A 453167-nucleotide genomic window follows, 5' to 3' on the forward strand; every position below is an offset into this window, starting at 1 on the left:
GAAGCGCCGCTCCGTCGTCGCCCCCATTGATGGCATTGTCGGCATCGTCGTGGTCAATATCGGCGACAACGTCACCACATCCAGCAATGTCGTGCAGGTCGATAACCGCCAGCAGCTGCTGGTGGATTTCTGGGCGCCGGAACGGTTCGCCGTGCAGGTCAATGTCGGCATGCCGGTTCAGGCGACCTCGGCTTCGCGTCCGGGCCGCGTCTTCGAAGGTTCGGTCGAGGCGGTCGACAACCGTGTCGATCCGGCCAGCCGCACCATTCGTATTCGCGCCAAGGTCGAAAACGAGGAAGACCTTTTGCGCGCCGGCATGTCCTTTGGCGTCACCATGCGTTTTCCGGGCGAGACCTATGCCACGGTCGATCCGCTTGCCGTGCAGTGGGACAGCAAGGGTTCCTTCGTCTGGCAGATCGTCGACAAAAAGTCGGTGAAAGCCCGCGTGCGCATCATCCAGCGCAATCCCGACGCCATTCTCGTCGCGGGTGATATCAAGGAAGGCGATCTCGTCGCCACCGAAGGCCTGCAGCGTGTTCGCGAAAACGGCACTGTCCGCATTGCCGGTGAAAAGCCGCCGGAGGTCGCCAGCCGATGAGCGTGAGTGACGAAACGGAAAACAGGTCCGGCCAGGACAAAAGCGCCGACAGCCAGAAAACCTTCACCGCACTCTTCGTGCGTCGCCCGGTTCTGGCCGCGGTCCTGAACACGCTGCTGGTTGTTGCCGGTCTCGCGGCACTCGTCGGCATCGAAGTGCGTGAACTGCCGGATGTCGATCAGCCGGTCATCAGCGTGCGCACCACCTATGACGGCGCGTCCGCCCAGACGATGGACCAGGAAGTCACCGACGTCATCGAGGGTGCTGTCGCCCGCGTCAGCGGTCTGAAAACTATCTCGTCGATTTCCGATTTCGGTCAAAGCCGCGTCACGCTGGAATTCAGCGATACGGCCGACCTTGCCGTCGCCGCCAACGATGTGCGCGATGCGCTCGGCCGCGTCACCAATCAGCTGCCGGAGGATGCCGACGAACCGCGCATCATCAAGGCCGACAGTGACAGCCAGCCGATCATGCGCCTTGCCGTCACCTCCACGACGCTGTCGATGGAAGATCTGACGCTCCTGGTCGAAAACGAGATTTCCGACCGTCTGGCCGCCGTCGATGGTGTCGCCGATGTCGAACTTTACGGCGATCAGGAAAAGGTTTTTCGCGTCGATGTCGATCAGGAAGCACTTGCCGGCCGTGGTCTGACGATCGCCGATCTCTCCAACGCGCTGTCCACCGCTGCCCTTGACGTGCCGGCGGGTTCGCTCGAATCCTCCACGCAGGATATCATCGTCCGCGCCACAGCCAATCTCACCAAGCCGGAGGATTTTGAAAACGTCCTGATCGGCGACAATGTCCGCATCCGCGACGTGGCGACTGTGATGCTCGGCCCTGACGATGGCACCACGGCGCTCCGCTCTAACAGCGTGCCCGGTGTCGGTCTCGGCGTGCTGCGTCAGGCGCAATCGAACACGCTCAGCATTTCCGAAGGCGTCAAGAAGGCCGTCGCTGCCCTGCAGCCCAACCTGCCGGAAGGCACGCGCATCGCCATTACCAGCGATGATGCCGTGTTCATCGAGGGCGCACTGCACGAGGTCGAGATCGCGCTCGGCCTTTCCAGCCTGATCGTGGTCGTGGTCATCTATCTCTTCCTGCGCGACTGGAAGGCGACACTGATCCCGGCACTCACCATTCCGGTGGCCTTGATCGGCACGCTGGTGGCGATCTACATGGTCGGGTTCTCCATCAACATCCTGACGCTGCTCGCCATCGTTCTTGCGACAGGTCTGGTGGTGGATGACGCGATCGTCGTTCTCGAAAACATCGTGCGACGGCGCGCCGAAGGCATGGGGCCGCGCGCCGCTGCCGTTCTCGGTACGCAGGAAGTGTTTTTCGCCGTTCTGGCAACAACGGCCACGCTTGCCGCCGTCTTCATTCCGCTGTCTTTCCTGCCGGGCCAGATGGGCGGCCTTTTTCGCGAGTTCGGTTTCGTGCTGGCTTTCGCCGTCGGCCTGTCGTCGATCACGGCTCTGACGCTCTGCCCGATGATGGCCTCGCGTATGCTCACCAAGCCGATGCGCGAAGATCATGGCGCACTCGGCCGTTTCGGCAGTTTCCTCGGCGGGCTTTATACGCGCAGCCTTGGCGCCTGCCTCAATGCGCCGCTCGCGGTCATCGTTGTCGGCCTGCTGATTGCAGGCGTCGCCTATACGATGTTCGGCAAGGTTCACAGCGAACTGACGCCGCAGGAAGACCGCGCCATGGTCATGCTGCGCGCCACCGCACCGGAAGGTGTCAGCCTGGAATACACGCGCGACAAGCTGCAACTGATCGAGGAAAAGCTGCAGCCTTTGCGTGACAGCGGCGAGATCCAGAACATCTTTTCCATTTCCGGTCAGGGTGGTGCATCGAACAGCGGGTTCATGGTGCTGACGCTGGCGCCCTGGAGTGAGCGGTCCCGCACCCAGGCGGAAATCGTCAAGGATATCAACGCCGCCGTTTCCACCGTGCCGGCGCTGCGCGGCAATGCCATCCAGCAGAACAGCCTTCGTATTCGCGGCGCCGGCAACGGCCTGCAGATGGCGCTGGTCGGCACCAATCACGAAGCGCTGACCGCCTCGGCGCAGAAGCTGATCGAAGCGCTGCGGGAAACCAATCTCTTCGATACGCCGCGTCTCAACGACGAGCCGAACCAGGCGCAGATCTTCGTTACCGTCAATCGCGAGCGCGCTTCCGATCTCGGCATCGATATCAAGGCGCTTGGTACCTCCATCCAGTCGCTGCTGGAAGGCAAGTCGGTCGTTGACGTTTTCGTGGATGGCGAGGCGATCCCGGTCAAGCTGAAGTCGACCACACGGCCGCTGGATGACCCGACCGATCTCGAAAACATTTTTCTGAAAACCAAGGACGGCCGCATGGTGCCGATGTCCACGGTCGCAACGCTCGAGGAACGCGCGGTATCGCCGACGCTTCGCCGCGAACAGCAGCTGGCCGCTGTGTCCTTCTCGGCGGGCCTCAAGGACGGCGTATCGCTCGGTCAGGCCGTGCAGGTGGCAACGCAGCTGGCCGAACCGCTGATGCCGTCGGGCTCGCGTCTCATCCCGCTTGCGGAAGCGGCGACGCTTCAGGAAAATTCCGCCGGCATGGCGCTCACTTTCGGTTTCGCCATCGCCATCATCTTCCTGGTTCTGGCAGCCCAGTTCGAAAGCGTGCTGTCGTCGATCATCATCATGTCGACCGTGCCGCTGGGTCTCGCCTGCGCCGTCTTCGCGCTGGTGCTGACGGGATCGAGCCTCAACGTCTACAGCCAGATCGGCCTCGTGCTCCTCATCGGCGTCATGGCCAAGAACGGTATTCTCATCGTCGAGTTCGCCAACCATCTGCGCGATGCCGGTGCCTCCTGCCGCGAGGCGATCGAAAAGGCCTGCAGCATCCGTCTGCGTCCGGTGATGATGACGATGATCGCGGCCGTTCTCGGCGGTGTGCCGCTGGTTCTGGCGCAAGGGGCAGGGGCGGAAGCCCGTATCGCGCTCGGCTGGGTCATCGTCGGTGGCCTCGGCATGGCAACGCTGGTGACGCTCTACATCACCCCGGTCGCCTATCTGCTGCTCGCCCGCTTCGGCAAGCCGCATGCGCAGGAAGCACAGCGCCTGCATGACGAGCTGGCGCTAGCCCATGGCCGTGCCGCCAATGCGCCAAAGGAGCGTCCGCTCCAGGCCGCCGAGTAATGCAGTGTGTACGGTCTTCTTGATATTGCTTTTTTAGCAATTTGCGCCATGTTGGCGGTGCGGGGACGTACGTAAGAGGGTTAGAGACTACGGTGACATCTGAGCGGGACGACGACACCAGACGGCTGGAAGCGCTTGCCCTTTACGACATCATGGATACGCCGCCGGAGCCGGAGTTCGACGATATCGTCCTGCTCGCCTCCGAGCTTTGCCATACGCCGGTGGCCTTGGTCAGCCTGCTGGAAACCGAGCGGCAATGGTTCAAGGCGCGTATTGGTTTCGATTTGCCCGAAACGCCCATCAGTCAATCGGTGTGCGCCCATGCGCTGCAAAGCACTGGTCTGCTGGTCATCCCGGATCTGACGGCGGATCCGCGGACCTCCGAAAACCGCCTCGTTACCGAACCGCCGCATATCCGCTTTTACGCCGGGGCACCGTTGATCTCGCCGGATGGTGTCACCATCGGCACGCTCTGCGTGATCGATACCGAAATACGGCCGGAAGGCCTCAGCCTGACGCAGAAGAAATCGTTGTCGGCATTGGCCCGACAGGTTGTCGTGCTTCTCGAAATGCGTCGCAATTCAAGCCGCAAGGACGACCTCTTTCGCCGCCAGAAGCGTATCAGTTCCGAGGTGCGGGCAATTGCTGCCAGCAGCATCGCCGCGCAGGAGGCGGGCGGTATCGGCACCTTCGATATCGATGTCGGCACCGGCCGCATGAAGATTTCCGCCGAGGGCTGCCGCATCTTCCGCCTGCCCGTGCAGGACGAATATCCGGCCAATGTCATCTACGATTTTATTCTTGCCGAAGACCGCCACCTGCCGTCTGCCGACAAGACCCGCAGTGATGGCACCGCGCTTCTTGAAGCCGAATACCGCATCCGCACCCCGAAAGAGGGCATTCGCTGGATTTCGCGGCGCGCCTCTTTTCATTACGACGCGGACGGGCGCCCGGTGCGTATGGTCGGCACATTGCAGGACATTACCGAACAGCGGGGCGCACAGGCCCGCATGCAGGCGATGATCGAGCTTGGTGACGTGCTGCGCGACATGGAGGATGTGCAGCAGGCCGCTTTCGATGCCGCCGAGCTGATGGCGCGGGCGCTCGGTGCGACACGCGCCGGATTCGGCTTGGTCGATCCGGTTGCCGAAACGGTGCTGATGCATCGCGATTGGCGCGCCCCCGGTATCGGCACGCTGGAAGGCCTGCATCATTTCCGCGATTATGGCAGTTTCATCGAGGATCTCCTTCGCGGCGAAACCGTGCTGATCGGCGATGTCACCACCGATCCGCGCACCCGCGAGCATTCCCAGGCGCTGCTGGATATCGGTATCCGCGTGCTGGTCAATGTGCCGATCTTCGACAAGGGCCAGTTCAATCTTGTCGTTTTCGTACATTACAACGAACCCCATGACTGGAAACAGCGCGAAATCGATTTTGTCCGCAGCGTCGGTGATCGCCTGCAGGCCGGTATCGGCCGTCTTCTTGCCGAGCAGGACCAGGACATTCTCAATCGGGAACTCAGCCACCGCCTTAAAAACACGCTGTCGATCGTGCAGGCCATCGCCACCCAGACCTTGCGGGCGGTTCCGGACAGGGATCCCGTCGACGCGTTCGAAAAACGCCTGCAGGCGCTCAGCTCCGCCCATGACGTGCTGATCCACCAGAACTGGACGGGTGCGTCGATCAAGCATCTCGTGTCGGACACGCTCGACAGGCTGGGCATGCTGGAACGAGCCCAGATTTCCGGCCCCAGCGTGTTCCTGGGGCCGAAGGCGACGCAGTCGGTCATGTTGTTGCTGCACGAACTTGCCACCAATGCAGCGAAATATGGTGCTCTGTCGAATGGAACAGGAAACGTTATCGCGAGTTGGGAGACCAGCGGGGCAGCAGACAATCTTCAGTTGACCTTCACATGGCAAGAAACCGGCGGACCGCCGGTTGTCGAGCCGACGCGCCGGGGTTTCGGTTCGCGTCTCATCCGTATGGGGCTGCTGGGAACCGGCGGCGTCGAGATCCGTTATGACAAGCCGGGAATCATGGTAGTCATGACGGCATCACTCTCGCATTTGCAGGAAGCAGGCTGATAATGGGCCAATCAACGATGTTCGCGAAAACCACGATCCTTGTCGTGGAAGACGAACCACTCCTGCGCATCATGGCGGTGGATCTGGTCGAGGACGCCGGTTTCGAGGCGCTGGAGGCTGCCAATGCGGACGAGGCGATCAAAATCCTCGAATGTCGCAGCGATATCCGTGTCATCTTCACGGATATCGATATGCCCGGCAGCATGGATGGCCTTCTGTTGGCCGCTGCCGTGCGCGATCGCTGGCCACCGATCAAGATCATCCTGACCTCCGGGCACGTCCATGTCAGCGAAGTCGAGCTTCCGGTGGGCGGAAAGTTCTTTTCCAAACCCTATGACCACGCACAGGTGACACGCACGCTGCAATCGATGGCGGGCGTCAGCCATTGACATGGAGCATCCGGCCGCATGATAGGCGGCCGGACTGTATCAGCGTTTCGGCCGCTTACGGAATGCGGGCGATCACCTTGATTTCGAAATCGAAACCTGACAGCCAGTTGATGCCGACCGCCGTCCAGGCCGGGTAGGGCGCTTTTCCGAAAAACTCCCCTTTCACCTTCAGCACGGAATCGAACTGTGCTTTTGGATCGGTGTGGAAGGTCGTGACGTCGATCACGTCATCCAAGGTCGCGCCTGCGGCTTTCAGCACCGCAATCAGGTTGCTGAAGGCAAGTCTGACCTGCTGTTCGAAATCGGGCTCCGGCGTGCCGTCGGTCCGGCTGCCCACCTGTCCGGAAACGAACAGCAGTTCACCGGAGCGCACGGCTGCGGAATATCCGTGTTCCTCATAAAGGGCATGTCGGCCCTCCGGAAAAATTGCTTCGCGTTTGCTCATGACATTTTCCTTTCCTGGATTTTATCGCGCCGCTTCTGCCGTATCCGGCTTCACGATGCGTTGGTGTTTTGATATACGGCGCGTATCTATAAGTAGTGGCATACGTTGCGTATGTCAAATTCAAATACGAATCGTATGTGAACTCTGAGGTCCGCAATGGCAAGAACACGTGCAGAAACCATGGAAGAAAACCGCACAAAGCTGATTGCAGCGGCGCGGAAGGCCTTTGCCGAAAAGGGGTTTTCCGCGGCCTCGATGGATGATTTGACGGCCGATGCGGGCCTCACGCGCGGTGCGCTTTATTCCAATTTCGGCGACAAGCGCGGTCTGCTTGCTGCTGTCGTTCACCAGATCGATGGCGAGATGGCGGCGCGCGCCGAAGCGATCGGGGCGCAATGTGACGATCTGTGGGAAGGGCTGCAAATGCAGGCGGCCGCCTATATCGAGATGGCGCTTGTTCCGGAGGTGCAGCGGATCGTGCTGCTCGATGGCCCTGCCGTCCTTGGTGATCCGTCGCAATGGCCCAGCCAGAACAGCTGCCTTCAGGAAACCATGCAGGCGGTGCGAAAACTGAACGAGGCGGGCCGATTAAAACCTTGCGATACCGAAGCCGCCGGCCGGCTGCTCTGTGGCGCAGCCCTCAATGCGGCGCTCTGGGTGGCGGCCAGTGATGATCCGAAGACGGTGCTGCCCAAGGCGATCAAGGCATTCCGGCTGATGGCGGAAGGGTTTTTGGCAAAGCCGCCGGCCTGATGGCTCATCATCGACGCCACGCATGCCCTGCGCCGCGGACGGATTCGCGCGAAGACGGATGATGCGGGAAATCGTGACTGATTGTCGTTTTGTGGCCGCATTCCATTCCAATGATCACCGGTGTGACCGGGAGAACGGCCGCCATCGCGGTCCGCTCGCGGCGAGAGAATTATCATGCTGAGATAATAAGTAATTTTATCACCGGAGAATAATGCCATGAAATATAAAACAGTCGGAATGCTGGTTTCGGGCGGTTTCAACAAGGACATCAATGACCATGTGAATGGTGCGGGAACGCATTACATGCTGTCTCGCGATCGTTCTCCTTATCTCATCCAGGTCAAGGCCGGTCTTCTGGTCCAGAATACCGGTGTGGGACTGCATCCTTTCGACACGACCTCCAGCAGCAACGATACCTTCATCTTCGTGATGACGGGGGATGGCGTGATCTATTCCGGCGACAAACAGCTCGTGCAGCATCACAGCAGCTTTCTTGCCGGACGCGAAGTGGCCGCTGCCGGGTCATGGGTTGTGCGCAGTGGCCGACCCGGCCTGATCACCAACATGAGCGGCCACTACCAGACGCCGATCGACTATGCCGAGCAGATATTGAAGGAACTCAAGTCCCGCGGCGTCAATACCAGCGCGGTTGTGAAGCGCTGGATAGGCGGAACCTCACGTGAAACCGCCAAGGCGCTGGCCGAAATCGGTGTCACGCGCAAAAGGCTTGGCGATCATGGCGAAACCGCCGCGAAATTCTGATCGCCCTTTTCGGGCGCTTCAGAACCGGGTGGTGAAAGATGAGGCCGGCATGCAGCAGCCTCGTTGCGGTCGCGCTTCATGGCGCGACGGCGCCCGGCAAGGATACGGGCCATTTACCAGCGGCACGCCGTTTTTTATGGAAATTCATCAGCTTCTTCGCTACAACCCATCTCACGGCGTGTGCTGCGTGCGCCACGGATTTTCCGAAACCGACGGAGACTTTGATCAACCTTCCACAGAGGGAGTGAGACCGTATGTCTTCATCCGGATCCACAGGAAAAATCCGTTCAACCTTGCGCCATTTTCTCGACAATGAGGCATCCGGCGGCATCGTGCTGATGGTGGTGGCCGCGCTTGCCATCGTCATCGCCAATTCGCCGCTGGCCCAGACCTATTTCTATCTCCTGCATATCTACATCGGGCCGCTCAGCCTGTTGCACTGGATCAACGATGCGTTGATGGCCGCTTTCTTCCTCCTCGTCGGGCTTGAGATCAAACGCGAAATGCTCGATGGGCAGCTGTCGACATGGAGCCGGCGCATCCTGCCCGGCGCGGCGGCCGCTGGCGGCATGCTGTTCCCGGCACTGTTTTACGTCGCCTTCAACTGGCAGGATCCGTCGATGCTGCGCGGCTGGGCCATTCCGACGGCAACCGATATCGCCTTTGCGCTTGGTGTCATTTCGTTGCTTGGTTCGCGCGTGCCGGCCTCGCTGAAAATCTTTTTGGCAGCACTCGCCATTATCGACGATCTCGGCGCCGTCATCGTGATCGCCGTCTTTTATACCGCGGATCTGAGCATTCCGGCCCTCGCTGGCGCGGCCGTGGTTCTCGCTGCTCTTGTTGGGTTGAACCGCATGAAGATATTGGCTCTTTGGCCTTATCTGGCGCTCGGTATGGTGCTGTGGATCCTGGTTTTTGCCTCCGGTGTGCATGCCACGCTTGCGGGCGTCTTGCTGGCGCTCACCATTCCGCTGAAACCCACGCCGGGTACGCCGGAAGCGTCACATGCCGAATCGCCGTTGCACCGTCTGGAGCATCTGCTGCACAAGCCGGTCACCTTCGTCGTCGTGCCGATCTTCGGTTTCGCCAATGCCGGCGTGTCGCTGTCGGGCGTGTCGCTGGCGCTGTTTTCCGAGCCGCTCACCATGGGTGTTGCCGTTGGTCTTCTGGCCGGCAAGCTGGTTGGTGTGATGGGCACGGTTGCCGTTCTCGTGAAGCTCGGCCTGGCGCAGTTGCCGGCCAAGGCCAGTTGGGGCCAGATGACCGGAACGGCGCTTTTGTGCGGCATCGGTTTCACCATGTCGCTGTTCATCGGCCTGCTTGCCTTCGATGATCCGGCCGTTCAGGATCACGTCAAGATCGGCATTCTGATGGGGTCGGTCGTGGCCGGTATTCTCGGTGCGCTGCTACTGGTGATTTTTGGACGGCGGGCAGCGTAAACGGCTGAAATGTGGACGGGCGGATCATGTAACCGCCTGTCTTACATTCTGCGTCATCCCAACCTTCACCTTCGTCATTCCGGCCCATCCTTGCGTACCAATCCCTGAAAATTGACAAAAGCCTGGGGACGTTTTGAGGGGTCGATTCAACGATATCAATATCTTGAATCCGAGTTCATCCCCGCATTTCCAGAATGTGCGACACTCATCGCGTTCTGTTTCGGCTACACCGGTCCGCATTGCCGGCGAGATAGAGCCGGTGATCGCATGGGACGCCCTGATGCAGGTGATCCATGCGGGGCTGCGCAGAAAATGGTCTTCCTCTCGTCTGAAAGATGGCGGGGCGTGCGTGTGTCGCACACAAACCGGCTCGATCTAATAACCAATAACAGCGAGCCGCCGCAGAAGGACCGGAGTTGCGCGGAAAAACCACCGAACGGGGCACGTCGTGCGCCATTATAAAATTAAATTAGGAGGCACAGGGCGTGCCCCGGCCGCATAACCCGCAACGACAGCGGGCGTTTTTTGAAAATCGAAGATCGCCAAGGCCCGACTCTGCCCGCTTGAAACTGGACAAAGTCCAACCGCTCCCATACCACAAGGGTGAGGGCCGTTCAGGCCCGGATGAAACGGGAATTTTGAGACATGGCAATCAAGGACGTTCGTCAGGGCAAACGCAACGAGGAGGGCATCGCCGCCGTCCTCGAGATTTTCAAACAGGCGTTCGGCGAGCGTTTCCAGACCGGCCAGTCCTTTCGCGAGCAGCATGCCCACACCACCACCTATCTGCCGGCGCAATTGCCCGACGGCGTGGTTTTTGCCGAGACCAGCGAGGACGTGAAGCAGGTCGTCAGGACATGCGCCGAACACAAGGTCCCGGTCATCGCTTTCGGCACCGGTTCGTCGCTGGAAGGCCAGATAAACGCCGTGAATGGGGGGATCTCCATCGATTTTACGCGCATGAACAAGGTGCTGCGTGTTTCGCCGGAAGATCTCGATGTCACCGTGGAGCCCGGTATCACCCGCGAGGAACTGAACGTTCACCTCCGTGATACGGGCCTGTTTTTCCCGATCGATCCCGGCGCCAATGCCTCGATCGGCGGCATGACGGCGACGCGCGCCTCCGGCACCAATGCCGTACGCTACGGCACCATGAAGGACAATGTTCTGGCGCTGACGGTCGTGACTGCCGACGGTGAGGAAATCCATGTCGGCACCCGCGCCAGAAAATCGTCGGCGGGTTATGATCTGACCCGGCTTTACGTCGGCTCGGAAGGCACGCTCGGCATCATCACCTCGGTAACGCTGCGCCTGCAGGGCATTCCTGAAAAAATCGGCGGCGGTGTCTGTGCCTTCGAAAGTGTGGAAGCCGCCTGCAACGCTGTCATCATGACCATCCAGATGGGCATTCCGGTCGCCCGTATCGAACTTTTGGATGCCATGCAGATCCGCGCCTGCAATGCTTATTCGGATCTCTCCTATCCGGAAAAGCCGACGCTGTTTCTGGAATTTCACGGCACCGAAGAAACCGTTGCGCTGCAATCGACGCAGTTTGCCGAAATCGCCGCCGAGTTCGGCGCAGACGAATTCGTCTGGACGGCCAATGCCGAAGAGCGCGCAAAACTGTGGAAGGCACGTCACAATGCCTATTGGGCCGGCCGGGCACTCGATCCGTCGCTGAGCGGCTTTTCGACCGACGTCTGCGTGCCGATCTCGCGTCTGGCCGAATGCGTGGCTGAAACCCAGGCTGACATTCAGGAAGCTGGCCTTCTCGCACCGATCGTTGGACATGCCGGCGACGGCAATTTTCATGTCCTGGTGATGTTCGACGACAAGGATCCGGCATCGGTGGCGAAGGTGGAAGCTTTTACCCATCGTCTCGGTCAGCGCGCGCTGGCCATGGATGGTACCTGCACCGGTGAACACGGCGTCGGCCAGGGCAAGCTCAGCCTGCTTGCCGAAGAAATCGGCCCGGCTCTGGGCCTGATGCAGGCACTGAAGAAAAGCCTCGACCCGGACAATATCTTCAACCCCGGCAAGCTCTGGCATCAGGCGGATTAAAGGGAAACGGCGGATAAGGGGAGACGACAGGCAGTGCTCGGACGGATCATGCTCTTCCTCGGTGGCCTGGTGGTCGTGGCTTTGTTCACGGCCCTGTTTGCCCCGTTTTTCCTCGATTGGTCGAGTTTCCGCACCGAATTCGAGAATCAGGCGAGCCGCATCCTCGGCAAGAAAGTCACCGTTCACGGCAATGTCGATGCCCGCATTCTGCCGTTCCCGTCGGTCACCATGCATGACGTGCGCATCGGCCGCGATACCGATGGTACGCCGCAGGTTCAGGCCGCCGAATTTTCCATGGATATGGAGCTTGCGCCCTTCATGTCCGGCGAAGCGCGCATCTTCGACATGCGCATCGTGCGGCCCAAGGCGCGCATCCGTGTTCTGCCGGATGGCACGCTGGATTGGACGCGGGGCAGTCGCGCCGATATCCCGGCCCGCAATGTTGTGCTGGAAGACGTGCACATCACCGATGCTGAAATCGAGTTTATCGATGAGCAGACGGGCCGCACCCGCCGCCTGACGGCGTTTAACGCCGATATGGCGGCCGCTTCTCTCGCCGGCCCATGGCGCGCGGATGGCACGGCCAATCTCGACGGATACGATGCCCGTTTCAATTTTTCGAGCGGTGAGCCGGACGCAACGGCTGGCACAGTGCCGCTGCGGCTGCGCCTGTGGCCCGATCTCCAGCCGATCGAACTGCAGCTCGATGGCGCGCTGGCGGTCAAGGAAGGCCGCGCCGGTTATGATGGGGCTTTCAACCTCATAACCTTGCAGGAAGAAACCGAGGAAGAACCTGTGACCGCGCCGCCGCCCGGCCCGCGCGTAAAAGGTCGGTTCGAACTCACCAATGATCGTATCCGCATCCCCGAATATCGGCTGGAACTCGGTGCCCTTGATAACCCTTACGTCACCACCGGCGAAGCGACGCTCGATACCGGCGAACATCCGGAATTCCTGCTCACCGGAGATGGCCAGCAGATCGACGTCAATCGCCTGACACAGGAGGAGGCTGGTGGCAAGACATCGCGCAATCCGGCAGTGTCAGCTCAACGACGTTTGAATGCGCTGATCCGCATGGCCGCCGCCATTCCGATCCCGCAGGTGCCGGGAAAGGCGAGCCTGCGCCTCCCGGCCATCGTTCTCAATGATACGACCATGCGCGACATTCGCCTCGATCTGCGCCCTGCCGGGCAGGGATGGGCGGTCGACAATGTCGTTGCGACCTTGCCCGGCCGCACCCGTGTTGAAGCAAGCGGCAGCCTGCAACTGGTTGGCAAGGCGGCCTTTTCCGGCAACATGCTGCTCGCCTCCAACCAGCCCTCGGGCCTGGCCGACTGGTTGTCCGGCAAGGTCGATCCCGCCATTCGCCGCCTGAGTTCCGCCGGTTTTTCCGCAAAGGTCGATCTCACCACCGAACGCCAGCGTTTTCAGGATCTCGAGTTGGCGATCGGCAATGCGACGCTCACCGGCAATCTCGAACGCCAGTCCTTTCCCGAACAGACACCGAGCCTGACGGTCGACCTTGCCGGCAACGAGATCGACATCGACGCCATGCGGGCACTTGGTTCGCTGCTGACCGGTGACGATGCTGGCCGTGACGTTCTCGACCACAAGCTTTCCGGCACGCTGCGTGCCGATCGGTTCAACGCCTTCGGTGTTGCCGCCAACAAGGTCGATACGACCTTCTCATTTGCCGATGGCGGTCTTTCGCTGGAAAAGCTGACGGTCGGCGATCTTGCCGGCACCGAAATTTCCGCAAGCGGCAAGCTCGAAGGTTCGCTGCTCGCTTATGCCGGAAACGGTACGGTGTCGATGAAATCCGCCGATCCGACACCGTTTCTCGCCATGCTGCGCGATCGTCTGCCGCGTAATCCGGCCCTGACGCGTCTGGCGGAAAGTGCCGGCTGGTATGCGCAGACCGATCTGAGAGCCGATGTGACCGTGGGTGGCAACGTCAACGGCATCGCCGCCAACCTTTCCGGCATCAGCAACGGCAGCCGCGTCAGCGGTGATATCCGCTTGCCCAACCTGCTCAATCTGACGGGCAGCGACACGTTTGATATTCAAGCCAGTCTGGAAAATCCGAATGCCGCAACGCTATTCGGCCAGGCCGGTTTCGATCCGCTGCCCTTCGACGTGGAAGGGGATGGTCGCCTGACCCTGATCGCGACCGGCAGCGGTGACAAGCCTGCCAATATCGATATCGGTTATGCCGCCGGCGCAACGCAGCTTTCGGCAAGGGGCGACATCAACCTCATGGACCCCGGCTTCGGCAACGGCCAGCTAAAACTGTCCGTCGAGAGCCCGGATATCGAACCCTATCTGCTGATGACCGGCGTCGGCCTGCCGCAATTCGGCGCGGGTCTGCCGGCAAGACTGTCCGCAGATCTGGCGCTCACGCCCGAAGCCATCACCGTTTCCGGTCTGGAAGGCACGCTCGCCGGCAATGCATTGAATGGCGAAATCCGCCTTGACCGCAGCACGCCGTCACTTGCGGCAAGCGGCAGGCTTGCCATCGACACTCTTGATTTCGCCTGGCTCGGTGAAGCCATCTATGGCCCGATCACCGATCCCGAAACCGGGGGGCTGACGACCAAGGATTTTGCGTTGCCGATTTTCGGCACGGACGCCACGCTCGATGTCAGCGCCAAAATCCTGCGCACCGATTTTACCGCGCCGGTCACGGATTTTTCCGGCCGCATAACCCATCGCGGCGGCAATCTGACGATCGAAAATCTCGTCGGTACCTGGAATGGCGGCAAGCTCGGCGGCAGATTGATGATGTCGAACGGGCAGGGCGTCGGCATTTTCCAGACCCGTCTGACGCTGGAAGGCGGCGATCTTGCACCGCTCATCTGGCAGGCAGAAAGCGGCGCACCGGTCGCGACCGGCGGCATTGGGTTTGATCTGGTTACAGAGGCAACGGCCAAAAGCGTCGCCGATCTTTTGGGGTCGGCCAGCGGTTCGGGGCAGGTTCGCTTGTCGAATGTCACCGTCAACAGCCTCAATCCCGGCCTGCTGGGCCCGCTGCTCACACAGGCAGACGGCATCAAGGGCGAGGTAACGGCGGCAAAGGTCCAGCCGCTTGTCGCTGCTCTGGTTCATGCCGGTCAAACGCGCATCGGCGACGTCACCATTCCGTTCACCATGACCGATGGCGAAGCCCGCGCCCAGAACATCACTGCCGTCGATGGTGCGGCAAAACTCAACGGTGCCGTTCGGTTGAATTTTGGCGAGAGCAGGATCGCAGGCGAAATCACCGTGGGGCTTGATGCCGGCGAAGAATCGCTTGCGGGTGGCGATGCAGCCTTGAAGCTTGTCTATTCCGGTGACCTGTCGGCGCCGCAGGAAACAATCGACGTTGCCGACATGAGCAATTTTCTCTCCATGCGCGCTTTCGAGAAGGAACGTCGCCGCGTCGAGACCTTGCAGGCGAGCGTGCTTGAAAAACAGCGGCTGCGTCGTGAGGCAGCGCTTTATTCCTTCCGCGAAAACGAACGCCGCATCGCCCGCGAAAAAGCCGAGGCGGAGGAAAAGCTGCGTCTGGAAGAAGAGGCACGGTCGGTCGCCGAACAGGAACAGCAGCGTCAGGCAGAGGAGAAGGCAGCAGAGGAACGGCGCCGTCGTGAAGCGGCAGAACCTCGCCTGAACTTGCCACCAGCCGATGGTGGCACGCCCACGCTCGATTTCAACAATCAGGATTTCCAGAGCCTGCCGGGCGTGCAGCAGTAAGGTCGGGATGGTGAAGGCCAGGCGGCACTCAGGCCGTCTCGCCCTTCAAATGCCGCAGCACATGCACGCGCAGCGCCGAAGATAGATTGCTCTCGGCGTCTCGCCCTTCATCGATTTCGGCGATAAGCCCCGCAATGCTTTTCTGGCGCGCAACGGCAATCGTCTTGAGTTCGCTCCAGAACTCGTCTTCCAGTGTAAAACTGGTGCGGTGCCCATGCAGGGTCGCGGAATGTTTGCGGATCATGGCATCGTACTCGCACAACGAGGCTGATCGTTTCGGCATTTCAGGCGGTGAGGTAACGTAACGTCATGACGCCGGGTCAGGCGTCGTCTTCAGGCTTGTCCAGCTTCTTCTGGTCGAGCGCGCGCTCGGCCTTGTCGTTCAGCGCCTTGGTCAGCGTCTTTTCGGTCTTTGTTCGTCCAAAAGTCAGGCGGTTCTGTTCCGCCTGGCTTTCTTTTTCGGATCTTGCCTTGGTCTTGCGGAATTGACGCAGGTTGACGATGTCGGCCATGTGCGTGCTCTCCGCCAGGCCTCGAAAGGCCGATCAACTCAGTGCTTCTTGCGGAACGAATCCAGTGACACGACGGAACCTTCTTTTTTCGGCTCGTCGTTTTTTTCTTCCGTGTCGCTGTCTGCAACCGGCTTTGCAGCAGCATCGATCGGGTAGGCGGTAATTTCCGCGCCGGTCTCGTTTTCGTCCTCGTCTGCCATCGGAACTTCGAATTCGAGTTCAAAATTCACAGACGGATCATAAAAACCGCGGATGGCATTGAACGGGATGACCAGACGCTCAGGCGTGTCGGAGAAGGAAAGGCCGATCTCGAACTGGGTGTCGTTGACCTTCAGGTCCCAGAACTGGTGCTGGACCACGATGGTCATCTGCTCGGCATATTTCTGCTTGAGGTGCTGCGAAATGCGCACGCCCGGCGCGCCGGTCAGGAAGGTGATGAAGAAGTGGTGTTCACCGGGAAGCCGGCCGGTCGTCGCGACTTCGGACAGAACCTTGCGGATGACGCCACGCAGTGCGTCCTGCGCCAGAATATCGTAGCGGATATGATCCTGCCCCATCGGCCTGTCTTCCATTCGTTGTCGTCTTTTCTCAATCGGTTGCGTTCGCCCGTTATAGGGCAGGGCAAGGTTGGGGAAAAGCCCCCGCCCAAGCTCGATTCCGAGCATTCTACAAAATTTCAGGGGGAAGGAGAAGGTGGAGGTTTCTGTTGCCAGGTACCTCCGAACCCCGCCTTACGGGGCTAACCGTAAGGACTTAGAGCGGAATTCCCGCACCGCCATTAGGCAGCGAGAGCGTATTCCTTAGCGTTGTTGTCGTTTGCAACTACACTTGTGACCCGATAACGGCGGTATCATGCCGAGCAAAAGTACGATCTTTACGCCCTTGTCGATCCTATTTCGCCCCCATCAAAAGCCGGTCATTTCGACCAACCGGTTTTTGGTGGAGGCGCCGGGTACCGCCCCCGGGTCCAATAGGTTTATTACACCGACCATTTATCGCCATATCCGGACCGAAGTCCGGCACGGCTGATATAGGGGTTCGCGAGGCCGTTGAAAAGAGGTCTTGTCATCTTGCTGTGATGATCGTGAAAAGCCGGGAAAAGCGCGTAAACGACAAACAGATCCCATTGGTGCGCGGCAGGCATGCTATTATGTAAACCAAAATTTCAGGAATCGGCGGCCCACCCTATGAAACAATATCTAGACCTTCTCCGGCATGTCATGGAAACCGGCAGCGATCGCGGCGATCGCACCGGCACCGGCACGCGCTCGGTTTTCGGTTACCAGATGCGTTTCGACCTCTCGGACGGATTTCCGGTTCTGACCACCAAGAAACTGCACCTGAAATCGATCATCCACGAACTGCTGTGGTTCCTGCAGGGCGATACCAATATCGCCTATCTCAAGGAAAACGGCGTGCGCATCTGGGACGAGTGGGCCGATGAGAACGGTAATCTCGGCCCGGTCTACGGTTACCAGTGGCGCTCCTGGCCAAAGCCCGATGGCGGCCATGTCGACCAGATCAAAAACCTGATCGAAGGCCTGAAGACCAATCCGAATTCGCGTCGCCATATCGTTTCCGCCTGGAACCCGGCGCTGGTGGACGAGATGGCGCTGCCGCCCTGCCACTGCCTGTTCCAGTTTTATGTCTCGGACGGAAAACTGTCCTGCCAGCTCTATCAGCGTTCCGGTGATATCTTTTTGGGGATTCCATTCAATATCGCGTCGTACGCGCTTTTGACGCTGATGGTGGCGCAGGTCGTCGGCCTGAAGCCCGGCGAGTTCATCCACACGCTGGGTGATGCGCATATCTATTCGAACCATTTCGAGCAGGCTGAGTTGCAGATGACGCGTACGCCCAAGGCTTTGCCGACCATGCGCATCAATCCGGACGTGAAGGACATTTTCGGTTTCACGTTTGAGGATTTCACGCTCGAGAATTATGAGGCGGATGCCCACATCAAAGCGCAGGTGGCGGTGTGAAAAAACATCCGGTGTCCATCATCGTTGCCGTGGCAAAAAATGGTGTCATCGGGCGCGACGGAGATATGCCGTGGAAACTATCCACCGATCTCAAGCGGTTCAAGGCGATGACACTTGGAAATCCGGTGGTCGTAGGACGCAAGACGCTCGAATCGTTTGGCGGAAAACCGCTGCCGGGACGGCCGCATGTCGTTGTGACACGCAATGCCGACCTTAAGGTCGAAGGCGCCGAGACGGCTTTCTCTCTGGCTGTGGCATTGGAGCGAGCCGATGAGATTGCCGGCGAGACCGGTGCAAAGGAGGTCGCTGTGATCGGCGGCGGCGACATATATCGGCAGGCCATGGATATGGCCGACATTCTCTACATCACTCACGTCGAAGCAGCGATCGCTGACGGTGACACCTTCTTTCCCGCCATCGATCCTGCCGTGTTCGAAAAGGGCGAGGAGATTTTTGTCGCCGCCGGGGAAAAGGACACTTACCCAACCCGTTTTGTGACCTATCGCCGCAGATAGGTTGTGCTTTGTAAGGTTTCGTTTTCGAAATCGTCTCAAAGCCTTGCGAAACTGACCCAGAACACCGGGAAGTTATTGAGCGCGCGTTGAAACCACGTGTTGTGAACCCTATAACGGGTTGGATCGGGAAATGTGCGGGGGAATTCGCGCGCCACCGGCATGGGAGTATTCCAACAAAGAGGTTTTGATGCCCTGGAGCAATCAGAATGGCGGCGGCCCCTGGGGGGGCGGCGGCGGAAATAATAACAACGGAAATAACCAAAGTGGTCCTTGGGGGCAGGGACCGAACCGCCCGCGCGGTGGCGGCGGCGGTGGAAACGGCGGCAATGGCGGCCCACCTGACCTGGAAGATTTGATCCGGCGTAGTCAGGATCGTCTGCGTGGCGTGATGCCCGGCGGCTTCAATGGTGGCATATTTGCCATTCTGGCGCTGGTGGTGGTCGCGTTTGTGGTGTTCCAGTCTTTCTACACGGTGCAGCCGAACGAGCGCGCCGTCGAATTGCGTTTCGGCGTGCCGAAGCAGGAAGTGTCCGGACAGGGTCTGCATTTCCACTTCTGGCCGATCGAAACGGTCGAGATCGTTCAGATCACAGAGCAGCAGCAGACGATCGGTGCGCGCGCAACTACGGCAAATTCGAATGCCGGCTGGATGCTGACGGGCGATACAAACATCGTCAACGTACAGTTTTCGGTGCTTTACACGATTACAGATCCGGTAGCCTATCTGTTCAAGCTCGAGACACCGTCTGAAACGCTTTCGCAGGTCGCCGACAGCGCCATGCGTGAAGTGGTCGGTCGTCGTCCTGCGCAGGATATCTTCCGTGATGACCGTGCCGGCATCTCGGTACAGGTGCTCAACATCATCCAGGATACGCTGAACCGTTATGGTGCGGGCATTACGATCAATGCCGTTCCGATCGAGGATGCATCGCCGCCGCGTGAAGTCGCCGATGCCTTCGAAGAAGTGCAGCGTGCCGAACAGGACGAGGACCGTCTTGTCGAGGAAGCCAACCGTTACGCCAACCAGAAGCTTGGTGGCGCACGCGGTCAGTCAGCGCAGGTTCGCGAAGAAGCAGCCGCTTACCGCGACCGTGTCGTCAACGAGGCGACGGGTGAAGCGCAGCGCTTCATCTCGATTTATGACCAGTACAAGAACGCGCCTGATGTAACCCGTCAGCGTCTCTTCCTGGAAACCATGGAGGGTGTTCTGAAGAACTCCAACAAGGTGATCATCGAGAATGGCCAGGGTGTCGTGCCCTATCTGCCGCTCAATGAACTCACAAGACAGCCGGCCGGTGCAACGGCCGCCGGGCAGCAGGGGGCAAACTGATGGTTTCGAACAAGTTGCCCGCTTTCCTGATCGCTTTTGGCGTTCTGCTTTTCATCCTCTATTCGTCGGTGTTCGTGGTCAATGAACGCGAGCAGGCGATCGTCATCCGCTTTGGTGAGATCCAGTCCGTGAAGTCGGAGCCGGGGATTTACTTCAAGCTGCCTTTCGCCATGGCGAATGTAGACCGTGTCGTTTACGTCGAAGACCGCGCCCTGCGTTTCGACCTCGACAATATCCGCGTTCAGGTTCGCGGCGGTGCCTTTTATGACGTCGATGCTTTTGTCGTCTATCGCATCGAGGACCCGCGTCTGTTCCTGCAGATGGCATCCGGCGAACGTGCCAATGCCGAACGCCTGTTGCGTACGCGTCTCGATGCAGGCCTGCGTCGTGTTTACGGTCTGCGCAGCTTCAATGCCGCACTTTCCGACGAGCGCGTGGCGATGATGACCGACGTGCATGAGGACCTGAACACCGCAGCGACCACGCTTGGCATCAAGATCCAGGACGTTCGTATTCGCCGGACCGACCTGACGCAGGATGTTTCGCGTCAGACCTTCGAGCGCATGAAGGCGGAACGTCTGGCTGAAGCCGAACTGATCCGCGCCCGTGGTAACGAAGAGGGCCAGCGCCGTCGTGCCGTCGCTGACCGTCAGGTCGTGGAACTGGTGTCGGGCGCGCAGCGTGATTCGGAAATCATCCGAGGCGAAGGCGATGCCGAGCGGAACCGTATCTTCGGCGAAGCTTTCACGCGCGATCAGGAATTCTTTGAATTCTATCGCTCGATGCAGGCCTACAGCACGTCGATGAGTGGCACGGGGACCACGATGGTTCTGTCTCCTGACTCGCAGTTCTTCCGGTTCTTCTCGAACCCGAACGGCAATTCCGCGCAGGGCCAGGGCCAGGGGCCGGTTCGCACTCTTCCGGCGGCTCCGGCCGCGGGTGGCCAGCCGACCGCGCCTGCCAACAACTGATGGCAGGGAAGTGATCATTGAAGGGGCGGCTTTCGGGCCGCCCCTTTCGTATGGGAAGTCTGTTCATGGGGATGGAGCGCGCTATCTCACGAAAAGGTAATTTCCCCGGTCTTCATTCCGCCTTATGCTTCTGTTCCAGATAAGTCGGGTTCTCAGCGAGGATATAGATGGCTCGTTCCTTTCGATCGTCCTTGAAACGGTCCGCAGCGGCAGGTGCCGCATTCGTCATGCTTTCAGGCGCAATCGCCACGCCATCGGCGGCATGGGCGCAAGCTCAAGCAGCACAGGTAAATTCGCCGCTCGCACCGCCGCCAGGCGCCGGACCGGCGTCGGTCGCAGACCTTGCTGAAGGCTTGCTCGATGCCGTGGTCAACATATCGACCTCGCAAAGCGTCAAGAATGATGGTGAAGGGCCGCAAAAGCCCGTCGTGCCTGAAGGGTCGCCCTTCCAGGAGTTTTTCAACGACTTTTTTGAAGGTGACGGTAAGGGGCAGGGCAACCGCAAGGTCAATTCGCTGGGGTCCGGCTTTGTCATCGATCCGGCCGGTTTCGTGGTCACCAACAACCATGTCATCGAGGGTGCCGACGATATCGAGGTGGTTTTCCCCAATGGCGACAAGCTGAAGGCAAAACTGATCGGTACCGACACCAAGACCGATCTTTCAGTACTGAAGGTTGAGCCGAAGGAGCCTCTCAAGGCTGTGCGTTTCGGCGATTCGCGAAAAATGAGGATCGGTGACTGGGTGATGGCCATCGGCAATCCGTTCGGCCTTGGCGGTTCTGTCACGCTCGGCATCATTTCTGCCCGCGGCCGTAACATCAATGCCGGTCCTTACGACAATTTCATCCAGACGGATGCGTCGATCAACAAGGGCAATTCCGGTGGTCCGCTGTTCAACACCAAGGGTGAAGTCATCGGTATCAACACGGCGATCATTTCGCCGAGCGGTGGCTCGATCGGTATTGGTTTTGCCGTGCCGACGGAACTCGCTGAAAACATCGTCAAGCAGTTGATCGAATTTGGCGAGACCCGTCGCGGCTGGCTCGGCGTGCGTATCCAGCCTGTCACGGATGATGTGTCGTCCAGTCTCGGGCTGAAGTCTGCTCAGGGCGCACTGGTCTCCGGCGTTATCAAGGGCGGGCCGGTCGATAACGGTAGCATCAAGGCCGGCGACGTCATCCTCAGCTTCGACGGCAAGCCGGTCAAGGAGATGCGCGACCTGCCGCTGGCCGTGGCCGAAAGCCCTGTGGGCAAGGAAGTCGACGTCGTCGTCATGCGCGACGGCAAGGAGCAGACCGTCAAGGTCACGCTCGGTCAACTGGAAGACAGTGCCGAGCCAGAGGAGAACGCCGGCCAGCCGGTCCTGCCGGAAGGCGAGGGCGAGGATATGGAACCGGACAATGACACGGCTGAAAACCAAGCGCCGGACGTAAAGCCGCCGGCCGATACGGATGCTGTTGCTCCCAGCAGCCTCGGTTTGGCGCTTTCGTCTCTGGGCGAAGACCAGCGCAAGAGTTTTGGCATCGGCGCTGCCGTCAATGGCGTGGTGATCACGGCTGTCGAACCGAACACGGCTGCTTCCGGAAAAGGCCTGAAGGCCGGTGAAGTCATCGTAGAGGTCGGTCAGGATCAGGTGAAGAGCCCGGAAGACGTGACCAAGCGCGTGCAGTCGCTGAAGAGCGAAGGGCGCCGTTTCGCCCACATGATGGTGTCAGGCGCCAATGGCGAACTGCGCATCGTGGCCGTGCCGCTGGAATAGTGATCTGGCGTTCGTTCGTTTGTTCAGCGTGTTAGGCAAAATCAGATCGGCAAGGAAACAAAGGCTTCTGGTCTTGGTTTCCGCCGTGACCCTGATGGCTGTACCACACTCGGCCTTGTCTCAAAATCAAGATGGGGCTGAGTTTACCGTTCGGTTTGGTGTTCTGTTTGAAAATGAAGAGCCTCTGGCAGGCAGTGTCACCTGTCGCGCGGACCGGACCTGCATGCTGTTTCAGCACGGCATGTTGCGGGCCGAAATTCTTGCTGGCGAAAAACCGCATCGCCGCACCGTTTTGAAAGAGCTGACCGTCAGCTGCTCCGGCGGTTGTTCGTTTGCGGGCGGGCGCTCAAAGCGTTCGTTTTCAACAGAACGGCAATTCGAGTTCTTCAAGGGCTCCGATTCCATGCAGATGCCTCTGGTGATGAAGCCAAGGCAGAAACTCGGCGAGATATTGCTGACCTTCCCGTGAGTATGCAGGCCCGCGCGGTCGCCAATCAGATGGCTTGCCTAGGGCGCCACAACTCCGCCGCTGCGGCATAAACCACATGGTGTTTCAGATGCGGATGCGTATCAGGCACGCGCGGATGCGTGAAATCCAGCCCTGGCTGGCGTTGCATGCCGATGCGCTCCATGACCGCCGTCGAGCGGCGGTTTTCCGCAACGGCAAAAGACACCACTGCCTTCATGCCGCGTTTCACCAGAGCGTCATCCAGCAAGGCCAGCGAGGCTTCCGTTACATAGCCATTGCTCCAGTAGCGGGTGGCGAGCCGCCAGCCGATCTCGACCATGCCATCGGGAAAGATTTCGGGGAGATTGGTGGGCGACAGGCCGCAAAACCCCATCGGTTCACCGGTCTCTTTCAACGCCATGGCGTAAAAACCGATGCCGGTATCGGTGATCATGCCGTTGAGCTTTTCGAGGACGGCGTCCGATTCCTCATAGGAGCGGCGGAAGGGAAAAAACTCCATGACCTTGGGATCGGCGTTGATCTCGCGGAAAAGATCGCGATCGGACGGCCGCCAGTTGCGGAGAATGAGGCGTTCGGTCTCCAGAATGATCACGTTCGCTTCCTGGCTCTGTTTTTGATCAGCCAACCGGTGCGAAATCGGTCTTGCGATAACCCTGGATGTAGAGAAGGGCAGTGAGGTCGCCATGGTCGATGCGCATCTTTGCCTGCGCCGCCACCGTCGGCTTGGCGTGAAGCGCCACACCCGAACCGGCGACGCCGAGCATGCCGAGATCGTTTGCACCATCGCCGACCGCCATTGCTTCTTCCGGCGTGATTTTGAGCTTTTCGGCAAGGTCGAGAAGCGCGTCGATCTTGGCCTGTTTGCCGAGGATGGGTTCGGCGACTTCACCGGTCAGTACGCCATCCTTTTCGACCAGAATGTTGGCGCGGTTCTCGTCGAAGCCAAGAGTGGCGGCAATGCGACTCGTAAAGACGGTAAAACCGCCGGAGACGAGGGCGCTGTAAAAGCCCTTGGCTTTCATCGTGGCGATCAGTTGCGGCCCGCCCGATGTCAGAGTGATACGTTTTGCGATGACTTCGTCCACAACAGTGATCGGCAGGCCTTTCAGAAGCGCGACACGCTCGCGCAGCGCCGGCTCGAATTCGATTTCACCGTTCATGGCGCGGGCAGTGATCGTCGCGACCTTGTCCTTCAGTCCGACTTCGGCGGCCAGTTCGTCGATGCATTCCTGGCCGATCATGGTCGAATCCATGTCGGCCAGCAGAAGTTTCTTGCGGCGTGTTTCCGCCTGCTGGATGACGAGATCGATCGGCTTGTCGCCGATAATTCCGCGCAACGCCGTTTCGACACTCGCCAGATCGGCATCATCGCGAAGCGCGAGATCGCAGGCGATTCCATCCGCCAGCCAGTACAGACCCGAGGCCTTGATCGTCTCGGCAGCCTGTTCGCCCAGCCCTGCGGTCAGAACGGGATTTGACGGATGGGCAATGAGCGTGGCAACGAAAGCCATGATGAACGACCTTGTGGACGATTTCGATGCGATCCTGATAACCGGGCCGACTGCCAGCGGCAAGTCGGCACTGGCGATCGCGCTTGCCAAAAAGCATGGCGGCGTGGTGATCAATGCCGACAGCATGCAGGTCTACGACACTTTACGGGTGCTGACGGCGCGACCGTCAGAAGAAGATATGGAAGGCGTGCCGCATCTGCTTTATGGGCATGTGCGGGCGTCGACCGTCTATTCCACCGGAGAATGGCTGCGGGATGTTGTCCGGATACTCGGAGATCTGAAACAGCATGGGCGGTTGCCTGTTCTCGTCGGCGGCACCGGCCTTTATTTCAAGGCACTGACCGGCGGCCTGTCGGACATGCCGGCAATCCCGGGTGAATTGCGCGAATCACTGCGTCAGCGGCTGGCTATGGAAGGGCCGGAAATCCTGCATGCCGAACTTTCGGCGCTCGATCCCGAAACGGCCAATCGACTTCAGACCAGGGATGGGCAGCGGATTTTGCGGGCGCTGGAAACGCATCTTCATACCGGCCGTTCCATCTCCGCATTTCAGGAGTTGCGCGGTCCTGTGATCATAGAGCCGAAGCGGGCGATAAAGATCGTGGTGCTGCCGGATCGGGCAGGTCTGCATGACCGGATCAATCGTCGCTTCGAGATCATGATGGCGACAGGCGCCATCGAAGAGGTTCAGGCGCTGCTCGCGCTTGATCCGGCAGCTGATCTGCCCGTGATGAAGGCGATCGGCGTGAACGAAATCGCCGAGATGCTGGAAGGGCGGATGAGCCCTGAGATGGTGATCGAGCGCGGTTCGGCGCTGACAAGGCAATATGCCAAGCGACAGATGACCTGGTTTCGCAACCAGATGGACGAAGGCTGGGAGCGCTGGCCGGGCCCGAATGGTCCCGCCGACGTAGGGTTGGGCGCCTGAGGCTGCGTCAGTCCTTGTCGTAAAGGCTGGTAAGCGGCTTTTTCAACAGGCTTTCGCGCAGCGAGCCGCCGCCTTCGGGCCGGCCGAATGTGGCACGCGTCTGATCATTGCGGCCAAACGAACCAAAGTCCGATCCGCCCTCGCGGCGGATTTCGGCAAACCGCGTTGCCCGTGGCGGCTCGGGTTCGCTCGGGGCGCGAGGCAGCATGTCCGGCCGGTAGGGCTCAAGGCCTTCGTTCGCCAGAGACGGACCATGCGCGGCGGAAGGCAGTTCCTCGGCGCGCATTTCGCTGGTCCAGCGGGCGAGTTCGGCATCGCTGGCGCCATCATCGTCCGCGTCATCGAGATAAGATTCGGCCTGGGAAAGCGAGAACGTCTGGGCGCTGACGCTGCGTTGGAAATTGCTGATGTCGGGGCCTGCGACGGAGCGCATGCGTGACACGACGGAGCGCAGATCGACCGTGTCGGGTGTTTCGTCATCCGCATGATGCGCGGCACTGACGCCGTTGGCCTTCGGCAGATGGTTCTGATCGACACGCGTAAAACGCATGCGCATCGGTACGCTGATGGCCTCACCGAAGGCGATGGCTTCGCCGTTGCCGATCGATGACAGGAAACTGGTTGTCGAGATCGACGAGTTCGGAATTGCCGAGCGAATGATGTCCTGGTCGCTGTCATTGGCAAGGCGCATCGCAAAAACGGTCGAGCACTGCGAGAGGATTGTCTGGTCGAGTTCGCCGGGGCGCTGCGTGATCACGCCCAGCGATACGCCATATTTGCGGCCTTCCTTGGCGATACGCGCGATGGCCTGACGGGTCGGCACGAAACCGAGTTCGCGATCGGCCGGCACATAACGGTGCGCTTCTTCGCAGACGACCAGCATATGAATGGCGCCATTGCTCCACAGCGCCAGTTCGAACGACATGCGGCAGAGGATGGACGCAACCGAGTTGACCACTTCCGACGGTATGCCTGCCAGCTGAAACGCGGAGATCGGCCTGTCTTCGCCGGGGATTCGGAAGATGTGCGCGATGGTCTCCATGATCGTGTCTTGGATCGTGTTGTTGGAGAACATGAAGTGGTAGCGCGGATCGTTGATCGCCGAGGTAACACGCATTTTCAGCGAGCGCAGAACCGGCTTTTCGCTGCGGCCCTCGAGGCGGCCGATGCGTTCATCGATCAGCGCCAGAAGGTCGGCCATGCGGTAAGGCACCGGCGTGTCGGCGGTAACCGAACTTTTTTCCGTCGTGCGGCGCATTAGCGAGTTCTCGCTGCCACGGAAGGCACGTTTCGCCTCCGGGATCAGGTCGCGCAGGATGTCGAGTTCTTCGGCAATTGGCGTGCGGCCGCGAAAGACGACCTCTGCGAATTCTTCGAGACGCATCAGCCAGAAGGGCAGGTCGAGCGTATCGGTATCGATGACGACCGCCTTTTCCGGGAAGGCGGCTGCGAATTCGTTATGCGGATCGAGGATCAGGACGCGCAGTTTCGGATCGGCTTCGATCGCCTTGTTGAGCAGCAGCGAAACGGCGGTCGATTTACCCACGCCGGTGGAGCCGACGACGGCAAAATGTTTCGACAGCATCGAAGGGATGTGGATCGTCGCGTCGATCGCTTCATCCTGCGTCAGCTTGCCAATGACGCAGCTTTCGCTTTGTCCGGTGTCATAGATGCGTACGAGGTCGGCTGCGCGGATGCGGTGGGCAATGGCGCCGAGATAAGGGTAGCGGGAGATACCACGCGAAAATTCCTCACGGCCATCCGGGCTGACGCGGACTTCACCCAAAAGTTCGACTTCGATGCGGAATTCGTTATCGGCGCCGTCGATCCACTCGTTTTTGTCGGTCGACATCGAATAGGAGATGGCAACAACACGATTTGTGCCGACGCTGATCGAGATCAGGCGGCCGACGGACCACAGTTCCGTAAGGCTGGTTTCGCCGTCTTCAGCAACTGCAGCAATGGTGGCATGGGCACCGTTACAGGCGACAACACGTCCGAGCAGTCGGTTGCCCGGCCTGTCGCCGTCGCGCCGCTCCTGCTCGCCGGCCGTCATCGCTTTCTGAAAGTCACTGTTACGCACTACTTGGCCCCTATTCTCTGGGTCGGGCTGAAACGAACGAGAAAATACTTATGGGGCAAGCCCCTTTAATCTTGGGGGACTTTAGCGCAGGCGGCTTAATAAGGCGTTTCAATAAGTTGTCGCATGCAATCGGTCTGTCTCATCTTGCATGGCAGGGAGACTGCCGATTTTTCAGGGTTTGCGCGTTGACGGGCGGCAGGTTTGCCGTTAACACTCCCTTCCATGAAAAATTCGATCGCTCTTATTGTGGTGGGAACGCGCATGGGCAGGATGGTGTAACCATCCGGCGACAGCCACCCATGCGCGGAAAGACAGGCTCCTGAAGGGGCCTTTTTTTATGCCTTGTTTCCGGTGATCAAACTCAAGCAAAACGATCGGAAGCAAAAAACTCCAGCAGCAATCCCGGCCATTGCAGATATAAAAGGCCAGACCCAGGAGGACAGGACATGACGGATACGGCGGATAACGGCAACCGAATGACAGGCGCCGAAATCGTGCTTCGCGCTTTGAAGGACAACGGCGTCGAACATATTTTCGGTTATCCCGGTGGCGCCGTGCTTCCGATCTATGACGAGATCTTCCAGCAGGAAGACATTCAGCACATTCTCGTCCGTCATGAACAGGGGGCCGGCCATGCGGCCGAAGGATATGCCCGTTCCACCGGCAAGGTCGGCGTCATGCTCGTCACCTCCGGGCCCGGCGCGACCAACGCGGTAACGCCGCTGCAGGATGCGCTGATGGACAGCATTCCGCTGGTCTGCCTGACCGGGCAGGTGCCGACCACGCTGATCGGCTCGGATGCGTTTCAGGAAGCCGATACGGTCGGCATCACGCGGCCCTGCACCAAGCACAACTGGCTGGTGAAGAACGTCGATGACCTGGCTGGCATCATCCACGAAGCCTTCCGTATCGCCCAGAGCGGCCGTCCGGGTCCTGTCGTCGTCGACATTCCGAAGGACATTCAGTTCGCCACCGGCACCTATGTGCCGCCGTCGGAAGCAACGGTTTCCAAGAGCTACAAGCCGAAGGTCAACGGCGATCTCAACGCCATCCAGGCTGCCGTCGAGCTGATGGCGACGGCGCGTCGGCCGGTCCTTTATACGGGCGGCGGCGTCATCAATGCCGGCCCGGAAGCATCGAAACTGCTGCGCGAACTGGTCGAACTGACCGATTTCCCGATCACCTCGACATTGATGGGGCTGGGCGCCTATCCGGCCTCGGGCAAGAACTGGCTTGGCATGCTGGGCATGCACGGCTCCTACGAAGCCAATCTGGCCATGCATGACTGTGACGTGATGGTCTGCATCGGCGCGCGTTTCGATGACCGCATTACCGGTCGCCTGAATGCGTTTTCGCCGAATTCACGCAAGGTTCATATCGATATCGATCCCTCTTCGATCAACAAGAATGTCCGTGTCGATGTTCCGATCATCGGTGATGTCGGCCATGTTCTGGAAGACATGGTTCGTTTGTGGCGCGCCCTGCCGAAAAAGCCTGAAAAGGCCCAAACGGCCGACTGGTGGTCCTCCATCGAGACATGGCGGGCAAAAAAGTCGTTCTCCTACAAGAATTCGAACGACGTCATCATGCCGCAATATGCGCTGGAGCGTCTGGCCGAAGCCACCAAGGGCCGTGATACCTACATCACCACGGAAGTTGGTCAGCACCAGATGTGGGCCGCGCAGTTCTTCGGTTTTGAAGAGCCAAACCACTGGATGACATCGGGCGGTCTCGGCACGATGGGTTACGGCCTGCCGGCAGCACTCGGCGTGCAGGTGGCACATCCGGAAGCTCTGGTTATCGATATCGCCGGCGATGCCTCGATCCAGATGTGCATCCAGGAAATGTCCTGTGCCATCCAGCATAACCTGCCGGTCAAGATCTTCATCCTGAACAACCAGTATATGGGCATGGTGCGCCAGTGGCAGCAATTGCTGCACGGCAACCGGCTGTCGAACTCCTACACCGAAGCCATGCCGGATTTCGTCAAGCTGGCGGAGGCCTATGGTGCCGTCGGCATGTATTGCGACGATCCCAAGGAACTGGATGGCAAGATCGCCGAAATGATTGCTGTGAATGCTCCGGTCATCTTCGATTGCCGTGTTGCCAATCTCGCCAACTGCTTCCCGATGATCCCGTCCGGCAAGGCCCATAACGAGATGCTGTTGCCGGAGGATGCGACGGATGACGCGGTTGCCACCGCGATCGATGCGAAGGGCCGCCAGCTCGTTTGATACGGGCTGGCATTCCAGACGAAATCTTGAAGGAAACGGACCCAGATCATGAACGCACATCAGCAACCGACCGGCTCGGCCTATTTCATCAGCCCGGAGACCGCCAAGGTCGAAAGCCATACGCTGTCTGTTCTCGTCACCAATGAACCGGGCGTGCTTGCCCGCGTCATCGGCCTTTTTTCCGGTCGTGGATACAATATCGAAAGTCTCACCGTTTCGGAGACGGAACACGAATCGCACCTTTCGCGCATTACTATCGTCACCAACGGCACGCCGCTGGTGCTGGAACAGATCAAGGCGCAACTGGAGCGCATCGTGCCGGTCCACCGTGTCGTCGATCTGACGGTGCGCGCTGGGCAGTTGGGCCAGGAGCGCCCGATCGAACGAGAAGTGGCGCTGATCAAGGTGGCGGGTGCCGGTGAAAGCCGTGCAGAAGCGCTGCGTCTTGCCGATGCGTTTCAGGCCAAGGTGGTGGACGCGACTGTCGGTCACTTCATCTTCGAGATCACCGGAAAATCGTCGAAGATCGACCAGTTCGTGGCGGTCGTGAAACCGCTCGGTCTGATCGAGGTTTGCCGCACCGGCATCGCGGCGATGAACCGCGGTGCCCAGGGTATGTAATATCGCTGTATGACAGGTTCTGCTAAGGTGGAACTTGTCTCATCGACGGAATGAAACTGTGTTCAGACGCATTCTTTATTTGATTCTACTTTGCCAGCTTTTTACCTTTTCACCCGCTTTTGCGGAAATGAACGAGGGGGATGCCGCTTATGCTGCAGGCGATTACAGCAAAGCGCATGAGATTTGGTTGATCTCGGCTGAAAAAGGAGATCCTGATGCCCAGGTGTCCCTCGGCACATTTTATGCTGCTGGCTTGGGTGTTGAGCAAAATTTTGACGAAGCTGCCAAGTGGTACAGGCGGGCTGCAGATCAGAACTCACCCGCGGGCCTATATTTTCTCGGCATGATGCATTTTACCGGAAAAGGCGTGAAGGAAGATTTGATCGCTGCGACGCAATTCATCGGACGCGCATCGGATGCCGGTTTCGAACCGGCAAAGGCTGCTGTTTCGATGTATCGGTTTATGGGCCTCGATATGCCGGGGACGGGGCTGGATCTGGACAAACCGTTAACGGCCGAAGAGAAGGCAGTTATGCAAAAGCTGAAAAGCAGCGTGAGCAAAAACGGCCAATAACGCCCCTCAGAGCATTTCCAGCGGCCGTGCCTTGGTCGGGGCCGGGAAGATGGCGTTCAGCTTCTGCCATTCGTCGTCCAGCAGGCGCAGGGCCAGCGCCCTGACATTTTCCTCGACATGTGCCTTGTTCGATGCTTTCGGGATGGCGATCACACCAAAATGCTGGAGCACGAAGGCCAACGCCACTTGCGCCGGCGTGGCCTGATGCGCATTGGCGATCTCGATCAGGTCTGGGTGATGAGCGAGGCGGCCTTGCTCGATCGGCGAATAGGCCATGATCGGGATACCGTTGCTGACACACCAGGGCATCAGATCGTATTCGATGCCTCGGCGTCCGATATTGTACAGAACCTGATTGACGGCGCATCGATCGCCATGCGGCACGGAAAACAGTTCCTTCATGTCGTCGGTATCGAAATTCGAGACGCCCCAGTTGCCGATCTTGCCCTGTTTGACAAGTGTCTTGAAACCATCGACCGTTTCGGCAAGCGGGTGGCTGCCGCGCCAATGCAGGAGATAGAGGTCGATGCGGTCCGTGCGCATGCGTCGCAAGCTGCGTTCACAAGCTGCGATGACCCCATCTCGGCTGGCATTTTGCGGATAGACCTTCGAGACGACAAACACGTCGTGCCTGCGCCCCTTGATAGCCTCGCCAACCATCTCTTCCGAACCGCCGTCGCCATACATTTCCGCCGTATCGATCAGTGTCATTCCGAGATCGATGGCATGGCGCAGCGCAGCGACTTCGCCCACGCGATACCGGGCGTTTTCGCCCATGTTCCAGGTGCCGGCCCCGAGCGTCGGGACGGCGGTGCCGTCGGGCAGGGAAACAGTAGGGTTGAGAATTTTGGGCGCGTCGGACATGGAGGGCTTCCGCTTTTTCTATCACATAGACATGGTGTCGGTGGCAGACATTTCCAGAGAAAGAATGCGGACGCCGACAGTGCCAGATCATATTGCGCTGCAAAACCGTCGCTTCGAAACGATGCAAATCAAGAGATTGGATTTTTTCCGGTCTCATAAATCCTTTCGACTGGCAAAGGAGGCGATTGCGGCTAAGTTTTGCCTCAGTCGAATCGAGGAGTGTCTCATGAGCCAGCCGGTGCGGATCGGAAATGACTGTCTGACGGTCGAAGTTTCACCACTTGGCGCCGAGATGCAGAGCCTTAAGACCAGGGATGGTCGGGATTGGCTATGGAACGGAAATAGCGAATATTGGACAGGCCGCTCGCCGATCCTGTTTCCGATCGTCGGCAAGGCGCCGGACGATCATGTCGAGATCGATGGGCACGTTTATCCGATGGCGCAGCATGGCTTTGCCCGCCGCACAACGTTCGATCTAAAGGCTTCGACGCCATCCATGTGCCGTTTCGAGCTGTCTGCCTCGGACGTGACGCATGCCGTATACCCGTTCGATTTCCTGTTGGCCGTCGAGCATTCCGTCGAGGGCAGCAAACTGACGGTGGCTGCAGAAGTGGAAAACCGGGGCACAGCCGACATGCCGTTCGGACTTGGTTTCCATCCGGCCTTTCTCTGGCCGCTGCCGGGTGCCGAAAGTAAGCCGCATCAGGTCGTGCTCGACAACGCCGGTGAGCCGGCGCTGTCGCGGTTGGAAGGTGGGCTCATTCCAACGACATTGATGGATTCGCCCTTCAAGTCGGGGCGCCTGACGGTGCAGCATTCGATGTTCGAGGCGGATGCGATGATCTTTCCGCAGGGAGCCGGCGACGGCCTGACCTATGGTGTCGAAGGCGGGCCGAAATTGCACTTCACCTTCGAGAACCTGCCGAACCTGGCGCTGTGGCAGAAGGTCGGCGCACCTTTCCTCTGTATCGAGCCATGGCATGGCATGGCTGCCAAGGCCGGTGCGGGGCTGGAACTGGCAGCGCGTCCGTCCACCACCGTTCTGGAGCCTGGCGGCAAAGCGCGCTTTGCTTTCACGGTCGAGTTGCCCGCCTGATATTGATTTTCGTCAACTGGGCGAGGGGCTGTCCCCGCCCATTTGATCCTCTTTCGTTCTTTTCTGTTGCTTTGGCTGTCCGAATCCTGCCAAGTCGCGGCCATGCAGTTTGCTCCGCAACAGGATGAGGCCCTCAAGGCCGTTTCCGACTGGTTGAAAGCCGGTCGCACGCCGGTTTTCCGGCTGTTCGGTTATGCCGGTACCGGCAAGACGACGCTTGCCAAACATTTTGCTGAGCATGTGGATGGTGACGTGTTGTTTGCGGCCTTTACAGGCAAGGCGGCGCAGGTTTTGCGCTCGCGCGGCGCCAGCAATGCCAAGACGATCCATTCGCTGATCTATCGCCCGCGCGGCGAAGAGGCTGTTGAGGACGAGGATACCGGCAAGACCTCGATCGCGCCGATGTTTTCCATCAACCGCCAGAGCCCGGTTGCCAAGGCGGCGCTTATTGTCATCGATGAATGTTCCATGGTGGACGAGGCGCTTGGCCGCGACCTGATGAGTTTTGGCACGCCCATTCTCGTGCTTGGCGATCCCGGCCAGTTGCCGCCGGTATCCGGTGGTGGTTTCTTCACCGAACAGGAGCCGGATTACCTGCTGACCGATATCCATCGTCAGGCGCGTGACAATCCGATCATCCAGCTTGCCATGGAAATCCGTGAGGGCAAGGAGATCATGTATGGCGATTACGGTACCGCCAAGGTGATTTCCCGTAACGAAGTCAATCAGGATCTGGTGCTGGAAGCCGATCAGGTTCTGGTCGGCACCAACAAGACACGCAAACGCTACAATCAGCGTCTTCGCCAGCTCAAGGGTTTTACCGCCGACTATCCGCAATCCGGTGACAAGCTGGTCTGCCTGCGCAATGATCAGGTCAAGGGCCTGCTCAACGGTTCGCTATGGCAGGTCATGAGTTCGTCGCGCGAAACGGTGAAGCCCGGCATCAACCTGATGATCCGACCTGAAGACGACGACATGGATCGCGGCGCGGCCAAGATCAAGCTTCTGAAACAGTCGTTCGAGACCGAGGAAGAAATTCCGTGGGCGACGCGCAAGCGGTATGACGAGTTCGATTACGGTTATGCGCTTACGGTGCACAAGGCGCAGGGCTCGCAATGGAACAATGTCGTTCTGTTCGACGAAAGCTGGGCCTTTCGCGATACCCGCGAGCGCTGGCTCTATACGGCAGTTACCCGCGCCGCCGAGACGCTGACCATCGTCCGATAAGAGATCAGTTGGGCAGCATGCCCGACAGGATCGCTTTTGCCGCCGCCTGATATCGGTTGGCGGCATCGAGCTTGGTCATGATCGCATCCTCCAATTTCTGCAGCTCGCCGCTGCATATGCCGAGTGCAAGTGCAAGACCGCCGCCCTTGTAGCCTTCCGTCATCAGGCCAAGGCAGCGTTTTTCAATATCCGAAAGGCGGGCCGGAGGCTCCGTTGTCGATGCTGCGGACATGGTTTCCTCCTCGCTCGTCATGAGGGTGCGAATCTGGGTGATTTTTCGTGTGATCAGCGACAGTTCGGCCACCAGCTGGCGGCGATGTGCAGCAACACAGTCCTGAAACAGCTTGTCGGCTTCCGCTTGAGATCGGCTTAAGCCAAGCTGCTCCATCAAATCCTGAATGACGACGAGCGGCATGCCGATTTCGCGGCAGGTGTTGATTACCATCATGCGCATCACGCAGGCCTTATCATAGACGCGCATTGTGCCGGTGCGCTCAGGCACGAGCAGGTTTTTCTCCTCGTAGAAATGCAGCGTGCGATGCGTCACGCCGAACAGATCGGCCATGTCGGCGATCGGCAGCGGGTGAGGCGGCAGCGAATCGATGCCCGTCAGACGTGGCAGAAAACCGGCCGTATAGGCTGGCAGATGGGTCGGCGCCGATACGGTGCCGAAAAGATCGAAATTCTCTCGCATGATACTCCTTCGTCGCGCGAGACTGGCACCGGTTTTCTAAACTGGTGCCCTTCAATCCCTCCCTGCTTGTCTCCGAATCACCGGAGCCGCAGCTTTTATGAGCAGATGGTGACATTTTCACCATCCGTGGTGAATTCTCACTCTCCATCCATAATAAGTTGTATTTTCTGTTTTCTACGCGCAGCTATCGAGGCAAGACGAAACGGATTTTTTGGGAAAATCATTGTGTGTGACAGCGGATGGCTTAAAGCTCGCAAACATCAAATGCCTTCATGACCGTGCCTTGGGGACGCCTGCTTATGCCGACCACGCTTTCCGTCAACGTCAATGCCATCGCCATGTTGCGCAATCGCCGCGATCTGCCGTGGCCGAGTCTGGAGCATCTGGGTCGTATTGCGCTGCAGGCGGGGGCGAGTGGGTTGACCGTGCATCCGCGTCCGGATCAGCGGCATATCCGCTTTTCCGATCTGCCGGTATTGCGCGCCTTGATCGATGACGAGTTTCCGCAGGCCGAGTTCAATATCGAGGGATATCCAAGCGAGGATTTCCTGGCTTTGTGCGAATGCACCGAGCCCGAGCAGGTGACTTTGGTTCCCGACGATCCGGCTCAGGCAACGTCCGACCACGGGTTTGATTTTCGCGCCGATCAGGAAATGCTCAAGCGGGTTGTCGGTCGATTGAAAAACAAGGGAATGCGGGTGTCGTTGTTTGCCGATGGCGACGGCGACGTTGAAGCCGTCCGGCTGGCCAAGGCCACCGGCGCGGATCGTATTGAACTCTATACGGGCCCTTATGGCGGTTGTTACGACGATCCGGCGGCTGGCGCGGTTATCCTCGAAAAGCTCGGTCTCACGGCCGACGCAGCCTTCGCTGAAGGCCTTGGCGTCAATGCGGGCCACGATCTGACGGTCGCAAACCTTCCGGCGCTGGTGAAGCGTATCCCAAAGCTTGCCGAAGTCTCGATCGGACATGGGCTTACCGCCGATGCGCTGGAATACGGAATGGCGGAAACGGTGCGTCGCTTCCGGCGCGCTTGCGGGCAGACAATCTGACGCAGTTTTAAAATTGACGATTATCAGTAAATAACCATATTGCGTCGCAGCATCCATACTACGATGCATTTCTCCGGAAGGATTGGTTGTGACTGAACATCGTGTTGTCGTCGTTGGCGGTGGCTTTGCAGGCCTGCAGCTTGTGCATTCCCTCAAAGGCGCGCCCGTCAAGATCACTCTTGTCGACCGACGGAATCATCACCTTTTCCAGCCGCTGCTTTATCAGGTTGCGACGACCGTGCTTGCTACCTCCGAGATCGCATGGCCGATCCGGCGGCTGTATCGCAACCGTCCCGACGTGACGACGTTGCTGGATGAAGTTCTCGGCGTCGATCGTGCCAGCCGTACGGTGCAGCTGAAATCCGGCGAGGTGCTGGAATATGATACGCTGGTGCTCGCGACCGGTGCCCGTCACGCCTATTTCGGCCGTGACGACTGGGAGAGTGTGGCCCCCGGCCTGAAGACGCTTGAGGATGCTACCACGTTGCGTCGCCGTGTGCTTCTGGCCTTCGAGCGCGCCGAGCTGACCAACCGGACTGCTGAGCTTGATGCGCAGCTGACCTTCGCGATTATCGGTGCCGGTCCGACCGGTGTCGAAATGGCCGGCATGATCGCCGAACTGGCGCATCAGGTCCTGCCGCCGGAATTCCGCAAGATCGATACCAAGCGCACGCGTGTGCTGCTGGTCGAGGCCGGTCCGCGCGTGCTTCCGGCGTTTTCCGAAGACCTGTCGGCCTATGCCAAGTCGGCGCTGGAAAAGCTCGGCGTGGAAGTGCTGACCGGCAAGCCGGTGACCGCGATCACCGAAGAGGGCGTGACGATCGGCGACACCTTCGTGCCGGCGCGCACCGTGATGTGGGCAGCGGGTGTCCAGGCATCCCCGGCAGCAAAATGGCTGGGCATCGAGGCTGACCGGGCAGGCCGCGCCGTTGTCGGACCCGATCTTGCGATTGCCGATGATCCGAACATCTTTGTTCTCGGTGATACGGCGTTGGTGATGCAGGACGGCAAGCCGGTGCCGGGCATTGCGCCCGCTGCCAAGCAGCAGGGCGCATACGTGGCCAAGCTCCTGCACGCGCGCCTAACAGGCAAACCTGTTCCGGCGCCCTTCCGCTATCGTCATCAGGGCAGCCTCGCGACGATCGGTCGTCGTGCTGCCGTTATCGATTTCGGCAAGATCAAGCTCAAGGGCGGTCTTGCCTGGTGGATCTGGGGGCTCGCCCACATCTACTTCCTGATCGGCACGCGTTCGCGTCTCGCGGTCGCCTGGAGCTGGATGTGGACACATATGTCCGGCCTGCACAGCGCCCGGTTGATTACCCAGAAAGAAACACTGAAGGATGAGTCCTGACGGTTTCGCTTGAATCATGATCATGACAACGGCCGCCGCGACATGCACGGCGGCCGTTTTCGTTGAATGGCTTGCGTGCCGGATATCAGCCAACCAAGGCGGCGCGGTTCTCCTCGAAGAAGGCCTGCAGCGATTGCGGTTCGCGGCCGGTCAACGTCTTGAAGTCACCGGTGACGATATTGAAATTGCCGGCCGCGACATTGGCGTCGGCGGAGGCCAGCATGCGGACGACGAAATCCGGCAGGCCGGCGGCTGCCATGCCGGCGGCAAGCTGTTCACCGTTGACCTGCACCACTTCCAGCGGCTTTCCGGCGGCCTTGGAAATGATGTCGGCGATCTGGTCGGCGTTGAGCGAAACCGCACCGGTGAGGGTAAGCGTCTGGTTGCCGGTTGGCGGGTTGGCGAGCGCTGATGCAGCGGCGCGGGCGCAATCGTCACGCGAGATGTTGGCGACCTTGCCTTCGCCCGTCGCGGTGAACCATTTTCCGCCTTCCAGATTGTGCGGCATGCTCATCAGGTAATTGTCGTGGTACCAGGCGTTGCGCAGGATGGTGTAGCTGAGGCCGCTGGCCTTGATGGCTTCCTCGGTGCCGAGATGGTCGGGTGCAAAACTGACCAGCGATTTGTCCGGGTTCGGCATCGACGTGTATAACGCATGGCCGACGCCGGCCTTTTTGGCGGCGTTGACGGCATTGGTGTGCTGCTGCAGACGGGCGCCGGGCACGGCCAGTTCATCCGTCGAAATGATCAGTACGCGGTCGATGCCGGCAAAGGCGGCTTCGAGCCCGGCCACGTCGGTAAAATCGGCCTTTCGCGTCTCAACGCCAAGATCGGCCAGATCGGCAAGCCTGGACGTGTCGCGGCTGGCGGCGACGATATCGGATGCGGAAACTTTTGCGGTTTCGAGAAGATGCCGGATGACGGCGCGGCCGAGTTTGCCGTTTGCGCCGGTGACGAGAAGTTTGGCCATGAGTATTTCCTTGATCCCTTGTGTCTTCCAGGATGGAAGATATGTCGCTCTCAAAAAGAGACTAGGGATAGAATAGGAATTGACGGAAAACTGTAAAGAAGGCAGTTTTCCGGGAGATCGTTACCAAAAGGGAACCACCTCATGAACACCAATGTCCGCATTCCACAATTTGCCGGCAAGGAATGCGACATGTCCAACTGGGATGCCGGCAATTGCCCGGTGCGTGACGTCATCAACCAGATTTCCGGCAAGTGGTCGACGCTGCTTTTGCAGGCGCTGGCGGGTCGCCCCTATCGTTTCGGCGAGTTGCGGCGTCTGGTGCCGGATATTTCGCAGCGCATGCTGACCCAGACTTTGCGCGAGTTGCAGCGAGACGGTTATATCGATCGCGAGGTTTTTCCGACGAAGCCACCGAGCGTGGAATATCGCATGACCGATCTCGGCATGTCATTGTTCCTGCCGCTGTCGCAGGTTCTCGACTGGGCGCAGGCGAACCACGCGGCGGTCAAGGCTGCGCGGGTCAAATTTGACGCCGAGGCGTAAGCTTTTCCGGTTCGTTTGAACGCGAAGCTGCTCCCCTCTCCATTTCGATGAATTTCTTGCGTGCATCCTCTTGACGGCGCAATAAGTCGCAAGTACGAAGAACCGTACCGTACGGTACTTATTCCGTACGCCGTCTTTGTGAGGAGCAGATCGTGCCCGCTGACACCGCCGCATCGGCAAAGTTTACGCCGCGCCAGAGCGCCGTTCTGGCCGAGGCACTGCGTCTTCTCGTCGAAGGTGGAGACAAGGCTCTGACGACTTCGGGTCTGGCGCGCGCCGCCAACTGTTCCAAGGAAAGCCTGTATAAATGGTTCGGAGATCGTGATGGCCTTTTGGCCGCGATGATCTCGTTCCAGCAGAGCAAGGTGCGCACCGCTGACCGCAGCGGGGAGCGACTGAGCGCCGAGGCATTGCAGGATCACCTTGAAACCTTTGCCCGCGACCTGCTGGAGGTTCTGGCCGGTGACGTGTCGCTGGCGTTGAACCGCCTGGCAATCGGGCAGTCCAGCCGCGACGGTTCCAAGCTCGGCAAATTGCTGCTGGAGCATGGCCGCCGGGAGATCGATCGACGGGCGAGGGCGCTGATCGACGCAGGCAAGCGCTCGGGTCTGTTGCGCTTCAATGATGCCGACGAGGCTTATCACACATTTTACGGTCTGGTGGTGTCCGATCTGCATGTGCGCATGCTGCTTGGAGAGCCCGGCCTCAAGGATAGCGGCCGGCAGGCGCAGAAGGCGGTCGAAGCCTTCATTGCCCTGCACGGCACGCAGAAGGATACCGCGGAGGCCGTGCGCGCCTCCTCGGCGCGATAAACCAGTAACATGCCGCATCCGTTGACGGGGCGGCAAAACATACCACTCGCATAGGGAAGGAATTTTAGGATGCGCGTTTATTACGATCGTGATGCCGACATCAACCTCATCAAGTCCAAGAAGGTCGCCATCATCGGCTACGGTTCTCAGGGCCGCGCCCACGCGCTGAACCTGAAGGATTCCGGCGCCCAGAACATGGCGATCGCCCTCAAGGCTGGCTCCGCCACCGCCAAGAAGGCCGAAGCCGACGGTTTTAAGGTCATGACGGTAGCCGAAGCTGCCGCCTGGGCCGACCTGATGATGATGGCAACGCCTGACGAACTGCAGGCCGACATCTACCGCGACGAAATCGCCGCCAACATCCGCGACGGCGCCACCATCGCATTCGCCCACGGCCTCAACGTGCATTTCGGCCTGATCGAGCCGAAGGCTTCGATCGACGTCGTCATGATTGCCCCGAAGGGCCCTGGCCACACGGTGCGCGGCGAATACCAGAAGGGTGGCGGCGTTCCCTGCCTCGTTGCCATCCACCAGAACGCTTCGGGCAACGCGCTTGATCTCGCGCTCTCCTACGCCTGCGGCGTTGGCGGCGGTCGTTCGGGCATTATCGAGACCACGTTCAAGGAAGAGTGCGAAACCGACCTTTTCGGTGAACAGGTTGTTCTCTGCGGCGGTCTGGTCGAGCTGATCCGCGCCGGCTTCGAAACGCTGGTCGAAGGCGGTTACGCCCCGGAAATGGCCTATTTCGAGTGCCTGCACGAAGTGAAGCTGATCGTCGACCTGATCTATGAAGGCGGCATCGCCAACATGAATTACTCGATCTCGAACACCGCCGAGTGGGGCGAATACGTCACCGGCCCGCGCATCATCACTGCCGAAACCAAGGCTGAAATGAAGCGCGTTCTGACCGACATTCAGACCGGTAAGTTCACCTCGGACTGGATGCAGGAATACCGCGCCGGCGGCGCTCGCTTCAAGGGTATCCGTCGCAACAACGACAGCCACCAGATCGAGGAAGTCGGCACCAAGCTGCGTGCCATGATGCCGTGGATCGGCAAGAACAAGCTGGTGGACAAGACCGTCAACTAAGCGGCTCATGTCTGGCCTTAAGGCTATGACGATTTGAAAGAATGGGCCGCGCAAGGAAATTCCCTGCGCGGCCCGTTCCGTTTCAGCCCTTGGGCGGAACGACACCCTTGGTCAGCAGGAAGCAGCCGTAAAAACGGGTTTCACCGGTGGTGATGACGCAATAGGCCTGTTTGGCATTTTCGTAGAAGGCAAATCGCTCGATCCCGTACATCGGGGCGGATTGCCCCTCGGCTGCATCGATTTCCGTCTGCACTTCCTGCTGGATCTCGGGAATGGTTTCTGGGTCACCCATGATTTCCATGCGTCCGACCGATGGCTGCAGCGGCGTGTCGAGAGGAAAGATGGAGAGAATGGCCTGCATGGCGCGGGCGGCCGTTACGTTGTCGATCCGCAGCACCTTGCCGAGCACCGTCTGGCGGGCGATCGAATCGGATGGGAAATTGGTGTCCGCAAGAACGAGCGTATCGCCATGCCCCATCGATCTCAGCGCATGAAGCACATCGGCATTGAGGGCAGGGTCCAGGTTTTTCAGCATGATCTTCCTCCTTGATCATAAGCAGGTCCGTGGTGACATACTTCCTGCCGACTGAGAAGATAACGATAGCGGCTAGGGCCGAAGAAAAGACAAGAAAATGATGATTATCCGATAGGTCAGTATTGCTGACCTGTCGAAATTTCTGTAAAGCTGACGGCAACAAAATTGTAATAAGAGGAAACATCCCATGCTTGATTGGGAACATATCTTCGCCACGCGCTCCAGCCGCATGAAGGCGTCGGAAATCCGCGAACTGCTGAAACTGCTGGAACAGCCGGACATCATCTCGTTCGCCGGCGGCATTCCTGACCCGGCACTGTTCCCGGCCGACGAGTTCAAGGCCGCTTATGCCGACATCTTTTCCGGAGCGCAGGTGAATTCGGCGCTGCAATATTCGGTCAGTGAAGGCTACAAGCCGCTGCGCGACTGGATCGTCGCCGACATGGCCAAGATCGGTATCGACTGTACCGCCGACAACGTTTTCATCACGTCGGGTTCGCAGCAGGCGCTCGATTATTTCGGAAAACTGTTCCTGTCGCCGAACGACACGGCGCTGGTGACATGGCCGACCTATCTCGGCGCGCTTTCGGCCTTCAACGCTTATGAGCCGCATTACGACCAGCTGTCTCTCAACGGCAATCGCACGCCGGAAGCCTATAGCGAGACGGCATCCAAGTCCGGTGGCGCGGTAAAATTCGCCTATCTCTCAGCCGACTTCTCCAACCCGACGGGCGAGACGATCGATCTTGCCGGCCGCGAAAAGCTGCTGGCGCTGGCCGACGAACTGGACATCGCCATCCTCGAAGATGCGGCTTACCAGAACCTGCGTTTCGACGGTGAGGCGATCCCGCCTATCCTGGCGCTCGACATCGCCCGCAAGGGCGGCATCGAAAACACCCGCACGATTTATAGCGGCAGCTTTTCCAAGACGCTTGCGCCCGGCCTGCGCGTTGGTTTCGTTGTTGCCGCCATGCCGGTTATCCGCAAGCTGGTGCTGATGAAGCAGGCAGCCGACCTGCATTCCTCGACGATCAACCAGATCGCCGTCGAACACGTCGCTTCGCGCGGTTTTGCCGATCAGGTCGCCAAGATCAAGCGCGTCTACAGCGGTCGTCGCGATGCCATGCTGGCGGCGCTTGAAAAATACATGCCGGAGAACACCAGCTGGACCAAGCCGGAAGGCGGCATGTTCGTGTGGGTAACACTGCCGGAAGGTATGGATGGCGCCGAGCTGCTGGCGAAGTCTCTGGCCACCGAAAAGGTCGCATTCGTTCCGGGCAAGGCGTTCTTCGCCGATGGCAGCAATGCCAACACGCTGCGCGTCTCTTTCTCCTGCGCCAACGACCAGATGATCGATGAGGGCATCAAGCGCCTCGGACGCCTTGTCGCCAATGCCTCGGTCAGCGAACACGAAAGCCTGCCGATCATCTGATCATCAGTCATGAAGAACATCCTGAAAGGGCGGATCCACAGGCGATCCGCCCTTTTTCTTTGCCTGTTTGAACAGCTGCGCAATACTGTCATATGAGTGTCGCTGAATGTGTGTTTAAGCGCGTCAGCTCAAACAGGAACTCTCCCATGAAAAAGCTCCTTTCCTCCTTCACGGCGCTTGTCGCGCTTGGTCTTGCCGGCGTCGTTAACGCTGCCGATCTGGTCGTCTACACCAGCCAGCCGAATGCCGATGCACAGGCGACGATCGACGGCTTCAAGGCCGCCAACCCGAACGTCGATGTCGAGTGGGTTCGTGATGGAACGCCGCAGATCATGGCGAAGCTCAACGCTGAAATCGCCGCCGGCAACCCGGTCGCCGACGTGCTGCTGATCGCCGACACGGTGACCTTCGAACGCATGAAGGCGGCCGGCCAGCTGCTCGCCTACAAGTCGCCGGAAGCCAAGAATTTCGACGCTTCGCTTTATGACGCTGATGGCTACTATTACTCCACCAAGCTGATCACCACGGGCATCATGTACAACACGCAGGCCGCCATGAAGCCGACGAGCTGGGCCGATCTCGCCAAGCCGGAAGCCAAGGGCCTGGTCACCATGCCGAGCCCGGTTGCTTCGGGTGCCGCTCTCATCCACGCCCAGACGCTGGCTGCCGTCGATGGTCTCGGCTGGGATTACTACAAGAAGCTCAAGGACAACGGCGCTGTTGCCGCAGGCGGTAACGGTGGCGTTCTGAAGGCCGTCGCGTCCGGCGAAAAGGCTTACGGCGTCGTCGTCGATTACATGCCGATCCGCGAAAAGGCCAAGGGCGCACCGGTCGAGTTCGTCTTCCCGAAGGAAGGCGTGTCCGCCGTCACCGAGCCTGCTGCCATCCTGTCCTCGACCAAACATCAGGACAACGCCAAAAAATTCATCGATTATCTCCTGTCCGAAAACGGCCAGAAGATTGCAGCCGGCCTCGGCTATATCCCGGCCCGTAATGGCATCGAGCTGCCCGCCGGTTATCCGGCCCGTGAAACGATCAAGCTTCTGCCGCTGAACGCTGCCGATGCGCTCAAGAACTCGGAAAAGGACGTCAAGACGTTCTCCGATATCTTTGGCACCAAGGGCTGATATAAAGCCTGATGTTTCGATCTCAAAATCATGGAAACAGCCAGCCCCGCTGGCTGTTTTCCTTTGTTGTCGTGGTGATCTTCTTCCTGAGCGTTTTGCCGCTCGGACGTCTCGCCATGACCGGTTTCTCCTCGTTGTTCAATGGCGGTGCGCGCGCGCTCCTCTCCGACCCGGCCGTCTGGCAGGCGGTCTATGACACGCTGACCACATCCTTCCTCGGCATGATCGCGGCCGTCATACTCGGCGGCGGTTTCGCGCTGCTGCTGACGCTTTTCGACGTACGCTGGAAAACCGCTCTTGGCTTTCTGTTCATGTTGCCGACGATGATCCCGCCGCAGGTGACGGCCTTGTCGTGGATCGGCATGACCGGCCCATCGAGCGCGCTTTTGAAGGCGATCGGTCTGGCGCCGCCGCTCGGGAGCCCCCAGCCACTTTATTCGATCGGCGGCATTGCACTTCTTTATGGCGTGCAGAATGCCCCGCTCGTTTTCCTATCGCTGCGTGCCGGTCTGCTAGCGCTGCCACGTGATGGCGTCGAGGCCGCACGGCTTTCCGGTGCATCGTCCTGGCAGGTGCTGAAGGATATTATCCTGCCGCTGTCACTTCCCGGCTTCGTGGCAGGCGCGGCGATAGCTTTCGTCTCCTGCGTCGGCAATTTCGGTATTCCCGCCATCCTCGGCATTCCGGCATCGATCTACACTTTGCCAACGCTGATCTACACGAAATTTGCAGCCTTTGGCCCAAACACATTTGCGGATGTCTCGCTGCTTTCCGGCCTGATCGCCATTCTTTCGGTGATTGGCCTCACCGTCGAGGAGCGCGTCTTGCGCGGCCGCGATTACCGCGTCATCGGGCTTTCGGGGCAGGTGGCGATGTTCCGTCTCGGCAACTGGCGCCTGCTGGGCGAACTGGTCCTGTGGCTGGCGATTTTTATCACGCTCGTCATGCCGTTGACGGCACTGATCGCGAGCTCGCTGGCACCCGCTTATGGCGTGCCGCTGACGCCGGCAACCGCGACGCTCGATGCCTATCGCGAAGTCCTGTTCAAACAGACGATTACGCGCACGGCCTTCTTCAACTCCGTCTCGCTGTCGCTCACGACGGCTCTTGGTCTCCTCGTGGTGACGGTGCTCACCGGTTATTATCTCGTGCGCTCGAAAAGCCGATTGGCGCCGGTTCTCTCGGCCTTAGCGGAAATCCCTTACGCGCTGCCGGGCATTGTCCTCGCCGTCGCATTGATCCTCGTTTTCGCCGCGCCGATTCCGATCATCGGCATTTCCATCTACGGCACGATCTGGATCATTCTGGTCGCCTATTTCTCCAGCTTCTTCGCCGTCAGCCTGAAGCCGGTGGTGAGCGCGTTTCGCCAGCTCGATCCGTCTCTTGAAGAGGCTGCACGGCTTTCCGGCGCCGGTTTCGGTCGGCGCCTGATCGATATCGTCGTGCCGCTGGTGGCGCCGGCGGCTGGGGCGTCGGTCATTCTCGTCTTTCTCATTGCCTGCAACGAGCTCACCGTCTCGGCCATCCTCTGGTCGGCCGGCACGCAGACGCTCGGCGTGGCGATCTACAATCTCGATGACAGCGGCAGTTTCAACCTCGCAGCCGCACTCTCCGTCGTCGTGGTCATCATGGTGATCGCGATGATGCTGGTGCTGGAACTGATGGCGAAAAGACTGCCGAAAGGTGTGGTACCGTGGCGAAGCTGATCCTCAACCGCCTGTCCAAGGCATTCGAAACCGGCGGCCGTCCGGCCGTCAACGACGTGTCGCTGGAAGTGCGCGACGGCGGCTTTCTGGCGCTGCTCGGGCCATCCGGCTGCGGCAAGACCACGGTTCTGCGCATGATCGCCGGTTTCGAACAGCCGACCGATGGCTCAATTCTGTTGGGTGACCGGGTTCTCGCCGATGCTGGCGAGATGGTCGCACCCGAACATCGCAACATGGCGATGGTCTTCCAGTCTTATGCGCTCTGGCCGCATATGAGCGTTGCCGACAATGTCGGTTATCCCCTGAAGGTGCGTGGCGTTTCGGGCGAGAAACGCGCGAAGAAGGTGAGAGAGGCGCTCAATGCTGTGCGCCTTGAGGCCTATGCCGACCGTCGCCCGGCCGATCTTTCCGGCGGCCAGCGGCAGCGTGTGGCGCTTGCCCGCTGCCTCGTCACCGAACCGGATGTCGTGCTGCTCGACGAACCGCTCGCAAATCTCGACCGACATCTGCGTCAGGAGATGGAAGAGACGTTTCGCGAGTTTCATGCGCGATCGGGCGCGACGATGATCTATGTCACCCATGATCAGGCGGAAGCCATGGCGCTGGCGACGGATGTCGCCGTGATGTCTGAAGGCAAGCTCCTGCAGGTGGCAAGCCCGCAGGAAATTTATGCACGCCCGGAAGGCCGTCTCGTGGGCGGGCTGGTCGGGCAAGGCGCAATTCTCAAATGGCCGGCTGCGTCGCTTGAAAGCAGGCTGCTCGATTGGGATATGTTGCAGCAGTCGCTGTCACACACCGGCGGGCAGGATTGCGACGATATTCTGGTGCGGCCGCAGGATGTTGAGATCGGCGCTGAGGGCATGGCGGCGACCGTGACGTCGGTTCTGTTCGAGGGCGAACGGTATGCGCTCAAACTGGCTCTGGGCGACGAGCAAAGCCTGCGTGCCTTCAGTCGCCAGCCGGTACAGGTGGGGGACAGAGTTTCGATCGTCCTTCGCTCCGCCTGGAGGCTTTGAGAGGTAGCCAGCCACAATTCGTGTGGCTAAGGTGCCGGTCGCAACAGGGAAGTATGCATGTCTCTTCGCCTCGGCACCTTCAATATAGAAAATCTCATGACCCGTTTCGATTTCACTGGCTGGCGCAACCAGATGCGCCAGGATCGGGTCTTGCGGCTGTTCGAAGTCGGCAGCAAACAGGAATATGAACAGCTTGAACAGGCGCGCCTGATCGCTGAAACGGACGATACAAAGCAGATGTCGGCGCTCGCCATCGCCGACGCGGATGCCGACATTTTATGCCTGCAGGAAGTCGACAACATGCCGGCGCTGGAAGCCTTCGAATACGGCTATCTCTACCGCATGGTCGGCAATGGTTATCGGCAGAAATTTCTGGTCGAGGGCAATGACGGGCGCGGCATCGATGTCGCCGTTCTGATGCGGGAGGAAACCCGTTGCGGTCAGAAAATCGAAGTTGTCGACGTGCGCAGCCATGCCATGCTGACCTATCAGGATCTCGGCCTGTTCAATGACGAACTGGCCCTGACCAACAAGTCGACCGACAAGATTTTCAAACGCGATTGTCTGGAACTGGAGCTGAAGATCGGCGGTAAACCGTTTTCGCTTTATGTCGTTCATTTCAAATCCATGGGCAATGCGCGCGATAACAGGGATGGCCGGCTGGGCACGATGGCCATTCGTACAGCCGAAGCGCAAGCGGTGCGGCGCATCATCGAAAAACAGTTCGGAGCCGATGGTGTCCACATGGCAAACTTCGCCATCTGTGGCGACATGAACGATTATCAGGAGCGTGTGAAAGTGATCGGCACACGCCGCAGCGGCTACACGTTCGAGCCGGTGCGTGAGGAGGCAAGTGCGCTCGATGTGTTCAGCCATGATGGCTTTGCAGAAAACGCTGTGGCACGCCGCGACGTGATGGATCGCTGGACGCTTTACCACGCGCGCGGGCCGCAGGAGCAGCATCTCTGCCAGCTGGATTACATCTGGCTTTCATCAGCGCTGGCGAAAACCAATCCGCATGCCGTGCCCGATATCATCCGCAATGGACAGCCGTTCCGCACCGTCTTTCCGCCGGGACAGGACGTGGAGCGCTTTCCACGCATAGGCTGGGATCGGCCAAAGGCGTCCGATCATTGCCCTGTGGTTTTGGAGTTCGACCTGACATGACGATGACACTGCCCGGCATCTGGCCGCCACCGACAAATCCCGTGCGCGTCGATGCGATAGACCTGCGTATCGCGGATGGTCCACATCCGCTCTTTACCGCAAACCGACAGGCGATCCAGACGAACTGGACGGTGGAATCTGCCGCCAATCCCCACCTCTTTAATGGTGACATGGTGCTGCAGCGCCATCTGACATTCGATAAGGGTGTCATCCGCGGTATCGGGCACGTGATACCGTATTCGACGCTGCTCTGGTGGCGAAAGCAGGCGGACCCGGTGGGTGCGCTGCATCTCTTCGGCTTTGCGGTGCTGGTGTCATCCGATGGTGCAATCGTTGCCATCCGTATGAGCGAACGTACGGCCAATTCGGGGCAGGTCTATTGCGCTGCCGGTTCGCTTGATCTCAACGATATCGTTGATGGCAGAGTGGATCTGAGCGGCAACATGCATCGCGAAGTGCGGGAAGAAACCGGACTCGAGCTGAATGAGGCAAAGGCCGATCCGCATTTTTACGCCAGCCATGCCAATGGGCGCATCGTCGTTTTCCGCTTTTACCGGTTTTCATTGATGGCAGAGGAGATCGTTGGCCGCATCGAAAACCACATGCTTCATGATACGGAGCAGGAAATTGATGGTGCCGTGGTTATCCGTTCGGCGGCTCGCGGGATTCATCGTTACAACCCGTTGATGTATCCCATCCTCGACATGTTTTTCACACCATCGGACAATTGAACAAACGGGGTTGCGCCGCGAAAATCGGTGGGGCAGTTTGGCGCCATTGATATCGACAGAGAGGTTCGCTGTGGCTCGCCGCTATGCCATCTATGACGTTTTCACCGAGAAAAGACTTGCGGGAAATCCGCTGGCAGTCATTTTCGATGGTGACGGTCTCTCCGACGAGGCGATGCAGGCGATAGCCCGGGAAATGAATCTCTCCGAAACCGTGTTTGTGCAACTGGCGGATAACCCGGCACATGCGGCGCGGCTGCGGATCTTTACGCCGGCAAGGGAATTACCCTTTGCAGGCCATCCGACGGTTGGCAGTGCCGTTGCCCTTACCGAACTGGAACGTGGCCCGGATGCCGGCGATGTCGATCTCGTCTGCATGATCGAGGAAAAGATCGGGCCGGTACGCTGCGCAGTTCGTCTGCGCAAGAACGCCGTCGGTTTTGCGGAGTTTGATCTTCCACGCAAACCGAGCCGTATTGAACTGCCGCTCGATTTGCAGGGGCTTGCCGACGCGCTGAGCGTGCAGGTCAGTGATCTTGCTTTTGAAAACCACCTGCCTGCAATCTGGAGCGCCGGCGTTCCGTTCCTGATGATGCCGCTGCGCAATATCGCCGCCGTGCAGGCCATGGAATTCGACGTCACATTGTGGGAGAAGGCGGCGCCTTTCGTTGAAGGTGCGCTTGCGTCTGCCTACGTCTATTGTCGTGGCGGCACGCACCATCAGGCAAAATTCCATGCCCGCATGTTTTCCCCTGATATGGGCATTGCCGAGGATCCGGCCACCGGTGGCGCTGCGGCCGCATTGGCCGGCGCCATTCGGCATTTCGATGCGCTGCCGGACGGGCATCATCCCATTTTGATCGAGCAGGGTGTTGAAATGGGTCGGGCGTCCTACATTCATCTGCATATCGACGTGAAGGATGGTGAGATCAGCCGTGCACGCATCGGTGGTCATGCGGTCAAGGTGGCTGAGGGCACGTTGCTGATTTGACCATGGTTCAGCATCTCCTGATTCAAAACGGGACAGGCTTTCAACTTTTAGTGTAAGTATTTGCTAAAACTTCATAAAAATATTTGAGGGAAAGTGGAACAAATTCGCGTCCCTGCCGTTTTGAGGCGTTCGATGGAGACGCGGGACAATGAAGACGGCAATCGTTGAAGCGACGGTATATAAAAGCGGCGAGCGGATTGCGCTTGGCATCATGAATATCGATCAAGCGCTGGCGCTTCCCTATGACGATCTTGAGTTTTCCAATCCGTGTCGAAAGAAAAGCGCTGAAGCGGACGAGATGCCGCCCTTTCTCTTGCGCGATGAATTCGCGCGCCTTTTCAACCGGACCTGAGATTCCCATCTAACTGAAAATCTTCGACAGGCTTTGTCTGTCCGAGCCTGAGCCCTGCCGCAGCGGCGTCCGGGCCGGCTCATCAGCCTCGAATATGCGTCAGCATGACTTTCTTTAGGAGTTGAAATGATCAGAAGTGAAAAGAGGCGAAGCGAGGAGCCTCTGGATTCGAATGATCTGATGCGGTGCCAGCAGGTGTTCGAAGAACTCAAGCAGGACATGGGCGATATCGATGCTGAAGAAGTGAACCGGTTGGCCGCAATCACCATCGAGCTCTATCGCCAGGGCGTGCGTCGCAAGGACCAGTTGCGGACCATGGTGGCGGCAGCCCGCGGGCGTTGAGCGCTCCATGACTTTTATTATCGTTCAGCAGCCGGTGGAGCAATCCGCCGGCTGCTTGCGGTTAGGGCGCAGCAGCCTATAACGATTGTCGGGAGAAACATGGTCGTTGCGACCGGGAGGAGAATGAATGCCGCTGCCGAAGATTTTTGAAGGATTACGCCTGCCGGCCGTCGCTGCTCCGATGTTTCTGGCCTCGGGCCCTGATCTTGTCGTCGAGGTCTGCCGCTCAGGTCTGGTCGGGACCTTTCCGGCACTGAACCAGCGCACGACGGAAGGGTTTGTCGACTGGCTGTCCGAGATCAAGTCGCGGCTTTCCGAAACGCCCAATGCGGCACCGTACGGCGTCAACCTCATCGTTCACCGCTCAAATCCGCGGCTGGAACCGGATCTTCACAAGATCGTCGAGCATAAGGTGCCGCTGATCATTACGTCGCTCGGCGCCGTGCCGGATGTGGTAAAGGCCGTGCATTCCTATGGCGGCCTCGTGTTCCATGACGTGATCAGCCGACGTCATGCGGAAAAGGCGGCCGAAGCCGGTGTCGATGGCATCATTGCCGTCACTGCCGGTGCAGGCGGCCATGCCGGAACACTCAGCCCGTTTGCGTTGATCCCGGAAATCCGCTCGTTTTTCGATGGCACCATTCTTCTGTCCGGCGCGATGAGCACCGGCGATCAGATAGCTTCCGCGCGGTTGATGGGAGCGGACATGGCCTATCTCGGCACGCGTTTTCTTGCCACCAAAGAGGCGACCATCAGTGACGAGCAGAAACGCATGACTGTGGACGCAAGGGCTGCCGACATTTTTTACACGCCGGCAATTTCCGGCGTCGCCGCAAATTTCCTACGGCCGAGCCTTGTTGCTGCGGGCCTCGATCCAGACAATCTCGTCAGCCACGGCACCATGGACCTCGGTAACGAAGCCAAGGCTTGGAAGACCGTGTGGTCGGCGGGCCAAGGCGTGGCTTCGCTCAAGGATGTGCCGGGTGCAGCAGAACTGTGCGAACGGTTGATCGCGGAATATAAAAGCGCGATGGAGCGGGCCGGCCGTGACCCGTTCGCGGCGAAGGCCCAAAACGCCTGACGGCCGGTCAGCGGATCAGGATGGCGCGAAAATCGTTGACATTGGTGCCGCTTGGGCCGGTCACGAAAAGGTCGTCGATGGCGGTGAAGGCAGTATAGCTGTCATTGCCATCGAGAATTTTTCTGGGATCAAGATGCTCCGCACGAAGTCGACGAACCGTGCTGCCGTCGCAAAAGGCGCCGGCATTGCTTTCCGAACCGTCGATGCCATCCGTATCCGCAGCAAGCACGTGAATGTCGTGACCATCGATGGCCAGCGCCATGGCCAACGTGAATTCGCCGTTGCGCCCGCCGCGACCGTCTCTATTGCGTAGCGTCACCGTCGTTTCACCGCCGGACAGCAGTACGACCGGTTTGGTGAACGGGCGGTCTCGGCTGGCGATTTCTCGCGCGATCGCAGCGTGGACCAGAGCCACCTCGCGAGCCTCGCCTTCGATGGAGTCGGAGAGGATGGCGGCCGCGATGCCTTCGCTTCTGGCAAGCGCTGCCGCCGCCTCCAGCGATACGGCCGCCGAGGCAATCACGTGATGGCTGTGATTGGCAAAGACCGGATCGTCCGAAAGCGGTGCATCGGCGCGCTTCGACTTGAGGTGGTCGAGTGCGGCTTGCGGCAGGTCCAGTTTGTACTGGCGGACAATTTCGAGTGCATCATGGCGCGTGGAATCGCTTGGGACCGTGGGACCGGACGCGACATCGGCCGGATTGTCACCGGGAATATCGGAGACGATCAGGCTCACGACGGGCGCACGGGTTGCTGCAGCCAGGCGGCCGCCCTTGATGGTCGACAGATGTTTGCGCACGATATTCATGGCGGAAATCGGCGCGCCTGAAGCCAGCAGCGCTTGGTTGACGGCAATCTCATCTTCGAGTGTCAGGCCTTCGGGCGGCGCAGGTAGAAGTGCCGAGCCGCCACCGCAGATCAGGGCAATGACAAGATCATCGGCGGTGAGATCGGAAATGGCGCCGAACAGCCGTTTGCCGGCGGCGAGACCGGCAGCGTCAGGCACGGGGTGAGCGGCCTCGATCACTTCGATATGCTGGGTCTCGCAGCCGTAATCGTAGCGTGTCACGACGATGCCGGTCAGCGGTCCGTCCCACAGCGTCTCCAGAGCCTGCGCCATTTGCGCGGCACCCTTGCCGGCGCCGATCACGACGGTGCGGCCTTTCGGCTTTTCCGGCAGATATGCGCGAATGCCTTCGAGCGGTTCGGCGGCGCGCACGGCTGCATCGAACAGTGAGGCGAGAAAGGAGCGAGGTTCAAGCATTACAGTCTCCAGGGACGTATGGCGCGGAAAATCTGTCATGGCAACGGCGACGACAACAGGGGAAATCTGCCTATTCTCAGTAAATTATAGGTGGTCTTTGCCATATAACGCGAGAATGGCGGCGCTTGCAGCGGCGATATCGGCATGTTTGCCCGCACGTTGCAGAGCCGTTCCATAAGCGCAGATCGCCGCCAAAACCGCGTCAAAACGGGCCTGTTGCCCAGTATGAGAGATACGGACCAAGGTTTCCGCGCCGGGGCCGACACCCGTTGCCAGCGATTGTGTGAGATACGCGACCGAGGCGATCAATTTTTCCGGAGCAAGCCCGTCAGGCACTTTGGCGGTTGTCACGAGATTGGAACCTGTGTCCGCACGTGACCAGACATCGGCGCCAAGTGCCTCCAGGCCGGCGCGTGTCGCCTCGGCTGCGAGCGCGTGGCGAGCGATGACCGCGTCCAGGCCTTCGGCTTCGATGCGGTCCAGCGCCGCGTCCAGCGCATGCCATTCGAGGGGCACAGTGGTGCCCGGCAACGGGCCGCGACCGTTTTCGATCCACAGTTTCAAGTCGGCAAGCGACAGAATTGAGTTGGCCGGTCCTCCGGGCTTGCCGACAGCCTGCCAAGCATTGGCACTGATCGACAAAGCTGAGAGACCTGCCGGCCCGGCAAGCGCCTTCTGTGGGCCGATGACGGCGATATCGATGCCGAGAGCATCCACATCGAGATCATGCCCGCCGACGGAGGCAACGGCATCAACGATTGTCAGGAGGCCGTGCGTGCGGGCGAGCGCGATAATCTCCGGCAGCGGGTTGCAGATGCCGCTCGCGGATTCCGCATGCACGATTGAGAGCACGCTGGCATCGGGGTGGCTGCTGATGGCGGCTGCCACGGCACCGAGCTCGATGGCGCAAGCAGCAATGGCAGTGACATCGATCACCTCGCCGCCGGCCCGGCGCATCCATTCCCCAAACCATTGGCCATAGGGGCTGGTGACGATGTTGATCGCCTTCATGCCCGGACGAATGATGCTGGTCGCCGCAGCTTCGAGCGCCACGATCGCTTCCGCCTGTATCATCACCACGTCATTGCGCGTCTTGAGAATTCCGGCCAACCGGTCGGCGATGACGGCATAACGCTCGCCGGGAAATGCCGGGATGTCGAGAAGCGGGTGCCAGCGATCAGTTGTCATGGGTGAGTTCACTTTTCTGCGTCGTGTTTTTCTGGCGTCCGCCGGGCATCAGGCGCGGCACCGCCGCTACCAGCGAACGGCCAGCTGCCGATTGCGGCTGAGTGATGATATTGATGGTCTCTCCGGTCTCGACAATCCGCCCGGCATCCATGATGGCGAGCCGATGTGAAACGGCGCGCAGCACGGCAAGATCATGCGAGATAAACAGGTAGGATATGTTCTGGTCACGCTGCAATTCGACCAGCAATTCCAGAATGCGGTTGCGGATCTGCACGTCGAGCGCCGACACAGCTTCGTCGAGGACGACAAGCGACGGTCGCGTGGCAATGGCGCGGGCGATTGCCACGCGTTGGCGCTGACCTCCGGAAAGCGCGCGCACCGGGCGTCCGGCAAAATCGGATGAAAGACCGACCCTTTCCAAAAGCCGTGCGACTTCATGGGCGCGGTCAGCCTTGGGCACAATCCGGTAAATGCGGATGGGATCGCCGATAACATCGGCAACTGTTGCCGTCGGATGAAATGCACCGAGCACATCCTGAAACACCATCTGCATGCGGCTTCGTCGGCGGCGCAAGTCGCGTCCGGTCAAGGAAAGCCAGTCTTCACCTTCAAAGCGGATACTGCCTGCATCCGGGGGCGTGAGGCGCAACAGCAGGCGGGCCAGCGTGGATTTGCCGCTGCCCGATGCGCCAGCAATGCCGAGTGTCTCGCCGGCCGCGATGGAGAAGGTTGCACCTTCGACCGCGATGATGTCGCGTCCACCGGATACGTAACGTCTTTTCAGGTTTTCGACAGAGAGCAGCGTCATGACCGTCCGACCCCGCTTATCAGTGGTGGCGAGGTGAGGTCGTAATGGCCCTTGATGAGGCTCTTCGTATAGGCGTCTGTTGGTGTCGACAGGATATCGGCCGTCGCTCCGACTTCCATAAGGTGCCCATCCTTGAAGACGGCGATGCGGTCTGCGAGATGCGAGGCGAGGGCGATATCGTGGGTAACAAAAACCAGCGTCATCGACGTTTCGCTGACAAGTCCATCGAGCAAAGCGACGATTTGCGCTTGTACCACGGTGTCGAGTGCGCTCGTGGCTTCGTCCGCAATCAGTATGGACGGGCGGCTGGCAATTGCAGCAGCGATTGCCACGCGCTGGCGTTGGCCACCGGAAAGTTGGTGCGGATAGGCGTGCATTATAACCGATGGATTTGGCACGCGGACATGGCTCAGCAGTTTTTCGGCATGGGCAAAGGCGGCTCGCCATGTCATGCCAAGATGTCGCCTGGCGCCTTCCGCCACCTGTTCGCCGATCTTCATAAGCGGATTGAGGCTGGCCGAGGAATCCTGAAAAACGAAACCAATATCACGGCCGAGTTTCGGACTCTGGCCGGAGTGCCACCGGACTTCTCCCTCACAATTCGCATTGTGCGGTAAAAGCCCGGCAAGCGCGCGTGCAAACGTACTCTTGCCCGATCCGCTTTCGCCGACGATCGCCATTCGCTCGCCGACGAAAAGATCGAGCGATAGGCCGGCGAGGGCGTTACGATCGCCGTAATGTACCGTGAGATCCTTGATGCGGCAGAGGGGCAGGCTCATGGTGCCGCTCCATCGCGACGCGCGACCCGTGATGGGGATCCGGAGGCTGCCAGAGCCTTGGTCAGTCCTTCACTGACCAGATAGACCCCCATCACCGTCACGATCAGTGCCAGCCCGGGCAGGATCGACAGCCAGGGCGAAGAGCGCAGGACATTGCGGCCCTCCGATATCATAGAGCCCCAGGTGACATTGTTCGGATCGCCCAGGCCGAGGAAGGACAATGCTGCCTCCGTCAGAATGGCGGCGGCGACGATCGTGGCGGATACGGCCAGAACCGGCGGCACCGCCTGCGGCAATATCTGTTTCACTGCGATCTCGACCGGATGCATGCCGATTACCTTTGCGGCGGCGACATAGTCGCGCTCGCTCAGTGACAGGACCTGCGCCCGCGTCAGCCTCGCCGGATCGGCCCAGGCGCCGAGCGCAATCGCCATGATCACCACCGGCAACGAAGCGCCCATGACGCTGACGAAGGCAAGTGCCAGCAGAAAGCCGGGCACGATCTGAAACGCATCGACTAGGCGCATCATGATTTCGTCAATGATGCCACCACAAAAACCGGCAACGAGCCCAACCAACAGACCGATCGCAATCGCTGCCAAAGCCGCTGCCGCACCGACCAGAAGCGACGTGCGGGCGCCATGGACAATGCCGGACAGCACATCGCGTCCCAGTCTGTCCGTGCCCAACGGCAGAGACGCATCGGTGAAAGGCATCAACAAGGCACGGCCTGCAATCCGTAGCGGATCACCCTGAGCGATGGTCGGGGCAAAAACGGCAAGGGAAATCAGAATTGCTAAAATGACAAAACCAACAATGCTTTCCGGTGTTTTGATGAGTTTGTGAATCAGGTTCAACGGACGGTCTCCGATGCACCGATGCGTGGATCGAGAGCCGCTTGTGCCAGATCGACCAGTAGGTTGACGAGGATCACGAGGATGGCGCTGACCAGGATGATGCCCATCAGCAGCGGTGCGTCGCGACCGCTGACGGACTCCTGCGCCAGACGGCCAAAGCCCGGAATGGCAAAAATGCTTTCGATCACCACGCTGCCGCCGAGCATGGTAGCAGCCTGAAGGCCGAGCATGGTGACAAGCGGCAAGGCGGCATTGCGCGCGACATGACGCAGAACGATGCGGCTGCGTGAAAGTCCCTTGGCTTGGGCGAACAGCACAAAGTCGAGTTTCCACGCTTCCGCCATGCCGGCGCGCATGACGCGCAGGAACAAGGCCGTATAGATCAGTGCCAGCGCGCCGACGGGCAGGATCAGGTGGCGAGCGATATCTGCGAGCCGGTCGAGGCCTGTCTTGCCGGATGCAATCGTTTCTATGCCGGATGTCGGCAGCCAGCGCAACTGGACCGCAAACAGAAGACTCAGGATCAGCCCAAGCCAGAAACTCGGTATCGCGTAAAAGATGAGGGAAATGCTGGAAAGTATTCTGTCTTTTACGCTTTCAGGGTTTGATCCTGCAATAATGCCGAGTGTTGAGCCGAAAACAAAGGACAAAGCAGTAGCACTGCCCATGAGGGCCAACGTGTTGGGCAGGCGCTCGGCGATGAGTTCGCGGACCGGACGCTCAAAGGCAACAGACCAACCAAGGTCGAAGCGCGCCAGAGCCGTCAGGTAAAGCCAAAGGCGGGCCAAAAGCGACTGGTCGAGACCATAGGCCCGTCGCAGGCTTTCCGCCACACTGGCATCGCCGCCCCCGATCGATAAGAGATAGGCATCCACCGCATCACCCGGCGCGGTTTCCAGAAGCAGGAACGTCAGGATAACAACGATCAGCAGCACCGGAATGCTTGAGAGCAGACGACGGCGGATGAGGCGCAGGACGCGGCTCACGATTGGTCCGTCCGTTTCGGTATTTTCGCCATCACGGCTGTAGCGCCGTCGTGGCCCAGTTGGAGACGGCCCAACGTGGATTGTCGGCAATGTTGAGCACGCGCTCGCTGGCGACGCTGATGAAACCCCACTCGGCCACATTGATCAGTGGTAGATCGGTGACGACGAGTTTCTGAAACTCGTTGTAGAGTTTCGTTCGCTCACCGCTGTCGATGGTCTCGGCCGCCTTGGCGATGATGGCATCCAGCCCCGGGTTGGCGTAACCGCCCTGGTTGGAGAAGGGTACTCCGGCCGGCGTGCCGGACTGCACCAGAATTGTCGTCGAGATGGCCGGGTCGCCGCGGAAAACCGGAGGTGCCACCGCAAGGTCGAAATCGTGATCGGTATAAACGGCCTTCTGGTGCGCGGCGGAATCGGCGTTGACGATCTCCGCGTTGATGCCGATGATGGCAAGCGCCTGGCGCAGATAATCGCCGAACTGGCGGGTCTCGTTGAAATAGGGAGCAGGGCGCAGTTTCAGCGTGAAACGGTTGCCGTCGTCGCGTCGTTTGTAACCGGCTTCATCAAGCAGGGCATTTGCCTTTTCCGTATCGAAGGCATGGTTGGGGACATCGGCCTCATAAAATTCCGGCGCATTTTTCGGCACTGGCCCGGTCGAGGCGCTGGCATAGCCGAGGAAAATGGTATTGACGACAAAGCTCTTGTCGATCGCGTGGGCGATGGCCTGCCGCACTTTCAGGTCGGCCAGTTCCTTGCGGCGGTGGTTGATTTCGACCACAAGCTGGTAAGTCAATGCTTCATAACCGCGTGAAACGACCTTGAGACCCGGCACTTTTGATATCCGGTCAAGATCCGCCAGCGGTACGGCGGAAAATGCTGCAAGCTGGATTTCCTCCGCCTCCAGCGCCGCTCCGGCACCTGCGCGGTCGGGTAGAACCCGAAAGACGATTTCGTCGAGCAGCGGCTGGTCCTTGCCCCAATAGGTATCGTTGCGGGTGAGGCGGTAATATTCTCCGGACTTGTGCTCGGCAAACTTGAACGGCCCCGTGCCGACCGGTTTCGTATTCGCCGGGTTGGTAGCGATATCCGTGCCTTCGTAGAAATGTTTGGGAACGACGCTGCTGACGACGGGCAGGGCATGGCGGATCAACTGGATCGGCGTCGGTTTGGAGAAGCGGAAAACCGCCGTGTGTTCGTCCGGCGTCTCGACGGTTTCGAGATTGGCGAAAACCACCCGCCCGAGATTTTGCAGCGGTTTCCAGATGTTGAGAGCGGAATAGGCGACATCCGCGGAGGTGAACGCTTTGCCGTCATGCCATGTGACACCGTCGCGCAGTTTGAACGTGATGCTGCGCCCGTCAGCCGACCCTTCCCAGGAGGTTGCCAATCGTGGCGCAAGGCCGTCCCTGTCGTCAAAGGAGGCTTCGGCCAGCGGTTCAATCACCTTGCTGGTGATAAAGAATACGCCGTTGGAGGCAACGATGGCCGGATTGAGGTTCTTGGGTTCCGAATCCGCTGCGACCACCAGCCTCCCGCCGGCAGTCGCATTTTGCGCGTTTGCCAGTGTCGGCAAGGCGGTGGAAGCAAGCAGCAGGCTCGAGGCTTGCAGAATTTGGCGGCGGGAGATGGCAAAATCGGACATGGCAGGTTCCTGAGCAGGCGCGCGCGGATAGTGATAGCCTACTATGTCACGCTCGCTACCGATTTTCGAAGCCAAGAAAATCTTTTGATGCGTCGGTTCAGAGGAATTTATGTTTGGTTACGCCTAACCGGTCGATTGCAGTCCATGGTTTACCAATCGAGCCGCACTTGCGTGAAATTGAAACATGCGCATCATCTAATGGATCTATTTGGCCGATTGCGTCTCACAGCCGCAATGTGAAACAGCCGCTCGCATGGCTGTGCCGAAATGAAGGCGGGGCTCACCAACTCTCTCGAGTAGGGGGTCCGCGAGCCCCTAACCGGCATCATGCCGGCTGGAGAGGAGATAGAGGCATGGTTGCCGATTTCTCAATATCCATCGACGTTATCTCCCTGTTAACCTGCTGAGCGCATTAATAATCTGTTAATGCCTGTATCGAACTGACGCATACTGTCCTCTATCCACCAGCCGAATAGCCATGCGTCATATTTGAGCTGCCAGATCTCGAGAAGCTCGCCGCTGTGGGGTGGCTGATTGTCCTGTGTGGTGAGGGGGTGTTCGGTGATGGGGATGCCAAGTATGCGCGCGTTTACGCCGCGTTCCTGCCAATCCAGGACCGTTTCAATCGTCATTCGTGATTCCTTTTCGGAATCCTGACCTAGCCGAATTTTGCGTTATCGCAAGCCGGATATCTGATTGAATGACATGTCATGCCGGCACCTTCGCTGATGCCGGCATGATTTTCATGGTTTTGAAGATCCTCGAATAGGGCAGAAATCTTCGAGAACGATCTTGCCTTTCGCCTTTCCGGTTTCGAGCAAGGCATGGGCCTTGCGCAGATTGCTCGCGTTGATCGGCGTCATCACGTCGCTGACAGTCGTTCTGATGGCGCCGTCATCGGCCAGCGTGGAGACCGCGTTCAAGAGCTTGCCCTGCTCATCCATGTCGGCCGTTTCGAAAATCGGTCGCGTGAACATCAGTTCCCAATGGACCGAAACCGACTTGCGCTTGAATTTGAGGATGTCGAGCGCGCTCGGATCGTCGATGAGCGCAAAACGGCCCTGCGGTGCGATCAGAGTGGCGATCTCGTCAAGGTGGCTGTCGGTGCCGGTGGTCGAAAAAACAAAAGCCGGAGCGCCAAGGCCAAGTGCGTCGATCTGGGCGGCAAGCGGCTTGGCGTGGTCGATCACGTGGTGGGCGCCGAGTTGCGTGACCCAATCCTGCGTTTCGGCGCGGGAAGCGGTGGCGATGACGGTCAGGTCGGTTCTGGCGCGGGCAAGCTGGATGGCGATCGAACCGACTCCACCGGCGCCGCCGATGATGAGAGTCGCGTCGGCGGCGCCCGGTACGGGCTTGTGATGTGAAGGCGATCGAACATTGCCTCCCATGCGGTAATGGCGGTCAGCGGCAGGGCGGCTGCCTCGCTGTTCGACAGAGAGGCGGGTTTGCGTCCAACGATGCGCTCATCGACCATATGGAATTCACTGTTGGCGCCCGGGCGGGTCAGCGAGCCGGCATAATACACCTCGTCACCCGGTCGAAACGACGTTACATCCTCGCCAATCCCGACAACGGTACCGACGGCGTCCCATCCCAGTACTTTCCACTTTGCGGCGATCAGCCTCATCGATGGCAAATGGAAATGCGTGGTGCTGTTTCATCTCCTCGACGGCACATTGTGCTTATACGAGATCCGACGGCGTGTGCCGGGTGTGACCCAACGCATGTTGACCAATCAATTGCGCGAAATGGAAGAGGACGGGCTGATCACCCGCAAGGTCTACGCGCAAGTTCCACCCAAGGTGGAGTATAGTCTTTCGGACAGGGGACGCGGGCTGGCGCCGATTCTGTTGGCACTGAAGGATTGGGGGGGATGCCCATATGGACCTGTTCGGAAGACGGACAATGGTGGCAGACGCCGCAGAAGCGGCAGCCTGACAGGTGTCAGCGTGGCTCGGCATTGAGCGACAGGTAGGTTGGGTCAAAACCGGCGACGGATTGAAGGCGCGGCCAGTCAAGAACCGTGATCGTGTCCTTCGTCCACGTGATGAGGTTTTCCCGACGCAGGGCCTGGATGACGCGGTTCATATGGACGAGCGAAATACCGAGCACATCTGCCATTTCGGACTGCGACAATGGGAAGTGGAACGCCCAGCCTTCCGTATGCCCCACCACTTTCAGTCGCAGATAGAGTTCGCATATGACATGGGCGAGGTGGGAGGTACGCGAGCGCCGGCCCATCGAGACAATCCATTCGCGGTGAATGCCGCCATGAATGAGCGTGTCGAGCCACAAAAGGCGCGTGAGATGTGGCCAGTCCTCGGTTATCTTTTTCAGGTCGGAATAATCGACAAAGGCAACGGTGCAGTTCGAGAGCGCAACGATCCCGTGATCCATTGTCTTCAGCAGGAACGCATGCAAATCCACGAATTCGCCGGCAATGTGGATGGCGGTAATCTGGCGGGCGCCCTCTGGTGTCACTTTGTAGCGGGCGGCAAAACCATCCAATAGCATTGTGCTGGTATTCGGGCGGGTGCCTTCTGTGACGATATCCTCATTGGCGGAAAACCGTTTTTCCCGGCCGGCAATCGAGCGCAGGATATCCTTTTCCTTCTCGGAAAGCTGGTCACGTTGTTCGAGGTTGAGGAGAAGGGGCTGGATCACGGTAGTCTCCGGAGTGTTTGTCTTGACTTAACAACGCGCTAGACAGCCTTGCGGTTGCATCAGCTAGCGACGGAACAATTCACGCTTTGCGGAATTGGACCAGACAAATCATAGGTGCCCCCAGATGCCGCGATATTTTTTTGATATTCACAATGGTAATGGCCCAAGCGTAGATGAGCATGGTCTCGTCCTGTCGTCGCCGGATCGGATCATGCGCGAAACGAGCCGGATTTTGCTCGACATCGCGCGCGACGAGTTGCCGGGTCAGGACGGTGGCGAAATCACGATTTTCGTCCGCGATGACGCCGGAAACGAGATTTGCAAGACGCATCTCAGCTTCAAGACGGAGTGGAAAAATTTTGAGACAAATTAAGCGTGCGGCACAGCCGATCACGTAGGCACAAACTGTCCTCAAACAGAAACTGTCATCTTGCTGAAGCAATCGACTTTTATATGACTATCAATGTTTTGAGAGAGTTTGGTGGGTGATGTAGGGCTCGAACCTACGACCCGCTGATTAAGAGTCAGCTGCTCTACCAACTGAGCTAATCACCCGTCCAATCCGTCCGGCGTTTGGTGTCACCGGCGGTGTGAGGGGGCTTCTAAAGCGGTTCATTCGACTTGTCTAGCGGCAGAATGAATTTTCTTGAATCTTTTTCGAAAGGCGCTGCTGGCCGATGTGGAAAACCCATCCGGCGGCATTTTTCAGGGCCCGGTCCGCTGCGGATTTCCAAAACGCTGCATCAAGAACGCCGTTTCCGTCTCAGGTCCGGAAAGACGACTGGATTTGCCGGAGGAAATGGAGCCGGGCTGCCAGGCAATGGATGCAAACAGGATGATGGTGGCCGCGTAGGTGGCTGCGATGAGAAATTTGCGGCTTGAAAACGATGAGGTCGACATGGCCTTTCTCCTTTTGGGCCTTTCTCCTTTTTGCCATAACTGCGCAGCGGCAGTGAATGTTCCGCCTGGGCGGTGGTGCGGGCAGGTGGGTTTACATCGCCCCCCGCAGCGGCCATCTATCGGAAAAACTGAAGGAGGCTGCGTCCATGGCAATCGAAAACGACCTGTCACTCATTCTCGAACAGGAAAGGGTTCTGCAGTTCGATCGATTCGATCTTGGCAGTGCCTGGGATCTGGGAAGCCGGTTGCGGCAGGTGGCGGTTTCTGCCGGACATTCCGTGGCCATCGATATCCAGATCAACGGCATGCCGGCCTTTTATGCGGCGCTGCCGGGCTCGGTCCCGGATAATGCGCAATGGATCCGCCGCAAGCGAAATGTGGCTGCCCGATTTGGGCATCCAAGCTATGCAATCGGCCTTGGTCTTTCTTTGGAAAATCGTACCCTTACTGATAAATACGGCGTCGACGCAGCGGATTATGCTGCCCATGGCGGCAGTTTTCCCATTGTGGTTCGAGGCGTCGGCGCTATCGGAACGGTGACTGTATCAGGGCTGCCGCAGCGCGAGGACCACAAGATGGTTGTCGAGGCGATTGCCGATATGCTCGGCATGGACAAACAGCCGCTCGACCTCGATCGTGCGCCAGTCATCGTGTGAGAGGAGTTTTTTATGACGCTTGGAAAAGACGCAGCGGAACGGGTTTTGGACTTCTGGTTCGAAGAGCTGGGCGAAAAGGGTTGGTTCGAGCCGCCGTCTGGCCTCGATGAAACGATCCGCGACCGGTTTGCCGGTCTGCATCTGGAAATGGCGCGGGGGGATCTCTCCGCATTTCATTCATCGGCGCGGCACAGGTTGGCCGCGATCATCGTGCTCGACCAGTTTCCGCGCAACATGTACCGGTCGACGCCTCTTGCCTTTTCGACCGACTGGCTGGCGGTGAGGGAGGCGCGTTTGCTGACCGAGGCGGGGCTGGATCGCGAACTGGACGTTCATTCCCGGTGTTTCTCCTACCTGCCTTTCGAACATTCGGAAAACATCGCCGACCAGGACCGGTCGGTGCAGCTTTTTACCGACCTCGGAGACGCGAACTATCTCGATTACGCCGAAAAGCACCGGCATGTGATCCAGCAATTTGGTCGTTTTCCGCATCGTAACGCTTTTGTCGGCCGTCAATCGACAAAAGCCGAGCTCGACTATCTGTCGCAGCCCGGCTCCGGTTTTTAAGCGTCTTTTTTACCGGCTAGCGCCTGATCGCGCGTCCGACCGCGATCAGGATGCAGGCACCTATGAAACCGGCGATAAGATAACCGATCCAGCCGCCCAGAACGATGCCAAATACGCCGAGGATGGCATTGGCGATGATGGCGCCGACAATGCCCAGAAGAATGTTCATGAACACGCCCATATTGCTGCGCATGAACTTTTCCGCCAGCCACCCGGCAATGCCGCCAATGATGATGGCTGCGATCCAGCCGATACCTGCCTGTTCCATGGTCTTACCCCTGTTGAATTGTTGCCGGGGTGAACGCGACCGCTCGTTTGTTGTTCCAAAGCGCGGCAATCAAACCCCTGAATAATGCGGGAATTTGCCAGTCGCTTTTTGCCTTTCCTTTCCTTCGCCGCGATCTGTGCCTATGTTCCCGCCGATTCTGCCTCACGGCGCCGGCCTAACCTTGAAAAAACGAGTATTCGCGTGTCCGAGATGAAGACAAAGCGCGGCAAGACCCGCCGCATTCTTGCCGCCACCCTGATCGCTTTGCCGCTTGCAGGCCTGTTTCTATCATCAGCCGCAGGGCTAACCGTCTGGGCGCAGGAAGCGCCAGCTGCGGCGACGCAGCAGCCCGCAGCGCCATCGGCATCACAGCCAGCGGCGCCTGCGGAACAGCCTGCGGCCGCACCCGCTCAGGCCGCGCCCGCCGCACAAGCCAACGCTCCTGATCCGAACGAAGGCCAGGTTACAGCCGATTCGATCAACGCAAAGATGCGTGCCAATCTGGCGACCATACGCTCGCAGCTGGATACCTTTCGTCAACGCGTACAGCAGGATATCGATGACGACGGCAGCCTTGCCGAGCTGCGTGTTCGCGCAGAGGAAATTGCCGGCGAAATGCAGGCTGCATCGACACGGCTTCAGGATCGCGAAAAACAGATCGGTGACCGACTGACGGCGTTGGGCGAAGCCCCGAAGGAAGGCCAGCCGGCCGAGCCGCCACTGGTGGCGCAGGAGCGTAACCGACTGCTCAACGAGCGCGCCGAGCTCAATGTGGTGGTCGAAAACGCCAGCAATCTCTCGGAAAGTGCCAACCAACTCGGCAACACCATTACGACGCTGCGCCGCAACCTGTTTGCGCAGACGCTGTTTCGCCACACCGACATGTCGGCGGATCTGTTCCTGGAGGCGGGGCAGGCGACGGTTACCGAAGTCTCGAATTTCGTGCGCACCATTTCCGGCTGGTCCGGATTCGTCTGGAGCTATAAGAAATATCAGCTGATCGGCGCGCTGGTGCTGTCGCTTGGCGCGGGCCTGCTGTTCCTGTTTGGCGGTTATCGTCTGTTCGGACGGCTGATCCATCGCAAGGTGGTTGGCGATGAGGCGCCCTCCTATTTGCGTCGCCTGTCGGTGGCCTTCTGGTCGACGGTGATTGAGACGATGTCTCTCGCGGCGTTCCTCGTATCGTCTTACTTCTTCCTCGACGGATTTAATGTGCTGCGGCCCGACGTCTCGTCGATGATCGCTTCGTTCTTTGGATTCGTCTGGTTCATCTATTTCGTCTGGCACCTGAGCACATCGGTGCTGGCCCCCAACGATCCCAACTGGCGTCTCGTGCGTGTCACCGATCGCGGCGCGCGTCTGCTGACCGCAGCGGTCATTGCAATGGCTGTGGTCAATGGTCTTGATTACATGCTGGGCGCCGTCAGCGAGGCACTGAACTCGCCGCTGGTGGTCACGATCGCAAAAAGCATCATCGCGGCCTTCGTCATTGGTCTGATCCTCATCGGCGTATCCTTCGTCAAGCCGATCATCGGCGCCGATGAAACCTCCGACAGCGCCGGGCATGCCTGGCCGCGTGCTGTCCGCATCATGCTACGGCTGGCGGGCCTTCTGCTGATCCTGTCGGTGATCGCCGGTTATGTCGGGCTTGCCCGGTTCGGCGCAACGCAGATCGTGCTGACCGGTGCGGTGGTGGTGTTGATCTATATCGGTCTTCTGTCCGGCAAGGCGGTTTCCAAACAGGGTGCCTTCAAGAACACCTCAGCGGGTACCAAGCTGGCGGAGCGGTTCAGGTTTGGCGATGTCGGTCTCGACCAGACAGGCTTGCTTGCAGGGCTGAGCATTTATGCTTTCGCCCTCGTCTTCGGCATTCCGCTGATCCTGATCACCTGGGGGTTCCAGCTCACCGATATCGAATCCTGGGTCTATCAGTTCTTCACCCGTATCACGATCGGCAACATCTCCATCTCGATCGTCAGCATTTTTGGCGGCATCCTGCTGTTTGCCGCCGGTTACGTGCTGACCGGCTGGGTGCAGAAGTGGATCGACGGCAATGTCATGGCGCGTAGTCAGGTCGATACCGGCGTGCGCAACTCGGTACGAACCGGCATCGGTTATCTCGGCGTCGGCATGGCGGCGCTGGTCGGCGTATCGGCGGCAGGCATCGACCTTTCAAGCTTCGCACTTGTCGCTTCGGCCCTGTCGGTCGGTATCGGTTTCGGCCTCCAGAACATCGTGTCGAACTTCGTCTCGGGTCTGATCCTGCTGGTGGAGCGTCCGTTCAAGGTTGGCGATCATGTTATCACGGGCACAACGGAAGGTATCGTCAAACGCATCTCCGTGCGTGCGACCGAGATCGAGACATTTCGCAAGCAGTCGATCATCGTGCCGAATTCCGAGTTGATCAACGCGCCGGTCGGCAACTGGACGCACCGCAACCGCATTCAGCGCAACGAAATTCCGGTTTCGGCCAGCTATGATGCCGATCCGCACAAGGTGATCGAAATCCTGCTTGGCCTGGTCAAGGAGGTTCCGGAAGTGCTTCGTAATCCGGAGCCGCATGTGGAGTTTCTTCGCTTTGGCGCGTCTTCTCTGGATTTCGAACTTCGGTTCCATCTCGCCGACATGGACGCCGGTCTGCGCATTCGCAACACGCTGCGCGCGGATATACTGAAGGCCTTCCGTGAGGCGGGGATCGATATTCCGTTCCCGCAGCAGGAAATCGTGCTTCACCGCGGCAAGCCGAACTGGATGCCGGAAAAGGACGAGGATCCCCGCGGCGGCGCATAGGCTGGCTCCGGTTTTGTTTGAAGTATCGAAAGCAAGAACATGGTGGCGGCCATGCTCTTGCTTTCCGTCATTAAGATGTCGTGGTCGATTAACGCTTCCGAAAACCGTTTTCAGTAATGTGTCTTTTCAGGGGACAGTATCTCACTGATAGGGGCATTATGACTTTTCTCGGCATTTCCGGAATGCACTATTCCGGTCAGGAACTGGCTGGCGCACGTATTCTTCTGGCGGAAGATTCCAATGTCTTCACGTCGATGATCAGCAAGCGGCTGAAAGAGCTGTTCGGCATTGAGGTGGAGATCTGCCGCAATTTCGAAGATTTGCAACTCGCCTACGACCGTTCGACCGATCCGGTCACGCTCGCCATTTCCAATATCAACCTGCCGGGTGCGGAAAACGGCGAGGCGCTGGACTATCTGATTGATCTCAGCATTCCGGTTATCGTCTTCACTGGTACGTTCCACGAGGATACCCGCGAAAAACTCCTGAAGCAGGATGTGGTCGATTACATTCTCAAGGACAATGTCTTCGCAGTGGATATGCTGGCCGAATCGGTTTGCCGGTTTCTCACCAACCATCAGCACCACGTATTGATCGTCGACGACAGCCCGACGGCACGTGCGCTTCTGTCCAGCCGCCTGAAGCGTTACAATTTTCGTGTCAGTACGGCCGAGAGCGGCGCAAAGGCGCTGGATCTGCTCAAGAGAAATGCGGATATCGGCCTTGTTGTCACCGATTACAACATGCCGGATATCGATGGTTTCGAACTGACGCGGCGCATCCGCTCGGTCCGTGGCAGCCATGAACTGCGGGTCATCGGTGTCTCGTCGTCCGATAATCGTCTTCTTTCAGCGCGCTTCCTGAAGGCTGGTGGCAACGATTTCATGCTGCGTCCCTTCATCGACGAAGAGTTCTATTGCCGCGTCAACCAGAACCTCGATACGCTGATCCAGATCCGTTCGATGCGGGCAAACAGTGCGGCGGCGCCGGCGTCTCGCAAGAGTGTTGCCTGATACAAGTTATGCCAATACGACGAAAGCGCCGTTCTCGCGAACGGCGCTTTTGCTATTGATGAGGCCGCCTCAGGCGGCGATGCCTGAGCGCACCGAGGTCATCGTCAGCTTGCGTTCGGCGCGCTCCTGCTGCGGCGAACGATTGTAGATTTCCCGATAGCATTTTGAAAAATGCGAGGCGGAGACGAAGCCGCAGGCGACCGCGACCTCCACCACCGGCATGGAGGATTGCACCAGCAGGTGTCGTGCGCGATCGAGGCGGATTTCCAGGTAATAGCGGGCAGGGGAGCGGCCCATTTCCTGCCGAAACAGACGCTCGATCTGTCGGCGTGACAGCCCGGCACTGTCGGCAATTTCGACAAGCGACAACGGTTCGGCCAGGTTGGCTTCCATGATCTCGATGATCGACAGGACCTTTGAGTTCTGGATTCCTAGACGCGCGCGCAGAGGCAGGCGCTGGCGGTCATGCGGATTGCGGACGCGGTCCGTCAATTGCTGTTCGCAGATGCGGTTGACGAGGTTGTCGCCAAAATCCTGACCGATGAGGTTGAGCATCATGTCGAGTGAGGCCGTGCCGCCGGCGCAGGTGTAGATATTGCCGTCCACCTCATAAAGATCGGCATATACTTCGGCCTGCGGAAAGGCTTCGGAAAAACCCGGCAGGTTTTCCCAATGGATGGCGCAACGCTTGCCGTTGAGGAGCCCCGCCTGCGCAAGCAGATGGGCGCCAGTACAGAGGCTGCCCACGGCAATGCCGCGATTGTAGGTTTCGCGCAGGAAGGCGCTTGCGGTCTTGTTCTGGAACTCCTCGACATAAACACCCGAACAGACGAGCACCATGTCGGGACGGTGTTCACCGCCCAATGCCTTTCGCTCTTCGGCGATGGAGGAATTCACTTCAATACCTATGCCGCATGAGGAATAGACCTTTTCCCCATCGGCGGAACAGAGCCGCCATGTGTAAGCGGTATAACCCAGCATGCGGTTGGCGATGCGAAGCGTTTCGACGGCGGCCGCAAACGGCAGCATGGTAAAATGGGGAACGAGGAAGAAGGCAATCGAACGCTTTTTAGTCTGGAACTTGTTCATGCCGAGGTCTCCATGACGAATGTCAATTCCTCGCGTGAAACTATGCTCCCTTAATGTTCAAATAGCGACATAAATCGCCGTATCCGCGGCGCCTCCGGCAAAGTCCGGGATTCTATGCGTTCTTTTTGCGACACTGCCTCTCCGAAATGCCAAAAATGCCGGGTGCCTTGTCGTCAGGACAGGCATCCGGCATTTATCGACATCGAGCTACGCGAGAAAAGATGAGTTCTGATCGATATTTAGTGGCGGACGTCGCGATCGGTATCCGTCAAGATTTCGCTGGTAGGCCAACCGATATCCTTGCGCAATTCTGGTGGAAGGCTTTCGATCATTTCCGCAGTCTTGCGGCGACGCCATGATGCGCGGACCTCGGCGATGCCATCGCTGACGATGCCCCAGGCAGCAGACAATGGCGAATGTGATTTGTGGGTATGATGTGACGTGAACATGGCCATGACGGCCTCCTCCGTTCCAGTGTTTGGTCAAGCTTCTCGCAATGTGCTGCGAAACGTCTTGCAGTGCTCGTGTCATCAATCAGTCGAATGGCGTTGCTTCCACTCATCTCAATGTGTGAAGCAGATTTCGCTGTCGTGCTTTGCTCTGCCTCAAATTCAATCATAAAGATCATTCAGTAGGCACATTATGCACTCGCTTGACGTTCAATCAAACGAAATGATATGGTGCTTAAGTTCAGAAAAATTGAAGGTGAGGCCATGTCTGCGCCCTTTCGATCCCCACTGCCGTTACTGGATAATGATGTTCTGAGAACTTTCGTGGCGATTGCCGAGACTGGCAATTTTTCCACTGCCGCCGAAGCTGTGTTGCGAACGCCCTCGGCCGTGTCCATGCAGATCAAGAAGCTTGAAGAGCAGCTGAAGACAACGCTGTTTCTGCGCGATGCACGATCGGTCACACTCACGCAACATGGTGAGATGCTTCTTTCCTACGCGCGACGGATGCTCGCGCTTTCCAATGAAGCCGTATCGCGGTTTGTCATGCCGGAGCTGTCCGGCGTGGTGCGATTGGGTGCGCCGGACGATATTGCCGAGCGGTTGTTGCCCAAGCTGCTGAAGGATTTTGGCGAAAGCTTTCCGGGTATCATGGTGGACGTCACTGTCGATCAGAGCCTGCTTCTGCGCCGACGCATGGAAGAGCAGCGGCTCGATCTGACGCTGATCAACTGTGCGACGCGGCCGTTCCCCACCGGTGGAGAGATCATTCATACCGAAAAGCTCGTCTGGGCGGGCGCCAAATGTGGCACCGCCTATCTGCGTGATCCGCTGCCGGTTTCCGTGTGGGAAGACGGTTGTGTATGGCGGCAGGATGCGCTGACGCAGCTCGACAAACACAAGCGGCCATATCGCATCGCGTATGCCAGCGCCCATACGATGGCGCAGCGCGCAGCCGTCGTCTCCGATCTGGCGATTGCTCCACTGCCACGGTCCTACATCACGGATGACATGCAGATCCTCGGGGCCAAGGAAGGCCTTCCGGAGCTGATCAGCTTCGACATTCGCCTTCTCACCATTCCGCAGCTGTCGACGCCGGCCAAGGCGGTAGCGGAAGGCATTCGCGAGGCGTTCGAATCAATTGACGCCGCGGCGGCCTGATATCGGCCTCACCATATGCCCTTGGTGAGGCCGTTCCATAGCCATGCCCAGATCGTTGGAGGAAAGCGCAGAACGGAATGACCCGACTGCGGCTTGACGTGGACGCGGCCGTGCAGCACGTCTCCGATGGCCTTGATGGTGATTTCGGTCGCAGCAACGGTCAGCAGCAGCGGATAGGTGGCGATGAAATCGCTTTTCTGAGGGGCGACTCGCTGTTCATACAGCGTGCCGCCTGTATCGGTGCCTGCGTCGACGAGGTGAACGGTCGCGCCAAAATTATCGGTATCGCCCTCGACCAATGCCCAATACCCGCCCATCTGGCCGCGGTAAGCCGGGTTGATGCCGGCGTGAAAGTTGATGATCGGGCAGGGGCAGGCAGCCAGCGTTGCCTTTGTCAACAACCGGCACGAGATCGTCAGGATGACGTCCGGTTTCAACTGATCAAGCAGCGCATGGCATCGTTCGTCATTGAGACTTCCGACATGATGAACCGGAAGAAGCGGATCGGACGCAGCCGATTGACCGTAGAGTTTCAGAATGTCGGCGGAGCGCCGCGCGGCGACATTCTTGCCGAACCGCGATGCGACCATCGTGCCCAGTTGGCCAAGTGCCGTCAGCCAGCCAAGGCGTTTCGCACGACGCTTTAAAAGGGTGCTTTTGCTCTCCGGCTTTTCTTCGATGATGTGAAGACTGGACCAATGTCTCTTCAGCGCATTGATCATCACCTGGGGATTGGCGCCGCCAGCGGTCATCACCAGCACGCGCGGAAAATTCTCGTCCTGTATCATCGTACTCGACCCTGCTGACGAACGACGACCTTTGCGGTTTGACAGTGAAAAAACAGTTATCCTCGATGGGTTGCAAAATTAATCGCGGATATGGGTGAACCTTTCGTGAAGTGGTGCGTTTCTCCGCCGCGATATGCAACCAATTGATATCTTTCGGAGCGTCCCACCATGAAAATCGGAACAGTGACCGTCCTCGGCGCCACCCTTGTTGCCCTGCTAACGCTAAGCGCCTGCGGCAACACCATTCGCGGCGTGGGCCGGGACACGGCCAATGCCGTCGATGCCACCCAGTCCGCCGGTCGTGACGTTGATCGGGCCGCCAAGCGTTAAGAGATAACGGACAAGATAAAGGCTCGGGTTTTTCGCCCGAGCCTTTTCATTTCAAAATAAAGCGACGGATAAAAGTCCTGTTCAGACCGGCGCCTTTGGATAAGCACGTTCCAGGCCGCCCGATTTTGACAATCCAGCACGAAACGCGCCGTAGGCGGGATGCTGGCTCGAACGGGCAGCCTCGCTTAGCCTTATCTGCAGTCGAGCCGGGGCATTGTTGCCGATCCATTCCCCTGTTTTTTCAAGCTTGATGGAATTGAGAAAGCGCGCTTCGCTCGCCCGGTCGAGATAAAGATGCAGCCCGTCCAGCAGCACATCGTCATTGGTAGGGCTATCCATCAGCAGGCCAAGCCATGCCTGATTTTCAGTTGAAAACGATTGAAGTCCGTCCGCCACCGTCTCGCGGTTTCCGATCGGAGAAATATTTCCCATGTCCACGCCCCTTGGCAGCAAGGCGGAGGGCCATAAGGCCAGCCGCTGATTCCCTTTGGCTTTTTCTGACTGAGCTCGGCCGGCATTTCAAGCACGGCGGCGCGGTGGAGACAGTCGTGCCGACATTGTCCAGAACTGGTTTGAATTAAGGTTTATTCTGCCGCGACGGGTACATTTCCATGTGAGGAGGGGGTCACCATGGCGGCGATGATTGTTTGCAGGTCGATCATGCCGATCGGTCGGCCCGCCGAATCAATAACACGGGCTTTCGTGCCGTGCGCAGATGTCATTTCCTTGGCGGCGTTTTCCAGCGTCATCGTGCGCGCCAACAATGGACCTTCGGTGGTGCCCTCCAGTGGCGCCATGATCGTGCCGATCTGGATGACGCGGCCACGATTGACCTCCTTGACGAAGGCCGTGATGTATTCGTCGGCGGGGCGCAGCACGATCTCCTGACCGGAACCCTGCTGGATCATCTCTCCGTCGCGCAGGATGGCAATCTTATCGCCAAGGCGCAAAGCTTCGTCGAGATCGTGCGTGATGAAGACGACCGTCTTTTTGAGTTCGGCCTGGATTTCCAGAAGAACGCTCTGCATATCGACCCGGATGAGCGGGTCGAGCGCCGAATAGGCTTCGTCCATCAGCAGGATGTCGGCATCGTTGGTCAGCGCGCGGGCAAGGCCGACGCGTTGCTGCATACCGCCGGAAAGTTGATTAGGATAACGATCCTCAAAACCGGAAAGGCCGACGCGATCGATCCAGTACCGGCCTTTTTTCGTGCTTTCCGACCGCGGGATGCCCTGGATATCCAGGCCATAGACGGTGTTTTCAATAACCGTTCGATGCGGCAGAAGTGCAAATTTTTGAAACACCATTGCCGTCTTGTGGCGGCGGAAATCCCGAAGCGCGGTCTCGTTCATGCCGCAGATATCGGTGCCGTCGTAAATCACTTCGCCTGATGTCGGCTCGATCAACCGGTTGATATGGCGGATCAGCGTGGATTTTCCCGAGCCGGACAGGCCCATGACCACGGTGATGCCACCGGCCGGCATGGAAATGCTGATGTCCTTGAGGCCAAGCACGTGGCCATGTTTTTCGATCAACTCGCTTTTGGAAATGCCTTTTTGCACCGTTTCGACATGGTCGCGGCCATGCGGGCCAAAAATCTTGTAGAGGCCTTTGATCTCGATGCCGTGGCTAGCCATGAACGACCTCCGCATGTTTCTGCAGTCTTTTGCCGAACGCCTGGCTTGCACGGTCGAAAATGATGGCGATGACCACCAGGGCAAAGCCGTTCATGAAGCCGAAGGTGAAGAACTGGTTGTTGATGGCCTGCAACGTGTTCTTGCCGAGGCCTCCGACACCGACCATGGAGGCGACAACGACCATCGCAAGCGACATCATGATCGTCTGGTTGATCCCAGCCATGATGGTGGGGAGTGCGAGGGGCATCTGCACGTTCCACAATTTCTGGCGCGATGACGAACCGAAAGCATCCGCCGCCTCCAGCACCTCGGCATCGACCAGCCGGATGCCCAGATTGGTCAGGCGAATCATCGGGGGGACAGCGTAGATGACGACGGCGATGAGGCCCGGCACCTTGCCGATGCCGAAGATCACCACCACCGGGATCAGGTACACAAAGCTCGGCATGGTTTGCATCACGTCGAGTGCAGGGTTGATTGTGCCCTGTATGCGGTCGGAGCGAGCCATCAGGATGCCGATCGGCAATCCTATGACGATCGCAATCAAGGTCGAAACGGTCACGATCGCAAGGGTGACCATTGTGTCTTCCCAAAGCCCTATGACGCCGATCAGTACCATGCCCAGGGCGGTGCCGATCGTAATGCCGATCTTGCGGCTGGCAAGGTAGACGATCGCCAGCATGATGATCAGCACGATAAACCAGGGAGAACTGACAAACAGGCGCTCGAGATAGTTCAGAAACCACTGGAGCGGTTGCACGACCGCGTCGATGATGTAGCCGTATTCCCGCACAAGCCCCTTGAAGCCATCGTCGATCACCTTGCGGGCCGTGCGGACGTAACTGTCGCTGATTGCCGGAAAGCGACAGAGGACATCGGGCATGAAGCTGCAGTTTGCCATGTCTTCCCCCTGGTTTTTATTGTCCGGCGCAGCCGCGGGCGCCAAATGCCCTTTGCCTGATATCGGAGCAGCCTGGCCCCGATATCGACATGTGGGACGCCGGAGTAAGGGCCGTTAAAGCGCGGCCTTGACCTTTTCGGCGACCTCCGGTGTGACCCATTTGGTCCAGATATCCTCGTTTTCTTCGAGGAAATGTTTTGCCGCGTCCTCGTTGGTGCCCTGGTTTGCGTCCTGCCAGGCAAGGATGCCATTGACCGTGGCATTGCCCCATTTGCGGGCTTTCACATAGTCCATGGCGACGCCGGCCTTGTCGGCGAAGTTTTTGGTGGCGATGGTGAAGGCTTGCGATGTCGGGTAGGAATTCACTTTCGGGGCAGGGCAGTCCGGCACGGAGGTGCAGGCGTCCCAGTCCGCCTTGTTGTGTGGCACGCCAAACGAAAGCTTCACCATTTCATACTTGCCCATGATCGGCGTTGGTGCCCAGTAATAACCCAGCCAGCCGGTCTTTTTTTCGAATGCATTGGCAATCGAGCCGTCAAGGCCGGCCGCCGACCCCGTGTCGATAAGGTCGAAGCCTTTTTCCTTGGCGCCGATCGCCCGGTAAAGATTGGAGGTCGAGACCTCACAGTTCCAGCCCGACGGGCAATTGAAGATTGCGGCCTTTGATTTGTCCTCTGGCGCGGGGAACAGTTCCGGATGCTTTAATGCATCCTCCACAGTCTTGATGTCAGGATGGGCATCGGCCAGAAATTTGGGAATCCACCAGCCCTCAACGGCGCCGTCGGCAAGAATTTCGGCTGCTTCGATCAGCCGGCCTTCCTTGACGGCGGCATCAAGCGGTGTACGCACGGCGTTGATCCAGAATTCCGGCGCCATGTCGGGCTGTGCCTTTTCGTTCATCGATGTGAAGGTCGGCATGGTGTCGCCGGTGACGATTTCCACCGAACAGCCATAACCTTCTTCGAGAATGATCTTGTCGACCTGGGCGGCGACGCCGGCCGAGGCCCAGTTCATTTCCGCAATCGATAAGCTGCCGCAATCGGCGGCCTGCGCTGAACCAGACATGGCATAGATGCCGATACCGACGGCGGCGGATGCGAGAAGGGTTTTCATCGTCTCAAGACCTCCCAGTCTCAATCGCAGTGTTCGCGTCTGGAGGCCGCCGGTCCACTGCCTTGGCCGGGCTCCCATCAATCTTGCTTGGCGCGATCCCTTGCCGGAGAATGATTGGCGGCCGGGTTGCTGTATGCGCATGCGCCTTGTTGGCGGCAACTGGCCGCAGATATTCGGCAATTCATGTATCAGCCCCGTGACGCTACGGCTTTTATGACGAAAATCAACTGTTTCCGTACCGTCTTGCCTCGAACGTGTGCTGTTTCCGTTGTGCCGCTTACGCATGGCAAAACGATCAGTCGCTTCAAATTTATGCAATCTGCCGATCGCCTGAGCGGTGAAGATCGTTGTGATCGAGGGTGCGGCAGATGTCTCGAAAAAGTCACCATCGAGCTTTGACGTGCGCTGTTCTTTTCGCGCCACTGGTTGAGGTATCCAGATGTAAGCGTGCATCGAAACGAAAGAGCAAAAAAAACGAAAATAATGCGCCGATCCGGGTCCAGGCACCGATAGCTAACGATCCGGTAAGAATGTGACGCTATCTATTTGTCTGCGATCAGATCGCCAACGGGTCCGGATTTAGGTAGTGCGTACCGGACCGTTTTTGCTTCCGTCATTGACAGATATGATTCACGGTAAGACCATGTGCTTGCCGGCGGGAATCGGGTGTCGTTGACATGGCGCCCGAGGCCAGTCTGGATAAGACTTTTGCGAACCACCGTTTTGCCAGGCCTCGCTGACAGCGCCGTATGTTGCGGACGGGCGCGGTATCTGGTCACAAACGGTCGGGCCGCCGGAGCAGGCAGATGATCAACCGGCGCGGACGCCTTCTTTATCTACGAATCGTCCGCTTCTTCATATTGCCGCGCTCCGGCGGCGTCTCTTTCTTCTCCTTTGCATGGATGTTTATGTGATGAGCCAATCTGGCGGTTCGGTCCTTGTGCTCGGGGGCGCGCGTTCGGGGAAGTCGAGCTTTGCAGAAAAGCTTGCGCTGGAGAGTGGGCTGGAGCGGCATTACATCGCGACCGGCCGTGCTTATGATGATGAAATGCGGGCGCGCATCCGTGCGCATCAGGAGCAGCGCGGCGAGGGGTGGCAGACGCATGACGTGCCTGTCGATCTCGTGGCTACCTTGCGAAGCCTTGATGCACCTGGCCGGATCATTCTTGTTGACTGCCTGACACTGTGGGTCACCAATCTTATGATGGAAGCCGAGGACACGATCGGCACGCAGTCAGCCCGGCTTGCGATGCACATTCACGAGGCTGCGGCTCGCCTGATCATCGTTTCCAACGAGGTCGGACTTGGTATCGTGCCGGAAAACAGAATGGCGCGGGCTTTTCGTGACCATGCCGGCCGCTTGCATCAGCAGGTCGCGGCATCTGCAAACGAAGTCTATTTTGTCGCTGCGGGCCTGCCGCTCAAGATGAAGGGCTGATTACCAGCCCAGCCAGATGCGCAGCGGATGCATCGGGTCGGCAAGGAGTTTTGTCGCCATGGCGAAGCAGGAAATGACCAGGAGCGGCTTGATGATTTTTGCGCCGATGCGCATGGCAAGACTCGAGCCGATCTGGGCGCCAATGAACTGACCGACGCCCATGACGATGCCGACTTTCCACAGGATCGAGCCGGTCGCCAGAAACATCAGGAAACCGCCGACATTGGAGCCGAGATTGATCAGCTTGGTGTGTGCGGTGGCCTTGAGCATGCCGAAACCTGCGAGAAGCACGAATCCCAGCATGTAGAACGAGCCCGCGCCCGGGCCGAAAACGCCGTCATAAAGTCCGATCAGCGGCACGAATGTCGCACCGAACAGGAAGGGTGTGATGCGACGATGGCTGTCGGTGTCTGTGAGATTGGGTTTTAACGCAAAGAACAGGCCGATGGCGATCAGCAGGAAGGGGATCGCCGAGCCAAGTATTTTTGTCGGAAGTACGGAAGCAATCAATGCGCCGACACCGCCTCCTATCAGCGCCATGAACGCCATGGGTAACTGGGTCTTCAACTGCACATGACCACGCCGCGCGTAGGAGATTGTTGCCGATGTCGCGCCGAACATGCCCTGCAGTTTGTTGGTGCCAAGAGCGTCAAGCGGTGGAATGCCGGCGATCAGCATGGAAGGAATGGTGATCAGCCCGCCGCCGCCGGCGATCGAATCAACAAAACCGGCGAGGACCGCCATGAAGAACAGGAGGATGAGCAGGTGTGTCGCGATATCCAAGGTTTTGTCTCTGTCTGAGAGGAGGACGGGCAGAAGAAGGCCGGGCGACGTTCTGGCACCGAAGTGATGGCCGTGCAACGGCGCTGGAAGGCTGCACGGTCCGGTGGGTGAATTCATGTGGACACTGTGACGGGATTGCACATCCGCAATCCGGCGTTATGGTGCCGCACCTTTCGAAACCGGGACCATTTTTATGCATAAGGTCATCTTTGATACCGATCCGGGCGTCGATGACGCGATGGCGCTGCTGTTTCTGCACCGTCATCCCGAAATCGACCTGGTCGGCATCACGACCACGATCGGCAATGCGCCAATCGACATTACCACGCGCAATGCGCTGTTTCTTGCCGAAGCCTGGGGCATCGAGGCGCCGGTCGCGCAAGGCTCAGGAGAAAAATTCGATCCCAAGCGCAAGAATGGCCATTGGCCGACCTTCATCCATGGCGACAACGGTCTTGGCAATATCGAGATTCCTGCGGTCATAAACCGTAAGGCCGATCCGCGACCGGCGCATCAGTTCATCATCGATACCGTTCGCGCCAATCCGGGCGAGATCACCCTGGTAGCCGTCGGTCGCATGACCAATCTGGCCCTGGTTCTTCAGGCGGATCCGGATGTGGCCGCGCTGGTGAAGGATGTCGTCATCATGGGGGGCGCATTCGACGTGCCCGGCAATGTGACACCTGCGGCGGAAGCCAATATTTTTGGTGATCCGGAAGCGGCCGATCTCGTCTTTACGGCGTCGTGGCGCGTGACGGTTGTCGGTCTCGATGTGACCATGCAGACGGTGATGATGCGCAGCTATCTCGCCGAAATGGCGAAGGCCGGTGGCAGCCATGTCGAACTGTTGAATGATCTGTCGCAGTTCTACATCGATTTCTACAATCACCGTGTCGGCGATGGCATGGTGATCCATGACAGTTGCGCCTGCGTTTATGTGGTACGTCCCGATCTTTTCGAGACCCGCAGCGGCGCGATCCGCGTCGTGTGTGGCGGCATTGCCGATGGTATGACGATCCAGAAGCCGGACGCCAAAACCTTCCCGCCGGGCGAGTGGGATGGCCATCCGAGCCAGTACGCCTGCACGGGTATCGAGGCCGATGCGGTGCTTGCTCTCATTCGCACGGTGCTTGTCGAAGGCAAGGCTGCCTGATAGACGATGCCAAATCTGAACGCTGCAATTGCTGTTTCGGCAACAGTTGCGGCGCAAATGTCTATTGTGGCACCGCTTGCCATTGGCATTGCAAAATGATTTCCCTATGTGGGGACCTGATTACAATATTCTCTATGAGGACATGGGCGTGACCGCTACATTCGACAAAGTTGCCGACATCATTGCTGAAACCAGCGAAATCGATCGCGCGACGATTACGCCGGAAAGCCATACGATCGACGACCTTGGAATCGACAGCCTCGATTTCCTCGACATCGTTTTCGCGATCGACAAGGAATTCGGCATCAAGATTCCGCTGGAACAGTGGACGCAGGAAGTCAACGAAGGCAAGGTTTCGACCGAAGAGTACTTCGTTCTGAAAAACCTCTGCGCCAAGATCGACGAGCTGAGGGCAGCCAAGGGCTGATTTGCCCGGCTGTTAAGCCTTCATGCTGCTCGAATATTTCCAGATGATCGACCGTATCGAAACGGTCGATCTCAAGGCCAACACTCTGACGGCGCGCTCGGTCGTGCCGTCGAAAAGCCCTGTGTTTGAAGGGCATTTTCCGGGCATGCCGCTCGTGCCGGGCGTGCTTCTGATCGAGACCATGGCGCAGGCATCCGGCATGCTGGTTCTGGCGGCGACGGATTTTGCCGCCATGCCATTCCTTATGTCCGTTGATGGCGCCAAGCTGCGCACTTTCGTCGAACCGGACGCCGTCCTTGATATCGAGGCGTTTCTGGAGCACGAGGGATCGGGTTATGCCGTGACCAAGGCAAAAATTACCAGCAACGGCAAAAAGGTCTGCGATGCGCAATTGAAGCTGCGCACCATGCCGTTCAGCGAAATTCCGCTCGCGCCGATCGTCCGCAAACGGGCCGAGGAAGTCGGCTTGATGGATGCGATCGCCGCGAACGCTTGAAGCCCGCCGGTCATCCGGTGAGGAAGAGGACATGATGAAGTCTGACAATGATGTCGTGATCACCGGTATCGGTATCGTGAGCTGCCTTGGCGTCGGCAAGGAGCCGCATGTCGCGGTCCTGTCGGGTGCGGAGGCGATAGCGCCGCGCGTCGAAACAGAGCGTTTTGCGCCCTATCCGGTGCATCCGATGCCGGAAATCGACTGGTCGACCCAGATCGCCAAGCGCGATCAGCGACAGATGGAAAACTGGCAGCGGCTCGGCGTGTTTTCCGCCGGCCTCGCGCTGGATGATGCGGGTCTCAAGGAAAACGCTGATCTCTGTGCCTCCATGGACATGATTGTGGCGGCAGGTGGCGGCGAGCGCGACATCAAGGTCGATACGCTGATCGTCGATGAAGGCCTAAAGCGCAACGACCGCGAAGCCCTTCTCAACGAAAAACTGACCACCGAACTACGTCCGACACTGTTTCTGGCGCAGCTTTCCAACCTTCTCGCCGGCAATATTTCCATCGTTCACAAGGTCACCGGTTCCTCGCGCACCTTCATGGGCGAAGAGGCGGCCGGTATTTCTGCGATCGAAACCGCATTTCACCGCATCAAGTCCGGCCAGTCGACGCACACGCTCGCTGGCGGCGCATTTGTTGCCGAACGCGCGGACATCCTGCTCCTCGTTGAAGGCATTCGTGCCCATGCCACGGGTGAATGGGCGCCTCTCTGGTCCCGTTCGCCGGATAATGGCGGCGGCATGATGATGGGTTCTGTCGGTGCCTTCCTCGTTCTGGAATCGCGCGCTCACGCCACGGCGCGTGGTGCGCATATCTATGCGGTGATCGATGGTATCGAAGGTGATCGCGGCAATCGCGACGAGGGCAAGCTCGAAAAGCGCCTGACGCGCATGGCAGGTCTTGCCGGCTCGGCTGAGGATACTGTCGTGTTCTCCGGCGCCAGCGGCGTCGTCGAGCTTTCCGCGCGTGAAAAGGCGGTTCTTGAACAAGCTTTGCCGGGCGCCGCTATCCGCGGTTACGGTGGTGTGTCCGGTCACGGCATGGAAGCGCAGTTCCCGCTCGGTCTGGCTCTGGCAGCTCTTGCGCTTGATACGTCCGCCAGTGTTCCGGCCTTCGATGCCAACAACGAACAGCCGATGGCTAAGCCCGCGAAACATGCGGTCGTGACAACGGTCGGTTATACGCGCGGCGAGGGGCTTGCTGCCCTGTCCGCGGACGCGTGAGGAGTTAAGTGATGAGCGACAATCGCTTCAAGGATCATCTCGGCCGCCCGATTGTGGCGGTCACCGGCATGGGTGTCATCACTTCGCTTGGCCAGGGTCTTCAGGATAACTGGAAGGCGCTGACTTCAGGCACTTCGGGCATCCACAAGATCACCCGCTTCCCGACCGAAGGTCTTTCGACCCGAATCTGTGGCACGGTCGATTTCATCGATATCCCGGCTCCGAACTCGGTCGAGCGCTCCTACGCATTCGCCCGCGAAACCACCATCGAGGCACTGGCGCAGGCTGGCCTTTCCGGTGATTTCGACGGCCCGCTGTTTCTCGCGGCACCGCCGATCGAGCCGGAATGGGTTGATCGTTTCGCTCTTGCGGATCGCGCGCCGCCGGCAGAACGCGAAGCTGACGCATACGATCGGTTCCTGACTGCCATGCGCGAACGTCCCGATCCTGCCTTCCTTGAGGCGGTGCAGTTCGGTTCGATCTCCGAGCGTCTTGCCGATCGTTTTGGCACGCGCGGCCTGCCGGTGACCCTGTCGACGGCCTGCGCTTCCGGCGCAACGGCAATCCAGCTCGGCGTCGAGGCAATCCGTCAGGGCCGTACCGACAAGGCGCTGGTCGCGGCTACCGACGGTTCTGTAAGCGCCGAAGCCTTGATCCGCTTCTCGCTGCTCTCGGCGCTGTCGACCCAGAACGATCCGCCGGAAAAGGCGTCAAAACCGTTCTCCAAGGATCGTGACGGTTTTGTCATCGCTGAGGGTGCCGCAACGCTGGTTCTGGAATCGCTGGAATCGGCGATTGCCCGTGGCGCCAAGGTGCTCGGTGTCGTAAAGGGCCTCGGCGAAAAGGCCGACAGCTTTCACCGCACCCGTTCGTCGCCGGATGGCGGCCCGGCCATTGCAACCATTCGCGCAGCCCTCGAAGATGCCGGTATGACCGGTGCCGATATCGGCTACGTCAATGCGCACGGCACCTCGACGCCGGAAAACGACAAGATGGAATATGGCTCGATGCTCGCCGTCTTCGGCGATCGTCTGAAAGAAATTCCGCTGTCGTCCAACAAGTCGATGATCGGCCATACGCTGACGGCGGCTGGCGCTGTGGAAGCGGTGTTCTCGCTGCAGACCATGCTGACCGGCACGCTGCCGCCGACGATCAACTACAACAATCCCGATCCGACGATCGAGCTGGATGTGGTGCCGAACGTCAAGCGCGATGCGCAGGTTTCTGCGGTTATCTCCAACTCCTTCGGCTTCGGCGGCCAGAATGCCAGCCTTGTCTTGACGGCTGAACCGGCTTAGAGACCATCCCAACCCTCATGAAGCGCCGTCTTCGTCCGAAATGGGCGGGCGGCGCTTCATGCTATTTCCGAGATGCATTGCGTTTCGTGAGCCGCGAGTGGTTCCGGACGTTTTGCCAAGACGAACGTTTACGCCTCCGGGCGAAGGATTTTTGTTATGCGCGCCTTGCAATTGATCGACGACCGCAAGCTTGAAGCCGTGGATATTCCTGAGCCGGAAGCGCCGGGTCCGGGTGAGGTGACCCTGCGCGTCAAGGCAGTTGCGCTCAATCACATCGACGTCTGGGGCTGGCGCGGCATGGCGTTTGCCAAGCGCAAGATGCCATTGACGATCGGTGCGGAAGCATCGGGTGTGGTCGAGGCCATTGGTCCGGGCGTATCGAACGTGCTGCCGGGTGATCTGGTTGCCATCTACGGTGCGCGCATCTGTGGACGCTGCAAGAATTGCGTCGAGGGTCGTGACAATCTGTGCGAACATGTTGGCGGTGTGCATGGTTTCCATCTTGACGGTTTTGCGCAGGAGAAGATGAACATTCCGGCCCGACAGCTCGTCCCGGCTCCTCCGGGCATTGACGCGGTCGCCGCAGCCCTTGCTCCGGTTACGTTCGGCACGGTCGAGCACATGCTGTTCGACAATGCAAAACTTCAGTCGGGTGAAACCATTCTCATCCATGCTGGCGGCTCCGGCATCGGCTCTGCCGCCATCCAGCTTGCCAAGAAGATCGGCTGCACGGTCATCACCACCGTTGGTTCGGACGACAAGATCGAAGGCGCCAAGGCGCTCGGTGCCGATCATGTCATCAACTACCGCAAGGACCGTTTTGAAGGCGTCGTGCGCAAGCTGACCAAAAAGAAGGGCGTCGATGTCGTCTTCGAACATGTCGGCAAGGATACGTTTGCCGCCTCTATGTTCTGCCTGAAGCGTGGCGGACGTCTCGTCACCTGCGGCTCAACCTCCGGTGTGTCTACCGAGGTCAACCTGATGATGCTGTTCCAGCAGCAGCTGAAACTGCTTGGCTCGTTCGGCTGCCGCATGGAAAACATGGCCGACGCCATGCAGAAGATGGCGCGCGGCATCGTGCATCCGGTCATTGATACGGAAGTCACCTTCGACACGATCGACAAGGCGCTGGAACGGATGGAAAGCCGTCAGGTGTTCGGCAAGATCATCCTGCGGATGGATTGATCCGGTGAAGATGGTCATCACCCGGATCGTTCTGTCGCTGATGCATTTTCGGCAGTGGCTGGTGGCGCAGGTCGCCTTCGGCTTTCTCAACCTGCTGAAAATCTTTCCGGCCGATCCGGCCATCAATTTTGCGGACTGGCTGGTGCGCAAGATTGGACCGCGCACCTTTCGCCACAAGCTGATGATGACCAATCTGCGCAATGCCTATCCTGAGAAAGGCGAGGCTGAGTTGCAGGATATCGCGGTAAAAAGCTGGGGTCATATGGGCCGGCTTGCCGCCGAATACGTGTTTCTTGACCGCCTGTTCGATTTTGATCCCGAGCGCCCGGAGCCGGGTCGTATCGAAGTGTCGGGCATCCCGATCTTTCTTGATCTGCGCGACAATCCGCGGCCCTTCATCGTTTTTACCGCCCATAGCGGCAATTTCGAACTGCTACCGGTAGCCGGTGCCGCTTTTGGCCTGATGGTGACGGTGCTGTTCCGTCCGCCGAACAATCCCTATATCGCCGAAAAGGTCTTTTCCTTCCGTTCGGCGCGTATGGGTAAACTCGTGCCGTCGCATGCCGGTTCATCCTTTGCGCTGGCGCGTCAGTTGGAGGCGGGCGGAGGATGCGGCGTTCTGGTCGATCAGAAATTCCAGAAGGGCCTGCCTACCTCCTTCTTCGGTCAGCCGGTCCAGACCAATCCGCTGCTCGCAAAGCTGGTGCGCCAATTCGATGCGGAAGTTTATCCGGCTCGTTGCATTCGTCTGCCGGGCAATCGCTACCGGCTGGAGATCGAACCTCGTATCGATGTGCCGCGTGACGAAAAGGGCAATGTCGATGTGCAGGCAACGGCGCAGATGCTCAACGACAAGGTCGAGAGCTGGGTGCGGGAATATCCCGAGCAATGGCTGTGGTATCACGACCGTTGGAATATCAAGAAGAAGATTGGGCGATAAGTGGGGAGCTTCTGGGTTTCGGAATGATCCGGCATCCATCCCGACCTTATCGTCCAAGATTATTGTCCTATCTTGCTTGAGATTAACAGTCGCGCAGGCGGCATGAATGTGTGATTGAAATTTAATCGTTTCAGGTGCCCGTGGCCTTGCCGCAGGACGCTTTGAGTGCCAAAACACCTTGCGATTTGTAAATGGAGGCTTTGTCGTGGAACAGGCAGAAATCGGTCTTATCGGTCTTGGCGTCATGGGTGCGAACCTTTCGCTCAACATTGCCGAAAAAGGCAACCGTATCGCAGTTTTCAACCGCACTCCGGAAGTGACCAAGAAATTTTACGCCGAAGCCGGCGACCTGCAGAAGAACATCGTTCCCTGCGAAACTTTGGAAGAATTTGTTGCCGCCATCCGCCCGCCGCGCCCGATCATCATCATGATCAAGGCAGGTGATCCGGTCGACCAGCAGATGGAACTCCTGAAGCCTTACCTGGCGAATGGCGACATCATGATCGACGCCGGCAACGCGAATTTCCGCGATACGATGCGTCGTTTCGACAATCTCAAGGACAGCGGCCTGACCTTCATCGGCATGGGCGTTTCCGGTGGTGAGGAAGGTGCTCGCCACGGTCCGTCGATTATGGTCGGCGGCACGGAAGAGAGCTGGAAGCGCGTCGAAAAGGTGTTGACCTCGATCTCGGCCAAGTTCAACGATGAGCCTTGCGTCGCATGGCTCGGCGAAAACGGTGCAGGCCACTTCGTCAAGACGATACATAACGGCATCGAATATGCCGACATGCAGATGATCGCCGAAATCTACGGCATCCTGCGCGATGGCCTGAAGCTTTCCGCGCCGGAAATTGGTCAGGTCTTCGGAAAGTGGAACACCGGCCGCCTGAACTCCTACCTGATCGAAATTTCCGAAAAGGTGCTTTCGGCTAAAGATCCGATTTCCGGCAAGCCGATGGTGGACGTCATTGTCGACCAGGCAGGCCAGAAGGGCACCGGCAAATGGTCGGTGATCGAAGCCCAGAACATGGGCGTCGCCGCAACCGCGATCGAAGCGGCTGTTGCCGGGCGTATCCTGTCCTCGCAGAAAGCCGAGCGTGAAGCTGCCGAAAAGATTCTTGGCCTGCCGCAGACGGCAGCCATGCCGAATACGGATGGCCTGAGCTTCCTCGACGACCTCGAAAATGCGCTGCTGGCCGCCAAGGTTGCTGCCTACGCGCAGGGTTTTGCCGTCATGGCCGCCGCCTCGAAAGAATATAACTGGAGCCTTCCGATGCCGACCATCGCCAAGATTTGGCGGGAGGGTTGCATCATCCGCTCGCAGTTCCTCGACGAGATCACTTCGGCCTTCACCAAGGATCCGGATGTCGCCAACCTGATCGTCACGCCTGCCTTTGCCAAGCTCGTCAACGACACCGACGCCTCGCTGCGCCGCGTCGTCTCGACGGCCGTGATGTCCGGCCTTTCGGTCCCGGCGCTGTCGTCGGCTCTGTCCTACTTCGACGCTTACCGTCGTGGTCGCGGCACCGCCAACCTCATCCAGGCACAGCGCGACTTCTTCGGCGCACATGGTTTTGATCGTGTCGATGGCGTCGACAAGCATCATGGCCCGTGGGGCAGCGGTCTGGCGGATTTCGCCTGATCTTCTGACATTGCAAAAGGCCCGTCTTCTGGCGGGCCTTTCTGCGTCTGCCGGTCGCAGGGATAAGAGGGCGATTGGCGGATATTGTTTATTCAAACTGTTTTTCGGAGGACGTTTCTATGGCCTGGAAACCGGCTGACAATCGCTACGACACGATGAAATATAACCGCTGCGGGCGGTCTGGCCTGAAGCTGCCGGCCATCTCGCTCGGTCTCTGGCACAATTTCGGCGATGACACGCCGCGCGAGCGCAAGGTAGCGATCTGCCGGCAGGCATTTGATCTCGGCATCACCCATTTCGATCTCGCCAACAACTATGGTCCGCTACCGGGCAGCGCCGAAACCGCTTTCGGCCAGATCCTGCGCGAGGATTTTGCCGGATATCGCGATGAGCTGATTATCTCGTCCAAGGCCGGTTACAACATGTGGCCCGGCCCTTACGGTGAATGGGGCAGCCGCAAATACCTGATCTCGTCCTGCGACCAGAGCCTGAAGCGCATGGGGTTGGATTACGTCGATATCTTCTATTCACATCGCTTCGACCCGGATACGCCGCTGGAAGAGACCTGTGGCGCGCTCGATCATATCGTCCGTTCGGGCAGGGCGCTCTATGTCGGTATCTCGTCCTACAATTCCAAGCGCACCCGTGAGGCAGCCGAAATCCTCAAGAGCCTTGGCACGCCGCTGCTCATCCACCAGCCCAGCTATTCGATGATCAACCGCTGGGTCGAGGAAGACAATCTCCTCAATACGCTGGATGAGGTTGGTGCAGGTTCGATCGTGTTCTCGCCGCTGGCGCAGGGCATGCTGACATCGAAATATCTCGGCGGCATTCCGCAAGACAGCCGCGCCGCTCAGGGCAAGTCGCTGCGTCCGGCTTTCCTCAACGAGAAGAATGTCGCCAATCTGCAGGCGCTCAACGCCATTGCCGAACGTCGTGGCCAAACGCTGGCGCAGATGGCGCTGGCCTGGGTGCTGCGCGGCGGTCGCGTCACAACGGCGCTGATCGGTGCCAGCCGCCCGGAACAGGTGGTGGATTGCGTCAAGGCGCTCGACAATCCGGATTTCACGGCAGAGGAACTGGCCGAGATCGATACCTTTGCGCGGGAAGCGGATATCAATCTCTGGGCAAAATCGGCCGAACTGAAGGCCTGATCAATAGCCGCCGGTATGTCTGTCATACCGGCGGATTTCCAATGTTTCGCATCAGCTTGTTGCGGCAAGCCATTCTGGATGCTTACGAAAATGTAATCTTGAGTTCATTTTCGGTTCATCAGTTGGCCGCTAGGGTTTCCTCATAGACAACAGAGGAAACACCGTCATGAAAAAGCTTGCAGCCGTTCTGCTCTCCGCCACTTTCATTTTCAGCCCGGTCGCATTTGCTTCGGCAGCCAATGCCGCGCCGCCGCACCATGATGACCGTCGCGACGATCGTCGTGTCGTGACGAAGAAGGTGATCAAGGAGCGCACTGTCGTCAAGAAGCGCTGGAGCCGTGGTCATCGTCTGAGCCCGGCCGAACGTCGCCATATGGCCGAAGTGCGTGATTACCGCCGTTACCGCCTGAATGCTCCGCCGCGCGGTTATCGCTGGGTGCGTGCCGACAATAACGAATTCCTGCTGATCGGCATCACCTCGGGCCTGATCTCTTCGATCATCGCCGGCCGTTAATCAGCCCTGATATAAGACGACCGGCAGGGAGTGCCTTCTTTCCCTGCCGGTCTAACCGTCTCCACCATGCGCGAGGAGGCGGTATTTTTATGCGCTATCAGGCCTTGCCGGACAGGCAGGTCTTCATCGATTCAGCGATGCCGCGCATCAGCTGGAAATAGAGGTCCGGACCTTCCTTCAAGGTCGCCGCTTCCGGATCGAGCGTACCGGCCTTGGCAGGCGTGCCTTCCAGAACGACATTGACCAGTTTTGGCGTGAATTGCGGTTCGGCGAAGACGCAGGTCGCACCGAGCTCCGTCACCTTCTTGTGAATCTGGCTGATGCGATCGGCACCCGGCAGCGTTTCCGGGCTGACCGTGATCGAGCCGGCCACCGTGACGTCATAACGCTTTTCAAAATACTGGTAGGCATCGTGGAAGACGATGAACGGCTTGTCCTTGACCGGAGCGACCGTGGCCTTGATTTCGGCATCCAGTTCATCGAGTTGACGCATCAGGCCGGCAGCGTTGTCTTCATACTGCTTGGCATGTTCCGGATCGGCTTCGGCGAGGCGCTTGGCGATTTCGCGGCCAATCACCTTGGCATTGATCGGATCCAGCCACACATGGGCGTCGAAACCACCATGCTCGTGGTCATGCTCGGCATGGGCGTCACCCTTGTCGTGGTCGGCCTCGGCGTGCTCGCCCTCATGTGCATGATCATGACCTTCGGCATGCTCACCTTCATGCTCGTGACCTTCATGACCGTGACCTTCATGACCGTGATCATGCGCTTCGAACGGGCCACCTTCGCGGAAAGGCAGTTTCTGGAGGTCGGGAGAATCCGACAGCGCCACAACGGTCTTCGAGCCGGCCAGCGCATCCAGCGGCTTGTCCAGAAAAGCTTCGAGGTTCGGGCCCATCCAGAAGATCAGGTCGGCATTCTGGATGGCGCGGGCATTCGAGGGTTTCATCGAATAGGTGTGTGGCGAGGCGGCCCCCTCGACAATCAGTCTCGGCTCGCCGACGCCCTTCATGATGGAGGCGACCAGCGAGTGGATCGGCTTGATCGAAACAACGACATCAGGCGTCTTGGCCGAGGCAGTCCCGGCCATCAGCAGCGCGAGAGAGGCTGCGAAGGTAGCGACGATGGGAGTGGCGACTGCTTTCATGCGGTTCTCCTTGCCCTTCGTTCAGGGCGGATTGGGCTGTGCGTACAATGTTGGCGCCTTGCAAAAAGCGCTCTGCATAACGATGTAATGTTATTACGTTCGTTGTGTTATGCTATAACGTGTGGCATAGCTGGTGGCAACATAGGACAGGAAGAAATTTATGCTGATGCAGACCGCGGCTGCCGAGCGCCAGAAAGGTGACGAACTGGTCACGATGGCCGGGGCCGGAATACGCAGGAACAGCCGCTGGCTGGTGCGTGGTGTCGACCTTTCCATTCATCGCGGCGAGATCGTTACCCTGATCGGGCCGAATGGTGCTGGCAAGTCCACCACTGCCAAGATGGCCATCGGTGTGCTGCGTGCCGACGAGGGCAAGGTAAACCGCAAGGCCGGTCTGACGATCGGCTACGTGCCGCAGAAACTCGCGATCGACTGGACGATGCCGCTCTCCGTGCGTCGGCTGATGCGGTTGACGGGCAAGCTGGATGATACGGCCTTGATGGCAGCGCTGACGGATGTCGGCATTCCGCACCTGGTCGATGCGGAAGTGCGTCATCTTTCCGGCGGCGAGTTTCAGCGTGCACTTCTGGCCCGCGCCATTGCCCGCAATCCTGATCTGCTCGTGCTCGACGAACCGGTTCAGGGCGTCGATTTTGCTGGTGAAAGTGCGCTTTACGAACTGATCCGTACCATTCGCCAGAAAACCGGCTGCGGCATTCTCCTGATCTCGCATGATCTTCACATGGTCATGGCCGATACCGATACGGTGATCTGCCTCAATGGCCATGTCTGCTGCCGTGGTACGCCGGAGGCTGTCAGCCGCAGCGACGATTACCGCCGCCTGTTCGGCAATGTCGGCGCAGGCCTTGCCGTCTACAGCCATCATCATGACCATACGCATCTGCCGGATGGCCGTGTGCAGCACAAGGATGGTTCGGTCACGGACCATTGCCATCCGGATGACGGTCACCATCACGATGGGCACGATCATCACACTCACCATCATCACGACCACTCGCATGCCCATGTAGAAGAAACCTCCACCAATCCCGTTCATGCCCATGACGGCAATCATACCAGTCAGCACGGGCACGTGGATGATGAGGGCGGAAAAAATTCCCATGCGCAGGCCGACCATGCGCATGCCGCCGGGGAGGGACATCGCCATGCTTGACGATTTCTTTTTTCGCGCGCTGCTGGCCGGTGTCGGTTTGGCTTTGACCACTGGACCGCTCGGCTGTTTTGTCGTCTGGCGGCGCATGGCTTATTTCGGCGATACGATCGCGCATTCGGCTTTGCTTGGTGTCGCGATGTCGCTGATGCTGGAGATCAACCTTCTCGTCAGCGTGTTTGCAGTTGCGGTGACCGTTTCGCTGTTGCTGCTGGTGCTGCAGAAACGTCAGGCGTTGTCCGCCGATGCGCTTCTCGGTATTCTATCGCACTCCACGCTGGCGATCGGCCTTGTTCTCGTCGCCTTCATGTCATGGGTGCGCATCGATCTGATTGCCTTCCTATTCGGCGATATTCTGGCGGTGACCCCGGCCGATATCGCGCTGATCTGGGGTGGCGGCCTTTTTGTGCTGGCGGCTCTTGTCGTGCTCTGGCGTCCGCTGATCGCTTCTACCGTCAGCGCGGATATCGCCGAGGCCGAAGGTTTGAAGCCGGAACGAGCACGGTTGCTGTTCATGCTGTTGATGGCGCTTGTCATCGCCATTGCCATGAAGATCGTCGGCATCATGCTGATCACCGCGCTTCTGATCATCCCGGCCGCGACCGCACGGCGGTTCTCATCGGCGCCCGAGGGCATGGCGGTTCTGTCGTCGGTGATCGGCGTCATTGCCGTGGTTGGCGGCTTGTTCGGTTCGCTGACCTATGACACACCGTCCGGGCCGTCGATTGTGGTGGTGGCGCTCATTCTCTTCATTCTCAGCCTGCTGCCGGGCAGGGCTAAAAACCTTGCTGGAGGCGGCACGACATCCGGAGGTCGCTCATGAATACGCCGACTTTGACCAAGAACCAGACGCTGGTGCTGGATGTGCTGAACCGTTCGGATGCGCCGCTCAGCGCCTATACGATCCTCGACAAGCTACGGGATCAGGGTTTTCGTGCGCCGCTGCAGGTTTACCGGGCGCTCGACAAGCTGATCGAGATGGGCATTGCCCACCGTCTCGAAAGCCTCAACTCGTTCGTTGCTTGCGCGCATGCCAATGAGAGCTGCTGCGGGCATGGCCACGGTCATGGTCATCACGGCACGGTGGCCTTTGCGATCTGCGAAAGCTGCGGGCAGGTGAACGAGTTCCATGACCATGCGATCGATGAGCGGCTGGCGAGCTGGAGCAAGGATCGCAAGTTCAAGCCGTCGAAAACGACGATCGAAATCCGCGGGCTTTGCGAAGCCTGCATGCACTGATTTTCAGGCGGCGCGATCGGCGAGAATGGTGCGGTTGCGGCCACGACGCTTGGCCTGATAAAGCGCCTTATCCGCCGCTTCCACCAGTTCACCGGCGGCACTGCCATCGTGGCGCGGTGTGGCCGAGGCTAGGCCGATGCTGACGGTGACATAACCGTTTCCATCCGGGCGGCCATGCGAGAGGCCAAGCTGGCTCATGGCGCGGTAAATGCGGCTGGCGGCGGTTTCCGCCTGTATCGTCTCAGTGTGGCGCAACAGCACGGCAAATTCCTCACCACCGAGACGGGCCGGCAGATCATTGTCGCCACGCGTCTGCCCTTCAATGGCGCGCGCCACCTGCTGAAGACAGGCATCCCCGGCGGGATGGCCAAATGAGTCATTGTAGCGCTTGAAGAAATCCACATCGATGACGAGAAGCGACATGGTTTCGCCCGAAACGAGGGCCTCCGTCCATGCTGCCTGTAAGAACTGCTCGAAACGGCGGCGGTTGGCGATGCCGGTCAGAGCATCCGTGTAGGAATAGGCGTTGAGCTGTTCGTTGATGCGGCGGACTTCCTGTGCGTTGAGGCGTTCGCGCAGCATCAGCAGGTATGCGTGGCGCAGATTGCCTTCCAGCCGGTAGTTGGCGACCAGCGTGATGACGCCCATTGCGGCCATGTAATAGACCGGCAGATTGCGTTCGCTCCAGTTGAGATCAGGCGTCGCATGCAGGAAAAACGCGGTGACCACGCAACAGCCGATGGTCGTCGCAAGGGCGGCGTTGAAGCCGATATGCAGCACGATATTGGCGCCGATGACGATCAGGCCGAAACTGAAGGCGGCGTAATGGGCTTCATCTGACGTGGCGATGTAGAGCAGATAATTCGAGCCGACGGCGATGAGGATGGCGCAGCAGGTGAGAACCGAGTCGCGGATCCATTGTGGCGGGCTGCGGCGCAGCCAGAACAGGGCCGCAAGGCAGATCGGTGTGACGATGCAGAGCCTGATCAGTGCCGACATGCCGAGGATTTCCGGCCTTGTGATGGCATCGATGATCATGAAACCGTTGAAGAACACAAGGGCGAACAGGCCCGCGACGATGGTTTGGCGATTGCGGTCGGCGGCGGTGTCCGTCTGGAACACAGCTTCCACCACCGGATCGAAGCTGAGCGGCCGGTTGTTGCGGGCAAGATGCCGACCGACGCGATCCAGAAGGGCGGTCGTGTTCTGCTGGGACTGTTCAGGTGTATCGTTCATCGGTGTCCATGGCGGTCGCGCGACATCGCGGCGGGCGTCATTACATTCATCAATGGTAATATATGATATGTGTGAAGCAAAGGCTTCATGTCAGCGTGAACGAGTGGTTAAACTGTTCTCAAAGCGGACGCAGGTCTGCGGCAAAACGCTGCCAGTTCTTGACGTAATTGTCGGCAGAGACTTTCAGTTTCGTAATCGCTTCCGCATCGAGCGTGCGGATGGCGCGGGCGGGGGAGCCGACGATCAGCGAGCCGTCGGGAAACGCCTTGCCTTCGGTCACCAGCGCATTGGCGCCGACGAGGCAGTTGTTGCCGATTTTCGCGCCGTTGAGGATTGTGGCACCCATGCCGATCAGAGAATTGTCGCCGATCGTGCAGCCGTGAATGATGGCGTGATGGCCAATGGTGCAGCCTTCACCGATCGTTGCCGGATAGCCCATGTCGGTGTGGAGCATGGCGCCTTCCTGGATGTTGGTGCGCGCGCCTACCGAAATCAGTTCGTTATCGCCGCGCAGCACCGCGCCAAACCAGATGCCGACATCTTCGCCCAGTGAAACCTTGCCGATGACATGCGCATCCGGCGCCAGCCAATAACGGTCGGCGGCGGGCGTGTCCGGCTGAAAGTCTCCAAGGGCGTAAAGCGGCATTCCGGGTCTCCACAAAGGGACGTTAAACGACGGTCAGTTCCAGACGACCGACACCGGCCGCTTCGCAGACCACCTTGTCGCCCTTGACGACGGCACCGACGCCGGCGGGGGTGCCGGTCATGATGATGTCGCCGGCGGCCAGTTCGAACTGTTTTGACAGTTCGGCGATGATTTCCGGCAGTTTCCAGATCATCTGGTTCATGTCGCCGTTCTGCTTGCGGTCGCCGTTGACCTCCAGCCAGATGGCGCCTTCCTGCGGATGACCGACCTTGGCGACAGGCAACAGGGCCGATACGGGTGCGGACTTTTCAAAGGCCTTGGCGACTTCCCAGGAACGACCGGCCTTTTTCATCTGATCCTGCAGGTCACGGCGGGTGAAATCGATGCCGACACCGTAACCGTAGACGCATTCGAGCGCGTCCTGTGCGTCGATGTCGCTGCCGCCGGCCTTCAGCGCCATGACGAGTTCGACTTCGAAATGCACATTGGATGAGAGCGGCGGGTAAGGAAAGGTTTCGCCGTTATAGACGTTGTCGGCGTTCTTCTGGAAAAAGAACGGTGCCTCGCGGGACGGATCATGGCCCATTTCGATGGCGTGGTCGGCATAGTTGCGGCCGACGCAATAGACCCGGCGGACCGGAAACTTTTCAGACGTGCCTTCGACTTCGAGGAGGACGGGGGCGGGCATGGGGATGACGGTTGCGGTCATGATGAAAAAGTCCTCCTGTGAAAAGCAAATCGCCAATAAAAATGGCAAGGCCTTTGTTCCGTATATTTTTGCGCAATCATAGCCCCTTTTGACGGTGGGTGGACGGAACTGGCCAAACTTTTTTGTTTGCTGTATGAGCAGGCCACATCCTCAAGGACCTTGCCATGTATGCAAACGCGCTGAAGCGCGGCGAAAAGATATTTGCCGTTGCCCCGATGATCGACTGGACGGACCGGCACTGCCGTTTCCTGCACCGGCAGTTGTCGAAGCGTGCTGTTCTGTTCACGGAAATGGTGGTGGCGGATGCGATCATCCATGGCAATCGTGACCGGCTGCTGGGATTTTCGCCCCAGGAACATCCCGTAACCTTGCAGCTTGGCGGTTCGGACCCTGTAAAGCTAGCGGAAGCGATCCGTATTGCTGCCGATTACGGTTATGATGAAATCAATCTCAATGTCGGTTGTCCTTCCGACCGTGTGCAGTCCGGCACGTTCGGTGCCTGCCTGATGCGCGATGCCGGGCAAGTGGCAAAGCTGGTCGAGGCGATGAAGGCGGTGGCATCGGTTCCAGTGACGGTGAAATGCCGCATCGGCGTGGATGATCAGGAGCCGGAAACCGTGCTGCCGGACTTTTTGACCCGCATGATCGGGGCAGGGGCTGACGCGATCTGGATCCATGCGCGAAAAGCCTGGCTGCAGGGACTGTCGCCGAAGGAAAACCGCGATATCCCGCCGCTGGATTACGATCTCGTCTATCGCATGAAACGCGAAAACCCGGATGTGTTTCTCGGCATCAATGGCGGCATTGTCGATCTCGAACAGGCGGCTGACCATCTGGCCGTGATGGACGGGGTGATGCTGGGGCGGGCTGCCTATCACAATACCGGACTGCTGGCCGGTGTGGATTCATTGATTGCGGGTTCGAGTCCTGCAGGGGTCCACACCCCTGAAGTCGACTGGCTGGCCCTGCGTGACACGATGAGGGCCTATGCCGAGGAGGTCATGGCTTCCGGTGCCCGGCTGAACCATGTGACGCGGCATATGGTTGGGCTGTTTCAGGGCTATGCCGGTGCGCGTCGTTTCCGCCAGATCCTGTCGTCCGATGCGACGAAGCCGGGTGCGACGACGAATGTGATTGCCGAGGCCTTCGCTGCCGTCGATCTCGAGGCCGGACCGAAACGGCAGGCAATCGCCGCCGAATAAAGGTTCAGCGCATCGGCTTTACGCCGGGCAGGGATGTCGTGCCGGGAAGCGGTGTCGGTTTGGGTTCCATCTCGACGGGTGGTGCACCGGGCGGATTGACCAGCGCCAGAATGAGCTGATGCACGGCACCGCCGGGCGACAGTTCCACAGCGTCGAAATCACGGCCGCGCTGGCGCTGTTCGTCGGACAGTTTTTTCAGCCTTGCCTGCAGCACTTCGCGCACCTTCGTGCATTTCGGATCGTTTTCAGCGGTCAGGCCGAGGCTAAAGGCCTGGATCTTTTCCACCATCTCGACGATGTGCTGGCCGTGGACGCGCTCGTGTTTTTCCACGCCTTCGATAAAATTCGTCCAGCGGGTTTTGGTCTCTCCGGTCAGCGAGGCCGGGCCTTTCGGCATAGTGTAGATGATGGTGAGGCTGGGGCGCGCCACCGCCAGCGTGCAGGCGCCGTTCGGTTGCGGGCGATAATCGCGGGTCCAGAGCAGCTTGAAGGTTGTATGCGCAATCGCCTGTCCGACACCGGCGGCCGGGCCACGCTCACCGATCGACTGGTAAAGCTCGATACCGGTCTTGCCGGTGACGGAATAGGTTTTGACCTGTTCGGCCGGTTGCCAGTTTCTTGTGCCTTGCGCACCGGCGTGGGCGGGCATGGCCATAAGGACGGCGAGCGTGATGGCGGTGCGGCGGATAGCATGCTTCATGGGCTTTGTGTCGCTTGGCTGGCGTGCGGTGTCAACGGCCGATGCGGTCTGTGATTGACGGGCAGAGTCATCCCTTGGTGATCTTCGATTTTCAAAAAACGCCCGCTGTCGTTGCGGGTTATGCGGCCGGGGCACGTCCTGTGCCTCCTAATTCAATTTTATAATGGCGCACGACGTGCCCCGTTCGGTGGTTTTTCCGCGCAACTCCGGTCCTTCTGCGGCGGCCCTGTTCTCGTTTTTATAACCGTCGGGCCGGTTTGTGTGCGACACACGCACGCCCCGCCATCTTTCAGACGAGAGGAAGACCATTTTCTGCGCAGCCCCGCATGGATCACCTGCATCAGGGTGTCCCATGCGATCACCGGCTCTATCTCGCCGGCAATGCGGACCGGTGTAGCCGAAACAGAACGCGTGAAGTATCGCACATCCCCGAAATACGTGGATGAACTCGGAGTCAAGATATTGATATCGTTGAATCGACCCCTCAAAACGTCCCCGGGCTTTTGTCAATTTCCCTAGCTTTCAGGTGACGATGCGCTCTCTTGTCTGCGTCATCCCGGCCCTGAGCCGGGATCTAGCCACCGCGCGTCTGCGTGGTGAGAGAACTCTTCCTTCGGCCGGACCGTCGTCGAGTCTATCGTGCCGCAGACGCGACGCCGCTGGATTCCGGCACAAGGCCGGAATGACGGAGAAAAGTAGGCCGAACTTAGCAGGATAGCCGAAGGCAATCACCAATCCGCCAACTGGCGAGCGTATCAGTCCCTCACCACCGTCATCAGCATGTCCCACATGTCGGCGCCGGTCTCGAATACAGAGGCATTGGCGGCAAAGCCGGTCTCGACCTGCAGCACATCCAGCATGTCTTGCGTGAGATTGCTGTCGTAACCCGGTGTCGAGGCGTTGGCGATGTTTTGCGCGGCCGTGGAAAGGCGGTTGGTCTCGGTCTGCATGCCGAAGACGGATGTGTTGAGAGCGGCTGTGATCGTCATCGCCAAAAATCCCGATAGAATGGTCAAACCTCTTATGCCCGGAATGATTTCAACGAAGGATGAAGCCGGAGGGTAAACAGGACACGGCGCATGCACCGGCTTTTGTGCCTTTTCGAGATTTATTTGCAGGCCACGAACGGAAAAGGCCCGCACGAAGGCGGGCCTTGGAAAACCTTATGGCTGGATGGCCGATCAGGCCTTGGCGCTGCCGCGACGATGAATGGCGCGGGCGGCGAAGAAGCCGGCGACCAGTGCCAGCACGGTCGACATGGTGGCATTCTTCACGCCGTTATCCTTGGTGATGGCGCGGACCTGGATGGAGCCCGGCTGCGGAGCTGCCGGCGCGCTGCCGCCGCCGATAAACAGGCCGCTGGCAAAAAACACGACAATGGCGACGGCCACGCCGCCGAGAAGGGCGCGCGGGTTCTTGAACATGCTGGTGCTCACTTGGATACTTCCTCTTGCAGTCTTCTGATTGTTTTAGACGCCGACGACGCTCACGCGCTGCGAGGAGCGGGACGCGATGCAGGCTTCGGCGGAAAATAGTCAGCCGGTCGCCAAAGGCAATGAGGGGAGCAGGGGCAGATGTGAAATAGGGGGAATTCCCCCTGTCCGGTCAGGCTCTTAATCGGTGGGGGAGGTTTGTGACCTACTTCGCCCGGCCAGCTTTGCCGGGTTTGGCAGCCGGTTTGGCTGCTGCATCTTCCTCGTTACGGGCGAGGCGCAGGGCGCGCAGCTTTTCGGTCTTTTTTTCGCGTGCCGTTACTTCCGCATCGATAATGTTGCGGACGACCGAATTGGTCTGGTCTGTTTTCTGCTGGGCCGAGAGTTTTGCCGGTTTGGCAAATGGGTCTTTCATAGCGGACATGGTTACCTCCCGCTTGAGATATGGTCGGTCATTCGCGGCCGCAAAGACGGTAGGCGCGCGACGAAAACGCCGCGCGATACCTGATCATCAGCGACCGCCGCGGGCGGCGGGAACCTTTTTCTTCGGAGCCGGCAGCAGACCTTCGCGCTGAGCCTGCTTGCGGGCCAGCTTGCGGGAACGACGAATGGCCTCGGCCTTTTCGCGAGCGCGCTTTTCCGAAGGCTTTTCAAAAGCCTGGCGCGCCTTCATTTCACGAAAGACGCCTTCGCGCTGCAGCTTCTTTTTCAGCACGCGCAGTGCCTGTTCGACGTTGTTGTCCCTGACGAGTACTTGCAACAAATTCTCCTTCTTGTGGCGGACCGATCGCCGCCGTTTCTGTGCGTCACCTTTAACGAAATGCGACTGGATGGCTGAAATGCCAGTGGGCTGAAACCCGGAACGTGACCGGCGAAAAAAACGAAAGGCCGGGACGGGTCCCGACCTTTGTAGCGCCAAAGCGTTCTGCTTGCCAGTTCATCCGTGGTCAAGCGCCGTCTTTGACGAAAACTTTTTAGGCAGCCTGCAGGTTATCGGCCGAGCTCTTGCCCGAACGCTTGTCCTGAACGATGTCATAGGTAACCTTCTGACCATCGTTGAGGCCACGCAGACCGGCGCGTTCAACGGCGGAAATGTGGACGAAAACGTCCTGGCCGCCGTTATCCGGCTGAATGAAGCCGTAACCCTTGGTGCTGTTGAACCATTTTACAGTGCCGGTATTCATAACGATCTTCCTCTAATCGTTGTGGGTTACCGGTCGCAATTGACCGGCGTTTAAATCGACGATGAAGGGAGATCGGTAGAGCCGCGATAGGCTACGGACGAGTCACAAGCAAAGTACGATGCGACTCAAGATAGAGATTTGACGCGAACCGGCAAGACCGTATCGCGAATAAAATATACGTCCGGTTGAAATTGCAGGTTGTCCGGTGTTTCAGGCTTTTTGGCGGCGGAGCATCGTATCATGTCTGTATAGCGGCAAATCGGGTAGATTTCCCGTCTGCATGACAAATGCAAAAGGCCCGCACGGGAGCGGGCCTTTCGACTGTCTTAAAGAATTGCCGTTTATTCAGCGGCTTCCTGATAGTCTTCCAGCGGTGGGCAGGAGCAGATCAGGTTGCGGTCGCCATAAACGTTGTCGACGCGGTTGACGGGCGACCAGTACTTGTCCACCCGGAACGCGCCCGGCGGGTAGCAGGCCTGTTCGCGGGAATAAGGACGATCCCATTCGCCGACGAGGTCTTCCACCGTGTGGGGAGCGTTCTTCAGTGGGTTGTTGGTCTTGTCCATCCGGCCTTCTTCGATGGCGCGGGCTTCCTCGCGGATCGCCAGCATCGCATCGCAGAAACGGTCGAGTTCGGCCTTGGTTTCCGATTCGGTCGGCTCGACCATCAGCGTGCCGGCAACCGGGAAACTCATGGTCGGGGCGTGGAAACCGCAATCGATCAGGCGCTTGGCGATATCGTCCACAGTCACGCCCGCAGAGGCGTTGAGCGGACGCGTGTCGAGGATGCATTCATGCGCTACGCGACCGGCTTCCGACTTGTAGAGCACGTCGTAGGCGCCCTTGAGGCGAGCCGCGATATAGTTGGCGTTGAGGATTGCCACCTTGGTGGCCTGCGTCAGACCTTCGCCGCCCATCATCAGAGTGTAGGACCAGGAGATCGGCAGGATCGACGGCGAGCCGAACGGGGCCGCCGACACTGCGCCTTCACGGCCATCCCATTGCAGGTGACCCGGAAGATGAGCCGCCAGGTGCGCCTTGACGCCGATCGGACCCATGCCGGGACCGCCGCCGCCATGCGGGATGCAGAAGGTCTTGTGGAGGTTTAAGTGCGACACGTCGGAGCCGATGTCGCCGGGACGGGCAAGGCCGACCATGGCGTTCATGTTGGCGCCGTCGAGATAGACCTGACCGCCGTGTTTGTGGGTAATCTCGCAGATTTCCTTGACCGTTTCCTCGAACACGCCATGCGTGGACGGGTAGGTGATCATGCAGCAGGACAGGTTTGCCGAATGCTGTTCCGCCTTGGCGCGGAAATCTTCCAGATCGATATCGCCGTTGTCACGAACTTTCACGACCACGACCTTCATGCCGACCATCTGTGCCGAGGCCGGGTTGGTGCCATGCGCGGAGGTGGGGATGAGGCAGACGTCGCGATGGGCGTCGCCATTGGCGATGTGGTAATTGCGGATCGTCAGCAGGCCCGCATATTCGCCCTGCGCGCCGGAATTCGGCTGCATGGAGAAGGCGTCGTAACCGGTGATCTGGCAGAGCTTTGCCGACAGATCGTCGATCATTTCCTTGTAGCCCAAGGCCTGATCCTGCGGAACGAAAGGATGGATGTCCGAAAATTCCGGCCAGGTGATCGGCAGCATTTCCGCGGTCGCGTTCAGCTTCATCGTGCAGGAACCGAGCGGGATCATCGACCGGTCAAGCGCGAGGTCGCGGTCCGACAGGCGGCGGATGTAGCGGGTCATCTCGCTTTCGGCCCGGTTCATGTGGAAGATCGGATGGGTCATGTAATCCGATTTCCGCAGCATATCCTTCGGCAGGCGGTACTCGACTTCGAAGTCGGATACCTTGAAGTCGCCACCGAATGCGCGCCAGACGGCTTCGAGCGTGACCGGACGGGTGCGCTCGTCGAGCGACATGCCGACCTTGGTCTCGCCGATCTTGCGCAGGTTGACGCCTTCGGCGACGGCGGCACGCAGGATGAGGCCCTGCATGTGGCCGACTTCGACGGTGATGGTGTCGAAGAATGCGGCAGGTTCGATCGTATAACCGAGCTTTTCGAGGCCCTTGGCCATCAGCACGGCCTTCTTGTGGACCTGCTGGGCAATGGCTTTCAAACCATCCGGGCCGTGGAAGACGCCGTACATGGAGGCCATGACGGCGAGCAGGACCTGCGCGGTGCAGATGTTTGACGTCGCCTTTTCGCGGCGGATATGCTGTTCGCGGGTCTGGAGAGACAGGCGATAGGCGCGGTTGCCGCGGGCATCGACCGAAACGCCGACCAGACGGCCGGGCATGGCGCGCTTGTGGGCATCCTTGACCGACATATAGGCGGCGTGCGGGCCACCGTAACCGACCGGCACGCCAAAACGCTGGGTGGTGCCGATGGCGATATCGGCGCCCATTTCGCCGGGCGATTTCAAAAGCGTCAGCGCCAGAAGATCGGCAGCGACGGCAGCGACCGCACCGGTCTGATGCAGGCGGGCGATCAGGCCGGAGAAATCACGGACGTGGCCCTGCGTGCCCGGATACTGGAAGATTGCGCCAAACACGTCGACCGGGTCAAGATCGGTCATCGGATCACCGATCACGACCGACCAGCCGAGCGGTTTTGCGCGGGTTTCGATCAGTGCGATGGTCTGCGGATGGCAGGCGGCGTCGACGAAGAAGGCCGTTGCCTTCGACTTTGCCTGACGCTGGCAAAGCGCCATGGCTTCGGCGGCTGCGGTCGCTTCATCGAGCAGCGAGGCATTGGCGACATCGAGACCGGTGAGGTCGCAGATCATCGTCTGGAAGTTCAGAAGCGCTTCGAGGCGGCCTTGCGAAATTTCCGGCTGGTAGGGCGTATAGGCCGTGTACCATGCCGGGTTTTCCAGAATGTTGCGCTGGATGACCGGCGGCGTGACGGTGCCGTAATACCCCTGTCCGATCAACGAGGTCAGGACCTGGTTCTTGTTGGCGGTCTCGCGCAGCTTGTCGAGTGCTTCGCGCTCAGTAAGGGCGGCACCCCATGCGAGCGGCGTCTGCTGGCGGATGGAGGCGGGGACGGTTGCCTCGATCAGGCCGTCGAGCGACTTGTAGCCGATGACTTTCAGCATCGCTGTCATTTCGGACGGCGAGGGGCCGATATGGCGGCGATTGGCGAAATCGTACGGATCGTAATCCGTGAAGTGGAAATCGGTGCTGTCGTTCATCCGATGAGGTCCTTGTAGGCGGCTTCGTCCATCAGGCTGTCGATATCGGAGACGTTCTTGAGCTTGAGCTTGAAGAACCATGCGGCGGCCTGCGGGTCGGAATTGACCAGCGACGGGTCATCGACGATCGCCTGGTTGACTTCAACGACTTCGCCATCGAGCGGGGAATAGACGTCGGAGGCAGCCTTGACGCTTTCGACGGTGGCGGCATTGCCGTCCTTGGTGAGTTCGGCGCCGACTTCCGGCAGTTCAACGAAAACGAGATCGCCGAGCTGGTCGGCAGCGTGCTGGGTGATGCCGACGGTGGCGACATCGCCCTCGAGTTTCAGCCATTCGTGTTCGGCGGTGAATTTCAGCATGGATTTGTTCCTCTGGTATTGTTCGTTGTGTGGCGTGTGTTTGGTTGGCTGTGCTGCCGGGGCTTGCCCCTCACCCTAACCCTCTCCCCGTTTTGACGGGGAGAGGGGACTTGCCTTGCTCGACGGTCGAGATCGTGGCGAAGGTGTTGCCACATCGGCCTTCTCCCCGTGACAACGGGGAGAAGGTGCCGACAGGCGGATGAGGGGCAGGCTCCTTGTTCCAGTGTCAGCGTTTGTATGTCGGCGTGATGAACGGAAGCGATGCCACCGTCATCGCCAGATATTTACCGCGCACTTCGGCATAAACCTGCGTGCCAGCAGCGACATGCGATACCGGCAGATAACCCATGGCGACCGGGCCTTCGACGGTCGGGCCAAACGTGCCGGACGTGACTTCGCCGAGTTCCGTCTGGCCGTCAGCATCCGCAAACAGTTTGGCGTGGCTGCGCACCGGTGCCTTGCCTTCCGGCTTCAGGCCGACGCGGCGGCGGGTGGTGCCGTTGGCGAGTTCACCCAGGATGCGATCCGCGCCCGGAAAGCCACCTTCGCGGTCGCCGCCGGCCTTGCGGGCCTTTTGCAGCGCCCATTCGAGCGAGGCTTCGATCGGCGAGGTGGTGGTGTCGATGTCGTTTCCGTAGAGACACAGACCGGCTTCGAGACGCAGGCTGTCACGGGCGCCGAGGCCGATGGCTTCGCAATCCGGGTGTTCGAGCAAGGCGTTGGCGACGTCGACGGCGTGCGCTTCCGGTACGGAGATCTCAAAACCGTCCTCACCGGAATAACCGGAGCGGGAGATGATGCAGGGCACGTCGTGCAGCGGCACTTCGACCACGTCCATGAACTTCATGGCGGAGACGCCGGCCCAGAGTTCGGCCAGAACCGCTTCGGCGCGCGGGCCCTGCAGGGCGATGAGCGCACGATCTTCGAGAAGAGTGACTTCGCAATCGGTCAGGTTCGCCTTCATGTGGGCGAGGTCCTGATTCTTGCAGGCGGCGTTGACGACGACCAGCAGATGATCGCCGCGATTGGTGATCATCAGGTCATCGAGGATGTTGCCGTTGTCATCGGTGAAGAAGCCGTAACGCTGGCGGCCTTCCTTCAGGCCGAGAATATCGACGGGGACGAGCTTTTCGAGCGCCAGCGCCGCATCGGCATATGCGCCGGACTTCGCCTTCACGATGACCTGGCCCATGTGCGAGACGTCGAACAGGCCGGCAGCGGCGCGGGTATGAAGGTGCTCCTTCATGACGCCGAGCGGATACTGGACGGGCATGTCATATCCGGCAAACGGCACCATTTTCGCGCCAAGCGAAACGTGCAGGGCGTGCAGCGGGGTGATTTTCAGAACTGCTTGATCGTCCAAAAAAGACGCCTCCAGGTTTTTGGCCGCGCCTGAAAAACAGGTCGCACGCCGGCTCAGATTAGGACGTAAAATTGCTACGTCGGTTTCGAGCCCCCTCTGTCCTTGTCGCCTGAGATTGTTATCCCTTCGGCGAGCCCCCGGTTAAACGGTTGCTTCTCTCCAGAGTTCCTGCAGTTTTCCCGTGGTCCTTTTGCCTGAGAGTTTCCGGGGCGGTTGCTCCTTCGGCTCCGCATTGAAGCGGTTTCTCCCTACGGGTCGATCGGCATTATCGATGAAGCCATAGGCTTGGCAAGTGGCAAAGGTCGCAACCGGCGAATTATTTGTCGCGCTGCGATATTTTCCGGATGCCGAGATTATCGGGCGGCGGGAACATTTGCACTGTGCCGCGCATTGAGGCGGCATTGCCGCTCGACTGATTTCAGAAGGAAAATTCGATGCCACGCTTCTTGACCGTTCCGGCCATCCTGACCGCAGCCATCGTATTGCCGGCGCTGCTCCCGATAAAAGTTCAGGCCGCCGATATGGTGCGCTGGCAGGAGCCGCCGCGTGCGAAAACCGTTCGGCCGCACAAAACGCGGCATGTGGTGCGCACGACCTATCGCGAAACTTACAGTCATGAGTGCGAATATCTGCGGATCGATTATCGGGAAGGGCGCCGGGAGATCGTGCGCAATTGTCACCGGCCAGTGTTTTGAGCCGGTTTGAGTTACACCCCCGTCGTCATCCTCGCCCTTGTGGCGGGGATCCAGCCACCGCGCGTCTGCGCGGTGAGAGGCGGCACCTCAAAGTGAACTGCTGCGCAGTCTATCACGCCGCAGACGCGGCGTTGCTGGATCCCGGCTCAAGGCCGGGATGACGGGGAATTCGGGGTAACGGCAGAGAAAACGAAACGCCCTACTCGTCCAGTTCGCGATAAGCGGCGGCAACGTGCTGAAACGTTGTCTGCTGTTGCGGCGGACGATCGGAAATCATCACGTCGACGGAGATGTTGGCCGGCGGGATCAGGCCGGGTTCCTCGATCTCGCCTACATTCTGGGCACGGCGCAGATTGCGGTCGGCATCCTTCTGGGTGCGCTTGACCTGCTCCTTGGAGCCGACGTGATGGATCACGCGCACATTTTCCAGCGCATAAGCGGCAAAATTGGCATTGACGGGTATGACGGTGGACATGACGCTTGAACTCCCTGTGGATGGAAACGTATGCTCGACCTCTTGGTTCCGAATTAAGCCGTCGCTTCGCATTTTAGCGATAGGCGGCTTTTCCAGTGTTTTATCAGGATTTTGACGTGAATTCCATGATTCTCGTGGCCGTCGGCGGCGCTGTCGGGTCAGTCTTTCGTTACCAGGTCGGTCTGTGGGCGCTGCGATTGTTCGGGCCCCTGTTTCCTTGGGGGACATTGCTGATCAATATTGCCGGCTCTTTCGTCATCGGACTTCTAACGGAAATGATCCTGCGCCGTTTTGGCGGCTCGACCGAGATGCGGCTGCTGCTGGTGACCGGCCTGTGCGGCGGCTTTACGACCTTTTCGTCGTTCTCGCTGGAGTTTGTCGGGCTGGTGGAGCGCGGTGCGATACCCATGGCCATCGCTTATGTCGCCGCAAGCGTGATCCTGTCGATCGCGGGCACATTTCTTGGCCTGTTCATCGGCCGCATGGCGTTTTGAACAGCGTTGAGGCCGATTTGCACTTCCGTTAGACCCGCCTGATGCTCTAAAGGCTGCCTCAAAGGCCGCGTTCGGCCACAATAATAATAGAAAGAGTTCCGATGGCAGGCATCGAGCATATCTCCGTCGAGGCGGACGAAGCGGGCATGCGCCTCGACCGCTGGTTCAAGATCCATTATCCGGGCCTCGGTTTCGGACCGCTGCAAAAGCTGCTGCGTTCCGGTCAGGTGCGCGTCGATGGCGGTCGCGTGAAGAGCGATACGCGTGTGCAGCAGGGGCAGGTGGTGCGCGTGCCGCCGATGGATACGGATGCCAAGAAAGGCCCGATCGCCGGCAAGGATCTGAAACACGGCAGCGATTACGAGCTTCTGCAGCGCATGGTGCTGCATGAGGACGACAAGGTGATCGTGCTGAACAAGCCCGCCGGCCTTGCCGTGCAGGGCGGTTCGGGCGTGACGCGCCATATCGACCAGATGCTGGAGGCATGGACCAACCAGAAGGGCGAAAAGCCGCGTCTTGTGCATCGCCTCGACCGCGATACATCCGGTGTGCTGGTGATTGCCCGCACCCGAGGTGCCGCCCAGAAACTGACGGCCGCTTTTCGCGAGCGCGACACCAAGAAGACCTACTGGTCGCTGGTGAAGGGTGTGCCGCGCAAGCGCTCCGACAAGCTTTCGACATGGCTGGTGAAAGAACAGACGCCGGATGGCGACCGCATGCGCATCGCCAAACATGGCGAGGCGGACGCCGATCACGCCGTCTCCTATTACCGTGTGCTGGAAACGGCGGCGCAATCGCTCTCATGGCTCGAGATGGAGCCCTATACGGGCCGTACCCACCAGCTGCGTGTGCATGCGCTTTATATCGGTCACCCGATCATCGGCGATCCAAAATATCAGGATGACGATATCAACTGGCCATTCCCGGGCGGCATCCAGAAGAAGCTGCACCTGCATGCCCGCCATATCGACATTCCACATCCGAACGGCGGACGTCTGCGTGTGACCGCGCCTTTGCCGCCGCATATGGTTCAGAGCTGGAACCTGCTTGGTTTCGACATGGAAAACGGCGCGCGGGACGACGAGGAATGAAGCTCGTTCTTTTCGACTGCGACGGCACGCTGGTCGACAGCGCCGGGCTGATCCACGAAACCATGCGCCGCACCTTTGTCGCCTTCAACAAGCCGGAGCCGAGTTTCGAGGCGACCAAATCGATCATTGGGCTGACGCTCGATATCGCCATTGCCCGGATTGACGGTAAGGCACATGCCGATGACGAAGCCGTGGCGATGATGGCGCATTACAAGTCGCTGTTTACCGTCGTGCGCACCGACCTCGACTTTAAGGAACCGTTGTTCGACGGTATCGAGGACCTCCTGGAGGCGATCGGCCCGCGTGATGATCTGCTGATCGGCGCTGTTACCGGAAAATCCCGCCGCGGGCTGGATATGGTGATGAATACTCATGCATTCGGCAAATATTTCGTCGTTGGCCGCACCGCCGATGATTGCCCGTCGAAACCGCACCCGGCCATGGTGACCGAATGCTGCGACGTGATGGGTGTGGCACCGACCAATACCCTTGTCATCGGTGATGCCATCTACGATATGCAGATGGCAAAAGCGGCTGGCGCGACCGCCATCGGTGTTGCCTGGGGTTATGCCTCGATTGCCGAACTGAACGAGGCGGGTGCCGACCATATCGTTCACCATCCACGCGAATTGCTGCCGCTGATCGGCTGAGGTTTTTATGCGCGACATTCTTTCCGACACGAATATCGAACTCACCCACGAGGATCCGACGCGGCGCGCGCAGATCCAGATGCAAAAGCCGCTGCCGAAGCGGTTTTACAAGGATGTAACGGTCGCAGTGTCTGACGATGGTCACGCCATTCATCTCGACGGTCGGGCAGTGAAGACGCCGGCGAAAAACCAGCTTGTTGCCCCGACGGCAGCGCTGGCTGACCTCTTGCGCGGCGAATGGGACGAGCAGACGGAGGTCGTCAATCCGGCGACCATGCCGATCACCCGCCTCGTCAACACCGCGATTGACGGCATTGCCAGCGATCCGCAGGCCGTGGTGGAAGACATGCTGCGCTTTTCTGCAAGCGACGCGCTCTGTTACCGCGCCGATCAGCCGGAGGGTCTGGTCGAGCGCCAGCGCGCTCAGTGGGATCCGGTTTTGGACTGGGCCGCAAACGATCTCGGCGCGCGTTTCATCCTGATCGAAGGCATCATGCCGCAGGAACAGCCGCGCGAGGCGATTTCCGCCTTTGGTGCGCGTCTGCGCAACCACGAAAGCCCGGTGGCGCTGGCGGCACTGCACACGATCACGTCGCTGACCGGTTCGGCCATTCTGGCGCTGGCCTTTGCCGAAGGTCGTCTTTCCATGGACGAGGCCTGGGCGCTTGCCCATCTCGACGAGGACTGGACGATCGAGCACTGGGGCACGGACGAGGAAGCGGAAGCGCGCCGCGCCAATCGGTATGTGGACATGACGGCGGCGGCGCAGAGTTTTCAGGCGCTGAAATCCTAACCGGATCGGTTGCTGTTTAACCGAATTCTAACCGTGAAAGCGGATCATCCCGGATGTGTCGTCATCCGGGCTTTGTATCCATGTTCCGCTCCGCCTGCCGTCTTCTGATCGTTGTGTCCGCCGCGCTTCCGCTGATGTCCTTCAGCATGAAGACGGCGGAGAATACCCGTGGCAGCGGGCCGCTTTACGATGTCCGTGGCGCGTTCGTGGCGGCCAAGCCGGACATTCCCGCCGGCCTGATCGCCGGGACAGATCGGCGCATCGACGCTGCCATTCGCTCGACCGTGCGCAGCATGTCGCTGCCGCGTGCCATTCTGACCGTGCGGATCACCCGCGCCGCTGGCCTGCCGATCCTGTTCGGGCGGCGTCATGAGGCGAAGGTGACGGTGGACGCGACCTCGGTGACCACGGGTGAGCGGATTGCCAGTGCAACGTTTACGGTTTCGACCACGGTCTTCGGCAAGGACAATGGGGGTGAGGATGCCCTGGCGGCAAGGATTGCCGACCGGGTGGCAGCCGAGTTCAAGCTCAATGGTGGACGCCAGACAACTATCGCTTCGGCGCTGGCCGGACGCTGATTTTTGATGTTGGCGTCACTGTTTCGCCGCGCCGATTGATTTCCTGACAGTTTCGGTGGAGTTTGATGTGTGCCAATTTCGGCATGGCGCGTGAGGTGCGCGATTCTCGTCAGGGAGAGACACATGCAGTTTTTCGACAGATTGGGTGCATATCGCCCGCAGGCGCTGGCCGTGCTGCGTATCATCGCGGCGTTGCTGTTCATCGAACACGGCACGATGAAGCTGTTCGGGTTTCCGGCGGCGATGGGTGAGGGCGCACTTCCGCCGCTGATGCTGGTTGCAGCACTGCTGGAAGTGATCGGCGGCGCGCTGCTGGTGATCGGCCTGTTCACGCGGCCGGTGGCCTTCATTCTCGCCGGCCAGATGGCGGTGGCCTATTTCATGGCGCATGCGTCGAAGGGTTTCTGGCCGGCGCTGAACGGTGGTGAGCCTGCCATCCTGTTCTGCTTCATCTTCCTGTATCTGGTCTGCGCAGGGCCGGGTGCATGGGCTGTGGACAAGCGCTGAATGCAAAACGCCCGCGCTGTTTTCGGCGCGGGCGTTTTCGATTGGATGGTTTCGGCTGCGTTTAGCCGAGGCGCTCGGCATGCCAGCGCAGGTGATCGTCCATGAAGGTCGATATGAAATAGTAGGAGTGGTCATACCGCTCGTGCATGCGCAGTGTCAGGCCGATATCGGTACCCTTGATGGCTTCCTCGAACAGTTTTGGGCGCAGGCCTGTTTCGAGAAAGCTGTCGGCGAGACCTTGATCGATAAGGAATTCCGGAAAGCGGGCGCCGTTCTTCACCAATGCGCAGGCATCGTACTGGCGCCATGCGGTTTGATCCGGGCCGAGGTATTTTTCGAGCGCGGGAGCCGACCAGTCTGCCGTCGAGGGTTCGACGATCGGGGCGAAAGCGGAGCAGCTCTTGAAGCGATCAGGGTTCTTCAGTGCGATCGTCATGGCGCCGTGGCCGCCCATCGAATGCCCGAAAATGCCCTGGCGGGACATGTCCATGCGAAAATGCTGGCTGGCGAAATTGGGCAGTTCCTCGGTGATGTAGGTGTACATCTGATAGTGTTCGGCCCAAGGCTTTTCCGTCGCATCAAGATAAAAGCCGGCGCCCTTGCCCATCTGCCAGTTGGTCAGTTCATCGGCGACGTCATTGCCGCGCGGGCTGGTGTCGGGGCAGACGATGATGAGGCCCAGTTCGGCGGCGAGACGACGGTATTCGCCCTTTTCCATGACGTTGGCATGGGTGCAGGTGAGGCCGGAGAGATACCAGAGGACCGGGCGCGGTTCGGTGATCGCCTGCGGCGGCACGAAGACGGCAAAGGTCATCTCGCATTTCAGCGCTTCCGAATCGTGGGCGAACACGCCCTGCATGCCGCCAAAGGCGGTGTTCTGGGAGAGGACCTTCATCGTCGGGTTCCTTATTCTTGAGGTTCAGCTTGCCAGCGAAACGACGGCGTTGACTGCAGCGGCTACCAGTATGGTGTTGAAAAAGAAAGACACGACCGAGTGCAGGAGGTTGATTTTGCGCATGTCAGTGGCGGTGATTTCCACGTCGGAAGTCTGGGCGGTCATGCCGATAATGTAGGAGAAGTAGAGGAAGTCATAAGCCGATGGGCGCTCCGTGCCGGGGAAATCCAGCCCGCCGACCGGCTTGTCGTCACTCAGGTCGCCCGGCCGCCAGTAGAGATGGGCGTAATGCAGGGCGAACATGGTGTGGATGGAAAACCAGCCGAGAATGACAGCCGCAAAACCGATGGCGACATCCAGAATGCCGGAGGACTGCTTGTCGTTCAACGCCTCGAACAGGGTGATGAGCGCGACCACAGCCGCAATCAGGGTGACCGCGAGGATGATCGGTGCCGGTTCATCGGTATTCTGGCCGCTCGCCTCGAAACGGTCGGCATCGAGACGTGGAATGCGCTCCGCTATCAAGACCAGATAGACAACGAAAAAGGTGATGGCCGACAGGGCGGCTGCGAGGTTGGGAACCAGCCAGACGAGCACGGGCAGAGCGATGACCGCTGCGATGGCGGCAACGAAGAACGGGCCGTGGCGTTGATGCCGCCATTGCCACCATGGGGTTTTGCCTGCGCTATCTGCCACCCAGACCCTCCCGGTTTGCTGGCTTAGACTGCAGATTTGGCGCGGCGGCAGAACCTGTCCAGTGTTTCCAGAAATTTCGAGCGGTCGCGGGGAGAGAAGGCAGCGTTGTAACCCTTGCTTTCACCGGTCTCGCGCAGGTGCTGGCCGAGATCGCGCATGGCACTGGCCATACCGATATTGCTTTCATCGAAGACGCGGCCCGTCGGGCCGGTGACGAGAGAGCCGTTGGCGACGCAGCGCACGGCAAGCGGCACATCGGCGGTGACGACGATATCGTTTGCACCCGCATGTTCGGCGATCCAGTCGTCGGCGGCATCGAAACTGGCCGAGACGATGACGTTTTTCACCATCGGGTCACGCGACGGACGCAGGCCCGAATTGGCGACAAAGGTCACTTCGAGATTGTGGCGCTCGGCTACTTTCAGGATTTCCGGTTTGACCGGGCAGGCATCGGCATCGACGTAGATTTGCGGCATGGGCTCATTCGTGGATGTGGTCATGGTGGTTTCTCTAGCGCTATGCCGGAAATCTATCAATCTTCAGGGTTGCGCCGACGTGCAAACATGCTTTGTTTCCTGTCATGGCTGCGCCTATACTGTTGACACCAACCTCAAGGGCAAAAGCATGTCCGAAGAAGCCGAGTTTCCGAAACAGTTGATTGGATACATGTCGTCCATCATCGATGGCATGAAGACACTGAATGTGCAGGTCGGTCGTAGCATCGACACGACAGCGCGCTTCGAAGCCGAATTTTTCAAGATCAACCGCCAGTACAATACGCTGACGGAGATGGTGATGAAATTTCAAGCCGAAACGAGGCAAGGGCTGTTGGCCCTCGACACTCGGCTGGATGCTGTTTTGCGTCGCTTGGATGAGGTTGAGAGCGTCAGTCATGAGAACGCTGACATCATCAAGGAATTGCGGGTTGAAGGCAATCGCCAGCACAACGAAGTTTTGAACGCCATACAATCCGGCTTGCAGAATAAAACAGCGTTGGATGAGCTGGAAGAGCGTGTTGCCGAGCTGGAGCGACGTATGGCTGCGAGGTGACTTTCGCGATCTTGGAGCTAGGCCGCGAAAGTCTTTATGGCGCCATCAGGCAGATGCGGGTCGCCGCACCATGTCCACATGCGGAATGCCATCTTCCAGATATTCCTCCGACGTGCGCTCGAAACCGAACGAGCCGTAGAATTTCTGCAGATGCGCCTGTGCGGAAATCTCGATCGCCTCGCCGGGATAGGCTTTTTCGCATTCGATGACCGCTTCGCGCATCAGGGCGTCGCCGAGGCGTTTGCCGCGATGGTTCGGCGAGACCGCGACGCGGCCGATGCGGGGCAGTACATCCGGCGACGGGCGCCAGAGGCGGGCGCAGGCCAGCAGGTCGGCTCCGTCGAACAGGCGAAGATGGAGGCAGTCCGTATCGTTGCCGTCGAGTTCGGGATAGGCGCATTCCTGCTCGACGACAAACACGTCCACGCGCATTTTCAGCATGACGTAGAGTTCGACGGCGGAGAAATCTTCCAGTCTCCGCACGTCGGTTGTGTAGGCGGGTGAGGTGGTCAATAAATCACCACGCCGCGAATGCTTTCGCCCGAATGCATCAGCTCGAACCCCTTGTTGATGTCTTCAAGCGGCATCGTGTGGGTGATCATCGGATCGATCTGGATTTTTCCCTCCATGTACCAGTCGACAATTTTTGGCACGTCGGTACGGCCGCGCGCGCCACCGAACGCCGTGCCCATCCAGTTGCGGCCGGTGACCAGCTGGAACGGACGCGTGGAAATCTCCTGACCGGCACCCGCAACCCCGATGATGACCGACTTGCCCCAGCCGCGATGCGAGCTTTCCAGTGCCTGCCGCATGACCTTGGTATTGCCGGTGCAATCGAACGTGTAATCGGCGCCACCGATAAGGTCGCCGTTACGCTTGGTCATATTGACGAGGTAAGGCACGATGTCGTCGCCGACTTCTTTCGGATTGACGAAATGCGTCATGCCGAACTTTTCGCCCCAGGCCTTGCGGTCGTTGTTGATGTCGACGCCGATGATCATGTCGGCACCGGCAAGACGCAGGCCCTGCAGCACGTTGAGGCCGATGCCGCCGAGACCGAAAACGATTGCCGTCGAGCCGATCTCCACCTTGGCCGTGTTGATCACCGCGCCGATGCCGGTGGTGACACCGCAGCCGATGTAACAAACCTTGTCGAACGGGGCGTCGGGGTTGATCTTGGCCAGCGCGATCTCCGGCAGGACCGTAAAATTCGCGAAGGTCGAGCAGCCCATGTAATGGTGGATCTTGTCCTTGCCGATGGAAAAGCGGCTCGTGCCGTCCGGCATCACGCCCTGTCCCTGGGTAGCGCGGATGGAGGTGCACAGGTTGGTTTTTCGCGAGGTGCAGGAATAACACTCGCGGCATTCCGGCGTGTAGAGCGGAATGACGTGATCACCCTTTTTCAGCGAGGTGACGCCGGGGCCGACATCAACGACGATACCGGCACCCTCATGGCCGAGAATGGCCGGGAACAGGCCTTCCGGATCGGCGCCGGACAGCGTGAAATCGTCGGTGTGGCAGATGCCGGTGGCCTTGACCTCGATCAGCACTTCGCCGGCCTTGGGGCCGTCCAGCTGCACGGTCATCACTTCCAGCGGCTTGCCGGCCTGAACGGCCACGGCGGCACGTACGTCCATCCTGTCTCTCCTAGCTATCTGTCAGAATCTGTTCGGACATTCGCATAGGAACACCATCCGGCTCAAGCCGGATAGAGGCATGACAGGTCGCAATTCGGTGATTGCGTCACAGATCGATCAACGGCACCTGCGGCGCTGCCGTTTCCGGCACGATGCCGGTGCGGCGCGGGTCATCGAGCACTTCCACCATGATCTTGTAGGGCGTGAAGCCCATGCGCTTGTAGAAGGGCAGTGCCGAGGGCGAATCGAGATGGCAGGTATGGACCCAGAAACGCTCGATCGGACGTGCCCAAGCCTTTTCGATGGCATGGTTCATCAGGAAACGACCGTAACCCTTGCCGGTGGCATCATCGATCAAGCCGAAATAGGCGAGTTCGCACTCATTCTCTTCGGTGAAGTTGAGTTCCAGCAATCCGATACGACGACCGGATTCCTTGAGGATATAAACGGCGACACGCGGATCGTTGAGAATGCTTGCCAGTCGTTCATCCGACATCGTCAGGCGCGCCGACCATAGCCATTGTGCGCCGACATTGCGAAAAAGCTCACGATATTCGTTGAGGTCCGGTTGGTGCCAATGACGCAGCGTCAACGCTTCATCGCCGGGTGCCAAAGGCAATTGCGGACGCTCACGCATCTCCAGGCAGGTGACGACGGTGGCAATCGTGCCGGCAGGCATGTCCGAATAGCCGAGTGGGAGAATGGGGTTTTCTGTTTTCATGGGATCCAGTTGGAGGCGGTGAGGGACATGGGTGTCAGTATAAGAACATTAGTGGAAGAGAATTTTGCAAGCGTTAATAACGGCATAGGAATGGACGACAATTGCCGAATAAAGTCCGAATCCAGCCATCAGGCGTTCGCCGGGCTGCATGGCGTCGAGTTCGTCGCGCATGACGTTGGCGCGGAAGCCGATCAGGCTGATCAGCGTGATGATGGCAAGACCGGCCATGAGGGCAGTGACCGGCACGCCGATCTGGTAACCGACGAGGAGCACGATCAGCGTGAGGCCAAAACTGCCGAGCATTTGCATGCCGCGTCCCGGAAAGACCTGGCGAACCACCTGTCCGCCGTCAAACCGTGACATCGGCAGCAGGTTGAGCAGGTTGAAGGCACCAAGGATGAGAAGCAGGAGGGCGGCCGGCAGATGAATAACGCCTGGAAGAACGCCGGTGTCAAAATCGGAAAGATGAAGCACCAGAAGGAGAATAGGCACGAAAAAAGCCGAAAGACCTGCCCCCATCAGCGCACAGGTGGCAATTTCGAAGCGGCTGCGATACGGCCGCCCCCCGACCGCGATGCCACCCAGCATCGGCACGAAAATCATCATCACCCTCTCATGGCCGAATGTCCTGTAGGCGACGATATGGCCAAGCTCATGCAGGATGATGACGGTGGTCAGGATGATCGAGATGGCCAGCCCCTGTTGTGTGAGGCCGAAGAACGGCCAGAGCATGAGGGTGGAAAGCATGGCGAGCGCCAGTTGCACGAGCGGATGGGTGAACAGGCTACGATCCCTGCGCCGACCGGTTTCCAGCCATGATTCGAGCGCTGCCATTTCCCGCCGCATGGCGAAAAAACGAAAGAGGTAAAAGGCGAGGCCGCGATAGTGGTCGCTCTGGCTGAAGGTGACGGTGGAGCCGCCATCGGATCGCTCGATGCGTCGATCGTCCTGAAAACGGTTCCAGAAGGCATTGGTAAGCGTACTGTCGGCAATGATTCGCGACGAGCTGGTGTACATGGCGCCATCCGCGACCTGTTCCTTCATCTCGTAAAGTCGTCGAACCGGCTGACCACGACGATCTGGATATCGCATGCTCATTTCCACAAGCCCGTTATCCAGCCCTTCGGAGGGGCCGTAGCGCACGGCGGTCACATCCGGGCTCCATTCCACCAGATGGCCTTGCGGCCGGATGGCGTGCCACAGCTTTGCCGGATCATGTGGCAGCACGCGGCGCATGGTGATGGTGCGCTGGCCAAGCGGCGCTGCCATCATCAGCCACAAAAGGCCGAGATTGATCGACAGAAGCAGGATGATGGACATGATTGTCGTCAAGGCAGGCCACTCCAGCCGCTCGCCGCGGACGAAATTCGGGTTGGCCTACATTATGACACAGGATCATTCCGCTTCGGTTGAGGCGAAAGATGGCATTTGAGCGATTACGAAAATGGGACGGGTCATGCTGCCTGGCAAGCCGCTCCCGTGGTTTTCTCCAGCAAGGCCTCGTCCGAAGCTTTCAGCCACCGCCCCCTGTCGCCCCCGTTTCCGGCGGGCGCGCGCAACTGCAATGTCGACACGAGATCATTCCAGCCATGGTGATGTTCGCCAGGCTGGGCGAGGGCGTCGATCGCCCGCAAGACGTCGCGCTCTATCGCCGACATGAGAATGCGGCCGCCTTCACAGGCGCTGCGCAGGACACGCCAGAGATAATGGAGGTCGGCCAGGTCCATGCCCGGATTGCGGCTGGGACGGCTAAGCGCATAGGCGTTGCGGCTGTTGGGCTGCAGGCCGATGAACATCTGTTCGAGCGCAAAAGCATAAAGCCGGTCGGGTGCGGATGCCGCCATATCCAACGCGTGCAGGATGATTTCCAGTTCCAGTGGCGTAGTGACGATCGCATCGACGGACAGTGTTGCGATCAGCCATTCGGCATTGGTGGCGTCGAGCCAGCCGCGCGGGTGCTGCCGATGGACGGCATAGGCAGCGATGCTCTCGACCACATAGCTATCCCATTGCGGGCAGGAAGAGGCGCAGGCGCGGTGAATGGCCAAAAGCAGACATGCGTCATCCTCCGTGCGGATGCCGTCTGAAAACGCATGCTTACGCAGCATCATAAGGTCGTCGACGTCAAGTCGACGTTTCCCGGCGATGACACATGCCGGGAAAGAAAAGCGACCATCGCTCATCTTTATCTCCGTTTCATCATGAAACTAAATGGAGCATAGACGCCAGACGTTGAGGTCCCGACAACGAGCGCGGTTAACGAATGCCAGCTTCAATGTTTTCAGCTGCGGCCGACTGTGCCACTCTGATGCGCTCACGCCAGATAATGAAGAGGCCGGAAGCAACGATGATGGTTATGCCGAGCCATTTGGATGCAGTCGGAAAATCGCCGAACAAGGCGTAACCGAGCACGGTGGCCGAAATGATCTCGAAATACTGGAACGGGGCGAGCAGCGACAGCGGCGCCAGGCGGAAGGCGTTGACCACGACAAGGTGGATATAGCCGGAAATCGCGCCAAGGGTGATGAGGAGGGTGAGGCCGAGCGCGGAGGCCGGCAGGCTGATCTCGAAATCGGGCATGGCAAGACCCTCGCCGATACCAAGCGCAACGGCGCAGAACACGGTGCCGCCAAGGCCCGCCATGGTCTGCATGACGAGCGGGCTGTCGCCATCGCCCAGCGCGCGGTTCATGAACAGGTAGAGGGTGAACAGAAAAGCGCAGGCGACCGGCAAAAGCGCCGTGAGGCCAAAAATGGCGTAGCTGGGCTGGATGACGATCATGGCGCCGCCGAAGCCGACGGCGATGGCCGTCCAGCGCCGCCAGCCGACCCGGTCGCCGAGAAAGATGGCCGACATCAGTGTGAGCATGAACGGCTCGACAAAATAGATGGCGAACACGTCGGCGAGCGGCATGTATTTGACGGCGGTGAAGAACATCAGGCTGGCCGCGCCATGAATGACGCCGCGCAGCAGGTTCATCCATGGTCGCCTGGCTGTGATGCGGCCGCCATTGGCGTAAAGCATCAGCGGCAGAAGCGCGACGAGCTGAAAAAAGAACCGGTAGAAGGTGACTTGGCCCGGCGACATGGTCTCGAAAGTCGCCATGTATTTGGCGATCGCATCCATGATCGGCAGCACGAGCATGCAACTTGCCATCAGGGCCATGCCCTTCAGCGGATTTTCAGCAGTGAGGGCGTTCATCTGGTTACCTTCGCGTGGCCTGCACTCCTGTGGAGCACGGGTTTCGGCGGCTTGCAAGCCACCGAAGGCGCGATCAGGCCGAGGTGATGCCGGCTTTCTCGCAGGCGAACTGCACGGCGGACGAAACGGCCGCGAATTTCTCCGCCTGCCAGGCGAGATAATCGTTCACGAGCAGCGGCGAAATCCAGCATTCACCGCGATTGATGTTGGCCTGCCAGCCGATCAGCCCCTGTTCCTTTGCGCGCGAAAACAGCCGCACGGCGTGGGTGGTGGATACGACATAGCGCTTGGCCACTTCGGTGGCCGAGACATTGCCGATCCAGATCGGGGCCGAGCCGAGCTCGCCGCGCGGCACGCGGGCCAACAGATCGTGAATGACGCTGCTGCCCGAATCGGACTTGGTGAAACCGGCAATGGTTTCCGGCGGGTTGCGCCATTTTGTATTGTGCAGAAGCAGGCGCGCGAAACGCGGCTGGGCAAGATGCAGGAGGCGCGGATGTGCGGCAAGCAGTGCCGCCCTATTGCCACCATCCATGCAGTCGAGACCGCGCGAATGCGTGTCGAAATAAAAGCGGATCAGCTGCTCGGTATCGGTCGTGGCGCGAAAGGCGCGGCTGCGGCGATCACCTTCATCGAGCGGTTCGACGAAATTGTAGTGTCGCATCTCGATAAGGAAGGCGAGAACAGTGTTCTTGCTGGCTGCGGGCGTGCCTTCGAAGAAACGCAGAAGATTTGTGGCGGTGACACCCGGTCTCGCAGGGTCGAGCGTATGCTCGAGATGCAGCGCCATGGCGGCATGGCTGAGCATGAAGCGCTGTATATCCGCGACATAACGAACGCGCTTGGGCAAGAGCCGATGCGCTTCCAGAAGTTCCGTCGCGGTGAGATGCTGGCCATCGCGAAAATGTGGAAGGGCAAAAAGAGAATCGGCGTCATAGGCGCGAGGCACCTGATTCAAAAATCCACTCTGGGCAGGCGCGGCGCAAGTCGCTTGCATGACACTCCCGGGCAATCGTTAAGCCTTTGCCGTTTCGAAATCCTGCCGACAAAGTTGCAGTTTGCGGACTTTACCATCAATACTTATCGATGGGATCACGGCAATATCGCGAACAGCCCAAGCTTAAGATAGCGCATTAAAAAACCCCGTCAAACCAAATGGTCTGCGGGGGTTTCTTAATTTTGGTGCGGTCGAGAAGACTCGAACTTCCACGGGTTGCCCCACAGCGACCTCAACGCTGCGCGTCTACCAATTCCGCCACGACCGCATCGTGGTAGATGCCGACTTGCGCCGGCGAGGGAGCATTTAGCAAAAGGATTTTGCGGGCACAAGAGGACCGTGACAGATTTTTGAAGATAAAATCCGCCTGTGAATTCCTATATAGAGATGATAGGCAAAAAGTCCCGGGTTTGCAGGGCTTTCCGCCGCCAAGGCCTCGAAAAATATGGATAAAAAATATGTCGACGCGCACCGATCTCGATGTTTCGATGTTTCCACAGGCAGGTTTTCCACCGATCCGCTGGCGAATCTCAGACTGTCCCATCGGCTACGAGGACGCCGTAGCCGAAATGGAACGCGAAGTGACCGCGATCGCAGAGGGAAAAGCCGACGAACTCGTCTGGCTTCTGGAGCACCCGCCGCTCTATACGGCCGGCACCAGCGCCAATGCGGCCGACCTGATCGAGCCGAACCGCTTTCCGGTATTTTCCACCGGGCGGGGCGGTGAATACACTTATCATGGGCCGGGGCAGCGGGTTGCCTATGTCATGCTCGACCTGAAACGCCGCCGGCCGGATGTGCGCGCCTATGTGGCGGCGCTGGAAGAAGTCATCATCCGCACGCTCGATTCGATGAATGTGCGGGGCGAGCGGCGCGAGGATCGTGTCGGGGTTTGGGTGAAGCGGCCGGAAAAGCCGCTTCTGTTCGATGGCAGCATGGCGGAAGACAAGATCGCCGCCTTCGGGATACGCCTGCGCCGCTGGGTGAGTTTTCACGGGCTGGCGCTGAATGTGGAACCGGATCTTTCCCATTTCGACGGTATCGTGCCCTGCGGCATCAGCGGTTATGGCGTCACCAGCCTTGTCGATCTCGGCCTGCCGGTGATGATGGCGGATGTGGATTTTCGCCTGCGCGAGGCTTTTGAAAGCGTTTTTGGCGCGACGATTTCGGAAACGCTGCTGCAGGCGGAGGCCTCGTGAGGCGGCAATAGCTTGAGGCAGGATGTTGCGGCATACATCCTTCTCCCCGTTTTGACGGGGAGAAGGTGCCGGCAGGCGGATGAGGGGCAATCTCAGGCTCAGCGTTCGCGGCTGCCCCTCATCCCCTCGCTGTCGCTCCGGACCTTCTCCCCGCATGCGGGGAGAAGGGGCAAGCGGCATCGGCAGTTTTAAAGTGTCTGTGCCGCGTTGATCGACGAGACGAAGCGCTTTGTGCGTTCGTGGGCAGGGTTGCGAAACACCTGTTCGGCATTGCCGGTTTCCACCACCTGTCCCGCTTCCAGAAACACGACGAGATTGGCGACCTGTGAAGCGAGGCGCAGATCATGGGTTGCCATGACCATGGTCGTGCCTTCCTTGGCCAGCGTGCCCAGCACGTCGACCACTTCCGCCGACAGTTCCGGGTCGAGCGCCGACGTGGGTTCATCGCAAAGCAGAACTTTTGGCGATGGCGCAAGGGCGCGCGCGATCGCGACGCGCTGCTGCTGGCCGCCGGAAAGGTTTGCCGGCCATGCATCGGCCTTGTGCGCCATGCCGACCTTGGTCAGCAGTTCCATGGCGCGGGTCTTTGCCTTTTCGCGCGACCATTTCTGCACGACCAGCAGGCCTTCCATGACGTTCTCGATCGCCGTGCGATGCGGGAATAGCTGAAAGTTCTGAAAAACCATGCCGGTCTGGCTGCGCAGTTTTTGCACCGAGGACCAAGCGGCCTTTTTGCCCGGCGCGAAGGTGACAGCTTCGTCGCCGATGCGCACCGTGCCGGCGGTCGGCTGTTCAAGCAGGTTGATGCAGCGGAGCAGGGTGCTCTTGCCGCCGCCGGAGGGACCGACGAGGGCGGTGACGCTGCCTTCCGGGAATTGCAGCGAGATATCCTTGAGGATGACGGCGTCGCCGAATTTCTTTTCGATGTGGGAAAGCTCGATCATCGGTTGGCCTCCAGCATGCCGCCGTAACGGGCGAAACGGACTTCCAGCCGCGATTGCAGGTGCGACAGAACCGAACTCAACGCCAGATAGATGAGGGCGGCCTCGATATAGAGGATGAGCGGCTCATAGGTGGTGGCAACGATGCGCTGTGCAGACTGAAACAGTTCCGGCACGGTGATGGCCGCGGCAAGCGACGTGTCCTTCACCAGCGAAATAAACGTATTCGACAGCGGCGGCACCGAAACGCGTCCCGCCTGCGGCAGGATGGTGCGGCGCATGGCCTGTGACCAGTTCATGCCGGTGGAATAGGCGGCTTCCCACTGGCCTTTCGGCACCGACGAAATGGCTGCGCGGATGATTTCCGACGTATAGGCGCCGACATTCAGCGTGAAGCCGATCAGTGCCGCCGGAAAGGCATCGAGCAGGATGCCGATGCTGGGCAGGCCGTAAAAGATCACGAAGAGCTGCACCAGCAGCGGCGTGCCACGGATGATCCAGACATAGAAGCGGGCGATCGCAGCGACCGGCATCGGCCCGAACAGGCGGGCAACGGCGGTCAGGAGGCCGAGCGCGAGGCCGAGGGTGAAGGAGAGAAGTGTCAGCGGGATGGTGAATTTCACGCCGGCCCAAAGCAGGGTGGGCAGCGAATCCATCATCAATTGAAGCCAATGCGGCACGGCGGAACCTCAAAAAATACGACGCCCGACGAAAATCGCCGGGCGTGTTTGAAAACCGATCATGACGTAATTTTCGTCAGCAGAACAGAGTTCTTACTTCGAGACGTCTGCGCCGAAATATTTGTCGGAGATCGTCTTGTAGGTGCCGTCGGCCTTGATGTCGGCGAGCGCCTTGTTGATGGCGGCCACCAGATCGTCATCGCCCTTGCGAACGATGATGCCGGAATAGTCGGCATCGGCCTTTTCAGCGACGATCTTCACCGGTGCCTGAGGCTGCTTCTTCTTGAAGTCGAGGAAGGACAGGCTGTCATTGACGGTGGCTTCGGCGCGACCGGTCAGGACGAGCTGGATCGACTGGTCGAAACCATCTGTGCCGACCAGTTCTGCACCGGCAGCTTCGGCGAGTTTGCCAAAGTTGCTGGTCAACGACTGGGCCGACTTCTTGCCCTTGAGATCTTCGAACGACTTGATGTCGCTGTTCTTCTCGCTAACGATCAGCACGGCCTTGGAGGCGATATAGGGCTCGGAGAAGGCGTATTTCTGCTTGCGCGCTTCGGTGATGCCAACCTGGTTGATGACGGCGTCGTAACGCTTGACGTCGAGGCCGGCGATCAGGCCATCCCACTTGCCTTCGACGAACTCGGCCTTGACGCCGAGCTTTTTGGCGACGGCTTCACCGATCTCGACATCGAAGCCGACCAGCTTGTTGGCGGCATCGTGGAAGGTGAAGGGTGCGTATGTGCCTTCGGTGCCGATCTTGATCACACCGGCGGCCTTGATCTGATCGAGGTTTTCACCGGCGAGCGACGGGGTGATGGCGACAGCCTGCAGCACGGCGGCAGCGGCGATGGTTTTCAGCCAGTTCATTTTGCATTTCCTTATCATCAGCCGGTCAGTCTGGCCGGTATTCGTTCGATGCCGTGTTATCTAGGAAAGTTTTGGAGTTTGCAGGAGAGGAAAGCGCTAAAAAATCAGGCAGGTGAGAATATTTTGCTCATTTCTGGCCTGTGTTCAGATTCACTTGAAAAGAGGGCCGCAATGCACGGCCCTCGACCTGACGAATGGCAGATTTCAGACGGAGCGCGTAAGGCCACCATCAACCTTGAGATTTTGGCCGGTGATGTAACCCGCGCCTTCAGATGCCAGGAACGCGACGGTGGCGGCGATCTCGTCGCTGGTGCCGTAGCGCTTCATCGGTACGCTGTCGCGGCGCTCTTCCGTCGCCGGCAGGCTATCGATCCAGCCCGGAAGAACATTATTCATGCGGATATTGTCGCCCGCATAAGTGTCGGCAAAGATCTTGGTGTAGGAGGCGAGGCCGGCGCGGAAGACGGCCGAGGTCGGGAACATCGCCGCCGGCTCGAACGCCCAGGCGGTGGAGATATTGACGATGGCGCCGGATTTCTGGGCCTGCATGATCGGCGTTACGAGACGCACCGGACGGATGACGTTCATCAGGTAGACGTCGAGGCCGGTATGCCATTGCTCGTCGGTGATTTCGATGATCTGCGCACGTGGGCCGTGACCGGCGCTGTTGACCAGAACGTCGATACGGCCCCATGTGTCCGTCACCGTGTCCACGAGGCGCTGCAAGTCGTCATTCGACTGGTTGGAGCCGGTTATGCCGATGCCGCCGAGTTCGGCTGCCAATGCCTCGCCCTTGCCGGAGGAGGAGAGGATGGCGACCTTGAAACCATCCGCCGCCAGCCGCCTTGCGCTTGCTGCACCCATGCCGCTGCCGCCAGCAGTGATGATCGCGACTTTTTCCGTTGCCATGTGTTTCTCCTCGTCATGGATCCAATTCGAGGCCGAACCTAGCACCGGCTTTGCACGCAGGCGAGCGAGTTGGGCTGTCAGCGCTTGCAGAAAAACTGATCGCTGAAGTCGACTTGCCTAACGAAAAAGGGCCGCCCTTTCGGACAGCCCTTGGTTTGTTTGCTTCGCTACCAGGTTTTATGGCTTGGAAGCGATGGCGGTTTCGCCCGCATCCGTTTCCGCGGTTTCGTCGGCGATCATGCCCTTGCCGTGGCGCTTGCGCCAGTCGCCGAGGAACAGCAGGATCGGAGCAGCGATGAAGACCGACGATAGTGCCGCGACCGCGATGCCGAACACCATCGGGATGGCGAAGCTGGACACGGCGCTGCCGCCCCAGATGGCCATCGGCAGCAGCGAAAGGAAGGCCGTGGCCGACGTGTACAGGCTTCGGGCCAGCGTTTCGTTGATCGATTTGTCGATCAGGTCACGCAGCGGCATCTTCTTGTAGAGGCGCATGTTTTCACGCATGCGGTCATAGACCACGACCTTGTCGTTGACCGAATAACCGACCAGCGTCAGCACGGCGGCAATGGCCGTCAGGTTGAAGTCGAGGCCGGTGATCGCGAAGAAGCCGACTGTCTTCGTGACGTCGAGGATCAGCGTGATCATGGCGCCGACCGCGAACGGCCATTCGAAACGTGCCCAGATATAGATTGTCATGGCGATGGCGGCGAGCGCCAGCGACAGGAAGCCGGCAATCGCCAGCTCTCCCGAGACTTTTGGTCCGACGACTTCGGTACGCGCGACATTGGCGGACGGATCGATCTTGATGACTTCGGCCTTGAGTTTTTCGACAGCGGCCGTCTGGGCCTGCTCGCCACCTTCTTGGCGCTCGACGCGCACGAGAAGGTGGTTGTTGCTGCCGAATTCCTGCAGAGCGACTTCGCCGAGGCCGAGTTCATTCAGGCCCGAACGGAACTTGGCCAGATCCGCTTCCTGCTGGGTGACGACTTCCATCTGGATGCCGCCCTGGAAGTCGACGCCGTAGTTGAGGCCCGGCTTGAAGAACAGCACGATGGAAGCGATCGACAGAAGGATAGACAGACCGATACCGACAAAACGTCCCTTCATGAAGGCGATATTGGTGCCATCCGGAACGAGGTTGATCGGCAAAAGCGGCTTGATCTCGATCTTCTTGAGTTTCTTGCGGGCGGTAATCGCGATCATCAGCACGCGCACGACGGAAACGGCCGTGAACATGGAGATCATGATGCCGAGGCCCATGGTGACGGCAAAACCGCGAACCGGGCCGGAGCCGAACCAGAAGAGCAGGACGGTGGCGATCAGCGCCGTGACGTTACTGTCGACAATGGTGGAATAGGCACGGGCGAAACCGGCGTCGATGGCGGCAAAGGCGCTCTTGCCCTTGCGGGTTTCTTCCTTGATGCGCTCGTTGATGAGGACGTTGGCGTCAACCGCGAGACCGATGCCGAGCACGATACCGGCAATACCCGGCAGCGTCAGCGTCGAGCCGATCAGCGTCAGGCCGGCAAAGGTAAGGATGACGTTGATGGCCAGTGCGAAATTGGCGAGGATGCCCCAGCTTCCGTAAAGGAAGAAGATGAAGGCAACGACGGCACCAAAGCCGATAAGGCCGGTGAAAATACCCATTTCGATGGCGTCGGAACCGAGGTCTGCACCGACGGTGCGTTCTTCGATGACCGTGAGCTTGGCCGGCAGCGAACCGGCACGCAGCAGGGCGCCGAGCGTATTGGCTTCCTGTACGGAAAAACTGCCGGAAATCTGGCCCGAGCCGCCGGTGATCGGCGTCTGGATGACCGGTGCGCTCAAAACCTTGTTGTCGAGGACGATGGCAAAAGGCTTGCCGACGTTCTGCTGGGTGATCTGGGCAAAACGGGCAGCACCCGAGCTGTCGAAGCGGAAGGTGACGATCGGACGCTGAGACTGCTGCTCGAAAGCGGCGCGGGCGTCAGTCAGATGGTCACCCGACAACTCGACGCGGTCGAGAACCGGATATTGCTGGCCCTGTTCGTCGGCGATCATGGTGACGCCGGGTTCACCCTGATTGCCGAGAAGATGAAAACTCATCTTGGCGGTGGAGCCGAGCAACTGGCGCAGGCGCGACGGATCCTGTTCGCCGGGAAGCTGGACGAGAACTCGGTCAGAACCGACGCGCTGGATCGTCGGTTCGGCAACGCCGACCTGGTCAACACGCTGGCGGATGATTTCCAGGCTCTGCTCGACGGCATTGGTGATGTACTGGTTGATGCCGGCATCGGTGTAGTTGAGCGTGATCGTGTTGTCGCGCGGGGTGGCGACATTGAGATCGCTCTGGCCGATGGCGGTTGCGAGGCTGACCGGATTGGAGAGCGTCTGCAACTGGGTTACGGCAGCATCACGGCTCGCAGGGTCGCGCAGTGTAATGGTGATGTTGTCACCGTTGCGACGGATCGCCGAGGTTTCGATGCGCTGGTCGCGCAGAACACGGCGGCTGTCCTGCAAAAGGCTCTGCAGGCGCTCGTTGATCAGATCGGCGCGATCGACTTCCAGCACGAGATGCGAGCCGCCGCGAAGGTCGAGACCGAGGGAAACCTGCGTATGCGGCAACCACGAGGGCAGGCGCGCCAGCATGGACGGTGAAAGGATGTTCGGCAACGCCACGAGCGTGCCGATGAAAATGATGGCGATATAGGTCGCCACCAGCCAGCGGGAGTTTCTCATATATCTGGTCCTGTTACGCGCAGGGCACCGCTTGTGCCGTCAGGAAGCGCTTGTTTTCAGTTCGCGAGCGATAAGGGCGTCACGAAAGACGAGGCGGGCCGCGCGCAAGGGCGTGGTCCGTAAACTGCGAAAGCTGCTGCCGGCGGGCAGTTGAAAGGCCGTGCCAGGCATCGAAGGGATGGGCGAGGGCGTGCGCAGACGCAAGGATGCCATCTGTTGAACCATGCCAAGTCGATTGCTGTTTTTCCGAAACCGCCGTTGCGACCGCGAGACGCGGCTGTTCACGATTGGCGATCTGCAGCGTGTTATCGCCGCCTTCGCTGTCGAACAGCTGGCGGCATTGCTGCAGCATGGAATTGGCGGACTGGAAACCGGCGCCGGAAAAAGCGGCGATCAGCAGAAAGGCGACAAGCGTCGGCCAGCGCGTGACGATGGCAAGGCCATCCGCGCGAAAGGACCGTGCAGCCTTTCTCGTCTCGTGCATTCAAGCTCCGCTAGCGCGTTGAGGCATCCAATTGCGGCGTCTGTTTAACTTTTGGGTAAGAAGGGGTCAATCGCCAATCAATCCCGCAGTGCAACGGTTGCGGCATAATCCCGTGATCTTATGCCGGGCTGACGTTCTTTAGCGCGGCAAAGGCCTGCTCTGAAAACATCGAGAGCGGCTGAGGCAGATCTGACAGATTAAACCAGCCCATTTCGGAGAGCTTGTCCGGCTCGGTCAGCTGCGGTTCTCCAGAAAACGCGCGGGCGACATAGATCATCGAGATCCAGTGCTGGCGGTCCGCCTCTACGAGCGCTTCGATCGTGCAGAGAAAATCAACGGGACCGATGGAAAGCCCCGTCTCTTCCTCGGCCTCGCGGCGAGCGGCTTCAGAGGAGTGCTCCATCTGGTCCACCTTGCCGCCGACGATGTTCCAGTGGCCGGCTTCCGGCGCCTTGACGCGCCGATAGAGCAGAACCCTGCCGTCGGCGCGCTGAATGATCAGACCGCAGCCGACGCCTGGAAAATCGATGCCGGGGAATGCCATGCGTGAAGACCGATCAGGCCTTGGCGGCGATCAGCATGAAGGCCGGGATATCGTCGCCGAAGCCGACCGGGGTCGGGCCGTCGTCGTGATCACGGTGATGACGCTGGCGACGCTGCTGCTCGCGACCGTTATCGTCGTTTGCCGGGTACGGGCGCGCATTACGAGACCCGTTATTCTGTCTGCGGGTATCTTGCTTGGGCTCGGCGTTCACGACTTCGGTCCTTGTGGTTTCGGCAACGGTTTCTGGCTGCTGGCGCGTATTATCGACGGTCTTGGTGTCATCCGAATGACTGGAAGACGCACTGCTGGAAGACCGGCGGCCGCCACGATCACGGCCCTTGTCCTTGTCGCGACCACGATCCCGGTCACGACCCTTGCGACCCTTGTCGCCGCTCTCGTAACTCTCCATCGGTGCACCGAGTTCCGAAAGATCACCGGAGAGCCATTCGATCTTTTCGTTGATCAGCTTTTCGATGGCATCGAGATATTTTGCATCCGACTTGGTCACGACCGTGAATGCCTTGCCGGAGCGACCGGCGCGGCCGGTACGACCGATGCGGTGGACATAGTCTTCCGCGTGGATCGGCACATCAAAATTGAAGACGTGGCTGACGTCAGGAATATCGAGGCCGCGTGCCGCAACGTCGGAGGCAACGAGCAGGGTCAGCTTGTTATCCTTGAAGTTGGCCAGCATCGTCGTGCGCGAACGCTGGTCCATGTCGCCATGCAGCGCGCCGACGGAAAAACCGTGGCGATCGAGCGAACGGAACAGGTCGGCGACATCCTTCTTGCGATTGCAGAAGATAATGGCGTTCTTCAGGTCGTCCTGAGCCTTGATGAGATCGCGCAGCACGGCGCGCTTCTCGTAATCCTTGTTGTGCGAGGCGACGATGCGCTGCGTCACGGTTTTTGCGGTCGAGGACGGCTTGGCCACTTCGACGCGTTCCGGGTTCTGCAGGAAGCGATCGGCCAGCTTCTGGATTTCCGGCGGCATGGTGGCCGAGAAGAACAGCGTCTGACGGGTGAACGGGATCATCTTGGCGATGCGTTCGATATCCGGGATGAACCCCATGTCAAGCATGCGGTCGGCTTCGTCGATGACAAAGACCTCGACGCCGGTCATCAGCAGCTTGCCGCGCTCGCAATGGTCGAGCAGGCGCCCGGGGGTGCAGATCAGCACGTCGGCGCCGCGCTCCAGCTTGCGGTCCTGTTCCTCGAAAGAAACGCCACCGATCAGGAGAGCCACGTTGAGCTTGTGATTCTTGCCGTATTTCTCAAAGTTCTCGGCGACCTGTGCCGCGAGTTCGCGCGTCGGCTCAAGGATCAGCGTGCGTGGCATGCGTGCGCGTGCCCGACCCTTTTCCAAAATGGTCAGCATCGGCAATACGAAGGATGCAGTCTTGCCGGTACCCGTCTGGGCGATGCCGAGGATATCGCGACGCTGAAGCGCCGGCGGTATGGCACCCGCCTGAATAGGCGTGGGCGTGGTGTAGCCCGCGTCGGTGACTGCGGAAAGGACTTTCTGGCTCAGGCCAAGATCAGCAAATGTCGTCAAAGGGAGGTTGTTTCCCGTTCCGGTTCGGTGCGAACACGTGTGAGTCGGGTCTTAGTCCTGCCCGACGATGCGGGCCACATAAAATCAAAAAGACGTCAAGTCAAGAAATGCGACCATATGACGGCAATGTTAGTGAATAAAACGGTGACTTGTTTCTCGGAAGACGCAGCAAAGGCTTTGCGTGGCTGGCAATCGTCAAGCGCGCGATCAGTTCATATAGGTGGTGAGTTTCAAGCCGGCGTTGAGGAAATGGATCGGATTGACGGCCTCGCCATTGCGGCGGACTTCGTAATGGACATGCGGACCGGTGGCGCGCCCGGTGGCACCGGCACGGCCGATCGTGTCTCCGACGGAGATCATCTGGCCCTCGCGAACGAGGATGCGTGACATGTGGCCGTAACGGGTGGTGATGCCCTGGCCGTGGTCGATTTCGACCAGATTGCCATAGCCGGAAGACCAGCCTGCGGTAATGACCCTGCCGGCGCCCGTGGCCTTCACGGCAAGGCCGGTTTCGGCCTGAAAATCGATGCCGCCATGGAAGGCGAGGCGGCCGAGAAAGGGGTCGGGTCGGTTGCCGAATCGGCTGGTGATTCCCTGGCCGGGTGCCGGATTGCCATAGGGCAGGGCGAGAGCCGTTTCGCGGACACTTTCCAGGCGGCTGAGCGCCGTGTCCAGTCCGTCCAGCGAGGCATTGAAGCGGTCGAACTTCATGGGTTCAACGAACGGTCCACCGACACCGCCTTTCACTTCGCCGGCCTTCACTTCGCCGGTGCGAATAGGCGGCGTTTCCAGCGGCTGGGCTTCGGAACGTTTCTCCGATACCTCGACGCCGGTGCGGCGCATGATCTGCGCCATGGAATCAGCCTTCTTTGAGGCATCGGTGGTCAATCCCTCGATGGTCTTCAGCTGCTCGCTTTCGATACCTTTGAGAGACAGGGTTACCTTGGAAAAGATACGGTCGGCGCGATCGGCCATGTTCTCGCCGCTTGGCGCGTAAGCAAGCGCCTTATGCGTCGGCGAGATCGAGGATGTCGTCAAACCGGCCTGGCGGTCGATGGCGTCTGCAGCCGTTTCCTTGCCTTCCGGTGCCGGTGCTGCGGAAATACCGGCGTCTTCAGCGCGTTCCAGAAGAGAGCCAAGCTTGCCGTTGCGGGAAAACAGAGCCGTCTGCTGGCGCAGCAGTTTTTCCACCTTCTGTTCCACCAGCTGCTGATCCAGCAACTGGCGGGATGTGACGCGGTCGAGCTGGGCGCGCAGCGAGGAGATACGGTCTTCGTAATCGTGCTGGATGCGCGCCTGGCGCGCCATGGTCGCGCCGATCAGATCGTCGCGCAGAACCAGATAGGCGGTGGCGCCGAGATAACCGAGTGCGAACAGACCAATCGTACCGGCGACCAAGCCTGTCATCCAGGGGCGAATGACCATATGGCGAACCCTGTCGCCCGAAGCGAGGATCAGGACGTGCTGGGTCGCACGTTTGCCAAACACTCTGTTTTCACCCGCATCAGCCAAGACTTGTCTCCCGGATTGCGACTCGTTTTCTGGTCGCTCGGCATGGCGGGATTACACGACGTTAGGGTTAATGAATGCTTTACGAAGCGTGCGTCGGATTTACCTGAAACTATTGGGATGGAAAGCGAAGTGCTTGTCCGGTTTTTCCTATTAGGATTGGCTTGTGGATGTCAGTGAACGATAGAAAGAGGGCGTGAGACCGGCCTCGGCGCGGGCCACATCGTTAAAGGGCGGCTTCAGCGAGCCGCGAAAATTGGCGCGCACCAGTTCCTTGAATGTGGCTGCCGGATCCTTGCGTTCCCGGGCACACAGGAAACGGAACCATTTGGCGCCGATGGCAACATGGCCTTTTTCGTCATTGTAGATGACGTCGAGCACCGCGGCGGTTTCATGGTCGCCGGTTTCCCGCATCTTGGCCTGCAGGGATGGTGTCACGTCAAGACCACGGGCTTCCAGAATGAGCGGCACGACGGCGAGACGCGCCGTGAGGTCGTTGCGGGTCGAATGGGCGGCCTGCCACAATCCGTCATGGGCCGGCATGTCCCCATAATCGGCGCCGAGATCGTTCAATCGGGCCCTGACCATTCGAAAATGTTTTGCCTCCTCGTATGCCACCTGCATCCAGCCGTCGAAAAAGGAATGCGGTACCGGCTCGCTGGCGAACCGGGCGACGATATCGAGCGCCAGATCCACGGCGTTCAGTTCGATATGGGCGATGGAATGCAACAGAGCGATGCGGCCGTTGAGCGTGTGCAGCGAGCGTTTTTCGACGGCGCGCGGCGGCACAAGCGCTGGTTTGTCCGGGCGGCCGGGTCGCAAAGGGAGTGGTGGATCGAGTGGCGAGCGCAAGGAGAGGCGACGTTCGAACCAGCGTGTGGCGGTTTCCTGCGCCAGAAGCGTCTTGCGGTCGAGATCGGCGGAAAGAATCGCTTCCGTTGCGCCACCCCGCAAGGAACCAGGATTCAGCGGCATCGTGTCGAACTCTTTTATGCTGGCCATACTGCTCATTCCTGCCTTTACGCGGCGGAAAGCGCGCGGGCTGCGGAGAGGACTTCCTCTGCGTGACCCTTGACCTTCACCTTCGGCCATATCCGGCGGATCGTGCCATCCGCATCGATCAGGAACGTCGAGCGTTCGATGCCCATATAGGTTCGGCCATACATGCTCTTCTCTTTCCACACGCCGTAGGCATTCGCGGCGAGCTGGTCCGTATCGGCCGCAAGGATGAGGGAGAGCGAATGTTTTGCGATAAACTTTTCGTGCTTGGCTACCGTATCAGGAGAAATGCCGACCACGACGGCGCCCGTTTGCTCAAACGCATCAGCAAGCCCAGTGAAATCAATGGCTTCGGTCGTACATCCGCTCGTATCGTCCTTGGGATAGAAATAGAGGACGACGGTTTTTCCCCTCAGATCGGCAAGCGAAACGGTGCTGCCGCCGTCGCGTGGCAGGGCAAAAGACGGTGCGGGCTGACCGATTGCGAGTTCAGACATGAATTTCCTTTCTTTCGCCCCACCTGGGGATGATTGTTGCCGCATTCGATATATATTGGCCGCGGCCGCGTCCAACAGGGGTTTGGACGTATTTTCGATTCGTTCCGGAGCATTATGGCGGAGATACGCGGAGAAAAGGTGCGGTTCAGCCGCAAGGATATCATTGCCTTGCACGAACTGCCCTCGGCCAAGGTGGATGATCCCATCATCGTGCATTGCCGACCGCCGCAGCGCCGGCGGGCGCGGGGTTTCACGCGTGTCTGCGCCTCTTTCCTGATTTTCGTCGCCGTCGCATTCGGGCTTGTTCTGGCGGCGATCGAAACCGGCACGATTGATGGTGCGCTGGAAACGCAGGCACAGTCGGCGCTGAATGGCGCGATCGGCCCGCGTTATCAGGCAACGGTCGGTTCGACGGCCATTCGAATCGACAAGACCTGGCGGATTGCACTGGAGGCGCGCGACGTCGACCTGGTGGAAGTCGCCACCGGCAAACATCTGACAAAGCTGGGCGCCATGCGCATGGCGGTCGATCCGCTGGCACTTTTGTCAGGCACGCTGACGGTGCGGCACCTGGAGGCGGAAAATATCAGCCTCGATACCGCAGTGCTGCCGGCAGGCGACCCGCTCGATCCTGCCAACATGCGTGTCGATGACCTGCCGCCGGCGCTTGAGCAGGTGTTCCAGCGACTGGACGAAGCGCGCGGGCTGATCGATCGCACCGGCACCGGTTCGATGACGATCTCGGGGTTCGAAGTGCGGTTCCCCCCGGCGCGCGACGGCAAGATCTCGGTCCTGAAGGTCGAAACACTGCAATTGACCCGCACCCCGGATGGGCTCGTGCAGGTGGAAGGTGCGCTGGAACTCGACGGCCGCGTGGCACAGCTCGATATTAAGGCGACCGCCGTCAACAACGTGACGACCAGTCTGCAGGGACGTGTGAATGGTGTCGAAGTCACGCCGTTCCTGCTCCAGCATGCACCCGACGGCTCGCCACGCGAAGGGCTCGAAGGTTCGCTCGATCTGGATATTTCCGCGACACGGCAGACATCGACGACGAGCCAGGCGATCAAGGCGACACTGCTCGGACGGCCGGGTACGTTCTATTTCGACGGCGTCGGCCAGGCATTGTCGGGCGCCGAGATCAAGGTGGCCTATAATTTCGAGCGACAGTCGATCGAGATACTGCCGTCGGAGGCGCGGCTGGGTCTGACAGTCCTGCCGATCAGCGGCGCCGTGATCGATCTCGACCGGCTGAATGCGGCCGACAAACGTCCGGGTGTCGGCCTCGACCTTCTTGTCAGCGGCGCACGGACGCAATCGGAAAACTCCGGCGAAATGCAGGTGATGTTCGACCTGAAGGCCGGAGGCCGTTATCTTTCCGGCGAACGCGAGTTGCAGATCGACCAATTGCTGGTCAGCAGTCCGATGGGCCAGATGGCCGGATCGCTGAAGCTGTCGCTGCACGGTCAGGTCTCACCGGAAATCAGTTTCGGCGCACAGTTGCCGGAAATGAAAGTGGCGGCCGTCAAGCAGCTCTGGCCGTTCTGGATGGCGCGCAAGCCGCGCGACTGGGTGATGGCGAACATGTTCGGTGGTGATATCACCAATGGTTCGATCGCCGTCTTCATTCCGGCCGGGCGCATGAAAGGCCCTGGCATGCCGCTCAATCTCGATGGCGACGAGTTGCGAATCAGTTTTGATATTGCCGGTAACCGGCTTGTTCTGCCGGGTGACATTCCGCCGCTGATGGATCTGGGTGGTCATTTCGATCTCAAGGGCGAAAAGCTCAGCGTGCAGATCGCCAAGGCCAATGCGACCTTTGCCTCCAAGCGCGTGGTCAATGTGGAAGGCGGTACGTTCGGCATTGCCGCGACCTACACCAAGCCGCTGATGGCCGATCTGGACATTCGGGTGGCCGGCAAGGCCGACGCCATTGCCGAACTCGCGAGCGCAAAGCCCGTCAACGGTCTCAGAGGCACCGGTCTTGAGGTCGATGATTTTTCCGGTAAGGCGACGGCCAATGTGCAGGCGCGCTTTGGACTGATTTCCGACCAAAACCCTCCGAAACCCGATTTCAAGGCGCAAGTGGCGCTCGACGACGTCGATCTGGCGCGACCGATGGAGGGCCACAAGATCAGCGGTGTCGACGGCAAGCTCGCCATTGATCCGCAAGCGGCACGGCTGGAGGCGAAGGGCCAGATCGATTCCGTGCCGGCCGACATCATGCTGGTCGAGCCGATCGACAAGGCATCAGCCGTCAAGCGCGAGCGACTGATCACCGCGTCTCTGAACAACAGCCAGCGCGAGAAGCTGGTGCCGGGTCTCTCCGATATCATCGATGGGACCGTTGCAGTCGAACTCTCGCGGATCGACGACAAGAGACAGGGTGTCAAACTCGATCTCGGCAAGGCGGCGCTCTCCATTCCCTATGTGGGCTGGACCAAGGGAAGCGGCATTCCGGCCAAGGCGTCCTTTGAGCTTTCCAAGACCGACAGCCGCACCGACATCGAAAAATTCGTGCTGGATGGCGATGGATTTGGTGCGAGAGGCGACCTCAGTCTTGCCGGCAGCCAGCTGTCGGCAGCGAGTTTTTCCAGCATGAAACTGTCGCCATCCGATAGTTTCGCGGTCGCTCTGAAGCAGAGCAAGGGTGTTTACGACATCAGTGTGACCGGTGATACGGCCGACATCCGCCCAATCATCAGCCGTATGCGCAATTCCGCCGACAGCGGCAGTTCGGAACAGGACTCCGAGGGCGGCGCAACGGTGCGTCTGAAGCTCGGGCGGCTGATCGGCTTCAACGACGAGTCCATCCGCAATGCTTCGCTGCAGTTGACGATACGAGAAGGCGATGTGAAACGGCTCGACCTTTCCGGCGTCACCGGTAATGGCCAGGCCGTTGTCGGAGAAACCCGCAGCGGCAATGGTCGCGACATCATCTCGCTGACCAGCGGCGATGCCGGCTCGCTGGCGCGTTTTGCCGATCTCTACGGCAACATGCGCGGCGGACTGCTGAACCTGCAATTCGAAACGGAAACCGGCAGCGACTGGAACGGTTCTGTCGATATCCGCAATTTCAACGTCGTCAACGAACAGCGCTTGCAGTCGATGGTCAACACGCCGACGGGGCAGGACGGCCGCAGCCTGAATTCCGCGGTGAAGGGCAATGTCGATATCAGTTCGTCGAAATTCCAGCGTGGTTTTGCCCGGATGGCCTATCGCAACGGCACGATGGTGCTCGATAACGGGCTGGTGCGCGGCGAAAATATCGGCGCCACCTTCCAGGGCATCGTCAAGGACCGGCGCGGCAATATGGAAATGACCGGCACGTTCATGCCGGCCTATGGCCTGAACCGGCTTTTCGGTGAGTTGCCGCTCTTCGGCGCGATCCTCGGCAATGGTCGCGACCGCGGCCTGCTCGGCATCACCTTCAAGCTGACCGGCAAGTTTTCAAAGCCCGATCTGACAGTCAATCCGCTGTCGATCATCGCGCCGGGCGTCTTCAGGCAGATTTTCGAGTTCCAGTAGGTCGCAGACATAGAAAAGGCCGCGCGAGGCGGCCAATTCCTTGTGCCAGTGTTCGGTTGTCTTAGGCCGGGCGAACGAGAATGTGCTTCTTTTTGCCCAGCGACAGCTTGATCACGCCATCAGCAGTGACCTCACCGGAACCGATGACCTTGCGCTCGTCGGAGATCGCCACGTCGTTGATGCGCACGGCACCACCTTGAACGTGGCGGCGGGCTTCCCCGTTCGACGCGGCAAGACCGGCCTTGACGACGAGAGCCAGCAGGCCGATCCCGGCCTCGAGCTCGCCAGCAGCAACATCGATTGACGGTAGGTTATCGGCGAGCGCGCCTTCCTCGAAAGTCTTGCGTGCCGTTTCGGCAGCCTGTTCGGCATTTTCGCGGCCATGCAGCATGGCAGTGACTTCCGTCGCGAGGATCTTCTTGACCTCGTTGATCTCGGAGCCACCCAGTGCGGAAAGGCGAGCGATCTCGTCCATCGGCAGGGTGGTGTAGAGCTTCAGGAAGCGCGACACGTCGGCATCCTCGGTATTGCGCCAGTACTGCCAGAAATCATAGGCCGACAGCATGTCCGGGTTGAGCCAGACCGCACCGTTCAGCGACTTGCCCATTTTCGCACCCGACGACGTCGTCAGCAGCGGCGAGGTCAGCGCGTAAAGCTGCGGTGTGCCCATGCGGTGGCCGAGGTCGATACCGTTGACGATATTGCCCCACTGGTCCGAACCGCCCATCTGCAGACGGCAGCCGTAACGCTTGCTCAGTTCCACGAAATCGTACGCCTGCAGGATCATGTAGTTGAATTCGAGGAAGGACAGCGACTGTTCGCGGTCAAGACGCGTCTTGACGCTGTCGAAGGACAGCATGCGGTTGACCGAGAAGTGGCGGCCGACATCGCGCAGGAATTCGAGGTAGTTGAGGTCGCGCAGCCAGTCGCCGTTGTTGATCATCAACGCGTCCTTCGTACCTTCCCCGTAGGAAAGGTAATTGGCGAAGACGCGCTTGATGGAGGCAATGTTGCTTTCGATCGTATCGACCGTCATCAACTGGCGGGCATCATCCTTGAAGGACGGATCGCCGACCATGCCGGTGCCGCCACCCATCAGCGAGAGCGGGCGATGACCGGTCTGCTGCATCCAATGCAGCATCATGATCTGGATGAGACCGCCGGCATGCAGGGAAGGTGCCGTCGGATCGAAGCCGATATAGGCCGTCACGGTTTCCTTGGCGAACAGTTCGTCGAGACCTGCCTCGTCGGAGATCTGGTGAATGAAGCCGCGCTCATCGAGCGTGCGGAGGAAATCGGACTTGAACCTGGACATCTCTCTACTCTGTCTGGATGCGTTTTTTGTATGCGAGACGGCACCTAGCACCGTTTTCTGGGATAATCACTTCAAAAGTGATTCTGGATGACATCAATGGTTGAGATGAAAACGGCGATCGGGCTGATGAGCGGCACGTCGATGGACGGTATCGATGTGGCACTGCTGCGCACGGACGGTGAAAGCCGCGTGGAGCGCGGGCCGAGCGACTACGTGCCTTATGATCTGCAACTGCGTGAGCGCTGGAAACGCGCATTGGAAACGGCGAAGTCGATCAGCGAGCGGACGCAAAGACCGGACGATCTCGGTGAAAGCGAGCGCATACTGACGCTTTGCCACGCCGCCGCGGTCAAATCGTTTCTCTTTCGACATGGACTGAAATCCTCGCAGATCGACCTCGTCGGTTTCCATGGGCAAACGGTGCTGCACCGGCCGGATGATGCATTGACGGTGCAGATCGGCGACGGGCAATTGCTGGCAGACGAAATCGGCATCGAGGTCGTTTACGACATGCGTGCCAATGACATGATCTTTGGCGGGCAGGGGGCACCACTGATTCCCGTCTACCACGCGGCACTTTCGACAAACCTGCCGGCCAACTGCGAAGCGCCGGTCGTGTTCGTCAATATCGGAGGCATTTCCAATCTGACCTTTGTCGGCGCAGACGGCACGCTTTCTGCCTTCGACAGCGGCCCAGGCAATATGCTGATCGACCAGTGGATTGAGGCGCATGGCGGCGGGGCCTATGACAAGGGCGGGCGGATTGCAGCTTCGGGCTCGGTGGTTCCAGCGCTTGCCGAACGATATCTGCAAAGCCCGTTCTTTTCCGGCAATATCCGCCGCTCGCTCGATCGTGGCGATTTTCTGCCACCGAAGATCGGCGAAGCATCACTGGCCGATGGCGCACGCACGCTGTCGCATGTGACGGCGGCGGCGATCCTGAAATCGGCGACACATCTGCCGCAGCCGCCAAGGACCTATGTCGTGTGTGGTGGAGGGCGGCTGAATAGTGTGATCATGCGGGAATTTGCTGATCTTGCCGCCGGGGAAGGTGCTGCGGTGATCGCCGCCGAGGCCGCGGGTTTTGATGGTGGCGCAATGGAGGCGGAGGCCTGGGCTTATCTGGCCGTGCGCTCGCTTCGTGGCCTAGCACTGACCTTTCCAGGCACGACAGGTGTGGAAAAGCCCGTCAGCGGCGGAATTCTGTGCAGGACTTCTCTATAACACATTTTCATATTTATTTCTTCATGTAATTCTTATGATACGAATGGTTGTCCCGGTGGGTAGGACGCCTTTTTTCTGATTGTTCGTTTCATGTCTGCTGCCGTGTTCTTTCTGGCGGTGAATTTTCTCATCGCCATTTGTTTCAGCGCCGTTTTTGCCGTCGTTTCGGTCTACAGCCGTTCGCGTCTTGCTGCGCGGTTTTTCTCCGCCGGCTTTGCCGTCGCGTCATTGACGGCGATCTGCGAACTTGGTGTGGCCTATAGCGGTATGCCGGGTATCTGGGCGATCGGCGTTTACGGCACGGTTCTGGCGGGTCTGGTGTTTCTGCAGATCGGCACGGCGGCACTCTACGGTCGTCCTGTTCCCGTCCCGGTCGCCGTGGTGACGTTTCTGGCCGGCATGGCGATCTACATGGTCATTCGCGACGTGCCGCCCGGAACATGGTTGCACGGGCTTGCCTATCAGGGACCGTATGCGCTGATCATGCTGGCCGCTTCAGTGAGCGTGTTCATATCAGACCGGAAACTGGCGATCGACCGGGCTTTGGCAATCCTACTTCTGGTGACCGGCCTGCACTTTTTCGTCAAAGCCTGGCTGGCCGTAACGGTCGGGGCGGGCGATACGGCGCAGGCCTATGTTTCCACCAGTTATGCGGTGGTTTCGCAGAGTCTGACGGCGGTGGTCATCGTCGCCGTCGGCTTGATGCTGCTGGCCGTGCTGGCGTTGGAAATCATGGCGGAAGAGCGGGACCACGCCGAGCGCGACAGCCTGTCCGGCCTTGCCAACCGCTGTGGTTTCGAAAAGGGCATACGGTTGGCCATGCTTGGCAACGGCAACCGCCGTCATGCACTGATCCTGTGCGATATCGATCACTTCAAATCCATCAACGATACCCATGGTCATCACGGCGGGGACATGGTGATCAAGGCCTTTGGCGGCGTGCTGCGCAGCCATGCGGGCGCAGGTGCCATTGCCGGGCGTGTGGGCGGTGAAGAGTTTGCGGTGTTTTTGCCCAATACGCCGCCGGCTGTCGCGGTGGTCGTTGCCGAGACTTTGCGGGCCGGCGTCAAGACCATGGTCGTTCAGGGACTGCCTGCGGATTTCGTGGTCACTGCGAGCTTCGGCGTTGCCGGTCTTTCGCTGCAGGAAAATCCGGAAGAGGCCATGCGCAAGGCGGATACCGCGCTTTATGATGCAAAACGGTCCGGACGTGATTGCGTGCGGCAGGCAGCGGAGAGCGCCGCCGAGCCGTCAGATGGACGCGCAAGCCTGCATGTGATCAAGTAGCTCTCCGTTAAGGGGGCGCGACCGTCAAAAAACTGCACGACGGGGTGACGCCGCTACTTTCAGGCTCCATCGCGCAAAACACCTTGCAGCGGCGCAAGAAAACGTGATGGCGTTTTAATATTTTGTTCTCACTGCAAGCCTAGTCTGCGCCACGATCCGCTGCCTTCCCGTCCAATTGATTTGATTGATCATTCATGTCTGCTGCCGCGATATTTCTGGTGGTGAATTTTGTCATCGGCCTATGTTTTAGCGCCGTGTTTGCAGTCGTATCGATTTACAGTCGCTGGCGGTCTGCCGCACTTTTCTTTTCGGCGGGACTTTTTATCGCGTCGCTGACGATGCTTTCGGAACTCGCCGTCGCTTATGCCGATAATCCGCGGCCATGGACGCTGGCGGTCTACGGCACTGTTCTGGCGGGACTGGTGCTGTTGCATTGGGGTGTTGCGGTGCTCTACAGCAGGCCATTTCCGAAATGGCTGGCCATTGTGGCATTTTTGGCCGGCATGGCCGCTTATCTTCTGGTCCGTGATGTTCCTCGCTCCTGGTGGGGCTACGGGTTTGCCTATCAGGGGCCCTATGCGCTGGTGACATTTTCCGCTGCCTTCAACGTTCTTCTGTCTGAGCGCCGGACAAGGATGGACAGGGCGCTGGCGATCGTCTTGGCGCTCAGCGGCCTGCACTTTTTCCTGAAGGCCGTGCTGGCAGCCGCCATGGGACCGGGAGCCACACCCAGCGCCTATATCTCCACCAATTACGCCGTCATTTCGCAAAGCATCACCGCCGTGCTGATCGTGGCCGTCGGCCTGATGCTTCTCGCCGTTCTGACACTGGACATCATGGCCGTCGAGAGAGGGCGCGCCGAGCGCGACAGCTTGTCCGGCCTTGCCAATCGCAGAGGCTTCGAGAAGGCTGCCAAAAGCGCTATGGACAGGCCCGGCGAGCGTCAGCACTCGGTGATCCTGTGCGATCTCGATCATTTCAAATCAGTCAACGATACCTATGGCCACCACGCGGGCGACATGGTCATCCGGGCCTTCGCAACGATGATCGGCGCACAGGCAGGGGTCGGTTCCATCGTCGGGCGGATCGGGGGCGAGGAATTTGCGATCCTTTTGCCCGACACGTCACCGGCAATGGCGGTGGCTGTGGCGGAAACGCTCAGGGTCGGGGCGCGCAAGATGATGATCCCCGGACTTCCCGGCAGCTTTGTCGTTACAGCGAGTTTTGGCGTGGCCGCCGTACCGAGAAAGGGCAATCTCGAAGCCGCACTGCGTGTGGCCGATGCGGCTTTGTATGACGCCAAGCGCGGTGGCCGCGACTGCGTCCAGCAGGCGCATGAACTGGCGGCCTGATCTCCGCTTTGCTTTTCAACGATTGCCCTGAACGAAAACGGCCGCCCGAGAGGCGGCCGTCTGAAACTCGATATCGTGTTGCGCTTAGCGGATACGCTTGGCGGCCGGTTCCGGCACCAGTTCGCCGTTGAGGCGACGGTCGAGATAATCCTCGCATTCGCCCATCAGCGTTTCCACCTGTCCGTTGAAGAAGTGGTTGGCGCCTTCGACGGTCTTGTGGGTGATGAGGATGCCCTTCTGCGTCTTCAGCTTTTCCACGAGGCCGTTGACGTCCTTTTCAGGCGCAACCTTGTCCGAATCGCCGTTGATGATCAGGCCGGACGACGGGCAGGGCGCCAGGAACGAGAAGTCATAAATGTTCGGCTGCGGCGCGATCGACATGAAACCTTCGATTTCCGGACGGCGCATCAGAAGCTGCATGCCGATCCAGGCACCGAAGGAATAACCGGCGACCCAACAGCTCTTCGAATCGGGATGCAGGCTCTGGACCCAATCGAGCGCGGAAGCGGCATCCGAGAGTTCGCCGGCGCCGTGGTCGAATTCACCCTGGCTGCGGCCGATCGAGCGGAAATTGAACCGGAGTGTCGTAAAGCCGCGCTTCTGGAACATGTAGAAGAGCTGGTAGACGATCTGGTTGTTCATCGTGCCGCCGAACTGCGGGTGCGGGTGCAGGATGATGGCGATCGGCGCGCTCTTTTCCTTGGAAGGCTGGTATCGGCCTTCCAGGCGGCCTGCAGGGCCGTTGAAAATGACTTCGGGCATCGGTACTCCGGTCAGTGTCGCAGGTTCTTCAACTGTTTCGGCCGTGCTTTGACTTGACGAAGTCGCTCAGCTTTTCTAGAAACAGTTTAGAACCATTCGAAATTGGGGCAACCAGCAAGGTTTGCCCCGGTTGGGTGTCTCATACGGCAATGCCGGCGAAAATTTCAAGGAAAATGCGCCGTACACTGCCTATCTAGAAACTGAACCGCATCGGACAATGGCCGGCCATGGCGCTTGAACGCACATATCTCGACTGGAACGCGACCGCACCGCTGTGTGACGAGGCGCGCGCTGCCATGCTCGAGGCGCTGTCTTTGCCGGGAAACGCATCTTCCGTTCATGGTGAGGGACGTGCTGCGCGTGCTGCACTGGAAAAGGCGCGGCGGTCCGTTGCTGCTTTGGTTGGTGCCGAACCGGCGCATGTCATCTTTACCAGCGGCGCGACCGAGGCTTCCAACCATGTTCTGACCCCGGATTTCCGCATGGGACGTTCGGCCTTGAAGATCGGCGCGCTTTATGTTTCGGCGATCGAACATCCGGCCATCCGCGAAGGCGGTCGTTTCGCCTCCGAAAACGTGCATGAAATCCCGGTGACGGGCGATGGCGTGGTCGATCTGGCGGCGCTTGAAGCCATGCTTTCTGCGCATGATCGTGACAGCGGCCTGCCGATGGTCGCCGTCATGCTGGTGAACAACGAGACCGGTATCGTGCAGCCCGTCGCGGAAGCGGCCAAACTTGCGCATGCGGCTGGTGGTCTGATGGTGGTCGATGCCGTGCAGGCTGCCGGGCGTCTGCCGCTCGATATCAATGAGCTGGATGCGGATTTCGTGATCGTTTCGTCGCACAAGATCGCTGGTCCCAAAGGCGTTGGCGCACTGATCACGCGCGGCGAGGTGTTGATGCCGAAGCCGTTGATCCGCGGTGGTGGGCAGGAAAAAGGGCATCGTTCCGGTACCGAAAACTTTTTTGCCATTGTCGGTTTTGGCGCGGCCGCCGAGGTGGCGCTGAGTGATTTGGACGCGCGTCGCGGCCGGATCACTGTTCTGCGTGAAAAACTAGAAAACGGCATGCGTGCCGCTGCTCCTGATGTCATCATTCATGGTGCCGATGTGGAGCGGGTGGCGAATACGTGTTTCTTCACGCTGCCGGAGTTGAAGTCGGAGACCGGGCAGATCGGCTTCGATCTCGAAGGCATCGCGCTTTCGGCAGGGTCGGCTTGCTCGTCGGGGCGTGTCGGTGAAAGTCATGTGCTGACCGCGATGGGGCATGATCCGAAACTGGGTGGTCTGCGTATCTCGCTTGGACCGGCAACGACCGATGCCGATATCGATCGGGCGATTGCCGCCTTTGCTAAGGTAGCCGGTCGCCGACGGTTGTCGGGACAGGCCGCATGAGTGCCAATTTAGAATGATTTGCGAAAACGCAAATTTTGACCTTGCCAAAAGGTGGGAAATTCCCCTTTTGGCGCTTACATGAGTGCGGAATTCCGCCAATTGGATGACAAGCTGCCGGACCTTTGATTCCGGCCAGATTTGGAGAATGTGATGCCTGCCGTTCAGGAAACAATCGATCAGGTCCGTGGGATCGACATCGACCAGTACAAATACGGTTTCGAAACGATCATCGAAGTCGACAAGGCGCCCAAGGGTCTGTCCGAGGATATCATCCGCTTCATCTCCGCCAAAAAGCAGGAGCCGGACTGGATGCTGGAATGGCGTCTGGACGCCTATCGCCGCTGGCTGACCATGGAAGAGCCGAGCTGGGCGCGCGTCGATTACCCGAAGATCGATTTCAACGATCTCTATTATTACGCGGCTCCGAAAAACATCACCGGCCCGGTTTCGCTCGATGAAGTCGATCCGGAATTGTTGAAGACCTATGAGAAGCTCGGTATTCCGCTGCGCGAACAGGAACTTCTCGCCGGCGTGCAGAAGTCCAAGGTCGCGGTCGATGCCGTGTTCGATTCGGTTTCGGTCGTCACCACCTTCAAGAAGGAGCTGCAGAAGGCCGGCGTGATCTTCATGTCGATCTCGGAAGCCATCCGCGAGCATCCCGACCTGATCAAAAAGTATCTCGGTTCGGTCGTCCCGACCTCCGACAACTATTATGCGACGCTGAATGCTGCGGTGTTTACCGATGGCTCGTTCGTGTTCGTGCCGAAGGGCGTTCGTTGCCCGATGGAACTGTCCACCTACTTCCGCATCAACGAGAAGAACACCGGCCAGTTCGAGCGCACGCTGATTATCTGTGAAGAAGGCGCCTACGTTTCCTATCTGGAAGGCTGCACCGCGCCGCAGCGCGACGAAAACCAGCTGCATGCGGCTGTTGTCGAACTCGTCGCTCTGGACGATGCCGAAATCAAGTATTCGACCGTGCAGAACTGGTTTCCGGGCGACAAGGAAGGCAAGGGCGGCATCTACAACTTTGTCACCAAGCGTGGCGATTGCCGTGGCGACCGTTCCAAGATTTCCTGGACGCAGGTGGAAACCGGTTCGGCGATCACCTGGAAATACCCGTCCTGCATCCTGCGCGGCGACGAATCTCGCGGCGAGTTCTACTCGATCGCCGTTTCCAACGGTCACCAGCAGATCGACAGCGGCACCAAGATGATCCATCTCGGCAAGAACACGTCGAGCCGTATCGTTTCCAAGGGTATCGCTGCCGGCGTTTCCCAGAACACCTATCGCGGCCAGGTTTCGGCGCACCGCAAGGCGACCAATGTCCGCAACTTCACCCAGTGCGACTCGTTGCTGATCGGCGATCGTTGTGGCGCGCATACCGTGCCCTATATCGAGGCAAAGAACTCTTCGGCGCAGTTCGAGCACGAGGCAACCACCTCGAAGATCTCGGAAGATCAGTTGTTCTACTGCCTGCAGCGCGGCATCCCGACCGAAGAGGCGATCGCACTGATCGTCAACGGTTTCGTCAAGGAAGTCATTCAGGAACTGCCGATGGAATTTGCGGTGGAAGCGCAGAAGCTGATCGGCATCTCGCTTGAGGGTAGTGTGGGGTAATGAACGAAAAGGTCGAGAACCTCATCCTGGAACATCTCCGCGTCATGCGCGCGGACATGTCTTCCATGAAGGACGAGATGAGCGGCATGAGAGCGGAAATGCTGGTGATGCGCCAGCATATGGCCGGTCTTCTGGGCTCTCAGGTCCTTCACGATGGGGAACTCGCGACCATCAAAGTTCGCCTCGATCGAATTGAGAAACGGCTGGAACTCAGTGAATAAATTGCGGCTTTGGTCCGCTTCAAACAGACAAGAGATTGATTATGCTTGAGATCAAGAACCTGCACGCCCGTATCGCCGAAGACGGCACCGAAATCATCCGTGGCCTGAACCTCACGGTAAAGGCCGGCGAAGTCGCCGCCATCATGGGCCCGAACGGTTCCGGCAAGTCGACGCTGTCCTACATCCTGTCGGGCCGCGAGGACTATGAAGTCACCGAGGGCGACATCCTCTACAACGGCGAGAGCATTCTCGAACTCGACCCGGCAGAACGCGCCTCCAAGGGCATCTTCCTCGCCTTCCAGTACCCGGTCGAAATTCCGGGCGTTGCCACCATGCAGTTCCTGAAGGTGGCCATGAACGAGCAGCGCAAGGCGCGCGGCGAAGAAGAACTGACGACGCCGGAATTCATCCGCCGCGTCAAGGAAGCGGCCGGCGAGCTGAAGATCAACATGGACATGCTGAAGCGTCCGCTCAACGTCGGTTTCTCCGGCGGTGAAAAGAAGCGCGCCGAAATCCTGCAGATGGCGCTGCTCGAGCCAAAGCTTTGCGTCCTCGACGAGACCGATTCCGGCCTCGATATCGACGCGCTGAAGATCGTCGCCGACGGCGTCAACGCGCTGAAGTCGCCGGATCGCGCCACCATCGTCATCACCCACTACCAGCGCCTGCTCGATTATATCGTACCGGACAGCGTTCACGTTCTCTACAAGGGCCAGATCATCCGCTCGGGCGACAAGGATCTTGCGCTTGAACTGGAAGCCAACGGTTACGCTGATATCATCGGCGCGGCAGCCTGATCGGCGGGAGGTGACAAGATTATGGATACCCAGACCCAACCCCGCCTGAGTGCTGCGGAAAGCGCGCTGATCGACGCCTATAACGCGTCCTTCGGCGATCTGCCGGGCAATGGCGCCGTTGCCAGCGCCCGTGATCGTCTGCTTGACGACCTGAAGACCAAGGGCCTGCCGACGCGTCGCATCGAGGCATGGCATTATACCGACCTGAAGACGCTGCTTCGCGCGGTTCCGAGCGAAACCAGCACCGCCGTCATCGACCCGAAGGCGCCGTTCGTTGACGGCTCGCCGGTTCTGGCTGCATTGCAGGGCAAGGTCGACGCCAAGGCAGCCGTGGACGGCGTTGTCGTCGGCGCCTTTGCCGACATGCTGCGCGAAGGCACAGCCGCTCCGGGCCTGTCCGTCATCGACGGTGACGATGCCATCGGCCGTATCAACGGCAGTTTCGTCGCCGACGGTTATGTGCTGGAAGTGCCGGCGGATACTGAGCTGGAAACGCCGATCGAGATCCAGGCCATCCATGGCGGCGGGCAGGTGCATACGCGCTTCCCGGTCAGCTTCGGCGCCAACAGCAAGGCGACCGTGATCGAGCGTCACGCGGCGACCGGCGACGGTTCGGCCTTCGTTTCGACCGTCAGCGACATTTCCGTCGGCGATGGCGCAGACGTGACCTGGGTGATCGTGCAGCAGCAGGGGGCCGAGGATACGCATCTCGGCCAGATTCGAATCCGTGTGGGCGCCGATGCCAAACTAAAGCTGTTCGTCATCAATGCCGGCGGTAAGCTGGTGCGTCAGGAACTGCGCATCGACGTGTCGGGCGAGAACGCCGAACTGACACTGCGCGGTGTGAACCTGCTCGGTGGCGACACGCATACCGACGTGACGCTTGTTCTGGCGCACAATGTGCCGAACACGAGCTCGACGGAAGTGTTCCGCAACGTCGTGTTCGATCGCGCCCGTGGCGTGTTCCAGGGCATGATCAAGGTCGCGCTCGACGCGCAGAAGACCGACGCCAAGATGTCGTGCAACACGCTGTTGCTGTCGGACGATGCCGATTTCTCGGCCAAGCCGGAACTCGAAATCTTTGCCGACGACGTGGTCTGCGGTCATGGTGCGACGGTTGCCGATATCGACGACAACCATCTCTATTACCTGAAGGCCCGCGGCATTCCGGAAAACAAGGCACGTGCGATGCTCGTCAATGCCTTCGTTGCCGAGATCGTCGAGGAACTGGAAGACGAAGCTCTGGTGCAAGCACTGGAAGGCATCATTTCCGTCTGGCTGGAAAAGCACGCCTGACAAAATCGACGGAGGGGGCGTGCACGTCTCCTTCGTCGTGCTCGTCCTCGGGTTTAACCCGAGGGATGTCCCGAGCATCTGCGACCGTTGAACCGGTTGCAACGTGATTGGATCCTCGGGTCAAGCCCGAGGATGACGAAGGGAAACGATCAGGTTTGCCTTTACGCAAAGAGCTTCTGCCGACATCTCGCCTGTGAGCGGGATCAGAAAGGCTTATCGATGGACCACACCACACAAGCCACCTACGACGTCGAGGCCATAAGGCGGGATTTCCCCATCCTGTCGACCATGGTGCATGGCAAGCCGCTCGTTTATCTCGATAACGGTGCTTCGGCGCAAAAGCCGCAATCGGTGATCGATGCGATCAGCCACGCCTATTCCAACGAATACGCCAACGTGCATCGCGGTCTGCATTATCTTTCGAACGCCGCCACCGACGCCTATGAGGCAGCGCGTGAAAAAGTTCGAAAATTTCTGAATGCCGGGTCGATCGACGAGATCATTTTTACCAAGAATTCGACCGAAGCGATCAACACGGTTGCTTACGGTTACGGCATGCCCAAGATCGGCGAGGGCGACGAAATCGTCATTTCGATCATGGAGCATCACTCCAATATCGTGCCCTGGCATTTTATCCGTGAGCGACAGGGAGCGAAACTGGTCTGGGTGCCGGTGGATGACGAGGGTGCTTTCCATATCGAGGCGTTCGAAAAATCTCTGACGGAAAAAACCAAACTGGTCGCCATCACGCATATGTCGAATGCGCTCGGCACGGTCGTTCCGATCAAGGAAATCTGCCGCATCGCCCATGAACGCGGCATTCCGGTTCTGGTCGACGGTTCGCAGAGTGCGGTCCACATGCCGATCGACGTGCGCGATCTGGATTGCGACTGGTTCGTGATGACCGGCCACAAGCTTTATGGTCCGTCGGGTATCGGGGTGCTCTACGGCAAGACGGATCGGCTGAAGGAGATGCGGCCGTTCATGGGCGGCGGCGAAATGATCGTCGATGTGGCCGAGGATTTTGTCACCTATAACGATCCGCCGCATCGTTTCGAAGCCGGAACGCCGCCGATCGTGCAGGCGATTGGGCTTGGTCATGCGCTGGATTACATGGAAAAGATCGGTCGCGAGGCGATTTCCCGCCACGAGGCGGACCTGACCGCCTATGCGACCGAACGGCTGCAGGCGATCAATTCGCTTCGCATCATTGGCAATGCGCCGGGCAAGGGCGCGATCTTTTCGTTCGAACTGGCCGGTATTCACGCGCATGACGTTTCGATGGTGATCGATCGCCGTGGTGTGGCGGTGCGGGCCGGCACACATTGTGCCATGCCGCTGTTGAAACGCTTTGGCGTCACCTCCACATGTCGCGCATCGTTCGGTATGTATAATACAAGAGCCGAAGTGGATGCGCTGGCCGATGCGCTCGACTATGCGCGCGATTTCTTTGCCTGAGGATTTTTGGGGCCATGGACCAAGACATACCAAAATGGGATGCCCGTGAAGGCATCATCGATTCCGCCATTCCCGCGGACGAACTGGAGCGCCTTTCCGACGACATCATCGCGGCGCTGAAGACCGTTTACGACCCGGAAATCCCGGCGGACATTTTTGAACTCGGTCTGATCTACAAGATCGATATCGAGGACGACCGCATGGTGAAGATCGCCATGACGCTGACCGCACCCGGTTGCCCGGTCGCCGGCGAAATGCCGGGCTGGGTGGAAAATGCTGTCGGCGCGGTTGAAGGCGTATCGGGCGTTGAGGTCGAGATGACCTTTGATCCGCCATGGACGCCGGAGCGCATGTCGGAAGAGGCGCAGGTTGCGGTCGGGTGGTATTGATCGGCTGGCCTGCTGATATTACATTTGCCAAAACACCGGGCCTTGAACCCGGATGTGCAAGGAGAATGAGCCGATGGGCTTTGCAGTGATGACCATGACCGAGGCGGCGGCGGCGCGTGTGAATGCGATAGTTGGGAATTCCGGGCCGGATGCCAAGGGTATTCGTGTCGGGATCAAGAAGGGCGGTTGCGCCGGTATGGAATATACCGTCGATCTCGTCACCGAGCCGCACGCCAAGGACGATCTGGTCGAGTTCTCCGGCGCAAAAGTCTGGATCGAGCCGTCGGCCGTGCTTTATCTGCTCGGCACGCAGATGGATTTCGAGCAGACGCAGATGCGTTCCGGTTTTACCTTCGTCAACCCCAACCAGACGTCGGCCTGCGGTTGCGGCGAATCGGTGGAATTGAAGCCGGCGGATCTCGCCGCTTTGGCAAAGAGCAGTGAAGGTCAGGCGTCAGCTGTGTGAGAAGACGGAAACCTCACCGCCGTCATCCTCGGGCTTGTCCCGAGGATCTGCAACTGCCTGATACTATTGGCGTGGTTAGATCCTAGGGACAAGCCCTAGGATGACGAAGTCAGCAAGCGAAACGTTTTTGATCAATCTGAGGGCCGTGAGGCCCTTTTTCTATTCGTGCCGCAGCGCTTCGATAGGATTGAGCTGAGCGGCGCGGCGGGCCGGGAAATAACCGAACACCATGCCTATGGCCGCCGAAAATGCGAAGGCCAGCGCGATGATCGTCGGGCTCGGCACGAAAGGCACGCTCATATAGGTAACGACGCCATAGGCGAGCGCCACGCCGGTCAGAATGCCGGTCGCGCCGCCGAACACCGAGAGCATGACCGCCTCTACCAGAAACTGGGTCAGAACCTGCCGCTCCACCGCACCGATGGCAAGCCGAATGCCGATCTCGCGGGTTCGTTCCGTCACCGAAACAAGCATGATATTCATGATGCCAATACCGCCGACGAGCAGGCTGACGGCGGCGACAGCGCCGAGAAGACCGGTCAGGAGCACGGTCGTGCCGGTCATGGCCGAGGCAATCTGGGTCATGTCGTTGACCGAGAAATCGTCGTCGCGGCCAATGGCGATTCGACGACGTTCGCGCAGCAGGTTCTGCACATCCGTCTGGACCTTGCTGGTCGAAACGCCGTCCTGCGCGGAAAGGGTGATGGAGCTGATCGTGGTCGTGCCGCCGATGCGTCGCTGGTGCAGTTTCAGCGGCATGATGACGGTATCGTCCTGATCGTCGCCCATGCCGGACTGGCCCTTGCTGGCGAGGACACCGACAACGGGGCAGGCGACATTGCTGACACGGATGGTCTGGCCGACTGGGTTGGCGGAGCCAAAAAGTTCCTTGCGCAGGGTTTCGCCGATGATGCAGGCGGCCTGGCTGCCGCGATCCTCGGTCGGTTCGAAATTGCGGCCAAGCGCCATGTCCCAGTCCTGCGCGATCAGGTAATCGTTGGTGGTGCCGATCACGCTGGTCGAATGGTTTGCGCCGCCGGCAATCACGGTCGCCGTGCCGCGGTTGACGGGTGCGACGGCCCGTAATCCGCTGATCTGGCTTCGCATGGCTTCCACATCCGCATCGACAAATCGTTTCGCTTCCGAACTGGCCCGTCCAGGCCCCCATTGGCCGGGGCGCACGAACAGGGTGTTGGTGCCGAGCCGTGACAGTTCCTGCTGCACCTGTGCGGTCGTGCCATTGCCGATCGTGACCATGGCGATGACGGCGGCAACGCCGATGACGACGCCGAGCACGGTGAGGAAGGAGCGTAACAGATTGCGGCTGATGGCGCGCCAGGCGAGCTTTGTCGTTTCAAAGAACATTGTCCGCCTCCTTTTCCTGCATTTCATCCGAGACGAGATGGCCGTCGGTGAAACGCAGCAGGCGTTTGGCGTGAGCCGCGATATCCTCCTCGTGGGTGACCATGATGACGGTGATGCCGTGGTCCCGGTTGAGGCCGGTGATCAGGTCCATGATCTCGATACTGGTGCGCGTATCGAGATTGCCGGTCGGTTCATCGGCCAACAGGACGGCGGGACTGGTGACGATGGCGCGGGCGATGGCCACGCGCTGCTGCTGGCCCCCTGATAATTCTTGGGTCGTATGGCCTTCGCGGCCCTTCAGGCCAACCTGTGCGAGGGCGTGCATGGCAAGCTCTCGGCGCTGCCTGGCATCCATGCCGCGATAGACGAGCGGCAGTTCCACATTTTCGACCGCCGAAGTGCGGGCAAGCAGATTGAACCCCTGGAAGACGAAGCCGAGCATGTGACGGCGCAGCAGTGTCAGTTGCTCGCGACCGAAACCGGATGTGGACACGCCCTGAAAAACATAATCACCGGAGGAGGGCGTGTCGAGGCAGCCGAGAATGTTCATGGCCGTCGATTTACCCGAGCCGGACGGGCCCATGATGGCGACGAACTCGCCGGTGCGGATCGACAGGTCGATATGGTCGAGCGCACGGATCGTGGCTTCGCCGCGTCCGTAGAATTTCGAGACCTTTCTGAATTCGATAAGCGCGGTTTGTGTCATGTGCGGTCAGCCATTGCGGGCGGTGGCGTCGGTAATGACGAGATCGCCGTCCTTCAGTTCGCCGGATTTAACTGCGGTGAAACGACCGTCGGTGGCACCGGTCATGACACGGGCGCGCACGGGGGCGCCATCACGCAGCACCCAGACGACACGGCTGCCATCGCGTTGAGTGGCCTCGCGGCCCTGACCGGCATTGCCACGCGGACGACGCGGAGGGGAGAACAGCCGCGTCAGCGGATTGCCGCCCCGCGCGCTCTGTTGCATCGGTGGCGAATAACGCAAGGCGGCATTGGGAATGAGCAGCGTATTTTTGAGCGATTCAACGGTGATGTCGGATGTGGCGGTCATGCCCGGACGAAGCAGCAGATCGGCATTGTCGACCGTCAGGATGGCCTTGTAGGTCACGACATTGTTCACTGTTTCGGAGGCGAAACGGACGCTTTCGATCTTGGCTGGAAATTTCTGGTTAGGATAGGCATCGACGGAAAATGTGGCATCTAGACCTTCGCGAACCTGACCGACATCTGCCTCATCGACCGAAACCTGTAGCTCCATTCGCTTCAGGTCGCCGGCAATGGTGAACAGAACCGGGGCGTTCAGCGAGGAGGCGACGGTCGCGCCCGGATCGACGTCGCGGGTCAGAACCACGCCATCAATGGGGGAAATAACCTTCAGCTTGGAGAGATTGACCTCGGCCAGACGCAGGCTCGCTTCGGCGGACAGCACCGAGGCCTCGTTGACCGATTTGGTCGCTTCTGCCGATTCGTAGGCATAACGCGCCGAATCGAGATCCTGCTGGCTGGAGATGCGGCTGTTGACCAGGTTGGTGAGGCGGTCGAGTGATACCTTTGCCGACGAGAGTTCCGCATCGGCCTTCAGAACATTGGCTTTTGCCGAAGCAAGCTGCGCGCGGGCGCTCTGCACGTCGGCTTCCTGCTTGTTGGTATCGAGTTCCAGCAGCACGTCGCCTGCTTTGACCGCGCTGTTATAGGTGACGTTGACCTGGCGGACGGTGCCGGAGAGTTCGCTGGATACATCGACCTGATCCGTCGGTTGGACCGAGCCGGTGGCTGTGACGATAACGTTGAGGTCGCCATTCTTCAGCGCTTCGGTCGTGTATTCATAACGCGGGCCGCTGCCGGAAAAATAGCTGTAGGCGCCATATCCGGCGCCCAGGACCAAAAGCAGCGCCAGCGGCCAGGCCAGTCGGCGGGAGCGCTTTTTCGTGCCGCCCGCCTGCGCAAGGATCGCCGCGAGGTCAGGTGTGGTGCCGGCTTTTTCGGCCGGATCCGGCTTGTTGGATATGTTCAACGTCAGTCTCCTTCAGGCCGATCATCCGCAGCGGCCTGATTCTGTTGATGCGCGTCTGAGCCCTCATCGACTTTGGCATTACATAGGTGTGACGCGAAACCTAGTGAATTATAGGTAAGTTTTCGGGCGCGATGATGAGCATCTGCACGATGCATCCTTCTGTCGCCTGATGCGTTGTTACCGCGCAAACGCAAAGGAGATTGTCATGATCAATGCACGCGATATCAAGGAACATGCCGAAGTGATCGGCGCTGATGGCGCTCATGTCGGTACGGTCGATCGGGTCGAAGGCAGCCGAATCAAGCTGACGAAGAAAGACAGCGGCGAGGGCGGCCATGAAGGGCACCATCACTTCATTTCACTTGGGCTGGTGGCCGAAGTTGAAGGTGGAATCGTACGCCTTTCCGCCAACAGCGATGCCGCCGTTTTGTTCGAAGAAGAAGAAAACGGCAAATCCGTTCATTAAAGTGCGGGAAAGATGAAATTTTTGCAGAAAACCCGGGTTGACCACCGGGGTTCGTCTGCATATGTTCCGCCCACTTTCGGGGCACGGATCAGCGTGCCCCTGGGAGAGCGTAGCTCAGCCGGTAGAGCAACTGACTTTTAATCAGTAGGTCCAGGGTTCGAACCCCTGCGCTCTCACCACCGACCCCCATTGTTACAAGGGTTTTTGGTGAACAGTACACGCAAGCGTGGCACTGCGAAAATTCCAAATAGTTCCACGAAAATTCCACGGTTTCCCCCGTGGAATTCCATGGTCAGCGACGGGTAGTAGCAGCCCGCTCGTTCTCCTGCCGCTGAGCAAGTTGCAGCAGCAGCTTGATATCGCCTCCCTGATTGGCCAGGAGGCCCTGAACATCCTTCATTGTCACGACAAGGCCGCCGACATTCTGCTCGGTTTGAGACTGGCGATATTCGACCACCTCGAGCTTGCGCGTCAGCGTGATAATGTCGGCCTGCTGGGCAGCCTGGGCGGCCGCGGTCTGTTTCTGGACATCCTTCGTGTCGCTGATGCGGTCTTTGTGATACTGCTCATGTGCCAGCCACTTATTGCCCTGGTCGCGTTCGAGGCGCTCCAGTCCGGAAGCGTTCTTGGCGATCGCACTCGTCGTTGCCTCAGCCCAGCCGCCTCCCTGCCAGATGCCGGTGACGGCTGCAGCGATCAGCAGGCCGGTGTTGATCATCGAGCCGAATTCTTTCCAGACTTCCTTGATCTGGTGTCCCGCACCGGTACCGTTGGCCATCGTCACTTCCTGCAGCCGGGATCGCGCCGGCATTGATTGTTGTTCGAAGAAATCGCCGGGCCTGCCGTCGCGTCCTGGGAGGCGAGGCGGGCGGCCTCAGGATCTGAGAAACGCGTAATCTGGTAACCGGATCCATCAATCGCACGTGGCGACTGGCAGCTCGCTGTCGCGCATGAAGATGATACAACGATCACGAGCCGGCAAAGATTTAAAAGCCGCATTGCTTTTCTCCAGCTTCTGAATTCGGGATAGGGCACTTTTCGCTTCCTCGACCTGGGCGGACTGGCGCTCGATGCGTTGACCGTAGACACATGCCGGCGTGATCATCAGGGAGGCGCCAGCGAGCGCGCCGGCGCCGATCTTCAGGCCATCGATGACGCTGATCATGTCATGCCTCGATTTCGCGCTGGATTGATTTGATGCGCTGGACGATCCACTCGCCGCAAACGAGGAAGGCGAGGCCGATGACAGCCGAGACGGTGACGACGATGAGCAGGGTTTTGACGTCGATGCCCCCGGCCAGCCATGTGCCGAGACCAGCCAGAGAGAAGCTGCCGCCGAAGACCCCCGACAACCATCCGCTTTTCTGGCGCACTTCCTTCTCCACCGCAGGCGGCACGATCGGCTTGTCGATCGCTACCGTTTCCGGCTGCTCCCCGACGTGCCGGCGCTTCACCTCGGCCAAGACGGCGCGCACGCGATTGACAGTGACAGCCGCATGCTGGCCACCATAATACCCCTTGCCGGCCGTCGTCGGGAAGGAAGCCCATTCCTGGGCAAGGTTGTTGATGAGACCATCTTCGGAGAGCCGGCCGGCCAGATATTTGTCGATGCCCCGAACGCCCAGAAGGTAGCAGGCCATCTCGTCTTGGCAGCCCTTGTCGAATTTACGGGTGAGCGGGTAGCGGGCGGGAAGGGCGGTGCGAATGCTGCGCAGCGTCGTCCGCACGATCTGGTACCGACCGCACGCGGATGACTTCAGCTTTTTGTTGTCAGGGTCCGCAAGCATTCGGGTCTGGAGGCCGTCGAGCTCGGCGAGGGACATATCGGATAGCTTGACGTCGAGGCCCTTGCCTCTTGAGAGCTTTCCGTCAAGCATGATGCCATAGGCGAGGGTCTCATTGTACCCGTCACCCTTGTCTGTGCCCTCGGTAAAACCGATCAGGTCGAGCAACGGACGGTAGACGTAGTATCGGTCGAGGATAGTGGACATGCGATCGGCCCCAGTTGGTCACTGGAGCCGATGGTAATGTCGAGAGTGTGCGGTCAATCAAAACACAGCAAGGTCACTTGGCGTCGAAACTGATGCCGCTGAGCGACAGCGCGGTGGCGCTCGCCGCCGTCTGAAGCGAAATCACCCCGCTCGGCGCGATCATGATGCCCACAAAATTGGAAACACTGAGCACAAGAAACTGCTCATTGTTGCGCGGCCGGAAGCCATCGGGCAGCAGAGCCACTGCCTGTCCCGCGGCGGCATTTCCGCCCGTGATCAAACCAGACAGATGTACGCGAGCGGCAGCATCACGCCGGGCAATTAGTGGGGAATACGGCGCGCCGGCATCCGCCCAGGTTCCTTGCTTTGGAACACTGACGTCCTGCCCCGTCCAGGGCGACCACACGCTGATATCCGTCCGCCAGACACGCGTCATCACCTTGCCGTAGTAGTCATAATCGAAAAGCTGCTGAAATCCGCCGCTATCGACGTTCTTGTGTGTGACCAGGAAACCATCCATCGGCCAGCCATTGTAGGCGCGGATGACGGTAACCGCGTCCTCATAGGCACTCAGCGGATCGGCGGGGGAAAGGTTTTGCGTGGCGGAGCCGTAATTCCCGACGGTGTTGACGGCATACTGGTTTGTAGCGCCGACGCCGAAAAACTCATCGACCATAGCACCCCAAACCCACGAATTCATTTCGCTGGCTGGGTGGATCGCGCGCCCGTCACCGTAGGGGTCATCCATCCAGATGCCCGCAGCACCGCGGCTATCCTGAAACTGCCCATAAGTGTCGAAATAGGCGCACTGATGCTTTCGCGCCATCTCGACATAGACATTGCGAACCATCTCATACCAGCGCTCATCGCGCTTGTTCGGACTGTCGGAGGTGGAATTCGGCCCCATAAGGATGATGGACTGCACACTGATGCCTGCCGCAGCGCGCTGCGCGGTGAGCTTCGCATCCATGTTCGCCCGCAGAACGTCTGCAGCTTGCTTGTAGGTAACGCCTAGACCGGGATCGTTGACGGCGTATTTGAAGATCAGAGCCGCATTGTTGCCGCCGGCGTATGGAAGCGCATTCAGATCCGCCCAGGTCGTTCCAGCAACCGCATGATTGTGGATGACGTGGTTCGGAATGCCGCGTGCGCGCAATGCGTCACCGATGACACGCCCTGGCTTCGTGTTACCATAACCATCCGTCGCGGTGCTGTCCCCGAAAATGCGGATTGCAAAAGTTCCGAAGAGGGCACCCTGCCCGAGAGCCATGTATTGAAACGGCCTGTTAAGGTACTCATGACCGAGATGGAGCCTGCCGACCTTGTTGGCGTAGGTGTTCCGCTGCCTCAATCCGCCCGGCACAGCCGTCACGATCGCGCCGCCGCCCTCGAAGCTCGCCCCCTGACCGTTCCCGTCATAATCGACGAGAAACGTTTTTTCGTCCGTCAGATGAACCGTCCCGTTTCGTCCAGCGAACGCCAAGGCACTGTCACGCGCGTAGGTATCGTTCGTGACGCCGTCTCCCTTGGCACCAAACATCTCGAGCGTCGGAACAACCTCGGCGACCTCCCACCAGCCGCCGTTCGCATCTTGGCTGTGCCAGGGCATCACCGGCGCTGGCACGGCAATCCTCTTTTTCAAATGTCCGCCACCATCGCCGATGCTGTGGTAACCACCAGTACGGACAAGATTAATGGCCGGCCAAGGAATGCTCGCCGCAGCGAAATCAGCTTCGGTTGCAAACTGGTACTGCGCGTTGGCGATTGCCTGCGCCGCCGCCGCCGCCGCCACTGCTATCGCCGCGTTTTCTCCTGCCTCTGCGATGTCCGCCCCGTTCGGTCCTTCAACGAAGCGGACGCCAGACCGGACAAGCGTATGTCCATTCCTGATCTGGGCATCGATCGTCATGCCGGGTTCCCCGAATTCGGTCGTGATCGCGCGATCGACATCACGCCGGAGCTCCTGCTGGATGATCTTGTTGCGGTCAAGCTCACCGTCGATGAGGTGACTGCTGAACCGACCATCTGCGACAACCGAGCTGATGCGATCCAGAATTGCCCGCCCGAGCACGAGTAGAACGTCACCCTCCGGTCGGCCGGCAATAAATGTTGCGACGCCCCCACCTGCGGCACCCGCGCCGGTGATGACGTATAGGTTTCGTGGAAGCTCTACGTAGTTTCCGTCGGCTTCATGCAAAATCTCGATATCGTCGTTTTGCTGAAAAGGAAATCCAATGGCGAATTGGGTTTGACCGGCTGTTGCAGTAATCTTGCGAAAACGCGGATCCTCGATGATCGGCAGAACAACGCTCATGAAAAAAGCCCCATTTGGTGATGAGGCGATTTTTCCATGCGCGAAGTCAGGTCAACCGATCAGCGCCCACGATCCTTGGGCTCGACGCCGATCGTCTCATTGAACCCATCCTCGACACCATCGAGCAGGCGGCGGATGTAGAACAGGTTCTGGGCAGGGAGCAGCCGGCGCAGCTGGTAGGTGTCGTTTGCCTTCCACTCCTGATCTCCGCCCAGCAGCTTGGATGTCAGTTTGGCGAAGCTCGAAACTGTTGTCTCGAACTTTCCGTAGACCGGACCGAGCAAGGCGGCACCGGGCGAGCGACTGATGTAACGGGCATCAGGCATGTCCGCCCCAATGGCACGGAATATGTCGGCCGATCCGCCCGTCCATTTTGCCGCGATGGAATTACCTTCCTGGTACCAGCCGAGAATGCCGGAACGGTTGACGCCGGCCTTGATCCAATCGGCGGCCTCTTTCGGCGCCGGCCGGTTGGCGACATGGCTGTAGGCGTATTCCGCCAGCACGCCGAGCGCAACCGCCGACGCCATGCCCTGCAGCACCTGATGATCGCGCGCCTGCAGGCTACGCACCAGCAGCCGCTCGTTGGCTGCCGTGACAAAGGTCTTGTACTGTAGGATCAGGGCTGCGATTGGCTTGCTCATCATGAGAGGCTTTTCGGCACCAGGCGTCAGGACCATAAGATCGACGTCGCGGGCGAGCATGCCTTCGAACGCTTGGCGCGCGCCGGCGTCGGACCAGGCTCCAGCGTTCGGGATCCTGATGCCATCGATGACGTCCGAACCGCCTTCAGCGGAAAGCTGTTTCCAGATCCTTTCCGCCATAACGCCATCAATGCCACTTTCGGCCAGGTCGCGGATCTGGCGCGGCTTTGCCTTGCCCGCTGCAGAAGCCTCGACGGCGCGAGTGATCTCGGCGCTGGAGACCATGCCGGCCGCATGCTTGGCGAAATCGGTCCAGGGCGACATGGCATTGAACATCCCGAACTTGTCGGCCGCTACGCTGACAGCGCGCTCGAACTTGCTGGTTGGTGCGTAAACATCCATCAAGTCGTAGAGGCTGTGGCTCCTCGAGCTCAGGTAGGTCTCGGCCGCAATACCGAGCGCCCGCAGCTGCTGCTTATGGGCCATGACCGCCTTGCGGGTCTCGGGGTTTGTCATGGCCTTGAACATCGGCCCCCAAGCATTGCGCAGGACAGACGTCATGCCATAACGCCATTGCATGCCAGCGAGATCTGAAAGCGAGGAGAGGGTCGCGCCGCCGAGATTGGTGATCAGATCAAACCGTGCGGCCGTCGATGCCATGCGGCCGAGGAAACGCTGGGAAGGGTCAGAGGAATAGCCGTAGGTCTTGCGGATCCTGTCGCGCATGGCTGCCAAATCCTTGACCACGTCGTCATATTCCGCCTTGATCTTTGTCCGCGCCTGGTTACTGCCGGCAGCAGCTGCTCGAGCGACATGCTCGTCCTGCAGGCGGCGAAACGTTTCCGTCATGTCGACGTCGCCGAACCGCTCGGTCAAAAGCACGTCCGGCACCATCGTATTCAGATAGATGTCCGAAACCTTCTGCACATCGGTCTCGAGATATTCGCGCACCAGATTGTCGGGGATCATGAAATCGCGTGAAGCCAGAGGGCCTCGCATGGCAGGTCCGGCAGCGCCGGCGTTCGAAGCAGAGGGCCTATCATAGGGCAGGCGGCCATCCGGATTGCCGACCAGGCGCTCGACGATTTCATTCGCCAGGTCCTCGAGCTCGCGGCGATCGCGCAGCCGTTCCTTGTCGAGGATCCGGCGAACCGCGTCATCGATGGCCGGATCGGCCGAGGTGAGGCGGCCGCCCTTGCCGGAATACTCGCCGGCATCCACCTTCGCCTGGCGATCGGCCTCGGCCGTCGATCGAGCGCGCAGCGCGGCTTTGGCCTCCGAGGCGGACTTGCCTTCCCACCTGCCGATCAGCTCCTCGATCTGCTCGCGTACACCGTCCCGCTTGGCCGTTAGGTCGGCGATGCGCCGCTCGAGGTCATCGACCTGGGCTGCCCGGCCAGAGGCCCGATCAGCCAGACTGTTGCCACGGCTCCGGATCTCGGTCTCGAAAACGGCACCACCGTGCGCACCCGGCAGCTTTTGGTCTAGACCCGCCTGAAGGTCAGTTCGGAGCCTTCGCAACTCGTCACGATACGGCTTTGCAGCAGCGAGCGCTTTTGTTCTAGCCTTCTCGAGCGCGACGAGGTCATCCGCACCCAGCGCTCGTCGAGCCTGTTTCGCATTCTGGCGAGCCGAGGTGATCCCTCCGGAGAAGCCGGAACGCACACTCTCGGCCGCTTCGGCGAATTCATCGAGCCCTTCCAGGGCCGCAACGATATCTCGGCCCTCGCGCATTTTCGTATGAGCGCTTACAAGCTTGAAGATAAGCGCGTCGGCATCACGGATATCCGGAAACTTCACCTTTTCATCGCGGATAGCATTTCCCAGTTCTGCTATTCGCTCAAGCTGCGGGCCAGCCTCCTCTTCGACGGAACGTATCGCGGCGCGCAATTCATCCAGAGGCTCGGAGAGCTTTGCTGATCGCTTGAAGGCGAACTGGTTGAGGCGCTGCACTTCACTCCGGCGAACCTCCAGATCATCTGCAGCGTTCTGCCCGCGCTCAAGCTGCGAGGTAAGTTTTTCGATGGTCTCGTCATAACCATCCATCAGGTTACGGTGCCCCTGCAGGGCCTCCTGGATCTGGGCCTTTTTGCCTTCTTCGCCATCGAGCCAATCGGCGAACCGCTGCACGACAGCCGGTCGATCGGCGATCAGGCGTTGCTTGTTCCACACGCGCATCATATAACTGTCGGCCGTCTTGGCGTCGACGCCTTCAGGCAGGAGACCGGCCTTGATGGCGCGGTCCCGCCACGGATCGAGGACATTGGCACGAAGGAAACGGGCAGCCTCTGCCACTTCTGGAACGTCATGCTGGTCACCATTGCGCAGCGCCAGATCGACCTGGTCCTTGAAATCGGGGAAGCGCAGCTTTCCGTCATCCGGCCCCTGCAGGAGATCGCGCGTGCCGCGCAGTTTCTTCTGCAGGAAGTTTTCGTCGCCACCGGTGCGGTAACGCGAATATGTCTTGTCGAACATTTCCGCGACAGCGACGCGGCCGCGATTGGCCTCCAGCGTCACCTGCCGGGAAAGGGCAGGGCCTTGTGTCGTTGCCACGCCTTCTAGGTTTTCGTCGAAGATGTAAGGCGTTTCGACCAGGTCGACGACGGCACGGCGCGCGCTGACGAAACCGGAATTGAGTACGCGGCGAGGAGGAGAAATCCGCCCTGTCGGGTCTGGCAGCTTGTCCAGGCCCGGCACGGTGCGTAATTCAAGCTGGCGAGTGTCGGCAGCCGCAGCACCTGCAGACTGCGGCTGCGGCGCGATCGTGTCGCCCCAGGCTTGGCGATCGGCATTGAGGAGGCCGGTGACAGCCTGGCGCTCCGATCGGGACATCAATGCGCCGGCGCCGGCGCCAAGCAATCCGGAAAGGATCGTCGCAGTCCCGATGTTCGCCGCGACCTGGCCAGCCGTGTAATCATCGGTCGTGCCATACATGACAGCTTCACCGACAGCCGCGCCGGCCGCACCGGCGATCGCGACATCACCACCGATGCGCAGCGCATTCGCCCCGCGCGCAGCACCCTGAAACACCTTGGCAACGGGAAAGAAGATGGTCGGATCGAGCAGGCCCATGCCGACGCCGGCGACGGTGCCGGACCAGCCGGATCGAGAAATCACCGATCGGGCGTTTTCGTCCTGGTCCCACTCGGCCATGATCGAGCGGGTTTCGTCCTCGTTGCGGGAAAATGCGAAGCGCTGCGGATCCGCCTCGTATTTCGTGTCCTTGATCAGCGCGAACGGATCGTGATCCGGATCCGTCTCGACCTCGGCATGGTTTTTCAGGTAGCGCCAGCCGCGATAGACCCAGTTGCTTTCGACGCCGGCCGCGCCGATCGTGTCGAGCAGTGACGGATCTTCCGGCGCCGGCATTTCCGGCTGCGCGATCGTAGAGCGCAGCGGCACGAATTCGTCAGGAATGGAAGGCATCAGTTATCAATCCCGTCCCAGGGCAGGGCCTCGATGTGTTTGCGGTATTCCTCGAGGCGCTTCGGTTGCTCATCGCGCAGCTCCTTTATCCGGCGCGCACGGTCCTCGAGGTCGGCCTTGCCGGCGCCGAAACCGTACAATGGCCCGATCGACGTTCCGCCGGGCAGAACAAGCCACGGGTCGTTACGCGTGCGACGCTCCTCCTGGGCCGCCTGCAGTTCGGATGCCTGTGCCGCCTTCGGATCGAAGAAGTGGCGGAGAGGGCGCCCCTTGTCGTCAGTCACGAGCTCGTCGAGCCCGGTCTTTGGATCGACGACGGAAATCAGGTAACCGGGCAGCTCGCCGCGATCGACGGCTGCCTCGGTTTTCCGATCGGATACGAGAGACAGGTTTTCCGATTTCACATTGTGCCGGCCGGCGATTTCGGACAATTCCTTGCGGATATATCCATGGGCGCCGGCAACAGCCGGATAATGTTGCTCTGGCGGGAAGAGCATGAGGCGGCCGCCGCTTTCGCCAAACGATGACGAGGCGCCCCAGATTTTTTGCATGCGCTCGACTGCCTGCTCCTTGGCTCGATCGAGATCCTGCGTCGTGGCATAGCGGTCACCGACGAGAGAAACGTAATCGCTCATCATCATGCGGCGCGTGTCCGGATCCGTCGGCGCGATGACATCGAAAACGGAATTCTGATCGAGCGCGTCGACGACATCCTCGAAGCTGACCTTACGGGCTTCGGTTTCACCCTTGGATACAAGCGGCTTTACACGCTCCTGCCAGCGCGGATCGGCCTTTTCCTTCAGCCAGCCGGTCATTTCGTCGGGCGTCATGTAGCGCAGGCGGCCCTGCCAGTCCTGGACGCGTGAAACCGCATCGTCACCGAACTGCTGTTTCACGGCGAGAATGCCGTCAGTGCCGGCCAGGTAATCCATCTGCGTCATGGCGGCGGTTTGCACGGCCGGATCCTGTGATAGCATCTGCGCTTTCAGCGCCTTGCTTTCCTCTGGATTGAACATCGGGGGCTGGAAACCATACGCGTCGCCGACAACCTTTCGCTGCTGATTGCGCAAGATCAAGCCGTCAGAGATCGTATCGGCATTGGTGGTGTCGATCGCCTGCAGCTCAATCAGGCCCGCCTTGTCGGCCTGTCCGAGCGGGTCTGCTGCACGCTCCTTCAGGATCAGCTCTGCTTTTTTGCTGGCGGCCGCAAACACTTTCGCTTGGTCGGCATAACCTGCCTCACCAGGCTGCGGAGCAAGCTGCGCCACGCGAGTGGTGATCTCGTCCGGATCGTCGCCTTCCATGCCCGACGTCGCCTGATAAATCTTCAAGGCCTGCTCGCGTGCAGCACCCCATTCCGCGGCCTTGTCAGGGCCGAGCGTGTCGGACACGGTCTGCTCATCGAGATCCGCGACGCCGGCCCCGGTGTCCTGCATGCTGGCAACATCGTCTTCGACCAGAGATTTGACGCGAACCTGCTCGGCCTTGTTCGTGGTTTTTTGGGCACTCTTGAGGCGCTGGGCGTCGGCAAAGTATGTATCCGACATGCCCTTGACGTCATTGAAGGGCAGGGAAGCCAGCGGACCCTTGCCGCTTTTCCATTCCTCGATGATGCCGGTGGCGAAGCGCTCTTTCTCCTCGACTGTAGGGAGCGCATCATAGACGCCCTGGATCCGGCCCCGCGCCGCGCGCTTGGCGATATCGGCCTTGCGGGCGACACCCTGGTCCGGCGTGAGAATACCCTGCGCGATGGCTCCATCGATGGAGGCCTGCATTTCTGCGACCTGTTCGCCGATGATCTGGTCGCCTTCAGGATTGGCGCCCAGCACCTGCGCCTGGCGCTCGAGGTCGACCGATCGCGCGGCATAACCACTGCTGAAGGCCGCGTCCTGTTCTTGCCTGAGGTTTGCCTCATATTTGGTCGCGACATTGCGCGCATAGGCCTGCGTCCGTTGTCCGAAGCTTTTTTCGAACATCTCGCGCGCGACAGGATCAGCAGGCAGTTCATCGAGATATTTCTTACGCACCTCGCCGGCAGCCGCGGCAAACGCTTGCGGATCGTCCGGATTATCGAGAGCAGCGGCGGAAAGATCATTGCTGACACCTTCCTGCATGCGCCAGCCCCAAGCCGAAAGAGCGGCATCATCGTATGCGTCGCCACGGATCGTGCCATCTCGACGTAGTGCGAGCGGCTTTGTTGAGAGCGTAGGGACGGTGACAGCTGTTGATGACTTTGCCCTTTTATCAGGAGCATAGAACTTGGCCTGCGCGTCGTGCAGCTTTTCGGCATAAGCACTCGCGTCTTCCGGCCGCTTAAATTTTCCAAGGTGCTGCCCAGACGACCGGTAGAGTTCAATCGCCTCATCATCCGAAAGGAGCTTGCCATCCGGTGATACCGTCGGGATCAACACCTCTCGACCGTCCTCTCCGAACGAGATCGAGCGGACAGTGCTGATACTGCCATCGCTGTTTTCAACTACCGGCCGCTTGGCTAGATCTATAGTTCCCTTTTCCAAGAGGCCCGGCTGATCACCCGATGGCATGGGCGATCGCTCACCCGCAGGAACGCCTGCAGCACCGCGAATGATTGCGGCCTCACGCGCTCTACGCTTCGGATTGCTGCTGAGGCCTTGGACAGCGTTGGCGATCGCGCCGATGTCACCGGTGCGCGCGGCCGCTACAACGTTGTCCGGAAGAGAGCCGTAATTGTAACCGACCGATGCGAGACCGGCCTTTGCCCGATCGGGCAGGGCATCCCATGTTGCGCCGAGCTGACGCTGTACCTGCAGCCCTTCGCGTTTGGTGAGACGGTAATTCAGATCTCGCTCGGCGTCATCGCGCGACACCGTCATACCTTTGGTGACGCGGACCACCTTTCCGTCAGCCGTCACGGTCGTATCGGAGCCATATCCGACACGATGCGCATTGACGTCCCAATATGGGTTTTCTCGAAACCCTTCCTCTTTGCGCAGGATCGCCTTGGCTTGCTGTTCCCAGGGGCCGGTTCCGGCCATACCGGCAGCGCTGTCTACCGCCTCGCGATGCTGGATGTAGGCGGACGTTGTGCCGAGATCTCCGCCCTGCTGGGAGGAAAGTCCCTCAAGGGCGCCCTCGCGCTTGGCCGCTGCGTCGGCCATCGCCCCGAGACGCTTAGACAGGCTGCCTGCAGCCTGCGCCAGCATTTCTGCCGCCTGGCCTGTGTTGATCGCATAACTGGGAACATCAGGAGATATGCCGGCACTGGCGTCAAAACGAGCGAGCTGGCCGGGGTTGCGAGAAGAACGGTTTGCCATCAGCCGCGCTCCGCCAGGCTCATACCATAACCGGCAACATCACCGAGGGCACCAAGCAAAGCGCCGCCTTTCGTAGACTTCGCGCGATCGCGCAGGCCGGCGGCACGCTGGCGCAGGAGAGCACGCCGAAATTCCGTGTCCTGCTGGTCGATCGAGATCTCGGTCGCGGCACGCTGTTTCTGCTGGGCGGCATTGTCGGCCGCGATACCCTGTGAAAGATCGATGCCGGCAGCGGCGAACGCCACAGAATTGTTGCCGAGTACGCGGGCGAGCTCGCGCGTCATTTTCGTTTTTCGCTGCTCACCGCCGAGCTGCTCCTGTCCAGCCTGCAGTTCGGCCTGGTCCGCGGCTTGGTTGTCCGCCCTTGCAGAGGCCGAAGCCGCACCGATCCCGCCGAGAACCTTGAGGACGGTTGAGAAACCCTGCAGCGCGCCAAGCGCTCCAGACCCAGCGGCAGCCGTTGTCGCAGCCCCAGTTGCTGCACCAGCCGCGCCGGCTGTGCCCGCTGCCGCGCCTGACAGGCCGAGGCCCGCGAAAACTTTTCCGATCGCCGCGAACGCCAGCTGCATGAAAATCCCCGGTTAGAGTGCAGTCTCGACGGTAATCGACCGGACGTTCAGTCTACCGGGGCGTAGCTGGGAGATCGTGATGAAGGGAGCGACCGCATAGCCGCGCAGGCCGGTGATTTTGATTTCTCCGGTCACGCCCTGGTCAAGCTCGCCGACATCAGCGAGCACGCCATAACGGTGGAGGTTGACCTCCCGCATCGCACCGCCATTGGTGCCGATCGCCAAGCTGGTGGTGTCGACGATCGATACATGTACAGTGTGGATCCGCGCTTTTCGCTTCAGGACAGTGTTTGGACCGATGTCGCGCGGAGGAGAAAGGGTCGATACGATCGGCGGCCGCCAGGTCCCGACAGTGGTCTTCGTCACGGCAATCGGCAATGTGATCGCCCCACCGGTGACGACATATGGCCCGAAAACGTCGCGATCGCCAATCACCCAGACCTGCCGCCCATTGAAGCGCGCGAGGCCAGGCACGACTGTTGTCGGTGCGCCGGAAACGATATCGATAGCCTCGTCGAGCAACAAACCCGGTTCGAGCCGCTGCAGAGAGCGCGTACCGGCATTCTCGATGACGAATGACAGCTCGTTTCGTGCGTTTCTGGCGGTCGCCTTGAATAGTCCGTCTGCGGAAAACCGACTGTAAGCGGTGACTTCCTGCTCACGCAACAAGGTGACAAGGCGCGCTTGGCCGTCCTTTCTGATGATAGCCTGCAGGTTTCCATCCATCGAGGCAGAAGATCTGCGCGACGCCTGGTCCACAACGTCTTCGAGAAGGTGGGAAGCGAGGAGTGATGTGTCAATCGCGACAAAGTTACCCTCGACATCCGTGTATCGAAGCTCTCCGATCGTGGATCCATTCGCATGGCACCAGATCGCGGCACCCTCGTTTTCGATGACCGGCACGCCGCGCTTGATGCCATTGCGTGACGCCTGCACATGGTTCGGCGCCTCCACCTTGGAAAGAGCACGCTCGGCGATCCAGTACTCTGCCTGCGTCGTGAATATCAGCAGGTTCAGCGAGGCGACCATCCTCTCGATGCGTTCACCACCCGCCTTATCCATGGGAATGATGGCGGGGCCGTTGGCTTCAGTAAATCGTAGATCGTAATTGAAGTAATCGCCCTGAAGAGACATCAGCCATGCATTCGGCAGTGACCGCAGGCCACCGACTAATAAGCGTTGCTGCCAGAAGACGCCACACTGCGGCCATCCTCGAGTAGGCGACATGACCGGCTCGCCCGGCATGACACCGGGCACGCGCTTGGAAGCCGTAATCGCTGCATCGGCCTTGTTGATGACGCGTCCGGAAACAGCCCAGCCATCGCCCTCGTTGCCATCGCCGGTAAACAGGATTTCGATTACCTTGTCGGAGGGGGAGGTTACCTCAATACCAGGAGAAACATTGGCCAGCTCCTCGACTGCCGCCCGGATGGCATCGGCCAAATCCGGCATCGTGGCGACGTAGGTCAACGCCTTTGTTTCTTGGCCGGAAACGGTAACAACGAAGATCGACGTGAATGCCTCAAGGCCAACGAATTCCAGCCGCCAGCGCGCGGGTACGCCGTTTGTGTAGTCTCCCCCGTAGTCATAATTTGGGATGTTCTCGAACGGCAAATCGTCTACGACCCAGCCCGCGTCCGTCGCGCGGATCCGCTTGGAGCGCAGGTTTTCGTGGAATAAAAGCATCGTGTCGGACTGTTGAGCTTCCGTCATCTCGTCAACGACGGGTGACAAGCCCGGTATAACGATCGTGGCTGTGATGGCTGACGCGGTCCAGATCTGACAGACCTCTCCCGAAAAAACGAGATCGTATGCGGCGCCAGTAGATGCGTGGAACGGCAGTATCTTCGAAGCATTAGCAGGAAGATCGCCGACATGACGCAAGCCATCCCGGACGCGAAAACCACCCTGCGGGATAATGGCCACGTTCTCCGCATGCTGCAGGCCGGTGGAGAAATATTTGAGCTGGGTACGGTCGAACAGATATTCACCAAGCTCGCCGGCGGTGAAGGCGGATTGCATGCGACCAGGTCGAGAGACCATCAGCCCCTCCAGCTTGCTTCGAGCGGATTACGGGCGACAGAGACCCGGCGCGGCGGATTGGCGAAACCATCCTCGGAAAGTGCTGCGCGCATCTGGCCGCCGCGGAAATTTTCCGATGGCGTGCCGTAAGCTGCCTGCAGCTGCTGCGCCTGCGTATTCCGATCCGAAGCAATGGCAAAGGCCAGATAACCGGAGAGGGCTGTAATCGTCGCCATCTTGAAGGTCGCCGTCCATAGATGCGGATCCGGGCGGAAATTGACCATGGCATAAAGCGGATTATCATCGGCGTGCACGCGACCGCTGGTCAGCAAGAAACGCGTATAGCGCCGATCGGGATCACTGGGGTCGTCGGTGAAGAATACAGGAGGACCAATCTTTTCCCCTGGAACCTCAAACACGAATTCGAAGCCGGTGTAAGCGACAGCATCGGTGAGATGTGACAACTGGCGAACCTCACGCGCGAAATGAAAACCGGATGGCTGGAGCCCAAGATTGAAGTCGATGACCGCCTCGAGCAATACGGACGCGCTCTGGCCGCCGCCGAGATCATCGGTCAGGCTTTGAACCGGTTCTTCGCCGATCATGGCGCAGGCGGTGTTGACGATATCGAGAACGGTGAGCAGTGCCATGATAGATCTCCAGAAACGGCAAACCCTCGCCGGGGCGTGGACCGGCGAGGGCAAGGCGCGCGAACGTCAGGCTGCGATGTTCTGCGCGGCGACGGTGACCGCCGTAGAAGTGACGACGGTAACCACATAGTTTCGGCGCATGATCGCTCCGCCGAAACCAAGCGTCGCGTCGATATGATCTCCGGCCTTGACGCGCTTCGCCAGCGCATTGAAGTAACCTGCGGTTTCGACCGCGGCGCGATCATCCGCCGTTACGTACTTATGGATGCCAAGGTTGGCGCCTGCGACGCCGTCAGGATCGAACATGAAATCGACAGTTCGAAATCCTTTGATTTTGAAGGCCATGGTTGGCTCCTGGAATATTGATGAAGGATGGCGCCGGCGTCCGTGCCGGCGCCGATGGCTTTAGCCGACGACGATCGCCGAGTTGGTCGAAGTGCGAAACCGCTTGATGCCCTTGCCTTCCTGCATGGGAGACGCAGCGCCCTTGCAGGTCATATTGACGGTCCACCAATTTTCGTAGTTGTCCCAGTCCGTGATGACCGACAGATCCGTGTTGTTGGCCCAGCCCATCGCGGACTTGTGCCAGATGAACAGATCCTGCTGATTTGCACCGGGGACCGGATACAGATCGCCCGCATCCTCCTCGACGAAGAGGAACCAATTCACGCCGTTCCAGAAGCGCGTGTCCGTCGCTTTTACGAACGGCAAGTCGGGGCCGACATGCGCACTGTCATTGACGACCTTCTGAGCAAGAAACTGGTTCCATTGCAGGGCCGGAAGTCCGCAATAGACATTACCATCCCACGGAACCTTGTCGTTCTGAAGAGCCGCGCACAGCGTCAGGGCGCTAGCCGCGCCGAAAGCGCCGGCAGAGAAGTCCAGGCCGCCGATTGCTGGAACCGCCGTCGCCATCTGCTGATAGATTTCGATGTCCGTTGCGCGGCCGAGCGCATTGGCACCGCTTTCGTAGACGACTTCCTTTTCGTCGACGCTCATACGGTCGACGTCATATTCCTCAATGACATCGAACGCTTTCCAGGTGGCGAGCGACACCTCGACCTTTTTGCGCTCGGCATTCGAGGGCTGGTTGCGTTCTCGGCGCTCGACCTTCTTGGCCTTGGACTTGCCGGCAAGCCAGAAGACGCCTTTTTCGTTGTTCTCGATGCGCATGGCCTGCGTCACTGTCGGACGGAGGCGGTTGCCCTTATTCTGATAGATGTGCATCGCCCGATTGGCGTACTGCACCGTGTTCCAATTTGGCGCGTTCTGCGTCATTGAAAGGCCCTCGATGGTTGGGGAATGCACCGAGGAGGAGAGGCCACAAAAAACCCGCGGGTCCGGTTTTATCCGGAGAGGCCGCGGGCTTAGCAGGTCCGCCCGTGTGCTGATCATGACGATAAGCGGGCGGCAGTACCGTCAACTTTTAGCGCGGAGGATGAAGACGCGCATACGCCGCGTCATACTTCTGGCGAAGCGCCTCATCGAAGCGCTGCGCCGGATCCTTGTGGTCACGGTTACGCGGATCAATCCGCGGATCGCTATCTAGTTTTTTCAGATCATCGGCGGTTAGCTGACCATGCTGGCCGCCGTCACCCGAGATCCGGATGCCTGCTTCGTTGAGACGCCCGGAGAGCGCCTTGATCAGAACATTGCCGACGGCCGTGTCAGTGAGCCCGAGCAGGGTCGCCTCGACGTCGGCCTTCATGTCGTCAGGAATACCCTGCAGCTGACCAACGAGACCTTTGGCAAACGTCTCATTGGCCGTCAGCGTTTCCTGCGTTGTCTTCGGATCCAGCCCGGTAGCCTTCATGAAGCCGGAGAGCTCGGCCTGCGGATCGAACGGGGCAGGAAGAAGGCCGGCATCGACCATCGGGCCGTAGGTTTCGGAGATAAAGCCGGCGAACTGGTCCTGGCTCATCCCCATCTTGTGCGCCGCATTGCGGGCGTGGCTCATTGCGGGGTTGTTCGCCAGATCGCCAAAGAACGGCTTCAGCTTGTCGCCCGGATCGAATGTATACATGTCCGGCTTTTCCGGTGCGGCCGGCATTTTCGACAGCTTTTCGCGCATGCCGCCGAAACGGGTGTTGAGGTCGTTGTAACCACCAAGCAATTTGCCGAGCGCCTCGTCGGCATTCGCGCCGGAAAATTCAGTTGGCAGGCCCTGGGGCGCAGCCCAGGTGTCGCCACCGCCACCGCCACCGCCACCACCGCCGCCACCAAGGCCTTCTCCTTCAAAAACCGGCCGAAGCCGGGAAAGAATGTCTCTCATCTCACGCCGTCCTTTCAGGTTTCGCGAGGCTGGATAGCCTCGGCATTGCCGCGCGCGATCTGGCGGGCAATCTCATGCGCGAGGGCGTTCTGCCCTTCGCGAAATGCACCAAACGTCGCCATCGATGCCGGATCGAGGCCGAGCTGCACGAAGAAAACGGTCCGGCGCAGCGTCGTGTCGAACAATCGCTCTAGCGCCTTTTTCCCGTCCGGACTTTCGTAGAAGCGGGCCCAGGCGCTGGCGATCGTCTTTGCGTCCTCGGCATCCTTTTCCTGACGGACATCAAGCGCGGTTTTCACGGACGGGTCGGCCTGTTCGAACCACTCCCAACCGCCTTTGCCGGCAGAGCCGATAATGGATTGCAGATCCTGCGCACTGAACATCACATTGCTCCTGTTGCGCCGGCAGCGGCCGCAAGCGCCTGGGCAGCGGCAGCCTGCTGCTCGGCCTCATCCATGGCTTGCCGCTGCTCGGCTGTGACGATGTAGTTGTCCGGCACGCTCATCTGGCGGCCGATATCGGAGAGGGCGACCTCGAGGTGAGCAACGCGGCCGCTGCGTTCGCCGAGAATCATCAGCACCATCTGCAGCCACTGCACGATCTTCTCGATGCGCTGCGCCTCACGCGCGATCGACAGAGGCGACTGGATTTTCACCTTTGTGATCAGCTGGTCGATTGGCACCTCGACCTGCAGAAGCCCCTTATTGTAAGCGAGCTCTAGCACACGCTTGATGGCCGGAATTGTGACTTCCTTGATCAGGCGGCCATAAGCGCCAAGGTGGTCGGACGCTAGGCGCTTCACCCGCTCGAGGATCTCCGTCGCCGAACGCACGGCCGCGCCATCTGCCGGTAGGCTCTGATCCATCATCGTCGCCTTCACGCCCATGCGCAGATCGTTCAGGACAATGTTCTGCAGGTCGAGGCGCGGATCTGGGAAACGATTGATCGACGGCCCCATCGTGCCGCCGTTACGGGCGACCTTCCAGAAAGCACCAGGCTCGAGGGCGGCGAGATCCGGATTGAACACGCCGTCATCGACCGCGGTATAGATCCCGAGCATTGCGATCGCAGCCGCCTGCAGCTGCAGGCGCGCCGTGGTGTTGAGTGTCTTGATGGTCGGCATCGCCAACATGACGGGGCCGCGGCCCATGGTTTCACCTGGAACGCGGAAATAGCGCGGGATCAGCCAAGGGCAGGTGCGCGATTGCGTCGAGTAGATAATCGACGCCTGTTTATTGCACCACACGAGCATGTGCCAGCGGCGCTTTTTGCGATCATAGACCGTGTCGACGTTGACCTCGATCTCGCCTTCCGGCTTTTCGCGGTGGAAATCCTGAAGATCCTTGCTGAAATTGCCTTCAGGCCACGTATCGAACAACACCCGGACGCTCATCTTCCGGGTCCAGAAGATCGCAGCGACCTTGTTGTTCGGACCCTGCTCGATCAGAAGCTCGTTTATGGGGACCGATATCGGTTCCCAAAGCAGATCCGGCTCGTCGGTGGAATTCATCAGGATCGCGCCCGTGCCGGCGGATAGATCCAGGGCCATCTCATGGAAGGCCATATCCCAGTCGCCATCCTCGAAAAACGCCTGCGCGACCTTGCTGGTCGGGCCCAGTTGCTGGATCAGCTGTTCGCGTTCGGCCTGGTCGAGAACGATCGGCCCGGGCTCGAGCTTGAAATTCTCCTGCCCGGCCGGCCAGAAATCCTGCTGGACTTTACCGGCGAACCGGAAAGCGCTGTCGATTGCCGTATGGTCGAAGACCTGGTCGACACGCTTCTCCGCAGGACCAGTGTCCTTGATCGATTTCCGGAATGGAATGGCATACTGGTATGCCTCGTCGAGCATGGGCTGAAAGGCGTCACGCTCACGTTGCGCGGCGTTTCGGCGCGCCTTCAGCTTGTCGACTTCGAACATCAGGCCTGCCCGAGCTTGTTGAGACCGTCGGAATTCAGGTTCGTCAGGAAGGTCAGCATGCGACCGCCCGTTTTCCGGCCTGCGGGCGCCGCTGCGGCCTGATCGGTCTCCGCCTGCTGGCGGGCAAGATCCGCCAAGGTCCGGCGCTGCTGCTGTTCAGCCTGCTGTTTTGCGAGCTTCGCGCCCTTATCACTTCCGCCTAAAATACTTGGCATGCCAGATATCCCCGCTTTCGACGCCCTCGGCAAACTGAAAACCGACGAGACGCGCGATGCGCCTGCCGGCCGCCGAGGTGCAGATCACCACGATTTCAGGGTAAGAGCGGGAAGCTAAGGTCAACCGCATCTGGCGAATGATGTACGGCATATGGGCCGCGGCCTCCGGACGGACATTAAACCAGGCCTCGGCACCACCATCGATGGGATACAAACCCATGAGGCCGATCAGCTGATCGCCATGGCGCCATGCAAAGGTTTCGCCGCCGGACCACATTTCCTTGACGACGGCCCAGTGCAACGAGGTGCCGGCACCGCCGAGTTCGGCCATATCAAAAATCGTTGCCGGTGCCTGGATCGAATACGTCATCGAGCGCCAGCCTTGTGCGGATCAAAGCCCCCCCGACCCCACGGGGAGCGAGAACGCGGCGGCCGATCGGCGCGATCCTCGACATGATCCCGACCAGCTGCTCCACGGATGACGCCGGCGCGGCCGCGAAAGCCACCGATCAGATATTGTCCGCCGTCGTGGATATCTGACCACGGGTGCGTTTTTTCCGGCTGCTCCTCGTATTCAGTCGAGGCGTGATCAGGTCGCTTTTTGTAGCGGTACTTGCCATCAAACCCTTCGAGCAGGATGGGGCACTTCTCCGGACACACGAGCAATTCGCTATCCGGCTCATGGTACCCACGCAATTCCGTCTTCACGGCATCGAGGCGCATTCCGAGCTCGTTCGAGCCGCCGAAAGGGATCAGGATCGGAATGCCGAGCACCATGGCGAGGATCTCGAGGGCGGCCAGCTGCCCGCCTTCGCGGTCACCGCCATATTGCGACGCCGGATCGCCCCATGCCCGGATCTTGCTGGCCCCGCGGTAATCCTCGTCGATCTTTCGCTTCAGTGCCTCGGCAAATCGGGCAGGGCCAACACCGTGCCCGAGATAGAGCTCGTCGATCAGGACGATGCGCGGGCCCTTTTGCTGGCCAAAAACGGCGGCCGGGTTGAGCGTGTTCGTCGAGATGTCAATGCCGATACCGAGAGCCAGACGCGGATCAAAATCGATGCGGCGACGAGCAACATGGATCAGCCGATTGAATTTCTCGTAGACCGGTTTGCCGTGCCTGGAATAGCCGAATTCGTTATCGACCATGCGCTTGACGAAGTGATCATCCTGGTTGCGGATGATGCGATCGTAATAATCCTGATCGAGGTTGAACCGGTTTTCGGCCTCCGCCGATCGGCCGGAAGGCTGGATAAACAGCTTTCGGTCGTCAGTCGGATGCTTGATGAATTTTTTGTAGGTCCAGTTATCGACAGTCGGCGCGTTGAGATCGCCGATCACCTGGCGCTGGCGCTGGCCGGAAACAATTTTGTGCCCCAGCTTCCGGCTAAGCTCTTCGAGCTCGCGCACGGTGAGCAGGATGTTCGCCGAGGGATAGCGGCCGACGCGCTGCTCGAGGTCGTCGATCGCGCCCTCGGCATGCGTATCGGCTTCGTTGAGCCAGCCGCCCGAATATTCTCGGCCCTTCATCAGGGTCTCGATTGAGTTTTCGCCAAGGCCCGCGAATTCCGTCACGACCTCGATGCGGATCCCGTCGCTACCCATGAAACGCAGCGTGTGAGTGACAGGACGATCATTGCCACCAGCCCATTTCGAGCCCGGAAACCCCTTCGGAAACCACTGTTTCCAGCTTTCCAGAACCGTCTTTTCCGCCGATCGGAACGTGTCACGCAGCACGATCCACCGGCACATGCGCGTCGGCTTCTTGTCTTCCGGATGCCATGCCACTGGCGCCAGCGTGGCGGCGATGATCCGCCTGAAGGCGCAGGCCGTAGTCTTACCGCCACCCAGAGGCCCCATGATGAAGCTGGTCAGGAAAGCCGAGTTCAGGAACGCTTGGCCGACCGGGCCGGGCGGAGTGTAGTCGAACGGATCGAAGTCACCGACGATATCAAGGTCGGCGACGAGGCTGCGAAGCTGCTCGTCGGTATGGACCTTGATGTCGTCACGGGTGACGAGATTGGAAATATGCTGGCTCATGGGCGGCAGCCCATCGAGCCAGAGGCCGGCGCGCGCATCAGCGCAGGCGCGCCGGCACCGCTGAAGTCGATCGACGACCGAAGGGCGGAGAGCGTCCGTTCAATCATTCCCCAATCCCAGGACAGGATTTGGCGCCCCCGACCCCAGGCCGGCGAGGAGAGGGCGCGGCCGACGGGCTTAGCCCGCACCCCGGCCCCAAGGCGGCAGAGATTAGACGCGGCGTAGAAGACCAAAAACACAACCTGCGAGTGGCTCAAGGCACCTTGCTGAAATCTGGATCGGTGCGCGCACGCGTACCCCTGGGGGGCGGGGTGCCCCCCACTTCGGGGGAAGCCCGCGCGGCCAGGGGGGGTGGCGAGCCATGCATGGGGGGCAGGGGTGGCACTGGCGCGGGCTGCCGGGCTTGGCCGATCGCTCGAAACAGGCCGGTCCCCCTCCAAAAGCAACTGATAACCAGTCAGTCTAAAATTCTCGTAAGCGATTGAAATCATTATCACTTCGCATCCTTGGAATTATGAGGCGTGGAATTCTTCCCGTCGCGTTCCGTTAAGTCATTGATTTTGCTTGCTGTCAGTTCGACCAGCGGCCGACCGACAGACAGCGACTTCGCATGCACCAGCTGCGCCTGCTCGATCTGGTTTGTGCCAGCATTGATGACCAGGACGGGCAGCCGCTCGTCGTCCTGCGCCTCGCGTGCCGGTGCCTTGCCGTGCAGGTAGGGGGCGAGCTCTTTCGCGCAGTCCATCTGGGCTTTCACGATGTCCGAGAGCGCCGGCACCGCCTTGCCGAACATCTTGCCGATCGCCTTCTGCGTCCGCTCATGCTCGATGTAGAAGGCCTGAAGCGCGACCGGGTCGGCCGACATGAACTCGGCCTGCAGCTGCAGCGGATCCTTGTACCCCTGCGCGTCGTACCAGGCCGAAAAGTCCTGCGTCTTGCGGTTCATCGAGCCTTTCGGCCGACCGCGCGACCGCTTCGCCGCCTTCTCCGGGTCGTCGCGCTCCAGGCTGGAGGCGGCATCGGCACGCCAATCCGACCCCAGATCGTCAGTATCCTCGATTATTTTATTCCGATCCGTCACAGCCGCCTGTCTAGAACCTGTCTAGCCTCTGTCTAGTGATATTAACCTAATCTATTCATATACTTAGATGTATATTTAGACAGTTAGACAGATAGACAGACGTAAGCCTCACATGTGTACGCACCCGTATGCACATTATGAGGAGATTTGCTGTCTAGCTGTCTAACTGTCTAATCTCTGGCTCATTCGCCAATGATTTCAATCGCTTCACTGCCTAGACAGACACTAGACAGTTAGACAGTTTCCGAGGGCCGCACCGCAGCCCATGGTTACGCTACAGGAGGCCGAAAACCGTCAACCGCGCTCTTTTCAGCACGCCAAAGGGTCGGGGTCCGGCCTCCACCTGTAAAAATGCACAAAAATGGCGGTCCCCTGCTGCCGCAGGTTGCGGATACTATTTTGCTAGCCATCGGGTGTACTCATGGAGGGAGATGAAGCTGCAGCGCGCCTGCCTGCCGGCGACGCTGACGCGGTTGTCGAACTTGCCGGGCGTAAGCTCCACCTTTGTCATCACGACGCGCGGATCGCCGCGCCTGAAGGCGAATTTCCAGTTGCCCTGCAGCCCGTTCGAGAAGGGCGTGCCGTTGAGCGCCTTGGCCAGCACGCGGCTGTCATGCGGGATCGCCAGCAGATAGCTTTTCCGGCGTTGCGGATCCTCGACCAGGCCGAGATCGATCAGGGAGAGGCGATCGCGCACCTCGTGGATGCTTTCCCCGTCCTTGATGCGCTCGAGCTCCTGGGCAACGGTTCGACGAGCACCGCCCGAATAGTTCTCGATGACGCTGGTCAGCACTGCCAAAAGCGCCTGTTCCCATGTCGGAGCCTTGCCCTCAAGCTCCGGCACGCTCTCGGCCGATAGCCATTCGCCCCACTTGGAAAGATCGTCCCAGGGGAGGCCGAGGGATCTCAATCCCTCGTCGCCGAGCATGGTATGCGCCACGGCCAGGAACGTGCCGAACGTCTTCTGTCCACGGCTGTCATGCCCGTGCTCCTGAAGAATATTGGCATAGTCATCAAGACGATACTGCAAGTCCTTCCACCGATCCGCGAGGATGCGCAGCAGCCGAGGGCCGACCGTTTCGGGCGCCTGCAGGACGGGAGGCTTGCCGCCTGCCTTCAGCGGCATAAGCTCGATGATCGCCAGTCGCGTGAGCGATGCCGGCGGCATGGGCGGGGGATTGATGCCGCTGAAGAAGAATGTCGATCGCGCCTGAAACTCGACGCCCCGGTGGTTCTGGCCGCCGCGGATCCTAACTGAGCCGGAGGCCGCGTCGCGGGCCATCTTGATGACCTTCTGTGCCTGCTCGATGCCGTCTTCGCCCTCGAGCTCGTCGACGGCGATCGGCACGCTGTCATGGCCGACAAGCTGGTAGAGGCCGGCCTCGGTCGCGTTGGTGGTCGAGACCATCATGCGGCCGAGAACCGTCTTCAGCACGCCGTCAGGCCCTGTGAGCTCGGATTTGCCCACGCCGGCATCGCCGACGATCATCACCGAGGGCCGCCAGTTGAGCGCACCACCGAGCATGGCCACGCCGATCGCGCCGAGCAGGATCACCGCATCGACGTCGCCTCGGCCCATGTTCCAGGTGCGCAGGATCTTCACCAGGCCGGGGGCAGGGTTATCGTCCGGATGCACCGCGTCTGGCCATGGCGACATCGAGCGCGGCCGGCGAACATACAGATGCTCGCCATGCTCTCCGGTGTCGCTGATATCACCGTTGATCCAGAGGTGGTCACCGCAATGCAGGATCAGCTTTCCCTCATGGTCGCGCCAGGCACCGCGGCCGCGCACCATGTCCGCCGAGGACCAGGCACCGCGCTCCCTGCAGGCAGCGTAAAGGGCTCGCCGCACCATCTCGGATTTGAACCCGGTGACGCGGCCCTTGTTGTCGAAAGATGGAAATGCCCAGTCGAGCCACGGCTCATGACCGGCAAAAAGCTTCTGGATCCGCTCGACACCCATCGAGGCCGTGCCCGTATTGAACACCTGACCCATTGTGTCGACGAAGTAATAGTCCTCACCATCGTAGCCGAGCGGCCGCACGGGCGTGTTGTATGGCAGGAAGCCGGTCGGGTCGGTGACCGCGCCATCCTTGTTCCATTCGCCCGGTTTCAGGCCGTCGTATTGCCCGCCGCGATCAGGATAAGGATCCTGCTTCTCGGCAATCTTCCGTTTTACCTTCTGCTCGGCACTGCGAATGAGGCCGCCAACCTTGCGAGCACCGACGTCGTCGTTTGTGGACATCAAAAATAATTTTCCGGCTGGCCGGAAAACGGGTCAAAAACCCGCCTTCCGGTTGACAAATGAGCGCTCAATTTCAGTTTGGTGATTTGGTCTTTTTCGTCTTCGACGACTTCGTCGAGGCCTTCACCGGCTCGGCCGGTTCTTCAGGATCGGTCGCAGCAGCGCCGCTGCCACCTTCATCACCCGCTGGCTTTGCCACCGGGTCCGCCACTTCGCCAGTCGACGTCGGCGATGCGCCATCAGCTCCGGCATCGGCTTCGCCATCATCGTCAGATAGTCCAGCCACATTGCCCTGTGCATCCGGATCCGGCGCCGGCGCGCCGCCTGCCGCCTGTCCCTGGTCTGCAGTTTCCGTTTCATCGGTCGACCCTTCCTGCGTCCCCGCGCTCATGCTGGCCGGTTTTCCCGGTTCGTTTTCCTCGTCGATCGGCGCGCCGGCGCTGAAGGCGTCGTGCTCCTCCGGCTCGTTCGCCTTCGCCTCGGCGGCCGCCAGGGCGGCAGCGTCGGCCTGCTGCTGATCCTTCAGGTATTGTTGCTGGTGCGGCTCGATCTCGCCGAGCGAACCATGCGGCTCGAAGATACTGTCCTCGAGCTTCAGTCCCGGCACGTTCTCGGCCGCGATCGCCGAGGCGTCGGCCTTGCGCTGCAGGTCCTGCGCCGATGCAAGGCGATGATGTGCCGTTGCACAAACATCAGCAAAGATCTCGAAGGCCATGCGCCGGGGCAGCGGCAGATCTTCGTAGGACGTCAGCCCCGTGTCGAAGACGCCCTCGATCTGCCCCCAGCGCCACAGACGCTCGCCGGACATCTCGAAGCCATTGATGTAGCGAGCCATCGCCAGCACGTCATCCTCGACGCTGTCACTGGCATTTCCGAACCATGTAGGCGCTGCAGCACCTTCAGCCTGGTCATGCAGGAGAAACTCGTAAAGCTGGCTGGCTGCGACATGCGCGATCCCACCACCGAAGTCTGCCGGGTTGATTTCCAGAATGTTCATCACCATCCGCTCCTTATCGCGTCGTTGACATCTTTCCCCCAGTCGGCCGGCATGGAGACCACCTCCACCGGCTTTCCGAAGCTCTTGAGACGGGTGACGGCCAGGTCGAATTGCTCCTGCGCCTGCGGCTTGCACCAGTCATTGTCCTTGAAAATGATCCAGCCATTGACGGCTGGGTGGTTGGGCACCGTGCGGAAGCCGGAGAGGCTGCCGCAGGACCACATGCGCAGCTCCGGCGCGGCGATCGCGGCCGACAATCCGTCCTCGATGCCTTCGACCAGGCCGACGATCCCCGGCCTGCCTTCCTTGGCCGCTTTCTCTGCAGAAAGACCCGTCGGCCCATCGGAAAGGCGGATGACCAGGCCGGATGTTTCCGGAAACATCATCTTCGCCTTTTCGACCTCGGCCTTGTCGGATCCGTCCGGACGCAGAAACGTGTAATGGCAGGCGGCAAGCTTGCCGTGCTCGTCGACCATGGCCGCGATCATCGCCGGCATTTTTGGCTTGCCGTCGATCCGCCAATATTCGCAGTCGCGGCGGTACCGCAGCGATCGCCCGAGGTTCGGAACGCGCGAGATCGGCGCATTGCGGGAAGCGAGATAGGCCTCTGCCGGTGTGCCTATGATGGTCGGGGCGCAGGCGAAGAAAAATTTGCGTGCCCGCTCGATCGAGGATTGCCGGCGCTTGCTGTCCGTCGCCTCGGCCGCGGCCTTTTTCGTCGCCGCCTCGGCCGCCAGCTGGTCGCGCCGGCTCTTGTCCATGGTGCGCAGGCCATAGCGGTCTTCGGCCCACTCCACCGCCGCCATCTGGCTTTCCTTGTTCACGTCGCCCGTCAGCGCGAACGCGACGAGGCCGATGGCATCGCCTTTGTCACCGGAAACGAAATCCTTCCAGGCGCCACGACGCGCGCCGGCGAGCCAGACCACCATCTGCTCTTCCTTGGAGCCCGGCCGGAACGGATTGCGCACGTTCCATGTGCCGCGATGCTTGAACTTCTGCTTTCCGAGCAGCAGCTCAGCCACGATGCTCTCGAGGTTCGCGACGATATGATCCTTGGCGACGGCGAAACGGCTCAACGTCACTCTCCCATGATCGCGCGCTCGAGCTCGGCGAGCGCCTTGTCGTAATTGCGGTCCTCGCGGCGGGTCTCGACCGCGCCGACGAGTTTCGAGACGTTCTGTTTCGAGCAGCCGCAGACTTCGGCGGCCGATGTGCTGTTCACCCCGCAGGCGGTCACCAGCAGGTAGATCTCGATCGAGCGCATGTCGGCGGCCCGGATCGCCGAGCGGTGCAGCGCCAGGCGAATTCCCTTCAATGCGATACGCGCAGCGCGCAGAACCTCGTCAGACATCGGCGGCCTCGAACATCATGTCGCCGGCGCGACGGCGCTGGGCGATCGTGCGAAGCGCAAAGCGCAGCTTCACGATCTGGGGCAGGGCGGCCCTGCCGCTCTTGCGGATCCGGCGATAGGTGGCGATGGAGATATCGGCCGCGTCGGCCAGGTCCTGGTGCTTGATGCCCAAGCGTTGGCGCCGCGCCTCGATGCGCGCGAGATGCACGGCCTGGTCGGGCCGGTAAGGTGTCCGTTCTTTCTTTCGCATCGTCTTTTCGTTTTTCTGGAATGGATCCGCCGGCACTACGGACACAGCCGGCGGTACGCGGGACTTACACGTCGGTTACGGAATGATCGGGCGGGGGCTGGGCCGCGTCCTGGTCGAGAACCCAGGCCTGCTGCCAAAGCTTATTGGCGGCCGCCACCAGCAAGCGATCCGTCTCCGGAGTGAACGTGCCGACAGGGTCGCGAAGAGCGCTTCGTGCCACCCACACGGCGTCCAGATAGTCGCCGGCTCCGAGAAAACCGGCGACATCGAGGCGATTACGGATGGTGAAATCGTACTTGGCAAGAATGTGCAGAGGGCAGCGCACCAGCCAGTCGGCCCGGTCTCGCTGCGATCGGGCATTCGCCAGGCCCTCAATGATCGGGAGGAGGGAAAGATCGCTCATGGCCGCGCCTCGACGAGGTTCTTGCGCCAATCGAAGAACCCCAACGCGCCGCGAACCGGGATAAAATCGACGGGCCGGGCGTTCCGGATGACGAAGCCGTATTTTCCAACAAACCATTCGCTGCAGGTATCCTGCAGATCAGAGTTTTCATGAGGAATGCAATCTACGATCTCGGCGACGCCAACGATGCCGCCTCGCTCGTAGGCCTGCCCATCGTCGGCGATCCGCACCAGACGGCTCGAAACCGGGTGGTACCCACGGTCGAGACATATGGCTGCTGTTTCATCGAGCTTCTTGCCAGCATGAATTGCGACTGGACCACGAAACCTCGTTGGCCAGTCACGGTTCTCGATGTCTTTGTGGCCATTGACTATCAGCCAAGCCCACGGTTGCATGATCGACAGAGCCTTGCGAGGGAGATTGCTCATGCCGCCGCCCTTTCGAACAGGTCCTCATGCTGACCGATAAATTGGTATCCGGAGCCGTGCCTGGTCTTGATTTGGCAGGTTTCCGGCAACTTCGCTCGGAGCTTGCAGACGTAGACATCAATGATTTTTTCTTCAGGGGCTTCATCCGGGCGGCTCATATAGAGCAGCGTGAGAAGACTATCTTTGGTGACGACCTGGCCGCGTTTGGCCACGAGGATCCGGAGCACCTCAGCCTCGGTTTTTGTCAGTCCCAACTCGTCGAGGAAAGCTGCCGGCGCCACAGCCAGCGCGTTCGTAATCTGCCGAATGGTTTCGCGCTCAAGCGCGTCGAGATCATTGTCTCGCCTTCGCTGCTCCGCCTCGACCGCCTCACGAGCTTTTCGCGCAGCGTCTTCGCGAGCAGCCACCTCATGAGGAGGAATAGACGAAATCGAGGTTTTTTTTCGGGGGCCAGTCTCATCTGCCCATTTCGGAAGGATGATCTCGACCGTGGTCAGATCAATCTTTTCCCACTGGCAAGGCACGGCCTTTTCTGTCCGATCAACGAATTCGGGTCGGTGAAAAAGGCTGATCTGAAACGCAGTAACGCCGCCAGTGAATGACCGCTCGTTTGCCTTCAGTGCGCCGTTTCGATCTTTCCGCAGGCGGATGACGCCGTGATCTTCACCGGTACCGATAAGCAGCTTGAAGCGATCATGGGCGGCGAAACCCATTTCCTGATATGCGGCGGCACGGATCGTGACGCGCAGCTTGGCCTTGGCCGATTTCAGTTTCGCCAGGCCAACGCTGACACCGGTCGCGTTCGATGAGCCGGGATCTTCGAAAATTTCAACTTCATCGAATGCCATCAGATAAGGCTCCCCTGCTGGCCGGACTTTCCCGGCGTGGAAACTGGCTTGTTGGAATTGCCGGCCTCTTTCATCCGGCGCAGGTAATCGAGCGTGAGCGGCGAAATGCCGGGCTCGATCGTGACGTAATCGGACGAGCCGACCGTCTCGAACCTCGTCACCTTCACGCCTTCCCAGCCGTCATCGATGGACAGGCGGTTGAGCTCGTCGACCATGGCCTGGTGATTGATCCGGTTCTGCGCCGGATCCCGTGCGATGTCGCAGCCGTAAGAGATCGAGGTGAGGGCGGACATCATGTGCCCACCTCCATCTTCGCCTTGTGCCGGGCCTGAAACGTCGCCTTGTCGACCTTCGTCACGCGGCTGAACTCGCGGATTTCTTCGTCGTAGACGCTCAGGCCCAGCACCTGCGCCAGACCCATCAGGGTCACGCACACGCCGCCGACTTCCTGCGAAGGCAGGCCGGGCAGGCGGGAATAGACGCGGCTCGAGATCCGCTGCACATCGTCGACCTCGAGGCCAAGCGCCTGGCCGAGCTCGAGCGCCTCCTCGAGGAAGCGGCGGGCACGTTCTTTTTCGTCAAGCGGATCAAAATTCGGAAGATCGCCGAAGGTGGCGACGATCCATTGCAGAACGTCACGCTGGCGCGCGTCGCGAAATGTCTTCTCCAGCCCGACGGCAGTGCGGATCATAGTAGCCATTACGAAACTCCCTGCAGCTTGAGGATTTTACGACGCGCAGCGCCCTGCCAGTTGCGCAGCAGGCCATGAATGCCGGAAGTGCAGGACGTTGAGACGCCTGCCATCACCAGCTTGTCGCCGCCGAACGAACCCTTCTTAAAAACAGCACCTTCCTTCTCGACGAGCTCGCCGATCACGTTCATGCCGTATTCGTTGTATGCCTTGCGTTCCGGCTCACGCTCTTCGAAGCTGGGGCCGCCATGCTCCCAGTGAGGCCATTTGGGCCAGGCAGCCATCTTCTCCTCGACGGAGTTGACCAGGCGCGTCAGTTCTGCGGCGGTGGCCATCACATCGCCCTCGCGTTCGCGCAGGTGTCGTCATCGTGATATTCGGGCTCGTCGATCTGGCCGCAGGCGATGCAGCGCAAGGTGCCATCATTGACGAACTTGGGGTAATGGATGAACTTGCGATACCAGCGGCCATCGATCTCGATTTCGAGCTCGTCATGCGGCAGCCGGCCGACCAGCCATTCAATCCAGTAGAAGCCGTCAGTGCAGGGGCCGACAATGCCGCTCTGGGTAATCGACGGATCATGGATGATCTCGGCGCCCTTGCAGATCACCACATAGTTTGTACCGGTGCGGCTTTTGCCGGTCAGCAGGTAATGCATTCCCTGGCTATGGGCCGCACCGATCTGCAGGATGCGCTCGAGCGGCACTTCGCCGTCATACGGCACACCCAGCAGGATCATCCCGCGAGGTTCGAGGAAGGCGCGCACCCGCTCATTCATCTTGCCGTCGTCGGGGCCGTCGCAAAAATGCGGAACGTCTTTTGGCTCGATGGAGAGCAGGCACGCGATCACGGTGCGGAAGCAATCGCCCCAGACACCGTTTTTCGGATCATGGCGGAAAAGCTGTTGGTGCCGTTGGATCATTGGATCACCTCGGCCTTAAAAGCAGCACGCGCAACCGCATGGCGCGGGTAGCATTTGCCACGCACCCACTCGATGAACGCCGGATAGGTCGGGTCGCTCTGGGCCACGGCATAGGTCTCGATGCCCTTCGACCAGGCCGCCATGTTCTCGACCTCATAGAGAACACTGCCGCAATGCGGGCAGGCGGGAAGGGAATGGTCGCCGCTGGTCACCTTGCCGACCATGCGGATACTGTCCCACCAGGTGCAGCCCGCCGAATAGACGATCTTGCCGGCCGCCTCTGCCCGCGCGATCGCCGAGCGGATGGCGTTGGTGTCAATGCGAAATTTCGGCCGATGCGCCGGCGCCGACTGCGCACCCTTCAGGGCCGCGATATGCTGCTTGATGATGTTCATGCCAGACCGCCTTCCTTGAACTTGTCGGGAAAGATTTGCCGAATGACGGCGACGGTGGTCGGCTGTAGCTTCGAGTTGAACTTCAAGCCCCTGTGAATAGTGTTCTCGGGGACGCCGGATTTCCGGGCGAGTTCGGTTTTGGACAAGCCAGCCTCTTCACGCCAACGGTCGACAGTGGACCAGTGCAGCCGCATCGCTCAATTTCTCCATTGATTAAGCGATACAAGTTGTGATTTGCTGTGACTTGTCAACAGTACAAACTTCAAAATGCGCTAGGGCGTTCTCCACATTATGTTTCGAGTTGTGGAAAATATTCGCCAGAGACATATGGATTGGGTTGCATCAATCCTGGCGTCCAAACATTGGACGCCGCACCGCCTCGCCGTCGAGGCGGGCCTGTCTCCGTCGGCACTCAACAAGTTCCTGAAGGACCCTACCGGGACCAGGACGCTCAATAGCTATTCTGTTGAGAAGCTCGTTGCTGCCTCGGGCATGGCGCTGGACGGCATGATCGCCACGCCGCCACGCCAAGGCGTTGATGCGGAAGCGAAACTTGTTCCTGCGCCGGATCGGTTCAAGGACATGGGTAACGTCGTATCCTTTTGGGAAGTGTGTACGCGCGCGCTCGAGCTTGTCGGCTATGTGCCTGGTGACATCCTTGTCGTCGACGAAAGCTTGGACGCTCGACCTGGCGATATCATCGTCGCTAAGGTCTTTGACCGCTCCGGAAACTCGGAGTTCATCGTCCGGATTTACGAGCAATCGTACCTTCGTGCCGCAACCACTGATCCCGATGTCATGGTGCCGATCCTCATGAGCAAGGACGTCCAGATCTGTGGCGTCATGGTGCATTCTGTCCGCAACCGGCGCGCCGCCTAGTATCATTTGTTAAAACCTGACGCCCTCCGGCATGCGTTTGCGAGCCGTGGCTTGTTTTCCCCAAAAAAATCGCCCTAGTTGCAGTGATTGCGCATTGTCAAAATGACGCGTCACGGTCGAGTACCGTGACAGAGGTATCATCAAGTCAAAATAATCCATGGACTAATCATTGACAAACATTGACCACGGGGACATGTTTGGGCTGTCGCAACTGATTTGCAGGCAGGGAACGCAATATGCCTTTGGCAGAAAAACTCGTGAAACTCGCCGAGCTGGCTGAAGCGCTGGACCGCTCGGAAGATTGGGTCAAGCGCAACTGGCTGAAGCTGCACCTTGAAAAAGGCATGCCGCGCAAGCTCACCATCGGCTGGTCCTGGCCGCGCTCGTCGATGGAGCACTGGTTGGAAGAAGGCGCCGGCGGCGCCATCCGCATCGTCGAGGCCGAGCCGGCCCCCATGCCGGCCGTACCGGCCAGCAACGTCATCGCGCTGGCCGCGATCACCGCCAACCAGAACCACTTTCTCCGCCACCGCTACTCAGGAGGCCGGGCATGACCGATATCCTCTATTCCGGCATGGACCACGTCGAAGCGCTCACCCATTCGGATCCGGACGTTTCGTGCCTGGCCCGTATGGCGTCCAGCCAGTTCGCGCAGAACCTGGCGAATTTCCTCAATGCGGAAGTCGCGCGCGGCACCAGCCCGGTCACGCTCATGACCTCGCTGGCGCGGTTCCAGGTGCAGTCGCACGCCTGCCTGACGGCCCAGTTCATCGGCGAGCTCGGTTATCCTGCGGCGCTGGATCTCTACAAGTACGCGCTGGACAAGGAATATCTCGAGCATGCCGAAAGAGCGCGCTCGACGATGAAGCAGAGGAAGCGGGCATGACATCCGTTTCCGAAAATCCGGCCGTCACCAATCCGAAGAAGCACCTTTCTAAGGTGCAGCAGGATGCGCTCGGCGCGATCCAGTTCTTCCGCCATCAGCAGCCAGGCCGCTTCGAGATCCGCATCGGCAACAAGCGTTTCTCGAAACAAACGATCACCGCTCTGGAAAACCAGAAGCTGGTGACCTGCCGTCGCGGCGAATACACCGTCACCATCGCCGGCGGCCTGGCGCTGGACAAGCTGAAGGGCGGAAACGCATGAGCGCGCAGGATCCTCGCACCCTTCTGGCCGAGCTCGATGCATCCGTTGAAAGCACCGACGCCATCATGCAGCGTGCCATGTCCGCCCTGCGTGAGGTCATCGCCGATCGTGAACAGCTCGAGGCGATTGCCCGGCAGATGTCCGTTGCCCGCGCCGCCTCCAGCGCCGTCCTGGTCGAGGCCGCATGCGCCCTGCATGAGCAGGCCACCGGGCGCAGCGTGTTCGACCTGGACATGGAAACGCGGAGGCTCGCGTCGTGACCTTCCTGCAGATCTTTCTCGCAGCGGCCGCCGGCAACATGGTCGGCACCATCTTCATGGCGGGGGTCATCTTCCTCCTGCTGCGGCCCTACTGGGGCAACACGCCATGACCGACGCCGACTGGACGGCGATACGCCTTGCGCTGTTCATTGTCGCGGCCGCCTTCGCCGTCGGCTTCGTTCTGATCGATTGAATTCCCGTCCGGGCACGTGGCTCGGGCAGGCAAGGCGGGGCCGGTGGGCGGCTGAAACCCCCATAGGCGGACCTCGGCCCCGCCAATTCACTTTCCCCCGCGGCTGCACCCCCAGGGCCGCTACCCGGCGGCGATGTATCGCGTGTCGCCGGGTTTCTTTTTTTCAGAGGACAGCCTCATGACCACGACCAGTGAGAAGGCCGAGATTTTCGAAAGATGGCAGGGCAGGTGGCAGGCCCGCATGGGCCGGATCGCCAACACCGGACATACGATCCGTGCTGAAAACGGCCGCTTCACGGTCACCAGCATCATCAGATCCGGCGGCCTGCTTTGCCACCATGCAACGCGGGAAGAGGCGGAAACAGATATCCGCCGCGAGTGGACAGTGTTCGAAAGCCGGCACGCCCCCGAAACCAGCCGAGAATTTGATGCGAGATGGAGCGAACTCAGCCGGGAGCAGAATTTGGCGGAGATGAACCTGCGAAACCCACTGGCCGATCGCGCACTTCGTCCCACGCTGAAAGCCGGAGACAGACTACGCGCGACAAAGTCTCAGTGCGGCTCTCGCGAGGCGAGCTTCATTTTTCACCATTGGGACATGGGCTGGATCGTCAGCACCGGCAAGGCCAGCATTTCGCCGGGCTCTGTCTACAGCGTCAACGGAAAGGTCCTGAAAGTATGAGCGACAAAGCAAACCCACCGCCGCAAACACATGTGAAGCCGTCTGACGAGCTGCGAAAGCGCGTCATGCGGGCCATCTTCGACCCCGGCGCGACTGAGGGCTTCAAGGGCGATCGCGACCTGACGACATGGCAAACGGATGCCGTGATGCGCGCGCTCGCCACCACGGAGGGCCAGAACAATGGTTAAGCTGACACCGGTGCAGCGAGAGGTTCTAGGCCATTGCCAAGATTGGTCAGCGGCATTTGAGGTCGCGGAACGGCGCGTAGATGACGGCGCCAGAACGGACTGGAAGCGGACACAAGACGTCCTCATGTCTCTACATAAGCGCGGGCTGGTCGAGCACCACCAAGGCAACGCGACTTATCGCATGACGGAAGCTGGTCGTGCCACTCTCAACCCCGCCCCGCAAACGAGGGAGGTGGGTAGCGATGACTGAAGCCGACATCCTTCCATGCCCGTTCTGCGGCTCGGATCCAGACGTGATCGAGTGCGGCGTCGTCAGATACATCAAGTGCTCGGAGTGCGGCACGGAGCAAGACGGCGACATCCTGATCTCGCACATGGTCGCCAGGTGGAACCGCCGCGCCGGCGTGCAGCCGCTCCCCCGTCACGAGTTCGACGAAGCGGACATTCCCTATGGAGAGGGCCACCATGGCCGAGATTAAAATCAAGCATGTCGAGTGGCGCGACGGGCGGCCGCGCTTCCGGCCAGGCAAGGCCATGCAGGATGCGGGCTACAAGTCCCAGGACCTGAAGCATGCAAATGGCACTTGGTACAGCCAGGGCGAGGCGCTGGATTGGTCCAACAAGTTGGTCGTGGAGTTGACGGCCCGAAAGGCGGAAAGCGAACTGGCGGCCTCGTCTGTGGCGCTGCCTGTCGTCACCCCGCCGATCGCCATGCCGCGCGCTCAGGTCTACCCGGTCTCGAAACTGTTCGAGGACTGGCTCAAAAGCCCGCGCGTGCTGACCAAGGCACCGAACACCATCAAGGACTACAAGCAGAAATCTCGCGTACTGGAAAACTGGGACCCGGATCTCTGGGCCTGCGAGGTATCGTCGCTCGACCAGATCATTTGCTACGGCCTCTATGAGGATCTCTGGCAGGCCAAGGGCATTGCAACAGCGCGCGGCGCGATGGTCGTTTTCGGCATGGCGATCAAATGGGGCATGCGCTCCGGCCGCATCAAAGGCATGACGATGAACCCGGCGCGGGATCTCGACATGATGCAGCCAAAGCCGCGCGCACGTTTCCTGACCCGGCAGGAATTCGAGACGATGATCGAGACGGCCGAGGCGGCACCGTTCTTCCGGAAGGATTTTGCCGACATGCTCTTCTGCGGCGTCTGGACCGGCCAGCGCCAGGCCGATCGGCTCGAGCTGCAGCAGTCAGCCTTTCGCGCCGGCCGTTTTGTGCTTCGCCAGAACAAGACGGGCGCGATCGTTAATCCTCCGGTGGCGCCGGCGTATCAGGCGCGCCTCGATGCCGCCGCAGAGCGCCGAAAGGAGAAGGGCATCATCAGCCCCTTCACGCATCTCAACGAAAGCACCTGGGCGCCCTGGAACAACTACACCTATCGCAACCTCTTCTCCGAGATCCGCGCCGCAGCGGCCGTCAAGCTGCCGAGCCTGAAAACCTGCATGGAGAAGGACATGCGCGCCACCGCCGTCACTTGGATGGCGCTCGCCGAAAACACCCTGCCGCAGATCTGCGCAGTGTCGGGCCACAGTCTGCAGGGCGCGCACCAGATCCTGAAACACTACCTGCATCTTCATCCGGAGATGGCGAGCACGGCGATCGGCAAGATGGTGACCTGGTACGACGAGGGCGGAAAAACGGATCTGGCGGTTTAATCAGCTGCCTCAACCGACGAGAGCCTCTCCTCCAAATCTTTTATCGTCGTGCGCATTTCATTGATATTGATCTGAGCGCGCTCGGCGTCGACGAGTAGCCGTGAGTTTTCCGAAGCCAGCCTTGAAAGGGTGAGCCTGTCATCGCGGCTACGCCTCTCCATTTCCTGCAGCATGCTGGACTGGCGATTTATTATGTTCGCCTGCTCATTGATCGCTTCGTTCTGCTCGTTGTGCAGGCACGTGAGCCATTTTACAGCGCCGTCGATCGAAGAAGCAAAATCGTAACCCCGACTTTGAAAACACATCGCCTGCGCCTGACTGGTGAAAACCAACCCAAAAAACAAGATAATGATCCGCATGCAGCCCCGCTTCACCTTAGATTTCGGCATTAGTAATTACTTGCAGCCAACGTAGGCCGCCGCTAGATTCAGTTCGGCGCTAGGTCTGTCACGACGTAAGCCAGTGGTCGAGCTCTCGCGTTGCGAGGTGGCGTTGGTTCAAATCCAACCGCAAGGCTGGCCTAGCGTTCAAGGCAAGAAGCGTTAGCGTCCATTTGTTCCGACGTTAATATTTCTGCCAACGGCCACGCAACTTCAGCGTCCGACGGTGGCCAAATCCTGGTCATGCCGGGCGGGCTTAGCTTCCTGAAAGACTGCTGCGCCGCCGCAACCGACGAACTCACGACAAGCAGTGCAATGTTATTGAAACCGATCATTGTCGATTGAGTGTTGCACTTCTCGGTCCTGCCGAACAGCTCGGGACCAAACGCAGCTAAGGCTGCCTGCGCACCGAAATGCCGAAATCGCAAAATCCATCCCGGCAGATTATGACGGCCCAAGAATATCGCCCAGTGATCGGGCGGTGCGCCGTGCTTCATCAACAGCTCCCGGTCATTGTCACTGACGGCAATGTGCTTTGGGTCATCGTACTCTGCTATGCATGTTCGTAGAGCCGCCCATGTGGCTAGAGATTTTTGATCCTCAACTTTCAACGAAAGCGGTTTCTCCAAGAACATGTCCTTGATGAGGGGCCGGGTTAGTTGCTCAGTAGAGCTCATCCAGCCGCCGTTGCAACCTTTGCAGACAACGCGAAACCGCTTGTTTCGCCAGTAACCCTGCTCGCGAACAAGGTCCGGCGTCAACACGAGGGTGTTTGCGTTCGCCATTACTCCGACCATCCGGAACCCTCCTCGGTAAGGCTCCTTGCTCGTTTCAACAACATGAGGATGCAGCCACTTCGGCCAAAGATGCTCTTTCGTGAGCCCGCCACCGCCACAGAAGGCACATTTGCCCGACTGTTTTGCCATTCGTTCACCCCTGCAATCACCAAGAATCGCTCTTCGCTCTCAAGTAGATTGGGGTTTTGGCTCGAAACTCGTCAAGGTGGAAAGCTTGCGCATGAACACGCGCTTCCTTCACGAGCTATGCAGTTGTAAATCCGTTCATTTTCACATCAGTGGAACAGCTGTTCGATATACACGCGTTTCACCATAGTTCCACGCGGCACCATCGTTAACGTTCTGAAGTCATTGAAACCAATGATGACTTTTAATCAGTAGGTCCAGGGTTCGAACCCCTGCGCTCTCACCACCTTACCGGCACCCGATCCTCACACTCTGCAATCGGAATTTATTTCCAACTGATAATGTCTGTATCAAGTCCCGTCCGGTGCTGCTGGTCGGCGACGAGTGCGGAACAGAACTGCGGCAAAACTCGTTGATGGGCGCGGACTTTTGTCCCGCATATCATCACGAGGAGAAAGAGCCATGAGCATCTTTACCAAGATCAAGAACGCCATCTGGGGCCATCCTGCGGCAGCGGCCACGCCTTCGGCACCTGCACCCGGCGCCACTTCCGCCGAGCCATCGGTCACCAGCGCCGCCCCCGTTGGTGGCACGGCTTCAGCCTCACCGGCTACCTCCGGCGCGTCGACCGCATCCACACCGACGGCATCGGCCGCATCCGCTTCAGCGCAACCCGTCGATATCGCGCCTATTCTCGATGCGGCCGTCAAGAACAGCGGTCAGAAACTCGATTGGAAACACTCGATTGTCGACCTGATGAAGGCGCTGGGCATGGATGCGAGCCTTGCGGAGCGCAAGGAACTGGCGGAGGAACTGGGTTACACCGGTGAGAAGAATGGTTCCGCCGAAATGAACACCTGGCTGCACAAGGCGCTACTCAAGAAGCTGTCGGAAAACGGTGGCAAGGTACCCGCAGATCTGCTGGATTGAGGTTTCGATCTCGGTCATTCACTCTTGAAACAAGCTCGCCATGCGCGGGCTTGTTGCCGATTGGTGGAGGCGGCCCCCCAAGGGCAAGCTGACATTCGTCAACACGCGCCAACCTGACGCATTCACGCTCCAGCTGCTGCCGCGTATCTCTTCGCCCGTCCGGGGCCGTAGCTCAGCTGGGAGAGCGCCGCAATCGCACTGCGGAGGTCGGCGGTTCGATCCCGCTCGGCTCCACCAAACCTTCTTCTTGTCTGCTTAAAACGAACAATACGGCAATCTGCGCCGCAAAAGGTGATTGGCAAGCGGTTGCCGTCGGGGCTAGGAGAACGCTGTCTTCCGTTCTGGAGCCGAATGCGTGTCGATTGCCGAAATCTCCCTGCTGAGCGCGCTGTTCGCCGGCGCTCTCTCTTTCCTGTCGCCCTGCGTGTTGCCGCTGGTGCCGCCCTATCTCTGTTATATGGCTGGTGTATCCGTGGAGCAGTTCCGTGGCGGCAAGGCGGATGGGCCGGTGGTCGTCAGTGCGGAAACCAAACGGGCGATCCTGCTATCGGCCTTCTTTTTCACGCTGGGGTTTGCCACGGTTTTCGTGGCGCTGGGGGCTGGCGCATCATCGATCGGCGTGATGTTGCGCCAGCATCTGGATATTCTCTCCAAGATCGGCGGTGTGATCATCATCATTATGGGCCTGAACTTTCTAGGCCTCTTTCGCATCGGCGTGTTGGCGCGCGAGGCGCGGTTCCAGGGCGGCGGCAAGCCGGCGACGCTGTCGGGCGCTTATGTGATGGGCCTTGCCTTCGCCTTCGGCTGGACGCCCTGTATCGGCCCAATCCTCGGCACAATCCTCGGCGTTGCCGCCTCGCGTGACACGGTGGGCGAGGGCGTGGCACTGCTCTCCGTCTATTCGCTCGGCCTCGCCGTACCCTTCTGGATTGCCGCTGGTTTTTCCGGCGCCTTCATGCGCTTCCTCAGTCGTTTCCGCCATCATCTGGGCCGGGTGGAAAAGGTCATGGGCGCCCTGCTGGTGATGACGGGTATAGCCTTCCTGTTCGGTTTCATTTCCGACATGGCAATCTGGTTCCAGCAGACCTTTCCAATTCTCAGCCAGATCGGCTGAGGCACGTCATTCTTGCCACTGTTATGCTGCTCCTGCCTTTTTGGTCCTAGTCCCGATCATTATCTAGCGACGCAGGAGCATGAGCAGCCAGCCGTGTTCCACAAGCTTGTGGCAGCAACGTCTTTCCATGGCCTGATGCGTGACCGTTTTGGGTTCTTCTCCCCAGGTCAGCGATAAAGCTGTGACAACTGCTGTTACGAATGGAACGCCAAGCGTTCATCGGCCGTTCACGGATCGCGGAGCCATATTGTCCGCCCTCAGGAGATATACAAAATGCGCCGAATAGCATTAATAGCAGCAGTCGTTTTGGGATCGTTGGCCGCTGGTTCAGCTTACTCGATGCCGATCGTTTCGACCTCGTCCACATCGTCGCTTGTTCAGAACGCCGATGCCGTGTGCGGACGCGGTTTCCGCCTGGCGCCCCATGGCGTGTGCTTTCCCGATAGAGGCGAACGCCGATATGAGAATCGGAGAGATCGTCGCGAACATGCGAGGGATCGACGCGAGCGAAGAGAACGTGAGGAATGGCGGGACCGCCGTGATAGACGCGAATGGCGCCGCCACAGAGAATGGCGCGAGTGGTGACAAACTGATGAGAAGTGTCGCGCACATGTGCGAGGGGAAACTGTATCGGCTGTCACTATAAGCAGTCGTAGCGTATGCGCTACATTGGAGTTCAGGCCGATCCGCCATCGAGACGGTGGAAATCGGTTATCTGTTAGGACGCGGCGTCCGCCACCATTTTCATCACCGCCTTTCTTCGGCGGTGATGCTGCCGTTCGTTTTCTATCTGATCGGGTTAGGCTTCTTTCCTGTGCAACGAAGGCTTGAACGTGCGCAGCAGATCGCGAACGCCGCGGCCAGGCTCTACACCCTCACGCATCAACAGGTTTCTAAGCGGGCTGATGCTGGTGAGCAGATGCAGGCCACCGGCGCGGGCCAGCTGCATCGGCAAAAAATCCGACAGTAGCGAGCGGTTGAGCAGGTCGACGCCAAACGTCCGGGTCATAATGTCGGGGCGGCGGCGGCGTTCGAAACGGTCGCCGGTATCGGCGGCGATATCGCGACGATCGGCATTGCCGACAAGATCGACCAGCGCCATCACGTCGCGAAGTGACAAATTGAGGCCCTGTGCGCCAATCGGCGGGAAAGCGTGGGCGGCTTCACCCACCAGCGCGATGCGACCCTTGCCAAAACGTTTGGCCATCAGGCTGGAGAGGGGCCAGCTCTGCGCACCGGCTTCCACCTCAACCTTGCCGAGGATGGACTGCATGCGGCGCTCGACTTCCAGCGACAGTTCATCGAGCGACAGTGCCAGCAGGCGTTCGGCCGTTTCCGGCGTCACCACCCAGACAAGGCTGGAGCGGCGGCCGGGCAGGGGCACCTGCGTGAACGGGCCGGTTTCGGTGTGGAATTCGGTCGAAACATTGCCGTGTGGCAGTTCATGCGAAAAGTTCAGCACGACGGCCGACTGCGGATAGGCCCATTTTTTTACGTCGATGCCGGCGCCATTGCGCAGGATCGAATTGCGGCCATCGGCACCGACGGCGAGCGCCACGTCGAGGCTCTCACTATTCCCCAGTGTCAGCGTCACCTTGTCGGCAGCCGGTTCGGCTTTTTCGACGGTCGTGTCAATGCGGCGGATATTCACTTCGGCTGCGACGGCCTTTTCCAGAACATCCGACAGCGCCTTGTTGGGGATGTTGTATCCGAAGGCGGCAAGGCCAAGTTCGGCGGCACGGAACTGTGCCGGCGGCGCGCGCAGCAGGCGATCGGTGCCATCAATGATCTGCATGACCTGAAGACCGGCGGAGGAGGGTTCGATCAGCTGCCAGAGGCCGAGGCGGTCCATGAAGCGGATCGACTGGTCCATCAGCGCCGTGGTGCGCTCATCATTTCCGGCTTTCACCGGGCCGATCAGCGCCACCTTGCGGCCGCTGCGGGCCAGAGCCAATGCCGCCACGCTTCCGGCCAGTCCGTGTCCGACGACGGCTATCTCGACATCATGCATGGCAGAACTCCTTGATTGCTGAGGCTCATTTATGCCTTTCGGGCGCACTTATCCATAAGCGATTTTGCCGGTTTTAACCGTTGCGACAGGCGGAAGGTTGCATTGCCGGGCGATTGGCCGCATACCGCTTTGCTTGAATAAGAGATAGGGAATACCTTTTTGATCCGGCGCATCTTCAACTATCGCAAGGTTCCCTACGCGGAGATCCGCGCCTTCTCCGTTCATATGCTGACCGCCTCCGGTTCGTTTTTTGCCTTTCTCGGCGTTGTCGCCGCCTCGGAGTCGCGTTTCGTCGACATGTGGTGGTGGCTTGGCCTCGCGCTTTTCATCGATGGCATTGACGGCCCGATCGCCAGAAAAGTGCGGGTGCGGGAAGTGCTGCCGAACTGGTCGGGCGACATGCTCGACAACATCATCGACTACGTCACCTATGTGCTTCTGCCCGCATTTGCGCTCTACAAGAGCGGCATGATTGGTGAACCATGGTCCTTCGTGGCGGCCGGCATGATCGTTGTGTCGAGCGCCATCTATTATGCCGACATGGGCATGAAAACCGACGAATACTTTTTCTCCGGTTTCCCGGTCGTCTGGAACATGCTGATCTTCACACTGTTCGTCATCCAGCCGAGCGCCGTGACCGCCATGATCATCGTTGCCGTTTCGGTAGTCCTGACCTTCCTACCGATCAACTTTCTGCACCCGGTCCGTGTCAAACGACTGCGACCGCTCAATCTCGGCGTCTTTTTCGTCTGGTGTGCCTTGAGCGGTTATGCGCTGCTCTTGCATTTCGACAGCCCGAGCTGGCTCGTCTGGGGTGTCGTGGTCACCGGACTTTACCTCTACGTGATCGGTGGCGTGCTGCAGATGTTCCCTAGGCTTGGTGCACCCAAATAAGATCTGTGGCCGCGTGGCGTTTGCAGTTGTGCATGATGATAAAAAGAGCTTGAATGTTTTTTAGGCGTTGATACGAGAACGCCTTTACAGATCGCAGCATCGGGGCAGCAGGTTTCAAAGAAAACCGCCCGCGGTGAACGAGGGGAATTGAGTGGTTTCATCGCAGGATCAGGGAGAGCCTTCGCTTCTTTCGGTTCGAGGGCTGACGAAGCTTTTCGGCACGTTCGCCGCATGCGACGGGATCGATCTCGATATCCGCCCCGGTGAAATCCACGCACTTCTGGGCGAAAACGGCGCCGGCAAATCCACGCTCGTCAAGATGTTGTTTGGCGTGCTGCAGCCCAGTGGGGGCCAGATTCTTTGGCAGGGCCAGCCGGTTTCCATCACTTCGCCCGGCCAGGCAAGAAATCTTGGCATTGGTATGGTTTTTCAGCATTTTTCGCTGTTCGAAGCCCTGACCGTCGGTGAAAATATCGCGCTGTCGCTCGATCCGAAAATATCGCTGTCAAAAATCTCCGACGAGGCCGCCTCGCTGTCGCGAACCTACGGCCTGCCGCTTGATCCCAAGATGCATGTGGCCGATCTGTCTGTTGGCGAACGTCAGCGCATCGAGATCGTGCGCGCGCTTCTGCAGAACCCGAAACTGATCATTCTCGATGAACCGACCTCGGTGCTGACGCCGCAGGAAGCCGACCGTCTGTTCGAAACGCTGTTCAAGCTCAAGACAGAGGGGCGTTCGGTTCTTTACATCAGTCACCGTCTCGATGAGGTGCAGCGCATCTGCGACCGCGCCACCGTTCTGCGGCATGGCAAGGTGACCGGTGTCTGTGATCCGCGCCAGGAAACGCCGGCCTCGCTTGCCCGCATGATGGTGGGGAGTGATGTGGCAGCGGTGCATCGCGAAGATCTCGGTACTCCCGGCGAGGTTCTGCTCGACGTCAGATCGATGTCGTTTGCGCCGCGTACGCCATTTGCCGTCGCGCTGAAGGATGTATCGATGCGTGTGCGGGCCGGCGAAGTGCTGGCGATCGCCGGCGTGGCCGGCAACGGCCAAGGTGAGCTTTTTGACGTGCTTTCGGGTGAATATCCGGCCGCCGATCATGAAACAATCAAGATTCGCGGCACGTCGGTTGGCCGTATGCGCATCAACGGTCGCCGCCTGTTGGGTGCCGGTTTTGTGCCGGAGGAACGGCACGGTCATGCGGCTGTCGCGCAGATGTCGCTCTCCGACAATCTGCTGCTCGCGCGGGCACATTCCGATCGTAAGGCGTTTTTGTCAGGCGGTTTTGGCAAGGTGATCCGCCACGGCGCCGTGAAGGCGGCGGCGGCCCGCATCTGTCAGGCGATGGATGTGCGCAAGAGTGGTCAGGACCCGGCAGCTGGGTCGTTGTCTGGCGGTAATCTGCAAAAATTCATCGTCGGGCGCGAGCTCGATCGCCAGCCCTCCGTGCTCGTTGTCAACCAGCCGACCTGGGGTGTCGATGCCGGCGCTGCCAGCCGAATCCGTCAGGCGCTGATCGATCTCGCCAAATCCGGCTCGGCCGTGGTGGTGATCAGCCAGGATCTCGACGAGATTTTTGAAGTGGCGACATCGATTGCTGTCATTTCCGAAGGCCGGCTTTCCGAGGCTTATCCGGCTGGCGAACTGTCGCTGGAACGCATCGGCCTTTTGATGGGCGGTATTCACGATTCGACCCAACACGCCTCTGATGATGCTTCCAAGCCTGGTGAGGCAGCGCATGCGCATTGAACTCGAGCGCCGCGCGCGTGCCTCCACAGCTTTTGCCGCCTTTTCGCCGCTGCTTGCGCTGGTCCTGACACTGTTTTTCGGCGGCTTGATGTTCTGGCTGATGGGGAAGGACCCGATCGCCACGCTCTACACATTCTTCATCGAGCCGCTGTTCGATGTCTGGTCGCTGCATGAACTAGTGATCAAGGCGGCACCACTGATCCTGATCGCGGTCGGCCTCGCCATCTGTTTTCGCTCCAATAACTGGAATATCGGCGCCGAAGGCCAGTTCACCATGGGCGCGATCACCGGGTCGATACTGCCGGTTCTGATGCCGCAATGGCATTCGGCACTGCTTCTGCCGGCCATGCTGATCATGGGCATGGTGGGCGGCGCGCTATACGCCGGCATTCCGGCGCTACTGAAGACACGCTTCAACACCAATGAAATCCTCACCAGCCTGATGCTGGTCTATATCGCCCAGCTGTTTCTCGACTGGCTGGTGCGTGGCCCCTGGCGCGATCCGCAGGGCTATAATTTTCCAAAGACCATCAGCTTTGCGCCGGAAGCGATCCTGCCGGAACTGCTGGACTCCGGCCGTGCCCATTGGGCTGCGGTGTTCGCCATCGTCGCCGCCATCGCTTTGTGGTTCATGATGCGTTTCATGCTCAAGGGTTTTGAGGTTTCCGTACTCGGTCAGGCCGAACGGGCAGGGCGGTTTGCCGGCTTTTCCTCGAAAAAGATGGTGAGGTTTGCGCTGATGCTGTCCGGCGCTCTGGCCGGGCTTGCCGGCATTTCCGAAGTATCGGGTTCCATCGGCCATCTGCAGCCGTCGATCTCGCCGGGTTACGGCTTTACCGCCATCATCGTTGCTTTCCTCGGCCGGCTCAACCCGATCGGCATCATCGCCTCCGGACTGGTTCTGGCGCTGACCTATCTCGGCGGCGAAGCGGCGCAGTTGTCGATCGGCATTTCCGACAAGGTTTCGCGCGTATTTCAGGGGCTTTTGCTTTTCTTCGTACTCTCCTGCGATACGCTGATCCTTTACCGCATCCGGCTGGTCTTTTCCGGCAACAAGACTGAGGCGGGAGCTCAAAAAAATGTTTGAAGCGATCCTGCTGACCGTCATGACTGCCGCAACGCCGCTGGTGATCGCCGCCATGGGCGAACTGGTGGCGGAGCGATCCGGCGTGCTGAACCTCGGCGTCGAGGGCATGATGATCATGGGCGCGGTCTGCGCCTTTGCGACTGCCCACATGACCGGCTCGCCCTATCTCGGCATTCTGGCCGGCATTGGTGGCGGCGCGCTGTTTTCGCTGCTGTTCGGGTTCCTGACGCTCACACTCGTCACCAATCAGGTAGCGACCGGTCTGGCGCTCACCATTCTTGGTCTCGGCGTCTCGGGTCAGCTGGGTGAAAGTTTTGTCGGTCTCGCCGGCACGAAGCTGCAGCCGATTGTCTTTCCGGTTCTGTCGGACATTCCGTTCATCGGTCGCGTCCTGTTCGCGCAGGACCTGATCTTCTACCTATCGATCGCGCTGATCATCGGCGTCAACTGGTTCCTGTTCAAAAGCCGCACGGGCCTGAAGATGCGCGCCATCGGCGATAATCACGGTTCCGCCCACGCGCTCGGCATCAACGTCGTTCGCACGCGGTATCTGGCCGTGCTGTTCGGTGGCGCCTGTGCAGGCCTTGCCGGCGCCCAGCTGTCGCTGGTCTATACGCCGCAATGGGTGGAGAACATGTCGGCAGGACGTGGCTGGATCGCCCTGGCGCTTGTCGTGTTCGCCTCATGGCGTCCGTGGCGCATTCTCGCCGGTGGTTATCTTTTCGGAGCCGTGACGATCGGCCAGCTGCATGCGCAGGCTTTTGGCGTGGGCATTCCGTCGCAATTCCTTTCGGCACTTCCTTATGCCGCCACTATTGTCGTTCTCGTGATCATTTCGCATAATCGCCGCACGACACTCATCAACACGCCGGCCTCGCTCGGAAAACCTTTCGTTCCGGACCGATGACAGCGCGCAATAACAAACGAACAAACACTTCAAGCCAACAGGGGTTGAAAATGAAGAAGCTGATCATCGCACTTGCTGCGTCTGCTGCCGTTCTCGGTGGCATGTCCGGCGCTGCCCAGGCGCAGGAAAAGTCCAAGGTATGTTTCATCTATGTCGGTCCGAAGAGCGATGGCGGCTGGACGCAGGCGCATGACATCGGCCGCATGGCGCTGGAAAAGGCGATGGGCGACAAGATCGAGACCGCCTTTCTCGAAAACGTGCCGGAAGGCCCGGATGCCGAACGCGCCATCGAGCGCATGGCCCGTTCGAACTGCGCGATGATCTACACGACCTCGTTCGGCTTCATGGATGCCACCGTCAAGGTTGCGGCAAAGTTCCCGAAGGTGAAGTTCGAGCACGCCACCGGCTTCAAGGCGGCTGAAAACATCGCCACCTACAACTCGCGCTTCTACGAAGGCCGTTACATCCAGGGTCAGATCGCGGCAAAAATGTCGAAGAAGGGCCTTGCCGGCTACATCGCCTCCTTCCCGATCCCGGAAGTGGTGATGGGCATTAACGCGTTCGAACTGGGCGCGAAGTCGATCAACCCGGATTTCAAGATCAAGGTCGTATGGGCCAATACCTGGGCTGATCCGGGCAAGGAAGCCGACGCTGCCAAGGCGCTGGTCGACCAGGGCGTCGACATCCTGACGCAGCACACCGACACGACCGCGCCTATCCAGGTTGCTGCCGAGCGCGGCATCATGGCCTTCGGTCAGGCATCCGACATGATCGCGGCCGGCCCGAAGACGCAGCTGACGGCGATTGTCGACACCTGGGGTCCGTATTACATCAAGCGCACCAAGGCGATGCTGGACGGCACGTGGAAGTCGGAACAGATCTGGGACGGCCTGAAGGACGGCATTCTGACCATGGCGCCCTATACCAACATGCCGGATGACGTGAAGGCGATGGCCGAGGAGACCGAAGCCAAGATCAAGTCGGGCGAACTGCATCCGTTCACCGGCCCGATCAAGAAGCAGGACGGTTCTGAATGGCTGAAGGCCGGCGAAAAGGCCGAGGACGGCGTTCTGCTCGGCATGAATTTTTATGTCGAAGGTGTGGACGACCAGCTGCCGAAGTGAGGCGATCTGGTCGGCTTTGAGCCGCTGAAATAACGAACTGTGAAAAGGGCACGCCACAAGGGGTGCCCTTTTTGTTTTTGCCCGATAAAAGCCGTTCATAGCGTTTCAATCATCCTGCCGTTAAATAACGATCAGGATTGACCCAAGGAGTTTTCGCCGATGAGCCGCACATGTCTGGCCGTGATCCTCGCCGCAGGCGACAGCACCCGCATGAAATCGTCGATGTCGAAAGTGCTGCATCCGGTCGCCGGCCGACCGATGATCGCGCATGTCATGCAGGCAATCGTCGGTGCCGGCATGGGCGATGCGGCGCTGGTTCTCGGACGCGACGCCGAAAAGGTCGAAAAGGCGGCGCAGATTGGCGGAATCACCACATCGAGCTTTTTGCAGACTGAGCGCCTCGGTACCGGCCATGCCGTGCTGGCGGCGCGCGAAGCGATTGCCAAGGGTTATGACGATGTGGTCGTGGCCTATGGCGACGTGCCGCTGATCACACCCGTACCCTTTGCCGCAGCCCGTGAAAAGCTTGCTGAAGGCGCCGATATCGTCGTCATCGGTTTCCACACCGACAAGCCAACCGGTTACGGCCGTCTGCTGGTGGAAAATGGCGAACTGATCGCCATCCGCGAGGAAAAGGATGCGACCGACGAGGAACGCAGGGTCACCTGGTGCAATAGCGGCCTGATGGCGATCAATGGCGCCAAGGCGCTGGAGCTGCTCGACAGGATCGACAACAAGAACGCCAAGGGCGAATATTATCTGACCGATCTGGTCGAGATCGCCCGCGCCGCCGGGGGCAAGGTCGTCGCCGTCGATGCGCCGGAAAGCGAACTGACCGGCTGCAACAACCGCGCTGAACTCGCCTATATCGAAAAACTCTGGCAGGAGCGCCGCCGCCACGAGATCATGGTCTCTGGCGTGACGATGATTGCGCCGGAAACAGTGTTTCTCTCCTTCGATACCGAGATCGGTCAGGATGCACTGATCGAGCCGAATGTTGTCTTTGGACCCGGTGTCACTGTCGAAGGCGGCGCGATCATCCATGCGTTTTCGCATCTGGAAGGGGCGCATGTCTCTGCTGGTGCGACGGTCGGTCCTTATGCGCGCCTGCGTCCGGGCGCCAATCTCGGTGCTGGCTCCAAGGTCGGCAATTTCTGCGAGGTCAAAAAGGCCGAGATCGGCGAGGGCGCCAAGGTCAACCACCTGACGTATATCGGCGATGCCTTTGTCGGCGCGCATACCAATATCGGCGCCGGTACCATCACCTGTAACTATGATGGTGTGAACAAACACGAGACCCGTATCGGCGCGGATGCCTTTATCGGCTCAAACTCGTCGCTGGTGGCTCCGGTGAGGATCGGCGACGGCGCCTATATCGCTTCCGGTAGCGTCATTACCGACGATGTGCCTGCCGAAGCGTTGGCATTCGGCCGCGCCCGTCAGGAGGTGAAGCCTGAGCGTGCCAAGCTTATCCGCGAACGTGCGCTGGCGCTCAAGAAGGCCCGCAGCGGCAAGTAACTAAACCGTCAAAACGTTAAGCTGAAAGGGAGTGCGGAATACCGCGCTCCCTTTCTTTTTGGGGTGTTTAAACTCGCTCTTTACATGTTTCTAAATGTTAACGGTGGAGCGTTACGGTCAGACATTGAAAGTGACCGTCTACCGGATTGCGTAAGTTACTGGATCGGCTAGGTATTCGCTCGGATCTAACCAAACGGGAAAAGCGTACATGTGTGGAATTGTCGGGATCGTCGGAAAAGGCCCGGTGGCAGAGCGTCTGGTCGATGCGCTGCGCAGGCTCGAATACCGCGGCTACGATTCGGCCGGTGTCGCCACCATCCATGACGGCGTGATGGATCGCCGCCGCGCCGAAGGAAAGCTGTTCAACCTCGAAAAGGCGCTCGACGGCGAGCCGCTGCCGGGCAATATCGGCATCGCGCATACCCGCTGGGCCACCCATGGCGTGCCGAACGTGCCGAATGCACATCCGCATTTTGTCGATGGCGTCGCCGTCGTCCATAACGGCATCATCGAGAATTTTTCCGAACTGAAGGACGAACTGGTGGCCGAAGGCGCCGTGTTCGAAAGCCAGACGGATACAGAAGTCGTTGCGCATCTTCTGGCCAAATACACCCGCGAAGGCCTCGACCATCGCGCCGCCATGCTGAAAATGCTGAACCGCGTGCACGGCGCCTATGCGCTGGTGGTGATGTTCAGGGATGCGCCGGACACCATTCTGTCGGCCCGTTTCGGACCGCCGCTGGCGATCGGACACGGTCGTGGCGAGATGTTTTTGGGTTCGGACGCGATTGCACTGTCACCGTTCACCAACGAAATCACCTATCTGGTCGATGGCGATTTTGCCGTCATCACCCATGACAAGCTCGATGTCACCGACTATTCCGGCAAGCCGGTAAAACGCCAGAGCCAGATTTCCCAGGCGGCGGCCTATGTGGTGGACAAGGGCAACCATCGCCACTTCATGGAAAAGGAAATCTACGAGCAGCCGGAAATCATTTCGCATGCGCTCGGCCATTACGTTGATTTCGCCGCCAACACGCTGAAGCCACAGGCCGGCACGATCGATTTTGCCAAATTGTCCGGACTTGCCATTTCTGCCTGCGGCACGGCCTATCTCGCCGGCCTCGTCGGCAAATACTGGTTCGAGCGTTATGCGCGCCTGCCGGTCGAAATCGATGTCGCCTCGGAATTCCGTTACCGCGAACTGCCGCTGTCGCCGACGCAGGCGGCCCTGTTCATCTCGCAGTCCGGCGAGACAGCCGATACGCTCGCCTCTCTGCGGTATGCCAAGGATCAGGGGCTGAAAATCGGCGCCATCGTCAACGTGCAGGAATCGACAATTGCGCGGGAATCCGATGCGGTCTTCCCGATCCTTGCCGGCCCGGAAATCGGTGTCGCCTCCACCAAGGCCTTTACCTGCCAGCTGGCGGTTCTGGCTTCGCTTGCCATCGGTGCTGCCCGTGCGCGCGGCACGATCGATGCGGCGGCGGAAAAGGAAATGATCGGCCACCTGATCGAGATGCCGCGCATCATGAGCCGGGTGCTCAACGCCGTGCAGCCGCAGATCGAAAGCCTGTCGCGTGATCTGTCGCGCTTCAAGGATGTGCTGTATCTCGGCCGCGGCACCAGCTATCCGCTGGCGCTGGAAGGCGCGCTGAAGCTGAAGGAAATTTCCTATATCCACGCCGAAGGTTATGCCGCCGGTGAACTCAAGCATGGCCCGATCGCGCTGATCGACGAGCATATGCCGGTCATCGTCATCGCCCCTTACGACCGCTTCTTCGACAAGACGGTGTCGAACATGCAGGAAGTGGCGGCGCGCGGTGGCAAGATCATCTTCATCACCGATGAAAAGGGTGCAGCCGCCACCAAGCTTCCGACCATGGCAACCATCGTGCTGCCGGAAGTCGATGAAGTGATTTCGCCGATGATCTATGCCCTGCCGATCCAGCTGCTCGCCTATCACACGGCCGTCTTCATGGGCACGGACGTCGACCAGCCGCGCAATCTGGCAAAATCGGTCACCGTCGAGTGATTTTTCGCGCCGAGCAACCGGGTGACGCGGCGGCGATTGCCGCCGTCACCGCGGAAGCTTTTGCCGGCGTGCCGCATAGTGATGGCAGCGAACCTGCCATCATCGCGCGTTTGCGAGAGGCCGGTGCGCTGACAGTTTCGCTGGTGGCAGGGATAGATGGCGTGGTCATCGGCCATGTCGCCTTTTCGCCGGTGACGTTTTCAAGCGGTGAGGGCGACTGGTATGCGCTCGGACCGGTTTCCGTTCTGCCGGAGCATCAGGGGCAGGGCATTGGAGCCCGCCTGATTCGTGATGGCCTGGAGGCGATCAAAAATCTCGATGCGGCCGGCTGCGTCGTGCTCGGTGAGCCGGCTTATTACCGCCGTTTTGGCTTACTTTCCGACACAGGCCTCATCTGTCCCGGCCTGCCTCCGGAATATTTGATGGCGCTGCCCTTGCGGGGGCAGGTGCCATCCGGCATTGTTTCCTTCCATTCCGCCTTTGGCGTCGACGCAGCATAAAATCAGGCTTTTATGACCGATCCCCTCGAAAAACTGTCGCTGGCCGGTCGGCTGAGAAACAACTTTCTTACCGGCCTGATCATCTGTGCGCCTCTGGCCATCACCATCTGGCTGACCTTCACCTTCATCGATTGGGCCGATAGTTGGGTGACGCCCTACATCCCGCAGCGCTACAATCCGCAATATTATTTCGACGTTACCATTCCGGGCACAGGTCTGCTGATCGCCGTCATCCTGATCACCATGATCGGTTTTCTCGGCAAGAACCTGATCGGCCGTTCGATCGTCAATTTTGGGGAGTCGGTGCTGCATCGCATGCCGCTGGTGCGCACGCTCTACAAAAGCCTCAAGCAGATCTTTGAGACCGTGCTGAAGGAGCAGTCGACCTCGTTCAAGAAATGCGGGCTGATCGAGTTTCCGAGCCCCGGCACATGGGCGCTGGTTTTTATCGCCGGTGACGCGCAGGGCGAAATTGCCGCCCGGCTGAACAGCGATGGCGAGGAAATGGTCGGCGTGTTCCTGCCGCCGACGCCGGTGCCGACTGCGGGTTTCCTGATGTTCGTGCCCAAAAGCAAGATCGTCATGTTGGACATGACACCGGAAGAGGGCGCGCGCCTGCTGATTTCGGGCGGCCTGATCGCGCCCGACTGGACGCCGAAGACGCCGGATATCCCGGTTCTGGCCGCGCCTATCCCGCCCGCAAAAACCTGATCGCCTCGTCGCGGCGGTGCAGATAAAGCAGCACCCGCATGGCCTGACCGCGTTCGCTGGTCAGATCCGGGTCCTTTTCCAGCAGATAGCTCGCATCCTTGCGGGCGATTTCCAGCAGATCGGCATGGGCTGCCAGGCTGGCGAGCTTGAAACCGGGCGTGCCTGACTGGCGCGTGCCCAAAAGCTCGCCTTCGCCGCGCAGTTTCAGATCTTCCTCAGCGATCAGAAAACCGTCCTCGCTGTCGCGCAGGATCGAAAGCCTTGCATGCCCGGTTTCGCTGAGCGGCCCTTTGTAGAGCAGGATGCAGGTGGAGGCATCGGCACCACGGCCGACACGACCACGCAACTGGTGCAGCTGCGCAAGGCCGAAACGTTCGGCATGTTCGATAACCATGATCGTTGCATCCGGCACATCGACGCCGACCTCGACCACGGTGGTGGCGACGAGAAGGCGGATTTCGCCATTCTTGAAGGCGGCCATGACGGCGTCCTTTTCGGCGCCCGACATGCGGCCATGCACGAGGCCAACGTTTTTTGCGCCGAGTTCACGGGCGAGAACGGCATATCGCTCTTCCGCCGACATCAGTTCCACCACATCGGATTCTTCCACGAGCGGGCATATCCAGTAGGCTTTTTTACCTTCGGCTACGGCGCTTCTCAGCCGGCCGACAATGTCGCCGATCCGTTCGGTCGGCACCGTCACGGTCTGGATCGGTTTGCGGCCCGCCGGTTTTTCCGTGAGTTTTGACACGTCCATGTCACCGAAGGCGGCGAGCACGAGCGTGCGCGGGATCGGCGTTGCCGTCATCACCAGCATATGCGGCGAGATGCCTTTCGACGTCAGCCGCAGGCGCTGATGCACCCCGAAACGATGCTGCTCATCGACCACGGCCAGCGCCAGATTGTGGTAGCTGATCGTATCCTGAAACAGCGCATGCGTGCCGATGACGATCTGCGCCTCGCCGGATGCGATACGCTCAGCGATCGCCTCGCGTTCCTTGCCCTTGGTGCGGCCCGTCAAAATATCGACCGTGATCCCGGCGGCGTCCGCCAGTTTCGCGATCGTTGCAAAATGCTGGCGGGCGAGAATTTCGGTCGGCGCCATCAGCACTGCCTGTCCGCCACTTTCGACCGCTGCCGCCATGGACAGAAGTGCGACCAGCGTCTTGCCGGCACCGACATCGCCCTGCAAAAGCCGCAGCATGCGATCCTCGCCGGCCATGTCTTTCAGGATGTCATCGACGGCGCTTTTCTGGCTGGCGGTGAGGGAAAATGGCAGGGCGGCGATGATCTTGGCAGCCACGTCACCCTTCACCCGGATCGGCACGCCAGGCACTTTGCGAATTTTCTGGCGCACCAGCGCCAGCGACACTTGGCCGGCGAGAAACTCGTCATAGGCCAGACGGCGGCGTGCCGGTGCCTGCGGGTCGATATCGGTGGCATCACGCGGATCGTGCAGGTCTCGAAACGCATCCGAAACGGATGGAAAACCCTGACGCTGCGTGAGGGTGAGGTCGATCCATTCGGCCAGCTCCGGCAGGCGCGCGACGGCGTTTTCGATCGCCTTGCGCAGCGTTTTGGGCGACAGGCCGGCCGTCAGCGGATAGACCGGCTCCACCAGCGGCAGATTCTCCGCATCCGACACTTTGACCATGAAATCCGGATGGATCATCGAGGCGCGTCCGTTGAACCAGTCGACCTTGCCGCTGACCATCACCTGTTCATCGATCGGCAGCGTCTTTTCCAGCCAGTTGCCCTTGGCGCGGAAAAAGGTCAGCGCCAGTTCACCGGTCTCATCATGCAGGAAGACGCGATAGGGCTGGTTGGTGCGCGCCGGTGGCGGCATGTGGCGGTCGACCCGGCCTTCGATGGTGACGATGGCACCCTGCGGCGCCAGCGCAATGCCCGGCCGGTTGCGGCGGTCGATCAGCGAAAAAGGCGCATGGAAGAGCAGATCGACGACACGGCAGTCGTCGGCATCCTCGCGACCGGTGACCTTGGCGATCATGTCGGCAAGTTTTGGTCCGACGCCGGTGAGCGCGGAAACGGGTGAAAATAGAGGATCAAGCACGGCGGGACGCATGTTCCGATACATGCGACGTGAGGGCAGAATTGGCAATGGCCGTGGGCAAGTTTATCGATGCATTTCAATGTCGCGGGGCAGCCGCGTATGCCGGGTGATGGCCTGTTTGCGTCTCACAGATGCGTATCGAGAAACGTCCGGACCTGATGCTCGATCTGCACGTGGATCGCGCCACGGTCGATCGTCGCCGCATCGACGCAAATCAGAGGTGCTTCCTCGCGAAGAGCCAACGGGCAGGGATCGATAAACACGAAATGCCTGCCCGGCACGACCATTTCTTCAGGTCGGATCGGCAGATTTTGTGCAAGTGCCTGCGCGTTGGCGCTGGCGCGCAGAAAAGCGTCATCCTGCGGGCGTATCAGCAGTGTCGGCATGGTCACGGAGGCGAGACCGGCCTGATCGAACAGGAAGCTCAGCGGGTCCATCAGCACCAGTGCTTTCAGGCGAAAGTCGTGCTGCGGCATTGTATTGACAGCAACGGGAACCGTTTCGCCCTGTTGCACGTCGTTATTGCCGGGCCTGCAGGAGCCGACATCCTCACGTCCATCTTTGGCGCAATAGGCAAGAGCCTTCTGAAAATTTGGCTGGGCGCCAGCCAGAACAAGCGCCGTATATCCGCCAGCGGAATAACCGATCATACCGATCCGTTCGGCATTCACATGCGGCGCGAAACGGGCGTCTTTCAGGACCGTGTTCAAAGCGGCGATGGCTTGACGAGGACGTGAGGCCAAAACCTTCGGCTGGTTCGGCTGTCTGGGATGTCCTGCCGCATCACCGACATGAACAGGCGCGACTACAATATATCCGGCACGGGCCAACATGGCGGCGAGATCACGATGGCCGAGCGGCGCGCCGCCGCTGCCATGCGAGAAGAGAACCACCGGAAATCGATGGGTTTCTGCCAGTGGAGCGTCACGTGTGGCCGAAACCGTAAACGGGCCTGCCTGCCATGCCCTCTCCGCAACTGACGTAGGATACCAGATCATCGTATCGAACGATCCATCCGGACTGGAAACAGTGATCTTGGAAATCCCGGCCGCGTAAGTCTTTGCGGAGAACACCTGTTCAGCGGAAGCGGCAGAGGCCAATAAGAATGGAATGAATACCAGAAACAAAAAGCGCAACAAGGAAACCTCCCGGCACACAAGGACTGAAATAGCACCAAGGTGACAATGAATCATAAATTGAGGGTGACACAACCTATTTCGCTGCGGCCCGCGGACGCTTTGTCGAAAGTGAGGCCGGCGGGTCGTTACCTCACCATCCATTGAGCCGATTTTCCGGAAAAAGCGGTTTCCACCATTCCAGCGCATGTTCTATAGAGAGCGCGCAACACGAAGGTTTCCGACATGACTGGACTGACGCGCACCAGCGCTGATCTCGACCCGCGCCGCCGGCGTATCCTCTATCGCTGCTGGCATCGCGGCATTCGCGAGATGGATCTCGTTTTCGGGCAGTTCGCCGAAGAGCAGATTTCCACGCTCTCCGATACCGAACTCGACGCGTTCGAGATCATCATGGGCGAGGAAGATGCCGACCTGAACAGCTGGATTACCGGGGCCGTTCCGGTTCCGGAACGATATCGCACGCCTCTGTTCGAACGCCTTGCCTCCTATCGTCCGGATTTCGATGTGGTGACGCGGGAAAGCCTCAATGCGAAGGGTGACGGGTTTCGATGATTTCCGGTTTTGACGCCAAAAAGATTGCCGCCGGTTCTACACCCCTGATTATCGGCAATGTGCCGGCAGGCATAGAGCCGCTGGTTCTGGCAGAGATGGCGCGGGCAGGTCAGCCGGTTGCCTATGTCATCTCGGATGGCCAACGCATGGCCGATCTCGAACAGATGCTGGGTTTTGTCGCGCCGGAAATCCCGGTGCTGACTTTGCCTGCCTGGGACTGTCTGCCTTACGACCGCGTATCGCCGAGCGCCGACACATCGGCGCGTCGTCTGGCCGCTTTGTCCGGCCTGATCAGTCACGCCAAAAAGGCGCATCCGGCCATCGTGCTGGTCACCGTCAATGCGATGATGCAGAAGATCGCGCCGGCGGATGTGATCGAAAGCCTCGCCTTTTCGGCAAAACCTGGCAACCAGATCCGAATGGACGACATTGCCGCGCGGTTGGAGCGCAATGGTTTCGACCGAGTCTCGACCGTGCGGGAAGTCGGTGAGTTTGCGGTGCGCGGCGGCATTCTCGATGTGTTCGTTCCGGGGACGGAAGAACCGGTGCGCCTCGACTTTTTTGGCGACACGCTGGAGAGCATCCGCTCGTTCGATCCGGCCAGCCAGCGCACAACGGGGCAAGCGCGGTCACTCGACCTCAACCCGATGAGCGAGGTGACACTGACGCCCGATACGATCAGCCGGTTCCGAAAGAACTACCTATCGCTGTTCGGCGCCGCCAATCGTGATGACGCGCTGTATCAGGCCGTGTCCGAGGGCCGCCGTTATGCCGGCATGGAACATTGGCTGCCGCTGTTTTACGAACGGCTGGAAACCGCTTTCGATTATTTGAAGGGTTTTAGTATCGTCACCGATCATACGGCGCGTGAGGCGGCAACCGAACGCTCCAAGCTGGTGATCGATTATTTTGAGGCCCGCCGCGACAGCGGTATTCAGGGCAAGGGCAAAGGGGCGGCAGTTCAATCCACGCCGTACAAGCCCGTTTCTCCCGGCCAGCTTTATCTCGACGGCAAGAGTTTTTCCGCCGGTCTCGATGAAGCGGGCGCCATCCGCCTGACGCCGTTCAACGAGATGGATGCCGAGGGCCGCAAGGTCATCGCACTCGATGCCCATGCCGGACCGCGTTGGGCGAAAAGCCAGGCCGAGACGCAGACGGAAACGCAGGAACGGGGCGAAGATGGCGAAAGAGGTCGTGCCAATGTTTTTGACCTCGTCGTCAAGCATATCGCCGACAAGCGCGCCGAAGGCGACAAGGTACTGGTCACCGGCTGGTCTGCCGGTTCGCTGGATCGCCTGTTGCAGGTGCTGGACGAGCGTGGCCTGAAGCGCATTCGCCAGATCGAAAAGCTCGACGATCTCAAGAAATTGGAGAAAGGCGAGGCGGCTGCCGCCGTGATGAGCCTGGAAGCCGGTTTCGAAACGGGTGATCTCGTCGTCATCGGCGAGCAGGATATTCTGGGCGACCGCATGGTGCGCCGGGGCAAGCGCCGCAAGCGCGGAGCGGATTTCCTCACGGAAGTCGCCGGCCTCGACGAAGGTTCGCTGGTCGTGCATGCCGAACACGGCATCGGCAAGTTTGTCGGCCTCGTCACCATCGAGGCAGCCGGTGCGCCGCGCGCCTGTCTGGAACTGCATTATGCCGATGCGGCCAAACTGTTCCTGCCGGTCGAAAACATCGACATCCTGTCGCGTTATGGTTCGGATGCTGCGGAAGCCACGCTCGACAAGCTCGGCGGCGGCGCGTGGCAGGCCCGCAAGGCCAAGCTGAAAAAACGCCTGCTTGATATGGCCGATGCGCTGATCCGCATCGCCGCCACCCGCATCACCCGCCGTGCGCCGGTTCTGGCGACGCCGGAAGGGCTTTACGACGAATTCGCGGCGCGTTTTCCCTATGACGAGACCGAGGATCAGGAAACCGCCATCGAATCCGTGCGCGAGGATCTCGCCGCCGGTCGTCCGATGGATCGCCTCGTTTGCGGCGACGTGGGTTTCGGCAAGACGGAAGTGGCTTTGCGCGCTGCCTTTTTTGCCGCCATGAACGGGGCGCAGGTGGCCGTTGTCGTGCCGACCACGCTCTTGGCACGCCAGCATTACAAGACGTTTACCGAGCGTTTTCGCGGCCTGCCGATCAAGCTGGCGCAGGCCTCGCGTCTCGTCACCGCAAAGGAACTGGCGCAGACGAAGAAGGATGTCGCAGACGGCAAGGTCGATATCGTCGTCGGCACGCATGCGCTGCTCGGCGCCGGCATCCAGTTCGCCAATCTGGCGCTTCTCATCATCGACGAGGAGCAGCATTTTGGCGTCAAGCACAAGGAGCGCCTGAAGGAGCTGAAAAGCGACGTGCATGTGCTGACGCTGTCGGCAACGCCGATCCCGCGCACGCTGCAGCTTGCCATGACCGGTGTGCGCGAACTGTCGTTGATCACCACGCCGCCGGTGGACCGCATGGCGGTGCGAACCTTCATCTCGCCCTTCGATCCGCTGGTCATCCGCGAAACTCTCATGCGCGAGCATTATCGTGGCGGGCAGAGTTTTTATGTCTGCCCGCGTCTGGCCGATCTGCCGGAAATCGAGGCCTTTTTGCGCTCCGACGTGCCGGAACTGAAGGTGGCCGTGGCGCATGGCCAGATGGCGGCGGGTGATCTAGAAGACATCATGAATGCCTTCTATGATGGCAAATATGATGTGCTTTTGTCCACGACCATCGTCGAATCCGGCCTCGACGTTCCGACCGCCAATACGTTGATCGTGCACCGCGCCGACATGTTCGGTCTGGCTCAGCTTTACCAGCTGCGCGGCCGTGTCGGTCGCTCCAAGGTGAGGGCGTTTGCGCTGTTCACGCTGCCGGTCAACAAGCAGCTGACCACGATGGCCGAACGCCGCTTGAAGGTTCTGCAGTCGCTCGACACACTCGGCGCCGGTTTCCAGCTGGCGAGCCACGATCTCGATATCCGTGGCGCGGGCAACCTGCTCGGCGAAGAACAGTCGGGCCATATCAAGGAAGTCGGTTTCGAGCTTTACCAGCAGATGCTGGAGGAGGCCGTGGCCGAGGTGAAGGGCGATGACGAGATCACTGACACTGGCTGGTCGCCGCAGATTTCCGTCGGCATTACCGTGATGATCCCGGAAGATTATGTGCCGGATCTGCATCTGCGAATGGGCCTCTATCGCCGCCTCGGGGAACTGACGGAGCTGGCCGAAATCGACGGTTTCGGCGCCGAAATGGTGGACCGTTTCGGGCCGATGCCGAAGGAAGTGCAGAACCTGTTGAAGGTCGTCTACATCAAGTCGCTCTGCCGCAAGGCCAATGTGGAAAAGGTGGATGCAGGGCCGAAGGGCATCGTGTTGCAGTTCCGCGACAAGCAGTTCCCGAACCCGGCCAACCTCGTCGGCTTCATTGCCAAACAGGGTACGATGGCCAAGATCAGGCCGGACCACAGCGTGTTCCTGACCCGTGATTTGCCGACGCCGGAAAAGCGGCTGGTGACCGCCGCACAGGTGATGGGGCAGATGGCGGAACTGGCGAAGGCATAAAAAAATCCCCGGGTTTTGCGACCCGGGGATTTTTCGTTTCGGCTGTATTTCCCTCTATTTCTGTTCGCTCGGCTCTTCCGGTGCGATCACCGCCGCGGCCTGAGCATCGGTGCCGATCGAGGGCGGCAATGGTGTGCCGCGCACGCGTTCGCGCACCAGCGTCATCAGACCTGAGCCGACGATCAGCAGGATGCCGATCATCATCGGCAGGTCGATATGGTCGCCGAAGACGAGATAACCGAACAGAACAGCCCACAACATCTGGCTATACTGGGTCGGGCCGATCAGGGTGGCGGGGGCATAGGCCGCGGCATACATCAGCAGGATGGCGGCGATGGCGGCAAAACCGCCGTAACCGGCAAGCCAGACCCATTGCATCATCGTCGGCACCTGGAAACCGGGGATGGCGAGCGCGCCGCAGACGGTCAGCGTGCCGAGAACGCCTGCACCATAAAGCGAGATGTTCTTTTCCGACGGTCCCATGGCGCGAAAGATGACGATCGAGATGGCGCCGCTCAAGCCGCCGAAAACGGCACCGAGATGGCCGATCGAAAGCTCGCGAAAGCCCGGACGCAGAACGATCATAACGCCGACGAAACCAATGATGACGGCACCCCAGCGGCGGAAACCGACCTTCTCCTTGAGAAAAAGCACCGACATGATGGTGACGAAGGACGGCAGCAGGAAGATGAGCGCAAAGGCTTCCGCCATCGACAGATGGGTGAAGGCGGTGACACTGCCGATCGTGCCGCCGGCCTGGGCTGCAAAACGCAAAATCCAGAGTGGACGGTTGGTGGTGGCAAAGATATCGGTCCAGCGGTCGCCGGACTTCATGATGAAGGGCAGGGCGATGGCGCCAAAAATGGCCCCGAGGAACGAGGCCTGATAGGGGCTGAGCGTGCCTTCCAGCAATTTGACGCTGGCATCGCTGAAAGCAAAGGCGGCAAAGGATGCAAAGGCAATCAGAACGCCCTTGAGAGCATGGTCGGTGGAGACGGTGGCCATGGTGTTAATTCATGCCTTTGCGCGCTTCGGTTTTCGCTGCCGCAATTTCGCGGAATGCATTGGCGAGCACATCCGGTGTCTGGGCGCCGCTCACAGCATATTGCTGGTCGATGATAAAAAAGGGCACGCCGCTGACGCCCATGTCCTTGGCGGCAGCAATTTCGGCGTGAACCGTGTCCTTGTCGGCATCGGACTTGAGCAGGTTTTCGATGACCTTTACATCGAGGCCCGATTTTTCAGCGATGTCGAGCAGCACGGCATGATCGCCGACATTTCTGCCCTGCTCGAAATTGGCCTTAAAGAGCGCGGTCGCCACCGTGTCCTGAATTTCGCGGCCTTCCATCATCGCCCAGTGCATCAGGCGGTGCGCATCCAGCGTATTCGGGCCGATCGTGATGGCGGCGAAATCGAAATTGATGCCGACGTCCTTACCGAACGCCGTCAGGCGCTCATGCGCCTGTTTAACAGCGTCTTCTCCGCCCAGCTTTTCCGCCAGATATGCGTGGTGATCGACACCCTCGGCCGGAATGTCGGGGTTAAGCTGGTAGGGGCGCCAGTTGATGTCGATACCGACTTCATCCTGGACTTCGGCAATGGCGAGTTCCAGACGCGCCTTGCCGAGATAACACCATGGGCAGACGACATCCGAGACGAGGTCGATAGTGAGCCGTTCCATGCGGAACTCCTTATGTCAGACAGCCGCTTGGGAGGCGCGGCAGGATTTCGTTATTGTACGCGGGCATCCCACCAGGCGGAAAACTGGTGGCCATAGAGAGGCAGGGTCTGCGGTCGATCGATGCGTTTCCAGCGCGCCACCCATTTTTGCGGCACGTGATAGAGCGGCACAACATAATGGCCGGATAGAAGCAGCCGATCAAAAGCACGCACCGACGCCTGAAAATCCGCGCGGTCGCGGGCAAGCCGCATGGCATCCATGATACGGTCGAGATCGGGATCGGCCGTGCCTGCATAATTGAAGCTGCCTTGTGCCTTCGCCGCGACAGATCCCCAGCGCCCTACCTGCTCGATACCCGGAGACAGGGATGATGGGTAGGATTTGACGATCATGTCGTAGTCGAACGTGCCGGAGCGGCTCTGGTATTGCGAATCATCGACCGTGCGGATGGTCATCGAGACACCGATCAGCCGCAGGCTGCGCTGATAGGCGATCGCCAGCTTTTCCTGGTCCTGCGTCTGCGTCATCACTTCGAAGGCCAGCTGGCGGCCTTTCTTGTCGACCATGCGGCGATTGCGGATCGTGTATCCGGCATCGCGCAACAGATCGACGGCTTTTTTCAACACTTTCCGGTCACCGCCAGTGCCATCAGTCTTGGGCAGACGGTAGGTGCCGTCCAAGATGTCCGGTTCGATCCGATCCTTGGCCTTGCCCAGAAGCGCCAGCTCCCGTTCCTCGGCCGGGTTGCCGAGCGCCGAGAGCGAGGAATTTTGCCAGAAACTTTCGGTGCGCGTATAGGCGCCATCAAAAAGGTTCTTGTTGGCCCACTCGAAATCGAAGGCGAGCGACAGGGCGGCTCGGACCCGGACATCGGCAAATAGCGGTCGGCGCACATTAAAGACAAAACCGAGCATGCCGGTAGGCAGCTTCGGCTGAACCGCGTCCTTGACGATATTGCCATTGGTCACGGCCGGAAAATTGTAAGCACGGGTCCAATGGGTGGGGCTACCGTCGGGATAAAGGTCGATCGCGCCTTTTTTGAACGCTTCGAACAGCGTGTTGTCCTGCAGGAAATATTCCACTGTGATCTGGTCATAATTGTCGAAACCGACCTTTGACGCGATGTCCTTGCCCCAATAGTCCGGATTGCGCTCATAAACGATCCGTTCGCCCGGCGAGACCGACTTGATGCGATAGGGACCAGAACCGATAGGCGGTTTCAGCGTCGACTGTTCGAACGTATCCACATCGATCGCATGCTTGGGCAGGATCGGCGTGGCAGTGGCCAGAATAAGCGGTGTTTCGCGCGTCGCCTTGTCGTTGAAGGTGAAACGAACACCGTGCTCGCCGACCTTCTCCATCTTTTCCACCGAACTCAGGCGTTGCGAGAAGGGAATACGACCCTTGTCGCGCAGCACTTCGAAGGAGAAGATGACGTCGTCCTGCGTGACCGGTTGGCCGTCCGACCATCTTGCCTTGGGGTTCAGGTTGAACTGCACGAAAGTACGGTCATCATCCCATTCGACGCTTTCGGCCAAAAAACCATAAAGCGTGAAAGGCTCATCGGCGGAGCGGGTCATCAGTGATTCGTAAATGAGATTGCCGAATTCCGGATCCCAGATGCCGCGCGCAGTGGTGCGGATGCTTTTCAGATTGAATGCATTGAGGCTGTCGAACGTGCCGACGACACCATAAGTGATGCGTCCGCCCTTTTTCACGTTTGGATTGACGTAAGGGAAATGTGTATAATCGGCCCTGAGCGCAGGCTCGCCATGCATGGCAATGCCGTGAAGCGGTTCCGCTCCTGCTGCGCCGGCTGCCAAGAAGACTAGAAGTAAGGCTGACGGTCTGCGCATATGGGCGGATTCCATTCGAAGATTATGCTTTATGATTCTGCGCAAAATAGACCAAGGATGCGGCGAAAACCAAATCAAACCCCGCGGAAATAAAGGTTGATACGAAGAAAATTCCTTGAGGCACTGGATATCGTCGTAACCGCGATGTAACAGATTGCTCAACGCGGGGGGTCATTCAAATGCCTCATTTGACCGACAGGTGAACGCAGGAAGACAACCCGATATCGAGCGGCTTCGTCGCTCTCGGACGGATTTCAGGAGACGGATTTCGTTATGACTCTCAACGCACTCAAGATTACGCGGGCCCTGTCGGCTCTGGCTCTGACGGTCGGTACGGCTGCAGCGCCTTTCGCCGCTTCCGCACAGCAGGCAGCACCGGCAGGTCCGGCTCCGGGCCAGTGGTACAAGACCTGCGCCAAGCAGGGCGAAAACGACCTGTGCGTCGTCCAGAACGTCCAGCTCGCCCAGAACGGCCAGCTCATCACCGCCGTTGGCCTGATGACCCTTCAGGGCAAGGAAACCCGCAAGATCATGCAGGTTTCGGTTCCGACCGCACGCCTGCTGCCCCCGGGCATCACCATGCAGATCGATGGCGGCAAGGGCCAGAAGATGGATTACACCGTCTGCCTGCCCGACAAGTGCATCGCCGAAGCGCCGCTGACGGACGCCAACCTTGCCGCCCTGAAGAAGGGTACGGAAGTGGTCTTCACCTCGGTTAACTTCCGCCGCGCGCCGAACCCGATCAAGATCACGCTTGCTGGCTTCACCGGCGTTTACGATGGCCCGGCGATCTCTGAATCGCAGGTTGCCGAAAGCCAGCGTTCGCTGCAGGAAGGCATGCAGAAAAAGGCTGAAGAAACCCGCAAGAAGCTCGAGGACGCGCAGAACGCGGCCAAGCAGGGTCAGTAATCCTTTCACGCCTTTCGGCGCTGAAATTTGAGATCGATGAAGGGGACGCCTGACAAGGGCGTCCCCTTTTTCGTTGATGCAGCGACGGACGAGCCACACTGGCGTTACCGCCATCTCCGCGCACTCTGCGCGAGGCCATGACATCCGGGCAGATCAAAATCCGGGCTTTCTTTTGGGAAACTGCGACCCTTCATCACAAAGCCACAGAAAAGTCCGTTTGACCCGCAAGAGAAACATAGTAGCGTCAACCTGGTGATCGTTATTCCAATGTTAATAGCAACCAAAAGATGTTTCGCCTTAGTTCACATCACCAATCCGCGAAGAGTTTCCGTATTTTTACTGACTTTACTTCAAGTTTCCCTCAACCAAGAGGGACGCGCTAACCTTGTTTACGCTTAGTAAGTCTTTTGGCCGTATTTGCGGAAATTAGAAGTTGTTGAATAAGTAACATATCGGTAGAAGACGGCCCGATTAGAAAAGGGTTCTGCAGTTGCGTACTCGTTGGGATGAAGTAGACGAAATTGAAGGCGGTTCCGGCCGCTTTATGGGATTCAGTGCGATTACCTGGAGCCTTGCCGTGCCGGTTGCGTTTATCGCAGGCGCTGCAGTCGCCAGCTTTTTCAGCCAGCCGACATCGGATACACCGGCGCTGGCGATCCCGGCTCCGGCCGTGAATGCAAGTAGCGGCAATGACAGCCGGCTTGCCGCCGAAAAAAGCCGGTGGGAAGAGGAGGCGCGCGATACGGCCGCCAAGGCAGCAGAACTGCAGATGCAGGTTGAAGCGCTTCGCGATCAGGTGAGCAATGAGACGCGTCGCCGCCAGCAGGCGGAGCAGGCAGTCGCGCAAAAGACCACCGAACTCGATCAGATGCAGCAGGCTGAGGCTGCCACAGCGCGTAAGCCGGCCACCACCGTTGCCGTTTCGAATTCAGAACAGCAGGATCAGTCACCGCTGTCATATGTGGCCCCAGCGTCGACGCAAGCCTTTGCCAGCCAATCTGCCAGCCAGCCCGCAACGCCATCCGCTCCACAGGCTGCTCAACGCAGCGATCGTGCAAGTGACGATTCGATCGCCTTGCAACGTATCATCGAAGATACGGCAAGCCGCAGTGCAGCATTGTCCGATCGCCGGGATGAAGACGAAGATGTCGGTGTGCAAACCGCGAGCAGTCAGTCTGGCAGATCGCCGCGCAGGGAGTCCGAAGTTGAAACCGCGCTCGGCAGGGCGACCGGCCTCGATACGCTTTCGGCTTCACAGCGGAATGGCCTGAAACAGGAACTCGTGTCTGGCGCGTGCGTAACTGTCAGCCTCGAAAAGGTCTTCGGCAATCCGGTGCCGGTCGTACCATTGCGCAATCTTGTTAGGGATCTCGATAGCGATTGCTGATCTGACACGTCAAGAAGGGGGAAAGTCTTGAAATTTGGTGCACTCAATCTGTTTGCCTTGGCTGTGATTGGCAGCCTGTTGCCGGGTTTTGCCCGGGCGCAGGAAGCTGACCGCAACATCATGGCATCCATGGAAGGCGGCAGTCAGACGATGATTGCGCGCGACATTGCCGAATTGGGCAACAAATGCGGTCTTCCGCTGAATGTCGTCGATTCACACGGTTCGCTTGAAAACTTCTTCGGCGTCAGAAACCGCCACAACACGCAGTTCGGTATCGTCGACAGCGACATTCTCAATTACCTTTCGGCCTACCGCGGCAGCAACGACGATGTGCGTCAGGCCATTCAAGGCATGCGCATCATGCTGCCGCTGTATGACGCCGAGGTTCATGTCGTGGCGCGCGCCGGCATCAACAGCCTGCAGGACCTCCGCGGCAAGCGGCTGGGCGTCGGCCAGAAGGATGGCACGGCCTATCTGACCTCACAGCTCATTCTCGACATTTTGCGCATTCAGGTGGCCGAACGCGTTGCAGGCTCGGCCGACGAAATGATCGAGTTGCTGCGTCAGGGCGAAATCGATGCACTTCTCAAGGTGGGCAACGCGCCGATGCCGATGTTTACCGACGGACGCCTGGACAACTCGTTCCACATGGTGCCGATCACCGACGACGTGCTGCACGCGAGCTACAAGGCGGTAACGCTGCCCGCCGGCACGTATTCCTTCCAAAGGGAACCGATCCGCACCATTGCCAGCAAGACGCTGCTGATGACCTACGAATATGGCTCGGAGAAAAACGCCTATTACAAGAATTCCTGTAAGGCGGTGGCTGATTTCACCAACCTGATTGTCGGTAATCTCGATGAGTTGCGACGCGTTGGCCATCATCCGAAATGGAAGACGCTCAACCTGACGGAAATCCCCAAGGGTTGGGAAGTCGGTGCTTGCGTGCGCAAGGGGCTGGAGCCGACCTATGAGGTGACCTGTGCCCAGCAGGCCAACAATGCGGATAACCAGCAATATCTCGACCTGCTGCAGCAACGGCTGAGACAGCGGTAACCCGCGGTCCAAACCACCGACACAAAAGGCCGGGGCTCCGAGAAGGGGCGCCGGCCTTTCTCAGGCGGGAGGGCTCAAGTTTCAGATTGAGTTCCTGTTTGTTGCCGAGACAAACACTGCCGCGCACGCCCCGGAATTCTTGGCGCCATGGTGGACGATCTCGTCCGGCGTGCCGCGAAATATGCATTCAAAGCTCAATAGACATTGCTCGACAGTTCAGCAGATCAGGAAAGATTATGAAGTTCTCGGTACTCAACGTCATCGCTCTCACGACCCTAGGCGTTTTCGGCGCCAATGTCGCTTCGGCGCAGGAAACCGAACGCCACATCATGGCCGCCGGAGCAGGTTCAACCCAAGGCCTCATCGCCGAGGACATTGCCGGCCTCGGTGATCGATGCGGCATGCCGCTGAGCGTTGTTGCATCGAAAGGTGCGCTCGAGAGCTTCTTTGGTGTCCGCAACCGTCACAACACGCAGTTCGGCATCGTCGACGGTGATCTGCTGAACTATCTGAACAGCTACAAGACCGAAAACAAGGACGTCAAGGATGCCGTCCAGGGCATGCGCATCATGCTGCCGCTGTTTGATGCGGAGGTGCACGTGGTCGCACCCGCCGGTATCGACAACCTGCAGGACCTTCGCGGAAAACGCATCGGTGTCGGCGAAAAGGATAGTACCGCTTACCTGACATCGCAGCTGATGTTCGACATCCTGCGTATCCCGGTCGCGGAGCGGGTGACCGGTTCAACCGACGAAATGATCGAACTTTTGCGGCAGGGCGAGATCGACGCGATTATTCGCGTTGCCGGCGCCCCGGTTGAGGCTTTGGCCGACAAGCGGATCGATAACACGTTTCATCTTGTGCCGATTACCGACGAATTGCTGCGGGCAAGCTACAAGTCCGTCACCATTCCGGCAGGCACCTATCCCTATCAGAAGACCGCCGTGCAGACGGTGTCCGTGAAGACGCTGCTGATGACCTACGAATACGGGACGGGCAAAAATGCCTATTACAATACATCCTGCAAGGCGGTGGCCGATGTCACCAGTCTGATCGTCGACAATATCGACAAACTGCGACAGAGCGGGCATCCGAAATGGAAAGATGTCGATCTGACCGAGGTTCCCAAAGGCTGGGAAATCGGCATGTGCGTCCGCAAGGGACTGGATCCGAATTACAAAGTCTCCTGCAGCCAGGCAACGACCAGCGAAAATCAGGACTATCTCAATCTGCTGGGTGAACGTCTGAAACACTGACGATTGCCGAGTGTGGCAGATAACAAGAAAGGGCGCCGCGCGGCGCCCTTTTTCAATTGTCATATTGCGTCAAAGCTCAGTGAGCGAGTATCGACTTCGGCCTCAGTTCCCCTGAGGGCGCTCTGTCGAAGATACGCAGAACATTGTCACTGCGCAGCGGCTGCTCGCTATCATCATGCACGAGGTTCTGTTCCGAGACGTAGGCCACATATTCCTGCTCGTCGTTTTCAGCGAGCAGGTGATAGAAGGGCTGATCCCTGTCGGGGCGGATATCTGCCGGTATCGCGTTCCACCATTCTTCGGAGTTGGCGAATTCGGCATCCACATCGAACACGACGCCCCGGAACGGGAAAACCTTGTGGCGAACGACTTCGCCGATGGTGAATTTTGCGTTGCGTTGTTTCATGGCGCGAACTTCCTTTCGCAACATTATGTGGTCACTCCGTTCCCACGCTACAAGGGCAATGCCCGAGCTGGTAAAAGGCTCCCGAAAATGTGGAAATTCTTTGGCCTCTACTTCGCTTTCCCCTTGTTTGCTCCCTTGCTTGGCATCGTGGCCAGCACGACGCCGCCAACGACGAGCAGAATGCCGGCCGCGTGATAGGCGGCAAAGCTCTCACCGAGGAAGACGATCGCCATGACGATCGATACCGGCGGCATCAGGTATAGCGTGACGCCGGCTTGGGCCGGACCAAAGACGCGCACCGTCTGCTGGAAACAATAGAATGCCGCTAGCGAGGCAAAGGCTACCATGCCGGCGATCTTGGCCCAGTCCATGGGTTCATCCGGCATCGGGCCGCCGGTTACTATTTCATAGATGGTGGGCGGAAGCAGCACGAGGGCGCCGGACAGCGCGATGATGCCGAACAGCGACAGCGGCTTCAGCTTCTGCAGCGCCGGTTGGCGCAGCAGGATCGAGTAGATGGCGAATGAAATGGCCGCGATCAGAATGCCGAAATCGCCGATATTGAAATCAAGATGCAGCAGCGCGGAAAGGTCGCCGCGCAAGACGATGACAATGACGCCGGCAAAGGCGATGGCCATGCCCGCCAGTTCACGCGCGCCAATGCCGCGACCGGCAAACATCCATTGGAAGAGGATGATGAACAGCGACGAGGTCGTGTAGATCAGCGTGCCATTGGCAGCCGTCGTGTAGTTCAGCGACCAGTAGACCACGCCGCCGCAAATGCCCATGCCAAGAGCACCCAGCACCAGCCAGAGCCAGAAATGGCGGCTGACAAAAAACCAGGCGGCGCTACGGTCGGCCAGGATGAAGGGCAGGGTAACCAGCGTCGAACCAGTCCAGCGCAGGAAGGCGGTCGTATAAGGGGCGACATCGCCAATGATGCCGCGGCCGAAAATGATGTTGGTGGAAAAGAAAAAAGGAACGAGAGCAAAAATGACCCAGTCGAGCGGCCGGGCCGCATTGGGCTTTGTCTGGTCGGGCATGCTGCACCGGAAAATGAATTGATGGGATGTTGTGAATGCATAAAACGAAAAACGGCGGGATGAAAAATCCCGCCGTTTCCGGCATGCGGCCAAAACCGCATGCGTTATTGGGTCCGGCGGATCAGGCCGAATAATACATGTCGAACTCGACCGGATGAGGCGTCATTTCGTAACGCATCACTTCGACCATCTTCAGTTCGATATAGGCGTCGATCTGGTCGTCATCGAAGACGCCGCCGGCGGTCAGGAACTTGCGGTCACGATCGAGGTTTTCGAGCGCTTCACGCAGCGACGCGCAGACGGTCGGGATCTTCTTCAGTTCCTTCGGCGGCAGATCGTAGAGATCCTTGTCCATGGCCTTGCCCGGATGGATCTTGTTCTTGATGCCATCGAGGCCGGCCATCAGCATGGCGGCGAAGGCCAGATACGGGTTCGCCAGCGGATCCGGGAAACGGACTTCGACGCGCTTCGACTTCGGACCGGTGCCGAACGGAATGCGGCAGGAGGCCGAGCGGTTGCGTGCCGAATAAGCCAGCAGGACCGGCGCTTCATAACCCGGAACCAGACGCTTGTAGGAGTTGGTCGTCGGGTTGGTGAAGGCGTTGATGGCCTTCGCATGCTTGATGATGCCGCCGATGTAATGCAGGCAGCTTTCCGACAGGCCGGCATATTCGTCGCCGGCGAAGGTCGGCTTGCCGTCCTTCCAGATCGACTGGTGTACGTGCATGCCCGAACCGTTATCGCCAAAGATCGGCTTCGGCATGAAGGTTGCCGTCTTGCCATAGGCATTGGCGACCTGATGGACGACATACTTGTAGATCTGGATCTTGTCGGCGTTGCGCACCAGCGTGTCGAACTTCACGCCCAGCTCGTGCTGAGCGGCGGCGACTTCGTGGTGATGCTTTTCAACGACCACGCCCATTTCCGACAGAACCGTCAGCATTTCGGAACGCATGTCCTGCAGGCTGTCGATCGGCGGAACCGGGAAATAGCCGCCTTTTACGCGCGGACGGTGGCCGAGGTTGCCGGTTTCGTAGTCGGTATCGTCGTTGGACGGCAGTTCCGACGAGTCGAGCTTGAAGCCGGTGTTATAAGGATCGGCCTTGTATTTGACGTCGTCGAACACGAAAAATTCCGGCTCGGGGCCGACGTAAACCGTGTCACCCACGCCGGACGCCTTCAGATAGGCTTCGGCCTTCTTGGCGGTGCCGCGCGGATCGCGGTTATAGGCTTCGCCGGAAACCGGATCGAGAATGTCGCAGATGACGACCATGGTCGACTGCGCGAAGAACGGGTCCATGTGGACGGTCGCCGGATCGGGCATCAGCACCATGTCCGACTCGTTGATGGCCTTCCAGCCGCCGATCGAGGAACCGTCGAACATGACGCCATCGGCGAACATGTCTTCGTCCACGGCGACAACGTCCATGGTGACGTGCTGCAGCTTGCCCTTGGGATCGGTAAAGCGCAGGTCCACGAACTTGACGTCGTTTTCCTTGATCTGTTTCATGATGTCGCTTGCGGTCGTCATGGGATCTTTCCTTGGGTGTGAGACTGATGAGGTGCCGGTCCTTGGATGGACCGGGCGTTCTTAGATCGCGTCGATGCCGGTTTCACCGGTGCGGATACGGACCACTTCTTCCACGTTCGAAACGAATATCTTGCCGTCGCCGATACGTCCAGTCTGGGCCGCATTGCGGATGGCATCGATGACCGCCTCGACATTCTCGTCTGCGAGCACGACCTCGACCTTCACCTTTGGCAGAAAATCCACCACATATTCCGCACCGCGATAAAGCTCGGTATGACCCTTCTGTCGGCCAAAACCCTTTGCTTCCGTCACGGTGATGCCTTGCAGGCCGACTTCCTGAAGGGCTTCCTTCACCTCGTCGAGCTTGAAGGGCTTAATGATCGCTTCGATCTTCTTCATGAAAAAATATCTCTCCGCTTCTCCCTGAGAGCAGGCACTCCCCGCTTTGCCTTGATAAAGCAGGTATCATGCCAATCCAAGGGCCACGACGTGTTAAATATCCTAGCCTTAGGCGAGGGCGAGAGCCAAGGGCATTATTATTAGGCACTGAGGGAGTGCATTTGGTTGCGACAAATGGCGCATCCGCCGATGCCGGATATCGCTGGCCAATGAATTCGTGAAAACGGAAATCAGCATCTGTCGTCATTTTGTGCATTTGACCGTTTTTGCGCCATCCAAACCGAAAAATATCGATTGTGTTCGCCGGACAAGTCGAGTGAGATCATGGCATGATCGATCTCAGCACGCACATCTTCACGCCACAGCAAATGACCGCCGTCGATGCTGCATCGGCCGCATCGGGCATTCAGTCCTTCGACCTCATGGAAAGAGCCGGCCAGGCCGTGGCGGCAACAGCGCTGCGACACTACCCTCAGGCGCGACGTTTCGTGGTGTTATGTGGCCCTGGCAATAACGGTGGTGACGGATATGTGGCGGCGCGTGCTCTCTGCGACTCTGGCGCTGCTGTCGACGTTTTCCAGATGGCAGAGCCGACGACTCTAAAGGGTGATGCCAGACGTGCCGCATTGACAAGCCCGATAGAAGCGAGGCCGCTGAACGAATACGGCCCCGACGTCGGTGATGTGATCATCGATGCGCTTTTTGGTGCCGGTCTGTCGCGTGATCTGTCGGATGATGTTCAGCAGCTTGTCGCCAGAATCAATGATGCCGGCCTGCCCGTCATCGCAGTCGATCTGCCTTCCGGTATATGTGGTCTTCGCGGCAAAGTGTTGGGCAACGCGCTGCAAGCCGCCCGCACGATCACCTTCATGGCCATGAAGCCCGGCCACCTGCTCATGCCGGGGCGAACATTCTGCGGTGACGTTGAGGTTTTCGATATCGGCATTCCGCATCGGATCCTTTCCGCACATGCGGGTGATATCCAGAAAAACGCCCCATCCCTCTGGGCGTCGCGGTTGCCGTTATTGGCGGGCGAAACCCACAAATACAAACGCGGTCATCTGGTCGTGTTTTCCGGTGGCGCTTCTCATACGGGGGCGGCTCGTCTGGCCGCGACAGCAGGATTGAAATGCGGCGCCGGACTGGTGACTGTGGCGGTTCCGCAAGAGGCTATTGCCGTCACTGCCGGCGCCCTGACGGCGGTGATGGTGCGGCAGGTGGAGACGCGAGCCGAACTGACCAATTGGCTGGATACTGCAAAAATATCGGCCTGCGTGCTCGGCCCCGGCTTTGGAGTCGGCGAACGGGCAATGGATTTTGTGTCGGCCCTGACCGAAAAACCGCTGGTGCTGGATGCCGACGGGATCACTTCGTTCCGGGACGACCCTAGCCTTCTATTTGATGCGTTCACTGTGGGGGAAACTCGACTGGTGCTGACGCCGCATGAGGGCGAATTTGCGCGACTGTTTCCTGATATCGCCGCCGACGAAACCCTTGGCAAGGCGGACAAGGCGAGGGTGGCGGCAAAGCGTTCCCATGCGGTGATCGTCTACAAGGGCGCGGACAGCGTCATCGCCTCGCCGGATGGCCGCGCCTATATCAATGCCAATGCGCCGCCCTGGCTTGCCACCGCCGGATCCGGCGACGTACTGGCCGGCATGATCGGCGCATTTTTGGCGCAGGGTGTCCCCGCATTCGAAGCGGCGGCAGCCGGCGTCTATCTCCATGGAGAGGCGGCATTGAAGGCCGGACCGGGCATGACGGCCGAAGATCTGGCTGAGCATGCCCATACTGGCCTCACCTGACAGTCTATAAACTATTTCAGCAATTCAGCCATGGCCATCGCGCCCTGTGGCGCATTCACCTTGCCTTCGTGGATGAAGAAGGCAAACACGTCGCGCGGTTGTTTTTTCACCTTGCGACCGTCATCCACCAGCGTCAGATCGGCCGGCACATCGCCGGCAGCCCACGTTTTCAGGCGGTCTGCCCAGGCGTTCATGTCGTTATCCGCATAACAGGTCGGAATATCGTCCGATCCCTTTTGCAGGCGCGCATAAACGAAATCGGCCGTGACATCCGCGATCATTGGGTAATCGAAATGATCGGCGCAGACCGGAGCGATATTGTATTTTTGCAGTAGCGCCACGAATTCCGGCACCTTGAAACTGTCGTGACGCACTTCGACGACATGACGAAGCGGCAAGCCTTCCAGCTTTTCCGGCAGCAGTTTCAGAAAAGCTTCGAAATCATCCGGCTCGAACTTTTTGGTCGGCGCAAACTGCCAGAGAAGAGGGCCAAGATGATCGCCCAGTTCGACCAATCCCTGATTGAGGAATTTATCAATCGATTCAGAGGCCTCGGCGAGGATCTTGCGATTTGTGGTGAAGCGGCTGGCTTTGAGCGAAAAGATAAACCCATCCGGCACTTCCGATGCCCATTTGGCAAAGGTTTCAGGCTTCTGCGAACCGTAATAGGTGCCATTGACCTCGATGACGGAAAGCTTGCCGGAGGCATATTCAAGCTGGCGTTTCTTCGCCAGCTTTTCGGGATAGAACGCGCCTTCCCAGGCGTTAAAAGTCCAACCGCCGATACCGGTGCGAATGGTTCCCGATGTGCTCATTGATGCCTCCCGTTGAGATCAGCAAAATGGTTGTCTATTATAATTCCTGTCTAGCATCGAAAGGCGGACCGATGACCATTGTGACAGTACCCAAGGCGGATACCGCATTGTCCGATCTCGTTGCCCGCGCCGAGGCCGGGGAGGAGATCATTCTGGCCCGCGGCGATACACCGGTGGTGAAACTGGTGCCTGTCGAAAAACAAAAGCGCGTCGTTGAAGGCTATGGCCGTTTCGCACATCTGCGCGATCAATTGTCGAGCGTCGATATACTGGCCCCCGTGATGTCCGAAGAGGAACTGGATGCATGGGAAAACAAGCCCCTTTTGCCCGACATTAAAGACCGATGAACGCCCTTCTCGACACGCACGCGCTGCTTTGGTGGCTCGGCGCGGACAAGGAATTGAGTACCAACGCCAAGGCCGCTATCGAGAACGGCGACAATCAAAGATTCATCAGCGCCGTCACAGCATTCGAGATTGCCAACAAATTCCGCCTCGGCAAACTTCCCGGCGCCGGGCCCATTCTCGAGGCCTTCGACAACATTCTGGAACGCGGCGGCTTCAGTCTTCTGCCCGTCACTGCGGCACATGCCAAACTCGCCGGCGAAATGCCCGGCAAACATCGCGATCCCTTTGACCGTCTGCTTGCCGCCCAGTGCAAGCTCGAAAACCTCACACTTCTCACTGTCGATGCCGCATTCGAGGAATTCGGCATCGACATCGTCTGGTGACGGCGGATTACTCCGCCGCCTCAACCTTCCTGGCCGGCCGGCGCTCCAGCAAGTCCTTGAGGAACTGGCCGGTATAGGACCGCTTTTCCTTGACGACCTGTTCGGGCGTGCCCTGCGCGACGATCTCGCCACCGCCGGTGCCGCCTTCGGGGCCGATATCGATGATCCAGTCGGCCGTCTTGATGACTTCGAGATTGTGTTCGATGACAACGACCGAATTGCCTTGGTTGACCAGTTCCTGCAGCATTTCCAGCAGTTTTGCGACGTCATGGAAATGCAGGCCGGTGGTGGGCTCGTCGAGGATGTAGAGCGTGCGGCCGGTGGAGCGTTTCGACAGCTCCTTGGCCAGTTTGACGCGCTGCGCCTCGCCGCCCGAAAGCGTGTTCGCCTGCTGCCCGACCTTGATATAACCGAGACCAACCTCGAACAGCGCCTGCAGCTTGTCGCGCACTGCCGGCACGGCAGAGAAGAACTCGACGCCTTCCTCGACCGTCATGTCCAGCACGTCGGCGATCGACTTGCCCTTGAAATGCACGTCCAGCGTTTCGCGATTGTAACGCTTGCCGTGGCAGACGTCGCAGGTGACGTAGACGTCCGGCAGGAAGTGCATCTCGATCTTGATGACGCCATCGCCCTGGCAGGCCTCGCAGCGGCCGCCCTTGACGTTGAATGAAAATCGGCCCGGCGCATAACCGCGCGCCTTGGCTTCCGGCAGACCGGCAAACCAGTCACGGATCGGCGTGAAGGCACCGGTATAGGTGGCTGGATTGGAACGCGGTGTGCGGCCGATCGGCGACTGGTCGATATCGATGACCTTGTCGATATGCTCGAAACCGTCGATGCGGTCGTGTTCCGCCGGGATTTCCCGCGCGCCCATAACGCGGCGAGCGGCAGACTTGTAGAGCGTCTCGATCAGGAAGGTGGATTTTCCGCCGCCCGAAACGCCGGTTACGGCAGTGAAGACGCCTAAAGGCACCGAGGCGGTCACGTTCTTGAGGTTATTGCCGCGGGCGCCAACGACCTTGATTTCCTTACCTTTCTTGGGCTTGCGACGTTCCGCTGGCACGGCAACGCCGAGCTCACCCGACAGATATTTGCCGGTCATCGATTTCGGATTGGCCATGACCTGTTGCGGCGTGCCTTCGGCAATAACCTCACCGCCATGGATGCCGGCGGCGGGGCCGATATCTACGACGTAATCAGCAGTCAGGATCGCATCCTCGTCATGTTCGACGACGATGACGGTATTGCCGATATCACGCAGGTGTTTCAGCGTTTCGAGCAGGCGGGCGTTGTCGCGCTGGTGCAGGCCGATCGACGGTTCGTCGAGCACGTAAAGAACGCCGGTCAGGCCGGAGCCGATCTGCGAGGCGAGCCGGATGCGCTGGCTCTCACCACCCGACAGCGTGCCGGAATTGCGCGACAGGCTCAAATAATCGAGGCCGACATCGTTGAGGAACTGCAGGCGTTCGCGGATTTCCTTGAGGATGCGGACGGCGATTTCGTTCTGTTTGCTGTTCAGGTGTTCCGGCAGGGCCGAAAACCAGTCACGTGCCACCTTGATCGACATTTCCGTGGTCTGGCCGATATGCAGCTTGTTGATTTTCACCGCCAGCGCTTCCGGCTTGAGGCGATAACCGGCGCAGGCAGGGCAGGGCGCTGCCGACATGTAACGTTCGATTTCCTCGCGCGCCCAGGCGCTGTCGGTTTCCTTCCAGCGGCGCTCGAGGTTGGGCACGATGCCTTCAAACGTCTTGGTGGTCTTGTAGGAACGCGCGCCATCGACGTAGTTGAATTCGATCTTTTCTTCCGTGCCCTTCAGGATCGCCGTCTGCGCATCCTTCGACAGCTTTTCCCAGCGGTCGGAAAGCTTGAACCCAAAGACCTTTCCGAGGCCTTCGAGCGTCTGGTTGTAATAGGGCGACGAGGATTTGGCCCAGGGCGCGATGGCGCCATCCTTCAGCGTGCGGCCGGGTTCCGGCACGATCAGGTTTTCATCGACCTTCTGCTGCGAACCGAGACCATCGCAGGTCGGGCAGGCACCAAACGGATTGTTGAACGAAAACAGGCGCGGCTCGATTTCCGGAATGGTGAAACCGGAAACCGGGCAGGCGAATTTTTCCGAAAACAGTACACGCTCATGCGTTTCATTGAGCGACTTGTTGGCGGAGCCGCCTGCAGCCGTTTCATTGGCGGGCAGGGGCTTGTCGGCAAATTCCGCGACAGCCAGACCATCGGCCAATTTCAGCGAAGTCTCCAGGCTGTCGGCGAGGCGCGCGGAAATATCGGAGCGTACAACGAGACGATCCACAACCACGTCGATATCGTGCTTGTATTTCTTGTCGAGCGGCGGCACGTCGGCGATCTCGTAGAACTGACCGTCGACCTTCACGCGCTGAAAGCCCTTTTTCATCAGTTCGGCGAGTTCCTTCTTGTACTCGCCCTTACGGCCACGGATCATCGGCGCAAGGATATAGAGGCGTGTGCCTTCCTCAAAATCGAGAATGCGGTCGACCATCTGGCTGACGGTCTGGCTTTCGATCGGAAGCCCCGTGGCGGGCGAATAGGGAACACCAACGCGCGCGAACAGAAGGCGCATGTAGTCGTAGATTTCGGTGACCGTGCCGACCGTCGAACGCGGGTTGCGCGAGGTCGTTTTCTGCTCGATCGAAATGGCCGGCGACAGACCTTCGATCTGGTCGACATCCGGCTTCTGCATCATTTCGAGGAACTGGCGGGCATAGGCCGACAGGCTCTCGACATAACGGCGCTGGCCTTCCGCATAGATCGTGTCGAAGGCAAGCGATGATTTGCCCGAGCCGGACAGGCCGGTCATCACGATCAGCGAATTGCGGGGCAGGTCGAGATCGATGCCCTTCAAATTGTGCTCGCGCGCACCACGTATGGATATAGTCTTGAGTTCGCTCATCGTCATGCCTTTGGGGAGGCCCATCTGGGAGGATTTGAAGGCCCTTATGTAGTCATGGATATCCGTCTGTCGAGGCGAAACTGGCGCAAAGGCCTGCTGTTCCGACTCCGTTGACAGGAGTATAGGAATAAAATAGAACAAATAAAGAACAAAATTCAATCCGCGTGAACTAGGTGTCTCGTGCCCGGTTGAGCCTCGAAGGGGCAGATGCCGGAAACTGTGGATGCGGGAAAAGGGGAGGTCGCGCCCCGCCCGGCCTATGGTCTATGCTAGGCGCATCGGTTTTTCGCCGCGGTGGCGGCAGAGTTAAGGTGAAAAAATATGGCAGGTAGCGTCAACAAGGTGATCCTGATCGGCAACGTGGGTGCCGATCCAGAAATCCGTCGGACCCAGGACGGTCGTCCGATCGCCAATCTGCGTATCGCGACGTCAGAAACCTGGCGTGACCGCAATTCCGGCGAGCGTAAGGAAAAGACGGAATGGCACACGGTCGTCGTTTTTAACGAAGGTCTGTGCAAGGTCATCGAACAGTATGTGAAGAAGGGTGCCAAGCTCTATATCGAAGGCGCGCTGCAGACCCGTAAATGGCAGGACCAGCAGGGCGCAGATCGCTACTCGACCGAAATCGTACTGCAGGGCTTTAACTCCACCCTGACCATGCTCGATGGTCGAGGCGAGGGCGGTGGCGATCGTGGCGGCTTCGGCGGCGGTCGCGGCAGCTCGGCCGGCGGCAATGATTATGGTGGCGGTGGCGACTTTGGTGGCGGTTACGGCGGTGGCGGAGACGATTACGGTCGTCCGTCCGGCGGTAGCGGTGGCGGCAACCGTGGCGGCGGCCAGCCTTCCAGTGGCGGCGGTGGTTTCTCCCGCGATCTGGATGACGATATCCCGTTCTGATGATGAGGCGCCGCGAGGCGCCTTTTTCATGCATGAAACTCGCAAGGAAATATTCAGATGACGCAGACGGACGGCCCGGCATCGCAGACCGGCAAAAGCCTCAAACAGCCCGCCACGTGGCGGATCGTGCTGGCCTTCATCCTGGACTTTTTCAGCATTTTCTGGATTTCCGGCCTTATCGTGGCAGCCTTGTTCGGCGGCATGACCGAAAACGGCTTCAACCTGAACGGCCCGCCGGCGCTTTTGTGTTTTGCGCTGATGATCGCCTATTTCGTCATCTTCAACCGCTATCTCGGTGGCACGATCTGGAAACGTATACTGAAGGCCAAACGGACAGACCGCTGAGTGCATCACCCAGCGGCATGACCTGACGGCATGCAGTCGATCAACCCTCAGAGATTGAAGGCAGAGCGGATACCGTCAACCGCGAACTGCACCGAGAGTGCTGCCAGAATGACGCCGAGCAGTCGTGTCAGCAGCGCGCGACCGGTGATACCGAGAAAGCGGTCGAGGGCAGGGGCAATCATCAATGCTGCAAAGACCGCGAGCATGGCGACACCAAGGACGGCGATCAGGATGGCGCGATCGAGCGGCGCGCTGAAGCTGCCGGCGAGAAGCACGGTGGCGGAAATGGCGCCGGGGCCGGAAATCAGCGGCAGTGCCAGCGGGAAAATAGCGATATTGCGGATGTGATCCACGGTGACAGCCGTCTCGGATGTCTTTTCCTTGCGGTCGTTGCGACGTTCAAAGATCATTTCGAAGGCGATCCAGAACAACAGCATGCCGCCGGCGATGCGGAAGGCCCCCATGGAAATGCCGAGGAAACCCAGCAGTTGCGCGCCGACCAATGCGAACCCTGCAAGGATGCCGAAGGCGGTGACCGTGCCGAGCATGGCGACATGACGGCGCTGGGCGGCATCCATGCCGACGGTGAGGCCGACGAAAAGCGGCGCAAGGCCCGGCGGGTCGAGCGTGACCAGCAAGGTCGTCAATGCATTCAGGATCGTGTCGATTGTCACCATTTCAGCAATGTTCCCGCATGCTTGCCGTTAAACTGAAAGCTTGTTAGGACAGGTTCAGCGTGGAGAAAACCCCATTTGCGGGCAATCTCCACAAACCGCGATGGCTGATGTCGTCGATAAGCCGCAAAAGCCTGTTCACAACAGGTTCCAAAATTGGCGTTGGCGGTCGCCTTCCGCTATAAAAACGTCAACTGATTCCGAACAGGATCCTAACCGATTTGACTGATCAAAGCACACCCGGCGGCGGAAAGCTGCCACCAGGCATCGAACCCATTTCGATCATGGAGGAAATGCAGCGGTCCTACCTCGATTACGCGATGAGCGTTATCGTCAGCCGCGCGCTTCCCGACGTCCGCGACGGCCTCAAGCCGGTCCATCGCCGTATTCTTTATGGCATGTCCGAGCTCGGCATCGACTGGAACAAGAAATACGTCAAATGCGCCCGCGTAACCGGTGACGTGATGGGTAAATACCATCCGCACGGCAACACGGCGATCTACGACGCGCTGGCGCGTATGGCGCAGGACTGGTCTCTGCGTCTGCCGCTGATCGACGGTCAGGGCAACTTTGGTTCGATCGATGGCGACCCGCCGGCGGCCGAGCGTTATACCGAATGCCGCCTTGAAAAGGCTGCCCATTCGCTGCTCGACGACCTCGACAAGGAAACCGTCGATTTCCGCGACAACTACGACGGCACGTTGTCGGAGCCGGTCGTGGTTCCGGCAAAGTTCCCGAACCTTCTGGTCAATGGCGCAGGCGGCATCGCCGTCGGCATGGCGACCAACATTCCGCCGCACAATCTCGGCGAAGTCATCAACGGCTGCATCGCGCTGATTGATAACCCGGCTATCGAACTGCCGGAAATGATGGAAATCATCCCGGGTCCGGACTTTCCGACCGGCGCGATGATTCTTGGCAAGAACGGCATCCGCTCCGCTTACGAAACCGGTCGTGGTTCGGTGATGATGCGTGGCGTCGCCACGATCGAACCGATGCGCGGCGATCGCGAGCAGATCATCATCACCGAAGTTCCCTATCAGGTGAACAAGGCGACGATGATCGAAAAGATGGCCGAACTGGTCAAGGACAAGCGCATCGAGGGCATTTCGGACCTGCGCGACGAGTCCGACCGCCAGGGTTACCGCGTTGTCATCGAGCTGAAGCGCGATGCCAATGCCGACGTCATCCTCAACCAGCTTTACCGTTACACGCCGCTGCAGACCTCCTTCGGCTGCAACATGGTGGCGCTCAATGGCGGCAAGCCGGAACAGCTGGCGTTGCTCGACATGCTGCGCGCCTTCGTGTCCTTCCGCGAGGATGTCGTTAGCCGGCGTACAAAGTACCTTCTGCGCAAGGCGCGCGAACGCGCCCACGTCTTGGTCGGTCTGGCGATTTCGGTTGCCAATATCGATGAAGTCATCGCGCTGATCCGCAAGGCGCCCGATCCGGCGACCGCCCGCGAACAGCTGATGACCCGCCGCTGGCCGGCGCATGATGTCGAGCCGCTGATCCGCCTGATCGACGACCCGCGCCACAAGATCAACGAGGACGGCACCTACAACCTCTCGGAAGAGCAGGCGCGTGCGATCCTCGAACTGCGTCTGGCCCGCCTGACCGCACTCGGCCGCGATGAAATCGCCGACGAGTTGAACAAGATCGGCGCCGAGATCAGCGATTACCTCGACATCCTGTCCTCGCGCGTGCGCATCCAGCAGATCGTCAAGGACGAGATGTCTGCGGTGCGTGACGAATTCGGCACGCCGCGCCGCACCCAGATCATGGATGCCGGCCTCGACATGGACGATGAAGACCTCATCGCCCGTGAAGACATGGTCGTCACCGTTTCGCATCTCGGCTATATCAAGCGCGTACCACTGACCACCTACCGCGCCCAGCGCCGCGGCGGCAAGGGCCGCTCCGGCATGGCGACCCGTGACGAGGATTTTGTATCGCGCCTGTTTGTGGTCAACACGCACACGCCGGTCCTGTTCTTCTCCTCGCGTGGCATCGTCTACAAGGAAAAGGTCTACCGCCTGCCGATCGGCACGCCGCAGTCACGCGGCAAGGCTTTGATCAACATGCTGCCGCTGGAAGCCGGCGAACGCATCACCACGATCATGCCGCTGCCCGAGGACGAAGCGACCTGGGAAAACCTCGACGTGATGTTCGCAACGACGCGCGGTACGGTTCGCCGTAACAAGCTCAGCGACTTCGTTCAGGTCAACCGCAACGGCAAGATCGCCATGAAGCTCGAGGAAGAGGGTGATGAAATCCTCTCCGTCGAAACCTGCACTGCGCCCAACCAGGATCTCTCCATTCCGGGCGATGACGTGTTGCTGACGACCGCACTCGGTCAGGCGATCCGTTTCCCGGTTGATGAAGTCCGCGTATTCGCGGGCCGCAATTCGATCGGCGTACGCGGCATCTCGATGGCCGATGGCGACCGCATCATCTCGATGACCATCGTCAACCACGTCGATGCCGAGCCGTGGGAGCGTGCTGCCTACCTCAAGCGTTCGGCTGCCGAGCGCCGCGCTGCCGGTGTCGATGAGGACGATATCGCTCTGGTCGGCGAGGAAGTGGTGGAAGAAGGACAGCTGTCCGACGAACGCTACGAATACCTCAAGGGTCGCGAGCAGTTCGTTCTGACCGTCTCCGAAAAGGGCTTTGGCAAGCGTTCTTCCACCTACGACTTCCGTACCTCGGGTCGTGGCGGCAAGGGTATCCGTGCCACCGACACTTCGAAGACATCGGAAATCGGCGAACAGGTTGCTCTCTTCCCGATCGAGGACAAGGACCAGATCATGCTGGTCACCGATGGCGGCGTTCTGATACGCGTGCCGGTCGACGGCATCCGCATCGCCAGCCGCGCCACCAAGGGCGTCACCATATTCTCCACCGGCAAGGGCGAGAAGGTCGTGTCGGTCGAGCGTATCAGCGAGCCGGAAGGCGAAGAGGAAGAGGGCGACGTGCCGGGTGAAGTCACCACCGAGGCGGGCGCCATCAGCGAGACGCCGGAAGGCGGAACCCCAGAGGGCGACGCCCCGAACGAAGAATAAGAAGCAAAGGCCGGGAGACATCCCGGCCTTTCTCGTTCAGGATCTTCCAGACATGGTGGCGGATATTTTTCTCAAGTTTTTGGCGCCGATCGGAACGGTGGCAGGCTTTTATCTGCTGATCCGCTGCATCATGGGCCTCGCGCGGATTATCTCTCCAGATGTGCGGGAGCGCTTTCCTGCCGGCACGGATGCGAAGAGAGTGACCTTGCCAAGGGCGGGGCGTTATCTCATCAGCATCGTGGTTCCCCCGTTTACCTTCATCACCGGCACCACGCATTTTTCCGCACGCTTCGCCATCCTTGAAAGCGCGTCAGGCGCAGCGATCGAATATCACGGCTCGCGGTTTGCCGTGATGCAGGTCCAGCGAACCGACATGAGCGGGCGAAAATCCATCCCGCTTGGTCGTTTCGAATGCCCGGCACCCGGCGACTATGAGGTTCTCTGCCTAGACCCCGAAAAAATCCGTTCCGGTTTTCTGCTGGAAGTCTCACCACATGTATCGGCTTTGAAATTCGTGCCGCTCATTCTGAGCACGATTATTTCTTTCGCAATGGCCGGTGGAGGATTGATCTTTACCATCCTCTGGATAGCGGGAAAGGTCTGAGCGGCGAGGTGCTCGTTCATATTCCAGACAGCAAAAAAGCCGGGTGAAATTCATCACCCGGCTTTTTTGTTCAGAATTGAAAACCTCAGAAGGCCCTGTGGCGGCGGGCAAAATCCTCAAGATCGGCACGCTCCTTGCGGAGTTCTGCAATCGAAGACACGACTGTGGCGACAAACATGGCGCTGACCAGCCCGGCAAGAACTGTCATGATCAAGAACATCTCATAACTTTCCGGGCTTAAAAGCCTCAGTAGTAGGAGACGCCCTGGTAAGTACCGGTCATCTCCGTGTAATTGGTCGGAGCCGTATCGGACTTGTCGTTGTAAAGAGTGACAGTTGCAGTCATCATGACTGCGATCATTGCGGTCCATACGATGCTGATCATGGTGATCTTGTCAGGCATGGCCGAATTTCTCTTCGCAAACATCTCCGCAATTCCTTCTAATCTCCCAACGTGAAATGAGCACGCTGGTTCCGCATTGTTGAGGAAGTTTTAACACTCCCCCTCTGAAGCCTCCCTGAAGAGGCCGTTCATCTGGCGTTCAGGATTCAAATCTCTCTGGCGTCGTCGAGGTCCACGGTGAGGACGAGTTCGGCCAGAAGCGAAAGGCCTATGGCGGTGACGATGAGAACAACCAGCATGTTTTTACTCCTGCCGCAGGACGTTCGGGACCGTTCCTTTCCGTCTCTGCAGGATCGATAAAAACATGCCCCGCCTGAAACCCCCTTGAACGGTGCGTTCATTTGGCGTTCAGGCGGTGGCCGCCTTGCGATTGGCGGCTGTCCGTGACAAAAGGCGGTGACTTTATAATGGTTTTGGCACCCACAACGCTGAAGGCACGATGACCACTGCTTTTTATCCGGGATCCTTCGATCCGATGACCAACGGGCACCTCGATGTGCTTTTGCAGGCGATGAAGGTCGCTGGCACGGTCATCGTCGGCATCGGTGTGCATCCGGGAAAGACGCCGCTGTTCAGCTTCGAGGAAAGGGCAGAACTGATCCGCCACTCGTTGAGGCAGGCGCTGCCGGAAAAGGCGGATGGTGTTTCGGTCGTCAGTTTCGATGGTCTCGTCATCAATGCGGCGCGCGTCCATGGTGCCAGCATGCTGATCCGCGGCCTGCGGGATGGCACGGACCTCGATTATGAAATGCAGATGGCCGGCATGAATGCGCAGATGGCACCCGACGTGCAGACGGTTTTCCTGCCGGCCGGCATTGCATCGCGGCCCATAACCGCCACATTGGTTCGACAGATCGCCTCCATGGGCGGCGATGTCGGGGCTTTTGTGCCGGCGGCCGTTCTAGACGCCCTGAATACCAAGCTGAAACGCTGATCGTTTATCAAACGGAGCCCAGGATGAAACTTCTTCACCTTGCCTTTGCCGGCGCCATGATGGCCGCTTCCTTTACAGCCCCGGCGCTTGCCGCCGACGCTAACACCATGACCATCCAGCTTAAGGATGGCCCGGTCGTCGTCCAGCTCATGCCGGAACTGGCGCCGAAACACGTCAAGCAGATCAAGGAACTGGCGTCCAAGGGCGAATACGACAACGTCGTTTTCCACCGCGTCATCGATGGCTTCATGGCCCAGACCGGTGACGTTCAGTATGGTAAGCAGGGCGGCAAAAACTTTGCTCCGGCACGTGCCGGCATGGGTGGTTCGGAACTGCCGGATATCCCGGCCGAATTTTCCCGCACGCCGTTCGAGCGTGGCGTGGTCGGCATGGCCCGTTCGCAGAGCCCGAACTCGGCAAACTCGCAATTCTTCATCATGTTCACCAAATATCCGAGCCTCGACGGCCAGTACACGGTTGTCGGCAAGGTCGTGTCCGGCATGGAAAATGTCGACAAGATCAAGAAGGGCGCCGGCGGCAATGGCGAAGTCACCGATCCGGACCGTATGCTGAAGGTCACGGTCGGCAAATAAGCCGCCTTACGAAGACATAATACCGGGTGAAAACCCCAACCAAGGAGAAAGACATGGCCGAGATCAAGGATCCGGAAAACACCCTCATCATGGAAACCACCAAGGGCAAGGTCGTCATCCAGCTTCTGCCGGATCTCGCTCCCGAGCACGTCGCACGCATCAAGGAACTGGCGCGCGAAAAGGCCTATGACGGCGTTGTTTTCCACCGCGTCATTCCTGACTTCATGGCACAGACCGGCGACGTCAAGTTCGGCAAGAAGGGCGGCGAGAGCTTCAACCCGTCGCGCGCCGGCATGGGCGGCTCGGAAAAGCCGGACCTGAAGGCTGAATTCTCGGCCGTTCCGCATGTACGTGGCACCTGCTCCATGGCCCGTTCGCAGAACCCGAACTCCGCCAATTCGCAGTTCTTCATCTGCTTCACCGATGCTCCCTGGCTGAACAAGCAGTACTCGGTCTGGGGTCAGGTCATCGAAGGCATGGACTTCATCGACCAGATCAAGAAGGGCGAGCCTGTTCAGGATCCGGATTCGATCGTATCCGTCCGCGTTGCAGCCGACGCTGCTGCCTGATTTTCAGGATATTCGCTCTATCAGAAACGCCCCGGCGACGGATCGGGGCGTTTCGCTTTTTCTGAAAGGCCCGGACGGTGCGCGTAGACCTGTTCGATTTCGATCTTCCCGACGACAATATCGCATTGCGGCCGGCAAACCCGCGTGACAGCGCGCGGCTGCTCGTCGTCAAGCCGGCTCACGAACCCGAGCTTGCCGACCATGTCGTGCGCGATCTCGTGGATTTTCTGAAACCCGGTGATGCGCTTGTCTTCAACGACACAAAAGTCATCCCGGCGCAGCTGGAAGGCATCCGCCATCGCGACGGTGCCGGCGGCCAGCAGGTTTCGGCGACTTTGCACATGCGCACCGAACCGGATGTCTGGAAGGCCTTTGCCAAGCCGGGCAAACGCATCAAAGTCGGCGACCGCATCGAATTTGGCCATTCCGACGCCAATACATGTCTTGCCGGCTCGCTGATGGCGACGGTTGAAGAGAAGGGCGAGGGCGGCGAAGTCACGCTGCGTTTCGATCTCTCCGGCCCGGCGCTGGACGAGGCGATCATGGGCTCCGGCCATATTCCGCTGCCGCCCTATATCGCCGCCAAGCGGCCGGAAGACGAGCAGGACCGCAAGGATTACCAGACCATCTATGCCCGCGAGGAAGGTGCCGTTGCGGCCCCCACCGCCGGGCTACATTTCACCCCCGATCTGTTTGCGCGTCTCGACGCTGCCGGGATCGAACGACATTTCGTGACGCTGCATGTCGGAGCCGGCACGTTCCTGCCGGTCAAGGCCGATGATACCGACGATCACAAGATGCATCTGGAAATCGGCCATGTCAGCGCTGAGACCGCTGAAGCACTCAACGCGGTGAAGGCGAGGGGCGGGCGTATCGTCTGCGTCGGCACGACATCGCTACGCCTGATCGAAAGTGCGGCCTCCGACGACGGCCGTGTCCACGCCTGGAGCGACGCCACGGGCATATTCATCACGCCCGGTTACCGTTTCAAGGCGGTCGACCTGCTGATGACCAATTTCCACCTGCCGAAATCGACGCTGATGATGCTGGTCTCCGCCTTTGCAGGCCTTGAGACCATGCAGCGCGCCTATGCCCACGCGATCGAGATCGGCTACCGTTTCTATTCCTATGGCGATTCCAGCCTGCTGCACCGGATGCCCCGATGACCGAAAACTTTCAATTCACCCTGAAAAAGACTGATGCTGGCGCCCGTCTCGGCGAAGTCTCGATGCCCCGCGGCACGATCCGCACCCCGGCCTTCATGCCGGTCGGCACGGTCGGCACCGTCAAGGCGATGTATCTCGATCAGGTGAAGGATACCGGGGCCGATATCATTCTCGGCAACACCTATCACCTGATGCTGCGGCCGGGTGCGGAGCGCGTGGCGCGTCTCGGCGGCCTGCACAAGCTGATCCGCTGGGATGGCCCGATCCTGACCGATTCGGGCGGGTTTCAGGTCATGTCGCTGTCCGGCCTGCGCAAGCTCGATGAGCAGGGCGTGACGTTCAAAAGCCATGTCGATGGTTCGCTGCACCACATGTCGCCGGAACGCTCAATCGAGATCCAGGGGCTGCTGGGCTCGGATATCCAGATGCAGCTCGATGAATGCGTGGCGCTGCCGGCAGAGCCCCGCGAAATCGAGCGCGCAATGGAAATGTCGCTGCGTTGGGCCGAACGCTGCCGCGTTGCCTTTGGCGATCAGCCGGGCAAGGCGATGTTCGGCATTGTGCAGGGCGGTGATATCCCGGCGCTGCGTGTCCGTTCTGCCGAAGGCCTCAAGCAGCTCGACCTCAAGGGTTATGCCGTGGGTGGTCTTGCCGTCGGCGAGCCGCAGGATGTGATGCTGTCCATGCTGGAAACCACGCTGCCGGTTCTGCCGACCGAAAAGCCGCGTTACCTGATGGGCGTCGGCACGCCGGACGATATCTTGAAATCCGTGGCGCGCGGCATCGACATGTTCGATTGTGTCATGCCGACCCGTTCCGGCCGCCATGGCCTTGCCTTCACCCGCCGTGGCCGCGTCAACATCCGCAATGCCCGCCATGCGGAAGACATGCGCCCGCTTGACGAGGAATCGAGCTGCCCGGCCGCTCGCGATTATTCGCGCGCCTATCTGCACCATCTCGTCCGCTCGGATGAAGCGCTCGGCGGCATGCTGCTGTCGTGGAACAATCTTCACTACTATCAGGACCTGATGAAGGGTATCCGGCAGTCGATCGCTGAAGGCCGCTTTGAGGACTTTTATGCGGAAACGCAGGAAGCCTGGGCCAAGGGCGATATCGACAAGCTCTGAGGATATTTTTGGCATGAGCGGCGAGGACGAACAGGATCAACCGATCGGCGTCACGCCGCGCATGCTGTCCTGGGCGAAAAACTCCGCCCTCTACCGGTTGTCGCGGCGGATGATGTCCGAACGCGAACTGTCCGACGCCATAAAGCGCAAGGCGAAGCAGAAGTTTGAGGATATTTCCGAAGAACATCTGCAGGTTCTGGCGACGACGGCGCTGGAATTCGGCCAGACGCTCGGCGCGCTCAACGATCAGAACTATGCCGAAACAAAGGTTCGCTCCGGCGTGCGCAGCGGTCGGTCTAAGCGGATGATCCAGCGCAAGCTGCAGGAGAAGGGCATCGATTCGGAGACCGCCTCGATCGCCCTTGAGGATGCCGACGACGTTCGGGCGGCCTTGGCCTATGCTCGCAAGCGCGGGTTTGGCCCGTATCGACGTGACGAGGCGGACGAGAAGCGGCTCACCAAGGAGCTTTCGTCATTGGCGCGGCAAGGGTTCAGGCTGGATCTCTGCCGCCGCGTCGTTGCGCTCGATAGTGACGAGGCTGAGGAATTGATGGCGGGCGCTTTAATCTGATTAAGTGCTCTCTCTTCCGTCATTCCTGTGCTTGTCACAGGAATCCAGCAGCGCCGCGTCTGCGGCGCACTAGACTTGCGAACAGTCAACGCTAAGAAAGAGTTCTCTCGCCGCGCAGACGCTCGGTGGCTAGATTCCTGTGACAAGCACAGGAATGACGGAGGAGAGGCGGCGGCAAGACACAAAATCAGCCGCAGCGAGCAACCCGTCCCAACAAACCTAAATCCCCGTACTCGCGGTGTTTTTCAGCATCCGCACGCCGTTCACCTTGTAACTGCCGTCATCCATCAGCCGCATCTCGTAGATCGCCGTCCAGTCCTTGCCGCCGGGGCCTGATATCATCACTTCCTGCAACACCAGTTCACCGCCGCCGACCAGCTTGGAGCGGCCGAAGGCATAGTTGCCGGCGTGAAAGATAGCCTCGTAGTTTTTCTGCACCATCGCGAAGAAGCGATTCTCGTCCGGAAACAGCCCGCGAATGCCGGGCGAGGCGAAGGAATAGGCTTTGCCCGCATCCTGAGCCTTCATCGCGGCGATCTGTTCGCTGATGATGGCTTGCGCGTCAGCGACGGGGTCCTCCGCAAAGGCCGGTATGAGGGATGAGAGGAGGGCACACACTGCGACAAACATCGTTCTAACGTGCATCGGCTTTCTCCAGAGCGATGGACTAAGGCTAGCGCTATTTCAGAAAAGGTGAAGATGCGAAGGGGAAGTTTTCAATCGGAATTCCGTCATCGCCCGCCGTTTGTGTATGGCAGCCGTGCCCAAGGCTGTCTTGTCGCGTTCATCTTCCGGTGCGAATACGGTCCGACTTACTGATTCCCGGAATGATGACATGGCCACGCTTGCGCCGCCCGCGCTGATCTTCTTCTGCAATTCAATCCTGTTCGTTTCGCTGTTCACCCGCCTTCCGGCGATCCAGGCGGGTCTCGGCGTCGACAAGACGGTGCTGGGCCTTGCGCTGCTGGGTGCGCCGATCGGCACGCTGGTGGCGCTGATGGTCGCCGGTCGCATTACCGAACGGCTGACGCCACGGATCACCGCGCCGCTGATGCTGACCATCTGCGCCATCATCATGCCGCTGATCACCATTGCGCCGATCGCACCGTTCTTCCTGCTGTTCATCCTCTATGGCTTTTTCCGCACCATCATGGATGTTGCCGCCAACATGATCGCCACCGGCACGGAAAGGCGCACCGGCGTCAAAGTTCTGTCGCGCAGCCATGGTTTCTGGTCGGTCGGGCTGCTGATCGGTTCACTGGCATCGGGCTTCGTGGCGGCGCGGGAGGTTTCGCCTTTCATTCATCAGGCAACCGCGTCGTTTTTTGTCATCATCGCCTGTCTCATCATCCTGCGCATCACGCCTGTCGAGACATTGTCTCCCGACATAAAAACGGAAACGAAACGATCGACCATATTCGTGCTGCCGGACCGAACCATTCTGCTCGTCTGCGTCATGGTTTTCGGGATCTGTATTACCGAAGGCGCGATCTATGACTGGGGCATATTCTTTCTGCGTGAACGTGCCGGCGCAGACGCTGCCACTGCCGGCATCATCTATGCCTGTTTCACGCTCGGCATGGGGCTAACGCGGCTTTGCGGAGATTCGTTACGGCAGCGTTACGGAACGATGACACTGGTGCGCGGTTCTGCGACGATGGTGGTAATCGGCCTGATCGGCATGCTCATCACGCCCGGATTGATCCTCACCGGGGTGGCGTTTTTCGTGATCGGCTGTGGCATCGCGCTGGGATATCCACTGGCTGTCGCTACCACGATCGAGCGTGGCAAGGGCAAGCCGGCGGACAACCTCGCCGCCCTGTCATTGACCCTGATGCTGTCGACGATCGGCGTGCCGCCCGTCCTTGGTTTCGTTGCCGAAACATTTGGCTTGCTTGCGAGTTTTGCGGTGCTTCTGCCGTTTGCGGCGCTCAGCTTCTTCATGGCGCCGGTCTCGCAGGGGGAGCGGCCGGGCTTCCGGCCAAGCTGGCGCCGTTCAGCGCGATAACATGCGCGGCGCTGCCGTCGTTCTGGCGGCAGGGGCAGGGCGCCCGACGTGATAGCCTTGGGCGAAGTCGATATTCATGTCACGCAGGCACTGCAGCTGTTCTTCCGTCTCTACACCCTCGACGAGAATGTTGGGGCCGCGGTGACGGACCAGATCGACGATATCACGCAGCATGATACGGCCGCGCTCGGTGTCGATATCGTGCAGGAAGGATCTGTCGATCTTCACGGTATCGAAGTCGATCAAACGCAGCCATGACAAGCCGGCAAAACCTGTACCGAAATCATCGAGCCAGATACGGATACCGAGGGTCTTCAGGTCACTGATGCAACGCAGGACATCCGAGTGGATTTCCATGTCGAGGCCTTCGGTGATCTCGAAGGCGAGGCGGTTGCCCGACACGCCGGTTTCACCGAGAATGGCCGCGACGCTTGCCGCAAAACCAGGTGTGCGCAACTGGATCGGCGAAACGTTGACACTGACCACTTCGGCCTGGTTGGACATCAGCATCTCGCGGCAGACCGTGCGGATCAGCCATTTGCCGAGTTCAAGAATGATGCCGGTGCGTTCCGCGATCGGAATGAACAGGGTCGGCGAAATGGTGTCTCCATCCAGCGTTTTGAGGCGCATCAGAGCTTCGGCGGCGTCCTGACGGCCGCTCTTCAGATCGACCAGCGGCTGGTAAACCATCGATACAAGGTTCTGGGCGACGGCGATCTTCAGCAGCGCGGCGATATTCTCGCTTTCGTCGCTGGTATGCGGATCGTTCGGATCGAACACGCGCGCGCAATTGCGGCCATGTGCCTTGGCGCTGTAGAGTGCGCGGTCTGCCTCATGGATCATCTTTTCCAGCTTGGCGCCGATATGGTCGCGCGTGAAGGCGGCACCGACGCTGACCGTCACGATGGCGGTGCCGTCGCGCCGCTCGACATGCGGAACACCCAAGCTTTCGATCGTGGCCCTGATCTTTTCCGCCAGCGCCGCGACATCGGCGCGGCTGTCTACGCGGGCAAGTACGATGAATTCCTCTCCGCCATAACGGCCGATCGAACCGCCATGTGGTTCCACAGCTTCGCGAATGGTGTTTGCGACCGTGATCAGGCAGTGGTCACCCTGAATATGGCCGTAACCGTCATTATATTTCTTGAAGAAATCGACGTCGACGAGCATGGCGGCAAAACCGCGGCCTTCGCCCTGCCATTCGTTCCAATAGGTGCGCAGGCGCTGGTCGACGGCGCGGCGATTGTCGAGCCCGGTCAGATAGTCGGTGTTCGACATGCGGAGCAAGGCGGCGCCGCGCTCGTTCGCTTCCGTCTGCCGCAGCTTGGCTTCATGCGCATTCAGGAAGACGTGGTAGCGCTCCACATTCAGCTTCCAGTTCACATAGGAGGTGAACACGAAGCAGGACAGATAGAAGGTGGTGAACGCAAATGCATAGGCACTGTCGAGCGGGAAAAAGAACAGCAGAGATGTCAGAAAGGACGCAAGGATCGCCCCGGATGCCACCATCGACAGCAGGAAGGGGAAGTTGAAGAACAGGTTGGCTCCCATCATGAAGATGGCGCCGAAGATCATGTAATACGACAGGCTTTCGCTATGCGTGGTGTGCAGGGCCGGCACCAGCCACGCGGCGTACGCGACGACCAGCGCCACGGCACTGGTGCGGTCCAGCCAGCGGGCAGGCACTTTCAGCACCACCAGGAATTCCAGTACCGCAAGAGACAGCACGGAAACGAGCAGGCGCGCCAATGCGGTCTGCACCGCCACATCCGGTATCATCAGAAAATCGGTGGCCGAATATCCGAGATACGAAAGAACAGCGATCCAAAGACCCTTGCGGGTGGCGCTGGCGCGGGCCTTTTCATCGTTCTCGCGATAAAGCGCACGCAGCTCCCAAGAACTCGGTCGCTCGACCGACTTCTGAAGATCCGTTTCGATGGCGTCAGCGAATGTGTGCTTCATGCACTGTCCTATAAAATATGGCCCATTTCGGAAATTCTGAATTCCCTAACAGAACCGACAGTGAACCGGCAGATTCGTTCCGCGCTACAGCTCACATCCCGTAAATTTACGGGTTAGGCACTTAACTTTTCTTGAATCATCAACGGTCAAGGCGACCAATGTGTCATGCATGGATTTTGATAGTTAATCATTAATGCAATTCTATGGTGCGTTTTTAGATGTATCGTGTTTGATTGTGGTCGTTAATAATTCATTCACGTTAGCAGTGGGGTATGTCACGTGAACCAAATTAAATTGCAATTCGACGGCCATAGTCTCATCACGCCGAAACAGATCGCCGATGAAATGTCCATCGAAAAGGCGGACAATTTCGACAGCCAGCTTGCCGCGGGGAAGGGCGAAGTGGCGCTTCTGCTGGAGCTTGCTCGCCAGCAGTTCGACAGAAACGACAATCCGACCGCCATCATCGACAAGATCACACTGTCGCTGCACGATTTGCGTGGACGGCTGCACCAGAGCGTCTGGCAGGAACTGGTTCCGTTGATCCAGAACCATCCCGTCGCGGCCTATTTCCTTGAAGATCCGCTGACCCGCTGGTCGTGGGACAAGCCGCGCGGTTATTCCGGCGATGCCAGCCTGCTCGACCTGATCTATCGCCATGAATGCGTCTCGGACATGATTGCTGCGGCGTCCGAACGCGGCAAGGCCCTGTTCGAATATTCGAGCACTGCACCGTCCTCCCAAGCCAACTGGGACCGACGCGACATTCTCGCCCGCTTCGTCGACGAAGTCGCGGCGGAAAAGGGGCCGGAAACGGAAGTGCTCAGCATCGCCGCCGGCCATCTGCGTGAAGTGGAATGCTCTGAAGCTGCTAAGAACGGCGGCCTGAAGCGTTACGTCGCGCTCGATCAGGACCCGGTCAGCATCGGCACGATCACCCGCGATTACACCAAAATGGGCGTGGAAGCGATCGACGGTTCGGTGCGCCAGATCCTGGCCAAGCGTATCGAACCGGGACAGTTCGATCTCGTCTATGCATCGGGTCTTTACGATTATCTGGTCGACAAGGTGGCGATCAAGCTCACGCAGCGTGCGCTCGACATGCTGAAGCCGGGCGGCACGTTCCTGTTTGCCAACTATTCCTATCCGATCGTTGTCGACGGTTACATCGAGACCTTCATGAACTGGCAGCTTCTGCTGCGCTCGGAAGCCGACATGTGGAACATCATCAATGCCTGCAAGAATGATGGTCACGATTACGAAACCAGCGTGTTCTTCGGCAAGAACCGCAACATCGTCTACGGCGTCATGAAGCGCAAGGACTGATCGTTTTTGGCGGGCCGAGGAACTTGCCCGCCACGCCTCCAGCCGCCGCGCGTCCTGCTCACGTCGCGGCGGTCAGTCTGGCCTCCGTCAGATCGATGTCTCTAACGATTTTTCGTGCGGTCTCTTCCGGAATTTTTCGCGCCCGCACCATTTTGAATACCTGCTCGCGCTCGGCTCGAGCCGCTGCAAGACGCAGCACCCGCTCGATTTCCTCGAGCTTGCGGATCTGATTGCCCTCGTCTTCCGTGTTCGAACGTCCATCAATGCGCTGGCGGTAAAGCTCCATCAGCCGGGAACCGACCTCCGAATACAGATCGGCATCGTTACGGCCTTCGCCCATGCGGTGCTGGGTGTCCTCGATCGCCTTGATCGCGGCTTCTGCAGCGGCAATGCGGGCCTCGTCCTCTTCTCGCTGATGCGAGGGTTCGGGTGGCAGTTCGAGATTTTTCAGCAGGAAGGGCAGTCCGACGCTTGCAACGATCAGCGAAACGATGATGACGCCGGCAGCGAGAAAGATGACCAGATCGCGGGCAGGGAAGGGCGAGCCATCGTCCACCACCAGCGGCAGTGTCAAAATACCGGCAAGCGTGATGGCGCCCCGCACACCGGCGAGCGATGTCGCCGCCACCAACCGCCAGCTGGGTTTATGGATTACCTGCCCCTTGCGGGCGGCCCGGAACAGGGTGAAGCGCAGCGATACCCACACCCAGACAAGACGCAGGACAGCCAACGCGACATTGATGGCGAAAACGTAAAACACCAGCCAGATCGGATCGAGGTGGCCGGTTTCGCTGACGACCTTGGCAGCACCGGAAATGATGCCCGGCAATTGTTCGCCCAGCAACACGAAGATGATGCCGTTCATGGTGAACTGGACCGTGTCCCAGACGGCAGCGCGGCGCACGCGGGTGACGGCCAAAACCTTGCCGCGGGCTTCCTCGTAGCTCATGGCGATACCGGCGGCGACAGCCGCCAGAATACCGGAGCAATGCAGATGTTCGGCCGCCAGATAGGCCCCGAACGGGATGAGAATGCTGATGAGGATCTGCGAGCCGGTCTCCTCGCCGAGTTTGCGCGAGACGAGATCCTTGAAGCGTGTCACCGCCAGCGTCACTGCAAGGCCGATGGCGATGCCGCCGAGTGCGACATAAAGAAACGTCAGAACCGCATCGCCGGCCGAAAACGTGCCGCTGACCGTCGCCGCCACGGCAAAACGCATGCAGACAAGGCCGGACGCGTCATTGAGCAACGATTCGCCTTCGAGAATGTGCATCAGCCGCTTGGGGATCGGCACACGGGCGGAAATGGCCGAAACGGCGATCGGATCGGTCGGTGACAGGATTGCGGCAAGCGCAAAGGCGACGGGCAGGGGGATGGCGGGCACCAGCCAATGCACGAAAAATCCGATACCGAGAACGGTGAACACTACAAGTCCCAGCGCCAGTTCCAGAATGGTGCCGCGGTCGTGAAACAGGCCTTCCTTGGGGATACGCCAGCCATCGAGAAACAGAAGCGGCGGCAGGAACAGCAGGAAGAACAGGGTGGGATCAAGCGTGACGGCGGAACCGGTGCCGATGGCAATCAACGCGCCAAGCGCGATCTGTACGAGCGGCAGCGGAATGGCAACCGGAGACAGCCGCGCCAGCATGCCGCTGATGACGACCGCAAGCAGCAGAAACAGCGAGATCGTCACGCCATCCATCTGAAAACCTTTCGAAAATATACAAATCGCGAGCCAGCGAGGGCGTCGAACACCGCAATGACTATGAAAACAGGTTCATGCCGCTCTCTATAGCGGCCACGGCATGACGCTTATGATCCTTCGGCCGCCATTGATCAACCGCAAGTCGGAAAAGTCTTCGGAAACGTCAATGGACTGCGGGCATTACGCCGCTCTGTGGAGCAAGGCTTGTGGTCCTGATCACCTGCTGTCGGTATCAGGGCAGGGTGCCCGCCTCGTCCGCGCCAGCCGGGACATCATAGCAAAACGGGCACCCGTGAGTGCCCGTCTCATTCGGCTTATCTGCTTTTATAGATCAGACCGACTGACTCAGCGCATCAACGGCCAGAATAGCGTCCGCCACTTCCTGTGCGGTAAAATCGGAGCGCAGATTGCGCAGCGTGTCGGCCTCGCTATTGGCAAGTTCGCCGACCTTGATCAGGTCTTCGCGGCTGACGCCTTCCAGATGCAGTTCCTTCAGCGTCGTCGGCATGTCGATCATGCGATAGAACTCGATATATTCGGCAATCTCGTCATCCGGGCGCTGTTCCAGAACCATATGGGCGAGGGTGCCGTAAGCGACCTTTTCCCCATGGGTGAGGTTATGGATTTCACCGTGGAGCGCGGTAAAGCCATTGTGGATGGCATGCGCGCCGGCAAGGCCGCCATTCTCGAAACCGAGACCGGAGAGCAGCGTGGAGGCTTCTACAACGGCTTCGACTGCGGGCGTGACCAGTTTCTGCTGCACGGCCTTGTAGGCGCTGAAACCGTAGGTGAGCAGCGTCTTTTCGCAGGCTTCGGCAATCGCCATGCCGGCAATGGAAGACGCACCGCCGACCATGGTTTTTGCATTGGACCGCTGCACGGCAAGTGCTTCGACATAGGTCGCGAGACCGTCGGCGATGCCGGAGGCGAAGAGACGTGCCGGCGCCTGCGCGCAAATCCAGGTATCGACCAGAACGAGATCCGGGTTCTTCGAATAGAAGCGATATTCCTCGAAGACACCGTCATCAGAATAGATGACGGAAAGCGCGCTGCAGGGCGCGTCGGTGGAGGCGATGGTCGGGACGATGACGACCGGCTGTTTCAGTTCGTCGGCAACCGCCTTGACGGTGTCGAGCGTCTTGCCGCCGCCGAGACCGACAACAACCTTGGAGCCGGCCTTGCGCGCCGCATCGGCAAGCCGTCTGATCTCGTTGACCGAAGCTTCGCCGGCAAATCCTTCACGCGTGTATTGGGTCTTTCCGCTGACGGCGGCCTCAACCTGTTTGCCGATAAGGCCCCAGACGATGTCGTCGGACACAAGGAAGGCATTGTCACCGAACTCTGCCAGATAGGTCCCGAGTTCCGCAATCACGCCGCTGCCCTGAACATAACGGCCGGGTGATGCAAAAATACGTTTCGTCATCTGTCTCTTCCAATCTGTTTATCGATAAAACAACAAGCGACATATCGACCCGCCGTGATGTCAACTCAATGACATAGCGCAAACTTGATCGGGTGAGCATTGCGGAGCGGGGCGCGCTTCATCCTTGAAACCACCCGGCCACACAGGTACATTCGATAATCTATATTATGGAACTTATTGATTGATGCCCGCGATCAGATAGTTGCCTTGGAACGGTTATCCGCCACCTCAAACTTTAGCTGGCGATGTCCAGTTCGATCTCGAAACTCAGGCCGTCATAGGCCGGTTCGACATTATCCGGCGTCACGCTCATCACCGCGTCATAATCCAGCGGCGTGTGCATGTGTGTAAGAATGGCGCGCTGTGGCGCCAGACGCTCGATCCATTCCAGAGCCTGCTCAAGTGACAGATGGCTTGGATGCGGCTTGTATTGCAGCGCGTCGATGATCAGCATGTCGAGACCACCAAGCCTGTCGATGCTCTCAGCCGGGAAATCGCTCACATCGCTGCAGTAAGCCACATCGCCGATGCGAAAGCCCAGCGAATGGATATCGCCGTGAACCTGGCGATGCGGCATGAAAGCTATCGGGCCCCCGGCGCCGTCGATGACGATCTCGCTATAGGGCTGCTCGATCATTCGTGCGATAGCAATCGGCGGATAGCTGCTGCCTGCCGGCGTCTCCAGGCAATACCCAAAACCTTCGCGAATGCGCTCCAAGGTCTCGGCGTCCACATGGATCGGTACGCGGTGATGCCGGACGAGAAAATAACCGCGCAGGTCATCCAGCCCATGAAAATGGTCGGCATGGGCATGGGTGTAAAGCACGGCGTCGAGATTTGCGACTTTAGCTGCGATCATCTGAGCGCGGAAATCCGGGCCGGTGTCGATGACCACCGTCGTCCTGCCGCCATCCGGGCCGATCTGCTCGACCAGCATGCTGGCACGCGTGCGGCGATTCTTCGGATTGTCGGGATTGCAGGCGCCCCAGTCACCGTTCAAACGCGGCACGCCCGGAGAAGACGAGCAGCCGAGAATGGTGAAACGACGCCTGTAAGCCGCCACGATCAGAGCCTCGGCATCTTGGAGAAGCAGCGGAAGGCATTTTCTGTCGTGATATCAGCCATTTCGGCATAGCTCAGGCCATGTACTTCTGCCAGAACTTCTGCCGTGTTGACCACATAGGACGGCTCGTTGCGTTTGCCGCGCCAGCGTTTTGGCGCCAGGAACGGCGCGTCGGTTTCGACCAGCAAACGATCGAGCGGCACGGTTTTGGCAATCTCGCGAATGTCTTCCGATTTCGGAAAGGTCAGAATGCCGGAGAAGGACACGTAACCGCCAAGTTCGACACCGACACGAGCCAGTTCAGCACCGGAAGAGAAGCAGTGCAGGATGAAAGGGAAGCCCCCCTTTCCGCTTTCTGCCTTCAGGATTTCCGCCATGTCCTCATCGGCGCTGCGGCTGTGAATGACCAGTGGCAGGCCGGTTTCGCGGGCCGCTGCGATATGGCGCAGAAGTCCGGTTTTCTGATCGGCCGGTGTCTGCGTGTCGTAAAAATAGTCGAGACCCGCCTCGCCGATCGCCACGATCTTGTCGTGAGAATTGGCGAGCCGCACGAGGTCTTCCGTCTGGATATCCAGTTCCTCGCCGGCATTGTTGGGATGCGTCCCGACGGAACAGAAAACGGACGGATATTTTTCCGTGATCGCCAGCAGCGTATCGAGTTGTGCGACGCGGGTGGAGATGGTGACCATCTGCTTGACGCCGCTCGCGTGAGCGCGGGCGATGATATCGTCGCGCTCAGCTTCGAATTCGGCGAAATCCAGATGGCAATGGGTATCGATCAGCATGCTTTTCGCCTTATGCGCCGGCAGCCGGCGCGACATAACGCGGGAAGACCGGCGTCGGCGCTTCCAGCACCGTGCCCGGCACCAGACGGCCCGCCTCGCCCAGCGCGGCAAAGTCACGGCTGTCGGCCGGTGCGGCCACCAGATCAAGCAGCTTGGTCGCCGATGTCGGCATGAAGGGCTGCAAGAGGATGGCGATCTGGCGCACGACTTCGGCCGTCACGTAAAGGACAGTGCCCATGCGCTCGAGGTCGGTCTTCTTCAGCGCCCAGGGCTCCTGGCTCGCGAAATAGCGGTCTGTCTCGGACACCACGGCGATGATCGCCGCCACGGCCTTGTGGATCGCCTGCTTGCCCATTTCCTCGCGGCAGACGGCCAGAAGCGCGTCGGCAGCGGCCAGCATCGCCTTGTCTTCCTCGGTCAGTTCACCGGGCTGCGGAATCTGCCCGTCGCAGTTCTTGACGATCATGGACAGCGAGCGGCTGGCAAGGTTGCCGATGCCGTTGGCGAGATCGGCATTGATGCGGATACCGATACCTTCCTCGCTGCAGAAACCGTCCTGCCCGAAGGAGATTTCGCGCATCAGGTAATAGCGGATCTGGTCGAGGCCAAAATGTTCGATCAGTTCGAACGGATCAAGCACGTTGCCGAGCGATTTCGACATTTTCTCGCCGCCCTTGGCCAGCACGAAACCATGCGCGAACACCCGCTTGGGCAGCGGCAGGCCAGCGGACATCAGGAAGGCCGGCCAGTAGACCGTGTGGAAACGGATGATGTCCTTGCCGATGATATGCGCATCGGCCGGCCAGAATCTTGCAAGCGGGCCGTTTTTGTCGGTCAGGTAACCGATTGCCGTCAGGTAGTTGGTCAGCGCATCGACCCAGACATACATGACGTGTTCGGGATCGTTCGGAACCTTCACACCCCAATCGAAGGTTGTGCGCGAAATCGACAGGTCACGCAGGCCCGACTTGACGAAGGAGATGATCTCGTTGCGGCGTTCGGACGGACCGATGAAGTCCGGCTGCTCCTCATAGAGTTTCAGCAGGCGATCCTGATATTCCGAGAGTTTGAAGAAATAGCTGGATTCTTCCACCCATTCGACCGGTGTGCCCTGCGGTCCGTAACGCACGCCATCGGCGCGCACTTCGGTCTCGTCTTCGCCGTAATAGGCTTCGTCGCGCACCGAATACCAGCCGGCATAGCTGTCCTTGTAGATATCGCCGGCATCCGCCATCAGCTTCCAGATCGCCTGGCTCGCCTCGTGATGGCGCGGCTCGGTGGTGCGGATGAAATCGTCGTTCGAGGCGTTGAGAACCTTGCCCATCTGGCGGAATTCATTCGAATTGCGCTCGGCCAGTTCTTCCGGCGAAATGCCTTCCTTGCGCGCCGTCTGCTGCATCTTCTGGCCGTGTTCATCCGTACCGGTCAAGAAGAACACATCGCGGCCGTCGAGGCGCTGGAAGCGCGCCATGGCATCGGTGGCGATCAGCTCATAGGCGTGGCCGATATGCGGCTTGCCGTTCGGATAGGAAATGGCGGTGGTGATGTAATACGGCGTCTTTTCGGACATGGCGGCGGCACTCTACAAATGATCAGATTTGACTGCCGCTCTTAAAGCAAGTTTCCGCAATGCGAAACAGCTACTTTCCCGCAACGCGCCCGCGCGTTACCCACGAACCTCTTCGAGGATGGAGATGATCGTCTGCTTTCGGTCGAGATTGTAGGCCTGACTGATGCCGATACGTCCGCCGATTTCACTCGACAGTTTTGCCGCGCGGTCGGCGCCGGCAAGATCACCGGCAAGAGCGGCGCTGCGTGCCCGGTCGACCAGACTTTCCGTCAGATGCTCGATGAAGAAGCCGAACAGAACGTCGTTATCCTTTCCCGACAACACGTCCGCGAGGCGGTGCATGGCTTTTCTGGCCCCTGCCCCTTGCGCTTTCTGAACGTCTTCGAAGGCCTGGATGATATCATGGCCACCGTAATTCGTCAGTTTCAGCGCCTGCGCGACACTGCCCTTGGCCAATGACGGTATGTCCTGCGCCATACGGCCACCATCGAGCGGCGAACCTAACGCGGCCAGCGCGAGACCGAGATTGTCGTCGGAAAGCGGTTGAAGACGGAGCGGCAGGCAGCGCGAACGGATGGTGGGCAGCAGTTTTCCCGGTGCATGCGACAGCACGAGGAAGAGCGCGCGTTTTGGCGGCTCCTCCAGGATTTTCAGAATGGCGTTGGCGGCATTGCGATTGAGATCATCGGCCGGATCGATGATGACGATACGCCAGTTGCCGGAACCCGACGTCTGCGAAAAGAAATGGCCGGCGCGACGCACCTCATCGACGGTGATCGCCGATTTCACTTTTCCGGTCTTTTCGTCCACCGGCCGCGTCAGATGCAGGAGATTGTGAGACGCTCCGGCGATGATCTGGCGGCTGACCATCGAAACGGGATCGGGAACGGACATGCGTTCCGGCGCTTGGTTCGGCTCGGGATGGCTCAGCACATGATTGGCGAAACGGAAGGCGAGCGTCGCCTTGCCGATGCCTTCCGGCCCTTCGATGAGGATGGCGTGGTGCCCCTTGCCCGATCGATAGCCGCGCGCCAGAAAATCCTCTGCCTCGGTATGGCCGAAGAGATTTGTATTGCGCTGGGGTGCAATGGCGCCATCGAGCACACCAAAACCCTCGCCGCTCATGATACGCGTTCCACGCTTTTTGCGGTCGCGCCATGACGCGCCAACAGATCGTCGGCGATGCCGGCGATTTCGGCGGCAATCTCCTGCTCCGATCGATCGGCGTCGACGACGCGGCAGCGTTCCGGCTCGTTTTCGGCGATCTCCAGATAGGCCTCGCGCCGCTTTTCGTGGGTTTCCGTCTGCTCGCGCTCAAAACGATCCGGCTCGGCATTGCGGTCGATTGCGCCACGGCGGCGCCCTGCCCGCGCCAAGCCGATCTCGGCCGGCAGATCGAGCACGACGGTGAGATCCGGCATCAGCCCGTCAATCGCCGCCTGTTCAAGCGCCGACAAAAATGCCGGTTCGAGATTGCCCGTAACGCCCTGATAAACGCGCGAGGAATCGATGAAGCGATCGCAGAGAACGACGGCACCCCGTGCCAGTGCCGGACGGATGATCTCCTCGACATGATCATTGCGTGCGGCGGCGAAGAGGATTGCTTCCATGCGCACCCCGAAAGCCTCGGCGGCACCGGACAGCAGGACATGGCGAACCGCTTCGGCGCCTTGCGAGCCGCCGGGCTCACGCGTCACCACGACCTCAAGGCCGCGTTCGCGAAAATGGTCTGCGAGGCGGCGGATCTGCGTGGACTTGCCACTGCCCTCACCGCCTTCGAAACTGACAAAAAGTCCGGCCGATCCTGCCACTCTGCTTTCGCTCTCCTGGTGGCGCAGCGGCGCCTTTTCTGTCCGCGTCCAATCATGACGCGTTGCGCCGTCTTACCCCAACTCACGGCAGCTTGGAACCGCAATGACGGCAATCAACAGAGGGAAAGCCCGTCAAAGCCAGAAGAACATCATCTCCATCAATGCGTCGGTTGCTTGCGAGAACAGCGAACCGGTGCCGACTGCAGAGGCCGTGTAAAGCGGAACGTCACGCAACAGACGGTCACCCGAATAGATTTTCAGCATGCCGACGTCCTGCCCTTCGACGACAGGTGCGCGCAACGGCCAGCGATAGACGATACGGGCCGAAAGGCGTTCGGGATTGTTGGCAGGAACATAAAGCTCGATAGGTCCTTTGGCGACGAGATCGACGCGGCCCTGATCGCCGCCGTAAACGCTTGCCTGACCAACCGATTCGCCGTCTTTGAAGACGATCTTGTTCTCGAACGAGGTCAGCCCCCATTCCAGCACACGTTTTGCTTCCTCGGTGCGTTCCTTGTCACTGGCAAGGCCGCCCATGGCGAGAAACAGCCGGGTGCCGTTGCGCTCGATCGACGCCACGATCGCAAAACCCGAGCCTTCGGCAAAACCTGCGCCAAAACCATCGACACCGATATTCAGGGACAGAAGCGGGTTCTTGTTGCGCTGAAAAATCTTGTTCCAGGTGAAATCAGGCTGTTTGTAGAGACCATAATAGTCCGGGTAACTGGTCTGGATATGGCGGGCGAGTTCCACCATATCCCGCGCCGTGGTGCGGCTTTCGGCATCCGGCATGCCGGTGGAATTGCCGAAAATGCTGCGGCTCATACCGAGATCCTTGGCCCGATCCGACAGTCTGGACGCGAACAACGCATCCGATCCCGCCATGCCTTCGGCGAGAATCATCGCGGCATCATTGGCATTCTGGATGACGACGCCCTTGACGAGATCCTCAACGCGGACTTCCGAGTTAAGCGCCGCAAACATCGTCGCGGTTCCGGACGGCGCGCCGCCCTTGCGCCAGGAATTTTCGGACACGCGGTAGGTTGTGTCGGGGGTGATTTCGCCCTTCTTCAACGCCTCGAATACCAGATCCATGGTCATCAGTTTGGCGAGCGATGCCGGCGGAAAGGACTGATTTTCGTTTCCGGACAACAGAACCGTGCCCGATTTCGCCTCGACCATGTAGATCTGCTTGGCCTTGGTGGCAAAGATCGGCGCGGCGTCGCCGGGACCGGCCGCCAGTACGTCAGATGCGCCTGCAGAAAAGGTCAGGAGCGCCAACAAGGTGATGCGCGTCAGCATGCTGGATCCCCGGAAAAATGCATGATGAGAAGATATTCCGGATTGCTAACAAGGTGGCCGAGGCAGCGCAATCTGCGGTGGCCATCAACTGTTCGTTTTCGACAGGGCTTTGATGGGCAGGGCGGCAGATTTGCACCACCCCGCCTTTTGCTGAGACCTCAAATCGACGCGGCAGACCCAGTGTCGGATCAGCGACGAGGCGACCGCGGCAGCGTGCCGGCATCGAACGAGCGGGCCTGAGCTTCAAGCGTATGTTCGCCATATTGCGCCTGCGGCATGGCGGAAGCCGACCGGGAAACAGACGGCGCGGCATAAGCCGTCATGACGCCACCGCGCGGAGCGGGTACCGGGCCGACGAACGGCAGCTCGGCAAAACCCTGCACAGCTTGCGACGCCACGCTCTGGCTGGAGAGCATGCCTTGCGTGGAGGACGCCGCCTGCGCCTGAACGGCCGCCAGCGCGGCGGATGTCTTCGAAGACGGACCGGTTGGCGTGCGACCGGCAAGCGCCATCGGCGACGGTGTCGGGACGGACGAACCGTAGCTCTGCAGCTGATCGCCAAAGCGTTCGTTGGAAGCCACCATCACGCCGGTTGCGATCTGACCTTCCGGACGGATGCCCGGAATACGATCGCCCTTGCGAACATAGGAGGCCATCAGGAACGGCATGTCGTGACCATCCATACGGGCACGGCCGACATATTGTACATTCACATTGCCGGTGCCGGTGCGCTTCATGTCGAGCATGTCGGCAGCCTGACTGGACACATCGATGATGCGGCCGGGATGATACGGGCCGCGATCGTTGACGCGCACGATGACCGAGGAACCGGTATCGATATTGGTGACGCGGGCATAACTCGGCAGCGGAAAGGTCGGATGCGCGGCAGACAGATGGGTGGAATCGTACACTTCGCCATTGGCCGTCAGACGACCGTGGAAAGCCGAACCATACCAGGAGGCCAGACCGTTCTTGTTGTAGTTCGGATCTTCCTTCGGAACGTAGGTCTTGCCCTTCACCTGATAGGGATTGCCCACCATGAAGCGACCGCCACCCTTGGGCACAGCCTTGCCGTCAGCAACCACACGCGGGCTCGCTTTGACGCCATATTCCTTCTCGGAGAAATATTCCTTGCTGCGCTGTTTTTTAGGCTCAGGCTTGGAGGTTGCGCAGGACGCAATGCTTGCGCACGCCATCACGATACCGAGCCATCTGGCACCCAGAACAAGCTTGCTGTTTTCTGAATTCAATTTTAGGTCCCGCCGCTTTCGGGCCATCCCCAATCCCGTTTGGAGACAGGCCCCATGCAGTTCCGCGCGCCGCGCGCGTTGCCGCCTGTTGATCGCGCTGTATTTCTGCCTGCAAGATGGCAAAATTGCGAATGAATTCTGTGGACTAGGTGAAATACCGGACAACATGGTTAAGGATCGGTTTATTTGCACGGAAAGCACCCGGCGGCGCCGTTCGCTTCAGTTTGGCACGCGCGCCCCGAAACGATCCATTTTTCCGCTTCCTGCACCGCGCTTTTGTTCCTGGATCATGGACAATTAAAAGTGGCGAACTACTTCCTTGTGGTTACCACCAACCAGAACAGTTTTGGAGGAACTGCCTATGAACAGAAACGTCATTGTCGGAATAGTCGTCGTCGTGGTCATCGCGCTTGCCGTATGGATGTTCATGCCAACTTCGAACGCGCCGACCGGCACCACGTCTGCACCTGCCACGCCGCCGGCATCGAGCACGGCCACACCGCCCGCCTCGCCTGCCCCGGCTACACCAGAGCCGGCAACACCGGCGCCAGCAACGCCCGCACCTGCGAATTAAGCCACCCGCAAGAACGGGAAATGGCAAAGGCTGCCGGCTCGGAGGAGAGCCGGCAGCCTTATTTCATCCGCCGTTCCATCAGCGCAGTGCGCCGGTCGCCAGGGCCCGCTGGATGCCACGAACATCCGCACCCTTCTTCAACGTTTTCGCGATTGGCGTATTGCTGCCCGACACCCAGATCTTCAACTCCGAATCGAGATCGAACGTGCCGGCGGTTTCCACAGAGAATCGGGTGATCGCCCGGTAGGGTATCGACATGTAATCGACCTTGCTTCCTGTCAGCCCCTGAATATCGACGAGAATGACCCGCCACTGGGTAAAGACGAAAAAATCGCGAATGACCTTGAAGGCCAGTTCCGGGACCTCGCCGTCTATCAGCACGCCACTCAATCGCTTGTTCAGATCGGCAGGATCCACGGAAGAACCGTGACCAAGCAGCCCGTCAAAAATACCCATGATGCCCTCTGGATTAAGCCCAAGCCTGAAGACATAGGCGAGCGACATCCTAAAACAAGCCGGCGCGATGCGCACAGATGATCATGTGTTGGGGATGTGGCGGAAGAGGTGTCCGTATAACACGAGAAAAATCGCCGCTCACCAACACATTGAATGTTATGCGGAAACCGAATTAATCGCTGCGATTACATAGACTTACTGTTCTCGACGTCATTCTTATTGTGTTTTATTGCGTCCTTTCATATTCCACAAAATAGCGGTATATCCGATGAATATTTGTGGAAAGGATGTGGTCAATGTCCACTGGACGCAAGAAGACGATCAATCGACTGTCCGACCGAGAAATTCAGGGCCTTCCTCTCTCGAAAAAGATTCACGATGGCGGCGGCTTGTATGTCTTTGTCAGCAATAAGGGCAGCAAGAGCTTTGTCGTCAGATACACCTTTGATGGAAAGCCGCGAGAAGACGGGATTGGCGCTTACCGTGAGAAGGTTGGCGGAAAGTTCACGCTCGGTATCACGCTAGCATCTGCGCGCGAGGTCGCGACCAAATATCGCGTTCTTGTTTCTGAAGGCAAAGACCCACGTGTTGAAATGCGAGGTGAGAAACCTCCTGCTCCAGAGGCTCCCGTCGAGACAACTGACGATGATCGGAAGACGTTTGGCTATGCGGCGGACGAATATATCAAAAGTCATGAATCCGAATGGCGCAACGCGAAGCACCGCCAGCAGTGGGAAAACACGCTAAAGACATACTGCAAGCCAATATGGTTGAAGGACGTGGGCCAGATCACCTTGCACGACGTGAAAGACATCCTTCAGCCAATATGGGCCGGGAAGAACGAGACAGCGGCACGTGTGCGAGGACGGATGGAGTCTGTCTTTGGTTATGCTCAGACGATGGGATGGCGTGAGACAGCCAATCCCGCCACGTGGAAGGGCAATCTTGCTAACGTGCTAGCCAAGCGTCAAAAGCTACAGCGTGGGCGGATGAAGGCCATGCCTTACGCCGAAGCACCGGCGTTCTATCAGAAGCTCAGTGATCACGATGGTAACGGCGCTAGGGCGCTCCAATTTGCTATCCTCAATGCATCAAGGTCTGGCGAGGTCCGACTAGCAGAATGGGACGAAATCGATACCAAGAAGAAACTCTGGACGATACCTGGAGAGCGTTTGAAGCGCCCGGTAATCGTTGAGGGCAAACCACAGCCCCATGTCGTGCCGCTGTCACGGCAAGCCCTAGGGATTCTTGCCTCTCAGCTTGAAGCCCGAAAAGAAGATGAGTCGCTTGTGTTTCCCGGCACGAAGGAAAACAAGCCATTGTCCGATATGACACTCTCAGCAATCCTGCGTCGGGATGAATTGCCATTCCATGTACACGGCTTCCGTACGTCGTTTAGGAATTGGGCAGGGGCAGAAACAAATGCCCAATTTGAGGTGGTGGAAAAGTGCCTTGCCCATGCGATCGGTAACGAAGTGACACGCGCTTATTTTCGCGATGAGCTTCTAGAAAAGCGCCGCGAGCTGATTGCCGCATGGGCCGATTATCTAGCAGTAAAGTCTGGCACGGAATAATTTCATCCCAGAGACTTGCAGTCCAACGGCATGTGGGATTGCGTTGGCTCCAGATGGCTTGCTTTCAAGTATTCTTGTGATATCGAATGACTATCTGGGGTTGATGTATTGCTGGGGGAAGCATGCGATTTGCAGGTAACGTAATTTGGTTTGTATTCGGCGGCGCTGTAACGGCGCTGATCTGGCTTGTGGGGGCCGTAGTTTTTGCGGTCTCAATAATCGGACTGCCGCTAACACGATCCGCAATCGAGATGGCGAAAATGTCTGCTTGGCCGTTCGGTAGGGAGGTCGTTCACATTCGCGAGCTTGATGGCAAAAGGCTATCGGCAGGAACAGCCATGACAGGGACGATAGGCTTCATATTCAACGTGATATGGGCGTGTACGTTTGGGATAGCTCTATTTCTCTCTTACTTGCTTTTGGGAGCAGTCTATTGCCTGACGCTGATTGGCATCCCGCTCGGGCTTCAGTGCTTTAAGCTCGCAGGCATCTCACTTTGGCCTGTTGGCAGGCGCGTCGTGACTAAAGAGCTTGCCTATGCAGCCAGAACCGATGCCGCAAGCCGTTCGCTAGCTGCCTATCGCGCCTAGGGCCTATCGATCCGAATTGACCACTCGTTCCATATTTCGTCAGCCTTTTCGGAGCCTTCAATTGTTTCAGCAATGTGAAGCGATGTGCGGCCAATGAGCAGGAGTGGGATTGAAAGGCAAAAAGTCAGAGTAGTGAGGCCTAAAAATATGATGGCCCCTACTGGCGGATCAGAATAGCGGTCGGAATCTTGGCTCAATATAACGAGAGTAGCGATGCCGCTTGCGAAAGGGGACGCTATAAATAACCCGATCCCCCAACGGCCAGCTTCGGTGAATTTATGTTTCGTTTGAACGATGATTTTCTTCATGACCCTATCCCTCTCAAGTTGTGAGAGTATAGAATTTAGATGGTCAAGATTGCGTCAACGAACACGGACATAAGGCAGATAAAAAAACAGAAAACGAGGGTTTAAGCCGCCGTTCTTGCCCGCATGATGGTCTGCCGCGATGTCTTCATGTCTCTCGCTACAGCAGCGACGCTATCGCCTTTGGCGAGGCGTTCTTTAACAATGGTCAATTGACCATTATTCAACGCTGTCGGACGGCCAAGCTGCTTGCCTTGAGCCTTTGCCCGAGCAAGGCCGGACTGCGTACGCTCAATCAACAAATCGCGCTCAAATTCAGCAACGGCATTAATGACGTTCATTGTCATTTTTCCTGCGGGGCTTGTTAGATCAACCCCTCCGAGTGCAAGGCAATGCACCCTGATTTCTTGAGCCTCAAGTTTGGCAACCGTAGCACCTACATCAATCGCGTTTCGCCCTAGTCGATCAAGTTTCGTCACGACGAGAACGTCGCCCGTTTCCATCCTGTCTAGGAGGCGTTGAAAACCCTTGCGTTGATCCATAGGCAATGAGCCAGAAACCGTATCTTCTATGATGCGGCGTCGTTCGATAGCGAAACCGGCGTCTTGGATTTCCTTGATCTGATTATCGACTGTCTGCCCCGTTGTCGAAACGCGAACGTATGCGAATGTGCGAGCCATGTTATCCTCATGTCCAAAAACCATGTACGAAAGTAACATGGTGTACGAAAAGCGGTCAACCTATATTTTGGACATCATCAGGGCGTATGTACGCAAACGGTCGTTTTTGGACAAAATAAAACCCCCGCCAATCTGACGAGGGTTCATATAAGACGCTGCCCCATAATCAGCGCCGGATGAGAGATTCGGCCTTGGCCTCAAGTAGCTCATTTTGTATCCGCCAAAGTTGCGTGACAAGCGAAGCGTGTTGAGCAGTAATGACGACATGTCGCTGTTTGTCGATCACGCCTATCTTTGCTAGATGAGCTGACAGGGTTTCCGAAGGCCATGTATCTGCAATGAAGCAGTCGGCATCACCACAAAAGTTGATGATGTCGCGCTCGTTGTAGAGAATGAGGGAGGGATTGAGAAGCTGAAGCGCCGGGAGGTTCCTCGGGTCGGTGCATAGGGCGACCGTGTAGCGGGTTGTTTTAGTCATCTTCGTCGTCTTCCGGCTCATGTCGATGGTCAATTGTCAAAGGGCTTTTGACCTGGGATTGCCGCGCATACATGTCGGCCAACTGTTGCAGCTCATCTAATTCCAGTTTCGATGGATCGATAACCGTTCTGGTGATTTGATGAATGTTCGGAAGGCCTGTGACATTGACATGCGTCGTTGAGATTTCGCCGTATGACTGGCGGAAACGGTTGCGCATAATCAGTTGATAAGTCTGATGGTTGAAGCCTGAGATGCCGCCAACGACTGCTTTGTTGCCGATGTCATCCCAATACGCTTCCGCCGCCTCAACAGCTTGGGAAATGGCGTCCGAAAATTCGTCTCGTTCCTGCGCGAGAAGATAGAGAGTTGATTTGGAAATCCCAAGATCGGCGGCGATTTGGGCGATGGTTTTGCCTTCGCGACCGAGCTTAATAGCCCGTTCCGGGAAACTGCTGTCGTAAACCGTCGGGCGTCCTGCCGTCACTGAATAACCTCAATGGCAAACCGGCAATAACCATCCTCATTTTTCCGAGGAATGGGATTCGGGCCTACCGTCTGACCTGATTGATAGGTCAGGCATTGGGCTACACGGGTTGTCCAGCCAATGCGCGGAAGTTGAAAGAGATAGTGAACGCGGCGACCTGTGGCGGGGCACACGAAATAGCGGCGCTCACCACGGCGAAGGGTGCGCTTAACGAGGCTGAATTCCTGCCGTATCATTAACGACGACAACACGATGGATGAGCTGTCGATACACTCAACCGCGAAAACTGTGCCGTCTTCAAAGAGAACTTTTGCCTTAGCGCCGGGACGGAGGACATCCGCCCGGATAAGGTCTGAAACCGATAAGCGCTTTAGGTCAGTCATTGAACCAAATTCCGCGCTTCTTATTGCGGCCCTCATCTCCGTAAAGGACTTTTCGCTGTAGCCAGAGGAAGGCGTCACCGCTGATCGGCCAGCCAAGGCTTGCGACCTTCTCTTCGTGCGGGCGACTATCGTAGCGAATGGCCTGATACCGAGCGACTAGATCGGCCAGAAAAGCCTCAGCTTCAGCCGCGTTTTTGACGACGAGAACCTGTTCGACATTGTTGACGTCGGCAACTTCCTGCTCGGCCTTGGTCAACGGCTTGTCCGTGATGATGATTTGCTGCTTACGATTGGGCGAAAGCGTGTGTTCAATGGCATGAAACTGATAGAAGCTCGCGTCTGGATCGAGCATCTTTAGGGCGTCAGCATTCGCCTTGTCATGTACGTATGCAACGATCACTTGCGGACCTCCTGCGCTAGCGCCACGAGTTTGATGACATCCAAGTCAAGCGACTTTGCAATGGACTGTGCCTGTTCGCCCCCTGCGAGACGCTGGCGAAGGTTTTGCTCTTCGACGGCGGTCACCGGCAACTGAGTTGAGGCCTTGACGATCTTTGCGCCGGTCAATTCCGCAAACTGTTTGACAAGCTGCGAGGGTTCCAAGTCATCTTCGTGAACAAGAACGACCGGATCATTAGGGCGATTACTCGCGGCAAGCATTTTATCGATCAGGACAGTATCTTTTGAATATACATTGTTAGAAAACACGCCGCGCTTTTCGAGTTTCGCGACAGAGCCGAGGCCAAATTTTGGCATTTTACTTCATCCTATTTTTAGTTGAGGGAGTTGCGTTTGTGCTTCTGGATTTTCTCGGCGATTAATTCTGCGTGGCCTGAGATTTCGAAAAGCTGATCTGAAAGATTTTGGAGAGAAGCAAGAAACGCCGCCTGCTCTTTTGCTGGTACACCGGGTTCAACTTCTGCCGTCTTCTTGTAATCCTCAACCGCATCAGAAATCTCGGCGGAGATCGAGTAGGCAAGCTGTGCAAAAGAAGTATAGTCGGTAACGTTGATGTACATAATTTTTAGCCTTCCATACCGGAAATTCGGATAGCTTCGTCCGAATAGAATTTGAGAGTTCGAGAGTAATTAACGAGGAATTCTAGCCAATTTGCTTGAATGGGAGTGGGAATTGCATCGTGCAGATCGATGGTGTCTCTGATCGCGATTGCTTTTTCTTCAAACTGCTTTGAAAGAAATTCAAGCCGACTGGCTGTGGTGCCAATTTCTAAGGCGTCAAATGTCATTTGAAATAACCGAAATGATTGAGGGAAGAGGTAACCCGCCCTTGGCGGTGGGGAACACAAGCCAAGGGCGGTGCCAGTCGCGACACTGGAGCTAGCAAAAATGGTGTCGCGACTGGAAAGGGTGACCCTCGAAAGGCTCATATCTCTTCGAGGGTCTGCGTCGCCGATGACCAAAAACGGCGACTATCTCAGCCGCTTCATGCGAGCATGATAGGCGGTAGAGAATTGGGAAAGGCTGGGGATTTGTGACTATCGCCTAAGTGGCGGACGGCATGGGTCGCCGAACTTATAAAGCAATACTACACGACTTTTGGTCGAATGTCAAGTATTTTTTTTATTATTTTCAGATTGTGTGTAGTTTTTGATAGATGGAAATAAATATAGTGACCATTTGACCACCAATATCAGCTACTTTTGCAAACTTTATTTTGCATTCATCCATTATTATTCTCCCCAAAACATTTTGGGGAATAAAACAGAGATCATTTGGATGCTAAAAAAGTTTCAGAAAGTAGCTGATATTGGTGGTCAAATGGTCAAAGAAAAGGGAGGCCGAAGCCCCCCGAGTCTTAAAATGGAACCGAATTCTCGTCGGGATAAAGAGGATGACTAATCGCTTCCCTGATCTTGGCTCCTAGATTCTCATCTGTTTCATCTGACGGTATTGAAACCGAAGCCTCCGAAGCTTCTTTGATGGAACTGCCGCCACTACTCGAAGCTTCCTTCCACGCTTCGTCATTCAAGATGGCATACATCCACTCGCCTTTTCGACGAATTCTGTTATCCCATACTACCGCGCCCGCGGCTTTCGCCGCTGCTCGCACCTCTGCTCCTGTGAGGTAGCATTTGCCCCCAGCGTTCTTGAAGTGCGCCTTGATTACTTCGACAACAACCTTGTCCCAGATTACGATCTCCCCGGCCTTCGCTTTCCGCTTTTCCGCCTCTTCATCTGGATTTTCCCAAATCAGTCGGCTGATAATCTTTTCGGCCATTTTCACCGGTTCAGACTTTGAATCCGAAATGATGGTCTGTTTCGTCTCGGTCATCGGTGCGCGAGCGCCTGCACTGAAATAAGAAAACTGCTGAACTTTTCCTTTCTCTTCAAAAGTGTGTTGCTCAAATTTCAGGAACCATTGCCTAACAGCAGCAACGCCACCCGCTTGAAGCCAGCGGATGAATTCAGCAAACTGTACTTCCTTCCAAGGGGTTTCCGTCGCAGAAACCACAAGCCAACGCCGATCTTGATCTGACATCAGAAGTGGCAGGTCTCCGTTTGCGGTGATGACCTGATGGTTCCAGTTCTCGGCTGAGAAGGGGTCCGAGTACATTCGCCGGAAATCCATCACCGGTTCGGTCACGTAAGACTTGAGAATTTCATAAGCCTTCCATGAATTTCCGGCATGAATTTCCGAGACAATTGCCAACGACTTCTTGTGCCACCATGAACCGTACTTTTCCAAAATCACCTGCTCGGTAGGATAGCTTACATTCTTCCACCCAAGCATCGGCGCTAAAATGAGATTCGTGAAAATGCCTTTGCCGACACCTTGCGCGTGCGACTTAAGCAAAACACCCATAAGCATCTTGCGATCCGGCTTACCCACGAGCGTCGCCGCCCAGCGGATAAGGTGAAGTCGCTCCGTATCATCCGGCACAAGATACTTCATGAATTCGAGGAACGGCTGAACGCTATCTGCTGGTGGTCGCCTTGCCACCTCATCCGGGGTTCCGTCCCAGGTATTCCACCGAAGCTGCCCTTGGAAGTCGATCCGCCGCTCCTTGACGCCGGGGCGGTATCCTTCGCGTTGGAGGCGGTCTGTGTTATTCTTAGCGAGCATCTTTGAGACACTCTTGTCGCAGTAGGCTGAAAAGGTCGCGTCAAACAAGTCCGGTTCCAACGCAACATCTGGCAGATCGTCATGGATGAAGCGGTGGTCTTGGATAATGTACTTCCACTCACTCGCGGCGTGCTCACGGAGAAAACAAACCTCTTTAAACTTAGGGCCGCCGACCTCGTTCTTACCATCCTCGACAAGCTTGATAGATGTCAGCCATGTAGCTGGCTGAGCCATTTGTTCTGGCGACGGACCTACGTAATAATGAGTGTCGCCATTTATCCTGAAAAGCTTAGGAGGCAACTGCTTTTCCATAGTCAAATGCCAGCCATCGCCAAAGCGGGCATCGTCAGGCATAATTGCATAGGTTCGATGATGGATTTCTTTTGCAATCTTCGGCAGAAGCTTTCGACCCTCATCTGAATTCGCAGTCCAGACGTAAACGGGGATTTCAGGCTTCAACTTGAGCTTTTTGATTGCCTTGAAATCACAGGCAGAAGGTTCCTTGCCGTTGTAGACGACAGGAAGAACCCTTTCGAAGAAGCTCTGAAACGATGGCGGAAGTGCCCCATGCTGACGGGCTTGGATAGCAGCATCGAAACTTTCGAAGATGCAGATGGATCGATGATTTTCAGGATTAAAATCGTCCAGTCCCCAAATAGGTAGCGGTGGATACTGCTCCCCTTCCGGCAACGACGTATCAAAGTAAGTCCAAGCCTTCTCCTCAATCAAACTTTCAAAGTCAGCTTTCGTCTTGCCTGCCGCCCAATCTGAGAGATCGCCTTTCCAATTCAAATTAGGAAGATCGAGAATACGAACGGACTTCGCACCAGCTTGGGCAAGCTTCTGTGCGCGCTTCAGACCGCCGTCGAAACCGGCCCCATCATGGTCGCGGATGACAATTGTGGTAAATCCATCAACCTTCCAGTCTTCTCCGTCGCCCCAATGGCCATTTCCCGCGTACGAGCATGTGGCCTGCTGATCCAGAACATCGATAGCGGTATCGACGTCCTTTTCGCCTTCTGCAACTAGAAGATTTTTCGCCGTATCCCAAGTGGTTCGGGCATTAAAACCGTAGGGTATCCTGCGGTCATCATCGCTGAAGCGGGGACGCTTATATTCACCCGTCTCCTGAGCCTCATCCTTGGACGCGAAGACCACCCAAGACCACGTTCCGTCCGACCATTTGACATGATCGTAAAGAACACGCCCGAATTCGTCGGAATAGGAATGCGTGCGTATCTCTGTCGCGGACAGATCGCGCTTCTTAGGTGCGTAGTAAGAATAGTCGCTCATTTATCGCTGTCTTTCTAATATGCGCAGCTAGACCCTTGCTTTTCTTTCAAAAGTCGTGTAGGGTTTCTGCATGGATTGAAATATTGCGCCCACGGTTGCAGCCGTATCGGGCGCATTTTTTTTTGGATAGGTTAGGCGGCAAGAGCCGTCTGTTCGCGCTCCGCGATGAACCTTTCAAGCGTCCCTTGCCGAATGAAGTTCTGCTTTCCGATTTTGAACATCTTTGGCAGTTCGCCTTGTGCCTGTAGGCGATAGACAGAAGAGCGCGCGAGACCGAAACGAGCGGCGACGTCATCGAGTGAGAGGAGGGTGTGAGGGTTAAGCCCCGCAAGTTCAATTGTTTGCATTTTTGACTTTCTTAAAATGAAATTCGGACCGCCCGAATTTTTCTTCATTAAACCGCTTGACCGTCTGCCTTTTCCATGTTTTAAAGATAGAAAGATCGCCAAGGGGCGGATTGTAAGCTTCGCAATAATACAAAACGCAACACTCTATAGCAGTGACGTTAGAAGTTTTTGCAAGGGTTATTTTATTTTTGGTTGATTATTTCTTGAGCTAACGCCAAAATGTGGCATTTTAGCAACAATCCACAAGCCGCCTCTCTGGGCGGATTTTTTTTGCCTTGTGGAAATGATGTGGAAAGATTTGTCGGCCTATCGCTAGAAATCGTATTTTTCGTAACGATTTCAATGTCGATAAACTAGGAATTTGGCGGAAGAGGTGGGATTCGAACCCACGGTACGGTCTCCCGCACGCCGGTTTTCAAGACCGGTTCCTTAAACCACTCGGACACTCTTCCAGGGAATGGACCGGCCTTCCGGCCTGTCGATACACCGGATCAAAATCCGGTCATTCTCAAACTTGCCTTTACAGTGTCGCAGGGCGAATCGTCAACCATGCATGATTGCCTACAGGCCTGCGGATGCGCCCTCGCCCGCCGCACAAACGCAAACAGCCGGCTCGAAGCCGGCTGCCGAAACAAATAGTTTTCATCCGCTCAGTTGCAGACGCGGACATTCTCGTAGTGCCATCCGTCGTCATAGGAATTGCCGACGCGGCGGTCTTCATACCAGCAGCGCGGACGCGGCGGTGCTTCCTCGATGTAACGCGGGCCGTTGTTGCCGCCGTTGGCCAGAGCACCGCCGATCAGACCGCCAATAACACCGGCGGCAAGACCGCCCGCGATGACGCGGCCGTTGTCGCGATCACGATGGTGACGGCGCGGCGGCGGTGGCGGCGGGCCACGGCGATCATCCCAGCGCGGCGGGCCGTCACGCCACTGGGCGCTGGCCGGCGCGCTATGCGCAAGAATAGTGCCGGCCGAAACGGCCAGAATCATTGCGACGCGAATTGTCTTGTTCATTGTACACGTCCTGTTCCAGTCGCGGTGTCCAAAGCGGGATACCCTGCGATGTTTAGATAAGATGCACATAATGAGATTAACGCACGCTGAACGATGATGGTTTCGCGGCACGCCTTCTCCGGCACCTTTCCAGCTGCCGGGCTACCCTCTAATCATGGAACAAAAACGGCAAATTGCCGTTAGAACATCTCCCTCCCGGAGATTTTTAAATGGCGACCGTTTTCGCCCGCATGACATACCGTTCCGATCACCTCCCGCCCCGACTTCAAACTCCACATGCCAACAGTGAACGACTTGGACATGGACTTGGCCTTGCAAGAACACGGGTGAGCGCATGACCGGAAAACGAATCTTCGCCTGGGCCATGATCATCATCGGCTTCGGGCTTGCGGGTTATCTGCTGTATGCCGGTCTTCGCCAGTATACGTTTGCCGATATCGTCTCCTCCGTTCAGGCCATTCCGCCAGCCAATCTGGCCATGGCGCTTGCCTTTGCCGCCGGCTCCTACCTGTGTCTGACATTCTTCGACTGGGCGGGCGTTCTTTATGTCGGCGGGCGTCTGGCTTATCCGAAAATCGCGCTCGCATCCTTTCTGGCTCTTTCGATCGGCCAGAGCGTCGGCCTTGCGGGCCTCAGCAGCGGCGCCATCCGGTATCGTTATTATGCCCATTGGGGCCTCGATGCCGAAGCCGTCGCCAAGATCGTGCTCCTGTCCGGTGTGACCGTCGGCCTTGGGCTTGCCGTGCTCGGCGGCATGGTAATGATCCTCAATCCGTCGGATACGGCGGGGGTTTTGCGCCTCAGCGAAAGCACGGTGATGATGATCGGGATCGGCCTGCTTGTTGCCTCGCTGCTTTACGTGGTTCTGGCGGCCGCCGTTCGAACGCCGTTGAAAATCTGGAAATGGACCTTTGCCATGCCGACATGGCAGGTGGCGGTGATGCAGATCATCGTCGGCACCATCAATTTCGCGCTTGTTTCCGCCTGTCTGCGCGAAGTGATGGCGGCATCCGCCGATGTTAGTTACCTCAAGGCGGCCACGGCCTTCGTGCTTGCCAATGTGGCCATCCTCATCACCCATGCCCCGGGCGGGCTCGGCGTCCTGGAAGTGACCGTGAAGCATGTGATGGGCGACCAGGCCTCGATCGGTGCTCTCGTCGCGTTTAGAGTCGTCTATTTTTTGATCCCGCTGGCGATCGGCCTGCCGCTGTCGTTGATTACCGAGGCTGTTTTTCGCTCCCGCAAGAGCCGTTCTTCAGACACCGTGTCGTCCGGGTCGGCGGCATAACACACCTGTGCATCGCTTTTGCACGCAATGCCTTCATTTCCGCAGCGGTTTGTTCTAGAGACAATCTCTCAACGACGACCGCCAGCATGAAGGCGGCGCACAATAATTCGCAAGGTGATGTAGTCCATGCTCGATTCCCTCAGAACAGCCTCCCGCTCCTGGGTTGCCAAAGCGCTTCTTATTCTGCTCGGCGTGTCCTTCGGAATCTGGGGCGTCTCGGCCTCGATCATGGCGCCGGCCGGCGGCAACAGCGTGATGACGGTCGGCGATCAGAGTGTCACCCCGCAGGAATATCGCCTTGCCATGCAGCGGCAGCTGTCGCAGCTCAGCCGCCAGTTCGGCACGCAGCTGACGGCCGAACAGGCCCGCGCCTTTGGTATCGACCAGCAGGTGTTCAGCCAGCTGGCCGCCGGTGCCGCCCTCGACCAGCTCGCTGCCGATATGCGCCTTGGCCTCTCGGATGATCGCCTTGCTCTTCTCGTCGCCGACGATCCGGCCTTCAAGAACAGCAACGGCCAGTTCGACCGCCAGCTGTTTTCCTCGCGTCTGCAGGCCGTTGGTTTCGACGAGAACGAATATATCAAGGAACGCAAGAAGATCGGGGTGCGCAGCCAGATCGTTGACGCGGTCTCCGACGGTTTCACACCGCCCGCCGTCATGGTCGATGCGCTGCGTCGGTACAGCGACGAGACGCGCACGCTGGATTACCTCATCCTCTCTTACGCCAACATTCCGCCGGTCAAGGCGCCCGCAGACGATGCGCTGGCAGCATGGTTCGAAGGCGCAAAGGCGCGTTATCGCGCCCCCGAATTCCGCAAGGTCACCTACGTGACACTGCAGCCTTCCGACGTCGCCGATCCGGCCTCGATCACCGATGGTGAGGTGCAGGCCGATTACGATCGTCGCAAGGTTTCGTTCGGCACGCCGGAAACCCGCAAGATCGAACAGCTGACCTTCCCGAGCAAGGAAATGGCAGACGCCGCAGCCGGCCAGCTGGCTTCCCGCGCCGTCACGTTCGACCAGCTTGTGACCGATCAGGGCAAGACGCCGGCCGACGTTCTGCTGGGCGAGTTCACCAAGGAACAGGTGCCGGACCCGAAGGTCGGCGCCGCCGCATTCGGATTGCCTGCCACTGGCGGCACCAGCCCCGCCATCCAGGGAACATTCGGCGCCGTCATTCTGCGCGTCAGCGATGTCAAGCCTGCCACGACCAAGACCTTCGACGAGGTCAAGGAAGAAATCCGCAACCAGCTGGCGCTTGCCGCTGCCTCGCGCAGCCTCACCGAAACGCATGACCGTTTCGACGACATGCGCGGCTCCGGCACGCCCCTCCAGGAAGTCGCAAGCGAACTGAAGCTGAAGGCCGTTACCGTCACGCTCGACCAGAGCGGCAATGACGAGGCCGGCAATCGCATTGCCACCCTGCCCCAGTCCGACAACTTTCTGCCCGAAGCTTTCCGTGCCGAGGTCGGTGCAGACAACCTTCCGGTCAACCTGGGCAATACCGGCTATGTCTGGTTCAGCGTCGACGACGTGATCGAGGAACGTGAGCGGCCGCTGACGGAAGTGCGTGAAAAGGCGGTTGCCGACTGGACCAACGAGCAGCAGAAGGCCGCCCTCAGCGCCAAGGTGGAAGAATACAAGGGCCGCATCGACAGTGGTGAACAACTGGCGACCATTGCCGGCGAACTCGGCATCATGGTCGAAAAGAAAGAGGGCCTGCGCCGTACCAGCAATGACGCCGTCTTCGGCCAGCCGACCGTACAGGCCGCCTTCGCAGGCCCGGTCGATTCGACCGCCAATGCCGTTGCAGCCGACGGCGAGAGCCGCCTTTTGATGAAGATCACCAATGTCGACCACCAGCCGGCCGGTGCCGGTGGCGCCGATGACCAGCAAATGCAGCAGATGGCCCGCACCGCCGGCGACGACATGCTGGACCAGATGGTCAACCGCCTGCAGCAGGATTTTGGCGTACAGATCAACCAGACCGCAGCCGAGCAGGCTCTGGCCACGATGCGTTGAACGCGGACCTCAAGGAGAAATCACATGCCGGTCCTGAAACCGTTCATCGCCAAGGTCGCCAACGGCGAGAGCCTCAGCCGGCCGGAAGCATTGGAAGCCTTCAATATCCTGATGTCGGGTGAGGCAACGCCGTCGCAGATCGGTGGTTTTCTGATGGCGCTGCGCGTGCGCGGCGAAACCGTCGACGAGATTGCCGGCGCCGTTTCCACCATGCGCGCCAAGATGGTGCCGGTTTCGGCACCATCCGACGCGGTCGACATCGTCGGCACGGGCGGGGACGGTATCGGCACCTACAACATCTCCACGCTTGCCTCGATCATCACGGCAGGAGCCGGCGTGCCGGTCGCCAAGCACGGCAACCGCGCCCAGAGTTCGAAATCCGGCACGGCCGACGCGCTCAGCACGCTCGGCGTCAATCTGGAAATCGGGCCGGAACAGATCGGCCGCTGCATTTCAGAAGCCGGTATCGGCTTCATGTTTGCCCAGAAACATCATGCCGCCATGCGGCACGTGACGGCCAGCCGCGTAGAGCTTGGCACACGGACAATCTTCAACCTACTCGGTCCGCTTTCCAACCCGGCTGGCGCCAAGCGCCAGTTGCTCGGCGTGTTTGCACCGCAATGGCTGCAGCCGATTGCCGAAGTGCTGCGCGATCTCGGCTCGGAACGGGTCTGGGTCGTTTATGGCGATGGCATGGACGAGATCACCACGACCGGCACCACGCAGGTGGTGGCGCTTGAAGACGGCCAGATCCGCAGCTTCGAGCTGACGCCGGAAGATTTTGGCGTGTCACGCGCCGTCGTGGATGACCTGAAGGGTGGCGATGGCGTCGTCAACGCAGCCGCCCTGCGCGACGTTCTGGCCGGTGCGCGCAATGCCTATCGCGACATCGCGCTCTGCAATGCCGCGGCTGCCCTGGTCATCGCCGGCAAGGCGGAGAATGTCATGGACGGCATGACGATCGCATCCGAATCGCTCGACAGCGGCAAGGCAACCGCCGTGCTCGACCGGCTGATCGCCGTCTCCAACGAGAATGCAGACAAGGAAGGAGCCGGCGCATGACCGACATCCTGCGCAAAATCGAGGCCTATAAGCGCGTGGAAATCGCAGCCGCCAAGGCCAAAACCTCGCTCGAAGACCTCAAGGCGATGGCGAAAGACGTGTCTGCGCCGCGCGGTTTCTACAAGGCGCTGGTGGCCAAACGTGATGCCGGTGAATTCGGCCTGATCGCCGAGATCAAGAAGGCCAGCCCCTCGAAGGGTCTGATTCGGCCGGATTTCGATCCGCCGGCACTCGCCAAGGCCTATGAAGCCGGTGGCGCCGCCTGCCTTTCCGTTTTGACCGATGGCCCGAGCTTTCAGGGTGCTCCGGAATTCCTGACCGCCGCCCGCGACGCCTGTTCGCTACCGGCGCTGCGAAAGGATTTTCTGTTCGAGCCCTATCAGGTTCATGAGGCGCGCGCCTGGGGTGGCGACTGCATCCTGATCATCATGGCCTCGCTGTCCGATGACGAGGCGCGTCTTCTCGAAGACACTGCGTTCGAACTGGGCATGGACGTTCTGGTCGAAGTCCACGACGAAGCCGAGATGGAGCGAGCGCTGAAACTGTCGTCACCGATGATCGGCGTTAACAACCGCAACCTGCGCACGTTCGAAGTCAGCCTCGATGTCAGCGAACGTCTGGCATCGATGGTGTCGGATGACCGCCTGCTCGTCGGCGAAAGCGGCATCTTCACTCATGACGATTGCCTGCGTCTGCAGAAGTCGAAAATCTCCACCTTCCTCGTCGGCGAAAGCCTGATGCGAAAGGACGACGTGACCGCCGCCACCCGTCTGCTTCTGAAAGGTGAAGCCTTCACCGCGGCAGCGCAATAATGGCGGAAGAACGCAAGCTTACCCATATCGATGCTGGCGGCGAGGCGCATATGGTCGACGTCGGCGACAAGGCCGAGACGACCCGCATCGCCACGGCGGAGGGTTTTGTGCGCATGCTGCCGGAAACGCTGGCGCTGATCCGTGAGGGCAATGCCAAGAAGGGTGACGTGATCGGCACGGCGCGTCTGGCCGGCATCATGGCCGCCAAAAAGACCTCCGATCTCATTCCGCTCTGCCATCCGCTGATGCTGACCAAGGTTTCGGTGGAGATAGAGGAAGACGCCGCCCTGCCCGGCTTGCGCGTCACAGCCACGGCAAAGCTGTCCGGCAAGACCGGCGTCGAGATGGAAGCGCTGACGGCTGTCTCCGTCGCCTGCCTGACGATCTACGACATGGCGAAGGCTGCCGACAAGGGTATGGAAATCGGCGGCATCCAGCTGATGCATAAAAGCGGCGGCAAATCCGGCGACTGGCGGCGTGAACCATGAACAAGCCCGCTCTTCTCCCTGTTGCCGACGCTAAGGCCCGTCTGGCGGCACTCACCAAGTCTGTCACCCAGATCGAGATGGTGCCACTGATCGAGGCTGCCGGACGTGTTCTCGGGCGCCCTGTTGCGGCTCATCTGACCCAGCCGCCCTTTGACGCCTCCGCCATGGATGGCTATGCCATACGGGCAGCAGACACGCCCGAAATCGGCAGCGAACTGACGGTGATCGGCACCGCTTCCGCAGGTCACGCTTTTGACGGCGCGATCCGCCCCGGAGAGGCCGTGCGCATCTTCACCGGCGCACCGGTGCCGGAAGGTGCCGATACGATCCTCATTCAGGAGGATGCCGAAAAGCTCGACGGCAACCGTATCCGCACGACATTCGCCGTTGCCCCCGGTCGCCATATCCGCCCACGTGGTCAGGATTTTGCGCAGGGTGAAACTGTCTTGCCGGCCGGCACGCAGCTCGATTTTTCAACGCTCACGCTTGCTGCGGCGACGAACAATGCCAAGCTGCCGGTTTATCGGAAGCCTGTTGTCGCCATCCTCGCAACCGGTGACGAACTGGTTCAACCCGGTTCCGTGCTCGGACCGGCACAGATCGTCGCCTCCAATACGTTTGGCGTGGCCGCACTGGCGCGCGACAATGGCGCTGAAGTGCTCGATCTCGGTATCGTGCCGGACGATAAGGCACAGATCGAAAAGGCCGTTTCAATGGCGCGTCTCGCCGGTGCCGATGTGCTGGTGACGATCGGCGGGGCTTCCGTCGGTGATCACGACCTCGTGCAGGACGTGCTGAAATCCGTCGGCATGGAACTGGATTTCTGGCGCATCGCCATGCGGCCCGGCAAGCCGCTGATGGTTGGCTCTCTGGGAGACATGCAGGTGCTTGGCCTTCCCGGCAATCCGGTCGCAAGCCTCGTCTGCAGCCTGCTCTTCCTAGAACCGACCTTGCGCAAACTGGCGCATCTGCCGGAGCGCAAGCGCGAATCCGAAGCCGTGACGGCAAAGACGCTGGCCGCCAACGATCTGCGTCAGGATTTTTTGCGGGCAAAACTGTCGCGTGACGAAAGCGGACAGCTGCTGGCCGATGCCTATGGCAAGCAGGATTCCTCGATGATGAAGATTCTGGCGCAATCCGATTGCCTCGTCATCCGCCCGCCTTATGCGCCGGAATTGCCTGAAGGCAGCTTCTGCCCGGTCATTCTCCTTCGCCCCTGAAAATCATCGTGAGCCTTTGCCGGGCTCACGCGTTTAGCCCCGGACATCCACATCAAGGAGGCCCGCGTGGCTGAAGACAAAAAGCCGGTCATTCTCTGGTTCCGCCGTGATCTGAGGCTCGATGACAATCACGCCCTCCACGCCGCAGTGGAAACGGATCGGCCGGTTATCTGCGTTTACATTCGCGAGCCGGAACACCCCGATATCGGACCGCTGGGCGGCGCTCAGGCGTGGTGGCTGCACAATTCGCTAGTGGGGCTGCGGGAAAGCCTTGATGCGCATGGCAATGATCTGTGCCTGCGCACAGGCCCGGCCGAAGACGTGCTGCGGGATATCGCCCGCACATCCGGCGCCGATTGCGTGTTTGTCAACCGTGCCTATGAGCGGACATCGGTGGATCGCGAGATCGCCTTAGCGCTGAAAGACGCAGGCATCGGTATCAAGGCTTTTCATGGCCAGCTGCTGCACGACCCGAAAACCATCCGCACAGGCTCCGGTAATGCTTTCAAGGTCTATACGCCCTTCTGGAACGCCATGCAGAAGCTTGGAGAGCCGGCCGAGCCGACGGAAGCACCGGACAGGGTGATGGCGCCCGACACGCATCCACGCTCCGAATCGCTCGATGGCTGGGACCTGTTGCCGACCAAACCGAATTGGGCCGCGGGCTTTTCAAACTTCTGGACGCCGGGCGAATCCGGTGCGAGGCAAAAACTCGAAGACCTGATCGACGCCGACCTCCACGATTACAAGCAAGGCCGCGACTTTCCGGGTACTGATGCGACATCAAAGTTGTCGCCGCATCTGGCGCTCGGCGAAATTTCTCCTGCCCGCATCTGGCATGCCACCAATGGCCTTGCGCAGCGCCACAAGGACGATCTCGTGCATTTTCGCAAGGAACTGGCCTGGCGCGACTTCTGCTACAATCTCCTGATCGAATTCCCCGACCTACGCACCAAGAACTGGGACGACAAATTCGACGCCTTCGAATGGGAATTCGATGCCAAGGATTTTGCCGCCTGGACCAAGGGGCTGACCGGTTATCCGATCGTCGATGCCGGCATGCGCGAACTCTGGCAGACCGGCTACATGCACAACCGCGTGCGCATGATCACGGCATCCTTCCTGATCAAGGACCTGCTGATCGACTGGCGGCGCGGCGAGGAATGGTTCCGCGATACGCTCTTGGACGCCGATCCCGCCAGCAACACCGCCAACTGGCAATGGGTGGCTGGCTCGGGTGCCGATGCCTCACCGTTTTTCCGCATCTTCAATCCGATCCTGCAGGGCGAAAAGTTCGATCCCGATGGCGACTATGTGCGCCACTGGGTGCCGGAACTGGAAAAGCTGCCGAAGAAGTATGTTCACAAACCCTTCGAGGCGCCGGAGCATGTTCTGGCCGACGCCGGTATCGAGCTTGGCAAGCAGTATCCCAGGCCGATCGTCAATCACGGCATGGCGAGAGACCGGGCGCTGGAGGCGTACAAGGGACTGAAGGGGTAACGTCCGACGGATTAATTGGGGCAGTAATGGTGCGACTTGCCTCTTCTCCCCGCGTGCGGGGAGAAGGTCCGGATCGAAAGCGAGGGGATGAGGGGCAGCAGCGAGCACTGAGTTTCCGGCACCTGCCCCTCATCCGCCTGCCGGCACCTTCACCTCCCCATTCCAACCTCATCGCCCAAACGCAAAAGACCCGGCCGAAGCCGGGTCCTTGTCAATCTCTAACGACTGAAACCGTCAAACGAGGCGGTTCTGTTCGAGAGCCGCTTCAATAAAACTCTTGAACAGCGGATGCGGATCAAGCGGACGGCTCTTCAGTTCCGGGTGGTACTGAACGCCGATGAACCACGGGTGATCCGGGTATTCCACCGTTTCCGGCAGAACGCCGTCCGGCGACATGCCGGAGAAGACCAGACCGCAGCTTTCCAGCTTGTCTTTGTAATCCACGTTCACTTCGTAACGGTGGCGGTGACGCTCGGAAATGTCGGTCGATCCGTAGATCTGCGCAATCCGGGTGTCTTTCTTAAGGCTGGCATCGTAGGCGCCAAGACGCATCGTGCCACCGAGATCGCCGGCTGCCGCGCGCTTTTCGAGCGCATTGCCCTTCACCCACTCCGTCATCAAGCCAACGACCGGTTCGCTGGTCGGGCCGAATTCGGTCGAGGATGCGTGTTCGATACCGGCGAGGTTACGCGCCGCTTCGACAACGGCCATCTGCATGCCGAAGCAGATACCGAAGTAAGGCACGTTGCGCTCGCGGGCGAACTGCGCCGCCTTGATCTTGCCTTCCGAACCGCGCTCGCCAAAACCGCCCGGCACGAGAATGCCGTTGACCTTTTCGAGGTAAGGCGCCGGGTCTTCCTTTTCGAAGACTTCCGACTCGATCCATTCGAGCTTGACCTTGACCTGATTGGCGATGCCGCCGTGATGCAGCGCCTCGATCAACGACTTGTAGGCATCCTTGAGGCCGGTGTACTTGCCGACGATCGCGATCGTAACTTCGCCTTCCGGCTGACGGATACGGCTGGCGACATCTTCCCATGCATCCAGACGCGGCTTTGGAGCCGGCTCTATGCCGAAGGCGGCCAGAACTTCGTTGTCGAGGCCTTCCTTGTGGTAGGCAATCGGAACGTCATAGATGTTGGCGACGTCGAGTGCCTGAATGACGGCGGACGGGCGGACGTTGCAGAAGAGCGAGAGCTTGCGACGCTCGGCCTCCGGGATTTCCCGGTCGGCGCGCACAAGCAGGATGTCGGGATGGATGCCGAGTGCCTGCAGTTCCTTCACCGAATGCTGGGTCGGCTTGGTCTTCAGTTCGCCCGCCGCGGCAATATACGGCATCAGCGTCAGGTGCAGATAGATGGCCGTTCCGCGCGGCAGGTCGTTCTTGACCTGGCGGATCGCTTCCATGAACGGCATCGCCTCGATATCGCCGACGGTGCCGCCGACTTCGCACAGAACGAAATCGTAGTCGTCATTGCCCTCGGTAACGAAATCCTTGATCTCGTTCGTCACGTGCGGAATGACCTGAACGGTTGCGCCGAGGTAATCGCCGCGACGTTCCTTGTCGATGATGTTCTTGTAGATACGACCGGTGGTGATGTTGTCGGTCTTGGTCGCCGAACGGCCGGTAAATCGTTCGTAGTGACCGAGGTCGAGATCCGTCTCAGCGCCGTCGTCGGTCACGAAGACCTCGCCGTGCTGGGTCGGGCTCATCGTGCCCGGATCAACGTTGAGATAAGGATCGAGCTTGCGAAGCCGAACCCGGTAACCCCTCGCCTGAAGCAATGCTCCGAGGGCCGCGGCCGCAATTCCCTTCCCGAGGGAAGAAACCACGCCGCCTGTGATGAATACATATCGCGCCATGGGAGTCACCGGTTACCTTTTTCAGAATGATTCCGCCAGCCCCTATCGTCCGTTCTTCTGTTGAAAAGCGAGCGGGAGAATCAGCACAAAACAAAACCGGCAGGCTTTTGGCCTGCCGGAGGTTCAAATTTTCGACCGGTATTACTGTCCGGTCGGGACAGCCGACGGATCGGCAGGAGCCGGTGTCGGCGTGGCCGGAGCAGCGGGTGCTGCAGGAGCGCTTGCACCATTAGCAGGAGCTGCATCGGACGGAACGCCGTTATTGGCCGGCGGTGTTGCCGGTGCCGGGCCGAGCGAGTCGAGAATGCCGCCACCCGTACCGCGCTGCGCTTCCGGAATGCGATCGAGAATATCGGTCGGACGGGATTCGTAACGGGCGAGAATGCCCAGCCCAAGCGAGGTGATGAAGAACAGCGTCGCCAGGATCGCGGTGGTGCGGGTCAGCGCATTGGCCGTGCCGCGTGCCGACATGAAGCCGGAACCGCCGCCGACGCCAAGGCCGCCGCCTTCGGAACGCTGAATCAGCACGACGCCCACGAGGGCGAGCACGATCAGGAGATGGATGACGATCAATACGGTCTGCATAACAATCCAGTCCGCCCCGGATGCCGAGGCCCAGTCAAATCTTTGCGGCTCTTTAGCCGAGGCGCGCGCGCTTTAAAAGCCCTTAGAGCACGTTTTACGCGCTTTACCTCAAGCTGTTTCTGCCACGAGCGGTTCACATGCGGCGTAGATGGCAAGAAAATCGTCCGCTTTCAAGCTCGCACCGCCAACAAGTACGCCATCGACGTTTTCAATGGCCATGATCTCACCGGCATTGCTGGGCTTCACCGAACCGCCATACAGAATACGCATGGCGGCGCCTTCCCCGCCCAAACGCGCAACCAGTTCGGCGCGCATGAAGGCGTGGGCAACCTCGATATCGCTGTTAGTCGGCGTCAGCCCGGTGCCGATCGCCCAGACAGGTTCGTAAGCGATGACGGTGTTTTCCGCCGTAGCGCCCTCGGGAAGGGAGTTGAAGATCTGACGCTTCAGAACGTCCAGCGTCTGGTATGCATCGCGCTCGGCCAGCGTTTCACCGATGCAGACGATGGCAACGAGATCCGCTTCGTGGGCAGCTTCCGCCTTGGCACGGACCAGATGGTCGGTCTCGGCATGGTCGCCGCGACGCTCGGAATGGCCGACGATGACATGGGTGCCGAAGCAGTCGGCGATCATCTGCGCGGAAATATCACCCGTATGGGCACCGGAAACTTTCTGGTGGCAATCCTGCGCGCCGATCAGAAGCGGGCTGTCGTCGCAAAGTGCGGTTGCCACATAGAGCAGGGTTGCGGGCGGGCAGAGAAGCGTTTCGACCTTTTCCGACAGAGGCGTCTTCACGCCGTCCGCCATGGCCTTGATCTGATCGAGCTCGGCGCGGGTGCCGTTCATTTTCCAGTTTCCGGCGATCAGCGGGCGAATGTCTGGCGTCATGAAAATCCTGTCCTCATCCCTATCGTTTCAGCGAGCCGATGCAAAAATTCTCCTGCGGCAAGCTCAGTCTTGACTAGCTAGGCTGTTCTTAGCCAAGTCGGCGCAACATTGGTATTCGAAAACGTCAACACGGTTCAAAACCATGGTTACCGCCATCAGTTTTTGGCGTTTGTCAGAAGAAAATTCAAAATTTCACGCCAGTCGCTCATGCGCACCGGCGTGCCATGACCGCCTGTGTTGAACAGCGTGAAGCGGGTCGGATATTTTTTGGCCAGTAGCGACCGATAGATGCCGATCTGGTCGTCGGCCTTATAAACCTTGTCCACGCTGCCATGGGTGAAGAAAACCGGGATGCGGGCCTTGGCAGCGAGCGACGTCGGAAAATCCGGGTCAGGCGCGCCGCCAAGCAGCGCCATGCCTGCAAGGTTCGCCACGGCCAACTTGTCACGCGTAATACCGGCGCAAATAAAGCTCCCCATCGAGGCGCAGGTCAGAATGACCGGCCTGCCACCGGATTGTTCCGAGGAGTACCGGATCAATGCGGCAATATCGGCGACGCCCTTGTCATCGAAGGAACGAACGCTCGGCGCATAATAGGCGCCGCCGTTTTCCACCGCGAGGTTTTTCAGCCGGTTGAAATTGCCGCCGAACGAATAGTCGTTGACACCGAGGCGGCGATCCCCTCCCCGGCCGTGAATGAAGATCACCGTGAAGGCGGCACCATCGCTTTTGCCGACACGCGTCACATCGAGATTGCGCGCACCGATGGCCAGCGTTTCATTCTCCTGCGCGCGCCGGACACCGAGCGAGACATATTGCGATTTCACCCGCCGTTCCGGCTCGCTGTCACGGCCGTTGATGTCGCGCATTTCCTGGTAATCGATGACCTTGAAGGCGCCGCCGTCCTGCGTTTCCAGCACTGTCTGTTTTGAAAACAGCTCATCCTTGAACGGTTTTAGTGGCCCGTCGGCGGCAGCAACAGGCATGGCAACGCCCAATGAAACGGCAAGAACCAGCGGGATACGCGACAAAAGAGCTGTGGACATGCGGCGTTTCATCGTGAGTGTGACCCTTTCAATCTTGCCTTCGCACGAGCGGCACAGCATCACTTCGCCATAAGCCGCTTTTGTGACCGTTTCCGTTACCGTTTTCGGGCGGCATCGCGAAAAGCCCCGCTTTCTGGCAGAATTGCGGGCGATTCGAAACAGCACAAGACCGGGACGGCCGCGCATCGCGCCTCCCATCTCACGCAGACAGGTAGTAACGACGCCACCCATGGATGATAACGACCTTTTCGCCGCAATGCCCGCCCAACCCAAGTCCGAGGCCAAGCCCGAGGCCAAGGAACCGGCACCGGAACCCGTGCGCGCTCAGCCCGTAACGCCGGCGACCGGCGGGGAATATGGCGCATCGTCGATCCGTGTCCTGGAAGGTCTCGAACCGGTCCGCATGCGTCCCGGGATGTATATCGGCGGCACCGACGCCAAGGCGCTGCATCATCTGTTTGCCGAAGTCATCGATAACTCGATGGACGAAGCGGTGGCCGGCCACGCCAATTTCATCGAAGTGCATCTCGATGCCGAAGGTTTTTTGACCGTCAGCGATAACGGTCGCGGTATCCCGGTGGAAAACCACCCGCAGGTTCCGGGCAAGTCCACGCTCGAAGTCATCATGACCAAGCTGCATGCCGGCGGCAAGTTCGACGGCGATGCCTATGAGACATCAGGCGGTCTTCACGGCGTCGGCGTGTCGGTTGTCAACGCGCTGTCGGACGTTCTGGAGGTCGAGGTCGCCCGTAACCGCAAGCTCTACAAGCAGGTCTTTTCGCGCGGCGTGCCGCAGGGCGGGCTGCAGGAACTCGGCGATGTGCATAACCGCCGCGGTACCCGCGTGCGTTTCCATCCCGACGCGCAGATTTTTGGCGAGCATGCCAAGTTCGAGGCCGGCCGCATCTTCCGCATGGCCCGCTCGAAGGCCTATCTCTTCGGCGGCGTCGAGATCCGCTGGAGCTGCGATCCCGGCATGGTGCCGGAAGGCGGTGACATTCCGGAAAAGGCAGTCTTCCATTTTCCGGGTGGCCTGAAGGATTATCTGGCCGCCACGCTCGGCAAGGACTTTACCGTCACCCGCGAAATCTTTGCCGGCCGCACCGAAAAGACCGGCGGCCATGGCGCCATGGAATGGGCGATTACCTGGTATGGCGGCGACCCTGCGGTGCATTCCTACTGTAACACCATTCCGACGCAGGAAGGCGGCACGCACGAGGCGGGTCTGCGCATCGCGCTCACCAAGGGTCTGAAGAACTACGCCGAACTGACGCAGAACAAGCGCGCCAAGGACATCACTACCGACGACGTGATGATTTCCGCCGTCGGCATGCTGTCAGTCTTCATCCGCGAGCCGGAATTCGTCGGCCAGACCAAGGACAAGCTCGCGACTGTCGAAGCCCAGCGCATTGTCGAAAACACGCTGCGCGACCCCTTCGATCATTACCTTGCCGGCAACCCGAACGAGGCGGCCAAGCTGCTGGAATGGGTGATCGAGCGCGCCGAAGAGCGTCTGCGCCGCCGCAAGGAAAAGGAAGTCAACCGCAAGACGGCGGTGCGCAAACTGCGCCTGCCCGGCAAGCTGGCCGACTGCTCGCAAAATACCGCCGATGGTGCCGAACTGTTCATCGTCGAGGGCGACTCGGCTGGCGGCTCGGCCAAGCAGGGGCGCAACCGCGCCAATCAGGCCATTCTGCCTCTGCGTGGTAAAATCCTGAACGTCGGTTCGGCCAGCCGCGAAAAGCTGTCCGCGAACCAGCAGATCGCCGATCTCATTCAGGCGCTCGGCTGCGGCACGCGCACGAAATATCGCGAGGAAGATCTTCGTTACGAGCGCGTCATCATCATGACCGATGCCGACGTTGACGGCGCGCATATCGCCTCACTGCTGATCACCTTCTTCTATCAGGAAATGCCGGAACTGATCCGCGGCAACCACCTCTATCTGGCCGTTCCGCCCCTCTACGTCATTCGCCAGGGCGCCAAGAGCGCCTATGCACGCGATGACGCCCACCGCGCCGAACTGATGGAAACCATGTTCAAGGGCAAGAAGGTCGAGATCGGCCGCTTCAAAGGCCTCGGTGAAATGATGCCGGCGCAGCTGAAGGAAACCACGATGGACCCGGCCAAGCGTACATTGCTGCGCGTTCTCATCGATGACGTGGATTTCGAGGGCACGCGTGAGGCTGTCGACAACCTGATGGGCACGAAACCGGAAGCGCGTTTCCGCTTCATTCAGGAACGCTCCGCCTTCGCCGAAAACCTCGATATTTGACCGGAACCCGATCAGAGACCTACCGACGCCGCCTCAGTCCTGCCGGGGCGGCGTTTTACGTTCTTCAACGACCTTCATGACCGCAGAGATCAGAGCCGCCGCTTCATAGGGCTTACGCACCACAGGAGCGTCAAAACTGGCCGGAATGATCGAACGATCGCTGTAGCCGGTGGCGAAGACGAAAGGCACGTTACGTCTGGTCAGTTCTTCGGCGACGGGAAGCGATGTTTCGGAGCCGAGATTGACGTCCAGAATAGCGACGTCAGGCGTGAAATCGCGCAGACGGCGAAGCGCTTCGGAGGCGGAAGGCGCGGTTGTTACCTTGGATATGCCGTGGTCGGCCAGCATGGTTTCGACATCGGCGGCCACCAGCATCTGGTCCTCGACAAGAAGCAGATCGAGTTCCGACATCAGGGAAACGCTGGCGTTCTGATGGTCTGCCGCCCTTTCCGCCAATTCCGGCAGGATTTCGGTTTCGGCGATATGGATATGCTGCGCCGGGATCAGGAAACGTCCCTGAACACCATCGGCCTCGTATTCCACCTTGCTCTTGCCGCCGAGTTCGAATGGTACGCTGCGATCGATCAGCACGGTGCCGAAACCGGCACGCGATGGCGGCGTAACGGATGGCCCCTTGCTTTCGCTCCAGGTCAACTCGCAATCGCCATTGTCGAGCCTCTGCCAGTTGATCTCCAAAAGACCGCCCGTGACCGACAGTGCACCATATTTCGCGGCATTGGTCGCCAGTTCATGCAGGACCAGCGCCATGACCGAATAGGCGCGGCTGTCGAGCCAGACATAGGGACCGAGCAGCGTCACGGTGCGTGCGCCATCACGATAGGGTTTCAGTTCGGCTTCCAGCAGTTCATGAAGCGCGCCACCATCGCCACCACGCACCACCTGATCGTGCGCGAAAGCGAGCGCCTGAATGCGGCCCTTCAGCGTGGCAATGTAATCCTGCAGATTGCGGCCTTCCTGCACCGGGTGGCCGATCAGCGCCTTGATGACGGCAAGGATGTTCTTGACGCGGTGGTTGAGTTCCTCGTTGAGCATGCGCTGGCGCACATCGGCCTTGCCGCGCTCGTCTTCCAGCAACTCATTGTGGTGCAACACGATTTCCACGAGGACGGAGCGGATGGCTTCCGCGATTTCCTCTTCGCCCACCGTCCACGGCTGCGATTGCAGATGCACCGTTTCCTTCCAGATCGCAAAACTCTTGCGCGGCGTCAGGCGTTCGCCGAGCGGGCCGGTCTCGTAGGATTTTTCCGGATTGCCCGCCCAGTTCAGCGTCTGCACCACTTCGCGGCGAAAGAAGAACAGGTAATCGCGCGGGCGCTGCGACAGCGGGATCGCCAGAACACCACAGACTTCGCCGGCATAGGCAATCGCCTCCGGCAGGTCGCCGACAATATTGTGGGTCGACCAGATACGACTGTTGGCAACGGAGCCCACGAAATCGGCAAGCACCGAAACCGTTTCGACCGGCGGCGTCATACCAGATGGTGTCCATTCGCCATCCAGCCACAGGCCGATACCGTCACTCGGGATCATCGCCCTGAATTCTGCAATCGACGTACGCAGTAGACCGCCGAGATCGGTGTGATGCGAAGCCGTCTGCAGGAACTGGTCGAGGAAACGGCGCGCCTCGTTGGTGGTGTCGAGGATCTGTTTCTGCTGCAGCGCCGACAGGTGCATCGACAGGAACTCGCCGAACATTTCAGCGGCCACGCGCTGTGTCAGCGACAGTGTTTTCGGGCTGTAATGGTGACAGGCAATCAGGCCCCACAACTCGCCGTCGATGACGATCGAGATCGACATGGAGGCGCCGACGCCCATGTTGCGCAGATATTCGCAATGGATCGGCGAAACGCTGCGCAAATGCGCAAACGAAAGGTCGAGCGGCAGGCCGGCCTCGTCCAGTGTCGGCACGATCGGCACGCGATGGCCCTCGGCATCGGAAATGATGCGGATCGTGTTGCGCAGATAAAGGGTTCGCGCCTGTTTCGGAATGTCGCTGGCCGGAAAATACTGGCCTTTAAAACTTTCGAGATCGCGGCGTTTGTATTCGCTGACCACCTGGCCCGCACCATCCTGCTCGAAACGGTAGACCATGACGCGGTCGTAACCGAGCATGGCGTACATCAGGCGCGTCGATTTCTCGATCAGCTGGCTGATGCTGGAAATGCTACGCACGCGACTGATCAGCATGCGCGCGGTTTCGAGCGGCTGGTCGGAATGAGCGGCAGCCGGCTGGAATTCGATGATGACGGAGGTCTCGACACGATGCACGGAGACGTCGAAGGCGCCGGCCTCGTTCACATGCACTCCCATGCGCAGTGCGGCGCGGCTCGGGTCGTCCGATGTCGCCAGCGCATTGCGCAGCGTGTGGGCCGCTTCCCCACCGATCACTTCATCGAGACGAAGCCCGTTGATCTCACCTGAAACGCCCAGCATCTCGGCCGCATTGGCCGAGTGACGAATGACCGTCGCGCCGGTCGCATCGCATGCCAGAAGGCAGCCATGCGGCTGGATGCTGCCTGGAATATGGATCGGTTCGCGGTCGCAATTGGTAAGATCGACCGTCATCTTGTCAGGCATATAAACTTTCCCTGAAAGCAGATCCGACTGCTTCCGATACGGCCAACCCATCGAAATCGACAGGGTTCCCGCGCAACCTCTTCCTCTAGAACTCCGAAAACTAGACCGACGCCGCCAGCTTGCCGTAAGCGTCCCGTTTCCCTCCCGAAGGCCTCGCCGCCCGATATCCGACAATGTACCACAGTTATCAGCGCTTTAGCACGTGAGCAGATAGAGCACTGCCTGCAGATTTTCCAGATTACGCCGAAGGTTTCGTTTACGCAGCGGCGCAACAGGTCCGCTGTCATCCAGCTACTTTGTCACGATCTTCATATTTCTATCGTAAACTTGACCAATCGCAAGTGAGAGGGTTGCGATCCGGCCGCCAAAGGGTTCCCTTGCGCAGCGGGGTCACATGGCCCATATGCTGATCAACATTTTGAGGAAGAGCAGCCGGCTGTGAGTGCATTTGATAAAAAGACACCATCCAAGGAACCGCGCTGGCTTGGTCCGGTCGCGTCTTCCAGCGTTGCCCTGATTCCCTCCATCTCTGCGGCACGTTGGCTGCTGGTGCTGATTGTCTTTGCCGGCATCTATTTCTTCCACGGCTTCATCGTTCCGGTTCTGGCGGCTCTCGTCATCGGTTTCGCCAGCTGGCCGCTCTATAGGCGCCTGCTGGCACGCGTCGGCGGCAGCACCACGCTTGCCGCAACGATCGCCATCCTCTTCATCGTCACATTTCTGCTGGTTCCGATCGGCGTCGCCATTTCCTATACGACCGGCGAAGTGCGCGAATGGGTGGGCTGGGCACTTGAGGTCAACCGTATCGGTGCGCCGACGCCGGAATGGATCGCCACCCTGCCCTATGCCGGACCGTGGCTGGACAACCAGTGGACCAGCCATATCGGCGTGCCCGGCGCGATCGGCGAATATATCCAGATCGTCAGCGGCGCCAATATCGGCAACATTTATCGCGCGGTCGTCGCGGCCGGTGGTGGCGCCTTCCATCTGGTTCTGACGCTGCTGTTCATGCTGATCGCACTGTTTTTCGTCTATCGCGACGGCGCATCCTTCTCGCGCCAGATCGATCTGATCGGCGAACGCATCCTGCCGTCGCGCTGGGAGCGCATTTCGCGTGTCGTTCCGGCCACAATCAGCTCGACCGTCACCGGCATGACACTGATCGCCATCGGCGAAGGCATCGTGCTCGGCATCGCCTATTGGATCGCGGGCGTGCCCTCGCCCGTCACGCTCGGCGTCATCACCGGCGTCATGGCCCTCATCCCCGGCGGCGCACCGCTCTCCTTCACGCTCGTCTCCATCTACCTCGTTGCCAGCGGATCGCCGTTTGCCGGTATCGCGCTTCTCGTCTGGGGCAGCGTCGAGCTTTTCATCGTCGACAAGACGGTGCGCCCGCGCCTCGTCGGCGGTCCGATCAAGCTGCCCTTCCTGCCGACCTTCTTCGGTCTGGTCGGCGGCGTGAAGACGATGGGCTTTCTCGGCCTGTTTATCGGCCCGGTGCTGATGGCGCTGCTGGTGGCCGTGTGGCGGGAATGGGTGCGCGAAGTGGAACTGTCGGAGCCGCGCGAAGCGGAAGCGGCCAATACACCCGCAACGGATACGCCCGCCGCCCGCCGCGAGGTCGCCTCATCCTGATCCTGAAGGACGCCAGCCGGCTTGCCTTGCTGGCGTCACGATCCTTGGCATAAGCTCGTTCCGGAAACAGAACGGGACGCCCATGAACCCTGCCATCATCGCCATGACCATTCTCGGCTGCGACGACGCCGTCAAGGATTGCCAATACATCGCCACGCTGCAGCAGCGCTGGCCGTCGATCGAGATGTGCAACGCCGTGTCCGAGCAGCAACTGGCATCCTTCGCCAATGTCTCCTACCCCGTGGTCATTGCCGTCTGCCAGGATCCGAGCACGCCTGAAACTGCCGACAATGCGCCACCTCAGGCGAAAACACCGGATGTGGAAACGGCCGTCAAGCCGCCGGAAACCGAAGAGCAAAAGCGCGAGGAAGAACGCGGTATGGCCGCCCGCGCCATCAGTCGGGTCACATCGGTCCTGCCGAGCAGCGACGGTATCCGCACACTGTTCGGCAAGCCGGTTCGTCTGGTGGAAAACAGCTATTCCTGGGTCGCCAAGAAATTCAGGGACTGAGGCCTACGCCGCAAACGCCAGATCGCCGGCGTAAGAGCGCGCCAGCAAGCGCTCTTCCATCAGATGCAGCTTCTCGATCATATCGAGCATTTCCGCCAATGGAGACATAGGCTGCGCCTCGGCTCTGAAACGCTCGATCAGCGGCAGGCAAATGCTCTGCAGCGAAAAACCGATCGGTGAGCGGGCGGCCTCGCGCCATAAAAGCACGGCCTCAACGAAAACATTGGCGATAGACCGGTCCAGGCCCGCCGCTTCGAAGAGGGCGCGCACGGCATGCATTCGGCCGGTGGCGAGGATGGAGCGCACACGCTGGTCATCGAGGCCTGACAGGTTGCAGATCGCGCCGGAGAAGAAATCCACCTTGCCGCCGCACAGGACATGAATGAGGAAAGCTGGCGTCAGGCGGCCTTGCTGGCGAAGATGCTCCACCAGACCGGCGATATCGTGATGCCGCACCGTACCGGCGATGGCGACGGTTGCCGCTTCACTGGCCTCGCGGGTGACATAATCGATACGCGACGCAGTCAATGTGGTTCGCATCAGATCGCTGGCGGCCAATGCCTCGCTGACATGACTGACCAGAAGATGGCGGGCATCGGCGGTCAAATCCTCACGATCGAGCAGCACGTTACGGATATCCGCATTGTGGCCGTGACGCTCGGCCATCCGGCGCAGCGTGAAACGGGTGATCGACGCCGTTTCGTTTTCGAGCAGGAGCAGCGCCTCCTCCTTGCCTGCCACTTCGGCGATGGCGGCGGAAATGCCGCGCGACAGGTTCGGACGGGACGCTACCAGCGCCCGCGTCACGACACTTCCTCTTCCGACCAGATCGACAAGGTCGACATCGGTCAGCACCGGCGAGCGGGTGATGACGGAGGAGGCGATCAGCGGCTGGTCTTCAGCCAGCGACATGATCATGCCGCGCGGAGCATCCGGCGAATCGGCAACCGCTTCGGCGAGCGCTGCCCGTACCACCGGAGACGGATCGTCCAGCAGATGCGTCAGCGCCAGCACTGCCGCCTGCCGCTTTTCATCCTGCACCGACGAGGCAAGATAGCCGCGCGCCAGTGCATGGGCAGCTTTTGCCCTGTCTGCTGGTCTGGCGGTTTCCGCCCAACGAAGAAAAGCCTGTACGATCACCCCGAAACCCCAATACAAAAGGAGCGTTAGCCGCATTCACCCTACGAAATGCAGCCTAGGGAAAAATCGTTTAAGATTGGTTCACCATAAGATTTAACCACGAACGGAGAGTATTTCTGTCCGCTTTACTGCCGAAATCATGGCTGCTCTTGCCGCCCGGCCCAGACCTTTCTGAGGCACCCAAAAACACGCCCTGCGCCATCGTTGCCGACCTGCGCGATATGCAGATCGGCATGGACGCTTTCCCGCTCTCCGGCGCGACGGCCGCCCTGCTGCCCGCCGTGACCAAAGACACGATGACGGCGCCACTCGGCCTTTGCATGTCAGGGCGAATCGCCACCGTCATTCTCTCCGGCGCACGGCATGGCGCCGACGTTCAACATCTGGATGTCCTGTTGCAGGTGGCCGAAGCGCGCGCCGGAATTTCCATGGGAACGACGCGAATCATTGCCATGGCTGGAGATAATCCGCATGGCCTGCTGGCCGCCGCCAGCTTTTCAGGCAAGAGCAAACGCCTGATCGCACTTGGATGGGATGCAGCTGCCCTGGCCATTGCCATGGGGTCTGAAAACGGGCTCGGCGCGGAGGTTGCAGCCATGGCCCGCGCGACACTGCTGCTCGCGGCAGCGGCCGCAGGCGTATCGGCAATCGATACGATTGAACCGAACACGGACGAGCCATCGTTCCACACCGCCTGCCTGCACGCCAGAGCGCAGGGTTTTTTCGGAAAAATGACCGGCACGCCTTCGCAGGTGCCGGTCATCCAGTCCGTGTTTACAGGCTGAAGATCAGCCCTTGGGCGTCGACGGCCGCGTCATTTCAAAAACATCGGCGCCGCTATCGGCGTAATCGCGATAGCCCATGCGACCGAGCGGACGGGCAATGCCCATATCCACCCTGCCCTCGCGAAGGATTTCCTCGCTGAGATGGATGCCGACAACCTGACCAAACACGATAATCGCCTCGGCCTTGCCGCCGTCGATCGTCTTCGGCTCGATGATCTCGGTCACCCGGCACTCCAGCGCCGCATAGGCCTCGGCCACGAAAGGCGCATCGACCAGCGTTCCCGCTTTCGCGGCAAGACCCGCAATGGCGAATTCATCGACGCCGTATTCGACGCTGATGGATGAGGCATTCATCTGTTCGGCCAGATGCCGGCTGGCAAGGCTAGCCGTGAACACGCCTGTCTCGCGGGCATTGCGCAAACTGTCCTTTGGGCTGCTCGACGAAAACATCACCAGCTTGGGATTGTCGCAGATCGCGTTGAAGAACGAATAGGGCGACAGGTTCAAGGAACCATCCCGCCCCTTCGTACCAATCCAGCCGATCGGCCGCGGCGACACGATCGCCTTGAACGGATCGTGCGCCAGACCATGCCGGTTTTCGTCGGTCGAATAGAACATCCTCATTCCACCCAGGAGACGATGTCGGCGAGTTCGGGCCGCGGCCGGTCCGGCGTATTGAAATCGCTGGAGCCGATATGGATGAAGCCGGCCGCCTTTTCACCCTCATTGATGCCGAGCGCCGACTGTACGCGCTCGTCATAGGTGATCCATTCGGTGCGCCAATTGGCGACATAACCATGCGCCTCGCAAGCCATGACCATGTTGAGGCAAAGCGCACCTGCGGACAGCACCTGCTCCCATTCCGGGATCTTTGCATGCGGGGCGGCCGTGCTGACGACGGCAACAACCAGAGGCGCACGGGTAAAGCGGGTCAGTTCCGCCTGTTGGGCGGCCTCGGTCATGTCAGGCGTCTTTTCCAGCGACAGGCGCAAAAACTCTTCGCCGAGTTTGACGCGCGAATCACCGCGATAAACGATGAAGCGCCAGGGCGCGATCTTGCCGTGATCGGGCACGCGCGAGGAAAAACGCAGGATTTCCGTCAATTCGTCCTGCGATGGTCCGGGCTCCCTGTATTGCGCCACCGGCGTGGAATGGCGTTGGCGCAGGTAGTCGATCAGCTTGATATCATTGCCCATGGTCACACTCGCATGTTTGACAGTTCGATGACGGACGCGTCCGGCATTTCAACCTGTTTTTGACACAGGCCTTGAATTTGCCTTGGCGTTGGTTTTCAAGTGAAGTCTGCAACACCAAGAGTCAATCCGGGCGAAATGACCAGAACCTCCATTGCCGTTTATGTGATGATCGGTGCAGCTTTTGCTGCCGCGCCGGCATCATCGTCTTTTGCCCAGGATGCATTCCAGAATTTCAAACAGCTCGGCGGCTCCACGAAAATGCCGAAGCTCAATGCTTTCTCGGCAACGCCCGGCGCTTCCGCTGGCGCGATCGCACGCAATGTCGCCTTCGAGGCCAAGCTGACCAAGGATGGCGAAGCGATGAAGGACGGGCTTGCTTGGCGCGTCTTCGGCCCCATTCCGGGCGCAGACGGCAAACTGCCGCTGCTCGCCAGCGCCGATGGCGGCACTGCCGATTTCCAGCTATCGCCAGGCGACTATTTCGTGAATGTAGCCTTCGGTCGCGCCGGTGTGACGAGAAAGCTCACCGTGCCGGAACAAGGTCAGGTCGACAGGCAGACTGTGGTTCTCGATGCCGGTGGTTTCGTGCTCAACGCGGTGACCGGTTCCGAGGTCCGCATCCCGCCGAACCTGCTGACCTTCTCGGTCTATTCCTCGGAGAGCCGCGAGGACGGCGAACGCGGCCTGGTGATCGCCAACGTCAAGCCGAACAGCATCGTGCGGCTCAATGCCGGCACCTACCATGTCGTATCGGAATATGGCAGCGTCAACGCCGTGGCCCGCGCCGATATCCAGGTGGAGGCCGGCAAGCTGACGACAGCGACGCTGCAGCACCGTGCAGCCCAAATCACCCTGAAACTTGTCTCCCAACCCGGCGGCGAGGCAATCGCTGATACGGCCTGGTCGGTTCTCACGGGTTCGGGCGACGTCGTCAACGAAAGCGTCAGCGCGTTTTCGACAATGGTCCTGTCCGAAGGCGATTACCTTGCCGTCGCCCGCAACAAGGACAAGATCTACCAGCGTGAGTTCACGGTGAAGGCCGGACAGAATGCCGATGTCGATGTGCTGCTGACCACACATGCGCAGACGGCCAACGCCGATATCGAATAATCCGTCGCGCCGGCAGCGTTTCAGGCCGCTTCGCTTCGGTTGGCGGCCTTTCGGGCTTCGCGCCGCGTCGGTGGACGCATGATAAAGACCGCATCGTAAAGCCTTGCCAGAAGCAGTTTGCGGTCCGTCGTCGTCGCCATCTCCTCATAAGGAATGACGGAACCGATGCGCGCGCGAATGGTCGCACCCGACAGACACTTGAACTCGCGGATCAGCAGAGACAGGCGCAGCACGAGCGAAATCTTGCTGGCAAAATGGAAAAGCGGCCCGTTCTGGCCCTCAAAATAGATCGGCAGCACATTTGCCTTGGCCGACTGGATGAGCTTTGCGGGAAACATTTTCCACGGCAGATCTTCCGCTCTGCCGAAACCACGCCTTGCCGTCGCCACGCCACCGGCAGGAAAGATGATGATGGTCACACCCTCTCTCAGCAGTTTCAGCGCCTCATGGCGCATGGCCATGTTCTGCGCCAGCGCCTCCTTCGTCTCCTCGAAGGAAACCGGCAGAGAATAAGGCGCCATTTCCGGCACCTTCAGAAGCTCGTTATTGATCATCACCCGGAAAGGACGGCCAAGCTGCTCGGCCAGCGCCAGGCTGGCTATGCCGTCACCGATGCCGAAGGGATGGTTGGCGAGGATGACCAGCGGCCCGTCCGGCAAATCGCGCGGCGGCCATTCACCCGCCACATCCATGCCGACATCGATGAGATCGAGCATCTTGCCGAAAACGCGGTCGCTCTTGCCGACGATATCGCTGCGCCAGATGTCGTAGAGCCGGGCATAGCGGTTGCGGCCGGACATGCCCTCGATCGAACGGATAATCCAGCGTCTCAGCCGCGTGTCGCGCTCGTTGGCATATGAAAGTTCCTTGAACTGCAATGCGGCCTCCACACGACCATCCGGCATTTTCGCCACGCATCATTGCAGTTCGATGACAAAATGAAAACGGCGCCTGTGGATTTCCCGCAGACGCCGTTTTCAGGTTTCAGATCAGGCCAACTCAGCCCTTGGCCTTGCGAGCCGCCGCCTTGCGCTTGACGTCCGGCGGCGTCGCCTCATCGACCAGCGAAGCAAGAGCTTCGTCGAGCGACATGGCTGTCTGCGCCTGCGAACCAAGGCGGCGGATGTTGACCGAACGCTGTTCGGCTTCCTGACGGCCGCAGACGATGATCACCGGCACCTTGGCAACCGAATGCTCACGAACCTTGTAGTTGATCTTCTCGTTGCGGAAGTCGGTCTCGACCTGCAGGCCGGCATCGCGCAGCGCTTCCGCAACTTCGCGACCGTAATCGTCGGCATCCGAGGTGATCGTTGCAACGACAACCTGAGTCGGCGCGAACCACAGCGGCATGTGACCGGCGAAGTTTTCGATCAGGATGCCGAGGAAACGTTCCATCGAACCGCAGATGGCGCGGTGGATCATGACCGGCTGGGTCTTTTCCGAGTTCTGATCGATGTAGAAGGCGCCAAAACGTTCCGGCAGGTTGAAATCGACCTGCGTCGTGCCGCACTGCCATTCACGACCGATGGCATCCTTCAGCGTATACTCGAATTTTGGACCGTAGAAAGCGCCCTCGCCCGGCAGGATACCGGTCTTGATGCGGCCTTCCGACTGTTCCTCGATCGTCTTCAGAACATCCGTCATGACGCTTTCGGCGCGATCCCACAGATCGTCGGTGCCGACGCGCTTTTCAGGGCGCGTGGACAGTTTGACGACAACTTCCTGGAAGCCAAAGTCTTCATAGACCGACAGGATCAGCTGGTTGATGCGCAGGCATTCGGCCGCCAGCTGCTCGTCGGTGCAGAACACGTGCGCATCGTCCTGCGTGAAGCCGCGCACGCGCATCAGGCCATGCAGCGCGCCCGAGGCTTCGTAACGGTGCACATTGCCGAATTCGGCGAGACGGATCGGCAGTTCGCGGTAGGATTTCAGGCCATGCTTGAAGATCTGCACGTGACCCGGGCAGTTCATCGGCTTCAGCGCGAACACGCGGTTGTCGGCTTCCTCGTCGTCCGGATGGGTGAACGCGTAGGCCGATTTTACGGCGAACATGTTCTCCTGATACCAGCCCCAGTGACCGGAGGTTTCCCAGAGCGAACTGTCGAGAACCTGTGGCGCGTTGACCTCTTCATAGGTGCCGGCCAGACGGCGGCGCATATAGGATGTCAGGGTCTGGAACATGCGCCAGCCCTTGCCGTGCCAGAACACCACGCCCGGACCTTCTTCCTGGAAATGGAAAAGATCCATTTCGCGGCCGAGCTTGCGGTGGTCGCGCTTTTCGGCTTCTGCCAGAATATGCAGATACTGGTCGAGCTCTTCCTGTGTCGCCCATGCCGTGCCGTAGATGCGCGTCAGCATCGGCTTGGTGGAATCACCACGCCAGTATGCGCCGGCAACCTTCATCAGTTTGAAGGCGGTGCCGATCTGGCCCGTCGAGGCCATGTGCGGACCACGGCAGAGGTCGAACCAGCCGCCCTGATTGTAGATCTTCAGGTCCTGACCTTCCGGGATCATGTCGACCAGCTCGACCTTGTAGGCCTCGCCCTTGTCGCCGAAAACCTGCTTGGCCTTTTCGCGCGTCCAGATTTCCCTGGTGAAGGCGGCATTCTTCTGAATGATCTCCTTCATCTTCTTTTCGATCTTCGGCAGATCTTCGGGCGTGAAGGGCCAGTCTTCCTTGCTGTCCGGATGGACGCGCTTGAAGTCGTAATAGAAGCCGTTTTCGATGACCGGGCCGATCGTCACCTGCGTGCCGGGCCACAGATCCTGCACGGCCTCGGCCATGACGTGAGCGGCATCGTGACGGATCAGTTCCAGCGCGCGCGGATCGGTGCGCGTGACGATCTCGATCTTGCCATCGGTGACGGCATCCGAGAGATCGCGCAGCTCGCCATCGAGCGTGATTGCCACGGCCTTCTTGGCCAGCGACTTGGAGATGGATTCGGCGACGGCAAAGCCGGTCGTGCCCGCGTCATAGGCGCGAACGGAACCATCGGGAAATGTAAGGGAAACGGACATCTGAATTCTCCTGTCCAGTCCCGCCAACGAATGCGGGTGGTCAAAAATGGGCTGCGAGACGTTTTGCACGCAGCAACGAACGGCGCGGTGATAGTCAAAAACAGGCGCGGAGTAAAGGTTTCAGGCCTTCTTGCCGAACTTCCAGAATGCCCATGGCATGAAGCGCTTATAGGCACTTCCAAGCATTTCCGGCACCGGATCGAGGCCTGACGTACCGCCCGGCCCGCAGCGCCCGACGCGAAACAGGGTCAGCCAGAAACCGGACCAGAAACCATGCCGCGCGAAGGCTTCATAACCGTATTCCGAACAGGTGGGAATATGGCGGCATCCGTTGCCGACAAAACCGGAAAGCGTCAGCTGGTAAAGGCGGATGAAGCCCATGCCGATGAGGCGTCCCGGCGTCTTGGCGAATGGGCCGCTCCAGTTGCGACCAACCGGCTTCGGTCGCTCGCGCGGTTCGTCCTCGTCATCATGCCACTGGCCGCAGGCGCCGCACATCGGTCAGGCCGTCGCAGCGGTGGCGTCAGTTCGCGCCTCGGCCTGATCGATCGCATCGACCACGGCATCGAAGGTCAGCATGGTGGAGGCGTGGCGCGCCTTGTAATCCTTGACGGGTTTCAGCACCCGCATTTCCTCAAAACGGCCGACCGGTCCCTCGCCGCCCTCCTTCAGCATGGCCAGCATGTCGGCCCGCGCCTGACGCAGTTCTTCCACGCTTGCGCCGATCACATGTTTCGCCATCGCCGCCGAAGAGGCCTGCCCCAGCGCACAGGCCCGCACCTTGTGCCGAAAGTCGGTGACAACGCCGTTCTCAAGCTTCACAAAGACCTTCACCTTCGACCCGCATAGTTTCGAATGTTTTTCCGAAACGCCGTCGGCATCCTCCAGCACGCCGGAAAGGCCGATATTGCCTGCAAGCTCGAGAATGCGGCTGTTATAGATGTCGTCCATGGTCACCAGTTTCCGGATCGTCGGTTCGCGGCCAATATTCGCCGTCTTCGAACACTGCGTCTTCGGCAATGATCTGTCATGCCGCCTTCATTACCATTATATGCTATCGGTGGAAGCCTGCATCAAGACGCAAGGTTTTAGCGGCATCCGCCCCGAAATCGGAATGCAATGTCTTGTAAAATGGGCCGCGCGGCGTCAGATAGCGCCAAAATGACGTTCGACAGCCGAGGCTGACGCGTCAATGCACTAGGATCGGATGCGACCTTGACCCGCATCAGGATCAGGAGACGATAGATGGATGCCATTGTGAAGAACTTTCCGGCCGCAGGCCAAACCGATGCTCGCCCGACCCAGCAGGAGGCCGAGGACGCGGTGCGTGTGCTTCTGCGCTGGACCGGCGACGACCCGTCGCGCGAAGGCCTGCTGGATACGCCCAAACGCGTTGCCGCCGCCTATCGCGAACTGTTTTCCGGTTATGACAAGTCGCCCGAGGAAATCCTTGGCCGGACCTTCGAAGAGGTCGCCGGCTACAAGGACATGGTGCTGGTCCGCGACATTCCGTTTTATTCGCATTGTGAGCACCACATGGTGCCGATCATCGGCAAGGCGCATGTCGCCTATCTTCCGAAGGGTCGCGTGCTTGGCCTTTCCAAGGTGGCCCGCCTCGTGGAAATCTATGGCCGCCGCCTGCAGACGCAGGAAGCGCTGACGGCGCAGATCGCCAATGCCATTCAGGATGTGCTCGACCCGCGTGGCGTCGCCGTGATGATCGATGCGGAACATCTGTGCATGGCCATGCGCGGTGTGCAGAAGCAGGGTTCGACCACGCTGACGACCACGTTTACCGCCGAGTTCGAAAACAATGCTGCCGAACAGGCGCGTTTCCTGACCCTTATCCGCACATAAACACTGCCGATCCGCAGGGATATCATGACGCTGACATTTGCCGCACCGTCCGCCGACAAGCATGCACTCGAGGCGGGCGGCGATTTTACGCCCCGCTTTGACACCCATGGCCTCGTCACCGCCGTCGTCACCGATGTGCGCGATGGCGAATTGCTGATGGTGGCGCATATGAATGCCGAGGCACTCGCTTTGACGATCGAGACCGGCATCGCCCATTATTACAGCCGTTCGCGTGCCAAAATCTGGAAGAAGGGCGAAACGTCCGGCAATCTGCAGACGGTCGAGGAACTGCGCACGGATTGCGATCAGGATGCCGTCTGGCTGAAGGTGCGCGTCGCCGGCCACGATGCCAGCTGCCACACCGGCCGCCGCTCCTGCTTCTACCGCACGGTGAAGGGAATCGACGGCAAGGCTGTCGTCGAGATCGCCGATGACGATAAGCATTTCGATCCCGATAGCGTGTACGCCAGCTGAGGAACGAATCGTCGCGCCGTCCCGTTTCCTGTCACATTTGCCGTTGATCAATACTTTCGAAACCCATTCGGGAGCCTAATGATCATCTGGGTTGATGATCTGGCGTGAAGGAGACGCGGAAGACATGAACTGGTCCTGGAACAGAAACACTCCGCACCCCGCTCCTGCATCGGACGCCGGAGGTGCCGCTGTTCTCGATGCTCCTCCCAGACCTCCCGAAAATCCGCAGCACCGCAAAGCCAAGATCGCACTGGCCCTCGGCGGCGGCGCGGCACGTGGCTGGGCCCACATAGGTGTGCTGCGCGCGCTGGACGAAGAAGGCATCGAAGTCGGCATGATTGCCGGCACCTCGATCGGCGCGCTCGTCGGCGGCTGCTACCTCGCCGGAAAGCTTGATGAACTGGAAAATTTTGCCCGCTCGCTGACCATGCGCCGCATCGCCGGCCTGCTCGATCTCACAATCGGCGGCGGCGGCCTGTTCGGCGGCATGCGGCTGACCAAGCGCATGCAGGAACATATGGAAGGCATCGCCATCGAGGACCTCAGCCGTCCCTTCGTTGCCGTCGCAACCGAATTGCAGAGCGGCCACGAAGTCTGGATCGCCAGCGGCTCGCTGATCACGGGCCTGCGCGCCTCCTACGCCCTGCCCGGCATTTTCGAGCCGGTCAAATGCAACAACCGCACGCTCGTCGATGGGGCGCTGGTCAATCCGGTTCCGACATCCGTCTGCCGCGCCTACGAGCAGCCGCTCGTCGTCGGGGTCAATCTCAACTACGACATTTTTGGCCGTGCAGCCGTGGTGCGCCACAATGCCAGCATTCAGGAGATCGAGCAGCGGCAGCGCATGGACGATGCCGGCGGTCGTGCGGCCAGCCGCATCAGCATGACCGGCACGATGGTGCAGGCCTTCAACATCATTCAGGAACGCATTTCCCGCGCACGCCTCGCCGGTGATCCGCCGGATCTGGCGCTGCATCCGCGCCTCAGCGATATCGGCCTGTCGGAGTTTCACCGCGCCGGCGAAGCCATCCGGCGCGGCTACGAGGAAACGAAAGCGCAGATCGTCGCGCTGAAGCGCATGCAGGAAATCTGCGCCCGATGATCGCTTCAGCCGGTCAGCCGGCGATATAGGCCTTGATCTGTTCGGCTTCGTGTTCGATTTCGCTGATGCGCGATTTCACCACGTCGCCGATCGAGATAATCCCGACAAGCGCTCCATCAGCCTCCACCGGCACGTGCCGGAAACGACCGGCCGTCATCATTTCCATCAGCTCGTCATCGGTATTGTCTTCACGACAATGCGTGACATTGGCGGTCATCGAGGACGATACCGGCTTTTCCAGCACCGCCGCTCCCTGGCTGGCAATGGCGCGCACCAGATCGCGCTCGGTGAAAATTCCGGCGATACGGCCTTCAAGACTTGTCACCACGACGGCGCCGATATGCTTTTCGTTGAGGATGGCTGCGACTTCGCTCAGGGTCTGGTCGCGGCTGACCGAAACGACATTGCGGCCTTTGGCATCCAGCATGCTCTTTACGGTTTGGGGCACGGTTCTCTCCTCACGTTTCTTTTGCGTTTCCGCGAAACGTTGCAACGCAAAAAGCCCTCCCCGGCCAGCGCTGCAACCATAGGGATGGTGCCTCGTTGAAAGCCTAAAAGCAACATTTTGTGAGAGACCGGCGTTCAGCGCACCCGATCGAACATCCCGAACAGCAGGTAACCGAACAGAAAACCGCCGATATGCGCATCCCAGGCGATGGCATCGGAGCCGGCATCGAACAGCGGCAGTCCGACCGCAATCAGGATATTGCCGGCGAACCACAGCGCCACGAAGACGGCCACGGTGCGGTTCTTGAGGGAGCCGATGATCGACTGGCGGGGGTAAAGATGGCCAAAGGTGCGATCGTAACCGCCGTGGCGCGGAAAGGCGAAACGGCAGGCAGCCCCCATCAGCGCCGAGATCACCCCCGATGCACCGATCAGAACTGTCGGCTCGCCCCAGTTGAGACCGGCATGAAAAAAGGCCGATGCCGCAGCCGAAAAAATCCAGAAGGCGAGATAACGCGCAGCGCCGATGCGGCGGACAACAGGGGCGCCGAAGGCAACCAGCCAAAGACCGTTGAACAGCAGATGCTGCATGCTGCCATGCATCAGCGAATAGGTGACCGGCGTCCAGATTTGCCGCAATCCCTCATCGGCAAAGGGATAGAGATAACGAAGCGGAATGAATGCAAACGTCACCAGCAGCCATTCACGCCACGGGTCCGGCAACAGATAGGCGTCGACCAGATAGATGCCTGCCAGCAGCAGCACGGTCGCTGTGAGAATGCCCGGCAGGTTGAAAACCGGCTGACGGCCTTCATCCTGAGCCGGATCATCGTCTCTCGACTCATCGTCTGTCGGCGGCGGGGCGGGCATATCCGGTCTGTCGCTCATCATTCACCTGCTCATTTGTCCCCCAGCCTTACAGGAGCGACGCAGCAAACGGAAGCAACCGCCTCACCGCCGGCGCTCATCTGGCATGGTTTTCGCTACGGTCATCATACGGGGCCGGGGAAGAATGAATCTTGTACCGAAATACGACACATGGATACGATGCAGACCGAAGCAGGAAACGAATTATTCAGCTATTGGCTTGAACTGAAACGAGATGGCGCACTCCCGCAGCAACGGGAGTTCGAACCAGCACGCGTGCGCCACATGCTCCCCGATCTTTTTATTCTCGGCAAAAACGACGCCGGCATTCTGTCCTTCCGGCTGGCCGGCACCCGTCTTTGTGCGATTTTCGGCCACGAGTTGCGCGGTCGTCCTTTTGCCTGCCTGTGGCATCGCACGCAGCGCCGCCATGCCAATATCGGCATACAGGCGATGCTGGCGCGTGGCCGGCCGATGGTGACGGACGTCACCGGCATTGCCGCTGAAAGCGTGCATGAATACCAACTGGTGTTGCTGCCAATGCGCTCGGGCGATTCGGAACCTGACCGGATTATCGGAGCGATCCTGCCGCGGCAGCCTCGCAACAGTGCGCGCCTTGAGACGATTTCATGTCTGCATGCCGGCGAATCGCGCAGTATCGGTGAGGATAACCCGCAAATTCCTCCGGATCGGACGCGGTTTTCACGCTTCATGCGCCGTCTTCTATCAATTGAAATAGTAGATGACGGTCTTTCTGGAAGAAGCTGACAAGCCAATCAGAACGTTCTATTAACCGCGATGGGATATCCATTACAGCGCCCTGCACCGCTCGGCGCATAATGGGCGTCATAACATTTAAGAACTTGCGCATCGCGACTTGAGAGAACGAGCATGTACTCTTTCCAGCCAGCTCAACCATCGACACCACCGCAGGGTGCGCAGGAGCGCGCCTTCCAGCGGGTGACGGTTGGCATGAGCGGCCGACTGATGCTCGAAAGCCACGAGGAATTTCCCTGCACGGCAGTGGAAATGTCTCCGGGCGACGTCGTCTTTTCGTGCGAGGCGCGACCATCCGCCAATGAGCGCGTGATCGCCTATATCGAAAACCTCGGTCGTATCGAAGGCAATGTCATCGGCGTCACCGCCGATGGTTTCTACATGTCCATCAATGCCACGGACCGCAAACGCGAAAAACTGGCCGCCCAACTGACCTGGCTTGCCAACAAGCATGAACTCGGACTGCCGGAAGATCGTCGCCACGATCGTCTGACGCCGCGTGTGACCCGCACGGAGATCGTTCTGGACGACGGACGCAAATATCCATGCAAGATCGTCGACCTTTCGCTTTCGGGTGCCGCCGTCGACATTGAAATCCGCCCGGCACTCGGCACACCGGTCATGCTCGGCAATATGCGTGGCCGCATCGTGCGTCACTTCATCGAAGGCGTGGCGATCGAATTCGCCTCGGTCCAGTCCCGCGAGTCGTTGCGGGCTTTCCTTTAGCCGCACGCAGGCTTTCCAAGATTAACGATCTACCCCGCCGGCGGCTCAAACCGCCGGCTTTTTCGTGTCATTCGCCAGGGCGGGACGGCCAAGACTCGACAAAATTGGCGGCGCAACGAAAAAAATCTCGTTTCGGCACGTTTTTTTTGAGCCCCGAATTGATGCGTACCGACCTGAAACAGTGACCAAGTGCCTGACAAACAAGGTTTACGAGCGATTGAGCATGACAACGTGCTCGATCTTCAACCACTTCGCCAACCTTTAATCCGGCATCATCGAAAGTGCCAAAATCACAATAAAACCAGAGCGATAAGGCGTCATAGCGTTTGCGGGACGGCGCCAATGGTTCAAATTTGAACTAAATTTAGCGCAAATACGCTTCGAATTTTCGTCGACTTTTCTGCGTGTTTTATGCGCATTGAATTCAAATAAGCATTTGTTTTTACGACGGTATTTTCCGCCGGATCAAAACCTTGCTGCGATTGTCTCCTCACCAACGGGGAGACAAGAAAAATGACGAAGAGCACAGCCCTGGTGATCGCCGCTATCGCCACCTTCATCGCAGCATTTCAGCCACAGCTCGCATCCGCTGCCGGTGGCACGATGAAGGTCATCGGTCAGGCCAACCCGCCGATCGGTCATTACGAATTCTGCAAGACCTATCGCAGCGAATGCGTCCGCACCAATGGTGACCGTGGCGCGGTCGCACTGACCGAAGACAAGTGGCGCACCCTGCTCGACGTCAACTACACCGTCAACACCGCTATCCAGCCGATGACCGACCAGGAAATCTACGGCGTCGAGGAGAAGTGGGCCTACCCGACGACAGTCGGCGACTGCGAGGATTTTGTTCTCCTCAAGCGCAAGATGCTCATGCAGAAGGGCTTTGATGCTTCGTCCCTGCTGATCACCGTCGTGCTGCAGCCGAATGGCGAAGGCCATGCCGTACTGACCGTGCGTACCGATCGCGGCGATTTCATCCTCGACAACATGCGCAACAAGGTCATGCTCTGGGCCGATACCGAATACACCTACCTGAAGCGCCAGTCGAACGAAGATCCAGGCCGCTGGGTCAAGCTGCAGGATGGCCGCGCCATCGCAGTCGGCAGCGTCAGCCAGTAATTCTTGCAATGCCCTCACTGAAAACTTGCCCGGCCCACGCAAACGTGGCGCCGGGCTTTTTTTCGTTCGCCCTGCCTGCTCCGCACAAGCCTCATGTGAAAAGACATGCTCGGCAGCAGGCAGGTCACCATGGCGCAACAGGACGATTATCAGGAACCACTGATCAGCAATCGGATGGCATTTGGCCTGATGGCAGGTCTTGGCCTCATGGTCGCCGCAACCTTCGCCATCAGCCTCGGCGGCCAATGGATCGGCCCGAGACTGGCGCTCGGCAGCCATACCGACAGCCGCGAAGAGGTCACTGTCCGCATTGGCCAGGACGAATTGCGCCTGCCGGTCAACACCATCCGTTTCGGCGAACAGCGGCACTCCGGCGACAGTGAACGAATCGACCTCTACCTCACCTGGCCGGAAATGCAGGGCTACAGCGTCCCCCTCAAGAATCGTTTCGACGATTCACACACCACGGACGGACTGATTTTTCTGCAATTGTCGCAAAGCACCATGTCACGCGACATGTCCGGACGCGTGGAGCCGATCTATTCCCGCCTGTTCGACGGCGCGCCCCTGCCCGGCCCTTATGGGCTCACCGCGCATCACCTTCGCGCCGATAGCGGTTATGGCCAGGAAGTCATCCTGACCGCACCGACGGCCGGCGGCGACAGCTATGCCGTCCGCTGCCTGATGCCCTCGCGATCGACCGAAGCGAACTCCACGTCGGCCGCCGCCGCCAATAGCGCAAGTTGCCAACGAGACATAAGGGCGGGACAGGACCTCACGGTTCTTTATCGATTCTCTCCGTCGCTTTTGCGAGACTGGGGACGCATTGACGCCGCAATCGCCCGTTTTGTACGTGAGCGCGCTACCAAGCGAAAACTCGCGCAATAAGCTGCTAAAATTCGATCAAACGCTGCAACGTCGGGTTCATCATAAACGAGTTGGTAACGCTGCTGACCTAAAGTGCACTGCAACGGCACGCTGCGGGGGCGCGACCGGACCCATTACCATCGAGTTGCAAGTAGCGAGTGCAGGCGTGTTGAAAACCCTCTTCAGTTCATCTCTCCCCAAGGATGGCGCATCGAAAACCGCCCGGGTTGCTGGTCGGTTTGTAGCGGCGATCGTAGCGTCGACGATTTTCGTCAGTCCCGCTCTCGCCGCCAAATATGCCGGCATCGTCGTTGACGCCAAGACCGGCAAGGTTCTCTACAACGAAGATGGCGATGGCCTTCGTTATCCGGCCTCCCTCACCAAGATGATGACGCTTTATCTTGCGTTTGAAGCGCTGGAAGCCGGCAAGATTTCGCTGAGCGACAAGGTGCCGGTCTCCGCGCACGCGGCTTCGGAGCCGCCTTCCAAGCTCGGCGTTCGTGCCGGTGGTTCGATCAGCGTCGAACAGGTCATCCTGTCGCTGGTCACGCGTTCGGCCAACGACATGTCCACCGCCATGGGCGAATTCCTCGGCGGCTCGGAAGCGCGTTTCGCGCAGATGATGACCAACAAGGCCCGTGCGCTCGGCATGACGCGCACCACCTATCGCAACGCCCACGGCCTGCCGAACACCGCGCAGATGACGACGGCCCGCGATCAGGCCCGCCTCGGCATCGCGCTGCGCCAGCACTTTCCGCAGTATTACGGCTATTTCAACACGCGTAGCTTCCGTTTCGGCAAGCAGGTCATCGGCAACCACAATCGCCTCGTCGGCAATGTGAAGGGCGTTGACGGCATCAAGACCGGCTATACGCAGGCTGCCGGCAGCAACCTTGCCACATCCGCACAGCTCGATGGCCGCTCGATTGTCGCCGTCATTCTCGGCGCCAAGGGCAGTGCCGCCCGCGACGCGCAGATGCGCAAGCTTGTCGCCACCTATCTTCCAAAGGCCTCGCGCGGCGGCAACAGCAACCTGATCGCCCAGACGGCTCCGGCGCCTTCGCTGCCGGTCACGGATGTTCCCAAGCCGAGCACTCCGTCCGTCGATGTTCGCCAGCTGGCTTCCATGGACCTGCCCAATGCCGGTCCGACGCCTGAGGCGCGTTACGAACAGAAGGTTGCGGGCGCATCTGCCTATGCGGCCGAACCGAAATCGCAGGGCGCGCGCGATGCCGTTTCTTCGGTCATTGCAACGAATGCACCGGTTCCGCCGCGTGGCCTTGCACCGGCCGCCGGCTACCTGAAGGAACCGGCATCGGAGCAGAAAGTTGCTGCCGTAACCGATGCCGTGACCACCGCATCGACACGTTCCGACCGTCAGGCCGCAACGGCACAGCAGATTGCCGGCTGGGTTGTCCAGATCGGCGTTTCGCCGAACCGCGACATGGCGATGGGCCTGCTGTCCAGCGCACAGGACAAGGGCGGCAGCGCACTTCGCGGTGCAAAGCCGTTCACGGTCGCCGTCAACGCCAATGGCAGCCAGCTTTATCGCGCCCGTTTCGGCGGGTTCGACGACCAGAAGACGGCCGTCAATGCCTGCAACGCCCTGAAGAAAAAGGGTATCAAATGCTGGGCTTCGCTCCAGTAAAGCACATGGGTGACGCTGCCGTCGGCTAACCGGCGGCAGCAGCCGGGCTGCGTTTCTTGGCCCGGTTTCGTTTCAGCCCTCGAAGAGTAAAGCGTACGAGGTCAGATATGGCAGTGAACGAAAACAACATCGAACGTGAATTCCCGACGACGTTGAAGAGCCCGATGCGTGGGCCGTCGCTGCATCCCTTGCATGAAGCGGCCATGCGGATTGCCGGAATGGGCATGAACCGCCCGCGTGAAAAGACTCGCGATCTGGTCGGCCTGCTCCTGACGCATGCGGCACGTGCCTGGCGCTACACCCAGCCGGAAGCAAAAATCCACCTGCATATTTCCGTGCGGTCCGGCAACGCGCCGATCCACATGCGGCTGCGCTGATCGACAGCAGTCTCACACTTCAAGGCGCGCCAATGGCGCGCTTTTGTCGTTTAGAGCGGTTGATTGTTAAATGGAACCAGTTCTGTTGGCTCAAACGGAGTTGGATGGTCGCATGGCCGGCGCGCGTCGTAGCCAAAGCATACGGCCAAGCCGGCCATGCGATCAGCCGGCCCGTTTCAGCCAACCCCGAAGGGGCCGGGCATCTTTCCGCCGGGATCAGCGGCGATCGGCTCGACCGTACCTTCCGGTATGCCCTTCGCCAATCGCCACTGCCCCGACGAAAACCTGCTCCGGCAGAACTGTTTCCATTTAACAATCAACCGCTCTAAAGAAGGCCGAGTTCCGCCAGTTCCCGCCGCAAATCTTCTGGCAGCGCCATGACGTCTTCGCCGAGACTGCCGAGATCGGCCGGCGCATCTTCCGCAGTCAGATACCGCCAGCCCTGGAAGGGACGACGCGGCTGCGGCATGGTCTCGATCACTTCAGGCCCGAGAATGAGATGGCAGCGACCGATGCCGTCACCGCCCGTAAACGTCTCGATGTCGAGCAGTTTCTGCCGCGCCATGACCTGGCCCTTGATCACCCAGTACAGCGACCCGCCGGCCAGCAGTTCCTCGACGCGCTTGGGAACCATGCGTGTGGTGTGCACCGAATGCGGCTCAAGACCGGCGGCGATTGCGCTCAAGGAACGTTCCGCCACCCATTCCTGCAAATCCTGAATGGAATCGGCGCCGACGCAAAGTTTGACGAGATGAAGTGCCATGTCTTCGCTTCAAGACCCATACGCGGCCCACGTCAAGCCAAGGTCGCGGCATGGCAGGCCTGCATCCACAGGCCCGCCATCAGCGGGTCAGCATTCCACGACATTGACGGCTAGGCCGCCGGTCGAGGTTTCCTTGTATTTCTCGCTCATGTCGTTGCCGGTCTGGCGCATGGTCTCGATACAGGCGTCGAGCGGCACAAAGTGCGTGCCGTCGCCCTTGATCGCCAGGGAGGCTGCCGTGACGGCCTTCACCGCTCCCAGCGCGTTGCGCTCGATGCAGGGCACCTGTACGAGGCCGGCGATCGGATCGCAGGTCATGCCGAGATGGTGTTCGAGCGCGATTTCGGCGGCATTCTCGATCTGCTCCGGCGAACCATCCATGACAGCCGCCAGACCCGCCGCCGCCATCGCCGCCGCCGAACCGACTTCGCCCTGACAGCCGACTTCGGCGCCGGAGATCGAGGCATTGTGCTTGATGATGCCGCCGACGGCCGCTGCCGTCAGCAGGAAGGTGTGGATGTCTTCGCGTGTCGCATCCTCGTGAAAATGCAGGAAATATCGTACCGTCGCCGGAATGACACCCGCCGCACCATTGGTGGGCGCGGTGACGACGCGGCCGCCGCCGGCATTTTCCTCATTCACCGCCATGGCATAAACGGACAGCCAGTCATTGGCGAGCAGCGGGTTCAGCCGGTTGGAGCGCCATTCGGCCTCCAGCTTTTCATGGATGGCGCGGGCACGGCGGCGCACTTTCAGGCCACCCGGCATGATACCGTCCACCTGCAGGCCGCGATCGATACAGCGGCTCATCGCATCCCAGATGCGGTCGAGCCCTTCGTCGAGCTCGGTGCGGCTCATCTTGGTTTCTTCATTGGCGCGCTTCATCGCGGCGATGCTGAGACCGGCGCCGCGCGCCATCTCGAGCATTTCCTTGGCCGAGGAGAAGGGATAGGGCACGCGGTCGGAACTGACCTTTTTCTGGCCGCGCATCGCTTCCAGTTCGGTATCCGTCACCACGAAACCGCCGCCGATCGAATAATAGATACGCTTCAGCAGCAGGCGACCATCCTTGTCGAGCGCCTCGAAAGCCATGCCGTTGGCGTGTCCCGGCAGCGGCACCTTCTTGTCGTAGATCAGGTCCGTCTTCGGCTGGAACTCATAGGCCGGATGACCGGGCGGCGTTACACGCCCCGTGCGCTCCACCTCGGCAATGATACCGTCCATCGCGTCAGGATCGACGCTTTGCGGCGCCTCTCCCATCAGGCCCAGAACGACCGCCCTGCCCGTGCCATGACCAATTCCGGTAAAAGCCAGCGAGCCATGCAGGCTGACCTTCAGCGCCGCCACATGCGCGCCCGCTGGACGCGGCCAGTCGTCCGACAGGATCAGGTCGAGAAAGCGATTGGCAGCCGACATCGGACCCATCGTGTGGGAGCTCGAGGGGCCGATACCGATCTTGAAGACGTCGAAGACGGAGAGAAACATGGCAGTCCACATCGCGAGTAATATGAAGTCAGGCTACGCTTGACGAAAGGCAAGCTAAGGCGATTGCCCGACATCCGGTTTTGTCGCAGCGACATAGGATCAAAATTCCTGTTACGCAATGTGGATAGGATGATCGTGATCGCGTAGCCACCTTGCCGGGCATGCCGATTCTGACGCATTACAGAAGAATTCGCTGAAATTCGGTCCTTTCCAACCCGGTCATGCCCATGTCGAATGCCGACTATATCGCCCTTCTCCTCTTCGTCGTCCTCTGGGCGCTTTACAGCTGGTTTTCCGCCGGTTCCGGCGGCAAATACCTGCCGCGCCAGAGCCTCAACCGGGTGATGGCCGAACGCCGCAAGAACTGGATCTACAATTCGCTGACCCGCGACCTGAAGATGATCGACACGCAGATCCTTGCGGGCCTGCAGAACGGCACGGCATTTTTCGCCTCGACATCCATTCTCGCCATCGGCGGCTGTTTTGCGCTGCTCGGCGCCACCGATCAGGTGGAAGCCGTGTTTCGCGACCTCGCCATCGCCTCCTATGGCGGCCGCACCTCGTTTGAGCTGAAGGTCGCGGGCCTCACCGTCATCTTCGGTTATGCCTTCTTCAAGTTCGGCTGGTCCTATCGCCTGTTCAACTACTGCACCATCCTCTTTGGCGCGCTGCCGATGATGCACGAGACGAACGGCAATAGAGAGGCCGCCGAACGCGCCGCCGATCAGGTGATCCGCATGAACACGATCGCAGCCAGCCACTTCAATTCGGGGCTGCGCGCATTTTTTCTGTCGATCGGCTATCTCGGTTGGTTCGCCGGGCCCTATATGTTCATGGCCATGACGGTCGTCGTCATCGTCGCCCTGACCCGCCGCCAGTATTTTTCCGAGGCGCGCCAAGCTGTCATGGAAGATGGGCGATGATGGAAGACGGACGCCGCTCAACGCCCAATCCAGCCTGAAAGAGTTTTCGTGGCCATTGCTGAACCGACTTCGAGCGCGCCGAAAAAGCCGCGCATCCTTCTGATCGACACGCTGCGCGGCTTGGCACTGATCGCCATGGCCTCCTACCATTTCACCTGGGACCTCGGCTTCTTCGGTTATATCCCGTTGGAGACAGCGACACAGGGCGGATGGAAGCTTTATGCCCGTTGCATCGCCAGTTCCTTCCTGTTCCTCGCCGGTTTCAGCCTTGTTCTCGCGCATATACCGTCCATTCGCTGGCAATCGTTCGCCAAGCGTTTCGGCATGGTCGCCACCGCCGCCATCATCATCAGCATCGGCACATTCTTCGCCATGCCGGACGAATGGATCCATTTCGGCATCCTGCACAGTATCGCACTGACGGGCCTCATCGGCCTAGCATTCCTGCGCCTGCCGCCCCTGTTCACCGCGCTCGTCGCCATCGGCATTGCCGCTGCGGGTTATATCAACGGCCATGTCTACCCCGGCCTGTTCAGCAGCACCTTCTTCGACCCGCGTTATCTCAACTGGACGGGCTTTGCCGCAACGCCTCCGCGCTCCAACGATTTTGTGCCGCTGTTTCCGTGGCTGGCAGCGCCGTTGATGGGCATCGCGGTCGGCAAACTCGCCCTTACCCGCGGCTGGCTGACACGCCTCGCCGCCTTGCAAACCAAGCCCAACATTCTCGGGAAAGCCGGACAGCACAGCCTCGCCTTCTATCTGATCCACCAGCCGGTGCTGATCGGCCTGCTCTACATCTTTTCGCTGGTTTATCCCGCCCCGGCCCCCGACCCTATGCAGAGCTACATGCGCACCTGCGTGAGTGGATGCAACGGCGCCGGGCAAGACGCCGGCATGTGCCAGCGCTTCTGTTCCTGCACGGGGGAACGTCTCGAACAGCAATCCTTGCTGGTGCCGATGAACCAGGGGCAGATCAACCCGCAGACCGACGAGCGCGTTCAATCACTCGCGCAGGAATGCTCGATCATCGCACGGTAAGCGTCTGGCATGAGGATCAGGTGCCAACCCCGATTTCGGCTAGACGCGTGAGGCAGGCTTCCTCGACATTGTCGAGTTCGATCAGCGTTTCCTCGATATCCTTGCGTTTCTGGCGCAGGTCTTCGCGCTTCTCGTCGATGCGCTTCATCAAGAGCTTCAGCTGCCCCATCTCGCCCGGCGGTTCCTTGTAGACCTGTACGATCTCGCGGATTTCGGCGATGGTGAAACCGATACGGCGGCCGCGCAGGATTTCCTGAATGAGGCGACGGTCGGCCGTGCGAAACAGGCGGGTCCGTCCGCGGCGTTCGGGATGGATAAGGCCCTCATCCTCGTAGAAGCGAAGGGTCCGCGTCGAAACGCCGAATTCGCGGGTCAGTTCGGTAATGCTATAATATTTGTTCACGCGCGTGCCCTTTTCAGAGCAGCAAATTTAATTGACCTTTACGTACAAGTCAATTTTGGCCCATCAACTGATGGCGAACCACCATGTCGCAAGGCCGAGAAACGAGAAAAAGCCGATGATATCGGTGATCGTGGTAACGAATACCGCGGACGCGACCGCTGGGTCTGCCCCGAACTTGTCGAGCAGCAGAGGCACCATGATGCCACCGATTGCCGCCGCCATCATGTTGATCAGCATCGCGGCTGCGATGATGCCGCCGATATTCGGATCCTGAAACCACAGGCCGGCGACCGTGCCGATCAAGATGCCGAACAGCACGCCGTTCAGGAGCCCGACACCGGCCTCACGACGGATGATGCGCCAGGAATTGTGGATATCGAGATCACGGGTGGCTAGCGCGCGCACCGTCACCGTCATCGTCTGCGAGGCCGCATTGCCGCCCATACCGGCCACGATCGGCATCAGCACGGCGAGCGCCACGATCTGCTGAATGGTGGCATCAAACAGGCCGATGACGGAGGCCGCCATGAAGGCGGTGACGAGATTGACCAGCAGCCACGGCACACGCGACCGAGACGTCGCTTTCACGGAGTCCGACAGTTCTTCGTCACCGACACCGCCGAGACGCATGATGTCTTCTTCCGCCTCTTCCTGCATGACGTCGACGATATCGTCGATGGTCAGCACGCCGACAAGACGGCCATTGTCGTCGACAACGGCAGCGGAGAGAAGGTCATACTGTTCGAAAAGCTGCGCCGCCTCTTCCTGGTCCATGTCGGCATGGATCGGGTAATTGGTCTCGCGCATGATGGTTTCGATCTTCACCTGACGCTTGGTGCGCAGGATACGATCGAGATCGATGACGCCGAGCAGCTTGAAGGTTGGATCGATGACGAAGATCTGCGTAAAACTTTCCGGCAGATCCTCTTCTTCGCGCATGTAGTCGATCGTCTGGCCGATGGTCCAGAACGGCGGCACCGCCACGAACTCGGTCTGCATGCGGCGGCCGGCCGAGCTTTCCGGGTAATCCAGCGCGCGGCTGAGGCGAACGCGTTCGGTAAACGGCAGTTGCGCAAGGATTTCCTCGCGGTCCTCCTTGTCGAGGTCTTCGAGAATGTAGACGGCATCGTCCGAATCCAGATCGCCGATGGCCGCGGCAATCTGCTCGTTCGGCATCTGGTCGACGATCTCCATACGGATCGTCTCATCGACCTCCGTCAGCGCCGTCAGGTCAAAGTCGTCGCCGAGCAGCTTGACCAGCGCCAGACGCTGGTCCGGCTGAATGGCTTCGAGAAGGTCGCCGAGTTCGGATTCGTGCAGTTTCGCCACGTTCTGGCGCAGGAACAGCACATCGCGATCGGCAATCGCGGCACCGACCATGGCGAGGAAATCGGCGCGGATGGCGCCCTCTTCCGAATAGATGTCGTCGGAAAGCTCTTCCGGTGTCGGGCGAAGGCGATCTTCGTCGATATTCGTCATCAGGCCGCCCTCAAACTTAAAGGAATCGCACCGCCATTCGTCGCGTCGGACGAATATGCAGCGAAAAACCGATTTTCAACAACTGGATAGCGCAACCGGCCGGGTTTGGTTCCCGAGGCGCGCGGTTATCTGCTAGAACAATTCCAAAGCAGGGTCCAGAGCCGTTTTGACCCAAGCCAAAACCGATAGTTTCTCGTCAAGGTGCCGCGTGACACGCCTGAAAATTCTAGCCTATCCGGATCCTCTTCTCAGCCAGCCCTGCCGACCCGTCACCGTGTTCGACAATAACCTGCGCACGTTTGCCAACGATCTTCTGGAAACGATGCGGGCAGCCCCCGGTGTCGGCATTACGGCCGCCCATGTCGGCACGCTTCTGCGCCTCACCGTGATCGAACTTTCGCCGGAAGATGGCGTGCGCATCTACGCCAATCCGGAGGTGCTGATCTCGTCGGAAGAGACGATGCGGCATATGGAAGGCAGCGTGTCCATGCCCGGTTTTACCGACGAGGTGGAGCGGCCGAGACAGATCCGTTTCCGTTATCAGGATCTCGAAGGCGTCGCCCACGAAGAGGATGCAGAAGGTTTTCTCGCCATCTGCATCCAGCATGAAATCGACCAGCTCGACGGCATTTTCTGGCTGAAGCGACTGTCGCGGCTGAAGCGCGAGCGACTGGTCAAAAAATGGGAAAAATCGTCCCGCGCTTAAACGCAATATAGAACAATCCGCCGACCTGCACGTTATGCCTCCCGAGACCAAAATCAGGAGGCTGTCATGGCATTGAAGAAAAGCGAAAACGACCTGTCGCGCGAAGAGGATTTTCGCGACTACGAGGCGCGCGATATCGATGAAGGCTGGCCTTATGCCGACAAGCCGGGCGCGACCTCGAAACCGGCCGGCAACGGTGAATACGGCGCCTCCGGCAATTTTGACCGCGAGCGCAATGGCGGTTTCCGCGTCGACGGTATCGAGGCCGATGGTCAGGAAAACCGGCTGCGTGACCGTGGCCTGCCGGAAACCGTCGGGCGCGAGAATGACGACGATCTCGAGGAACGCATCAGCGATGCGCTCGAAAATCTCGAAGACCTGCAGATGGAAATGATCGACCTGCATGTCGACGATACGACCGTGGTACTGGAAGGCATGGTCGATGACGACGCGCTCATCCCCCGGATCGTTGCCACTGTGCAGCGCGTTCCAGGCGTCGGCCGCGTCGTGAACCGCATCACATCGGGCGGCGTCGACAGCCACATTCCGGATGACGACGAATAAAGTCAGACAATGCGGATGGTCGGCGTGGCCAGCAGCGTATTGCTGACCGTACAGATTTCTTCCGCCTTATGAATGATTTCGGCGCGCTGTTGCGCGTCGAAATCCCCCGACAGTTCGAATTTCACGTCAAAATTCTCGACCCGCGCCGGTTCGCCGGAACTCTTCTGTCCCGTCACATGGACGGACACCTCTTCCAGCTTTTCCAGAATGCCCATGCGGCTCGCGGCAATCCGCGCGCTCAAGACGAGGCAGGCCGCGAGCGACGAATAGAGGAGGTCCAGCGGATTGAAGCCCGGCATCGAGGCGCTGGTGATGACATCGAGTTCACCACCCGTTTCGCTGACGAGATGCGGATGGCCGTGACGTCCGACCTTGGCCAGCGCTCCCACCGGCCGCGATTTCACCTTCACATCGACCATTCAAAATCCCCGCCTTCCAAAACCGTATCATTCCGCCTGCGAGCGCACAGCCGCCTCATAGGCCAGCCGCGCCCATTTCGTCATCTCGTCGGGATCGTCCAGCGCCTCTTCCGGCACGGTCCAATAGGGCATCAGCACCGGCTTACCCTTCTTGCCCTCGTAACTCCATTGCTCGGCACCGGCTGCGGCAAATTCCGGCCCGCTGATCGCATCGGCCTTCAGCATCAAAGTGTCACGCAATTCCAGCGCAAAGATCAGGCCGCGATGATAAATGCCCTTGCCGCCGAACATGCGCTTGACGGTGACCGGCCCGAGACCTTCAAAAATTTCCTCGATCGCGACGATATCCATGATGCACTCCAATTAACCCGCCTATCGATAGGATTTCATCACCGCCATTGTCCATGGCAAACATCTTCGTGTTATAGGCGAAACTCTTTGACGCAACCGGCCCGCCGATCCAGATTGGGCGGACCGGCAGAGTGAAACAGTTGAGCATCATGATCGCGACGTTGAAAGCCCCGACCTTTGCCGTTGCCGGCCTGCTGCTGGCGGGCACCTGCACGGCCATGGCGGCAACCATTGGTGTCGTCGCGCCGCAGGGCGGGCCTTATGCAGGCCTTGGAGCGCAGGTTCTGGAAGGCGCGCGCGCTGCCGCCGCCAAAACCGGCGACCGTCTGGTCGAAATCAACGAGACCTGCGAACAGGGCGCCGGCAAGGCGATCACTGAGCGCCTGCGCGTCGAACAGGCCGCTGCCGCTATCGGCTTCCTCTGTGTCGAAACCCTGTCCGAAGCACTGCCGGACCTGAAGGATGCCCGTATACCGGCCATCACCCTGTCGGTGCGCTCCAAAATCCTGATGGAGGATGCGCAGCGTTATGAATGGCCGTTCTTCCGCATGGCGCCGGCCGATGGCGACGAGGCGGAAAAGCTTGCCGAGGTGATGCTGACGCAATGGCAGAACCGCCCGATCGCGCTTGTCGAGGACGGCACGATCTATGGCCGCGATCTCGCCAGCGTCATTCGCCAGAAGCTGGAAGCGGGCGGCATTAAACCCGTCTTCACCGACACCTACCGTCCCGGCCAGGAACAGCAACTGGCGCTGGTACGGCGGCTGGCAAAAGCCGGTGCCACCCATGCCTTTGTCGGCGGGGATCGCAACGACACGGCAACGATTGCCCGCGATGCGGCGGCCGACAAGATTTCGCTGACCGTGATCGGAGGCGACGCGCTGAAATCCGCCAATCGCCCGATCCCGCTGCCGGACGGCGTGCTCGCGGTCACACTGCCGGATTACACAACGCTTCCCGAAGCCCAGACTATCGTCGGCGAATTCCGCGCCCGCAACGCCGAGCCGGATGGTTACGCCCTGCCCGCCTATGCGGCCGTGGAAATCGTCCGCCAGGCCGCTGCGAACGGTAGCGTCATCGACCACCTCATCGAACAGTCTTTTTCCACCGTCATCGGCCCTATCGGCTTTGGCAAAGACCAGGAATTACAGGCCAATCCGCTGCGTCTTCTCGAATGGCGCGACAACAATTTTCTCGAGCCGGCGATGCGAACCGATTGATACGGTGACCGGTCATTGTCTCGGTTATGACGCGGTGCTAAGGCCAGCCAAATTCAGTCCCTGCCGGAGATTTTTCGCATGACGCTGCCGATCCGTATCGCCCCTTCCGTTCTTGCCGCCGATTTCTCCCGCTTGGGTGAGGAAGTGCGCGACGTCGTCGAAGCCGGCGCCGACTGGATCCATCTCGACATCATGGACGGCCACTTTGTGCCGAACATTTCCTTCGGCCCTGACGTCATCAAGGCACTGCGCCCACATACCAAGGCGTTTTTTGATTGCCACCTGATGATCGCGCCGGTCGATCCCTACCTCGAAGCCTTCGCCAAGGCCGGTTGCGACAGCATTACCGTGCATGCCGAGGCGGGTCCGCATCTGCACCGCTCGCTGCAGACCATCCGCTCACTCGGCAAGAAGGTCGGCGTCACGCTCAATCCGGCCACGCCGCTGTCTGTCTTCGAAAACGTGCTGGATGATATCGATCTCATCCTGATCATGAGCGTCAATCCCGGTTTCGGCGGCCAAAAATTCATTCCGGCCATGCTCGACAAGATCGCTGCCGCCAAGGCGATGATCGGTGATCGCCCGATCGAAATTCAGGTCGATGGCGGCATCACCACCGAGACGATCGGTGCGGCGGCAAAGGCCGGCTGCAACGTCTTCGTTGCCGGCTCGGCGATCTTCGGCAAGGGCGACAAGTCCGCCTACCGCACCGAGATCGACACGCTGCGCCGCAACGCCGAAACCGCGCGGGCCTGATGCCCGCCGCCCGGCCCCGGATGAAGGCAATCGGCTGCATGACGGCAGCGGCCTTCCTTTGGGGCTTGGCAATGACGACCGCGGCGGTCGCCGGCCTCTTTTTGCGCGACCGCATCGAAACCTTTCATCTGCCGACGATCCTTTTCATCTTTTTTCTCGGCGGATTTTTCGGTTGGTGGGCGGTCGAACTTGTGAGCCACGTTCTCAAGCAGTATGTCCGTGTTCGATGGCTGTTTCTCGCCATCGCCATCACTGCACTTGCCGCCGGAACCGTATTCGTCACAGCCGGTCTTTTTGCGCTCGAATACCGGTCTTTTTACGCGCAGTGGCACGCCGAACCGCCCAGCCACATATGGCTGCTGCAATTCCTCTTCACCTCGGCCTCCGCCTACTACCAGTTCGCCGTGATGGCGCTACGCCTATACCTGCCGCTCGGTCCTGTTTTCCTCGCGGCAGCCGCGTGGCTGTTTCGATATCGCTGGAATCCGCTGCGCGCGTTGTGAAACCGGCAACACTTTGCTACAGGGGCGCAACTCTCGACAATCAGGAAGGCCCCCGCCCATGATCCCTCGTTATTCGCGCCCCGAAATGGTCGCCATCTGGTCGCCCGAAACAAAGTTTCGCATCTGGTTCGAAATCGAGGCGCATGCCTGCACAGCACTGGCAGACCTCGGCGTCATCCCGAAATCGGCCGCCGAAACGATCTGGGAAAAGGGCAACGCCGCCACCTTCGACGTCGCGCGCATCGACGAGATCGAAGCCGTCACCAAACATGACGTCATCGCCTTCCTGACGCATCTGGCCGAATTCATCGGCCCCGACAGCCGTTTCGTGCATCAGGGCATGACCTCGTCCGACGTGCTCGACACCACGCTGAACATCCAACTGGTACGTGCAACGGATATCCTGCTTGCCGGTGTCGACCGCGTTCTGGCGGCGCTCAAGACCCGCGCCTTCGAACACAAGGACACGGTGCGCATCGGCCGCAGCCACGGCATCCATGCCGAGCCGACCACGATGGGCCTGACGCTTGCCCGTTTCTACGCCGAAATGGACCGCAACCGTACGCGCCTTGTGGCTGCACGCGCCGAAATCGCCACCGGCGCCATTTCCGGAGCCGTCGGCACCTTTGCCAATATCGACCCGCGCGTGGAAGAATATGTCTGCGAGCAGCTTGGCCTCATCGCCGAGCCGGTCTCGACGCAGGTTATCCCGCGTGATCGCCACGCGATGTTCTTCGCGACGCTCGGCGTGATCGCCTCGTCAATCGAAAACGTCGCGATCGAAATCCGCCACATGCAGCGCACGGAAGTTCTGGAAGCCGAAGAGTTTTTCTCTCCGGGCCAGAAGGGTTCGTCGGCAATGCCGCACAAGCGCAACCCGGTCCTGACCGAAAACCTCACGGGCCTTGCCCGTCTGGTGCGCATGTCGGTCGTGCCGGCCATGGAAAACGTCGCTCTCTGGCACGAACGTGACATCAGCCATTCCAGCGTCGAGCGCGCCATCGGCCCGGATACGACAGTGACGCTCGATTTCGCGCTGAACCGTCTGGCCGGCGTCATCGAAAAGCTTGTCGTTTATCCCGACAACATGATGAAGAACATGAACAAGTTCCGCGGTCTCGTGCATTCGCAGCGCGTGCTTCTGGCATTGACGCAGGCCGGCACTTCGCGCGAAGACGCTTACCGTCTGGTACAGCGCAACGCCATGAAGGTCTGGGAACAGGGCAAGGACTTTTTGGAAGAACTGCTGGCCGACGCCGAAGTCCGTGCGGCGCTCTCGGAAAGCGACATCCGTGAAAAATTCGATCTCGGTTATCACACCAAGCATGTCGACACGATTTTCCGTCGCGTTTTCGGCGAGGCGTAATTTCATCATCAAGATCGATCAACCCTCGGCGCGCCGAGGGTTGATCTCCCTGAAGACCGAACACAGATAAGCGGCATGAAAGCTTCAGACGCAGAAATTCTCATCGTTCCTGGTTACACCAATTCCGGCCCGACCCACTGGCAGACTCGCTGGGAGCAGAAGCTCGGCACCGCCCGCCGTGTAGAACAGGCGGAATGGGCAAAACCGGTGAAGGAAGACTGGGTGAAGCGGCTGGTGGAAGAGGTCAATGCCTCGACGAAACCCGTCGTGCTCGTTGCCCATTCGCTGGGCGTGGCAACAGCAATTCACGCCATCCCGCATTTCGAAAAGCCGGTCGCCGGTGCCTTCTTCGTGGCACCGCCGGATGTCGCCAACCCGGCGATCCGGCCGAAACATCTGATGACCTTTGGCCCCTACCCGCGTGATCCGCTGCCCTTCCCGGCTCTGACGATTGCCAGCCGCAACGATCCGTTCGGTTCCTATGAGCATGCTGACGACATCGCCAATGCCTGGGGATCGACGCTGATCGATGCCGGTGAATCCGGCCATATTAATGCCGAGTCGGGACATGGACCATGGCCGGAAGGTACAATGGTCTTTGCCCAATTCCTTGCCAAGCTGAAAGCGCCGGAGACCTGATTCCATTTTGGCGATGCCGTTTTCCCATGCCAAACCTCCGGCAGGTCGAATGACGGTCGCAATTGGGGTTCTAGCTTTCGCAACGCTCAGGCAAGCACCGCACAAGACTCGCGGCTGATGATAGCCGGACGAAACGATTATCAGCGGGGTAAAAGGCAGACGGCATCCAGCAGGTCGCAAGAGCGCACCGCCACGGTTGAGAAGTTTCCGGCCTGCATTGTGAAAGCCGTACTTTTCCGTTAAGGGACCGCTTCTAGAGTTTCCATCGCGCCCACGTGAGCGCGCCAACAACGAGACAAATCGAATGAACCGTCGCCGCCGTATTTACGAAGGCAAGGCCAAGATCCTGTATGAAGGCCCCGAACCGGGCACGCTGATCCAGTTCTTCAAGGACGATGCCACCGCCTTCAACAAGAAGAAGCATGATGTCATCGACGGCAAGGGCGTGCTGAACAACCGTATTTCCGAATACCTGTTCACGCATCTCAACAAGATCGGCATTCCGACGCATTTCATCCGCCGCCTCAACATGCGCGAGCAGTTGATCAAGGAAGTCGAGATGATCCCGCTCGAAATCGTCGTGCGCAATGTCGCCGCCGGTTCGCTTGCGACCCGTCTCGGCATCGAGGAAGGCACGGTTTTGCCGCGCTCGATCATCGAGTTCTATTACAAGTCGGACCAGCTCAACGACCCGATGGTGTCGGAAGAGCACATCACCGCCTTCGGCTGGGCCAACCCGGCCGAACTGGACGACGTGATGGCGCTCGCCATCCGCGTCAACGATTTTCTCTCCGGCCTCTTCCTCGGTGTCGGCATCCAGCTCGTCGATTTCAAGATCGAATGCGGCCGTCTGTTCGAAGGCGATATGATGCGCATCATTCTGGCGGACGAAATCTCGCCGGACAGCTGCCGTCTGTGGGATATCGAAACCCGCGAGAAGATGGACAAGGACCGTTTCCGTCAGGATCTCGGCGGTCTGGTCGAAGCCTATTCCGAAGTGGCCCGCCGCCTTGGCATCATCAATGAAAACGAACCGATCCGCGGCACGGGTCCGGTTCTCGTCCAGTAAGCAATCAGGAGCGATCAAGTGATCAAGGCACGGGTAACCGTCACATTGAAGAACGGTGTTCTCGATCCGCAGGGCAAGGCCATCGAAGGCGCTCTCGGCAGTCTCGGCTTTTCCGGCGTTAGCCAGGTCCGTCAGGGCAAGGTTTTCGATCTGGAACTGGAAGGCGACAAGGCCAAGGCCGAAGCCGACCTCAAGGCCATGTGCGACAAGCTTCTGGCAAACACGGTGATCGAGAACTATACTATCGCAATCGACTGAAGGTTGCGGAGGCTCGCATGAGCGAAGTCACGAACGAATTGATGTACGAGCTTCTGAAGAAGATGCACGCTGATATCTCGGCTCTGAAATTCGACATGACCAGCACCAAGAATGAACTGAGCAGTCTTCGCGGCAGCGTTGCTGCGATGCAGATGGATATTCATCAGATCTACACGCGACTTGATCGCGTGGATCAACGCCTCGACCGTATCGAAACCCGCCTCGAGCTGCGCGAGCTCTCCGAGGCCCAGGCAAGGTTTGAACCGCACCCATGAAGTCCGCCGTCGTCCAGCTTCCCGGCCTCAATCGCGACCGCGACATGATCGCCGCGCTCACCAAGATCTCCGGTCATGAGCCCGTCACCATCTGGCAGACGGAAACACAAATTGCCGATGACATCGACCTGATCGTCATTCCGGGCGGCTTCTCCTACGGTGACTATCTGCGTTGCGGCGCCATTGCCGCCCGCATGCCGGTCATGCAGGCCATCCGCGAGAAAGCGGAAAAGGGTGTCAAGGTTCTGGGCGTCTGCAACGGTTTCCAGATCCTCGTCGAAGCCCAGCTTCTGCCGGGCGCACTGATGCGCAATTCCTCGCTTCTGTTCGTTTCCAAGGAAGTGAAGCTCGAAATCGTCAATGCCGATACGGATTTCACCCGCACCTATGAACAGGGTCAGGTCATCCGCTGCCCGGTCGCGCATCACGACGGCAACTATTTTGCCGATGCCGAAACGCTGAAGAGCCTCGAAGGCAACGGTCAGGTCGTCTTCAAATATGCCGAAGGCACCAACCCGAACGGCTCGCTGAACGATATCGCCGGCATCATCAATGCCCGCGGCAACGTCCTCGGCATGATGCCTCACCCGGAAAACCTCATCGAGCATGCCCATGGCGGCAAGGACGGTCGCGGCATTTTCGCCTCCGCCCTCGACGTCATCGCAGCCTGATCAGAACTGCCGGGAGTACCAGCATGCGCCTTCGCACATTTGCCGCTTCCGGCATTCTTCTAGCCACGCTTGCTCTTCTGGCCGGATGCCAATCGGATAAGAAACCGGCAAGTTCACCGCAACGCGCCGCGTTGCCGACCATGGAGCGCGTCGCCGTTGCGGCGAACGCGTGCTGGTTCAAATCCAACGATCCTGCTTTCCGTGATTATCGCCTCGCGCCGGAACTGAATTCATTCTCCGGCCGTCCGCGTATTCTTGCAGTGCCACGCCACAGCCCGGAATCGCGCCCCTTGCTGGTCATCCAGGCAGAAGGCAATCCGGCCCGCCTCGATGCCTTCGGCCCGTTGATGCAAGGCGCTGCCGGAGAGCGAATCAAATCCGACGTCCTGCGCTGGGCAGGGGGCGGTTCGGGCTGCTGATCGCAGCGATCGCAGTCATTGTTGCGTCCTTCTGGCTGGACAAAAAAGCGGTATCAGCGCAAAAAAGTCCGATAAAACGTCCTGATCCTGCAACACTGTCTCAACTTTTTCATCGCGCGCACAATGTCGCCTTCTTTTCAGTTGCGTGATCACATTTTCGCGGCCTATGGTTCGTTCACAAACAGGAGAGCGCACCGTTCGTGGTTCGCTCCTTCAGGGGTGCAAGTCACACGATGATTACTGCTGCGATGTCGAAATCCACCCTCTCCTTCATTGCAGCCGCCGGCGCATTGATGATCTCTGCAAGCGCTTCTATCGGCGCCGACATCGAAGTCACCCAGAAGCCGATCTTCGATGAAGTTCGTTTCGGTGCCTTGGTTGCCGCAGACAAAACCCCGACGAACGATGAAAAGGGTGCCTTTGTTACCGGCATGGTTTTCTTCGACCCGTGGAATCATGACGAAGCCCAAGGCCTGCAGAAGCTTGTGCGCCCGCGCGTTCACGTCGGCGCCGACGTTGCGACGGCCGGTGAAGCCTCGCAGATCTACGCAGGCTTCTCCTGGACGGCCAACATCACCGATTTCCTCTTCCTCGAAGCCGGTTTTGGTGGCTCGCTGAACAATGGCGACCTGGAATTCGACGGCACACGTGGCCCGAAGCTCGGCTGCCACACGCTGTTTCATGAATATGCGGCTGTCGGTGTCAATCTCGATCCGAAATGGCGCATCGTCGGCCAGATCGAGCATTCCAGCCACGCCAATCTCTGCGGCGAGCCGAACAACGGCCTGACCCGCGCCGGCGTTCTGGTCGGCTATAAGTTCTGATCGATCACGCTGCGCCAAATCTGGCGCAACGCAGTGGGATATGGGGCGTGACAGGTATTTTCCTGTCGCGCCCTTTTCGTATCTACGCTAAAGAGACCCCAAATTCAGAGCCCCTCGCCATCAGGGAAGACCATGACGATTTCGAACAGCCGCCCGATCACGCCCGAACTCATCGCATCCCACGGCCTGAAGGCCGATGAATACCAGCGGATCCTCGACCTTATCGGTCGCGAGCCCACCTTTACCGAGCTCGGCATTTTCTCTGCCATGTGGAACGAGCACTGCTCCTACAAGTCTTCGAAGAGATGGCTTCGCACTCTGCCGACCAAGGGTCCGCGCGTCGTTCAGGGCCCGGGCGAAAATGCTGGCGTGGTTGATATCGACGATGGCGACGTCGTCGTCTTCAAGATGGAGAGCCACAACCACCCGTCTTACATCGAGCCCTATCAGGGTGCTGCGACCGGCGTCGGCGGCATTTTGCGCGATGTCTTCACCATGGGCGCACGTCCGATCGCAGCCATGAACGCCCTGCGTTTCGGCGCGCCGGATCATCCGAAGACAAAGCACCTCGTTTCCGGCGTCGTTGCCGGTGTCGGTGGCTACGGCAACTCGTTTGGCGTTCCGACCGTTGGTGGTGAAGTCGAGTTCGATGAACGATATAACGGCAACATCCTCGTCAACGCCTTTGCAGCCGGCCTTGCCAAGGCCGATGGTATCTTCCTCTCCGAAGCCAAGGGCGTCGGCCTACCGGTCGTCTATCTCGGCGCCAAGACCGGCCGCGATGGCGTCGGTGGCGCCACCATGGCATCTGCCGAATTCGACGAATCGATCGAGGAAAAGCGTCCGACAGTTCAGGTCGGCGACCCTTTCACCGAAAAGTGCCTTCTGGAAGCCTGCCTCGAGCTGATGCAGACCGGCGCCGTTATCGCCATTCAGGACATGGGTGCCGCCGGCCTCACCTGCTCGGCCGTCGAAATGGGCGCCAAGGGCGACCTCGGCATCGAACTGCTCCTCGACACCGTGCCGGTGCGCGAAGATCGCATGACGGCTTATGAAATGATGCTGTCGGAAAGCCAGGAGCGCATGCTCATGGTTCTCGAACCCTCCAAGGAAGAGGTCGCCAAGGCTATCTTCGTCAAGTGGGGCCTCGATTTTGCAATCGTCGGCAAGACCACCGACGACCTGCGTTTCCGCGTCATCCATCAGGGTGAGGAAGTCGCCAACCTGCCGATCAAGGAACTCGGCGACGAGGCTCCGGAATACGATCGCCCGTGGGTAGAATCGGCCAAGCGCGCTGCCCTGCCCGCTTCAGAGGTTCAGGCACCTGCCGATTACAACGATGCGCTCATCAAGCTGGTCGGTTCGCCGAACCAGTCCAGCCGCCGCTGGGTCTACGAGCAGTATGACACGTTCATCCAGGGCAATTCGCTGCAGCATCCGGGCGGCGATGCCGGCGTGGTGCGTGTCGAAGGCCATGCCACCAAGGGCCTTGCCTTCTCCTCCGACGTCACCCCGCGTTATGTCGAGGCCGATCCGTTCGAAGGCGGCAAGCAGGCGGTTGCCGAATGCTGGCGCAACATCACGGCAACCGGCGCCGAGCCGCTGGCTGCGACCGACAACCTCAACTTCGGCAACCCGGAAAAGCCCGAGATCATGGGCCAGCTGGTCGGTGCCATCAAGGGTATCGGCGAGGCCTGCAAGGCGCTCGACTTCCCGATCGTTTCGGGCAACGTCTCGCTCTACAATGAGACCAACGGCGTCGCCATCCTGCCGACCCCGACCATTGCCGGCGTCGGCCTCCTGCCCGACTGGTCGAAAATGGCCAAGATCGGTACCGCCAATGATGGCGACAAGCTGATCATGATTGGCGTTGACGGCAGTCATCTCGGCTCGTCGATTTATCTGCGCGACATCCTCGGTTCGACCGAAGGCCCGGCCCCGGAAGTCGATCTGTCGGCCGAACGCCGCCACGGCGATTTCGTCCGCTCGGCGATCCGCAACGATCAGGTTACCGCCTGCCACGACATCTCGTCGGGCGGTCTGGCGCTGGCGCTGGCGGAAATGGCAATGTCCTCCGGCAAGGGCTTGGAAGTCAGCCTCAAGGACAGCCGCGGCCTGCCGCATGCGGTGCTCTTCGGTGAAGACCAGGCACGCTACGTTCTGGCCGTTCCTGCCGATCTCGCCAACTTCCTGCAGGCCAATGCCGAAGGAGCGGGCGTTCCCTTCCGTGCACTCGGCACTGTCGGCGGCGATGCCGTCGTGATCGATGATCTGGTCAACGTCTCCGTTGCCGATCTCGGCAAGGCCCATGAGGGCTGGTTCCCGAACTTCATGGGCTGACCGGTCGCGCAATAAGCGTCACTCAACCATTCACAAAACCGTCACAAAGGTTGCACCCGGCGTGATGAGGGCATAAAACCGAAACAGACGGCGCTGCGGCATTTCAGTCGCGGCGTCTTTTTTGTTTCTGCGGTCGAATCTAAGGCTGAATGGACCGGCGGCATCGCCGCTCCTTCGCCCCTGACGAACTGCAACAGCTTTAAAAGCCGGTAATGCCCAAAGATTTTTTGAAGCACGTTCAGCATTTTCTGTTCAACCCCGGCCAGATCTGGCCGTATCCGCGCTTGCTTGCAGACACCATCGTGTGGGGCCTGGTGCTTTCCATGACGGTTATCATAACGTTGCGCCTTCTCGGTGCGCCGGATGATACGCTTTTCGGCGAGAACGGCGTTCTGGAGACGTTGCAGGTCATCGCACTATGCACAGCGAGTATTGTGGCGATCCTTGCGGCTGTGCGCCTTCGGCCCGCCGGCCGGTTTGTTGCGACCACCACAGCGTTGCTGTGTCTGATCTTTTTCGTGCGGGAAATTCCGTCCTGTCGCCCGGATCTGGCGTTGGCATGCGTGCCGCGGGAAGCGCATCGGATCGTTCCGGCCGTCGGCAGCTTCCTGCTTTTACTGCAAGCCTTCCTCATGTATCGGACCAGTCCACCAGCTCTATTACAGATGATCCATCCGGCCTTTTCCTGGCCTCTGGCATTCATAGCCGCGCTTCTCTTTGCTGGCGAGATTTTCGAGGAGCTGAACCTCGAGGCGATGGAAGAAATCAGCGAACTGACGGCTTATCTCGGTCTTCTCTTCAGCGCCGCGTGGATGTTGAGAACGAGCTTTCGGGTGAACATCTGGCAGAGCATCAGCGACACGGCCGGGGCGTTGCTGCAACGCCTCAACACTCCGTTCGATCGCCGCCGCTAAGCATCTCCTTTGGCTGAGGAAAGCGTCGCAGACACTTTGACCACGGCGCTTCTTTGAGGCAATCTAATGTAACCGCGGCACCATCGCCGCCAGACAAAAGGATAGTCTCGCATGCCCATGCGTCCAGGCGATATAGAGGACATGATCAAAGCCGGCATTCCCGGCGCAACCGTCACCATTCGTGATCTGGCCGGCGACGGCGACCATTACGCCGCCGAAGTGGTGGCAGAAGCCTTTCGCGACAAGTCGCGCGTGCAACAACACCAGATGGTTTATGACGCCCTGAAAGGCAATATGGGCGGCGTTCTGCATGCACTCGCATTGCAGACCTCGGCGCCGAAGTGATCTCATGGCGAACCTGATCAATCAGATCGTGTCGGGCGTCGTGGAAAGTGTCGTCAAGGAACTGCTCGGCAAATCACACGGCCGAACGGCTTCGAAGCGCAAGAAACGTCAGGCTAAAGCGGCCACTCGCTCGGCAACAACCGGCCGCTTTGTTCGCAAAACGACGAAAACAGCGGCAAGGCCGGCCCGCAAGCAGGTCAGCCGCCGCCGGACGACGGCAAGCCGAAGCAAGCAACGCAGGCGTTGACCGCGATCACCGGCCATCAAATTACATGCATCTACACGCTTCTCCGCTGGAATTTCGGCGGGGAGCTTGCTATCTAAGGCACAACACAAAGCACCGCGGCCCTTGAACCCGCGCGTGAAAGGATTTGAGATATGAGCGGAATCAACGATTTCATAGCCAACGAAGTCAAGACCAACGATGTGGTCCTCTTCATGAAGGGCACCCCGCAGTTCCCGCAGTGTGGTTTCTCGGGTCAGGTCGTCCAGATCCTGGATTACCTCGGCCTCGACTACAAGGGCATCAACGTTCTTGCGGATGGAGACCTGCGTCAGGGCATCAAGGATTATTCCAACTGGCCGACCATTCCGCAGCTTTACGTCAAGGGCGAATTCCTCGGCGGCTGTGACATCGTCCGCGAAATGTTCCAGTCCGGCGAACTTCAGACCCAACTCCAGGAACAGGGTATCGCCGTCCGCGCGGCCTGATTTTCGGGGCACCCTGCCCCGGCCATGAAATTTGCTTCTATCAAAAGGCGCCGCATCCACGGCGCCTTTCCCGTTGTTTAGGAAAAGCCGTGACAAAACCTTCACAATCCACGCCCGCGCGCCTCAAGGGCATGGGCAAGGTCGAATTCATTGCCCTGATGGCCATGCTGATGGCTCTCAACGCACTTGCCATCGACATCATGCTTCCCGGTCTGCAGCAGATTGGTGCATCGCTGAACGTTGTCAGCGAAAACCACAGGCAGTATGTCGTCTCTGCCTATCTCTTCGGCTTCGGCATCGCCCAGTTGTTCTATGGGCCGATTTCCGACAGGTTTGGCCGTCGCAAGCCGATCATCGTCGGCCTGACGATCTACATCCTGTCTTCGCTCGCCGTCGTCGGTTTGATTGCTGTTCCGTCCTTCACAGCGCTTCTTGTGCTGCGCTTCATTCAGGGCATCGGATCGGCCGCCACCCGCGTCATCACCATTTCGATCGTCCGCGACGTCTATGGCGGCCGCGCCATGGCGGAAGTGATGTCGCTGATCATGATGGTGTTTATGGTCGTGCCGGTCATCGCACCGGGCACCGGCCAGTTGATCCTGCTGTTCGGCGACTGGCACCTGATTTTTGTCTTCATGGCAGTTGGCGCGCTTGCCGTCGTTTTCTGGATGTATAAACGCCTGCCGGAAACGTTGCATGCCGGGGACGTGCGCCCCTTCACCGTTTCCTCGGTGATCGCCGGTTTCCGCATGGTTCTGACCAATCGGGTCGCGCTCTGCTACACGATTGCCAGCACGTTCATCTTCGGCGCACTGTTCGGTTTCATCAATTCCGCCGAGCAGGTCTACAACCAGATTTACGGCCTTGGCGTGTGGTTTCCTGTCGCCTTTGCAGCCGTCGCCGTGTTCATGTCGTTATCGTCGTTCCTGAATGCCCGGCTCGTCGGCCGTTTTGGCATGCGCAAGCTCTCGCACGCTTCTTTGCTTGGCTTCATCACCGTCACCTTCATCTGGCTGATGATCCAGATTTTTGGCCCGCAGCCGATGCCGTTCGCGCTGTTCCTGACGCTGTTCGCGCTCTCCATGTTTCAGTTTGGCTGGATCGGCTCGAACTTCAATTCGCTCGCCATGGAGCCGCTTGGCCACGTGGCGGGCACCGCTTCCTCCGTGCTCGGTTTCATGGGCACGATCGGCGGCGCTTCGATCGGCGCGGTCATTGGCCAATCTTTTAACGGCACGGCGCTTCCGATGGTGGCCGGATTCTTCATCGTTTCCATCATCGGCCTGGTGTTCGTGCTGCTCGCTGAAAAGGGAAAACTCTTTCAGCCGCATAATCCGCAGATCTGATCAGACCTGACAACAAACAAAACGGCCCGGGCAGAAAAATCTGTCCGGGCCGTTTTGCATTTATTGAACGCTCGATGCGCGTCAGGCGACAAAAATCTCGTCGTGCAGGGTCTGCCAGCTGTCGGGATCGGTTGCGACCAGCAGGCCACCATCGAACTGGTGCGGCTCGTAAACCGAACTATCCAGGCGACGAACATAGCCGCCGGCCTCGGTCGATATCAGCGCACCGGCGAGATGGTCCCAGGGCATCAGCTTGTTGTAGATCATGAACTGCACATGGCCGCCGGCAAAGGTGCGATATTCATGCGCGGCGCAGCGATAGTTTGCGAAAAAGCGGACCTTGGCCAGATTGGCCAGAACCTTTTCACGCTCCTCACCGAAGAAATAACCGGCAGAGGCCATGCCGATCATGGCACCGAGCGGGCGCTTTTCGGACACGTTCAGGCGAACAGCATCACCATCCGCACGACGCAGGAAAGCACCCGCACCCTTTTCCGCCATCACCCAGTCGTCACCCATCGGATCGTAGATGATGCCGGCCACCGTTTCGCCCTTCCAGACGACAGAGGCCATGACACCGAAGGCGGGAATGCCAGAGGCGAAGTTGAACGTGCCATCGACCGGATCAACGATGACAGCCAGTTCGGCATCCTTCAGCTTGTCGAGAAGCGCCGGGTCCGCCGCGACAGATTCCTCACCGATAAAAAGAGCGTTCGGCGCGATATCGACCATTTCCCGCTTCATCATCCGCTCGGCGGCCTCATCGGCTTCCGTCACCAGATCGGTGGGTTCGCTTTTCGAGCGTACGTCATCGCCACCCAGACGGCGGAAGCGCGGCAGAATTTCCGCTTTGGCGGCACGACGCAGAAGATCGGCAAGTGCGGAAACGTCAACGGGCATGTCAGTCAAGATTACTTCCTTTCGGCGGTCATCAGATTGCTGAAATCAAAGAGTCCGGTATCGAGAAGATGCGACGGGTTCACATGCGAAAGCGCCCGCAGCATCGTGTCCTTGCGGCCCGGCATGCGCTGTTCGATGCCCGACAGCATCGCCTTCATCGCATTGCGCTCAAGACCGTCCTGCGAACCACACAGATCGCAGGGGATGATCGGAAACTGCATGGCAGCTGCAAACTTTGCCAGATCGTCCTCGGCGCAATAGGCCAAGGGCCGCAGCACCATCACATCACCTTCATCGTTCAGAAGCTTTGCCGGCATGGCGGCGAGACGACCGCCGTGGAAAAAGTTCATAAAGAAGGTTTCGAGAATGTCGTCGCGGTGATGGCCGAGCACCAGCGCATCGCAACCTTCTTCACGCGCCACGCGGTAAAGATTGCCGCGGCGCAGGCGCGAACAGAGCGAACAGTAGGTCGCCCCCTGCGGCACCTTTTCCTTCACGATGGAATAGGTATCGCGATATTCGATGCGGTGTTTGACGCCGATCGAGGCCAGATATTCCGGCAGGATGTGTTTGGGAAAGTTCGGCTGGCCCTGATCGAGATTACAGGCGACCAGTTCCACGGGCAGAAGGCCGCGCCATTGCAGGTCGAGCAAGATGGCCAGAAGCGAATAAGAATCCTTGCCGCCGGACAGGCCGACCAGCCAGCGTTTCTGGCCCTTCAGCATGTGGAAATCGGCCAACGCCTGGCGCACCTGCCGCAGCAGCCGCTTGCGCATCTTGTTGAACGACACCGAGTCCGGCGCTTGCCTGAAGAGCGCCGGAGCCAGCCCTTCGGTTGCCTGTTCCAGTTCGTCGGTTATCTCGGCGTTCACGCCCATCAAAAAAGTCCTCTTGAAGCGAAAAAGCGGGCCTTTCGGCCCGCTTCAATCTTAGGCGCCGAGCGCTGCGGCCACGGCCTCAAGCGCTTCGTCTGCCTTGGCGCCATCCGGGCCACCGGCCTGCGCCATATCCGGGCGACCACCGCCACCCTTGCCGCCGAGCGCGGCTGAGGCGATGCGCACCAGATCGACGGCGCTGAAACGGCCGACCAGATCTTCGGTAACGGCGACGACAGCACTTGCCTTGCCATCTTCCGACACGCCGATGAGCGTGACCACGCCCGAACCGAGCGTTGCCTTTCCTTCATCGGCCAGGCCCTTCAGGTCCTTGGCGTCGATACCGTTGAGCGTCTTGCCCATGAATTTCACACCGGCAACCTCGCGGATGTCGGACGCGCCATCCCCCTGACCGCCGCCGCCCATGGCGAGGCGACGCTTGGCGTCCGCCAGTTCCTTTTCGAGCTTGCGGCGCTCATCGACCAAAGTTTCGACGCGGGCGAGAACCTCTGCCGGCTGAACCTTCAGCACGCCGGACAGCGCCTTCATGCGTTCATCCTGTTCAGCGAGATAGGCGCGCGCGCCTTCCGCCGTGACGGCTTCGATACGACGCACGCCAGCGCCGACCGGGCTATCGGAGAGAACGCGGACAAGACCGATCTCACCGGTATTGCCGACATGGGTGCCGCCGCAAAGTTCGACCGAATAGGCCTTGCCGGCCTTCGAGCCTTCAATGCCACGGCCCATCGACACGACGCGCACTTCGTCGCCATACTTTTCCCCGAACAGTGCCATTGCGCCTTCGGCAATGGCGTCATCGACGCTCATCAGGCGGGTGGTGACCGGTGCGGTCTGCAGGATGATGGCGTTGGCCATGTCCTCGACGCGCTGCAGTTCTTCCGCCGAAATCGGCTTCGGATGCGAGACGTCGAAACGCAAGCGCTCGGGCGCCACCAGCGAGCCCTTCTGGGCAACGTGGGTGCCGAGCACTTCACGCAGGGCTTCGTGCAGGAGATGGGTGGCGGAGTGGTTGGCACGCAGGCGCGAACGGCGGGCATGATCCACCGTCAAGGCAACCGCCTCGCCAACCTTGATCTCGCCTTCGGTGACCACGGCGATATGCACGAACAGACCCGCACCCTTCTTCTGGGTGTCGCTCACCTCGACGGCAAAACCTTCGCCGCGAATGACGCCGGTATCGCCCATCTGGCCACCGGATTCGCCGTAAAACGGCGTCTGGTTGACGATGACCTGCACGGTGTCACCCGCCTTGGCGGTTTCGACCGACTTGCCGTCGGCCACGATCGCCAGAACCACGCCTTCGGCCGTCTCGGTATCGTAGCCGAGGAATTCGGTCGCGCCGAGCTTTTCCTTCAGTTCGAACCAGATGGTTTCAGTGGCCTTGTCGCCCGACCCCTGCCAGTGCGAACGGGCCTCGGCCTTCTGGCGCTCCATGGCATCGGTGAAGCCGGCAATATCCACGCCGATTTCACGGGCGCGCAGAGCGTCCTGCGTCAGGTCGAGCGGGAAACCATAGGTGTCGTAAAGCTTGAAGGCGGTTTCGCCATCCAGCATGTCACCCTTGTTCATGGTGTTTGTGGCATCGGACAGCAGCGTCAGGCCGCGTTCCAGCGTCTTGCGGAAACGGTTTTCTTCCAGCTTCAGCGTTTCGGAGATCAGCGGCTCGGCGCGGACCAGTTCCGGATAGGCACGGCCCATCTGCGCGACCAGCGTCGGCAGGAGCTTGTACATCAACGGCTCGCGGGCGCCCAAGAGTTCGGCATGGCGCATGGCGCGACGCATGATGCGGCGCAGAACATAACCACGGCCTTCGTTGGACGGTAGAACGCCATCTGCGATCAGGAACGAGGCCGAACGCAGATGGTCGGCGATGACGCGGTGGCTGGCGCGACGCTCGCCTTCCGCCTTCACACCGGTCGCCTCTTCCGAAGCGGAAATCAGGGCGCGGAACAGGTCGATGTCGTAGTTGTCGTGTTTGCCCTGCAGGAGAGCGGCCACGCGCTCGAGGCCCATGCCGGTGTCGATCGACGGACGCGGCAGGTCGATGCGCTGTTCCTTCGTCACCTGCTCGTATTGCATGAAGACGAGGTTCCAGATCTCGATGAAACGGTCGCCATCCTCATCCGGCGAGCCGGGAGGGCCACCCCAGATATGGTCGCCGTGGTCATAGAAAATTTCGGAGCACGGGCCGCAGGGGCCGGTATCACCCATCGCCCAGAAATTGTCGCTGGTCGGGATGCGGATGATACGATCGTCGGTCAGGCCGGCAATCTTCTTCCAGAGATCAAAAGCCTCGTCATCGGTATGATAGACCGTGACCAGAAGACGCTTGGCATCGATGCCGAATTCCTTGGTGATCAGGTTCCAGGCAAGCTCGATGGCGTTTTCCTTGAAATAATCGCCGAACGAGAAGTTGCCGAGCATTTCGAAAAAGGTGTGGTGACGGGCGGTGTAACCGACATTGTCGAGGTCATTGTGCTTGCCGCCGGCGCGCACGCATTTCTGCGCGGTGGTCGCTCTCGAATAGGGGCGACTTTCAAGACCGGTAAAGACGTTCTTGAACTGCACCATGCCGGCATTGGTGAACATCAGCGTCGGATCGTTGCGCGGAACCAGCGGGCTCGACGATACGATCTCGTGGCCGTTTTTGCCAAAATAGTCGAGGAAGGTCGACCGGATTTCATTCACGCCGCTCATGCTACGCCCTTCATTTCCGCCAGTCGGCGGTTCACATCACCAGAAACCACCGGCTTTTATCGTCAGGGCCAAGGCCTGTCCAGCCGCACACAAGCAAACCGGCCGCACATCGGGTGATGGCGGCCGGTTTTATCAACATTCATTGCAAGCCCGACACGCGACGAGCCATCATTTCGTCAGGCGTCGTCACCGTCGCCGTCATTGGCGTCCGGTCCGCCATTCTGCAGGAACTTGTCGGCGATCAGGCCGGCGTTCTGGCGCAGCGACAGTTCGATCTCGTTGGCAAGTTCCGGATTGTCACGCAGGAACGTCTTGGCGTTTTCACGACCCTGACCGAGACGCTGGCTGTTATAGGAGAACCAGGCGCCCGACTTTTCGACAATGCCGGCCTTGACGCCGAGATCGACCAGTTCGCCGGTCTTGGAAACACCTTCGCCATACATGATGTCGAATTCGACCTGCTTGAAGGGAGGCGCCATCTTGTTCTTGACGACTTTGACGCGCGTCTGGTTGCCGACAACTTCTTCGCGTTCCTTGACCTGGCCGATACGGCGGATGTCGAGACGAACGGAGGCATAGAACTTCAGCGCATTACCGCCGGTCGTGGTTTCCGGCGAACCGAACATCACGCCGATCTTCATGCGGATCTGGTTGATGAAGATGACCATGGTCTTCGACTTGGAGATCGAAGCGGTCAGCTTGCGCAGCGCCTGGCTCATCAGGCGAGCCTGAAGACCCGGCAGGCTATCGCCCATGTCGCCTTCAATTTCGGCGCGCGGTGTAAGCGCAGCAACAGAGTCGACCACGAGAACGTCTACGGCGCCCGAGCGAACCAGCGTATCGGTGATTTCAAGCGCCTGCTCACCGGTATCCGGCTGCGAGATAAGCAAGTTCTGCAGGTCCACACCGAGCTTGCGGGCATAGACCGGGTCGAGCGCGTGTTCGGCGTCGACGAAGGCGCAGATGCCGCCCTTCTTCTGGGCTTCGGCAATGGTCTGCAGCGCCAGCGTCGTTTTACCCGAGCTTTCCGGACCGTAGATTTCGATGATACGGCCCTTCGGCAGGCCACCAATTCCGAGTGCGATATCGAGGCTGAGCGAACCGGTCGATACGGTCTCGATCTCAACGATGCTGTCGTTCGAGCCGAGCTTCATGATCGAGCCCTTGCCGAACGAACGCTCGATCTGGGAGAGTGCCGCTTCCAGCGCCTTGCTTTTATCCACCGATTTTTCCTCTACGAGTCTCAAGGAATTCTGAGCCATTTGAACCACCCCTTTAGGTTATCGCCGCCAAGCAATCAATGTTTAACCGATGCCCAAGTCGTACCCTTTTTGTTCTACATTTACAAGCGGGGACGATGCGATTGATTCAAATACTGTTTTTCCTGTTGCGTTCTTTTAATGTTCTCAAACAGATAAGCTATTCCTGTTTGTTCCTGGAACAATCATTTCGGCGGCGTTCCGCCGCCGTTTCAAGTCAGGACCGGCGGCCGATTCGCCGCCCGCTGACGACCTAGTCCTGCCGGTCGAGCATTTCCCGCACAGTCACTGCCAGCTGCTTCAGCGAGAACGGTTTGGGCAGGAAACCGAACTTGGCATCCGCCGGCAGATTGCGCGCAAATGCGTCCTCCGCATAGCCCGATACGAAGATGAATTTCAGGTCCGGATAATTCTTGCGCAGTTCACGCAGCAGGGTCGGACCATCCATTTCCGGCATGACCACGTCGGAGACGACGATATCAACCTTGCCTTCAAGCTCTTCCATGATGTCGAGCGCCTCGACGCCGGAGCCGGCCTCGTGCACGGTATAACCACGCGTTTCCAGCATGCGCTTGCCGCCGCGACGGACTGCCTCCTCGTCTTCGACAAGAAGGACAACGGCGGAGTTCCCGGTCAGATCGACATCGGCATTTTCTTTCGCTGCATCGGCCTTCGGCGCTTCAGCAACGACTGCCGCTGCATTTTCGGAAGCCGCCGTTGCGACCACGGGTTCGGGAATGTGGCGCGGCAGGAAGATACGGAACGTCGTGCCAGTGCCGACTTCCGATTCGGGGTGGATATAACCGCCCGACTGCTTGACGATGCCATAGACCATGGAAAGGCCAAGACCGGTCCCCTTGCCCACTTCCTTGGTGGTGAAGAAAGGCTCAAAAATCTTGTCCATGATTTCGGGCGGAATGCCGGTGCCATTATCGGCCACTTCCACCATCACCATGTCTTCGTCCGGCAGGTCGGCGCCTGCGTATGCGCGTCCCTCTTCCGCCGTCACGTTGCGCGTGCGGATGGTGATGCGCCCGCCCTCCGGCATGGCGTCGCGCGCGTTGACGCAGAGATTGATCAGCACCTGCTCGAACTGCGACAGGTCGGTGCGCACCGGCCAGAGATCGCGGCCGTAATCGACATCGAGTTTGACGTTTGTCCCGGAAATCAGGCGATCCACCAGCATGCGCAGGTCACCGACGACATCGGTGAGGTTGAGCACGCTCGGGCGCATCGTCTGCTTGCGCGAGAAGGCCAAAAGCTGGCGCACCAGCACGGCGGCACGGTTGGCGTTGCGTTTGATTTCCATCAGGTCGGCAAAGCTGGCATCGGCCGGCCGCGCCTGCAGTAGCAGGTGGTCTGAGGACAGGAGGATGGCGGTCAGCACGTTGTTAAAATCGTGGGCGATGCCGCCCGCCAGCGTGCCCACGGCATTCATCTTCTGGGTCTGAGCCATCTGCGTTTCGAGCGCCTTCTGCTCGGTCGTTTCGAAGGCGTAGACGATAGCCACCTCTTCCGGTGCTTCGTCGCTTTCATCGATCACGGCATTGACGAAGAAGCGCACATAGCGGTTTTCGTCGCCCGGATGGCGGCTTTCGAGCGGTGCGATATCGCTCTGGCGATCCTTGGCCTCGGCCAGCGCATGGGTGAGCTGCGGCCGCACCGCCTCGTTGAAGATGGTTTCGAGCGGTGCGCCGGCTTCTGCCTCGTCACGCGACACGACGCCGGAAAACAGTTTCAGGAACGGTGCATTGACCCGGAGAATCTTGCCGTTGCCGTCAACGGAGGCGATCGCCATCGGCGTGTTGTTGAAGAAACGCGTGAAGCGCATGGCAGACGACGACAGGTCCGCCGCCTCACCTTTCGGCCGTGCCAGCACGATGGTACGGCTTTCGCCCGGCGCACCGTCGCGCGCCATGCTGACACTGTGCACGAGCCGAGCCGGCAGGCTCTGGCCGTTGGCGCGGCGCAGATCGAGGTCCAGCGTTTCCGTGCGCGTCTGGCCGGGAGTCGCCTGCACCGACTGGATCAGCGCCATGCCCTCGCCGGCCACGAGATCCGACATGGTCAGCGAACGCGGCACGAATTTGGTGAGGTCGTAACCCAGCCATTCCGCCAGCGTCGCGTTGAGATAAAAGATTTCGCCCTTGCGGCCGGCGGAAAAGAAACCGGCCGGCGCGTGATCGAGATAGTCGATGGCGTTCTGCAACTCGCGGAAAAACCGCTCCTGATCATCCCGTTCCGAGGTGATGTCGGTGATCTGCCAGATATCCAGGGGCTTTCGCGAGGAACCATTGGCAAGCAGCCGCGCCTTGAGGCGATACCAGTGTGCGCCGGAACCATTATTGCCCGGCCGGCCCAGCGGCTTCAGCAGGCGGAATTCCTCGTGCCCTTCGCGGCCTTCGCGCAATGCGGTGGTCAGCCGGTAAAGCGCCTCCGTCGATTCGCGATTTTTGGACAGGAGCGCTTCAAGCGACTGCGCCTGAGCTGCGCTGGTGGCGCCGGTAAGGCGGCCATAAGCGGCATTGGCATAAATGATGCGACCCTTGTCATCGGTGATCAGGATGCCGTCCGGGTGACTGCCGAGAAAACCGCGCGCCAGATCGTCCGACCGTGATTGCGGCATGACCTCGACCAGACCGATGACGGAAGAAACCAGAAAAAAGATGCCGACCATGGCCAGAATGCCGAGCACGCCCAGCACCATCTCGCTGTCGAGCGCCTCTTTGAAAACGACAAAGGAAATGGCTACCGCGATCAGGACCACGGCAAGGACGAGCAGCCGGATCACGGTTCCGCCGCGCGCTCCGTGTTCGACCAGCGGCGCGTCGTTGAGGCCGCTCTGCTGCATCTTCGTCATTCACCCTCTCATGTCGGCCAAGCGCCGCGCCCGAACAGTCGGCACGGATCGGAATCGGTCGGCTGCTCCTTCTTAGCAATTTGCGGCACCGGCAAAAAGCTCAGAAGACACAGAAACCCGTTGAATATCGAAGGGATGCGATTGCCGATCCTTGCTTTCGAACCATATTCCTGTCCCATGGTTCTAACATGTCACAGATTTGGCCTATGCCATGGTGATGACACAGCCGGTTTTTAACGACGGCGTCCCAATGCAATGGAGTGGCTAATGCCTGAAGGTATGTTCGGAGTGGAAACCAGCCAGATCGCCATCGCGGTGCTCGGTGTCGGCGCAGGTTTCCTCTGCCTGATCCTCGTGCTGTGGCTGATCCGCGGTCGTGGCGGCCCATCACCTTTCCTGCGCGGCGGCAAGAATCGCCAGCCGCGCCTGCAGGTTCTCGATGCTGCGGCCGTCGATACGCGCCGCCGCCTCGTTCTGGTGCGTCGTGACGATGTCGAGCACCTGATCATGATCGGCGGCCCCACCGATGTCGTCATCGAAAGCAGCATCGTCGATGGTCGCAGCCCGCCCTACCACACGATGATGAAAACCGTTTCGGAGCCGGAACCGGCGGCAATCGCCGCAACCGAAACGCCACGCGCGCCCGAAGCCGCCGGACGTCCGGCCGGCCTTTCTGCGCCGGATCGTCGGGTCGCAGAACCGGCCACCCCGGCAGCAAGACCCGAAAAGCCCGTCCGCACGGAAGCCAGGGAAGACTTCACATGGCTCGGCTCGGAGCCTGTCGAAATCTCGCCGGCTCCCAAGGTGGTAGAGCCTAACGTTCCGTCTGCGCCCGTTCCGCAGCCTGCACGCCGCCCGGAAGCGTCAAAGCCCGCCGAAGCAGCGGTCGCAGTTGCGCAAACCGCACCGATCCCGGTCGCGGCGGAACCCAAGGTGGTCGAGCCCAAAGCGCCGGAGACAAAGGCGCCGGACCTCCAGCCGAAGGCAGAATCACCTGCGACCGAACTGCCGCGTGTTGCCAATCCGGCCCCCGTCATCGATTTTCCAGCAGCCGAGCCACGCGTCGCCGCGACCGCTGCCGCGGCACCGGTTGCCACGCCTTTTGCTTCTGTCGCAGCAGCTCCGGCGGCTGCAGCAGTGATAGCGACACCGGCACCGGTCCGCAGCGAAACGCCAAGCGTAGCGACCATCGACGAAACGCCAAAACCACGCGAACCGCATTTCGAGATCGATCCGCCACAGATCAATCCGCCACGCGCGGCCAATGACGCCCCGTCGCTCGACGATGCCGTGGACCTGCTCGAGGCCGCGCGCGAGCGGGTGTTCCAGCACCCCCACGCCGAAGCAGCACCGTCAATCGCCATCGAGCCCGCAGCAGCGCCTCCTGCTCCCGTCGAGCGGCCAGCCGTTGCGGCAGCAATCTCGCCGGCGACAAATTTTGCGCCGCGCTCGCCCGCACCGGTCGCCGCGCCTGCAAAACCGCTCGGCTCCGACTTCGAACGTATTCTCGAAGAGGAAATGGCCAGCAATCTGGCCGGCGGAAATGCCGTTCCGGCCGTTGGTCCTGCAACGTCGAATGCGCCGTCGAGCCAGCTGCCGCGTCGCGATCCCGGCCTGCCACGCGTGACCGGCGCCACCCAGGAACCGGCACTGCAGAACGAGATCGCCCGCATTTTCGGCGAAATGTCGGTGACAAAGGACGACCGGTAGCATGAGCGCCAATATGGGCAGGTTCGCCTGCGCCTGCTGTGGCCATCTGACCATCGAGGACAGATTGAACTACGAAATCTGCCCGATTTGTTTTTGGGAAGAGGACGGTGCAGGTGGAGAAAATCCTGACGAGTTCAGCGGACCAAACGGAATGTCCGTCACCGACGGGAGACGGAACTACCAAGAATTTGGGGCCTGCGAACGCAGGCTGATAAATCATGTTCGAAAACCGACACCCGACGAATTGCCTGACAAGGCACCGAGATGACTGAAGATACGAGACTGCAAAACAAAAGGCGCGGAAAAATCCGCGCCTTTTGTTATTCTGTCTGTCAGGCAGTGTTTTGTGTTTCACCGCCGGTCACTGTCACTCGTCGCGATAAACCTTTTCGCGGCGCTCGTGGCGCTCTTGCGCCTCGATCGACAGGGTTGCGATCGGACGGGCGTCGAGACGCTTCAAGCCGATCGGCTCTCCGGTCTCCTCGCAATATCCGTATGTGCCTTCGTCGATCCGCTGAAGAGCGGAATCGATTTTGGAAATCAGCTTGCGCTGACGATCACGGGCACGCAGTTCAATAGCGCGATCGGTTTCGGAAGAGGCTCTGTCTGCTAAGTCTGGGTGGTTTGCGCTTTCTTCGGCCAGATGGCCCAGAGTTTCGCGCGCTTCTCTGAGGATGTCATTCTTCCAAGCGATCAACTTGGCCCGAAAGTAGGCCTTTTGTCGCACGTTCATGAACTCGTCTTCTTCCGAAAGGACGAAGCTGCTAAGATCGATCTTCTCACTCAACGCGATTTCTCCTGAAGAACAGAACTTATGCGGCGCTCTATATCCCTAGGGTGGCAGCTATTCAAGTCTGATACGTGCCGTTAAGGCATTTTTAAAACTGACGCAAAAATCGGCTAAACGGCTAATTTTAAAGCATTTCCAATCGTCGATTCGGAAAATACCCTCCCCTGTCAACCCGCAACCAACCTGTGCATGACGGACAGTTGACGCGGATCGCAACAAGGCGCTACGCCTTTAACGCACGCGTTTTGACCCGCAGAGGCCTCCATGACGATCATCGAACCGCCACCCTCGCGAATCTATCTCCTGCGTCACGCCCATGCCGCGCAGGCGCAATCCGGCCAGCGCGATTTTGACCGTGAATTGGACGACCGTGGATACGGAGAGGCCGAACTGGTCTGCGAAAAGGCTGTGGATAAAGGCTATCGGCCGAACCTCATCCTGTCTTCCACCGCCGCGCGCTGCCGCCAGACAGCAGATGCCATGCATCGCGCCATGGCGGGTGAATGCATCCTGGAGGCAGTAGACGAGATTTATAACGGCACATCGGAAACCTACCTGGCGCTTCTGGCCGGGCAGGCGCCATCGCCTTCCGTGATGCTGGTGGGGCACAACCCCACGATAGAGGAAACGCTGGATCGCCTTATAGGACGTGAACAGTTGCGCGTGGCAATCCCGACCGGTTATCCCACTGCAGGTTTCGCCGTTCTTGACCATGCCGGCGAGAACTGGGTTCTTCGGGATTTTCTCGTGAGTTGACGGCGGTCCGCACGGGCGCTCTCCACTTTCGGGCATGATCCGAAAGGTGCTGTTCTTTCTTCCGGCATTTTCCCTCCCTATATGCACAGCGGGCATCGACGTAAGGTGCCGCCAGCAACCGGGATCACGCCTTGCCGCCTTCTCTGACCAGTTTCACCGACGACGCCCGCATCGCCTTCGACACGCTGACGGATCGCGCCACCGGCCTCGTCAATCCGACCTTGCGATTGGGCGTTACCGGCCTGTCGCGGGCAGGCAAGACGGTTTTTATTTCCTCGCTCGTCCACAATCTCTTAAATGGCGGCCGGCTGCCGCTGTTCGAACCGGTGCGCTCCGGCCGTGTCTCCTCCATTCGGCTCGAGCCGCAGCCGGACGATGCGATCCCGCGTTTCCAATACGAGGATCATATCCAGGCACTGGTGCGTGAACGCATCTGGCCGGATTCAACCCGCGCCATTTCTGAACTGCGCATCACGCTGGATTATCAGAGCGCCAGCGGCTGGAACCGGATGTTTTCGCCCGGTCGCCTGTCGATCGATATCGTCGATTATCCCGGGGAATGGCTGCTCGACCTGCCACTTCTGGCGCAGGACTACAAAACCTTCTCCGATAATGCCGTCACGCTCGCCCAAAGTGGCGTGCGCGCTGAGTTGGCGCGCGAATGGCTCGGCCTTGCCGCCAGCATCGACATGGAAGGCCCGGCCGACGAAATGACGGCACGCCGGCTTTCCGAAAGTTTTGCCTCCTATCTGAAAGCCTGCAAATCCGACGAGCGTTCGCTCTCGACACTGCCGCCCGGCCGTTTTCTCTTGCCCGGAGAACTCGATGGCTCACCGGCACTCACCTTCGCGCCGATGCCGAACGTGCCCGACACGCGCCCCGAAAAAGGTTCACTGCGGGCGATGATGGAGCGCCGCTTCGAGGCCTATAAGAGCGTGGTCGTCAAACCGTTCTTCCGCGAACATTTCGCCCGCCTTGACCGGCAGATCGTCCTTATCGATGCGTTACAGGCCGTCAATCGCGGTCCGGAAGCGGTTCAGGATCTCGAACGCGCGCTCGCTGATGTACTGGCCTGTTTCCGCCCCGGCACCAACTCCTTCCTGAGTTCGCTGCTCGGCCGCCGGATCGACCGGGTTCTGGTCGCCGCCACCAAGGCCGACCATCTGCATCACGAAAGCCATGACCGTCTTCAGGCCATCACGCGTCGCCTCGTTGATCGCGCCATCCACCGCATCGGCATGACCGGCGCCGGGATCGACGTGATGGCGCTGGCCTCCGTGCGTGCCACCCGTGAGGCCACAGTGCGCGAGGATGGGCACCTGCTTCCGGTGATCACCGGCACACCGATGCCGGGCGAGCGGATCGGTGACGAAATTTTCGACGGCATCAGGAAAACAGCGATATTTCCCGGTGACTTGCCGGAGAATCCGGAAGCGTTTTTCTGCGACATCGACGGTTCGAATGAAAAAACGGCTCTACCCGACTTGAATATCGTACGTTTTCGCCCTCCCTCGGTCGAGGAAAACACTGGCGGCATCGCCTTGTCCGTGCCGCATATCCGCCTCGACCGCGCCATGCAGTTCCTGTTCGGAGACCGTCTCGCATGACATCATCAGACGATCGGAACAATCGCCCATCGCCTTCGGGCACATCGCGCCGTCGCCCCACGGCCTATGCCGTCGAGGGAGAGCGCGACATGCCATTGGCTGTCAGCCGCCCGCCGCGCAGTTTTGACGACGGTTTTACCGCCACCGCGGATGCCGATGATCCGTTTCTGGGCGCGGGCGAAGGCGATCTCGCGGACGTGCCGGTCGCCCTGCCCCGTCGCCACGGCTTTTCCTTCGGCAAGCTTGCTGCCGGCGCCTTTGGCGTATTCGCCTCCTTCGCTTTCGGTCTGTGGGCAGACAGCGTCATCCGCGATCTTTTTTCCCGATCCGACTGGCTGGGTTATACGGCCATCGGCATCCTCTCCGTGGCCCTCGCCGCTCTCGCCGTCGTCGTTGGCCGCGAAATGCTTGGCCTGATGCGCATCGGCGCCGTGCAGTCGCTCAAGGCTGATGTCGCCGCCATCGAGAGCGGGACCGATTCAGCCACTGGCGCCAAATCAGCCCGTGCTCTGGTCAGCCGTCTCACAACGATCCTTTCCCATCGTGCCGAAACAGCGCGGGGACGCGCCGCCCTAGATGCGACCAAGGACGACATCATCGACGGCACGCATTATCTCGATCTCGCCGAGCGCGAACTGATGACGCCGCTCGACCGCGAAGCCCGCCTGCTGATTCTCGCCGCCTCCAAGCGTGTGTCGGTGGTCACGGCGATCAGCCCGCGCGCCGTTGTCGATCTCGCCTATGTGCTGTTCGAAGTTTCGCGTCTGGTGCGCGCCATGGCCGAACTTTATGGCGGCCGTCCCGGCACGCTCGGCATGTTCCGATTGTTGCGCGATGTCATTGCCCACCTTGCGGTCACCGGCTCGATTGCGGTCGGCGACAGCCTTGCCCAGCAGGTTCTCGGCCATGGTCTGGCAGCCCGGCTTTCCACCCGACTCGGTGAGGGTGTGATCAACGGACTGCTCACCGCCCGCATCGGCATCGCCGCAATGGACCTTTGCCGTCCATTGCCTTTTCGGGCGCTGAAACGCCCCGGAATTGGGGATTTTATGGGCGATATCGTTGCGACCTCAAAACCCAAAGACCTGTCCTGACACAGGTCGCAGCGACCAAAAGAAACCACTCATTAACCATCCTTCGCTAATTTGCGGGCTCTACCAGTTGGCCTTTGCCAGGGATATTTTGAATGGTTTCGCGCATCTTCTCGCTGTTCGGTGGCTTTGCCGTCGCCATCTCCGTCGCCACGGTTGCGATGGCTCCTGAGGCTGACGCCGCTTCGCGCGATCAGGTCTTTTTCGAAAGCGCCGCCGGCAGCTGGAAAGGTCCGGGCGAAATCGTCGCCGGCAAATACAAGGGCACCAAGTTCACCTGCAACCTGATCGGCGAAGCCACCAATGATGGCGATGCCGGCCTGAAACTCGATGGCACCTGCCGCGTCGGCGTGTTCAAGCAGCCGATGAACGCCACCATCGTCAAGACGGCCAAGGGTTACACCGGCAAGTTTCTCGATGGCGCAGAAGGCAAGGGTCTCGATATCACCACCGGGTCGCTCAACGGCGAGCGCATCGTGCTCGGCATCAACCGCGCCAAGCTCAATGGCGCCATGGTCGCCAGCATGAAGAGCGACAACGACATGAACATCACCATCTCGGTGAAGGTCGAGGAACAGATGATCCCGGTCATCGGAATGACGCTGACCCGTGATCTCGACCAGATCGCCGTCGGCTCGATCAAGAAATGATCAGCGCCACCAGTCGCGGTTTTCATCCGCGACAGTAATGCCATCGACAGTCACGAGGGCGAGCCAGGATGACACCGGCTTGCCCTTCACTATGAGGTCGTCAGCAATATCTGCAAGCGGCATCAGCACGAAGGCGCGTTCCGTCATGCGCGGATGCGGCAGTTGCAGGGGCTGTGTATCCCGCTCCACATCGCCATAGGTCAGCACGTCGATATCGATCGTCCGCGGCCCCCAGCGCTCCACGCGCTCCCGCTTCATGCCCTTTTCGATCGAAAGGCCGGTCGCTAGCAGATTTTCCGGCGCAAGGGTGGTTTCGATCAGTGCGCAGCAGTTGAAGAAATCGGCCTGATCGGTCTTGCCCCAGGGTGGCGTCATGTAAAGTTTTGATACCGCCAGCACACGACAGTCGTCGCGCTCGTCCAGCAGCCGTAACGCCTGCGCCATCAAGGCTTTCGGGTCACCAATATTGCCACCGAGACCGAGCGTTGCTTTCTGCCACGTGGTATCAGGGTCGGTGCTCAACGCGCACCTCCACATAATCGAGAATGCCGGGGATCGGCACGCTTGGCTTGCGCACCGCGATTGCAGCGCGCCTGATCTGCGGGAACCGCTTGCACAGTGCCAGCGCAATATCCCGCGCCAAGGCCTCGATCAGGTAACGGCGCTGTCCCGTCACCACCTCCTCGATCACTTCGAAGGCAATTCCGTAGTGAACGGTATCGTCGATCTGATCGGTCGACAACGCCTCACCGCCCTCGACCTCCAGCTCCGCATCGACGAAAAAACGCTGACCGAGACGCTCCTCCTCGCTCAGCACACCGTGGCGGGCAAAAAACGAACAGTTTTTCAGGTAGATCGTATAGAGCGTCATGACTTTTCCTCCGCGCTATCGCCGCCTCCGGCAGAGCGTGCCGCAAGTATAGCATCCGCCACGCGAAGCGCATCGCGATTGGCAGCCACGTTATGAACCCTGAAAACATGTGCGCCCGCGAGCCTCAAAACGGCGGTTGTCGCCGCAGTACCGACGTCGCGTTCATCGGCACGCTCACGACCGGTCATCGAACCGATGAAACGCTTGCGCGACGTGCCGATCAGGAACGGCAGATCCAATGCGTGCAATTCCGCAAAACGCGCCATCAGTTCCGCCTCATCCTCGCGGGTTTTCGCAAAACCGAATCCCGGATCAAGCATGACCGTGCTCCTGTCGATGCCGGCGGCATCGGCAATCTGCAGGGCCTTTTTGAAGAACAGGACCTGGTCTGCAATCACGTCCGAAAGCTTTTCCGCCTCGCGACCACGGCCCGTATGCATGATGCAAAGCCCTGCCCCGGCTTCCGCCGCGATATCGGCGATCGCCGGATCATGGCTCAGGCCATAGACATCATTGATGATGTGCGCTCCGGCTTTCACCGCGGCCCGTGCGGTCGCGCCGCGATAGGTATCGATCGAGATCAGCACGTCCGTCTCGGCAGACAGCCGTTCGATAACCGGCAGCACGCGGCGTTGCTCTTCGGCCTCGCTGACCGGATCGGCACCGGGACGGGTAGATTCGCCACCGACATCGATGATCGTCGCGCCTTCGGTTATGCAGACCTTCGCATGCGCAACGGCGGCTTCGACGCTATCGTGGCGTCCGCCGTCGGAAAAACTGTCAGGTGTGACGTTGACGATCGCCATCAGATGGCCGCCGGCTGCCAGATCGAGCGAGCGGCCGGAGCCGACCCGCCAGGCGCGATTGCCGGAAATGTTGTTGCCGAGGAGACTCACGGTCGTCCCAATCCTTGCATTGTACACGTAAAATTGCGCCAATTCTGTTGCGCTTGGCAGGGCTATGCCTCAAGCTTTGCCTCAGTTCAATCTGACAGGCCCCGAGAATACTATTGATGCGCAGCTTTTGCCGTTCGCCCCGGGTGCAGGTCATCACGACAGCAACGACGCTGGCGCTGCTGCTGGCTTTTGCATCTCCTTCGCAGGCGCAACCGCTCGTCACCAAAACCTATTCCTATTTTTCGATCGGCGGCAAGACGGCGGAAGATCTCGACAGCGAGCTAGAGCGTCGCGGTCCGCTCACCCGCCATACCGGTGCCCGCCATCCCGGTGCCACCGAGATCAAGTTCGGCGGCGAGGTCAGTTATGTGGAGCGCGGCGGCCGGTGCTCGATCGGCGCCGTCAAGGTCACGGTTCGCACCCACATCATCCTGCCGCGCTGGAAAAACCGCCGCTCCGCCACCGGTACGCTGGCAACCATCTGGGACACGCTTTCGGCCGACATCAAGCGGCACGAGGAACGTCACGCGGAAATTGCCCGCACCCACGCCCGGACACTCGAGGCCAAGCTGCGCGCCATCCGCCCGGCCGGCAACTGCGATACGCTGGAAAGACGCGTCGGCGAAATCAGCCGCGAAGCAATAGAAAAGCATGATGCCGATCAGGTCCGTTTCGACATGATCGAATCGTCCAACTTCGACAGCCGTATCATGCGGCTTTTGAAAAACCGTGGTGCCACCGCGCAATAACGATACCCGGTATCGTTCTATTGGCGAGATCCGCCGGCCATCATCCGTGAAATTTCGTCGCACTGGAACCGAACCCGCAGGTTCGGCGTTGCCTCGCCACGTTGGCGCGAGCACAAATCCGCCACGTCCGAGTCGCCCTTCAAGGCGGTTAGAAACTTGATATCACGCAAATGTTGCCTTGCAGCAGTTTTACATACAGACTAACACGTATGTAAATTGCCGTCCTTGGGTTTATGGGGTTCTCTATGCGAATGAAACTGCCCGTCGCTGGTCTGTTGCTTGCCAGCATTTCTGTTCTTGCCGCCTGCCAGAAGGAAGATCAGGCGGCAGGGGCACCCCCTGCCCGTCCGCCGTCTGCCGTCGGCATCATCACCGTCCAGCCGGAAACCCTGCCGATCAACAGCGACCTTCCGGGCCGCATCGCCCCGACCCGGCTTGCCGAGGTGCGTCCACGTGTGTCCGGCATCATTGTCGAGCGCGTGTTCGAACAGGGATCGCTGGTCAAGGAAGGCGATGTGCTTTACCGCATCGATCCGGCACCGTTCCAGGTCGAACTCGATCGCGCCGAGGCGACGTTGCGCAGCGCCGAAGCCCAACAGCTTCAGGCCCGCCAGACCGCCGACCGCCAGACGCAGTTGAGCAAGTCCAATGTCGCGTCCCGCGCCGAATTCGACACCGCCGTCGCGCAGCTCGCACAGGCCGACGCACAGGTGCAGGTCGCCCGCGCCGGCGTCGCCTCGGCAAAGCTCAGCCTGCAATATGCCAATGTTACCGCACCGATTTCCGGGCGCATCGGCCGCGCGCTGATCACCGAAGGTGCGTTGGTCAGCTCGAGCGGTTCGGAAAACCTCGCCACCATTCAGCAGCTCGACCCGATCTACGCCGACTTCACCCAGCCGGCCGCCGATCTCGTACGCCTGCGCCGCGCCCTTCAGGACGGCAAGCTGATGACCGGCCCGAACGAAGCCAAGGCACAGCTGATGCTGGATGACGGTACGCCTTATCCGCAGGAGGGACGCCTCCTGTTCTCTGAAGCCGCGGTTGACGAAACCACCGGCCAGGTCACCCTGCGTGGCGAATTCCCTAATCCAGATGGCGATCTTCTGCCGGGCATGTATGTGCGCGTACAGATCGAACAGGGTCTGGAACGCGATACGTTTGCAGTGCCGCAGCAGGCCATTCAGCGTGATGCCGGTGGCAAGGCCAGCCTTCTCGTCGTTGGTGCCGAAGATAAGGTCGAGCAGCGCCCGGTCACAGTCGGTCGAGCACTCGGTGAACGCTGGGTCATCTCCGCCGGCCTGAAGGGCGGTGACCGCGTCATCGTCGATGGTTTCCAGAAGACCGGCCCCGGCGCCACCGTCAAGCCGCAGCCATGGTCGCCGGAAAAGCCGGCCACCGAAAAGGCAGCGGACGGCGCAAACAACGCCGCGGCCGGCGATGCCGCCAAGCCTGCCGGCGCTGAAAACCCTGGCGCCGAAAAGTCTGAGAATGCCGACAAGCCGGCAGAGCCCGCGAAGCAGTAAGGACCCGGTTTCATGGCACGTTTCTTCATCGACCGGCCTATCTTTGCGTGGGTCGTCGCAATCTTCATCATGCTGGCGGGTGTGATCACCATCCCGATGCTGCCGATCGCGCAGTATCCGAATGTCGCACCACCGCAGATCACCGTTTCCACCAACTATCCCGGCGCTTCGCCTGAAGATATCTATCAGGGCGTGACACGTCCGATCGAAGAGGAACTGAACGGCGTTCCGGGCCTCATCTACTTCGAATCGCAGTCGGAATCCTCCGGTCGCGTGTCGATCAACGTCACGTTCGCACCCGGTACCAATATCGGCGAAGCGCAGGTCGAAGTGCAGAACCGCATCGCCCGCGCCGAGCCGCGCCTGCCGAGCGCCGTGACCTCGCAAGGTCTGCGCGTCGAACAGGCCGGCACGTCGTTCCTGATGGTCGTGTCGCTGACGTCCACCGACGGTCAGACAGACGCGATCGGCCTTGGCGACTATCTGCAGCGCAATGTCATCGGTGAAATCCGCCGCGTGCCGGGCGTGGGTAGCGCCCAGCTGTTCGCCAGCCAGCGTTCCATGCGTATCTGGATGGATCCGGACAAGATGGTCGGCCTCAGCCTGACGGCTGCCGATGTTACGGCAGCCATTACCGCGCAGAATGCACAGGTCGCAGCCGGCCGTATTGGTGCAACCCCGAACCCGATCGGCCAGCAGATTTCGGCAACGATCAACGTTCAGGGCCAGCTGACCAATCCCGAGCAGTTCGGCTCCATCGTGCTGCGCGCCAATCCCGACGGCTCATCGGTGCGTCTGCGCGATGTCGCCCGCATCGAGGTTGGAGCGGAAAGCTACAACTTCTCCTCCCGCCTGAACGGTCAGCCGAGTGCCGCGATCGGTGTGCAGCTGTCGCCCACCGGTAACGCGCTTGCAACGTCGGAAGGCGTCAAGCAGATCATGGAGGAACTGAAGGAATATTTCCCGGCCGGCGTCGAATACGAGGTGCCGTATGACACCAGCCCGTTCGTGGAAGTCTCCATCGAGAAAGTCATCCACACGCTGATCGAGGCGATGATCCTCGTTTTCGTGGTGATGTTCATCTTCCTGCAGAATTTCCGCTACACCGTCATTCCGGCACTGGTCGTGCCGGTGGCGCTGCTTGGAACCTGCGCGATCATGTTTGTCGCCGGCTTCTCGATCAACGTTCTCACGATGTTCGCCATGGTTCTGGCAATCGGCATTCTCGTCGACGACGCTATCGTCGTCGTTGAAAACGTCGAACGCATCATGGCCGAGGAAAAACTGTCGCCGAAGGAAGCGACACGCAAGGCCATGGGCCAGATTTCCGGCGCCATCATCGGCATCACCATGGTTCTGTCCGCGGTGTTCATCCCGATGGCCTTCTTCCCCGGCGCTGTCGGCATCATCTACCAGCAGTTCTCCCTGACCATGGTCGTGTCGATCCTGTTCTCAGGCTTCCTCGCCCTGTCGCTCACACCGGCGCTCTGCGCCTCGTTCCTGAAACCCGTCGCTCATGATCATCATGACAAGAAGGGCTTCTTCGGCATGTTCAACCGTGGCTTCGACAAGGCGTCGCACGGTTATTCGGGCGGCGTTGCCAAGATCATCAAGCGCTCCGGCCGCTTCATGATCATCTATCTGGCGCTGCTGGTCGGTCTCGGCTGGGCCTATATGCAGCTTCCGAGCTCGTTCCTGCCCAACGAAGACCAGGGTTTTCTGATCGTCGACGTCCAGGCACCGGCGGAAGCCAGCACCGACCGCACGACGGAAGTCATCTCGCAGATCGAGAAAATCGCTCTGCAGGAAAAGGCCGTCGAGCGCATCATCGCCATCAACGGCTTCTCCTTCTCGGGTTCCGGCCAGAATGCCGGCCTCGCCTTCATCACCCTGAAGGACTGGGATGAGCGCGGACCTGAAGATTCGGCCGACGCGCTTGCCGCCCGCATCAACGGCCAGATTTTTGGCCTGCGTGATGCGATCGCCTTCTCTCTGTCGCCGCCGCCCATTCAGGGTCTCGGCAACTCGTCGGGCTTCACCTTCCGTCTGCAGGACCGTTCCGGTCAGGGCCAGGCGGCACTCGGTGCGGCACGCGACCAGCTGATGGCGGAGGCAAACAAGAGCCCGATGCTGGCAGGCCTGCGTATCGAAGGCATGCCGGATGCGGCCCAGGTCAACCTGCTGATCGACCGCGAAAAGGCCAACACCTTTGGTGTGACCTTCTCGGACATCAACTCGACGATCACCGCCAATCTCGGCTCGTCTTATGTCAACGACTTCCCCAATAGCGGCCGCATGCAGCGCGTCACCGTTCAGGCGGAAGGCAACCAGCGCATGAAGACCGAAGACCTGCTGAAGCTGAACGTTCGCAATGCCAGCGGCGGCATGGTGCCGATGTCCTCGTTTGCCACGGCGGAATGGGTCCGCGGCCCCTCGCAGGTGATCGGTTACAACGGCTATCCGTCGATCCGTATCGCCGGTCAGGCCGGCCCGGGTTATTCCTCGGGTGACGCCATCGCCGAAATGGAACGTCTCGCCAATCAGCTGCCCTCCGGCTTCGGTTACGAATGGACCGGCCAGTCGCTGCAGGAAATCCAGTCGGGCTCACAGGCACCGGCGCTGATCGCGCTGTCCATCCTGTTCGTCTTCCTGCTCCTGTCGGCGCTCTACGAAAGCTGGTCGATCCCGCTCTCGGTCATGCTCGTCGTACCGCTCGGTGTCATCGGCTCGGTTGCGGCCGTTACGTTGCGCGGCATGCCCAACGACGTCTACTTCCTCGTCGGCCTGATCACCATCATCGGCCTGTCGGCGAAGAACGCCATCCTGATCATCGAGTTCGCCAAGGACCTGCGTGCCGAAGGCATGAGTGTCTTCGACGCGACCGTGGAGGCAGCGCATCTGCGCTTCCGCCCGATCCTGATGACGTCGCTCGCCTTCACGCTCGGTGTTGTCCCGATGGCGATCGCGACGGGCGCGAGTGCGGCGAGCCAGAACGCCATCGGTACCGGCGTTCTCGGCGGCATGATCTCGGCAACCATTCTGGCGATCTTCTTTGTGCCTGCCTTCTTCGTCTTCATCATGCGGCTTTTCTCCAAGAACGCCCGCCAGGAGCCGTTGGAAGCCAGCAAGAAGAAAGAAGACACCAGCACGGCACACTGACACGTCACCGAAGCTGAGGCTTCGATGACGGCGAATGCTGGCTCGTTGTTCGGGGCGCTCTTTCACGGGCGCCCCGAAAGCCGGCGGAAGGAGGAGACATGAGACGGACCAAAGCGGAGGCAGCGGAAACCCGCGCAGCGATTCTCGAATCGGCCGAAAGAATGTTTTTCGAAAAGAGCGTCGGGTCGACCACGCTCGATGAGATTGCCGCAGCCGCCGGAGTTACCCGCGGTGCCGTCTACTGGCATTTTTCCAGCAAGACAGACATTTTTCTTGAACTTTACAATACGTTCCGGCTGCCTCTTCTCAACATGCTGGAACTGCGTGATCCATCCTGCTGCGGTATGGATGCGCTGACTATGATCGAGGATTCCGCCTGCGAATGGATGCAGGTGATGGCAACCGACCAGCAGAGGCAGCGCATGCTGACGATTTTGCTGCGGACCAATTTCACCGAGGAATTCGCGCCCGTCCAGCAGGCGATGAAGGAACTCGAAGAACTGCACAACAGGCAATTGGAACAGATCCTTCAGCGCGCACAGGCCAATGGTAAGCTTGCATCCGGCTGGACGCCCGCCTCCGCCTGCCTTGCGGTCAAGTGGATGATCAAGGGCATCTGCTGGGACTGGCTGCTTGGGGGCCGCAATTTCGACTTGGATCGCGAAGGCTGCGGCTGTGTGCGTCGCCTCTTCGCCAGCTTTCGCAACCCGCTCTCCGAGCGCCGGCAGGCGACAGCCTGACATTGGGCTGCCTCAAAACAGGACTGCGCAGGTCAATCCGCCAGTTTCGACCGCAATTTGAAACTTACGCGAGCCTTTCCTTTCCTGCAATCAATCAGAGGTAATTTCTTCGGCTGGCATATTTCAACGATTGCTTATATTATTGGTTTCAGTTGATCGGGTTTCCAATCCTGCGGCGCCAAGCAAGGCGGTGCGAACGCGCAGCAGGTGCGCCGATCCTGATAACCGACAGTCGGTTTCGGATCGTGCGCCATTCTTCTGGCCTGTGACAGGGCTTTGTACGGTGTTCTCCCGGTGCGTCCCATTGCTGCTGGTGTTCCCTCCCTCGCCGACAGTGACGTACCTACCTCAAGCCTCGCTCCGCTTCGGCGCAGCGAAGCATTTTTTTGCGCGATAAACTTGCAGATAGGCTGGCAAGCAAACTCACAGCGCGCACCGAGTTGCTTTTGCTTGCCATACTCTACCCATGCGTGTATCGTAGTTTTCGTTTACATTCGGGGGGATGTCATGACGAAACGAACGCTTACAGTCCTATGTGTTCACGGCCTCGGCAATCAGGCGGCATCAGGATGGAAGGAGGCCTGGCCCACCGCCATTCGCGACGCTTTCCCGGTGACGGACGAGATCGATCTGGCGTTTCAGTTTGTCAGTTATGACGACATCTTTGCGGAAACAGATCGCACGGCCCTCGATTACGTCGTCGCGATCGGCAAGCTGCTCAAAAGTGGCGCCGGCGCGATTGGCGGCAGACGCGGTATATTGACGGGGCTGTCGGAGCGGCTGCGATGGACGGCAGGTTATGTCGTCGCCTGGGTGGAGGACGTCAAGTTTCAGGCCGCAACCCGTGAACGTGTGCTGACGGCCGTGAAAATGACCAAACCCGATATCATCGTGGCGCACAGCCTGGGTTCGCTGATCACTTACAATGCATTCAGCCATGCAGACGCCAGACAGGAGCAGATCGCCGAGGTTCTGCAAAAAGCGCATTATGTCACTTTGGGCTCGCAGATTGGCAACCCGTTTGTCGTCGGCAATCTCACCAATGGCCGCATCGTGCCGCTCAACGTTGCGTTCTGGCATCATCTTTTCAACATCCATGATGATGTCTTCACGGCACCGATCCGGCTCTGGGCCATGTCGAATTTTCGCCAGACGGATACACCTTTTGACGACCCGGGCATGACCGATCACGCCGCCACGAGCTATTTCAAAAATCCGGCGACGATCGAGAATGTATGGCGGACCATTGCCAAGGCATCGCTGCCGCAACCCGGCCGCAAAACCGCCGTTCGCGACCTGACAGCACCTCGCGCCCAAAAAGCGCCCGGTACGACCCGGAAAGCTTTGCTTGTCGGCATCAACGACTATCCGACGGCTTCACAGAAGCTGGAGGGTTGTGTGAACGACGTCTTCACGATGAGCGCCGTCTTACAGCAATGCGGTATGCCAGCCGATGCGATCCGCGTGTGCCTTGATGACAGAGCCACCGCAGACGGCATCATGACGCGTCTCAAATGGCTGCTTGACGATCCCAAGCCAGGAGACGAGCTGATCTTTTACTACAGCGGCCACGGTGCGCGTGTGCCGGAATATGGCGAGAATACCGAACCCGATCATCACGTCGAGACGCTGGTGCCCTGGGATTTCGACTGGACGCCGGAGAAATACATTTCAGACGATCAGATTTTCGATTTGTACAGCCAGTTACCCTATGATTGCCGTCTGATCATGATCTTCGATTGCTGCCATGCGGGCGGCATCCATCGCGACTCTGGCGCACGGCCGCGCGGCATTTCTCCGCCGGACGACATTCGCCATCGCGAACTGAAATGGGACAGCAGAACGGAAATGTGGGTCGCCCGTGACTTCGCGCGCATCAATGACAAATTCACCCGCGACAAGCATGCAGCCGTCGACTATTACGGCAACAACGGCGCCACCGAGAGACTGGGCCGGGCAGGCATGCTAAGGCGACTTTCCGACAGCCAGTACGAACGTCTGAAAAAGACCGACGCGGAACTTGCGCGCGGGCCCTATCTTCCCGTCATTATCGAGGCATGCCGTGAAGAGGAATTTTCATACGAATACCGTCACGGCGCAACCAGCCATGGCGCCTTCACGTTCAGTCTCGCCAATATTCTGAGACGGTCGTCCAACCGCGATGAAAAACTGACACTTCGTGACCTGGTCAAACACACCCACGATCAGTTGGCCGATCTCGGATACGACCAGAAGCCGACCATTCTCGGTCCGAATTTCCGGCTGGATCAGGAGATCCCGTGGACGAACGCATTCAGCCCTGGCGCTCGGGCACGCTGACCACCAGCCCGTCAAGGGCCGCCGTCATCTTGATCTGACAGGAAAGCCGCGAAGTCGGGCGAAGATCGAAGGCGAAGTCCAGCATGTCCTCTTCCATCGGCTGAGGCCCACCGACGGCTTCCGTCCAGGCATCGTCGACATAGACATGACAGGTGGCACAGGCGCAGGCGCCGCCGCATTCGGCATCAATGCCGGGCACGGAATTGCGCACGGCGTTTTCCATCACCGTCGAGCCTTCAGCGGCATCGAGTTCGAAACGGGTTCCGTCGAAGGCAACGATGGTGAGTTTGGTCATGATCTGCGTATCCGGACTTGAGGAGCGATGCAAAACGCATCTCTTCTGACAAAACGTTTTGCCAGTCAACAACGGCCGCAGATCTGGCAGGCCCGAAGCGCCGTGTTTTCGGCGCCTTCGGGGCATTTAGGCCACGCTCAACGGCACAGCTTGTTGATGAAGTTTTCCGCCTCGATCACCGCCGCACCGAAAAGCGCGAGCGACGCTGCGTCGGTCTTGCCTGCTTCGATCTCACCGGCAATCGCCGCCACCTTGAAAGCTCCGACGGCGTTGGCCGCGCCCTTGATTCGATGGGCCACGGTCGAAGCCGGAATGGCCGCCATCGTTATCTCGGTGAGCGCCGCCCTCGCCTGCCGCGCAAACAGCGACAGGATCTCGACTTCGAGGTCCTTGTCACCCATGGTCTGGCGTGCAAGATGAACGAGATCAATCGGACGTGATGCGGACGGTCCACCATCTGTCGCAATCTCGGGCAGTTCGAAGGCCAATCCGGCAGCAGGCATAAGCGTCTTTCCTGTTCTACGGTGTGTCGTATGTCCCGACAATGGCGGGCGAAAATGGCTATCCACCTAAATTCCGGCGCAATCGCGACGGTATTTCTGCAGTCATGGTTAATTTGGACTAACCCTCGTGTTTTGAAGGGCTTTTGCGTCTCGATATGGTATAAATTCTGTTAACAAGGAAGCACTTGGCGGCCGGCTTGCCTACCCCGAATTGTATCGGAACCGGGAATGTGCCAGTAAAATACACTTGGCATGAGCGTGTGCCCCGGTTTCGGCCGATTTTTCACGCAACGGAAGGCGGCTCGGTAAGCATTCGTTATCATCCCTTTGAAATGAAAGCATTCCGGACCGAAATAAAATAGGACGATCCGATCGCCGATATCCCTCGGCGGCGGTTTCAACCGACAGGCATGACCACCCGTACCCATTTGCATGCGGCACCGGGTCGGATGGTATGACCGGTGTTAGTAACGAGGCGTAACCGCATGGTGAAGAACAACAACAGCGATGCGATCGACGAAACCGCGTTTCAGGCGCTGGAAGATGCGCTGAACAACGATTTCGAAGACGATCTGAAGCCTCGCTCTGGCTCCACTTCCCAAGCGCGGGAGAAGTCTGTGTCCGAAAAGCCGCAGCAGTCCAAGCAGCCCCAGTCCGGTGAGCGCGAGACATCGCCCCGCGAAAAGCAGGCCGTTGCCCGCCAGGCGGAAGTCCGCAAGGCCGCGGCCGAACAGGCGCGCCCGGCAGCTGCGGAGCCGACGGCACCGAAATCGCCCACATTCGCACCGGCCAATGATGCCAGCCGTCGCCCGACCGCCGCCCTTCTGCGCACGCTCGATGGCGGCGCCATGCGCGCAGCACTGCGCAACTCCACCATTCTTTCCACTCTCTGGGCGGTCGGCGGCCTCGGTCTCGGCCAGTTGATCTACGGTTCGCAGATCTGGCGCTTCACATCCGTCGAGCAGGTCCTCGAAACGCCGGGCGTTGTCGCCATCGGCGTCGGCATCTTTGTGCCGATCATGCTGTTCTACGCTTTCTCGATCATGATGGCGCGCGCGCATGAACTGCGCACCGCCGCCCGTTCCATGGCCGAGGTGGCGCTGCGCCTCTCCGAGCCGGAAACCATCGCTACCGACCGCATCATGTCGGTCGGTCAGGCTGTTCGTCGCGAAGTCATGGCGATGAACGAAGGCATCGAGCGCACCATCGCCCGCGCAACGGAGCTCGAAACCCTCGTCCATTCCGAGGTCAATGCGCTTGAGCGCAGCTATGCAGACAATGAACTGCGCGTGCGCGGCCTCGTCCACGAACTCGGTTCAGAGCGCGACGCCATCGTCAACCATGCCGATCGCATCCGCGCCTCCATCGTCGGCGCGCATGACCAGCTCAAGGAAGACCTGTCGCTTGCGACCGAAGAGATTTCGGTCCGCCTCGCCACGTCCGGCGAAGCCTTTGCCTCGATGATCGAAACCCGCGCAGCGACCCTGATGGAACGCTCGAGCGCAGCCGGCGAAGCGCTGGGCTCACTGCTGACGGCCAAGACCGACACGATGATCCAGACCCTGCAGGCCTCCGGCAAGCAGCTGGCCGGTGAATTCGACGTTCGCCTCGATGACCTGTCGAAGACGCTTACGGAACGCGGTGAGGATCTGCTCGGCCAGTTCGAGACACGCGCCTCGACCCTCGACGCCAATACCGAAAAGCTGAATGCGGCGCTTGCCGACCGCACCCGCCAGCTCAACGAGACGCTGGTCGCCCGCACCCGCGAAATCACCGAGGGCCTGACCTCGGGCGAACGCGCCATCACCAGCACGCTGGATGGTGTCCTGACGTCGCTCAACACGTCGCTGGATGAACGCGGCTCGTCCTTCCGCCAGAGCCTGCAGACAGCTGCCGATGATGCGGTCATGGATCTCGACCTGCGCACGGGCCTCTTCGAAGAGCGCCTGCAGACGACGATCGGTCAGCTCAGCACCACGTTCGATTCCGGTCTCAACGAGTTCACCACCGCCTTCGACCAGCGCTCCGGCTCGCTCGACACCAAGCTCAATGAAAGCCTTCTGGCCATCAAGCAGAGCGTCGAGACCAATTCGGAAGCCATGGAAGGCATCCTCTCGTCCAGCATCGAACGCATCGGCTCGGCCTTTACCGACCAGTCGCTGGCGCTTGCCACCACGCTCGGCACCAGTCAGGAAATGCTCGAAAGCACGCTTGAATCCGGCACTGGCCAGATCAGTGACGCACTCGATGCCCGCAGCCGTGCCTTCACGGAAGCTTTTGAGGCCCGCAGCGCCCAGCTTCAGGAAGCCATTGACGACAAGAGCCTGGCACTCAGCGTTGGCCTCGCCACGTCGGCTGCCGCCCTCACCGAGGGTCTCGACGCTCGCACAGCCGAATTCCAGCAGGCTATCGATGACAAGAGCCTTGCGCTCACCATCGGCCTTGCGACCTCTGCCGCCGCCCTGACCGAAGGGCTCGACACCAGCACGGCAGAGTTCCAGCAGGCTATCGACCAGCGCAGCCGTGCGCTTGCCGAAACGTTGGAAACCTCCGGTCGCAACCTGACCGAAAACCTCGAAAACTCCGGTCGTGCGCTCAACGAGAGCTTAGAAGCATCTGCCAGCGCCTTCTCGACCGATTTCGACGCCAAGAGCCGCGAACTCTCCGGTGCGCTTGAAGGTCGCGCTCAGGAATTCACGGAAACGCTCAACGCCCGTGCCGCCGAAATCACCGACAGCTTCGGTGGCGCGCACGAGCGCATCGATGCCGTTATGGCTGAACGCAGCGGCGCGCTGTTCAACGCGCTCTCCGACAGCCAGACCCGTTTCGACGACACGCTGGCCGGCCATTCGGCTGCCATCGTCAATGCCGTCAGCGGAAGCCATGAACGTCTCGCCGAAGTGCTGGACGAGCGCACCGCGCGCCTGGAAAACGCCGTTGCCGGCACGCCGGAGCGCCTTGCCGGCGTTCTCGACGAACGTGTATCGGCGATGGAAACCGTTCTGTCCGCCGGCCACCAGCGTATCGAGCAGGATCTCGGCCGCCGCATGACCGACATGGGCGACATGGTCTCCAGGAGCAGCGAGCGCCTGGGCGAAATCCTCGACGACAAGTCGATGGAAATGGCCACGTCGCTGGCGCTTGGCGAAGACCGCCTGACCGGCGCCATCGAGGAAAAGACCACTACGCTCCTCGACACCATCAACGCTGCCGATGAACGCGTCGCCTCGGCATTTGCCGCCCGCACCGAAAACCTGCAGGGCGTCTATGCCGACAACCAGCAGCGGCTTGAAGCAACGCTCGAAAACCGCGGTGCCGACATCACCCGTGCGCTCGAACAGGGTGCCGAACAGATCGATCGCTCAGTCGGCGGTGGTGCCGGCCGTATCGAAATGGCGCTCGGCCAGAATGCCGAACGTTTCGAAGACACGATCACCGATGGCCTGCTGCGCATGGAAACCATGATGGGCACCGGCCATGAGCGGGTCTCGGAGACCATGGACGCCGGCAACGAGCGCCTGCAGGAAACGCTGGACGGTTCTTACGAGCGCATGCGTTCCACGCTGGACGACCGTCGCGACATGATCTCGGCAACGCTGACAGAAGCCGAAGGCCAGTTCAGCGAAATGCTCGCCGATCAGGCAACCTCGATCGGCACGTCGATCGCCACGAGCGCCAGCATGCTCGAAATGACGCTCGAACTGCAGCAGGAAGGCCTGCGCGGTCTCGTTGACGGCGTCGGCAACGATCTCGAGGGCCGCCTCACCTCCAGCGCCGGCGAAATCGCCGCCAAGCTGAGCACTGCCGCTGCCGAGATCAACCGGTCGGCCGACCAGTTCTCCAGCCGTATCGAAAAGACTGTCGGCGGTGTCTCCACAGCCCTCAATGAAACCAGCGAGCGCGTCGATGGTACGCTGAACGGTCTTGAAGGCCGCATGCGCGAACAGCTTGGTTCTGTCTCGGAACTCGTCGATGGCGTCGGCCGCAATCTCGGCGAAAGCCTCGCAGAGCGCACCGCCGATCTCGAACGGGTTGCCGGCGAAGCTGCCACCCGCATCGAGACCAGCCTCGAAGGCGGCAGCGCCCGTCTCGAAGCCGCCAGCGAGCAGGCCGCAAGCCGCATCGACGGTACGTTCGAAACCGGCACAGGCCGCCTTGAAGAACGCCTCGGCACCATGGACCGTGCTCTCAATGTCGGTCTCGACGCTGTCAGCCGCACGATCGAAGGCAAGGCGGCGACGCTTGCCTCGGCCATGCGGGAAGCTGTTACGACAGCAGCCGAAGGCATGGACAGCGAAGCCATGCGTTCCGCCGAAGCGCTTGCCCGCGCCGGCGCGCAGTTCACCGAACAGCTCGACGCCCGCAACGCTGAGTTCACCCGGTCGATCGAGGATCGTTCCAACGAGATCGTCGGCCGCATTTCCGAAACCCAGGGCCGTCTCTCCGGTCAGGCTGCTGCCGTTGCGCAAGCCTTCTCCGAAGCCGGCAATTCGATCGTCAACAAGGTTGCCGACGCCGATGCCCTGGTAAAGGGTCAGGTCGCAGCCATTTCGGATGCGCTCGTTGATGCCGAAAAGTCGCTTGGCGAACGCGGCGACAACGTGCGCAATGCACTGTCGCAGACCGCCGGCGAAATCAACGCGGCGATCGATCAGGTCGACAAGGCGCTGGAAGCGCGTGGCGAAGCCATCCGCACCTCGCTCGACAACCGCTCGCGCGATCTCAACTCGATGCTCTCCAGCCGGTCCGCCGAGTTCTCGCGTCTGATCGACGAGAAGGCGCGTCCGGCGCTCGAACAAGCTGCGGAAAGTGGCCGCCTCGCCGCCGAGCAGCTGGCCTCCGCCGCCGAGCACACGGCCGGTCGCCTGTCTGCAGCAGCGGCCGAAACCAGCCAGCGCCTGCGTGACGAGAACAATGCGCTCGTCGATGCATTGGCTGCGCGCACCAACGACACGCTGTCTGCCATCAGCCAGCGCGGCGAAGAGGTTTCCGGCAAGATGCTGGGTGTCGAACAAGGTCTCGCTGCCAGCGTCCAGAGCCTGATCTCGCGCCTTGAAGACAGCAATACCGGTATTGCCTCGCTGGTTCAGCGTACGGCTTCCGAACTTGGCGGCACGATCGAACGCGCCGCCGAACAGCTGGGCGATGCCGACGCACGCCTCGGCGCCACGGCAGACCGTTTCGCGCAATCGGCCAGCCAGTCCGCCGATGTCGTCTCCAGCGCCAGCCGCCTTCTGGAAAACAATGTCGACCGCCTCTCCACCGTTTCCTCCGCAACGCTGTCGCAGGTTGGCAATATCGTCGGCCGCTTCGACGATCACTCGCGTGTTCTCGGCCAGGCCTCGGAACTTCTGGGCGCTGCCCAGTCCAACCTGGTGGGCACGCTCGACGAGCGTCAGACCGCGCTTCGCGATCTGTCCGTCGGTCTGGTCAAGCGCTCGGAAGAGATAGAACTCACCATGCGCAACCTGACGAACCTCGTCGAAGGCGCCTTCGACCGCGCCGAGGATCGCTCCTCGCAGGTGTCGTCGCGTCTGCGTGAAGGTCTGCAGTCTTCCTTCGCCGATATCGGCCGTTCGCTGGGCGAAACCCAACAGCGTGCTGAAGCGACCGCGGAAAGCATGCGCACCGCCTTCTTCAACGCAGGCGAAGAAGCTGCCCGCGCCATCGAAGGCACGCTGGGTGATGCCGAGCGCCGCTCGCGCGAACTCTCCGACCGCATGCGCGGTGGCATTGCCGGCTCGCTGGCGGATGTCGAACGCATGCTTGCCGATGCCGCCGGAAAATCCGATACGGCTGCCGATCAGCTGCGTGAAACGCTGCGCCAGTCGGTAGACGATGCGATCGGACGCTTTGCCGGTGCGACCGACGAAATCCGCCGTTCGGCCGTCGATATCCGCAAGGAACTCGACGCCACCCGTTCGGAACTGAAGCGCGGTGCCTTCGATCTGCCGGAAGAAGCGAAGGAAAGCGCTGCCGCCATGCGTCGCGCCGTATCCGAGCAGATCAAGGCGCTGCAGGACATTTCGACGCTGGTCGGCCGTTCGGCCCAGCAGCTCGAAGTCGCGGAGCCTGTCCGTGCCGCTCCGGCTCCTGCCCCAATTCCGACCCCGGCCCCTGCTCCGGTTGCCGCCGCGCCGCAATCTTATGCCCAGGCGCCGGTCGCGCCGCAACAGCCGGCTCCGGTCCTGCAGCAGCCGAGCCTGCAGCAGCGTGTCGCCCAGCCTGCCCCGGTCGCTCCGCAGCAGGCACCACGCGACATTCTTTCCGCTGGCTTGGCCGGTGGTGTTCCCGGCGCTGTCGCCGGTGGGCTCACCAGCAGCCTCGGTGGTGGTTTGCGCGGTTCTCTGCCGCTTGACCGTCCGGCCCAGCAGCCGCCGCGTGCCCCGGAACAGCGCCGCGATGACAATGGTGGCTGGATCAGCGACCTCCTGCGCGGCGCCTCGCGTGACGAACCACAGGCCACCGAAGCCGCTGCACCGCGCCCGCGTGCGCCGCAGGAAGCCTCCACCCGCCACGGCGACAATCGCAACCCACGCCACATGGTCGAATCGCTGAACTCGCTGTCGGTCGATATTGCCCGTGCGATCGATCACGAAGCCTCGGTGGAACTGTGGCGCCGTTACCAGCGTGGCGAACGTGACGTCTTCACCCGTCGCCTCTACACGATCAAGGGTCAGCAGACCTTTGACGACATCAAGATGAAGTATGACCGCGAGCCGGAATTCCGCACCGCTGTCGACCGCTACATCGCCGATTTCGAAAAACTGCTTGCCGATGTCGCCCGCACGGACCGTGACAAGACCGTGACGCAGAGCTACCTGACCTCTGATACCGGCAAGGTCTACACCATGCTGGCACACGCGGCAGGCCGCTTCAACTGATCAACAATCGTTACGGTTGCTGATGAATAGTTGATACACCATCATTTTCTGATATTGTGCGTCACAGGAACCAGGAGGGTTTCTGTGACGCATCGGTATTCGGATGACATCGATCTGAAACTCATACGACTGCGGGATGTCCGCCGGTCTGCGCTGCCTTTGCAGAGCGATGGCGAAGCGATACGTTTATTGCTGTCCGCCCAGGATGCTTTTCATACGCTGATCTGCGCACGTGATGACGAAGAAGACTCGCTCAAGGCAGATCGACTGCTGCAATCATGACAGCGCCGCATCCATTAAAGAAATTTTTTGCAGTCTTTACTGCGACGGCGTTGTTGCCGACTGCTTTTTCATGCACTGGAGTAGCGCTTCGCCGGCTTTTGTCGATCCGAGGGCGGGCAACAAGTGTGGTCTGTCGCTAATACCGTCTTTTAACGCGATCTGTTTTTTTGCTTTTGCAAAAGCGGCGACAAATCTATTGGCGTCTTCAACGCTCAACTTGGCTTCAGCAACGGCCAGATTGTCACCGACTGCCCCCGTGCTGCCTTGCTGCGTCAGCAGTTTCGCGCCATCGATCGCAAACTCCAAATCAGGCTTCATGTCTTCCAGGGCCGCAACGTGCGCAAATCCGGGAATCGCCCTGACGACAAGGCCGGTCTCCGCACTGTCACAAAAAATCACGACACCAGAACGGATTGAACTCATGAGACTGGCTGTGACGCGTTCCCCGCTGGAGAATGGATCGCTTTCTGTCTCCGCACTCCAGCTCCCGAAACCAGCTCGCGCCGGTAAAGCCAATGTTGAAACCAGAATAAATACAGCGAAGCCGATCCGTATATCATCCCCCAGCGCCGGTCACGACCCTAGGCTACAACGAAATTCCTCCGCCACACAAGTATAGAGTGTGCTTCACCGTTCTATCTGGTGGCATTCAATTGACGGCAGACATCACAGGGCATCTTCAAACACGACCATCAGATCGACTTCAGCGTCCAGTCGACGATATCGGCACCCACCTTGGCAAAGGCACGGTTGATCCCGGCGATGAAGGTGGCATTGTCCTCACCCGAAACCGGCACCGTGGCGCGGAACACATTCTGCGCCCGCACCGAACCGTTCCGGTCATTGAGAATCTTGACCGAAATCTCGACAACCGCCGCTTTCGGGCTCGATGCGTTGACTTCAAAGGCGCGGATATCGGTGACGACCTGATAGTCGATCGCCAATCCCTGCCCCGGCTTGCCGACGCCGCCGAGCTTGCCGGTGTTTTCGAACGCCTGCACGAGTTTCGACTGCACGATGCGCGGCAGGCGGTCACCCCATTGCGACTGTCCGAGATAGCGGATTTCCGAAGGCGACACGCGCACCACGACCTGCTCGCTGTCGAGCGATTTCAGGGCCGTCGGCTCAGGCACCAGGATCTGGCGGGCCTTGGCGCTGTCGGCAGAGCTTGCCACCGGGGTCAGCGACAGGTCGAACGTGTCGTTATTGGCCTTGCCGCCACATCCGGACAGGAGCAATGCCGCCAGAAGCGGCAGGGCCAGCGCCGCACCGCCGCGACCAAACCCCGAAGACTTAGAACCCATAATCACGCTCCCATCAGCCCTGTATTTCAACGCGCCACACGCCATCAACGTCGGGTCCTGCCGTCATAAGTTTTGACTTCATCCCCGCCAAAGATCAGACGCTGCGGGTCGTTGTCGAAATTGGTAATCGCGCGGTTGAGATTGTCTACCGTGCGGCGCATGTCGCCGACCAGCGTCTGCACGTTCTGCAGGCCGGAAGACGAGAAGCGATTGATATTGTCGGCGATCGGCCCGATGCGGCCGTTGAGATTGTCGGCGGCGGCGCGGATCGACTGCAGCGTTTTCTGCGCCTCGGCGAACATGCCTTCGGAACTGTCGCCGCTCACCATCGTATCGACCTTGGCGAGAATGCCGTCGACGCGGCTCGATGCCTCGTTCAGTTTCTTGGCAAGTTCTGAGAAATCACCGATCGCCCTGTAGATCTCGTCGCGGCGGGCGGCAACACCATCGACAACGTCGCGTGCGGAAGCCACGGCTCCGCGCGCATCGGCCGAGGCCTGCGCAAAATTGTCGACCGCTGCGCCAACCTGTTTCGGATCGACCGATGCCATGACCTGCTCGGCGCGCCGCAGCACATTCTGCGTGTCTATACCGACCTGCCGGAAGCTCGCAGCCGTTTCCTTCACCTCGGCAACGATCGCCGGCAGTTCCGTCGTCGATGCGGCGATGTCACCCGACACCTTTTCGGCATTGCTGAGGATGTTGTTGATCTTGTTGGCATCCACCGCACGCACCAGCTGTTCGGCAGCCTCAAGCGTCGAGTCGATCCGCTGGGACACTGTATTGAACGTGCCGGACAAGGCCGACAGGCTCTTGAGGAACTCATCGATCGCGCCGGAATTCTGGCTCAGCGACGCGGTAAACGTCTCGGCATTCTTGATCGTCTGCGTCAAAGGTCCACGTGCATCGGCGACGAACCCCTGGATATCGCCGATCGCCGTATCGGCACGTTTCAGAATCTGGTCGGCGGTTGCCAGCAGGTTCGTCACGCTCGACTGGTCGGCAATCAGCACGGCCGGCTTGCCCTGCTCCTGCGCCTTTTTGACGATGTTTTCCTCGCCAGTGCGTCCGCCGGACAGTTCGATATAGGCGGCACCGGTCAGGCCCTGCACTTCCAGAACCGCCTTGGTCGACGGGTAGACTGGAGCAGCCAGTTGCACCTCGGTGAAAGCGATCGAATACCGCGGATCATCCGGGTCGATGGCGAGATTGCGCACCGTGCCGACCGGAATGCCGTTGAAGCGAACGGCCGAGCCGACAGAAAGGCCGTTGGCCGAACCCGGAATACGGATCGCCAGTTCACCGGTCGGCCCGCCGCGGCCATATTGCGCCATCCAGTAGACGAAGCCGAAAGCGGCAGCGACCACCAGAAGCGTGAAAAATCCGACGAGGGCGTAGTTGGCTTTGGTTTCCATAAATTCCGGTCACTTTTCTGGGTGTTCGGTGGCTCGGTCGATCGGCTCTGTCACCACCGATCGTGCGCGCTTGCCGCGGAAATAGGACTGAACCCAAGGGTCGTCGCAGGCAAACATGTCGTCCAGCGTTCCTTCCACCAATACCTTTTTCTCCCCCAGAACCGCAATACGGTCGCAGACGGAGAACAGGCTATCGAGGTCGTGTGTCACCATATAGACGGTCAGACCGAGCGTATCGCGCAGCTTGGCGATCAGTGCGTCGAAATCGGCGGCACCGATCGGGTCGAGACCGGATGTCGGCTCGTCGAGAAAAACGAGGTCCGGATCGAGCGCCAGCGCGCGCGCAAGTGCGGCGCGCTTGATCATGCCGCCGGACAGTTCGGACGGATATTTGTCGGCAGCGTCAGGCGGCAGGCCAACGAGTTCCAGCTTCAGATAGGCCAGTTCGTCCATCAGCGACTGCGGCAGCTGCAGGTATTCCCGCATCGGCAACTGGATGTTTTCCTTCACCGTCAGCGCCGAAAACAGCGCGCCATGCTGGAAAAGAACGCCAAGCCTTGTGTCGAGCGAAATCCTCTTCTGGTCGTCGGCCGTGTCATAGTCGACGCCCAAAATCTTGATCGTGCCGGAGCGGTGTGGCAACAGACGCAGGACAGTGCGCATCAGCACCGATTTGCCGGTACCCGACGCACCGACGAAGCCTAAAATTTCGCCGCGATAGATATCGAGGTTCAGATTGTCGAGCACGATCTTCGAGCCGAACCCGACGGTCAGATCGCGCACTTCGAGAATGACGTCACGATCGCTCTGCGCCGGCGCTTTTCTCTCCAGTGTTTCGCTGTTTGCGCTCATCACCACCTCAAAAATCGATCGCGGAATAGAAGATCGCAAACAGCGCATCCATCAGGATGACCGCAAAGATCGACTTCACCACGGATGCCGTCACGTGCTGACCGAGCGACTCGGCACTGCCGCCCACTTTCAGGCCTTCAACGGCAGACACGATGCCGATGGCAAGCGCCATGAACGGCGCCTTGATCATGCCCGACGCAACGGAAGAATAATCGATCGCCTCGTTGAGGCGACCAAGGAAGGTCTCGAACGTGATGCCGGAATAGGCCCAGGTGATCACGGCTGCCCCCGACAGCGCCGCAAAGTTGGCGATGATGGAGAGAAGCGGCAGCGCGATCGTCAGCGCCACCAGACGCGGGAACACCAGAACGCCGATCGGGTTCAAGCCGATCACGGTCAGTGCGTCGATTTCCTCGCGCATCTTCATCGAGCCGATTTCGGCCGTGATGGCGCTACCGGAACGGCCGGCGATCATGATGGCCGTCAGCAGCACGCCGATTTCGCGCAACTGCAGAATACCGACCAGATCGACCACAAACAGTTCCGCGCCGAAATACCGCAGCTGGAAAGCGCCCTGCTGGGCGATGATGGCGCCAATCAGAAATGACATCAGCAGGATGATCGGCGTCGCGCGCACGCCCATGCGATCGATATGGGTCACGACCGAAGCAGGCGATACGCCGGAGCCGTGGCCAAGCTTCATCTGCGCACCACGCACGGCAGAACCCAGAATATTCATGGCCGACACGAGATCCTGGCCGAGCGCGACCATGGCCTCACCGGTCGGCGCAAAGATGCGCTGGAACAGCGTGCTGTTATCGGCAACCTTCTCCGGCTCAGGCGTCTTTTCCGGCAGAACGTCGAGCAGTTCCTGCAGCTTGGCATCGGCACCGGTCAACTCGACCTCGCCGCCGGCTTCCTTCTGGCGTGTCATCAGGCGTCGCAACAGCCAGGCGCCCGCCGTGTCGATCCCCTCGATTTCGCTGACATCCACCTCAAGCCGGCCATTGGCCTTGCCGGATTCAATCTTGGACAGTTTTGGGAGCACGGCCGAAATGCCATGGCTGCGCCAGTTCCCGGTCAGAACCAGACGCTGGCCGCCATTGTCGATCTCTTCGATCCGTATGTCCGCGTCCGACATCTCGGCGGGGTTCGGCTGTGCCTGCATAAATCTTCTTCTGCTCAAACGCCCGTTGATCGCGCCTTGGGAAACGGCAATATAAACACCTGTTAACGAATTGCCATGAGCGGGAAAGCTAAATCCATGCGGCGTCACCTTGAAGCCACAACAGAATCCTTCCCGATCGCCGGGACATTCACGATTTCACGGGGTTCCAAGACGGAAGCGGAGGTGGTCACCTGCATCATTAACGCGAATGGAGCGACTGGGCGCGGCGAATGCGTGCCTTATCGCCGTTATGGCGAGACCATCGACGGCGTTCTGGAAGTGATTCGCGCCGTCACAACGGCCATCGAACAGGGTTTGAGCCGCGAATCGCTTCTCACCGAGATGAAGCCCGGTGCTGCCCGAAACGCGATCGATTGCGCCCTGTTCGATCTCGAAGCCAAAGCTGCCAGCACGACCGTCGCCGCCATGCTCGGCCTCACCAATCTTGCGCCTATGGTCACCTGCTACACGATCTCGTTATCCGATCCGCAGACCATGGCGGCGCAGGTCGCTGCCAACGCCCATCGGCCGCTTCTAAAAATCAAGCTCGGCACGGAAAACGATGCCGAACGCATCCGTGCCGTGCGGGCAGCAGCCCCGAATGCGCGAATCGTGGTTGATGCCAATGAAGGATGGACTGAGGCGAATATCGAACATCATCTCGCGGTCGCGGCGCAGGCCAATATCGAACTGATCGAACAACCGCTACCAGTCGGTCAGGACGCCATCCTTGCCGAGATCAGCCACAAGGTGGCGATCTGCGCCGACGAGAGCGTGCATTCCACATCCGATCTCGCCGCCCTGCGGGACCGATATGATGCCGTCAATATCAAGCTCGACAAGACGGGAGGCCTCACCGAGGGCCTGCGGATGAAGGCAGAAGCGCAGCGGCTGGGTTTCAAGATCATGGTCGGCTGCATGGTCGGCACATCGCTTGCCATGGCGCCCGCCGTACTGCTCGCCAGCGGCTGCGATTACGCCGATCTCGATGGCCCGCTGCTTCTGGCGCGCGATCGCGTACCTGGCCTGCGCTATGACGGCTCGCTGGTCAGCGCGCCCCTGCCGGAACTGTGGGGATAAACGACAACAGCGCCCGCAAGGGCGCTGCGCGTCACGTCGTCTGAAAAAACATCAAGCCGCCTGCGTGGCCGTCACTTCGCGTTCTTCCGGTGCCGGCAGAGCATGTACCTGTGCCGTTGCCGCCACCTGCCGCCAAGTGATCAGTTCGAACGTGCCATCCATATGCTCGGCAATCGCCGTGCAGCTTTCCACCCAGTCGCCGGTGTTGACGTAGTGGATGCCGTCGATGTCTTCCATCACCGCGTGGTGGATATGGCCGCAGATCACGCCATCGACTTCGGCTTTGCGCGCCTCGTCGGCCACGACGTTCTGGAACTCACCGATAAAATTGACCGCCTGCTTGACCTGCAGTTTTGCCCAGGCCGAGAACGACCAGTAAGGCAGGCCGAGTTTGCGGCGGATGGCGGCAAGGCCGATATTGATGACGATGGCCGCGTCATAAGCCCAGTCGCCGAGATAGGCGAGAAGGCGGATGTTGCGCACCACGACGTCGAACTGGTCGCCGTGCAGAACCAGATATTTCCTGCCGTCCGCCGTTTCGTGAATGATCCGGTCGGCCACTTCGATGCCGCCGAAATGCACGCCCGGGAAGGAACGCAGGAATTCGTCGTGATTGCCGGGGATGTAGATGATGCGGGTGCCCTTGCGCGCCTTGCGCAGCAGTTTCTGCACCACGTCATTGCAATCCTGAGGCCAGTACCAGCTGCGCTTCAGGCGCCAGCCGTCGACGATGTCGCCGACCAGCACGATCGTCTCGGCTTCATGGTAGCGCAGGAAATCCAGAAGGAAATCCGTGCGTGCAGCCTTCGAACCCAGATGCACGTCGGAAATGAACAGGGTTCTGAAATGTTTCGTTTCCATTTGCCCGGTTTGCATTTGCCTGGTCACGAGATCGCCCTTTCGTCGCGTCGTCCTGGCTCCTGAAAAACAGAGTCTTGTTTCACGAACATGACAAAACCCGGGTTTTGCCCCTGTTCCGGCCTTGCGTAACCCTCGTGCAACATCGACGGCCCGGAAATACTGTTATTCGCCAATATGCGGGTGGACCCACCGGGCATTTGTTGTAATGAGGGACCCTCAAGAAGAATTTTGACCGAGGTCGCAATGACATCGAACATGTCCGATACGCCAGCCAACCCCGCCAGCAATGGCGAACTCGAAGAGCAGGCTCTGCATTTCCACAAGTTCCCCCGCCCCGGCAAACTGGAGGTTACCGCCACCAAGCCGCTCGGCAACCAGCGCGACCTCGCGCTTGCCTATTCGCCGGGTGTTGCCGCTCCCTGTCTTGCGATCCGTGACAATCCGGAAACCGCTGCCGATTACACGGCGCGCGCCAACCTCGTCGCCGTGATCTCCAACGGCACCGCGGTTCTTGGCCTTGGCAATATCGGCCCGCTGGCCTCCAAGCCGGTCATGGAAGGCAAGGCCGTTCTCTTCAAGAAGTTCGCCGGCATCGACGTTTTCGACATCGAGATCGACGCGCCCAAGGTCGATGAGATGGTCTCGACCATCGCGGCCCTCGAGCCAACCTTCGGCGGCATCAACCTTGAAGACATCAAGGCGCCAGAGTGCTTTGAAGTCGAGCGCCAGCTGCGCGACAAGATGAACATCCCGGTTTTCCACGACGACCAGCACGGCACCGCCATCATCGTCGCCGCCGGCATCCTCAACGGCCTGGAACTGGCCGGCAAGAATATCGCCGACGTCAAGATCGTCGCTTCGGGCGCCGGTGCGGCGGCTCTTGCCTGCCTCAACCTGCTGGTTTCGCTCGGCGCGAAAAAGGAAAACATCTGGGTCCACGATATCGAAGGTCTGGTCTATGAAGGCCGCACCGAGCTGATGGACGAGTGGAAAGCCGTCTACGCCCAGAAGAGCGACAACCGCGTTCTGGCCGACAATATCGCTGGTGCCGACGTCTTCCTCGGCCTGTCGGCTGCCGGCGTCCTGAAGCCGGAACTGCTGGCACAGATGGCGGAAAAGCCGCTGGTCATGGCGCTTGCCAACCCGACCCCGGAAATCATGCCGGAACTCGCCCGTGCTGCCCGCCCGGATGCGATGATCTGCACCGGCCGTTCCGACTTCCCCAATCAGGTCAACAACGTCCTTTGCTTCCCCTACATTTTCCGCGGCGCGCTCGATTGCGGTGCGACCACCATCAACGAAGAGATGAAGATGGCGGCGGTCAAGGCGATCGCAGCCCTTGCCCGCGAAGAAGTGTCGGACGTCGTCGCCCGCGCCTATTCCGGCGAGACGCCGATCTTTGGCCCCAACTACCTGATCCCCTCGCCGTTCGATCCGCGCCTCATCCTGCGCATCGCGCCGGCTGTTGCCAAGGTCGCCGAGGAAACAGGTGTCGCTACCCGTCCGATCCAGGATTACGACGCCTATCTCGACCTCCTGAACCGCTTTGTCTGGCGCTCGGGCTTCATCATGAAGCCGATATTCGCCACCGCCAAGGCCGCCGAAAAGAAGCGCGTCATCTTTGCAGAAGGTGAAAACGAACGCGTTCTGCGCGCCGTGCAGGTCCTGCTCGACGAGCAGATCGCCATCCCGACACTGATCGGCCGTCCTTCGGTCATCGAGGCCCGCCTGAAGCGTTTTGGCATCCGCCTGCGCCCCAATGAGGATTTCTCCGTCGTCAATCCGGAAGACGATCCGCGCTACCGCGAATATGTCGACGACTATTTTGCGCTGGTCGGCCGCGCCGGCATCAACCCCGATGCCGCCCGCACGCTGGTGCGCACCAACAACACCATCATCGGTGCCTTGTCGGTCAAACGCGGTGAAGCCGATGCGTTGATCTGCGGCCTCGAAGGCCGTTACGACAGCCATCTACGCCATATCCGCCAGATCATCGGTATGCGCCCCGGCGCCTGCACGCTGTCGGGCCTCAGCCTCTTGATCTCGCAGCGCGGCGCGATGTTCTTCACGGACACATTCGTGAACTACAGCCCGTCGGCCGCCGAGATTGCCGAAATCACCATTCTGGCTGCGCAGGAAGTGCAGCGTTTCGGCATCAAGCCGAAAGCGGCGCTGATCTGCCACTCGAATTTCGGCTCACGTGATTCGGATAGCTCGCGCAAGATGCGCGAAGCTCTGGCCCTCGTTCGCGAAAAGGCACCGGATCTGGAAATCGACGGCGAAATGCAGGGTGGCTCGGCTCTGTCCGAAATCGTGCGCAAGCGCGCCATGCCGGACAGCACGCTGACCGGTGAAGCCAATCTGTTGATCTTCCCGAACCTCGATGCCGCCAGCATCTCGCTCGGCATCGTCCGCAACATGACCGATGCGCTGCATGTCGGCCCGATCCTGGTCGGCGCTGCCCTTCCGGCCCATATCCTCGGCCAGTCGGTCACCTCGCGCGGTGTCGTCAACATGACGGCGATCGCGGTGGCCGAAGCCTCGCAGCCGACCCTGCCGGCCATTCTTGCGTAAAGCGGGATAACGGCAGCCTCGTTCAAGGCTGTTAGGACAATGTCAATCCGAAGGCGGGACCATTCGCCTTCGGAATTCGACCATGAGAATAAACGGCCCCACGACGCGCGGGACCGGACGGAGAAGACGGATGCGCCTGCCTAAGCTATTGACTCTGGTGATGTGCTTCAGCCCGCTTCCCGCAATGGCGCAGGAGAATGCCGCGCTGTGCGAAGACCTCTATCGACGCCTTGCGAACGCCCCGCATGTCATCGGCAATACCAGCAATGTGCGCGAACATGCCCAGGCGCTGACCAAACAGAATATCGAGATCCGCAAGCTCAGGCTCGACATGCGCCGTCATGAGTGCGGCTCGATCAGCATCACGCCGCTCGGTGGTCCCAATGATCACGCCTGCCGCGCGCTGCGCCAGATGCTTTCCGACATGGAACAGAACCGTAAGGACATTTTGGCCGCCCGCAATCAGGCCCGCAGCCTCGTCATCACCAATCACGAAACGAAACTGATCCGGGCAGAGATCCAGGCCAACAATTGCGTAGCACCTGATTTCGAAGCGACGACCGTCGCCGTCGATCCGCAGCAGGACATGCCTGCAACTGACGCCGAAATGACACCCGACAAACCATCGTCGGTGAAGGCACTCAGCGCACCCAAAGGATCCTCGATCATCGCCTTCGAAAACCCGCCGGCCGAGCCCGAGGTCGCCAAGGCACCGGAACTGCCACCAGTGCCGGTGCGCGATTACGACCCTTCGAAAAAGGTCCGCATCGTCGGCCCACGTTTCTTCCCCAACCAAAGCAATATCGATCTCGCCAATCCGGCGGGCGGCGCGCAACTGCGCCAGTAGCAGCCGTCAGGTCTTGTCCTGCGGCCAACGCCCTTCATGAACGAGATCGGCCAGCGGCAGACGCTCGCGCCAACCCTTCACCGCCAGTTCCGGCTCACTGTAAAGCTGATCGACATATCCGAGACAGAGCCAGGCAACGATCTCGACACGCTCGGGAATGCCGAGTAGTGCCTTGATATCGGCATCGTGAAAGATGCTGACCCAACCGACCCCGACACCCTCGGCACGCGCGGCCAGCCACAGGTTCTGCACTGCACAGACGGTCGAGTAGACGTCCATGCGCGGATTGTGGGTGCGTCCGAGCACGACGGGTCCCGCGCGATCGGGATCGCAGGTGATGCAGATCGACAGCGGCGCCTTGCGGATGCCTTCGAGCTTCAGGCTGCGATAGGTTTCCGCCCGCGCGCCGGAAAACAATTCTGCAGCCTCGTCGTTGGCGCGTGAGAAAGCGTCGTGCGCCGCTGCACGTGTTTCCTCGTCACGAATGAGGATGAAACTCCATGGCTGCATGAAACCCACGGAGGGCGCCGCATGCGCGGCTTCCAGCAGTCGCTGCACCAGATCTTCCGGAAGAGGATCGGACAGGAACTGGTCGCGCACGTCGCGGCGGGAATGGATGGCGCGGTAAACCGCCTCCAGTTCCTGCCTTGGAAAAGGACCCGCCGCAGTCAGCGCGTCCTCGGGTTTCGGTTTCGTCAGCATGATCAACAGTCTTCAAGGCAGTGGGAAATAACGGACATAGGCAAACTCGTCACCATTGGGTGCCCAGTTGGGGGAGTTCATCGTACCCTGCCCGCCATAGAGCTCGAACAGCGTCTCGACATTGCCGCCATCCATATCCATCAGACGCACGCGTACATCAAGATCGCGCGGGTGGTCAAAAACGTCGCCATCGTAGGAAACGAAAACAACCTTGTCGCCCTTCGGAGAAGGATGCGGGAACCAGTCGCCGTAATCGCTGTCGGTGATGCGCTCGGCCGCGCCACCTTCTGCCGGCACGCGCCAGATCTGCATGCGGCCGGTGCGGCTGGAATTGAAATAGATCCAGCGTCCGTCCGCCGAATAGTCCGGCCCGTCGTTGCGGCCCTCGCCAAAAGTAAGCCGCCGCTCCTCGCCACCATCCACAGGAATGGAAAAGATATCAAATACCTGATCGCGGATGCCACAATAGGTGAAACGCGTTCCGTCCGGCGACCAGCCATGCCAATAGGATGGCAGGTTTTTGGTCACGAGTTTCGGCTCACCACCAACAGCCGGCAGAACATAGATCGCCGATTTATCGAATTCGCATTTGTCGGAAATGGCGATCAGCGTACCATCGGGCGAAATGCCATGATCGTTGTTGCAGCGGATGGCAAAACCGGTATCGACCGGCTGCGGTGCGGTCATCTCCTCCAATGCCAGCCGATACATGCGGCCATCGCAATTGAGCATCAGGTAACGCCCGTCAGGAGACCAGTTCGGCGCTTCGAAAAGCTGTTCCGTCTGCCACAGAACGCGGCTTTCACGGGTACGAATGTTGAAGATCTCGATCGAGCTGCGCAGCAAATCCGGCACTCCTGTTCATCGTACCGGCAGGCCTAACATACAAATCCGGCGAGGTCTCGACCGGCATCACCAGGCATCCGCGCAGATGCCGCGAGACGTGAAATGATAGATGCAAATTAGTTATCGCTAAATAAAGGATTTGTTAATGGCTGAGTCGCATTATATTATCATCTTCGAATATAAAGCCATCGCCGGACCCCACCCCCCAATCTAGCGGGCCGAGTATTCGAAGACTGTAATCGCGGGTTCCCCCATCCACCCCGCGCCCGTCCTGTTCAGCGTTTCGCGGACGGGCAAACTGAAAAGGCCGGCGTCCACCCCCGACGCCGGCCTCTTTTTTCATTGCATCAGTCTGTCGATCAGACGGCTACAGCCGCCATACGCTTTTCATCGCGACCGGTCTTCATGCGCTCGGCCAGCAGGAATGCCAGTTCCAGTGCCTGATCGGCGTTGAGGCGCGGGTCGCAATGGGTGTGGTAACGATCCTGCAGATCGGCGCCGGTGACCGCACGCGCGCCACCGGTGCATTCGGTCACATCCTTGCCGGTCATCTCGACATGGATGCCACCCGGATGCGTGCCTTCGGCGCGATGGATCTGGAAGAAGCTCTCGACTTCCGACAGCACGCGTTCGAACGGACGGGTCTTGTAGTTGTTGAGCGTGATCGTGTTGCCATGCATCGGATCGCAGGACCACACGACCTTGCGGCCTTCCTTCTCCACGGCGCGGATCAGTTTCGGCAGATGGTCGGCAACCTTGTCGTGACCGAAACGGCAGATCAGCGTCAGACGGCCGGCCTCGTTGGCCGGGTTGAGGATGTCGATCAGCTTGATCAGGTCATCCGGCTGCAGCGAAGGACCGCACTTGAGGCCAAGCGGGTTCTTGATGCCACGGCAGAATTCCATATGCGCATGGTCGGCCTGACGCGTGCGGTCGCCGATCCAGATCATGTGACCGGACGTTGCGTACCAGTCACCCGAAGTGGAATCGACGCGGGTCAGCGCCTCTTCGTAGCCGAGAAGCAGCGCTTCATGGCTGGTGAAGAAATCCGTCTCGCGCAGGCTCGAATTGTTTTCCGAGTTGATGCCGATCGCCCGCATGAAATCCATGGTTTCGGAAATGCGGTCGGCCAGCTTGCGATAACGGTCAGCCTGCGGTGAGTCCTTGATGAAGCCCAGCATCCACTGCTGCACGTTGTCGAGATTGGCGTAACCGCCCATCGCGAAGGCGCGCAGAAGGTTCAGCGTCGCGGCAGACTGGCGGTAAGCCATGATCTGGCGTTCCGGGTCCGGGATACGGGCGGATTCGGTGAACTCGATACCGTTGACGATATCGCCACGGTAGCTCGGCAGACTCACGTCACCCTGGGTCTCGATGCCGGAAGAACGCGGCTTGGCGAACTGGCCGGCAATACGGCCAACCTTCACCACCGGCAGCTGGGCGCCATAGGTCAGGACCACGGCCATCTGCAGGAAGGCACGGAAAAAGTCGCGGATGGTATCGGCACCGTGCTCGGCAAAGCTTTCGGCACAGTCGCCGCCCTGCAGCAGAAAGCCGTTGCCTTCAGCAACGTTTGCGAGCGACTTCTTCAGCCGGCGCGCTTCGCCTGCAAAGACGAGCGGCGGCCAGGTTGCCAGCTGCTGCTCGGTCTCGCGCAGCTTGTTGGCGTCCGGATATTCCGGAACCTGCTGAATAGGCTTCTGCCTCCAGGTGCTCGGTGTCCAGTTCTGTGCCATGATACTCACCCAATCTGCACGTTACGGCCGTCCCGGCCATGGTGCCTGTCGAAAATTTGAGGCGGCTTATAACCCTTTGCCCCTCACTTGCATAGACCGGCAAGCCCGCCGATCGGTACGATCCGCCACGTCAAGCGCGGCGGACCGGATAAGTTTGCGGGCCTTCGGCCGATCAGCCGTCGACGCGTACGCCGTTCTTCAGCAGGTAGCTCGGCTTGTACATCGTCACCAGTTCTTCCGAAGCCGTCGGATGCACGGCCATGGTGCGGTCGAAATCGTCCTTGGTGCAGCCGGCCTTCAGCGTGATGCCGAGAAGCTGCGCCATCTCGCCGGCCTCGTGGCCGAGAATATGCGCGCCTACCACCTTGCGGTCGGCAGCGTTGACGATCAGCTTCATGATCGTACGCTCGGTCCGGCCGGACAACGTCGCCTTCATTGGCCGGAATTCGGCACGATAGACCTCGACGTCGGTAAACTTCTTGCCCGCTTCTTCTTCCGAAAGACCGACCGTGCCGATTTCCGGCTGCGAGAACACGGCAGTGGCGATCAGGTCATGATCCGGCGAGGTCGGGTTGCCGCGATATTCGGTCTCGATGAAGCACATCGCCTCATGGATCGCCACCGGCGTCAGCTGCACGCGGTCGGTCACGTCACCCAGCGCGTAGATGTTTTCGACATTCGTGCGCGAATACTCGTTGACGATGATGGCGCCGCGCGCATCGGTCTTCACGCCTGCGGGTTCAAGGCCCAGCCCCTTGGTGTGCGGATCCCGGCCAAGCGCCAGCATGATCGTTTCCACCTGCAGCGTCTCACCCTCCTTGGTACGTGCCGTCAGGCCGCCAGCCGGGCTCTTCGCCACATCCTCGATCACGTCTGACAGGATGATACGGATACCCTTGGCTTCCATCGCCGCATGCAGGCCGCGACGCATGTCATGGTCGAAGCGCGAAAGAATTTCCTTGCCGCGATAGATCAGGGTCGTCTCTACACCGAGGCCGTGGAAAATGTTGGCGAATTCCACGGCGATGTAACCGCCGCCAGCGATCAGGATCGATTTTGGCAGCGTTTCGAGATGAAACGCCTCGTTGGAGGTGATGCACAGTTCATGACCCGGCAGCGCCTCATGCGGGTTGGCGGTGCCGCCGGTAGCGATCACAATGCGATCGGCCGTCACCGTCTTGCCGGTCGCGACCAGACGCACGGTATGCGCATCCACCAGTTCGGCGCGCGTCGCCAGAATTTCGGCACCGGCATTTTCAAGGCCACGGCGATAGAGGCCTTCAAGGCGGTCGATTTCCTTGTCCTTCGCGGCAATCAGCTTCTTCCAGTCAAAGCTGCTTTCACCGACGCTCCAGCCGTAGCCGGCAGCATCCTCGAAATGCTCCGGGAACTGCGAGGCATAAACGAACAGCTTCTTGGGCACGCAGCCGCGGATCACGCAGGTGCCGCCAAAACGGTATTCCTCGGCAATCGCCACCTTCTTGCCCAGCGAGGCGGCAACACGCCCTGCCCGCACGCCGCCGGAACCGCCGCCGATGACAAAGAGGTCGTAGTCGTAGGTTGTCGCAGCGGTGGTCATGGAAGGCTCCAGTCAGAAATTTCGGGAGGAAGGAATCGAATAGGACGGCATCGATATAGTATGCGATTTCGCAAATGCAAAAGCCCGGCGGGAGCCGGGCTTTCGACAGGATAGCAGCACGCAGCGAATTACTGCTGCGGAGCAGTCGTCGGCGCCGGATTGACGGCTTCGGCACCCGAAGGCTGGCTCGGCGGAACAGTGATGATGTCGCGCAGCTTGGCAGTGCTCTGGTTGGTCAGATCGCGCGAAATGCCGTTTGCCCAGATTTCGGCGGCACGGCCCAGTTCGCGCTGCACCAGCGGCAGCGTGCTCAGGAATTTCTTGCCGGCCGGCGAGGTATGGAACGCGGCGATTGCCTTCAGTTCATCCTCGGTGAAAGCCTTGGCGTAAGCCGTTGCCGCTTCTTTTTCGAGATCGGAGCGACGGGCCGCCAGAGCGATGGCCTCGGCGTCGACCGTCTCGGAAATCTTGTCCTGGAAATTCGGCGAGGACAGGATGAATTCTGCCTTCAGACGCTCGGCCAGGTTGGGCAGGATATTGTCGAACTGCCGGGTCGCCTCGATCGCATTGATCGTGTCGCGTGCTGCCTGCAGGTGCGAAGCGGAGATTTCCTGAGCCTGCGCGCTGGAAAGCGCGAGGCCGGAAACGAGCGTTGCCAGGGCGGCAGCACGGCCGAAAACGGCTAGTCTGATCATGAAAGGTTAGCTCCTGTTTTGTTCGCCTTCAGCGTCCGCGCCCCTGCCGGTCCGGCAATGATCGCGAGCGACGCCATGTGAATGAAAAGCCCGTGTTCCACGACGCCGGGAATGGAATTAAGGGCGCCTGCAAGCGCCTCTGCATCAGGAATACGGCCAAAAGATGCGTCAAAAATATGATGTCCACCGTCCGTGGTGAAGATGTCCTCACCATTTTGGCGCAGCTTGAGCTCGCCCGAGAGGCCAAGCTTCGAAGCCAGCTTTTCGATGGCGATTCGGGTCGCCACGGAACCGAAGGGATTGATCTCGATCGGCAGCGGGAAGGCGCCAAGCGTATCCACAACCTTGGTTTCGTCGGCGATCACGATCATCCGCTTCGAAGCGCCGGCCACGATCTTTTCGCGCAGAAGCGCTCCGCCGCCACCCTTGATGAGAAAGAGATTGCCGTCGACTTCGTCGGCACCGTCAATCGTCAGATCAAGTTCGGGAAGTTCATCAAGGGATTTCAGCGAAACGCCGAGTTCGACGCAAAGCCGCGCCGTCCGCTCTGACGTCGGAACACCCTCTACCTTGAGACCGCCCGCAACCTTTTCGGCCAGCAGTCGCACAAACTCCTCCGCCGTGGATCCGGTGCCAATGCCGAGGCGCATACCGTCTTCGACATGTTCAAGCGCGGCGGCCGCCGCCTTGATCTTCATTTCCCGGGCGTCCATGCGCGAGAAGCTCCTTCGTTGATGTCCAGTCGTATCGTCCGCTGCTGTTTACACGGCTAGTGCAGCAAACAAAAGGCCCCTGCCGTTACGTTTTCGACAGGCTTTTCATCTGATTGACTGCTTATGGATACTTTGCCGCCATTTGCATTCAAGGCGCGACTTGCCTAAACCGGAGGGGTTGAACCGCTTCATTCCCCTCCCCGACATGCCCAATCGAGGCACGCAAATCCGAGGTATACCGACGTGAAAGCTCCCCTGGTCGTCTTTGATCTCGATGGCACGATGATCGACACCCATGCCGACCTTATCGAAAGCCTCAACCACACGATCACCGCCGCCGGCCTTGAACCGGTGAGCTATGAAGACCTGACGCATCTGGTCGGTCAGGGCGCCCGCGTCATGATCCGCCGTGCGTTCGACCTGAAGAACACGCCGCTTGCGGAGCAAGAGCTCGAACCGCTGTTCGAACGCTTCATCGCCCACTATAAGGCCGGCATGCCGGGCAAGAGCAAACCTTATCCCGGCTTCACCGAATGCCTCGGTCGGCTCAAGGCCGCCGGCATGACGGTCGCTGTCTGCACCAACAAGCAGGAAACACTGGCACTGCCGCTGCTTGAGGGGCTCGGCCTGATCGACCGCTTTGCCGCGATCACCGGCGGCGATACGTTCGAATTCCGCAAGCCCGACGGTCGTCACGTTGTTGGCACGATCGAACGCGCCGGCGGCGATCCCGCCCGTAGCATCATGATCGGTGACAGCATCAACGACATTCTGGCCGCCCACAATGCCAAGGTGCCATCCGTCGCCGTCAGCTTTGGTTACTCGGATGTCCCGGTCGCCGAACTCGAACCCACTGCCATCATCGACGCCTATGATGAACTTACCGTCGATCTGGTCATGGGTCTGATCGAGAAGAAATAGCGGATACAAAAAAGGGCGCCTCGGGGCGCCCTTTCTGGTTCTCTCATCCATGGCACAATCAGGCCTGCGGACTGCGTGCCTTGGCTGTCGCGGCGAGCGCCTTCATGGTTGCCACGTCGCGGTCATAGACGTCGCCGAAATATTCGATCTTGCCGTCCTTGTTCGGCCAAGCCGTGAAGTAGGCGATGTAGACCGGAATGTCGGCATTGACCGCCGTCGGCACATTGCGCCCGCTGGCGATACGCGCGTCGACTTCCTTTTCACTGATGCTCAGAAGCGCCGCCGCCATCTTGCGCGGCTCTGCCAGACGCACACAGCCGTGGCTGAGCGCGCGCATGTCACGCTTGAAGAAGCTCTTGGCCGGGGTGTCGTGCATGTAGATCGCATGCGCATTCGGGAACAGGATCTTCAGGTCACCCAGCGCATTGTCGCTCGATGGCGGCTGGCGCACCGAAATATTCTGGGTCGAGCCGTACCAGTCGACGCTGGCCGAAGACACGGCACGACCGTTGACGGCAACCTCGTAACCTTGACGATCGAGATAGCTCGGGTCGCGGCGCAGCTTTGGCACCATCTCATTGACGATGATCGACTGCGGCACGCCCCAGGACGGGTTGAACTCGACCGTCTTGATCTTGTCCTGGAAGAAGAAGGTCTGGTGCGCCTTGGAACCGATCACGGTGCGCATGGAGAACTGCTCCACGCCATGTTCATGATAGGTGACCCGGAAGGACGGCTGGTTGATCATTACATGACGATCGCCGAGATCGGACGGCAGCCAACGCAGCTGTTCCATCGCGACGATCAGCTTCTCGACCTTGTCCTCATTGCTGTCGCCGATAAGCGCGCGAACAGTGCCGCGGCCGACAACGCCATCAGCGCTCAGGCCCGCTTCCTTCTGAAAGTCCTTCACGAAGGCAACCAGTTCCGGCGTGTATTCAGGCGTCTGCTGGTAAGCAGCTATCGTTTCGGCCTGTCGCGTCTTGAAAGCGTCCGAAGCCTTTTTCTGAATTGCAGCGACCACGTTCGCCATGTCGGGGTTCGTCATGCCCGGCTTCAAAAGCAGATCGTCCGGCAGCTTGATCGCGTCTTCCTGTTCGGAGGCAGCACGCAGATGCGCAAGCTCCGCCTTCATCGCCTTGAATTCGGGATTGGCGGGCGCCAGGCCATCGAGATAGGCGGTTGCGTCGGGCGCGTTGCGCGTCGCATCGAGCACGGCGACCAGATCAACCGGCTTGCGCTTGAAATCGTGGAATTCGGAAATGCGGTTCGGATCGAGACGGCCACGCACCATGTCCTGGGCAAACAGCATGGCTTTGGCAGAGAGCGCTACGTCGAACTGCATCAATTCCTTGGCGCGGTCATCATCGACAACGACGGCCTGAGCCGGCTCAGTGACGGCAGGCTGCGTGGCCGGAGCCGTTTCTGCGGCAACCGGCGGGGTTGCATCCGCAGCCGGTGCTTGTGCCGTTGCGGGCGCTGCAGGATCGGCAGTGGTGACCGGTGCGGGCTCGGCCGTCGCGGCAGTGGCGGCCTCAGAGGTGCCGGCCGGAGCCGTCTCAGCGGTCGTGGCGACAGGCTCAGTTTTCGTGGCCGCGGTCGTGTCAGTGTTTTCCGCGGGAGCGACTGGAGCTGTTTCGGCCGAGGCAGCCGGTGCTGCCTCGGTGCCTGTAGCGGGCGCAGTCTCGGCAGAGTTTGCCTCCACCGGCGACGGCGCAGCAGGCGGTGTCACCGCAGCTTCGGACGTGGTCGTCGTCGAATAGGTCTTAACAGCATCCGTTGCATGCGCGGTCGTCTGCGCCGGTGCTTCCGGGGCAACGCTCGCGGTCGTCAGCAGCGGCTCGTCGACGGCGTAGTCAGCCGGATCCAGACCGTAATCGGCAGCATTCTTCATCGCCGCCAGAACGGCACGCGCCTTTTCCGTCAGGTCACCGTTCTCGATCCAGAGCGGCGCAGCACTCTTGGCGTAATAGGCTTCAACGGCAGACGCGACATCAGCCGGCACCGACACACGGGCATCGACTAGAAAACGGGTCTGGTCGGTGGCGGAAGCTGCGGCAAAACCGGCGGTCTTGACCGTGCGCATCGCATCGGCGCGATACGTGAAATATTTTGGCGGAGCGACCTTGGGCAGCGGTTCCGGATCACGGATGGCGCGCTCCGACGGGATTTCGACGACCACGCCCGGCGGGGCTCTTCTCACGTCCTCGCGCGAACGGCCCTTCAGCATATCCATCAGCGTGTAGGCCTGCGCATCGACCGGCAACATGGCGCCGCCGATAATGGAAATCCCCGAAAGCAGCGCGAGCGTGGTGGTGGTCTTCCGCAATTTCAGCAAGGTATTCCCCGTTTTAGCTCTACGGTTATCGCGATTCGCTTGATAACCGTCCTCGAATAAATGCGGGCACGTCTCTAGCCGAACATGCGCGCCATGAAAAGAAAACGAAAACGTTACAACATCCGTCCGCAAGGCAGACCGCTGCCGAAATCGTTTCCAGAACCTTAAGAAAACATTCGTTAAATTTTTACTGACACCGCCGCCTCTTCCCGAATTCGAGACTTTCTCGCAAAACCTCTATTTCCAGCATCGTGGCAATAATGGCACGAACACCGCTGCGAACAGGGTAAAAGACCCAAATCCCGCAGTCATCAACAGACCTGTTCCGCTTGCAGTCATTTGACAATGGTATAGAAATGCGCCGCCGGCTCAGGCTCATTTCACATCCATTTTTTGAAAGCCGGCAAGTTCAGCCCGCACCGGCGGGCGATGGGAGACAGAGGCATATGACGACGAACCGCACCGAAACCGATACGTTTGGCCCAATCGAAGTTCAGAACGACCGTTATTGGGGCGCACAGGCCCAGCGTTCACTCGGCAATTTCAAGATCGGCTGGGAAAAACAGCCGCTGGCCGTCGTTCGTGCGCTCGGCATCGTCAAACAGGCAGCCGCCCGCGCCAACATGGAACTCTCCGGCCTCGACGCGACGGTCGGCAAGGCCATCATCGATGCCGCCCAGGAAGTCATCGACGGCAAGCTCAATGATCATTTTCCGCTCGTCGTCTGGCAGACCGGTTCCGGCACCCAGTCGAACATGAATGCCAATGAAGTGATCTCCAACCGCGCGATCGAAGTGCTCGGCGGCGTCATGGGCTCCAAGAAGCCGGTGCATCCGAACGACCACGTCAACATGAGCCAGTCGTCGAACGACACCTATCCGACGGCCATGCACATCGCCTGCGTCGAGCAGATCCACCATCACCTGCTGCCGTCGCTCAAGCATCTGCACGCGGCGCTCGAAGCCAAGGTGAAGGCTTTTGCCCACATCATCAAGATCGGCCGCACCCACACGCAGGATGCAACACCGCTGACACTCGGTCAGGAATTCTCCGGTTACGCCGCGCAGGTGGCATCCGCCATCGCCAATATCGAGCTGACGATCCCTGCCCTTTCCAAGCTCGCACAGGGCGGCACCGCCGTCGGCACCGGCCTCAACGCCCCGATCGGTTTTGCCGAAAAGGTAGCCGACGAGATTTCGAAGATCACCGGCCTTCCCTTCGTCACCGCACCGAACAAGTTCGAGGCACTGGCCTCGCATGACTCCATGGTCTTCTCGCACGGCGCCATCAACGCTGCAGCGGCTGCCCTCTTCAAGATCGCCAACGACATCCGCTTCCTCGGCTCCGGCCCGCGTGCAGGCTTGGGCGAACTGTCGCTGCCGGAAAACGAGCCGGGTTCGTCGATCATGCCGGGCAAGGTCAACCCGACCCAGTCCGAAGCCCTCACCCAGGTTTGCGCCCACATTTTTGGCAACCATGCAGCGCTGACTTTCGCCGGCAGCCAGGGCCATTTCGAACTCAACGTCTACAATCCGATGATGGCCTATAACTTCCTGCAGTCGGTGCAGCTGCTCGGCGATGCCGCCGTCTCCTTCACCGACAATTGCGTGGTTGGCATCGAGGCCCGCGAGGACAATATCCGCAAGGGCGTCGAAAACTCGCTGATGCTGGTGACGGCGCTCAATTCCAAGCTCGGGTACGATGCCTGCGCCAAGATCGCCAAGACCGCGCACAAGAACGGCACGACACTGCGCGAAGAAGCCGTTGGCGGCGGCTACCTGACGAACGAGGAATTCGACCAATACGTCCGTCCGGAAAACATGATCGGCCCGAAATAAGGTCGCCCGATACCGCATTCACACCGAATGCGAGAAAATCAGCGCCGGATCGACAGACAAATCGATCCGGCGCAACTATTTCGAGAAAAACCTTTTCTGGTATGATCGGCAAATAGACCCAAGAAAAATCCGTGTATTGCCTGCATTTCAAGCCTTGCAGGCCGAGACGGAATCCAAGTATTACCGGCTGGAAACCATATCTTTAATCTTTTCCCAAGACTTTGATCGTAATCATAGGTTTAAATTTGGGTGGGACCAACGGGAGTAGCCGATGAACACGGCGACAGCGCAAAAAGCGCATGCTTCTGATTTAGCTGGGCAGATCGTTTACGCATTGAGATCAATGGGTGTCGCGCCCATTCCTCGCAATTACCAGCTCTTCTATGAGGCATACATCGGCAGCAATGCGCAGCTGTCGCGCGACCTTGTCGCGCTCGGCAGCCGGGCGACGCAGGACGAACTGGATCATCTGGCCGACGAATATCTCGGCCGTCCGCAAGCGGCGGTGATCGAACGCGCCCATACACGTCTTGCCATCGAGCTCGAAAGCATATTGCGGCTGATCCGGCAGGAGCAGACGTCTCTCGAAAGCTATAACCGCCTGCTTGGTGAAACCGCCTCGCGCATCAACACGAAAACCAATTTTTCCGCCGAGTTGCTCGCCAATGCGATAGACCTTTTGAGCTCGGCCACGGGCGACACCATGGCGCACGGTGAAAAGACGGTCGAAAATGTCGTGCAGCGTTCGCAGGAAATGGACGATGTCCGCAAGGAACTCGACGAATACAAGCGTATCGCCAACACGGATTCGCTGACCCGGCTTTCCAACCGTCGCGCCTTCGATGAAAAACTGGCCTCGCTGTTCGACGATCAGATGGCGCTCGGCGTCACCGCGCTTGTCCTGCTCGATATCGATCACTTCAAGCGCATAAACGACACGTATGGCCATCCGGTCGGCGACAAGATTCTCGCCACCGTCGCCTCGGTCATCCGCAGCAATGTCCGCAAGGACGTCTTTGTCGCCCGCACCGGCGGTGAGGAATTTGCCATGGTCATTCAGGGCAACACGCCGGAAGAGGTTCTCGGCGTCTGCGAACGTGTGCGCCATGCGCTCGAAAGCCGTCCCTTCCGCAATTCGCGTACCGGCATCGACTATGGGCCGGTGACGATTTCCCTCGGCTTTTCCATGGCTGCCCAGGCAGAGGATCCGGGTCAGCTTTACGAACAGGCAGACGTAGCGCTTTACCTCGCCAAGGGCAACGGCCGCAATCGCACGCAAATGTTCGAGGACGGCATGCGCAAGGATTATGTCGGCAAGGGCTGGCTGATCTACAAGAAGTAAAGAGGCCGGTGCCTGCCACCGGCCGCCTACACATCACCACATGGTGGCGGCAGCCCTTGCCGCCCATTCGCGGTCATAGGTGTCCTTGTCGAAATCAGCTTTCGCAGCTTTCAGGAGCGTGCCGGGCGTCGGCAGTTTTTTTGGATCAACGAACCGCTCCGGGTTCCAAAGCTCCGAGCGCATCAGTGCCCGGGCGCACTGGAAATACACTTCACCGATCGTCACGATCGCCACGGTGCGCGGGTGTTTTCCGTCCATCTCGAAACTCTCGAGCAACGACGACCTGGCCGAGACGACGGCGCGTCCATTGATGCGCATCGTCGTGTTCGAACCGGGGATCAGGAACATCAACGCCACCCGCGGGTCCCGCACGATGTTTTCCAGTGAATCGATGCGGTTGTTGCCGCGCCAGTCGGGCAGCAACAGCGTGCGCTCGTCTTCAATGCGCACCACGCCACCGAGGTCACCGCGCGGCGAACAGTCCATGCCTTCAGGCCCCACTGTCGCCAGCGCCACGAAGGGCGAGGCCTCAATCATCTGCCGATATTCGGCCGTCAGATGATCGGTCACCTTCACCAGTGACGCCTCGCTGCTTTCGCCATAGATCGCGCGCAACCCTTCGATTGAGGTGATAACGCCGTCCTGTCCGATCATGCCGCTCATGTCACCGCCTCTTTCGCTGCTGCCTGCTGCTGTGCCTTGCGCTCGCGCTCGCGGCCGGTCTTGGCTGCGATGATATCGGCCGGCTGCGCGTTGCCCTTGATCAGCGAACGACCGGCATAGATACCGCCGACCTGTTCCATGGCAAAACGCTCACGGTCGATCTCGCGGAATTCTTCCACCAGCTGCGCCGCCAGTTCCTGTTCCTCGCCCAGCACCTGCATGACTTCGCCGGAAAAATCGAGTGCCGACTCATAGGTCTCGCGAATCTGATAATCGACGCCGGCCTTCAGAAGATCGATGGCATGGCCGCGGTCATAGGCACGCGCCAGAACCGGCACCAGCGGATATTCCTCCTTGACGATCTCGGCGATCTTGATGGCCGCCTCGCGGTCATCGATGCAGATCAGGATGGCTTTTGCGGTGGCCGCCCCCGCCGCGTGCAAAATTTCCGGCCGCGAGCCGTCGCCATAATAGACCTTGAAGCCGAAATCACCGGCATCACGCACGAATTCCGCATCCTTGTCGATCATCGACAGCGTGTAGCCGCGCGCCAGCAGCGGCTGGCTGACAATCTGGCCGAACCGGCCGAAGCCGATGATCAGTACGGTGTTTTCGATGTTTTCCGGCTCTGCCAATCCGCTGGTATCGACGGTCGGCTTCGGCGCGAGGCGCACATAGATCGCCACCACCAGCGGCGTCACCGCCATCGAGATGACGATGGTCGCCGTCAGCACTGCATTGGTATCGGCATCGAGAATGCCGACGCCCGCCGCTGCCGCATACAGCACGAAGGCGAATTCACCGCCCTGCGCCATCAGGATCGCGCGGCCGAGGCTTTCTGCATGCGAGGCTTTCAGAAGCCGCGCCACGGCATAAATGATGACGCCCTTGACGATCATATAGGCGATGACCGCAACCAGCACATGGCGCCAGTTGGCGAAGATCACAGCGAGGTCCACCGCCATGCCGACACCCAGGAAAAACAGGCCGAGCAGAATGCCACGGAACGGCTCGATATCCGCCTCCAACTGGTGCCTGAACGAGGATTCAGACAAAAGCACACCGGCGAGAAACGCGCCCATGGCCATGGAAAGCCCGGCAAAGTCCATCAGCAAGGCCGATCCGAGTACGACCAGCAACGCCGCTGCCGTCATCACTTCGCGGGCACCCGATTGCGCCAGCAGACGGAAGAACGGGTTGAGCAGGTAACGTCCGGCCACCACAAGCGCTGCCAGCGCTGCAAAACCGATACCCAGCGACTGTACCCGTTCGACAAAGGACACGGCCTCGCCCTGCGGCGCCAGCAATGCGACGATGGCCAGAAGCGGCACGATGGCCAGATCCTCGAAAAGCAGGATCGAAACGATCCGCTGCCCCTTCGGCGTGTGAAGGTGATTACGCTCCTGCAGCATCTGCATGACGATCGCCGTTGAGGTCAGCACGAAACCGGTGCCGGCGACAAAGGCCACCGGCGCAGATTGCCCGAAGGCCAGCCCCACGGCCATCAAGGCGGCGATACAGCCAAGCACCTGCAGCGCACCGAGACCAAAAATATCCTTGCGCATGTTCCAAAGCCGCGACGGCTGCATTTCCAGACCGATGATGAACAGGAACATCACCACGCCGAGCTCTGCTATATGCAGGATCGCCTGCGGGTCGGAGACCAGCTTCAGCCCGAATGGTCCGATCGCCAGACCGGCGGCGAGATAGCCCAGAACGGAGCCCAGCCCGATCCGCTTGAACAGCGGCGCGGCAATGACACCCGCCCCCAGCAGTGCCACGACCTGGACCAGTTCGCCCGCATTCGATTCTGCCGCCACTCGTTTACCCCTCGTTTTCCGTTTCGTTTTCTCGCATCCCCCGTCATGACGGGGCCAAATCAATCGCGTCTATCGCGGCCTTGTAACGGCATCACGACTAAGGCCCTTGGCCAACAGCTCGCTTTCATATTGGCGAAACTGCTCGGCCCCTTCGACGCCCAGTTCGCGCAGATATCGCCAGGTGAAGATGCCGCTGTCATGGCCATCATCAAAGGCGATGCGCACCGCATAATTGCCGGTGGCCACCACATTGCGGATGGCCACCTGCCTTTTTCCCGGCACGGTCACCTTCTGGCCCGGCCCATGCCCCTGCACTTCCGCGGACGGCGAAAGCACACGCAACATTTCGGCCGGCAGGGCAAAGCTTGCGCCATCGTCGAAAACCACGGTGAGCATGCGCTTGTCCTGCGATACTTTCAGCTCGGTCGGCCAACTATCTGTGATCGGGTCGCTCATGTCTGCTCTTCCAATTTGCATCATCCACGATTATGGACTTCGTCAATTCGCTGCAAGTCCGTTGATGACAGCATGACGGACCGATAGCCATCGTTGCCTGCCACTCCGCGTGCAAAACACCTGCAAGGTCAAAATACGCGGCGCAGTTTGTGGCAGGGCATGGTGGGCGATGCCAAAAATGCACAAAACTTGACGCCGCCGCTGATCATCACCAGATTCGGTGTACAGGAGACATGACGTGAATTCTTTCGTGACCCCACCGCTTGGCGCCGCCCCCGCCGCCAGCATCGCTCCGATGATCGACAAGTTCGGTCGTGCGGTCACCTATCTGCGTGTCTCCGTCACCGACCGTTGCGATTTCCGCTGCACCTACTGCATGGCGGAAAACATGACATTTCTGCCGAAAAAAGATCTGCTGTCGCTGGAAGAGCTCGACCGGCTCTGTTCCGCCTTCGTCGCCAAGGGTGTGCGCAAGCTGCGGCTGACAGGCGGCGAACCGCTGGTGCGCAAGAATATCATGCATCTGGTGCGCTCGATCGGCCGTCATATCGAAACCGGTCATCTCGACGAATTGACGCTGACCACCAACGGCTCGCAGCTTTCCCGTTTCGCGCAGGAACTTTACGATGCCGGTGTGCGCCGCATCAATGTGTCGCTCGACACGCTCGATCCGCAAAAGTTCAAGGAGATCACCCGCTGGGGCGATTTTGCCAAGGTCATGGAAGGCATCGATGCCGCACAGAAGGCTGGCCTGAAGATCAAGCTCAATGCAGTGGCGCTCAAAGGTTTCAACGAGGATGAAATCCCTAACATGCTGCGTTTCGCGCATGGCCGTGGCATGGATCTGACCGTTATCGAGACGATGCCGATGGGCGAGATCGAGGAAGACCGCACCGATCGTTACCTGCCGCTATCAGTGTTGCGTGAAAACCTCGAAAAGCAGTTCACCTTCACGGATATCCCGTTCAAGACCGGCGGCCCTGCCCGTTATGTCGAGGTTGCCGAAACCGGTGGCCGTATGGGCTTCATCACACCGATGACCCATAACTTTTGCGAGGGCTGCAACCGCGTCCGCCTCACCTGCACCGGCACGCTCTACATGTGCCTCGGTCAGAACGACGCAGCCGATCTGCGCGAAGTGCTACGCGAAAGCCAAGACCCAGCGCATCTGGCTGCGGCCATAGACGAGGCGATCGCCCGCAAGCCGAAGGGCCACGATTTCATCATCGACCGGAATAACCGGCCGGCGGTGTCGCGGCATATGAGCGTGACGGGCGGCTGAGACGGTAGCGACTATATTTCCACGTCCGATAATCGTCTTTCCATCCGCCGCGCGATACCGTCTTGCCCCGACGCGTAAAGACCGGCTACCGCGCCGCGATAATCACGCTCCTCACGGTTCTGACCGAGCTTGGATTTGGCGATGACCTTGCGCACGGCAACCCGGAAAGCAACGATATTGGCTAGCATCTGGGCGATGTAGTCTGCGGGCGCATCCGCCATGCGCCATGCACTCGTGCCGTTCAGTCGGCGCTCGTGGGTGCGGGTAAGCAAACCAACTGCGGCACGCTTGGCGTGATCATCATGTTGAAAGCTGATGGTCCCGTAGACATGGACAACCTGATAGTTCCAAGTCGGCACATGCCTATGGTGTTCGGCTTTGGACGGATAGAAATTCGGGGATATATAGGCGTCCTCGCCCCGAAAGATCACCAGCACTTCATGGCCGTCGGCGATCTGCCGATGCATTTCGTTGGCAATGGCGATGTGCCCTATCAGCGTTCCGTCGGCTGCCGAAAGAAGCGGAAGATGATTTGCGATCAGCCCTTCCGCCGTTTGCGCCACGATACAGGCGAGCGGTGCGGCCTCCGTCACCAGCCTTATTTCATCGGTGCTGACCTCTTCGAAATGCGGAGGAATATACATCTGAATGCCCGCCTAAATTGAAACAAGCAGAAACATACGCGTGCTATGGAGATTTGTCTTCTTAGTCGGCAGGAAAAAAGACAAACAAAAAGGCCGGGATTGCGCCCGGCCTCATTGAGTTTGCATTGCGGCCTCAGGCCACCTCGCGCACCCAGCCCGGTCGGCGATCATAATCGCCCAGTTCCACCTGCATCTGAGGATCGCGCGTCTTGAAATGCTCGATCTTTTCCGACAGCATTTCGACGCGACGACGCAGGCCATGGATCTCGGCATTGTTTTCCTCGACCATGGCAGCGTTCCGCTGGGTGATCAGTTCCACCTCCTGCACCGCATGTGTGACTTCGCGAATGCCGGTGGACTGTTCGCCGGTGGCCGACGAAATGTCGGAGACGAGCTTCCGCACCTCGCCCACATGCGCAATGATCGAAGACAGCGCAGTTCCGGTTTCCTCCACCAGATGCACACCGCTTTTCACCTGTGTCGCACTGGCCGAAATCAGATCCTTGATCTCGCGGGCGGCACCGGCGCAGCGCTGCGCCAATTCACGCACTTCCTGTGCCACGACCGCGAAACCACGCCCGGCCTCGCCTGCACGCGCGGCTTCCACGCCGGCATTGAGAGCCAGCAGGTTGGTCTGGAAAGCGATCTCGTCGATCACGCCGATGATCGTGGCGATCTTGGCCGAGGACTTGCTGATCTCGCCCATCGCACCAACAGCGCGCTGCACGACTTCGCCGGAACGCACCGCGAACTCCTCCGTCTCGCTGACGGAAGCCGAGGTCCGCTTGGCGTTTTCAGCGGTCGACACAACGATTTCGCTGAGGTGACGCAGGGCACGAGAACTCTGTTCGAGCGCTGCCGCCTGCTGTTCGGTGCGGCGCGCCAGATCGTCGGCGGAGCTCGCCAGGTTGCCGGTGCCGCCTTCGATCTCGTCGGCCGTGCTGCGCACATCGGCGAGCGTGACGCGCAACGTCTCGACGGCCTGGTTGTAGGTGCGGGCCATCTCGACAAAATCCTCGGCGAGATCCTCGGCCATGCCCTCTTCCAGATCGCCCTCGGCCAGCTTGCCGAGAACATGCGACAGCGCATCGAGCGCGCGACGCTGTTCGGCCGCCACACGCGCCCGTTCGGCGCTTCGCTTCTGCGACTCCTCGGCGGAAATTTCCCGCGCTGATGCCGCCTCCTGCTCCAACCGCACGTTTTCAACGGCAGCATCGCGGAACACGGTCACGGACCGCACCATGTCGCCGATTTCGTCACCACGCTCGCGACCTTCGATCGACACGTCGAGATCGCCGTCGGCCAGCCGCTTCATCACCTCGGTGACACGACGCAGCGGGCCACGCAGGGTTTCCACCAGCATCAGGCCACCGGCAATCGCCAGCACCGTGCCGAACACCATGGCAATGACGGACAGATGCGCAGACCGTTCGCTGTCCTGCTTTCCGGTCTCCTGCGCCTGCGCCACAAAGGCCTTTAGACCGGCCATGCCGCCCGAAAGCGTTGCGACGGCCGCAGCCTTCTGCTTCTGCCATTCGCCGGCAATCTCCAGCAGTCTGACCGAGGATTTGTCGAGCGCGGTCAATTGTGCATCCACCTTGGGTGCAAACTCCGCCATGGTGATGTTGGTGGCGGCAAGCTCGGAAACGCGGGCGCTCGACTTGCGCAGACCCACCATCTTGCCGGTCAGCGCCATACGGGCGTCGTCGGCCGCCGTCAGCCGCAGCCGCTCGACAAGCAATTGCAGCTCGTCGATCCGCCGCAGCGAATCCTCGCTTTGCGCCAGCAGATCGCGCTGTGCCGCCACGTCGCCCTCCAGTCCGACGAACCGTTCGGCGGCCGTCACCGCCTTGCTGGTCGCCAGCGTATCGAGTTCGCCCTGGATACGCATGAAGGCGCTGGTGCCGATGCGGGCCGCCTGCGCCTTTTCGGCGACAGAAGCATCGCCCGAAAGAGCCTTGCCGAGACTGGCGGACGCCTCGCGTGCCGGGCCAAAAGCCTTGGCGGCCCGCTCGGGAACAAGATCCTTGATCTTGTCAAATTCGGCATCGAGCGTGCCGAGATAAAGTTTTGCCGTGGTGATCGCGCCATCGTCGCTTTCGGCACGGCGCATCGCCTCGCGCAGATTGCCGATCCGGCCGGCGAGCGCATTGAAAGCATAGGCTTCCAAAAGCAGGCCCTTGGCAAACTTTTCCTTGCCTTCGCTCTGCTTGCGCAACGTGCCCACCTGATTCTGCACGCCGGTGCCCAATGCCCGTATCTTGGACATGCCAAGATCCAGTTCGCGGCCGTTCTGGTCGCGTTTGCCCTTCACGGCCCAAAGCGTATCGACATGGGCGCGCATGGCGGCGGCCAGGCCGACAACCGGGGCGATGCGCTCGCGGTCGCCATCGGAAACCAGCAGACCCTGCAGCGAATCCACACCCTTGGACTGGGTGTCGATATCGGTTTTCAGTGCCGCCAGCGTCTTGTCGCTGGGGGCGTTGGAAAATTCCTGAAGACTTGTCTGAAGGCGCTCGAAATCGCTGATATTCTCGATCGTCGCGCGTGTGACGGTCATATGGCCGTTCAGCGTGGTCGAGGTGTAATAGCCGGCGAGACCGACGCCGGCGATCAGAAGCACCAGCGGCACGACGAACAGAAGAACTTTGGTGACGATCCTGCGGCTCTGCAAGAGCCGGTCGATGAAGGACATGCGGTTCCCCCCGCAAATGGGCGCGCGTGCCAACCTCCCATCGGCGACACGTGGCCATCATTCCCGCCTCATGCGAGATTCACTCACACTCTGATTTATGAATTGAGCAACCGTTAACACTGCACGGCAAGCGTTCAAAATCTTCGTATTTGGCGGCAGATCGTCACTGTCGCTGCAAAGCCGGCGCAAGACATTTCCATTTTCGCCCGAACCGCCTATGGGAAAACCATCCGGGACGGGGAATCACGCGATGGCATTATCGGCAAATTCGAAGGGCGCACTCTACATGGTGCTGGCCATGGCCGTGTTCATCTGCAACGACGCGCTGGTCAAGACAGTCTCCTCTCAACTGACCGTAGCACAGATCATGTTCGTGCGCGGTGCCATGACGATGGTTCTGGTGTTCATGATCGCCCGCCACCTCGGTGCTTTGCCGACACGCCGAATGCTGACCGACAAGATCATGCTCCTGCGCGTCTTCTTCGAGATCGGCGCGACGCTGACCTATCTGACGGCGCTCAGCCGCATTCCGTTCGCCAATGCCTCGTCCATCCTGCAGTCCCTGCCGCTTGCGGTCACGCTCGGTGCTGCAGTTTTTCTGGGAGAGCCCGTCGGATGGCGCCGCTGGGCCGCCATTCTTGTCGGCTTCCTCGGCGTGCTGATCATCCTGAAACCCGGTCCGGCCGGCTTCGTCTCCGACGCGCTGTTTGCCGTCGCCGCCGTCTTTTTCACGGCCGGCCGCGATCTCGTGACCAAACGCGTCGATCCCGGCATTCCGTCGATCTCCGTCAGCCTGTTCACCACGACGGTCATTACTATGATCGGCGGTTTTCTGATCGTGCCGATGGGCGGTTGGAAACCGGTCGATGCAGGAACATTCGGCCTGCTCGCGCTGGCATCGCTGATGGTATTAGCCGGCTATCAATCCATCATTCTTGCCATGCGCACCGGCGAAATTTCCTTCGTCGCGCCTTTCCGCTATACCAGCCTCGTATGGGCCTTGGGCATCGGCATTCTGTTTTTCAGCGAAATTCCCGATAACTGGATGATCCTGGGCGTCGCGGTTGTTATCGCTTCCGGCCTCTACACTTTCTATCGTGAAAGCCGCCGCCGGCAGGTGACCGTCGGCAAGACCGATCCGGCGCCACCGGCCTGACCCGCTTGAGACCGAATTCGACAATGCCCATGACGACCAACACACGACATTCGCAAACCACTACCGGCTTGATCCTTGCCGGCGGCCGCTCCCGCCGCATGGGTCGTGACAAGACGGTCATGCCCTTTGGCGACCGCTCGATGATCGCGCATGTCGTCGAAAGGCTCGGCCCACAGGTCTCCACCCTCGCCATCAACGCGCTGCCGGGGTTCGGTGAACACCGAAACCTGCCGCTCGTTCCCGATGCTCTTTCAGATCATCAGGGGCCGCTTGCCGGCATCCTCGCCGGTCTGCGCCATTTTGCCGTGCAGGGCGGGGTGACCCACATGGTCAGCGCGCCCGCCGACGGTCCATTCCTGCCGCGTGATCTCGTCGCCCGCCTTGCCGCCGCCTGCCCGGATCAAAACACGATCGCGGTTGCCAGTTCCGAAGGCCATCTGCATCCCGTCTACGCACTCTGGCCGCTGTCGGTCGCTGACGATCTGGACAGCTGGTTGCAGGATCCGGACAACCGCCGCATCAAGGCTTTTCTGGCGCGCCACCCGATGATGTCGGTCCCGTTTCAGCAGGAAGACACCCCGGCCGGCCCGCGCGATCCGTTTTTCAACATCAATACGCCCGAGGATTTTGCCCGGGCGCAAAACTATCTGGAGCAGTGATGACCCAGCGCATTTTTGGCATTTCCGGCTGGAAGAATTCCGGCAAGACGGGCTTGGCCGTCCGCCTCGTCGCCGAATTCACACGGCGCGGCTACCGCATTTCGACGATCAAGCACGCCCATCATGATTTCGATATCGACAAGGTCGGCGCCGACAGTTTTCGCCATCGCGAGGCCGGTGCGCACGAAGTGACGATCGTGTCGGGCACACGTTTTGCCATCATGCACGAATTGCGCGGCCAGCCGGAACCAAGTTTTGAAGAAATCGTCGCCCGCATCGCCCCTTGCGATCTGCTGCTGATCGAAGGCTACAAACGCGAGCCGGTGCCGAAAATCGAGGCCCGCCGGCTGCAATCGGCCAATCGCGAACCGCTTGCGCCCACCGATCCGCACATCGTCGCCATCGCCGCCGACCATCCCGTCGACGGCAGCGACATCCCCGTTTTCGATCTCGACGACACGATCGGCATGGCCGATTTCATCGCGGAAAAGGTTGGCCTGCCGCCGAAGTGATCGGCAGACCGCGGTTTAGTTGGTCAAACGGCTGGGATCGTAGCTGATCTTCTGGGCAATTTCGGCGAAAGCGGCCACCAGCGCGTCGACACTGTTGGATTCGTAGTAATTGGTATCCGCGCTGGCGCAGAATTTCAACAGATCCTGGCCTCTCGGCGGTGCCATGAATGCAACAGTGTACACCGTGATGCCGGCCGCTTTTGCGAGTGTGCATCTTTTGCGCACGGCTTCATCAATGACAGAGTTCCAGCTCGCCGAATTGCCGGTCATTTCGCCATCTGTCATCAGCACGACGGCGCGTGCAAACGTCGTATTGTTGTTCTTTCTCTGCTCGACAGTTTCGGTATCCGTGCCATAGCCATTGGCACCGATGTTCTTAGTCGCGGTTTCCATGGAGGTGGTCGCATCTGTGCCTCCGACCGGCGTTATCATGTCAGTCACATATTTACGTGCTTTGGTCGTACCCCAGTCGACAGTCGATTGCCCGATCATGAAGCTCGAATAGGATATCGCGCCTGTGCGAACCCGCTTGGCGTTCGGATCGACCTTGTCAAGGCCATCAAAAAGCGCCGCAGCCGCTTCCTTGAGGGCGTCGGCTTTCGTCACGTAATAGGTCTGGTAGCCGAGGCAGATATTGAGGATCTGCAGTACGCATTTGGTTCTCTGCGTATTGGTGTTTTCCAACATCGAGGCAGACTGGTCGAGCACCACTTCCATCGAAATACCACGTACCCCGCCGTAACCGCTGACCGTCTTGCTGGCTGCGGAGACACTCACCTGTCCGCCGAACAGAAGCCGGGTCAGCGGCGTCAAGGATACACCGACCGTCGAATTGACAGCCACGGCGAAATTTTTTCCCGTCGATCCCTGCGCCGTGGTGGTAACGGAGACCGTCGTCCCGGCCTTGATCGCTGCCACCGTTGCCGCATCGACAGTCGAAGAAAAGCGCCCGGCCACAAAATTCTTGCCGTATTCCGCCCCTGCACTACTGTCGATCTTCTTGTCTGCAAGCCGCGAAGACACTGCAAGAGCCGCCGCATCGGTGGCATCCTGCAACTGGGCCTTCTGCAACACCATGTTGGTGGCATCGATGGCCATGCCGGCCGTGCCGAGCAGGACAGGCAGGATGAGTGCCGTCATGACACCGAAATTGCCGTCCCGTTGGCGGATGAGATTACGGATTTGTCCGCGGACCTGTCGCATGCTGAACAACGCTCGCAAAAGATGAACGTCGCCATCATTTCAGCAATCACTTAATTAGTGATAACTTCATCAATTAGAAATGAACGATTTATGAACTTTTCGGCGCACCCTTCCGTCCGCGACTGCCTAACACAACCACAGACGGAACGCTTCAATGCGCAACACGGCGTGGCTGCCATTCTTGCGGAAGCCCGCAGAAATACTGATAAAAACCGTCAAACAAGACCGTCCGCGATGCAACCGGCTTCCCTCTTCAAACGTATATGCTAAGCAAAATGCCTGTTCGAAAGGTTGGCCAGTGAACCCGGATGCGGAACCAGATATCACCTCGCTCACCCGCGATGAGATCGAGACCGAAACAACCCGTCTGAGGGCGTCGCAATCGATGACCGAAACGGCAACGCAAACGGCATTGTCCCTTAGCGAATCCCGCCGCCGGGCGCTGTTCGAGGCGATTGATGACGGTTTCTGCATCATCGAATTTATCGACGGCCCGCACGGCCCGTTAAGTGATTACGTCCACATCGAATCCAATTCCGGTTATGGGCGCCAGACCGGCATCACCGACATTGTCGGCAAGCGGCTGCGCGAGATTGAGCCGGACAATGCCGATGTCTGGCTGAAGGTTTACGGCGATGTGCTGGAGACCGGGAAGGTCGTGCGTTTCGAGCAGGAATTCGTCTCGATCGGCCGCCATATCGAGGTGTCGGCCACGCGTGTCGAGCCCGCCAGCCTGCGGCAGGTATCCGTCCTGTTCCGCGACATTACCGAACGAAAACAGGCAGAGGAAACGCTGCGCAAAAGCGAGGCGCATGCCCGCGAAAACGTCCAGCGTGTGCAGCTGGCACTGGCCGCCGGCGCCATTATCGGCACCTGGGCCTGGGATGTACCGGCCAACCGCTTCACGGTCGATGAAGCCTTTGCCACAGCGTTCGGTATCGATCCTGCGCTCGGCCATGTCGGACTGAGCCTGCAGCAGATCGTCGAGACCGTCCACCCGGATGATCAGGCGGGACTGGCTGCCGCCATGCGGGAGGCACTGTCGCGCGGTGGCGCCTATGCCCACCAGTACCGCACCCGTCGCGCCGACGGAAAATACTACTGGCTGGAAGCCAACGGTCGTGTCGACCTGTCGCCTGAAGGTAAGCCGCTGAATTTCCCCGGTGTTCTACTCGATATCGAGAACCGCCGCGCCGTGGAAGCCGAACGCGACCGGGCGCTTGCGGCTCTGCGCCAGCTCAACGACACGCTTGAGCAAAGGGTCGAGGAACGCACCGCCGCACTCATCGCTGTGGAAGAAGCGCTCCGGCAGGCCCAGAAGATGGAAGCCGTCGGTCAGCTCACCGGCGGCTTGGCCCATGATTTCAACAATATCCTCGCCGGCATCAGCGGCAGTCTGGAACTGATGAAGACGCGGCTGGCGCAGGGGCGTATCGGCGATATCGACCGTTATCTGACCGGCGCGCAATCCGCGGTCAAACGCGCCGCAGCGCTCACCCAGCGTCTCCTCGCCTTCTCGCGCCGCCAGACGCTCGATCCCAAACCGTCGGATGTCAACCGCGTCGTCGCCGGCATGCAGGATCTGATCAGCCGCAGCGTCGGTCCGGGCGTCGCCATCGAGACCGTCGCCGCTGGCGGCTTGTGGACCGCGTTCGTTGATGTCGGCCAGCTGGAAAACGCCCTCCTCAACCTTTGCATCAATGCCCGCGACGCCATGCCGGAAGGCGGCAAGCTGACGATCGAGACCGGCAACCGCTGGCTGGACGAGCGTGCCGCCGCGCAGCGTGGCCTGCCGCCCGGTCAGTATATCTCGCTCTGCGTCAGCGACACCGGCACCGGCATGCCGGCCGATATCGTCGAGCGCGCCTTCGATCCCTTCTTCACCACCAAGCCCATCGGCCAGGGCACCGGCCTCGGCCTTTCCATGGTCTATGGTTTCGCCGGCCAGTCGGGCGGTGCGGCCCGCATCTATTCCGAACTCGGCAAGGGCACGATGATCTGCATCTACCTGCCCCGCCATGCCGTCGACGGCGAGACGGATGACCTGCCGATCGATGAAACGCCGGTGCCTGTCGCCAGCGGCCAGAACCTCATCCTCGTGGTCGATGATGAACCGCTGGTACGCATGGTGGCGGTCGAGATCCTGCAGGATCTCGGTTATTCGGTGCTGGAAGCCGAGGACGGTCCTTCGGCACTGAAAATCCTCAACACCCGTCCGGACATTGACCTTCTGATCACCGATGTCGGCATGCCGAACGGCATGAACGGCCGCCAGCTCGCCGATGCCGCCCGCGTCGAACGGCCGGACCTCAACGTCCTGTTCGTCACCGGTTACGCCGAAAACGCCGTGCTGAACCACGGCCATCTGGAGCGCGGCATGCAAGTGATGACAAAACCCTTCGTCGCGGACGCGCTGGGTCGCCGCGTCAAGGAACTGATCGGCGGCGAATAATTTTCCCGCAAACGCAAATGGGCCGGACAAGCCGGCCCATTTCCAGTTCAACGTTTCAAAACCTCAAACGTGGTCTACATCCTTGCGCGGACTTGCCCAGCCCAGTGCATGGTAGAGCACGATCGCACCGATCGTTGCCGTGCCGATGCCGTCCAGCGTGAAGCCGGCAACGTCGAGCTTGAAGTTGCCGGCGCCCAGAACCAACGCCACACCGACGGTGATCAGGTTGCGCGGCTCAGAAAAGTCGACCTTGTTTTCCACCCAGATACGGCCGGCCGTGGCGGCAATCAGGCCGAAGACCACGATCGAAAGACCACCGAGAACCGGACCGGGAATGGTCTGGATCAGAGCCCCAAACTTTGGCGAGAAGCCGAGCAGGATGGCAACAAAGGCTGAGACGAGGAAGACCAGCGTCGAGAAGATACGGGTCACGGCCATGACGCCCATGTTTTCCGCATATGTGGTCATGCCCGTGCCGCCGAAGGCGCCCGAAAACATCGTGGCGACGCCGTCACCGATGAAGGCGCGGCCGAGATAGGGGTCGAGATTGCGGCCGGTCATGGCGCCGATCGCCTTGATGTGACCGAGGTTTTCGGCGACCAGAATGACGACGACCGGAGCGATCAGCGTGATGGCCGGGGCGGAAAATACCGGTGTGGTAAAGGTCGGCAGACCGAACCATGCGGCGGCCGATACACCTGAAAAATCGATCGGCGTGCCGTAGCCCATGCCGTTCGCCAGCACGAGATAGAGGAGATAGGCAAAGGCGCCGCCGATCAGGATCGGCAGGCGGCGGGTCAGACCCGGCGCATAAACGGCAACGATACCAACGGCAGCAACCGTGGCGATCGCCACCCAACGCGACAACTGGCTGCCGTCAGGCGTGGCCGCACCAGTGCCCGAAGCGCTGGCGATGGCGATCGGCGCAAGAACGAGGCCAATGGCGGCCACGATCGCGCCGGTCAGAACCGGCGGCATCAGCATTTCGATCCAGCGATGGCCGGCCATCATCACGATGATGCCGATCATCGTATAAAGCGCACCGGCGGCGATGATGCCGCCCAGCGCCAGGCCGATATTCGGGTTGGGTGCGCCGGCAGCGGCAGCGGTTGCCACCAGAACCGGACCGATGAAGGCGAAGGACGAACCGAGATAGCTCGGCACGCGGCCACCGACGGCGATGAAGAAGATCAGCGTCGCAATGCCGGAAAACAGGATCGATACGTTCGGATCAAAACCCATGATCATCGGCGCAAGCACGGTCGAACCGAACATCGCCACCACATGCTGGAAGCCCAGCACCACCGTCTGGCCGGTCGGCAGACGTTCGTCGGGCAGGATGCGCCCTTCCGTCTTCAGCCGCCAGCGCGGGAAATAACCACCGTGTTCGCTCATGTCAGTGCCCCTCTGTTGGTTCCCGCCAGCCGGCCGGGCACGCGTTTTGGCAGCGCACCTGTTTTGCATTTCTTGGTCGGAGGCATGGATGCTTAAAAAACTGCGCTTCGCGGATAGGCGATCGGCATCGATCGTCGGTCACATCTATCGGCTCGCAAAAACCTTCGTTACTGCGAACCAAGGCCGCTGTCATCGGGTCTTCACAGCTTTCCCACAACAGTCATGACCAAAAATCCAGCAAAAGTACTGGCGAAATGCCGCATGCCTCTTAACTGATCAATGTGAGGACCACGAACACTCCCGGGAGGAGACCCGTCATGGACAAGAACAGGATCTGCCTTTGGTATGACAAGCAGGCGGAAGATGCCGCCCGTTTTTACGCAAACACCTTTCCCGACAGCAGCGTCGACACGATCATCCATGCGCCCGGCGACTATCCCGATGGAAGTCAGGGAGATGTTCTCGTCGTGGAATTCACCGTTCTCGGCATCCCCTGCATGGGCATGAACGGCGGTCCGCATTTCAAGCAGACGGAAGCCTTTTCCTTTCAGGTCTCGACGGAGGATCAGGCCGAGACAGACCGCTACTGGAACGCCATTGTCGACAACGGCGGTCAGACAAGCGAATGCGGCTGGTGCAAGGACAAATGGGGCCTGTCATGGCAGATCACCCCGCGCGTTCTGATGGATGCGCTGAGAGAAGGCGGCGCCCCTGCCAAACGCGCATTCGATGCGATGATGACGATGAAGAAGATCGATGTCGCGGTGATCGAGGCAGCCGTGCGGGGCTAATTTTCCGAACGCCCTGCGCCATCGCGATCCCGCTCATAGAGTCTCTTTACCGGAAATTCCGGCAGCCAGTTTTCGCGGCGAACAGTCCATAACTCGTAAGTGGGCTTGAATCGGTCGATCTCGTCGAGCGTGCCGAGATTGACCTCGATCTCGTCCTCACTGCGTCCAAAAACCTGCGAGCCGCAAGTGGGACAGAAATGCCGTCCCTGATAATCGCGTGTCTCGCCCTCCACGCTCACCGCCGTTTCCGGAAAGATCGCCGACGCGTGAAACAGTGCGCCATGGGTTTTGCGGCAATCGAAACAATGGCAAATCCCGACGCGGTAGGGTTCTCCCGTCGCGGTGATCCTGACATTGCCGCAACGGCAGCCGCCGGTGACTTTGGTCATACCTCTCTTCCTCGCTCACATTCGCGGCGACGAGACTGCCAGCCGCATCCAATCAGGCAATGTTCTTCTGCGGTAGAGGTTGCTTCGGCCGTATGCGCAACATGTTGCCCTCTACCACTTGTAGATCAAAGGCATTGGTCTGCCGGACAAGGTCGCTAAGCTTTTTCGCACCATAATTTTGCGGCTTAAACGCGCTGGCCAATTTCGACAATTGTGCACCGACCGGCCCCAAATGCACCCAACCATCCTCATTTTCTAGTTTAGCAACGGCTTGTTTGATTAGCAGCGTCGCCATTTTTGGCGATTTTTTTACATTGGCATTCAACGGAACAACGACATGATCCGCCATGGCTGGCGACAACAAGCCTTCCGTATAAATAAACCGCTGGCACGCCAGCCGAAAACTCTCGGGCGTCTTTTTTTCACCGAACCCGAACACATCAAGTCCATTTTCGCGGATACGCGTCGCCAGCCGGGTAAAATCGCTGTCGGATGACACGAGGCAAAAACCGTCCAACCGGCCAGTGTGCAGAATATCCATCGCATCGATCGCAAGCGCGATATCACAGGCGTTTTTGCCGGTCGTATAGGCAAAAACCTGCTGTGGAATAATTGCATGTCTTGCCAGAACATCGGTCCATGGTCTGCATTGGCCGGTGGAAAAATCGCCATAGATGCGCCTGACCGTTGCGTCGCCGAGCTTGGCAATCTCCTTGAACAGCCCGTCGGCGATTTTGGCTGATGCATTCTCTGCATCAATCAACACGGCCAGTCGCCGTGATCGTGTTTCATGCATGCAATCCAGCTCCCCCATGCCCCAAGGCAGATAGCCGCGACAGCATCAATCAGCACCACGAAGACCGCAACCTGTGATCACAACATATCTGCACACACGCTTAACAATCCACCTCCATTTCGGCGCTACCGAAGGATGGAAGATTCATGCAGAACAAACTGTCGGCTGAGCACGAAAACATCATTCGCACTTCAAATAGGCAATCACATCCCTTAACGCAGAGAGGATTCGGTTTATCATCGCCCAAATTCAGCACGGCACCGATCGCTCGGAACCGCGCACCATCCTTTTGGAAAGCTTTCGCAAATGCCAACAACACCCGGCACCGCCTCACCCGTTCCATCGAGCCCAAAACCCTTCTACAGCAATTTTGGCTTTCAGGTCCTCACCGCCATGGTCATCGGCCTGGCACTCGGCCTCCTTGCTCGCAATATCGGCCCCGATGCCGCCGGCAACCAGAATGGCCTTTCGGTGACGCTGCAGACGATCGGCACGATCTTTGTCCAGCTGCTGCGCGCGCTGGTGCCGCCGCTGATCTTCACAGCCATCGTCGCCTCGATCGCCAACCTGAAAAACCTCAACAACGCCGCCAAGCTGGTCTGGCAGACGTTGCTCTGGTTCGCGATTACCGCGCTGATCGCGGTCGTCATCGGCATTTCACTCGGTCTGCTCATCCAGCCAGGTCTCAATACGGAGGTCACGCAGGCCGCCGCGCGCGCGCCGTCTTCGGCGGGCTCCTGGCTCGATTTCCTCAAAGGACTCGTTCCCGCCAACCTGCTCGGCCTCGAAGCCTCGACCAAGCTAACGAACGGTTCGGCGTCGACGTCGCTCAACTTCAACGTGCTGCAAATTCTCGTGGTGTCGATCGCCTTCGGCATCGCCGCGCTGAAGGCCGGCAAGGCTGCCGAACCTTTCCTCGCCTTCAACCAGGCGTTTCTCGCGGTCGTGCGCAAAATCCTGTGGTGGGTGATCCGCCTGACGCCGCTCGGCACGATCGGCCTGCTCGGCCGCGCTGTCGACCAGTATGGCTGGACGACGCTGTCGCAGCTGACATGGTATGCCGCCGCCGTCTATATCGGCCTCGCGCTCGTCCTCTTCGTCGTTTACCCGGCGCTGCTCCTCGCCCATGGCCTGAAACCCTCGCGTTTCTTCGCAGGCGCATGGCCGGCCATCCAGCTCGCCTTCGTGTCGCGTTCATCGATCGGCACCCTGCCGGTCACCGAAACCGTCACCGAAAAGGCGCTCGGCGTGCCGCGCGAATATGCGGCCTTTTCCGTTCCGCTCGGTGCTACCACCAAGATGGACGGCTGCGCCGCCATCTATCCGGCGATCTCGGCCATCTTCATCGCCCAGTTCTACCAGGTGCCGCTCGGCATTCAGGAATATTTCCTGATCGTCTTCGTTTCGGTCCTTGGTTCAGCCGCCACGGCCGGCCTGACAGGCGCCGTCGTCATGCTGACGCTGACGCTCTCGACGCTCGGCCTGCCGCTGGAAGGTGTCGGCCTGCTGCTCGCCATCGATCCGATCCTCGACATGGGCCGCACCGCCGTCAATGTCGCCGGTCAGGCACTGGTGCCCACCATCGTCGCCAAGCGTGAAGGCATTCTCGATCAGGCGGCCTATGACAACGTCAAGGACATCGACACGCTCGATGACCGCGAGGTCGCGGCGGCCTGATCCGCGCCCCTCACCGGCCACGAAAAGAGCGCTCCTCGGCAACGGGGAGCGCTTTTTTCACGCATGGCGAACAAGACAAGCTGTCTAGAGCACATACCCAACAGCCGATCGATCAGTCCTTGACCGGCGCATAGGACGCCATCGCCCAGCCGCGCCGGCGGGCGAAACTACGCAGCCCGTAAACCGCCTGCACAGCAAAAAAGCCCGTCATCGCCAGAAGGCCGGGGTGCAGATCGGGATAGGCAGTGTTTACAACACGGACACTCGCCCACGCGGTCATCACCGCCAATACGGCCCAGGAAATGATTGAAATCCAGACGCTGGTTCGGGACATTTTCCATCCTCCACAAAAGCCATCAGGTTCCACCAAGAGTAGAGCGTTTTCCAGCAAGTTCAAGCCAGGACGCGCAGCCCGAGGCATTTACCGCTCACCCGCAGGAAGCCTGTGTCACCTTTCCGGTCGCAGGATCGGTTTCGATCGTGACCCGATCCTGCCTGAAATCGCGCGTCACCATGTCGCCGGGGCCGATCTGGCGCACAGTTGCAGCGCCGGTCAGGCGCCTGGCCCGCGCATCGCTGGGCTTTTTCTTGCCCACCAGCTTTTGCGCCGCCTGCGGATTGCAGATCTTCGTTTTGGCGGGCGCGGCTGATGCCGCCGCAGGAGCAAAAGCCGCAACGCTTAAAACCGCAAACAGGGTTACCAAAATCCTCATCACCATCCTCCATCGGGAACTGCGCGCAACCTCGGCGATTTCTGTGCCGACATTACGGCAACACCGGCGATTTCCGCAGGCCCGCGCCCCCTTTCCCGGCCGGTTATGACATTGCCAGCATTCGCTAATTTTCCTAAGTCAGATCACCTGTTGGAGACTGAAGCATGGCCATGACCACATTGACCGGACGATCGCTGAAAACATTGCTGTGCCTTGCGGCCCTTTTGCCATGCACGGTGGCGCATTCGACGCCGGTTCTGGTGGTCGACACCGCCAGCCATGAAGTGCTTTATCAGGAAGATGCCGGCGCGCCCTGGTATCCGGCGTCCACCACAAAACTGATGACGGCGCTCGTCACCTTCGAGGCGCTGCGCGCCGGTGAAGTCCGGCTCGATACGCCCGTGATGATTACCCGCAACGCCGCCAAACAGGCTTTTCTCGAGTCCGGCCTGACATTCGGCCGCACGATGACGCTGGAAGACGCGCTTTATGGTGCCCTTGTCGCTTCGGCAAACGATGTCGCCGTAGCGCTTGCTGAAAAAGTGGGAGGCGACCTCCCCGCCTTCCTTCGCCGCATGAATGCGCAGGCACAACGCCTCGGCATGACCGGCACACATTTCGCCAGCCCCAATGGCCTGTTCGACAAGGACAATTATACGACAGCCCGCGACATGGCGGTCCTTGGCATGGAGATCGCGCGCGCCTTTCCGGAATACGAGCGGTTTTTCCAGGCGACCGCCGTGTCGTTCGACGGCAAGGAGGTGAAGTCCAACAATCTGCTGCTCACCCGCTTTCCCGGCACGATCGGCATGAAGACCGGTTTTCTCTGCGCGTCGGGCCGCAACTATGTCGGCCTGACCGAACGCAATGGCCGCAGTCTGATGGTCGTCATCATGGGCGCGACGACGGAGCGCGAACGCAACGAACGCGCCGCCCAATACCTGACCGAAGCATTTGAAAACCGCCTTCCTGCGAGCGGCCGCGTCGAAACGATTGCCAACCGCAGCGACATCACGGCACCGGACATGCGTGTCAAACTCTGCACCGGCGCGAGCGTCGCTTACGAAGCCGAACGCGACGCGCTTTATCCGATGGGCCTCGCCGGCCACCCCAGCTATCTGCAGGCGGAGACACCCAGCCTCGTCCACGCCATCACCACCTGGGCAACCGAGAACGTCGCCGACGTGCCGCTGCCGAAACCGCGCCCGCCGGAATTCCAGTAACGGGGCGTTCACCGGCAATCACAGTGCTTGCCGGTGATCTGCCGCGCCGACCGTCGCTTAGAGCGGTTGATTGTTAAATGGAACCAGTTCTGTTGGCTCAAACGGAGTCGGCTGGTCGTATGGCCGGCGCGTGTCGTAGCCAAAGCATACGGCCAAGCCGGCCATACGACCAGCCGACTCCGTTTCAGCCAACCCCGAAGGGGCCGGGCATCTTTCCGCCGGGATCAGCGGCGATCGGCTCGCACGTAACCCGGTGGTATGCCCTTCGCCAATCGCCACCGCCCCGACGAAAACCTGCTCCGGCAGAACTGCTTCCATTTAACAATCAACCGCTCTAATCGTCGGGCAGCAATTGCGGGTTCCAGACCACTTCCCAGACATGCCCGTCCGGATCGCTGAAATATCCGGCATAACCGCCGTAAAACGTATCCTGCGGTGGTTTGACGACACCGGCACCGGCCTTCTCAGCCGCCGCCATCACGGCATCCACCTCCTCGCGGCGGCGCACATTATGGCCAATGGTGAAGGCGGTCGGGCTGCCGGCCTGTTTGGACAGACCGGTATCATGGGCAATATCGTCCTGCGCCCACAGCGCCAGCTTCCCCCCGCCGGAGAGATCAAAAAAGGCGACGGCGCCGTGTTCGAACTCGCGCCCGACAATGCCTTCGGTCGGCAGACCGAGACCATCGCGATAAAAGACCAGGGATTTTTCGAGATCGGCGACGCCGAGCGTCAGAACGGAAATACGCGGTTTCATATCCTCAAACCCTTTCTATCGAGGCCTGCACCATGCAAGCGCCGTGATAGTCTTGGGCCGTCAACGATGTGACGGAAGGACCTCCCGAATGGAGGGGCCGGGCCAACCGTCCCGTGCCTAACCTGTTTCAGACAGGAGGGAGGATACGAATTTCGGCGGATGGGGTCAAGAAAGCGCGGCTGACAACATCGAGTAGCAGGCACAAACCGAGCGTATCATCCGGTGAGATCTTGCGACAGAACAACCGAAACACCGGGCTTGGCCGCGATCGCATGCTCAAGCAGCGCCCGTGCGATCACCGGCGCAGGGTTGATCCGCCAGCGCCTCGGAAGGATCGGCCCAAGCGCCTTCAACACCGCTTCTGCGGCATCTTCGCCGCGCCGGCGCTCCGCTCGTTCGCCCCCGATCAATCCGGGCCGCGCGAAGCACAACGATCGGAACCCGACCGTCGCCAGATCCGCCTCGAGTTGTCCCTTCACGCGATTGTAGAAAAAACGCGATTGCGGGTCAGCCCCAAGCGCCGAATTGAGCACGAAAACCTGGGCACCGCGACGATGCATGAAACGGGCGACAGCAAGCGGGTAACGATGATCGACACGTTCAAAAGCCGCCTTTGATCCGGCGACCTTGATCGTCGTCCCAAGCGTGCAGATCACCGCATCGCCGTGCCAGAAGGCTTCGTCGCCCGTCATCCTGTCGAAATCGCAAAGCGGCACCTCGAGCTTGGGATGCGCCGGCAATGTCTTTCGTCCGGGTGCCACCACATGGTCCACCCGTGGGTCTGCCAAAGCAAGGTTCAGCACATTGCCGCCGACAAGCCCGCTCGCACCAACCAACAGAAGCTTCATCATCTCCCCCATCATGTCCGACACTGTTTGACAAACGAACGCCACTGCATTTGCCTGGATAAATTTAAGCCGGAGTGCCCTGTACAGCAATCACCGGCTTTGCCGGCGCCTCGCCCCTGCCGGCAAGAGCGACGGATTATCACTTGCCTCGCCGACGCCCATGCGCTTCATTCCGTCTGTACCCGAATATGGAATGCGATGAGCCAGACGACCATGACAGCAAAACCGGGATCGCCGTTGAAGCGCCTGCTTGGGGACCCAGCATTGCGGTTGATGGTGGCCACCGCCCTGACAATCCCTTTCCTGATGGAGCCTGCGATGTCGGACACGGATGCGCTGCTGGAAGCCGCCCAGAGCGGCAATAGCCAGACCGTCGCCTCGCTGATCAGAGCCGGCGCAACACTCGACAAGCGCGGCGAAAACGGACAGACCGCGCTCCTCATCGCCACCCGCGCCAACGATATCGAAACGGCAAGACTGCTGATCGAGGCCGGCGCGGACGTGAATGCCAAGGATGCCGTTCAGGACAGCCCCTATCTTTACGCCGGCGCGCGCGGTCATCTGGAAATCCTGCGCCTGACATTGGCGCATGGCGCAAACCTCAAGAGCACCAACCGCTACGGTGGCACGGCACTCATCCCGGCGTCGGAACGTGGTCATGTGGAAACGGTGAAAACCCTGATCGAGGCGGGGGTCGATGTGAACCACGTCAACAATCTCGGCTGGACCGCGCTTCTCGAAGCGATCATTCTGAGCGACGGCGGCGAGCGCCACCAGCAGATCGTCAAACTGCTGCTCGATGCCGGCGCCAGCCGCGACCTCGCCGACAAGGACGGCGTGACGCCGCTGCAACATGCGAAGACGCGGGGGTATGGGGAGATTGTCGCGATGCTGGAGGCGAAACGTTAGCAACCGGGCTGCGTTTAAAGCTCTGCAATCAAGGGCAATCCAGCCGGATCGTCAGCCCGTCCTTCATGGAATAAAATCTCGAGCAGGTTCTGCCGTCCACAACGACCTTCTCCTTGCCGACGTCGGTCGCTTCAAGAAATTCTGCGATCGTTGTCGTGCCGTCCTCATTCCAATCCATTTCCTTCCAGGAATATCCCTGCTGGAGGCTGGCGACGGTGAAAAGCAGCAGAAACGGCAGGATGACGATCGCGGCCAGGATGCAAAGCGCCAGTGCCAAAGCCAAAAGAAAACGTAGCATGAAATGCCTCGAATGAACTGACGCTGCCATTTGGTTTAAGCGGCTCATTCGGAATCTCAAAGGTCTTTCCGCACTGCTATTCTGCTTGCTCAGTCTTACCCTAAGTCCTAAACCGCCCTACCCCTATCCCCGAGGAGCCGCCATGTTCGAGACCACCGTGATCGAGACAGAAAACAAGCCGGAATTCTATCGCCAGCTGACGCAGCAACTGGCCGCTCTTCTCGAAGGCGAGCGAGATTTCATCGCCAATGCCGCCAACACCTCGGCGCTTCTCTTCCAGATGATGCCGGATCTCAACTGGGCCGGCTTTTACCTGATGAAGGAAGGCGAACTGGTGCTCGGCCCGTTCCAGGGCAAGACGGCCTGCGTGCGCATTCCGGTCGGACGCGGCGTGTGCGGCGCAGCGGTCGAAAAACGCCAATCCATGCTGGTCGAGGATGTGCATGCCTTTCCCGGCCACATTGCCTGCGATGTCGCGTCGCGCTCGGAACTCGTCGTACCGATCATGCGCGGTGAAGACGTCATCGGTGTTATCGATCTCGACAGCCCGATCCCCGCACGTTTCGATAGCGACGATCAGGCCGGCATCGAGCGTGTCGCCGAAATCTTTGTCGCCGCCAGCGCGTAAGGTTTCAGCCGATCACGCCTTCACGTAAACCCATGCGACGATGCCGGATTTGAGCGGAACCTCGATCCGCTTGTAATCGGACACTTCATAAGCGTCGGCGGCCGCCAGTTCTGCCGGCGTGATGCGAAAGACCTTGCCTGTCACTTCGTCGGCTGGATCACCGGAGGGCACGACGACCGGGTGGAAACGTTCGCCGCTTTTCGCCAGCACATCCGCATCGGTGATCTCCAGCATCTCCTTGCGAAATCCCGGCATGGCATCATCGGCGCCATCCAGCAGCCGTCCGAACGAGGATTTTTGCACCTCAGGATATTGCAGCGTCCCGTAGGAAAACAGAAAAACGGTTTCGTCCATGCCAGATCCCTCACAGTCAATCATGCCCCTGACATATAAAGTCGAAAGCCTGACCGCCACCAGCAATAGCGAGGACCTGCCTGAGGCACGACGCTTCTGCCTGCGCATCATCCGTGATTTTTACGGCATCGACTATAACGCCGATTGGCACGCCGATCTCGACAGCCTGACCGGCCCGGCCGAACACGGCTGGTATTGTGCCCGAAACGGCGGCGCGTTCCGCAGCATCACCGATCACAGCGGCAGGATCATCGCCACCGGCGGCCTCTACAATCTTGACCGCAAGCCCGCCACCGCCGCGCGGCTCGCCGATCGTTTCGGACAACACAAAACCTGCCAGATTGCCCGCGTCTATCTCGATCCGGCAGTCCGCGGCACAGGCCTCGGCAGCCGCATGGTGGCGATGCTCGAAGACGATGCCCGCGCACTGGGTTATGCCACCGCCTATCTGCATGCGGATGCGCAGACGCCGGCCACCCTCGCCTTCTGGGCCGGACGCGGCTACGGCCAGTTCGGCACGTTCTCCTATCCCTCGCCGTCCGGCGGCGTGGACAGGTCGGTCGATTTCGACAAGTCTCTCTGAAACGCAAAAGCCGCCGGGCGCAAACCCGGCGGCTTTTTCATGGTCAATCCGCAAGCATGTTACTTCTGCGCCACCGGCTTCACCAGCGGCGTGATACGGCGGATGGTGACGCGGCGGTTCTCCTGCGAAGGACCGTCGGTGCGCACCTTCAGGTAACGTTCGCCATAACCCTGTGTCGCCAGATTTTCCGGCGCGATGTCAAACGCATCGGTCAGCACACGCGCCACCGATTCGGCACGCTCGTCCGACAGAACAAGATTGCTGTCGTCGGAGCCGACGGCATCGGTATGGCCTTCGATCAGGAAGGTTTCGGCCGGGTCGCGTTCCAGCACTTCCTTGATCGCATCCGCCACCTTGCGCAACGAAGACGCCTGGTTCATCGGAATTTCGGCACTGCCGGTCGCAAAGGTGATCGTATCGAGATCGATACGGCGCACCTTGTCGCGGATACGGGCGGAATAACGCACCTCATCCAGCGAATAGACGCGTTCGACGCGTTCCACCGGCGGCTGCTCCAGGAATTCATAATAATCCCGGTCCGGTTCGGTGGAGGTGTCGATGATGTAGTCGTCCAGCGGCACCGTCAGGCGCATGGGTGGCAGGTCGAGACCCGGATCGCGCCAGCGGCGCGGCTGGTCGCGGTCTTCCATCAGTTCCGGCGCATAATAGAGCACGTATTCGCGGCCGTCGTCGCCGATGCGCGAACGCTGCACCACATCACCGTATCGGTTGCGGATGGTGACGATCTGCACGCCGTTGTCACGCTCGATGATTTCGCGGGTACGGCCGCCGCGCAGGCGCTCGTATTCCGGCTCATAACCTTCGTCGTAGAAACGACGGCTGTCGTCATGGCGCACGATGGTGCGGTTGTCGAACTGCAGGATCACGCGGCCACCATCCCGGTCACCACCGTGTTCGCGAAAACCTTCCGGGCGTTCGAAACGCGGACGGCCATCGAGACGTTCGCCACGCTCGGCGGTTGCAGCCTCGAGCTTGATCGGCGGACGCGGACGTTCGCCGGGTGCCAGCGCCTGAGCCTCGGCATCGGAAGTTGGCGGCGGTGGCGGCGGGCCTGCGGGAGCGGCAACGGCCGGACCACCAGGCTGTCCACCTTGCGGCGGACGCGGGCCACCTTCGCGCGGTCCGCGCGGTTGCCCCGGCTGACCGGGAGCGGCGGCTGCCGGCGCCGACGGATATTCCTTGGCGCTATCGAGGATCGCGGCACCATTTTCGACCGGCAGCACGACCGGACCGGTGGCGGACGCCGGATCCTTGGCGATCGCTTTGGCGCGTTCGATTTCTTCCGGTGTGCGAGGACCCGCCGGCGGAGCGGCTGCCTGACCCGGTGCTGGCTGACCCGGTACAGCACCCGGAGCAACCGGTGCGGCGCCTGATTGGCCCGGAGCAGACTGACCGGGTGCGGCCGGCGCACCACCCTGCGGTGCGGTGCCGGCGGCAGGCTGTTCAGCCGGTGCCTGACCCGGTGCGATTTGGCCCGGTGTGGTCTGGTCCGGCGCAGCCTGACCGCCTGCGGCCGGAGCGTCGCTTTGAGCCGGACGGGCAGCCGGCGCAGCATCCGGTGTGGCCGGCGCCGGTGCTTCTGCCGGCGCGGCAGGCTGTTCGGCCGGGCGCTGTGCGGGTGCCTGATCAGGTGCCTGAGCATCGGAACCACGGCGCTCGCCCCGAGGGCGTTCAGAGCTGGGGCGCTCACCACGCGGACGCTCGGCACCCGGCTGGCTCTCGCCATTGTTTTCCTGGCTGCGGGCCGGGCGTTCAGGCCGCTGCGGACGTTCCGCCGGCTGTTCTGCTGCGGGCTGCTCCTGGCTCGGCGCCTGTTCGCGACGTGGGCGCTGGCGCGGCTGTTCCTGGCTCGGCTCGGCCGCCGGCTGTTCAGCGGCGGGCGCTTCCTGCGCAGGTGCTTCCTGAGCCGGCGCTTCCCGACGTGGACGCGGTGCTTCCGGCTCTGGCGCCGCCTCACGGGCGGCTGGTGCTTCCGGTTCCGCCTGGGGCGCCGGTGCTTCCTGCGCTTCCGGTGCCTGTTCGCGACGCGGCCGTTCGGCCGGCGCTTCTTCGGCCGGTGCCGCATCCGGCGGCAGGATCGGCTGCTCAGCGGCCGGTGCATCCTGAACCTGCACCACGCGGCTCTGTGCCGGCACGGCGATCGCGCCCGGCGCGATCGGTGCTGCCAGCGCCGGCTGCCAGATCAATGACAGCGACAACACAGGCATGGCAACTCCGGCCATCAAACGGTGTTTCTTCGACATGGGACCTCCTTGGTGATCTCGCATCCCTGCAAAATTCTGATCGAGACTCCTCTTGCGGGAGCCTGGCCTTGTGCGGGCAGCCCTCAACGGCCACCCATTAAAATTGTTCCCAAACCTGTGCATACCGGCCTGAACCCCACCTGAACGCGCCATTCAGGCAAAGCTGAGGCGGGCGACCTTGTATCCACCATTGCAAAAACGCCTGTTCCCGCTAAAAGCGCGCCCATATCAACCGGCACCGGAAAAGGACGCGCCATGACCAAGATCGACGAGGAAGCCCTGGCCGAGGCCTATAACCGCGCACTGGATCTGGAAAAATCCGGCGATCTCGATGCTGCGGCAAAAGCCTATGCCGAAGTTCTGGAACTCGACCCCGAGGACCACGGTGGCGCAGCCGTCCGCCTTGCGTCCATCGGCCGTGGCGAAACCCCGCCGCGCGCGCCCGACGCCTATGTCGAAACCCTGTTCGACCAGCATGCCGAAAGTTTTGAAGATATTCTCGTCGAGCAGCTCGGCTATACCGTGCCGATGATGGTGCGCCAGCACCTGCAGTCGCTCGATCTTGGTCCGTTCAAGCGCATGCTCGATCTCGGCTGCGGCACCGGCCTGACGGGCGGAGCCCTGCGCGACATGGCCGACGACATTACCGGTCTCGATATTTCCGAAAACATGGTTCAGATCGCCCATGAAAAGGATCTTTACGAGACGCTTTATGTCGGCGAGGTCGAGGATTTTCTGGAAGACAATGACGACGAGCCTTTCGACCTGATCACCGCCACCGACGTGTTGCCCTATCTCGGCGCGCTGGAGCCGCTGTTTTTCGGCGCGGCCGAAAACATGGTCAAGGGCGGCATTTTTGTGTTCTCATCGGAAAGCCTGCCGGACACCGACGGCCGCACCCACATGGTCGGCCCGCATCAGCGTTTCGTGCATGCGGAAAGCTACATCCTCGACCGTCTGAAAGAGACAGGCTTCGAGCTGATCGAGATGTCGGAAATCAACGTGCGCATGCAGGACGGGCAACCCAGCCCGGGCCATCTCGTCGTGGCGCGGTTGAAGTAAGCAAAACATCCCATCTCACTTCTCCCCGCTTGCAGGGAGAAGTGCCGGGGGCATCGGCGTGGCGATGACGGGCCGCTACAGACGCCGACTTGAGGTCACCTGGTCCTCATGTGCCAGCTGGCACCTTTCAGTCTGCGGTTCCGTAACACGTGGGCGCCTCTCTGAAACCGTCCCAATAGACCCAAAGCCGTCGGCATGACGGACATTTCAGCATGTGAGTGGCCTTCTGGTAAAGCGATTCAGCATCAACCGGACCGGTCACCTCATCGAAATCCGTGTCGGCGATCAGCAGCCACTCGATCGGGTTGGGAATATCTCCATAGCGCAGCCGCTCGCCGCATTTGCAGGCAATAGAGGGCATATGCTATCTCAGATACACCGAGCCCGTATCAAAACTCAGACCCGGAAACACCTTGGTCGTGAGGTCGCCAGCCGAAACACCATACTGTTTGTGGATCATCGCCGCCGCCAGTTCGCGCAGATCGCCGGTCGGCATCAGATCGCGGCCCTGATAGAGTTGCTCTTCTCCCAGCCCCGGCCAGTTTCCAAAAATCTTGCCGCCGTCGACGGCACCGCCTGCCATAACCGCAACGCCGCCGGTTCCGTGATCAGTGCCACCGCTGCCGTTTTCGCGCGCCGTACGGCCAAATTCGGTCATGGCCAGAACCACCGTCTTCGACCAGGAATCCGCACCCATGCTCTCCTTCAACGTGGTGATCGCCAGCGCCAGCGTGCCGGCCACCTGCGCGAACTGCGCCTTCTGGTTCACATGCGTGTCCCAGCCATTGATCGAAAAACTGCCGATCCGGTAATCGCGCGCCAGAAGGTTGCCCGCCAGCTTGGCCATGTCTGCAACCCCTGCCCCGCGCTTGGCGCCCGCATAAAGCGGATCGGTGGACATGTCGGTGCGCACGGCCTCTTCGAAAGCCTTGGAAAAACCCTGATCGCCCTCGTAGAGCCGCTCCAGAAAACGCACCTCGTCCTCGGCCAGCGCCACGTCGGATTGCGCCGACCATACATCCACATCATTCGGGCCGGACAGGATCAGTTCCATCGACGTGTTGATGTCGATCGCCCGCCTGCTGGCGGTGCGCGGAATGGCGGCCAGCGTGCGGTTCAGCCAGCCATTGCGCTCGCGCTTGTCGGCGCCTCCGCTTTCCAGAATATCCTGCCCATCGAAATGGCTGCGCTCGTCCCGGTAAGGCGTCGAGACGGCATGCACGAAGGCGAGTTCACGGGCCTGCCAAAGAGGCATCAGCGATTTTGCTGCCGGATGCAGACCAAAACGGCCGTCGAGATCGGTCAGGCCTTTCTCCGGCGTCAGCGCCAGTTTCGGCCGTAATCCCGCAAACGCCGCATCACCATAAGGCTGCAGCAGGTCCAGCCCGTCCATCGCCCCGCGCAAAATGATCGTCACGAAACGGGCGTCGCCGGGCGTCGCGGCGAAGCTCACCGGCGTCATCACCGGCATGGCCGCCAAGCTACAGGCGACGCCAAGAAAGCCGCGGCGCGACAGTCGAAAACCCTTCGAAGCGTCCATCGTCATCTCCTGTTGAACTCCGGGGAAACCAGCACCATGGTCAGGCCATGCACCTTGTTGGGCGCCTGCGCCACGATTTTTGTCGTCTCCGGCCGCGCCGCATCGGCAAGGGTTGCAACGAGAAAGGCCGGCGGATCGAGATCCTTGCCCAGCCCGCGCACGGCCAGCCGCGCCCAGGCGATACGTTCGCTGAGTTGGCTCGGCGAAAGCCAGGCACTGGCATCGTCGGCAAAACCCGCCGGGCTCGGAGGCTGCCACACGGGCTGCCCCATGCGCCGCAGCGCACCAAATGTCACGGCACGGGCATAACCCGGCTTGGGGGCAGCAGCCTTGGTGGCGGATTTCTTGATGTCGCTGGCCGCAGCGTCTCCGGCATCGGCCGTGGCTTCCGGCCGGCCCATGTCGGCGCCGCGCGGGCCCGGCTTTTGCGCCTGCGCCACGTCGTCACCATCCTCGGCTTCATCGGGCCGCACCGGCACTTCCGCATCCTCGTCATCGAGCGCCTTGGCCAGCGCCGTCAGTTCGGCTTCTTTCACATCGAGGGCGCGAAGGCCGGAAACGACGAAATCAAATGGCTGCTTGATCTTCTGGCCTTCGCCTTCCCAGGACCGCGGGTGATCGAGCATGGCCTGATAAACCGCGGTCAGGTTGCCGTCGCTGGCCGTCCACGCCGCCACCATGGCATCCACCACTTCGGCCGGCGGCTGGTCGGCAATAAAATACTTCACCAGCTTGGTGCATACATGCTTCGCCGTCTCCGGGCGTTTTGCCAGATCGTCCAGCATCGCCACATGATCGGCGTCGCTACGGCCCTCTTCACCATACACCTTGCCCAGCAGCGAAAGCCGGCCCGGCTCGGCGCGTGCCCGCCTATACCCCACTTCGAGCGTCCTCGCATCGACGGTGACACCGGTCAGGATCAGTGCCGCACCGCGCACGTCGTCCTGAGTGTAACCGGAGCCGGCCCCCATCGTGTGCAGTTCCAGCAGTTCGCGGCCGAGGTTTTCATTCAGGCCGGTGCCATTGCGCAGCCCGGCCTGCGATTCCGACCCCACCGATCGGTTCTGGTCGAGATAAAACAGCATGGCCGGATGCAGCACCGCCGCATTCAGCAGGTTCACGAATGGCCCGCCGATATTGGGCCGGATCGCTTCGGCCTCGAACAGCGAGACGATCATCCGCATCGCATAGGTCTTGCGCGCATTGACGGAGAAATGATCGACCCAGAAACTCGCCAGTCGTTCGAAAAAGCCGTTCTGCGAATGCACGGCCTGCATGATGCGCGCAAACGAATCGCGCCGCAGCATGCGGTCCGCCTCGCGCAACGTGTCGCGCCGCAGTTCCGGATTGGGTTTGCCCGCCTGCGCCGTCTTCGCCTCCACGGCCCGCACCGATAACAGCCGGAGCGCCGTCTCGCGGCGGCCCTCAAAACCCTCCCGCGGAAAGCGCGCCTTGGCCTTGGCGCCTCTTTCGACCTGCTTCATCAGGTCGGCAGCGCTGGCCGGCGCATTTTCTTCACCCGGCTTCAGACCATATCCAAACCGGATGGCCGCCATGGTGGGGTGGGAAAGTGTCATCGAGCACCTCGTTTCGAACCGTGGACAAGGGGTGATGTAGCACTGCGACACAAACCGCAACAAGTTAAGGCAATTTTTCCGACATGAACGATTTGTAATCTGGCGTGAACGCGCCGACGTCGTGGCGCGGCAGACACAACCACAAATATAAGGCTGGATAGAGCCGTTCGTTCCCGGCAAGATCAGACACTCGATCACCTTTAAGCCATTGGTGCAATTAATGTTTTTTTCATGCGACCATGCGCATATGCTGCCAAGCTGAAACGAGACGAGACATTCTGGATGCCAAGCCGCTTCCTGACTGACGAGAATGAAACGCGCATCAAGTCGGAGATTGCGAAGGCCCGGGCGGCTTCGGTTATCGACCGCATGTATTACATGCTTGCGACCAACGCCGTCATTGGCGGTTGCGCTTATGCCGTGTCGACGGTTGGCCACGGCACGGACAGCCTTGCGCCTTACTGGTTGATGATGCTGCTTCTGACGCTGCTTGTTCGCGGCGGCATGACGGCGACAATGATGCGCCGCGATCTTGCCAGTCTGGAACCTGAAAAGACGCTGCGGCTTCTGGCAATCGGCAAATTCGTGACCGGCTGCACCTGGGCGGCGCTTCCCTTCCTGTTCAGCGATTTCGATGCCACCAGCGTCGATGGCGGCATTTATCTGATGATGCTCGGCATCGCCGCTGCCACCGTGCTGATGGGTGCCGGCAACAGCCTGGCCCCTCTGTCCTTTGCTCTGCCCGTGCATCTTGCGGTCATCGTTTCGCTGCTGCCCCAGGGCATTCACGGGCTGATGCTGGCGCTTTGCGTCACCGCCCTGACGCTGCTCCTCTATCGTGGCAGCAAGCAGTCGGAAATCACCTTCGCCAGCAATACGCGCGGCACGGTTCAGGCCAAGGCACTGGCCGAATCGCTCTCAAAAGCCAATAGCGAAATCCTAACCACCAATGCCCGGCTGGAACATCTGGCCAAATGCGACCCGCTGACCGGCCTTGCCAACCGCAACGCCTTCAACGAAGCGCTGTCCATCGGCATCGCCAACTGCCCGGAAGGCAGCGACCGTCAACTGGCCCTGCTGATGGTCGATCTCGACGGTTTCAAGCTGATCAATGACACGCTCGGCCACAGCGTCGGCGACAACCTGCTCGTCTACATTTCCAACCGCATGCGCCAGTCCATCGAAGGCGCCGACGTCCTCGCCCGCCTCGGCGGCGACGAATTCGCGGTCATTTTCACCGGCACCGGCGCGGTAGAACGTGCCCGCAAGCAATGCGAAGCCATGCTGGAGCGCAGCCACGGCCCGATCACCATTGCCGAACAGTCCTGCATCGTCGGCACCTCCATCGGCCTTGCCATCTATCCCGATCACGCGGCCAATGCGGAAGAGCTGTTCATCTGTGCGGACATGGCGCTTTACCGCGCCAAGGATTCCGGTCGTGGCCGCTGGTGTGAATTCCACCCGGATTTCCGCATCGCCGCCACCCGTCGCCACCAGATCGAGCAGGATCTCGGCGCCGCTATCTTGAGCGGCGCGGTCGAAGCCTGGTTCCAGCCGCAGGTCATGCTGGATGAAAGCGGCATTATCGGCTTCGAGGCGCTGGTGCGCTGGCACCACCCGCAGCTCGGCGCCATCGCGCCGCCGGATATCGTGCATGCGGCGCTCGCCACCCACCAGTCCGACAAGCTGACCGGCACCATCGCCGAAGCCGCCTGCCGCCTGCTGAAACGCCTGCCCGACATGGGCCTGCCGCACGCCACCGTCTCCATCAACGTGTCGCCACGCGAACTGTCCGTCTATTCGGTCGTCGATCTCATCGACAGCATCGTCGCCCGCCACAAGATCAATCCGGCCCTGCTGGAAATCGAAATCACCGAGGAAGCCCTGCTCGATACCGACATGATCGGCGACCAGCTGGCCCGCATCTCCGGTTCCGGCTACAAGCTCGCCGTCGACGATTTTGGCGCCGGTCACTCCTCGCTCACCTATCTTACCGGCCTGAAGGTCGATCGCCTGAAAATCGACCGCGGCATCGCCGCCGCCGTCACCTCCAGCCGCCAGAGCCAGAACATCGTGTCGGCGCTGGTCGGCCTCGGTCAGTCGCTCTCCATCGACGTCCTCGTCGAAGGCGTGGAAACACCCGAAGACGCCGCCGCGCTGCAGGAACTCGGCTGCCACACGGCGCAGGGCTATTTCTTCGCCCGCCCGATGCCGCCGGAGCGGCTCGACAACTGGATCGCCGAGCGCCCCTCCAACACACAGCAGGTCGATTTCAAGCGCAGCGCCGGCCGCAAGAACTAAACCACCGGTTCACTTTTTGTACTGGTTTTGTGACCCTGCCCTCTTCACAATGGAGAAAAGTCTCTCCATATTCGCGGCATGGCCAAAACTCCGAAAAAAACCTCGTCCTCCAAGCCCAGCGGTTTCGAGGAAGCCCCGCAATCGTCGTTTGAAGGCGCGCCGCTCGAAGGCAGCGTTTCCGACTGGGTGAAACAACTCGAGGCCGAGGCGGAACTTTCGGGCATCGAAACGCAGCGCGAAATCGCTTCGAAAGCGGGCAAACACCGCAAAAAAATCGAGATCGCCGCCCGCGAGGAAGCCATCAAGGCTGCCGCGAAGGACAAGCCCAAGACAGCCCAGAAAACGGCAAAGAACACCACCGCGTCAAAAACTTCGCGCGGCGTCTCCATCGGCGCATCGTCCGACCCAAAGACCCGCGCCGCCGCCGGCCTCAATCCGGTCGCCGGCATGGATGTCTCGCTGGAGGAGGCGGAGCATCTCGCCACCGGCGCCGTCACCGCCACGGTCGAAGCCCTCTCCGCCCTGATCGAGTCGGGCAACCCGCTCTTCAAGGACGGCAAGCTCTGGACCCCTCACCGCCCCCAGCGCCCGGAAAAATCCGAGGGCGGCGTCACCATCCGCATGGCGTCGGAATACCAGCCCGCCGGCGACCAGCCGACCGCGATCGCCGATCTCGTCGAGGGCATCAACAACAACGAGCGCTCTCAAGTGCTGCTCGGTGTCACCGGCTCCGGCAAAACTTTTACGATGGCCAAGGTGATCGAGGAGACCCAGCGCCCCGCCGTCATCCTCGCGCCCAACAAGACGCTGGCCGCCCAGCTCTATTCCGAGTTCAAGAATTTCTTCCCGGACAACGCGGTCGAATATTTCGTCTCCTATTACGACTATTACCAGCCGGAAGCCTATGTGCCGCGCTCCGACACGTTCATCGAGAAGGAATCGTCGATCAACGAACAGATCGACCGCATGCGCCACTCCGCCACCCGCTCGCTGCTGGAACGCGACGACTGCATCATCGTCGCCTCGGTCTCCTGCATCTACGGTATCGGTTCGGTCGAAACCTACACCGCCATGACGTTTCAGATGGAAGTGGGCGACCGCCTCGACCAGCGCCAGCTTCTCGCCGACCTTGTCGCACAACAGTATAAACGCCAGGACATCAATTTTATCCGCGGCTCTTTTCGCGTCCGGGGCGACACGATCGAAATTTTTCCGGCCCACCTTGAAGATGCCGCATGGCGCATCTCCATGTTCGGCGACGAGATCGACAGCATTACCGAATTCGACCCGCTCACCGGCCAGAAGACCGGCGACCTGAAATCGGTAAAAATCTACGCCAACTCGCACTATGTCACGCCGCGCCCCACCCTCAACGGCGCCATCAAATCGATCAAGGAAGAGCTAAGAATCCGCCTTGCCGAGCTGGAAAAGGGCGGACGCCTGCTGGAAGCGCAGCGGCTGGAACAGCGCACCCGCTACGATATCGAAATGCTCGAAGCCACCGGCTCCTGCGCCGGCATCGAGAACTATTCGCGTTATCTCACCGGCCGCAATCCCGGCGAACCGCCACCGACCCTGTTCGAATATATCCCCGACAACGCCCTTCTGTTCATCGACGAAAGCCACGTCTCCGTCAGCCAGATCGGCGGCATGTATCGCGGCGACTTTCGCCGCAAGGCGACGCTCGCCGAATACGGCTTTCGCCTGCCCTCCTGCATGGACAACCGCCCGCTGCGTTTCGAGGAATGGGACGCCATGCGCCCGCTCACCGTCGCCGTTTCGGCCACGCCCGGCAATTGGGAAATGGAACAGTCCGGCGGCGTGTTTGCCGAACAGGTCATCCGCCCGACCGGCCTGATCGATCCGCCGGTGGAAGTGCGGTCCGCCCGCTCCCAGGTCGACGACGTTTTGGGCGAAATCCGCGAAACTGCGCAAAAAGGCTATCGCACGCTCTGCACGGTGCTGACCAAGCGTATGGCCGAAGATCTTACCGAATACCTGCACGAACAGGGTGTTCGCGTCCGCTACATGCACTCGGATATCGACACGCTGGAACGCATCGAGATCATCCGCGATCTTCGTCTGGGTGCTTTCGACGTGCTGGTCGGCATCAACCTTCTGCGCGAGGGTCTCGACATTCCCGAATGCGGTTTTGTCGCCATCCTCGACGCCGACAAGGAAGGTTTTTTGCGCTCGGAAACGTCGCTCATCCAGACCATTGGACGTGCGGCGCGTAACGTCGACGGCAAGGTCATTCTTTACGCAGACAAGGTCACCGGCTCGATGCAGCGCGCCATGGACGAAACCGCCCGCCGCCGCGAAAAGCAGGTCGCTTATAACGAGGCAAACGGCATCACGCCGGAATCGGTGAAGGCAAAAATTTCCGACATTCTCGACTCAGTCTACGAACGCGACCACGTCCGCGCCGACATTTCCGGCGCCAGCGGAAAGGGTTTTGCCGACGGCGGCCATCTGGTCGGCAACAATCTGCAGGCCCATCTCAACGCGCTGGAAAAGAGCATGCGCGATGCTGCGGCCGATCTCGACTTCGAAAAGGCCGCCCGCCTGCGCGACGAGATCAAACGCCTCAAGGCCGCCGAGCTTGCGACGATGGATGACCCGATCGCAAGGGACGAGGCGAAAGATCAGGAACGTAAGGGGCGCACCACCTCTCCTCCGTCATCCTCGTCCTCAAGCTCTCCGTCGTCATCCTCGGGCTTGACCCGAGGACCTACAGCCACGACCGACAAGCAAGCCTCTGCTAGCGAAGAGCCGGCAAAAGACTCCCTCTTCCGCCGCAACACGCTGGACGAAATGACCGTCGGCCGCACGGAAAAGCCGACCACGGGAAAAATTCCGGAAAAACCGGTCACCGAACCCGGCAAACGCTTTTCGCCACTGATGGAAGGCCAGCCGGAACGCGCCGACCGCGACGATCCGCGCCCGCTGGTACGCGGCAAGATCGGCGCCGGGAGTTATGAGGATGCGGGCGACCAGAAACAGCAGAAGCGGCGCACGAAGGGTAAGACGGGGCGGCCGGGGCGGTGAGAACTGTATTTGCGCCGGACTAAAGAGCGCATTACAGAGAAAAATATTAACAAGGTCCATCTATTAGTTGATGGACCTTCATTTTTCTCCTCACCGTTATTCCTGATGTTGTGATTTTATAGGCTGCCTCGAACCGCTTAAAAGCAACCCGTAATGAGAAAAACTATAAAAACTAATGCGGCTTCCATATCGTCATTGGGTTTTCACCAGTAAGGCGACTATATACCTCTACACAATATCTATCGGTCATGCCGGCAATGTAATCACATACCACCCTCTTCTTCCAAACAGAGTCATCTACTGCCTTATGTAAGACCTGCCAGTCGTCTAGAAGCAACTCTGGTGTGTCGAGAAATGAATTGAATATCTTGGAAATTATTTCATCGCCACGTTTCTCAGCTATCTTCAACCTTGGCGAAGAAATCAGCAACTCATAAGCAAATCTTTTTAAAGTCTCCACCTTCTTAAATGTTTCGAGCTTCAAACGAGCACGACTGAGAGGAGGACACTTTTCATCTGGTAAAAATTCGATGCTCTGTATGTATTCTCCAACCAACTGCGAGGTAAACGCAGTTCTCAAATAGCCATTCTCAGATATTTCCTGCGAACTGCGATGGGTATGAGAACCCAACATAAATGCCGCCTCTTCGGCGCCAACTCCGGCATACAGCACATTCAGCATGTTATCGTCTGGCAGAAGTATATCTCTGAATAAATTTGCTAAAATATCATTGAGGTTCTTCACCGTAAACGCTTGATCATTGACGGAAGCATCTCCATAATATTCCTTAATCTTACCCCGAACACCGTCAGCAATTCTTTCTTTAAATTCGTCCGGCATGGAAATCATACGGAGCGGAGATAAAAAGCCTGCCTTCAATGAATCTTCTAGGACGCGGACTCATTAGCTGACGCAATCCATATCCTCGTCGCGGCAAGCTTGAGGGCGGCGAGATAGTTGTCGGCACGCCGGTCGTATCTCGTTGCAAGGCCACGCATCTGCTTGATACGGTTGAAGAACCGTTCCACAAGATTGCGCTGACGGTAGACCCAGCGGCTGAAGCTGAATGTCTGCTTTCGATTGGCCTTTGCAGGGATATTCGCCCAGCATTTACGTTGTTTGGCAAAGTTTCGAATTGCGTCGGTGTCATATGCCTTGTCGGCAAGGATCGTCGCGCCGGGCTGCAGGTCGCTCAACAGCTTCTCAGCCATCGGTGCATCGGCGGATTGGCCGGCGGTGAGTTCCAGCCGAACCGGTCTGCCATCTGCATCGACAAGAGCATGGATTTTTGTCGTTAGGCCGCCGCGAGAACGTCCCATGCAAGGATCGGCAGAGCCCCCTTTTTAGCGTTGGCACCATGCTGGTGAACGCGAACACAAGAACTGTCGATCATCACGATGTCTCCATCGTAACGCTTTGAAACGGCGTCCAGAAGACGATCCCATACGCCCGCCTTGCGCCAGCGGGAGAACCGATTGTAAAGCGTCGTGCGTGGACCATAACGCTCCGGCACATCTCGCCAGGACGAACCAGTCCTGAAACGCCACAGAATGCCGTTGATTACCCGGCGGTCGTCGACGCGTTCAATTCCACGGCTATTGGTCGGCAAGAGAGGTGCGATGACAGCCCATTCTTCGTCGCTCAATTCGTGACGGCGCATGGCAAACTCCTTTCAAGGAGATTGAATCACACACCGCCAATAAGATGAACCCCGTTTATGAGGACACTGCCTAGGTCATATGTCGAATAAGCAATGTCGTCAGCGACATCCATAATCGAGCACTCGATCGTCTTAAAATCGCGATCCTCCGGAGCAGAAATAGCCGATTTGATATTATTTAATAATTCTTGCTCTGTCGAATAAATAGCCTTAACCGGACCAGAATCATTTTTTTGCTGCCTTCTATTCTCTGCGGTGACAGGTATTGTTTTATTGTACTTAACAATTGAAGCAAGCGTCCTGTATGTCAAATTGAGACCGCATCGCAAATCCTTTCCCGAAGCATCGATTGGCGTCGGAACCGCTTTTACCGAAGGAAATTCGGACGTTTCCTTCTTTTCCAATCTAGCCAGAATTCTCAAAGTTTGAGCATTACCCTCGAAGCCACCGCTCGACATCATTAGCCGATCTAAAGTCTTCTCCCCATTATGACCGAAAGGCGGATGCCCCAGATCATGCGCCAACCCGGCAAACTCGACCAAATCCAAATCGATCTTCATCGCCGCAGGCCTGAGGAAAGCCTCCGTGTTATTCAGCCGGATAGCAATTGACTTTGCTATCTGCGCAACTTCCAATGAGTGGGTTAGCCTGTTCCTGAAAAAATCGCTTTCATGAGACGGATAGAGTTGCGTTTTCCCCTGCAATCGTCTGAAGGCGGGAGAATGTATAAGCCGGGCGAAATCACGCCGCCCGGCAGTACGATACCGCTCTACACCTCTGTCACCCTCGCTGGTGACCCGATCCCAATCAGTTTTGCTGTATAGCTTACTTTGTGTCTTTGGCACGCTTAGATGATCCCCGAGAACGCTTTGATTCGCCCTCGCTGATCTTTTCAGAAGCCGCTATAATTGCAATATTTTTACTTCTATCACCCACAATTGAAACTGAAGATATTGACGAAAGTTTTGCGGACCCAATCTCACTCGCGCCGCGCAGACCAACCGAACGTACCTTTACAGCCGTCATCGTCATTATCGATCTCCCCTTCACTGGACCTGTGGCTATTAATCTGTACACGAAATCGAATTAATGAACAGTATTGACACCCAGCAACCGCTGACTGCAACACACGATTCCTCAATCACGAAATCTTATCGCGGCAACGGTGTCCGCCAATATCAGTTCCATTTCAAATCACATCTCTTTGCAAAGCTGCATTATTTCGACATATCCACCAGCACTTCGGACTTGCATGGCTATTTGAAGCGCCACAAAACAGCCCGGTTGCCGGTATGACTTAGATCCAAACCACTCTATCATGTGGATAGGGCCCGCCTGCCTTCGCAGTCCATCACCATAAATCTGTTTTCAAAATCAGAAATAATGCGACACCCCTCGCCTCACCCGTAGATTCACCCTCCATCAACCCATCCGTGCCATATCTCCTTAACCACCCTGCTAGGAGACCCGCCACGATGATCGGCTTCAGAAACACCCATAACCAGCCCATCTACGTGAACAGGGCGCAGGTCCTCTATGTCACCACATTCGAGGAGGACGTGTCGGTCATCGCGCTGGCCGTGGCAGGCTCCGGCGGCAAGCCGGTGACGATCCATGTGCGCGGCAGCGTCGAGCTGGTCTCGTCAAAACTCTCCGCCCCGCCGGTGCCCGCGCCTGCTGTACCGGCGCGCTGACAGCATCACAGAACGAAAAAGCCGCCGGATTGATCCAGCGGCTTTTTTTGCATCTGATGACGATTGTCTCCAAGCTGGCCGTAATCAGCCGACAAAAGCCCGCTCGATGACAAACTCGCTCGGCTTGTTATTGGCGCCTTCGGTAAGACCTGCGCGCTCCAGACGCTCCTTGGTGTCCTTCAGCATCGCCGCCGAACCGCAGATCATGCCGCGATCGACAGTCGGGTCGAGCGCCGGCACGCCGAGATCGGCAAACAGTTTGCCATTGTCGATCAGGTCGGTGATGCGGCCCTGGAACGGGTAGTCTTCGCGGGTCACGGTCGAATAAAGCTTCAACTTGTCGCCAACGATTTCGGAGAGGAATTCGTGGTTTTTGATCTCTTCGACGAGATCGAAACCGTATTTCAGCTCCGCCACTTCGCGGCAGGTATGGGTGAGGATGACTTCCTCGAATTTTTCATAGGTTTCCGGGTCGCGGATCAGGCTGGCAAACGGCGCAATGCCGGTGCCGGTCGAAAACATGTAAAGCCGCTTGCCGGGGGTCAGCGCATCGAGAACCAGCGTACCGGTCGGCTTCTTGCGCATCAGCACCGTATCGCCCGGCTTGATTTTTTGCAGATGCGAGGTCAGCGGACCATCCGGCACCTTGATCGAAAAGAATTCCAGTTCCTCGTCCCAGGCGGGGCTTGCGATCGAATAGGCGCGGTAGATCGGCTTGTCGCCCACCATCAGCCCGATCATCGCAAATTCACCCGAACGGAAACGGTAACCGGCCGGACGCGTCATGCGGAAACGGAAGAGGTGGTCGGTGTAATGTTCGACGGACAGCACGGTCTCGGCATAAACGCCGTCCGGAATTTTGGGCGCGAATTCTTCGGGCTTGGTGGGAGCGTTCATTATGCCGGTCTCGTTCGTCATCGTTTCGCGGCACCACGGCACCGCCTCCAACCCCCGCCCGACAGGCGAGGCACATTCATGGCTTTCGGAATTATACCAAAACGATCAGGTTTCAAAGCCGTCAGCTTGTCACGCCTGCTCCGCAGTCAGCGCACGGCGGCGCCAGCTGTAACCCTGTCCGGCAACCGCTGCCTTCACCGCCGGCTGGTAATGCTCGGAAATCCCCGGCAGACGCCCTTCCGACAGCCGCCTGATCGCCGTCGCATTGGTCACGGCAAACGTGTCGATCCCCGTCCGTAACATCAGCGGCACCTGGTCGATCAGCACGTCACCCACGGCCCGCACTTCGCCGCCATAACCCAGCCGGTCGCGCAACAGCGAGGATTGCGAAAACGCCCGGCCATCATTGAAGGCCGGAAAGCTCACCGCCACGACATCCAGCCGCGACAGATAGGGCTCCAGTTTCGTCACATCGTCCGCCGGAAAAAGCACGACGCCGAGGCCGACATCATTGCTCTCCTCGGCGCGGGCGATCAAAGCGTCGAGCGGGAGCAGAACCTTTTGCCCCTCGCCCGCCTTCACTTCATCACTCTCGATCACCCAGGGATCGTTTTCGACAAAACCGCTCTCGCGCCAGATTTTTGTGGTCGTCGTCATGGATCAAGCCGCCTCCGCCTTGGCATCACCATAAAGCGCATCCTTGAACGGCTGCGGTCCGACACGGCGATAGGCATCCAGAAAAATCTCGTCCTTCGACAGGCGCAGGCCCAGATAGGTATCGACAATCGTCTCGATCGCATCCGTCACCTTGGACGGCTCAAAACCACGTCCGATGATTTCTCCAATCGACGTATGTTCGTCACCGGACCCACCCAGCGTGATCTGGTAAAGCTCGGCGCCCTTCTTTTCCACGCCCAGCAGGCCGATATGGCCGACATGGTGGTGGCCGCAGGCATTGATGCAGCCGGAAATTTTTATTTTCAGCTCACCGATTTCCGCCTGCCGCTCCGGCGCGCCAAAACGGGTGGAAATCTCCTGTGCCACCGGGATCGAGCGGGCATTGGCCAGCGCGCAATAATCCAGACCGGGGCAGGCAATGATATCGGTAATCAGCCCGGCATTGGCCGTCGCCAGCCCCTGCGCCACCAGTGCGCGATACAGCGGCTCCAGGTCGGCCAGCGCCACATGCGGCAGGATCACGTTCTGCTCGTGGCTGATACGGATCTCGTCATTGGCGAATTCCTCGGCCAGATCGGCAATCGCATCCATCTGCACATCCGAAGCATCGCCCGGAATGCCGCCGTTCGGTTTCAGCGAAATCGTCACCATCCCGTAATCGGGATGTTTGTGCGGACAGACATTCTGATCCACCCAGCGGGCAAACCCTTCATCGGCCTTTTTCCAGCCGGCCAGCTGCGCCCAGCCTTCGGCGCGAGCAGGCAGAGCCGGCGGCGCAAAATAGGCGGTGATGGCGTCGATATCGGCTTGTGGCAGCGTCAGCTCGGTGCCGGCCAGATGCGCAAACTCCGCCTCCACCTGCCGTGTCAGTTCTTCCGTGCCGGTCTCATGCACGAGGATCTTGATACGCGCCTTGTACTTGTTGTCACGGCGGCCATGCAGGTTGTACACGCGCATGATCGCGGTGATGTAGGTCAGGAGATCGGCTTCGGGCAAAAAGTCCTTGATCTTCTTGGCGATCATCGGCGTACGGCCCTGACCACCACCAACATAGACAGCAAAACCGATCTCACCAGCCTCGTTCTTTTTCAGATGCAGGCCGATGTCATGCACCTGAATGGCGGCGCGGTCGCGCTCGGCACCGGTCACGGCGATCTTGAATTTGCGCGGCAGGAACGAGAATTCCGGATGGACGGACGACCACTGGCGCAGGATTTCCGCATAAGGACGCGGGTCGGCCACTTCATCGGCAGCGGCACCGGCAAAATGGTCGGCGGTGACATTGCGAATGCAATTGCCGGAGGTCTGCAGCGCGTGCATTTCTACACTTGCCAACTCGTCGAGAATATCCGGCGTATCCGATAGTTTGGGCCAGTTATACTGGATGTTCTGGCGCGTGGTGAAATGCCCGTAACCACGATCATATTTGCGGGCGATATGGGCCAGCATGCGCATCTGCTTGCCGTTCAGCGTGCCGTAGGGAATGGCAACGCGCAGCATATAGGCATGCAGCTGCAGATAAACGCCGTTCATCAGGCGCAGCGGCTTGAAGGCATCCTCGGCCAGTTCACCGGCAAGGCGGCGCGATACCTGATCGCGAAACTGCGCCACGCGGTCGGCGACAAAGGCATGGTCGAATTCATCGTAACGATACATAACGGTCTCGGATCAAACTCAGACTGCGATGAAGGCCGGATCGGCCGTGCCGTAACCGGCGGCATAATGCATGGTCGGGCCCTGAGCGCGGATGCGTTCACGCAGGCGCACCGGCCAGAGCTGGCCATTGATCTCCTGCACATCGACAACCGCAACATCGACCACGCGGTTATCGGCAAAATCGCGCTTGCCGATCGCTTCCAGCGAGGCCACGGCTTCCGCATGGCGCGCCACCAGCGCATCCTGCAGGCGTTCGGTCCAGCGGCCGGTCGCATCCAGCCAGACGGCAATGCCGTCGGAAAGGCGGTTGGCAGTCAAAACCTTGTCAGTCATTGTTTTGATCCCATTCCTTCGCGGGCCGCGACGATACCCACCGCCAGCGGTTCGGATTTTTGCAAGTTTGCGCCGGCAACGGCGTCGCCGATGATCACCATCACGGGGCCGGTCAGTTCGTCGCGCAGTTCCAGATCCGGCAGATCGGAGAGGCGGCCATGAAACAGGCGGCGATCCCGGCGGCTGGCGTTTTCGATGGCCGCGACGTGCGTGTCCGGCGAAAGGCCGGCCGCGACCAGACGATCAGTCACGGAAGCGGCAACCGTGCGGCCCATGTAAACAGCGACGGTGGCGCCGTTGACGGCAAGGCTCGCCCAGTCGGGCAGTGTGTCGCCGGTCAGGTCGTGTCCGGTGGTGAAGATCAGCGAGGAGGCGACACCGCGCAGCGTCAAAGGCAGATCGAAATCGGCAGCGGCGGCAAAAGCGGATGTGATACCCGGCACAATCTCGTAGGAAATGCCGGCCTTGCGCAGCGCGTCCATTTCTTCGGCCGCACGGCCATAAACCAGCGGATCGCCGGATTTCAGGCGCACCACGCGCTGACCGGCCTTGCCGAGTTCCACAAGCAGTTCGTTGATTTCGCCCTGCGTCTTCGAATGGGCATTCTTGCGCTTGCCGACAGAAATGCGCTCGGCGTCACGACGACCCATGTCGACGATCGCCTTTGGCACCAGCGCGTCATACACGATCACGTCGGCTTCCATCAGCACGCGCTGGGCGCGCAGTGTGAGCAGGTCTTCGGCGCCCGGACCTGCCCCCACCAGCCAGACATGGCCGGAAACGCTGTTATCGGCGGACAAGAGCGCATTGGCGGTGCGGCGCGCGGTGGCGATGTCACCGGCATCTACGGCATCGGCCACGCTCGCGGAAAAGAAACGGCGCCAGAAGATGCGGCGGGCAACGCCACGCGGCACCAGCTTGTCGGCGGCATCGCGGTAATCAGCGGCCAGCGACGCGAGACGACCGAGCGACGGCGACAGCATCTGGTCGATACGGGCACGGATCATTTGCGCCAGAACCGGCCCTGCCCCTTCGGTGCCGATGGCAACGGCAACCGGTGCGCGACTGACGAGAGCCGGCGTATAGAAATCGCAATAGTCGGGCTGATCGACGGCATTGGCGGGAATGCGTCGGGCGCGGGCGGCATCAACGATCTCGCGGTCGACCGCGTCATCGCCGGTCGCTGCAAAAACCAGCGTCGAGCCATCCAGCAGTTCGGGAGAAAAAGCGCGGTGATGCGTGGTGATGCCCTGCTCGGCGAGGAAAGCCGCATAGTCCGCTTCCGGCTCGGCCGCGTAGGCGGTGATCTTGGCATCCGTATTGGTCAGCAGCCGGACTTTTGCATAGGCTTCATCGCCATTGCCGAACACGACGACGACCTTACCACTGACGCGGAAAAAGGCGGGAAAAACATTCAGACGTGCGTTTTCACTGCTCATTGCCAACTCATCGATTAACAACTGCAATTTATCGCGATCCTTACGCTCCTTTGAAGCAAAGGACGTGCGAAGAAACCTGAACACCGACATTTTCCTACTCCGCATCCGCTTAGCCTGAGCAAAAGCAACCGCCTCCCTTACCGGCATGTGACAGGCAGGTGAAGCACAGACCGGCACTTTTCTCCGGGCTTTCCCGCATCCGCAGTGTCGCATCAGGCTACATGGGCACGAATAACTTTCGCGAAATAGAGTCGTCACACGACGGTCAGCCGGCTGAAAAAACTTTTCCACCGCATTGCATCCCCGGGCTTCAAAACGGCTGCATACTTGTCGGCGACGTGCTTTAAGGTGCCGGGCAACAAACGGAGTTTCGACCATGGCCAAAGCTGCGAAGGCAACCTCTTCAAAGACCCCAGCTTCGAAAACCCTGGCACCACGCCTGCTCGACGTCATCGAGCATAACATTCTGCCCCTCACGGCAAAAGGCGTCGCCGCCGGCAACAAGATCTTTGGCGCCGCCATCCTGCGCAAGTCGGACCTGTCTCTCGTGATTGCCGAAACCAATAACGAGACCGAAAACCCGCTCTGGCATGGCGAAATCCATGCGCTGAAGCGGTTTCACGAATTGTCGGAAAAATTCGATCCGAAAGATCTGATCTTTCTCTCCACCCACGAACCCTGCACGATGTGTATGTCGGCCATCACTTGGGCGGGTTTCGACAATTTCTACTACTTTTTCAGCCACGAGGATTCGCGCGATGCCTTTGCCATTCCGCACGACCTGAAAATCCTCAAAGAGGTTTTTGGGCTGGAGCCCGGCGGTTACCGTCGCAACAACGCTTTCTGGCATTCCCATTACATCGGCGATCTTGTCGAGACAGTAGACAAGCCGCTGCGCAAGCAGTTGAAGGAACAGACGGCGCTGATCAAGTCGATCTATGACAGCCTGTCCGGCCTCTACCAGTCCGGCAAGGCCGCCAACGACATCCCGCTTCGCTGACATAAGACACACGCAGGACCTTTAGACATGGAAGCATCCAAGGACATTTCCCGGCTGATCGAAATCATGGAGGCGCTGCGCCAGCCCGAGACCGGCTGCCCCTGGGACATCGTCCAGACGTTCGAAACGATCAAACCCTACACGATCGAGGAAGCTTATGAGGTGGCTGACGCGATCGAGCGCCGGGACATGGACGATCTCTGCGAGGAACTTGGCGACCTTCTGCTGCAGGTCGTCTTTCATGCCCGCATTGCGGAAGAGGCCGGTGACTTCGCTTTCGGCGATGTTGTAGAGGCCGTGACGAAAAAGATGATCCGCCGCCATCCACATGTGTTCGCCCGTTCCGATGCCGACACGCCGGACGCCGTCAAGCTGCAATGGGATGCGATCAAGAAGCAGGAAAAGCAGGAGCGCGCCGAGCGGCGGGCGAAGCGCGGCATTACCGCGGATTTCAAGGCCGGCCATCTCGGCGGCATCCAGCGCACGCAACCAGCACTGACGGAAGCGCTGAAACTGCAGGAACAGGCGGCGCGCGTCGGTTTCGACTGGTCGGAAGCCGAACCGATCCTCGACAAGATCGAAGAGGAAATCGGCGAGTTGCGTGAGGCGCTGAAAGCCGGCAGGCCGGAAGCTGTGGCCGACGAGCTGGGAGACCTGATCTTTGCGCTGGTCAATATCGGCCGTCACGTCAACGCCGACCCGGAAAATGCCCTGCGCGGCACAAACACGAAATTCCGGCGCCGATTCAATCACATCGAAACATCTCTTCATGCATCGGGCGAAACACTGGAAGCCGCAACACTGGAACAGATGGAAGATCTGTGGCAGGCGGCCAAGGCCATCGAGCGCGAATTGACGTGAGCCCGATTGGTCAGGACAGGTTTTTTCCATGAGATTTGAAAAACTGGATATCGCCATTGCCGGCGCAGGCATCGGCGGGCTTTCGCTGGCTGCGATGCTGGCAAGCCGCGGCGCCAAAGTGGTCATCTACGACCAGATGGCAGCCCCGCAACCGGTCGGTTCCGGCTTCGTGTTGCAGCCAACGGGGGCGGCAGTGCTCGCCCACATGGGCCTTCTGGACAAGGCAGCCGCGCGCGGCGCCGTCATCAACCGCATGCATGGCAAGCTTGCCGGCACGAACAGAACCGTTCTGGAGATCGGTTACGGAAAGTCCCGCCACGGCATCGCCATCCAGCGCGTGGCCCTGTTCGATATCCTGCTCGAAGCCGCCATTGCCTCTGGCGTAAAATTCGAGACGTCTTCGAAAGCCGTCGACATGACGCAGGGCGAAAGGCCAGCGATCGTGCTGGACGGTGGCCGAGCGGCACCGGCGGCCGATCTCGTCATTGATGCCATGGGAGCCAATTCGCCGCTCGGACATATCCCGGCAAAGGAACTCGGTTACGGCGCACTCTGGGCGACCGTGCCGTGGCCAAAAGACGGACCGTTTCATCCGCATGAGCTGGAACAGCGGTACCATCGCGCCAGCCGCATGGCCGGTGTGCTGCCGGTCGGCACGGCAAAAGACGGTGCGCCCAAAATGGCGACCTTTTTCTGGAGCCTCCGAAATCAGGATATCGATACGTGGCGATCTGCCGGCCGTGCCGCATGGGTCGAGGAGGTCGCAAAAATGTGGCCGGAGACCGTGCCATTTGCGGAAATGGCCGAACCGGTTCACGCCCGCTACCGCCACCACACCCGCAAGCCGATCGCCGGACGACGTATCCTGCGCATTGGCGATGCATGGCATGCGACCAGCCCGCAGCTTGGTCAGGGTGCCAACATGGCCCTTCTCGATGCTGCGTCGCTGATGACGGCACTGGAGCGCTCGGCATCGATCGAGGACGCCCTCGCCCTTCATCTGCGCCAACGCCGCCTGCACATCTGGTTCTACCAGCTGACAAGCTTTGTCATGACGCCCTTCTATCAGTCGGACAGCAGCCTCCTGCCGGTGGTGCGCGACATCGCCATCGCACCGGCAACACAATTGCCGCTGATGCGCCAGCTGGTCAGCAGATTGGTCACGGGCGAGTTTCTCGATCCGGTAAAGCGGATCGGCTTGGCTTAACGCGTCGATTGATAACCAACCGCAGAGAGTTGCTGCTTGAAATACCAGAAGCCGGCAGCGGTCAGCAGAGCGACCACCGCAAACATCACACAGCCCAGCGCCGTCAGCGTCTGCTTTTCGGCATTGCGATAGTTGAGCCGCTCACCATAGAGCGCGAAGCCGAGGCCAAATATCAATGAGGCGGGAACAAGCAAAAAGGCATTCGGCTGGTAATTGACCTCCGGCACACCCGCCCAGGCTTTTTCCAATGGCCGAAGCACCCCGTGCCAGCCGAGAACGATGCCAATGGCCAGAAGCAGCACGCCCATCAGGCGGATCTTGAGATCGTTCATACCAGTCCTCGAAAGCCGCCGTCGGCCACCGTAAAAAGAAATGCCCGCGTCCTTATGTGACACGGGCACCTAGATCATTGACGTTGCGGCATGCCGTTACGTCAACGTTCCCAGTCTTCCTTTTCCGGCTTGGCGCCGTTGCCGACCTTGCGCTCCAGCTCCGCCGCCTGCGCTTCCGACATGCGCACCTCGAGCGTCACCGACCCGTCCTCGTTATCCTTGCGCTCGTCGACGATGGCGTTGTTATAGACCCAGGAGACCAGTGCCAGTTTTTCCGGCGGAATGGTGACTTCGGTTTCCGTCAGCACACCTGACAGACGTCGGGAAATCTCGTCCATCAGCGGATCGACGCCCTCGCCCGTGACAGCCGAAAGCGCCATGATGTTGTCGCGGCTCGCGGCACGCTCGGTCAGCGCATCGTGGGTTTCAGGCTCCAGCCGATCGATCTTGTTCCAGACCTCGATGATGCGCTCTTCGCCTTCCTTTTCGCCAATGCCGAGATCGGCAAGAATGCGCAGGACGTCAGCGGACTGGGCAGCATTGTCCGGATCCGACATGTCACGCACATGCAGGATGAGATCGGCTTCCAGCACCTCTTCCAGCGTCGCGCGGAAAGCGGCGACCAAGTGGGTCGGCAGGTCGGAAATGAATCCGACCGTGTCGGAGAGAATGACGGTGCGGCCATGCGGCAGCTTCATCCGGCGCAGGGTCGGATCGAGCGTCGCAAACAGCATGTCCTCGGCCAGAACACCGGCGCCGGTGATGCGGTTGAACAGCGTCGACTTGCCGGCATTGGTATAACCAACCAATGCCACGATCGGATGCGGCACCTTGCGGCGTTTGGCGCGATGAAGCTGGCGGGTGCGCACCACCTGCTCAAGCTCACGCTCGAGCTTGATGATCTTGTCCTGCAGCATGCGCCGGTCGGCTTCGATCTGGGTTTCACCCGGACCACCCATGAAGCCCGCACCACCGCGCTGGCGTTCCAAGTGGGTCCAGGAGCGAACCAGACGGCCCTTCTGGTAATTCAGGTGCGCCAGATCGACCTGCAGCGTGCCTTCCTTGGTGGAAGCGCGGCGGCCAAAAATTTCGAGGATGAGGCCGGTTCGGTCGATGACCTTGGCGCCCCATTCCTTTTCGAGATTGCGCTGCTGCACCGGCGTCAGCGGATGATCGACAATGACGAGGCCGGCATTCTTCTCGTCGAGAATCGCCTTGATCTCCTCGACCTTGCCGGTTCCGATCAGGGTTGCCGGTCGCGGCTGGTTGACCGCAACGATCAGGCCTTCAGCAATCGTCAAGTCGATGGCGCGGGCAAGCCCCATCGCCTCTTCCAGGCGCGCTTCGTTGGAGCGCTGCGGTTGAGCGACAATTGGCGCATCCGACTGTGCAGCACGAGCACGCGCCTGTTTGGGCACAGGAACGAGGACGACTGCGCACATGTCATCCCGGTGCTTTTCAGCTTCCGGGATGAGGGATTCATTCGAGGTATCGCGTGTTGTGATGTCGAAATGTCCTATCAGGCCGCGTTTTCTTCGGTCTCGAACATCTGCATCGGCTGGCCCGGCATGATGGTCGAGATCGCGTGCTTATACACGAGCTGGGAGTGTCCGTCACGGCGAAGCAGCACACAGAAGTTGTCGAACGAGGTGACAACGCCGGTCAGCTTGACGCCATTGATCAGGAAAATCGTGAGGGAAATCTTCTGCTTACGAACGGTATTGAGGAAAAGGTCCTGCAGATTCTGAGAACGTTCCGCCATGGCGCCGCTTCTTTCTTTCTTGCCGGCCTGTCGCCGGAATTCTTGTTTATACCCTGAGGTGTGCGCCGTCCCACCCGGAATCGGTCGCCACCGCTCATTTGTGCATGTTTCCCGAGCGAGATCGAGTCAGGGCTCAGGATAACGTGCTCAAGCGAGCGGGGAGATGCAGTTTTGCAACTCCCTGTCCCCCAGCATTGGTTAGCAAATCGGGATGCGCTCCGCAATCGGCAAAACAACGTATGCGATCGGGTTTGGCTTGGATACCCGGCCTCACCCCTTGAAATTGAAGGGCTCAGACGCCGAGTGACTTCAACTTGCGGTGCAGGGCCGAACGTTCCATCCCGACGAACTCGGCCGTGCGGGAAATATTGCCGCCAAAACGGTTGATCTGGGCGATCAGATAATCGCGCTCGAACATTTCGCGGGCCTCGCGCAGTGGCAAGGTCATGATGTGATGGTCGCCACTGCCGGCAACCTTGGGCAACATGTCTCCAAGATCCTGTGGCAACATATCGGCAGTGATCGGCGCATCCGGCCCATCGCCGCGGGCAAGGATCATCAGGCGTTCGATATTGTTGCGAAGCTGGCGGTTGTTGCCCGGCCAGTCATTGGCCTGTAGCACGGCCATCGCGTCATCGCCGATACGGCGGTTGCGGATGCCGGCCTGCTCGGAGACCTGGCGCATGAAATTGTCAACGAGGAAGGGGATGTCCTCACGACGTTCGGCCAGTGCTGGGACCTTCACCGGCACGACGGCGAGACGGTGATAAAGGTCTTCGCGAAAGATGCCTTCGGCAATCAGGCTTTCGAGATTGTAGGCGGTCGACGAGATGATGCGGACATCGACCTTCACGCGTTTGGAACCGCCGACACGCTCGAACTGCTGATCAACGAGCACGCGAAGAATCTTGTTCTGCGTCTCGCGCGGCATTTCACCGACTTCATCGAGATAGAGAATACCACGATGCGCCTCTTCCAGCGCGCCGATCTTGCGCGGCTGGCCAGGCGTGCCTTCGGTGCCGAACAACGCGATTTCCATGCGATCCGGCGTGATCGTCGCGGCATTGAGAGCCACGAAGGGACCGGCGGCACGCGCAGACTTCTTGTGGATCATGCGCGCGACCAACTCCTTGCCGGAACCGGACGGGCCAAGGATCATGATGCGGCTGTTGGTGGGCGCGACCTTATCTATGGTCTGGCGCAACTGCGAGACCGCAACGGACGTGCCGACCAGTTCCAAAGCATCGCCGGTCCGCTTCTTGAGCTCGGTGACCTCGCGCTTCAGCTTGGAGTTTTCCAGCGCGCGCTCGGCGATCAGGATCAGGCGATCCGCCTTGAACGGTTTCTCGATGAAATCGAAAGCGCCGCGCTTGATGGCGGAGACAGCCGTTTCGACATTGCCGTGGCCGGAAATCATCACGACCGGCAGATCCGGGTGGCGGGTCTTGATTTCATCCAGCAAAGCCAGACCATCCAGCCGCGAACCCTGCATCCAGATATCGAGGAAGACAAGGCGCGGCACGCGGTCGGAAATCGCAGCCAGTGCGCTGTCGGCATCATGCGCGGTGCGGGTCTCGTGCCCTTCGTCGGACAGAATACCGGACACGATATCGCGGATATCCGTTTCATCATCCACGACCAGAATATCAGACGCCATAAGCTGCTTCCTTGTCTATATTTTCGTCGGTGTCAGCGTTCTGCAAAGCTGCCGTTTCCATGCGCGGCAGCACCACCCGGATCATGGCGCCACGGCCTTGATCGAATTCGGCAGGTGCATCATGCAGTTCAAGCTGACCACCGTGTTCCTCAATGATCTTCTTGACAATGGCGAGGCCCAGGCCGGTGCCTTTTTCGCGCATCGTCATGTATGGTTCTAATATGCGGTGGCGGTTTTCGGCCGGCAGACCGCTACCGTTGTCGATGATATCGGCGCAGAAAATGTCGCGCCCCTCATCATAGCCAGCGCGGACCCAAACCTTGTGGCCATCACGCTCCTGGTCACCAGGCACCGCCTCGATCGCCTCAACGGCATTCTTGACGAGATTGCCGAAAGCCTGGCCGAGCATACGGGCATCGAACATGCCGATGAGCGGCTTGTCGCCAAGTTCACGCGCAAATTCGACATGGCTAGCACCCATCTCGCGCAGGAACACCGCGTCACGCAGAATATCGCGCAGATCCGCCTGTTCTTTGGCCGGTTTCGGCATCCGGGCGAAGGAGGAAAACTCATCGACCATACGGCCGATATCTCCGACCTGCCGCACGATCGTATCCGTGCACTGGTCGAAGACTGCTCGATCATCCTCGTTGATCTGTTTGCCGTAACGGCGCTTCAATCGCTCGGCGGAGAGCTGGATCGGGGTCAGCGGGTTCTTGATCTCATGTGCAATGCGCCGCGCTACGTCGGCCCATGCCGTGGACCGCTGGGCAATGACGAGGTCGGTAATGTCGTCCAGCGTGATGACATAGGATTCACGGCTGGAGCGTTGCTCCTCGCGCGTTACCTGGACCGACAGGGTCCGCTCCTTGCCACCGCGCATCAGATTGATCTGTTTGCGGAAATCCTTGCGGGCGCGGAAGGTTGCCTCCTTCAGAACCTGATCGATTTCAGGCGCCACGTCTTCAAGACGCTGGCCTATCAGCTGATCCGCGTCAATGCCGAGGAAGTGCTCGGCCGTGGGATTGACGATCGTCACCTGATGATCGTCCTCGACACCGATGACGGCGGCGGAAACGCCTGACAAAACCGCTTCGATAAAGCGGCGACGATCGTCAACTTCATCCTTGGCTTCGAGAATTTCATCCCGCTGACTGCGGATTTCCGAGATCATTTTGTTGAATGTGCGAGACAGGCTGCCGACGTCGCCATCGGCGGCGCGCACCGGCACGACGACATTCAGATTTCCAGCACCAACGCTGTCCGCCGCGCTGATCAGAAGCCGGATCGGCCGCACGATGCGGTCGGCAACCGCGATGGCGGTCCAGATGGCGGCCAGAAGAACGATCAGCGCGAAGCCGATGTAAAGGACGGCGAAAGCCACCTGCAACGAGGTACGCCCCGCCTCCATCGATTGATATTCGTCGCGGTTTTCTTCCATCAGCCGCATCGCCGACATCACCTTCGGGTCAACGGCGCGGACGGTGTAAAGGAAAGAACCGGGGATCGCATCGAACTTGATGACGGCACCGACAAGGTTCGTCACGCCGGGCGGGATCAGGGTCGGCTGACCGGCGGCGGCAGTCGCGAGCGCATCCGAAGGAATGGCAGGGAGCGGGCGCTCGGTCTTGATATCAGCCTGTGCGATAGCATCGCCATCGTCTCGAACAAGAAAGGCGCCGAGCAGTCCGCGCCCCCTCGCCTGCCGCGTCATCAGATCGACAAAACCGGTCCGATCCAGATAAAACATCGGGCGATTGCGCTCGAGATCGTTGGCCATGGACACCGTCTGGCCCTGCAGATAGCTGGCGTTCTCCAGCATATAGGCTTTGGCGACATCAAGTGATGACTGCACGATCGACTGCGTGCGGAGCGAAAACCAGCGATCGAGCCCCACATTCAGAGTCAGACTGGCGAAGATGGCGACGAGCACAGCCGGCGTGATGGCCACGATCGAGAACAGCACAACGATGCGCACATGCAGCCGGGCTGCGGCGCGCCCGCGATTGCGGGCCTTCACCAGACGAAACACCTCGCGGGCGATGAGATAGATCAGGCCAAGGACGAAGACAGAATTCACACCGGCCGACGCGATGACGACATTGGTCGTGGGCGCGATCGGCGTGGCGCCAAGCAGCACGAGAAGACTGACGATGGCGCAGATCAGCGCGCCGACCGCCAGCAACAAACCGGGCAAGGCAAACGTCGCACGCCGGTCCTGAACCAGAGCGGGGGAATCCTCGTCCGTCGAAGGCGTGAGGACGCCATCTGTCATAAGCCACTCCCGACACCGCCTGTGGCGGGATCAATGAGACATTGAGAGGATCAGGATTTCTGGAGGACACATGGCGTTTAAGCCCTGTTGCAAGAATCGCCCGCCGCCGGAAAACCTGAGCATGCGTGACCTTTAAGCAACGCATTGTGGCGAAAATGCAACGAATGCGACACGGGTGTCAACCCGCACCACATCAGCTTGTCCGTGAGCTGCGATAGACGGAAACGCCAAGTTCGCGGATTTTCTTGCGCAGCGTGTTGCGGTTCAATCCGAGCAGATCGGCTGCCTTTATCTGGTTTCCGCGCGTCGCCGTCAGGGCAGCAAGGATCAGCGGATATTCCATTTCCGTCAGCACACGGTCGTAAAGGCCGGGTGGCGGCAGATTGTCGCCGAAGCTGGCGAAATAACTGCGCATGTTTTCCTCGACCGCCTGAGAGATCGTCAGCGAGCCGGTGCGTGCGCCCATCTTGTCGATTGGGCTATCCGGCACGTCGGAACGCAGCTCGGTATCAACGATTTCGCGGGTGATAACATCCTGTGGATAAAGTGCCATCAGGCGGCGGATGAGGTTTTCCAGCTCACGGACATTGCCCGGCCAGGCATAGGCCTTCATCACATCCAGCGCTTCATTGTCGAAACGCTTGGTGTCGAGTCCTTCCTTCTCGCCCATCTGCATGAAGTGGCGCACGAGATCAGGAATATCCTCGGCGCGGTCACGCAGCGGCGGCAGGCGCAGCGGCACGACGTTGAGGCGGTAATAGAGATCCTCGCGGAACAGGCCCTGATTGATGAGGACTTTCAAATCCTTGTTGGTGGCGGCAACGATACGGACGTCGGTGCGGATAGGTGTACGACCACCGACCGTCGTATATTCGCCCTGCTGCAGCACGCGTAAGAGACGGGTCTGCGCATCCATCGGCATGTCGCCGATTTCATCGAGGAACAGCGTGCCGCCCTCGGCCTGCTCGAAGCGGCCTGTCGAGCGGTTCTGAGCGCCGGTGAAGGCACCTTTCTCGTGGCCGAACAGTTCGGATTCGATCAGATCACGCGGAATAGCGGCCATGTTGATCGCGACGAAGGGACCGTTACGGCGCTTGCCGTAATCATGCAGTGCGCGTGCGACCAGTTCCTTGCCGGTGCCGGACTCGCCGGTGATCATCAGCGTTAGGTCCGTCTGCATCAGACGGGCGAGAACGCGGTAGATTTCCTGCATGGCGGCCGAACGGCCGACCAGCGGCATGCCGTCCTGCGCATCGTCGTCCAGCTTGGCCGGTTTTTTCTTCGGCTCGGCCAGAGCGCGACCGATGATGGCGATAAGCTCGGTCAGATCGAACGGCTTTGGCAGGTAATCATAAGCACCCTTTTCGGATGCCTTGATGGCCGTCATGAACGTGTTCTGGGCACTCATGACGAGAACCGGCAGGTCCGGCCGTGCCTTCTTGATGCGCGGCAAGAGGTCGAAGGCGTTTTCGTCCGGCATGACCACGTCGGTTACCACCAGATCACCGTCACCGGCGGAAATCCAGCGCCACAGCGTGGCAGCATTCGAGGTGATGCGCACATCGTAACCGGCGCGGGTGAGCGCCTGGTTCAAGACTGTACGGATGGCCGCATCATCGTCGGCGACAAGGATCGTGGCGGTCATTTTACGCTTCCTGTGGAGTTCAAGGTGACGGCATCATCAAATGCGCTGTCTTCCTTGTGCATGGGCATCAGAACACGGAATACGGTGCGGCGCGGCTGGCTGTCGCATTCGATAATGCCGCCATGGGCGCCGATAATTTTGGCAACCAGCGCGAGACCGAGGCCGGAACCGTTGGTCTTGGTGGTGATGAACGGATCGAAAAGATGCGGCAGGATATCGGCCGGCACGCCCGGTCCGTTATCGATGACGCAGAACTCGAGCGGCAGCGAAATCTTTTCGCGCGTACCGGCAACGGACAGGCGGATGCCGGGACGATACGCGGTCGTCAGCGTGATTTCGCCGTCCGACTGACCGCCGATGGCCTCCGCCGCGTTTTTGATCAGATTAAGGAACACCTGGATCAGTTGATCGCGGTTCGCGAACACTGGCGGCAGTGACGGATCGTACATCTCGACGAACTTGATTTCGCGGGCAAATCCGGCCTTGGCCACCGCCTTCACATGATCGAGCACGGAGTGGATGTTGAGCGCGGTGCGATCGACCGGGCGCTCATCGGAAAACACCTCCATGCGGTCGACCAGCGAAACGATCCGGTCGGTCTCATCGCAGATCAGGCGTGTCAAAGCGCGATCTTCGTCGGGCACGGACGTTTCCAGAAGCTGAGCCGCACCACGAATGCCGGACAATGGATTCTTGATCTCATGCGCCAACATCGAGGCCAGGCCGGTGACCGAGCGCGCCGCCGTTCTGTGCGTCAACTGACGATCGATCTTGTCGGCCATCGAGCGTTCCTGAAACACGACGACAACGGAACCCGGCTCGCTGACCACTGGAGCCACATAAAGATCGACAAGCTTTTCCTGGCCGAGTCGCGGCGACGACAGATCGACCCGATATTCGTTGACCGGCGCCTTGCGTTCGCGCACCTGATCGATGAGCGCCAGAAGCGGGCTGCCGAAAGGGATGAAGGTGGAAATCCTGTTCTTGGCGAGATAGGCGGCGCTGGAGCCGAAAAAGGATTCGGCCTCCCAGTTGGCAAAGGCCACCTTACCGTCTGCATCCACCAGAATGACGGGGTTCTGGACGGAGTTTAGCACGGCCATGGCCAATGCATTGCCCGTCGCATTGTCCTGCGGCGTCGGCTTCGACGTCATGCGGCAGCCTTCCGTTCTTCAAGCGGTGGACGCAATAGCAATTCACGCAGGCGCGACACGACCACGGCAGGGTCGCGCTCCACCATCAGCGCCGCCTTGTCGGCAGCATCCGTGTGCGGCGCATTGCAATCGAGATACCAGCCAAGATGTTTTCGCGCATGGCGGAGACCCGCTTCGCGGCCATAAAATTCAAGCATCATTTCGTAGTGATGACAGGCGATATCGGCGATGACATTGACCTCAGGCACATTCGCCCCGGCCAATGCACCGACATGCCATGGACGTCCCTGCGCGCCACGACCAACCATGACGGCATCAGCACCGGAACGCCGTAGAATGTCCTGTGCGTCTTCAGCGGTCTGCACGTCACCATTGGCGATCAGCGGAATGGAAATCGCGTCACGCACGGCACGGATCGCGTCCCAATCCGCCTTGCCCTCGTAAAACTGCATGCGGGTGCGGCCGTGGATGGTGATCAACTGCACGCCGGCATCCTGCGCACGGCGGGCGATTTCAGGCGCATTGATGGAATTTTCATCCCAACCCAGACGCATCTTCAACGTCACCGGCACCTTGACGGCATTAACCGTAGCCTCGATCAACGTGAGCGCATGATCCGGATCGCGCATCAGCGCCGAGCCGGAATAACCGCCGGTCACCTTCTTGGCGGGACAGCCCATATTGATATCGACGATATCGGCGCCCTCGCCCTCGACGATCTTCGCCGCTTCACCCATGAAATGCGCTTCGCGACCGGCAAGCTGCACCATATGCGGCTCGATGCCTGTGCTCTTCAGGCGCTCCCACGATTCGCCGCGATTACGAACCAGTTCGCCACTGGCAATCATCTCCGTCACGACAAGGCCTGCCCCATGCTGCCATGCCAGTTGCCGGAACGGCAGATCGGTGACACCGGACATCGGCGCCAGCACCACGCGATTGCGGATGGCGACAGGCCCGATATGGAAGGGATCTGCAAGATCGCGGAGACTCAATTGATGATCTTTCGGGCACATTGGTGGGTTGCACTATTTTTATTCAGGCTTTGCGCGTTTGCCAAGAGCAATTCCAAGATTGCGTTATTTTTGGGCGTCGTGCTGGAAATGGGTCTTTTGAGTCTATAGTGCTGCCCTGTCAATTATAATTCGAGCTAGCGTCCGGGGACGACAAATCCATGACTATCGGAATCGTCATCGTGGCCGCGGGACGCGGCGAACGGGCCGGATCCCCGCAGGAAGGGCCAAAACAGTATCGCCCCATCGGCGGACGCCCCGTCATTGCGCATACGCTGGAAACTTTTCTCAACTGGCACAGAAGCGGTCCGATCGTCACCGTCATACACCCTGATGATGAAGGACTTTACGCCGCATCCATCTCTAGCCTTCCTCGGGCGAAGGACGTGCTGACCACTTTCGGCGGCGACACACGGCAGCGCTCCGTCTTCGAGGGGCTGCGCGCCCTTGCCGGCACCGGCGCGACACATGTGATGATCCATGATGCCGCCCGCCCGTTCATCGACCTCGCGCTCTTGGATCGAATCGCCGCTATGTTGGATGCCGGTCATGACGGGGTTCTGCCGGCCATGCCGGTGGCGGATACGCTCAAGCGCGGCGGCGCCGACGGTCTCGTGCATGAAACGGTATCGCGCGCCGGCCTTTATGCCGCACAGACCCCGCAAAGTTTTGCCTTGAGCGAAATTCGCTCTGCACACGAGAAAGCAGCCGCCCTTCGCCGCGACGACTTTACCGACGATGCCTCCATCGCTGAATGGGCGGGCCTGCCGGTGGCGCTGATCGAAGGGGCGGCAGACAATATCAAACTGACAGTCAGACGGGATATCGAAATGGCAGACGAGCGGCTTTCCAGACAGGCAACACGGATGCCCCTGCCCGATGTGCGTACCGGCAACGGTTATGATGTGCACCAGCTCGTTCCCGGCGATGGCGTGACGCTGTGCGGCGTCTTCATGCCGCATGATCAAAAGCTCAGCGGCCATTCAGATGCGGATGTTGCCCTGCATGCGTTGACCGACGCCCTGCTCGCCACCTGCGGCGCCGGCGATATCGGTGACCACTTTCCGCCGTCCGACATGCAGTGGAAAGGCGCGCCCTCGCGCATCTTTCTCGAGCATGCCGCAAAGATCGTGCGGGAAAATGGCGGCACGATCATGAACGCCGACGTTTCACTGATCGCCGAGGCGCCAAAAGTCGGTCCGCACCGGGAAAGCATGCGGCGCAATCTCTCGGAATTTCTCGGCATCGACATGGAGCGCTGCTCGGTGAAGGCGACCACCAACGAAACGATCGGTTTTGTCGGCCGCCGCGAAGGCATTGCTGCGATCGCAACGGCGACCGTCGTTTATGTGAAGGACTGAGATGAGCCTTTTTCCGCAGGATATCGAAGAGACCGCCACAAAGATCATCGCCGACTTCACGGCCAAGGGCCTGATGGTGGTGACAGCGGAATCCTGCACGGGTGGATTGATTGCGGGCGCACTGACGGAAATTGCCGGATCGTCGGCCGTCGTCGACCGTGGTCTGGTGACCTATACGAACGAGGCCAAAGCGGACATTCTGCGCGTCAGCGTCGATACGCTCCAGAAGTTTGGCGCAGTGTCGCGGGAAACGGCTCTGGAAATGGCGGCTGGCGCATTGAACGCATCACAAGCCCAAGTATCCGTCGCCGTGACCGGCATTGCCGGCCCGGGTGGCGGATCTGCAATGAAGCCGGTCGGCCTCGTTCATCTCGCCGCCAGCAATCGCGATGGAAAGATGCTGCACCGGGAAATGCGTTATGGCGATATCGGCCGCAGCAACGTGCGCCTTGCGACGGTGCGAACAGCCTTCGAATTGCTTCAAGAGATTGCTGACGCTTAAGCGTCAGGCATAGATCTTGTCGGCGCGTGCCTCAAAAGCTTCCGCAAACATCCGAAATGCGCGATCGAACATCGATCCCATGACCGCACCCAAAATCATGCTCTTGAACTCGTAATCGATAAAGAAGTGGACCGTGCAGCCACCCTGCCCGTCCGCCTCGAACCGCCAGCGGTTGTCGAGATATTTGAACGGTCCCTCGATATATTTCACGTCGATCGCCCGTTCGGCCGGATTGAGCAGGACCTGCGTCGTAAAGGTTTCCTTGATTGCCTTGTAACCCACCGTCATGTCAGCCACGAGCAGTTCCTTGCCGTCGCGCTCCTTGCGGGTGCGGACAGCGAGCGCTTCGCAGAGCGGCAGAAACTCGGGATATTTCTCGACGTCGGCCACGAGCGCATACATCTGTTCAGGCGAATGGCGGACCGGACGGTGATTTTCGAACTTAGGCATGATCAGCAGTTAAGGCCGCTATCGGCGAAGATCAAGCACGACGACACATAAACACCAGCGTTTTCAACGCAGCAAATCCTCGAGCCATTCAGGAAATGGCCAGCGGCTCGATAGTTATTTTAACACATGCTCACATATTAACCATTGCATCCCAAAAATGTGGTTTTGGGACCCTGCGGCCCTGATCCAAACACAAAATCTCGCGTAAAAAGCGCAATAGAAACTCAAACACCGGAATGACTCCGGAAGAAGAAGACCATGGACGACTTTACGCAGATCATGAGAATGCTGGAATCCGCCCGCCAACTGGCCGACATGAATCAGCTCCCCCTCCTCGTTTACCTGATCGAGGTGGCCAAAGCGGAAGCACGCGGCAACCGCTTCGACCTGCGCGAAAAGAAGCGTGGCGAGAGAATTGCCGGCAAGGGCGTTGCCGGCTGAGAGGCCTTACTCGGCAGCCGCGAGAACCTTCTTTTCGCGAGCAGCCCTCAAACGCGCGAAATCGTCACCGGCATGGTGCGAGGAGCGCGTCAACGGGCTTGAGGCAACCATCAGGAAGCCTTTTGTATAGGCCACGGTCTCGTAGGATTTGAACTCTTCCGGCGTGACGAATTTTTCGACCTTATGATGCTTGCGCGTCGGCTGCAGATACTGGCCGATGGTCAGGAAATCGACGTCAGCAGTCCTGAGGTCGTCCATCAGCTGCAGCACTTCATTGCGCTCTTCACCCAGCCCCACCATGATGCCGGACTTGGTGAACATGGTCGGATCGAGTTCCTTCACCCGCTGCAACAAACGCACGGAATGGAAGTACCGCGCACCGGGGCGAACCGTAAGGTAATTGCCCGGCACCGTTTCCATATTGTGGTTGAACACATCGGGCTTGGCGGCAACGACACGCTCCAGCGCACCCGGCTTTTTCAAAAAGTCCGGCGTCAGGATCTCGATCGTCGTCAGCGGCGAAGCGGCGCGGATCGCCCAGATCACCTTCTCGAAATGTTCGGCACCGCCATCGGCCAGGTCGTCACGGTCCACCGAGGTGATGACGACGTGGCTCAGGCCCATTTCCTTCACGGCTCTCGCGACGTTTTCCGGCTCAGCCATGTCGAGTGCGTTCGGCTTGCCTGTTGCGACATTGCAGAACGCACAGGCGCGGGTACAGATTTCACCCATGATCATGAAGGTGGCGTGCTTTTTATCCCAGCACTCACCGATGTTGGGACAGCCCGCCTCTTCGCAGACCGTGACGAGTTTGTGCTCCTTCACGATCGAACGGGTTTCCTGATACCCCTTGGAGACCGGTGCCTTGACGCGGATCCATTCGGGCTTGCGCATCACTTCGGTATCGGGACGATGCGCCTTTTCAGGGTGACGGATTCGCTTCTCGTCCGTAAGCGACGTCCTGTCGAGAATGGTGACCATGGTAGACTGTTCCTCCGCCGCTTCCGGTGCGGCCTCCCGTCAACGCCTGACGAGTTTGGCGACAAATAGCAAAATGCAGGAACCGACGAAACCCTGCACAAGGTAACCCAGCCATCCGCCGGCGACATGGATATTGGCACTGTCGAAGATCGCATTGGCGAGCACGGCGCCAACGATCCCGATGATGATGTTCATGAATATGCCAAAACGCATATCCATCAGCTTGCCGGCAAGCCAGCCCGCAAGGCCACCGATAATGATTGCTGCAAACCAGCCGACGCCCATTTCATTCTCCTAGTTCTGATAATGCCGAGCGCATATGGGGAATAATGCACGTCTCCGCAACATCCGGACGCAGTGCCGCCCCTCATCCGGCTGCCGCCACCTTCTCCCCGCACGCGGGGAGAAGGGATATGCCGCCCCGTCCCCACCTCTCACACCCGCTGAGCCTGGCAAGTCCCCTCTCCCCGCGTGCGGGGAGAGGGTTAGGGTGAGGGGCCAAACCTTCTGGCTCTTGATCAGGCGTTCAGCACGCGACCATAGGCGTCGAGCACGCTTTCCTTCATCGATTCCGAAATGGTCGGATGCGGGAAGATGGTGTGCATCAGATCTTCTTCGGTCGTCTCCAGGTTCATGGCGACGACAAAACCCTGGATCAGTTCGGTGACTTCAGCGCCGACCATGTGAGCGCCGAGCAGTTCGCCGGTCTTCTTGTCGAAGATCGTCTTGACCATGCCCTGATCTTCGCCGAGCGCCACGGCCTTGCCGTTGGCGGCAAAGGAGAAGCGGCCGACGCGGATATCGCGACCCTGTTCCTTGGCCTTGGCTTCGGTCAGACCAACCGAGGCGACCTGCGGGTTGCAATAGGTGCAGCCCGGGATCTTGCCCTTGTCGGTGGCGTGGACGTTCGGAAGGCCGGCGATCTTCTCGACGCAGACGACGGCTTCGTGTTCAGCCTTGTGGGCGAGCAGCGGGCCACCGGCAACGTCGCCGATCGCGTAGATACCGTTGACGTTGGTCTTGCCGTAACCGTCGATGACGATGAAGCCACGGTCGGTTTTCACGCCGGCGGCTTCGAGACCGATGTTTTCGATATTGGCCTGCACGCCGACCGCCGAGATCATCCGGTCAGCCGTGATCTTCTCGGACGAGCCGTCCTTCTTCTCGATCGTGGCGGTAACGGAATTTGCACCCTTCTCGATCTTGGCGACCTTGGCTTCGAGAAGGATCTTGATGCCCTGCTTTTCGAACTGCTTCTTGGCGAAGGCGGAGATTTCGGCGTCTTCGACCGGCATGACCTGGCTCATGATTTCGACGACGGTAACGTCGACGCCCATGGTGCGGTAGAAGCTCGCGAATTCGATGCCGATGGCACCCGAGCCCATAACCAGCAAAGACTTCGGCAGCTCTTCCGGCTTCATGGCTTCGAAATAGGTCCAGATCAGCTTGCCATCCGGCTCGATGCCCGGCAGCGCGCGCGGACGCGCGCCGGTGGCAACGATGATGTGCTTGGCGGTGTAGGTGCCCTCACCCAGCGTGTTCTTCGGCACCGGACCCTGCGGCTGAACGACCGGCTTGGTCGACTTGCCGACAACGATCTCGCCCGGCTTGGTGATCTTGGCTTCACCCCAGATGATATCGACCTTGTTCTTCTTGAACAGGAAACCGACGCCATTGTTCATGCGCGCGGCGATGCCACGCGAACGGGCGACGATGGCCTTGACGTCCGGCTTGATCGAGCCTTCGAGCGTCAGCCCATAATCCTTGGCGTGGTTAGCCGTGTGCAGCACATCAGCGGAGCGCAACAGCGCCTTGGTCGGGATGCAACCCCAGTTGGAGCAAATGCCGGCGAGATGTTCGCGCTCGACCACGGCAACCTTCATGCCGAGCTGGGCTGCACGGATGGCCGCGATATAACCGCCGGGGCCGGAGCCGATTACGATAACGTCATAAGCGTTGGACATGAGCGCTTCCAATCCTCTTGTTCTGCGGCCTTAGAGCGAATGCCCGAGACCTTTTTCAGGATGAGAAGCGACTGGCGTCATACCGCCAGCTTGATTGCCTCCGCTTCTGGTTCAGGCTGAACCAGCATCCCGTAGATTTCATCCTTGAGCCGCATCCGCGTCTTGCACATGTCCATGAGCAGGTTCGCGTCCGCAGGCTCGCTGCGTGTCTGGGCCTGGAAAATTCTCCGGTCCAGGTCTTCATATCGCCGGCAAAGCTGGGCGAAATGCCCGTCGATCTGCTGGAGATGGCGCATCAGCGCCAGAAAATCCGGAAATTCCTCAGCCAGTTCATTCGGCGTCTCAGACATGGTCCACGTTCCCCTTCGGTTCGGTGGCTCAGGCTAGGTCCGCCGCAAAAATCCTCCGTTGATCCAGATCAAAGACCGAGCATCATGCGCACGATCGGTTCGAGACCACGCCCGATTGCCCGCGTCTGATCGCCGGTCAGGTGCACACCGTCGACCGGGCTGGCTTTGGCGACCGACCCCGCGTCGAAGAAACCGCATCCGAGGTCGTCGGCCAGATCGCGATAGAGCGACGCCAGCATGGCAGACTGTTCGATGCCGCCGCGGAACATCGCCGAGAAAATCGGGTCAGCCGTCTCGCAGAGTGCGGGCGGCGACACGATCAGGATGTCGGGGGCGTCGTAGTCAAACGAATATTCATGATGACGGACCAGACCGACCAGTCGCTGGATGCCGGCCCGCGCCGCGTGCGCGGTTCCGGCAATCGTCGGCTTCATGTCGTTGGTGCCGAGCATGATGACGACGAGATCGAGTGGCTGGTGCGTATGAAGCAGCGTCGGCAGGTTTCTGACGCCATTGCGATCGCAATCTGCCAGGTGATCGTCATAGCCTGTGGTGCGGCCGTTCAGACCTTCGGCGATGACGGTGACGCCATCTCCGAGCGCGTGCGCCAAAACATTCGGCCAGCGATCGTCAAATGCGTGGCGATCCGGGCCTTGCGGGTTATATCCCCAGGTCAGACTGTCGCCGAAGCAGAGAACGGTTTTCATATCTTCGCGTCCTGTTCCCCTCCCCCTTGCGGGGAGGGGTTAGGGGTGGGGGTAGCTCCAGAGCCACCAAGCGCCACTCCAATTCGCCTCAATACCAATGGCATGTCCAACATTACGTCCCTGTTCGAGAAGCGTATCACGCGGAAATTCTGTCCTCGAAGATAAGCCTCCCGATCCGCATCACGAAGACGCTGATCAGGATCGTCATGAACCTTACCGTCCACTTCAATGATCAGCCGACGATCGAGGCAAACAAAGTCTGCTACATAAGGCCCGATCGCCATCTGACGCCGAAAATGCGAGCCGTGCATTTTCGGCAGTTCGTTGCGAAGAGCGGCCCAAAGGCGACGCTCCGCATCTGTCATCGCCTTGCGCAGGCGGCCGGCATTACGACTGGCCGCTGCACTGGGTGGATTGGGATTTTCTCGATTCCATGCCATGCAGCGCTTCCTCCAGTCCATCCATCCCCACCCGTCCGCTGACGCGGACACCCTCCCCGCAAGGGGGAGGGAAAGGCCGGACTAAACCAGCATCGACATCGGGTTTTCGATGTAGCGCTTGAAGGCGGAAGCCAGTTCCGCGCCGAGCGCGCCATCGATGACGCGGTGGTCGAAGGCGAAGGTTGCCGTCATCACTGTGCCGACCTTGATCTCGCCGTTCTTGACGACCGGCTTTTCCACACCGGCACCGATCGAAACGATCGAAGCCTGCGGCAGGTTGACGATCGACGTGAAGTTGGAGACGCCGAACATGCCGAGGTTGGACACAGACGTCGTGCCGCCCTGGTATTCTTCCGGCTTCAGCTTCTTGTCGCGGGCACGTTTGGCCATGTCCTTCACCTCGTTCGAGATGACCGACAGAGACTTCGTTTCCGCCTTGCGAACGATCGGCGTGATCAGGCCATCCGGGATGGAAACGGCAACGCCGACATCCGAATGCTTGTGCAGAACACGAGCCGTCGAGGTCCAGGAGGCATTTGCCATCGGAACGTCGCGCAGAGCCAGCGCCATCGCCTTGATGATGAAGTCGTTGACGGAAAGCTTGAAGGCCGGGACCTCGCCCTTCTCCGTCTTCTTCACCGGTGCCGACTTGTTGATGTCTGCTCTGAGCGCCATCAGCGCGTCGAGCAGGCAATCCATCGAGATCGTGTAGGACGGAACCGTCTGCGTCGACTCGGTGAGACGGGCAGCGATCGTCTTGCGCATGCCGTCATGCGGCAGAAGTTCGTAGGAACCATCCGCGAACAGTTTCAGCACGTTATCGTCCGACGGACCCTTGGCGAGCGCCGGAGCTGCAGCAGACTGCGCGGCAGCCGGAGCAGCCTTGGCCGTACCGCCAGCGGCAGCCTTCTCGACGTCAGCCTTGACGACACGACCATGCGGGCCGGTGCCGGTGACGGCGGAGAGATCGAGACCTGCCTCCTTGGCCAGACGACGGGCAAGCGGCGACGAGAAGACGCGTTTGCCGTCAGCGGCAACCGGAGCCGGCGTCGAAGCTGCCGGAGCAGCATCGGTGACCGGCTTTTCACCCTTCGGAGTTTCCTTGGCGGCTTCGGCCTTCGGAGCCTCGGCCTTGGCTTCAGCCTTAGGTGCGGAACCCGCACCGGCAGCAGCGGCGGCAACGTCTTCGCCTTCTTCGGCGATGATGGCGATCAGGGCATTGACCTTGACCGCTTCGGTGCCGGCCGGGACGACGATCTTGGCGATCACGCCCTCGTCCACGGCTTCGACTTCCATCGTCGCCTTGTCGGTTTCGATCTCGGCGATCACGTCGCCGGACTTGACCGTATCGCCTTCCTTGACCAGCCACTTGGCGAGGTTGCCCTCTTCCATGGTTGGCGAAAGAGCAGGCATGGTGATGTTGATAGGCATCGTATCACCTCATCCTTACTTGTAGCAGACGGTTTTGACCGCCTCGACGACTTCACCGACAGTCGGCAGAGCCAGCTTTTCGAGGTTGGCCGCGTAAGGCATCGGAACGTCCTTGCCGGCAATCGTCAGGATCGGGGCATCGAGATAGTCGAAGGCCTGCTGCATGACGCGGGTGGCGATTTCGGTGCCGACCGAGTTCTGCGGATACCCTTCTTCGACAGTCACGAGGCGACCGGTCTTCTTGACGGATTCGATAACGGTCGGAAGATCCATCGGGCGCAGCGTGCGCAGATCGATCAGTTCGACATCGATGCCTTCCTTCTCGAGCTCGGCAACCGCCTTGGTGGCGTAGGTCATGCCGATACCGAAGGAAACGACGGTTGCGTCCTTACCCTTGCGGTGAATGCGTGCCTTGCCGATCGGCAGGACAAAATCATCCATCTTCGGAACTTCGAACGACTGACCGTAGAGGATCTCGTTTTCAAGGAAGACGACCGGGTTCGGATCGCGGATGGCAGCCTTCAGCAGGCCCTTGGCGTCGGCTGCCGTATACGGCATGACGACCTTGAGGCCCGGGATCTGGCTATACCACGATGCGTAATCCTGGCTGTGCTGGGCGCCAACGCGGGCAGCCGCACCGTTCGGACCACGGAACACGATCGGAGCACCCATCTGGCCGCCGGACATGTAGAGCGTCTTGGCAGCAGAGTTGATGATCTGGTCGATCGCCTGCATGGCGAAGTTGAAGGTCATGAACTCGACGATCGGCTTCAGACCGGCCATGGCCGCACCGACGCCGACGCCGGCAAAGCCGTGCTCGGTGATCGGGGTATCGACGACGCGCTTGTCGCCGAATTCCTGAAGCAAGCCCTGGGTGATTTTGTAAGCGCCCTGGTATTCGGCGACTTCTTCACCCATGACGAACACGTCGCCATCGCGGCGCATTTCTTCAGCCATGGCGTCACGCAACGCTTCGCGCACGGTGGTCATGACCATTTCGGTGCCTTCCGGAATATCCGGATCGGCAGCAGCTTCAAGCTTCGGCTGCGCCGGAACCTTGGCGGCAGCGGGGGTTTCTTCCGAGGCTTCGCGGGCCTTGCCGCCAGCAGCGTCAGAGGTCGCAGCCGGCGTATCGGCATCGGCCTTCGGCGCATCCGCGGAAATCGCGTCGGCGCTTTCGCCCTCTTCGAGCAGCACCGCGATCTTGGTGTTGACCTTGACGTTTTCGGTGCCGGCAGCAACCAGCAGCTTGCCGATCACGCCTTCATCGACAGCTTCCACTTCCATGGTCGCCTTGTCGGTCTCAATCTCGGCAATGACATCGCCGGACTTGACGGTGTCACCTTCGTTCTTCAGCCACTTGGACAGCGTGCCTTCTTCCATGGTCGGAGAAAGCGCGGGCATCAGGATATCAATAGGCATGTGTTCTCTCCCCGCGGCTCAGAGCAAGATGTCGGTGTAGAGCTCGGATGCATCCGGCTCGGGGTCGTTCTGCGCGAAATCGGCCGAATCCGAAACGACGTCGCGGATGTCCTTGTCGATCGCCTTCAGATCGTCTTCGGTTGCCCAGCCGCCATCGAGAATGCGCTGACGCACCTGTTCGATCGGATCCTGCTCGGAGCGGATCTTCTGGACTTCTTCCTTGGACCGATACTTGGCCGGATCGGACATCGAGTGACCGCGGTAACGGTAGGTCAGCATTTCGAGGATGATCGGGCCCTTGCCGGAACGGCAGTGCTCGAGCGCCTCTTCGGCCGCAGCCCTGACGGCGCGAACATCCATGCCGTCCACCTGGACGCCCGGAATGCCGAAACCGACGCCGCGCATCGAATAGTTCGCCTGCGCCGTTGCACGGGCGGTCGAGGTGCCCATGGCGTAACGGTTGTTTTCGACGATGTAGATGATCGGCAGTTTCCACAGAGCAGCCATGTTGAAGCTCTCGTAGACCTGCCCCTGGTTGGCAGCGCCGTCACCGAAATAGGCAACCGATACCGAGTCATTGCCGCGGTAGGCGTTGGCGAAGGCGAGACCCGTGCCGAGAGAGACCTGCGCACCGACGATACCGTGACCGCCGTAAAAATGCTTCTCTTTCGAGAACATGTGCATCGAGCCGCCCTTGCCCTTCGACAGGCCGCCCTGACGTCCGGTCAATTCGGCCATGACGCCACGCGGGCTCATGCCTGCCGCTAGCATGTGACCATGATCACGGTAAGCGGTGATAACCTGATCGCCTTCCTTTTGGGCCATCTGCATGCCGACAACGACAGCTTCCTGGCCGATATAAAGATGGCAGAAGCCGCCGATGAAACCCATGCCATAAAGCTGGCCGGCTTTTTCTTCAAAACGGCGGATGAGCAGCATTTCACGATAGGCGTGAAGCTCGTCGTCCTTGTCGAAATCCGGCGTGTTCTTGCCGGTGAATTCCTTAGGAGCCGATTTGGAAACGGATTTGTTTGCAGACTTTGCCGCGGATCTGCGGCCGGACGTAGACGCGGTTTTAGCAGGCGCCATCGATCCCTCCCTATGTACTGCGCTTATCGAAGTAGGGCCCGCCCAGCTGATTGGGGCGCGTCCCGGTTTCGAGGCGTAACATAGGCACAAATGTGCGCGCCAGCAATGACATATTTGCATGGCTCACATGCTTGATAAACCTATGATTTATCAAGAAAAATTTCGATTAACTAGAATTGGGTTAAGTTAGCGACCGCCGTTAAAAATGACAATCTCGTCCGCGCGCGAGACATTGAGCTGGTAACGCGCTGTTTCGTCGAGCATATCCCGCTCCATCGAGCCATCGCTCAGAAGCGCAACCTGACGCTCCAGCGCCTGGCGTTTTTCCGTCAGCTTGGCGAGATCGTCGGCACGCAGCACCCGCTGACGCTCAAACTCCTCTGTTGCAATCAGCCCGAGATCGCCATGGACGGAATGATAGCCGAAATAGGAGATAAAAGCGACGGTAATGGCGGGCAGGACAAAACGGCCGAATTTTCTCTTCTTATGGTGCTTGGTCCACATGCTCGTCCAGAATCCCGTCACGCAATAATCTGCCATGACAGTCGCAGAACTTGTTTAAGCAATCGTTGACCATGTTCACCCGGCCGCGAAAACGAAAAAAGCCCGCGACCAGAGGCGCGGGCTTTCAACATGAGCGACGGCTGGCCTTTCGGCCAGCAGCGCTTTTAGGCCTTCAGGATCGAGCGGCCGGCATAGATCGCCTGCGGGCCGAGCATCTCTTCGATGCGGATCAGCTGGTTGTACTTGGCCAGACGGTCGGAGCGCGACAGCGAGCCGGTCTTGATCTGACCGCAGTTGGTGGCAACAGCGAGATCAGCAATCGTCGAGTCTTCCGTTTCGCCCGAGCGGTGCGACATGACGGCGGTGTAACGTGCCTTGTGCGCGGTCTCGACGGCATCGAGCGTTTCCGTCAGCGAGCCGATCTGGTTGACCTTGACGAGGATCGAGTTGGCTGTGCCCATCTTGATACCGTCGCGCAGGCGCGCCGAGTTGGTGACGAACAGATCGTCGCCAACCAGCTGAACCTTGTCGCCGATCTTGTCGGTCAGGTACTTCCAGCCAGCCCAGTCGTCTTCGGCCATGCCATCCTCGATCGAGATGATCGGGTACTTCGCGGCCAGTTCGGCGAGATAGTCAGCCATGGCTTCCGGCTCGAGCGTGCGGCCTTCGCCTTCCATCTCGTATTTGCCGTTCTTGAAGAACTCGGTCGAAGCGCAGTCGAGGCCGAGGAAGACGTCGTCGCCCGGCTTGTAACCAGCCTTTTCGACCGACTTCATGATGAAGTCGAGGGCTTCCGGCGCGCTCTTCAGGCCCGGAGCAAAACCGCCTTCGTCACCAACGTTGGTGTTGTGGCCCTGTGCACCCAGTTCCTTCTTGAGAACATGGAAGATTTCCGAACCGATGCGAACGGCGTCGGCAATCGATTCCGCGCCGACCGGCATGATCATGAATTCCTGGAAATCGATCGGGTTGTCGGCATGGGCGCCACCGTTGATGATGTTCATCATCGGAACCGGCAGAACGTGGGCGGCTGCACCACCGATATAACGGTAGAGCGGCAGGCCGGAGGATTCGGCAGCAGCCTTGGCAACGGCGAGCGATACGCCGAGAATGGCGTTGGCGCCGAGACGCGACTTGTTCGGCGTGCCGTCGAGCGCGATCATCGTCTTGTCGATATGGATCTGGCTTTCGGCGTCAAAACCGCCGATGGCGTCGAAGATTTCGGTGTTGACGGCTTCAACAGCCTTCAGCACGCCCTTGCCGCCATAACGCTTGCCGCCATCGCGAAGCTCAACGGCTTCGTGCGCGCCGGTCGAGGCGCCCGACGGAACGGCAGCGCGGCCCATCGTGCCGTCTTCGAGATAGACGTCGACTTCTACGGTCGGGTTGCCGCGGCTGTCGAGGATTTCGCGGGCAATGATATCGGTAATGGCAGTCAATGTTCTCTCCTCAGGTTGACGTCTATGCGGTCACTGAAAATGGCTCACAATCAATGACACGGCAATTACAGTGCAGGCACTTTTGATTCCTTGACGGTGATCAAAAGTGCAATTTGTCACATGGGCCTTTTCACGCAGCCTTGGCGATGGCGTCAAAAGCCAGCAGTTTTTCCAGCAGTTTCGGCATGTCCTTCAGATGCACCATGTTGGGGCCATCCGACGGCGCATTGTCCGGATCCTCATGCGTTTCGATAAAGA

The 453167-nt window shown here is 59.7% G+C and carries 445 protein-coding genes, 5 tRNA genes, 1 other RNA gene, 1 pseudogene and 2 riboswitches (2 of these 454 running past the window's edge); of the genes and pseudogenes, 210 read left to right on the plus strand and 242 right to left on the minus strand.

Going from position 1 to position 453167, the window contains the following annotated elements:
* The 4 genes from ACRQ1B_RS05250 to ACRQ1B_RS05265 form a co-directional block, all read left to right on the plus strand.
* Positions 1–598: the 3' portion of an efflux RND transporter periplasmic adaptor subunit gene (locus ACRQ1B_RS05250; protein ID WP_432292598.1), read on the plus strand. Its footprint begins 581 nt before the window's first position; the window shows 598 of its 1179 coding nt (coding positions 582–1179); the start codon falls outside the window, past its left edge; it ends in the stop codon at positions 596–598.
* Positions 595–3771, plus strand: coding sequence for an efflux RND transporter permease subunit (locus ACRQ1B_RS05255; RefSeq protein ID WP_432292599.1), 3177 nt, complete (start codon positions 595–597; stop codon positions 3769–3771). Before ACRQ1B_RS05250 ends, ACRQ1B_RS05255 begins: the two co-directional genes overlap by 4 nt.
* Positions 3772–3863: 92 nt before the next feature.
* Positions 3864–5858 (plus strand): GAF domain-containing protein, encoded by a 1995-nt coding sequence (locus ACRQ1B_RS05260; protein WP_432292600.1) that lies wholly within the window; start codon positions 3864–3866, stop codon positions 5856–5858.
* A gap of 2 nt (positions 5859–5860) precedes the next feature.
* Complete coding sequence (locus ACRQ1B_RS05265; RefSeq protein ID WP_432292601.1) at positions 5861–6247, plus strand: response regulator; 387 nt, start codon at positions 5861–5863, stop codon at positions 6245–6247.
* Positions 6248–6302: 55 nt separating this feature from the next.
* Here ACRQ1B_RS05265 and ACRQ1B_RS05270 read toward each other — a convergent pair whose 3' ends face one another.
* Positions 6303–6692, minus strand: a complete 390-nt coding sequence (locus tag ACRQ1B_RS05270) for a RidA family protein (RefSeq protein WP_432292602.1) — start codon at positions 6690–6692, stop codon at positions 6303–6305.
* A gap of 156 nt (positions 6693–6848) precedes the next feature.
* Between ACRQ1B_RS05270 and ACRQ1B_RS05275 the strand changes: the two genes are divergently transcribed.
* From ACRQ1B_RS05275 to ACRQ1B_RS05295, 5 genes are all read left to right on the plus strand, one after another.
* Positions 6849–7445 (plus strand): TetR/AcrR family transcriptional regulator, encoded by a 597-nt coding sequence (locus ACRQ1B_RS05275; RefSeq protein ID WP_432292603.1) that lies wholly within the window; start codon positions 6849–6851, stop codon positions 7443–7445.
* Positions 7446–7661: 216 nt separating this feature from the next.
* The gene (locus ACRQ1B_RS05280) at positions 7662–8207 is read left to right on the plus strand and encodes a hypothetical protein (RefSeq protein WP_432292604.1); all 546 of its coding nucleotides are present in this window, start codon (positions 7662–7664) and stop codon (positions 8205–8207) included.
* 254 nt (positions 8208–8461) lie between these two features.
* Complete coding sequence (nhaA, locus tag ACRQ1B_RS05285; protein WP_432292605.1) at positions 8462–9646, plus strand: Na+/H+ antiporter NhaA; 1185 nt, start codon at positions 8462–8464, stop codon at positions 9644–9646.
* A 645-nt stretch (positions 9647–10291) separates the two neighbouring features.
* Positions 10292–11707, plus strand: coding sequence for an FAD-binding oxidoreductase (locus tag ACRQ1B_RS05290; protein WP_432292606.1), 1416 nt, complete (start codon positions 10292–10294; stop codon positions 11705–11707).
* Between the two features lie 33 nt (positions 11708–11740).
* Positions 11741–15439: an AsmA family protein gene (locus ACRQ1B_RS05295; RefSeq protein WP_432292607.1), complete on the plus strand. Its 3699-nt coding sequence runs from the start codon at positions 11741–11743 to the stop codon at positions 15437–15439.
* A gap of 28 nt (positions 15440–15467) precedes the next feature.
* Here ACRQ1B_RS05295 and ACRQ1B_RS05300 read toward each other — a convergent pair whose 3' ends face one another.
* From ACRQ1B_RS05300 to ssrA, 4 genes are all read right to left on the minus strand, one after another.
* Positions 15468–15683 (minus strand): ribbon-helix-helix domain-containing protein, encoded by a 216-nt coding sequence (locus ACRQ1B_RS05300; protein ID WP_432292608.1) that lies wholly within the window; start codon positions 15681–15683, stop codon positions 15468–15470.
* A 76-nt stretch (positions 15684–15759) separates the two neighbouring features.
* Positions 15760–15951, minus strand: coding sequence for a DUF4169 family protein (locus ACRQ1B_RS05305; protein ID WP_432292609.1), 192 nt, complete (start codon positions 15949–15951; stop codon positions 15760–15762).
* Positions 15952–15989: 38 nt separating this feature from the next.
* Positions 15990–16508, minus strand: coding sequence for an SspB family protein (locus tag ACRQ1B_RS05310; RefSeq protein WP_432293815.1), 519 nt, complete (start codon positions 16506–16508; stop codon positions 15990–15992).
* Between the two features lie 135 nt (positions 16509–16643).
* Positions 16644–17011: a transfer-messenger RNA gene (gene ssrA, locus ACRQ1B_RS05315) on the minus strand.
* Positions 17012–17138: 127 nt separating this feature from the next.
* Between ssrA and ACRQ1B_RS05320 the strand changes: the two genes are divergently transcribed.
* The 6 genes from ACRQ1B_RS05320 (at position 17139) to ACRQ1B_RS05345 (ending at position 22978) form a co-directional block, all read left to right on the plus strand.
* On the plus strand, positions 17139–17933 hold the full coding sequence (locus ACRQ1B_RS05320) for a thymidylate synthase (protein ID WP_432292610.1): 795 nt from the start codon (positions 17139–17141) through the stop codon (positions 17931–17933).
* A complete protein-coding gene (locus tag ACRQ1B_RS05325) occupies positions 17930–18448 on the plus strand; it encodes a dihydrofolate reductase (protein ID WP_432292611.1) in 519 nt (172 codons plus the stop codon). Before ACRQ1B_RS05320 ends, ACRQ1B_RS05325 begins: the two co-directional genes overlap by 4 nt.
* A 187-nt stretch (positions 18449–18635) precedes the next feature.
* Entirely contained in the window at positions 18636–19778 is a 1143-nt protein-coding gene (gene hflK, locus ACRQ1B_RS05330) for an FtsH protease activity modulator HflK (RefSeq protein WP_432292612.1), read from the plus strand.
* Complete coding sequence (gene hflC, locus ACRQ1B_RS05335; RefSeq protein WP_432292613.1) at positions 19778–20749, plus strand: protease modulator HflC; 972 nt, start codon at positions 19778–19780, stop codon at positions 20747–20749. The genes hflK and hflC overlap by 1 nt, the downstream gene beginning before the upstream one ends.
* A 167-nt stretch (positions 20750–20916) precedes the next feature.
* On the plus strand, positions 20917–22509 hold the full coding sequence (locus ACRQ1B_RS05340; protein ID WP_432292614.1) for a Do family serine endopeptidase: 1593 nt from the start codon (positions 20917–20919) through the stop codon (positions 22507–22509).
* Between the two features lie 73 nt (positions 22510–22582).
* Complete coding sequence (locus ACRQ1B_RS05345; RefSeq protein ID WP_432292615.1) at positions 22583–22978, plus strand: hypothetical protein; 396 nt, start codon at positions 22583–22585, stop codon at positions 22976–22978.
* A gap of 25 nt (positions 22979–23003) precedes the next feature.
* Here the strand turns inward: ACRQ1B_RS05345 and ACRQ1B_RS05350 are convergent, their stop codons facing one another.
* Positions 23004–23570 (minus strand): GNAT family N-acetyltransferase, encoded by a 567-nt coding sequence (locus ACRQ1B_RS05350; RefSeq protein ID WP_432292616.1) that lies wholly within the window; start codon positions 23568–23570, stop codon positions 23004–23006.
* 25 nt (positions 23571–23595) lie between these two features.
* Positions 23596–24489, minus strand: coding sequence for a phosphoserine phosphatase SerB (gene serB, locus ACRQ1B_RS05355; RefSeq protein WP_432292617.1), 894 nt, complete (start codon positions 24487–24489; stop codon positions 23596–23598).
* On the opposite strand from serB, the gene miaA reads away from it, so the two are divergent.
* A complete protein-coding gene (gene miaA, locus ACRQ1B_RS05360; protein ID WP_432293816.1) occupies positions 24488–25417 on the plus strand; it encodes a tRNA (adenosine(37)-N6)-dimethylallyltransferase MiaA in 930 nt (309 codons plus the stop codon). The genes serB and miaA overlap by 2 nt on opposite strands.
* 7 nt (positions 25418–25424) lie before the next feature.
* Here the strand turns inward: miaA and ACRQ1B_RS05365 are convergent, their stop codons facing one another.
* On the minus strand, positions 25425–27473 hold the full coding sequence (locus ACRQ1B_RS05365; RefSeq protein WP_432293817.1) for an ATP-binding protein: 2049 nt from the start codon (positions 27471–27473) through the stop codon (positions 25425–25427).
* Between the two features lie 473 nt (positions 27474–27946).
* Between ACRQ1B_RS05365 and ACRQ1B_RS05370 the strand changes: the two genes are divergently transcribed.
* From ACRQ1B_RS05370 to ACRQ1B_RS05380, 3 genes are read left to right on the plus strand one after another with little or no spacing between them, the layout of a single operon-like run.
* Positions 27947–29734, plus strand: a complete 1788-nt coding sequence (locus ACRQ1B_RS05370; protein ID WP_432292618.1) for an acetolactate synthase 3 large subunit — start codon at positions 27947–27949, stop codon at positions 29732–29734.
* A 48-nt stretch (positions 29735–29782) separates the two neighbouring features.
* Positions 29783–30355 (plus strand): acetolactate synthase small subunit, encoded by a 573-nt coding sequence (gene ilvN, locus ACRQ1B_RS05375; RefSeq protein ID WP_432292619.1) that lies wholly within the window; start codon positions 29783–29785, stop codon positions 30353–30355.
* A 58-nt stretch (positions 30356–30413) separates the two neighbouring features.
* On the plus strand, positions 30414–30929 hold the full coding sequence (locus ACRQ1B_RS05380; RefSeq protein WP_432292620.1) for a tetratricopeptide repeat protein: 516 nt from the start codon (positions 30414–30416) through the stop codon (positions 30927–30929).
* 6 nt (positions 30930–30935) lie between these two features.
* On the opposite strand, the gene ACRQ1B_RS05385 is transcribed toward ACRQ1B_RS05380, so the two are convergent.
* Complete coding sequence (locus ACRQ1B_RS05385) at positions 30936–31793, minus strand: aldo/keto reductase (RefSeq protein WP_432292621.1); 858 nt, start codon at positions 31791–31793, stop codon at positions 30936–30938.
* 226 nt (positions 31794–32019) lie between these two features.
* On the opposite strand from ACRQ1B_RS05385, the gene ACRQ1B_RS05390 reads away from it, so the two are divergent.
* A complete protein-coding gene (locus ACRQ1B_RS05390) occupies positions 32020–32889 on the plus strand; it encodes an aldose 1-epimerase family protein (protein WP_432292622.1) in 870 nt (289 codons plus the stop codon).
* Positions 32890–32991: 102 nt separating this feature from the next.
* Positions 32992–34116 (plus strand): ATP-dependent DNA helicase, encoded by a 1125-nt coding sequence (locus tag ACRQ1B_RS05395; protein ID WP_432292623.1) that lies wholly within the window; start codon positions 32992–32994, stop codon positions 34114–34116.
* 4 nt (positions 34117–34120) lie between these two features.
* Here the strand turns inward: ACRQ1B_RS05395 and ACRQ1B_RS05400 are convergent, their stop codons facing one another.
* A complete protein-coding gene (locus ACRQ1B_RS05400) occupies positions 34121–34810 on the minus strand; it encodes a MerR family transcriptional regulator (RefSeq protein WP_432292624.1) in 690 nt (229 codons plus the stop codon).
* A gap of 299 nt (positions 34811–35109) precedes the next feature.
* Here ACRQ1B_RS05400 and ACRQ1B_RS05405 point away from each other — a divergent pair, with 299 nt between their 5' ends.
* Both ACRQ1B_RS05405 and ACRQ1B_RS05410 read left to right on the plus strand, forming a co-directional pair.
* The gene (locus ACRQ1B_RS05405) at positions 35110–35862 is read left to right on the plus strand and encodes a pyridoxine 5'-phosphate synthase (RefSeq protein ID WP_432292625.1); all 753 of its coding nucleotides are present in this window, start codon (positions 35110–35112) and stop codon (positions 35860–35862) included.
* A gap of 88 nt (positions 35863–35950) precedes the next feature.
* Positions 35951–37213 carry an NAD(P)/FAD-dependent oxidoreductase gene (locus ACRQ1B_RS05410; protein WP_432292626.1) on the plus strand — a complete coding sequence of 421 codons (1263 nt, stop codon included), beginning with the start codon at positions 35951–35953 and terminating at the stop codon, positions 37211–37213.
* An 85-nt stretch (positions 37214–37298) separates the two neighbouring features.
* On the opposite strand, the gene ACRQ1B_RS05415 is transcribed toward ACRQ1B_RS05410, so the two are convergent.
* A complete protein-coding gene (locus tag ACRQ1B_RS05415) occupies positions 37299–38183 on the minus strand; it encodes an SDR family oxidoreductase (protein WP_432292627.1) in 885 nt (294 codons plus the stop codon).
* 141 nt (positions 38184–38324) lie between these two features.
* On the opposite strand from ACRQ1B_RS05415, the gene ACRQ1B_RS05420 reads away from it, so the two are divergent.
* The 3 genes from ACRQ1B_RS05420 (at position 38325) to ilvC (ending at position 40627) form a co-directional block, all read left to right on the plus strand.
* Positions 38325–38726, plus strand: coding sequence for a winged helix-turn-helix transcriptional regulator (locus ACRQ1B_RS05420; protein ID WP_432292628.1), 402 nt, complete (start codon positions 38325–38327; stop codon positions 38724–38726).
* A 152-nt stretch (positions 38727–38878) separates the two neighbouring features.
* Positions 38879–39538, plus strand: a complete 660-nt coding sequence (locus ACRQ1B_RS05425) for a TetR/AcrR family transcriptional regulator (protein ID WP_432292629.1) — start codon at positions 38879–38881, stop codon at positions 39536–39538.
* Between the two features lie 69 nt (positions 39539–39607).
* On the plus strand, positions 39608–40627 hold the full coding sequence (gene ilvC, locus ACRQ1B_RS05430) for a ketol-acid reductoisomerase (protein ID WP_432292630.1): 1020 nt from the start codon (positions 39608–39610) through the stop codon (positions 40625–40627).
* Positions 40628–40709: 82 nt separating this feature from the next.
* Here ilvC and ACRQ1B_RS05435 read toward each other — a convergent pair whose 3' ends face one another.
* A complete protein-coding gene (locus ACRQ1B_RS05435) occupies positions 40710–41162 on the minus strand; it encodes an RbsD/FucU family protein (RefSeq protein WP_432292631.1) in 453 nt (150 codons plus the stop codon).
* Between the two features lie 187 nt (positions 41163–41349).
* On the opposite strand from ACRQ1B_RS05435, the gene ACRQ1B_RS05440 reads away from it, so the two are divergent.
* From ACRQ1B_RS05440 to ACRQ1B_RS05485, 10 genes are all read left to right on the plus strand, one after another.
* On the plus strand, positions 41350–42594 hold the full coding sequence (locus tag ACRQ1B_RS05440; RefSeq protein ID WP_432292632.1) for an aminotransferase-like domain-containing protein: 1245 nt from the start codon (positions 41350–41352) through the stop codon (positions 42592–42594).
* A 146-nt stretch (positions 42595–42740) separates the two neighbouring features.
* A complete protein-coding gene (locus tag ACRQ1B_RS05445) occupies positions 42741–43721 on the plus strand; it encodes an ABC transporter substrate-binding protein (RefSeq protein WP_432292633.1) in 981 nt (326 codons plus the stop codon).
* 11 nt (positions 43722–43732) lie between these two features.
* Positions 43733–45427 (plus strand): ABC transporter permease, encoded by a 1695-nt coding sequence (locus ACRQ1B_RS05450; protein ID WP_432292634.1) that lies wholly within the window; start codon positions 43733–43735, stop codon positions 45425–45427.
* Positions 45415–46443, plus strand: a complete 1029-nt coding sequence (locus ACRQ1B_RS05455) for an ABC transporter ATP-binding protein (protein ID WP_432292635.1) — start codon at positions 45415–45417, stop codon at positions 46441–46443. The genes ACRQ1B_RS05450 and ACRQ1B_RS05455 overlap by 13 nt, the downstream gene beginning before the upstream one ends.
* Positions 46444–46500: 57 nt before the next feature.
* Entirely contained in the window at positions 46501–47610 is a 1110-nt protein-coding gene (locus tag ACRQ1B_RS05460) for an endonuclease/exonuclease/phosphatase family protein (RefSeq protein WP_432292636.1), read from the plus strand.
* Complete coding sequence (locus tag ACRQ1B_RS05465; RefSeq protein ID WP_432292637.1) at positions 47607–48341, plus strand: NUDIX hydrolase; 735 nt, start codon at positions 47607–47609, stop codon at positions 48339–48341. The genes ACRQ1B_RS05460 and ACRQ1B_RS05465 overlap by 4 nt, the downstream gene beginning before the upstream one ends.
* Before the next feature lie 70 nt (positions 48342–48411).
* Positions 48412–49329 (plus strand): PhzF family phenazine biosynthesis protein, encoded by a 918-nt coding sequence (locus tag ACRQ1B_RS05470; RefSeq protein ID WP_432292638.1) that lies wholly within the window; start codon positions 48412–48414, stop codon positions 49327–49329.
* A 148-nt stretch (positions 49330–49477) separates the two neighbouring features.
* Positions 49478–49681, plus strand: a complete 204-nt coding sequence (locus tag ACRQ1B_RS05475) for a hypothetical protein (RefSeq protein WP_432292639.1) — start codon at positions 49478–49480, stop codon at positions 49679–49681.
* A 126-nt stretch (positions 49682–49807) separates the two neighbouring features.
* Positions 49808–50023, plus strand: a complete 216-nt coding sequence (locus ACRQ1B_RS05480; RefSeq protein WP_432292640.1) for a hypothetical protein — start codon at positions 49808–49810, stop codon at positions 50021–50023.
* Positions 50024–50150: 127 nt separating this feature from the next.
* Positions 50151–51104 carry an NAD(P)H-dependent flavin oxidoreductase gene (locus ACRQ1B_RS05485; RefSeq protein ID WP_432292641.1) on the plus strand — a complete coding sequence of 318 codons (954 nt, stop codon included), beginning with the start codon at positions 50151–50153 and terminating at the stop codon, positions 51102–51104.
* Positions 51105–51111: 7 nt separating this feature from the next.
* Here the strand turns inward: ACRQ1B_RS05485 and ACRQ1B_RS05490 are convergent, their stop codons facing one another.
* The 9 genes and pseudogenes from ACRQ1B_RS05490 to ACRQ1B_RS05530 form a co-directional block, all read right to left on the minus strand.
* A complete protein-coding gene (locus ACRQ1B_RS05490) occupies positions 51112–52368 on the minus strand; it encodes a glycerate kinase type-2 family protein (protein ID WP_432292642.1) in 1257 nt (418 codons plus the stop codon).
* Between the two features lie 84 nt (positions 52369–52452).
* Positions 52453–53556 (minus strand): pyridoxal-phosphate-dependent aminotransferase family protein, encoded by a 1104-nt coding sequence (locus ACRQ1B_RS05495; protein WP_432292643.1) that lies wholly within the window; start codon positions 53554–53556, stop codon positions 52453–52455.
* Positions 53546–54364, minus strand: a complete 819-nt coding sequence (locus ACRQ1B_RS05500) for an ABC transporter ATP-binding protein (RefSeq protein WP_432292644.1) — start codon at positions 54362–54364, stop codon at positions 53546–53548. The genes ACRQ1B_RS05495 and ACRQ1B_RS05500 overlap by 11 nt, the downstream gene beginning before the upstream one ends.
* Positions 54361–55143: an ABC transporter ATP-binding protein gene (locus tag ACRQ1B_RS05505; RefSeq protein WP_432292645.1), complete on the minus strand. Its 783-nt coding sequence runs from the start codon at positions 55141–55143 to the stop codon at positions 54361–54363. The genes ACRQ1B_RS05500 and ACRQ1B_RS05505 overlap by 4 nt, the downstream gene beginning before the upstream one ends.
* Positions 55140–56000, minus strand: a complete 861-nt coding sequence (locus ACRQ1B_RS05510) for an ABC transporter permease (RefSeq protein ID WP_432292646.1) — start codon at positions 55998–56000, stop codon at positions 55140–55142. The genes ACRQ1B_RS05505 and ACRQ1B_RS05510 overlap by 4 nt, the downstream gene beginning before the upstream one ends.
* A complete protein-coding gene (locus ACRQ1B_RS05515) occupies positions 55997–56986 on the minus strand; it encodes an ABC transporter permease (protein WP_432292647.1) in 990 nt (329 codons plus the stop codon). The genes ACRQ1B_RS05510 and ACRQ1B_RS05515 overlap by 4 nt, the downstream gene beginning before the upstream one ends.
* A gap of 31 nt (positions 56987–57017) precedes the next feature.
* Positions 57018–58628: an ABC transporter substrate-binding protein gene (locus ACRQ1B_RS05520; RefSeq protein WP_432292648.1), complete on the minus strand. Its 1611-nt coding sequence runs from the start codon at positions 58626–58628 to the stop codon at positions 57018–57020.
* A 395-nt stretch (positions 58629–59023) separates the two neighbouring features.
* Complete coding sequence (locus tag ACRQ1B_RS05525; RefSeq protein ID WP_432292649.1) at positions 59024–59260, minus strand: CrpP-related protein; 237 nt, start codon at positions 59258–59260, stop codon at positions 59024–59026.
* Positions 59261–59371: 111 nt separating this feature from the next.
* Positions 59372–60237, minus strand: a pseudogene (locus ACRQ1B_RS05530) (zinc-binding alcohol dehydrogenase family protein); the annotation flags it as partial.
* Between the two features lie 40 nt (positions 60238–60277).
* Between ACRQ1B_RS05530 and ACRQ1B_RS05535 the strand changes: the two are divergent.
* The gene (locus tag ACRQ1B_RS05535) at positions 60278–60592 is read left to right on the plus strand and encodes a winged helix-turn-helix transcriptional regulator (protein ID WP_432292650.1); all 315 of its coding nucleotides are present in this window, start codon (positions 60278–60280) and stop codon (positions 60590–60592) included.
* On the opposite strand, the gene ACRQ1B_RS05540 is transcribed toward ACRQ1B_RS05535, so the two are convergent.
* On the minus strand, positions 60573–61292 hold the full coding sequence (locus ACRQ1B_RS05540) for a Crp/Fnr family transcriptional regulator (RefSeq protein WP_432292651.1): 720 nt from the start codon (positions 61290–61292) through the stop codon (positions 60573–60575). The two genes, ACRQ1B_RS05535 and ACRQ1B_RS05540, sit on opposite strands and share 20 nt — an antisense overlap.
* A 124-nt stretch (positions 61293–61416) precedes the next feature.
* Here ACRQ1B_RS05540 and ACRQ1B_RS05545 point away from each other — a divergent pair, with 124 nt between their 5' ends.
* Positions 61417–61665, plus strand: a complete 249-nt coding sequence (locus ACRQ1B_RS05545; RefSeq protein ID WP_432292652.1) for a DUF6894 family protein — start codon at positions 61417–61419, stop codon at positions 61663–61665.
* Between the two features lie 106 nt (positions 61666–61771).
* Here the strand turns inward: ACRQ1B_RS05545 and ACRQ1B_RS05550 are convergent.
* Together ACRQ1B_RS05550 and ACRQ1B_RS05555 are read right to left on the minus strand one after the other, a co-directional pair.
* Positions 61772–61847: transfer RNA gene (locus ACRQ1B_RS05550), tRNA-Lys, on the minus strand.
* A gap of 150 nt (positions 61848–61997) precedes the next feature.
* Positions 61998–62192 (minus strand): hypothetical protein, encoded by a 195-nt coding sequence (locus ACRQ1B_RS05555; RefSeq protein WP_432292653.1) that lies wholly within the window; start codon positions 62190–62192, stop codon positions 61998–62000.
* A gap of 146 nt (positions 62193–62338) precedes the next feature.
* Between ACRQ1B_RS05555 and ACRQ1B_RS05560 the strand changes: the two genes are divergently transcribed.
* Both ACRQ1B_RS05560 and ACRQ1B_RS05565 read left to right on the plus strand, forming a co-directional pair.
* Entirely contained in the window at positions 62339–62848 is a 510-nt protein-coding gene (locus ACRQ1B_RS05560) for a heme-degrading domain-containing protein (RefSeq protein WP_432292654.1), read from the plus strand.
* Between the two features lie 12 nt (positions 62849–62860).
* The gene (locus tag ACRQ1B_RS05565) at positions 62861–63415 is read left to right on the plus strand and encodes a DUF924 family protein (protein ID WP_432292655.1); all 555 of its coding nucleotides are present in this window, start codon (positions 62861–62863) and stop codon (positions 63413–63415) included.
* A 16-nt stretch (positions 63416–63431) separates the two neighbouring features.
* On the opposite strand, the gene ACRQ1B_RS05570 is transcribed toward ACRQ1B_RS05565, so the two are convergent.
* Complete coding sequence (locus ACRQ1B_RS05570; RefSeq protein ID WP_432292656.1) at positions 63432–63683, minus strand: GlsB/YeaQ/YmgE family stress response membrane protein; 252 nt, start codon at positions 63681–63683, stop codon at positions 63432–63434.
* A 210-nt stretch (positions 63684–63893) separates the two neighbouring features.
* Between ACRQ1B_RS05570 and ACRQ1B_RS05575 the strand changes: the two genes are divergently transcribed.
* Both ACRQ1B_RS05575 and ACRQ1B_RS05580 read left to right on the plus strand, forming a co-directional pair.
* Positions 63894–66473, plus strand: coding sequence for a mechanosensitive ion channel domain-containing protein (locus tag ACRQ1B_RS05575; RefSeq protein WP_432293818.1), 2580 nt, complete (start codon positions 63894–63896; stop codon positions 66471–66473).
* A 158-nt stretch (positions 66474–66631) separates the two neighbouring features.
* Positions 66632–67486: a response regulator gene (locus ACRQ1B_RS05580; RefSeq protein ID WP_432292657.1), complete on the plus strand. Its 855-nt coding sequence runs from the start codon at positions 66632–66634 to the stop codon at positions 67484–67486.
* A 69-nt stretch (positions 67487–67555) separates the two neighbouring features.
* On the opposite strand, the gene ACRQ1B_RS05585 is transcribed toward ACRQ1B_RS05580, so the two are convergent.
* Both ACRQ1B_RS05585 and ACRQ1B_RS05590 read right to left on the minus strand, forming a co-directional pair.
* The gene (locus ACRQ1B_RS05585) at positions 67556–68575 is read right to left on the minus strand and encodes a GlxA family transcriptional regulator (RefSeq protein WP_432292658.1); all 1020 of its coding nucleotides are present in this window, start codon (positions 68573–68575) and stop codon (positions 67556–67558) included.
* Between the two features lie 239 nt (positions 68576–68814).
* Entirely contained in the window at positions 68815–69030 is a 216-nt protein-coding gene (locus ACRQ1B_RS05590; protein ID WP_432292659.1) for a hypothetical protein, read from the minus strand.
* A gap of 258 nt (positions 69031–69288) precedes the next feature.
* On the opposite strand from ACRQ1B_RS05590, the gene ACRQ1B_RS05595 reads away from it, so the two are divergent.
* Positions 69289–70185, plus strand: coding sequence for a LysR family transcriptional regulator (locus ACRQ1B_RS05595; RefSeq protein WP_432292660.1), 897 nt, complete (start codon positions 69289–69291; stop codon positions 70183–70185).
* Between the two features lie 8 nt (positions 70186–70193).
* On the opposite strand, the gene ACRQ1B_RS05600 is transcribed toward ACRQ1B_RS05595, so the two are convergent.
* Positions 70194–70973, minus strand: a complete 780-nt coding sequence (locus ACRQ1B_RS05600) for a formyl transferase (RefSeq protein WP_432292661.1) — start codon at positions 70971–70973, stop codon at positions 70194–70196.
* 168 nt (positions 70974–71141) lie between these two features.
* Between ACRQ1B_RS05600 and ACRQ1B_RS05605 the strand changes: the two genes are divergently transcribed.
* The gene (locus tag ACRQ1B_RS05605) at positions 71142–71303 is read left to right on the plus strand and encodes an entericidin domain-containing protein (RefSeq protein WP_112730338.1); all 162 of its coding nucleotides are present in this window, start codon (positions 71142–71144) and stop codon (positions 71301–71303) included.
* 81 nt (positions 71304–71384) lie between these two features.
* Here ACRQ1B_RS05605 and ACRQ1B_RS05610 read toward each other — a convergent pair whose 3' ends face one another.
* The 4 genes from ACRQ1B_RS05610 to ACRQ1B_RS05625 all read right to left on the minus strand — a co-directional run bounded on the left by ACRQ1B_RS05610 (position 71385) and on the right by ACRQ1B_RS05625 (position 74954).
* On the minus strand, positions 71385–71735 hold the full coding sequence (locus ACRQ1B_RS05610; protein WP_432293819.1) for a hypothetical protein: 351 nt from the start codon (positions 71733–71735) through the stop codon (positions 71385–71387).
* Between the two features lie 152 nt (positions 71736–71887).
* Complete coding sequence (locus ACRQ1B_RS05615; RefSeq protein ID WP_432292662.1) at positions 71888–72940, minus strand: quaternary amine ABC transporter ATP-binding protein; 1053 nt, start codon at positions 72938–72940, stop codon at positions 71888–71890.
* Positions 72933–73841, minus strand: a complete 909-nt coding sequence (locus tag ACRQ1B_RS05620) for an ABC transporter permease (RefSeq protein WP_432292663.1) — start codon at positions 73839–73841, stop codon at positions 72933–72935. Before ACRQ1B_RS05620 ends, ACRQ1B_RS05615 begins: the two co-directional genes overlap by 8 nt.
* A gap of 114 nt (positions 73842–73955) precedes the next feature.
* Entirely contained in the window at positions 73956–74954 is a 999-nt protein-coding gene (locus ACRQ1B_RS05625) for a glycine betaine ABC transporter substrate-binding protein (RefSeq protein ID WP_432292664.1), read from the minus strand.
* Positions 74955–75867: 913 nt separating this feature from the next.
* On the opposite strand from ACRQ1B_RS05625, the gene cobU reads away from it, so the two are divergent.
* Entirely contained in the window at positions 75868–76392 is a 525-nt protein-coding gene (gene cobU / locus ACRQ1B_RS05630; RefSeq protein WP_432292665.1) for a bifunctional adenosylcobinamide kinase/adenosylcobinamide-phosphate guanylyltransferase, read from the plus strand.
* Here the strand turns inward: cobU and ACRQ1B_RS05635 are convergent, their stop codons facing one another.
* A complete protein-coding gene (locus ACRQ1B_RS05635; RefSeq protein ID WP_432293820.1) occupies positions 76393–77136 on the minus strand; it encodes a TSUP family transporter in 744 nt (247 codons plus the stop codon).
* 232 nt (positions 77137–77368) lie between these two features.
* On the opposite strand from ACRQ1B_RS05635, the gene ACRQ1B_RS05640 reads away from it, so the two are divergent.
* From ACRQ1B_RS05640 to ACRQ1B_RS05685, 10 genes are all read left to right on the plus strand, one after another.
* On the plus strand, positions 77369–78328 hold the full coding sequence (locus ACRQ1B_RS05640; RefSeq protein ID WP_432292666.1) for a nucleoside hydrolase: 960 nt from the start codon (positions 77369–77371) through the stop codon (positions 78326–78328).
* A gap of 142 nt (positions 78329–78470) precedes the next feature.
* Complete coding sequence (locus ACRQ1B_RS05645; RefSeq protein ID WP_112730324.1) at positions 78471–78755, plus strand: acyl carrier protein; 285 nt, start codon at positions 78471–78473, stop codon at positions 78753–78755.
* A 22-nt stretch (positions 78756–78777) separates the two neighbouring features.
* Positions 78778–79251: a 3-hydroxyacyl-ACP dehydratase FabZ family protein gene (locus tag ACRQ1B_RS05650; RefSeq protein ID WP_432292667.1), complete on the plus strand. Its 474-nt coding sequence runs from the start codon at positions 78778–78780 to the stop codon at positions 79249–79251.
* 31 nt (positions 79252–79282) lie between these two features.
* Positions 79283–80479 (plus strand): beta-ketoacyl-ACP synthase, encoded by a 1197-nt coding sequence (locus ACRQ1B_RS05655; protein ID WP_432292668.1) that lies wholly within the window; start codon positions 79283–79285, stop codon positions 80477–80479.
* 11 nt (positions 80480–80490) lie between these two features.
* The gene (locus tag ACRQ1B_RS05660; RefSeq protein ID WP_432292669.1) at positions 80491–81777 is read left to right on the plus strand and encodes a beta-ketoacyl-ACP synthase; all 1287 of its coding nucleotides are present in this window, start codon (positions 80491–80493) and stop codon (positions 81775–81777) included.
* Positions 81778–81933: 156 nt separating this feature from the next.
* Positions 81934–82962, plus strand: a complete 1029-nt coding sequence (locus ACRQ1B_RS05665; RefSeq protein WP_132272279.1) for a zinc-binding dehydrogenase — start codon at positions 81934–81936, stop codon at positions 82960–82962.
* 4 nt (positions 82963–82966) lie between these two features.
* Entirely contained in the window at positions 82967–83902 is a 936-nt protein-coding gene (locus ACRQ1B_RS05670; RefSeq protein WP_432292670.1) for a lipid A biosynthesis lauroyl acyltransferase, read from the plus strand.
* A 205-nt stretch (positions 83903–84107) separates the two neighbouring features.
* Positions 84108–85544: an NADP-dependent phosphogluconate dehydrogenase gene (gene gndA, locus ACRQ1B_RS05675; protein WP_432292671.1), complete on the plus strand. Its 1437-nt coding sequence runs from the start codon at positions 84108–84110 to the stop codon at positions 85542–85544.
* A 119-nt stretch (positions 85545–85663) separates the two neighbouring features.
* Entirely contained in the window at positions 85664–86698 is a 1035-nt protein-coding gene (mgrA, locus tag ACRQ1B_RS05680; RefSeq protein ID WP_432292672.1) for an L-glyceraldehyde 3-phosphate reductase, read from the plus strand.
* Positions 86699–86864: 166 nt separating this feature from the next.
* The gene (locus ACRQ1B_RS05685; RefSeq protein ID WP_432292673.1) at positions 86865–87212 is read left to right on the plus strand and encodes an RcnB family protein; all 348 of its coding nucleotides are present in this window, start codon (positions 86865–86867) and stop codon (positions 87210–87212) included.
* Between the two features lie 97 nt (positions 87213–87309).
* Here ACRQ1B_RS05685 and znuA read toward each other — a convergent pair whose 3' ends face one another.
* Positions 87310–88362, minus strand: a complete 1053-nt coding sequence (gene znuA / locus ACRQ1B_RS05690; RefSeq protein ID WP_432292674.1) for a zinc ABC transporter substrate-binding protein ZnuA — start codon at positions 88360–88362, stop codon at positions 87310–87312.
* A gap of 166 nt (positions 88363–88528) precedes the next feature.
* Here znuA and ACRQ1B_RS05695 point away from each other — a divergent pair, with 166 nt between their 5' ends.
* The 3 genes from ACRQ1B_RS05695 to ACRQ1B_RS05705 are packed head-to-tail and all read left to right on the plus strand — an operon-like array spanning position 88529 to position 90772.
* Positions 88529–89536, plus strand: a complete 1008-nt coding sequence (locus ACRQ1B_RS05695; RefSeq protein WP_432293821.1) for an ATP-binding cassette domain-containing protein — start codon at positions 88529–88531, stop codon at positions 89534–89536.
* Positions 89529–90356 carry a zinc ABC transporter permease subunit ZnuB gene (znuB, locus tag ACRQ1B_RS05700; RefSeq protein WP_432292675.1) on the plus strand — a complete coding sequence of 276 codons (828 nt, stop codon included), beginning with the start codon at positions 89529–89531 and terminating at the stop codon, positions 90354–90356. Before ACRQ1B_RS05695 ends, znuB begins: the two co-directional genes overlap by 8 nt.
* Positions 90353–90772, plus strand: coding sequence for a Fur family transcriptional regulator (locus ACRQ1B_RS05705; protein WP_432292676.1), 420 nt, complete (start codon positions 90353–90355; stop codon positions 90770–90772). The genes znuB and ACRQ1B_RS05705 overlap by 4 nt, the downstream gene beginning before the upstream one ends.
* Before the next feature lie 3 nt (positions 90773–90775).
* On the opposite strand, the gene ACRQ1B_RS05710 is transcribed toward ACRQ1B_RS05705, so the two are convergent.
* From ACRQ1B_RS05710 to ACRQ1B_RS05720, 3 genes are all read right to left on the minus strand, one after another.
* Positions 90776–92008: a GGDEF domain-containing protein gene (locus tag ACRQ1B_RS05710; protein WP_432292677.1), complete on the minus strand. Its 1233-nt coding sequence runs from the start codon at positions 92006–92008 to the stop codon at positions 90776–90778.
* 118 nt (positions 92009–92126) lie between these two features.
* Positions 92127–92654, minus strand: a complete 528-nt coding sequence (locus tag ACRQ1B_RS05715; RefSeq protein WP_432292678.1) for a gamma carbonic anhydrase family protein — start codon at positions 92652–92654, stop codon at positions 92127–92129.
* A gap of 22 nt (positions 92655–92676) precedes the next feature.
* On the minus strand, positions 92677–93363 hold the full coding sequence (locus ACRQ1B_RS05720; protein ID WP_432292679.1) for a fumarylacetoacetate hydrolase family protein: 687 nt from the start codon (positions 93361–93363) through the stop codon (positions 92677–92679).
* 164 nt (positions 93364–93527) lie between these two features.
* On the opposite strand from ACRQ1B_RS05720, the gene dusA reads away from it, so the two are divergent.
* Positions 93528–94565, plus strand: a complete 1038-nt coding sequence (dusA, locus tag ACRQ1B_RS05725) for a tRNA dihydrouridine(20/20a) synthase DusA (protein WP_432292680.1) — start codon at positions 93528–93530, stop codon at positions 94563–94565.
* Between the two features lie 4 nt (positions 94566–94569).
* On the opposite strand, the gene ACRQ1B_RS05730 is transcribed toward dusA, so the two are convergent.
* The 9 genes from ACRQ1B_RS05730 to gcvT all read right to left on the minus strand — a co-directional run bounded on the left by ACRQ1B_RS05730 (position 94570) and on the right by gcvT (position 102810).
* Complete coding sequence (locus tag ACRQ1B_RS05730) at positions 94570–95220, minus strand: DUF922 domain-containing Zn-dependent protease (RefSeq protein ID WP_432293822.1); 651 nt, start codon at positions 95218–95220, stop codon at positions 94570–94572.
* Between the two features lie 800 nt (positions 95221–96020).
* Positions 96021–96254, minus strand: a complete 234-nt coding sequence (locus ACRQ1B_RS05735; protein ID WP_432292681.1) for a flagellar basal body protein — start codon at positions 96252–96254, stop codon at positions 96021–96023.
* Between the two features lie 192 nt (positions 96255–96446).
* Complete coding sequence (locus tag ACRQ1B_RS05740; protein WP_432292682.1) at positions 96447–96701, minus strand: hypothetical protein; 255 nt, start codon at positions 96699–96701, stop codon at positions 96447–96449.
* Between the two features lie 202 nt (positions 96702–96903).
* Positions 96904–97122, minus strand: coding sequence for a hypothetical protein (locus ACRQ1B_RS05745; protein ID WP_432292683.1), 219 nt, complete (start codon positions 97120–97122; stop codon positions 96904–96906).
* 87 nt (positions 97123–97209) lie between these two features.
* On the minus strand, positions 97210–97458 hold the full coding sequence (gene rpsU / locus ACRQ1B_RS05750; RefSeq protein ID WP_432292684.1) for a 30S ribosomal protein S21: 249 nt from the start codon (positions 97456–97458) through the stop codon (positions 97210–97212).
* Positions 97459–97672: 214 nt separating this feature from the next.
* Entirely contained in the window at positions 97673–97882 is a 210-nt protein-coding gene (locus ACRQ1B_RS05755) for a cold-shock protein (protein WP_427572560.1), read from the minus strand.
* 341 nt (positions 97883–98223) lie between these two features.
* Complete coding sequence (gcvP, locus tag ACRQ1B_RS05760) at positions 98224–101088, minus strand: aminomethyl-transferring glycine dehydrogenase (RefSeq protein ID WP_432292685.1); 2865 nt, start codon at positions 101086–101088, stop codon at positions 98224–98226.
* Positions 101085–101447, minus strand: a complete 363-nt coding sequence (gene gcvH / locus ACRQ1B_RS05765; protein ID WP_153354829.1) for a glycine cleavage system protein GcvH — start codon at positions 101445–101447, stop codon at positions 101085–101087. The genes gcvP and gcvH overlap by 4 nt, the downstream gene beginning before the upstream one ends.
* Positions 101448–101673: 226 nt before the next feature.
* On the minus strand, positions 101674–102810 hold the full coding sequence (gene gcvT, locus ACRQ1B_RS05770; RefSeq protein WP_432292686.1) for a glycine cleavage system aminomethyltransferase GcvT: 1137 nt from the start codon (positions 102808–102810) through the stop codon (positions 101674–101676).
* An 86-nt stretch (positions 102811–102896) separates the two neighbouring features.
* A riboswitch (glycine riboswitch) is annotated at positions 102897–102983 on the minus strand.
* Positions 102984–103070: riboswitch (glycine riboswitch) on the minus strand.
* 174 nt (positions 103071–103244) lie between these two features.
* Between gcvT and ACRQ1B_RS05775 the strand changes: the two genes are divergently transcribed.
* Positions 103245–103505, plus strand: a complete 261-nt coding sequence (locus ACRQ1B_RS05775; protein ID WP_432292687.1) for a hypothetical protein — start codon at positions 103245–103247, stop codon at positions 103503–103505.
* A gap of 199 nt (positions 103506–103704) precedes the next feature.
* On the opposite strand, the gene ACRQ1B_RS05780 is transcribed toward ACRQ1B_RS05775, so the two are convergent.
* A complete protein-coding gene (locus tag ACRQ1B_RS05780) occupies positions 103705–103980 on the minus strand; it encodes a hypothetical protein (protein ID WP_432292688.1) in 276 nt (91 codons plus the stop codon).
* 116 nt (positions 103981–104096) lie between these two features.
* Here ACRQ1B_RS05780 and crcB point away from each other — a divergent pair, with 116 nt between their 5' ends.
* From crcB to ACRQ1B_RS05810, 6 genes are all read left to right on the plus strand, one after another.
* Entirely contained in the window at positions 104097–104474 is a 378-nt protein-coding gene (gene crcB / locus ACRQ1B_RS05785) for a fluoride efflux transporter CrcB (RefSeq protein WP_432292689.1), read from the plus strand.
* 101 nt (positions 104475–104575) lie between these two features.
* Complete coding sequence (locus ACRQ1B_RS05790; RefSeq protein WP_432292690.1) at positions 104576–105565, plus strand: RluA family pseudouridine synthase; 990 nt, start codon at positions 104576–104578, stop codon at positions 105563–105565.
* Positions 105562–106215 carry an HAD-IA family hydrolase gene (locus tag ACRQ1B_RS05795; protein ID WP_432292691.1) on the plus strand — a complete coding sequence of 218 codons (654 nt, stop codon included), beginning with the start codon at positions 105562–105564 and terminating at the stop codon, positions 106213–106215. Before ACRQ1B_RS05790 ends, ACRQ1B_RS05795 begins: the two co-directional genes overlap by 4 nt.
* Positions 106216–106222: 7 nt before the next feature.
* The gene (locus tag ACRQ1B_RS05800; RefSeq protein WP_432292692.1) at positions 106223–107008 is read left to right on the plus strand and encodes an ATP12 family chaperone protein; all 786 of its coding nucleotides are present in this window, start codon (positions 106223–106225) and stop codon (positions 107006–107008) included.
* A gap of 80 nt (positions 107009–107088) precedes the next feature.
* Entirely contained in the window at positions 107089–107586 is a 498-nt protein-coding gene (locus ACRQ1B_RS05805; protein ID WP_432292693.1) for a hypothetical protein, read from the plus strand.
* Positions 107587–107709: 123 nt separating this feature from the next.
* Positions 107710–108093, plus strand: coding sequence for a DoxX family protein (locus ACRQ1B_RS05810; protein ID WP_432292694.1), 384 nt, complete (start codon positions 107710–107712; stop codon positions 108091–108093).
* A 61-nt stretch (positions 108094–108154) separates the two neighbouring features.
* On the opposite strand, the gene fghA is transcribed toward ACRQ1B_RS05810, so the two are convergent.
* The 3 genes from fghA to ACRQ1B_RS05825 are packed head-to-tail and all read right to left on the minus strand — an operon-like array spanning position 108155 to position 110184.
* Positions 108155–108988: an S-formylglutathione hydrolase gene (gene fghA, locus ACRQ1B_RS05815; protein WP_432292695.1), complete on the minus strand. Its 834-nt coding sequence runs from the start codon at positions 108986–108988 to the stop codon at positions 108155–108157.
* Between the two features lie 24 nt (positions 108989–109012).
* Positions 109013–109684, minus strand: coding sequence for a DUF1345 domain-containing protein (locus tag ACRQ1B_RS05820; protein ID WP_432292696.1), 672 nt, complete (start codon positions 109682–109684; stop codon positions 109013–109015).
* Positions 109685–109707: 23 nt separating this feature from the next.
* Positions 109708–110184 carry a YaiI/YqxD family protein gene (locus ACRQ1B_RS05825; RefSeq protein WP_432292697.1) on the minus strand — a complete coding sequence of 159 codons (477 nt, stop codon included), beginning with the start codon at positions 110182–110184 and terminating at the stop codon, positions 109708–109710.
* Between ACRQ1B_RS05825 and ACRQ1B_RS05830 the strand changes: the two genes are divergently transcribed.
* Entirely contained in the window at positions 110183–110734 is a 552-nt protein-coding gene (locus tag ACRQ1B_RS05830; protein WP_432292698.1) for a hypothetical protein, read from the plus strand. The two genes, ACRQ1B_RS05825 and ACRQ1B_RS05830, sit on opposite strands and share 2 nt — an antisense overlap.
* Before the next feature lie 45 nt (positions 110735–110779).
* Here the strand turns inward: ACRQ1B_RS05830 and ACRQ1B_RS05835 are convergent, their stop codons facing one another.
* The 7 genes from ACRQ1B_RS05835 to ACRQ1B_RS05865 form a co-directional block, all read right to left on the minus strand.
* On the minus strand, positions 110780–111247 hold the full coding sequence (locus tag ACRQ1B_RS05835) for a GNAT family N-acetyltransferase (protein ID WP_432292699.1): 468 nt from the start codon (positions 111245–111247) through the stop codon (positions 110780–110782).
* Positions 111244–112371 carry an S-(hydroxymethyl)glutathione dehydrogenase/class III alcohol dehydrogenase gene (locus tag ACRQ1B_RS05840; protein ID WP_432292700.1) on the minus strand — a complete coding sequence of 376 codons (1128 nt, stop codon included), beginning with the start codon at positions 112369–112371 and terminating at the stop codon, positions 111244–111246. Before ACRQ1B_RS05840 ends, ACRQ1B_RS05835 begins: the two co-directional genes overlap by 4 nt.
* 106 nt (positions 112372–112477) lie before the next feature.
* Complete coding sequence (locus ACRQ1B_RS05845) at positions 112478–113092, minus strand: GNAT family N-acetyltransferase (protein WP_432292701.1); 615 nt, start codon at positions 113090–113092, stop codon at positions 112478–112480.
* Between the two features lie 48 nt (positions 113093–113140).
* On the minus strand, positions 113141–114424 hold the full coding sequence (locus ACRQ1B_RS05850; RefSeq protein WP_432292702.1) for a zinc metalloprotease: 1284 nt from the start codon (positions 114422–114424) through the stop codon (positions 113141–113143).
* 122 nt (positions 114425–114546) lie between these two features.
* On the minus strand, positions 114547–115275 hold the full coding sequence (locus ACRQ1B_RS05855; protein ID WP_432292703.1) for a hypothetical protein: 729 nt from the start codon (positions 115273–115275) through the stop codon (positions 114547–114549).
* Between the two features lie 73 nt (positions 115276–115348).
* Positions 115349–116293 carry a DMT family transporter gene (locus ACRQ1B_RS05860; RefSeq protein ID WP_432292704.1) on the minus strand — a complete coding sequence of 315 codons (945 nt, stop codon included), beginning with the start codon at positions 116291–116293 and terminating at the stop codon, positions 115349–115351.
* Between the two features lie 73 nt (positions 116294–116366).
* Complete coding sequence (locus ACRQ1B_RS05865; RefSeq protein WP_432292705.1) at positions 116367–117101, minus strand: hypothetical protein; 735 nt, start codon at positions 117099–117101, stop codon at positions 116367–116369.
* Between ACRQ1B_RS05865 and ACRQ1B_RS05870 the strand changes: the two genes are divergently transcribed.
* Entirely contained in the window at positions 117090–117422 is a 333-nt protein-coding gene (locus ACRQ1B_RS05870; RefSeq protein ID WP_432292706.1) for a hypothetical protein, read from the plus strand. The genes ACRQ1B_RS05865 and ACRQ1B_RS05870 overlap by 12 nt on opposite strands.
* Positions 117423–117473: 51 nt before the next feature.
* Here the strand turns inward: ACRQ1B_RS05870 and ACRQ1B_RS05875 are convergent.
* Positions 117474–117558: transfer RNA gene (locus tag ACRQ1B_RS05875), tRNA-Leu, on the minus strand.
* A 190-nt stretch (positions 117559–117748) separates the two neighbouring features.
* On the opposite strand from ACRQ1B_RS05875, the gene lipB reads away from it, so the two are divergent.
* Positions 117749–118489 (plus strand): lipoyl(octanoyl) transferase LipB, encoded by a 741-nt coding sequence (gene lipB / locus ACRQ1B_RS05880; RefSeq protein WP_432292707.1) that lies wholly within the window; start codon positions 117749–117751, stop codon positions 118487–118489.
* 188 nt (positions 118490–118677) lie between these two features.
* On the opposite strand, the gene ACRQ1B_RS05885 is transcribed toward lipB, so the two are convergent.
* The 11 genes from ACRQ1B_RS05885 to bcp all read right to left on the minus strand — a co-directional run bounded on the left by ACRQ1B_RS05885 (position 118678) and on the right by bcp (position 130195).
* A complete protein-coding gene (locus ACRQ1B_RS05885; protein WP_432292708.1) occupies positions 118678–119433 on the minus strand; it encodes an amino acid ABC transporter ATP-binding protein in 756 nt (251 codons plus the stop codon).
* Positions 119430–120110, minus strand: a complete 681-nt coding sequence (locus ACRQ1B_RS05890; RefSeq protein WP_432292709.1) for an amino acid ABC transporter permease — start codon at positions 120108–120110, stop codon at positions 119430–119432. Before ACRQ1B_RS05890 ends, ACRQ1B_RS05885 begins: the two co-directional genes overlap by 4 nt.
* A 93-nt stretch (positions 120111–120203) precedes the next feature.
* Complete coding sequence (locus tag ACRQ1B_RS05895; protein ID WP_432292710.1) at positions 120204–120977, minus strand: amino acid ABC transporter substrate-binding protein; 774 nt, start codon at positions 120975–120977, stop codon at positions 120204–120206.
* A gap of 204 nt (positions 120978–121181) precedes the next feature.
* A complete protein-coding gene (locus tag ACRQ1B_RS05900; RefSeq protein ID WP_432292711.1) occupies positions 121182–121886 on the minus strand; it encodes an SDR family oxidoreductase in 705 nt (234 codons plus the stop codon).
* Positions 121887–122063: 177 nt separating this feature from the next.
* Positions 122064–124607, minus strand: a complete 2544-nt coding sequence (gene secD / locus ACRQ1B_RS05905) for a protein translocase subunit SecD (RefSeq protein ID WP_432292712.1) — start codon at positions 124605–124607, stop codon at positions 122064–122066.
* A gap of 79 nt (positions 124608–124686) precedes the next feature.
* Positions 124687–125091 (minus strand): hypothetical protein, encoded by a 405-nt coding sequence (locus tag ACRQ1B_RS05910; RefSeq protein ID WP_432292713.1) that lies wholly within the window; start codon positions 125089–125091, stop codon positions 124687–124689.
* 118 nt (positions 125092–125209) lie between these two features.
* Positions 125210–125635: an NUDIX domain-containing protein gene (locus ACRQ1B_RS05915; protein ID WP_432292714.1), complete on the minus strand. Its 426-nt coding sequence runs from the start codon at positions 125633–125635 to the stop codon at positions 125210–125212.
* Between the two features lie 13 nt (positions 125636–125648).
* Positions 125649–127190, minus strand: a complete 1542-nt coding sequence (locus tag ACRQ1B_RS05920; protein WP_432292715.1) for a DEAD/DEAH box helicase — start codon at positions 127188–127190, stop codon at positions 125649–125651.
* A 207-nt stretch (positions 127191–127397) separates the two neighbouring features.
* Positions 127398–128702, minus strand: coding sequence for a peptidoglycan DD-metalloendopeptidase family protein (locus ACRQ1B_RS05925; RefSeq protein WP_432292716.1), 1305 nt, complete (start codon positions 128700–128702; stop codon positions 127398–127400).
* Between the two features lie 150 nt (positions 128703–128852).
* The gene (locus ACRQ1B_RS05930) at positions 128853–129701 is read right to left on the minus strand and encodes a ferritin-like domain-containing protein (RefSeq protein ID WP_432292717.1); all 849 of its coding nucleotides are present in this window, start codon (positions 129699–129701) and stop codon (positions 128853–128855) included.
* A 17-nt stretch (positions 129702–129718) separates the two neighbouring features.
* A complete protein-coding gene (gene bcp, locus ACRQ1B_RS05935) occupies positions 129719–130195 on the minus strand; it encodes a thioredoxin-dependent thiol peroxidase (RefSeq protein ID WP_432292718.1) in 477 nt (158 codons plus the stop codon).
* A gap of 114 nt (positions 130196–130309) precedes the next feature.
* Between bcp and ACRQ1B_RS05940 the strand changes: the two genes are divergently transcribed.
* Positions 130310–133723: a YhdP family protein gene (locus ACRQ1B_RS05940; RefSeq protein WP_432292719.1), complete on the plus strand. Its 3414-nt coding sequence runs from the start codon at positions 130310–130312 to the stop codon at positions 133721–133723.
* 61 nt (positions 133724–133784) lie between these two features.
* On the opposite strand, the gene tyrS is transcribed toward ACRQ1B_RS05940, so the two are convergent.
* Positions 133785–135038, minus strand: a complete 1254-nt coding sequence (tyrS, locus tag ACRQ1B_RS05945) for a tyrosine--tRNA ligase (protein WP_432292720.1) — start codon at positions 135036–135038, stop codon at positions 133785–133787.
* Positions 135039–135134: 96 nt separating this feature from the next.
* On the opposite strand from tyrS, the gene ACRQ1B_RS05950 reads away from it, so the two are divergent.
* From ACRQ1B_RS05950 to ACRQ1B_RS05960, 3 genes are all read left to right on the plus strand, one after another.
* Positions 135135–136262: an anhydro-N-acetylmuramic acid kinase gene (locus tag ACRQ1B_RS05950; protein WP_432292721.1), complete on the plus strand. Its 1128-nt coding sequence runs from the start codon at positions 135135–135137 to the stop codon at positions 136260–136262.
* A gap of 90 nt (positions 136263–136352) precedes the next feature.
* Complete coding sequence (locus ACRQ1B_RS05955; RefSeq protein ID WP_432292722.1) at positions 136353–137549, plus strand: GGDEF domain-containing protein; 1197 nt, start codon at positions 136353–136355, stop codon at positions 137547–137549.
* 194 nt (positions 137550–137743) lie between these two features.
* On the plus strand, positions 137744–138901 hold the full coding sequence (locus tag ACRQ1B_RS05960; RefSeq protein WP_432292723.1) for a GGDEF domain-containing protein: 1158 nt from the start codon (positions 137744–137746) through the stop codon (positions 138899–138901).
* A gap of 84 nt (positions 138902–138985) precedes the next feature.
* On the opposite strand, the gene ACRQ1B_RS05965 is transcribed toward ACRQ1B_RS05960, so the two are convergent.
* On the minus strand, positions 138986–139663 hold the full coding sequence (locus ACRQ1B_RS05965; RefSeq protein ID WP_427572618.1) for an alpha/beta hydrolase: 678 nt from the start codon (positions 139661–139663) through the stop codon (positions 138986–138988).
* 227 nt (positions 139664–139890) lie between these two features.
* On the opposite strand from ACRQ1B_RS05965, the gene ACRQ1B_RS05970 reads away from it, so the two are divergent.
* The 8 genes from ACRQ1B_RS05970 (at position 139891) to sufA (ending at position 147304) form a co-directional block, all read left to right on the plus strand.
* The gene (locus ACRQ1B_RS05970; RefSeq protein WP_432292724.1) at positions 139891–141057 is read left to right on the plus strand and encodes a cysteine desulfurase family protein; all 1167 of its coding nucleotides are present in this window, start codon (positions 139891–139893) and stop codon (positions 141055–141057) included.
* A gap of 150 nt (positions 141058–141207) precedes the next feature.
* Positions 141208–142677: a Fe-S cluster assembly protein SufB gene (gene sufB, locus ACRQ1B_RS05975; RefSeq protein WP_432292725.1), complete on the plus strand. Its 1470-nt coding sequence runs from the start codon at positions 141208–141210 to the stop codon at positions 142675–142677.
* A complete protein-coding gene (locus ACRQ1B_RS05980; protein WP_432292726.1) occupies positions 142677–142898 on the plus strand; it encodes a hypothetical protein in 222 nt (73 codons plus the stop codon). Before sufB ends, ACRQ1B_RS05980 begins: the two co-directional genes overlap by 1 nt.
* Positions 142899–142939: 41 nt before the next feature.
* Positions 142940–143695, plus strand: a complete 756-nt coding sequence (gene sufC / locus ACRQ1B_RS05985; protein ID WP_432292727.1) for a Fe-S cluster assembly ATPase SufC — start codon at positions 142940–142942, stop codon at positions 143693–143695.
* Positions 143696–143716: 21 nt separating this feature from the next.
* Positions 143717–144991, plus strand: a complete 1275-nt coding sequence (gene sufD, locus ACRQ1B_RS05990) for a Fe-S cluster assembly protein SufD (protein ID WP_432292728.1) — start codon at positions 143717–143719, stop codon at positions 144989–144991.
* Positions 144992–145210: 219 nt separating this feature from the next.
* Positions 145211–146449, plus strand: a complete 1239-nt coding sequence (locus ACRQ1B_RS05995; protein WP_432292729.1) for a cysteine desulfurase — start codon at positions 145211–145213, stop codon at positions 146447–146449.
* 14 nt (positions 146450–146463) lie between these two features.
* A complete protein-coding gene (locus tag ACRQ1B_RS06000) occupies positions 146464–146838 on the plus strand; it encodes an SUF system Fe-S cluster assembly protein (RefSeq protein ID WP_112729364.1) in 375 nt (124 codons plus the stop codon).
* Positions 146839–146911: 73 nt separating this feature from the next.
* A complete protein-coding gene (sufA, locus tag ACRQ1B_RS06005) occupies positions 146912–147304 on the plus strand; it encodes a Fe-S cluster assembly scaffold SufA (RefSeq protein ID WP_432292730.1) in 393 nt (130 codons plus the stop codon).
* 159 nt (positions 147305–147463) lie between these two features.
* On the opposite strand, the gene ACRQ1B_RS06010 is transcribed toward sufA, so the two are convergent.
* Genes ACRQ1B_RS06010 through ACRQ1B_RS06020 form a run of 3 tightly spaced genes read right to left on the minus strand, consistent with a single transcriptional unit; the run spans position 147464 to position 150686 of the window.
* Positions 147464–148669 (minus strand): ABC transporter permease, encoded by a 1206-nt coding sequence (locus ACRQ1B_RS06010; RefSeq protein WP_432292731.1) that lies wholly within the window; start codon positions 148667–148669, stop codon positions 147464–147466.
* Positions 148659–149375, minus strand: a complete 717-nt coding sequence (locus ACRQ1B_RS06015; protein ID WP_432292732.1) for an ABC transporter ATP-binding protein — start codon at positions 149373–149375, stop codon at positions 148659–148661. Before ACRQ1B_RS06015 ends, ACRQ1B_RS06010 begins: the two co-directional genes overlap by 11 nt.
* Before the next feature lie 6 nt (positions 149376–149381).
* The gene (locus tag ACRQ1B_RS06020) at positions 149382–150686 is read right to left on the minus strand and encodes an efflux RND transporter periplasmic adaptor subunit (protein ID WP_432292733.1); all 1305 of its coding nucleotides are present in this window, start codon (positions 150684–150686) and stop codon (positions 149382–149384) included.
* Between the two features lie 205 nt (positions 150687–150891).
* Here ACRQ1B_RS06020 and ACRQ1B_RS06025 point away from each other — a divergent pair, with 205 nt between their 5' ends.
* Positions 150892–151152 (plus strand): DUF2171 domain-containing protein, encoded by a 261-nt coding sequence (locus ACRQ1B_RS06025; RefSeq protein ID WP_153352875.1) that lies wholly within the window; start codon positions 150892–150894, stop codon positions 151150–151152.
* 103 nt (positions 151153–151255) lie between these two features.
* A tRNA-Lys gene (locus ACRQ1B_RS06030) sits at positions 151256–151331 on the plus strand.
* Positions 151332–151444: 113 nt separating this feature from the next.
* Here ACRQ1B_RS06030 and ACRQ1B_RS06035 read toward each other — a convergent pair.
* The 32 genes from ACRQ1B_RS06035 to ACRQ1B_RS06190 all read right to left on the minus strand — a co-directional run bounded on the left by ACRQ1B_RS06035 (position 151445) and on the right by ACRQ1B_RS06190 (position 182263).
* Entirely contained in the window at positions 151445–151930 is a 486-nt protein-coding gene (locus tag ACRQ1B_RS06035) for a hypothetical protein (RefSeq protein WP_432292734.1), read from the minus strand.
* Positions 151931–152065: 135 nt separating this feature from the next.
* Positions 152066–152317, minus strand: coding sequence for a hypothetical protein (locus ACRQ1B_RS06040; RefSeq protein ID WP_432292735.1), 252 nt, complete (start codon positions 152315–152317; stop codon positions 152066–152068).
* Position 152318: 1 nt separating this feature from the next.
* Positions 152319–153143, minus strand: a complete 825-nt coding sequence (locus ACRQ1B_RS06045; protein WP_432292736.1) for a lysozyme family protein — start codon at positions 153141–153143, stop codon at positions 152319–152321.
* Between the two features lie 73 nt (positions 153144–153216).
* Entirely contained in the window at positions 153217–155457 is a 2241-nt protein-coding gene (locus ACRQ1B_RS06050) for an SGNH/GDSL hydrolase family protein (protein WP_432292737.1), read from the minus strand.
* Positions 155458–155516: 59 nt separating this feature from the next.
* Positions 155517–159527 carry a hypothetical protein gene (locus ACRQ1B_RS06055; RefSeq protein WP_432292738.1) on the minus strand — a complete coding sequence of 1337 codons (4011 nt, stop codon included), beginning with the start codon at positions 159525–159527 and terminating at the stop codon, positions 155517–155519.
* Positions 159527–162820 (minus strand): lysozyme, encoded by a 3294-nt coding sequence (locus ACRQ1B_RS06060; protein WP_432292739.1) that lies wholly within the window; start codon positions 162818–162820, stop codon positions 159527–159529. Before ACRQ1B_RS06060 ends, ACRQ1B_RS06055 begins: the two co-directional genes overlap by 1 nt.
* On the minus strand, positions 162820–163389 hold the full coding sequence (locus ACRQ1B_RS06065) for a hypothetical protein (RefSeq protein WP_432292740.1): 570 nt from the start codon (positions 163387–163389) through the stop codon (positions 162820–162822). Before ACRQ1B_RS06065 ends, ACRQ1B_RS06060 begins: the two co-directional genes overlap by 1 nt.
* Positions 163390–163401: 12 nt before the next feature.
* Positions 163402–165432, minus strand: a complete 2031-nt coding sequence (locus ACRQ1B_RS06070; RefSeq protein WP_432292741.1) for a phage tail protein — start codon at positions 165430–165432, stop codon at positions 163402–163404.
* A complete protein-coding gene (locus tag ACRQ1B_RS06075) occupies positions 165432–166061 on the minus strand; it encodes a hypothetical protein (protein WP_432292742.1) in 630 nt (209 codons plus the stop codon). The genes ACRQ1B_RS06070 and ACRQ1B_RS06075 overlap by 1 nt, the downstream gene beginning before the upstream one ends.
* A gap of 66 nt (positions 166062–166127) precedes the next feature.
* Positions 166128–166406: a hypothetical protein gene (locus ACRQ1B_RS06080; protein WP_432292743.1), complete on the minus strand. Its 279-nt coding sequence runs from the start codon at positions 166404–166406 to the stop codon at positions 166128–166130.
* Between the two features lie 60 nt (positions 166407–166466).
* Positions 166467–167339 (minus strand): phage capsid protein, encoded by an 873-nt coding sequence (locus tag ACRQ1B_RS06085; RefSeq protein WP_432292744.1) that lies wholly within the window; start codon positions 167337–167339, stop codon positions 166467–166469.
* A gap of 148 nt (positions 167340–167487) precedes the next feature.
* Positions 167488–168333, minus strand: a complete 846-nt coding sequence (locus tag ACRQ1B_RS06090; protein ID WP_432292745.1) for a hypothetical protein — start codon at positions 168331–168333, stop codon at positions 167488–167490.
* A gap of 14 nt (positions 168334–168347) precedes the next feature.
* Positions 168348–168716, minus strand: coding sequence for a hypothetical protein (locus ACRQ1B_RS06095; protein ID WP_432292746.1), 369 nt, complete (start codon positions 168714–168716; stop codon positions 168348–168350).
* Positions 168716–170251, minus strand: a complete 1536-nt coding sequence (locus ACRQ1B_RS06100) for a portal protein (protein ID WP_432292747.1) — start codon at positions 170249–170251, stop codon at positions 168716–168718. Before ACRQ1B_RS06100 ends, ACRQ1B_RS06095 begins: the two co-directional genes overlap by 1 nt.
* Entirely contained in the window at positions 170251–170466 is a 216-nt protein-coding gene (locus ACRQ1B_RS06105) for a hypothetical protein (RefSeq protein WP_432292748.1), read from the minus strand. The genes ACRQ1B_RS06100 and ACRQ1B_RS06105 overlap by 1 nt, the downstream gene beginning before the upstream one ends.
* Positions 170441–170797, minus strand: a complete 357-nt coding sequence (locus ACRQ1B_RS06110; RefSeq protein WP_432292749.1) for a hypothetical protein — start codon at positions 170795–170797, stop codon at positions 170441–170443. The genes ACRQ1B_RS06105 and ACRQ1B_RS06110 overlap by 26 nt, the downstream gene beginning before the upstream one ends.
* Before the next feature lie 35 nt (positions 170798–170832).
* On the minus strand, positions 170833–172506 hold the full coding sequence (locus ACRQ1B_RS06115; RefSeq protein ID WP_432292750.1) for a hypothetical protein: 1674 nt from the start codon (positions 172504–172506) through the stop codon (positions 170833–170835).
* A 493-nt stretch (positions 172507–172999) separates the two neighbouring features.
* Entirely contained in the window at positions 173000–173587 is a 588-nt protein-coding gene (locus ACRQ1B_RS06120; protein ID WP_432292751.1) for a hypothetical protein, read from the minus strand.
* 394 nt (positions 173588–173981) lie between these two features.
* Complete coding sequence (locus tag ACRQ1B_RS06125) at positions 173982–175832, minus strand: hypothetical protein (protein WP_432292752.1); 1851 nt, start codon at positions 175830–175832, stop codon at positions 173982–173984.
* A gap of 73 nt (positions 175833–175905) precedes the next feature.
* Positions 175906–176829 (minus strand): hypothetical protein, encoded by a 924-nt coding sequence (locus ACRQ1B_RS06130; RefSeq protein WP_432292753.1) that lies wholly within the window; start codon positions 176827–176829, stop codon positions 175906–175908.
* Positions 176829–177905, minus strand: coding sequence for a DUF7146 domain-containing protein (locus tag ACRQ1B_RS06135; RefSeq protein WP_432292754.1), 1077 nt, complete (start codon positions 177903–177905; stop codon positions 176829–176831). Before ACRQ1B_RS06135 ends, ACRQ1B_RS06130 begins: the two co-directional genes overlap by 1 nt.
* Positions 177906–177907: 2 nt before the next feature.
* Positions 177908–178180 (minus strand): hypothetical protein, encoded by a 273-nt coding sequence (locus tag ACRQ1B_RS06140; RefSeq protein ID WP_432292755.1) that lies wholly within the window; start codon positions 178178–178180, stop codon positions 177908–177910.
* Positions 178173–178430 carry a hypothetical protein gene (locus ACRQ1B_RS06145; protein ID WP_432292756.1) on the minus strand — a complete coding sequence of 86 codons (258 nt, stop codon included), beginning with the start codon at positions 178428–178430 and terminating at the stop codon, positions 178173–178175. The genes ACRQ1B_RS06140 and ACRQ1B_RS06145 overlap by 8 nt, the downstream gene beginning before the upstream one ends.
* Before the next feature lie 64 nt (positions 178431–178494).
* The gene (locus tag ACRQ1B_RS06150; RefSeq protein WP_432292757.1) at positions 178495–178833 is read right to left on the minus strand and encodes a hypothetical protein; all 339 of its coding nucleotides are present in this window, start codon (positions 178831–178833) and stop codon (positions 178495–178497) included.
* A complete protein-coding gene (locus ACRQ1B_RS06155) occupies positions 178830–179261 on the minus strand; it encodes an ASCH domain-containing protein (RefSeq protein WP_432292758.1) in 432 nt (143 codons plus the stop codon). The genes ACRQ1B_RS06150 and ACRQ1B_RS06155 overlap by 4 nt, the downstream gene beginning before the upstream one ends.
* The gene (locus ACRQ1B_RS06160; protein ID WP_432292759.1) at positions 179258–179974 is read right to left on the minus strand and encodes a winged helix-turn-helix domain-containing protein; all 717 of its coding nucleotides are present in this window, start codon (positions 179972–179974) and stop codon (positions 179258–179260) included. The genes ACRQ1B_RS06155 and ACRQ1B_RS06160 overlap by 4 nt, the downstream gene beginning before the upstream one ends.
* Positions 179975–180108: 134 nt before the next feature.
* Positions 180109–180405 (minus strand): hypothetical protein, encoded by a 297-nt coding sequence (locus ACRQ1B_RS06165; RefSeq protein ID WP_432292760.1) that lies wholly within the window; start codon positions 180403–180405, stop codon positions 180109–180111.
* Positions 180402–180809, minus strand: a complete 408-nt coding sequence (locus ACRQ1B_RS06170; protein ID WP_432292761.1) for a hypothetical protein — start codon at positions 180807–180809, stop codon at positions 180402–180404. Before ACRQ1B_RS06170 ends, ACRQ1B_RS06165 begins: the two co-directional genes overlap by 4 nt.
* Positions 180809–181135, minus strand: a complete 327-nt coding sequence (locus ACRQ1B_RS06175; RefSeq protein ID WP_432292762.1) for a hypothetical protein — start codon at positions 181133–181135, stop codon at positions 180809–180811. The genes ACRQ1B_RS06170 and ACRQ1B_RS06175 overlap by 1 nt, the downstream gene beginning before the upstream one ends.
* Positions 181135–181722 carry a hypothetical protein gene (locus ACRQ1B_RS06180; RefSeq protein ID WP_432292763.1) on the minus strand — a complete coding sequence of 196 codons (588 nt, stop codon included), beginning with the start codon at positions 181720–181722 and terminating at the stop codon, positions 181135–181137. Before ACRQ1B_RS06180 ends, ACRQ1B_RS06175 begins: the two co-directional genes overlap by 1 nt.
* A complete protein-coding gene (locus tag ACRQ1B_RS06185; RefSeq protein ID WP_432292764.1) occupies positions 181719–182117 on the minus strand; it encodes a hypothetical protein in 399 nt (132 codons plus the stop codon). The genes ACRQ1B_RS06180 and ACRQ1B_RS06185 overlap by 4 nt, the downstream gene beginning before the upstream one ends.
* Positions 182114–182263, minus strand: a complete 150-nt coding sequence (locus tag ACRQ1B_RS06190; RefSeq protein ID WP_432292765.1) for a hypothetical protein — start codon at positions 182261–182263, stop codon at positions 182114–182116. Before ACRQ1B_RS06190 ends, ACRQ1B_RS06185 begins: the two co-directional genes overlap by 4 nt.
* A gap of 181 nt (positions 182264–182444) precedes the next feature.
* Here ACRQ1B_RS06190 and ACRQ1B_RS06195 point away from each other — a divergent pair, with 181 nt between their 5' ends.
* The 9 genes from ACRQ1B_RS06195 to ACRQ1B_RS06235 all read left to right on the plus strand — a co-directional run bounded on the left by ACRQ1B_RS06195 (position 182445) and on the right by ACRQ1B_RS06235 (position 187130).
* Positions 182445–182996 carry a LexA family protein gene (locus tag ACRQ1B_RS06195; RefSeq protein ID WP_432292766.1) on the plus strand — a complete coding sequence of 184 codons (552 nt, stop codon included), beginning with the start codon at positions 182445–182447 and terminating at the stop codon, positions 182994–182996.
* A 236-nt stretch (positions 182997–183232) separates the two neighbouring features.
* Positions 183233–183550 (plus strand): hypothetical protein, encoded by a 318-nt coding sequence (locus tag ACRQ1B_RS06200; protein WP_432292767.1) that lies wholly within the window; start codon positions 183233–183235, stop codon positions 183548–183550.
* Entirely contained in the window at positions 183547–183882 is a 336-nt protein-coding gene (locus ACRQ1B_RS06205) for a hypothetical protein (protein WP_432292768.1), read from the plus strand. The genes ACRQ1B_RS06200 and ACRQ1B_RS06205 overlap by 4 nt, the downstream gene beginning before the upstream one ends.
* The gene (locus tag ACRQ1B_RS06210; RefSeq protein WP_432292769.1) at positions 183879–184142 is read left to right on the plus strand and encodes a hypothetical protein; all 264 of its coding nucleotides are present in this window, start codon (positions 183879–183881) and stop codon (positions 184140–184142) included. Before ACRQ1B_RS06205 ends, ACRQ1B_RS06210 begins: the two co-directional genes overlap by 4 nt.
* The gene (locus ACRQ1B_RS06215) at positions 184139–184402 is read left to right on the plus strand and encodes a hypothetical protein (protein ID WP_432292770.1); all 264 of its coding nucleotides are present in this window, start codon (positions 184139–184141) and stop codon (positions 184400–184402) included. The genes ACRQ1B_RS06210 and ACRQ1B_RS06215 overlap by 4 nt, the downstream gene beginning before the upstream one ends.
* Before the next feature lie 371 nt (positions 184403–184773).
* A complete protein-coding gene (locus tag ACRQ1B_RS06220; protein ID WP_432292771.1) occupies positions 184774–185277 on the plus strand; it encodes a hypothetical protein in 504 nt (167 codons plus the stop codon).
* Positions 185274–185465, plus strand: a complete 192-nt coding sequence (locus tag ACRQ1B_RS06225) for a hypothetical protein (RefSeq protein WP_432292772.1) — start codon at positions 185274–185276, stop codon at positions 185463–185465. Before ACRQ1B_RS06220 ends, ACRQ1B_RS06225 begins: the two co-directional genes overlap by 4 nt.
* A gap of 242 nt (positions 185466–185707) precedes the next feature.
* Entirely contained in the window at positions 185708–185944 is a 237-nt protein-coding gene (locus tag ACRQ1B_RS06230) for a Lar family restriction alleviation protein (protein WP_432292773.1), read from the plus strand.
* Entirely contained in the window at positions 185931–187130 is a 1200-nt protein-coding gene (locus ACRQ1B_RS06235) for a tyrosine-type recombinase/integrase (protein ID WP_432292774.1), read from the plus strand. The genes ACRQ1B_RS06230 and ACRQ1B_RS06235 overlap by 14 nt, the downstream gene beginning before the upstream one ends.
* On the opposite strand, the gene ACRQ1B_RS06240 is transcribed toward ACRQ1B_RS06235, so the two are convergent.
* Positions 187127–187489, minus strand: a complete 363-nt coding sequence (locus tag ACRQ1B_RS06240) for a hypothetical protein (protein ID WP_432292775.1) — start codon at positions 187487–187489, stop codon at positions 187127–187129. The two genes, ACRQ1B_RS06235 and ACRQ1B_RS06240, sit on opposite strands and share 4 nt — an antisense overlap.
* Before the next feature lie 161 nt (positions 187490–187650).
* Positions 187651–188436, minus strand: a complete 786-nt coding sequence (locus tag ACRQ1B_RS06245) for a hypothetical protein (protein ID WP_432292776.1) — start codon at positions 188434–188436, stop codon at positions 187651–187653.
* A gap of 459 nt (positions 188437–188895) precedes the next feature.
* Between ACRQ1B_RS06245 and ACRQ1B_RS06250 the strand changes: the two genes are divergently transcribed.
* The 3 genes from ACRQ1B_RS06250 (at position 188896) to ACRQ1B_RS06260 (ending at position 190477) form a co-directional block, all read left to right on the plus strand.
* A complete protein-coding gene (locus ACRQ1B_RS06250) occupies positions 188896–189363 on the plus strand; it encodes a DUF3597 domain-containing protein (RefSeq protein WP_432292777.1) in 468 nt (155 codons plus the stop codon).
* Positions 189364–189524: 161 nt separating this feature from the next.
* Positions 189525–189600: transfer RNA gene (locus tag ACRQ1B_RS06255), tRNA-Ala, on the plus strand.
* A gap of 118 nt (positions 189601–189718) precedes the next feature.
* Entirely contained in the window at positions 189719–190477 is a 759-nt protein-coding gene (locus tag ACRQ1B_RS06260; RefSeq protein ID WP_432292778.1) for a cytochrome c biogenesis CcdA family protein, read from the plus strand.
* Between the two features lie 799 nt (positions 190478–191276).
* Here the strand turns inward: ACRQ1B_RS06260 and ACRQ1B_RS06265 are convergent.
* Complete coding sequence (locus tag ACRQ1B_RS06265; protein ID WP_432292779.1) at positions 191277–192488, minus strand: UbiH/UbiF family hydroxylase; 1212 nt, start codon at positions 192486–192488, stop codon at positions 191277–191279.
* A gap of 159 nt (positions 192489–192647) precedes the next feature.
* Here ACRQ1B_RS06265 and pcsA point away from each other — a divergent pair, with 159 nt between their 5' ends.
* The 9 genes from pcsA to ACRQ1B_RS06310 all read left to right on the plus strand — a co-directional run bounded on the left by pcsA (position 192648) and on the right by ACRQ1B_RS06310 (position 203014).
* A complete protein-coding gene (gene pcsA, locus ACRQ1B_RS06270; protein WP_432292780.1) occupies positions 192648–193382 on the plus strand; it encodes a phosphatidylcholine synthase in 735 nt (244 codons plus the stop codon).
* Positions 193383–193533: 151 nt separating this feature from the next.
* Complete coding sequence (locus ACRQ1B_RS06275) at positions 193534–195132, plus strand: ABC transporter ATP-binding protein (RefSeq protein ID WP_432292781.1); 1599 nt, start codon at positions 193534–193536, stop codon at positions 195130–195132.
* The gene (locus ACRQ1B_RS06280) at positions 195122–196219 is read left to right on the plus strand and encodes an ABC transporter permease (RefSeq protein ID WP_432292782.1); all 1098 of its coding nucleotides are present in this window, start codon (positions 195122–195124) and stop codon (positions 196217–196219) included. Before ACRQ1B_RS06275 ends, ACRQ1B_RS06280 begins: the two co-directional genes overlap by 11 nt.
* Positions 196212–197126, plus strand: a complete 915-nt coding sequence (locus tag ACRQ1B_RS06285) for an ABC transporter permease (protein ID WP_432292783.1) — start codon at positions 196212–196214, stop codon at positions 197124–197126. Before ACRQ1B_RS06280 ends, ACRQ1B_RS06285 begins: the two co-directional genes overlap by 8 nt.
* A 50-nt stretch (positions 197127–197176) precedes the next feature.
* Positions 197177–198250, plus strand: coding sequence for a BMP family ABC transporter substrate-binding protein (locus ACRQ1B_RS06290; protein ID WP_432292784.1), 1074 nt, complete (start codon positions 197177–197179; stop codon positions 198248–198250).
* A gap of 159 nt (positions 198251–198409) precedes the next feature.
* Positions 198410–199768 (plus strand): bifunctional UDP-N-acetylglucosamine diphosphorylase/glucosamine-1-phosphate N-acetyltransferase GlmU, encoded by a 1359-nt coding sequence (gene glmU / locus ACRQ1B_RS06295; RefSeq protein ID WP_432292785.1) that lies wholly within the window; start codon positions 198410–198412, stop codon positions 199766–199768.
* A gap of 208 nt (positions 199769–199976) precedes the next feature.
* Entirely contained in the window at positions 199977–201803 is a 1827-nt protein-coding gene (glmS, locus tag ACRQ1B_RS06300) for a glutamine--fructose-6-phosphate transaminase (isomerizing) (RefSeq protein ID WP_432292786.1), read from the plus strand.
* A complete protein-coding gene (locus ACRQ1B_RS06305; RefSeq protein WP_432292787.1) occupies positions 201800–202303 on the plus strand; it encodes a GNAT family N-acetyltransferase in 504 nt (167 codons plus the stop codon). The genes glmS and ACRQ1B_RS06305 overlap by 4 nt, the downstream gene beginning before the upstream one ends.
* Positions 202304–202315: 12 nt before the next feature.
* Positions 202316–203014 (plus strand): DUF502 domain-containing protein, encoded by a 699-nt coding sequence (locus ACRQ1B_RS06310; protein WP_432292788.1) that lies wholly within the window; start codon positions 202316–202318, stop codon positions 203012–203014.
* On the opposite strand, the gene recG is transcribed toward ACRQ1B_RS06310, so the two are convergent.
* Positions 202992–205097, minus strand: a complete 2106-nt coding sequence (gene recG, locus ACRQ1B_RS06315) for an ATP-dependent DNA helicase RecG (protein ID WP_432292789.1) — start codon at positions 205095–205097, stop codon at positions 202992–202994. The genes ACRQ1B_RS06310 and recG overlap by 23 nt on opposite strands.
* Before the next feature lie 113 nt (positions 205098–205210).
* On the minus strand, positions 205211–206224 hold the full coding sequence (locus ACRQ1B_RS06320) for an alpha/beta hydrolase family protein (protein WP_432292790.1): 1014 nt from the start codon (positions 206222–206224) through the stop codon (positions 205211–205213).
* A 222-nt stretch (positions 206225–206446) separates the two neighbouring features.
* Between ACRQ1B_RS06320 and ACRQ1B_RS06325 the strand changes: the two genes are divergently transcribed.
* Positions 206447–206776: a succinate dehydrogenase assembly factor 2 gene (locus tag ACRQ1B_RS06325; RefSeq protein ID WP_432292791.1), complete on the plus strand. Its 330-nt coding sequence runs from the start codon at positions 206447–206449 to the stop codon at positions 206774–206776.
* Positions 206773–210312, plus strand: coding sequence for a transcription-repair coupling factor (gene mfd, locus ACRQ1B_RS06330; RefSeq protein ID WP_432292792.1), 3540 nt, complete (start codon positions 206773–206775; stop codon positions 210310–210312). Before ACRQ1B_RS06325 ends, mfd begins: the two co-directional genes overlap by 4 nt.
* A 54-nt stretch (positions 210313–210366) precedes the next feature.
* On the opposite strand, the gene ACRQ1B_RS06335 is transcribed toward mfd, so the two are convergent.
* Genes ACRQ1B_RS06335 through ACRQ1B_RS06345 form a run of 3 tightly spaced genes read right to left on the minus strand, consistent with a single transcriptional unit; the run spans position 210367 to position 213849 of the window.
* The gene (locus tag ACRQ1B_RS06335; RefSeq protein WP_432292793.1) at positions 210367–211317 is read right to left on the minus strand and encodes a DMT family transporter; all 951 of its coding nucleotides are present in this window, start codon (positions 211315–211317) and stop codon (positions 210367–210369) included.
* 4 nt (positions 211318–211321) lie between these two features.
* Positions 211322–211993 (minus strand): DsbA family oxidoreductase, encoded by a 672-nt coding sequence (locus tag ACRQ1B_RS06340; protein WP_432292794.1) that lies wholly within the window; start codon positions 211991–211993, stop codon positions 211322–211324.
* Positions 211994–212043: 50 nt separating this feature from the next.
* Entirely contained in the window at positions 212044–213849 is a 1806-nt protein-coding gene (locus ACRQ1B_RS06345; RefSeq protein WP_432292795.1) for an extracellular solute-binding protein, read from the minus strand.
* Positions 213850–214122: 273 nt separating this feature from the next.
* Between ACRQ1B_RS06345 and ACRQ1B_RS06350 the strand changes: the two genes are divergently transcribed.
* The 4 genes from ACRQ1B_RS06350 to ACRQ1B_RS06365 all read left to right on the plus strand — a co-directional run bounded on the left by ACRQ1B_RS06350 (position 214123) and on the right by ACRQ1B_RS06365 (position 218457).
* Positions 214123–214758, plus strand: a complete 636-nt coding sequence (locus tag ACRQ1B_RS06350) for an invasion associated locus B family protein (RefSeq protein ID WP_432292796.1) — start codon at positions 214123–214125, stop codon at positions 214756–214758.
* A 490-nt stretch (positions 214759–215248) separates the two neighbouring features.
* Positions 215249–216145: a hypothetical protein gene (locus ACRQ1B_RS06355; RefSeq protein ID WP_432292797.1), complete on the plus strand. Its 897-nt coding sequence runs from the start codon at positions 215249–215251 to the stop codon at positions 216143–216145.
* A 27-nt stretch (positions 216146–216172) separates the two neighbouring features.
* Complete coding sequence (locus ACRQ1B_RS06360) at positions 216173–217201, plus strand: TAXI family TRAP transporter solute-binding subunit (protein WP_432292798.1); 1029 nt, start codon at positions 216173–216175, stop codon at positions 217199–217201.
* Between the two features lie 236 nt (positions 217202–217437).
* A complete protein-coding gene (locus tag ACRQ1B_RS06365; RefSeq protein WP_432292799.1) occupies positions 217438–218457 on the plus strand; it encodes a TAXI family TRAP transporter solute-binding subunit in 1020 nt (339 codons plus the stop codon).
* Positions 218458–218533: 76 nt separating this feature from the next.
* On the opposite strand, the gene hspQ is transcribed toward ACRQ1B_RS06365, so the two are convergent.
* From hspQ to ACRQ1B_RS06385, 4 genes are all read right to left on the minus strand, one after another.
* Positions 218534–218863 carry a heat shock protein HspQ gene (hspQ, locus tag ACRQ1B_RS06370; protein ID WP_432292800.1) on the minus strand — a complete coding sequence of 110 codons (330 nt, stop codon included), beginning with the start codon at positions 218861–218863 and terminating at the stop codon, positions 218534–218536.
* A 107-nt stretch (positions 218864–218970) separates the two neighbouring features.
* A complete protein-coding gene (locus tag ACRQ1B_RS06375) occupies positions 218971–219906 on the minus strand; it encodes a DMT family transporter (RefSeq protein ID WP_432292801.1) in 936 nt (311 codons plus the stop codon).
* Positions 219907–220027: 121 nt separating this feature from the next.
* The gene (gene glnA, locus ACRQ1B_RS06380; RefSeq protein WP_432292802.1) at positions 220028–221437 is read right to left on the minus strand and encodes a type I glutamate--ammonia ligase; all 1410 of its coding nucleotides are present in this window, start codon (positions 221435–221437) and stop codon (positions 220028–220030) included.
* A gap of 60 nt (positions 221438–221497) precedes the next feature.
* Positions 221498–221836: a P-II family nitrogen regulator gene (locus ACRQ1B_RS06385; protein WP_006727717.1), complete on the minus strand. Its 339-nt coding sequence runs from the start codon at positions 221834–221836 to the stop codon at positions 221498–221500.
* A gap of 329 nt (positions 221837–222165) precedes the next feature.
* Here ACRQ1B_RS06385 and ACRQ1B_RS06390 point away from each other — a divergent pair, with 329 nt between their 5' ends.
* Positions 222166–223641, plus strand: a complete 1476-nt coding sequence (locus tag ACRQ1B_RS06390; RefSeq protein ID WP_432292803.1) for an NAD(P)H-hydrate dehydratase — start codon at positions 222166–222168, stop codon at positions 223639–223641.
* Positions 223642–223652: 11 nt separating this feature from the next.
* On the opposite strand, the gene ACRQ1B_RS06395 is transcribed toward ACRQ1B_RS06390, so the two are convergent.
* Positions 223653–224456, minus strand: coding sequence for a DUF72 domain-containing protein (locus tag ACRQ1B_RS06395; protein ID WP_432292804.1), 804 nt, complete (start codon positions 224454–224456; stop codon positions 223653–223655).
* A gap of 71 nt (positions 224457–224527) precedes the next feature.
* On the opposite strand from ACRQ1B_RS06395, the gene ACRQ1B_RS06400 reads away from it, so the two are divergent.
* Positions 224528–224803: a type II toxin-antitoxin system Phd/YefM family antitoxin gene (locus ACRQ1B_RS06400; RefSeq protein WP_432292805.1), complete on the plus strand. Its 276-nt coding sequence runs from the start codon at positions 224528–224530 to the stop codon at positions 224801–224803.
* On the plus strand, positions 224800–225186 hold the full coding sequence (locus tag ACRQ1B_RS06405; protein ID WP_432292806.1) for a type II toxin-antitoxin system VapC family toxin: 387 nt from the start codon (positions 224800–224802) through the stop codon (positions 225184–225186). Before ACRQ1B_RS06400 ends, ACRQ1B_RS06405 begins: the two co-directional genes overlap by 4 nt.
* A gap of 7 nt (positions 225187–225193) precedes the next feature.
* Here the strand turns inward: ACRQ1B_RS06405 and uvrA are convergent, their stop codons facing one another.
* A complete protein-coding gene (gene uvrA, locus ACRQ1B_RS06410; protein ID WP_432292807.1) occupies positions 225194–228115 on the minus strand; it encodes an excinuclease ABC subunit UvrA in 2922 nt (973 codons plus the stop codon).
* 321 nt (positions 228116–228436) lie between these two features.
* On the opposite strand from uvrA, the gene ACRQ1B_RS06415 reads away from it, so the two are divergent.
* Positions 228437–229012, plus strand: a complete 576-nt coding sequence (locus tag ACRQ1B_RS06415) for a single-stranded DNA-binding protein (RefSeq protein WP_432292808.1) — start codon at positions 228437–228439, stop codon at positions 229010–229012.
* 57 nt (positions 229013–229069) lie between these two features.
* Complete coding sequence (locus tag ACRQ1B_RS06420) at positions 229070–229357, plus strand: RDD family protein (protein WP_432292809.1); 288 nt, start codon at positions 229070–229072, stop codon at positions 229355–229357.
* 47 nt (positions 229358–229404) lie between these two features.
* Here ACRQ1B_RS06420 and ACRQ1B_RS06425 read toward each other — a convergent pair whose 3' ends face one another.
* Positions 229405–230034, minus strand: a complete 630-nt coding sequence (locus tag ACRQ1B_RS06425) for a MarC family protein (RefSeq protein WP_432292810.1) — start codon at positions 230032–230034, stop codon at positions 229405–229407.
* 218 nt (positions 230035–230252) lie between these two features.
* Here ACRQ1B_RS06425 and gyrA point away from each other — a divergent pair, with 218 nt between their 5' ends.
* Both gyrA and ACRQ1B_RS06435 read left to right on the plus strand, forming a co-directional pair.
* Positions 230253–233093, plus strand: coding sequence for a DNA gyrase subunit A (gene gyrA, locus ACRQ1B_RS06430; protein ID WP_432292811.1), 2841 nt, complete (start codon positions 230253–230255; stop codon positions 233091–233093).
* Between the two features lie 52 nt (positions 233094–233145).
* Entirely contained in the window at positions 233146–233697 is a 552-nt protein-coding gene (locus tag ACRQ1B_RS06435; protein WP_432292812.1) for a hypothetical protein, read from the plus strand.
* A gap of 85 nt (positions 233698–233782) precedes the next feature.
* On the opposite strand, the gene ACRQ1B_RS06440 is transcribed toward ACRQ1B_RS06435, so the two are convergent.
* Positions 233783–233911: a hypothetical protein gene (locus tag ACRQ1B_RS06440; protein ID WP_432293886.1), complete on the minus strand. Its 129-nt coding sequence runs from the start codon at positions 233909–233911 to the stop codon at positions 233783–233785.
* 32 nt (positions 233912–233943) lie between these two features.
* On the minus strand, positions 233944–234099 hold the full coding sequence (locus ACRQ1B_RS06445) for a hypothetical protein (RefSeq protein WP_432292813.1): 156 nt from the start codon (positions 234097–234099) through the stop codon (positions 233944–233946).
* Between the two features lie 439 nt (positions 234100–234538).
* Between ACRQ1B_RS06445 and coaD the strand changes: the two genes are divergently transcribed.
* The 6 genes from coaD (at position 234539) to ACRQ1B_RS06475 (ending at position 239059) form a co-directional block, all read left to right on the plus strand.
* Positions 234539–235033 (plus strand): pantetheine-phosphate adenylyltransferase, encoded by a 495-nt coding sequence (coaD, locus tag ACRQ1B_RS06450; protein ID WP_432292814.1) that lies wholly within the window; start codon positions 234539–234541, stop codon positions 235031–235033.
* Between the two features lie 23 nt (positions 235034–235056).
* Entirely contained in the window at positions 235057–235626 is a 570-nt protein-coding gene (locus ACRQ1B_RS06455) for a peptidylprolyl isomerase (protein ID WP_432292815.1), read from the plus strand.
* Between the two features lie 53 nt (positions 235627–235679).
* Entirely contained in the window at positions 235680–236195 is a 516-nt protein-coding gene (locus ACRQ1B_RS06460; protein WP_432292816.1) for a peptidylprolyl isomerase, read from the plus strand.
* Positions 236196–236272: 77 nt separating this feature from the next.
* Positions 236273–237361, plus strand: a complete 1089-nt coding sequence (gene queA, locus ACRQ1B_RS06465; protein ID WP_432292817.1) for a tRNA preQ1(34) S-adenosylmethionine ribosyltransferase-isomerase QueA — start codon at positions 236273–236275, stop codon at positions 237359–237361.
* Complete coding sequence (gene tgt / locus ACRQ1B_RS06470; RefSeq protein WP_432292818.1) at positions 237358–238488, plus strand: tRNA guanosine(34) transglycosylase Tgt; 1131 nt, start codon at positions 237358–237360, stop codon at positions 238486–238488. The genes queA and tgt overlap by 4 nt, the downstream gene beginning before the upstream one ends.
* Positions 238489–238501: 13 nt before the next feature.
* Positions 238502–239059 (plus strand): regulatory protein RecX, encoded by a 558-nt coding sequence (locus ACRQ1B_RS06475; protein WP_432292819.1) that lies wholly within the window; start codon positions 238502–238504, stop codon positions 239057–239059.
* 219 nt (positions 239060–239278) lie between these two features.
* Here ACRQ1B_RS06475 and ACRQ1B_RS06480 read toward each other — a convergent pair whose 3' ends face one another.
* Positions 239279–239704, minus strand: a complete 426-nt coding sequence (locus ACRQ1B_RS06480) for a DUF4864 domain-containing protein (protein WP_432292820.1) — start codon at positions 239702–239704, stop codon at positions 239279–239281.
* A gap of 190 nt (positions 239705–239894) precedes the next feature.
* Between ACRQ1B_RS06480 and ACRQ1B_RS06485 the strand changes: the two genes are divergently transcribed.
* Positions 239895–241067 (plus strand): MFS transporter, encoded by a 1173-nt coding sequence (locus tag ACRQ1B_RS06485; protein ID WP_432292821.1) that lies wholly within the window; start codon positions 239895–239897, stop codon positions 241065–241067.
* Here ACRQ1B_RS06485 and ACRQ1B_RS06490 read toward each other — a convergent pair.
* A complete protein-coding gene (locus tag ACRQ1B_RS06490) occupies positions 241056–243029 on the minus strand; it encodes a putative bifunctional diguanylate cyclase/phosphodiesterase (RefSeq protein WP_432292822.1) in 1974 nt (657 codons plus the stop codon). The genes ACRQ1B_RS06485 and ACRQ1B_RS06490 overlap by 12 nt on opposite strands.
* Before the next feature lie 279 nt (positions 243030–243308).
* Here ACRQ1B_RS06490 and ACRQ1B_RS06495 point away from each other — a divergent pair, with 279 nt between their 5' ends.
* Complete coding sequence (locus tag ACRQ1B_RS06495; protein ID WP_432292823.1) at positions 243309–244355, plus strand: class I SAM-dependent methyltransferase; 1047 nt, start codon at positions 243309–243311, stop codon at positions 244353–244355.
* A 58-nt stretch (positions 244356–244413) separates the two neighbouring features.
* Here the strand turns inward: ACRQ1B_RS06495 and ACRQ1B_RS06500 are convergent, their stop codons facing one another.
* The 11 genes from ACRQ1B_RS06500 to ACRQ1B_RS06550 form a co-directional block, all read right to left on the minus strand.
* Complete coding sequence (locus ACRQ1B_RS06500) at positions 244414–246057, minus strand: Na+/H+ antiporter (protein WP_432292824.1); 1644 nt, start codon at positions 246055–246057, stop codon at positions 244414–244416.
* A gap of 334 nt (positions 246058–246391) precedes the next feature.
* On the minus strand, positions 246392–247483 hold the full coding sequence (locus tag ACRQ1B_RS06505) for a glycerol dehydrogenase (RefSeq protein WP_432292825.1): 1092 nt from the start codon (positions 247481–247483) through the stop codon (positions 246392–246394).
* A gap of 235 nt (positions 247484–247718) precedes the next feature.
* Complete coding sequence (locus ACRQ1B_RS06510; RefSeq protein ID WP_432292826.1) at positions 247719–248546, minus strand: MBL fold metallo-hydrolase; 828 nt, start codon at positions 248544–248546, stop codon at positions 247719–247721.
* Positions 248547–248548: 2 nt separating this feature from the next.
* Positions 248549–249331, minus strand: coding sequence for a TatD family hydrolase (locus tag ACRQ1B_RS06515; RefSeq protein ID WP_432292827.1), 783 nt, complete (start codon positions 249329–249331; stop codon positions 248549–248551).
* 10 nt (positions 249332–249341) lie between these two features.
* Positions 249342–250901 (minus strand): methionine--tRNA ligase, encoded by a 1560-nt coding sequence (gene metG, locus ACRQ1B_RS06520; protein ID WP_432292828.1) that lies wholly within the window; start codon positions 250899–250901, stop codon positions 249342–249344.
* Between the two features lie 96 nt (positions 250902–250997).
* Positions 250998–252026: a DNA polymerase III subunit delta' gene (locus tag ACRQ1B_RS06525; protein WP_432292829.1), complete on the minus strand. Its 1029-nt coding sequence runs from the start codon at positions 252024–252026 to the stop codon at positions 250998–251000.
* On the minus strand, positions 252023–252712 hold the full coding sequence (gene tmk, locus ACRQ1B_RS06530; protein WP_432292830.1) for a dTMP kinase: 690 nt from the start codon (positions 252710–252712) through the stop codon (positions 252023–252025). Before tmk ends, ACRQ1B_RS06525 begins: the two co-directional genes overlap by 4 nt.
* Before the next feature lie 132 nt (positions 252713–252844).
* Positions 252845–254014 carry a D-alanyl-D-alanine carboxypeptidase family protein gene (locus ACRQ1B_RS06535; RefSeq protein ID WP_432292831.1) on the minus strand — a complete coding sequence of 390 codons (1170 nt, stop codon included), beginning with the start codon at positions 254012–254014 and terminating at the stop codon, positions 252845–252847.
* 188 nt (positions 254015–254202) lie between these two features.
* On the minus strand, positions 254203–255291 hold the full coding sequence (locus ACRQ1B_RS06540) for a septal ring lytic transglycosylase RlpA family protein (protein ID WP_432292832.1): 1089 nt from the start codon (positions 255289–255291) through the stop codon (positions 254203–254205).
* A gap of 270 nt (positions 255292–255561) precedes the next feature.
* Complete coding sequence (locus tag ACRQ1B_RS06545) at positions 255562–255762, minus strand: hypothetical protein (protein ID WP_432292833.1); 201 nt, start codon at positions 255760–255762, stop codon at positions 255562–255564.
* A gap of 154 nt (positions 255763–255916) precedes the next feature.
* A complete protein-coding gene (locus ACRQ1B_RS06550; protein WP_432293823.1) occupies positions 255917–256294 on the minus strand; it encodes a PH domain-containing protein in 378 nt (125 codons plus the stop codon).
* Positions 256295–256590: 296 nt separating this feature from the next.
* Between ACRQ1B_RS06550 and ACRQ1B_RS06555 the strand changes: the two genes are divergently transcribed.
* On the plus strand, positions 256591–257868 hold the full coding sequence (locus ACRQ1B_RS06555; protein ID WP_432292834.1) for a tyrosine-type recombinase/integrase: 1278 nt from the start codon (positions 256591–256593) through the stop codon (positions 257866–257868).
* 122 nt (positions 257869–257990) lie between these two features.
* Complete coding sequence (locus tag ACRQ1B_RS06560) at positions 257991–258458, plus strand: YccF domain-containing protein (RefSeq protein WP_432292835.1); 468 nt, start codon at positions 257991–257993, stop codon at positions 258456–258458.
* Here ACRQ1B_RS06560 and ACRQ1B_RS06565 read toward each other — a convergent pair.
* The 13 genes from ACRQ1B_RS06565 to ACRQ1B_RS06625 all read right to left on the minus strand — a co-directional run bounded on the left by ACRQ1B_RS06565 (position 258455) and on the right by ACRQ1B_RS06625 (position 266528).
* The gene (locus tag ACRQ1B_RS06565; protein ID WP_432292836.1) at positions 258455–258766 is read right to left on the minus strand and encodes a hypothetical protein; all 312 of its coding nucleotides are present in this window, start codon (positions 258764–258766) and stop codon (positions 258455–258457) included. The two genes, ACRQ1B_RS06560 and ACRQ1B_RS06565, sit on opposite strands and share 4 nt — an antisense overlap.
* Before the next feature lie 101 nt (positions 258767–258867).
* Positions 258868–259443, minus strand: coding sequence for a recombinase family protein (locus tag ACRQ1B_RS06570; protein ID WP_432292837.1), 576 nt, complete (start codon positions 259441–259443; stop codon positions 258868–258870).
* A 166-nt stretch (positions 259444–259609) separates the two neighbouring features.
* Positions 259610–259921, minus strand: a complete 312-nt coding sequence (locus ACRQ1B_RS06575) for a hypothetical protein (protein WP_432292838.1) — start codon at positions 259919–259921, stop codon at positions 259610–259612.
* A complete protein-coding gene (locus tag ACRQ1B_RS06580; RefSeq protein ID WP_432292839.1) occupies positions 259914–260405 on the minus strand; it encodes a helix-turn-helix domain-containing protein in 492 nt (163 codons plus the stop codon). Before ACRQ1B_RS06580 ends, ACRQ1B_RS06575 begins: the two co-directional genes overlap by 8 nt.
* Entirely contained in the window at positions 260402–260788 is a 387-nt protein-coding gene (locus ACRQ1B_RS06585; RefSeq protein ID WP_432292840.1) for a hypothetical protein, read from the minus strand. The genes ACRQ1B_RS06580 and ACRQ1B_RS06585 overlap by 4 nt, the downstream gene beginning before the upstream one ends.
* Entirely contained in the window at positions 260781–261188 is a 408-nt protein-coding gene (locus tag ACRQ1B_RS06590; protein WP_432292841.1) for a hypothetical protein, read from the minus strand. The genes ACRQ1B_RS06585 and ACRQ1B_RS06590 overlap by 8 nt, the downstream gene beginning before the upstream one ends.
* The gene (locus tag ACRQ1B_RS06595) at positions 261185–261544 is read right to left on the minus strand and encodes a Rel homology DNA-binding domain-containing protein (RefSeq protein ID WP_432292842.1); all 360 of its coding nucleotides are present in this window, start codon (positions 261542–261544) and stop codon (positions 261185–261187) included. The genes ACRQ1B_RS06590 and ACRQ1B_RS06595 overlap by 4 nt, the downstream gene beginning before the upstream one ends.
* 17 nt (positions 261545–261561) lie before the next feature.
* Positions 261562–261807, minus strand: a complete 246-nt coding sequence (locus tag ACRQ1B_RS06600) for a hypothetical protein (protein ID WP_432292843.1) — start codon at positions 261805–261807, stop codon at positions 261562–261564.
* A gap of 5 nt (positions 261808–261812) precedes the next feature.
* Positions 261813–262034, minus strand: coding sequence for a hypothetical protein (locus ACRQ1B_RS06605; RefSeq protein ID WP_432292844.1), 222 nt, complete (start codon positions 262032–262034; stop codon positions 261813–261815).
* Positions 262035–262603: 569 nt separating this feature from the next.
* Positions 262604–265165 (minus strand): primase-helicase family protein, encoded by a 2562-nt coding sequence (locus ACRQ1B_RS06610; protein ID WP_432292845.1) that lies wholly within the window; start codon positions 265163–265165, stop codon positions 262604–262606.
* A 131-nt stretch (positions 265166–265296) separates the two neighbouring features.
* Complete coding sequence (locus tag ACRQ1B_RS06615; RefSeq protein WP_432292846.1) at positions 265297–265560, minus strand: helix-turn-helix transcriptional regulator; 264 nt, start codon at positions 265558–265560, stop codon at positions 265297–265299.
* 314 nt (positions 265561–265874) lie between these two features.
* Positions 265875–265964: transfer RNA gene (locus ACRQ1B_RS06620), tRNA-Ser, on the minus strand.
* 198 nt (positions 265965–266162) lie between these two features.
* On the minus strand, positions 266163–266528 hold the full coding sequence (locus tag ACRQ1B_RS06625) for a hypothetical protein (RefSeq protein ID WP_432292847.1): 366 nt from the start codon (positions 266526–266528) through the stop codon (positions 266163–266165).
* Positions 266529–266862: 334 nt separating this feature from the next.
* On the opposite strand from ACRQ1B_RS06625, the gene ACRQ1B_RS06630 reads away from it, so the two are divergent.
* The 7 genes from ACRQ1B_RS06630 (at position 266863) to ACRQ1B_RS06660 (ending at position 274920) form a co-directional block, all read left to right on the plus strand.
* On the plus strand, positions 266863–267816 hold the full coding sequence (locus ACRQ1B_RS06630; protein WP_432292848.1) for a lysylphosphatidylglycerol synthase transmembrane domain-containing protein: 954 nt from the start codon (positions 266863–266865) through the stop codon (positions 267814–267816).
* Between the two features lie 126 nt (positions 267817–267942).
* The gene (locus tag ACRQ1B_RS06635) at positions 267943–269838 is read left to right on the plus strand and encodes a peptidylprolyl isomerase (RefSeq protein WP_432292849.1); all 1896 of its coding nucleotides are present in this window, start codon (positions 267943–267945) and stop codon (positions 269836–269838) included.
* Between the two features lie 24 nt (positions 269839–269862).
* The gene (trpD, locus tag ACRQ1B_RS06640; RefSeq protein ID WP_432292850.1) at positions 269863–270900 is read left to right on the plus strand and encodes an anthranilate phosphoribosyltransferase; all 1038 of its coding nucleotides are present in this window, start codon (positions 269863–269865) and stop codon (positions 270898–270900) included.
* Complete coding sequence (trpC, locus tag ACRQ1B_RS06645; RefSeq protein WP_432292851.1) at positions 270897–271712, plus strand: indole-3-glycerol phosphate synthase TrpC; 816 nt, start codon at positions 270897–270899, stop codon at positions 271710–271712. The genes trpD and trpC overlap by 4 nt, the downstream gene beginning before the upstream one ends.
* Positions 271712–272200 carry a cyclic pyranopterin monophosphate synthase MoaC gene (gene moaC, locus ACRQ1B_RS06650; RefSeq protein ID WP_432292852.1) on the plus strand — a complete coding sequence of 163 codons (489 nt, stop codon included), beginning with the start codon at positions 271712–271714 and terminating at the stop codon, positions 272198–272200. The genes trpC and moaC overlap by 1 nt, the downstream gene beginning before the upstream one ends.
* The gene (locus ACRQ1B_RS06655) at positions 272197–273420 is read left to right on the plus strand and encodes a molybdopterin molybdotransferase MoeA (protein WP_432292853.1); all 1224 of its coding nucleotides are present in this window, start codon (positions 272197–272199) and stop codon (positions 273418–273420) included. The genes moaC and ACRQ1B_RS06655 overlap by 4 nt, the downstream gene beginning before the upstream one ends.
* 66 nt (positions 273421–273486) lie before the next feature.
* Positions 273487–274920, plus strand: coding sequence for a cryptochrome/photolyase family protein (locus tag ACRQ1B_RS06660; protein WP_432292854.1), 1434 nt, complete (start codon positions 273487–273489; stop codon positions 274918–274920).
* Between the two features lie 234 nt (positions 274921–275154).
* Here the strand turns inward: ACRQ1B_RS06660 and pyrG are convergent, their stop codons facing one another.
* The 4 genes from pyrG to ACRQ1B_RS06680 all read right to left on the minus strand — a co-directional run bounded on the left by pyrG (position 275155) and on the right by ACRQ1B_RS06680 (position 279302).
* Positions 275155–276792 carry a CTP synthase gene (gene pyrG, locus ACRQ1B_RS06665; RefSeq protein ID WP_432292855.1) on the minus strand — a complete coding sequence of 546 codons (1638 nt, stop codon included), beginning with the start codon at positions 276790–276792 and terminating at the stop codon, positions 275155–275157.
* Positions 276793–276924: 132 nt separating this feature from the next.
* Entirely contained in the window at positions 276925–277368 is a 444-nt protein-coding gene (gene secG / locus ACRQ1B_RS06670) for a preprotein translocase subunit SecG (protein ID WP_432292856.1), read from the minus strand.
* A 108-nt stretch (positions 277369–277476) separates the two neighbouring features.
* Entirely contained in the window at positions 277477–278256 is a 780-nt protein-coding gene (tpiA, locus tag ACRQ1B_RS06675) for a triose-phosphate isomerase (RefSeq protein WP_432292857.1), read from the minus strand.
* 155 nt (positions 278257–278411) lie between these two features.
* The gene (locus ACRQ1B_RS06680; RefSeq protein WP_432292858.1) at positions 278412–279302 is read right to left on the minus strand and encodes an alpha/beta hydrolase family protein; all 891 of its coding nucleotides are present in this window, start codon (positions 279300–279302) and stop codon (positions 278412–278414) included.
* A gap of 229 nt (positions 279303–279531) precedes the next feature.
* On the opposite strand from ACRQ1B_RS06680, the gene parE reads away from it, so the two are divergent.
* Positions 279532–281577 (plus strand): DNA topoisomerase IV subunit B, encoded by a 2046-nt coding sequence (parE, locus tag ACRQ1B_RS06685; protein WP_432292859.1) that lies wholly within the window; start codon positions 279532–279534, stop codon positions 281575–281577.
* 33 nt (positions 281578–281610) lie between these two features.
* On the opposite strand, the gene ACRQ1B_RS06690 is transcribed toward parE, so the two are convergent.
* Complete coding sequence (locus ACRQ1B_RS06690) at positions 281611–284175, minus strand: HWE histidine kinase domain-containing protein (protein ID WP_432292860.1); 2565 nt, start codon at positions 284173–284175, stop codon at positions 281611–281613.
* A 438-nt stretch (positions 284176–284613) separates the two neighbouring features.
* On the opposite strand from ACRQ1B_RS06690, the gene ACRQ1B_RS06695 reads away from it, so the two are divergent.
* Positions 284614–285810 carry an AI-2E family transporter gene (locus ACRQ1B_RS06695; RefSeq protein ID WP_432292861.1) on the plus strand — a complete coding sequence of 399 codons (1197 nt, stop codon included), beginning with the start codon at positions 284614–284616 and terminating at the stop codon, positions 285808–285810.
* An 82-nt stretch (positions 285811–285892) separates the two neighbouring features.
* The gene (locus ACRQ1B_RS06700; protein ID WP_432292862.1) at positions 285893–286321 is read left to right on the plus strand and encodes a hypothetical protein; all 429 of its coding nucleotides are present in this window, start codon (positions 285893–285895) and stop codon (positions 286319–286321) included.
* A gap of 3 nt (positions 286322–286324) precedes the next feature.
* Here the strand turns inward: ACRQ1B_RS06700 and ACRQ1B_RS06705 are convergent, their stop codons facing one another.
* Positions 286325–287497 (minus strand): DUF2336 domain-containing protein, encoded by a 1173-nt coding sequence (locus ACRQ1B_RS06705; protein ID WP_432292863.1) that lies wholly within the window; start codon positions 287495–287497, stop codon positions 286325–286327.
* 197 nt (positions 287498–287694) lie between these two features.
* Between ACRQ1B_RS06705 and ACRQ1B_RS06710 the strand changes: the two genes are divergently transcribed.
* Complete coding sequence (locus ACRQ1B_RS06710) at positions 287695–288246, plus strand: hypothetical protein (protein ID WP_432292864.1); 552 nt, start codon at positions 287695–287697, stop codon at positions 288244–288246.
* A gap of 3 nt (positions 288247–288249) precedes the next feature.
* Here the strand turns inward: ACRQ1B_RS06710 and ACRQ1B_RS06715 are convergent, their stop codons facing one another.
* Positions 288250–288864, minus strand: a complete 615-nt coding sequence (locus ACRQ1B_RS06715; protein ID WP_432292865.1) for a flavin reductase family protein — start codon at positions 288862–288864, stop codon at positions 288250–288252.
* A gap of 2 nt (positions 288865–288866) precedes the next feature.
* Entirely contained in the window at positions 288867–289442 is a 576-nt protein-coding gene (locus ACRQ1B_RS06720; RefSeq protein ID WP_432292866.1) for a nitroreductase family protein, read from the minus strand.
* Positions 289443–289577: 135 nt separating this feature from the next.
* Here ACRQ1B_RS06720 and ACRQ1B_RS06725 point away from each other — a divergent pair, with 135 nt between their 5' ends.
* Positions 289578–290552 carry an RgsD C-terminal domain-containing protein gene (locus ACRQ1B_RS06725; RefSeq protein ID WP_432292867.1) on the plus strand — a complete coding sequence of 325 codons (975 nt, stop codon included), beginning with the start codon at positions 289578–289580 and terminating at the stop codon, positions 290550–290552.
* Between the two features lie 20 nt (positions 290553–290572).
* Here the strand turns inward: ACRQ1B_RS06725 and ACRQ1B_RS06730 are convergent, their stop codons facing one another.
* The 4 genes from ACRQ1B_RS06730 to ACRQ1B_RS06745 form a co-directional block, all read right to left on the minus strand.
* A complete protein-coding gene (locus ACRQ1B_RS06730; RefSeq protein ID WP_432293824.1) occupies positions 290573–291430 on the minus strand; it encodes a lysophospholipid acyltransferase family protein in 858 nt (285 codons plus the stop codon).
* A 121-nt stretch (positions 291431–291551) separates the two neighbouring features.
* Complete coding sequence (gene thrS, locus ACRQ1B_RS06735; protein WP_432292868.1) at positions 291552–293570, minus strand: threonine--tRNA ligase; 2019 nt, start codon at positions 293568–293570, stop codon at positions 291552–291554.
* 120 nt (positions 293571–293690) lie between these two features.
* Positions 293691–294068, minus strand: a complete 378-nt coding sequence (gene yidD / locus ACRQ1B_RS06740) for a membrane protein insertion efficiency factor YidD (protein ID WP_432292869.1) — start codon at positions 294066–294068, stop codon at positions 293691–293693.
* A 3-nt stretch (positions 294069–294071) separates the two neighbouring features.
* Entirely contained in the window at positions 294072–294521 is a 450-nt protein-coding gene (locus ACRQ1B_RS06745) for an iron-sulfur cluster assembly scaffold protein (RefSeq protein ID WP_432293825.1), read from the minus strand.
* 294 nt (positions 294522–294815) lie between these two features.
* Here ACRQ1B_RS06745 and folE point away from each other — a divergent pair, with 294 nt between their 5' ends.
* The 3 genes from folE (at position 294816) to ACRQ1B_RS06760 (ending at position 297003) form a co-directional block, all read left to right on the plus strand.
* Complete coding sequence (gene folE / locus ACRQ1B_RS06750; protein WP_432292870.1) at positions 294816–295427, plus strand: GTP cyclohydrolase I FolE; 612 nt, start codon at positions 294816–294818, stop codon at positions 295425–295427.
* A 24-nt stretch (positions 295428–295451) separates the two neighbouring features.
* Positions 295452–295901, plus strand: coding sequence for a phosphoribosyl-AMP cyclohydrolase (hisI, locus tag ACRQ1B_RS06755; RefSeq protein ID WP_432292871.1), 450 nt, complete (start codon positions 295452–295454; stop codon positions 295899–295901).
* Between the two features lie 124 nt (positions 295902–296025).
* Positions 296026–297003 carry a patatin-like phospholipase family protein gene (locus ACRQ1B_RS06760; protein WP_432292872.1) on the plus strand — a complete coding sequence of 326 codons (978 nt, stop codon included), beginning with the start codon at positions 296026–296028 and terminating at the stop codon, positions 297001–297003.
* A 13-nt stretch (positions 297004–297016) separates the two neighbouring features.
* Here ACRQ1B_RS06760 and ACRQ1B_RS06765 read toward each other — a convergent pair whose 3' ends face one another.
* On the minus strand, positions 297017–297451 hold the full coding sequence (locus ACRQ1B_RS06765) for a CBS domain-containing protein (protein ID WP_432292873.1): 435 nt from the start codon (positions 297449–297451) through the stop codon (positions 297017–297019).
* A 134-nt stretch (positions 297452–297585) separates the two neighbouring features.
* Positions 297586–298320: a rhomboid family intramembrane serine protease gene (locus ACRQ1B_RS06770; RefSeq protein ID WP_432293826.1), complete on the minus strand. Its 735-nt coding sequence runs from the start codon at positions 298318–298320 to the stop codon at positions 297586–297588.
* Between the two features lie 168 nt (positions 298321–298488).
* On the opposite strand from ACRQ1B_RS06770, the gene ACRQ1B_RS06775 reads away from it, so the two are divergent.
* The 6 genes from ACRQ1B_RS06775 (at position 298489) to ACRQ1B_RS06800 (ending at position 303834) form a co-directional block, all read left to right on the plus strand.
* Positions 298489–299085, plus strand: a complete 597-nt coding sequence (locus tag ACRQ1B_RS06775; protein WP_432292874.1) for a PAS domain-containing protein — start codon at positions 298489–298491, stop codon at positions 299083–299085.
* Positions 299086–299208: 123 nt separating this feature from the next.
* Positions 299209–299820 (plus strand): PilZ domain-containing protein, encoded by a 612-nt coding sequence (locus tag ACRQ1B_RS06780; RefSeq protein ID WP_432292875.1) that lies wholly within the window; start codon positions 299209–299211, stop codon positions 299818–299820.
* 513 nt (positions 299821–300333) lie between these two features.
* Entirely contained in the window at positions 300334–300942 is a 609-nt protein-coding gene (locus tag ACRQ1B_RS06785; RefSeq protein WP_432292876.1) for a transglutaminase-like cysteine peptidase, read from the plus strand.
* 105 nt (positions 300943–301047) lie between these two features.
* On the plus strand, positions 301048–301830 hold the full coding sequence (locus tag ACRQ1B_RS06790; protein ID WP_432292877.1) for a hypothetical protein: 783 nt from the start codon (positions 301048–301050) through the stop codon (positions 301828–301830).
* Positions 301831–302059: 229 nt separating this feature from the next.
* Positions 302060–303457: a serine hydrolase gene (locus tag ACRQ1B_RS06795; RefSeq protein WP_432293827.1), complete on the plus strand. Its 1398-nt coding sequence runs from the start codon at positions 302060–302062 to the stop codon at positions 303455–303457.
* Between the two features lie 107 nt (positions 303458–303564).
* A complete protein-coding gene (locus tag ACRQ1B_RS06800) occupies positions 303565–303834 on the plus strand; it encodes a hypothetical protein (RefSeq protein ID WP_153352193.1) in 270 nt (89 codons plus the stop codon).
* A 325-nt stretch (positions 303835–304159) separates the two neighbouring features.
* Here the strand turns inward: ACRQ1B_RS06800 and ACRQ1B_RS06805 are convergent, their stop codons facing one another.
* Together ACRQ1B_RS06805 and ACRQ1B_RS06810 are read right to left on the minus strand one after the other, a co-directional pair.
* On the minus strand, positions 304160–304597 hold the full coding sequence (locus ACRQ1B_RS06805; protein ID WP_432292878.1) for a DUF1489 family protein: 438 nt from the start codon (positions 304595–304597) through the stop codon (positions 304160–304162).
* A gap of 87 nt (positions 304598–304684) precedes the next feature.
* The gene (locus ACRQ1B_RS06810; RefSeq protein ID WP_432292879.1) at positions 304685–306082 is read right to left on the minus strand and encodes an L-serine ammonia-lyase; all 1398 of its coding nucleotides are present in this window, start codon (positions 306080–306082) and stop codon (positions 304685–304687) included.
* A 227-nt stretch (positions 306083–306309) separates the two neighbouring features.
* On the opposite strand from ACRQ1B_RS06810, the gene ACRQ1B_RS06815 reads away from it, so the two are divergent.
* Together ACRQ1B_RS06815 and ACRQ1B_RS06820 are read left to right on the plus strand one after the other, a co-directional pair.
* The gene (locus tag ACRQ1B_RS06815) at positions 306310–307005 is read left to right on the plus strand and encodes a DUF599 domain-containing protein (protein ID WP_432292880.1); all 696 of its coding nucleotides are present in this window, start codon (positions 306310–306312) and stop codon (positions 307003–307005) included.
* A gap of 48 nt (positions 307006–307053) precedes the next feature.
* Positions 307054–308043: a heparan-alpha-glucosaminide N-acetyltransferase gene (locus ACRQ1B_RS06820; protein ID WP_432292881.1), complete on the plus strand. Its 990-nt coding sequence runs from the start codon at positions 307054–307056 to the stop codon at positions 308041–308043.
* A 16-nt stretch (positions 308044–308059) separates the two neighbouring features.
* Here the strand turns inward: ACRQ1B_RS06820 and ACRQ1B_RS06825 are convergent, their stop codons facing one another.
* Together ACRQ1B_RS06825 and mgtE are read right to left on the minus strand one after the other, a co-directional pair.
* Positions 308060–308446: a MerR family transcriptional regulator gene (locus tag ACRQ1B_RS06825; RefSeq protein ID WP_432292882.1), complete on the minus strand. Its 387-nt coding sequence runs from the start codon at positions 308444–308446 to the stop codon at positions 308060–308062.
* Positions 308447–308509: 63 nt separating this feature from the next.
* The gene (gene mgtE, locus ACRQ1B_RS06830; protein ID WP_432292883.1) at positions 308510–309925 is read right to left on the minus strand and encodes a magnesium transporter; all 1416 of its coding nucleotides are present in this window, start codon (positions 309923–309925) and stop codon (positions 308510–308512) included.
* Positions 309926–310133: 208 nt separating this feature from the next.
* Between mgtE and ACRQ1B_RS06835 the strand changes: the two genes are divergently transcribed.
* Both ACRQ1B_RS06835 and ACRQ1B_RS06840 read left to right on the plus strand, forming a co-directional pair.
* Positions 310134–310631, plus strand: a complete 498-nt coding sequence (locus ACRQ1B_RS06835; RefSeq protein WP_432292884.1) for a peptide deformylase — start codon at positions 310134–310136, stop codon at positions 310629–310631.
* 66 nt (positions 310632–310697) lie between these two features.
* Positions 310698–311195: a BON domain-containing protein gene (locus ACRQ1B_RS06840; protein ID WP_432292885.1), complete on the plus strand. Its 498-nt coding sequence runs from the start codon at positions 310698–310700 to the stop codon at positions 311193–311195.
* Between the two features lie 2 nt (positions 311196–311197).
* Here the strand turns inward: ACRQ1B_RS06840 and ACRQ1B_RS06845 are convergent, their stop codons facing one another.
* Positions 311198–311614 carry an OsmC family protein gene (locus ACRQ1B_RS06845; RefSeq protein WP_432292886.1) on the minus strand — a complete coding sequence of 139 codons (417 nt, stop codon included), beginning with the start codon at positions 311612–311614 and terminating at the stop codon, positions 311198–311200.
* A 27-nt stretch (positions 311615–311641) separates the two neighbouring features.
* Positions 311642–311965 (minus strand): TfoX/Sxy family protein, encoded by a 324-nt coding sequence (locus ACRQ1B_RS06850; protein ID WP_432292887.1) that lies wholly within the window; start codon positions 311963–311965, stop codon positions 311642–311644.
* A 152-nt stretch (positions 311966–312117) separates the two neighbouring features.
* Here ACRQ1B_RS06850 and ACRQ1B_RS06855 point away from each other — a divergent pair, with 152 nt between their 5' ends.
* From ACRQ1B_RS06855 to ACRQ1B_RS06935, 17 genes are all read left to right on the plus strand, one after another.
* Complete coding sequence (locus ACRQ1B_RS06855; protein ID WP_432293828.1) at positions 312118–313185, plus strand: branched-chain amino acid ABC transporter substrate-binding protein; 1068 nt, start codon at positions 312118–312120, stop codon at positions 313183–313185.
* A 78-nt stretch (positions 313186–313263) separates the two neighbouring features.
* Entirely contained in the window at positions 313264–313941 is a 678-nt protein-coding gene (gene rpe / locus ACRQ1B_RS06860; RefSeq protein WP_432292888.1) for a ribulose-phosphate 3-epimerase, read from the plus strand.
* A gap of 71 nt (positions 313942–314012) precedes the next feature.
* On the plus strand, positions 314013–314444 hold the full coding sequence (locus ACRQ1B_RS06865) for a hypothetical protein (protein WP_432292889.1): 432 nt from the start codon (positions 314013–314015) through the stop codon (positions 314442–314444).
* 58 nt (positions 314445–314502) lie between these two features.
* Positions 314503–315810 (plus strand): adenylosuccinate lyase, encoded by a 1308-nt coding sequence (gene purB, locus ACRQ1B_RS06870; RefSeq protein WP_112733330.1) that lies wholly within the window; start codon positions 314503–314505, stop codon positions 315808–315810.
* Between the two features lie 75 nt (positions 315811–315885).
* Positions 315886–316449, plus strand: coding sequence for an RBBP9/YdeN family alpha/beta hydrolase (locus ACRQ1B_RS06875; protein WP_432292890.1), 564 nt, complete (start codon positions 315886–315888; stop codon positions 316447–316449).
* A 304-nt stretch (positions 316450–316753) separates the two neighbouring features.
* Positions 316754–317518, plus strand: coding sequence for a phosphoribosylaminoimidazolesuccinocarboxamide synthase (gene purC / locus ACRQ1B_RS06880; RefSeq protein ID WP_112733334.1), 765 nt, complete (start codon positions 316754–316756; stop codon positions 317516–317518).
* Positions 317519–317536: 18 nt separating this feature from the next.
* A complete protein-coding gene (purS, locus tag ACRQ1B_RS06885) occupies positions 317537–317776 on the plus strand; it encodes a phosphoribosylformylglycinamidine synthase subunit PurS (RefSeq protein WP_432292891.1) in 240 nt (79 codons plus the stop codon).
* A gap of 17 nt (positions 317777–317793) precedes the next feature.
* Entirely contained in the window at positions 317794–318051 is a 258-nt protein-coding gene (locus ACRQ1B_RS06890) for a hypothetical protein (RefSeq protein WP_432292892.1), read from the plus strand.
* Positions 318048–318722: a phosphoribosylformylglycinamidine synthase subunit PurQ gene (purQ, locus tag ACRQ1B_RS06895; RefSeq protein WP_432292893.1), complete on the plus strand. Its 675-nt coding sequence runs from the start codon at positions 318048–318050 to the stop codon at positions 318720–318722. The genes ACRQ1B_RS06890 and purQ overlap by 4 nt, the downstream gene beginning before the upstream one ends.
* A gap of 23 nt (positions 318723–318745) precedes the next feature.
* The gene (locus ACRQ1B_RS06900) at positions 318746–319141 is read left to right on the plus strand and encodes a hypothetical protein (protein WP_432292894.1); all 396 of its coding nucleotides are present in this window, start codon (positions 318746–318748) and stop codon (positions 319139–319141) included.
* 248 nt (positions 319142–319389) lie between these two features.
* Positions 319390–319965 (plus strand): acyloxyacyl hydrolase, encoded by a 576-nt coding sequence (locus ACRQ1B_RS06905; RefSeq protein ID WP_432292895.1) that lies wholly within the window; start codon positions 319390–319392, stop codon positions 319963–319965.
* Between the two features lie 132 nt (positions 319966–320097).
* Positions 320098–322305, plus strand: a complete 2208-nt coding sequence (gene purL, locus ACRQ1B_RS06910) for a phosphoribosylformylglycinamidine synthase subunit PurL (RefSeq protein WP_432292896.1) — start codon at positions 320098–320100, stop codon at positions 322303–322305.
* Between the two features lie 212 nt (positions 322306–322517).
* On the plus strand, positions 322518–323219 hold the full coding sequence (locus ACRQ1B_RS06915; RefSeq protein WP_432292897.1) for a hypothetical protein: 702 nt from the start codon (positions 322518–322520) through the stop codon (positions 323217–323219).
* Between the two features lie 111 nt (positions 323220–323330).
* Positions 323331–323564 carry a BolA/IbaG family iron-sulfur metabolism protein gene (locus ACRQ1B_RS06920; protein WP_132273607.1) on the plus strand — a complete coding sequence of 78 codons (234 nt, stop codon included), beginning with the start codon at positions 323331–323333 and terminating at the stop codon, positions 323562–323564.
* A gap of 4 nt (positions 323565–323568) precedes the next feature.
* Positions 323569–323811 carry a hypothetical protein gene (locus tag ACRQ1B_RS06925; RefSeq protein WP_432292898.1) on the plus strand — a complete coding sequence of 81 codons (243 nt, stop codon included), beginning with the start codon at positions 323569–323571 and terminating at the stop codon, positions 323809–323811.
* A gap of 131 nt (positions 323812–323942) precedes the next feature.
* Positions 323943–324275 (plus strand): Grx4 family monothiol glutaredoxin, encoded by a 333-nt coding sequence (grxD, locus tag ACRQ1B_RS06930; protein WP_432292899.1) that lies wholly within the window; start codon positions 323943–323945, stop codon positions 324273–324275.
* A 131-nt stretch (positions 324276–324406) separates the two neighbouring features.
* Positions 324407–325621: a multidrug effflux MFS transporter gene (locus ACRQ1B_RS06935; RefSeq protein WP_432293829.1), complete on the plus strand. Its 1215-nt coding sequence runs from the start codon at positions 324407–324409 to the stop codon at positions 325619–325621.
* Between the two features lie 81 nt (positions 325622–325702).
* On the opposite strand, the gene ACRQ1B_RS06940 is transcribed toward ACRQ1B_RS06935, so the two are convergent.
* The 5 genes from ACRQ1B_RS06940 to cckA form a co-directional block, all read right to left on the minus strand.
* Complete coding sequence (locus tag ACRQ1B_RS06940) at positions 325703–326521, minus strand: inositol monophosphatase family protein (RefSeq protein ID WP_432293830.1); 819 nt, start codon at positions 326519–326521, stop codon at positions 325703–325705.
* An 11-nt stretch (positions 326522–326532) separates the two neighbouring features.
* Positions 326533–327399, minus strand: coding sequence for a tRNA 2-thiocytidine(32) synthetase TtcA (gene ttcA, locus ACRQ1B_RS06945; protein WP_432292900.1), 867 nt, complete (start codon positions 327397–327399; stop codon positions 326533–326535).
* 51 nt (positions 327400–327450) lie between these two features.
* Positions 327451–330114 carry an alanine--tRNA ligase gene (gene alaS, locus ACRQ1B_RS06950; protein ID WP_432292901.1) on the minus strand — a complete coding sequence of 888 codons (2664 nt, stop codon included), beginning with the start codon at positions 330112–330114 and terminating at the stop codon, positions 327451–327453.
* 176 nt (positions 330115–330290) lie between these two features.
* Complete coding sequence (gene recA / locus ACRQ1B_RS06955) at positions 330291–331376, minus strand: recombinase RecA (RefSeq protein ID WP_432292902.1); 1086 nt, start codon at positions 331374–331376, stop codon at positions 330291–330293.
* Positions 331377–331626: 250 nt separating this feature from the next.
* A complete protein-coding gene (cckA, locus tag ACRQ1B_RS06960) occupies positions 331627–334233 on the minus strand; it encodes a cell cycle histidine kinase CckA (RefSeq protein WP_432292903.1) in 2607 nt (868 codons plus the stop codon).
* Between the two features lie 267 nt (positions 334234–334500).
* Between cckA and ACRQ1B_RS06965 the strand changes: the two genes are divergently transcribed.
* A complete protein-coding gene (locus ACRQ1B_RS06965) occupies positions 334501–335943 on the plus strand; it encodes a hypothetical protein (protein ID WP_432292904.1) in 1443 nt (480 codons plus the stop codon).
* Position 335944: 1 nt separating this feature from the next.
* Complete coding sequence (locus ACRQ1B_RS06970; RefSeq protein ID WP_432292905.1) at positions 335945–336211, plus strand: CPCC family cysteine-rich protein; 267 nt, start codon at positions 335945–335947, stop codon at positions 336209–336211.
* 99 nt (positions 336212–336310) lie between these two features.
* Here ACRQ1B_RS06970 and dksA read toward each other — a convergent pair whose 3' ends face one another.
* A complete protein-coding gene (gene dksA / locus ACRQ1B_RS06975; RefSeq protein ID WP_112733364.1) occupies positions 336311–336730 on the minus strand; it encodes an RNA polymerase-binding protein DksA in 420 nt (139 codons plus the stop codon).
* A gap of 267 nt (positions 336731–336997) precedes the next feature.
* On the opposite strand from dksA, the gene ACRQ1B_RS06980 reads away from it, so the two are divergent.
* The 4 genes from ACRQ1B_RS06980 to ACRQ1B_RS06995 all read left to right on the plus strand — a co-directional run bounded on the left by ACRQ1B_RS06980 (position 336998) and on the right by ACRQ1B_RS06995 (position 340837).
* On the plus strand, positions 336998–337489 hold the full coding sequence (locus tag ACRQ1B_RS06980; protein ID WP_432292906.1) for a SixA phosphatase family protein: 492 nt from the start codon (positions 336998–337000) through the stop codon (positions 337487–337489).
* Positions 337490–337620: 131 nt separating this feature from the next.
* On the plus strand, positions 337621–339096 hold the full coding sequence (locus ACRQ1B_RS06985) for a YcjX family GTP-binding protein (RefSeq protein WP_432292907.1): 1476 nt from the start codon (positions 337621–337623) through the stop codon (positions 339094–339096).
* Positions 339093–340190 carry a YcjF family protein gene (locus ACRQ1B_RS06990; protein WP_432292908.1) on the plus strand — a complete coding sequence of 366 codons (1098 nt, stop codon included), beginning with the start codon at positions 339093–339095 and terminating at the stop codon, positions 340188–340190. Before ACRQ1B_RS06985 ends, ACRQ1B_RS06990 begins: the two co-directional genes overlap by 4 nt.
* A 92-nt stretch (positions 340191–340282) precedes the next feature.
* On the plus strand, positions 340283–340837 hold the full coding sequence (locus tag ACRQ1B_RS06995) for a hypothetical protein (RefSeq protein WP_432292909.1): 555 nt from the start codon (positions 340283–340285) through the stop codon (positions 340835–340837).
* Here ACRQ1B_RS06995 and folK read toward each other — a convergent pair whose 3' ends face one another.
* The 3 genes from folK to folP are packed head-to-tail and all read right to left on the minus strand — an operon-like array spanning position 340838 to position 342604.
* Positions 340838–341374, minus strand: coding sequence for a 2-amino-4-hydroxy-6-hydroxymethyldihydropteridine diphosphokinase (folK, locus tag ACRQ1B_RS07000; RefSeq protein WP_432292910.1), 537 nt, complete (start codon positions 341372–341374; stop codon positions 340838–340840).
* A complete protein-coding gene (gene folB / locus ACRQ1B_RS07005; RefSeq protein ID WP_432292911.1) occupies positions 341343–341708 on the minus strand; it encodes a dihydroneopterin aldolase in 366 nt (121 codons plus the stop codon). Before folB ends, folK begins: the two co-directional genes overlap by 32 nt.
* The gene (folP, locus tag ACRQ1B_RS07010; protein WP_489753105.1) at positions 341705–342604 is read right to left on the minus strand and encodes a dihydropteroate synthase; all 900 of its coding nucleotides are present in this window, start codon (positions 342602–342604) and stop codon (positions 341705–341707) included. Before folP ends, folB begins: the two co-directional genes overlap by 4 nt.
* 116 nt (positions 342605–342720) lie before the next feature.
* On the opposite strand from folP, the gene ACRQ1B_RS07015 reads away from it, so the two are divergent.
* From ACRQ1B_RS07015 to ACRQ1B_RS07035, 5 genes are all read left to right on the plus strand, one after another.
* A complete protein-coding gene (locus ACRQ1B_RS07015; RefSeq protein ID WP_432292913.1) occupies positions 342721–343353 on the plus strand; it encodes a DUF922 domain-containing Zn-dependent protease in 633 nt (210 codons plus the stop codon).
* A 245-nt stretch (positions 343354–343598) separates the two neighbouring features.
* Positions 343599–344876 (plus strand): efflux RND transporter periplasmic adaptor subunit, encoded by a 1278-nt coding sequence (locus tag ACRQ1B_RS07020; RefSeq protein ID WP_432292914.1) that lies wholly within the window; start codon positions 343599–343601, stop codon positions 344874–344876.
* 12 nt (positions 344877–344888) lie between these two features.
* Positions 344889–348035, plus strand: a complete 3147-nt coding sequence (locus tag ACRQ1B_RS07025) for a multidrug efflux RND transporter permease subunit (RefSeq protein ID WP_432292915.1) — start codon at positions 344889–344891, stop codon at positions 348033–348035.
* 98 nt (positions 348036–348133) lie between these two features.
* On the plus strand, positions 348134–348775 hold the full coding sequence (locus ACRQ1B_RS07030) for a TetR family transcriptional regulator (RefSeq protein ID WP_432292916.1): 642 nt from the start codon (positions 348134–348136) through the stop codon (positions 348773–348775).
* A 507-nt stretch (positions 348776–349282) separates the two neighbouring features.
* Positions 349283–351094, plus strand: coding sequence for a caspase family protein (locus ACRQ1B_RS07035; RefSeq protein WP_432292917.1), 1812 nt, complete (start codon positions 349283–349285; stop codon positions 351092–351094).
* Here the strand turns inward: ACRQ1B_RS07035 and ACRQ1B_RS07040 are convergent.
* A complete protein-coding gene (locus ACRQ1B_RS07040) occupies positions 351069–351389 on the minus strand; it encodes a 2Fe-2S iron-sulfur cluster-binding protein (RefSeq protein WP_432292918.1) in 321 nt (106 codons plus the stop codon). The two genes, ACRQ1B_RS07035 and ACRQ1B_RS07040, sit on opposite strands and share 26 nt — an antisense overlap.
* 137 nt (positions 351390–351526) lie before the next feature.
* Positions 351527–351892 (minus strand): Hpt domain-containing protein, encoded by a 366-nt coding sequence (locus ACRQ1B_RS07045; RefSeq protein ID WP_432292919.1) that lies wholly within the window; start codon positions 351890–351892, stop codon positions 351527–351529.
* 485 nt (positions 351893–352377) lie between these two features.
* Here ACRQ1B_RS07045 and ACRQ1B_RS07050 point away from each other — a divergent pair, with 485 nt between their 5' ends.
* Both ACRQ1B_RS07050 and ACRQ1B_RS07055 read left to right on the plus strand, forming a co-directional pair.
* Positions 352378–358776 carry an apolipoprotein A-IV repeat region-like domain-containing protein gene (locus ACRQ1B_RS07050; RefSeq protein WP_432292920.1) on the plus strand — a complete coding sequence of 2133 codons (6399 nt, stop codon included), beginning with the start codon at positions 352378–352380 and terminating at the stop codon, positions 358774–358776.
* An 84-nt stretch (positions 358777–358860) separates the two neighbouring features.
* On the plus strand, positions 358861–359058 hold the full coding sequence (locus ACRQ1B_RS07055; protein ID WP_432292921.1) for a hypothetical protein: 198 nt from the start codon (positions 358861–358863) through the stop codon (positions 359056–359058).
* 36 nt (positions 359059–359094) lie between these two features.
* Here ACRQ1B_RS07055 and ACRQ1B_RS07060 read toward each other — a convergent pair whose 3' ends face one another.
* The 5 genes from ACRQ1B_RS07060 to ACRQ1B_RS07080 all read right to left on the minus strand — a co-directional run bounded on the left by ACRQ1B_RS07060 (position 359095) and on the right by ACRQ1B_RS07080 (position 363797).
* Positions 359095–359481: a hypothetical protein gene (locus ACRQ1B_RS07060; RefSeq protein WP_432292922.1), complete on the minus strand. Its 387-nt coding sequence runs from the start codon at positions 359479–359481 to the stop codon at positions 359095–359097.
* 269 nt (positions 359482–359750) lie between these two features.
* The gene (locus ACRQ1B_RS07065) at positions 359751–360362 is read right to left on the minus strand and encodes an ABC-type transport auxiliary lipoprotein family protein (RefSeq protein WP_432292923.1); all 612 of its coding nucleotides are present in this window, start codon (positions 360360–360362) and stop codon (positions 359751–359753) included.
* Positions 360363–360406: 44 nt separating this feature from the next.
* The gene (locus ACRQ1B_RS07070) at positions 360407–361777 is read right to left on the minus strand and encodes an MlaD family protein (RefSeq protein WP_432292924.1); all 1371 of its coding nucleotides are present in this window, start codon (positions 361775–361777) and stop codon (positions 360407–360409) included.
* A 9-nt stretch (positions 361778–361786) separates the two neighbouring features.
* The gene (locus tag ACRQ1B_RS07075; protein ID WP_432292925.1) at positions 361787–362629 is read right to left on the minus strand and encodes an ABC transporter ATP-binding protein; all 843 of its coding nucleotides are present in this window, start codon (positions 362627–362629) and stop codon (positions 361787–361789) included.
* Between the two features lie 7 nt (positions 362630–362636).
* Positions 362637–363797, minus strand: coding sequence for an ABC transporter permease (locus ACRQ1B_RS07080; protein WP_432292926.1), 1161 nt, complete (start codon positions 363795–363797; stop codon positions 362637–362639).
* Between the two features lie 96 nt (positions 363798–363893).
* Here ACRQ1B_RS07080 and dgcA point away from each other — a divergent pair, with 96 nt between their 5' ends.
* Positions 363894–364877, plus strand: coding sequence for an N-acetyl-D-Glu racemase DgcA (dgcA, locus tag ACRQ1B_RS07085; RefSeq protein WP_432292927.1), 984 nt, complete (start codon positions 363894–363896; stop codon positions 364875–364877).
* A gap of 51 nt (positions 364878–364928) precedes the next feature.
* On the opposite strand, the gene ACRQ1B_RS07090 is transcribed toward dgcA, so the two are convergent.
* Complete coding sequence (locus ACRQ1B_RS07090; RefSeq protein ID WP_432292928.1) at positions 364929–365738, minus strand: UDP-2,3-diacylglucosamine diphosphatase; 810 nt, start codon at positions 365736–365738, stop codon at positions 364929–364931.
* 23 nt (positions 365739–365761) lie between these two features.
* The gene (locus ACRQ1B_RS07095; RefSeq protein ID WP_432292929.1) at positions 365762–365995 is read right to left on the minus strand and encodes a hypothetical protein; all 234 of its coding nucleotides are present in this window, start codon (positions 365993–365995) and stop codon (positions 365762–365764) included.
* On the opposite strand from ACRQ1B_RS07095, the gene ACRQ1B_RS07100 reads away from it, so the two are divergent.
* Entirely contained in the window at positions 365994–368312 is a 2319-nt protein-coding gene (locus ACRQ1B_RS07100; RefSeq protein ID WP_432292930.1) for an NADP-dependent malic enzyme, read from the plus strand. The two genes, ACRQ1B_RS07095 and ACRQ1B_RS07100, sit on opposite strands and share 2 nt — an antisense overlap.
* A 130-nt stretch (positions 368313–368442) precedes the next feature.
* Positions 368443–369159, plus strand: coding sequence for a hypothetical protein (locus tag ACRQ1B_RS07105; RefSeq protein ID WP_432292931.1), 717 nt, complete (start codon positions 368443–368445; stop codon positions 369157–369159).
* Between the two features lie 6 nt (positions 369160–369165).
* Here the strand turns inward: ACRQ1B_RS07105 and bluB are convergent, their stop codons facing one another.
* The 6 genes from bluB to rpiA all read right to left on the minus strand — a co-directional run bounded on the left by bluB (position 369166) and on the right by rpiA (position 375430).
* The gene (bluB, locus tag ACRQ1B_RS07110; RefSeq protein WP_432292932.1) at positions 369166–369861 is read right to left on the minus strand and encodes a 5,6-dimethylbenzimidazole synthase; all 696 of its coding nucleotides are present in this window, start codon (positions 369859–369861) and stop codon (positions 369166–369168) included.
* 12 nt (positions 369862–369873) lie between these two features.
* Positions 369874–370704 (minus strand): TolB family protein, encoded by an 831-nt coding sequence (locus ACRQ1B_RS07115; RefSeq protein WP_432293831.1) that lies wholly within the window; start codon positions 370702–370704, stop codon positions 369874–369876.
* 362 nt (positions 370705–371066) lie between these two features.
* The gene (locus ACRQ1B_RS07120) at positions 371067–372443 is read right to left on the minus strand and encodes a class II 3-deoxy-7-phosphoheptulonate synthase (protein WP_432292933.1); all 1377 of its coding nucleotides are present in this window, start codon (positions 372441–372443) and stop codon (positions 371067–371069) included.
* Between the two features lie 172 nt (positions 372444–372615).
* Positions 372616–374022, minus strand: coding sequence for a glutathione-disulfide reductase (gene gor, locus ACRQ1B_RS07125; RefSeq protein WP_432292934.1), 1407 nt, complete (start codon positions 374020–374022; stop codon positions 372616–372618).
* Between the two features lie 128 nt (positions 374023–374150).
* Entirely contained in the window at positions 374151–374717 is a 567-nt protein-coding gene (locus ACRQ1B_RS07130) for a DUF2059 domain-containing protein (protein WP_432292935.1), read from the minus strand.
* Positions 374714–375430, minus strand: coding sequence for a ribose-5-phosphate isomerase RpiA (gene rpiA / locus ACRQ1B_RS07135; RefSeq protein ID WP_432292936.1), 717 nt, complete (start codon positions 375428–375430; stop codon positions 374714–374716). Before rpiA ends, ACRQ1B_RS07130 begins: the two co-directional genes overlap by 4 nt.
* 243 nt (positions 375431–375673) lie before the next feature.
* On the opposite strand from rpiA, the gene ACRQ1B_RS07140 reads away from it, so the two are divergent.
* Positions 375674–376351: an HAD family hydrolase gene (locus tag ACRQ1B_RS07140; protein ID WP_432292937.1), complete on the plus strand. Its 678-nt coding sequence runs from the start codon at positions 375674–375676 to the stop codon at positions 376349–376351.
* 58 nt (positions 376352–376409) lie between these two features.
* On the opposite strand, the gene ACRQ1B_RS07145 is transcribed toward ACRQ1B_RS07140, so the two are convergent.
* Positions 376410–378689 (minus strand): L,D-transpeptidase family protein, encoded by a 2280-nt coding sequence (locus tag ACRQ1B_RS07145; RefSeq protein WP_432292938.1) that lies wholly within the window; start codon positions 378687–378689, stop codon positions 376410–376412.
* A gap of 446 nt (positions 378690–379135) precedes the next feature.
* Here ACRQ1B_RS07145 and fumC point away from each other — a divergent pair, with 446 nt between their 5' ends.
* Both fumC and ACRQ1B_RS07155 read left to right on the plus strand, forming a co-directional pair.
* Positions 379136–380527, plus strand: a complete 1392-nt coding sequence (gene fumC / locus ACRQ1B_RS07150) for a class II fumarate hydratase (RefSeq protein WP_432292939.1) — start codon at positions 379136–379138, stop codon at positions 380525–380527.
* A gap of 271 nt (positions 380528–380798) precedes the next feature.
* A complete protein-coding gene (locus ACRQ1B_RS07155; RefSeq protein ID WP_432292940.1) occupies positions 380799–381869 on the plus strand; it encodes a GGDEF domain-containing protein in 1071 nt (356 codons plus the stop codon).
* A 33-nt stretch (positions 381870–381902) separates the two neighbouring features.
* Here ACRQ1B_RS07155 and ACRQ1B_RS07160 read toward each other — a convergent pair whose 3' ends face one another.
* The 3 genes from ACRQ1B_RS07160 to ACRQ1B_RS07170 form a co-directional block, all read right to left on the minus strand.
* Positions 381903–382523, minus strand: coding sequence for a pyridoxamine 5'-phosphate oxidase family protein (locus ACRQ1B_RS07160; protein WP_432293832.1), 621 nt, complete (start codon positions 382521–382523; stop codon positions 381903–381905).
* Positions 382524–382528: 5 nt separating this feature from the next.
* Positions 382529–384352: a monovalent cation:proton antiporter-2 (CPA2) family protein gene (locus tag ACRQ1B_RS07165; protein WP_432292941.1), complete on the minus strand. Its 1824-nt coding sequence runs from the start codon at positions 384350–384352 to the stop codon at positions 382529–382531.
* A 69-nt stretch (positions 384353–384421) separates the two neighbouring features.
* On the minus strand, positions 384422–384808 hold the full coding sequence (locus ACRQ1B_RS07170) for a gamma-butyrobetaine hydroxylase family protein (protein WP_432292942.1): 387 nt from the start codon (positions 384806–384808) through the stop codon (positions 384422–384424).
* 295 nt (positions 384809–385103) lie between these two features.
* Between ACRQ1B_RS07170 and moaA the strand changes: the two genes are divergently transcribed.
* Positions 385104–386090 (plus strand): GTP 3',8-cyclase MoaA, encoded by a 987-nt coding sequence (moaA, locus tag ACRQ1B_RS07175; protein WP_432293833.1) that lies wholly within the window; start codon positions 385104–385106, stop codon positions 386088–386090.
* 11 nt (positions 386091–386101) lie between these two features.
* Here the strand turns inward: moaA and ACRQ1B_RS07180 are convergent, their stop codons facing one another.
* Positions 386102–386734 carry an FMN-binding negative transcriptional regulator gene (locus ACRQ1B_RS07180; protein WP_432292943.1) on the minus strand — a complete coding sequence of 211 codons (633 nt, stop codon included), beginning with the start codon at positions 386732–386734 and terminating at the stop codon, positions 386102–386104.
* Positions 386735–386867: 133 nt separating this feature from the next.
* The gene (locus tag ACRQ1B_RS07185; RefSeq protein ID WP_432292944.1) at positions 386868–389429 is read right to left on the minus strand and encodes a methyl-accepting chemotaxis protein; all 2562 of its coding nucleotides are present in this window, start codon (positions 389427–389429) and stop codon (positions 386868–386870) included.
* A gap of 250 nt (positions 389430–389679) precedes the next feature.
* On the opposite strand from ACRQ1B_RS07185, the gene ACRQ1B_RS07190 reads away from it, so the two are divergent.
* From ACRQ1B_RS07190 to mobB, 3 genes are read left to right on the plus strand one after another with little or no spacing between them, the layout of a single operon-like run.
* Entirely contained in the window at positions 389680–390585 is a 906-nt protein-coding gene (locus ACRQ1B_RS07190) for a DMT family transporter (RefSeq protein WP_432292945.1), read from the plus strand.
* A 29-nt stretch (positions 390586–390614) separates the two neighbouring features.
* Positions 390615–391244, plus strand: coding sequence for a molybdenum cofactor guanylyltransferase MobA (gene mobA / locus ACRQ1B_RS07195; RefSeq protein ID WP_432292946.1), 630 nt, complete (start codon positions 390615–390617; stop codon positions 391242–391244).
* Positions 391244–391756 carry a molybdopterin-guanine dinucleotide biosynthesis protein B gene (mobB, locus tag ACRQ1B_RS07200; protein WP_432292947.1) on the plus strand — a complete coding sequence of 171 codons (513 nt, stop codon included), beginning with the start codon at positions 391244–391246 and terminating at the stop codon, positions 391754–391756. Before mobA ends, mobB begins: the two co-directional genes overlap by 1 nt.
* Positions 391757–391771: 15 nt before the next feature.
* Here the strand turns inward: mobB and ACRQ1B_RS07205 are convergent, their stop codons facing one another.
* Positions 391772–392959: a TadE/TadG family type IV pilus assembly protein gene (locus ACRQ1B_RS07205; RefSeq protein ID WP_432292948.1), complete on the minus strand. Its 1188-nt coding sequence runs from the start codon at positions 392957–392959 to the stop codon at positions 391772–391774.
* A 385-nt stretch (positions 392960–393344) separates the two neighbouring features.
* Here ACRQ1B_RS07205 and ACRQ1B_RS07210 point away from each other — a divergent pair, with 385 nt between their 5' ends.
* Positions 393345–395411 carry a response regulator gene (locus ACRQ1B_RS07210; protein WP_432293834.1) on the plus strand — a complete coding sequence of 689 codons (2067 nt, stop codon included), beginning with the start codon at positions 393345–393347 and terminating at the stop codon, positions 395409–395411.
* Positions 395412–395474: 63 nt separating this feature from the next.
* Here ACRQ1B_RS07210 and ACRQ1B_RS07215 read toward each other — a convergent pair whose 3' ends face one another.
* Positions 395475–396806 (minus strand): solute carrier family 23 protein, encoded by a 1332-nt coding sequence (locus ACRQ1B_RS07215; RefSeq protein WP_432292949.1) that lies wholly within the window; start codon positions 396804–396806, stop codon positions 395475–395477.
* A gap of 317 nt (positions 396807–397123) precedes the next feature.
* Here ACRQ1B_RS07215 and ACRQ1B_RS07220 point away from each other — a divergent pair, with 317 nt between their 5' ends.
* Complete coding sequence (locus ACRQ1B_RS07220; protein ID WP_432292950.1) at positions 397124–397597, plus strand: VOC family protein; 474 nt, start codon at positions 397124–397126, stop codon at positions 397595–397597.
* Here ACRQ1B_RS07220 and ACRQ1B_RS07225 read toward each other — a convergent pair.
* Positions 397594–397986, minus strand: coding sequence for a GFA family protein (locus ACRQ1B_RS07225; protein ID WP_432292951.1), 393 nt, complete (start codon positions 397984–397986; stop codon positions 397594–397596). The two genes, ACRQ1B_RS07220 and ACRQ1B_RS07225, sit on opposite strands and share 4 nt — an antisense overlap.
* A 52-nt stretch (positions 397987–398038) precedes the next feature.
* A complete protein-coding gene (locus tag ACRQ1B_RS07230; RefSeq protein WP_432292952.1) occupies positions 398039–398782 on the minus strand; it encodes an NYN domain-containing protein in 744 nt (247 codons plus the stop codon).
* Between the two features lie 306 nt (positions 398783–399088).
* On the opposite strand from ACRQ1B_RS07230, the gene ACRQ1B_RS07235 reads away from it, so the two are divergent.
* Positions 399089–400459 carry a dicarboxylate/amino acid:cation symporter gene (locus tag ACRQ1B_RS07235; RefSeq protein WP_432292953.1) on the plus strand — a complete coding sequence of 457 codons (1371 nt, stop codon included), beginning with the start codon at positions 399089–399091 and terminating at the stop codon, positions 400457–400459.
* Between the two features lie 112 nt (positions 400460–400571).
* On the opposite strand, the gene ACRQ1B_RS07240 is transcribed toward ACRQ1B_RS07235, so the two are convergent.
* Both ACRQ1B_RS07240 and ACRQ1B_RS07245 read right to left on the minus strand, forming a co-directional pair.
* The gene (locus tag ACRQ1B_RS07240) at positions 400572–400793 is read right to left on the minus strand and encodes a hypothetical protein (protein WP_432292954.1); all 222 of its coding nucleotides are present in this window, start codon (positions 400791–400793) and stop codon (positions 400572–400574) included.
* A 94-nt stretch (positions 400794–400887) separates the two neighbouring features.
* Positions 400888–401172: an I78 family peptidase inhibitor gene (locus ACRQ1B_RS07245; protein ID WP_432292955.1), complete on the minus strand. Its 285-nt coding sequence runs from the start codon at positions 401170–401172 to the stop codon at positions 400888–400890.
* Positions 401173–401336: 164 nt separating this feature from the next.
* Here ACRQ1B_RS07245 and ACRQ1B_RS07250 point away from each other — a divergent pair, with 164 nt between their 5' ends.
* On the plus strand, positions 401337–402395 hold the full coding sequence (locus ACRQ1B_RS07250; protein ID WP_432292956.1) for a D-alanyl-D-alanine carboxypeptidase family protein: 1059 nt from the start codon (positions 401337–401339) through the stop codon (positions 402393–402395).
* 334 nt (positions 402396–402729) lie between these two features.
* Here ACRQ1B_RS07250 and ACRQ1B_RS07255 read toward each other — a convergent pair whose 3' ends face one another.
* A complete protein-coding gene (locus tag ACRQ1B_RS07255; protein WP_432292957.1) occupies positions 402730–403152 on the minus strand; it encodes a VOC family protein in 423 nt (140 codons plus the stop codon).
* Positions 403153–403367: 215 nt separating this feature from the next.
* On the minus strand, positions 403368–404003 hold the full coding sequence (locus tag ACRQ1B_RS07260) for a Rossmann-fold NAD(P)-binding domain-containing protein (protein WP_432292958.1): 636 nt from the start codon (positions 404001–404003) through the stop codon (positions 403368–403370).
* A 315-nt stretch (positions 404004–404318) separates the two neighbouring features.
* Between ACRQ1B_RS07260 and ACRQ1B_RS07265 the strand changes: the two genes are divergently transcribed.
* Complete coding sequence (locus ACRQ1B_RS07265) at positions 404319–404909, plus strand: ankyrin repeat domain-containing protein (protein WP_432293835.1); 591 nt, start codon at positions 404319–404321, stop codon at positions 404907–404909.
* A gap of 28 nt (positions 404910–404937) precedes the next feature.
* Here ACRQ1B_RS07265 and ACRQ1B_RS07270 read toward each other — a convergent pair whose 3' ends face one another.
* Positions 404938–405207, minus strand: coding sequence for a hypothetical protein (locus ACRQ1B_RS07270; RefSeq protein WP_432292959.1), 270 nt, complete (start codon positions 405205–405207; stop codon positions 404938–404940).
* Between the two features lie 142 nt (positions 405208–405349).
* On the opposite strand from ACRQ1B_RS07270, the gene ACRQ1B_RS07275 reads away from it, so the two are divergent.
* Entirely contained in the window at positions 405350–405835 is a 486-nt protein-coding gene (locus ACRQ1B_RS07275; protein ID WP_432292960.1) for a GAF domain-containing protein, read from the plus strand.
* Between the two features lie 12 nt (positions 405836–405847).
* Here the strand turns inward: ACRQ1B_RS07275 and ACRQ1B_RS07280 are convergent, their stop codons facing one another.
* Positions 405848–406189: a gamma-glutamylcyclotransferase family protein gene (locus tag ACRQ1B_RS07280; RefSeq protein ID WP_432292961.1), complete on the minus strand. Its 342-nt coding sequence runs from the start codon at positions 406187–406189 to the stop codon at positions 405848–405850.
* 22 nt (positions 406190–406211) lie between these two features.
* Between ACRQ1B_RS07280 and ACRQ1B_RS07285 the strand changes: the two genes are divergently transcribed.
* The gene (locus ACRQ1B_RS07285) at positions 406212–406772 is read left to right on the plus strand and encodes a GNAT family N-acetyltransferase (RefSeq protein ID WP_432292962.1); all 561 of its coding nucleotides are present in this window, start codon (positions 406212–406214) and stop codon (positions 406770–406772) included.
* Between the two features lie 59 nt (positions 406773–406831).
* Here the strand turns inward: ACRQ1B_RS07285 and ACRQ1B_RS07290 are convergent, their stop codons facing one another.
* Entirely contained in the window at positions 406832–409036 is a 2205-nt protein-coding gene (locus tag ACRQ1B_RS07290) for an OmpA family protein (protein ID WP_432292963.1), read from the minus strand.
* A 255-nt stretch (positions 409037–409291) separates the two neighbouring features.
* Here ACRQ1B_RS07290 and ACRQ1B_RS07295 point away from each other — a divergent pair, with 255 nt between their 5' ends.
* Positions 409292–410098, plus strand: coding sequence for a class I SAM-dependent DNA methyltransferase (locus ACRQ1B_RS07295; protein WP_432292964.1), 807 nt, complete (start codon positions 409292–409294; stop codon positions 410096–410098).
* Between the two features lie 127 nt (positions 410099–410225).
* Here the strand turns inward: ACRQ1B_RS07295 and ACRQ1B_RS07300 are convergent, their stop codons facing one another.
* From ACRQ1B_RS07300 to ACRQ1B_RS07310, 3 genes are read right to left on the minus strand one after another with little or no spacing between them, the layout of a single operon-like run.
* The gene (locus ACRQ1B_RS07300; protein WP_432292965.1) at positions 410226–410459 is read right to left on the minus strand and encodes a DUF8617 domain-containing protein; all 234 of its coding nucleotides are present in this window, start codon (positions 410457–410459) and stop codon (positions 410226–410228) included.
* Between the two features lie 3 nt (positions 410460–410462).
* Complete coding sequence (locus tag ACRQ1B_RS07305) at positions 410463–411644, minus strand: DUF1501 domain-containing protein (RefSeq protein ID WP_432292966.1); 1182 nt, start codon at positions 411642–411644, stop codon at positions 410463–410465.
* Complete coding sequence (locus ACRQ1B_RS07310; protein ID WP_432292967.1) at positions 411641–413215, minus strand: DUF1800 domain-containing protein; 1575 nt, start codon at positions 413213–413215, stop codon at positions 411641–411643. The genes ACRQ1B_RS07305 and ACRQ1B_RS07310 overlap by 4 nt, the downstream gene beginning before the upstream one ends.
* Before the next feature lie 282 nt (positions 413216–413497).
* Between ACRQ1B_RS07310 and ACRQ1B_RS07315 the strand changes: the two genes are divergently transcribed.
* Together ACRQ1B_RS07315 and uvrB are read left to right on the plus strand one after the other, a co-directional pair.
* Positions 413498–415516, plus strand: coding sequence for a putative bifunctional diguanylate cyclase/phosphodiesterase (locus ACRQ1B_RS07315; RefSeq protein ID WP_432292968.1), 2019 nt, complete (start codon positions 413498–413500; stop codon positions 415514–415516).
* Between the two features lie 78 nt (positions 415517–415594).
* Positions 415595–418564, plus strand: a complete 2970-nt coding sequence (uvrB, locus tag ACRQ1B_RS07320; RefSeq protein ID WP_432292969.1) for an excinuclease ABC subunit UvrB — start codon at positions 415595–415597, stop codon at positions 418562–418564.
* A gap of 172 nt (positions 418565–418736) precedes the next feature.
* Here uvrB and ACRQ1B_RS07325 read toward each other — a convergent pair whose 3' ends face one another.
* From ACRQ1B_RS07325 to dgt, 3 genes are all read right to left on the minus strand, one after another.
* Entirely contained in the window at positions 418737–419444 is a 708-nt protein-coding gene (locus ACRQ1B_RS07325; RefSeq protein WP_432292970.1) for a hypothetical protein, read from the minus strand.
* 8 nt (positions 419445–419452) lie between these two features.
* Positions 419453–420225 (minus strand): IS5 family transposase gene (locus ACRQ1B_RS07330; protein ID WP_432292971.1). Its coding sequence is split into 2 segments (ribosomal slippage): positions 419453–419902 and positions 419905–420225, totalling 771 coding nucleotides; the frame shifts between segments, so codons are not numbered across the junction.
* Positions 420226–420251: 26 nt separating this feature from the next.
* Positions 420252–421070 (minus strand): dGTP triphosphohydrolase, encoded by an 819-nt coding sequence (gene dgt / locus ACRQ1B_RS07335; protein WP_432292972.1) that lies wholly within the window; start codon positions 421068–421070, stop codon positions 420252–420254.
* 244 nt (positions 421071–421314) lie between these two features.
* On the opposite strand from dgt, the gene ACRQ1B_RS07340 reads away from it, so the two are divergent.
* Both ACRQ1B_RS07340 and ACRQ1B_RS07345 read left to right on the plus strand, forming a co-directional pair.
* The gene (locus ACRQ1B_RS07340) at positions 421315–421521 is read left to right on the plus strand and encodes a hypothetical protein (RefSeq protein ID WP_432292973.1); all 207 of its coding nucleotides are present in this window, start codon (positions 421315–421317) and stop codon (positions 421519–421521) included.
* 179 nt (positions 421522–421700) lie between these two features.
* Positions 421701–421919, plus strand: a complete 219-nt coding sequence (locus tag ACRQ1B_RS07345; protein WP_432292974.1) for a hypothetical protein — start codon at positions 421701–421703, stop codon at positions 421917–421919.
* A gap of 84 nt (positions 421920–422003) precedes the next feature.
* Here ACRQ1B_RS07345 and ACRQ1B_RS07350 read toward each other — a convergent pair whose 3' ends face one another.
* The 5 genes from ACRQ1B_RS07350 to cysG form a co-directional block, all read right to left on the minus strand.
* A complete protein-coding gene (locus tag ACRQ1B_RS07350; RefSeq protein WP_432292975.1) occupies positions 422004–422816 on the minus strand; it encodes a ferredoxin--NADP reductase in 813 nt (270 codons plus the stop codon).
* Positions 422817–422945: 129 nt separating this feature from the next.
* Entirely contained in the window at positions 422946–423473 is a 528-nt protein-coding gene (locus ACRQ1B_RS07355) for a DUF934 domain-containing protein (protein ID WP_432292976.1), read from the minus strand.
* A gap of 3 nt (positions 423474–423476) precedes the next feature.
* Positions 423477–425150: a nitrite/sulfite reductase gene (locus tag ACRQ1B_RS07360; protein WP_432292977.1), complete on the minus strand. Its 1674-nt coding sequence runs from the start codon at positions 425148–425150 to the stop codon at positions 423477–423479.
* A gap of 18 nt (positions 425151–425168) precedes the next feature.
* The gene (locus ACRQ1B_RS07365; protein WP_432292978.1) at positions 425169–425483 is read right to left on the minus strand and encodes a DUF2849 domain-containing protein; all 315 of its coding nucleotides are present in this window, start codon (positions 425481–425483) and stop codon (positions 425169–425171) included.
* Positions 425480–426922: a siroheme synthase CysG gene (gene cysG, locus ACRQ1B_RS07370; RefSeq protein WP_432292979.1), complete on the minus strand. Its 1443-nt coding sequence runs from the start codon at positions 426920–426922 to the stop codon at positions 425480–425482. The genes ACRQ1B_RS07365 and cysG overlap by 4 nt, the downstream gene beginning before the upstream one ends.
* 376 nt (positions 426923–427298) lie before the next feature.
* On the opposite strand from cysG, the gene ACRQ1B_RS07375 reads away from it, so the two are divergent.
* Genes ACRQ1B_RS07375 through ACRQ1B_RS07385 form a run of 3 tightly spaced genes read left to right on the plus strand, consistent with a single transcriptional unit; the run spans position 427299 to position 429990 of the window.
* Positions 427299–427922, plus strand: a complete 624-nt coding sequence (locus tag ACRQ1B_RS07375; RefSeq protein WP_432292980.1) for a nucleoside deaminase — start codon at positions 427299–427301, stop codon at positions 427920–427922.
* 27 nt (positions 427923–427949) lie between these two features.
* A complete protein-coding gene (gene mazG, locus ACRQ1B_RS07380) occupies positions 427950–428783 on the plus strand; it encodes a nucleoside triphosphate pyrophosphohydrolase (protein WP_432292981.1) in 834 nt (277 codons plus the stop codon).
* A 28-nt stretch (positions 428784–428811) separates the two neighbouring features.
* Positions 428812–429990: an FAD-dependent oxidoreductase gene (locus ACRQ1B_RS07385; RefSeq protein WP_432292982.1), complete on the plus strand. Its 1179-nt coding sequence runs from the start codon at positions 428812–428814 to the stop codon at positions 429988–429990.
* On the opposite strand, the gene ACRQ1B_RS07390 is transcribed toward ACRQ1B_RS07385, so the two are convergent.
* The 8 genes from ACRQ1B_RS07390 to dusB form a co-directional block, all read right to left on the minus strand.
* Complete coding sequence (locus ACRQ1B_RS07390) at positions 429987–430322, minus strand: hypothetical protein (RefSeq protein WP_432292983.1); 336 nt, start codon at positions 430320–430322, stop codon at positions 429987–429989. The two genes, ACRQ1B_RS07385 and ACRQ1B_RS07390, sit on opposite strands and share 4 nt — an antisense overlap.
* 101 nt (positions 430323–430423) lie before the next feature.
* Complete coding sequence (gene hflX / locus ACRQ1B_RS07395) at positions 430424–431764, minus strand: GTPase HflX (protein ID WP_432292984.1); 1341 nt, start codon at positions 431762–431764, stop codon at positions 430424–430426.
* 77 nt (positions 431765–431841) lie between these two features.
* Complete coding sequence (hfq, locus tag ACRQ1B_RS07400) at positions 431842–432084, minus strand: RNA chaperone Hfq (RefSeq protein ID WP_007757453.1); 243 nt, start codon at positions 432082–432084, stop codon at positions 431842–431844.
* A gap of 292 nt (positions 432085–432376) precedes the next feature.
* Positions 432377–433741 carry a nitrogen assimilation response regulator NtrX gene (ntrX, locus tag ACRQ1B_RS07405; RefSeq protein ID WP_432292985.1) on the minus strand — a complete coding sequence of 455 codons (1365 nt, stop codon included), beginning with the start codon at positions 433739–433741 and terminating at the stop codon, positions 432377–432379.
* Positions 433731–436016, minus strand: a complete 2286-nt coding sequence (locus ACRQ1B_RS07410) for a sensor histidine kinase NtrY-like (RefSeq protein ID WP_432292986.1) — start codon at positions 436014–436016, stop codon at positions 433731–433733. The genes ntrX and ACRQ1B_RS07410 overlap by 11 nt, the downstream gene beginning before the upstream one ends.
* A gap of 193 nt (positions 436017–436209) precedes the next feature.
* The gene (gene ntrC / locus ACRQ1B_RS07415; protein WP_432292987.1) at positions 436210–437661 is read right to left on the minus strand and encodes a nitrogen regulation protein NR(I); all 1452 of its coding nucleotides are present in this window, start codon (positions 437659–437661) and stop codon (positions 436210–436212) included.
* A complete protein-coding gene (locus ACRQ1B_RS07420) occupies positions 437658–438815 on the minus strand; it encodes a two-component system sensor histidine kinase NtrB (protein ID WP_432292988.1) in 1158 nt (385 codons plus the stop codon). Before ACRQ1B_RS07420 ends, ntrC begins: the two co-directional genes overlap by 4 nt.
* A complete protein-coding gene (gene dusB, locus ACRQ1B_RS07425; protein ID WP_432292989.1) occupies positions 438812–439831 on the minus strand; it encodes a tRNA dihydrouridine synthase DusB in 1020 nt (339 codons plus the stop codon). Before dusB ends, ACRQ1B_RS07420 begins: the two co-directional genes overlap by 4 nt.
* A gap of 158 nt (positions 439832–439989) precedes the next feature.
* Between dusB and ACRQ1B_RS07430 the strand changes: the two genes are divergently transcribed.
* Positions 439990–441189, plus strand: a complete 1200-nt coding sequence (locus ACRQ1B_RS07430; RefSeq protein WP_432292990.1) for a bifunctional 2-C-methyl-D-erythritol 4-phosphate cytidylyltransferase/2-C-methyl-D-erythritol 2,4-cyclodiphosphate synthase — start codon at positions 439990–439992, stop codon at positions 441187–441189.
* A gap of 1 nt (position 441190) precedes the next feature.
* Entirely contained in the window at positions 441191–441691 is a 501-nt protein-coding gene (locus ACRQ1B_RS07435) for a CinA family protein (RefSeq protein WP_432292991.1), read from the plus strand.
* A 3-nt stretch (positions 441692–441694) separates the two neighbouring features.
* Here ACRQ1B_RS07435 and ACRQ1B_RS07440 read toward each other — a convergent pair whose 3' ends face one another.
* Entirely contained in the window at positions 441695–442141 is a 447-nt protein-coding gene (locus tag ACRQ1B_RS07440; RefSeq protein ID WP_432292992.1) for a type II toxin-antitoxin system RatA family toxin, read from the minus strand.
* Between the two features lie 258 nt (positions 442142–442399).
* On the opposite strand from ACRQ1B_RS07440, the gene ACRQ1B_RS07445 reads away from it, so the two are divergent.
* Positions 442400–442582: a hypothetical protein gene (locus ACRQ1B_RS07445; RefSeq protein ID WP_432292993.1), complete on the plus strand. Its 183-nt coding sequence runs from the start codon at positions 442400–442402 to the stop codon at positions 442580–442582.
* Positions 442583–442588: 6 nt separating this feature from the next.
* Here the strand turns inward: ACRQ1B_RS07445 and lipA are convergent, their stop codons facing one another.
* The 12 genes from lipA to kdsA form a co-directional block, all read right to left on the minus strand.
* The gene (gene lipA / locus ACRQ1B_RS07450) at positions 442589–443563 is read right to left on the minus strand and encodes a lipoyl synthase (RefSeq protein ID WP_432292994.1); all 975 of its coding nucleotides are present in this window, start codon (positions 443561–443563) and stop codon (positions 442589–442591) included.
* A 39-nt stretch (positions 443564–443602) separates the two neighbouring features.
* Positions 443603–443848, minus strand: coding sequence for a GlsB/YeaQ/YmgE family stress response membrane protein (locus ACRQ1B_RS07455; protein ID WP_112503624.1), 246 nt, complete (start codon positions 443846–443848; stop codon positions 443603–443605).
* 233 nt (positions 443849–444081) lie between these two features.
* Positions 444082–445527 (minus strand): dihydrolipoyl dehydrogenase, encoded by a 1446-nt coding sequence (lpdA, locus tag ACRQ1B_RS07460; protein ID WP_432292995.1) that lies wholly within the window; start codon positions 445525–445527, stop codon positions 444082–444084.
* 77 nt (positions 445528–445604) lie between these two features.
* The gene (locus ACRQ1B_RS07465; protein ID WP_432292996.1) at positions 445605–445877 is read right to left on the minus strand and encodes an HP1242/YdcH family protein; all 273 of its coding nucleotides are present in this window, start codon (positions 445875–445877) and stop codon (positions 445605–445607) included.
* A 68-nt stretch (positions 445878–445945) separates the two neighbouring features.
* Positions 445946–446584, minus strand: a complete 639-nt coding sequence (locus tag ACRQ1B_RS07470; RefSeq protein WP_432292997.1) for an SGNH/GDSL hydrolase family protein — start codon at positions 446582–446584, stop codon at positions 445946–445948.
* On the minus strand, positions 446581–447024 hold the full coding sequence (locus ACRQ1B_RS07475; protein WP_432292998.1) for an endonuclease domain-containing protein: 444 nt from the start codon (positions 447022–447024) through the stop codon (positions 446581–446583). Before ACRQ1B_RS07475 ends, ACRQ1B_RS07470 begins: the two co-directional genes overlap by 4 nt.
* An 81-nt stretch (positions 447025–447105) precedes the next feature.
* Positions 447106–448455 (minus strand): pyruvate dehydrogenase complex dihydrolipoamide acetyltransferase, encoded by a 1350-nt coding sequence (locus tag ACRQ1B_RS07480; protein ID WP_432292999.1) that lies wholly within the window; start codon positions 448453–448455, stop codon positions 447106–447108.
* 15 nt (positions 448456–448470) lie between these two features.
* Positions 448471–449877: a pyruvate dehydrogenase complex E1 component subunit beta gene (locus ACRQ1B_RS07485; protein WP_432293000.1), complete on the minus strand. Its 1407-nt coding sequence runs from the start codon at positions 449875–449877 to the stop codon at positions 448471–448473.
* An 18-nt stretch (positions 449878–449895) separates the two neighbouring features.
* Positions 449896–450966 carry a pyruvate dehydrogenase (acetyl-transferring) E1 component subunit alpha gene (pdhA, locus tag ACRQ1B_RS07490; RefSeq protein WP_432293001.1) on the minus strand — a complete coding sequence of 357 codons (1071 nt, stop codon included), beginning with the start codon at positions 450964–450966 and terminating at the stop codon, positions 449896–449898.
* 186 nt (positions 450967–451152) lie between these two features.
* On the minus strand, positions 451153–451470 hold the full coding sequence (locus ACRQ1B_RS07495; protein WP_432293002.1) for an FtsB family cell division protein: 318 nt from the start codon (positions 451468–451470) through the stop codon (positions 451153–451155).
* Between the two features lie 164 nt (positions 451471–451634).
* Positions 451635–452909, minus strand: a complete 1275-nt coding sequence (gene eno / locus ACRQ1B_RS07500; RefSeq protein WP_432293003.1) for a phosphopyruvate hydratase — start codon at positions 452907–452909, stop codon at positions 451635–451637.
* 130 nt (positions 452910–453039) lie between these two features.
* Positions 453040–453167: the end of a 3-deoxy-8-phosphooctulonate synthase gene (gene kdsA / locus ACRQ1B_RS07505; RefSeq protein WP_432293004.1), read on the minus strand. 721 nt of this gene lie beyond the right edge of the window; the window shows 128 of its 849 coding nt (coding positions 722–849); its start codon lies beyond the right edge, outside the window; its stop codon occupies positions 453040–453042.

Origin of the sequence: Endobacterium panacihumi, assembly GCF_050847465.1 — a bacterium.
GTDB classification, from domain to species: Bacteria; Pseudomonadota; Alphaproteobacteria; order Rhizobiales; family Rhizobiaceae; genus Neorhizobium; species Neorhizobium panacihumi.

Excerpts from the sequence above, each read along its gene's own strand:
- ACRQ1B_RS05255 (WP_432292599.1), top strand. The coding sequence starts at position 595 with ATGAGCGTGAGTGACGAAACGGAAAACAGGTCCGGCCAGGACAAAAGC.
- ACRQ1B_RS05265 (WP_432292601.1), top strand. The coding sequence starts at position 5,861 with ATGGGCCAATCAACGATGTTCGCGAAAACCACGATCCTTGTCGTGGAA.
- ACRQ1B_RS05270 (WP_432292602.1), bottom strand. The coding sequence starts at position 6,692 with ATGAGCAAACGCGAAGCAATTTTTCCGGAGGGCCGACATGCCCTTTAT.
- ACRQ1B_RS05275 (WP_432292603.1), top strand. The coding sequence starts at position 6,849 with ATGGCAAGAACACGTGCAGAAACCATGGAAGAAAACCGCACAAAGCTG.
- ACRQ1B_RS05280 (WP_432292604.1), top strand. The coding sequence starts at position 7,662 with ATGAAATATAAAACAGTCGGAATGCTGGTTTCGGGCGGTTTCAACAAG.
- nhaA (WP_432292605.1), top strand. The coding sequence starts at position 8,462 with ATGTCTTCATCCGGATCCACAGGAAAAATCCGTTCAACCTTGCGCCAT.
- ACRQ1B_RS05290 (WP_432292606.1), top strand. The coding sequence starts at position 10,292 with ATGGCAATCAAGGACGTTCGTCAGGGCAAACGCAACGAGGAGGGCATC.
- ACRQ1B_RS05300 (WP_432292608.1), bottom strand. The coding sequence starts at position 15,683 with ATGATCCGCAAACATTCCGCGACCCTGCATGGGCACCGCACCAGTTTT.
- ACRQ1B_RS05305 (WP_432292609.1), bottom strand. The coding sequence starts at position 15,951 with ATGGCCGACATCGTCAACCTGCGTCAATTCCGCAAGACCAAGGCAAGA.
- ACRQ1B_RS05310 (WP_432293815.1), bottom strand. The coding sequence starts at position 16,508 with ATGGGGCAGGATCATATCCGCTACGATATTCTGGCGCAGGACGCACTG.
- ACRQ1B_RS05320 (WP_432292610.1), top strand. The coding sequence starts at position 17,139 with ATGAAACAATATCTAGACCTTCTCCGGCATGTCATGGAAACCGGCAGC.
- hflK (WP_432292612.1), top strand. The coding sequence starts at position 18,636 with ATGCCCTGGAGCAATCAGAATGGCGGCGGCCCCTGGGGGGGCGGCGGC.
- hflC (WP_432292613.1), top strand. The coding sequence starts at position 19,778 with ATGGTTTCGAACAAGTTGCCCGCTTTCCTGATCGCTTTTGGCGTTCTG.
- ACRQ1B_RS05340 (WP_432292614.1), top strand. The coding sequence starts at position 20,917 with ATGGCTCGTTCCTTTCGATCGTCCTTGAAACGGTCCGCAGCGGCAGGT.
- miaA (WP_432293816.1), top strand. The coding sequence starts at position 24,488 with ATGATGAACGACCTTGTGGACGATTTCGATGCGATCCTGATAACCGGG.
- serB (WP_432292617.1), bottom strand. The coding sequence starts at position 24,489 with ATGGCTTTCGTTGCCACGCTCATTGCCCATCCGTCAAATCCCGTTCTG.
- ACRQ1B_RS05365 (WP_432293817.1), bottom strand. The coding sequence starts at position 27,473 with ATGACGGCCGGCGAGCAGGAGCGGCGCGACGGCGACAGGCCGGGCAAC.
- ACRQ1B_RS05370 (WP_432292618.1), top strand. The coding sequence starts at position 27,947 with ATGACGGATACGGCGGATAACGGCAACCGAATGACAGGCGCCGAAATC.
- ilvN (WP_432292619.1), top strand. The coding sequence starts at position 29,783 with ATGAACGCACATCAGCAACCGACCGGCTCGGCCTATTTCATCAGCCCG.
- ACRQ1B_RS05385 (WP_432292621.1), bottom strand. The coding sequence starts at position 31,793 with ATGTCCGACGCGCCCAAAATTCTCAACCCTACTGTTTCCCTGCCCGAC.
- ACRQ1B_RS05390 (WP_432292622.1), top strand. The coding sequence starts at position 32,020 with ATGAGCCAGCCGGTGCGGATCGGAAATGACTGTCTGACGGTCGAAGTT.
- ACRQ1B_RS05395 (WP_432292623.1), top strand. The coding sequence starts at position 32,992 with ATGCAGTTTGCTCCGCAACAGGATGAGGCCCTCAAGGCCGTTTCCGAC.
- ACRQ1B_RS05400 (WP_432292624.1), bottom strand. The coding sequence starts at position 34,810 with ATGCGAGAGAATTTCGATCTTTTCGGCACCGTATCGGCGCCGACCCAT.
- ACRQ1B_RS05405 (WP_432292625.1), top strand. The coding sequence starts at position 35,110 with ATGCCGACCACGCTTTCCGTCAACGTCAATGCCATCGCCATGTTGCGC.
- ACRQ1B_RS05415 (WP_432292627.1), bottom strand. The coding sequence starts at position 38,183 with ATGGCCAAACTTCTCGTCACCGGCGCAAACGGCAAACTCGGCCGCGCC.
- ACRQ1B_RS05420 (WP_432292628.1), top strand. The coding sequence starts at position 38,325 with ATGAACACCAATGTCCGCATTCCACAATTTGCCGGCAAGGAATGCGAC.
- ilvC (WP_432292630.1), top strand. The coding sequence starts at position 39,608 with ATGCGCGTTTATTACGATCGTGATGCCGACATCAACCTCATCAAGTCC.
- ACRQ1B_RS05435 (WP_432292631.1), bottom strand. The coding sequence starts at position 41,162 with ATGCTGAAAAACCTGGACCCTGCCCTCAATGCCGATGTGCTTCATGCG.
- ACRQ1B_RS05440 (WP_432292632.1), top strand. The coding sequence starts at position 41,350 with ATGCTTGATTGGGAACATATCTTCGCCACGCGCTCCAGCCGCATGAAG.
- ACRQ1B_RS05445 (WP_432292633.1), top strand. The coding sequence starts at position 42,741 with ATGAAAAAGCTCCTTTCCTCCTTCACGGCGCTTGTCGCGCTTGGTCTT.
- ACRQ1B_RS05450 (WP_432292634.1), top strand. The coding sequence starts at position 43,733 with ATGTTTCGATCTCAAAATCATGGAAACAGCCAGCCCCGCTGGCTGTTT.
- ACRQ1B_RS05460 (WP_432292636.1), top strand. The coding sequence starts at position 46,501 with ATGTCTCTTCGCCTCGGCACCTTCAATATAGAAAATCTCATGACCCGT.
- ACRQ1B_RS05465 (WP_432292637.1), top strand. The coding sequence starts at position 47,607 with ATGACGATGACACTGCCCGGCATCTGGCCGCCACCGACAAATCCCGTG.
- ACRQ1B_RS05475 (WP_432292639.1), top strand. The coding sequence starts at position 49,478 with ATGAAGACGGCAATCGTTGAAGCGACGGTATATAAAAGCGGCGAGCGG.
- ACRQ1B_RS05480 (WP_432292640.1), top strand. The coding sequence starts at position 49,808 with ATGATCAGAAGTGAAAAGAGGCGAAGCGAGGAGCCTCTGGATTCGAAT.
- ACRQ1B_RS05485 (WP_432292641.1), top strand. The coding sequence starts at position 50,151 with ATGCCGCTGCCGAAGATTTTTGAAGGATTACGCCTGCCGGCCGTCGCT.
- ACRQ1B_RS05490 (WP_432292642.1), bottom strand. The coding sequence starts at position 52,368 with ATGCTTGAACCTCGCTCCTTTCTCGCCTCACTGTTCGATGCAGCCGTG.
- ACRQ1B_RS05495 (WP_432292643.1), bottom strand. The coding sequence starts at position 53,556 with ATGACAACTGATCGCTGGCACCCGCTTCTCGACATCCCGGCATTTCCC.
- ACRQ1B_RS05500 (WP_432292644.1), bottom strand. The coding sequence starts at position 54,364 with ATGACGCTGCTCTCTGTCGAAAACCTGAAAAGACGTTACGTATCCGGT.
- ACRQ1B_RS05505 (WP_432292645.1), bottom strand. The coding sequence starts at position 55,143 with ATGAGCCTGCCCCTCTGCCGCATCAAGGATCTCACGGTACATTACGGC.
- ACRQ1B_RS05520 (WP_432292648.1), bottom strand. The coding sequence starts at position 58,628 with ATGTCCGATTTTGCCATCTCCCGCCGCCAAATTCTGCAAGCCTCGAGC.
- ACRQ1B_RS05525 (WP_432292649.1), bottom strand. The coding sequence starts at position 59,260 with ATGACGATTGAAACGGTCCTGGATTGGCAGGAACGCGGCGTAAACGCG.
- ACRQ1B_RS05545 (WP_432292652.1), top strand. The coding sequence starts at position 61,417 with ATGCCGCGATATTTTTTTGATATTCACAATGGTAATGGCCCAAGCGTA.
- ACRQ1B_RS05555 (WP_432292653.1), bottom strand. The coding sequence starts at position 62,192 with ATGTCGACCTCATCGTTTTCAAGCCGCAAATTTCTCATCGCAGCCACC.
- ACRQ1B_RS05560 (WP_432292654.1), top strand. The coding sequence starts at position 62,339 with ATGGCAATCGAAAACGACCTGTCACTCATTCTCGAACAGGAAAGGGTT.
- ACRQ1B_RS05565 (WP_432292655.1), top strand. The coding sequence starts at position 62,861 with ATGACGCTTGGAAAAGACGCAGCGGAACGGGTTTTGGACTTCTGGTTC.
- ACRQ1B_RS05570 (WP_432292656.1), bottom strand. The coding sequence starts at position 63,683 with ATGGAACAGGCAGGTATCGGCTGGATCGCAGCCATCATCATTGGCGGC.
- ACRQ1B_RS05575 (WP_432293818.1), top strand. The coding sequence starts at position 63,894 with ATGAAGACAAAGCGCGGCAAGACCCGCCGCATTCTTGCCGCCACCCTG.
- ACRQ1B_RS05580 (WP_432292657.1), top strand. The coding sequence starts at position 66,632 with ATGACTTTTCTCGGCATTTCCGGAATGCACTATTCCGGTCAGGAACTG.
- ACRQ1B_RS05585 (WP_432292658.1), bottom strand. The coding sequence starts at position 68,575 with ATGAACAAGTTCCAGACTAAAAAGCGTTCGATTGCCTTCTTCCTCGTT.
- ACRQ1B_RS05590 (WP_432292659.1), bottom strand. The coding sequence starts at position 69,030 with ATGGCCATGTTCACGTCACATCATACCCACAAATCACATTCGCCATTG.
- ACRQ1B_RS05595 (WP_432292660.1), top strand. The coding sequence starts at position 69,289 with ATGTCTGCGCCCTTTCGATCCCCACTGCCGTTACTGGATAATGATGTT.
- ACRQ1B_RS05600 (WP_432292661.1), bottom strand. The coding sequence starts at position 70,973 with ATGATACAGGACGAGAATTTTCCGCGCGTGCTGGTGATGACCGCTGGC.
- ACRQ1B_RS05605 (WP_112730338.1), top strand. The coding sequence starts at position 71,142 with ATGAAAATCGGAACAGTGACCGTCCTCGGCGCCACCCTTGTTGCCCTG.
- ACRQ1B_RS05610 (WP_432293819.1), bottom strand. The coding sequence starts at position 71,735 with ATGGGAAATATTTCTCCGATCGGAAACCGCGAGACGGTGGCGGACGGA.
- ACRQ1B_RS05615 (WP_432292662.1), bottom strand. The coding sequence starts at position 72,940 with ATGGCTAGCCACGGCATCGAGATCAAAGGCCTCTACAAGATTTTTGGC.
- ACRQ1B_RS05620 (WP_432292663.1), bottom strand. The coding sequence starts at position 73,841 with ATGGCAAACTGCAGCTTCATGCCCGATGTCCTCTGTCGCTTTCCGGCA.
- ACRQ1B_RS05625 (WP_432292664.1), bottom strand. The coding sequence starts at position 74,954 with ATGAAAACCCTTCTCGCATCCGCCGCCGTCGGTATCGGCATCTATGCC.
- cobU (WP_432292665.1), top strand. The coding sequence starts at position 75,868 with ATGAGCCAATCTGGCGGTTCGGTCCTTGTGCTCGGGGGCGCGCGTTCG.
- ACRQ1B_RS05635 (WP_432293820.1), bottom strand. The coding sequence starts at position 77,136 with ATGGCGGTCCTCGCCGGTTTTGTTGATTCGATCGCCGGCGGCGGCGGG.
- ACRQ1B_RS05640 (WP_432292666.1), top strand. The coding sequence starts at position 77,369 with ATGCATAAGGTCATCTTTGATACCGATCCGGGCGTCGATGACGCGATG.
- ACRQ1B_RS05645 (WP_112730324.1), top strand. The coding sequence starts at position 78,471 with ATGGGCGTGACCGCTACATTCGACAAAGTTGCCGACATCATTGCTGAA.
- ACRQ1B_RS05650 (WP_432292667.1), top strand. The coding sequence starts at position 78,778 with ATGCTGCTCGAATATTTCCAGATGATCGACCGTATCGAAACGGTCGAT.
- ACRQ1B_RS05655 (WP_432292668.1), top strand. The coding sequence starts at position 79,283 with ATGATGAAGTCTGACAATGATGTCGTGATCACCGGTATCGGTATCGTG.
- ACRQ1B_RS05660 (WP_432292669.1), top strand. The coding sequence starts at position 80,491 with ATGAGCGACAATCGCTTCAAGGATCATCTCGGCCGCCCGATTGTGGCG.
- ACRQ1B_RS05665 (WP_132272279.1), top strand. The coding sequence starts at position 81,934 with ATGCGCGCCTTGCAATTGATCGACGACCGCAAGCTTGAAGCCGTGGAT.
- mgrA (WP_432292672.1), top strand. The coding sequence starts at position 85,664 with ATGGCCTGGAAACCGGCTGACAATCGCTACGACACGATGAAATATAAC.
- ACRQ1B_RS05685 (WP_432292673.1), top strand. The coding sequence starts at position 86,865 with ATGAAAAAGCTTGCAGCCGTTCTGCTCTCCGCCACTTTCATTTTCAGC.
- znuA (WP_432292674.1), bottom strand. The coding sequence starts at position 88,362 with ATGAAAGCAGTCGCCACTCCCATCGTCGCTACCTTCGCAGCCTCTCTC.
- ACRQ1B_RS05695 (WP_432293821.1), top strand. The coding sequence starts at position 88,529 with ATGCAGACCGCGGCTGCCGAGCGCCAGAAAGGTGACGAACTGGTCACG.
- znuB (WP_432292675.1), top strand. The coding sequence starts at position 89,529 with ATGCTTGACGATTTCTTTTTTCGCGCGCTGCTGGCCGGTGTCGGTTTG.
- ACRQ1B_RS05705 (WP_432292676.1), top strand. The coding sequence starts at position 90,353 with ATGAATACGCCGACTTTGACCAAGAACCAGACGCTGGTGCTGGATGTG.
- ACRQ1B_RS05710 (WP_432292677.1), bottom strand. The coding sequence starts at position 92,008 with ATGAACGATACACCTGAACAGTCCCAGCAGAACACGACCGCCCTTCTG.
- ACRQ1B_RS05715 (WP_432292678.1), bottom strand. The coding sequence starts at position 92,654 with ATGCCGCTTTACGCCCTTGGAGACTTTCAGCCGGACACGCCCGCCGCC.
- ACRQ1B_RS05720 (WP_432292679.1), bottom strand. The coding sequence starts at position 93,363 with ATGACCGCAACCGTCATCCCCATGCCCGCCCCCGTCCTCCTCGAAGTC.
- dusA (WP_432292680.1), top strand. The coding sequence starts at position 93,528 with ATGTATGCAAACGCGCTGAAGCGCGGCGAAAAGATATTTGCCGTTGCC.
- ACRQ1B_RS05730 (WP_432293822.1), bottom strand. The coding sequence starts at position 95,220 with ATGGCCATGCCCGCCCACGCCGGTGCGCAAGGCACAAGAAACTGGCAA.
- ACRQ1B_RS05735 (WP_432292681.1), bottom strand. The coding sequence starts at position 96,254 with ATGACGATCACAGCCGCTCTCAACACATCCGTCTTCGGCATGCAGACC.
- ACRQ1B_RS05745 (WP_432292683.1), bottom strand. The coding sequence starts at position 97,122 with ATGTCCGCTATGAAAGACCCATTTGCCAAACCGGCAAAACTCTCGGCC.
- ACRQ1B_RS05755 (WP_427572560.1), bottom strand. The coding sequence starts at position 97,882 with ATGAATACCGGCACTGTAAAATGGTTCAACAGCACCAAGGGTTACGGC.
- gcvP (WP_432292685.1), bottom strand. The coding sequence starts at position 101,088 with ATGAACGACAGCACCGATTTCCACTTCACGGATTACGATCCGTACGAT.
- gcvH (WP_153354829.1), bottom strand. The coding sequence starts at position 101,447 with ATGCTGAAATTCACCGCCGAACACGAATGGCTGAAACTCGAGGGCGAT.
- ACRQ1B_RS05775 (WP_432292687.1), top strand. The coding sequence starts at position 103,245 with ATGCCACGCTTCTTGACCGTTCCGGCCATCCTGACCGCAGCCATCGTA.
- ACRQ1B_RS05780 (WP_432292688.1), bottom strand. The coding sequence starts at position 103,980 with ATGTCCACCGTCATACCCGTCAATGCCAATTTTGCCGCTTATGCGCTG.
- ACRQ1B_RS05790 (WP_432292690.1), top strand. The coding sequence starts at position 104,576 with ATGGCAGGCATCGAGCATATCTCCGTCGAGGCGGACGAAGCGGGCATG.
- ACRQ1B_RS05795 (WP_432292691.1), top strand. The coding sequence starts at position 105,562 with ATGAAGCTCGTTCTTTTCGACTGCGACGGCACGCTGGTCGACAGCGCC.
- ACRQ1B_RS05800 (WP_432292692.1), top strand. The coding sequence starts at position 106,223 with ATGCGCGACATTCTTTCCGACACGAATATCGAACTCACCCACGAGGAT.
- ACRQ1B_RS05805 (WP_432292693.1), top strand. The coding sequence starts at position 107,089 with ATGTTCCGCTCCGCCTGCCGTCTTCTGATCGTTGTGTCCGCCGCGCTT.
- ACRQ1B_RS05810 (WP_432292694.1), top strand. The coding sequence starts at position 107,710 with ATGCAGTTTTTCGACAGATTGGGTGCATATCGCCCGCAGGCGCTGGCC.
- fghA (WP_432292695.1), bottom strand. The coding sequence starts at position 108,988 with ATGAAGGTCCTCTCCCAGAACACCGCCTTTGGCGGCATGCAGGGCGTG.
- ACRQ1B_RS05830 (WP_432292698.1), top strand. The coding sequence starts at position 110,183 with ATGGTGGTTTCTCTAGCGCTATGCCGGAAATCTATCAATCTTCAGGGT.
- ACRQ1B_RS05825 (WP_432292697.1), bottom strand. The coding sequence starts at position 110,184 with ATGACCACATCCACGAATGAGCCCATGCCGCAAATCTACGTCGATGCC.
- ACRQ1B_RS05840 (WP_432292700.1), bottom strand. The coding sequence starts at position 112,371 with ATGGACGTACGTGCCGCCGTGGCCGTTCAGGCCGGCAAGCCGCTGGAA.
- ACRQ1B_RS05845 (WP_432292701.1), bottom strand. The coding sequence starts at position 113,092 with ATGAAAACAGAAAACCCCATTCTCCCACTCGGCTATTCGGACATGCCT.
- ACRQ1B_RS05855 (WP_432292703.1), bottom strand. The coding sequence starts at position 115,275 with ATGAGCGATGGTCGCTTTTCTTTCCCGGCATGTGTCATCGCCGGGAAA.
- ACRQ1B_RS05860 (WP_432292704.1), bottom strand. The coding sequence starts at position 116,293 with ATGAACGCCCTCACTGCTGAAAATCCGCTGAAGGGCATGGCCCTGATG.
- ACRQ1B_RS05870 (WP_432292706.1), top strand. The coding sequence starts at position 117,090 with ATGGCTGAGCATGAAGCGCTGTATATCCGCGACATAACGAACGCGCTT.
- ACRQ1B_RS05865 (WP_432292705.1), bottom strand. The coding sequence starts at position 117,101 with ATGCTCAGCCATGCCGCCATGGCGCTGCATCTCGAGCATACGCTCGAC.
- lipB (WP_432292707.1), top strand. The coding sequence starts at position 117,749 with ATGTCGACGCGCACCGATCTCGATGTTTCGATGTTTCCACAGGCAGGT.
- ACRQ1B_RS05885 (WP_432292708.1), bottom strand. The coding sequence starts at position 119,433 with ATGATCGAGCTTTCCCACATCGAAAAGAAATTCGGCGACGCCGTCATC.
- ACRQ1B_RS05895 (WP_432292710.1), bottom strand. The coding sequence starts at position 120,977 with ATGAACTGGCTGAAAACCATCGCCGCTGCCGCCGTGCTGCAGGCTGTC.
- ACRQ1B_RS05900 (WP_432292711.1), bottom strand. The coding sequence starts at position 121,886 with ATGGCAACGGAAAAAGTCGCGATCATCACTGCTGGCGGCAGCGGCATG.
- secD (WP_432292712.1), bottom strand. The coding sequence starts at position 124,607 with ATGAGAAACTCCCGCTGGCTGGTGGCGACCTATATCGCCATCATTTTC.
- ACRQ1B_RS05910 (WP_432292713.1), bottom strand. The coding sequence starts at position 125,091 with ATGCACGAGACGAGAAAGGCTGCACGGTCCTTTCGCGCGGATGGCCTT.
- ACRQ1B_RS05915 (WP_432292714.1), bottom strand. The coding sequence starts at position 125,635 with ATGGCATTCCCCGGCATCGATTTTCCAGGCGTCGGCTGCGGTCTGATC.
- ACRQ1B_RS05930 (WP_432292717.1), bottom strand. The coding sequence starts at position 129,701 with ATGGCCAGCATAAAAGAGTTCGACACGATGCCGCTGAATCCTGGTTCC.
- bcp (WP_432292718.1), bottom strand. The coding sequence starts at position 130,195 with ATGTCTGAACTCGCAATCGGTCAGCCCGCACCGTCTTTTGCCCTGCCA.
- ACRQ1B_RS05940 (WP_432292719.1), top strand. The coding sequence starts at position 130,310 with ATGGCGGAGATACGCGGAGAAAAGGTGCGGTTCAGCCGCAAGGATATC.
- tyrS (WP_432292720.1), bottom strand. The coding sequence starts at position 135,038 with ATGTCCAGGTTCAAGTCCGATTTCCTCCGCACGCTCGATGAGCGCGGC.
- ACRQ1B_RS05950 (WP_432292721.1), top strand. The coding sequence starts at position 135,135 with ATGGTTGAGATGAAAACGGCGATCGGGCTGATGAGCGGCACGTCGATG.
- ACRQ1B_RS05955 (WP_432292722.1), top strand. The coding sequence starts at position 136,353 with ATGTCTGCTGCCGTGTTCTTTCTGGCGGTGAATTTTCTCATCGCCATT.
- ACRQ1B_RS05960 (WP_432292723.1), top strand. The coding sequence starts at position 137,744 with ATGTCTGCTGCCGCGATATTTCTGGTGGTGAATTTTGTCATCGGCCTA.
- ACRQ1B_RS05965 (WP_427572618.1), bottom strand. The coding sequence starts at position 139,663 with ATGCCCGAAGTCATTTTCAACGGCCCTGCAGGCCGCCTGGAAGGCCGA.
- ACRQ1B_RS05970 (WP_432292724.1), top strand. The coding sequence starts at position 139,891 with ATGGCGCTTGAACGCACATATCTCGACTGGAACGCGACCGCACCGCTG.
- sufB (WP_432292725.1), top strand. The coding sequence starts at position 141,208 with ATGCCTGCCGTTCAGGAAACAATCGATCAGGTCCGTGGGATCGACATC.
- ACRQ1B_RS05980 (WP_432292726.1), top strand. The coding sequence starts at position 142,677 with ATGAACGAAAAGGTCGAGAACCTCATCCTGGAACATCTCCGCGTCATG.
- sufC (WP_432292727.1), top strand. The coding sequence starts at position 142,940 with ATGCTTGAGATCAAGAACCTGCACGCCCGTATCGCCGAAGACGGCACC.
- sufD (WP_432292728.1), top strand. The coding sequence starts at position 143,717 with ATGGATACCCAGACCCAACCCCGCCTGAGTGCTGCGGAAAGCGCGCTG.
- ACRQ1B_RS05995 (WP_432292729.1), top strand. The coding sequence starts at position 145,211 with ATGGACCACACCACACAAGCCACCTACGACGTCGAGGCCATAAGGCGG.
- ACRQ1B_RS06000 (WP_112729364.1), top strand. The coding sequence starts at position 146,464 with ATGGACCAAGACATACCAAAATGGGATGCCCGTGAAGGCATCATCGAT.
- sufA (WP_432292730.1), top strand. The coding sequence starts at position 146,912 with ATGGGCTTTGCAGTGATGACCATGACCGAGGCGGCGGCGGCGCGTGTG.
- ACRQ1B_RS06010 (WP_432292731.1), bottom strand. The coding sequence starts at position 148,669 with ATGTTCTTTGAAACGACAAAGCTCGCCTGGCGCGCCATCAGCCGCAAT.
- ACRQ1B_RS06015 (WP_432292732.1), bottom strand. The coding sequence starts at position 149,375 with ATGACACAAACCGCGCTTATCGAATTCAGAAAGGTCTCGAAATTCTAC.
- ACRQ1B_RS06025 (WP_153352875.1), top strand. The coding sequence starts at position 150,892 with ATGATCAATGCACGCGATATCAAGGAACATGCCGAAGTGATCGGCGCT.
- ACRQ1B_RS06035 (WP_432292734.1), bottom strand. The coding sequence starts at position 151,930 with ATGGCCAACGGTACCGGTGCGGGACACCAGATCAAGGAAGTCTGGAAA.
- ACRQ1B_RS06040 (WP_432292735.1), bottom strand. The coding sequence starts at position 152,317 with ATGATCAGCGTCATCGATGGCCTGAAGATCGGCGCCGGCGCGCTCGCT.
- ACRQ1B_RS06045 (WP_432292736.1), bottom strand. The coding sequence starts at position 153,143 with ATGTCCACTATCCTCGACCGATACTACGTCTACCGTCCGTTGCTCGAC.
- ACRQ1B_RS06050 (WP_432292737.1), bottom strand. The coding sequence starts at position 155,457 with ATGAGCGTTGTTCTGCCGATCATCGAGGATCCGCGTTTTCGCAAGATT.
- ACRQ1B_RS06055 (WP_432292738.1), bottom strand. The coding sequence starts at position 159,527 with ATGCCTTCCATTCCTGACGAATTCGTGCCGCTGCGCTCTACGATCGCG.
- ACRQ1B_RS06060 (WP_432292739.1), bottom strand. The coding sequence starts at position 162,820 with ATGGCAAACCGTTCTTCTCGCAACCCCGGCCAGCTCGCTCGTTTTGAC.
- ACRQ1B_RS06065 (WP_432292740.1), bottom strand. The coding sequence starts at position 163,389 with ATGCAGCTGGCGTTCGCGGCGATCGGAAAAGTTTTCGCGGGCCTCGGC.
- ACRQ1B_RS06070 (WP_432292741.1), bottom strand. The coding sequence starts at position 165,432 with ATGGTCTCTCGACCTGGTCGCATGCAATCCGCCTTCACCGCCGGCGAG.
- ACRQ1B_RS06075 (WP_432292742.1), bottom strand. The coding sequence starts at position 166,061 with ATGGCACTGCTCACCGTTCTCGATATCGTCAACACCGCCTGCGCCATG.
- ACRQ1B_RS06080 (WP_432292743.1), bottom strand. The coding sequence starts at position 166,406 with ATGGCCTTCAAAATCAAAGGATTTCGAACTGTCGATTTCATGTTCGAT.
- ACRQ1B_RS06085 (WP_432292744.1), bottom strand. The coding sequence starts at position 167,339 with ATGACGCAGAACGCGCCAAATTGGAACACGGTGCAGTACGCCAATCGG.
- ACRQ1B_RS06090 (WP_432292745.1), bottom strand. The coding sequence starts at position 168,333 with ATGAGAGACATTCTTTCCCGGCTTCGGCCGGTTTTTGAAGGAGAAGGC.
- ACRQ1B_RS06095 (WP_432292746.1), bottom strand. The coding sequence starts at position 168,716 with ATGTTCAGTGCGCAGGATCTGCAATCCATTATCGGCTCTGCCGGCAAA.
- ACRQ1B_RS06100 (WP_432292747.1), bottom strand. The coding sequence starts at position 170,251 with ATGTTCGAAGTCGACAAGCTGAAGGCGCGCCGAAACGCCGCGCAACGT.
- ACRQ1B_RS06105 (WP_432292748.1), bottom strand. The coding sequence starts at position 170,466 with ATGCCAAGTATTTTAGGCGGAAGTGATAAGGGCGCGAAGCTCGCAAAA.
- ACRQ1B_RS06110 (WP_432292749.1), bottom strand. The coding sequence starts at position 170,797 with ATGGCCGAACTCGGCGGTGCCGGCACCTCGTTGCACTGGGCCGTCGTC.
- ACRQ1B_RS06115 (WP_432292750.1), bottom strand. The coding sequence starts at position 172,506 with ATGAGCCAGCATATTTCCAATCTCGTCACCCGTGACGACATCAAGGTC.
- ACRQ1B_RS06125 (WP_432292752.1), bottom strand. The coding sequence starts at position 175,832 with ATGTCCACAAACGACGACGTCGGTGCTCGCAAGGTTGGCGGCCTCATT.
- ACRQ1B_RS06130 (WP_432292753.1), bottom strand. The coding sequence starts at position 176,829 with ATGAACATTCTGGAAATCAACCCGGCAGACTTCGGTGGTGGGATCGCG.
- ACRQ1B_RS06140 (WP_432292755.1), bottom strand. The coding sequence starts at position 178,180 with ATGTCTGACGAGGTTCTGCGCGCTGCGCGTATCGCATTGAAGGGAATT.
- ACRQ1B_RS06145 (WP_432292756.1), bottom strand. The coding sequence starts at position 178,430 with ATGCGAAAGAAAGAACGGACACCTTACCGGCCCGACCAGGCCGTGCAT.
- ACRQ1B_RS06150 (WP_432292757.1), bottom strand. The coding sequence starts at position 178,833 with ATGAGCGATCTTTCCCTCCTCCCGATCATTGAGGGCCTGGCGAATGCC.
- ACRQ1B_RS06155 (WP_432292758.1), bottom strand. The coding sequence starts at position 179,261 with ATGAGCAATCTCCCTCGCAAGGCTCTGTCGATCATGCAACCGTGGGCT.
- ACRQ1B_RS06160 (WP_432292759.1), bottom strand. The coding sequence starts at position 179,974 with ATGGGTTTCGCCGCCCATGATCGCTTCAAGCTGCTTATCGGTACCGGT.
- ACRQ1B_RS06165 (WP_432292760.1), bottom strand. The coding sequence starts at position 180,405 with ATGATGTCCGCCCTCACCTCGATCTCTTACGGCTGCGACATCGCACGG.
- ACRQ1B_RS06170 (WP_432292761.1), bottom strand. The coding sequence starts at position 180,809 with ATGGCTACTATGATCCGCACTGCCGTCGGGCTGGAGAAGACATTTCGC.
- ACRQ1B_RS06175 (WP_432292762.1), bottom strand. The coding sequence starts at position 181,135 with ATGGCCACCGCCGCAGAACTGACGCGCCTGGTCAACTCCGTCGAGGAG.
- ACRQ1B_RS06180 (WP_432292763.1), bottom strand. The coding sequence starts at position 181,722 with ATGATCCAACGGCACCAACAGCTTTTCCGCCATGATCCGAAAAACGGT.
- ACRQ1B_RS06185 (WP_432292764.1), bottom strand. The coding sequence starts at position 182,117 with ATGAACATCATCAAGCAGCATATCGCGGCCCTGAAGGGTGCGCAGTCG.
- ACRQ1B_RS06195 (WP_432292766.1), top strand. The coding sequence starts at position 182,445 with ATGGATTGGGTTGCATCAATCCTGGCGTCCAAACATTGGACGCCGCAC.
- ACRQ1B_RS06200 (WP_432292767.1), top strand. The coding sequence starts at position 183,233 with ATGCCTTTGGCAGAAAAACTCGTGAAACTCGCCGAGCTGGCTGAAGCG.
- ACRQ1B_RS06205 (WP_432292768.1), top strand. The coding sequence starts at position 183,547 with ATGACCGATATCCTCTATTCCGGCATGGACCACGTCGAAGCGCTCACC.
- ACRQ1B_RS06210 (WP_432292769.1), top strand. The coding sequence starts at position 183,879 with ATGACATCCGTTTCCGAAAATCCGGCCGTCACCAATCCGAAGAAGCAC.
- ACRQ1B_RS06215 (WP_432292770.1), top strand. The coding sequence starts at position 184,139 with ATGAGCGCGCAGGATCCTCGCACCCTTCTGGCCGAGCTCGATGCATCC.
- ACRQ1B_RS06220 (WP_432292771.1), top strand. The coding sequence starts at position 184,774 with ATGACCACGACCAGTGAGAAGGCCGAGATTTTCGAAAGATGGCAGGGC.
- ACRQ1B_RS06225 (WP_432292772.1), top strand. The coding sequence starts at position 185,274 with ATGAGCGACAAAGCAAACCCACCGCCGCAAACACATGTGAAGCCGTCT.
- ACRQ1B_RS06230 (WP_432292773.1), top strand. The coding sequence starts at position 185,708 with ATGACTGAAGCCGACATCCTTCCATGCCCGTTCTGCGGCTCGGATCCA.
- ACRQ1B_RS06235 (WP_432292774.1), top strand. The coding sequence starts at position 185,931 with ATGGCCGAGATTAAAATCAAGCATGTCGAGTGGCGCGACGGGCGGCCG.
- ACRQ1B_RS06240 (WP_432292775.1), bottom strand. The coding sequence starts at position 187,489 with ATGCGGATCATTATCTTGTTTTTTGGGTTGGTTTTCACCAGTCAGGCG.
- ACRQ1B_RS06245 (WP_432292776.1), bottom strand. The coding sequence starts at position 188,436 with ATGGCAAAACAGTCGGGCAAATGTGCCTTCTGTGGCGGTGGCGGGCTC.
- ACRQ1B_RS06250 (WP_432292777.1), top strand. The coding sequence starts at position 188,896 with ATGAGCATCTTTACCAAGATCAAGAACGCCATCTGGGGCCATCCTGCG.
- ACRQ1B_RS06265 (WP_432292779.1), bottom strand. The coding sequence starts at position 192,488 with ATGCATGATGTCGAGATAGCCGTCGTCGGACACGGACTGGCCGGAAGC.
- ACRQ1B_RS06280 (WP_432292782.1), top strand. The coding sequence starts at position 195,122 with ATGCGCATTGAACTCGAGCGCCGCGCGCGTGCCTCCACAGCTTTTGCC.
- ACRQ1B_RS06285 (WP_432292783.1), top strand. The coding sequence starts at position 196,212 with ATGTTTGAAGCGATCCTGCTGACCGTCATGACTGCCGCAACGCCGCTG.
- ACRQ1B_RS06290 (WP_432292784.1), top strand. The coding sequence starts at position 197,177 with ATGAAGAAGCTGATCATCGCACTTGCTGCGTCTGCTGCCGTTCTCGGT.
- glmU (WP_432292785.1), top strand. The coding sequence starts at position 198,410 with ATGAGCCGCACATGTCTGGCCGTGATCCTCGCCGCAGGCGACAGCACC.
- glmS (WP_432292786.1), top strand. The coding sequence starts at position 199,977 with ATGTGTGGAATTGTCGGGATCGTCGGAAAAGGCCCGGTGGCAGAGCGT.
- ACRQ1B_RS06310 (WP_432292788.1), top strand. The coding sequence starts at position 202,316 with ATGACCGATCCCCTCGAAAAACTGTCGCTGGCCGGTCGGCTGAGAAAC.
- recG (WP_432292789.1), bottom strand. The coding sequence starts at position 205,097 with ATGCGTCCCGCCGTGCTTGATCCTCTATTTTCACCCGTTTCCGCGCTC.
- ACRQ1B_RS06325 (WP_432292791.1), top strand. The coding sequence starts at position 206,447 with ATGACTGGACTGACGCGCACCAGCGCTGATCTCGACCCGCGCCGCCGG.
- mfd (WP_432292792.1), top strand. The coding sequence starts at position 206,773 with ATGATTTCCGGTTTTGACGCCAAAAAGATTGCCGCCGGTTCTACACCC.
- ACRQ1B_RS06335 (WP_432292793.1), bottom strand. The coding sequence starts at position 211,317 with ATGGCCACCGTCTCCACCGACCATGCTCTCAAGGGCGTTCTGATTGCC.
- ACRQ1B_RS06340 (WP_432292794.1), bottom strand. The coding sequence starts at position 211,993 with ATGGAACGGCTCACTATCGACCTCGTCTCGGATGTCGTCTGCCCATGG.
- ACRQ1B_RS06345 (WP_432292795.1), bottom strand. The coding sequence starts at position 213,849 with ATGCGCAGACCGTCAGCCTTACTTCTAGTCTTCTTGGCAGCCGGCGCA.
- ACRQ1B_RS06350 (WP_432292796.1), top strand. The coding sequence starts at position 214,123 with ATGACTCTCAACGCACTCAAGATTACGCGGGCCCTGTCGGCTCTGGCT.
- ACRQ1B_RS06365 (WP_432292799.1), top strand. The coding sequence starts at position 217,438 with ATGAAGTTCTCGGTACTCAACGTCATCGCTCTCACGACCCTAGGCGTT.
- hspQ (WP_432292800.1), bottom strand. The coding sequence starts at position 218,863 with ATGAAACAACGCAACGCAAAATTCACCATCGGCGAAGTCGTTCGCCAC.
- ACRQ1B_RS06375 (WP_432292801.1), bottom strand. The coding sequence starts at position 219,906 with ATGCCCGACCAGACAAAGCCCAATGCGGCCCGGCCGCTCGACTGGGTC.
- glnA (WP_432292802.1), bottom strand. The coding sequence starts at position 221,437 with ATGACGACCGCAAGCGACATCATGAAACAGATCAAGGAAAACGACGTC.
- ACRQ1B_RS06385 (WP_006727717.1), bottom strand. The coding sequence starts at position 221,836 with ATGAAGAAGATCGAAGCGATCATTAAGCCCTTCAAGCTCGACGAGGTG.
- ACRQ1B_RS06390 (WP_432292803.1), top strand. The coding sequence starts at position 222,166 with ATGATCGATCTCAGCACGCACATCTTCACGCCACAGCAAATGACCGCC.
- ACRQ1B_RS06395 (WP_432292804.1), bottom strand. The coding sequence starts at position 224,456 with ATGAGCACATCGGGAACCATTCGCACCGGTATCGGCGGTTGGACTTTT.
- ACRQ1B_RS06400 (WP_432292805.1), top strand. The coding sequence starts at position 224,528 with ATGACCATTGTGACAGTACCCAAGGCGGATACCGCATTGTCCGATCTC.
- ACRQ1B_RS06405 (WP_432292806.1), top strand. The coding sequence starts at position 224,800 with ATGAACGCCCTTCTCGACACGCACGCGCTGCTTTGGTGGCTCGGCGCG.
- uvrA (WP_432292807.1), bottom strand. The coding sequence starts at position 228,115 with ATGAGCGAACTCAAGACTATATCCATACGTGGTGCGCGCGAGCACAAT.
- ACRQ1B_RS06415 (WP_432292808.1), top strand. The coding sequence starts at position 228,437 with ATGGCAGGTAGCGTCAACAAGGTGATCCTGATCGGCAACGTGGGTGCC.
- ACRQ1B_RS06420 (WP_432292809.1), top strand. The coding sequence starts at position 229,070 with ATGACGCAGACGGACGGCCCGGCATCGCAGACCGGCAAAAGCCTCAAA.
- ACRQ1B_RS06425 (WP_432292810.1), bottom strand. The coding sequence starts at position 230,034 with ATGGTGACAATCGACACGATCCTGAATGCATTGACGACCTTGCTGGTC.
- ACRQ1B_RS06435 (WP_432292812.1), top strand. The coding sequence starts at position 233,146 with ATGGTGGCGGATATTTTTCTCAAGTTTTTGGCGCCGATCGGAACGGTG.
- ACRQ1B_RS06445 (WP_432292813.1), bottom strand. The coding sequence starts at position 234,099 with ATGCCTGACAAGATCACCATGATCAGCATCGTATGGACCGCAATGATC.
- coaD (WP_432292814.1), top strand. The coding sequence starts at position 234,539 with ATGACCACTGCTTTTTATCCGGGATCCTTCGATCCGATGACCAACGGG.
- ACRQ1B_RS06455 (WP_432292815.1), top strand. The coding sequence starts at position 235,057 with ATGAAACTTCTTCACCTTGCCTTTGCCGGCGCCATGATGGCCGCTTCC.
- ACRQ1B_RS06460 (WP_432292816.1), top strand. The coding sequence starts at position 235,680 with ATGGCCGAGATCAAGGATCCGGAAAACACCCTCATCATGGAAACCACC.
- tgt (WP_432292818.1), top strand. The coding sequence starts at position 237,358 with ATGACCGAAAACTTTCAATTCACCCTGAAAAAGACTGATGCTGGCGCC.
- ACRQ1B_RS06475 (WP_432292819.1), top strand. The coding sequence starts at position 238,502 with ATGAGCGGCGAGGACGAACAGGATCAACCGATCGGCGTCACGCCGCGC.
- ACRQ1B_RS06480 (WP_432292820.1), bottom strand. The coding sequence starts at position 239,704 with ATGCACGTTAGAACGATGTTTGTCGCAGTGTGTGCCCTCCTCTCATCC.
- ACRQ1B_RS06485 (WP_432292821.1), top strand. The coding sequence starts at position 239,895 with ATGGCCACGCTTGCGCCGCCCGCGCTGATCTTCTTCTGCAATTCAATC.
- ACRQ1B_RS06490 (WP_432292822.1), bottom strand. The coding sequence starts at position 243,029 with ATGAAGCACACATTCGCTGACGCCATCGAAACGGATCTTCAGAAGTCG.
- ACRQ1B_RS06500 (WP_432292824.1), bottom strand. The coding sequence starts at position 246,057 with ATGGATGGCGTGACGATCTCGCTGTTTCTGCTGCTTGCGGTCGTCATC.
- ACRQ1B_RS06505 (WP_432292825.1), bottom strand. The coding sequence starts at position 247,483 with ATGACGAAACGTATTTTTGCATCACCCGGCCGTTATGTTCAGGGCAGC.
- ACRQ1B_RS06515 (WP_432292827.1), bottom strand. The coding sequence starts at position 249,331 with ATGCTGATCGATACCCATTGCCATCTGGATTTCGCCGAATTCGAAGCT.
- metG (WP_432292828.1), bottom strand. The coding sequence starts at position 250,901 with ATGTCCGAAAAGACGCCGTATTACATCACCACCGCCATTTCCTATCCG.
- ACRQ1B_RS06525 (WP_432292829.1), bottom strand. The coding sequence starts at position 252,026 with ATGAGCGGCGAGGGTTTTGGTGTGCTCGATGGCGCCATTGCACCCCAG.
- ACRQ1B_RS06535 (WP_432292831.1), bottom strand. The coding sequence starts at position 254,014 with ATGCTGACGCGCATCACCTTGTTGGCGCTCCTGACCTTTTCTGCAGGC.
- ACRQ1B_RS06540 (WP_432292832.1), bottom strand. The coding sequence starts at position 255,291 with ATGGCCCGAAAGCGGCGGGACCTAAAATTGAATTCAGAAAACAGCAAG.
- ACRQ1B_RS06550 (WP_432293823.1), bottom strand. The coding sequence starts at position 256,294 with ATGGGTATTTTTGACGGGCTGCTTGGTCACGGTTCTTCCGTGGATCCT.
- ACRQ1B_RS06555 (WP_432292834.1), top strand. The coding sequence starts at position 256,591 with ATGTCCACTGGACGCAAGAAGACGATCAATCGACTGTCCGACCGAGAA.
- ACRQ1B_RS06560 (WP_432292835.1), top strand. The coding sequence starts at position 257,991 with ATGCGATTTGCAGGTAACGTAATTTGGTTTGTATTCGGCGGCGCTGTA.
- ACRQ1B_RS06565 (WP_432292836.1), bottom strand. The coding sequence starts at position 258,766 with ATGAAGAAAATCATCGTTCAAACGAAACATAAATTCACCGAAGCTGGC.
- ACRQ1B_RS06570 (WP_432292837.1), bottom strand. The coding sequence starts at position 259,443 with ATGGCTCGCACATTCGCATACGTTCGCGTTTCGACAACGGGGCAGACA.
- ACRQ1B_RS06575 (WP_432292838.1), bottom strand. The coding sequence starts at position 259,921 with ATGACTAAAACAACCCGCTACACGGTCGCCCTATGCACCGACCCGAGG.
- ACRQ1B_RS06585 (WP_432292840.1), bottom strand. The coding sequence starts at position 260,788 with ATGACTGACCTAAAGCGCTTATCGGTTTCAGACCTTATCCGGGCGGAT.
- ACRQ1B_RS06595 (WP_432292842.1), bottom strand. The coding sequence starts at position 261,544 with ATGCCAAAATTTGGCCTCGGCTCTGTCGCGAAACTCGAAAAGCGCGGC.
- ACRQ1B_RS06600 (WP_432292843.1), bottom strand. The coding sequence starts at position 261,807 with ATGTACATCAACGTTACCGACTATACTTCTTTTGCACAGCTTGCCTAC.
- ACRQ1B_RS06605 (WP_432292844.1), bottom strand. The coding sequence starts at position 262,034 with ATGACATTTGACGCCTTAGAAATTGGCACCACAGCCAGTCGGCTTGAA.
- ACRQ1B_RS06610 (WP_432292845.1), bottom strand. The coding sequence starts at position 265,165 with ATGAGCGACTATTCTTACTACGCACCTAAGAAGCGCGATCTGTCCGCG.
- ACRQ1B_RS06615 (WP_432292846.1), bottom strand. The coding sequence starts at position 265,560 with ATGAAGAAAAATTCGGGCGGTCCGAATTTCATTTTAAGAAAGTCAAAA.
- ACRQ1B_RS06625 (WP_432292847.1), bottom strand. The coding sequence starts at position 266,528 with ATGAACAAGACAATTCGCGTCGCAATGATTCTGGCCGTTTCGGCCGGC.
- ACRQ1B_RS06630 (WP_432292848.1), top strand. The coding sequence starts at position 266,863 with ATGACCGGAAAACGAATCTTCGCCTGGGCCATGATCATCATCGGCTTC.
- ACRQ1B_RS06635 (WP_432292849.1), top strand. The coding sequence starts at position 267,943 with ATGCTCGATTCCCTCAGAACAGCCTCCCGCTCCTGGGTTGCCAAAGCG.
- trpD (WP_432292850.1), top strand. The coding sequence starts at position 269,863 with ATGCCGGTCCTGAAACCGTTCATCGCCAAGGTCGCCAACGGCGAGAGC.
- trpC (WP_432292851.1), top strand. The coding sequence starts at position 270,897 with ATGACCGACATCCTGCGCAAAATCGAGGCCTATAAGCGCGTGGAAATC.
- moaC (WP_432292852.1), top strand. The coding sequence starts at position 271,712 with ATGGCGGAAGAACGCAAGCTTACCCATATCGATGCTGGCGGCGAGGCG.
- ACRQ1B_RS06655 (WP_432292853.1), top strand. The coding sequence starts at position 272,197 with ATGAACAAGCCCGCTCTTCTCCCTGTTGCCGACGCTAAGGCCCGTCTG.
- secG (WP_432292856.1), bottom strand. The coding sequence starts at position 277,368 with ATGCAGACCGTATTGATCGTCATCCATCTCCTGATCGTGCTCGCCCTC.
- tpiA (WP_432292857.1), bottom strand. The coding sequence starts at position 278,256 with ATGACGCCAGACATTCGCCCGCTGATCGCCGGAAACTGGAAAATGAAC.
- ACRQ1B_RS06680 (WP_432292858.1), bottom strand. The coding sequence starts at position 279,302 with ATGTCCACAGCTCTTTTGTCGCGTATCCCGCTGGTTCTTGCCGTTTCA.
- parE (WP_432292859.1), top strand. The coding sequence starts at position 279,532 with ATGGATGATAACGACCTTTTCGCCGCAATGCCCGCCCAACCCAAGTCC.
- ACRQ1B_RS06690 (WP_432292860.1), bottom strand. The coding sequence starts at position 284,175 with ATGCCTGACAAGATGACGGTCGATCTTACCAATTGCGACCGCGAACCG.
- ACRQ1B_RS06700 (WP_432292862.1), top strand. The coding sequence starts at position 285,893 with ATGAACCCTGCCATCATCGCCATGACCATTCTCGGCTGCGACGACGCC.
- ACRQ1B_RS06705 (WP_432292863.1), bottom strand. The coding sequence starts at position 287,497 with ATGCGGCTAACGCTCCTTTTGTATTGGGGTTTCGGGGTGATCGTACAG.
- ACRQ1B_RS06710 (WP_432292864.1), top strand. The coding sequence starts at position 287,695 with ATGGACGCTTTCCCGCTCTCCGGCGCGACGGCCGCCCTGCTGCCCGCC.
- ACRQ1B_RS06715 (WP_432292865.1), bottom strand. The coding sequence starts at position 288,864 with ATGTTCTATTCGACCGACGAAAACCGGCATGGTCTGGCGCACGATCCG.
- ACRQ1B_RS06720 (WP_432292866.1), bottom strand. The coding sequence starts at position 289,442 with ATGGGCAATGATATCAAGCTGATCGACTACCTGCGCCAACGCCATTCC.
- ACRQ1B_RS06725 (WP_432292867.1), top strand. The coding sequence starts at position 289,578 with ATGACCAGAACCTCCATTGCCGTTTATGTGATGATCGGTGCAGCTTTT.
- thrS (WP_432292868.1), bottom strand. The coding sequence starts at position 293,570 with ATGTCCGTTTCCCTTACATTTCCCGATGGTTCCGTTCGCGCCTATGAC.
- yidD (WP_432292869.1), bottom strand. The coding sequence starts at position 294,068 with ATGTGCGGCGCCTGCGGCCAGTGGCATGATGACGAGGACGAACCGCGC.
- ACRQ1B_RS06745 (WP_432293825.1), bottom strand. The coding sequence starts at position 294,521 with ATGGACGACATCTATAACAGCCGCATTCTCGAGCTTGCAGGCAATATC.
- folE (WP_432292870.1), top strand. The coding sequence starts at position 294,816 with ATGGATGCCATTGTGAAGAACTTTCCGGCCGCAGGCCAAACCGATGCT.
- hisI (WP_432292871.1), top strand. The coding sequence starts at position 295,452 with ATGACGCTGACATTTGCCGCACCGTCCGCCGACAAGCATGCACTCGAG.
- ACRQ1B_RS06760 (WP_432292872.1), top strand. The coding sequence starts at position 296,026 with ATGAACTGGTCCTGGAACAGAAACACTCCGCACCCCGCTCCTGCATCG.
- ACRQ1B_RS06770 (WP_432293826.1), bottom strand. The coding sequence starts at position 298,320 with ATGCCCGCCCCGCCGCCGACAGACGATGAGTCGAGAGACGATGATCCG.
- ACRQ1B_RS06775 (WP_432292874.1), top strand. The coding sequence starts at position 298,489 with ATGGATACGATGCAGACCGAAGCAGGAAACGAATTATTCAGCTATTGG.
- ACRQ1B_RS06780 (WP_432292875.1), top strand. The coding sequence starts at position 299,209 with ATGTACTCTTTCCAGCCAGCTCAACCATCGACACCACCGCAGGGTGCG.
- ACRQ1B_RS06785 (WP_432292876.1), top strand. The coding sequence starts at position 300,334 with ATGACGAAGAGCACAGCCCTGGTGATCGCCGCTATCGCCACCTTCATC.
- ACRQ1B_RS06790 (WP_432292877.1), top strand. The coding sequence starts at position 301,048 with ATGCTCGGCAGCAGGCAGGTCACCATGGCGCAACAGGACGATTATCAG.
- ACRQ1B_RS06800 (WP_153352193.1), top strand. The coding sequence starts at position 303,565 with ATGGCAGTGAACGAAAACAACATCGAACGTGAATTCCCGACGACGTTG.
- ACRQ1B_RS06805 (WP_432292878.1), bottom strand. The coding sequence starts at position 304,597 with ATGGCACTTCATCTCGTCAAACTTTGCGTCGGCGCCGATTCCATTCAG.
- ACRQ1B_RS06810 (WP_432292879.1), bottom strand. The coding sequence starts at position 306,082 with ATGTTTCTCTCCGTCTTCGACGTCTTCAAGATCGGTATCGGCCCCTCG.
- ACRQ1B_RS06815 (WP_432292880.1), top strand. The coding sequence starts at position 306,310 with ATGTCGAATGCCGACTATATCGCCCTTCTCCTCTTCGTCGTCCTCTGG.
- mgtE (WP_432292883.1), bottom strand. The coding sequence starts at position 309,925 with ATGACGAATATCGACGAAGATCGCCTTCGCCCGACACCGGAAGAGCTT.
- ACRQ1B_RS06840 (WP_432292885.1), top strand. The coding sequence starts at position 310,698 with ATGGCATTGAAGAAAAGCGAAAACGACCTGTCGCGCGAAGAGGATTTT.
- ACRQ1B_RS06845 (WP_432292886.1), bottom strand. The coding sequence starts at position 311,614 with ATGGTCGATGTGAAGGTGAAATCGCGGCCGGTGGGAGCGCTGGCCAAG.
- ACRQ1B_RS06850 (WP_432292887.1), bottom strand. The coding sequence starts at position 311,965 with ATGGATATCGTCGCGATCGAGGAAATTTTTGAAGGTCTCGGGCCGGTC.
- rpe (WP_432292888.1), top strand. The coding sequence starts at position 313,264 with ATGACGCTGCCGATCCGTATCGCCCCTTCCGTTCTTGCCGCCGATTTC.
- ACRQ1B_RS06865 (WP_432292889.1), top strand. The coding sequence starts at position 314,013 with ATGACGACCGCGGCGGTCGCCGGCCTCTTTTTGCGCGACCGCATCGAA.
- purB (WP_112733330.1), top strand. The coding sequence starts at position 314,503 with ATGATCCCTCGTTATTCGCGCCCCGAAATGGTCGCCATCTGGTCGCCC.
- ACRQ1B_RS06875 (WP_432292890.1), top strand. The coding sequence starts at position 315,886 with ATGAAAGCTTCAGACGCAGAAATTCTCATCGTTCCTGGTTACACCAAT.
- purC (WP_112733334.1), top strand. The coding sequence starts at position 316,754 with ATGAACCGTCGCCGCCGTATTTACGAAGGCAAGGCCAAGATCCTGTAT.
- ACRQ1B_RS06890 (WP_432292892.1), top strand. The coding sequence starts at position 317,794 with ATGAGCGAAGTCACGAACGAATTGATGTACGAGCTTCTGAAGAAGATG.
- purQ (WP_432292893.1), top strand. The coding sequence starts at position 318,048 with ATGAAGTCCGCCGTCGTCCAGCTTCCCGGCCTCAATCGCGACCGCGAC.
- ACRQ1B_RS06900 (WP_432292894.1), top strand. The coding sequence starts at position 318,746 with ATGCGCCTTCGCACATTTGCCGCTTCCGGCATTCTTCTAGCCACGCTT.
- ACRQ1B_RS06905 (WP_432292895.1), top strand. The coding sequence starts at position 319,390 with ATGTCGAAATCCACCCTCTCCTTCATTGCAGCCGCCGGCGCATTGATG.
- purL (WP_432292896.1), top strand. The coding sequence starts at position 320,098 with ATGACGATTTCGAACAGCCGCCCGATCACGCCCGAACTCATCGCATCC.
- ACRQ1B_RS06915 (WP_432292897.1), top strand. The coding sequence starts at position 322,518 with ATGCCCAAAGATTTTTTGAAGCACGTTCAGCATTTTCTGTTCAACCCC.
- ACRQ1B_RS06920 (WP_132273607.1), top strand. The coding sequence starts at position 323,331 with ATGCCCATGCGTCCAGGCGATATAGAGGACATGATCAAAGCCGGCATT.
- ACRQ1B_RS06925 (WP_432292898.1), top strand. The coding sequence starts at position 323,569 with ATGGCGAACCTGATCAATCAGATCGTGTCGGGCGTCGTGGAAAGTGTC.
- grxD (WP_432292899.1), top strand. The coding sequence starts at position 323,943 with ATGAGCGGAATCAACGATTTCATAGCCAACGAAGTCAAGACCAACGAT.
- ACRQ1B_RS06935 (WP_432293829.1), top strand. The coding sequence starts at position 324,407 with ATGGGCAAGGTCGAATTCATTGCCCTGATGGCCATGCTGATGGCTCTC.
- ACRQ1B_RS06940 (WP_432293830.1), bottom strand. The coding sequence starts at position 326,521 with ATGCCCGTTGACGTTTCCGCACTTGCCGATCTTCTGCGTCGTGCCGCC.
- ttcA (WP_432292900.1), bottom strand. The coding sequence starts at position 327,399 with ATGGGCGTGAACGCCGAGATAACCGACGAACTGGAACAGGCAACCGAA.
- alaS (WP_432292901.1), bottom strand. The coding sequence starts at position 330,114 with ATGAGCGGCGTGAATGAAATCCGGTCGACCTTCCTCGACTATTTTGGC.
- recA (WP_432292902.1), bottom strand. The coding sequence starts at position 331,376 with ATGGCTCAGAATTCCTTGAGACTCGTAGAGGAAAAATCGGTGGATAAA.
- cckA (WP_432292903.1), bottom strand. The coding sequence starts at position 334,233 with ATGACGAAGATGCAGCAGAGCGGCCTCAACGACGCGCCGCTGGTCGAA.
- ACRQ1B_RS06965 (WP_432292904.1), top strand. The coding sequence starts at position 334,501 with ATGCCTGAAGGTATGTTCGGAGTGGAAACCAGCCAGATCGCCATCGCG.
- ACRQ1B_RS06970 (WP_432292905.1), top strand. The coding sequence starts at position 335,945 with ATGAGCGCCAATATGGGCAGGTTCGCCTGCGCCTGCTGTGGCCATCTG.
- ACRQ1B_RS06980 (WP_432292906.1), top strand. The coding sequence starts at position 336,998 with ATGACGATCATCGAACCGCCACCCTCGCGAATCTATCTCCTGCGTCAC.
- ACRQ1B_RS06990 (WP_432292908.1), top strand. The coding sequence starts at position 339,093 with ATGACATCATCAGACGATCGGAACAATCGCCCATCGCCTTCGGGCACA.
- ACRQ1B_RS06995 (WP_432292909.1), top strand. The coding sequence starts at position 340,283 with ATGGTTTCGCGCATCTTCTCGCTGTTCGGTGGCTTTGCCGTCGCCATC.
- folK (WP_432292910.1), bottom strand. The coding sequence starts at position 341,374 with ATGTGGAGGTGCGCGTTGAGCACCGACCCTGATACCACGTGGCAGAAA.
- folB (WP_432292911.1), bottom strand. The coding sequence starts at position 341,708 with ATGACGCTCTATACGATCTACCTGAAAAACTGTTCGTTTTTTGCCCGC.
- ACRQ1B_RS07015 (WP_432292913.1), top strand. The coding sequence starts at position 342,721 with ATGCGCAGCTTTTGCCGTTCGCCCCGGGTGCAGGTCATCACGACAGCA.
- ACRQ1B_RS07020 (WP_432292914.1), top strand. The coding sequence starts at position 343,599 with ATGCGAATGAAACTGCCCGTCGCTGGTCTGTTGCTTGCCAGCATTTCT.
- ACRQ1B_RS07025 (WP_432292915.1), top strand. The coding sequence starts at position 344,889 with ATGGCACGTTTCTTCATCGACCGGCCTATCTTTGCGTGGGTCGTCGCA.
- ACRQ1B_RS07030 (WP_432292916.1), top strand. The coding sequence starts at position 348,134 with ATGAGACGGACCAAAGCGGAGGCAGCGGAAACCCGCGCAGCGATTCTC.
- ACRQ1B_RS07035 (WP_432292917.1), top strand. The coding sequence starts at position 349,283 with ATGACGAAACGAACGCTTACAGTCCTATGTGTTCACGGCCTCGGCAAT.
- ACRQ1B_RS07040 (WP_432292918.1), bottom strand. The coding sequence starts at position 351,389 with ATGACCAAACTCACCATCGTTGCCTTCGACGGAACCCGTTTCGAACTC.
- ACRQ1B_RS07045 (WP_432292919.1), bottom strand. The coding sequence starts at position 351,892 with ATGCCTGCTGCCGGATTGGCCTTCGAACTGCCCGAGATTGCGACAGAT.
- ACRQ1B_RS07050 (WP_432292920.1), top strand. The coding sequence starts at position 352,378 with ATGGTGAAGAACAACAACAGCGATGCGATCGACGAAACCGCGTTTCAG.
- ACRQ1B_RS07060 (WP_432292922.1), bottom strand. The coding sequence starts at position 359,481 with ATGAGTTCAATCCGTTCTGGTGTCGTGATTTTTTGTGACAGTGCGGAG.
- ACRQ1B_RS07065 (WP_432292923.1), bottom strand. The coding sequence starts at position 360,362 with ATGGGTTCTAAGTCTTCGGGGTTTGGTCGCGGCGGTGCGGCGCTGGCC.
- ACRQ1B_RS07070 (WP_432292924.1), bottom strand. The coding sequence starts at position 361,777 with ATGGAAACCAAAGCCAACTACGCCCTCGTCGGATTTTTCACGCTTCTG.
- ACRQ1B_RS07075 (WP_432292925.1), bottom strand. The coding sequence starts at position 362,629 with ATGAGCGCAAACAGCGAAACACTGGAGAGAAAAGCGCCGGCGCAGAGC.
- ACRQ1B_RS07080 (WP_432292926.1), bottom strand. The coding sequence starts at position 363,797 with ATGCAGGCACAGCCGAACCCCGCCGAGATGTCGGACGCGGACATACGG.
- dgcA (WP_432292927.1), top strand. The coding sequence starts at position 363,894 with ATGCGGCGTCACCTTGAAGCCACAACAGAATCCTTCCCGATCGCCGGG.
- ACRQ1B_RS07090 (WP_432292928.1), bottom strand. The coding sequence starts at position 365,738 with ATGGAAACGAAACATTTCAGAACCCTGTTCATTTCCGACGTGCATCTG.
- ACRQ1B_RS07100 (WP_432292930.1), top strand. The coding sequence starts at position 365,994 with ATGTCCGATACGCCAGCCAACCCCGCCAGCAATGGCGAACTCGAAGAG.
- ACRQ1B_RS07095 (WP_432292929.1), bottom strand. The coding sequence starts at position 365,995 with ATGTTCGATGTCATTGCGACCTCGGTCAAAATTCTTCTTGAGGGTCCC.
- ACRQ1B_RS07105 (WP_432292931.1), top strand. The coding sequence starts at position 368,443 with ATGCGCCTGCCTAAGCTATTGACTCTGGTGATGTGCTTCAGCCCGCTT.
- bluB (WP_432292932.1), bottom strand. The coding sequence starts at position 369,861 with ATGCTGACGAAACCGAAACCCGAGGACGCGCTGACTGCGGCGGGTCCT.
- ACRQ1B_RS07120 (WP_432292933.1), bottom strand. The coding sequence starts at position 372,443 with ATGGCACAGAACTGGACACCGAGCACCTGGAGGCAGAAGCCTATTCAG.
- gor (WP_432292934.1), bottom strand. The coding sequence starts at position 374,022 with ATGACCACCGCTGCGACAACCTACGACTACGACCTCTTTGTCATCGGC.
- ACRQ1B_RS07130 (WP_432292935.1), bottom strand. The coding sequence starts at position 374,717 with ATGATCAGACTAGCCGTTTTCGGCCGTGCTGCCGCCCTGGCAACGCTC.
- rpiA (WP_432292936.1), bottom strand. The coding sequence starts at position 375,430 with ATGGACGCCCGGGAAATGAAGATCAAGGCGGCGGCCGCCGCGCTTGAA.
- fumC (WP_432292939.1), top strand. The coding sequence starts at position 379,136 with ATGACGACGAACCGCACCGAAACCGATACGTTTGGCCCAATCGAAGTT.
- ACRQ1B_RS07155 (WP_432292940.1), top strand. The coding sequence starts at position 380,799 with ATGAACACGGCGACAGCGCAAAAAGCGCATGCTTCTGATTTAGCTGGG.
- ACRQ1B_RS07160 (WP_432293832.1), bottom strand. The coding sequence starts at position 382,523 with ATGATCGGACAGGACGGCGTTATCACCTCAATCGAAGGGTTGCGCGCG.
- ACRQ1B_RS07170 (WP_432292942.1), bottom strand. The coding sequence starts at position 384,808 with ATGAGCGACCCGATCACAGATAGTTGGCCGACCGAGCTGAAAGTATCG.
- moaA (WP_432293833.1), top strand. The coding sequence starts at position 385,104 with ATGATCGACAAGTTCGGTCGTGCGGTCACCTATCTGCGTGTCTCCGTC.
- ACRQ1B_RS07180 (WP_432292943.1), bottom strand. The coding sequence starts at position 386,734 with ATGTATATTCCTCCGCATTTCGAAGAGGTCAGCACCGATGAAATAAGG.
- ACRQ1B_RS07185 (WP_432292944.1), bottom strand. The coding sequence starts at position 389,429 with ATGTCCTTCATCGACCGGCTCTTGCAGAGCCGCAGGATCGTCACCAAA.
- ACRQ1B_RS07190 (WP_432292945.1), top strand. The coding sequence starts at position 389,680 with ATGGCATTATCGGCAAATTCGAAGGGCGCACTCTACATGGTGCTGGCC.
- mobA (WP_432292946.1), top strand. The coding sequence starts at position 390,615 with ATGACGACCAACACACGACATTCGCAAACCACTACCGGCTTGATCCTT.
- mobB (WP_432292947.1), top strand. The coding sequence starts at position 391,244 with ATGACCCAGCGCATTTTTGGCATTTCCGGCTGGAAGAATTCCGGCAAG.
- ACRQ1B_RS07205 (WP_432292948.1), bottom strand. The coding sequence starts at position 392,959 with ATGCGACAGGTCCGCGGACAAATCCGTAATCTCATCCGCCAACGGGAC.
- ACRQ1B_RS07210 (WP_432293834.1), top strand. The coding sequence starts at position 393,345 with ATGACCGAAACGGCAACGCAAACGGCATTGTCCCTTAGCGAATCCCGC.
- ACRQ1B_RS07215 (WP_432292949.1), bottom strand. The coding sequence starts at position 396,806 with ATGAGCGAACACGGTGGTTATTTCCCGCGCTGGCGGCTGAAGACGGAA.
- ACRQ1B_RS07220 (WP_432292950.1), top strand. The coding sequence starts at position 397,124 with ATGGACAAGAACAGGATCTGCCTTTGGTATGACAAGCAGGCGGAAGAT.
- ACRQ1B_RS07225 (WP_432292951.1), bottom strand. The coding sequence starts at position 397,986 with ATGACCAAAGTCACCGGCGGCTGCCGTTGCGGCAATGTCAGGATCACC.
- ACRQ1B_RS07230 (WP_432292952.1), bottom strand. The coding sequence starts at position 398,782 with ATGCATGAAACACGATCACGGCGACTGGCCGTGTTGATTGATGCAGAG.
- ACRQ1B_RS07235 (WP_432292953.1), top strand. The coding sequence starts at position 399,089 with ATGCCAACAACACCCGGCACCGCCTCACCCGTTCCATCGAGCCCAAAA.
- ACRQ1B_RS07240 (WP_432292954.1), bottom strand. The coding sequence starts at position 400,793 with ATGTCCCGAACCAGCGTCTGGATTTCAATCATTTCCTGGGCCGTATTG.
- ACRQ1B_RS07245 (WP_432292955.1), bottom strand. The coding sequence starts at position 401,172 with ATGAGGATTTTGGTAACCCTGTTTGCGGTTTTAAGCGTTGCGGCTTTT.
- ACRQ1B_RS07250 (WP_432292956.1), top strand. The coding sequence starts at position 401,337 with ATGGCCATGACCACATTGACCGGACGATCGCTGAAAACATTGCTGTGC.
- ACRQ1B_RS07255 (WP_432292957.1), bottom strand. The coding sequence starts at position 403,152 with ATGAAACCGCGTATTTCCGTTCTGACGCTCGGCGTCGCCGATCTCGAA.
- ACRQ1B_RS07260 (WP_432292958.1), bottom strand. The coding sequence starts at position 404,003 with ATGATGAAGCTTCTGTTGGTTGGTGCGAGCGGGCTTGTCGGCGGCAAT.
- ACRQ1B_RS07265 (WP_432293835.1), top strand. The coding sequence starts at position 404,319 with ATGTCGGACACGGATGCGCTGCTGGAAGCCGCCCAGAGCGGCAATAGC.
- ACRQ1B_RS07270 (WP_432292959.1), bottom strand. The coding sequence starts at position 405,207 with ATGCTACGTTTTCTTTTGGCTTTGGCACTGGCGCTTTGCATCCTGGCC.
- ACRQ1B_RS07275 (WP_432292960.1), top strand. The coding sequence starts at position 405,350 with ATGTTCGAGACCACCGTGATCGAGACAGAAAACAAGCCGGAATTCTAT.
- ACRQ1B_RS07280 (WP_432292961.1), bottom strand. The coding sequence starts at position 406,189 with ATGGACGAAACCGTTTTTCTGTTTTCCTACGGGACGCTGCAATATCCT.
- ACRQ1B_RS07285 (WP_432292962.1), top strand. The coding sequence starts at position 406,212 with ATGCCCCTGACATATAAAGTCGAAAGCCTGACCGCCACCAGCAATAGC.
- ACRQ1B_RS07290 (WP_432292963.1), bottom strand. The coding sequence starts at position 409,036 with ATGTCGAAGAAACACCGTTTGATGGCCGGAGTTGCCATGCCTGTGTTG.
- ACRQ1B_RS07295 (WP_432292964.1), top strand. The coding sequence starts at position 409,292 with ATGACCAAGATCGACGAGGAAGCCCTGGCCGAGGCCTATAACCGCGCA.
- ACRQ1B_RS07300 (WP_432292965.1), bottom strand. The coding sequence starts at position 410,459 with ATGCCCTCTATTGCCTGCAAATGCGGCGAGCGGCTGCGCTATGGAGAT.
- ACRQ1B_RS07305 (WP_432292966.1), bottom strand. The coding sequence starts at position 411,644 with ATGACGATGGACGCTTCGAAGGGTTTTCGACTGTCGCGCCGCGGCTTT.
- ACRQ1B_RS07310 (WP_432292967.1), bottom strand. The coding sequence starts at position 413,215 with ATGACACTTTCCCACCCCACCATGGCGGCCATCCGGTTTGGATATGGT.
- ACRQ1B_RS07315 (WP_432292968.1), top strand. The coding sequence starts at position 413,498 with ATGCCAAGCCGCTTCCTGACTGACGAGAATGAAACGCGCATCAAGTCG.
- uvrB (WP_432292969.1), top strand. The coding sequence starts at position 415,595 with ATGGCCAAAACTCCGAAAAAAACCTCGTCCTCCAAGCCCAGCGGTTTC.
- ACRQ1B_RS07340 (WP_432292973.1), top strand. The coding sequence starts at position 421,315 with ATGAACAGTATTGACACCCAGCAACCGCTGACTGCAACACACGATTCC.
- ACRQ1B_RS07345 (WP_432292974.1), top strand. The coding sequence starts at position 421,701 with ATGATCGGCTTCAGAAACACCCATAACCAGCCCATCTACGTGAACAGG.
- ACRQ1B_RS07350 (WP_432292975.1), bottom strand. The coding sequence starts at position 422,816 with ATGAACGCTCCCACCAAGCCCGAAGAATTCGCGCCCAAAATTCCGGAC.
- ACRQ1B_RS07355 (WP_432292976.1), bottom strand. The coding sequence starts at position 423,473 with ATGACGACGACCACAAAAATCTGGCGCGAGAGCGGTTTTGTCGAAAAC.
- ACRQ1B_RS07360 (WP_432292977.1), bottom strand. The coding sequence starts at position 425,150 with ATGTATCGTTACGATGAATTCGACCATGCCTTTGTCGCCGACCGCGTG.
- ACRQ1B_RS07365 (WP_432292978.1), bottom strand. The coding sequence starts at position 425,483 with ATGACTGACAAGGTTTTGACTGCCAACCGCCTTTCCGACGGCATTGCC.
- cysG (WP_432292979.1), bottom strand. The coding sequence starts at position 426,922 with ATGAGCAGTGAAAACGCACGTCTGAATGTTTTTCCCGCCTTTTTCCGC.
- ACRQ1B_RS07375 (WP_432292980.1), top strand. The coding sequence starts at position 427,299 with ATGGCCAAAGCTGCGAAGGCAACCTCTTCAAAGACCCCAGCTTCGAAA.
- mazG (WP_432292981.1), top strand. The coding sequence starts at position 427,950 with ATGGAAGCATCCAAGGACATTTCCCGGCTGATCGAAATCATGGAGGCG.
- ACRQ1B_RS07385 (WP_432292982.1), top strand. The coding sequence starts at position 428,812 with ATGAGATTTGAAAAACTGGATATCGCCATTGCCGGCGCAGGCATCGGC.
- ACRQ1B_RS07390 (WP_432292983.1), bottom strand. The coding sequence starts at position 430,322 with ATGAACGATCTCAAGATCCGCCTGATGGGCGTGCTGCTTCTGGCCATT.
- hflX (WP_432292984.1), bottom strand. The coding sequence starts at position 431,764 with ATGTGCGCAGTCGTCCTCGTTCCTGTGCCCAAACAGGCGCGTGCTCGT.
- hfq (WP_007757453.1), bottom strand. The coding sequence starts at position 432,084 with ATGGCGGAACGTTCTCAGAATCTGCAGGACCTTTTCCTCAATACCGTT.
- ntrX (WP_432292985.1), bottom strand. The coding sequence starts at position 433,741 with ATGGCGTCTGATATTCTGGTCGTGGATGATGAAACGGATATCCGCGAT.
- ACRQ1B_RS07410 (WP_432292986.1), bottom strand. The coding sequence starts at position 436,016 with ATGACAGATGGCGTCCTCACGCCTTCGACGGACGAGGATTCCCCCGCT.
- ntrC (WP_432292987.1), bottom strand. The coding sequence starts at position 437,661 with ATGACCGCCACGATCCTTGTCGCCGACGATGATGCGGCCATCCGTACA.
- ACRQ1B_RS07420 (WP_432292988.1), bottom strand. The coding sequence starts at position 438,815 with ATGACGTCGAAGCCGACGCCGCAGGACAATGCGACGGGCAATGCATTG.
- dusB (WP_432292989.1), bottom strand. The coding sequence starts at position 439,831 with ATGTGCCCGAAAGATCATCAATTGAGTCTCCGCGATCTTGCAGATCCC.
- ACRQ1B_RS07430 (WP_432292990.1), top strand. The coding sequence starts at position 439,990 with ATGACTATCGGAATCGTCATCGTGGCCGCGGGACGCGGCGAACGGGCC.
- ACRQ1B_RS07435 (WP_432292991.1), top strand. The coding sequence starts at position 441,191 with ATGAGCCTTTTTCCGCAGGATATCGAAGAGACCGCCACAAAGATCATC.
- ACRQ1B_RS07440 (WP_432292992.1), bottom strand. The coding sequence starts at position 442,141 with ATGCCTAAGTTCGAAAATCACCGTCCGGTCCGCCATTCGCCTGAACAG.
- ACRQ1B_RS07445 (WP_432292993.1), top strand. The coding sequence starts at position 442,400 with ATGGACGACTTTACGCAGATCATGAGAATGCTGGAATCCGCCCGCCAA.
- lipA (WP_432292994.1), bottom strand. The coding sequence starts at position 443,563 with ATGGTCACCATTCTCGACAGGACGTCGCTTACGGACGAGAAGCGAATC.
- ACRQ1B_RS07455 (WP_112503624.1), bottom strand. The coding sequence starts at position 443,848 with ATGGGCGTCGGCTGGTTTGCAGCAATCATTATCGGTGGCCTTGCGGGC.
- lpdA (WP_432292995.1), bottom strand. The coding sequence starts at position 445,527 with ATGTCCAACGCTTATGACGTTATCGTAATCGGCTCCGGCCCCGGCGGT.
- ACRQ1B_RS07465 (WP_432292996.1), bottom strand. The coding sequence starts at position 445,877 with ATGTCTGAGACGCCGAATGAACTGGCTGAGGAATTTCCGGATTTTCTG.
- ACRQ1B_RS07470 (WP_432292997.1), bottom strand. The coding sequence starts at position 446,584 with ATGAAAACCGTTCTCTGCTTCGGCGACAGTCTGACCTGGGGATATAAC.
- ACRQ1B_RS07475 (WP_432292998.1), bottom strand. The coding sequence starts at position 447,024 with ATGGCATGGAATCGAGAAAATCCCAATCCACCCAGTGCAGCGGCCAGT.
- ACRQ1B_RS07480 (WP_432292999.1), bottom strand. The coding sequence starts at position 448,455 with ATGCCTATCAACATCACCATGCCTGCTCTTTCGCCAACCATGGAAGAG.
- ACRQ1B_RS07485 (WP_432293000.1), bottom strand. The coding sequence starts at position 449,877 with ATGCCTATTGATATCCTGATGCCCGCGCTTTCTCCGACCATGGAAGAA.
- pdhA (WP_432293001.1), bottom strand. The coding sequence starts at position 450,966 with ATGGCGCCTGCTAAAACCGCGTCTACGTCCGGCCGCAGATCCGCGGCA.
- ACRQ1B_RS07495 (WP_432293002.1), bottom strand. The coding sequence starts at position 451,470 with ATGTGGACCAAGCACCATAAGAAGAGAAAATTCGGCCGTTTTGTCCTG.